This is a genomic window from Flavobacterium cauense R2A-7 (assembly GCF_000498475.1).
Lineage (GTDB): Bacteria > Bacteroidota > Bacteroidia > Flavobacteriales > Flavobacteriaceae > Flavobacterium > Flavobacterium cauense.
This window is the reverse complement of sequence record NZ_AVBI01000019.1, coordinates 57,672-519,044: the sequence shown is the minus strand read 5'-3', so window position 1 is coordinate 519,044 and position 461,373 is coordinate 57,672. Positions and strand designations below refer to the sequence as shown.

Here is a 461,373-nt window from a genome sequence, read left to right as displayed (position 1 = left end):
CAGTGTAAAACCATATTCTCCATTAGAATTGGAAGGACGTGATTTGTACATCCGTGAAGGTTGTGTGGGTTGTCACTCTCAAATGGTAAGACCTTTCCGTTCTGAAGTGGAACGTTACGGTGAATACTCAAAATCAGGAGAATATGTTTACGATCACCCGTTCCTTTGGGGATCAAAACGTACCGGACCGGATTTAATGCGTGTGGGTGGAAAATATTCAGATAACTGGCATTTCAACCACTTATGGGATCCGCAAAGTACTTCTTCAGGTTCTATCATGCCGGGGTATAAATGGTTGTTTGACAACGAACCAATGGATTATTCCAAAACAGAAGCTAAAATGCGTGTAATGGTAAAATTAGGTGTTCCTTATACCGATGCTGATATTGCTAATGCAAAACAAAACATTGCGAAACAAACAGCACAGATTGAGAAAAACTTAACGAACGATCCTGACTTCGTGAAAAGTTATGAGGAAAGTAAGAAAAATGCAGCTGCTAAAGGCGAAAAGTTTGTTCCGATGAAAGACCGTGAAATTGTTGCAATCATTGCTTATTTACAACGTCTTGGAACGGACATCAAAATCAAAGATGTTGCGCAACTTAAAAAATAAGAAAGTATGCTAAAGTTTATCAAACACAATTTGGAAAACATCTCAGGAATTGAGATTTATCCGATAATTTCATTACTTATTTTCTTTCTTTTCTTCGTAGGACTTTATGTTTGGGTTTTCACGTACAAAAAAGAAAAAATTACCGAAATGAGTAATATTCCTTTTGGGAATGATGATACAAATGAATTTCAAAATTAACAGGTCATGAAAAAGTTTTTTCCAATATATGTTCGAATCCCAGTTTTATTTGCCCTTTTCTTTGCGGCTTTGGAATTCTTCATCGACTCCGGTGACAGACCGGCTTTTATAAAGTATCCAATCGTTTCAGTACTGCTTTTGCTTTTCCTTTTCGTAATGGTAGCAATGGAAATTGTACTGAAAGCAACCCACAATATTGTAAACAGTTTGCTTACCGAAGAACAGCGTAAAGCGAAAGAAGAAGAGGAAAACCTTCCGTTTTCGGAAACTGCCTTTTACAAAAATTGGATGCACAAATTAATGCGTTCCAATAAAGTGGAAGAAGAAGGCGAATTATTACTGAATCATGAATACGATGGTATCAGAGAATTAGACAACGTACTTCCGCCATGGTGGGTGTACCTGTTCTACGGTTGTATTGCATTTGCTTTTATTTACCTGGTTCGTTTCCACATTTTAGGACACGACGATCAGACTACCGAATTCAACAAAGCAATGGCCGAAGCTAAAATAGCCGTTGAAGAATACAAGAAAACCGCACCGGATGTAATGGACAAAGAAAAAGTGACATTATTAACCGAAAAAGCTGATTTAGACGCTGGAAAAGCAATTTTCGAAACCAACTGTGTGGCGTGTCACCGTGCTGATGCCGGAGGTGCAATCGGACCAAACCTAACCGATAATCAATGGATTTTGGGTGGCGGAATCAAAAACGTCTTCAATACGATTATGGAAGGTGGCCGTGACGGAAAAGGAATGGTTTCCTGGAAAACAACAATCAAACCTTCTGAAATTCAGAAAGTGGCCAGTTATGTTTTAAGTCTTCAGGGAAGTAATCCGAAAGATCCAAAAGCTCCGGAAGGTGAGGTTTGGACTGAACAATAAGCTAGAAAAATAAACCGTTATTGATTAATTTAGAGAACGTAAAAATTAATTAATAACAACAATCAAAATCAAATGGCAAATTTACCGGACGAAAGTTTTAGAGATTCCATCGGAACCATTGATAAAGAAGGCAAACGTGCCTGGGTTTTTCCTAAAATCCCAAAAGGAAAATGGTATGACAGAAGAAAATGGGTAAGTTATCTTTTATTACTTTTTTTGTTCGCAGCACCGTTTATCAAAATCAACGGAAACCAGTTTCTGCTTTTTAATGTAATCGACAGGAAGTTCAATATTTTCGGATTTCCGTTTTGGCCACAGGATTTTTACCTGTTCGTGATCACGATGATTATCGGAGTGGTGAGTCTGACTTTATTTACAGTTGCCTTTGGCCGTATTTTCTGCGGATGGATTTGCCCGCAAACCATTTTTATGGAAATGGTTTTCAGAAGAATTGAATTTTGGATTGACGGCGACAGAGGTGCACAAATTAAACTGAACAAGCAAGCTTGGGATGCTGAGAAAATCAGAAAGAGGGTAACGAAATGGATTATCTTTTTTATTATTTCTTTTCTGATTGCAAACATCTTTTTAGCTTATGTTATTGGAAGCCACGAGCTCATAAAAATGGTTACGGAAGGGCCGGCACACAATACCAGTACGCTCATTGCTTTATTGATTTTTACTGCTGTTTTCTATTTCATCTATGCGTGGTTTAGAGAACAGGTTTGTATCATTGCCTGTCCGTACGGAAGATTGCAAGGTGTTTTACTGGATAACAAAACGATTGTTGTAGCCTACGATCATAAAAGAGGTGAGGCAGAAAACGGTCGCGCCAAATTCAAGAAAAACGAAGACAGAGCGGCATTGGGAAAAGGGGATTGTATCGATTGCCATCAATGTGTTAATGTTTGTCCGACCGGAATCGATATCCGAAACGGTACGCAGCTGGAATGTGTAAATTGCACCGCTTGTATCGACGAATGTGATTTTATCATGGAAAGTGTGAATTTACCGAAAGGTCTGATTCGCTTCGCATCGGAAGATGAGATTGTGAAAAAGGAAAAATTCGTTTTCACCACTAGAATGAAAGGTTATGTTGCGGTTTTGACTATTCTGACCGGAATTTTTATCGGATTGTTGTTCCTTCGAAATGATGTACAAGCCACGGTTTTACGTTTACCGGGACAGTTGTTTGAACACAAAGGTGATAAAATCAGTAACGTGTTTACGTATAAAATTGTAAATAAAACGGTTAAGGATTTCGATCACGTTCATTTTAAACTGGCCAATATCAAAGGCGAAATTAAAGTGGTAGGGAAACCGGTTTTCAAAGTTAAAAAAGAAGCTTTGGCGCAAGGAACTTTGTTTATTGAGATTAGTCCGGCACTTTTAAAAGGCGATAAAACCAAAGTGAAAATTGAGGTTTATGATGGCGATTTGCTCCTTGAAACCACAACAACAAATTTCCTGGGTCCTAGAAGTTTTAATTAATGAAAGGGTTAAGTGAAAGGAATACATGAAAGAGGGAAAATAACAAACAAGCGGATTGTTGGCTGAATAGCCCTGATGGACGAGAAAATCCTTCCTGCTTTTTCGCAGGAAGATTGCAACAACAGCAGGAATTGCGATAACCGACACAACACCGGCCATTCGCTTCAAAAAAGAAAAATTATGAAATTGAATTGGGGAACTTCAATTGTGATAGCATTTGCTTTGTTTATGACGTTTATTTTATACTTCGTTTTCAAAGTACAATCCGATTCGCAGTACGACCATGAAATGGTTACTGAAGAATATTATAAAAAAGAACTGAACTTTCAGGGGCAGTTGGACAAGCAGCAAAATGCCAATAATCTGAGTGAAAAAATCGCAATCGAATCCACTGAAAACGGATTGCAGATCGCTTTTCCAAAAGATTTTGACTTCAAGAAAATAAAAGGAAAAGTGTCCTTATACCGACCGTCGAACCAGAAATTAGATTTCGAAATTCCGATTTCGTTGTCTTCTTCTAATTTGCTCATACCTAAAACAAATTTGGTTGACGGTCGTTGGGACATTTCCATTGAATGGGAATATGAAGGTAAAGAATACCTGAATAAAAAAGAGATAAATTTATAAATCATGTTTTTTTCGGGACTTATATTAGGATTAATCAGCAGTTTACACTGTGTTGGGATGTGTGGTCCCATCGCAATGATGTTGCCGGTAGATCATAAGAATCCGACTAAAAAAGTAATACAGCTTCTTACGTATCATATAGGCAGAATAACAGCCTACATGACGTTAGGTTTGGTTTTTGGTTTGTTGGGTAAAGGGCTTTTTCTGGCAGGAATGCAACAGCAGTTGTCTATTGTCATTGGCATTTTGATGATTGCATTCGTTTTAATTCCGGAAAAAGTCTTCGCCCAATATAATTTCTCAAAACCGGTTTATAAAGCGATTTCCTTTGTGAAAACAAAATTGGGAAGCCAGTTTAAAAAGAAATCATTCAAAGCGCTTTATACTATCGGACTATTAAATGGGTTTTTACCTTGCGGATTGGTGTATGTTGCGCTTTTTGGCGCCATTGCCATGCAAAATGAAACCCTTGGTGTTGCCTATATGTTTTTATACGGTTTAGGAACAATTCCGATGATGAGCCTTGTGGTTTATGTGTCAGATTTATTAACCGTACCGATTCGCAATAAAATTCAGAAAGTCATACCAATTATAACCGTTTGCATCGGAATGTTATTCATCATGCGCGGATTAGGTTTGGATATTCCTTTTGTTTCGCCTAGCAACACTAGTCTTTTTGTGCAGAGTGAAACGATATGTAAAACAGAATAAGTAACTTTATAGTAAGAAATTAACTTAATAATTTGGATAATATGGAAAGACACGATTTATTACACGAGTTTCCGGAGCATCAAGACAAAATTCACCAATTAAAAGTGTCTGATCCTCATTTCAGAGAATTGTTTGACGAATATCATGAACTGGAACATGAAATCCACCGCATTAATATGGGGGAAGAAGTTGTTATTGACGAAGCAATGCACGAGAAAAAAGCCAGATTACTTTTTATAAAAGACGAAATTTTTTCGATGCTGAAAAACTAATTCACTGCATAATTAAGGTAAAACAGCCTTGTAAAAAGAAACCGCAGAATCACTGAATTGTGAATCTGCGGTTTTTTAGTTTATCTGTTTCTGTCTATTTTTTTTAAACGACTACTCAACAACTCTAAATTGTTTCATTTCTTCTAAAGGCTCGATGGAAACAAAATCTTTCCAGATTTTAGGATCGTATCGCTGAAGTTTTGTGTAGTTAAATTCTTCTTCTTTGATTTTTTCAAAATCCGTTTCATCGATTTCAGATTTCGATATGTTGAGATATTCTGTTTTTTCAACCGAATTTCCTTCAACTTTCAGATCAAAAGCAACTACATCTTTTTCACTATCGGTAAGTTCTATAAATTTAAGAGGTCTGTTTATGTAAAAATACTGACCAGATTCTGAAGAAGCATACTGCAGATAATATCCGCTGCTGATTGGGTTTTTCTTGAAGATAAGGGTTCCTTTGTTTATATTTTCGAATACTTTTACTCCCAAAAGGAATTTCATGTTGAATCCGTTCAGGTTTTTTCCTTCCGCTAATGTATAGTCGCATCGAACAACAGCATAATCCGCTGCTGAAATGTATAGTTTTCCGGTATGTTTTGCTTTACTTTTTCTTGGTTTAAAACTTAAAACATATACTGTTTCATCATCATTATTGTAAATTTTGCCCTCATAAGTATAATCATATAACTCAGGTTGGTTTACAAAATTCATTTGAGTGCTGTTTAAAAAGCTGTTTTGATATACAAACGATGTAATACCGGTTTTTGAAGAGGATACTCTGCTTGTTTCCGTTTTCTTTTTCTTCTCATTGTATCCTTTTCGCATTGAAATTGTATCACGGGAACCGAAAAGACCACTTTTAACCCGGTAAAATTTTGTGGAATCTAAATGCTTCAGCAAAATATTTGTTCCGGTTTCTTGCATGTCGTCAAGTGAAAACGAACGATTTTCGTCTTTGAGAATGATTGCTTTTTTCACTTCAAGTTTTTGACTGAAAATGGGCTTATTGTCTTTCATTTTTGTGCCGGAATAATAATTGCAAAGCATATCTTTAAATTCCTGCGGCGGATTGGAAATGAGTTTGGAAGTAAACGTATTCAAATCTTTATTAGCAGCTTCAAGACCTTTTTTTGAAAACCCTGTTGATTTTGTGAATTCAATATTGATGTTTTTGGGTTTGAAAACAGTGGCTTCACGGTAAAACAGTTGGTTCTTCGACAGTTTGCCACTACTTTTATAATGAATAGGAAGATTTTTTTTAACCTCTGCCATTATGGTATTCGGATCTGGTTTTATATTGGATATTGTCATGGTTTCCAATTCAAAAACACCGGGTTCCAATTTGATAATGTATTGCAGATTTTTCAATTCTCCCACCGTAATTTGGCGTTTGGCATAACCAAGATAACTGACACTCAGAATAGCTGTATCACCACTGTTACTTTCCGATAACGTAAAATAACCCTCGGCGTTAGAAATAAGATTTATGGTTTCATTAACCTTAATGTTGGCGTAGGGAAGACTTTCGCCGCTTTGGGAATCAATAATCTTTGCGGTAATGTTTTGGGCAATGGCGGTGTGGAGTCCAAACAGGAAAAAGAACAGTTGAATTAAGATACGTGTCATGGATTTACTTCGTTTTTGATTATGACGATTAAAGGCTTTAAATGTTACCACTTTCCAATACAGAGTAAATCTGATAATAGTATAAATAGTAAAATTCCTTCCAAATATATTAATTAAGAAGGAATTTACTGTAAAAAAAATTATGAAAAAATAATTACACAGTCATGGAGAACAACTGTGTTTGCGGTGCATTACGTTGTAAACGTAAATCGAAGGCCATACAAATGTTTCTTACAAAAGGTTTTCCTTTTTCCGTAACTGTAATGGCATTATTCTGAATAACTAATAATCCGTCATTTTCCATTTCTGCCAATCGTGACAAAATCTCTGGAAGTTCCGGAAGATATAAATGCTTTTCATCCCAGGAAGTTGTAAACTGACACATTAAGTTCAAGATGTGACGGCGTATAATTAAGTCTTCTTCTGTGAGTGCGTGACCTTTAAAAACAGGCAATTCGTCTTTAGCTAATCGTGCATAGTAATCTTCTATTGATTTTTCGTTTTGAGCAAAACTGTACCAGCTGTCACTTATGGAAGAAGCGCCCAAACCAATCATTAATTGTGTTTTAGATGAAGTATAACCCATAAAATTACGGTGCAATTTACCTTCCTGAAACGATTCGAACATACTGTCTTTTTTCAGTGCAAAATGATCCATACCGATTTCGTGGTACCCTTTTTTGGCCAATAATTGTTTGCCGACTTCATACAGTTTTCGTTTCTCGTCGTCTTTCGGAACGTCTTCGTCTTTAAAACCGCGTTGCCCGTTTCCTTTTATCCACGGCACATGAGCATAGCTGTAAAAAGCCAAACGATCGGGGGAAAGTGATTTGGTTTTTTCAATCGTATCGATAATGTTTTCCAATTCCTGAAATGGTAATCCGAAAATCAAATCGTGTGATACAGAAGTATAGCCGATTTCTCTTGCCCACAAAGTAACTTTTGCCACGTTGTGAAAAGGCTGTATTCTGTGAATGGCTTTCTGAACTTTGTCGCTGTAATCCTGAACACCGTAACTCACGCGTCGAAAGCCTAAATCATATAATTTTTGTAAATGTTCCCGCGTAGTGTTGTTTGGATGGCCTTCAAAACTAAATTCGTGTCCGGGCGCTCTTTCGGCTCTTTTGAAAATTCCGTTGATTAATGTTTCCAGATTTTCCGGCGAAAAGAATGTTGGCGTTCCACCACCCAAGTGAATTTCTTTGATTAAAGGTTTTTCCGGAAACAAATCGCAATACATATTCCATTCCTTTAAAACGGCTTCTATGTATGGGTTTTCTACTTCGTGACGTTTCGTGATGCGTTTATGACAGCCGCAAAACGTGCACAAGCTTTCACAGAACGGCAAATGAATGTAAAGACTTATGCCTTCTATGGTATTACTTTCCGTAAACGATTGTATAAAAGTTTTTTTCCATGTTTCAGTCGAAAAACTATTATCTTCCCAATAGGGTACCGTTGGATAGCTGGTGTATCTCGGTCCTGGGACATTATATTTTTGTACTAATGAAGTTGTCATACCTAACGTTTTACAGAATCAAAATTAGTGGTAAGTGGCGAGAACTAAAATGATAATTGTCATATTTTTAAGGGTGAGAAATGTTGATTTAGTAACGGTATAATTCCATTTTTATTAGTAATATTGATGCCTGTAAGCGAACAGCACAAATCGCTTGGATTTAGCATGAAAAAATTCAAAAACAGCTTTTTTTATTTCGGGATTATCGGAGTAACTTCAGCTATAATGTATTGGACGGTTCAAAACGGTAAAATCCTGGAAAAAGGAAGAAATGTCGTCGTCTCTAATTCAGAGAATAGTCAGTGGCAGGAGTTTATTAATTCCTTAATTCATAACTTAACCCACCCACTTGCCATTTTATTGGCGCAGATTGTTACCATTGTTTTCATCGCAAGGCTGTTCGGTGCAATTTTTAAAAGAATAGGACAACCAACCGTTATCGGTGAAATTCTTGCCGGAATCGTACTTGGGCCTTCAGTAATCGGAAATTATTTTCCCGGTTTTTCAGAAGCATTGTTTCCTGCGGCTTCACTCGGGAATCTTCAGTTTCTAAGTCAGATCGGATTGATTCTTTTCATGTTTGTTGTCGGTATGGAGCTGGATCTGAAAGTTCTTCAGAATAAAGCTAAAGAAGCAGTTGTAATCAGTCATGCCAGTATTGTGATTCCGTTTACTTTAGGATTAGTGTTGGCTTATTTTATTTATACCGAATTCGCTCCCGAAGGTGTTGAATTTATTTCTTTCGCCCTTTTTACCGGAATTGCCATGAGTATTACTGCTTTTCCAGTTCTCGCGCGAATAGTGCAGGAGCGGGGTTTGCACAAAACAAAATTAGGCGCCATGGTAATTACGTGCGCTGCCGCAGATGATATTACCGCTTGGTGTATTTTGGCCGCCGTTATTGCGATTGTAAAAGCAGGTTCGTTTTTAAGTTCTCTTTACATTATAGCTTTAGCAATCATTTATGTTTTCCTGATGCTGAAGTTTGTAAAACCGTTCTTAAAACGCATCGGGGAGCTTTACGATAATCCGGACAGTATCACGAAACCGGTTATTGCGATTTTCTTTCTGACTTTATTGATTTCTTCATACGCTACGGAAATTATTGGTATTCATGCTTTGTTCGGAGCTTTTATGGCCGGTGTAATCATGCCGGAAAGCATGCGTTTCCGTAATGTTTTCATAGAAAAAGTTGAAGACGTTTCCCAAGTAATGCTACTTCCGTTATTCTTCGTTTTTACCGGACTTCGTACTCAAATCGGGTTGTTAGACGACGCCTATCTTTGGGAAGTTTGCGGCTATATTGTTCTGGTTGCTGTTGTTGGTAAATTTGTCGGAAGTGCACTTACCGCAAGATATGTAGGGCAAAGCTGGAAAGACAGTTTAACCATTGGAGCTCTAATGAATACCCGTGGTTTGATGGAACTTGTCGTTTTAAACATTGGTTACGATTTGGGCGTGCTGAAACCGGAAATTTTTGCCATGATGGTGATAATGGCTTTGGCCACAACATTCATGACTGGCCCGGCATTAGATTTAATCAACTATTTGTTTAAATCCAAAACTGAAATTATCCCAAAAGAAATTGTTCAGAACAATAAATTTAAAATTCTTTTTTCGTTTCATAATGCCGAAGAAAGTCAGTCCTTATTGCGTTTGGCAAACCATTTCGTAAAGAAAATGAACAACAATGCAATTGTAACGGCAATGCATATTCTACCAAGTAACGAGCTTAATCCATATAATATCGATGAGTATGAAGAAGCGAGTTTTAAACCGGTTTTACAGGCTTCGGAAGAATTGAACCAAAAGATTACCACTATTTTTAAAAGTTCCATTGAAGTGGAGAACGATGTAGTGGAAGTATCCAATAAAGGGGATTTCGATTTGGTTCTGATGAGTTTGAGCCAGTCGATCTTTGACGGTACAATTTTAGGGAAAGTCCTTGGATTTACCACACGTATTATAAGTCCGGAGAGTTTAATCAATAAATTTACCGGAAAAGAAAAACTGTTTGACAGCGCACATTTTGATGAAAGCACAGCTATGATTTTATCAAAAACGGAAGTGCCCGTTGGTATTTTGGTGGATAAGAACTTCAATAATGCCAATCATGTGTTTGTTTTGCTTTTAGACGAAAGCGATTTGTTCCTGTTGGATTATGCAAAACAACTTATTGAAAATTCAAATTCAATGGTAACCATTCTGGACAAAGCAGGTCATTTGAAAGGCAGTTCGGTGTTCAATGAAAAGATTGATAAAATCAGTAAAAAATATCCAAAACATGTCAAACTTGCGGTGGAGAGAAAAATCGAAAAAGCACTGTTGGACGAACAGGATTTGATGATAATCAGTGTTGGAAGCTGGAAAGAACTTTTAGAAAAACGTAGTTCATGGTTAAACAAAACACCATCGTTACTTATCGTTAAGCCATAAAAAAAGCCCTGAATTTTCAGGGCTTTTTTAGTAGTATATTTTGTTAGTATAAACTCGGATATTTTACCGGATTCACTTCATGCATCATACTGCATACTTTCTCAAAAATATCTTCAACCGAAGGTTTTGAGAAGTAATCGCCATCTGTTCCGTAAGCCGGGCGGTGTGCTTTGGAAGCCAAAGTTTCCGGATTACTGTCCAAGTGTTTGTATCCTTTTTGCTCGTCGATAATCTGTTGCAAGATGAATGCCGAAGCCCCACCAGGAACGTCTTCATCAATCACCAGCAAACGATTGGTTTTAGCCAATGATTTTACGATATCGTGATTCACGTCAAACGGTAATAACGACTGAACGTCGATGATTTCAGCATCAATACCCACTTCCAGTAATTCTTTTGCTGCCTGTTCTACCAAACGTATAGTCGAACCATAGGAAACCAAAGTAATATCAGCACCTTGTTTAATAGTTTCCACAACTCCAATCGGAGTCTTGAATTCTCCTAAGTTGGTTGGCATTTTTTCTTTCAAACGGTAACCGTTCAAACATTCTACGATTAAAGCCGGTTCATCGGTTTCCAATAAAGTATTGTAGAAACCAGCCGCTTTGGTCATGTTTCTCGGAACTAAAACGTGAATACCGCGAATCGCATTAATAATCATTCCCATTGGCGAACCTGAATGCCAGATACCTTCCAAACGGTGACCACGGGTTCTAATGATTAGCGGAGCTTTTTGGCGACCTGCTGTTCTGTATTGTAAAGTGGCTAAATCGTCACTCATAATCTGAATCGCATATAAAAGGTAATCCAAATATTGAATTTCAGCAATAGGACGCAAACCTCTCATGGCCATTCCGATTCCCTGACCTAAAATGGTAGCTTCACGGATTCCTGCATCCGCTACACGGAATTCTCCGTATTTCTCTTGCATGCCTTCCAAACCTTGATTCACATCGCCAATGTTTCCGGAATCTTCACCGAAAATCAACGTTTCAGGATGTTTGTCGAAAATCACATCGAAATTGTTTCGCAACACTAAACGTGCATCCACTTCTTCTGATGTTTCGTCATATTTCGGTAACACTTCTTTGGCAGACAATACGTTTTTATCCGATTGTGAAAATAAGTGTGAACTGAATTTCGGTTGGATTTTTTCGATATAGGCTGTAATCCACGCAGAAAGTTGTGCTCTTCCGTTTTCTTTTACGATTAAGCGTAAAACTTTACGGGCGGTGGTAATAATATCTTTACGGATTGGCTCTTTAATAGAAGCTAAATCGTTAGCGTATTTTTCAATGAAAACTTTATTGGAGCTGTTGGCAGCAATCGAATTTAACAATGCAACCAATTCTTGTTGTTCCGCTTTAATAGGTTCAACAAATGCTGCCCACGCCGCTTTTTTACCTTCTAAAACGTCTTTTTTAGCTTGTGCATCAATGGCTTCGATTTCTTCGGCAGTAGCCAAATTGTTTTCGAATAACCAAATACGCATTTGCGCCAAACAGTCGAATTCTGCTTCCCAAGCCAAACGATCGGCATTTTTATAACGCTCGTGTGATCCGGAAGTCGAGTGACCTTGCGGTTGCGTCAATTCATAAACGTGAATTAAAACCGGAACATGTTCTTCACGGGCAATTTGCGATGCTTTTTGATAGGTTTCCACCAAAGCCGGATAATCCCAACCTTTAACAGTCATGATTTCGTAGCCCTTGTTGTCTTCATCACGTTGGAAACCTTTTAGGATTTCCGAAATGTTTTCTTTTGTGGTTTGATAACGGGCGTGAACCGAAATTCCGTACTCGTCATCCCAAACACTCATCACCATCGGCACCTGTAAAACTCCGGCAGCATTGATGGTTTCAAAAAACAAACCTTCAGAAGTTGAAGCGTTTCCGATGGTTCCCCAAGCAACTTCATTTCCTTTTTCGGAGAAATTAGTTTGGTTGATACCGCCAACGTTTCTGTATATTTTTGATGCCTGAGCTAATCCTAATAAACGCGGCATTTGGCCTGCAGTAGGAGAGATGTCGGCACTTGAATTTTTTTGTTGAGTTAAGTTTTTCCAGTTTCCGTTTTCGTCAAGTGAATGCGTTGCGAAATGTCCGCCCATCTGACGACCTGCACTCATCGGGTCGTGTTCTAAATCGGTATGACCGTATAAACCGGCAAAAAACTGTTGGATTGTCATTTGACCAATAGCCATCATAAAGGTTTGATCACGATAATATCCTGAACGGAAATCACCGTTTCGGAACGCTTTCGCTAAAGCCAATTGCGGTACTTCTTTTCCGTCGCCGAAAATTCCGAATTTTGCCTTACCGGTCAACACTTCACGTCTTCCCAATAAGCTGCATTCACGGCTGATGGTTGCAACTTTATAATCATTAAGCACTTCGGTTTTGAAATCTTCAAAAGATAATGCTTCTTTAGTGGCAGTTTGGTTCATATCTCTAAATGATGTTATTTGACAAATTTAATTATTTCGACAATATAAAACAATGGGCTGATAAAATAATAATTTCACTTTTGTTAATCATATTGCCAAATATAGATGTTGCGATGTGATATTTTTAATAAAACATTCTTTTTAATGAGTATTTTTCAATAAAATACGCTAAAAATAATGTCTAAAATTTTGATTAAAAGGATTATAACCACTTTCTGGTGAATAATGATATAAGTGTTTTCGGACTGAGCGTAATTACAAAACGCACTTTTTCGTCGTAATTGTCTTGGGCAATTTCCCAACCGTTATTGGAGTATACGGGAAAGTATAATTCGAAATAATCGGGTACAAGATTCAGTCGTATCCCGCTGTCATACAAAAAGTCAGCCGATTTGAATTGGTTTTTTATCAAACCTAAATCGCCATAAATTTCAACCCAGTTCCAAATATTAAAACTACCGTTTACAGTAGTCATCCATTGGTTGGCAAAACGCGTGTTGAATTTAGATTTGAATCCGCCTTCGGCCATAATGTATTGCTGACTGTAAAGTCCGGTACTTTCAGAGCGGCCAAGCAATCCATAATCGTAAAGGTAATCGGTAGGCCGGTCTACTCCAAAACTGAAAAATTCAGAGCGGGTATCACGATACATGAACGCACCGGCAAAAAAACGCAGGTTAACCTGTCGGTTGTTTTCAAATAGTTTTCGGTACTGGATTTCTCCGGACAGTTTTCCGAAATTATCGGCAATCTGAACATCAGTCATTAAATTATATACTCTTGTGATTTCGGATTCTCCTTTTGAATACCGTATATTAAAAATCGAATAGTTCTCGTCTTTAGTGGTTACAAAAAGCGATTTTTCACGGTCTACAAATATGTGCCGTATGGTAACGTTTTCTTTTTTATTAGCTCTGTAATCCAAATCTCTGAATCGAAACGAAATGGAAGGAGATATTTTGGTATAAGCCGCATTGGGAGCATAATGATACGTAGAACCGCCCAAACTGTATCGAATATTGTAAAGCCGGTCTTCGCGAACATTTTGATTGATAGTAAAAAATGCTCCTCCGATAAGGGAATTAGTGTTCGAAGAATATACCGGAGTGATATCAAAAATAAAAGGTTTGTCTAATAATGATTTGTTATGAAAACTCAAGCCCGGAGAAATTCCGTCATAAAGATTATAGGAGAATTCAGGAACATAAAATATCTGATTGACATTGGAATCTTCTAAATCTTTAATAAATGTGAATTTAATGGGACGGTTGTTACCGAAGAAACTTTTGAGCGATTTCCAATTGTTTCTGGAGTTGTATTCCGGAATTTCATTATTGTAATTTAATACAATTTTGTCTGTATTTTCTCTTGGAAAAGTGATAACAGTATCGGTAGTGACGTTTTCTACCCATTTTTTAAAGACTATGCTGTTGTTTTTAATACCGTAAACCGAAATAGGAACATTGGTTTTGGTTCTGTTTTTAATCACTGCATGAATACTGTCTTTGTCTTTTTTTACCTTACCGAATGTAAAGTCAATAAGTTTTCTGGAATGTACTGCGGTTGTAAAAAACCAATCCAGGTTTTTGTTGGTTTTTTGTTCTAACAAGGCTCTGAAATCATCTTCCTCGGTTTGCTTCGATTGGTTTAATTTGATGAAATCGGTTATTGTTTGAGATACAATTTCATTGCCTAAGAAATCATTTAAATAGTATAAATTCATACCGGCTCTGTATTTACCCGATATCTGTTCGTTGAATTTGATGAAAGAACTTTTGGAATCACCAACAGGCTGATCGAGATTCTTACGCGCCATCAAGAGGTATAAGTAATAATACTGATCGTTGAAATCGGATTTAAAAAGATTGAAACCTTTCAGCAATTTATAATCGGAAAGGCTTCCCATCATTTTCATATTCGGATAATGCTCTTTGATGTACTGCATCATGATGTACGTCTGAATCCCGTCTGCAATCCAGGTATCTTTTCTCGGATTCAGGTGTAAAGCAGACTTAAGGTAGTTTTGAGTGTAGGTCTTTAAGAATTTCAATTCATATAAAAATTCGTCTGGAAACGGACTGATAAAAGAAGGCAGCTGATTCAAGCCGTAAAATGGATTTCGGTCATAATCCACTTGAGAAACCACTATTTTTTGCTGTGGTAAGGGACCTAGTTTTTCGGCCACATAATTCACTACCCGATCAATAACTATGGCTTTCTGAAAATCGTTGAGCCTTTTGTCTTTCAAATTGGTTATTACCTCCGAATTGTTGTTTTTGTAATTGGAAAAAGTAGGGGTGGATTCTAATATTAAATTGAAATCCTGAAGGTTTCTTCCTTTTAAAAGATATACCGATTCATTATTATTTTCCGATTCTTTGGTAGTTTCAAGATCGGTAAAAATATGCATTCGGGAAGGTAAAACCATTTTGATATCATAATCAGAAAGTCCGTTGGCAATGTCATCCAGATTTTCATTACTGTTTTTTACAAAGTTGTTTTTTTCAATTCGCGCCGGCGTTAAAAACCAGTTTTTTAAATAGAGGCTCCCGGAATTTTCATCCGCTCCGAAACGCGTAAAACGTTGATCCGGAATGCGGACAGTATATTTAATTTTGATTTTAAATTTATGATTTGGATAAATAGGGTTAACCAAATGAACATCAATTAAATCGATTTGATTTTTAAGTCTGGAAAATTCCAAAACACGATTGTTCTGATCGATAATTGAAATAATGGTTGTAAGGCCGCGATCACTTTCTTTTGCCAAATGAAAACCGCGGTAAAATTCATCTGAAAAGCGTTTGGCAAGCGGTGAATTTTTATCTGAGTAAGCGTTGTTCCAATCGTTGAGGATATAATCTTTTACGGTGTCTTTTGTGCTGTTGAAATAGGTGATTTCCTGTTCCACGGTAAAGGTTTTGTTTTCGGGTTCGGCATAAACAAGCATGGAGTTGTTATGTTGCCCAAAAACGGTAGTGATGCTCAGAAGCAGAAAATTAAAAAGAAGAAAACGATATAAAATTCTCAATGGATTTATTGGTTTTGCAGATAATACTAAGTTGTAAATTTAGAAAAAACATCGGTTTGTCATACTATTCAGATAATAAAAAATAAATAGCTATTACTTTTCTTACAGGATGTTTGTTTTTACGTAAACTTTTCAATAACAGGCTTTTATTCGATAATAATTGTCTAATTTTATTGCCCCAAATTTTAGCGGAGATGATGAAAAAACTACTTATTTTATGTATCGCATTACTTTCAAATGCGTCTTTCGGTCAGGTTGTAATTAATGAATTAGATGCCGACACGCCTTCTACGGATGTAAAAGAATTTATCGAATTGAAATCTGCAACTCCGAACTTTGCTTTGGACGGTTATGTTGTGGTGTTTTTTAACGGTTCAACAAATGGTTTGTCCAATATCAGCTATTATGCTGTTGATTTGGATGGATTGGTTACGGATGGTAATGGAAACATTCTTTTAGGAAATTTACAAGTTTCTCCTTCACCTTCTTTTATTATCCCACAGGCAACTATTCAAAACGGCCCAGATGCGGTAGCAATTTATTTAGGAGATGCAACTGATTTTCCTTTAAACACACCGGCAACAGCAACAAATCTTGTAGATGCATTGGTTTATCATATTGGTGGGACAACTACTGCAACAACTTTGATGACTGCATTAGGAGAAACAGTAAGCTATAACGAAAATGTTAATGGTTTAAAAGATACCCAGTCCATCCAAAGAAAAGCAGACGGAACTTATGAAGTGAAAGCACCTACACCGAGAGCGAATAATGATGGCACCGGGATAATTTATAACGGTATTGCAACTACTTTTTCTGCTACTCCGCCATTTACGGAAGGACAAAGTGTTACAGTAACTTTTACTACTGATACGAATGTTACATCCGATTTGAATTTGTCATTTACAATGAATAACGGCACTTTTACATCGGCAGATTTTACCGGAAATACCAATGTTACAATCACAACCGGAACCAATACCGTTTCTACTGTAATTCAATTTACAGATGATCTTGTAAATGACGGAGACGAAACGTTAATGTTAACCATCGGAGCGGTTCCGGCTGAATATATCATCCTGAATAATAATATTACGGCTCGTGTTAATGATATCAATTTTATTGTGTCACCATGGGGAACGCCTTTAAATCCGACTTACGGAGTGGTAACAAGCACAGCTCCGGCTGGTTATTACAGTTCGTTGGAAGGTTTATCCGGTGCTGCTTTAAAACAAGCGGTTCAGAATATTATTGCTAATCCTGGTGTACATTTACATAGCTATGCTGACATTTGGGAAATTTTAAGAACGGCCGACCAAAATCCGTTGAATTCCAATCAGGTTTGGTGCATGTATATTGAACAGCCAATGGCTAAAGTAGATCAGCAACAAGGAAGCAGTATTGTGGGAAAATGGAACCGTGAGCATATTTTTTGCCAGTCAAGAGGTGGTTTTACCGTAGCTCCCGGAGATTCGGCTGACGGAATAAGTGTCTGGAATTCGACAAGTGCATCAACGACATCAGACGGAGTTTCCGATGCGCATCACATCCGTGCAGAAAATGGTCAGGAAAATTCATCCAGAAACAATAAAAATTACGGACCGATTGCTTCCGCTACTGTTTATGCTGGGCCTGTTGGAACTCAGGGCTCCTGGCGTGGAGATGTGGCAAGAGCAGTATTTTATATGGCGGTTCGTTTCAATGCACTGAATGTGGTGAATGGCGATCCGTCGGAATATATGGTAGATGGGGTAACTCCTTCCGGTAATATTGGCGATTTAGCTACTTTATTAACATGGAATACTTCCGATCCGAGAGATGATTTCGAAATGAACCGAAACAATTACATTTACACCTGGCAGGTAAACCGTAACCCGTTTATTGATTATCCTAATCTTGCCGATTATATCTGGGGAGTTCATGCCGGAGAACCATGGTCTTCCACTTTAGGAACTAATGACGTTACGGATTTGAAATTTATGATGTACCCGAATCCGGCTAATGATAAACTTACCATTGCAGGTATTCAGGGTAGCGCAAAAGCAGAAGTGTATTCTTATACCGGACAACTGGTAGCGAGTCAGAATTTTTCAGACACTACAACCATGCAATTGAATTTACCATCGGGTATTTATTTTGTAAAAGTGATTTCCAGCACTAAAATCACAACTCAAAAACTAATAATACGATAAAAAAAAAGTCCTTTTTTTATGTGAAAATTGTTCCGAAATGACTGTTTTTTTCGTTTAACGACAGAAAATGTTTCTTTTATCAAAAAAAGTAAAAACAACTGTAATTATTGATGATTATCTATTTGAAAGTACGTTTTTAAGGGGCAATTTTAGCTATACAATAATTTAAATTCTGTTTTTTATTTGGAACGTATTGGAAAAATGCTATAAGTTTGCAGCGTTGAAAAACCACAAATAAATGAAAAATCAAGTTTTAAATATGATGATGTGCATGATGTGCTGCTCAGATACTGAGGGGTCGCTTGCTATTCGTTAATGTTTTTAAACTAAAAATATAACAGCAAAACTCCTCAAGCAATTGAGGAGTTTTTTTTTGCACCAAATTGAAATAACAAAACAAATTACACTAAAATGAATACGATAACGACCATAACAATTTTACTTACATCTGCAGTTTGTATGATGATGATGTGTTGTATGCGAAACTTCGCAAGAGGCCGTCTATCGTATTATTTGCTGTAAATAATATTTTAAACAAACGTAAGCCTCTTGATTTCAAGGGGCTTTTTTTATGCCCAATAGTAAGATTTATAAAAAAAAAGAATAATGGAAACAACAATCATAAAACAATTAACCGATAATCAAGATATCGCAGAAAACCTGAAGCTTTTAGTGGAAAATACTTCGGGGAAAGTAGTGTTTTCGACGAGTTTTGGGATTGAAGACCAATTGATTACCGATCTGATTTTCTCTAATCAAATAGAAAATATTGAGGTTTTTACACTTGATACCGGCAGACTTTTTCAGGAAACGTATGCAACATGGCATCAGACAGAATTGCATTACAGCCAAAAAATTAAAAGTTACTATCCTGAAAATGAAACCTTGGAACAGTTTGTAAACGAGAAGGGTATTAATCCATTTTACGAAAGTACCGATTTAAGAAAACAATGTTGCAATATCCGAAAAGTAGTACCACTTCAAAGAGCATTGAAAGGCACAACAGTATGGATTACAGGTTTAAGAGCAGAACATTCTCCTAATAGAAATTCACTTGAAATCGTTCAGTGGGATGCGCAAAATCAGCTTTATAAATACAATCCTTTACTGCATTGGACAACCCAACAAGTCAAAGAGTACGTCAACAAAAACGGAATTCCTTATAACATTTTGCACGACAAAGGATTCATAAGCATCGGTTGCGCACCCTGTACCAGAGCCATTAAAGAGGGTGATGATTTCAGAGCCGGCAGGTGGTGGTGGGAAGAAGCTTCCAAAAAAGAATGCGGATTACACGGTTAGTTTTTAGAAATAGAGAATAGAACACAGATAAAACAGTATTTAACATGAGCAATTCAACACATTATTTAAATCAATTGGAGGATGAAGCGATTTACATTCTTCGGGAAGCCGCCGCGCAATTTGAAAAACCGGCATTGCTTTTTTCGGGTGGAAAAGATTCTATCGTATTGGTGCATTTGGCTTTAAAGGCCTTTCGTCCCGGGAAATTTCCCTTCCCATTAGTACACATTGATACCGGACATAATTTTCCGGAAGCCATCGCTTTCAGAGATTATCTGGCGAATAAAATTGGTGAAAAACTGATTGTGGCATCAGTGGAAGACAGCATCAGAAAATACAATCTCAAAGAAACTCAAGGTCGCTTTCCTTCCCGAAATGCATTACAAACTTACGCGCTTTTAGATATCATTCAGGAAAATGAATTTGATGCCTGCATCGGGGGCGCCCGTCGTGATGAAGAAAAAGCCAGAGCCAAAGAGCGCATTTTTTCCGTACGTGACGATTTCGGACAATGGGATCCAAAACTACAACGTCCTGAATTATGGGATATTCTGAATGGAAAAATTCAAAAAGGGCACAACGTTCGGGTCTTTCCAATCAGCAATTGGACGGAATTAGATGTGTGGAATTACATTAAGAAATACAATGTCGAATTGCCTAATCTTTATTTCGCTCACGAAAGGGAATGTATTGTGCATCAGGATAAGCTGGTGGCAACTTCCGAATTCATTCAACCGCTGGAAACCGACACGGTTGTAGTAGAGAAAGTACGCTACCGAACTGTAGGCGATATGACCTGTACGGCTGCTGTTCCTTCCGAAGCCGCTACAATTCAGGATATTATCGATGATATTATTCAAACCAGAGTCAGCGAAAGAGGACAAACGCGATTGGATGATCAGCTTTCGGAAGCCGCAATGGAAGACCGCAAAAAACAGGGGTACTTTTAAGAACGAAGAGAGAAAGGGATAAGAAATAAGTAAAAAAGAAAAAGATGAACACACTAAAATTTATAACCGCCGGAAACGTTGATGATGGTAAAAGCACTTTGATAGGGCGATTACTTTACGATTCCGATAGTATTCATACCGATCAGTTGGGGGTTTTACAAAAACAAACAAAACAGGAAGGCGTTGAAATTGATTTATCATTAATCACCGATGGGTTGCGTGCCGAACGCGAACAGGGAATTACCATTGATGTAGCCTATAAATATTTTTCAACCAAGAAACGAAAATTCATCATTGCTGACGCTCCCGGACACGAACAATATACGCGAAACATGATAACCGGAGCGTCCAATTCGGATCTGATTGTCATTTTGGTCGATGCCCGAAAAGGAATTACGTTGCAAACCAAAAGACATGCCAGCATCGGGTCTTTAATGGGCATTAAAAAAGCAATTATCGCCATCAATAAAATCGATTTGGTGGAGTATTCAGAGTTCATTTTCAATGATATCAAAAATGCTTTTGAAGCGATTAGAGGAGAACTTGCTTACGATGAAATTGCCTATATCCCAGTGAGTGCTTTGGTGGGTGATAATATTGTTGCGAAATCTCTAAAAACGCCTTGGTTTGAAGGAGATACGTTATTGTCGACTTTGGAGCATATCGAAGTGCCTTCAAAAGAAAATCTGGCTTCCCGTTTTCAGGTACAATGGGTAATCCGCCCGAAAGATGAAGAAAATCACGATTATCGCGGGTACGCCGGACAAATTTTAAGCGGACAGTATCAGATTGGCGATCAAGTCAAAATACTTCCTTCCGGAATTGAAACCAGCATTGTGAAAATTGAAAAGCAGCAACAAACCATTGAAAAAGCAATAGCGGGTGAAAATGTTGTGTTGCATTTAGCAGATAATATCGATATCAGTCGGGGTGACAGTATTGTTAAATCAGATGAACTTCCTATTACGTCTAACGAATTGAAAACCTGGATTTGCTGGCTTGATAACGCTCCGTTGCAAATCGGTAAAACTTATATTCTGCAACACCGATTTAGAAGTGTAAGGATAAAAATCCAATCTGTAGACCGAAAATGGGATGTTAATCAGTGGCAATTTAACGATGCAGAAGAAGTCAAACTTAACGACATTGGTCAGATTTCATTACGGGCAAATCAACCGTTGTTCTTTGATTCGTTCGAAGAAAATTCGAAAAGCGGTAACGCCATTTTAGTAGATGAGACGACTTTTAATACAGTGGGCGCGCTCATGTTTTTAGCTTAAGTGATGGAACATCCGATTTACAAAAGAAACAGTCGGGAAGTTAAAAAACTACCTGATAAAGCTAGGACAGAAGCTTGGATTGAAAACATTTTCAGTTGGCTTTTTTCGATAGAAGAATCTTATGCGGATTATAATTTCTTCCTTAAAAAAGAAGCAGAATTGCAGTCGGAATTGACAGCAATTCTAAACAATATTCTTACCGATCCTGAAAACATCAAAGCAAAAGTAAAAACGTTTTTTGATGCTGTTATTGCGATTCACAGTCAGTTGGAAGCTGATTTGGAAACGCTGTTTCGTTTTGATCCGGCTACGAAATCCCGAGATGAAGTACTCGTGGCTTATCCCGGTTTTTTTGCCATTGCGATATACCGATTGGCGCACCAACTCTGGAAGAACAACGTACCGGTTTTACCGCGTTTGATTTCGGAATATGTACACAGTAAAACGGGAATCGATATTCATCCCGGCGCAGAAATTGGAGCTCGTTTCTTTATTGATCACGGCACCGGTATTGTAATTGGCGAAACTTCGGTAATTGGCAACGATGTTAAAATTTATCAGGGCGTAACCTTAGGTGCATTAACCGTCAGTAAAGAGAAAGCCGAGAGTAAACGCCATCCGACGATTCAAAATAACGTCATCATTTATGCCAATGCAACTGTTTTGGGAGGCGATACAATAATAGGAGAGAATTCAGTAATTGGCGGTAACGTCTGGATAACCCATTCCATTCCGAAACAATCCTTGGTGTATCATAAAAGTGAAATTATCATTAAAAACAAATTGCCCTTTCCCGAGCCTTTGAATTTTGTGATTTAGGCAGGGTGAAGGAGAAGTATAAAAAACAGAAAATTATTAATAACTGAAGAATATGAAAGCAAATAACATTTTAAAAACGATAGGAAATACACCGGTTGTGCAACTTCAAAACTTGTTTGGAAATGCTAAAAAAGTGTGGATTAAATTGGAAAAGAACAATCCGGGAAACAGCATCAAAGACCGAATTGCTCTGGCAATGATTGAAGATGCAGAACGTAAGGGAATCTTAAAACCGAATAGTATTATTATCGAACCAACATCGGGAAATACAGGAATCGGATTGGCTTTGGTAGCTGCCGTTAAGGGATATAAAGTCATTCTGGTAATGCCGGAATCCATGAGTGTGGAACGCAGAAAATTAATGGAAATCTACGGTGCGGAATTCGAACTAACGCCTCGTGAAAAAGGAATGAAAGGCGCCATCGAAAAAGCCAATGAACTAGTGGCGAAAATTCCAAACGCCTGGTCTCCGCAACAGTTTGACAATCCTGCAAATGTAACAGCACACGAAAAAACTACGGCACAGGAAATCATTAGTGACTTTCCGGAAGGGATTGATTATCTGATTACCGGAGTTGGAACTGGCGGACATATTACAGGTGTTTCCAAAGTATTGAAAGCCAAATTTCCCAACCTGAAAGTAATCGCCGTAGAACCGGAATTGTCTCCTGTTTTGAGTGGTGGATCACCGGGACCCCATCCTTTACAAGGTATCGGAGCCGGATTTGTGCCTTCCGTTTTGCAAAACGAATTGATTGATGAAATCATTCAAGTTGGTAAAGATGAAGCGTTTGATTATGCCAGAAAAATTGCCAGACAGGAAGGAATATTAGTTGGAATTTCGACAGGTGCTTCGTTAGCTGCTGTAGCCAAAAAAATAGAAGTAATACCGGAAGGAGCAACAGTTTTAACCTTCAATTACGATACAGGCGAACGCTATTTATCCATAGAAGGATTGTATTAATCCGCAAAAAAAAAATAAAGAAATGAATATAGAAAACAGAGGAAAAGTCATTCTGGCGGGCGCAGGTCCGGGTGATCCCGATTTAATAAGTGTCAAAGCACTGAAATACCTGCAAACTGCCGATGTAGTTTTAACCGACCGATTAGTTTCACCGGAAATGATAGTTAACCACGCCCGAAAAGAGGCTTTGGTACTTTATGTTGGAAAACAATGTTCCAAAGGAATTCATACACCACAAGGCGACATTAACGATTTGATGGTTGAATTTGCCCAACAAAACAAACTGGTATTGCGCCTGAAAGGAGGCGATGCTTCGCTGTTCTCCAATATTTTGGACGAGTTGGAGGTGCTAAAAGAAAATGAAATTCCGTATGAAATTATTCCGGGAATTTCTGCTGCATTTGGTGCCGCTGCTTACACGGGAATTCCTTTAACAGCAAGGGAACATGCTCGTGGAGTGCGCTTTCTGACATTATTCGATCTGAGTTCAATCATTCCTTCACAATGGACTGATTGGGCAAAAACGGAGGATACTTTGGTTTTCTATATGAGTGGTCAACGATTGCATGCTTTGACAAATTACCTGATTTCCAGCGGAATTGATTCCAATAAAGGAATTGCGGTGGTGCAACAGGCTACAACGCCTTTTCAGAAAACCAGTGTTTTTTCCTTTGAAGATTTAAAAACAAAACAATTGCCCAAATTCGAATATGTTCCCACATTAATAATTATCGGGAATGTAGTGAATCTTCATGCGGACTACGCTTGGTTTGAAGAAGAGTCCAATACAAAATCGTATTTCGATAACCACATAATAAACTTACAACATGCTGGCTGAAAATAAATTAACCGTATTAAAAGACTTGGTAAAACAGTATTCCAGAGATGAAATTATCTGGACAAAAGGGTATCTGGCCGGAATTTTGGCCCAAACGGAAATAACACCAACACTTGAAATTCCAACGACAGTAGTAATCAAACCAACTATTGTGTACGGAACTGAAACCGGAAATTCGAAAAAACTGGCTTCTCAGCTGCAAGCGTTACTGAAGAAAAATAAAATCCAGTCGAAAGCCGTAGACGCGTTTCAATATCCAATTGAAAAACTTGAAAATGAAGCGTTTCTGATTGTAATCATGAGTACGCAAGGCGAAGGTGATCCACCGCAAAACGCAATAAAATTCTTCGACAACTTAAGTAATTCTTCAGTGAATTTGAGTAAAACTCAGTTCGCGGTTTTAGGATTGGGCGATTCTTCGTATCCGCTTTTTTGCCGCGCCGGTGAAGCGATTGATGAACAACTGAAGCGTTTGGGAGCACAACCGGCAGTAGCTTTTCAAAAGGCGGATGTTGATTATGTACAAACGGCGGAACTATGGTTTAATGAACTGTTAGCGGCAATTCAACATTCGGGAAAAACTGTTATTCCTCAGAAAAAAAATATCGAAAGTACCGCAACTGCAAAAAAAACGTATACCGGAATTATCAGCCATAAAGTGGTTTTAAATGATATGGGATCTAACAAAACAACCTATCATATCGAAATCGCAACTGAGGAAGAATTGAGTTATGAACCGGGTGATGCAATCGGATTTTATCCGAAAAACAATAAAGATGAAATTGCCGAAATTATATTGTTTTTTGATGAAAATTGTGAAAAAGAACGCCTTTTTGATAAAAATATAAGGGGGTTAAGTGAAAAATCATTGGATACATTCTCTAAATTATTCGGAATAGAAATCACTGAAGAAAAAGCAGATTTGTTGGATATTCTGAAGAAGTATACAAAACCGGAAGTCGTTTCTTTCGATGAAGTACTTACGTTGTTACATCCGATTGCGCCAAGGTTATATTCGATTTCTTCTGCTTTGGAAGCGCATGAAGGCGAAGTGCACGTAACGGTTAATCTGAATGCATTTCAGGTTGATGGGATCATCAAAACAGGCTTGTGTTCGCAGTTTTTAGCCGATTTGGAAAAAGATACCAAAATCGAATTTTACATTCATAAAAACCAAAATTTCAAATTGCCGGAAGACGATAAAGATATTATTCTGATTGGTCCCGGTACCGGAATTGCACCCTTTAGAAGTTTTCTCGCCCATCGCGATGCTACCGGTGCAGAAGGAAAGAACTGGTTGTTTTTTGGGGAACAGCATTTTGTATCCGATTTCTATTATCAGACGGAAATTCAGGAATGGCTTTCCACAGGGGTACTGACGCAATTAGATACCGCTTTTTCAAGAGATCAGAAAGAGAAGATTTATGTTCAGGATCGTATCCGGCAAAAAGCAGGTGAATTTAATGAATGGCTGGAAAACGGTGCATCCATTTACATCTGCGGCCAGAAAAATCCAATGAGTAGCGATGTCGAGCAAACCATCATAGAAGTAATTTCAACAGAAAGAAACATCAGTATTGAAGAAGCTAAACAAGTTTTAGACGATTTGGAAACCACTGGGAAATACCAAAAAGATGTGTATTAATAACGAAGCTAATAGCTGCAAGCTAAAAAAATAATGAGCGAAAAATTATCACCAATAGAAGCCATAAAAACCCAAAGCGACGGTTTAAGAGGCACTTTAAAAGAGAGTATAGATTTAGACAATCACACCGGAAATGTACGCCCGGATGATGAAACATTAGTTAAATTTCACGGCATGTACGTGCAGGACGACCGTGACAGAAGGGTGGAACGTGCTGAGAAAAAATTAGACAAACTGTATTCGTTTATGATTCGTTTGCGCATTCCGGGAGGTGTTATCACTGCCGAACAATGGTTGGCAACGCACGATATTTCAGAGGAATTCGGTACAGGAACTTTGAAAATTACTACGCGACAAACGGTACAATTGCATGGATTGTTAAAACACCAATTGCGTCCGACCATTCAGGCGTTTAATACTGCCAAATTAGATTCGATTGCGGCCTGTGGCGACGTAAATCGAAACGTAATTGTGAGTTCGCATCCGCAACTTTCGCCTTTGCATCGCGAGATTTATACATATGCCGATAAGATTTCGACGTTGTTGCTGCCTAAAACGCAATCGTATTATGAAGTTTTTGTGGATGGCGAGAAAATTTACGAACGTTCTGCCGAAGCCGATCCGTTGTATGAAGACCGTTATCTGCCAAGAAAATTCAAGATTGCCATTGCGATTCCGCCGTCTAACGATGTGGATGTTTTTACCAATGATATCGGACTGATAGCCATCGTGGAAAACAATCAGTTAAAAGGTTTTAATATAGCTGTGGGTGGCGGATTGGCAACCACACACGGAAACCCAAATACTTATGCGCGTTTGGGATCGATTATCGGTTTTACCGACACAGAAGAAAAAACCTTAAAGGCAGTTTATGAGATTTTAACGGTGCAAAGAGACTTCGGAAACCGTTTTGACCGAAAGTTATCCCGTATGAAATATACTGTTGATAAATTAACTGTTGAAGGTTTCAAAAAAGAACTGGAAAGCCGAATCGGGTTTGATTTATTGCCGGCACAGCCTTTCAAATTTACGGAAAGAAGCGATCGATTTGGTTGGGAACAAAGCCATGAAGGAAAATGGTTTTACACCTTATTTGTGGAACATGGTGTAGTGAAACCGTATCAGAAGCAATTTTTATATGAATTGGCACAGTTGAATATTTCCAATTTCATTTTTTCGGGGAATCAGAATTTGATTTTAGGAGAAATCTGCGAAAGCGATAAGCCGAAAGCAGAAATCTTACTGGAGAAACACGAAATCGACAAACACGACAGCACACTTCGTAAAAATTCGATGGCGTGTGTAGCATTACCAACGTGTCCGTTAGCTTTGGCGGAAGCACAGCGGTATTTACCGGAATTGGTAACGAAAATCGAACCTTTATTGGAAAAATACAGCCTACAAAAAGAGGAAATTTCCATCCGAATGACGGGTTGTCCTAACGGTTGCGGTCGTCCGTATGTTGCCGAATTAGGTTTTATCGGCACTGGACCGGGACAATACAATTTCATGTTAGGCGGCGATCGTTACGGACAACGACTGAACAAATTATACAAGGAAAAACAAACCGAAGCAGAAATTTTAACCGAAGTGGACAGCCTGTTACATCAATACGTTAAAGAACGAAAGCACAATGAAACATTTGGAGATTTCTCATTTAGGAAGTTTTTTGCAAAGAATTAGACAATCGTTAGTGATTTATGTGTTGTTTGCATCGTTTTCGTTGTTTGCACAAAAAAAAGTAATCCATCAGGAATTATTGTGGTACGGTTATTATAATACTTTAAAGTTCAATGCGAATTGGACGTTGAACAGTGAGATTCAGGAACGTCAGTTTATTAACCCGTCGGCACAGCATCAGTTGGTTTTCCGGACGGGCATTCAGCGAAAGATTTTTGAAAATTGGAATGCTTCGGTGGGAATGACGCTTTTTTTACAAAGTCCGCAGGATCCAGAATCGGAAAGTCATTTGATGGTTCCGGAATTGCGTCCGAATATAGGTTTAGATACTAAACAGCAGTTATCATTTTTAACACTTTCCCATCGGTATAAAGTAGAAGCGCGCTTTTTTCATGATGTTGAAAATAATGCGTTGGTCGGCGGCTATCGTTATTCGAATATACGGATACGCTATCAACTCGGATTGGATATTCCTGTTCTTAAGAAGAAAAATAAGGAAGACCTGATTTCGGTGAAACTGAAAGACGAAATAATGTTCAATGCCGGAAGTAAAATCGTCAGAAACACTTTCGATCAGAATCGGATTTCGTTGGGATTACATTATTGTATTAACCCTTATTTTTCCTTTGAAGTTGGCTATATGAAGTGGTTTCAGCAACGCACATCAGGAGTGGATTATTACGACAGAGACATTGTACGATTGTCCTTGTTTCATACGATAACATTAAAAAAGAAACAGTGATGGAAAATACATTATTTCCAATATTTATAAAAACCGACAAATTTCGTTTTCTCATTGTAGGCGGCGGAAAAGTAGGGTTGGAAAAAACAGAAACGCTTTTGAGGCAATATCCATTGGCACAAATTACGATTGTGGCCAAGCAAATTAATGCCGATTTTAAAGACTTTTTGCACTTGAATCCGCATTTAAAATGGGAAGAGCGATCTTTTGCGAATCACGATTTGGAAGCGGTTGATTTTGTGATAATTGCTACTGATGATACTCAGTTGAATCGTGAAATAAAAGACCTTGCCAATAAGAAAGGTATTTTAGTTAACGCCGCGGATCAGCCCGATTTGTGTGATTTTTATTTGGGTTCGATTGTTAATAAAGGTCATCTGAAAATTGCTATTTCCACCAACGGAAAGTCGCCTGTTTTGGCACGACGATTACGCGAACATCTGGAAGAAGCCATTCCGGATGATATTACTGACAGCATTGAAAATTTAAATGCTTTCAGGGCGCGTCATAAAGGGGATTTGCAAACAAAATTAAGTTCACTCAACAAAGCTACTGCGGTATTGGTTAATCCGCACGAAAATAAAAAAGAAACAAAAAGATATAAGAAACTCACTTTTGAAATTGCAGTTGTTTTTTTGGCGATTTTCTTTGGTTACGGATTGTCTACCATAGTTTCCGTGGACAATTTCAGCAGTTTCGTAAAGGAAATTCCACCTGCTTTTTACGCAATGGTTTTGGTTGGTTTTTTTGCACAATTGGTTGATGGCGCCGTTGGTTTAGGATATGGTGTAACATGTGCGACCAGCATGATGCTTTTCGGAATCAAATTACCGGCCATTAGCGGAAGCATTCATACTGCTGAAATGTTTTCCAGCGGTATCAGTGGTTTTTCGCATTACAAATTCGGCAATGTAAACAAGAAGCTTTTACTATGGTTGGCTCTTCCTGGTGTTGCCGGTGCAGTGCTTGGTGCTTTGCTGCTGATTTACCTCGGAACTAAATACGAAACCATTACCTATACTGTTTTGGCAACGTATACGATGATTATCGGAATCCGATTGATTGGTATTGCTTTCAGAAAGAAAATTGAAAAGCAAAAAATAAAACATACTGGGGTTTTAGGATTTGCGGGAGGTTTGTTGGATGCTTTTGGCGGCGGCGGTTGGGGGCCAATTGTGACTTCAACACTTTTGGCCAAAGGAAGAAAATCGAGTTATGTGGTAGGAACGGTGAGTTTAGCGGAGTTCTTCGTTACATTGGCGGCTTCGGTAACGTTTTTCGCGTCCTTGGGTGTGAGTCATTGGTACATTGTGATAGGACTTATTTTCGGTGGTTCGATTGCTGCTCCGTTTGCTGCTAAATTAGCCGGGAAATTGCCTCAGAAAACGGCAATTCTTGCGGTGGCTTTTCTGGTAATTGTATTTAGTGTTCGAATGTTGTTTAAAATATTTTAAAGAGGAGTTATTTTAGAATTTTAATCATTTTCGATAAATAGGGGAAGGATGAAAACAGAAGAAACTTTACTCAAAATGAAACTAAATAAAAAAGCACTTAGTTGTCTAAGTGCTTTTGTGGGGAGAGCAGGATTCGAACATCCTAACTAATCCGTTTATTTATAAGGGTTACAAGTAACCAAAAAAACAAGGGTCTCGATTTTGCATCTGTACTGCAAACATCTTCAAATCTTATATTGCTAAGATAGTTATAATTGGTAATTTGACCAAATAAAAGGCTTTAAATCAGACCAAAAAACGAACAGGTTTTGAGAGATTTTTGAGATCTAAATAACTTTTTTTTTACAAATTTATTGTCATATTGCGGTGAATAGCGCGCATAATCACTGCGAAAATGCGGTAAAAAAATCAAATAATCACCGCAAACCAATCATAATGCGGTAAAAAAATCTTATATTTACCGCAAAACAGCGGTGATTATGTACATACATCAAAGAAAAGACTGGCCAAACTTCACTTGGGATGCCGATAAAATCTCTCCATTATTGGGAGCAGTGAGGCACAATCAAGGAAAAATACTTGGCCAAATGCAGGCTTTAGGTTTTAAACTACAGGAAGAAACCATGTTAAAGGCACTTACTTTAGATGTGGTAAAAACAAGTCAGATTGAAGGCGAACAACTTAATCCGGAACAAGTACGTTCCTCCATAGCCAGACGTTTGGGTATTGAAATTGCCGGAGCTGTACCGGCAGAGCGTAGCGTCGAGGGAATTGTAGAAATGCTTTTAGATGCAACACAATCCTACGCCAAACCATTAACAGCCGAACGGCTTTTTGATTGGCACGCAGCATTATTTCCAACCGGAAGAAGCGGTATGTATAAAATCAATGTCGGCGCGTGGCGTGATGATGTAATGCAGGTAACTTCGGGACCTATGGGTAAGGAAAAAATACACTTTGAAGCTCCACCAGCAACCAAAGTACCCGCAGAAATGCAACAGTTTCTAGGCTGGATGGAAACAGACCAAGGTATAGATCCCGTAATAAAAGCTGCAATTGCACATTTATGGTTTGTAACCATACACCCGTTCGACGACGGTAACGGACGTATTGCCCGAGCAATTGCCGATTTACAATTAGCACGAGCAGACCAAAGCCCACAGCGATTCTATTCCATGTCAGCACAAATACAGGCAGAAAGAAATAAGTATTACGATATACTGGAAAACACCCAAAAAGGCGAGTTAGACATAACACCATGGTTAGAATGGTTTCTGGATTGCCTTATGCATTCTATGGCACAAACAGACGAGGTAGTTTCTAAAACATTAATACGCGCAAAATTTTGGGAAACACACAAGGAGACACAACTCAATGTCAGACAGCAAAAAATACTTCATTTACTTCTCGACGATTTCTTTGGGGTACTCAATGTTTCAAAATATGCAAAAATTAACAAGACCTCTACAGATACTGCTTTGCGCGATATTCAGGATCTTATGCAAAAAGATATCCTGGAGCAGGAAGGGAAGGGTAGGAGTACTTCGTATAGACTTAAATGAAATTTATAAGAACTAATTAATTTTCAGGGAACATTGAATTGTTTAAAATTTCTTTATAGGATTTATGATCAAGGCTACTGTTGTTTTTAAACTTAACCCTTTCTAAATAATCAGAAAACGAAATAAAAGAATCTACTGCTTTTTTACTTCTGTAATATTTAATGTAATCCTCAATTAATAAGTCGAGTTTTTTCAATTGGGTGGTTCTAAGTAATATATCGTTTATATGTATAATCGTTAATGGTTTTATTCTGTTTTTAAGGCTATTATCGATATTTCTTAAATCATTTGACATGTATTCATTAAGGATAGCGTTAAATCCCAACGACGTTAGTGTGTTGTCAGTAGTAATTAAAATAGGGTAATAGATACATTTTTCAAGTTTTGTGTTAGTATCGAAAAATTTATATTGGCCATTGTCTGATAATTCAACGAAGTTAAGAAGTTGCTTTACGGCTTTGTTTTTAGTGCCGTTATGATAAAATTTGTTTTTTAAATCATTCTCTATTGCATCACAATCAGCTTCAATTTTTAATTTATTAGAAATTAGGGAGTTCTTACATTCAAATACGAAAATCTTGTTTCCATTTCTAACATAATAGTCTGGGAGTGCAATATTGTCCACTCCTTTTTTCCCAACTGACTTTATTTTTATTTCATCAAACTGAATATAACTTTTACCAAAAACAGCTTTTAATGTATTGACTAATAAGTGTTTTTCAATAAAATTGGTGCTATAGTCCTGATGAAACCCATTAACATTGGTATTATTACTAAATTCAAGGATGTCATGATAAATTCCGGAGAAAAATTTATCTAATAAAAAGGAAAAGTCAAGAATTAAATATTCGCCATTTGGCAGCTTAAAGAGAGGCCTTTTTCTAATTTCCGAAAATTCATTCCAGTTAGGTGTTTTTTCCTCATGATTTGAAAAATACGAAAGGAGTTTTAAATCTTTGCTGTTTTCATCAACATTAAATTTGTAATTATTAATAGCTAATTTATTAAGATGAAAAATCAAAGTAAAGAGTTCGTACCATTCCGAAGAGTCAAATTTTTTAAGATAGTCTTTTGTGAAATTTTCGTATTTGGATTGATTTTTAATCCACTTTTCAAACTGAATAAATTTTAAAGCTTCAACCCATATTTTTTTTCCTAGAGGTTCACGATTCATGATAGCTTGATTAATACCAAGATACATATGAAATCGAATTTCATTGTGTTTAGTACCAAAAATTTGCTGCCATTTTTCAAAAAATATATTTTCTCTTTCGGCTATCTCATCATTTACACTTAAATATAATTTGAATAAATTTTCCTCGTCATACTCACTTTTACAATTATTGGTTCCCTTAGCCAAAAGCAATTCGATTACCCTAAGTGTTGCTGTTTGGTTTATTATTTTAATTGATTGTAAACCGGTAAAATCTCTTTGTTTCCTTTTATTTTCTGTTAGAAAATTGGTATAATAATCAATAATTGTTTTTTTTATTTTTTCATCAGAACTTTTTAACCAATCATTACAAATAAAACGTAATTCACTTGTGTCTTTTTCATGAACTTTATATTCAAACTTATTTAATACAGTTAGAAACTCAAGAGCGGGTACAAGTTCAATTTTCTCAATTAGTTTATCCTTATTAATTGATTTTTTAAAAATGTCTTTATATCCTATTCTGGAGATTAGTTTTGTATCAGTTGTCATAATTATTTATCGGTCAGTTTGCAATTTATAGAGTCATTTTAGCTATTCAATTTGAGTTTAAATTCACAATCTATTTCTAAAAAAAAACTTGGCACAAAGCCAAGTCCTGTAACAATTGTTTTAAAAAAATATTATACTTGTCTCACATTAACAGCCATAAGCCCTTTACGTCCTTCTTCCAATTCAAATGATACACTATCATTCTCTTTAACTTGATCTACCAAACCAGATACATGCACGAAGTATTCTTTGTCTGATTCATCTTCTTTAATAAATCCAAATCCTTTAGTTTCGTTATAGAATTTGATGATTCCTTTATTCATAATAAAAATTTAGTTGATGTATAATATACGAATATAGCTATTTAAACTTTTACCTACAAAAAAAAAGACGCCCCAAAAGCGCCTTTCATTTCCTTTTCCTATTCTTCCAACTCCCATTATAACCCCTATAAAAATCCCTCCTATGCTCAACAAGCTTTCCTCTCAAGTAAAGCCCTAAAACCCAAACCACAACCAACCCTATTATTTCATACCATCCCATAACCCAAAAATACACTAACTAGGGTAGTGGTGTTTATGGTAAAAGTAAATGCTCCGTTTTAGATAACTGTTTATTCCAAATTGACAACTATAACATGGTGCTATAAAAACAAAAAGATGCCCTAAAGCATCTAATGTATAAACTGTAAAAAAGTAATTAGTTTGTCTAAAGCCACAATTTCTTAAAACCGCTGTTATGCCTTCGTGCTTTTTCGGTCTTCTATTTATACCATTCTTCTTTTAATTTCTCAAAATTCATGTCTTTCCATTCTGTTTTCCATAATTCCCAATATGGAATATCATTTGATGATGGTTGAGGGGCACATCTGTCTATTGTTACAATTGAAGGTAAAATTATAGACTCCCCAACTAATAATGCATCTCCTTGTTTTAATGAAGTCATTTTGTCAACTAATGAACCCAAAGAATCGGGTAGTAATTTTTTGACATAACTTTGGTCGACAGGATTTGTTAATCTCATTGCTATGAAATTATTGCATTGCGAAAAAATTGTTTCTGAAATTTCAGAAGGTCTTTGGCTAGCTAAAAGTAAAGTTACCCCATATTTTCTACCTTCTTTAGCAATTCGTTCTATTGATTGTTTAGCAGACCTATATTTGGCTAAATCACTGTCAGGCACATATTTGTGTGCTTCTTCAAACACTAATAAAATAGGGATATCATTATTTATTTTCTCGTTGGTATCTTTTAAACATCTTAGTCTTTTATATATATACCCATACTCAAAAACAAGTCTTGATATTAAAGAAACAGTAATACTTAATACATCAAAAGGAACACCACTTAAATCAAGTATTGTAACGTTTGAATTTGTTGATGAGTAACCAATCAAATTCTTGATTGTATCTTCAAATGATATTTTTGTTGATTTTTCACCTAGTAAAAAATCTAATCTTTTATCAGTAAGTTTATTTTCAAGTCTATTTATAAAATTTATTAATTTACCATTGTGTCCAGCAGCAGCTGTTCCAGTTGGAATTAATTTTTCTGTGAAAAGGCGAAAACAATTTTCTTCATTAAATATAAATTTATGACCAGTTGAATCTTCCCAAGTTATATCATTATTAGTAATTTTCCTTTCATTATTTCTGTTTGAAACATATTGTAATATTTCTTTTAAATCAAATGGAAGAGGTGAGTCGAAATGAATTCTATTTTTTTCTTCATCACTTCCCAAAAATTTTAATTTTCGGTTATTTACAATTGCCTCTTTCAAAATTGCTCTTTGATTATGATCATTAGCTTCTGTATCCAAAAAAAACTCTTCTAGCTCTTCACCTTTTAAAAGCCAATAAGGTAAAATTAAGCTGCCAATATCTATAATATTTGCATCTGGAAAAGAAGCTTTATACTCAGAATGAATATCAAAAATAATTATGTGAGAATTATTTAAAGAGAAATTTCCATTTTTAGATGATACTGCTTTCTGAATAATTGATGATAAGGTATGTGATTTACCAGACCCAGTGGAACCGACTACTGCAATATGTTTATTGAAAAACTTATTGCCATTAATAGGGACTTTAACAGAAGGATTTGAAGCTAGAGATGAAAAACAAAAACTTTCATTTGGAGCAATAGATTCTTCGTATATATTCTTTATTTCTTCAATTGTTGCTGGAAATACATCTTTTGGTGGTATAGCTAGAGAATCACCACCCCTTTCAAATTTTCCATTTCTTAAAACACCAAGAGGGAAAGCTTCGATAATATGTTCTCTTACATGTATTATTTCTCCTTTTTCGTCTTTGGTGTCTCGAATTGAAATTTGAAAATTTTCAATTATAGCAATAAGACTTGCATTTTCGCTATCTTCTATTTTTAAGTATGAACCTACTTTCAATGTCTCATCAACATTTTTAAATATTTCCAGATCTTTAACAACTATTTTAACTTTATCAGGGAAAACGGCAACAACTTGAGCATTTTGCTCTGTGGAATTTTCTATGCTCATGGTTATATTATATTTTTAATTTTATTTAAATTATCAACTTGGATTTTTATTTCTTTGACAGAACTTGAGTTACAATCAAAAAAAATGTCATTTAGGTAAAATTGATAGATTTCAGACTTTCTTCCAGTTATTGCAAGAGTATCTTTTAAAAATTCTATTTTATTTAGAAATTTTAGTTTGATTTGATTTGAATAATTTGGTTTTTTTATAACAGATTTTGGATTGAATTCAGCTCCTTCAAAATCAAAACCATCGGAAATTATTATTTCATCTTCAATCAAATCCTTTTTTAATTCAATTAATTCTAAAGAATCTATACCATGAATGTATACATAAGGAGAAAATGGAGTAGGTTGGTTTATTATTTTCGTGTAATTTTTAATTATTAAATTTAAAAGAGTTTTTATATCACTTCTTGAATAAGAACTAGAATTAACTTCAAATAGAAAAAATCGTTCTTTGAACAATGTATTTAGATTGCCAAAATATTCTTTTCTTAAATTAGCATAATGTGCTTTTTCGCCTTTTATTAAAACATACCATTCATTAAATAATATTTTTGAATTATTTACCCGTCTTAGAAATTCAGCTTTGGTAATATTTCTATTTAATTGGTTTGAGTCTTTTGAGATATCTCTAATAACTCTTAATGCACTATTGTAAAAATAATATTCTGCTGAGAAATCACTGCAATTAAAGTTGGTCTTGAACAGATTAATAATTTCTTTAAATTGTTTTTCAAATTCTATAGCATTTATATCTATTTCAAGTAACCCAATAAATTCATTTAATTCAGCATCGTTAAGATTAAGATCATCATGGTGGAAATGTTTGACTTTAGTGCTTACACCATTAATTTTTTCAGTTTGAGTGTAAGTTAAGAAATCATCTTTAAGATTTTGAACACTTAATGGTAGTGATAATTTCGATTGACCTGATTGATAGAAGCCTCTTAGTTTGTATTTTATTTCAGTTTCCTTGCCTAATTTTACATCTTTGAAATGATTAAGCATTAACATTATTGGTTTTTTAATAACAGAATGATTATACTCTGTATTCTCGTAGTATTTGCATTGTATTGCAGTTGTTTCAGTTGCTGTCGTAATATCAACATCTTCTACACCTTCAACTAAAATTGAATCTGTGTCTTTTGATAAATTAAGCAGGGAAATTATCGAATAGTCAAATTGATAAAAATATCCTCGGATTGTGTCTATTGCTGTTCTGTCTGCCATTTTATTTTGTTGTATTGATTTTTTTAGTATGAGGCATAACTTCTAAATACATGAAGTTTCTGTCAAAAATAAGAATAATCTTAAATACTGCATTACGGTTTCCCGTAAATAAAAAAAGATGCCATAGGCATCTTCTATTTTTTGTCATATATCTTTAATTTTTTGTCAACTTCTTCAACCCGTTTAAAGAAGTTTGAAATAGAAATTTTATAGTATTCACAGAGAAGAAATAGAGTGCTTGGAGAAATGTTTCCAGTGCCAGTTTCAATCCTTGCTAGGTTGATTGTTACATTTTTTGAATCAAAAATATCAGTTATAACAGCATCTTGTGTCAGCTTTGCTTCTGCACGTAGGTCTTGTAAAACCTTTCTTATAGCCGATAATAGCTGATTATTTATTAACTGTTTCATTTGTTTTCAAATAGACAGAGAAAAAAAGATTGACGCAACGACATATATGTCGGTAATGTTTTTTATATTTGTCAGCATAATGCTATAAAAAGCATTAATTTTGCGATTCTTCAAATACAATATTGAAGCATTCGCTTTGAATCTCGTTTCAGAAAACTGGTAATTTTTAACACACGAGATGATAAGTTAAGATGCTCACGTCCTTGGCGTGGGCTCACTTATTCGTGTGTAGGGTATACCAGTACCTCTGAAGCGGATAAGCTGAGTTCCACGCTTTTTTATGCGCTAAACTTTCCTTTTTTCAAAGCAAAACTTCACATTCACAGGCTCGCAAAATCATAATAAAACCGGCTGGGTTTACCTTGCCGTTATATGCCACTATGGCTTAGCTGCATTAAGCGTGTAGTGGCATTGTTTTAAACAATGTCAAACCATAACAGTGTTGCCTATGATGAAATAATCTAAAATAAAAAGAGCCTCCTGCCTAGTGTTGGCGCATAAGTACAGAAGGCCCAAGCAAACAAAACTAACGTTTCATTAACCAAACCAATATTATGAAAAACTTTTCATTCCACAAGGGATGGAGCAGGCTATGGTATTCCTTTATTTTGGGTATACTCTTTACTTGTCCGTCCGTCAGGGCAATGGCAACTTCGCCAAATGCCAAAACACTGCAACAAACACATCAGGTCAGCGGTATAATTACCAACACTACCGGTACACTCCCCGGAGCTTCCGTTACCATAAAAGGAAAAAACACAGGTACCATGTCCGATATAAACGGGAAATATCAAATCGCTGCCGCGGCTTCAGATACGCTTGTTATGTCCTTCATAGGATATAAACCGCTTTACATTCCGGTAAACGGGCGTTCGATTATCAATGTGCAGTTACAGGATAATGATGCCACACAGCTACAGGAAGTAGTGGTCAATGCAGGCTATTATTCCGTTAAGGAAAAAGAACGCACGGGCAGTATCGCCAAAATTTCGTCCAAAGACATAGAAAAACAACCGGTAAGTAATCCACTCGCAGCCATGCAGGGGAGAATGTCCGGGGTTAATATTGTACAAAATACAGGCGCTCCCGGCGGCGGTTTCGATATCCAAGTCAGAGGGATAAACAGCTTGCGGGCAGACGGGAATACGCCTTTGTATATTGTAGATGGTGTTCCCTATAGTTCACAGTCCCTTGGTGATATACAAACTTCGGCAAGTATATTGGCCGGAACCAGCAGCCCGTTAAGCAGTATCAACCCTTCCGATATCGAAAGCATCGAAGTATTAAAAGATGCCGATGCAACAGCAATCTACGGCTCACGCGGAGCAAACGGCGTAATTTTAATCACAACCAAAAAAGGAAAAGAAGGAAAAACCAAGTTCAGTTTCCACAGCTATTCAGGTATCGGTAATGTTACCAGAACCATGAAAATGATGAATACCCAACAATACCTTGCCATGCGTCGTGAAGCGTTTGCAAACGATGGTATTACGGCTTATCCGTTCTATGCCTACGATATCAATGGCATCTGGGATCAAAACCGATATACCGATTGGCGAAAAGAACTGATAGGAGGGACAGCCCTTTTCAATAACATCCAAGGTACTTTATCAGGCGGTAGCAAAGCAACCCAATTTTTAGTAAGTGGTACTTACCGTAAGGAAACCACCGTTTTCCCCGGCGACGACCATTATACGAAAGGCGCAGTGCTAAACAGCATAACACACCACTCCTCCGATGATAAATTCAATTTCAATCTCTCGGTCAATTATGCTAAAGACAAAAACACCATTCAGGCAAGCGATTTAACCACACAGGCATACACCTTAGCACCCAATGCACCAGCGTTGTACGATAGCTCAGGAAACCTAAATTGGGAAAACGGAACATTCAATAATCCATTGGCCAATTCCCTCAGTCAATACGAAAACAAAACGGCTAATCTTATCGCAAGTTCGGTACTGTCCTATAAGTTGTTTCCAAATTGGGAGGTAAAAACCAGTTTAGGGTATAACGATACAAATCTAAGCGAAAACCGTACCATGCCTTCCACCATGTACAATCCTGCCTATGGGGTTACCAGCGCAAGTTCCTTACTTTTTGTAAACAACGGCAAACGTTCTTCCTGGATAATCGAGCCGCAAGTAAACTGGAACAAACAGTGGTCGGCACATAAAGTGAACATGCTTGTAGGAACTACTTTCCAATCACAAAACAGTGAAAGGCTATCACAATTAGGGATAGGTTTTGCCAGCAACAGTCTAATACACAGTCTGGGCGCAGCATCCATGATTCAAACAACCGGCAATCAAATTTCCGAATATAAATACCAGGCATTTTTTGGTAGGTTAAATTATAACTATAACGATAAATACATTATTAACCTTACCGGAAGAAGAGACGGTTCCAGCCGTTTTGGCCCGGGTAATCGCTTTGCAAATTTTGGAGCCATTGGTGCCGCTTGGTTGTTTTCAAAAGAAAGGGTAATAGCAGATAACCTTTCATGGCTAAGCTTCGGAAAGCTACGCGGCAGTTACGGTACCACAGGTAGCGACCAAATAGGCGACTATCAGTTTCTGGATTCCTATTCCATCAGCGGCAATACCTATGGTGGCGTTACCGGATTACAGCCTACCCAACTATTCAATCCTAAATTCGGATGGGAAACCAATAAGAAATTAGAATTTGCAGCCGAGTTAGGCTTCTTTAATGATAAAATAATGTGGTCAACGGCTTGGTATCAAAACCGCTCTTCCAATCAATTGGTGGGTATTCCGTTACCTGCAACAACGGGTTTCCCTTCCATGCAGGCAAATCTCGACGCATCGGTGCAAAACAGAGGTTTAGAAACAGAACTTCGCACAACAAACTTCAAAAACAAAAATTTCACATGGACAACGTCGTTAAACCTAACCATTCCAAAAAACAAATTACTCGAATTTAAAGGATTGGAAGGTTCAACCTATGCCAATACTTATGTGGTCGGGCAACCGCTTAATATCATCAAAGGGTATCATTATACGGGCATAGATCCGGCAACGGGTACCTATCAGTTTCAGGATTATAATAACGACGGACAAATCACTTCACCTTTAGACCGTCAGTACATCAGCGATATCTCCCAAAAATGGTTTGGAGGCCTAAGCAACCAGTTCCGATACAAAAATTGGGAAATGGATTTCCTCTTCCAGTTCGTAAAGCAAAACGGTAAAAACTATTTGTATGCGATGAATTTAGCGGGTACTATGACAAACCTACCGGTATACGCACTAAACCATTGGCCGGACGGAGGAACAAATCCAGATGTTCAGGTATATACAACCGGAGCAAATGGAGCAGCTTTAGATGCTTATTTCAGATTTCAAAACAGCAATGCCACCATTTCAGATGCTTCTTTCGCGAGGTTAAAAAGCATGAGTTTGTCCTATAAAATCCCTTCCGAATGGTCCAAAACATTCTCAGGAAAAGTATATCTCCAAGGGCAAAATTTGTTAACATTCACCAACTACAAAGGAGTAGACCCCGAGAACCAATCCATGTCTTATTTGCCTCCTTTGCGGCAGTATACTTTGGGCTTGCAACTTAGTTTCTAACAATAAAAAGATAAAGATGAAATCGCCATGATTCTAAATCACAATCTGGAATGAAGAATGGCGATTCCATATATGACCGCTAAAAAATAAAATTTTACATATATGAAAACACTACAATATACAAAAGCAATATTTGGGTTGTGTATGGGGGTAATGTGCTACAGCTGTGATAGTTTCACAGAGGTGGACTTACCCCAAACACAATTAACCGGCGAAGCGGTTTATCAGGATGAGGTAACTGCAACGGCAGCCTTATCCGATATTTATGCCAGAATGCGCGAAAACGGAGTTGTTTCCGGTAATACCGATGGGCTTAGTCCGCTAATGGGTTTATATGCAGATGAACTTACATTTTACGGAAATGCGATGGCACCTGCGGATAACTTTTACAACCATACTTTAATTCCTTCAAATGCCTATGTCTCCTCTCTGTGGAGTAATAGTTACGCACAGATATATGCGGCCAATGCACTTTTTGAAGGGGTTTCAAATTCCGCAATTTCAGGAGAACCACGTAATCGGTTAGTAGGGGAAGCTTTGTTTATAAGAGCACTTATTCATTTTTACTTGGTCAACCTTTATGGCGATATTCCATATATCGAAACTACCAATTATCAGGTAAATGCACACGTCAGCCGTATGCCGGCCACTTTGGTTTACGACCGTATTATTAACGACCTTCAAACATCCAAAAATTTATTGCCGGACAGTTATACCTCAACCGAGAGAATAAGAGCCAACAAAGCAGCTGCTCAGGCACTTTTAGCCAGAGTCTATTTGTATCAGCAACAATGGTCATTGGCAGAATCGGAAGCAACATCGGTAATAAACAATCCAACTTTCAATATGGAAACCAATCTCGATGCAGCGTTTCTAAACACCAATCCCTCAACAATTTTACAAATGCATTCAGGAATTGCAGGAGCAAACACAAATGAGGGACGGTTATTTATTTTTACCAGCGGCCCGCCCGTTTCCATGGCAGCAAGTAACGAGTTAGTGAACGCTTTTGAAACTAACGACCTTAGAAAAACACATTGGTTAAAAAGCGTTACCGATGGTACAAATGTTTGGTACCATCCCTACAAATACAAGCAAAATGCAAACACAGGGGTTTCACAGGAATACTCCATTCTGTTCCGTCTAGAAGAACAGTACCTAATCCGCGCCGAAGCAAGAGCACATCAAAATAATATATCGGGAGCCCAGGACGATATAAACATAATCCGAAATAGGGCAGGACTGGGTAATACCGGTGCTGCCACACAATCAGATTTGCTACAGGCCATCAGCAAAGAAAGACAAGTGGAATTATTTACAGAAGTAGGACACAGATGGTTCGACTTAAAGCGAACAGGTCAGGCAGCAGCAGTAGTAGCACCCATAAAACCATCATGGCAAAATACAGATGTATTACTTCCTCTGCCGGAATCAGAACTGATTCTTAATCCGAATCTCCAACCCCAAAACTCAGGCTACTAATGAAAAAGAATAGTATAAAATACGCTTTGCTTTATCTACTGCTGCTAACTGTTCAATTTGCGTTCGCCCAGTCTGCCCCAAAAAAGCAATTAAAACCACAAGATTACGATTTGTGGAGTACACTCACGCAGGAAAGTATTTCCCCTAACGGCAAGTGGATTTCCTATAAATTGGTGTATCCTACTGGAAAAGACACCTTGTTTGTAAAACACGTTTCCAAACCAATAAAATATGCTTTTCCGGGAGGTAATGGCACTACATTTAGTGAAGATAACAAATGGGTTTTCATAAATGCAAATGGAGGAGTTGTCCTTAAAAATCTGAGTTCGGGAACGGAACAAAATATACAAAATGGCACGGGCAAAGCTTTCCTCTCGAACGGAAAGTTCCTTTTAATGCAAGTAAACGAAAACCAGCAAAACGATGTAGTAATTCAGGATTTAAAAACAAATCAAATTCTTAAAATCCAAAACATACGGGAGTATAAAATCAGCAACGATAAAAAGGCTTTGAGTATAATCAGTAAAGATAATGCGGTAGAACTAATCAAATTAGAAGATGTCATTTTCCGCAAAACAGTTTTTAATGCAGATGCAGCGGTAAGAAAGAATTTGGTTTGGAATGAATCCGGCAACGCAATAGCTTTTTTAGAGGAAAAAGTTGCAACAGAAACTTCTGTTTCAAGAAACAAAATCTACTTGCTAAGCAACCCGTTTCACAATGAAAAAATCGATTCTTTGGATTTGGAAAGTCATTGGAATACGCTTGAAAAATCAGTTCTGTACAATCCGTCTTTCACACCTTTAATGATTTCAAATGATGGACAACGGGTCTTCTTTTACACAACAGTTGCTAATCAACATTCCACAGATAAGAATGAGGTCGAAATATGGAACAGTAGTAGTAAGTTAGAAAACGGCAGAGACCTATTGGAAGGTAACCCGTCAAAACGCCCAAAATTAGGAGTTTGGCAACCGGCTACAAATAACGTTTTCGAAATAGCAAGTACCGAACACCCATCGGTTTTATTGATGCCCGATACCAAAAAAGCCATTGTTTTCAACCCACATCAATACGAACCACAAAAGGAATTGATGGGGCCAGCCGACCTTTGGTTAACAGACGTAGAATCGCATAAGAAAGAACGAATACTATCAAAAGTATCTCAAAAAATTGGGAATTGGGGGATAGCACCAAACAGCCGTTACATTAACTATTTCAAAGATAATAATTGGTGGGTGTACGATTGCAAGCATAAAACCAATACACTAATAACCGAAAACATTGCCAATCTCATAGACGATGAAGCCTATCCGGGTGGAGAACCAACACCTCATGGTTTTGCAGGTTGGTCAACAGACAGCGAGTTTGTAATTATTTACGATAAGCAGGATGTTTGGTTAATCAGTCCAAACGGTAAAATAAAACAAAGAATAACAAACGGTTATACTGATGGTAAGCGTTACAGGGTTTATGCAAATCAATACGAAAATTCAAAGCTTTTCAGGAGCTATGATTACGTTGGAACAAATTTCGATTTACAAAAAGGCGTATTGCTCTATGCTTTCGACACCAACACAAAAGCAAGCGGATATTATACTTGGAATCAAAAAAAAGGGATTTCAAAACTGGTATTTAAAAATGCGAGAATCAATCAATTAAAAAAAGCAGCGCAGAATGACAGTTATATTCTGGTTCAGCAAAATGCCGATATGTCACCACAAATTGTTTATTTGGAAAAAAATAAGGAAAAGGTTGTAGTGAAAACCAATAGCCAGCAAAGCAAATTTAATTGGACAAAATCAGCAGTAATAAACTATAAAAATAGTGAGGGTAAAAAATTACATGGAGTGCTGCAATATCCCGCCGGATACGATTCCAATAAAAAATACCCTCTTGTGGTATACATCTACGAAGACCAGTCTCATTTGCTACATCATTATTACAATCCTTCATTTAGCAATCCCGATGGTTTCAACCCAACACACTATACGAGTGATGGTTATTTTGTTTTATATCCGGACATAACATACAAAGAAACTAATCCGGGGTTGGCAGCAGTCGATTGTGTAGAAGCGGCTGTAAAAGAAGTAATAGGCCAGGGTCTTGTAGATGCTAATAGGGTAGGACTCATAGGGCATTCCTTTGGGGGGTATGAAGCCACTTTTATCGCCACGCAATCCAAAATGTTTGCCGCTGTAGTGGCGGGAGCTGCTTGCACAGATTTGGTCGGACATTCCCTAACATTAGAAGCTGCCGGTCGTTCACAAATGTGGCGGTACCAAACCCACCAAATGCGAATGGGAAAATCATTGTATGAAGATTATGAGGGATTTATTAATAATTCACCCATTGCACACGCTTCTGAAGCAACTGTTCCTTTACTAAATTGGACAGGCAGAAACGATTTTATGGTAGACCCTCAGCAAAGTATTGCTATACACATGGCAATGCGAAATTTGAGAAAGCAACATACATTGTTACTCTATCCAAACGAAGGACATATTTTATTGCAACCTGCTTTTCAAAAGGATTTAACAATAAAAATCAAAGCTTGGTTTGATCATTATTTAAAAGGAATTCCTTTTCCGTCAAATTCAGGATTAGAATAAACAAACAATGCCCGAATTGAATTCCAATCGGGCATTGTCATTTACTTCACGTTCCGTTTACGGAGTAACCTTTTTGTACAAAGGCAGTGGGCAGGAAGTGCCATTCCAGTCGTATAGAATGTTCGATCCGTCACTACACATTTGAGGGTTAAAAACGTTGGAACACGTAATTTGTGTTGGAGTACATGTACTCCCCACTTTAATATGGCCTTGTCTGTCAGCCAAAACACTTTTGCTTTGCGAGGAAACAGTACTCGCAAATGCCCCACCAACAGCAAGTAACGCAACTCCCATTGGCAAACCGAATTTTCTGAATTTAGTTTTCATGATAAATAAATTAAATGTTTAGCCTACTCTTTTTGCAGGTTTTCAGCTTTCCCCTGAACTACGTAGTATGTTTATGTATTTTATTTAGTGATAGACGAATCAAATAGTTTGGTATCCAGTCGATAACTCATAATATAATTCCCCATTTGTGCAATTAATCGATTCTGATAAACTCGAAATTCCGATAATTTATCTTTATCCCTGTTCGGAACATAAAAGCTAAAAGCATAGGTGTTTTTAACCAAATCATACACATCAATCACCGATGATCTTTTCCAGGTATCTTCAGGTTCAAACCGTCCCATTAACCCGGAATGGACAAACAGATAGTTCCCGTAGGTTGCGGTCGCTTTATTTACAACCAATGGAGGGGCGGCAATCGTTTTCGTCTTTTTAGATGATATATAACTAACTTTAAGCTGTGCTTTGCTGATTGTATCTATGGTTTTTCCGATAACTTTTTGTTCTAATTGGGGGTCTGAAACAATAAACTGATTACGATAATAGTAAGTGTATAGTATCTTGTTTAACTGTTCATTATACAGTAACATTCCGTCAGTGTCAAAAACACCGTCAAGCTGTTTTATCAATACATCTTTTGATAATCTAACGGTAAAAGGAGGACTTATTTTGAGAAGTCCTAATACATTTTCATTGGTTTTACTATCCCGCGCTCTAATGGCAAAGGTTACCGAATCAATAGGAACTGCTAAAGAGAAAAATGCATTTGTTCGGTGTTGCTCAGCTTTCCAATCAGTTTTATTTCCTGAAAAAATAGAAGGCACTGTACCGTCAATGAAATAAGACATAGATGAACCAACATAAATTCTTGGAGTTCGGAACGGCAAATCCATTTTTGAGAGTTTTATTTCGGTGTCGAATTTCTTTACTAAATTAAAATCCAAGGTTTTTATAAAAAGAGGAGCAGTTACGTTTCCTAGGTAAATGTTTTCATGGTCAATACCGGCTAAATAATACGAGTTGAGCCCCAAGTCTGTTTGATGTTCAAGAGTTATTGGATGATGGGGAAAACGTCTTACGAAATTGTTATGGCGATGAATAATATCTTCTGAAAGTAGAAACAGCACAACTACAGGAACAATCCCGAGTAGTAATGATGACAATGAAATTATCCCAAACTTTTTACATGGGAACGTTGTAGCGTTTTCATTATCAAAGCTCAGATAGAGACCGATAAGGGCAAGAAGCACGAAAAATAAATTGAATACCAAATGCTCTGTCCATGCCAATTTTTCAAGGACACCGCCACAGGAACAGGGAATAAAAGAGCTGAAGTTTAATATGATGATGATGTAAGTTGTAAATAGGACCATCATAATTAAAGCCGCGATTAATCCTTTTACTCGTAAAGCCGGAACCACTAGGAGAATGGCGATTCCAATTTCCAATAGCGGTACTAACCAATAAAGGAATCCTGCAAAAGCACTCAAAAGTGGTGATTGTCCAATCTGAACACTAAAGTTTTCAAAGTCCAAAAGCTTGCTTACCGCAGCATATACGAATAGCAAGATATACAGCAAACAAATAATTTCAATAGTAACGTTCTTTATTTTTGCATTCAGTTTCATGGCATTAACTATTTAAGTTTAATGATGTAAAATTCTGAAATACAATCTATAAAGACTTTTCAATTCGGGACAACAACTTATCCAAAAAGGAGAAATCCCATCGAGTTTGAAAATTATGAAATGCGAATAAAACAAAATGTTCTTAGTAAACCCCAACCTAAGAGCGTGGAGTGGCTAATACTAAAGTAAACATGTTAGTGGCATTGTCCCCTTGAGGACGACCAGAACAAAGCCGCCTAGGGTTTGTGGCAGGTTGCGAACGCAGTTCATTAGGGGTGTCAAGTATAATTAAGTTGCCAGTGAAATTCAACAGGAGTGGTAAACCCAATAAATATGGAATAAAAAAACTAAACAGTCCCCCTTTTCAAATCAGTAGGCGAATACCCATACTTTTTCTTAAAAGCTTTAGAAAAATTAGGATAGGTATTAAAACCATTCATGTAAGCAATGCTCTTTAGTGGCATGTTGGTTTGCTCAATAAGTAAATGGACTCTTTTTAGCCGTTCGTCATTATAAAACTGATAGATACTCGTATTAAAGAAGTACTTAAAAGCTTCTTTTAGCTTATGTTCATTGGTGCCAAAAGTCTTTGAAAGCTCTTTTAGGGAGGGAAGCGGGTTTTCTAAATTAGATAAAATATAATCATATAGCTGCTGCATTAATCGGGCATCGTCCCGTCTCGTTTTAGGTTGTCTGAAAGCGGAATTCACATCCTCCGAGTTGTTATCGATCTCCGTTGAATCAGCAAGAATGGAATGAATAATAAAACGGTTTTTATTGGATATTTTCGATATGCTGCTAAACAATGAAACTACTTCTTTTTTGTCAGAAGTAAGATAGCTTAAAGGAAGAGTAGAAACCTTTTCATTGGCTAAAATGGATGGCATTAATCTGTCAAAATTTTGAGATGAGGTGTCCGTTAAAAGTTTTGCAAATTCAAGTCCTTCAAGTGAAGTTATATCGTAATTTAAAAGGATACAGGCTTCTGGATTACAATTACAAATAATAAATTCTTCATTTACGATGAAACTTAATGAAGTCAAATTTTGTTGCAAATGATGCGTATTGATATAGCCTTTGGGAAACAATGTTTCCTGCATTTCCTCTGCCACCATATTGATAAGCACCGTTAAAGATTCCAATTCATCATCTTCTTCGGTTCGTACTATCCGATGGCTAAAGTTGCCACTGGCCATTTCAAGTAGCATTTGCCGTATATTGTGCATCCTTTTCTGATTGATTTCCCAATGCATAGGCACTTTAAATTTTAATTATAAATAAGACTTCAGGAATGCTAATGCTTGTTCTTCATTAGTGAAAAATGAAGTGGGAATAGAGGGTTTGTTTATCCTTAGATAAAAATCTCCCATAGTTTCAGATACTTGCGGATTGCCAAGAATAGCAACAGCTTTAGTAAGTACCGAACCAAATTGAGCCAGGTAATCCCTGCCGGCTTTGTCCGAATCTTTTACACCTCTGATATCACATAAAACAGGATAAGTCGTTTCATTTTGAAATTGGATTCGGTCAGATACGACTTTTCGGGCGACAGTTAAGGAAATAACGGTCTCCGGCTTATATTCAAAATAAAGAATGCCTTGCGCTATGCAAAATCGTGCATGCGCATTTTCGTAACAATCATGAGCTGCATTCACGATGTATTAGATAAAATGATACAATGCTGCAAAAATAAAAATAATACTGAATTAAAAAACCTACAAAACAGGCTAATTGTCCCTAAAATCAATTAGTGTTTGTCAATTCGGGAATATGAGTTGTCAAAATAGGAGTATGCACAAATCACTGTAAAACACATCAAAATTTATGTACAATTTTGGCGACTTAATAACCCAAACGTAACACACTACTAATCAAAACAGAAATGGCTAAAATTAAACACAACAACTTTATCGACACTGTAAATAGTGTCATCTCGGGCGCAAAAAATGAAGGAGTACTTCATTTGTATGCCGAAGATTCCTTCTTAAACGGCAGAACATTGCAAATAGAAGGGAAACAGATGTATCATTTCGGAACAACAGGGTATCTTGGTTTAGAGCAGGATGAAAGAATTAAGCAAGCGGCGATAAACGCTATTCAAAAATTCGGTACCCAATTCCCGCTTTCCAAAACGTATATATCAAATCCATTGTATGCCGAATTGGAAGCAAAAATCGAAAAGATGTATGGCATAACACCAGTGATTACTAAAAACAGTACGCTAGGACATTTGGCAGTTATTCCAACCGTGGTTCGCGACGAAGATGCCGTTATTTTAGATCATCAGGTTCACTGGAGCGTGCAAAATGCTTGTCAGCAGCTCAAACTAAGAGGGATTCCCGTAGAAATGGTTCGTCATAACAACCTCAGTATGGTAGAAGACAAAATAAAAGAACTCGCCAATAGGGGCGGGAAAATATGGTATATGGCCGATGGCGTGTATTCAATGTTTGGCGATTTTGCACCAATCCCGGAATTGATAAAACTGACACAAAAATACCCTCAACTGCATTTATATTTTGATGATGTTCACGGCATGAGTTGGAAAGGTAAAAACGGTACGGGTTATGTTTTTGATTCATTTAACCAATTACCAAACAATGTTTTAATTGTTTCAACTTTAAGTAAAACGTTTGGAGCAAGCGGAGCAATGTTAATTTGTTCAGATGGAAAGCTAAGAGACAAAATAAAAAATTTTGGAGGACCATTAACATTTTCAGCACAACTGGAACCCGCTTCACTTGCCGCAGCATCTAGCTCAGCCGATATTCATTTATCACCCGAAATCACAGTAATGCAAAATGAATTAACGGAACGAATATCTTATTTCAATTCATTATTAGAAGATTCACCGGTACCGCTAATCGTTAAGAATGATTCACCGGTTTTCTTTATAGGAACAGGCATGCCGGCCACAGCTTATAATCTTACTCAAAAGCTTTTCAAAGAAGGTTTTTTTGTGAATCCAGGATTGTATCCTGCTGTTCCAGTTAAAAATACCGGGATTCGTATAACGATATCACGTCATAATCAGAAAGAAGATATTAAAGCATTGGCGGAAGCTTTACAATTTCATTTACCAAAAGCTTTGGAAGAAACGGATAATAGTCTGGATAAAATCCAAAGAAGTTTTCGCCTTGAAAGAATATTTAAGAAAGTCAAAAAAGTGAGTGTCGATTCTGGTTTGTTGAAATTCCAGTTTGAAACCTCAATTCACAACATAGATAAAGATTTTTGGAATACTTCACTGGGAGGGCAAAGTGTTTTCGATTGGGAAGGAATGTGTTATTTAGAAGAAACTTTCAAGAACAATCCTAATCCACAGGACAACTGGGACTTTTATTACTGCATTATAAGAGATACCGCTAACATGCCAATCCTCGTTACTTTCTTTACTTGCTCATTATGGAAGGATGATATGCTGTTACCGGAATCCGTTTCAAAACAGCTGGAAGAAAAACGGAAATCAAATCCATTGTACCATACTTCAAAAGTAGTGAGCATGGGCTCGCTTTTTACCGAGGGACAACACTATTACTGTAATAATCAGCATCCGTTGCAAAACGAAGCAATAAAAATGTTGCTTTCAAAAGCAGATGAGCTATACCATGATGTAAATGCGGATATGCTGGTATTTAGGGATTTTGAAACGGATAATAATTGGGATGATGTGCTACACAATCAAGGCTTTGTAAAAGTAGTTATGCCGGAAGCTTGTACCGTAACAGATAACACTTGGTCAACGATTGAAGATTTTACAAAGAAGCTGTCACCTCGTTCCAGAAAACATTTTAATAAAGAAGTTCTTCCTTTTGAAACTTGCTTTGATATTCAGGTTAAAAGTAATCTATCAGATTTAGAATTAGAGAAAGCATATCAGCTATACACAAACGTAAAAGACAACAATGTTGCAATCAACACTTTCACTTATCCATTAAGTGCTTTCAAGAAAATGAGCGACTATGCTTCATGGGAATTTATAGTGCTATATTTAAAAGAAAATGAATCAAAAGAACCCGAAATGGTTGGCGTAGTATTCGGGTATAAAAATTTAAAAAGGGCTTACGTTCCAACGCTAATAGGGATGAATTACAACTACGTTCAGGAATTGCATTTGTACCGTCAGTTATTGTTTCAGATTATTAAGAGAGCCAATACTTTAGGCATTTCAAAAATAGATTTTGGCTTTTCGGCCACATTCGAAAAACGAAAACTGGGAGCAGAAATAATACCAAAAATTGCCTACATACAAGCCAAAGACAATTACTCATTCGAGGCATTAAACAGTTTACAAAATGATATAAAGTAACAAACCAACAATGTTCACTATTAGCCAAACACAACAAATGAAAACTATTACAGTACACATTACTGATTTCAACCAAAAGTGCAATGCCATTTTAGAAACTAATGAAAACCATTTAAAAAAAGCAAATGAAGGCATTCAGTTATGTAACCGAACATTATCGGTGTTAAAAGATAAAGTAGAACAGCATGATTTCGAAAACGTACCGGATGAAATCGAGTTCTTCAAAAATCACAAGCCCATTCCAATGAGTTACCTCATTTATTTTACGGAAGTCAGGTCGTGCGAGCTGCGTATGCCTAAAGCGGGAACTTCGTATAAAATTGAGTTTCTTCAAAAGGAGTTAAAAAAAGTCAATAAGTTTTTTTGTAAAAATGCCGATTTTGTGCATTATATGGAGCAAGGGTATAGTTACCTCGATCATCAGTTTTTCACAAGAAATCAAAGGGATAATTTTCCATTTACACCGATGACTGACTACTATCAGTTTCCTGAATTTTCCACTGCTCAGGATATGCTTTGGTCTAAAGTAAAAGCGATGTATCGGTTCATCCACTACATCAGGGAAGCACTGAAAAAGCTAAAAGTGAACGACGCGGAGATCTTTCAAGAAAAAAGGCATAAGGTCTTGGTTTGGACTGCTCCAAAAACGGCCTTGATTGAGCTTATTTATGCTCTTTATTCAAGTGGAGCGTTAAATCATGGCGCAGCCGACATTAATACCATTACCTCATCTTTCGAAGATTTCTTCAATGTGAAGCTGGACAATGTGTACAAAACTTACAATGAGATAAAAGAAAGAAAGAGTAGTAAGACAAAATTCCTTGAAGAATTAATGCTCAATTTACAGCAGAAAATCAGTAAAGAAGAGAGTGTTTAAGGTTTCGTATGGAATCGTAACTACGAAGTTTAGCATCTTTTTATTATTGGTTATGAGTTAATTACATTTTTTAAAGCAGGAGTATGGAATCCGAATTGGTAGTAAAACACCAATTCGGATTTTTTGTTGGTGGATAAAAGCAATTCGATTAAAAAGTTTGATTTCAATTGCCTTGTAAACAGGCTTTTTTGAGCTTTTTGATGTTAAATTTTCTCGTAACTACGATAAGCATTGGGAAAAGAAAAGAATAAAACACAACAAATTTGTACTGTTCGAACAAAGCAAAACAAATAAGAAGAAATGACGTCTTTCAAAATCCAACCATTAAAAAAGAACAATGGCAGCAACAATTATTACAACAGAAGATCTAAGAGAATTCAAGAAAGAACTATTGGAAGAGATCAAGAAACTATTGGAAGTCAAATCCACTACCAGCTCAAAACAATGGTTAAAATCTAGCGAGGTTAGAAAACTACTTGGTGTCTCCTCCGGCACGCTTCAAAATTATAGAATAAACGGAAGCCTTTCCTATACTAAAATCGGCGGTACCCTTTTTTATTCCCACGACGATATCGAAAAGATACTTTCACAGAATAAAATTAATACAGCTGGATAATTCCCCTCCTTTGGAGGGGTGCCCGCAGGGCGGGGTGGATGACTATTCTTTTGTCCATTGTCATTGCGAGGAGGTACAACGAAGCAACCTCTAATTCACAAACAAAAAACCTTAGCGCCTCAGAACCTAAGAACCTCAAAAATTATGAACTACATAAAACACCTCACAGCCTATTTCGATAGGGTGGTAGACGACCATTCCCTAAACCCAACCCACATCAGTTTGTACATTGCACTCTTTCAGTTCTGGAACCTTAACCGGTTTCAGAATCCCATAAGCATAACTCGCGATGAGGTAATGCGAATCAGTAAGATATGCTCGAAAGCCACCTATCACAAATGCATGCGGGAGCTGCATGAGAAAGGCTATGTCATATACGAACCTTCATACAATCCGTTTAAAGGAAGCATGCTGCAAATGGTCAATTTATCCCATGAGCTAAAACCATTAAAGCGAAGCGATAAAACCAATCCAAAAAATAAACAAGTTATTGAACAGGAAGTAAACAAGCAGCAAACAAGTAGTGGGACTGCTACTGAACAAGCGCTGGTATCTTCTATAAACAATATAAACAGTACAAACAATACAAACATTTTAAACTTGGACAAAAGCAAAAATGATTTAAAAAAAGACGAGTTCAAAATTCAGTCAGCAGATAATAGTTGTTATCCTGAGCTTGTCGAAGGGCCCAAAAAAAAGTTGCGCGAAAAAAAAGGTGAAGCAACAGAAAATGCAATCCCGCCACAATGGCAAAATGTAGTACAGTTTTTCAGCGAATGCAATGTTTCTGAAATCGAAGCACAAAAATACTACAACCATTTTCAAAGTAATGGCTGGCTGGTAAGCGGAAAGTCAAAAATGAAAAACTGGAAAGCAGCTGCGAGAAATTGGATGCTGAACAGCCAAAAATTTAATAAAAGAAACACACCACCTCAGCCAAATCATTTACACACTTCAAATCATAAAAACTATGGAGAACCACTTTAACCTCAATAATACGTTCGAAATCAAGAACAATTGTAGGATCTACGATTTACAAAAATGTTTTGCTTATCTCGAATTGCACGGCAAGCAAACTTACGGGCAATCTTTTAAAATCAATAATGATGATAAGCCAACAATTTACAAGCTGTTAATATATTCCATCAGGGATAAAGAGAATGCCTCTAAACTCGGTTTAGACCTCAACAAAGGAATTTTACTATCGGGACCTGTGGGTTGTGGTAAAACATCAATTATGCATTTGATAAAACCGTTCATATACACCAAACACGATTATAAAATTAAAACCACCCGGGAGATTTCCTTCGAGTTTGCCAAAAAAGGTTTTGAGGCCTTACAACCTTACATTCACAAATCGAATTTGCAACACCGGTTAACCGGTTATTGCTTTGACGATTTAGGAACCGAACAGCAAATTAAACACTTTGGTAATGAGTGTAATGTAATGGCGGAAATTCTAATTAGTCGTTATGAACATTTTATCGAAAACCAATCAGTTACACATATTACTACTAATTTATCGGCTACAGAAATAGAAAATGCCTACGGAAACCGGCTTAGAAGTCGTTTAAGAAGTATGGTAAACCTTATAACTTTTGACAGAAATTCAAAAGACAAGCGTTGAAACTGTAGAAGAAGTATTCAGAATAGTGATTTTAGATAAAATAAAGAAGAATGAGCTTTTTTACAATTATTTAATACAAATTGATTTAAATTTTTATAAATTTGTTTTTAGTTAGTCAGCACAAATGAAAAAGTTTCATCTAGTTTTAATCTTTGTATTGGGCATATTTTTTATGCCTGGTGAGGCTTTTGCGTGCAGTAAGGACAATCCAAAAACAGAAAAATCATGTTGTAGTAATAAGAAAACAGATACTAAATCTGAAAAAAAATCGTGCTGCGATAAAAAAAATAATTCTGAAAAAGGGTGTGGTGGTAAATGTGGTAATTCAAATTGTACTTCTACTTCCACAATACATTTCAGTGTGGTTACTTTAAACGACATTGAAATTAAAAACAATCTTTATGTTATAAGTGATAAAAAGCAAAACTTTTTTCACAATGAAGCCAATATCTCTTCTGGCTTCCATTCTTTATGGCTTATACCTAAGATAAGCTAAATTCCTTTTTTGACAGCCATAAGTGTGTCAATTCTATAGCGGTATTGCTATTCCAAATTCATTTACAGTTTTATGATTTTTGTTTTTAAGACATTCTTTTATAGTTTGTTTTGACTTAATCAATCTGTATTCTTTAATTAAATCAATTTTATAAAATTGAAACAGTGCATGCTAGAGCATTGTTTCTAAAAATCATAATTCAATGAACAAATCATTTATAAAAACAATGGTGGTAATAACACTATTGTTATCAGCAGTTGTGTCTAACGCACAAATTAAGAACGCTAAAATAGCAACCGTTAAAATATATGGTAACTGTGGCATGTGTGAGGCGACTATCGAAAAAGCAGGTAATTTGAAAAAAGTCGCAAAAGTAGATTGGGATCAAGATACGAAAATGGCAATAGTAACTTATGATGCCAAAAAAACAACGCAGGATGAAATACTAAAAAGAATTGCATTAGCAGGATATGATAGTGATAAATTCCTTGCTCCCGATGATGTCTATAATAATCTTCATGGTTGTTGCCAATATGACCGTGTTGCAAAAGTCACTGTTAAAGGGGAAACTAAAATGAAGACCACTAATGAAAATCATTCTAATCACGGTAATCATTCAGCAACACCTGTAACTGAAGTGCAAAATGAAAATCAGTTAAAAACAGTTTTAGATAATTACTTTATTGTTAAAGATGCTTTGGTTAAGTCTGATGGAAATGCAACGGCTATAGCTTCAAAAGAATTATTGACAGCTGTTAGCGCTGTAAAAATGGACAAATTGGAAATGAATGTTCACATGGTATGGATGAAAGTTTTGAATCAAATTAAAGAAGATGCAGAACATATTTCTGATACAAAAGATGTAAAACATCAACGAGAACATTTTATGACTTTATCAAAAAACATCTATACTTTAATTAAAGTTTCTAAAAATGAAACTCCGGTTTACTACCAGTTTTGCCCTATGGCAAATGGTGGAAAAGGAGCAAATTGGTTAAGTAAAGAAAATGCTGTCAAAAATCCATACTATGGTTCGATGATGTTAAGTTGTGGAAAAACGGTTGAAACTATTAATTAAATAAAATGAGAAGTATAGTTTTTGTGCTTTTGTTTATTGCGAATATCTCCATTGCTACTGCACAGATTAAAGTTGGTGATACAATACCATCAATTGTGCTAAAAAGCAGTAAGAACAGTGATGTAAACACCTCGTCATTTAAAGAAAAATATGTACTTATAGATTTTTGGGCTTCTTGGTGCGGTCCGTGCAGAATTGGCAATAAAAAATTGGTAAAACTTCATAAAGAATTGAGTTCCGATAAAATTGAAATTATTGGAATATCAATTGATACGGATAATTCTAAATGGTTAAAAGCTATCGAAAAAGATAAAATCAAGTTTACACAGTTAATCGATCCAAAAGGTTTTGAAGCAAAGGCTGCCGAAATATTTGGTGTTGATGAAGTACCATCTAAATTCCTCTTTAATGATAAAGGGATTCTAATTGCAAAAGATCCAACGGAAGAAGAAATGATAAAATTAATAAAAGAATAAAATGAATAAAATAAATAAAGGTTATGTTTTAGTTGCATCAATAGTTTTGATGTTTTCAATGAAAAGTAATGCACAAATTTCAAAAGCAGAAATCAGAGCAACTGGTTTAACTTGTTCTATGTGTTCAAATGCAATTAACAAACAGCTTAAATCATTACCAGAAGTTATTAATGTAGAAACCGATCTAAATACAAACACGTTTACCGTAACCCTTAAAGAAGGTAACGAATTAAGTCCTAAAGTATTTAAAGAGAAAGTGGAAAAAGCAGGGTTCTTTATTGGTTCTCTAGTAATTACAGCAAAATCAGAAACCATAACTAAAAGCCCGTACATTTTGGTAGGCAAGAATTCAGGTACTGGTTCTGAAGTGCAATTTCAAGTAGTCGACAAAGGTTATGTAACGGACAAAGAGTTTAAAAAAGTATCCAAATCCTACAAGGATATCGCTACTTATCTAGTTGACAATGAGGATGATTTCCATATTAAAATCCTGAATTAATGAGAAATTGTTTGTTATTTTTCGTAGCTTTATTTTGTCAAAATGCTCTTTCTCAAGAATTGTTTGTGGTTACAGATCCTGCAAGTAATGTTCCGGCAAACTCGCTTGCTGTTAATGTAATGCAGTCATTATTCAAAGAAGAAATGAAATCGGGTTACAACTACCATTTTATGCCCGAGGTGACCTATGGATTAAATAAAAATATCATGTTTCGGGCTTCAGCTTTTGTAAGTAACAGGAATAATGATCTGGTAACTGAGGGAGGTAGTTTTATGACAAAATATCGTTTTTATTCTTCCGATGATTTAAACAGCCATTTTCGATTGGCGGCTTATGGTAGGTATAGTTTTAATAACGCTGATATTCATCAGGAACAAATTGAGATTATGGGACACAATTCGGGTTTTGAAACAGGAATAATTGCAACAAAGCTGATTAAAAAAGTCGCAATCAGTTCCTCCGTTAGTTTTGAGAAAGCATTCGACAACAAACCAAACTATCCATTTCCCGATACTATTGGCGATAATGCTACCAATTATACTTTGTCGATTGGTAAACTGATGTACCCTAAAAAATACACCAGCTATAAACAAACTAATATCAATTTGATGGTTGAATTTGTAGGGCAAACCATTAATGAAAATGGTAAATCGTACTTAGATGTTGTACCTGCTGTTCAATTTATCTTCAATAGTCAGGCACGATTGGACTTGGCGTATCGTCAGGAATTAATGAGTTCAATGATACGTTCTGCGCCAAATGGGTTCTATTTTAATTTGTACTACACTTTTTTCGACTTAAAGAACAAGAAATAATTTAAAAAAATAATCGATTATGAAAACACTAATTATCACTGCTTTATTAGCAATAACCTTAGTTTCTTGCAACGATAAAGCTAAAGAAACAGAAAAACAAACCACAGAAACTCCTGTTAATTCATCCGAAAAAATGTATGCCTGCCCAATGCACCCGGAAGTTACCGGCAAAAAAGGCGATAAATGCTCAAAATGCGGCATGGACTTGACTGAAGAAGTTAAAAAATAACTTGTAAATCAATCTAGTTAGTTAAATATAGCCTGCAAAAGCTTCAGGGATTTTGTAGGTCTACCTAACTAACAAACACGAAAATAGTATGGTCGAAAAATTGATTTCATTTTCCTTAAAAAACCGATTTATTGTGCTGCTTGTGTCAGCCGGTTTATTTGGTTGGGGAATATACAGTGTTCAGCAGAATCCTATTGATGCCATTCCTGATTTATCAGAAAATCAAATTATTGTTTTTACGGAATGGATGGGAAGAAGCCCGCAGGTAATCGAAGCACAAGTAACCTATCCTTTGGTTTCTAATCTTCAAGGGATACCCAAAGTTAAAAATATACGCGGAGCTTCTATGTTTGGGATGAGCTTTGTCTATATCATTTTTGAAGACAATGTGGATACCTATTGGGCAAGAACCAGGGTGTTGGAACGATTAAATTATGCCCAGCGCTTACTTCCACAAGATGTTGTTCCAACCTTAGGTCCTGATGGTACAGGAGTAGGTCATATTTTTTGGTATCATTTTGAAACCAATGGAATGGACTTGGGAGAACAAAGAGCTTTACAAGACTGGTATGTGAAATTTGCATTGCAAACAGTTCCCGGTGTAGCCGAAGTAGCTTCTTTTGGAGGTTTTGAAAAACAATACCAACTGGTCTTAGATCCGCTCAAAATGCAATATTATAACGTCAGCATGATGGAAGTCATGAATGCTGTAAAGTCTAATAATAACGATGTTGGAGGGCGAAAATTTGAAATGAGTGATATGTCTTACATCGTAAGAGGTTTAGGATATATCAAGAATAGTAAAGATGTCGAAGATATTACCATAAAAAATTATAATGCTGTTCCCGTAAGAGTAAAAGATATTGGCTCGATACAAATGGGAGGCGATTTACGATTGGGAATTTTTGACGAAAATGGAAAGGGAGAAGTTGTTGGTGGAATTGTAGTGATGCGTTACGGTGAAAATGCCGACAAAGTAATACATGCCGTAAAAGAAAAAATGAAAGAAGTCGAAAAAGGTTTACCGGAAGGAGTCTCTTTTAAAACTTCCTACGACAGAAGTGAACTGATAGAAAAAGCCATAGCATCCGTTAAAGGAACACTAATTGAAGAAATGATTGTTGTATCACTTGTCATACTCATTTTTCTTTTTCATTGGAGAAGCGCTTTAATTATCCTTATACAGCTTCCTATATCAGTAGCAGTGGGCTTTATTTTACTTGAAGCTTTCGGTATCTCTTCCAATATTATGTCATTAACGGGTATTGCTCTGGCTATAGGAGTTGTTGTCGATGATGGTATTGTAATGGTGGAAAATTCATATCGAAATATTTCGGAGAAACAGGAAGAAATGGTTAACAGCAAAAAATCGGTTTAAGATGAAAGAGAGACTACTTAAAATATTCAAAAAAGAACAGGATCCATTGTCTTCTGAAGAAAAACTCAAGATAATTGAATCATCCTCTAAATTAGTGGGACCGGGTGTTTTTTATTCAACAATAATTGTAATTGCATCTTTTTTACCTGTATTTCTTCTCACGGGAATGGAAGGAAAACTGTTTAGTCCGTTAGCGTATACAAAATCCTTTATTCTTATTGTCGATGCTTTTTTGGCAATCACGCTAACACCAGTACTAATTAGCTTTTTACTCAAAGGAAAACTACGTCCGGAAGAAAAAAATCCAATCAATAGCAAACTGGAAACAATCTATACACCTATACTAACCTTTTGTCTGAAATGGCGTAAAACAATATTAGGTTTTAATATTGTTGCATTACTAATTGGAGTGTTGATGTTTACCCGTTTAGGGTCAGAATTCATGCCTCCATTAGATGAAGGTTCCATTTTATTTATGCCGGTAACATTACCGGATGTATCAAATTCTGAAGCAAAAAGGATTTTGCAATTACAGGACAAACTAATAAAATCAGTACCAGAAGTAGATCATGTTTTAGGAAAAGCGGGTAGGGCAAACACAGCCACCGATAACAGCCCGATAAGTATGATTGAAACTATTATTTTGTTAAAACCCGAAACAGAATGGAGAGAGGACAAAACAAAAAATGACATTATAACTGAAATAAATAATAAACTGCAAATTCCTGGAGTAACAAACGGTTTTACACAGCCTATTATCAATCGTATCAACATGCTTTCTACCGGTATCCGAACAGATGTTGGAATAAAAATTTACGGAGCAAGTTTAGATACTATTGATGTGTTATCTCAAAAAATCAAGAAAGCGTTGGAAGGTACTTCCGGGGTAAAAGATTTATATGCAGAACCCATCACAGGAGGGAAATATATAGACATTGAAGCAAAACGCGAAGTTATTGGCCGATACGGACTTTCTATTGATGATATCAATAACGTTGTAGAAGCGGCTATTGGCGGAATGAAACTAACTACAACTATTGAAGGAAGACAACGTTTCTCTGTAAACGCAAGATATGCTCAGGAATACAGAAATAGCCTCGATGCTTTAAAAAAATTGCAAGTACAAACGATGCAATATGGTCCCATTCCTTTAGAAACGGTTGCTGATGTTAGGATAAGCGATGGACCTCCCATGATAAACAGTGAAAATGCGATGCTTCGAGGGAGCGTGTTGTTTAATGTTCGGGAACGGGATTTGGGTAGTACGGTAAAAGAGGCACAGAAGAAATTAAACGCCATGATGACCAAAATGCCCAAAGGATATTATATCGAATGGAGCGGACAATGGGAAAATCAAATCAGAGCCAACAAAACATTGAGTTTGATTTTGCCTATAGTAGTTGTTATTATTTTCCTAATTCTGTTTTTCACCTATCGTTCCATGAAAGAAGCATTAATCACGATGATAACAGTTCCCTTTGCATTAATTGGCGGAATTTTCATGGTCTATTTTTATGGCATCAATTTGTCAGTTGCTGTGGCTGTCGGTTTTATTGCCTTGTTTGGAATGGCCATAGAAACGGCAATGTTAATGACCATTTATTTGAATGAATCCATGAACAAAATGGTGGCAAAATACGGAAACAGCAAAGAGGTTATCACCGAAGAAATATTGAGACAATATATCATTGATGGATCAGCAAAAAGGTTGCGACCAAAACTAATGACCGTTTCGGTTTCATTATTTGGTTTGATACCTATTCTGTGGGCAACAGGAACAGGAGCCGATGTGATGCTTCCTATTACCGTTCCGCTCATTGGTGGTACAATTACCTCCACAATTTATGTTTTGTTAGTAACACCAGTTGTTTTTGAAATCGTAAAACTTCGTGAACTGAAAACAAATGGTAAAATAGAAATTTTAGATGCTAAAGAATAAGTATTATATAGCAATAGGTTGTTTGATTTTAAGCTTCGCTTCAAGTAGGGCTCAAACAGTTTCGTTGGATGAAGTTTTGAAAAAGATCGAAACAAATAATCCACAACTAAAAATGTATGATGCCGACATACAGAGTATGGAAGCAGCTGCAAAAGGCGCCAAAAGTTGGATGCCACCACAAGTGGAAACAGGTTTCTTTATGACACCCTACAATTCCAAAATGTGGAAGGCTGATGAAATGTCACCCGGCATGGGGTCATATATGTTGGGAGTCACACAAATGATTCCGAATTCCAAAAAGCTGAACGCCGATTTTAAGTATATGAGCGCAATGTCTTCTGTGGAAAAGGAGAACAAAAACTATACGATTAATCAACTCAATGCTCTGGCGAAAACGAACTATTTCCAATGGCTTGTTTTGAATAAGAAAATAAAAATTGCCGATGATAATTTACTCCTTTTAGACTATATGATTAAAAGCATGGAGATACGCTATCAATACAACATGGATAAATTACCAACCTACTACAAAGCAAAATCGCAATACAGTGCATTACAGAGTATGATTGTTATGTTACAAAATGATATAGCACAAAAACGAATTGTACTGAATATGCTGATGGCAAGAGATAAAAATACCGTATTTGATATTGATACAACATATAAACTGACCGATTTTAATCTAATAAAAACCGATACAACACAGCTTTCCCAAAACAGAAGTGACATTAAGGCGATTGAAAAAACAATGGCATTAAATCAGTTGAAAATAGAAGCCGAAAAGACAAAATTTTTACCGGAATTTGGAGTTAAATACGACCATATGTTTGCGTTTGGGCAACAACCACAACAATTCTCTTTAATGGGAATGGTTACCATCCCAATGCCTTGGTCAACCAAAATGAACAAAGCTAATATCAGTAGCTTTCAAATTAAAAACGAAAGTCTGAATTGGCAAAAACAAATGATACTGAATGAAGCCTCAGGAATGATTTCCGGAATGCAAACTGAACTGATAACCCTCAAAAAACAGTATGATATTGCCGAGAAAAATATTATTCCGGCCTTGCGTAAAAACTACGACACAGCGATTATCGCCTGGCAAAATAATACCGGAGATTTGTTTGTGGTACTCGATGCTTGGGAGGCGTTAAATATGGCACAAATGGATTCGTTAGATAAATTACAGGCCATTTTGGCAACACAAGTTGAAATTGAAAAACAATTGGAAACTAAATAATTATGAACCGATATTTAAAATACAGTTTACTAACCATTATGATTTTAGCCATTGGATTTGCAATCTATTATTTTGCAACCAAATCGGATAATCATTCTGGTCACGAACAACAAGCGGCTATTTATACCTGCCCGATGCATCCTGAGATTATTCGGGACAAACCCGGAAATTGTCCTATTTGCGGAATGATTTTAGTGAAAAAAGTAACAAACAATCATACAGAAGAAAGTAATTCGATTGAAAATGTTTTAAAGCCAACGGATAATTTTATTGTCGGAAATTTTCAAACAACATCGGTGAAAGACACAACAATAAGCAGTGAAATCAGTTTACCCGGTATTGTGGCTTACGATCCAAATTCATTTGTAAACATTGCGGCAAGAGCAAGTGGAAGAATTGAAAAAATGTATGTGAATTACAAATATCAAAAAGTAAATAAAGGAGAAAAACTTTTTGATTTATACAGCCCGGAATTACTTACGGAACAACAAAACTTCATTTATTTAATTTCAAATGATGCCGATAATACTTCAATTGTCGAGGCTTCAAAACAAAAATTAAAGCTCTATGGTATGAATATGAGTCAGATTAATGCTTTAATCGCAACAAAAAGGGCAAATCCTGTAATTTCAATTTATAGCCCTGCGTATGGAATAATTGACGCAACGCAAACAATGGATGCTAATACCAATACGATGTCTAATGCAAGTGCTGCTTCCGAAGTATTAAATTTTAAAGAAGGGAATTATATAAAAAAAGGAGAAACTGTTTTTAAATTAGTCAATACTGATAAAGTCTGGGGTGTTTTTAATGTCTTACAAGGATATAGCGGATTGCTAAAGAGGAACCAACCCATAACAATTACAACAGAATTAGATGAAAATCACAATATCAACGCTCAAATAAATTTCATAGAAACACAGTTTAGCGCAACAGATAAATCCAATAGAATTAGGGTGTATTTAAACAACAATGCCTTGAAATTACCTATAGGGTTACGTTTGCAGGGTAGTGTAAAAACCAACCCAATTAAAGGTACTTGGTTGCACAAACAAGCATTCGTCAGTATTGGAAATAAGAAAATAGTTTTTGTAAAAATGAATAACGGCTTTAAGGCTAAAGAAATACAAACCGGAATTGAAATGGGGGATTATATTCAAGTCATCAACGGGATTTCAGTTCATGATGTTATTGCCAAAAACGCACAGTATTTAATAGACAGTGAAAGCTTCATTAAAACCGAATAAAAATGAAAAAGAGAATAAACTACAGTATTACAATACTACTATTATTCATGGTGGTAATGGCCTGTACTACTAAAAACAAAGAAGACCATTCAGGACATGATATGGGGAAAGAAACTACTTTCTACACCTGTTCGATGGATCCACAAGTGAAAGAAGACAAACCTGGAAAATGTCCTATTTGTCATATGCCTTTAACGCCAATAAAAAACAACGACACAAATGCAAACGAAATAAGTTTGAGCAAACAGCAAATACAGCTGGGAAACATTACCACGCAAACTATTGCAGCAACCCAAAACAATTTAGAACAAAGCTATACGGGAATTTTAACATTTAACCAAGAGAAGATTAATACCATTTCAGCAAGAGCAATGGGACGTATTGAAAAGCTCTATTATAAAACGATTGGAGAATATGTCAGTAAAAATGATGCCTTGTACTCTTTATACAGTGAAGATATAGCCATAGCCAAACAGGATTATTTTACGGCTTACAAACAGCTTTCCATGCCGGGCGATTTTGGAAAGAATGCTCAAAATATGCTTAATGCGGCCAAACAAAAACTTTTGTTCTTCGGGTTGTCAAATGCTCAAATCGAGAACATAAAAAACAACAAGGTAATTTCACCCTATACAACCTTTTACAGTACCGCCAGTGGTTATATTTCTGAGATAATGGCAACTGAAGGGAGCTATATGATGGAAGGTTCTCCTGTAATTAAATTGGCTGATTTAAGCAATCTTTGGCTCGAAGCACAAGTAAACGTAAACTATGCAAAAAGTATTAACCTTGGACAAAACGCCAAAGTTTCTTTTACTGATTTCCCTGCTAAAACAATCAATGCGAAAGTTACGTTTATCAATCCCGAAATCAATCCGGATACGCGATTGCTTTTAATACGATTGCAAGTACCAAACCAAAATTTTGTATTGAAACCGGGAATGCAGGCCTTCGTTAAACTAAACCAATCCAATATAAAAGGGCTTTTTATTCCGGTGGATGCGGTTATCAGAGAAGAAAAAACCTCTTACATCTGGATAGAAAAAAGTCCGGGGATATTTGAAAATCTTATGGTGGAAACGGGAATAGAAACCAATGGATTGATAGAAATAAAATCAGCAATTGATGCTTCAAAAAAGGTAGTAATTACTGGAGCGTATGCCATAAACAGTGAATATAAATTCCGAAAAGGGACTGACCCCATGGAAGGAATGAAGATGTAGGTCTTTTATAAGAATCCAAAATGAAACTATGGAAACTAATATTATAAATACTCCACAAAGAAAAACAAATTGGTATGTCATTACAGGTGGTCCTAGCTCGGGTAAAACAACCACTGTCAATATACTGAAAGAAATAGGGTATATAACTACTTTTGAGCATGCACGGCATTATTTAGATACGCAACGATTAAAAGGAAGAACAATTGAAGAAACTAGAAAAAACCAAAGAGAATTTCAATTAGGAGTATTGGATATGCAGATTGAACAAGAAAATGAAATTGCAGCAAACGTTCAGGTGTTTCTTGATAGAGCAATTCCGGACGCTCTTGCCTACTATCGTTTTTTAAACCTATCGGTAGATGAAAAGTTAGCTAAAGCACTACAAATGGTTTCTTATAAAAAGATTTTTATTCTGGATCCCCTTCCATTAAAAAATGATTATGCCCGAAGTGAAGATGAACAGGCGCAAAAAAAAATTCATGAGTTAATTACCGAAGTATATGAATCCTTACCCTTTCCGGTAGTTCATGTTCCGGTTCTATCGGCTGAAGAAAGGGTAGATTTTATTTTGAAAAATCTTTAATGATAAAAAAAATAAACATTACTAAAACTATCCAATAATTTATAAATCCCATTATTTTAAACAATTAAACTGATGACACATACGTATAATATAGCTGGCATGACATGTGATAACTGCAAGTCAAAAGTAGAAAATGCATTAAATACTATTGATGGGGTTGAAGCTACAGTTTCCTTAAACCCACCGATAGCCACTATAACTATGGAAAAGCACATACCGACGGAACAGCTTCAGCAAGCGCTTGCAATTGCCGGTAACTACACCATAACTATGAGCAATTTAGCTCATAACCATCAAACATCCGAAGCCGCGAGAGAAAAAGCATCTGTTGAACACCATACTCATCATTCCAAAATGACAATGGCAGTTTCCGGAAATACCAAAGGGAAATATTATTGTCCGATGCATTGCGAAGGAGATAAAACTTATGACAAACCAGGTAATTGTCCGGTTTGTGGAATGAATCTGGAAAAATTGGTTGAATTGGATACCATCCCAAAAATGTATACCTGTCCGATGCATCCCGAAGTTATTAAAGAAGGACCAGGTTCTTGTCCTATTTGCGGAATGGATTTGGTTCCGATGGAACCAACGGATACCGAAGAAAACAGAACCTATTTGGATTTGCTGAAAAAAATGAAGATTGCCACGCTTTGTACGGTTCCGATTTTCATTATCGCCATGATGGAAATGATGCATAACAATCCGTTGTTTCAGATAATGGACAACAACAAGTGGAATTGGGTGCAATTTCTGCTTTCGATTCCGGTTGTATTCTATGCAGGTTGGATGTTTTTTACCCGTGCCTGGAAATCAATTATCACATGGAATCTGAATATGTTTACCCTTATCGGAATAGGAACCGGAGTAGCTTTTTTGTTTAGCATTGTAGGGATGTTGTTTCCGAATGTTTTCCCGGAAGAATTTAAAACCGAACACGGAACCATTCACCTTTATTTCGAAGCGGCAACCGTAATTATTACATTAGTCCTGTTGGGACAACTCTTAGAGGCAAGAGCGCACAGCCAAACCAGCGGAGCGATAAAAGAATTATTGAAACTGGCTCCCACAGAAGCAACTTTGGTGGAAAACGGAACAGATAAAGTCATTTCCATTCACGATATTAAGAAAGGGGATTTATTACGTGTAAAACCCGGAGACAAAATTCCTGTTGACGGGAAAATCATGGAGGGAGCAAGTACTATTGATGAGTCCATGATTACCGGAGAACCCATTCCGGTTGATAAAAAAACAGGAGATGAGGTGACTTCCGGTACTATCAACGGAAATAGATCTTTTGTAATGGTTGCCGAGAAAGTTGGTTCAGAAACACTATTGTCACAAATTATTAAAATGGTGAATGATGCGAGTCGCTCAAGAGCACCAATCCAAAAATTAGCGGATAGTATTTCAAAATACTTTGTCCCCATTGTGGTAATTATTGCAGTACTAACATTTTTAGTTTGGGCAAAATTCGGACCTGATCCGGCATTAGTTTACGGTTTCATCAATGCGGTTGCTGTCTTAATTATTGCCTGCCCATGTGCTTTAGGGTTGGCAACGCCAATGTCAGTAATGGTTGGAGTTGGTAAAGGGGCTCAATCTGGGGTTTTGATAAAAAATGCAGAAGCGTTAGAAAACATGAACAAAGTTGATGTTTTAATAACCGATAAAACAGGAACCATCACAGAAGGAAAACCATCGGTTGAAAAAATTTATGCCTCTAATAGTGACGAAAATAGTTTATTGCAAAATATTGCTTCTTTAAATCAATATAGCGAACATCCATTGGCACAGGCCGTTGTAAATTACGCTAAAACAAAAAACACTTCTTTGATCGAGGTTAAAGATTTTGAAAATGTTACTGGAAAAGGAGTTGTTGGTACAGTAAACAGTAAAATAGTAGCATTAGGAAATAAAAAGCTAATGGAGCAAGTGAATGTAGTTGTTTCGGATGACATAGAAAATCGAATTATAACCGAACAAAAACTAGGAAAAACAGTATCCTATATAGCAGTGGATAATATAGCAGTCGGTTTTGTATCGATTACCGATGCTATTAAATCATCTAGTGCAGCAGCGATTAAAGAACTAATGCGCCAAGGAGTCGAGGTAATTATGCTTACAGGCGATAATGCTAATACTGCTAAAGCTGTAGCCGATATACTGCATTTAAGTTCTTTCAAAGCCGGTTGTTTACCAGAAGATAAACTTAAAGAAATTAAGCGATTACAATCCGAAGGCAAAATTGTTGCAATGGCAGGCGACGGAATAAACGACGCACCAGCCTTAGCGCAATCCGATATAGGAATTGCAATGGGAACCGGAACCGATGTAGCCATAGAGAGTGCTAAAATTACATTAGTAAAAGGTGATTTGCAGGGAATCGTAAAGGCTAAAAATCTAAGCCATTCCGTGATGAAAAACATCAAGCAAAATTTATTCTTTGCTTTTATATACAATGTATTGGGAGTGCCTATTGCGGCAGGCGTTTTATATCCGGCATTCGGAATTTTATTATCACCCATGATTGCCGCATTAGCAATGTCTTTTAGTTCTGTATCAGTAATTGCAAATGCCCTGAGATTACGAAATTTAAAAATTTAAAAACAAAAACAAAAATGAAAATAATTAATAACATTGATAAATTAGGTACGATTGGACTTTTCTTCACAGCACTATTTTCGCCTTGCTGTTTTCCCCTATTTGCATTTGGTGCTTCAGCTCTTGGACTCGGCAGCTTTGAATTATTTGGTGGATGGACGATGTGGATTTTTCAAGCAATGGTTTTAATTTCAATTGTTGGCTTAATCATTTCTTACCGTAAACATCGTTGCGTGTATCCTTTATTAATAGCAATACCAAGTGGAATATTAATATTCTTCGCATATTATTTTAGTAAATCGGAAAATGCAGTCTATTTAATTTATTCTGGTATGCTTGGGCTTTTTATTGCTACAATAGCAAATTATTATCAAAATAAAGTTCAGGGTAATTGTAATACCTGTATTTCGTATGGAGGAAAAGAGGTTGAATTAAAATCTACGATTACTTGTCCCAATTGCGGGCATAAAAAGGAAGAAATGATGCCTACTGATGCATGTCAGTATTTTTACGAATGTGAAAAATGCAAAACAGTATTAAAACCGAAACAGGGTGATTGTTGCGTTTATTGCAGTTACGGAACTGTAAAATGTCCACCCATACAAGCAGACGGAGATTGTTGCTAGCAAAATTTATTAGTCATGGGAAAAACATAGTTAATTTGCATGAAAAACTTTTCTGATCTTGGGTGATTTTCATGCAAATCAGACTAAAAATAAGTGGAAAACCCAAATTGAATCCCAGCTGTCTTCGAAGGATCATTACCAAAAATATCTGTTTCCCAAATATAGCGGTAATTCATTCTGAAAACCGTTTGTGAAGAGGGTCTGAAACTGATTCCCGGAGTTATAGCCATTACATCATCGTGGATATTCTCGTTAGTTTCTTTAAACGTTCCAACATTATAATCTGTGTATTCCATTCTAAAAGCCAAATTAAGTGTGCTGTTTTGCCAACCCAATACATCGCGCTTTAAAATGGGTTGCACAATATCGATAAAGCCCCCTTTTTGTTTTGAGCCAAATTGTTGAGTATAGGTGTCAGGAACATCTATATAAGCCCAAACCCATTCCGTATTGATGTATGTTTTTAGTTTCGGGAGCACTGTGTTAAAATCCAATGCGAATAAGTCCACTCTACGTTTTTTGTCAATTTGAATACCGTCTTCCTGAAATTTGTTGTACACACCACCCATCCAAGAAATACCAAATTCACCTATTTTTCTGTGTTTTAATGCAGTCTTGGCGGTAATCAATGGTACTCCGTTAAAACTTTCCTCAAAGCGTTCTTTATTTTCTTTTGAAGCAGGAAGCCATGTTCTGTTTTCGGTATTCGATATAATCGTATCATCAAAACCATTGGAGAAATAACCTTCATACGCCCAAACCAAATTATTTTTGGCATACTTTCCGAAAAAACCAAAACCAACATTACTCCATGTAGATGGGATTATGGTTGTTGAAGATATTGGACGGTCAATGAATTCCCATTTTGGACCGTCGTGATTTTGGTTGAAAGAGCCAATAGGGTTCATAATAATACCACCACGCAAATTGAATAGTGGATGTAACTCCACATCAAGCGAAGCAAATTCAATATTTATTTCTTTTCCGCCTTCTTCAAACTCAATTTCCGATAAAAATTTAATTCGGTTTCTGATGGTGGATGAAACAAATAATGTCATTCTCGGCATCTGAAAAGACATACCTTCTGTGACTCCATCAGTAGCAAAATAACTCGTATTGGCTTCAACATAACCACCTATGGAAATGGGAAGTTTCCCTAATTTCAAAAACGGACGTGCATAAACTGCATCCATATTCAAAGCTAATTTTGTAGTGTCTTTTTGTGTCGTTACGACTTTTGTTGAATCAACCTGTGCCAGTACTGAAAAATTAAAAAATAAGATTAATACAGTTATATATAGTGATTTCATTTTAGGATAATTGAATGTAAATGTTTTGTGCATCGGTTTGCACTTTAAATGCGGTTAATTGTTGTTCTGCGGGTCCTTGAATAACCTCACCGTTTTTACCAAATTCGCTTCCATGAGCTGAACAGGTTAATACATCACCATTAACGGTAAGTTCGGCTCCTTGATGAGAGCATCTTAACAAAAATGCTGAATAAGTATCATTTAGGTTTTTGTATATGATAATCGGATAGTTGATACCTTCTATTTTGCTAACAACATGATTTCTGTAACGAATGGTGTCGTTTTTGATTATTTCAAATTCTTTTTTAGACACAATCAATCGATTGCCTTGAACATTTGTAGAAGCATAATGAGTTGTTCCACAACTTTGCATCATCCCAGACAATCCCAAAACTCCTAAACAGGAAAAGCCACAAATCTTTAAAAATTCTTTTCTGTCCATACTATAAACTTTCAATGAATTTTATCAGTTTTTGTTTTTCACCCGATGTTAATTGCTGGTACGCATTTTTACTGCTGTTAGCTTCACCGCCGTGCATTAAAATTGCTTCTTCAATACTTCTGGCTCTACCGTCATGCAGTAAAAAATATTGTCCACCTTGCGATTTTTTAGCCAGCCCAATTCCCCATAAAGGCGGAGTTCTCCATTCGCTTGTTAATGCAGTTCCTTCTGTATAACCGTCGTTTAAGCCACTTCCCATATCGTGTAACAGTAAATCGGTATATGGGTAAAAAGTTTTGTTGGATAAACTGGCAATATCACTGTTTGGTGTTGTCCATTGCGGTTTATGGCATTCTGCACATTTTAAATTTGAGAATAAAGCTTCACCTGCTTGAACTTCAGCATCATTTTGATTTCTTCGTTTGGGTGCTTTTAAGGTTCTCAAGTAAAACACTACACTGTTTACTGTTTTGTTTGAAACTTCAGGGTCAATTTCTAATCCCGAATAGGTGTCGATTGGAGAAAAAGAAGAGGTAATTCCCATGTCCTGATTATAGGCATTAACGGTTTGATGCAACAAATCGATAGCTGCCGCTTTTTTTCCGTAGCGACCAATGTATTTTCCGTTAATTTCCTGATGAAACCATTTTGGCAAAAAGAAAGCTGGAGGTGTAATATAGTTTGGTACACCTGAAATTCCATCTCCATTATTATCATTGGGGTCTGCATTTGCTAAAATTTGTGCATCGGTTAAAGCGGCTAAAAAACCTAAACCTGTATTTGCAGGAGGCATAAACTTAGCTGAAGTAGCTCCCGCAGGAATTTGCTCTGGTAAATACCCCGGTAAGGCTCTGTTTTGCAACTGTGGCGCACCCAAATGCATGAATTGATTACCTGTGGCATCTGTTTGTCCAAATCGGGTTAAAGTAGTAAAAGGATGTCCTTTTCCGTCCCCCGCATGACAGGACACACAACTGGTAGAAACAAATAATGGTCCCAAACCTGTTTCGGTTGTAAATACTTCTTCATTGAAAGCAACATCACCTTCTAAGAATTCTAACATTTCCGAAGAAGTCAATCCTTCAACGGGCCCGTCTAAAATTTCTTCATCGGCAGGAGCATCTGTTAATATATCTTCACAAGAGGTTAGGGTGCTTATCCCTAAAGTCATAACAATTAAAATTAGATATGCCTTGTTTTTCATTTTTATATATGCTTAATATTATTTTTAGGCAAAGCTAAAAAAATATTTCGAATCGCATCAAATTGCATTAAAAAAATTAAATGTGATTAGTTCATATAAATTTTATTGCTATTTTTACACTCGTGAAATGGTTAAATATCATATTATCAATTTATTTAATAGTCTTGGCATCTATGCCTTGTGCTGATATGGAAGTAAATAGTGCTGGGCATTCTTTGGAAGCGCATCGGGCTGACCATGACAACCATTCACACGACAAGAGTAAAGATTTGTGTTCGCCTTTTTGCATTTGCAATTGCTGTGGAGCGCAGGTTTTGAGTTACTTTCCTTCCATCAGTTATGATTTTCCTGTAATTGCTACAGTTATAAAGACCAAAGAGCCATTTTATAAGCCAGTTTTTGCTTCCTATTTCTTTGGAAGTATTTGGCAACCTCCTCAAATAGTATAATGATGCCCGAGTAATTTCGGGTTAGAAAAGTGTGTTTTAATCACATATAATGGCAAGTACTTTAATTTGCTAATTTCTAATTCATTACAATATTTTCAATGTTAGACAAAATAATACAATTCAGTATAAAGAATAAATTCATTATACTATTGCTAACCTTAGTCCTTATAGCGTGGGGTAGCTATTCTATTAAACAATTACCGCTTGATGCTTTGCCTGATGTAACCAATAATCAGGTACAAATTATTACTACTGCGCCCACTCTTGCCAGTCAGGAAGTGGAGCAATTAATTACCTATCCGTTAGAGCAATCCGTTAAAACCATCCCCAAAGTAATTGAGTTACGAAGTATTTCTCGTTTCGGGCTTTCGGTAGTTACGGTTGTTTTCAAAGACGATGTAGATATATATTGGGCAAGGGAACAAATTTTTCAACGATTAAAGCAAGCCGAAGAAAATATACCTGACTATGCTGGTTCGCCTGAATTGGCACCAATTTCAACAGGTCTTGGAGAAATTTATCAGTATGATGTATATGCTAAAAAAGGGTATGAAGATAAGTACGATGCCATCAAATTAAGAACCATTCAAGATTGGATAATTATACCACAATTACAAGGTATTGAAGGCGTTGCTGAAGTGAGCACTTGGGGTGGAAAATTAAAACAATATGAAGTTGCAGTTAATCCAAACACACTCAATAGTTTAGGCGTTACTATCACTGAGATTTTTGATGCGTTAGAAAAAAATAATCAAAATACTGGTGGTGCCTATATTGAAAAAGACCAATACGCTTATTTCATTCGTGGTGTGGGTATGGCAACGGGCATCAAGGATTTAGAAAATGTAGTAGTCAAAAACCGAAATGGTGCTCCTGTTTTAGTGCGTGACGTTGCAACAGTACGTGAAGGTATTGCATTGCGATATGGTGCCTCTACAAAAGACGGTAAAGGAGAAATTGTTTGCGGTTTAGCATTAATGTTAAAAGGCGAAAATTCCAGTGCTGTAGTGGAAAGAGTGAAAGAAAAAATGGTTCAAATCAATAAAACGTTACCTGAAGGAGTAGTTGCCGAAGCCTTTATTGACAGAGGTAAATTAGTAGACAACGCCATAGGAACGGTTACAAAAAATCTATTGGAAGGAGCTTTAATCGTAATTTTTGTACTGATATTATTTTTAGGAAATCTTCGTGCCGGATTAATCGTAGCTTCCGTAATTCCTTTGTCAATGCTTTTTGCAGTAATCCTGATGAATTACTTTGGTGTGAGTGGAAACTTAATGAGTTTAGGTGCAATCGATTTTGGTATCATTGTCGATGGGGCAGTTATTATTGTCGAAGCCACAATGCACCATTTACAAAAACTCAAAAGGCAAAAGGATTTAACCCAATCCGAAATGGATAGCGAGGTATATAAATCTGCTTCAAAAATCAGAAATAGTGCAGCATTTGGGGAAATAATAATTCTTATCGTATATCTGCCAATATTAGCCTTAGTAGGAACAGAAGGTAAAATGTTCAAACCAATGGCAATGACAGTAGGTTTTGCAGTTATTGGAGCATTTATTTTATCATTGACTTATGTGCCAATGATGAGTGCTATGTTCTTATCGAAAAATACTGAGCATAAATCGAATTTTAGCGATAGAATGATGGCGTGGTTCGAGAAGATATATACCCCTTTTTTAGAAAAAGCATTGCAAATTAAAAAATCGGTTTTAGTAATCGCATTAGGATTATTTGCTTTGGCTGTAATAACTTTTCAAAATATGGGTGGCGAATTTATTCCAACCATTGAAGAAGGCGATTTAGCCATTAATGCTACCATTATGACAGGTAGTTCATTAACCCAAATGGTAGAAACAACAACCAAATATGAGAAAATTCTAAAAGCAAAATTCCCAGAAATTAAAACCATCGTTACCAAAATTGGAAGTGGAGAAATCCCAACCGACCCAATGCCAATTGAAAGTGGCGATTTGATTATTGTTTTGAAAGACAAATCTGAGTGGACATCTGCCGATAATTGGGAAGATTTAGCCAATTTGATGAAAGAAGAAATGGAAGCTATTCCTGGGGCGAATATCGAAATTTCACAGCCTATTCAAATGCGTTTTAACGAATTAATGACGGGTAGCCGAAGCGATATAGCCATTAAAATTTTTGGTGACGATTTAGAAGTTTTAGATACAAAAGCCAAAGAATTGATTTCTAAAATAAATAAAATAGAAGGTATTGGCGATTTAAAGGCTGATAAAGTAACCGGACTCCCACAAATAACTGTAAAATACGATTACAATAAAATTGCATTGTATGGTTTAAATATTACTGATGTCAATAAAATTATTCGTTCCTCGTTTGCAGGGGAAAGCGCAGGAAAAATCTATGAAGAGAGTAAGCGTTTTGATGTTGTGGTTAGAATGGATGCAGCCAACAGAAGCGATATTACAGACGTAAGCAATTTGTTTATTCCATTGCCAAATGGTCAGCAAGTACCACTATCCCAAGTGGCTGCCATTAGTTATGAGCAAGGTCCTGTACAAGTTTCTCGTGAAAATGGAAAGCGTAGAATAACAGTTGGGTTAAATGTTCGTGGTCGTGATATAAAAAGTGTGGTAGAAGAAATTCAGCAAAAACTGGAAACCAATTTCAAGCTTCCTGCGGGTTACTATATTACTTATGGCGGACAATTTGAAAATTTGGTTGAAGCCAATAAGCGTCTTTCAATAGCGTTGCCCATTGCATTAGGACTTATCATGGTTTTACTGTTTTTTACATTCAACAGTGTGAAACAGTCCTTGTTAATCTTCACCGCGATTCCTTTATCAGCGATAGGTGGTGTTTTTGCGTTATGGCTTAGAGGAATGCCTTTTAGTATTTCAGCAGGAATTGGATTTATTGCTTTGTTTGGTATTGCCGTTTTAAACGGAATTGTATTGATTTCCTATTTCAATCAACTAAAATCAGAAGGTATAACCGATCCGTTGCAACGTGTATTAATGGGGACAAAAACAAGACTTAGACCTGTGTTAATGACAGCGGCAGTGGCTTCTTTAGGATTTATGCCTATGGCATTATCAACCAGTGGCGGTGCCGAAGTACAAAAACCATTGGCAACAGTAGTTATAGGCGGTTTGTTCTCGGCAACATTACTGACATTAATAGTATTACCAATACTTTATTTATTATTTGAAAACGGAATGAAAATAAGAAAATTTAAAAAAAGACAACCATTTGTAACCCTTTGGTTTCTATTGATTAGCTGTGTAGCATTATCACAAAACAAGCAAACGGTAACTTTAGACCAAGCAATTACCTTAGCCAAGAAAAGCAATATCGATTTAAAAATTGCCGATAAAGAAATTGAAAAACAAACGACGCTTAAAAAAGCGGCATTTCAAGTAGATCCTTTGCAAGTCCAATACCAAGGCGGACAGTTTAATAGTGTTGATTATGACCATAATGTTTCTGTTCAGCAATATTTCCCAATTGGTAAAATCACTAAGGCAAACAGACAATTACAGGAAGAATTGGCAAAATTAGCTGAGAAAAGAAAAGCCTTATCAGAATACGAAATTGAAAAAGCGGTAACATTAGCTTACTATCAATATTTGTATGGTGTTTCCATTCAAAAGTTAAACAACGAATTGAGTGACATTTATATCAAGTTTTTAAAAAATGCTGAACTTCGTTTTCAAACAGGTGAAAGTGGTAATATAGAAGTCATAAGTGCCAAAGCCAAGGTAAAAGAAATTGAAACCCAAAAATTACAGTTGGAATACGATTTGGCGGTGTATCAAAAGCAGTTACAGTATTTTATCCAAACCGATGAAAATATTGTTCCTGATGCCGCAACTCCGTTAAAGTATGAAAAGAATGTTTCAATTGCCGAGGATAAAGTGCAAGGATTGGTAAACGATTATTACACCCAACAAATTTCAGTTTATCAAAAAGAAGCCAATATTTTCAAGGCAATGAGAACACCAAAATTAGGATTAGGTTATTTTGGACAGACCATCGATACAAAATCTTATTTCCAAGGATTTACGGCGGGGCTACAAATTCCACTTTTTGGAGGTGTAAATTCGGCTCGTGCCAAGGCTTCAGAAATAAGTGTGGTACAGGCACAACTGGAATTAGATAAAAGTAAATTAGCTTTAAAACTGCAAAAAGAAGAATTGAAAAGCGAGTTCGATAAACAGAACAAAGCAATGCTGTATTATCAAAATGAAGGATTGCAATACGCAGACCAAATCATAACAACGGCACAAAAAAGTTATGCCAATGGCGATATGAGTTACTGGTCGTACATCAGTTTTTTAAATCAGGCAATCGATATAAAAAAGCAAAATGCCGAAGCGGTAAATGCTTATAATCAAAGCGCTATTCAATTGCAATTCCCATCTTTTAGCAATAATTAATACTCAACAAAATGAAAAATATATTTTTAAAAATAAATTATAATCTGGGTTCGTTCTTCAATCTCTTTGTTCTATTTTCTTTTCTCTTTTTTCTAAATTCTTGTGGCGAGAAGAAAACCGAAGAAGCCCACGAGGAAGAAAAGTCAGAAACCGAAGTAGCGTTGACCGAAGCGCAATTCAAAACCATTGGTATTGTAACGGGTAGTATTGAAATGAAAAATCTTAATACCGTAATTAAAGCTAACGGATATACAGCAGTTCCGCCACAAAATATGGCTAATATTTCAACTTTAATAGGAGGCGTTGTTAAAGATATTTATGTGTTAGAAGGTACATTTGTTGCAAAAGGCAAAACATTGGCAACCATTCAAAATCTTGAAGTTACAGAAATGCAGGAAGATTATAATTCTGCCATTGCTAACATTGAATACCTGCAATTGGAATACAACCGTCAAAAAACATTGAGCGATGAAAATGTAAATCCTCGCAAAACATTTCAGGAAGTAAAGTCAAAATTAGCAGTTGAAAGAGCAAGAGCACAAGCCGCTAAAAATAAACTACAAGCATTACACGTAAGTTTAAGCGGAAGTACTTCACTTATTCCTATTGTTTCTCCAATTAGTGGTTACGTAGGTAAAATAAGCATAACCAAAGGCGCTTTTGCAGAAACAGGAGTGACACTTTTTGAAGTGGTTGACAATAGCCAAATGCATTTGGATTTGAATGTATTTGAAAAAGATTTAGGCAAAATTTCAGTAGGTCAGGAAGTCGATTTTGTTTTAACCAATCAATCCAACAAATCCATCAAAGGGAAAATATTCGGTATTAATAAATCCTTTTCTAATGAAAGTAAGTCGGTAGCCGTACACGCAAAAATTAATCCAAGCGATGCTAAAGATTTAATTTCAGGAATGTATGTAGCTGCTAATATCAATATTACCAATCAAACGGTTCAGGCATTGCCAAAAGATGCCATTGTTAGAAACGGAGATAAATATTTTATTTACATTCAAGAAGAACACAGCGAAGAAGCACCAAAAGCTAAAGTAGAAGAGCATATACACAAAGAAGGCGAAGCCCATTCGGAACACGCAGAAGGCGAAGAAGAAGGACACAATGAAATTCACTTTAAAGCCATTGAAGTAGTTCCTGGCACTACAGATTTAGGTTATACCGAAGTCAAATTGGTTGGGGAAATTCCTGCGGATGCAAAAATAGTAATCAAAGGGGCGTTCTATCTATTAGCAACTTCTAAAGGAGGTGGAGAACACGAACACTAACTAATACTTTAATGTTATGAAAATTAACACAATAATGCCAAGTATTCTAATTCCTTTTTATAAAAAAGAGTTAGAAGCATTCAAGGACAATTTACAGATAGATAACCTAAATATGGCTTGGTATCACTTAGAGCGGGCGCACATTATAGGGCAAAAGTATCCTTATGAGCATTCCTATGTGCATTGGAAAATGTTGCAATTTGGCTTTAAAATAAAAAGTACCAGAGAGGTAATCGGACAAATACCAAGATTACTCATTGGAGGCGTTAAGTCATTTGTAGGTCATATTCCGGTGGGTAATACAGGTGGTTCAAATGTGCCACCATTAAAATCGATGGAAATACCAAAAGACATTCAGGAAATTATCAATGCTAATTCTTAAAATAATCCAATATGGAACATCAGCATAAATACGATGCAACAGGTAAGCAGCTATGCTGCACACTTGAGGATAAAATAAATCACGAAAGCGAGAAGCATTCTGATGACGATGGTCATAATCACGAACATTCGCACGAAAGTACAAGTACTTTTAAAATGTTTGTCCCGGCGATTATAAGCTTTACATTGTTACTTGTGGCAATAGGTTTTGATAATTATTTTACTCAAACTTGGTTTAAGGGTTGGGTGCGAATTGGGTGGTATATTTTAGCTTATATTCCTGTCGGTTTACCGGTAGTAAAAGAAGCCGTAGGAAGTATGCGCAAAGGCGAAATATTTTCAGAGTTTCTATTAATGAGTATTGCAACTATTGGAGCATTTGCTATTGGTGAATACCCCGAAGGTGTTGCGGTAATGCTATTTTATGCCATTGGAGAAATATTCCAAACATTAGCCGTTACAAGAGCAAAATCCAATATTAAATCGTTACTTGACCAGCGACCGGATGAAGTAACCATTCTTGAAAATAAGATGGCTAAAATCATAAAAGCTTCGGAAGCTAAAATTGGAGATATTATTCAGCTTAAAGCAGGGGAGAAATTGGGTTTAGATGGTGAACTGCTTTCTGAAACGGCATCCTTCAACACAGCGGCTTTAACAGGAGAAAGTAAACCCGATACAAAAAGTAAAGGCGAAACAGTTTTAGCGGGAATGATAAATCTGAATACTGTTTCGCAAGTAAAAGTAACCACGGCATATACAGACAGTAAGCTAAGTAAAATTTTAGAATTAGTACAAAATGCCACCGCACAAAAAGCACCTACAGAACTATTCATAAGGAAGTTTGCCAAAATTTATACGCCTATTGTAGTGTTTTTAGCTGTTGCTATTTGTGTTTTGCCAATGCTGTTTGTTGATAATTATGTTTTTAGTGAATGGCTATACAGAGCTCTAGTATTCTTGGTTATTTCGTGCCCTTGCGCTTTAGTAATCAGTATTCCGTTAGGATATTTTGGAGGAATTGGTGCAGCCAGTAAAAACGGAATCCTTTTCAAAGGAAGCAATTTTCTTGATGTAATGGCAACTATTCAGAACGTAGTAATGGACAAAACCGGAACAATGACCGAAGGCGTTTTTAATGTTCAGGAGGTTGTCATTAAGCCAGAATTCGATAAAAATGAAATTTTACGAATGGTCAATGCACTTGAAGGACAAAGTACCCATCCTGTTGCTACAGCTATTCATCAATTTGTTGGAACAATTGATACATCAATAGTTTTGCAAAATACAGAAGAGATATCAGGTCACGGATTAAAAGCCACTGTAAACGGCAAAGAATTATTGGTTGGTAATTTCAAACTGATGGACAAATTTTCTATTTCGTATGATATTGATCCAACAAGTATTGTTTATACTTTAATCGCTATTGCATACGATTCTAAATTTGCGGGATACATTACCATTGCCGATAGTATCAAAGAAGATGCTCAAATTACCATTGAAATGCTCAAATCGTTAGGTGTCAAAACAACAATGTTAAGTGGCGATAAAAATACAGTGGTACAATTTGTAGCTCAAAAACTCGGAATTGTCAATGCCTTTGGCGATTTACTTCCCGAAGACAAGGTAAACAAGGTAAAAGAAATTAAGTCTAAAAAGGAAACCGTCGCTTTTGTTGGTGATGGTGTAAACGATGCTCCGGTAGTAGCTTTAAGTGATGTAGGTATTGCTATGGGAGGATTAGGAAGCGATGCCACCATAGAAACGGCTGATGTAGTGATACAAGACGATAAACCAAGTAAAATTGCAATGGCAATCAATATTGGGAAACAAACTAAAAAAATTGTGTGGCAAAATATTGGATTAGCATTTACCGTAAAAGCGATTGTGCTTATACTCGGTGCAGGAGGTTTAGCCACGATGTGGGAAGCCGTTTTTGCCGATGTAGGTGTGGCTTTATTGGCAATCCTTAATGCGGTTCGGATTCAAAAAATGAAATTTTAAGTGTTAGTTATATTATTCAAATGAAAGAGATGTTTGCTGTAATAAGTAAGCATCTTTTTTTTTGCATAATAGTCATTATCTCATTCAGCTACACAAAAACTGTCTTTAGTCCAAGTATTCCTAAAGTCGGTTCTTTGTTTGCTTCATTTCGCTAATTTCCTTAAGTGTAATTATTAATCGTTTCATTTTTTTTAGAGTAGCTCAATAGAATTATTTTCCAACGCTTTAAAAAAATTACTGTCACAGTTTTTAGTACAAAAACACGTATGCTTCGCAACTTGTGCCAGTAATTTTTTTCCCCAAGCTGTTTTACATAATGCAGTCTTATAGTTCATGCCAGACCTAGTTATTGTATTTTTGGAAAGCCAAGCACTATAAGATGTCATTATGTAAAACAGCCGCGCAGGGTAGTGGCTCCAGGGCAACATTTTTGGCAGCTTCCATCGCACCAACCAGCTACCAAAAACACCGCCCTTCGCCACTACCTTTAACAAGCGCAGTTTTTCAACAGAAATTTTTAGGCTAAATTCATTCCAGAAGAAGTTTCCGTTTCCTGTTTTTAGCTTCTTTGTGTTTAAAGCGGTAGTGTTTGCATTGCCTTTGTAAGCGCTGTAACAATTCCTAAGCAACTTTTCTCTTTAATTCAAGTTAATCCCACCGCAGAAACCAAACAGCACCCACAAAGCCAAATTTTGCCCGCATAAGTATTGTTTCTTTATTTGCCAGTAGCATTGCCATAATTGGTTTCACGCCAGCTCAATGCCTTACAATTCCATAATCACAATTTCTTGTAAACGAAGTTCGGAATATTGTACACCTATAAAGGCATCAAGCCGGCATAAAACCAATCAGAAGACCTTTAGTTGACAAATAAAGAAACAATACCCATGCTTCCGCTACTGCCACCGCACTAGGAGTGGTTTATAGTTATTTTTTGGAGATGCCTTCCATTTTCAGAACAAAAACCTCACTGCATACTGCTAACTGTTCACTGAACACTGCTTTTGGCATCCCCAAAAATCAAGTCCTAAGAAAGAGTTACAAATTTTTGGGCATTTTGAAACGCACTCTGGTTTTACTGACAAGTTTCTTTTATTCAAAATGCCCAAAAATTTCTAACCCTTTCAAGACGATTAGCTCTCAATTCATGAAGATCAGGATTTCAGAAGAAACAATTCGTAATCAAAACAAAAAAGAGAAAAAAAGAAGGCAAAGATTAGTTCCGGTCTTCAAAAAAGCAAGTTCAAACCCTACGGGTTTCTGTAAAAATCTCCACCCATCCGGGTAGTATTTTTCCAGAAAAACTTGCTTTTCTGAACCCCTCCACAGGGGTAGTAGGCTTTCTTTTTTACTCTTTTTTCTTTTGAAAAAAATGTTGTGTAAGGAAGGGACTGAGCATTAAACTAAAATCCGAAGCCATGATAAATTACATCGTTAAAACCCACAGAAAGGACACTATTTACAGCAAACCTCATTTATTTATCCTTAACAAAGGACTTAACAGCGGTAAACCGCAGAAGGAACCATTTACAAATAGCTTTGTACTCATTTTCCAAAACGAAGAAGATTGCGAAAATATCTACTGGGTAACTTTCAGTTTATGGAAATCAAAATTTTGGCATCAATTTTTAATAGGTTCTGTTATTCCTTTTATTCGATTGCAGGAATTTAAAAAAGAGTTATTTCCAAGAGTAACAGAAATTTATGAAGATTACGAACAGCACAAAAAAAACATTCAGGCATTACGCCTTTTGGAATTAAAGGAAAAGCAATTTCACGAAAATATCAATCTTATTAATGATTTGCGTAGAACTATCCTGTACAGGTACTGTAAGCGATAAAGTAAAAGCCAATAACATAACCAGCCTATGACACTATTTATTTTGTACCGAACAGATGTTTGGAAAACCAAATCATCGAGAATTTATTTTGGAATATTCGACAGCAGAATTAAAGCCGTCGATATTGCAAAGTATAACGGATTGTATACTTCAGATGCTGAGGTAGTAATTGAAGAAGTAACGTTAAATCAATTTCAGGAAGGATAGCATACAAAAAAGCCTGATCACGTGACCAGGCTTTCTAATTATCCGGAAAAGGTTACCAATCAAAACCGGATGGTTGCTGAGTACATCGAAGCACTATTTATTTTTGAATTTTGTCAGCCTCTTTAATAGTAACGAGACTGTAAAACTTACAATTGCTCCGACAATTGCCAAAACAATCGTTTTTAAAATATCTTCGGAACTGATATTAGGCACTATACTTAAAACGGTTCCGGCTGCAGTTCCCGCATGGATTGAATTATTTGATTCCATCACGAGGTAAATATTTGTTTTCTTCCTGCAGTCGTTTTACAATTTCCTGCTCACGCTTTGCATCATCATCAACCGTAACCTGACTTACAGCAGATAATACAGTACCAGCAACTGCAGCATAACCAGCTACTGTAACTACAATCGCAGGCAAAGCTACTGGAGCAGCAACAATGCTACCACTTACCGCCAATAATGCTAAACCTACGGTTCTCAAAACTCTGAAAAACTTTGGTGTTGGAGCCTTAGCTCTCTCTACAATGTTCATAAATTCTCTATTTTAAGATTAGACATTATTACAATCCGCTTACAGAAACCAAAGCCAATGGGTTAAAAGCCCCATTTTTCAAAGGGTACATCTGACCATTTACCTGTTGATAGAACTCAATCCCTAATGCTAAAAATAAAGGATGTGTACTATTCGCAGTTACCAAATTCGTTTGACTGATAGCGGCAGTTGCTGTAGTATCCCAAGGCAAAATAGCCGTTTCGGAATGAGCTTCAACAAAAGTTTCTGCTTCAAAATCGATTTCAGTACCCGCAGAAATAATTTTAAAGTGCGTTGTTCCAGTTGGTGCAGCAATCATATTCGATGGTATAAATGAAGCCAAATCAACTTTGATTTCCCCAGTTACTCTATCAATGGTTGCTACAAAAGGAGCAAATAAACTGGTTCCCAACTTTCCTCTAATGTTGAATTCAAAACCTGCCAGCAATTCAGCCTCACCATCGATAACATTTCTTAAACCACGCTCGCTGGTTGTGTCAGCCTGAATAACTTTTACCATTCGCTGCGTCAATCGGCTTACCATTCTACCATCGGCAGAATTTAAAAGCAAACCTCTTAATGATGTTCTCAAAACCTTACCGGCTTTTCCGGCTCTTCCAAACTCAGAACCGTTTTCTCTTGTTCTCTGAAAAGCTGGATCACTCGCAATTCTGCTCGCATCAATTCCGCCTTTTTCTCGAGCCAAATGCCCGTCTTGTGTTTTATAAAAAGTAATATCCCCGATAGTACCTTTTAGTTTAATTATGCCTTTCTGTCTAGCCATAATATTTTAAATAGATTAGATTAATAATTCGTGTTCAAATTCATAAATCTTCATCTTGTTGCAACAATTCCTGAAGGATTTGAGAACAAATATTATAATTAATAAAACACTTTAATTAATCATATTAAACCAAATGACATCAAATGATATAAATGTCCAAACAAAACATAAATGACCATCGAAAACGATTCTAATAATTATCTATTTTAGCTCTTCAAGACAACAAATAGAGTATAGCAAAGCCATATCAAAAGCATAGATAAAGTATGAAATCAGAGCCTAAAAGAGTATGTATTTACCCAAAGGACATACAACGTATTACAGGGAAAAGTTACCGTCAAAGTACAAGACTTCTCCAGAAGATAAAGGAGGGTTTAAATAAGTCCAAAGACAACTTTGTAAGTATTGAAGAGTTCTGTCAATATGCAGGCTTAAAGTATGAAGATATTGAACAGCATATTATTGGCTAAAAGGTATATTAAAGAAATATTCTAGGCGATAAATTTTTAGTAAATCGCCTAGAATATTAATTATGCTTGTTTGGTTTGAAGATTTTGTATTGATAATTTTTGCTTTAGTATAGCCATATCATCGCTCACTCTCTTGTCTACAATCTTAGCATAGTGCTGAGTAGTTCTAAGACTTTTATGACCAAGCATTTTACTTACACTTTCAATTGGCACGCCATTAGTAAGTGTTACAGAGGTTGCAAAAGAGTGTCTAGCCATATGGAAGGTTATTTCTTTTGGAATGCCGCAGACGTCTCCAATTTCTTTTAGATAGCTATTCATCTTCTGATTGCTCAATACTGGCAGAATTCTATCTTCATTTAGGCATTTCGGGTGGTCAGAATACTTCTCTATCAATTCTTCAGCAATAGGGAGTAAGGGAATTTTAGATCTAGTATCTGTCTTTTGCCTGTTTTTGAATATCCATTTATTACCATCGATACCAATCCCTAAATGGTCTTTTCGTAATTGTTGAACATCAATGTAGGCCAAACCGGTGAAGCAGCAGAAAATGAATATGTCCTTAACTAATTCCAGACGCGTATTACTAAATTTCTTATTGTAGATTTTTTGTATTTCTTCTTCGGTTAGAAATTCTTTATCGACTTCAATAACCTTTCCTTCGTATCTGCTAAACGGATTCTTTTCTAACCAGTCATTGTTTAGGCAAATCTTTATAATTTTTCTAAAATTGCGCACATACTTCACGGAAGTGTTATTACTGCAATTTTTTACGCTTCTTAAATAGAATTCGAGTTCGGTAATAAAGCAATGGTCTACTTTATCGATTCGAATATCTGTTACATTGTATTTCCATTGAAGAAAGTTCTGAATATGATTTAAAGTAACCTCAAAGCGCTGTAATGTTCCAGGAGCATATTTCTTACCTAAAAGCTCTTTCATTTTATTATTATGATCTTGGAAAACCGGTATCAACATTCTATGATTCTTATTGTTCTCAAGCAGTATTGATTGGAAATTTTCAATGGATAATTCCTCTTCTTTATGTAGTAATTCCATTTCGGCACTCAAAACCTTAGACCTCATCATATCAAGGTAACTATTAATTGAACGAGCTTCTTCTGTATTACCTTTCATTTTAGCTAGCTCAGAGGACCATTTAGTTTTTTCAATGAATTTTTTAGAACTAAATTCCAGTCGTTGGCCATTTACAGTTAGTCGAACATAAATTGGTAATTTACCGTTAGCATTTACTTTTGTGCTTTTAGCATAAAAATGAAGAGTGATTTTTGTTTTCATAATGGTAACCTTTTAATTATTATTCAATTTAAATTTCTGAGTAATAACAAACAAGATGTACATCATTTGAACCGAATAATGAACAGGCTGATAGTACAGTGTTTGCAAGGCTTAAGTGAATTTAGCGAGACCCTAAATTTGAGATTTTTTCAGGGTCTCGATTTTTCTCCTTAAGATTTAAGATTGAATGAATATTTTAAAAGTACCTAAAAAGCAAAAACCCAGTAAAATCATAAGATTTACTGGGTTTTGATACCGTTTGTTTTTTTATTTGTGGGGAGAGCAGGATTCGAACCTGCGAAGATGTAATCAGCGGATTTACAGTCCGCCCTCGTTGGCCGCTTGAGTATCTCCCCATGGCCACACAAGCTATTTGCTTGCTCATTGCGGTTGCAAATATAGAACTGTTTTCGCAGTATCCAAACATATTTTAAAGATAATTCACAACTTTTTTTTAATGTATTGGGAGTGAATAAAATAAAAAAAACTCCCGAAGGAGATTTTTAAATATTTTTAAGCTGAAAAGAAATTATTTGGCTAATAATTCAGCAATTTTTGCTTTTAATTCTGCACCACGAAGGTCTTTTGCAACGATTTTTCCTGAAGCATCAAGAACAAACATCGCCGGAATTGAACTTACATTGTATTGTTTCGCGATTGGTTCAGACCAATGTTTTAAATTCGAAACCTGTGTCCACGCTAATTTATCTTTTGCAATCGCTTCTTTCCATTTGGCAGCATCTTTATCTAGAGACACTCCAATGATGTTTAATCCTTTTGAATGAAATTCATTGTATAAAGCCACAACATTTGGATTTTCAGAACGACAAGGTCCGCACCATGAAGCCCAGAAGTCAACAATAGTAACTTTTCCAAGCGATTCTTTCAAAGAAACAGTTTTTCCTTCAGGATTAGGAGCTGAAAATTCTGGAGCTACACTTCCAATATTAACCGCTTTTTGACTTTTGATAAAATCGTAAACGCGAACTCCGCTTTTTGTTTTCTTGATGTCTGAAGCTAAAGCATTGTATAATTTTTCAATTTTAGCAGCTTCAAGTGTTTGTCTTCCGATAAAGTTTTCTAACAACAGACAAGAAAGAAATGCATTTGGATTTTTTTCTGCAAATGTTTCAGAGAATTTATCCATATCTGTCTGGAACGACATGTTTTTAGTTTTAAGCGCCATCATGGTAGCGGTATCGTTAAACTTTTGTGCGTCCATCAATTTTTGCTGATTTGCTTTTTGGAAAGCAATCATTTTTTTGTAAATAACACTTGATCCGTCGTTGTATTCCTGAAACTTATCGTTGTTGTTTGTTCCGCCGATTTTTGATTTCTGGATTGTATCTTTATCAACCGTAATATTGATTTCACCGTTTTCAAGAATGAACGGTACCATTCCATTGTCTATGCTTTCAATGATTACGAAACCGATTTCCGGCCCGTCTTTATATTCTCCTTTAAATTCGAATTTTCCGTTTTCTACTTTAACGGTATCTTTAGAAACAGGACCCATTTCGTTTTGAACCTGAAGAATGGCCATTTTTCCGTTGTCAATACCTTTTGCGGTTCCGGAAATTAAATATTCATTATCTCCAACTTTACTGCAAGAAGCCAAAAGGGTTAATCCGGCTAATAATAAAAAATGTTTACTCATGTTTTGATATTTTGTTTTGTATTTATGACTCGAGCCTAAAAGGAGAACGGATGATGTAATCTTCGATTTCATTTTTAGGTTTATTTGTTTGTGTTGCAAAAGTATTTATTTTTTTTACCGATTTATAATCTGTGTTGCTAATTTTTTGTTAGTTTTTAAATCAAAAAAAAATCAGGCTTTTGCCTGATTTTTTTCTTCTTTTCATCAATTTATTTTAACGTAGACGGACAAACGAATTTTGTAAGTTCTACACCCGCATTGCGGATTCCGTTAATTCCTTTTTCAACATTAATCATATTATGATAGCCACGAGCTTTTAAAATGGAAGCCATGATTACCGAACGGTAACCGCCGGCACAATGCAAATAAAATTTGTCTTTAGGAATTTCTGCAAGGTGATTGTTTACAAAATCCAAAGGAATATTAATAGCATTTTCCACATGTTCGGCAGTAAATTCACCAGGTTTTCTGGAGTCGATTACAGGTAATTTTGTTTGGTCTTTTTCAGTTGCAAATTGTTCCGGTGAAATTGAAGTTATACTGTCGGTTTCAAAACCAGCTGCTTTCCATGCTTCCAAGCCACCTTTTAAATACCCCAAACAGTTATCGAAACCAACGCGAGCTAAACGAGTAATGGTTTCTTCTTCCTTGCCTTCGGGTGTAATCAATAAAATAGGTTGTTTTACATCCATAATTAAAGCACCCACCCAAGGAGCAAAGTTTCCGTGCAGACCAATAAATATGGAGTTTGGTACGTGTTCTTTTACGAAATCATTTTCATGACGTACGTCCAAAACCAAGGCTTCCGATTCGTTGGCAACTGCTTCAAATGCTTTTGGTTTTAATGCAGTATTGGCTTTATTCATAACGGTTTCCAGGCTGTCATAACCTTGAATGTTCATTAATACATTTTGAGGGAAATACGCTGGCGGTGCTCCCAAACCGTCCAATAGTTCTTTTGTGAACTCTTCTTTGGTCATATCAGCGCGCAAAGCATAATTTACTTTTTTCTGATTGCCTAATGTATCCGTCGTTTCTTTGCTCATGTTTTTTCCGCAGGCACTTCCGGCACCGTGATTCGGATAAACGATTAAATCGTCAGACAGCGGCATGATTTTATTGCGAAGCGAATCAAACAACATTCCGGCTAATTTTTCCTGTGTTAAATCGGAAACCAGTTTCTGTGCTAAATCCGGACGACCAACATCACCAATAAACAAAGTATCTCCTGTAATGATTCCGTGTTGTTTTCCGTTTTCATCAATCAAAAGATAAGTCGTACTTTCCAGAGTGTGTCCAGGAGTATGAATAGCTTTTATGATATAATTTCCGATTTTAAATTCTTGATTGTCTTCGGCAACAATCGCTTCGAAATTTGGCTTTGCTGTTGGACCGTAAACAATTTGAGCACCGGTTTTTTTAGCTAAATCCAAATGTCCCGAAACGAAATCCGCATGAAAATGCGTTTCAAAAATATATTTGATTTTCGCGTTGTCTTTTTTGGCTTTATCGATGTAGGGCTGTACTTCTCTTAACGGATCGAAAATAGCGGCTTCGCCATTGTTTTCAATATAATAGGCTGCGTGAGCAATACATCCTGTATAAATTTGTTCTATTTTCATAACTATTCAAATTTTTTGTAAAGGTAATTCAATATTTAAAAAGTAAAGCAACTTTGGTTACAGTCCGTAAAATTCTTTGGTAAGAATAAAAATTGCCATAAGTAATACAAAGTAACCAAAACCCTTTTTAAGTTGGTTTTCATTTAGGAATCTGTTAAGATAAATTCCGATAAAAATTCCGGTTACCGATAACGATGTAAAGGTTAATAGGAATTTCCAATCGATAACCAGTGTTTGAAGATCTCCTAAAAAACCTATCAGTGAATTTAAAGCGATTATCAATAGGGAAGTGGCAACGGCTTTTCGCATCGAAAGTTTGGCGAAAAATACCAAAGACGGAATGATTAAAAAACCACCGCCGGCACCCACTAAACCAATTAATATCCCTACACCGAAAGTCTGGGCAATAAAAAGAATTTTAGATTCATCTTTATCGGTTGTAAGAGGGTTTCCTTTCTTTTTTTTCAACATTGATAAAGCAGCAAACAGCATAATTACCGCAAATAAAACCATGAGAAAAAACTCTTTGGTGATTTTGAAGTTGTCTATCGTTGCAATAACATCCGGTAGTGCCGGAACAAGATAACGACGTGTAAGGTATACCGCGATAAATGATGGAACGGCAAATAAAAAGCCCTTTTTTACATCGACCATGCCTTTGAAGAAATTTTGAGTAGCTCCAAAAGCCGATGTGGTTCCAACAATAAACAGGGAATAGGCTGTGGCAGTTATGGGATTAAATCCTAAAATATAAACCAAAATCGGTACGGTCATAATTGATCCGCCACCGCCGGTAATGCCTAAAATCAAACCGATGCACAAAGCACCAATGTAACCTATTATTTCCATTAAAATTGAAGGATTTCTATTTTATTGCGGTTCAGTTTTATTTTTCCTTCCAATTCCAGACTTTTTAAAAGTCTTGAAATTACAACCCGAGAGGTGTGCATGTCAGTAGCGATTTCCTGATGGGTATTGGCAATTTCGGTAGTTCCTAAAACTTTTGCTTTATCGGTTAAATATTTAAACAAGCGCTCGTCCATTTTCATAAAGGCTAAAGTGTCGATTGCTTCCAACATTTCCAATAAACGGACATTATAACTTTCGAATACGAAATTGCGCCATGATTTGTATTTTACAATCCATTCTTCCATTTTTTCAATCGGAATCATGATTAGTATTCCATCGGTTTCGGCTACAGCCTGAATTTTACTTTTGTTTTTTCCCAAACAGCAGGTTAAGGTCATTGCGCAGGTATCGCCTCGTTCCAGAAAATACAATAGTAATTCGTCGCCGTTTTCGTCTTCACGCAGAATTTTAATGGCGCCTTTTACCAATAATGGCATGAATTTTACCTGTTCGCCAATTTCGATAAGAATATCATCCTGATGGAATTTTCGTTGACTGCCAACTGCGGCTATTTCTTTTAATAATTCGTCTTCAAACAGATAATCGTAGGATTCTTTCAGCAATTGGTACATGGTTTCTTTTTTACAAATTTAGGATTTTGAATGTACGGATAAGTAACTTTTGTTACCAATATAAGCAGGAATTATTAATTAATCAAAACGTACTGTTAAATTGTGGGTTTGAATTGCATTTTATTCAAAAAAATGGCTTTGAAATTATTTAAAATAATATATATTTGCTTGCTTTTTTCGGAGCATAAAAAATAAACAAACAAACAAAATAAGTTGTAAATCATTAAAACTATGGCAACAACAGTAAAGCCCCAGCCAACCATGTATGAGAACGTGAAAAATCAGTTCGAAAAGGCGGCTAATGTGATGGGATTGGATGAAACTGTAAAGAAAATCCTTTCTTCTACAAACAATGAAATTATAGTTAACTTCCCAGTAAAAATGGACAACGGAACGGTAGAAGTATTTACCGGATACCGTGTACAACATAACAATGTATTAGGTCCTTACAAAGGAGGATTGCGTTACCACCCAACGGTGGACATCGATGCAGCAAGAGCATTGGCTACTTGGATGACATGGAAAACTTCGTTAGCCGGACTTCCTTACGGTGGTGGTAAAGGTGGTATTCAATTGGATCCTAAAAAATATTCTCAAGGCGAATTGGAGCGTATCACACGTCGTTTTACATATGCATTGGGTGATAATATCGGTCCAGAGCATGATATTCCTGCACCGGATGTAAATACAAACGCACAAATGATGGCTTGGATTGCAGATACATACATGTCTACAAAATCTCCGGCTGAGCGTTCTAAAAACCAACACGTGGTTACTGGAAAACCAGTAGGATCTGGAGGTTTGGAAGGTCGTGACCGTGCAACAGGATTTGGAGTAGTAGTTACTTTAGAGTCTTGGGCGAAATTAAGAAACACTACTTTAGAAGGAAAAAAATATATTGTGCAAGGTTTTGGTAACGTAGGTTACTGGGCAGCACACTTTATGAACAAAAACGGAGCAATCCTTGTTGGTGTTCAGGATGCTACAGGAACCATCTACAATCCGGAAGGAATTGATCCTGAAGCTTTATTACGTTTCCAGGCAGACAACGGAACTATTTCCGGTTTCAAAAATACACAGGATTATGAAGGTTCAGAATTCTTCGGAATTGACTGTGATGTAATTATTCCAGCTGCTTTAGGAAACCAAATCACTGCTGCAAATGCTGATACAGTAAAAGCAAAAGTAATTGCTGAAGGTGCAAACGGACCAACAGATACAGAAGGTGAAGCTATTTTATTGGCTAAAGGAATTGAAATTATTCCGGACATCTTATGTAATTCAGGAGGTGTAATCGGTTCTTACTTCGAGTGGTTACAAAACCGTAACGGAGAAATCTGGACTATGGATGATGTAATCATCAAATTAAGAAAGAAAATGGAAGATGCGTTCAACCGTGTAGTAATTACAGGGGGTCAGTACAAAACAGACTGGAGAACGGCAGCTTACATTCAAGCGTTAGTACGTATTGAAATGGCTTACAAACAAAGAGGTATCTTCCCTTAATTGATACTTTTTTCAGATACAAAAAACCATTCGCCGCGGCGAATGGTTTTTTATTTTACCCCCATACAATTTGAATAAATTCAAGGATTGATTGAATCGGTGGTTTCTTTTGAAATGTTTTTCAGTGCTATTTTATCGGCTTCTTCTTCCAGTTTTTGATTGTCGGTAATGATTGTTTTATCATTTAATTGTTTGGTAGGTTGTACTCTTCCTTGTTTTTGTTGCACGACACGCCATGTTTCATGAGGCATATGTTTTTCTTTTCCATCCTCCAAATGAATTGCCGACCCCTGTGCGTAGGTTTGCGATTTTAATTGCGCTGGCTTGTCGGAATTGAAGTGTGTTTTTACATCATCTGTAGAAAGACCGGAAAGGTTTTCAATTCCGGACTTCAAATCATCGGATAATTCGGTTTTGTTTTCTTTTTTACGTTTGTCCATCACACCAATTTAATAAAGTACGGTAAACAATAAATTAATCCATCCAGAAACCAATAAAAGTCCGCCAAGTGGGGTAATAGGTCCTAAAAAAGTCCATTTGTTGCCTTTCATAGAAGTAAGGCACAATCCGTAAATACTGAAAGAAAACAATAGTGTTCCAACGATAAAACACCACCCAAGTCCCTGGCTTAATCCGCTTTCCAAATCAATGATTTGTGGGAGAACCAATAAAACAATAGCGTGATACATTTGATATTTCACACCGGTTTCAAAACTTTTCAGTAAATCTTCATTCATTCGTTTCTTAAGCGCATGGGCACCAAACGCTCCTAAAATTACTGCCAATCCGCCATACAAAGCACCAAAAGCCAAAACTGTTTCTTTCATTTCTTAAGTTTTTGTCAAAGATAACGAAATCTGATATTTGTGATTTATGTTTAACTGCAACATGGCACACAAAGCTTTTTTAAGATATTTTTTTTGGGGTATTTACGTAAAACTTAGCGCACTTTGTGGTTAAATTCTAAAACTTTATCTTTGCCACAATGCAAAAAATCTACGACAAAACCAATTTTCACAAACATACCTTCTGTATTTACAGAGAAGTTACGTTAACGGAAATCAACGGTTTAAAACTTAGTTATACCAGTAAATCCGGCAGCAGTTATTATTTTACAGAAAAAGGTCTGTACAGGGTTTCCAATCACTGGGGGCGCGCAGCCAATTGTCGTTGGCGTTTGCTGCCTATCGAAAACGGAACAACATCTAAAACAAAAGCGGGTTATGCCGATTGGACCGACTTCTATCCAAACAACGAACACGAGAATCTTTTTTATGTGGAAGTAAATTGGGAAACGAATGAAGTTAGTTTTCAGCATAAAAATAATCCGGAATACAACGGAAAAGCACATCTTCGCAATGCCACGGAAACAGCGAAAGTGATTCGTCATCTCAACGAAGTGCTAACTACGGATAATTGGGCAAAATACATTAATTTTGAAGATATAATTGCATTGCGAAAAGAAGCGGTTACAATGTTAACCGATACCAACAGTTCTTTTCTCGAGATTAAAAGAAAATTAACAGCAGCGTATGGGACGGCGTAATGAAACGAATCGATTGGCGCACAAAAAGAAAGTAGACCAAAAGAAAACCAGAGTACAGGAGGCGGAACAACTCCGAAAAGAAAAACTGAAAGCCATTGCCCGACAGTTTAACGAAAACACTAAAAAAGACGAACTACAATAATGGAAATCAATTTCACCGAATTGCAAATCAACGTACAACAAGTCATTGACGCTATTGCTGCAAAAGATATTAAAACCGCGAACAATTCTTTAACCGATGCGAGCGAGCTATTGGATGAACTGCTGGATTATGCCGAAGAAGACGAAGATTTAATTGAAATCAGTCGTTATCAGGTATTGCTGAATCAATTGCACCAGAAAATAAACGGATAATGCAAAACTGTTACTGTGGTTCTGGAAAATCCTTTTCAGAATGTTGCGAACCGTATATTGTAGGCGTAAAAAAAGCGCCAACTGCCGAAGCTTTAATGCGTTCTCGTTATTCGGCTTATTGTACCCAACAGGCGGATTATTTAGTGGCTACAACACACTCTTCCACACGTCGGTACCACAATAAAAAAGATATTCTGGCTTGGTCGAAAGAAAATCATTGGCTGAAATTGGAGATCATTTCCGCTTCTGAAAATACGGTGGAATTTAAAGCCTGTTTCTTAGACAATCGTTTGAAAAACCATATTCATCATGAGAGATCCACGTTTAAAAAAGAAGGTGATTTTTGGTTTTATGTGGATGGGATTTTTAACGAAGACATTCGGTAATGCTTCCTCAGAATACTTACCAACCTACTAAAGACTTTTTTAAAAACACGTTTTGTATTTTTAATGAAGTACCGTTATCCGTAATTGAAGAACGAAAACCCGATTTCAAGAGCACATCCGGAAGTCGCTACTATTACACGCAGGCAGGAATGTTCCGCTTGTCAAACCATTGGGGAAAGCTGGCCAACAGCAAATGGCGTTTGGTAGCAATGGAACCGCCATCATCTACCAAAATCAAACTGGGATTTGCCAAATGGGAAGCTTTTTTTCCGGATAATGACTTAGAAAAGTTATACTATATCACGGCTGATTTTGAAAACCATACAGCAGAATACTATCACAAGAATTGTCCCGATTATAACGGAAAAGCAGTTGTAAGAACCTATAAGGAAACCCAAAAACGCCTGAAAAACATCCGAAATATTTTAACGCTCACCAATTGGGCAAAACCTTATGCTCAGGATATCGAAGTCTTGCGAAGAAATATTATTCACGAATTAATTCATACCGATAAAACGCTTGCTGTAATAAAAAGTGAAGCAGATAAGGTTTAAAAAAGCGTTCCCTGAATCCCATCAGTAGGGTTGCTGTTAAATAGAAAAGTATCGGTAACTTCAAACTGTTTTATTGTTTCATTAAATTTACGTAGCACCACACTTTCAGCTATAAAAGAAACGTCAATTAAAGTAAAGATTTGATAAGCGACATTAAGTTGTTCTGCGGATAATTTTCGGGCAATCGACAAATGCGGATCATCACTTTTATGCAAATTTTTTATAAGTAGTGTATCGTTAATCCGCTTCATAATCGGTTTTAAATTGTTTTTGGAAACTGCGTCCGGAGCAATAAAGAAGGCGCCGTTCGGATAAGAATCAAAACGGTTTAGGATTACTTCTGTCGGTTCAAAACCATCGCACAATCTGGCCAACTGTTGTTTGACTTTTTCAAGAACCGTATCCGAAACTTTAAACTCGCAAATCGTGATATGGGCTACGGAATTTCTACTGTGGAACCATCCCACTTTTTCGGCCAAGGTTGCTTTCATTCCTTTAACCAAAGCAATAACTTTCTCAGACGGGTATATCGCAACAGAATAATGTGCTTCCATAATTGTTTTTTACATTAAAAGTAATAATTAATGTGCAATATTGTTGTTTTATTAATGGAACGCGGATGCCACGAATGCAAGCACAACGGATTTTTACATGTTTTGGATTGTGCTTTTTTAAATTGTAGGAAGTCGTTAATAAACAGTGAGTGAGTTTTTGCAACTCTGATGATGCTGACTTTACAGATTTTCACGGATTTAATAATTAGTTTTAAATCCGTTTAATCCGCGTTGTCTGCATCCGCCTGATCCGCGTTCCAATTTCGCAACGCATAAATTAAAAAAGAATTCATAAAATAAATTTTCTTAAATTTGAGAAAAGCACTACTTCTTATGATACAAAAAACTGAGCACCGTACTACCATATTTTCTCATCTTGACGGCTTAGTAATCGCACCCGTTGCCTATGCGTTACACAAAAGCGGCGTTTCTGAGACTTTATTGAAAGAAAAAACCATGCGTCTGAATGCTTTGGTGAATCAATATAAAGCCAATGACGGTTACCTTAATGTAGCTTTACGGGCGATCGCATCACAAGGATTTATCGATTATGCTATTGATAATGCGACCAATGAAATCACTGTCAGCACCAATGAGAATAGCAGTTTTGCGTTTTCACTTTTTCCATTGTACGAAGATGTGGTGACACTTTTACAGCAAACCGATTTGTTTACTTCCGTACATATTGCAACAGCTTCGGTATCACAACTGAAAGCCGTTTTTGATAAATATGAAGATCATTTCGGAATTGTTTTTTCAGATAATCCAAAAGAAAGAGCGCTGCAAGAACAGGTTTTAACGCACATCGAAGGTTTTTTGGTCGGACCGATTATCGTCAGTTTGGGTATGACCGGCATGTTTCATAAGTATTTCATGGAAACTTCTTTCCGTCCCGAAGAATTCCACAAAGAACCTGAGGTTTTTAAAATCATACTCGATTTCTTTACGCAACTCAATTGGTTCACCGAAAAAAGCGGGAATTATCAGTTTACCGAAACCGGACTGTTCTTTGCCAAACGCGCTTCAGCCTATGGGGTAACGGTTTCCTATTTGCCGATGTTTAAGGTGATGGACGAGTTACTGTTCGGAAATCCGTCTTTGTTGCGGGATATCGGAATCAATGAAGACGAACGCCACGTAAACCGAGAAATGAACGTATGGGGCAGTGGAGGAGCACATACCACTTATTTCAAAATTATCGACGAAATCATTATCGAACTCTTCAATAAACCTATTCAGGAGCAGCCTAAAGGAATACTTGATATGGGATGTGGTAATGGTGCTTTTTTACAGCATATTTTTGATGTTATAGAACGTCAGACGCTCCGTGGAAAAATGCTGGAAGAACACCCATTGTTTTTAGTGGGAGCCGATTACAATCAGGCAGCTTTAAAAGTAACCAGAGCCAATTTAATTAAAGCCGATATCTGGGCGAAAGTCATTTGGGGCGACATAGGAAGACCGGATCTACTGGCAAAGGATCTAAAGGATAATTACAATATCGATTTAAAAGATTTACTCAATGTAAGAACCTTTTTGGATCATAACCGCATTTGGGAAACCCCAAAAGTGAAAATCGAAAACAGAATCAGCACGTCAACCGGAGCCTTTGCGCATCGCGGAAAACGGATCAGCAACAACGATGTGGAAGACAATTTACTGGATCATTTTACCAAATGGGCGCCATTCGTTCATAAATTTGGGTTACTGATAATCGAATTGCATACCATAGCGCCGCAATTAACAGCTGCGAATATCGGGAAAACCGCTGCAACTGCCTATGATGCCACTCATGGTTTTTCCGATCAGTACATTGTAGAAATTGAAGTACTGCATAAAATCGCTGCCGAAGCCGGACTACAACCGGACATGCAGTATTTCCGAAAATTCCCGAATACCGAGTACGCTACAGTCAGTATTAATTTGTTGAAAGGGTAGGTTGTTTACACCTTTCCGTAAACCGGAACAATATAATTTCCATTCAGGAAAGTTGCCGGATCAATCTGACTTTGGAGGATAATACCACTGTGAGTGCCTTCCAACAGCATTTGTGCAGTTTGCGCCAACGGAGCAGCCGTAGTCGTTTGAATGGCTCTTAACTGATGGTTTCCTACTTGTTGTGGCAAGATGCGTTTGGCAATCTCACGACGGCGGAGTACTCCGTTACTGTCTTTTCCTTCCACGGCAGCGTAAAGCACAATCTGATCGTCTTCGATGTGTGGAATGGTCGCTTCCATTTTTTCCTGTAGAATTTTAATAGCGGTATCTGATTTGTCTGAGCCAGTCAGTTGTTGGGCTACCCAAGCATAATGTCCGGGATGGCGTAAAGTTTTATAATCAAGTGAACGTACTTTTCCAGATAATGCATCGGGTAAATCGGCAGCGCCTCCAGAGGTCAGGTCGTCTTCATAGTTAATACCGTCAATAATTATGGAAGCTCTTTCCGATAGGGAAGGCAGTACAGTTTTTTTATAGTCACGCAATACAATAGTGTCTTTAAGGTATTCGGTGGCAACCCCAACCGGACTCCAGGTAAAGCCATAATAATGCGGCGCTACGGCATGATTGGTAAGAGCTCCCACTTTTAGCTCGAGTTTCTCTACTTTATCAACTCCAAAATCACGGCAGAACTCCTGAAACAACCCGTGTGCCAACAGGTCGATATACCCTGGTGCAAGACCCGTTTGCAGTGCAAAACCGGTTTTAGCGTCTTTGGCTAATGTCATTATCGCTTCGGTTTCGGCAACATATTCGGTAAGGTTGGCATAATGTAAATGAAAATCCTTGGCGAACTGCGCAATTCTCGGAGCCTGACTTCCGGGCAAACAATCGAGAATAATATCTCCTTCATCAAAAAGCACTTTCATTTCATCGGTAATGCCTTCTTCGGGGAGGTAAAAGTCCTGAACTGCGCAAGATTTAGTGGTTCCTTGAGTAATCCATTCGGCTACTTTTTTTGCCTTCTCCGGAATTCGGTCGCCAATAAAAAGGGTAGGGTGTACTTCACTCCATTCCATAAGTAATAATCCTACGGCTTCGGCAATACCACCGGCTCCGGCAATAATAATGGTATGATGCGTTTTCATGCGTTACGGTTTTGTGTTCGAAAGAATAAAGTTACCAATTTTTTGTGATTTGCTATCGGATGTTTTTACTATAATTTACTGAATTGTAATGGTTTGTGTTTTTTGGTTCGGCTACTTTTCTTCCCATCTTTAATGAGAGAATTCTTAGTTAAAATCATTGTAAGAATTTGATAATTAATCATATAGAGATATAACTTATTTTTAACAGAGAATAATTTGTCGAACAATTTAACTTTCTTTACTTTTGCCGACAATGAAGAAGTTGTTTATTAAATTCTTTTTACTTCACTGTATTCTTTTTCTAACGGGATACAATACATTGCAGGCTCATGTAACACAACATGAAGTTTGCGATGCGACAATAAACACACTTCAAAGAAATGATTTTGGTAAATTCGAAGATGCCAACAAAAGCTATAAAGCCGCTACCAATTTCGATTTATTTGATAACGAAGAAAACAAAGAGAAACTTCGCTCAATAGTTGATATTGATGAGGAAGAAAGCGTATCTTCTCACAAGAAAAAAACAGGGTTAAATAATTATTTTACATCTGTTTTTTGCGTTCAGGCTACTGCCGATACTACCCAAAGTATTAAAAATGGATTGTCTGAGATAGATCATTTCTGTTATTTTTTATCCGAAAAATGGTTTATCGTATTTCGTGTTATACGAATATGATTTAAAAATTCCCCGGTAATTTAAATTACCAACACCCCAACGGTTTATTATTATTTGTAGCTATCCTTAGTAAGGCATCTGTTGCTTTAAAGGATATACAAGTGTTTTTCTCTATACCGTTTAAAAAAAAATCAAAATTATTTATCGTTTTAAAAAATAAAATCATGAAGAAAGTTCTTGTGCTTTTAGGTATTTGTACCTTGTTGTTTAATGCAAGCTGCAACTCACACAAAGAAGAAAAAGAAGAATCCGTTAAATTTTCAGTAACCAGTCCTTTAAAAACCGACACTTTAATCACTAAAGAATATGTTGGTCAGGTACGCTCTATTCAGCATATCGAATTGAGAGCCTTGGAGAAAGGGTACTTGCAAAAAATCTATGTAGATGAAGGTCAGCATGTTAAAAAAGGACAATTGATGTTCCAAATCATGCCGATGTTATACAAAGCCGAAATGCAAAAAGCACAGGCAGAAGCGAATTTCGCTGAAATCGAATACAAAAATACCAAAGCACTTGCCGATTCTAAAGTGGTATCTCCAAACGAGTTAGCTATGGCAAAAGCAAAATGGGACAAGGCTAAAGCCGAATTAGCATTGGCTCAGGTTCACTTAGGATTTACCGAAATCAGAGCGCCTTTTGACGGTATCATGGACCGTTTTCAGGTACGATTGGGAAGTCTTGTGGATGAAGGCGATTTACTAACCACACTATCAGATAACAGTAAAATGTGGGTGTATTTTAATGTACCGGAAGCAGAATACCTGGATTATAAAACCAGTAATAAATCCGATCAGCAAAAGAAAGTACAGCTTTTAATGGCTAATAATAAGCTTTACCCTTATGTTGGATTAATCGAAACAATTGAGGCCGACTTCAACAACGAAACCGGAAACATCGCTTTCAGAGCAACCTTCCCGAATCCGAGAGAAATCCTAAGACACGGGGAAACCGGTAACATCCAAATCATTTCGCCTTTAAAGAATGCACTTTTGATTCCTCAAAAAGCAACGTTTGAAATTTTGGATAAAAAATATGTATATGTAATCGATAAAGACAGCAAGGTAAGAACCAGAGAAATTACGCTTGCAGCCGAATTACCGAATATTTATGCTGTAAAAGCGGGATTATCCGAAGGAGACAAAATACTTCTTGAAGGACTACGTCAGGTAAAAGAAAATGAAAAAATCAATTACCAGGTGTTAGATCCTAAAAATGTAATGTCTCACTTGCAGCTGTATGCAGAATAATCGAACACTATAAAAAGAAGAAAAAATGTTTAGTAAATTCATACACCGACCGGTTTTCGCCATCGTGATTTCGGTCATCATTCTTTTCGTAGGTTCCTTAGCCATCAAACAGCTTCCAATATCGCAATTTCCTCAAATTGCCCCTACGACAGTAAATATTTTTATCGCTTATCCGGGTTCAAGTTCGGATGTATTGGTAAAATCAACACTTATTACCCTGGAAAATGCCTTAAATGGTGTTCAGGACATGCGATACATTGCCACCGACGCCACCAGTGCCGGTGAAGCTACAGTAAGGATTATTTTCGAACCCGGTACAGACCCCAGTGAAGCGGTAGTCCGTGTAAAAACAAGGGTCGATCAGGTAATGCCGTTATTACCCGAATTGGTGCAACGTGAAGGGGTTATCATTACTCCGATTCAACCGAGTATGTTGATGTACGTGAACTTGTATTCGAAAAACAAAAGCATGGACGAAAAATTCCTTTTCAACTATGCGAGTGTGAGCATGATTCCGGAAATCAATCGTATTAAAGGGGTTGCAAGATCACAAATCTTAGGAAGTAGAACGTACGCCATGCGTGTTTGGTTAAAACCGGATCGTATGCGTGCGTATAATATTTCTGTGGAAGAAGTAATGGACGCCTTAAAGGAACAGAGTTTCGTAGGACGTCCGGGTAGAATTGGTCAAAGTTCGGGAATTGCCGCCCAATCTTTAGAGTATGTACTTACTTATAAAGGGCGATACAACAAACCGGAAGAATATGAAAAAGTGGTTATCCGCGCAAATGCAAACGGGGAGAGCATCCATTTAAAAGATATTGCCTCCATTGAGTTAGGGAGTGAATTTTTCGATATCTATTCCAATTTGGATGGTCATCCCTCGGCTGCAATTGTATTAAAACAAAACTACGGAAGTAACGCCAGCGATGTAATTGCTGAAGTAAAAGCCAAACTGGAAGAAATGAAACAAAGTTTCCCTCCCGGAATGGATTATAAAATCAGTTATGACGTATCGCAATTCCTTGATGCTTCCATCGAGCAGGTAATTCACACCTTGCGCGATGCCTTTATTTTGGTGGCTTTGGTAGTATTTATTTTCTTAGGCGACTGGCGCTCCACTTTAATTCCGATTTTAGCGGTTCCCGTATCTTTGATTGGTGCCTTTTTCGTTATTCAGTTCTTCGGACTGTCGATTAACTTAGTAACGCTTTTCGCCTTAGTATTGGCTATTGGTATTGTGGTCGATGATGCGATTGTCGTCGTCGAGGCCGTCCATGCCAAGTTCGACGAAGAGCCCAACATTACTCCTTACTTGGCCGTTAAAAAAGTATTGGGTGAAATCACCGGAGCGGTTATCGCGATTACAGCAGTAATGGTATCGGTATTCTTACCAATCTCATTCTTGTCTGGTCCTGTAGGAACGTTCTACCGTCAGTTCTCCATTACTATGGCAAGTTCCATTGTAATTTCAGCCTTAATTGCACTTACCTTAACACCGGTACTTTGTGCCATGTTATTGAAAAATCACCATACACACCACAAAAAAGCCAATGTTGTAACCAAAGCTTTAGACAAATTCAACTTAGCTTTCGACAAACTAACCGGAAAATATACGGGTTTATTGAAATCCATCGTAAACAGAAGATGGTTAACGTTCGGAATCCTGATTGCTTTCTGTGGTGGTATTTATGTAGCCAACCAAGTGGTACCGTCCGGATTTATTCCAAGTGAAGACCAGGGAACTATTTACGCGATCATTCAGACGCCTCCGGGTTCCACTTTGGAAAAAACAAACGAGGTTTCGCAACGTCTTCAAAAAATATGTCAGAAAGTAGACGGTGTAGAATCGGTTTCTTCATTAGCAGGTTACGAAATCATGACCGAAGGTCGTGGATCGAATGCAGGTACTTGTTTGATTAACTTGAAAGAGTGGTCTGATCGTGAGCATACGGTAAAAGAAATAATGGAAGAACTGGAAGAAAAAACCAAAGGGCTTGGTGCCACAGTAGAGTTTTTCGAACCGCCGGCCATTCCGGGCTTTGGTTCTGCCGGAGGTTTCACCATGCGTTTGCTGGATAAAAATACCGATACGGATTATCAGGAATTTGATAAAGTAAACAAACAGTTCATGGCCGACTTAGGTAAAAGAGAAGAGTTAACAGGTTTGTTTACCTTCTTTGCTGCCAATTATCCTCAGTATGAATTGGAATTCGATACGGATTTAGCCATGCAAAAAGGCGTTGATCCGGGTAAAGCAATGGAAAACCTGAACATCCTTATCGGAAGTACGTACGAACAGGGATTCATCAAATTCAACCGTTTCTTTAAAGTTTACGTTCAGTCGGATCCGAAATACAGACGATTACCAACAGACATCCTGAATCTTTTTGTTAAAAACGATCAGGGGGAAATGGTGCCTTATTCGGCTTTCATGAAACTTGTAAAAGGGCAGGGACCAAATGAGCTTACCCGTTACAACATGTACAATTCCGCAGCCATTCAAGGGCTTCCGGCCAAAGGCTTTACCAATGCCGAGGCAATTAAAGCCATTAAGGAAGTAGCAGCCAAAACATTACCGAAAGGGTATGACATCGCATGGGAAGGTCTTTCTTATGACGAAGCCAGCCGCGGAAACGAATCCATCTACATTTTCGGAATCGTATTATTCTTCGTGTATTTGGTATTGGCAGCGCAATATGAAAGTTTCATTATTCCATTGTCGGTAATCTTCTCGTTACCGGTTGGGGTATTCGGTTCGTTCATACTTTTAAAAATAATGGGACTTGAAAATGATATTTATGCACAAATCGGACTGATCATGCTGGTCGGACTCTTGGGTAAAAATGCCGTATTGATTGTAGAGTTTGCCATCCAGAAACACCATGAGGGCATGACCGTACTCGAAGCAGCCATTGAAGGGGCCAAAGTACGTTTCCGTCCGATCTTGATGACCTCTTTCGCCTTTATTGCCGGATTGATTCCTTTAATTATTGCTTCCGGTGCCGGTGCTATCGGTAACCGTACCATTGGTGCTTCAGCACTTGGAGGAATGCTTTTCGGAACAGTTTTCGGAGTAGTTATTGTACCAGGGTTGTACTATATTTTCGGCTCTTTGGCCGAAGGCAGAAAACTGATTAAAAACGAGGAAGACAGCTCTCTGTCAGATGTGTTTGCACACCAAATTGATAATTTCCCAACCACTCATGAAAATGACAAACATGAAGAGAATTAATAAATTAAAATACGCAGGCACTGCCTGCGTATTATTAGCCTTGGCCAGTTGTGCACCGGCTATAGTCCAAAAAAACGAGAATGTTTCAGTACCGGCAAGTTATGCCACTTCAACGGACACCATCAATTCCGGAAAAGTGAAATGGAAAGACTTTTTCTCCGATCCGCATTTGAATTCCCTTATCGATTTGGCATTGGTAAACAATCAGGAACTGAACATCACTTTACAGGAAATTCAGATTGCCAAAAACGAAATCCGCGCCAGAAAAGGGGAGTACTTACCTTTTGTAGGATTACAGGCAGGTGCCGGATTGGATAAAGTATCCCGATACACCAGCAAAGGTGCCAGCGAAGCCATTTCGGAAATCACACCGGGTAAAGAAATTCCGGAACCGTTACAGGATTACAAAGTGGGCGCGTATGCTACTTGGGAAGCGGATATCTGGGGGAAACTTCATAACGCTAAAAAATCGGCAGTAAAGAAATACCTTTCTACCGTAGAAGGTAAAAACTTCGTAGTGACTAATCTGGTGGCAGAAATCGCCAATTCTTATTACGAATTATTGGCTTTAGACAGCCAGTTAGACATTGTAAACAAAAACATCGGTATTCAAACCAATGCTTTGGAAATCGTAAAACTGGAAAAACAATCGGCAAGAGCAACAGAACTGGCGGTACAACGATTTGAAGCGCAGGTGCTTAACACTAAAAGTCTTCAGTACAACATTCTGCAAAGCATTACCGAAACCGAAAACAAGATCAATTTTCTGGTAGGTCGTTATCCGCAACATGTGGACCGCGACAGTAAAGTTTTTGAAACCTTGGTTCCGCAAACGGTTTATGCAGGGATTCCTTCTCAGTTGTTGGAAAACCGCCCGGATGTAAAACAGGCCGAATTGGATCTGGCTGCAGCCAAACTGGATGTAAAAGTGGCCAAAGCCCGTTTCTATCCTTCGTTGGGAATTGCTGCCGGAGTCGGACTTCAGGCATTTAATCCGTCGTATTTGCTAAAAACACCACAGTCGTTAGTGTATTCCTTAGCAGGCGATTTAGTAGCACCATTGGTGAACAGAAACGCCATTAAAGCAACCTACTACAATGCCAATGCAAAACAAATTCAAGCCGTTTACAATTACGAGCGTACCATTTTAAATGCATATATCGAAGTAGCAAATCAAATGGCTAAAGTGAGCAACCTTGAAAAAAGTTATGGTTTGAAATCGAAAGAAGTAGACGCATTAAACCTGTCAGTAGATATTTCCAATAACCTTTTCCGTTCGGCAAGAGCAGATTATATGGAAGTGTTGTTAACGCAACGCGACGCTTTAGAATCAAAATTTGAGCTTATTGAAACCAAAAAGCAGCAAATGAATGCTTTAGTAAACATTTACCATGCTTTAGGTGGTGGATGGAATTAATAGATTTTTTTGATTTTTTTCAAAACCCCTTGTCGTTCGGCAAGGGGTTTTGTTTTTCTATACCAAATGCTGAATGGGAGCATCGTTTTAGTGACAATTTTCGTAAGTACTAAAAACCGGACAACACCCAAACCGTGTAGTTTGTCGTAACCCTTTGATTAAAAAGATAGAATGTTGTAAATTTATAAATCAAACTAACAGTTAAGGCTATGGCTTATATCGACTATTATGCTGTATTAGGGGTTGCAAAAACCGCGACTGCCGAGGAAATTAAAAAAGCCTATCGGAAACTGGCCCGACAGTACCATCCCGATGTAAACCCCAACAAAGAAGAAGCCACGCGTAAATTCAAGGAAGTTAACGAAGCCAACGAAGTACTGAGCGACCCCGAAAAACGCAAGAAATACGACCAATACGGCGAACATTGGGAACATGCCGAGCAGTATGAAGAAGCCAAACGTCAGCAACAGCAGGCAGGCGGTGGATATCAGTACCATCAGGGTACCGAAGGTTTTGACGATTATGAAGCCTTCTCCGATTTCTTTGGTTCCATGTTCGGAAAAGAAGGCAGGGCTAAAACCAAAGGATTTAAAGGTCAGGACGTTTCGGCCACGCTACGCCTGCAATTAACCGACATACTTACCACACAAAAACAAGTGTTGGAAGTAAACGGCAAAAAAATACGCATTACCATTCCGGCGGGAGTCGCTAACGGACAAACCATTAAAATAACCGGACACGGCAGTAAAGGCTACAACAACGGCCCTAACGGCGATTTGTACATAACCTTTGAAATCGTAAACAACACCGCCTTTGAAGTAAAAAACAACGATTTGTATACCACCGTTTCCATCAGTCTTTACGATGCACTCTTGGGGGGTGAAGTCATTATCGAAACCCTAACCGGCAAAGTAAAAGTACCCATAACCCCGGAAACCGAAAACAACAAGAAAATCAAACTGCGCGGTAAAGGACTGCCGGTGTATAAAAAAGAAGGCGAGTATGGCGATTTGTATGTAACCTATTCGGTAGTGCTGCCTAAAAACCTGTCCGATAAAGAAAAAGAACTGCTCGAACAGTTACGTTCCATCAGAAAATAAACGTTATGAATCCAACCACATTAAAAATATCCGTCATCACCTTTTGCCAGTACCACGAGATAACACCCGATTTCGTTTACGCCTTACAGGAAAGCGGACTCGTGAAATTAGAGCAACAGGAAGAACACCATTACATCACCAACGAACAGGTAGAAGTGCTCGAAAAATTCATCCGAATGCACTACGATTTAGGCATCAACATAGAAGGACTGGAAGTAATCAGCCGCTTACTAACCGAAATGGAAGAAATGCAGCAGGAATTGCGGATGCTTAGAAGAGGAGGTGTTTAGTGAGCAGTGTTCAGTGTTCACTAATCAGTATTAAGTGAGTAGGGATGAACTTAAAGATTCTCTTGAATTAAGAATACAGCTTAGGCTTTTAGCATAAAAAATTAACCAATACTAAACGATTATGAAATTCAACAGAAGAGCAAGTGCCCATTGGATGGGCAGTGGTATGGAAGGAAAAGGAACCCTTACCACGCAAAGCACCACCTTAAACAATACCCAATATTCTTTCAAGTCCCGATTTGAGGAAGGTGTTGGTACCAATCCCGAAGAACTCATAGCCGCGGCACATTCCGGGTGTTTCGCCATGAAGTTAAGCTTCCTGTTAGGTGATGCAGGCTTTACCCCGGACGACCTCAACGTAGAAGCCAAAGTAACCTTCGAAGACGGTGCCATTACCGAAAGCCATCTCGATTTAAAAGCCAAAATACCCGGAATCACCAACGAAGCCTTTCAGAAAATCGCCGCCGAAGCCAAAGCAACCTGCCCGATTTCAAAATCCATCACCGCCGCCATCAGCCTAACCGCCATATTGGTATAAACACACCCTCGGTGGCTGAGGCTCTCGAAGCCCGGTCCCTGATTTCGGTCCCTGAGGCTCTCGAAGGGTCGTTTCTCGGTGCCTGAGGCTCTCGAAGGGTCGTTTCTCGGTGCCTGAGGCTCTCGAAGGCAGGCTCTCGAAGCCCGGTCCCTAATTCGGCCCCTGAGGTTCTCGAAGGGTAGAAAGCAAGCTCTAAAACAAAAATCAGGACAAAGTCCTGATTTTTTGTTTATTCTTTAGGATGCCCATTCATCGTAATCACATATTTCAAAATCAACTCCCGATCTTTATCATCCACCGCATTAGGATGCTTCTTGTTGACTTTTTTCACCATTTTCGGAACAATATTCTGCCATTTCTCTTCTGAAAACTTCGTTGGGTTTTTCAGTCCGTGACAATCCGCGCAGTGTTTTTCAAACAGCGCTTTGCCCTGATTCAGTTCTTCCAGCGTATACCCCGGATATTTTGTTTGCATTCGGTCCACATCCGGTTGAGTAGGAGGGATCAGTTTTACGGCGCAGCTAACAATTAGCAAAGCTACAGAGAGCGTAAGCACGATTTTTTTCATAGTCAGTTTTTTTTTGATTAGTGAGCATAATCAGTTCATACTATAAAAATACTAAAAATTGTACAAATTCCGTTTCCTTCTTCAAAATAACAATCATCGTTTCTTTGTCCTGCTGACGCAGGAAGCAACCCATAATCCATTATTACGGAAACAACATAAAAAAACCGATTATTTTTTTAATCGGTTTTTTTAGTTTTTATTCAAGTCCGTATTTAAGGAATAGCAACAGAAACTTTTCCGTTTAAAACAGTACCGTCTCTTAACGTTGAATTACAGAAAATAACAGTTAAAGTCGTACCGTCATTGTTAACAAACAACTTTGTATTAGGAGTAGAACGATTCCCGATTAATACCTGATTAGAAGATTTCACAACTTCTTTATTGTAATCAGTAATATCGAATTCATAATCAACACCAAAAAATTGTCCGGTATGCGGATAACCATCATTTAATTCATTGAAGTTTACGTCATAAATATTAGGCCAAGTACCAAATGTGATTCCGAAATTCCCCGAATCACAACATAACGGACTGTCATTTATTTCAGGAGAAACACTCTGCCAAGTCCCATTGATACTAATGTAGTTGTTTTGTGCATAAGTACACGGAACGGCTGATGTGGTAACTTCTTCCCAATCTTCCGCTCTATAATTCCCGTTTTCAGTATAACAAGTGTAATAATATTTTGTATTGGGCTCTAATCCGGTAATAGGAGTATGATAATACGCTCTATAAGGCTCATAAGCTACATTTTCATTAACCACAACAACCTGTTGATTGGCTGTATTATCCGCACTACCGGTTCTGAAAATAAAACCAACCTTGTAGGTTCCGGGTCCCTGATAATAATTATTATCATTATTGATATAACCATTAAGCGTAACGGAATTTTGAGAGGTATAGGTAGTATAAGATCTTGGCGTTGGAACCTCACTTCCTTCACCAGTAGCGCTAGAGGAACTATCACTACTATCGCTGCAAGAATTTAAAACAGTCAATAAAATTAATGATGCAAAAATTTTTTTCATTATATGATTAGGGTTAAATGTTGGCTGCAAAGATATCGTAAATAATTAATTTTCTTAAAAATTTTCCGTCAAAAACAAAAATATAAATCAAAAAAATCTCCGGTGCCTGAGGTTCTCGTTTCTCGGTGCCTGAGGCTCTCGAAGGGCGGTGCCTGAGGTTCTCGTTTCTAGGTGCCTGAGGCTCTCGAAGGCAGGCTCTCGAAGGGCGGTGCCTGAGGTTCTCGTTTCTAGGTGCCTGAGGCTCTCGAAGGGCGGTGCCTGAGGCTCTCGAAGGCAGGCTCTCGAAGGGCGGTGCCTGAGGCTCTCGTTTCTCGGTGCCTGAGGCTCTCGAAGGCAGGCTCTCAAAGGGTAGAAGCCAACAAAAACGCCCTACAAATCACCCCCAACCGTTGCACCAATTCATTACTAACCATACTCAACTGATTCGTATGAATCAACAATCGCTTAGGGTCTTCAAAATTATCATAATGCATATTAATATATTCATTCTTTAGCCCCTCCGAATACTTTCTTGAGGATTCAGCATCATAGGTCAATCCGAAAAAATCCTGTAAATCAATTTCAAAATCCCTAACATAATGCCCCACAGCAACAATGGTAATCGGAAAATCGCTGAAAAAAGGCATCTGAAACAAAGCCCTTCTTTTAAAAATACTGGCTGCTCTGATGTCCTTTGCAATCTGGTGACTGTAATTAGCCGTAACCTGATTAAGTTCCGAACAAAACGCATATTCATGAAAAGTAATATGTTCGCTGGGAGTACCGTTAAAATACACCGTATCAATAATTTTTTGATAATTATGCCAGGTTTTGCTGGTACCGCCATGACCTCTTTTGATCTCGCCATTGGCATTCCTGCTTTCAACCGTGTTTTTCTGTCCTTTATAAGGGTAGAGGGGGTTATAGGTTGGAAATCGGTCTTCCGTAAACCAATGGTCTATTGCATCAGGCTGTGTTCCATTACTGCAATTACTTTCCCAATCCGTAACATTCTTTTTAAATTCGTTTACATACTGCTGCTCCGATTTTTGCATATCAATTGCTGCTTCTTTACCCACAAGCAACAACTTTCCATTCGGGTTTCCGCTACCTAAAAAAAGCTCATTTTCTTTAGCATAGCGTATTGCATTTTTAAAGGATGCTGAATAAATAACGTCTTCCATTACTTGTTTTTGTTATTATTTAATTGAAAATTATTTATTCCTCATCTCGTTAATAATCTTATTAGTTCTTCTGTCTGCATACATGCGGTTTAAAGAGGTAACAGCCCAAATAAAAGCGGGACACAAGCGTTAGCGAACTGGCGAAGCAATCCAACCGATGATTGTAATCTGAAGAATCAAACAAACTATTCCCGACATAATTTTCCCTTGCAGAAATAAGGACAGCCAGGGGAAGAAAAAGGCTATTACGTAACGCATGAGTTATTTTTTATTTACTATTGTCAAAAGTGACGCCATTCTTTTTTTACATTAGGGTCATTCTCCGGTCCCTGATACTCTCGTCCCCCGGTCCCTGAGGCTCTCGAAGGGCGGTGCCTGAGGTTCTCGAAGGCAGGCTCTCATCCTCCGGTCCCTGAGGCTCTCGAAGGGTCAAAGAGCTAATCTAAATTCAATTAGTATACGCAATCACAATTTGATGATGATTCATACGATACCCTTCACCTGTAAACAAAAGATTGTCTTCAATTCTATCTTCTCCTTCTCGCCACCATCTGGCAGTAATAAGTCCGTTTACAATTCTAAATTCTAAAATGGCATTAACCCGACCAGACTCAAAATCGAAATAAAAAGCTTCATAAAGCATTAGTCCGTTGATAAAATCACCAAAAGATTCATCGCGTAAAAAATGGGCTGTTTCTGTGAACAATTCTGCATTCGGAGTTAGGTTATTCGTATAAACACCATTTAAATCTCCGTTTAATTGAATGTCGTATAAAATGATGCCTCTTAATTCCATTTACTTCAACCCATTTAAAACCGCTCTGAAACTCTCCAAACCAGCCTCAATATTCTCAATAATTTCCTCTGCCAATTCATCCGGGTCTGGCAGGTTGTCCAAGTCGGCTAACGACTTATCCTTAATCCAGCTGATGTCTAAACTCGTTTTATCCCTTGCAATAATATCCTCGTAAGAGAACTTGCGCCAGCGTCCGTCCGGGTTATCTTCTGAATACGTTTCCTTACGTTTGGCAATACTCCCTTCGTTGTATAAATCAATGAAATCCTGAAGGTCGCTGTATTTTAATGGGTTTTTCTTTAAAGTATGATGAATATTGGTACGGTAATCATACACCCAAACCTCTTTAGTCCAAGGGTTTTTACTGGCAGGTTTGCCGTCAAAGAACAATACGTTTGCCTTAACGCCATTGGCATAAAAAATACCCGTAGGTAAGCGCAAAATCGTATGCAAATCTGTAGTTTCCAGTAACTTCTTACGAACCGATTCCCCGGCACCACCTTCAAACAATACATTATCGGGCAATACCACAGCAGCCTTTCCGGTTTCTTTCAGTAAAGTTTTAATATGCTGTAAGAAATTCAACTGCTTGTTACTGGTCGTTACCCAAAAGTCCTGACGGTTATACGTCAAATCTTCGCGCTCTTGCTCTCCGGCTTCATTGGTAATAGTCATGCTGCTCTTTTTACCAAACGGCGGATTGGCAAGGATATAATCAAAACGGTCGCCACTATCTGCTACTAACGCATCGTTAGGCGAGATAAAATTGTCCGAGTCAATATCCCCAATGTTATGCAAAAACAGGTTCATCAAAGCCAATCGGCGGGTACTTGCCACAATCTCATTGCCTTTAAAAGTATGGTACTTTAAAAACTGCTTTTGTTCTTTGTCTAATTTATGTTTTTCGGTTAACCAGTCATAAGCAGCTAAAAAGAAACCTCCCGTGCCGCACGCCGGGTCACCAATGGTTTTCATGGGTTCCGGGTTGATACAGGCTACCATGGCTTTAATTAGTGGGCGAGGGGTAAAGTACTGCCCGGCACCGCTTTTGGTGTCTTCAGCATTCTTTTCTAACAAGCCTTCGTAGATGTCGCCTTTGTCTTTAACGCCCATCATTACCCATTGCTCCGCATCAATCATTTTGATTAGCTTAAACAACTTGGCGGGGTCTTGTATTTTGTTTTGGCTTTTGGTAAAAATCTGCCCTAAAATGCCTTTGTTGTTTCCTAACTCACGCAGCATTTTGCTGTAATGTACTTCCAGTTCGTCACCGCTTTTGGTTAGCAAACTTTCCCAGTTAAACTCCTTAGGGATATTTAAATTGCGGTTGTGTGGGGGTAAGCTGTATTCATAGGCCATTTTTAAAAACAGCAAATAGGTTAACTGTTCTAAGTAATCGCCATAGCCTACGCCATCGTCTCTTAGGGTTTGGCAGAAGGCCCATACTTTGCTTACTATTGTGGAATTGTGATTGCTCATTTATTTTATTAAATAGTTGTGTTTTTGTCTACTTTTCCGCCGACAATTCTCTCATAAATCTTTAAAACATCAGTAGGCAAATTATTTTGATAAAAATCATCCCCTTCAGGCTCTAAATTTTTATCAATCATTATTCTTATACATTCTTCGATGATATACCAAGCCATATTTTGATTATCAAAATCAACAACTGGTTTAGCTGTATATGGCAAAGCAGTATACTTACCTAAGTTATTATTTTCTGTCGTCCATCTACAAAAATCTAAAATTATTGGGACGATTCTTAAATCCTGGTTAGTAGCTTTTTTTTCAAATGCTTTTGCAATTTCATGCTCATGAATATATTTTGTCTTCATAAAATTTGGGCTAATCATGAAGCAAATTATATCGGATTCATCAAAATTTTTCTGAATTTCTTGATTCCACTCAGATCCGGCTTCTAGTTCACTACAATACCAATGTGAGACTTTTCCGTCTAATTGTAAAGAAGCTAAGTGTTCAATAAATTTGTTTACAAGTTTTAAATCTTGTTTAGAGTAAGAAATAAATATCTTTTTCATTACATCAGGTTTATGTAAATACTTTTTAAATTTTGTTAGTTTATAATATTTTTCATTATAGAAAAAAGTCCAATTATTTTTATCTTCGTTTTCATGAATTACTTTTATAGGTATATAATCCTCCCCGTCAATTGTAATCATTTCTTCTACATCATATTTGTAATTTATTTTGTTTACTGTATCGATGATTTGGTCAACAAAATTTGTATCAAAATCGTTGTTCAATTTGAACAAATCAATAGATGCATTACCGGTATCATCTCCTAAATTAAAAATAATTTTTACTATTTCGTTTGATACAGGATCCTTAATAATCAATCCGTTTTTCCAATAATAATAGTATATTTCTGATCCTTTTTTTTCTCCAATTACATATTCTCCATATTCTCTGAAGATTTGCAGAATAACATTTTTATGAATAAAACCTTTATATAAAAATTTCCTATATGGTTTTTTATCATTTTGAATAAAAAGATTCAACAATTCATCAGGTTTTTTAGGAAGATAAAGTGGTGCAATAAAAGTCTTTTTGTAAGGATTTTGAAAGATGATATTAAAACCTTTCATTAAGCTTAATATATTATTTACCTCATCCTCAGTTAAGTAGTTTTCAAAAATTTCTTTTACATAATTTAAATCAAACTCACCTCCTTTTTCGTAAAGCCCTCCTAAAATTTTATAAATCTTGTTAAGTACCCATTTTTTATCAATAAAAATCAAATCATTATAAATTGAATTTGGATAGTGCATAATCAAACCAATTTGATTTAAATAATTTGCTAAAATTTTTGCTTGTTCAATATCTATATTAACACCTTTTATTGAATTACAAAAAATTACAAATTCTTTTAAATTAATTATTGCATCGCCTTGATATTTAGAAATTGAATCTTTAACTTTTCCATAATAATTTGGTAACTTCGCTCCAACAATTTGCATGTTGTTCAACATTTCAGATAATAAGACATCAAAATAATCTGTTCTTCTTTTTTCAATTACTGAAATATTGATAAAATCATAAATGAAAGGATATTCTTTTTTTAATTCTTCAGAATTTAGAAAAACTATTTCATCTTGATTAACTACTTTATTTTGGACAACTAACACATCACTATTAAATTCATTTATATTATCGATTTGAAAATCAAAAATTTTGATTTTATCATCTTGAACATAATATTTGATCGAATCTAACCAGTATTTTAATGGGAAATCTTGAAATTCTACTTCTTTTTCAATTCCTTTTGAAACTTCTTGAATAACAGTTCTTTTATTTAAACAATTACTATATACATCCCAAAGTAAAATGTAAATAGTATTTGAACTAAAAAATAAGTGATGAGTATCATGAAAAAAATCATGTCCTCCAAAATCAAACAAGTTTATTGTACATTTTTGTTTGATTTCATCAAGTAAATGCTTACTTGTGACTTTTCGTTCTTCGAGCCAATGTGTTGAACAATGTTTTACATTTAAATCGTTCTCATCATCTAAATATTTTGCTAAAGTTGTTTTACCTACTTCACTATTTCCAACCAAGATTAATTTAACTTCATTATTAATATAATGCTTACCTTTATTGATATCTTCAAAATATTTTAAAACTGCCATTTTTCCAATATTGACAATTTCCAATGGTGGTTTTTGCAAAGGATTTTTAGCAATACTAATAGTGTTTTGTTCCCATTTAGAATTTACAATATCTTTTTTTTCAATTAGACTTTTAATAGGCGTTAAATCAGTTATTTCATTTCCATGTAAATCTATTGTCGAAATATTTGGAATTTTTATCTTAATAAAAAATGAAACTGTTTTTAAAGAATTGTTACTAAGGTATAATTCGCGGAGTAATTTAAATTCTCCATTTAGTGCAATTGAAGTTATACAATTATTATTTAAGTGTAAAACCTCTAAATCTAAAAGTTGAGATAAACTTGGTATTTTATCTACTCGATTATTGCTAAAATTTATGTATTTAAGTTTAGTTAATTTTGTTAAAAAACCTAGCTCTTTAATTCTCCAACCTGTACCCTTTATTCCATCAGTATTCCAATCACCCCCAGCAATAAAAGTATTTAAGTTTTTAAGTTTTATTATTTCAGCAGGAATAATTCCAAAATTATTTTTTCCACCTCTATTTTCACTTCCTGCTTTGTGCCATTTTCCATTCCTAAATTCACCCCATTCATTACTGATAATTAGAGTTTTTATATGATTACATTGGAATAATTCAGGAACTTCATATAAGCTGGTTAAATTACATTTTCCAATATCAAGATATTCATCTCCAAATTTAATGGAATCATTAATTTTCTTTTTTACATGTTTTAGTCTATCCGTACAAAAATTAATTATTGAGTTTTTCAAAATATTTTGAAAAATAAAAAAATCCTCCTGACCATAACTATTAATAAAAAATATTTCTCTTAAATTTTTGCCAATTTTAGGTAAAGTGGAAATTATTCCTTCTTTTTTTATTTGAATATCTTTTGAAATATTTAATGATGAATTTATTCTTATTAAATAAATTAAAGCATCGGGATATCTATTTTCAATTTTTTTTATAAAATCTTTCTCATAAGAAATATTTTCATAGTAATATAAATTTCCTACTATTAGAAAAACTGACGGAATATCATTATGTTGAATAGGACTATTAAAAATAGGATCTTCAAAAGAACGTATTTCTTTTATCCGAATTTTGACATTATGCTCTTGTTCGGAAATTAATGCATCAAATTCAATATCATTGGGATTATTATTATTTATGCGATATAACTGCTCAAATAGATTTTCAACCAGAAATGTTTTCCCTATGCCAGGTTGTCCAACAACCCACACATTACAATAACCATTAGATGAATTAAAAACATTCATAACTTATTTTTTTAAACCAACTCCCCACTAAACGCCTTCTTCAAAATACTCTGTCTCAAAGCCTCCGATTTAAGCAAACTCTCCTGTATACTTTCTTCCATTTTATCTGCAACACTTAAACGACTTTCTATTTCTTGAACGATTATGTGTTGTTCTTCAATCAAAGGGATGGGAATTTTTATGCTTTCTAAAATATTTACATTAATATTTTTCTGAGCAGTTGCTGGAGCTAATTCTTCCAATTTTTGTTTAAATGAAATGAAAAAATAATTTAGGTATTTGTTAGAAAGCACTTCCTCTTTTGAAAGTAAACCAACTACACTATCAGGAAAACATGCATCAAAATCTAAAATGGCTGTTTCTCCAATATTTGCAGCAATAGTAATACATAATGTTCCTTTTGGCCAAAGTTTACTTTGGGCTAAACCAAACTCACTATAAGTTTGAGAAAACTTTTTTATATACCCACCATTTGCATTTCTAATATCACCGGTTTGAATAAAAGGATAATTACCACCATATAATTCGGATGCATTTCTAGGCCTATGTTTTGATTTTCCTCTTTTAACCTCACAAACTTCTTTTAAATTAACTACTATCCACCCCTCAGGCAACACCCTATCCTTAACATTCTCATTAGTAAGTTTCCCCTCAAAAGCATGCTTCAACACACTCTGGCGGTACACTTTTAACTGCTCCTGTGCGGTTTTTAAATCTTCAATGCCTTTGTCTAACTCGCTAAAGAGTTCTTCTATTTTGGAGACGATGGCTTGTTGGGTTGCGAGATCTGGGATTGAAATTTCAGTAGCCTCAAATTTTCCTTTTGTAATATGAACCATCCCTGAACCGTGGGCTTTAGAATATAATTCCAAGACAAGTTTTTCTAGTAAATAAAATAAAAACATTTTATTTACAGAATCTTTAGGTTCAACTTTAAAAATGTGCTGATTCAACCATGCATCTTGTTCTTTCCAAATATAAGCACCCAATGAAGCAGACCATGCAAAAAGCAAATCACCTTTAGCAACTTTGTATCGATCTTCAAAAATTTGATTTGTATAATTATAAGGAGCTGTTTTTTTATTTAGATTTTGAATTCTAATTATAGGCTTACCACTTTCTTCCCATTCTGTTGGCTTAAAAGCTCTACCATTTAGATAATTTGCTACATCACCAAGTTTTTTTGTTTGCCAGTTTTTAGGCGGTATCTTATTTTTCATTAAAATGCTATTAATTGAGGCCTACATTTTTTCAAACTTTCTACTTGAAGAACCTCGAAATGCGAAAGGGGTTTTGTTTTTCTTTACAATGGTTTTAATATTGTCCCATTCTTCAATCAGCTTTTTTACCATATCCCAATACGAAAAGCCATTTTTAGAAGGTGGGTTTAAGAACAGAATTCCAACACCACTTTTCAAGTATAATTCCCTTTGATGTTTTTGTGATTGTATTCTTGAGTCTTGCGTTATTACGATGCCGTTTTCAGCGCCAACTTTAGGAATCCAGTCTTCGTCTAGAGCACCCTTCCCAAATTCATCAGAAATTGATAGAACTTCAATTTCTAATCCATCACGTAAATTTTGTGGCTGTTGTAATGTATTTAACCCATGTGCTAATTGCTTCGGTAAATTTTCATCAATATAAATTTTATATTTTCTCATATTTACGCTGCATTTAGATGAAACAATATAGCATCTTTTACTTCTTTTTCTGAAATTTCATATAAGGCAGCAATAAATTTTACGGGTTCATTAGATTGATACATTTTATAAATAACCTCAGATTGAATGTTAGTGCCACTAATTACAGGTTGTCCAAATTTATGGTGCGGATCACAAACAATTTTGTGTTTTTTCCCTAAAGGCCAGAAACGAGAAGCTAATAATTCATTGTCAAAATCCAAATTGTGAAAAAACATAGAAATTAGTTCTAAGTTTAATTGCTTACTGCCGTCTAAGGAAATGGTATCACCATTCATTTTTAGATATACTTTTAGCTTATCTGTTTTAATATTCTCTAAAACCTCTTTTTTAGCAAAAGGGAAGTTAGTGTTATAAAGAATAGAAAGCTCTTTATGGGCTTTTAAGACTTCTTTGGTTTTTACTCCTGCTTCTGCAAATTGCATCATAACATAAAACTCAATCAAAGTATGAAAACCAACGGCTTTTGAATTTTCAACAGACCAAGAGTAGTTTTGTTCATAATGTTTACCTAAATCACCATCCCAATATTTGGTAATCCATGTTCTCACTTTGTGGTAAGGCAAACGAAGAATCTGCGCAATTTCCTGCGTAGTAAAAATTCCATTTCCTAATTCTAATTTATTTTCGAACATTTCTATTTTTAGAGTTTGTACAAATTTAGGGTTTACGCCGCTAAAACTTCATTTAATTCATCAATAATCTCTATATATTGGTTACCAAACAGTTGATAAAATTTCCCTAAACCACCATGGGCATTAAACGGGTTCAGCTCAAAGTCTTCGGTATCCAAATGGAAAGAGTTGGCAATATAATCCTTAATCATGCGGAGCCATTGCATTTGCTCTTCGGTAAATTTTATATTCGCTCCGGCTTGCTTTTTAAAAGCCCAATCCTGGAAGTTCCTGTCTACGGTTTTGTCATACCCGTTCAAATATTCATCAATACGCAACGCTTTACGCAATACCGATACCAGTAAAACCAGATCCTGTTTCGGTTTTTCGCTTCTTGGCATGCGCTGTACAAATTTACCTTTGTCCTGTTCATCTTCCATAGTAGCGTAAGCATCCCAAAGTTTGGCAGGTTGTAGGGTAGGTTGTTCCAATATCAGTTTATCATACAAATCGCGTATCATTTTATAGGTGAGCTCCCTTCTGCGGTAAGGTTCCCCATAAAAAATTTGCAGGGCTAAGGCTTCGTCTTTGTTTTCCTGCACCCATTGTTCAAAGGCGGCAACACTGCTTTGGGCTTGCTCGTTTACATCGGCCACCCAGCCAATTTTATGTACTTCGTCTATGTTTAACGTGTCGATAATCTGGTCATACTTCTTGCGTACATCAACAATATAATTGCGAAGTTCAGGATTATGAAACTCCGTAATGGCCTTGTCAATTAATGCACGGTGTTGTTCCTCAATTTTAGCTTCCAATACGGTAGGAGCTTCACCTTTATGCTGTTCGTAAACCGATGTTCTGATTTGTTCTATTGTATCAGGGTCGTAAGCATTCAAGAGCTTTTGCACCACTTGTTTTACTTCCAGTCCGTTGGCTAACGCACTGAATTTCTCCCGTTCTTTAGGGTTTATCTGCCGGTCTAAACGAATCAGACGGTTGGCTAAAGTAGTCAGTATCTCTTCCGAACGGTTCCCCATGGCTACCGTTTGCAGGACGTCTTTTAAAGACATACCCGGTTGTTTTTCCAAAGGACGACTGTCGGTTTTTTGGGAACTCTCTACGCCAATGGCATCGATTATTACAAAATGGTCTTTGTTGTATTTTGCTGTAGGGGTTCCGGTTTTTCGCAATTCGTCTAAAGTACAGGTACGGGTACCTCTTCCTTTCATTTGCTCATAATAACTTTTACTTTTTACATCCCGCATAAACAGTAAAACCTCCAACGGTCGGATATCGGTACCGGTGGCAATCATATCTACCGTAACGGCAATGCGTGGGTAATAACTATTACGAAACTCACTTAAAATACTCTTCGGGTCTTCTTTAGACTGATAGGTGATTTTTCTACAGAACTTGTTTGCTTCTCCAAATTCTTCCCGTACTATCTCAATAATGTCTTCCGCATGACTGTCACTTTTGGCGAAAATCAGCATTTTAGGCACTTCAAAATGACCGTCTTTATCAAAGCGGTCGGGAAACATTACGGGTAAATTATCTCTGGTGGCTCTGATAATACTTCGTATTGTACTGGGATTAACAATGTCTTTGTCTAATTGTTTGCCACTATAGGCGATATCTTCATCAACGGTTTCCCAAAACTTGCGTCTTGTTAACCGTTCGCGTTTATCAACTTTTTCACCCAAAGCTATGGCAGCACCTTCTTTGGTAATTTTGGTTTCTATGGTAAACACGTTATAAGGCACTAACACGCCGTCAATCACTGCTTTTTCATACCCGTAATCCGATACCACATTTCCGTTAAAATAGGAGAAAGTACGGTTATCCGGTGTGGCCGTTAAGCCTACCTGAAATGCATCAAAATAATCCAGCACCTGACGCCACAAATTGTAAATACTACGGTGGCATTCGTCAATTACGATAAAATCAAAAAACTCAACAGGAACCCGTTCGTTGTAAACCACAGGCATTGGTTCTTTGGTCTGCACAAATTCGTAAGGGTTTAATTCCTCGGCACTTTCTTCCAGTTCCGTTCCTTTCAGGATAGAATACATCCGCTGAATGGTACTGATGTATACTTCACTGTCATCGGGAATAAAACTGCTGCGCAGACGGGTTACATTATGCAGTTGCGGAAACAGGGAATTACTGTCTGTAGGCTGGTATACCATGAATTCCTGCTCTGCCTGTTCTCCCAAGTTTTTAGTATCTACTAAAAATAAAACGCGTTTTGCTTTAGCAAATTTCAGCAAGCGGTAAATAAAGGTAATTGCGGTAAAAGTCTTCCCCGAACCCGTAGCCATTTGCACCAGGGCTTTAGGTTTAAAGTTTTTAAAAGATTTTTCCAGATTGTTGATGGCATCAATTTGGCAGTCGCGCAAATTAGCAAGAGGCAATTCCGGTAAATCCAATAAACGGCCTCGTAAAGTTTTCCCTTCTTTAACCCAACGCAATAAGGTTTCCGGCCGGTGAAAGCTAAAGACCTCTCTCGAACGCGGTTTTGGGTCGTTATAATTAGTGAATTTGGTAATGGCTCCCGTGCTTACATACACATAAGGCAACGGGTCATTATTTAGGAATTTTAATTTTGCTTTCGCATATTCTTCCCCTTGTTCTTCGACTACAGAAAGTGTTTGCCCCATTTCAGGACGTTTCGCCTCAATAATACCTACAGGTTGTTGCTGCACAAACAAAACATAATCCGCAGGTCCGGCATTGGTTTGATACTCGCGCACCGCTACTCCAGTTCCCGCAGCTAAATTAATTTGTGTTTTATTCTGTATAATCCACCCACACGCAAGCAATTGCTTGTCGATAGCATCGCGGGCAATTTGTTCGGGGTTTTGGTTAGTCATTAGGGGCTGATTTGTTTTTCCAAACATAACCATAAAAAAACACTTACACAATCACTAAATTTAGTGATATTTAAAAAAGTTTATCATAAAAACAAAAAGGGCTTCGAGAACCTGCCTTCGAAAGCCTCAGGCACCGAATGAGGGACAGAAAACGAGAACCACCCTTCGAGAGCCTCAGGCACCAAATAAGGCAAAACCCCATACCAAAAGATACAGGGTTTAAAAAAAAAACTCAATAACGTAACTATAATCTAAATCAGTATTTTTGCACTCAGCCACTCAGCCACTCAGTCACTCAGTCACTCAGTCACTCAGTCACTCAGTCACTCAGTCACTCAGTCACTCAGCCACTCAGCACTCAGCATTAAACTACCTCAATAATAGTCAACACATTATACTCCTCATTTTTAAGCGAATACTGCACTGAATTCACTTCCTGATAAAACGAAATCATCAAAAGAAAAAACTGTTGCCCCGTACCCGTAGGAACACTGCTCGGGGTCAAAGTAACCGTAGTAGGAGTAAGGTTCAAAGGTAAATTCACCACCGGACTGTAAGCCACTTCCGAAACCTCGGTTTCAAAATCCAAAGCACAAACCGCGCCCTGAAAACTCACATGGGTAGCCCCCTGCGGAAACAAAACCTGTTCGGCGGTTAAAATATCCCGTAACATAATTACGCCGGTATTCGTATCCAAATCATACGGCGCAAACAACACACTGTCCAAAATCGCATTGGCATTAAAATTAAAACCACGCAACACCTGTTTGCCCTCCGGAGTCGATAAACCCACACTAACACTGCGCTTGCCTCTCGGAGAAAGAACGTCCATGTTCTTAATGCGCGACATCACACTCAACAACCGGCTTTGCAGCTTACTGTCCTTTGCCTTAAAAACCATCGTACCCAAAGCACGACGCAAAACTTTACCACTGCTGCCACTGTGGCCAAACTCGCTGTTGTTCTCACGGGTACGGATAAAATTCGGATCATTACCAATGCGCTCTTTCGAAACACCGCCTTTTCTGCGAACATAATTCACCCCGTCTTTTTTATAAAACGTCAAATCCTCAACCGTTCCTTCAATCTTGATAATACTGTTAACTTTTGCCATAACTTTTAAGTTCTTTTAATAGATTAATAATAGGCTGCAATACTATAACAACCAACAGTTACCCCCAAACCGCCATTGCCGAAAACAACCGAAATTGCCGAAAAGAACCAAAATTGCCGTTTTTGCCGAAAAAAATTTTAAGAAATACTTTTCTGATATAAAAATCCTACGATATTTGCATCCCGAAAGAAAAAACCTATTTAAAAACAAAAAGCAACTATGAAAAAGGTAAAAAGCAACAACATCCTTACTCCATGCTTACTCCATGGTAAAGCCATGGTAAAGCCATGGTAAAGCCATGCTAACCCATGCAAAAGAAAATAACACACAAACAAGTCAAAAACAACACAACAAAAAACAACACCATGAGCAGAATCATAATCTATCCGAAAGACATCCAGCAAATCACCGGAAAAAGCGAAAGACAATGCCGCAACATTATTGCCACCATCAAAAAAGTACACAACAAACAAAAACACCAATCCGTAACCATACACGAATTCTGCGACTACATGGGCATTAACTTCGAAACCCTCCCCGTAAAACTGAAATAACAAAACCGTTTTCAAATCACGAACCGGTGGCTTCGAGTGCCTCAGCCACCGTACAGCATAACAAAAGTTATTCCCGAACCCAGAGGCTCACAAAGGAAACCCTTACCTTTGCAAAAAAAACAATGCCCAAAAAAAACTACATCTACTGCCTAGAATCCGTCCCAGATGTTGAAACACCCGGCAGCAGTCCCATTCTTAAAGGACTCGAAACCCTTGCTACCCAATACGGCATCACCAACGTATACAAAACCTGCGACAGTATCGAAGGGTTCGAGGAAGGCATCAGTACCCTGTTGTATGAAGACCGCCATTTTAAGGAGTACGCCGTTATTTATCTGGTATTCGAGGGCAGAAGCAACGAACTCAAAATAGACAACTACTATTACAGTTTTGAGGAAATAGCCGAGTTTTTCGAAGGCAGGCTACAAGACAAAATCGTCCATTTCGCCAACACCCTGCAATTGGATCTGGACGAAGAAACGTTTCAGTACTTTTTAGATGTTACGGGCGCCAAAGCCGTTTCCGGTTATGCCAACACCGCACCGGTTTTAAGTACAGTACTGGACAATCTGTATTTCTCCCTTTCTCAGGAATACGACGATGTAGTGGAAATAACCGAAACCCTCTTCGAAAAACAATATGCCTTGTGCAACGCCTTAGGGTTTAGGATGTATTATTAAATTCATAGTTTAAGGGCGGCTGAGAGGTCTTAAATCATATTTTTATCAAAAAAGACTTGTTTTTTTAAAAAATCCATTACATTTGTGCCGTTAATGACAAAAAATCAATGAAAAACACAGTTATCATTCCTTCAATTAGTATTGCAATTGCGATTATCGCAAGGGCGGGGGAGTGCTGTAACTAGTTTTTATAATTATATATAAAAAAAAGCCTCCCGAGAAATCAGGAGGCTTTTTTTATTTTACACCAACATGACAGTTTTCGCAATTATTATTATCAGCATTATTATTTACCCGCCCGGGTGAGTCAGGCTGATATTGTCTAAACTTTTCAGAGCCTTTCTCATCATTTGGGAAAGGCTTTTTTGTTTTCCATCCGTAACATTATTTAATCAATTTTTATGTACTACAACCACAACTCCCTAATTTTTCTTAACGGAAAAATGGTAAAAGCAAACGAATCAGTCACTGATTTGTACAGTCAAACCCTCCACTACGGCTATGGCGTTTTTGAAGGCATCCGTGCTTACAAAACTGAAAGCGGCACCCAGGTTTTTAAAGCAGAAGCACACTACGAGCGACTAAAGAAGTCCTGCGAACTGGTGAAAATTCCGTTCAATTGGTCGGTATCCGAATTGGTGGAAGCGACTTACCAAGTGTTAAAAGCCAATAATTTAAGCGATGCCTATGTTCGTCCGTTGGTTTTTTGCAGTCCCAATATGAGCTTGACCAGACCCAACGAAGTATCCGTAATGATTTGCGCTTGGGAATGGGGCGCTTATTTAGGCGATAAACAATTGCGTTTAACCCTTTCGTCCTATTGTCGCCCTCATCCGCGTTCCCTGCATGTGGAAGCCAAGGTTTGCGGACACTACGTAAACTCCATTCTGGCCACCACAGAAGCAAAAGACAACGGTTACGACGAAGCCCTGTTGTTAGACTGCGACGGTTACTTGGCCGAAGGACCGGGAGCCAATCTCTTTTTTGAAAAAGACGGGATATTGTACACCCCAAAGTTAGGGAACATCTTACCCGGCATAACCCGCGCCACCGTGTTGGAGTTAGCGGATAAGTTTGGCTTTGAAGTGCAACAAGGTTCATACACCCCGGAAGATTTATGGGAAGCCGACAGCGCTTTTTATTGCGGAACAGCTGCCGAAATCATCGGAATTGAATCGGTAGACGAAATAACATTCCGAAAAGACTGGAACAATTCCTTAGGGAAACAATTGCAGGAAGCCTATTCCAAATTGGTCAGAGAAACAACAAAAGTAAGTAGGCAATAACATGAAAACACTAAACCATTACAGTAAAACCATAACCCAGGACGAAACCCAACCCGCAGCACAAGCCATGTTATACGGCATCGGACTTACCGAAGCCGACATGCAGAAAGCCCAGGTAGGAATCGTAAGCACCGGCTACGAAGGGAATACCTGTAACATGCACTTAAATGCCTTAGCCAAAACAGTCAAAGCAGGGGTACAGCATCAGGATTTGGTAGGTTTAATTTTTAATACAATTGGGGTAAGCGACGGAATCTCCAACGGAACAGACGGCATGCGCTTTTCCTTAGTTTCCCGCGATGTCATTGCCGATTCTATAGAAACGGTGGTTAACGCACAATGGTACGATGCCGTATTAGCCGTAGTGGGTTGCGATAAGAACATGCCGGGTTCCATAATGGCCATGGGCCGACTCAACCGTCCGGCAATCATGATTTACGGAGGAACCATCCATTCCGGAAAGTGGAAAGGCGAATCCCTAAATATCGTTTCTGCCTTTGAAGCGTTGGGAAAGAAAATCAACAATACCATCACGCCCGAAGATTATAAAGGCGTCATCCAAAACGCCTGTCCGGGTGCCGGAGCCTGTGGCGGCATGTATACGGCCAATACGATGGCGTCGGCTATTGAAGCGTTAGGGATGAGTTTGCCTTACAGTTCCTCTAATCCGGCTTTAAGTCAGGAAAAAAGAGAAGAATGTTTTCTGGCAGGAAAGGCGTTAAAGCGTCTTATGAAAAACGACATCAAACCCAAAGACATCATGACCAAAAAAGCCTTCGAAAACGCCATGACTATGGTAGTGGTTTTAGGAGGTTCCACCAATGCAGTCATGCACTTGATAGCCATGGCCCATTCGGTAGATATCGAACTGACCTTAGAAGATTTTCAGCGTATCAGTGACAGCACTCCGGTTCTTGCCGATTTAAAACCCAGTGGTAAATATCTGATGGAAGACTTGCATGAAGCAGGAGGGATTCCGTCAGTAATGAAATACCTGCTGCAACAGCACTTACTGCATGGCGATTGTTTAACCGTAACAGGAAAAACGGTAGCAGAAAACCTCGCTTCAGTTCCGGATTTGAAAGAAGGGCAAGGAGTGTTTCTGGATGTAACAACACCGGTTAAACCTAACGGACACTTGCAAATGCTTTTCGGGAATCTGGCATCAAAAGGGAGTGTAGCCAAAATAAGCGGGAACGAAGGCGACTATTTTGAAGGACCTGCCCGAGTGTATAATGATGAGTACTCCGTGATTGAAGGCATCAGGAATGGAGAAGTACAACCTGGTGAAGTCATTGTAATACGGTATTGTGGCCCCAAAGGCGGTCCGGGTATGCCGGAAATGCTCAAGCCAACTTCAGCTATTATGGGAGCCGGTTTAGGGAATAGCGTTGCTTTAATTACCGATGGTCGGTTTTCGGGTGGCACGCACGGTTTTGTCGTAGGGCACATCACACCGGAAGCTTACCAAGGCGGTACGATAGCCTTAGTGCAAAACGGAGACATAATTACAATTGACGCTAAAAACAATACCCTAAATGTAAAACTGGAAGAAGCGGAACTATTGCACAGAAAGTCTCTATGGAAACAACCACAGCCTAAAGTAACCAAAGGGGTTTTGTACAAATACCTGCAATGTGTTTCCAGTGCTTCCACCGGATGTGTAACAGATAATTAAATACAAGCTATGAACTCAACAAAAATAACAGGCGCTCAGGCAGTATTAGAAGCTTTAGTAGCGGAAGAGGTAAACACAATATTCGGTTATCCCGGCGGTGCCATCATGCCCATTTATGATGCACTATACGATTATGCCGATAGCGTTAATCATATTTTGGTACGCCATGAGCAAGGCGCCATTCATGCGGCACAGGGCTACGCAAGGGTTTCGGGCAAAACGGGCGTAGTGTTTGCCACGTCAGGCCCCGGAGCAACTAATTTAATTACCGGTTTAGCCGATGCCTTAATTGATTCTACACCGGTAGTCTGCATTACAGGTCAGGTAGCTTCCCATCTTTTGGGAACTGATGCTTTTCAGGAAACCGATGTCATCGGAATCTCCATGCCCGTCACGAAGTGGAATTGTCAGGTAACCAAAGCCAGTGAAATACCCGCTGCTGTCGCCAAAGCTTTTTACATCGCACAATCAGGACGTCCGGGACCGGTTTTAATCGATATCACCAAAGACGCCCAGTTTGAAATGATGGCATTTCAGTATGAAAAGTGCACGCAAATAAGAAGTTATCAGCCCAAACCGGAACTTCCAATTCCGGCTATTGAAGCCGCTTCTATAGTACTGAATCAAGCCAAAAAGCCCTTAATGCTGATCGGTCAGGGAATTATGCTGAGCAATGCCGAAAACGAGTTGCTTCAATTTGCAGAAAAATCAGGAATACCGGTAGCTTCCACACTTTTAGGATTAGGAGCTTTTCCGAACAACCATCCGTTGTATGTAGGTTTTTTGGGAATGCATGGCGATTACGCGCCCAATATCAAAACCAACGAATGCGATGTATTGCTCGCAGTGGGAATGCGTTTTGATGACCGTGTCACCGGAGATGTTTCGCGCTATGCCAAACAAGCATCGGTAATTCATATCGACATTGATGCTTCAGAACTCAACAAAATAATTAAAGCCGATGTGGCCGTTCACGCCGATGCTAAACAAGCCTTAGAAAAGTTAACAGCATTGGTAACGAAAAAAGAACATCTGGCTTGGTTGCAGGAATTTGCAGCAGCCAAAGCCATGGAATTATATACGTTAGCCAATACCAAAAAAATAATGCCTTCAGACGAGTTAAAAATGGATGAAGTAGTTGCCTTGCTTTCGGAACTCACTCAGGGAGAAGCGGTAATCGTTACCGATGTCGGACAACACCAAATGATGGCAGCACGCTATTATCAGTACAATCAAACCAAGAGCAATGTGACTTCCGGTGGTTTGGGAACTATGGGTTTTGCGTTGCCTGCGGCTATTGGTGCCAAGTTGGGTGCACCGGATAAACAGGTTATTGCCATCATTGGGGACGGTGGTTTTCAAATGACCCTTCAGGAACTGGGAACCATACTGCAAAGTAAAATGGCAGTGAAAATAGTGATTCTGAACAATAAATTCTTAGGTATGGTCCGACAATGGCAGCAGTTGTTTTTTGAAAAACGCTATTCTTTTACCGAAATGGTGAGCCCTGATTTTGTAGCCTTAGCCAAATCCTACAGTATCGAAGCTCAGAAGGTTGAAGAGCGAACAGCTTTAAAAGCATCTTTAGAACAAATGCTCAATCATGAAGGGGCTTATTTGCTGGAAGTGGCAGTAGCCAAAGAAGAAAATGTTTTCCCGATGGTGCCTACCGGGGCTTCAGTTTCAGAAATACGCTTAGTATAAATATAAAAGAACAGCTATGGAAACAACATTCACAGTATCGGTATTTACCGAAAACAGCATCGGGATACTAAACAGAATCACGATTATTTTCACCCGCAGGCATTTGAATATCGACAGTATAACCGCCTCGGAATCGGAAGTGAAAGGGGTGTTTCGGTACACCATTGTATTACGAACGCATCGGGAACAAATCGATAAAGTAGTAGGACAGATTGAGAAGTTAATCGATGTCGTCAAAGTATTTGTACACGAAGACCAAGACGTGGTACATCAGGAAATCGCTTTGTATAAAATTAAAAGCGGCAGGTTAACCAATGGCGATGTGGAAAAGGTAATCCGGGAAAACCATGCTCGTATTTTAACCGTTGACCCTCAGTTTATGGTAATTGAGAAAACCGGTCATGTGGCAGAAACACAACAATTATTTGAAAAATTAAAACCTCATGGGATATTGGAATTTGCCCGCTCGGGAAGAGTCGCAATCACCAAACCCATGAAAGAATTATCAACCTATTTAAAAGAATTAGAACAATAGAATTATGGCAACAATCAATTTTGGAGGGGTACTTGAAAATGTAGTTACCCGAGAAGAATTCAGCTTACACAAAGCACAGGAAGTATTAAAGAATGAAACCGTAGCGGTAATTGGTTACGGTGTGCAGGGACCGGGACAGGCTTTGAATTTAAAGGATAACAGCATCAATGTTATTGTAGGACAACGTAAAGGAACAGCCAGCTGGGGCAAAGCAGTAGCTGATGGTTGGGTAGAAGGGGTAACCCTTTTTGAAGTGGAAGAAGCCTGCCAAAAAGGAACCATCCTAATGAACTTATTGTCTGATGCCGGACAAATGCAAGCTTGGAATACCATGAAAAAACAGTTGACCGATGGTAAAGCACTTTATTTCTCACACGGTTTTGGAGTAACTTTTAACGAAAAAACAGGAATAGTACCACCTAAGAATATCGATGTGTTTTTAGTGGCGCCTAAGGGTTCAGGAACATCATTACGAAGTCTGTTTTTAAAAGGGCAGGGGCTTAATTCCAGTTTTGCGGTCTATCAGGATGCAACCGGACGAGCAACAGAACGCGCTTTGGCTTTAGGAATCGCTATCGGTTCCGGGTATCTGTTTGAAACCACCTTTCAGAAGGAAGTCTATAGTGATTTAACGGGAGAACGTGGTGTTTTAATGGGTGCCATTGCCGGAATCTTTGAAGCGCAATACCATGTGTTACGCGAGCGAGGGCATTCACCCAGTGAAGCTTTCAATGAAACGGTGGAAGAACTAACACAAAGTCTGATGCCGTTAGTAGCCGAAAACGGTATGGATTGGATGTTTGCCAACTGTTCTACTACAGCACAACGCGGGGCTTTAGATTGGAAAGGGAAATTCCGCATCGCTACAGAACCTGTTTTAAACGAGTTGTATGACAGTGTACTTTCCGGAAAAGAAGCGGAAATAGTTATCGAAGCCAATTCTAAACCCGATTACCGTGAAAAATTACAGAAAGAGTTGCAGGAAATCCATGAAAGTGAATTTTGGCAAACCGGATTGCAAGTGCGTAAATTAAGACCCAATCAGCAATGATACTATTAGAAAAAGTAGCGCAAGCCCGAGATAGAATAAAATCGGTGGCGGTTCATACCCCTTTAGTTAAAAATGAAAACCTGAGCGAAGCTTTTTCCGCTCAGGTTTGGTTAAAACGAGAAGACTTACAGCCGGTTCGCTCCTATAAATTAAGAGGCGCCTATAATAAAATTGTTTCGTTAACTAATGAAGAACAACAAAAAGGAGTGGTTTGTGCCAGTGCCGGAAATCATGCACAGGGCGTTGCTTTTGCATGTAATAAACTGGATATTCAGGCAACTATTTTTATGCCGGTAACTACGCCGCAGCAAAAGATAAAGCAAGTCAAATTGTTTGGGAGGGGAAAAGCGGAAATCGTTTTAAAAGGCGATACGTTTGACGAAGCCTTTTATGAAGCCAGGAAGTTTTGTGAAAGCAAACAAGCTGTTTTTATCCATCCGTTTGACGATGAAGAAGTGATTGCAGGGCAAGGCACTATCGGCTTGGAACTGCTGGAATCAGCAAATAAACCCATCGACTATTTGTTTGTTCCTATAGGTGGTGGCGGTTTGGCAGCCGGAATCGGTACGGTTTTTAGTAAGTTAAGTCCGAAAACCAAAATAATAGGGGTAGAACCAGCGGGAGCGGCTTCCATGAAAACATCTATGAAAAATGGTGTGAATACCACTTTGGAACACATCGATAAGTTTGTGGATGGTGCTGCGGTAAAACGGGTTGGTGATAAAACTTTTGCCATATGTAAGGAGATTTTACACGATGTTGTTTTAGCGCCCGAAGGAAAAATTTGTTCAACCATTCTGCAATTGTACAATGAAGAAGCCATTGTTGTGGAACCCGCCGGGGCATTAACCATTTCCGCATTGGATTTTTATAAGGATGAAATAAAAGGAAAAAATGTGGTTTGTATTGTCAGTGGCAGTAATAACGACATTACCCGAACCGAAGAAATTAAAGAGCGTTCTTTGTTATACGAAGGTTTAAAGCACTATTTTATCGTCAACTTCCCACAGCGCCCGGGTGCTTTGAAAGAATTTGTAAATAATGTTTTAGGACCGGATGATGACATCACGTACTTTCAGTTTTCTAAAAAGAACAATAGGGAAAGTGGTCCTGCCGTTGTGGGTATTGAACTGAAAAATCAGAATGACTTTGTAAAGATCAAACAACAATTAAAACAGAGAAAAATTAGTTATCAGTATTTGAATGAGAAAGCAGATTTATTTACGCACCTCATTTTATGATTCTTTAATACAACTCCTTTATAGTGCTTACAGTTGATATATTAAGGAAGTGTAAAGTATTTTTTTGTTAATTGAGAGTACTCTTTTTTACAATAGGTTTTTGTAGAAGTTTAAAAGCAATTCCGTTACAGAATTAATCATCGCTGGAAGTTTAGTGGGTTTAATAATTTCGGAATTGTTTTATTTACGACAGCCTTTCAGAATTTGATTGTTTCTTTTTTTGATGCTAATTAGAGATAAGGTATAAACCTAAATCAAACAGGAAATCGAAAGGACAGCAACAGCAATCGTTTAAGCGTCATTTCGCTTCAAACAACGCCCTCGGGGTTCATCCCCCTCATGAAGTACAATTTCAGAATGCAGAAACTCCGCAGCGGCAGCAGAATCTTTCACCTTAACTGCACTACGTTCCAGCATCTCCAGTTCAAACTCCGTCAGCACACTTTCCCGTATTCCGGCGGCTTTCCAATTGGATAAAGGTCGGCATCCTCGTGTAATGCCCCGAGCCAGGGAGAGTGCATCCAACAACGCCTGATTAGCCCCCTGTCCTTTAAACGGACTCATAGGGTGGGCTGCATCTCCAAGTAAAGTTACAGCACCATTGTTCTCTAATAGTGCAGGCGTAAGCAATTCCCGATCATACACAGGATAACCCGAAATCTGGGTATCAAGCGTGGCTGCTACAATCTGAGGAACAGGGTCGTGCCACTGGGTTCTTCTGAAAGCTTCTTCCTTAAGTGCCTCAGGCCCCAAAGCACTTAATGCCTTAGCATCTTCTTCAGGCATGGGAAAACTAAGTTGCCACATTACCGAGTCGGCCGTGAAAGGCATTACATATATGCGCTCATTACCGTTAGCCGTTTGAAATATGGTAGCCGAATCCAATAGCGGACTAGCAACACCTTCAAGGACGCTTAACGGACAAATACCCAATATCACAATACAGCCAAGATAACGCAATGGAGTAGTGTCCTCATCAATCAGCAACCTGCGCACCGAACTGCGAATACCATCGGCGCCCACTACCAAATCGACCTTAGCAGTTTTCATCGCTCCGTTCACCTGAAAGTTTAGCGTTATATGAGTATCGTTATCTTGTTTAAAATCAACCAACTGATGTCCCCACTGCACCTTGTCATCTCCGCCAAGCTGTTCAAGTAGTGCTAACCGCAACGATTGTCGGGCAATATGCATATTGGTACGTTTGGGTGCTGTTTTCACATCGTCCGGCATCCACTTTCGGGTGCCCCATTCTCCAATGACTTTCCCTTCAACGGTATGTACCAAATGCCGTGTGGAAATCACCTTGTCTTTCAACGAGAAAATCCCCAATCCCTCGATGGCTTTACTGGCTTGTTGTAAGGTGAGTCCGTACCCCTGAGAGCGGGCTTCAAAGTGACTGTCGCGTTCATAAAGCGTAAACGGAATCCCGCGGTGCAAACAGGCTACTGCCAGCGCAACCCCTCCAATTCCGGCACCAATAATAGCAACATGAGGATAGTTTTCTTTGTCAACAGCAGGAGAACAGGCAGCAGCAACCAACCCGGATCCCGAACAGGTCGGGCAGGGGTATAAAGGCGCTTTAGGACGATCCGGAGCTGTACCTTCACCCTTTGTTTTTTCAAATTGTTCGGTTGCTTTTTGGTAAAGGAGTCTTACCTTTTTGCTGAGTCTTCGGCTTTTCTTGCCTTGTCCTTTACATTCCTGGCAAATTGTCCAGTTCACACCTCCATGTTCCGCTGTATTCACTGCTTCTTTTTTGACTTGAGTTTGAGTGCCCTCAAAACTATAATTAGGTTAACAGATTATTTCCCGATACAGAAGTTGGCAAAGATGTTCCCCAACAATTCGTCGTTGGTAACCTGCCCGGTAATCTCCCCGAAATAGTACAACGCCTGACGGATGTCAATCGCCATTAAATCAGAAGAAATGCCACTCTGCAAGCCCCATTGTACTTTCTGGATTTCCTCTAAAGCTTTCAGTAATGAATCGTAATGTCTGGTATTGGTTACAATGGTTTCGTTGTTACGCAACGCACCGGTATTAACAAAGGATAACAACTGAGCTTTCAAATCCTCCACACCCAGTTTTTCTTTCGCACTCAGCAATAGGATTTCAGGGATAAGGGCTTTCAGTTCAGCCGCTTCCGTAGCAGTTAATTTGTCGGCTTTGTTACCGATAATAACCAAAGGTTTCAAAGGGAACTGGTTTCTAATCTTCTGTATCTCGGTTTGCAGTTGTCCGCCCAGTGTTTTATATTCTGAACTGTCAAACAGATAGACCACTACCTGCGCCTGTTCCATTTTCTCAAAAGTCTTTTTAATACCGATGCTTTCCACCACATCCTGCGTATCCCGAATCCCCGCCGTATCAATAAATCGGAACCCGATACCGTCAATCACCAATTCGTCCTCAATCGTATCTCGGGTGGTTCCTGCAATGTCGGATACAATCGCGCGTTCCTCGTTAAGCAGCGCATTCAGTAGGGTAGACTTCCCAACATTCGGTTCACCCACAATCGCTACCGGAATACCGTTCTTAATCACATTACCCACCGCAAACGAGTCAATCAGACGTTTCAGTACAAACTCAATTCGGTTCAGTAAATCATGAAACTGCGTACGGTCGGCAAACTCTACATCTTCTTCCGCAAAGTCCAATTCCAGTTCTATCAGCGAAGCAAAGTTTAACAGTTCTTCCCGCAGTTTGGCAATTTCATTACTGAAGCCTCCGCGCATTTGCTGCATCGCAATCTGATGACTGGCTTCATTATCCGAAGCAATCAGATCGGCTACAGCTTCCGCTTGCGATAAGTCCATTTTACCATTCAAAAACGAACGAAGGGTAAATTCCCCCGGTTGCGCCATTCGGCAGCCTTTACGAAGTAGTAATTGAATAATCTGTTGTTGGATATAGGTAGAACCGTGACAGGAAATCTCCACAGTTGGTTCACCGGTATAAGAATTCGTTCCTTTAAAAAGCGATAACAGCACCTGATCGATAACCTTGTTGTCATCCACAACATGCCCTAAATGCAGGGTATGCGTCTTCTGTTTGGTAATGTCTTTACCGGAAACCGACTGAAATACCTGTCCGGCAATAGTAATCGCATCTTTACCCGAAATACGGATAACCGCAATGGCACCGGCTCCCGAAGGCGTTGCTAAGGCTACAATAGTATCGTGTGAAATCATTTTAAGTTACAAAGTTACAGAGCGGCAAAGGTACAAAGTTTTTTGGTTTTGAGTAGCTGAGTAGCAAAGTGGCAAAGTAGCAAAGTAGCAAAGTAGCAAAGTAGCAAAGTTATTGAGTTGTAAAGTTATTGACTAATTAAAAACTTCTCACTCAGCTACTTTGCCACTTTGCTACTTACTCAGCTACTCAGCCACTTTTTCTGCAGATAGTCTAAAACAGCTGATTTGTACTACATTATGTTTATTTCATTTGGTAACTTTATATAAATAACTGAAAATCAATTGTTATGAAAAAGATTCTTTTTCCTACCGACTTTTCTGAAATCGCCAACAATGCTTTTGTATATGCCTTAAAATTAGCCAGGGTTTACGATGCGGAAGTAGTGGTTCTGCACGTCTTTGAATTACCCAATCTGACTTACACCCAGCTTCCCGACAATCTAATTGAAATTTACAACAGTGTGGAAATCGATCAGTTTGAGAACTTTAAAGATTATGTACCTTACCTTCGTACGTTAGCCGAAAAATACAATCTGGATACTGTTAAAATGAGCCACGTACTCAAACATGGTAATTTATTGGATGCCATGAAAGAAGTAATTCAGCAAGAACACATCGATATGGTGGTAATGGGAACAAAAGGAGCAACCGGCAATCTGGAAGTTTTCCTGGGCACTGCCACTTCCAACGTAATTACGGCCTTACCGGTTATGGTACTCGCTGTTCCGGATGAAGCTCAGTTTACCGGAATAAAAAGCATAGGCTTTGCCACTACGTTTAGTGAGAAAGACAGTGTCGCTTTAATGAAAATTGTCAACTTTGCCACGATGTTTGGCGCTACAGTAAAGTGTATAACGGTCAAAACGGATAGCCTGAATGTAACGCCTTCTGAAATGGATCATTGGCAAAAACCCTTCGAAAAAGAGCCTGTGACCTTCTTCCTGATTCCGGATAACGATGTAAAAGAAACCATTTTGGATTTCATACACGGGCAACATATCGATGTTTTTGCGATGCCGGCCCATAAACGTAATTTCTTTAAAACACTATTCACGAGAAGTCTCACAGAAAAACTCTCCTTTCACACTGATACTCCCATTTTATCAATCAACGTTTAGGCAACATACTATAATTGGAACCGTTATTTGAATTGTCAGTGACGGGAGAATGGTTTTTATTTTCAGGTCAGGTTAAATAATTGTAAAACTGATATTAATCAGATTTTATTTGCGGGACTTTTAGTACCTTTATGTAAGAATTTAAAAATCAACCAATTATGAAAAAGCTGCTTTTCCCTACTGATTTTTCTGAGACAGCAAATAACGCGTTTGTGTATGCTCTGAAAATGGCCAAATCAATCGATGCAGAAGTTATTGTACTTCATGTATACGATTTGCCTACGGTTTCATTTGGTGAAGTTCCGGTAACTTTGGTTGAAATCTATGATTCTATCGAACTCAATAATTTTGAGAACTTTAAAGATCAGATTCCGCACCTAAGAAAAATAGCCGAGAAATATCAATTGGATGATGTAAAAATGAGTCATGTATTGCGTCACGGCGATTTGGTGCGTATCATGAAAGAGATTTGCCATGAAGAACATGTAGACATGATTGTAATGGGCACAAACGGCGCATCCGGATTACAGGAAATGTTCTTGGGTTCCAATACTGGTAATGCCATCGTAAATGTTCCGGTAACGCTTTTAAGTGTTCCAAATCAGGCAAAATTTAAATTGATAAAATATATTGGTTTTACCACTACTTTCACAGATCAGGACCGGATGACGCTGCACAGGATTATTGCCATTGCAAAAAAAATGCACGCCACCGTAAAATGTTTAGCAGTGAAAACGCATGGTTTTAAAGTCACCGAAGAAGGGATGGAATACTGGAAATCAGAATTTAAAAACGAACCTGTTGAGTTCTTTTTAATTCCGCACGACGACGTAAAAGAAACCATTCTGGATTTTGTAGAACATCAGGAAATTGATATTCTGGCCATGTTAACGCAAAAACGCAATTTCTTCGAAGAGTTGTTTACTCACAGTTTAACACAAAAATTGGCGTACCATATTGAAACACCAATCTTGGCTTTTCATGAAGATAAGTAGTATTCAGTATTTAGTGTTCAGAAGGCAGAAGGCAGAAGGCAGAAGTGATGTGTTAGAGAACAGTCTAAAAGGTCTAAGAATCTAAGAAGCCCAACAATCTAAGAAGTCTAACTCGTCTAATAAGAAAATAAAAAACCGCAATTCCCCATAACAGGATTGCGGTTTTTAGGTATAAAAGGGTTGGTTATAGCACTTTTGAGTGGTCAGTGTCAATTTTCGGTAATAAGTAATCAGTTTTTAACTTAACTGCCGACTGCGACTGAATACTGCCTACTAATTGTTAAGCATCACCGGCATTACCAACATGGTAACGGTTTCGCCTTCGTCTAATCCATCAACAGGGGTAAGGATTCCGGCACGGTTTGGTAACGACATTTCCAATTGAATTTCATCCGATTGTAAGTTAGTCAACATCTCAGTTAAGAAACGGGAGTTGAAGCCAATCTGCATGTCATCACCTTGGTAATCACACGTCAAACGCTCTTCAGCTTTGTTGGAGTAATCAATGTCTTCTGCAGAAATATTTAATTCCGCTCCGGCAATTTTCAAACGAATTTGGTGTGTGGTTTTGTTAGCAAAAATAGCCACACGACGTACAGAACTTAAAAACTGAGAACGGTCCATCACTAATTTGTTCGGGTTTTCTTTTGGAATTACCGCTTCATAATTAGGATATTTTCCGTCGATTAAACGACAAGTCAATGTGTAATTATCAAAAGAGAACGTTGCATTGGAATCGTTGTATTCGATTTTAACTTCCGCATCCGATGTTCCTAAGATTCCTTTTAAAATGTTTAAAGGTTTCTTTGGCATAATGAAATCAGCTGCTTGTGATGCTTTTACATCCGTTCTTGCATATTTCACTAATTTATGAGCATCTGTTGCAACGAAAATCAAACCTTCAGTAGAGAACTGGAAGAATACTCCAGACATTACCGGACGTAAGTCGTCGTTTCCGGCTGCAAAAATCGTTTTGCTGATTGCTGTTGCCAATACTTCAGCTGGCACCAATGTTGATGAAGGTTCTTCTAAAACAACCGCTTTAGGGAATTCTTCTCCCGGTGCATAGGCCAATGCATATTTACCGGAATTCGAACTGATTTCGATAGTGTTATTATCTTCAACAGTAAAAGTTAAAGGTTGTTCCGGGAATGTTTTAAGGATTTCCAACAATAATTTGGCCGGAACCGCAACACTTCCCTGACTGGTAGAATCAATTTCTAATGTAGAAGACATGGTAGTCTCCAAATCAGAAGCCGAAACTCTCAGTTGGTTGTTATCTAATTCAAATAAGAAATTATCCAAAATAGGTAAGGTGTTGCTGCTATTGATAACACTACCTAATACCTGCAATTGTTTTAACAAATACGAACTGGATACTATAAACTTCATCTTCTTTCTTTTTTAGGGGATGTAAAATTTATTTTTCATTTTACAATTCACAAATATATTCTAAACTAGTTAACTTAAAAATATTTTTTATTAACAACTATCGCGCATATTTTCGTTTTCTCAGGAATGTAAACAGGAATCCGAAAACAGCCAGTACAACTATTGGTAATCCGACAGTTAGGATTTGCGTGAAGGTATAACTCTCGTGAACCTTTTCTTTATCCAATAACGGCAAATCGACATCCTTGCTGCGAATGTTAATAAGTCCGTTGTCATCCAACAGATAATTTACGCAATTCAGCAAAAATTCTTTATTTCCGAATAAATTATTGGTCCACTTGTCGTAACCCAATTCCAAAGGCTGATACGCCTGATCCAACTGGTTTTTGATAATGTCGCCATCGGAAATAACAATCATCTTATTGTTGTTGCCCTGTGCTTTGTATTTGGCATCTTTAAACGGAAGCACACGGTTTTGGTACATCGAATTGAATTTTCCTTCCAATAAAACGGCCATCGGTAATAAGCCTCCAGTTTGATAATCTTTCGGATTTGTTTCTTCGGTAACCATGTCTAAGCTGACTTCCGTTGGTACTCCAATCGCTTTCGAGTATTTCGACGATTCCATCAAAACGGTTTTCTTAATATCGTTTTTCAGTAATTCTATCGGATTGGCAAATTCGAATTTAACGCCTTCAATATTTTTTACAATCGGATGTTGGGATTCCGGATACACAAACGGAGCAAATCTCCAAGAATATTGTTGGTATTCCGTTTTACTTCCCGGTTCGCCCGTTGCCAGTTTAATTGGAGTAGCTTGTTCGTCTTTAATCAGCATCGGATTGATACGGATACCGTATTTGAAAAACATATCGGTAAGGTTCAGATCTTTCGGATAGGCTAAAATAGAACCGGATTCGTTATACAAACTGTCCATTTCGGCCTGAACATCGTCTACCAGCCAAAGTGTTTTTCCACCATTGATGATGAACTGGTCCAATACTTCTTTTTCTTCTTCGGTAAAGCGTTTGGATGGTTTTGCAATAATCGCCAAGTCGTATTTTTTCAAGGCTTCTAAAGAGCGTTGCGGACTTTTAGCCACCGAATCCATAGTAAACGGACCAATGTAGTAGCTTTCGCGAACGGTTTTCAGGAAATCGGCAATTTGGATGTCGTGCAATTCGCCAATCCCTTTGATTACGGCGATTTTCTTTTCTTTTTCTTTGGTGATTTTATTGAAAGCATCGGCCAAAGCGTATTCCAAATGTTGCACGGAACTCACCACTTTTTCTTCTGTGGAAGCCCCCATCATGTTTTTCAGCAATTGGACTTTCGTACTTTTACCATTATAAGTTGCAATTGCCCAAGGGAAAACGACTTCCTGAGATTGTTTTCCTTTATCGTCAACTGTTATGCTGACGGGCGTTAAACCTCTTTGGTACAGCATTTTCATGTTTGCCTCACGTTCTTCTTCTTTTTCCAGCGGATTTACAAACTGGAAAATGATATTGGAATTATAGGCTTTGAATTCTTCTAAGGTTTGACGGGTTTCATTTTGCAAACGTTTGAATTCCCCGGGAAACTCGCCTTCCAGAAATACATCTATGTATAATGGGCTATCAACTTGTTTGATGATATTTAATGAGGTTTCCGATAAGGTGTACCGTTTGTCGGCTGTTAAATCGAAACGCTTAAAAAAGTAATTTCCGAAAATATTAAGAGCGATTAACCCTGCGATGAGTAATCCTAATTGTTTTAATCCTTGTTTTTTGTTTTCTTTCATCATTACCATTTCAAAGATTTAAGTTGATAAACCGTTCCTGCCAAAAAAGCAATGGTAACGCTAACGAAATACAGAATGTCACGGGTGTCCAAAACACCGCGGCTCATACTTTTAAAGTGATAATCGAATCCGAAACTTGAAAATAACCCGCCGAAATCACCCATAAATGAAGCCAATCCTTCAAATCCGAAGTAAAAGAAGAAGCAAAGGAAAACGGCAACAATAAATGCTACAATCTGATTGTCGGAAAGGGTAGAAGTGAAGACTCCGATAGCCGAATATGCCGCAATTAAAAACAGCAATCCGAAATAAGAACCCATGGTGCTTCCCATATCCAAATTTCCAGGTGGATTACCTAAATCGGAAATAACGAAAACATAGATTAACGTTGGAATGATAGCAATAACAATCAATAAGAAGGCGCCAAAGAATTTTCCGTTTACAATTTCCCAAGTGCTTAACGGTTTGGTTAACATCAATTCGATGGTTCCCTGTTTTTTCTCGTCGGAGAAACTGCGCATGGTTACGGCAGGAATCAGGAAGATTAAAATCCACGGTGCTAAAGTGAAAAACGGACTCAAATCGGCAAATCCGCTTTTTAGGATATTGAATTCTCCTTCAAAAACCCAAAGGAACAATCCGTTGAGCAAAAGAAAAATAGCGATAACCAAATACCCAATCGGCGAACCGAAAAACGATTTGATTTCTCTTAGTAGTAATGCTTTCATTCTTTGTTTTTATTTGTTTATTGGGTAATTTGATTCCCTAAAACGTAATTCGTAATTATTAATTCGTATTAATCTAAAGTCAACAACTTATCAACACTCCAAGCTTCTGGTTTGTCGTTAAATAACTTTTTGGTGAATGTCCAAACATCGTAAAACAATTCCGAATTCCGGTAATTTTCCAAATCCTGTTCGGTTTCCCAATAGCTGTAAGTGAAAAAGATACACGGATTGTTCTTGTCCTGATATAATTCTAAGAAACGGTTTCCGTGCGCATTTCGTATTTTCTTTTTCATTTGCTCGAAATTCTGAAGAAAAGCCGGAATATTTTCTTCGTGGAAACTCAGTTTTACAATGCGTACAAACATACTATTTTTTTATTATTTGTTGATTTGGTAATTCGGTTATTTATATTGAATAGTTACGACATCTCTGAACTTCAATCCGAGCAGGGAAGTGGCAGAACCTACTGTAGACGGATTGCTTTTATAAATAGCAATTTCCAGAAAGCCTGCTTCGTTAAAAAGTGCCAGACGTTCGCCTTCATAATCTTTCAGTGTAAAGCGTTCGGAGATTTTAAAATCGGAATAACTTTTATGAATGTTTTTGATGGTTTTTGTACCGAATTTCACTTCGAATGGGCGCCCTTTTCCGTTTTCCTGAATCAGTTTTCGGGAAATATTGGTTACGCAATTGCCAAAATGGTCAATATATACCACAGCACCTTTTATGGAATTGAAATCGGAAGCCACAACCGCCTGAAGTTCGTTGATTTCCTTAATTGTTGAAATCTCCTTACCAATTACGCTCATCGCACCGCCTTTGGATAGATGGCAGGCTACTTTTACAAAAACGTCCATATCGGAAGCGCCTTCTGGCAAACGGTCGTGAATGTTGATTTCGACAATCTTCTGCGGAACGATTTTCTGGGTAAGGATGCTCAGAATTCCGTTATCGGCACAAATAAAAAAATGGTCGTTCCATTGCATTGCGATGTGTTTATTCTCTAATGTGCGTTCCGAATCGACTCCAATTAAGTGTACAGAACCTTTCGGAAAACTGTTGTAAGCCGCGTTAATAGTGTAACTCGCTTCGGAAATATTAAACAAATCGACGTTGTGGGAAATATCAATAATCTGTGCCTGAGGATGTTCTGTAATAATCTTACCTTTTAATGCGCCAACAAAGTGGTCTTTCAGGCCAAAATCGGTAGTTAGCGTAATTATTGACATCATTTTGTTTATAACTATTACAGAAAGTTTTTCTAAAATTCACTAGATTTGAGATAATGCAAAGCTAACTTATTTTTTTAATTAAATCCAGCTGCTTTTGAACGAAAGAACCATCGAATTGACAGACATCACTCCGAAAGAGTTTTGGGGTGCTCAAGATTCTCATCTTGAAGTAATTAAAAAATTATATCCGAAATTAAAAATCGTAGCCCGGGGCACGCTGGTGAAAGCCTACGGAGAAAAGGAAATTTTGGACGAGTTTGAAGTACGCTTTAATAGATTAATTGCTCACTTTTCCCGTTACAATTCCATTGATGACAATGTGATTGAACGTATTGTGCAAACCAACAGTCAGGACGAACACCGCATGGCGGATCACGACAAGATTTTGGTACACGGAATAGGAGGAAAGTTAATTAAGGCCATGACGCCCAATCAACAAAAACTGGTTGATTATGTGCATAAAAACGACATGGTATTTGCCGTGGGTCCGGCGGGAACAGGAAAAACCTATACCGGTGTGGCTTTGGCGGTAAAAGCTTTAAAAGAAAAACAGGTAAAACGAATTATTTTAACACGTCCGGCGGTAGAAGCAGGCGAAAATTTAGGATTCCTTCCCGGCGATATGAAGGAAAAACTCGATCCGTACATGCAACCGTTATACGATGCGTTGCGCGATATGTTGCCTCCGCAAACGCTTGAAGATTATATTCTGAAAGGAATTATTCAGATTGCGCCGTTGGCTTTCATGCGCGGACGAACATTGGACAACGCTTTCGTAATTCTGGATGAAGCGCAAAACACAACCCATTCGCAGATGAAAATGTTTTTGACGCGTATGGGAAAAAATGCAAAATTCATTATTACCGGCGATCCGGGTCAGGTGGATTTACCGCGCAGAACAATTTCGGGATTGAAAGAAGCGATTTTAGTACTGAAAGACATCGAAGGCATCGGAATTATTTATCTGGATGATAAAGACATCGTACGCCACAGATTAGTGAAGAAAGTTATTGATGCGTATAAGAGTATTGAAAACCACGATTAATGAAAACTATTGTTTTTAAAAAAAGCCCTTGTAAATTTTTACAAGGGCTTTTTTTGCATAATACTTTTTCATTTTCCCATTTCAAGTTTTTCCAACTTCTTTCTGGTCTCAGGCTGTTCTTTTAGAGATAATGCCTTTTTGAAAAGTTCTATCGCTTTTTTATCGTCTTTTTTCTCAATGTATAAATCACCCATGGAATCATAAACGTTAGCACTAGAAGGGTAATTTTCAATGTTTAAATTAAAAAAGCTATAAGCCTTATCATACTCCTTGTTACTAAGAAAATTATATCCGATATTATTTATCATGTTTTGTGAAGGTAAAACCTGGTAGTTCATCATTTTTGAAACCTTAGCATAATGGTCTTTCACTTGATTTAAAGTAATGCTCTTATCGTTTAAATCTTTTTCAAACTCGTAATCCTTAAAAATAGTGCGAAAAGCATCATATGAAGCAATAACCGGAATGGACACGTGATTATCATTAGGATAGTATTTCCAATCCCAAACCAAATTACTTTTGGCAGCACTTTTAAGGATATCGCGATACTGTAAATTTTCTTTAACATGGGAATTAATATTGGCCTGATCATGCAACACTCTTATTGTATCCATGTCTTTGGCCATAGTGTTTGCTGATGCAAAATAAAGTCTTTTCCCCGAATAGTTGTATGATTTCAATTTTTCAGAAGTTTGCTTCATAACTAGGTGTTTATCCCACCAAATACTTGGATCGATAGCCACATAAGAATCAAAAAGTTCTTTATGATTGAGCAAAATATTAATTACGGTTAGTCCGCCTAGCGAATGGCCTACAAGCATTTTGTAAGGCGCTGGTTTATACGAAGAGTCTATATAGGGAATAAGTTCATCACTTATAAATTTTATAAAATTTTCCCCTCCACCTGACGCTCCCAAAGCTGCTGAATCCTGCTCCCCGTCTGACCAAAAAACAGAATGTGATGGTGTTAAATCACGTAGCCTGTTTGTATTTGCTATTCCAACAATAATCATTTCGGGCATTTTTCCGGCTTTATTTAAATATTCAGCAATGCTACTAAAGGAATTAAAAAACGATGGCCCATCCAGAATATACATTACGGGAAGTTTACTATTATTAGTAGCATTTGAATTGGGCGCATATATCCAAATTTCTCTGTCTTCGTTTAAAATAGTAGAATGTATGGTTTTCTTTATGCCTAAGACAATTTTTTCGACGTTACGATTTGTTTTCTGACTTACTCCATGTAATGGAAAAAGCAACAATAGCATTAATAAGGTTTTTACAATTTTTTTCATATTAAATAAATTTAATTTCTACATAACCGATTAAACGAGAATTCATTAAAAAATCATTATCAACCTGCAAACTTTTACATAAACATCGATATTAAAAAGTTCAATATAATTTCCGGCTTTGACAATTTGCTGAAATCTTATTTCTCATAAAGCCAGCTATTAGTTGCATTGATGTTAACAGTATCCACCTTTTTAACATTTGTAAATTGGCGTTCATTTGTGGCTTTCATTAATTACACTCGAACCTAGATTAGTATATCCAAATTGTTTTTTTTAATGAATTATTTTAAAAATTCATTCACTTTCATAAGCTTATACTCTGGTGATGCGTTAAAAAAAATGTTTAGCAAATTCATATGTCCAGCTCCATAAATGACTACTATTTTATCGGATGGTTTTGTTTCAATTTTTTGAATATTTCTAAAAATTCGTAGATTTCTGTTGAACCACCAACCTGTTGTAAAATCTACTCCAAAGAAATCATTGTCTTTCGTTTGATATTTAAACACACCTATAAAATAATTTCCTAAACTTCTGTTCAAATTATTTTCGTCATTTAACAATTTCAATTGGGCTTTAATCCCTTTTGTTTTAAAAATATCATTCGAAAAGTATGTCAGTGACGAGTCCGGATTCTTATAAAAATAATTTGTGAATTTTTTTGATTCAACGCTATCCTTATCTAAAAGGCTATCGATACTTTTGTAATTCTGTCCCCAATCATTCACACAAAATACTTTTTTCAATTTTAGTTTTTTGGCTAATCTGAAACCAATTTGTTGATATTCTTCCCTATTGAGTTCATAAGTCCCGTTTAGATAACTATTGAAAAGTGAATCAACTTTCAATTGTAACGAAGGATCCACTTCTACAGCAATAATGGTAGGTTTGAATTTTGAAATTTGCTCAACAATATCAATTATTTCCTTTTGATATTTTTGATCAAGAACATCTATTTGATCTTTTTTCTCCGTTTTTTTTATATCTCTGTTATGAAATGCAAAATGAAAAGTGCCTAAGGTTAAAACCTCTTTTTTAACTGCTTGACTAAATACAAAAGTTGTAAAAAGAACAAGTGTAAATGTGAAAACTGTTTTCATTTTAATTATTTTTAATTTATTATTTTTTCGGTGCTTTACCATTTAAATGTTGATTTAAAGGATAAATAAAAAATGTCATTTCCGGTTCCTGTAGCTTTAGGATAACTCCCGGCTTTAAAGTATGAAACATCAATTGCGTATGATAAATTACTTGTTTTCTGATAATTAGTTTCTAAAACGAAATATTCACCTAATGTTTTTTTATCAGTACTGAACAGAGAATTTGGTTTTGGTCTGTTCTGGATCATTCCCGGGGAATATGTCCCGTCCTGATTGCTGTTTCTGGACAGGAAAAAAACCTGCGCCAAGACATTCAGTTTCTGAATCGGATTAATTTTAACATAAGGATTAAGACTAATCATGTTTGTTGCGCCAATTGGAGCTGCCAATCCGTATGCAGGTTTTGCGTAAAGCAGATTATAGGTATTCAGTTTTTTATCGTTAGGATTTTTGTCTCCCGATGCGATATTGGCCGACAAACCAATTATTCCTTTTTTTGAAGGAAGTACGGTTGCATTTATATCGGTTAAAATATTGTAAGCTTCAATTGCTAAGTCATTGAATTTTCCGGTTTGGTAGGCGCCTTCCAATTCAAAGTTAATGATTTTCAGACTAGTAAACAATCGAAAACCACAGGTTTCTCTGTTTTCGAACCCTGTTTGATAATTGTACATTCTGTCTTTTGACTGAAAATTGAACAGATAGTAATCCAATCCGATTTTATGATTGGAAAAATATTGCGTTCCATAAACCCCATATAAACCATCGTGCATACTTTCATCGTCAAAAACGTATTGTTTTGAGAGTACCTTTGAAACCGCTATGAAGTCAAGCGATCCTTTTTTGAATTTACCTTTAACGACAAGTCCATCAAATGCTAGTCTTGTATTAGGGCCTTCTCTTACAGTAATCAAACGATGATTCCCATAATACATTTCCTGATGTCCTAAACGGAAATTCCATTTCTTTAGCTTTAATTCGGCAAATGCCTGATGAAGACTCAGTTGGTTTTCGTCGATTTCAGGTATTATGGGATTATCATTAAAAAATCGTAATGTACTGTTCAATTGAATAAAAAACCTGAAATGATTCCCTAATTCGATATCAGTATGCACCATCGAACGATGCCAAAGTTGATTAACGTATGTATCCGAATAAGTTGGAGGCACATCTCCAAAGTTAAGATTATCATACACTTGAAATTGTTCGCGTAATTCGCCTCCAAAAGAAACATAGTTGTTACCTCCTAACGAAATGTATTTTAATTTATCAATTCCTCTTTTTAATGTGTCCTCTTTCAATATGGTAAAGTCGTCTTCATAGCGCATCAAACTTATTTTGTTTTGAGCGAATGACTGGGGAATTAATATGATAAACAATAATACTGTTACATACAGTATCGGATTTATTTTATTCATGTTTTTTGATTTTTTTGATGATTGATACTCCGATTTGCCTCACATTATTTGGTTAAATTTGAAATGGCCATTAAAAATGCGGTTAATGGCCATTAAAACTATTGTGTTGCGATTATGGTTTAATTACATGTCCGGTAACTTTACCGAATACGCTTTTTCGGAACATGAATTCCAATTGACGCATTGTTGTTGGAATTTCTCCCGGAAAATAAGGGAAATACTGTGGTGAATTTTCGATTACCGTTGGGCTGATTGCGTTGATACGGACACCATTTTCCAATTCGATTGCAGCAGCACGAACAAAACCTTCTACGGCACCGTTAGCAGCAGAGGCATTGGCGAAGTTTACCTGAGGTTCATGTGTTAGAGCACCCGTTATTAAGCTGAAAGACCCTTTTGGATTAATGTACTTTTGACCAATTAAAACCAAATTGATTTGTCCCATCATTTTACCTTCGACACCATTTCGGAAGGTTTCATTATTTAATTTACTCCAAGGTCCCACGAATGTTGGCCCCGCAGTTGAAATTAAAGCATCAAACGAACCAATTTGTTTGAACATGTTTTCGATGGATTCCGGTGAAGTAATATCCACATCAATATCAGTGTCTTTAGAAGCTGCTTTAATGATATCATGTTCATTTTCTAAAGCTTTTACTAAAAATTTGCCCATTGTGCCTGTAGCACCTACAATAATAATTTTCATCTTTTTTTGTTTATTTGTTATTAAAATCTTTCAAAAATCATTTCTTTATTTACCATCATCCCTGCTGTTGTTCCTGTCGATACAGCATTTGCGACGGTTCTTATTTTCGATATTAGGTCACCGCAAGCATAAACTCCGTCAACTGAAGTTTTCATTGTTGCATCTGTTTTAAGATACCCTTCATCGGTTATTTCACAACCCAATTCTGAAGGTATTTTGGAGTTTTGTTCGAAAGGAGTTCGGGTATAAATTGCTTTTACCATAGCTTTTTCACCATTTTTGAAAACGATATTTTCGACATAGCCTTTTTCATGTTCTATACTTTCAATTTCCGTTTCAACAATTTTTATATTGCGGTTTTGAAGTTTAGAAGTTTGCTCCGGAGTTAGAGTGGAGGCACCATTGGTGAAAATGGTTAAGTCATTTGTCCAATTGGAAATTAATTTGCCAAATTCAAAAGCATATTCTCCATTACCAAGAATTCCGGTTTGCTGATTTTTAACTTCATAACCATGACAATAAGGACAATGCAGTACTGAGATTCCCCAGCATTCTGAAAATCCGTCTATATTTGGCAGTATATCTTTTATTCCGGATGCGAATATTAATTTGTCTGAAGTGAAAATTTCTTTTGATTCCAGTTCAATTTTAAAGCTTTTATGTAGTTTGGTTCCTTTTTCCACTATTCCGCTATGAAAAGAAACGGAACCGTATTTAAGCACTTGTGTTTTAGCAATGTTTGAAATTTCGGAAGGCTTTTTCCCGTCTTGAGTTAAAAAATTATGCGAATGAGGGGTTTGTCTGTTGCAGGGTTTGTTGCTGTCGATTATTAAAACCGTTTTTAAAGCTCTTCCCAAAGCCATTCCTGCTGCCAAACCAGAATAACTACCGCCAATAATAATAACGTCATAGTGTTTATACTTTTCCATACTGTCGTGATTTAAAAAATTTGTAAAGTTTGTTGGTAAAGAAAATGCTGTGATAGCCAAGCTGCTTATTTTTACAAATTGCCGTCTGCTGTATGCTTTTCTTTCTCTCATTTTTTTTCTTGTTTGCTTATACAAAGTTACCGTCAGCAGCAGAGAAAGAGATAGGACAAAAATTGAGTAGAATGGTACTTCTATTAAGTTCTGATATTGATAAAAAAAAACAATCACATATATGCGTGATTGTTTTATGAAAATTGAAGTAATACTATTGTTTACGGTTTATCCAATATTTCTGCGTTTGCAATATTTGTAGGATTACCGTTTATGTAATTCATAACATTTTCAAAAGCCTTTCTAAAATATAATTCATACCCTTCTTTTTCAACGTAACCTAAATGGGGAGTACAAATAACATTTGGCATTTTTAATAATTCGAACTGGCTATCATATATGGGTTCGTTTTCATAAACATCTATACCGGCATAAATGTTTTTCCTTTTTTTCAGGGTATTCAATAAAGCATTGGGCTCTATTAATTCAGCTCTTGCCGCATTTACTAAAACCGCATTTTCTTTCATGCTTGCCAAATCGGATGCTGTTACAATGCCTAAAGTATTTTCATTAAGCCGCAAGTGGAGTGTGATGATATCGGCATTTTTGAAAAAAAAATCTTTTGAATTTGCTGCTTCAAAACCATCTTCAACAGCTTTGTTTCTGGAAATTTCACTTCCCCAAACTAAAACATTTGCGCCAAAGGCTTTTGCATATTGTGCCATTCTCTGACCAATTTTTCCATAGCCCCAAATACCAATTGTTTTTCCATAGACGGTTGAACCGATTGTGGTTTGCCATTTTCCTTGTTTCATTCCTTCAATGGCTTGGGGGATTTGTCTGACAGTATTCATGAGTAATGCCCATGCTAATTCTGCCGGAGCAATAGGGGAGCCAACGCCTTCTGCCACTGCAACTTTATGGTTGGTGCAGGCATTTAAATCCAAATGATTTGAAATTTTACCGGTTTGACTGATTAATTTAAGATTGGGTAATTTATTCAGAAGTTCAGCTGTAATTTCGGTTCGTTCTCTTATCAAAACAAGAATTACAGTGTTTTTAAGCGTATCGGCTAAAACATTTATGTCTTTTTCGGTAGAATTAAGAATTTCAACATTTTGATTTTGTAATAAGTCAAAACATTTAAGTTCTTGAACCGCGTTTTGATAGTCGTCTAAAATTGTAATTTTCATAAATTCTTTGTTACGATTAGGCTAAAAATAAATGCTTGCTAAATTTAGTTGGTAATGACTATTTTAGTGAAATGTTATTGATTGCTCAACTCTAACCAATCCTTTTTTAACATTGCATATTGATATTCACTTCCCCATTTCCCTTTGAAGAAAATATTCTCAATAAAATGACCTTCTTTTTTAAAACCAATGTTTTCCAAGAGTTTAATTGAAGCTTCATTTTCTACATCAACAATTTCTGTAACCCTGTGAAAATCCTCCAGATTAAACAAAAAATTTAATATTCCGATTAGAGCTTCTTTTGCATAACCATTTCTTTGTTGCTTGTGGGAAATTGTGATTCCGATTTCAGCCAACCTCAAATCGTATTGGTCTAATTTTATGGCACAATCTCCAATTAAATGTCTGGTATTTTTATTTTCAATTCCATATTGAACCCATTGACCAGGAAAACCAAATTTTTTATTTTTTTGTTGCGAAATAAATTCGACCGATTGTTCTATAGTAAAAACATCGAAACCCTGATACTTTGTAACTTCAGGATTCGAACGATAATCAAAAAAATCATCGAGATCGGCATCTTTTAAATTTCTGATTCTGAGCCTTTCGGTTTCAATTACTAATTGTTTCATTTTTTTGAGTTTTTGTTTGCTATTTTCTGTAGTACGGTATCAACAAACGGAACTCCGATAAAAACAATCCACGGAACCAATGTAATTGTTAGTATTAATGTTCTTATATACAGCGGAAATATTGTGAGCTGTTCCCCAAAAAAGAATAAAAAGGCCGTTATCGAAGGATAAATTACTGCCCATATTTTTAATGATGCTATTACTTTCATTTTTGTTTTCATGTGTAAATTAATTTAAGTTATTGTTAAACAAATTTACATTTCATAGGGACAGAATAAGTAGGACAAATATTCACTTTCATGGGATAATAATGTAATTATATTATCAATTGATGTACAATTAAAAAGTACAGTTTACATGAAGCAACATTCTTGTTTAAATTACTAAATTACTTTAAGTTTTGACTATAATTATTGTTTTGTTTTTGATGGTAGTTCAAATTCTATATCATTGTCATTGTCCGTTAGAAACTTAATTTGTATGAAGCCAACCCTTTCAAGAAGTCTTATTGCTTTCTGATTTTGTTGGCTGGTTATAGCCATAATTCGTTTTAATCCAATATCATTTAATCCAAAGTCAATTGCTAATAACATTGCAGAAGTCATAAATCCCTGCCCACGATATTGAGGTAATAAAACGCAGCCTAGTTCCCCTTCATCTTTGTTAAAACCACGATAGAATCCACAAGTACCGACAATTTTATTAGACTGGTTGTCAATAATTCCCCAATGAATAGAGTCTCCTTTATCATAATCCGCATTAATTTTTGAATTCATTTCTATTGCTTGCTCCAAAGTTGTTGCCTGAATAGCGTCATAATATGAAATTTCTATTAGGTCATTAATATCTGAATTCTGAATCTGTCGTAATAATATTTTTTCATTTGAAACAGTGGGGAAAGTAGAATAAGGGGGTGTATTAATTTTATTCATTACTATATATCTATTTATATTTTAATTTACATGGTTATTTTGGCATAACAACTTACTACTAGATTGCATAAAACCATTGTCATCAGTTGTTGTTTATATTTAGCTATATTGTTAATGTTTATAAACATTAGAATCAAAAAGTTCCATATAGATTTCTGGTTTAGGTAATTTTTTAAAACCATACTTTTCATAAAGCCAATCAGCAGTTGAAGTCAACAAAATCCAACGCCTTAAGCCTTGTAAATTTGGGTGTTCCATTACAGCTTTCATTAATTTTTTTGAAAGCCCTTGTCCACGGTAATTATCTAAAACATAAATATCACCTAAATAAGCAATAGTTGAAAAGTCCGATATTACTCTTGCAAACCCGATTTGGCTATGGTTGTGAAATAGTCCGAAGTTTAGAGAATTGTCAATAGAAGTTTTTACTCTATCAAAAGGGATACCGTTACTCCAACCTGAATAGTTGGATAGGAAGTCGTGGATTGCATCAATATCCATTTTTGATTTGTCTGTCGTGATTGTAAAGTTGTCAAAAGCAATTTCAATAATTTCCATTTCGTACTATTTTATTATTCATTTCTATCTAGCCATTTTGATCACAATGACTGCTGAATTAATATCTCCAAATTCGCCTTTCCTAAATTTGTATTATCAACCATTTGTAAATACTAAAATTTAAGTAATATTGATTACCACGTTACCTTTTTTATGAAATTTTTCCACATAAGAATGAGCTTCTCTAATTTGATTTAGGTTATATTTTTTGTCAATTACCGGGACTAATTTTCCTTTCTCGATTATATCCCTGATAAATTTTAAATCGCCTTTTTTATTTTTTGCCGATCCTGAAACAGAAACATATTTACCTTTTGAATTTAAAAGTTTTTTCGAATTTGTTTTTGAAATTTTTCCGACTGCATCAAAAATTATATCAAATTTCTCTTGAGTTTCATAAATATCTTGCGTTGTGTAATCAAGAACTTTATCTGCTCCGAGTGATTTTACCAAATCTAAATTTGTTGGTCCACATACAGCAGTAACAATAGTATTAAAATATTTTGCGAGTTGAATAGCATAAGTTCCAACACTACCAGAAGCTCCATATATTAATATATTCTGATTTTCTTTTATGCCTGCTTTGCGCAAAAACTTTAAAGCTGTGAGCGTTCCAAGTGGTAAAACAGCAGCTTCTTCAAAAGTGAAATTTGAAGGCATTAATTCGACCTCTTCATTAATAGATAGTACTTTATATTCAGCATAGGCGCCAAATTTGTACCCACAAAAAGCAAATACATTATCTCCTTTTTTAAATTTTGTTATTTCTGAACCGACTTCTTCAATAGTTCCGGCTAATTCAAAACCTAAAATTTTCACTTTTTTAGGTCTAAACACCCCATTGAACAACCTAACAAGGAAAGGATCTGCTTTTCGCATTCTCCAATCACCTGCTGTAACCGAAGTGGAATGAATCTTTATCAAAATTTCGTTTTCTTTAGTAGTAGGCTTGTCAATATCTTTTAATTGAAGTACTTCTGGGGAACCATATTTTTCATAAATAACGGCTTTCATTATCAATTAGTTTTAACAACGATTAAACAATGTCCTTAGAAGAAGGCTTCCATTTGTAAAGTAATACGACAGTAATTATTACGCAAGCCAATCCGGGCAAACTCGCTTCAAGTCCGAAATCACTTCCTGTAAGCCACTCGGGTGCAGGTTGGAAAGTTGGTTTTAAGAGACTGTATTCGTTATGGCCACTTACTCCAAAACCAAGTACAGTTCCCTGTACCCAATTTGACATAAAATGAAGGCCAATTGGCATTGCTAAACTTTTGGTTTTTAAATAGGCAAAGCCAAACATTATTGAAGCAATAAAAATGTTTACAGATGCTAATAATTTAATATTGCCAGTCATTCCCGGATTATTCATGTGTGTTAATAAAAAATAAGCCGCTAACAATAACTGTGCACCCCAAATTCCTAACCAATCTTTGGTACGTTGAAAAAGAAAGCCTCTGAAAAGAAATTCTTCAGCGACTGCTACACATAATGTTAAAGCAGTAGTTGTTATAAAAGAATTCCAATCCCATTTGTAAAAATTCCAGTTCAATTGACCGCTTATGCTCAATATTAAAGCAGGTAACAACATTAAAGCAGCACCGATACCCATTCCCCTGAGCAGATTTTCCAGCCATACTTTATTGAACTCGCCTGTTAATTCGGATACTGGTTTTTTTCTGAAAAATTGACATATTAAAGTAGTAACCAACACTATAATCACCTGATGATACATGGTAATATCCCATTCGTAGGCTTGAGAAATAAAAACCATTGGAATCGTTAATGATGCTAATACCAAGAAAAAGATAATAATCCACCAAACATTTCTAATTTGACCTTTTTTGTTTTTGAATGCGTTCATTTTTTAAATTTTAATTTTACATATCAATTAATTAAGTCAAAATTAAAGTCAATTCAGGGAATGATTATAGGATAAAAGTGGAATTGAATGGTGTTTAATTTGAATTATGTCGGTAATTATCAGGAGAATAGCCGGTATGTTTTTTGAAAAATCGGATAAAGTAAGAAACATCATCATAGCCTAAATGATAAGCAATTTGATTAACCTGATTTGCTGTAGCTAATAGATTTCTTTTGGCTTCCAGAATAATATATTCATTAATTAAATCGGATGCGTTTTTATTTAATGCAGATTTTGTGATAGCGTTGAGCTGATAGGAGGTAAGGTTAAGCATTTCTGCATATTGTGACACTTGTTTGTGGGTTACAAAATTATCTTCTACTAAATCTAAGAACTTTTCAAGTTTTTCCTGTTTGTATGGATTGCCCTGATGAAATTCTTTATTTGTTTTGTTTCGATGTCTTATCAGTTCAATAAAAAAAATACTAAGGTTAGCCTGAATAACGGTATTATAGTCATCATATTTGTTGGTATATTCATCATTGATATAGTCAAGAATTTTAGTTAGTTTTTCAAATTTTAAGGAATTAAGTTGACAAAAATTTAAATGATTTACTTTTCTAAGCAGCATTTTGGATAAATTTTCCGTGGAAAAACAAAATTCCTTATTAAACTGTAAAATATAACCTTTACTTCCTGTCTTAATGTTTAGTCGATGAACTTGTCCCGGTTTCATTAAAAAGACAGAATAATCATTAATGGGATAATTGATAAAATCGATTTCATGAAAACCACTGCCTTTTAAAAAAAAGAGAATTAAGTAAAAATCATGTCTGTGAAGATCCTGATCCAAATCTTTGTCTTTAGTTAATTCTTCAATACTTCGAATTGTAAAATTACCTATCAAACCCGGTTCTTGATTATTGCTAATATGTTTTATAGGTATGTCTTTCATATAGGAGAAGTAAAAGCAGTATTAAATTTAGCCCAATTAAAGCAATAATACAAATAATATGAATAAGGTTTCAAATGAAAATTTGGTGTTGTTCGCATATAAAAATACTTTTACAACTACTATTTCAAAATATCTGAAAATTTTTGGTAATACCAAAATAGAAAACCCGAAACTTTCGTTTCGGGTTTTCTTTGCGGAGAAAGAGGGAATTGTATTCCATTTCTAATGCGTTGATATATAAGGTTTATATATATTTTTCCTATTTTAGGGTCTCGCTTTTGCTCCTCATTTCTGAGTTGCAAATTTTGAAATCTTACTAAGCAAATATAATGAATTAAAAATTACTATCAAAAATTGATTGAAAAATAGATGTTCAATGGCTGAACATGATAGTTTATATTCTTCAAATTTGCTTATATTTTTTCAACCCATTTACCGATTTCAGCAAGTAGTTCGTTAAAGTCAGGTTGACCTTTGTAGTACAGTTTAGCTGTTTTTTTATAGCGTTCTATAAATCGCTCCCTAAGCTCTGGGTTATTAAGTAAAAAAGCTTCATTTTTAGCAATGGGTATTTCATAGTCTTGGGAAGGAAAGCGAGCTGCTTTATGTTTTTGATATTCTTCTGTACCTATGAATGCTTTAACTGTATCATCATGTAACAAACTATAGACATCATAATACTGGCGCATTAAATTTTGTCGCTCTTCTTTGTCTTCCTGTTCCTGTCTAAATTTGGTTGCAATAGTCTGCAATTTTTCAACAAAAGTGTAGCCAATGTAATAGCAGGCAATATCTACAGCACGATTGTCGATTATATCTACACCTTGTTGAACAGCTTTGTCATACGCCCAAGAAGAAATTGTTAGTGGATTGTTAGGTGTTACTGTGTCAAATCCAACCTCTAATAATATACCTTCTTTAACTCCATCAATGGCATCGGTTTTACTATCATAATGCAATCTTATCCCACCGCTACGATATTGTCTTTTGTCATCAAAATCTTCATCTCTTTTTACAGATATGATTCCGTCTACTTTTATTTCATTTGCCAACCCATCGTAAAAGTCTTTTCTTTTTTGAATATTTCTGGGTTTATTGTTGTTTGGATTTTCATTTATTTCCATTTCAACGGGTGGCTTAATATGGATGTCAATATCTTCGGAGAAACGGTGTATGATTCCATACCCTTTGGATAAGGAAGTACCTCCTTTGAGTTCGAATTTAAACCCCTGCAATTTTAGTCCGTATAACACATGCATAATCCAATAGTCTTTTTCGACTAGACCGGATTCAATATTTAATTCTACTCCTACAATACGGAGCAAATCACGAAAGTTTTTATGGTTGTGTAAGTAGTCAGACATATTATACTGTGATAACAGTTTCTAACATTTTTTTTGCTTTGATGCTGCCATATTCCAAAAGTGTTTTTCTTAGTTTTTTAGCATCCATTGTTTTTGCTTTGGAACGCACTTTTAACATTACTTCTTTTGGGTCTTCAGCCAACTGGTCTAGGTTGTTTAACAAATCTACCAATAAAAACTCAGTTGTTACTTTGTTTGGGAAATGAGGTTTTACCCTAAATGAAAACGTCATACCACCAAGGTTAAAATCCCCATGACGTTTATGATTGTAAACCGTTTTACCATTGTATAGTTGAGTAGTTCCTACACCCAATGTGTTATATGCATTTAAGGAAGTTACTAGAAAACGTTTGTCTTTCAGAAAAGAACGCACCAACACTTCTTCTTCGGGAGGTGTCTCTCCAAAGACAGTTACTTCAGGATAATAGTATAAGCCTTGTGATAGCTTTTGCAAAGTGCCTTCCTGTACCAACTCATCTAAATGACGGTCAACGGACTTTGACCACTTGGACAAATCAGCCCTGCGGTATACTTTTCCTCGTTTTAAATGTTTTTTTAATTCCTGTAACTTATTCATGAGTACAAAGTTAGCAAATAATATTTAATTGCATATATTTTTATTGAAAATTCATGCAATATTGCTTTTTGTATAGCCCTATTTTACTTTTATTGTCTTATGATAATGTAAAAATAAAAAAAGGTTGAAATTTATATGTTCACTGGATAGACTTTGTTAGCTATAAAATTAACATTTCACAATTTAAAAATTCTTTAAGTTTCTCATCTGTCATAGTTTTTGGAACCCCAATACATAATAAATTTCTTGGTCTTGAAATTGCAACATAAATCAATCGCTGTTTTTCTGTTGGCATTTCTTCTTTTAGAACAAAATCATTTAAGGTAATATTCTCCTTATGATTTTTATCATTCAATATCATAAAAACCGAATCAAAGGTCATACCCTTGACTTGATGAATAGTTGTGATTGGAAAATTATTTTCAGTTATTGCCTTTTTAAAGTAATGATTAACAGAATTCTCTAATGTTGTTTTATCAAAAGTAATTTTCCCTTTTTTTGTTACATTCTTTTTACGTATTTTAAAATCAGGCATATTTTCTAATTGCAATTCTGATTTTAAATATTGTTGTGTTTTGACTGTCCATTCTTTTAGAGATAAATCAAAAGAAGGAATATCTCTAACTATTTTAAAAATTATTGAATTTGAATCTTTATCATTCTTTAACTCATTTTCTTTCTCTTTTAAATCACTAAATGAAATTCCTGGAATTAATAATTCAATTATCAATCTTCTTATTTTCTTAACAGCTTCTTTAATCTCATTTGACTGTAAATGAATTCTTGATTGAATCAATTTATAGGCAATTGAAGATTTATCCCAAGGGAAATAATCACTTTCTTTGCCAAGCAATGAGTTTTTTAAAGCATTTCCCCTTACCAAAATAATATTTGAAGAAAGATTGTTATCTAAGCAAAGTTTTTCATATTTGCTTATAGCCTCAGAATAATCTGTTTTATCATATTTAATGACATGTAAAGGCAAATCTGCCTCTGAATCTAGTATTGGTATTATTTCTTTATCAGTAGTTCGCCTAAGCATACTGAAAACTTCAATAATTTTTTTAGTTGACCTTCTATTTTCAGTTAGATAAAGTCCTTTCCAATTTTCACAATCATCAAATTTTTGGAGAAATAATTCCGGGCTTGCATCCCTCCATTGGTACAAGCATTGATAAGGGTCACCAACTAAATCTATATTTTTTAATCCTTGATTATATAACAATTCTAAAATCGAATGTTGAATTTCTGATGTATCCTGAGCTTCATCAATTATTAAATATGGAAATTTTGATGCTATGTATTTTGCAATTCGTGGATATTTTTTCAAAATGAGATAAGCCAAAAATGCAGAATCACTTGTTTTAAGCAACCCCATATTAATTTGTCTTGTTTTGATTTCTTTAGCATATTTAACAAAATCAAGGTCATCACTTTTGTCATGCCCATCCCATGAATATCCACTATTTATTGTATAATCAATTTTACTAGGTTTATATGAAAACAAATAGGATTTATAAGTTTTCATTAGCTGCCAATCTGATTGAAAGATTTTATCTAAATAACTTATATCATCAATTATTTTATAACGCTTTCCAATGTCTTTCAATTTATGAGCAAAAGGCAAAGTAATAAATGAATTTACGAAACTATCAATCGTCAATATATAATGAGGATAAGGTAATGAAAAGCCATTTTTCTCTTTAAACTTTTCAGCAATTTCATTTTTTGCTACATTGGTAAATGAAAGACATAAAATTCCTGAATTTTTAGAAAATAACAGCTCCCAATTTTTGATGAGTTCATCTAATTTGTATGCAACTGTTGTTGTTTTCCCACTTCCTGGGCAAGCATTAAGAATTACTTTTCCAAAGGATTGAACATAAACTAATTGTTCCTTAGATAATACTATACTCATTTTATTTTATAATTAGTCAAATGAGTTATTGCTTTTTCAATATACTTAGGAACAACGAAATTTGTTTTTGCTATTTCAATGTTTGCTAACAAATAAATTGAAAAATCTTGAGCAAACTCCGCTTTACTGGGTAAAGCTTTCCAAATCAAAATTTGCAATTGTTTTAATTGTTCTTCTGTTATCTCATCCCCTTCAAATGATTCTAAATGATTTTTTAATTTTTCATATTTCTTAGAAATAGATTTCTCTTGAGATATATATATCCAAAGTAAATTCTCTATAATTTGTTTTTTTGATTTTGAAATATTTGATTTAACAATATCAAATTCAAATGTTTTATAAGATACATTCAAACTAATTTTTTTCGGAACACTTTTTATAACACTTGATATGTTTTTGATTCTTGTAGCTTGGGATGCCTTCTTTATTTTATCATAAAGTTCTCCTGCTTTAGCTAGATTATCTTTAATATTGATAAAACTATATTCTGTATTTTTAGATTCGGTAAATCTATCATCATCTGTTAAAATTGACAATGGGATTGGGAGTGTTTTTGATTTTTCGGTAGAATTAAATAAATAGATAAAAGGATAAAAAGACGTTCCATCTGCATTAAGTAGTTCTACTTTAAAGTCTTCTAAACTTTTCCCTAAAATTTGAGCAAATACTGTAACTAGTAACTCTTCAGATATACCTTCAACAAATAAAACACCTTTTGAAAAGAAAAGTTGAGATTTTGTTACATCAATATATCTTTCCAATTGTTTCTTCCTGTTTGATATGTCATCAAGATAAGTCTCTTCATCATCTTGAATTGTAACTTCTTCCCGGTCTTCAAAACATTTAATCAAGTTAATTGCTTCATTATCTTTAGATAAATGAATTAAATTATCAAGTGGCACTTTTGATGTTAGTGTTGGAGAATGTGTCGTAATAAATAATTGGGAATTCTCTACGGTATTTGTTTGTTTTAAAAAATAGAATAAATTCAATTGAAGTTGAGGATGTAAGTGCGCTTCTGGTTCTTCTATTAATAAAGCATAGTGAGAAGTTTTATCATCTTCTAATTGTTGATTTATATCGCCTAAAACGGTGGCTATATATATTAAATTATTAAAACCTAAACTATTTTGTTTCAAATGAAAGCCAGCACCTGACAGGTTTTTGGTATCATGTGGAAGATATGGTTTAATTATATTTACAATATGTTCAGCCTTGGCTTCTTCAATTCGTAAACCAATTTGATTTTCTACTGAGTGTTTGTAAATTTTTATTAAATTATCATTAATCGATTTTCTTGAATTAGTAACTTCATCTAATTTTAATAAACCATCGTTTGCTTTTTTTATCAACTTCTCATAGTTTTCCTGACTACTATTATTTTCAACTTGTCTATTAATTAAAGTTCCTAAAATACTACTACGATTCATAATTAAATCCTTAGTACTATCTCTTAATGCTCCTAAATAATAGTGAATAAAAAATTGAAATGTCAAACTATCTGCCTTCTGACCCTCTACTTCACCTGTATAATAGCTAAATAAAATTTTTTGGTTTTCTCTTTTATAAGTAATCGTAACTTTTGCATAATCATTTTCTTCAGTATCTCCTAAAACAAGATATTCATAAAAAGCTCCCTTTTGTTCAATCGATAAATCTTTAAACTCATATGAAATTGTAATTACGGATTCTCCTAAATAAAAATCGTCAGCTGTAACGTAAATTTCTTTTTGTTGATTTCCTAAATTATAGAGTAATCTTATTGCATCTATTAATGCCGTTTTGCAGCTTCCATTTTCCCCTATAATTACATTAATGTCTTTTTGAAAATTTACATTAAGTTTTTTAATACCTTTATAGTTTTCTATATGAATTGAAGCTAAATACATTTTCTATTATTATTTGATGCTGTTTCTACATTAATGCGACAAGGTAGGAAAAATTATACTAAATAAAAATTGGACAATTGATTGGATTGGTTTTAAGGAAATTGCTATACACAAATCAAATTCATTTTATCTATAGCTTTAATTCTCAAATTTTGCCCTTGAAAATTATCTTTATTATCTTTTAGTCTTTGAATATAATCTTCAAATTCTAAAATTAATTTATCATGAAATTGCTTCCTATCTATTATTAATCCTTCATCAATATTAGTTGAATTCGCTAATACAACAAAATTTGATTGGTTAATTTTAATTCGAGATTTATGTTTTGTTTGTGCTTGATGTAAAAGTCCGCAACGAAAATGCTGATAGAAAATTTTACACTTTTTATTGGTTGAAAAATCAGCATTAAAATGTTTACTATAAATTAAGAAATCTTTAAATGATTTCCATTGTTCTCCTCTATAATTTGTCTCTGTATTTTCAATTCCTAAATAGAATTGCATCAATGTCTCAATTAACAAACAATCGATTGACATTGTTAGAAATCCACTGAATTCATCATTCTTTATTAAATTGATATGATTAAAAAATCTACTTTTAAATCTATCTTCAATTATTGAAATTCCCATTGACCAGTCTTTACTTGCATCATCAGTTAGATTTAAGTTTATCCAGTCAATATTTTCATATTTCTTTGAAATTGCAAATGGCATAATATATTAGTTAATGGTTAATTCAATAAACTGACTCTAAACTGTTCTGCTATTGTAATTTACCTTTTGTTCTTAAATTACTTAAATTCGTTTTCGAGAATGTATATGTTCCGGTGTAGAATAAATCATAAATTATATTTATACAATAGCGTTTTTCTAGCGACAACTTAATTCGTGTAGTTTGTTTATTAGGTTTACCTGAAATCATTAAAGAAGGAGCAATATGCTTTGGTTTGTGATTTATTGCATTATTAATCATAATATCCTTTTCTAATTCATTTACCACTCCCATAAAATTAAATAGTAATTCAGGAAAAGGATTAAATTGTTTTACTTCACAAAAACTCATAACATCAATATTGTTAGCAAATGAAAATCTCTTATTTGAATCATAATAAGTTGTAGAAGTTTTAACTTTTCCCGCCTTTATAATACTTATATCAGGTGTGGTAAATAATTCTTTATCGTGTGAAGATTGAACAGCCAGATTATGTTGAATTTCAAAATTATACTCTTTTTTCTCAAACTTGATTGTTGCTAGAAAATGTGAAAAATTTGATTGTATTCCTGATGTTGAACACTTGTATCTGTATTGCTTACTTTGGAGATTCTGAACTTTAACATCATAACCGTGAAGTTGGTAAAATCGAACAATATAATTGAAACAACTCATCTCAAAATAATCGCTTATACGTTTCGATTGATTGACAACTGTAACCTTAAATTTATTAGCAAAATCAGCTATTTCTTTTTCTAAAAGTGCTTTGTCCTTAAAAGGGGATTTCGTCTTCGTTATCGTTTCCTTTTTTTCTTTTTTTGACATTATTTTGTACAGATTTTAAATCAATTAGTTTTCTCAAAAACTCACGAGTTTCGTAATACTCCATCACGATTGGTGGAATTGAATATTCTTCTAATAGTTTGTTATAACTCATTACGACAGCCAGAATCTTATTCTTTTCTTCATTCGTTAAATCATAGCTGCCAATTTTTATAATTTCAGCCTCACTACTCTTTGTAACTGTTCCATAAAATTTAACTGCTCCATCAAGATTTGCAATTACTCTTTTGTGAAAAACAGAAAGGGCAAGCAAAAGTTCTACAGTCTTATTATCTACTTGTAAGGAACTATAAGTTTTATAATTCTCAATCAAAAAATTAGCCTCCTTAAATCGACTTTGAAATTCATTATATATTTGATTTGTCAACTCAAATGGCAGATGATAAGTTAAAATATTTATTACGGGAGTTTCTTTAGCCATCTATATTAAATCATTTAATAGTTACCTATAAATTGAAATTGTCATTAAATAAAGATTGTCCAATATCTGATTTCCAAAAAGCTTTTGGGTCTTTTAGGATTTCCTGTTCGATTTTTTTCTGTTGTTCTTCATTCGGCATAACCATTTCATCTACTGTTCTAATTCGATTACTTAATAGTGATAACAGAGGAAAATATTCTAATTTTTGAGGTATATTGAATTTTCCACCTTTAGGATTAATTTCAACATCTCTTAAGTCTTCTTCACCCCCAAAATTTTTTAATACTGCCCAAAAGACAAATCGACTAAACTTACCATAAAGCAAAAGACACGTTTTTGGCTCATTATCAGCAATTGTAGCATCTAATATTCTAGTCAAGTAAAAATCAACACCTTTTAGCCCTGAATTATTTACTTTAACTCTATCAGTAAAAAAAAGACTAAATTGTTTATGCGTTCTTGGTAACTTGCCAGTGATTAAATATTCTTTCCATTCTTTTTCTGCTTGAAGAATAATATCATAATACCATTTATCCTTCAAACTTTTATCGGTTTTTAATTCTAAAATTAAGACTCTCCATAAAAAAGAAACAGCAAAATAATAAAGATTTTCATTGTATTCAAGTTCAAATTTTTGCCCTAAATAAGGAACAAAAATATTTTCAGCAAACCATTTTTCCCTTACTGAAAAATCTTGTTCTGCTTTTTCACTCAATAGATGCAATTTTATGCCATCTTGTTTTCTAGCATTTGGTTCTGTAAATTTTCTCAAATATTTTGAACCTGTTTTTTTTGTATAGTTAATAACGAATTTAGGATAAATGTGGCTTTCCAGTAATTCGGTTTCATTATCATATAATGCGCAAATTCCTCTCATATCTATTTTTTAAATTTGTTATAAATCTCATTGAAATTAATTCCGATGCCAGCAATATTTGGTTTTAATTCAAGATTATCAACATCAAGAATTTTATTCCAAAAACTTTCTTTTTCACCTAAATTTTGAATACGCTCTTTTTTAAGGCTTTTTTTTATTTTTTCAAGTTGCAATTTATATTCAGGAGTATAGTTTGGCTTTTTCAAGAAATTTTCTTCAAAGTTTTTCATTTTATCTAAAAAAGTTAGTGGGTTTTCATCCATAAACTTTTTAACTATCTCAAGGTGTAGCCAAATTGATAAATTGTGTAATCGTGATTGATACCCAGTTAATTTTATTTCTCCATCTTCAATAACTAAACTACCATTTTCAATTACTAAATCATTTTCTCCTTTTTTGTCTATATCACTTATCAAATAGAAAATATCTTTATACAAAATTTCAATAAAATTCTCATTTTCTTGTCTTAACGGTTCAAGTTCTTTTTCTATATATTCATCGATAGATTTTTTCTCCGTGTTACGGATTTCTTCAATTAATTTTAAGTAATCATTCCTTTTTAGCATATTTCAACCTTTTAATTAACGATGGTATTCTTCTACTAGATTATTTAGACATTAATTCTATTTAAGATGAATATCTCCTGCATCATATTTTTTAAGCCAAGTTTCTATTTCTTCTATTAAATCATTACACATATCATTAAATGTCTCAAAATTTTTAAAGCATTTCTCTCTTGGATTACAAATTAGACCAACATCTGAATATCTCCTTACTGATGTGTCAAATTCATCTAAATTTATATAAATAACTTTTTTATAGAATTGAGGATTTGCTCTGGTTGGTAACCAAATTTTAAAAGGCTCTATTTTTTTACTAATACTTTTTGGCAAAAATGGGTTGTTATCTAAGCCTATTAGGGGGTTTTGTTCAAACCATTCTTGGGTAAATAATATATTTTCATCAAAAAATAATCCTTTAAAATCATCCCTCTTTTTTAAGCTCTTAAAATCAAAAAATTTTACTCTCCATCCTGTACTAAAATAATCTTCTTCTTTTTCAATTCCTTTAGCATGAATAGAAATTGTCCAGTCTTGCAAAATATTAATCAAATCAGATACACTTTCAAATTGTTTTTCTAATACTCTATTTTTAAACGAAAAACGGTTAAATATTTTAAAGGCAATTAATAAAGTTAAAAGACTTATTAAAAGATTTACAAAATCAATTATATACTCCCAATTTATCTTCAACCAGGATATGAATTCTTCAAAAATTGATTGCATAGTTTTCTTTAATTAGTTAAAAAAAGTATAATTTGCTAAGATAATAAAAACTTTAACAATGAAATACTCACCTGTTTTTGAAAATACTATAAGTAATAGTCAATAAAAAAACCGTATCACATCTCTGCAACACGGCTTTCTCAATCAACCCAAATCAAAAACTATTTCTTCGCTTTAGCTTTCACAACTTTTCCTCCTTTGACATATCGGTAACCCTTTTTCAAAGTCCCGTCTTTTTTAACGCCTTCTCTTTGGATAATTCTACTGCACATTTTCTTTGCAGAGATACTTTTCTTTTTTTTCGGTTTTGTCTTTTTTGCTACCATGATTTCTGATTTTAAGTTATTTTACTTTAAATGATAATTTCTTTTTTTTAGGCTCATTCACAACTTTTTTGTAATACATCGAGTATTTTAAAGTAAGGTCATTTCCTCTGTTTTTCTCCAGTGTAGCAAACCGCTGTTTCGGGTCTTGATGCGAAGAACAATGAATTACCGAAGTTGGATTGTGCGCCATTTTATTACCTCCATACATTGCACCATTTTCCTTTACTTGAGAGATAAAACACCAAATGATTTTAGGGTATTTGGTACGCAAATAATTAAGCTGGTCGGCTGTGATTTTCAAATCTGTAACCGAATCGGCAATAATGACTTTAACTACTTTGCAAAATCCTTGTAATTCTTCAAAAGGGTTTTCTAAGTAGCCTTTTATCGCTATGTATTTTCTCCCTGCTTCAGTAGTGTTTCTGTTGATACTATCAACCGTATCTTTACTTTCAATTCCTCCTTGCTCATAATCGATGTATGCAACTGGCGTTTGTTGTTCTCCAAAGGCATTTGCAATCTGCATGGCCAATTGCGATTTAGAACTGTGCTTGTTTCCCTTTATTAGGATTAGAGCTTTATGAGGCTGTTGCTTTTGTAAAAACTTACCAATTTCTCCACCTAAAACAAATATGTCTTTAGCCTCCTGTGGAGCAGAATTAGCTGAAATAAAACCGAGCTTTTCAAGCTCATTAAGGCTTTTATCCTGATTGGAAACAACTGGCTTTTCAGTGCTTTTTACAACAGCTGGAACAATACTTTTTCTCATCGATTCAGTATTTTTGCTTACTCCAATTGAAGCTGAAAGTCCAACTTTTTTGGCTTTGGTAACTTTCGTTTTCACCTTTTTCTTTCCTGGTCTTTTCGATGCCGATGCTACTTTTTTAACCTCTTCTTTCACTATTTCTGCTTCTTCACTTTCAGTATTTTTACCTAAAATGTAATTGACTGCTTTTTGAGATTGCGCTGAAGCTTTCAAGAAAAAGCGGTTGTCATTTTCTAATTCATTCACCAAAACAGTATTCCAATTTTTAAGATACTTAGCAGAGTTTTCTTTGGTCTGAAATAAAATTCCCGCTTCAGAACACATAAAAACTGCTCCTAATTCCGCAATGAGTTCCTCAAAGGCATAAGGTTTACTTCCAAAAGTTCCTGTCATATCCCTGTTTAGCCTTTTTTTCGCACCTGTGGAATGGGTCAGCTCGTGAAAAAAAGTACAGTAATACGAAGCTTCTTTTTTAAAAGCTTTGATATTTGGCATATTGAGTTTATCCGTGGAAGGCTGATAATAAGCTCTATCTCCAACAAAAGTGTAAGTAGGCGGGTCTTTATAACCATCAATAAGACTTTGAGCCTGCTCAATTGGGTTCACATCTTTATTACCTGTTGCTTCTGGAAATTTCAATCCTGAGCAATCATCAGCTCTGAAAACATTATAATACTTAATTACAGGAATCTTTGTTAGATGCTCTTTTAAATCTTCTTTGGTTAAACCATTGGCTTTTACAAACTCCGTGAACTTTTCCCTGTCAGTAGTTTTGAATTGTAATGTGCCGTTATCAAAACTGAAAATCATGGTGTAATAAATCACACGCCTTGCTTTGCTGTCTTTCTTTAGACTTGCGCCTGTTTCTTTAATCTGATTGAACGTCAAATAGTATGGATGGATAAATTTAATAGGCACTAAATAGCCTTTGCCATCTTTATCAAATTTTATATCGAAATTCAAAAGGAAGTTTGCTCCGGTATATTCTTTCTTGCTTACATAATTTTTAGCTGTCCCATCAGTACCTGAACCCACCCAATCTTTTTGCCAAGGCAAATGCCCAACTTTCTCAATCGTATTGATGATTAAATCCGTGATGTAGCTATAAATATCATCAGGAGAAACACCATTAAGTCCGCCTTCAGCATCTTCTTCTGAAATGTATTCCAATGTTGGAAGAATTATTCTTTGTTCTGCTCCACTAAGTCCAGCAGGTTCTATAAAATCCATTATCTCAATAGTAAAAAGCGCATCATTATTTTGCTCCAAAACTTTACTAATGCGATTTGTAATAACTAAATGCTTTTGCTTTTTTGCTTTTGTTAAGAGGGATTTCAAAACGGAACGTTTTACTGTCTTACCGTTAAGATTATTGAATGAAGTTATTAAATCCATGCTTACTTTATTATTGAATACTCTTTCCCTAAAACTCCCAAAATCGTTTCAGTCTGGATGTCTTTTATACTTTTAATCTGTAAAAGGTTTTGCCAATTGGAGATATTCTCCAGTATTGGAATTTCCACAATTAGATCCTTTAGTACATGCTTTCCTTTGGCTGGAATAGATAAAAAGGATTTATTTACTGTGATTGTAGCAATTCGCTTGGCTGTTTTATCTTTGAGAATAATTCGCTTAACAGTGGCGACAACTCCATCAGGGCTGAAATTATCGTTTGTAGGATTGTAGATTGTAACATCCAAATTAAAGTGCATCCGTTTGAAATTAATATCGAAGTTCCTAATTCCAGTAGGTAGTGCTTTTAATTTTTTCATCGTTTCTTTCCATTTATTGAGTTTACTCGTGTACCATAATGCTCCAATGCCTAATAAAGCCCCTGTGATTACGATATGTTTTGCTCTTATGTCCATACACTTGCTTTTTTCCTGATTAAGGCTACTACCTTAAACCCGATATAGAGTAAGGTCAAAATCCCCAATCCCATTAAAAACTTTTCCAATTTTGAGAGTGGCTTTTTAACCACAACAGGAATCTTTTTAACCTGAATAATTGTCTTTACTTTTTCATTTTTAACCGTAGTATTTTCGTTTTTAGTTTGTGCTATTTGGACGTAAAACTCCAACTGCTTTTTAAGCTTGTCATAAATAAGTTTATAACCATTATCTCCCGAGTTTTTAGCAGTATTCAGCTTGGATAAAATTTCATCTACCTTCGCATTAACCAAACTATCAAAAACTGCATTCCCTGTTTGACTTTGAGCAATTGGGGTAATCAATTTATCTTCAATTGCCCTATTAATAACGGTACTTTTAATACTGTCTCTTTTCTGAATCTCATTTTTGAGTAGAATGTTTTCTTCTTTTAACTTTTTAGATGAGGAACAGCCTGTAAGTACTATGCAAGAAATGATAATCAGTATTAGTATTTGGATTGACTTTTTCATGGTTCAGATTTTTTAAAGTAGATTTTTATAACAAAAAGAAACAGCTGAGAAACCTCTATTACCTGAAACAAATCGATTTCGTAATACAAGCTGAGAGCTCCAATAATTCTGTTAAAGGTTTTTCTTTTCATTTCCCTTGTTATTCAAACATCCTGCACATCGTTTTTGATATTCCTGCAATTGTTCTTTAAGGTTTCTAATTTCAATAGTGTTTTCATCGATAATACGCTGCATCTCCTCAAACTTCTTGTTCGTTACAATTGACATTTTGGTGTAAATCGAATCGATGGCTTCTAGTGCTGAAGCTTCCGTTTTTTTTAGTTCTGAATTTCTTGACTTCCAAGCGATATAAATCGAAATCAGGGTAGTTGAGCCCAAAAAATAGTTTAGTATGGTTTCTATCGGTAACATATTTTATCCTTTATTTAGTTTTAGAACCAAAATCGAGCACCCTAGTAAAAGGGTTGTAGTAGCTATAAACAGGTTTATTCTTCGCTTTGACCGGTCTCGGACTCCCTTTTTTTTTTAATATCCCAAGCGTGTCAATGCTTGTGTAATAATTAAGCTGTTTGACTCTTTCGGAAAAATTGGTAAGACCACCGTTGATTTTCTTGGTAATTGATGTGATATTATTAGTATCGGCAATTGGATTAAGTTTGAATCTCACACTCCAAAACCAACCTGCAATATCAATAGCAATATCGGGACGAGAAGCCAAATCAGGATTGGTAATTACATCTACACCTGAATAATCTTTGTAGGCCTGATAGTTTGCCCTGCCTGTGAGCTGGATTAATCCACGTCCTCTAAAACGCCAACCATCACCAACTTGTGTATTACCTAAATTTACTTTTCCCCATTTTCCACCATACACAATATTGGCTATTGCTTCTTGATTAGCTTTGCGTTTAGCTGTTCTTCCGTATAAATTAGCTTGAGCAACCGAAATCTGATTCGTTCCAAAAGTCTCAATCAGTCCAGCTGGAGTGTAATTCAAGTTTTCCGAAAGTTTAATAAATCCTCCTGTCTCCTCATGAAGCTGCGCCAAAAAGTGTGCAACTCGCTTTGGGGTATTGATTGCATACTTTTTGAAGACTTTCAAGAAAGGGGTGCTATTTGATAATAAAAACTCCATTACAACTGTACTTTTTTAGGTTCAACATTGGGCTTTTCATTTGATTTGGATTCTATTTTAGGTCTAGTTTCATCACTCATTGAAGCGATAATAATTGCGCCCAATACGCCTAAACCAATCCATACTCCTGTACTTGCATTCATTATCTCCAGTCTTTAAGTCTAATTTGTTTAATTCCCTTTTGTGTAAAAAGAGCATTCTCTGTATTTCTTCCAAAATCACCGTCTACCTTAACTTTTAATAAAGCTTGCAGTGTTCGTACTTCCATGCCTTTACTACCTTTTTTAAGAAGTATTGTCTTGTCAATTCCTGAACTTTCAGCAACCGCTTGGATCGTTGGCAAAATCTTTCCAACAGGCTTTATTACGCTGTGGTCAGGAATCCAATAAATATCATTCATAAACGCTCCATTTCTTTGAGCTACATAGCGATACGTTCCATCAGGTCTTTTGCCTACCCAAATGATTTTACCAATTTTATCTCCTTTTTTAAAAGTTGCTTTGCGGATTCCTTCACTGGTATAATTCCCATCTGCCATTTTCCGGGCATCGTAGGTTTTTGTCCCATTAAAACCTGAAGCCATCACTTCCTGACCAATACTATATCTAAATGTATCAGCACTTCTAACTGGAGGTTCTGAAACAGATTTAGTAGGAATAATTGGAGCCGTTGCCAATGTTGGTGTTCGTATAGGTTTTGGAGTCGATACAGGCAGGGTTTCATTGCTTAAATCTGCTTCAACTTCTTGACTGATTTCATTATCATTCTTGTTTTTTTGAACGAAATAATAAATGCCACCACCTATAGCAAGAGCGACACCGCCACCAATCCATATTTTATCTTCTGTGGTCATTTTTATAAGTATTTTGGATAATTTGATTTCAATAATTTATAATCGTTGTCGCTTAATTCCTCTTTGAACCAAACTTTCAAAGGGTGTTTTACAGGAGTTTGCCATAAGGCAAAATAGGTGTTACCTGTAAGCATGTTATAATACCTGCTGCCAAAAGCTTTAATGACCCATGAAAACTGTGCCTGACTTACTCCTGTGAGCGTGGCAAAAATGGTCTTGCGCTTCTCTGTATTTGTGAAGTTGGCTTCTTTCATCGCATCATAAAGCACTGTGGCTATTTCTTTGGCATTGAAGCTATCTTCTATAGTTCCTTGATTCAAATAGGCATTTCCGTTTTTATCTTTATTTGCTTGTGCTATTGCAAAGAGCAATATTCCTAATCCCGCTACGCTAATCGAGATAGGCAGTAATTTTGAACTGTCCATGATTAAAAAAAGTTGGGGATTAAAAAGCGTAATTCCATCAGTTCGTTTTGACTGAACTGGTCACCAAACCATTCTATCAAAGTCATTTTTTTGGATAAGGGATTGATTCCTTTTCTAAGTCCGAAAGCATTATGGATTCTCACGAATCCGTTAGGATTAACGCCCATAAGATTTTGTTTTACCGATTTAAAACCATTTCCGACACCATACATCGCACTGTAAATCGCTTCGGCTTTATTCTTTGCCATCCCTGTTGAAATATTGCTTGGTCTATCTCTTTTGTTTTCTTTCAAAGGTGAAAAACCGTTAAAAATCTTCTTGTAAACAAAGTAACCCACACCTAAAAAAAGCCCCATTTTCAAAATCCCTTTAACTATCGAGACCGTGGCATTTACTCCTGTACTTGTATTCTCAAGAGTTGTTGCAATCGCTTTTTGTCCTTGTGGGGTTGAAGCTACTGCGGTAAGTACTGCGGGATTATGTAAACCTTGTCTTTTCATATTCATTTCTTGGCTGTAGTATTGCTCCCAATTTCATTTTTACTCCGAGAATTTCATTTTTAGCATTCTAAAGAGTTGTCCCAGTAGTTGGTTCATTTTACTCTTCTAGTTTCATTTTTACTCTCTTAACTTGGAGCAATGCCTACACCTGTGCTTTATCATTGTTTCACCCGCCTGCAAATGGAGCATGCAGACGGGTTACTCCAACTTTCTACATTATGAACTCTTTGATAGTTTGCCAGCTCTGGGCATCGGTAACCATTGCAATGGCTTTTTTGGATTTCTTCAGCTCCACCAGTTTTTCCAATACTTCGTTATCCAAATCTGATAATTCCTGAATCAGCTTTGTCTTTTTCTGTAACTTAAAAGGATTGGTTTCCTTTGTTTTTATAGTTATTGTACTCATACTAACATTTGATGTTTTTGTAATAGCCCGAATAATTCCTGCGAGAAAATGTTGTTTTCAGATTTCTCGTTGATTTTCTGATAAATGACTGAAAGAAAAGTAATGGTATCATCGTCAAGGGTTCTGATAATGTCCAAAAATGCCTTTTTAGCATCCGAATAATTCTCATCTTCCAAATCTTCAGGAGAAGCCATTGCCAAACCACCACTTTCAACAGGTACATTAAACCCTAAACCCTTTAAGATGAGTGGAGCTTGTTTTACTACTCCTAAAAGCATATTGTTCAGGCTATCGTTACTCTCTTTGGTATATTTTCTTTGTAATTTCTCCTCTGTGAGCTCTTCATTTTTAGCTTTAAGTTCCCGATTGTATTTTTCAGATTCTTCTAATTTTCTAGCCAGTTCATCACGATCACGAGCTTGTAATTTCAAGTCGAAGATGTCAGCAATTCCCAAACCCATCAGACCTTCACTCTTTTTCTTTTTCTTCTTCTTTTTTGAAGTTTGTTTTGGTTCGTCCTCAATGTCTCTTGATTTAGACTGAACCTCACCAAAAGTTACATCAAAAGGGTCTCCTTCAATTTTGAAAGCGTTTACTCCATTTTTACGCTTCTCCTGAATAGTGAGTTTGGTAAAACCGTCACTGTAGAGTTTTTCAAAGAATTCTTCACTTGTGCCATAATCGTTTTTTATCTGTTCATGGGTTATGTTGCGAAAAATAGGCTTTGAGGTAGTCCTGTCGTAAACCGTAACAGCGCAAAATTTATCGCTTGCCAGTTTATCCATCAAATCATCTAATTGCTCCATTTTAAATTAGTTTTTTGTAGATAAGTAAAATCCTGTTTCGCTCTTTCACAGTAAAACTTCTCTTTATCAATATTGGGTCATTTGTCACCTCGCTTGTCAAAAAATTAAGCTCTAGTTGAACTTTTGAAAAAGTACCATCGGGAGGAATTAAAATCTGCTTCTGTGTTGGGTAAATAGTAACACCATTGATAATTGCAATTGTAGTTCCTGTATTTACAACCGAAAGGCAGGTAACTCCCTCTAAAATGGGAATTTGTTCTTCTCTAAACTCTCTTGTTATAAAAGCAGACTCTACAAACATGCTATACTTTTTTAATGTTATTATTGTATAAAAACACTACATGAAATTTTAATGGTACATTACCCGTTAATGGTTCGTCCAAAGCGAAAATGAGTGAATAATCCTTGTTACCTGTGTCGAAATTCAAAGGCTTGAAACTCTTTTCGTATTCGCCACCATTTGACTGTCTCCAGTTATCAATATGAACCGCAGGAATGATGGCAATACTGTTATCGTCTTTCATTTCAATGGATGCCATTGCACTAATGCTTTTTTCTATTCCATTGGTGTAAACCGCTACACCAGTGGTAAAACCAATAGGAAGTTTGAAGTTCTCCGAAGTATTACTTTCTCCAGGTTTTATAATTGCCTTTACTACATGTTGAATTTGTCGCATACTTTTTAAGATTTAAAAAGCCGCAGCCGTTAGGACTTCGGCTTTTATTTGTTCTCTTACTTTTTAGCCTCAGTTACTCTAAACTCCAATCGTAAAAACATATGAATCCCTTCTTTTATCGGAACGGTAACACCTTTAGGAAACTCCAATTCCAATTTGAACTCCTCTTTAGCTCTTAAAAGCGGGGTGGTTGCAATGGGACGATAATCTTCAGTTTTGAAGTTTTGAACATCGGTAAGAGGCAAATCAATGAGCATATCATTGGTTTGAATCAGCCTTAAATCAGCATTTTGCAATTCTGCGGGAAGAGTATCTCTACTTTGCCAATCCGCATTCTCAATTTTATCTCCTTTTGTGGTAAACTGCACACGGATAGCATCAATAACCACATCACGTCCTGAGTTTAGTAGGTTTCCATCAAAATTGGTAACCCCTACAATTTTTTTGGTATTGGCATCAACGAGTTCATTTATACCACTCATCCCGTCAACCTTTACGTTAAGATAAAAGGTCTTATCGACCAACTTTGTGGCTTGTGGTCTTACAACTTGATTGTTTTGACGTTGTCTTGCTCCTAAAACTTTAATTGCTCTTTGCAATTGTGGATTTCTATTTTCCATTTTTCTTTATGAATTAAATTTTACTTCTTGTTGTGGGTTACAGAATATAGTTTCCGTTTTCGTCGATATAAGCACCCAAGCCATCATCTTCATAAGCTCCTAATCCCTCATCCTCATAGCCACTTAAGCCATCTTCTACATAGTTTCCGTTAACATCAATGTAGCCTCCTAAACCATCTTCGTGATAGTTTCCTGCTTCATCAAAATATCCGTTTAAACCATCTTCTTCGTAACCATTTAAACCACTTTCGATATAATTACCATTGTCGTCAATATAACCGCCCAAACCATCACCTTCATGGGCATTTAAGCCGTTTTCAATGTAGTTGCCATTTATATCAATATAACCTCCTAAACCATCTTCGTGATAATTACCGTAGGCATCAATATAACCTTGTAAGCCATTTACCGCTCCTGAAAGACCTGCCGTCTTTTGCATAAATCTTCCAATTGTTGTTTCAGAATTTAGCTTTGAAGCTATTTTTTCAGACGAAAAAATATTCTTCACTAGTTCCAATCCATGAGCAATTGAAACACCAATTGCTGAACCTCTTAAAAGCGAACTTTTGGTATCGCTTCCGTTTACTTTTACCGCTAAAAATCCGGCACCAACAGCAACCGCTCCATTAACAACACCTTTTACCGTGTTGGAAGATGTCTCGGTCATAGTGCCTGTAAGACCTCTTGAGAGAGCGCCTACAACAACGGCTGAACTGATTGTTATTAATTCTTGTTTCATTTCTATGTTTATTAATTACTTTTTGAACTTGTTGCTAAAAGGATGGCTCCCACAGCACCCACACCGATAACAATAGGAATCGTGTAATTAGGCTTGTCAGTGGATGTAGTTCCGCTTTCGATTTGTGCCATTTCTTTTTGTGCTTGGGCTTCTTCTTTTAAATTTTGCACAGGAATATCCTTTACTTTGGAAATAGTTTCAAGCTGCACATCATTTGGAACTGCCTCACCGGTCTCTACTGTGCCGGTAGTTAAGGATTCCGCCGGAACCCCTTTTACTTCTGCAATGGTTTCCAATTGTGCAGGTGTCGGAGTCGCATTTGGCATTGCTTCAACTGGTTCGGAAGCTTCAACTTGTTGTGGTTCGTTGTAAACAGGCTGTGCCTGATTACCTGTAAAGACATTTTTAATTGTCGGTTTTACAACATTATTTATCGCAAATTTGCCTACTTTACTTTTGCCTAATTTTGTAGCTAATTTTATAGCTTTACTGCTTTTAACCTTGGTAAGTATTTTACCTACTTTGCTGTCAAGCACTTTGCTTACTATACCTCCTCCAGGAATAATACTCATAGCCATAGAAGCAATTGGAACTAATTTTTTACCAACTTTCACGGCATTCTTAATCGATACATTCTTTAATCGGATGTTCTTCTTAAGCATTTTACCAATTTTAAGTCCTCTGTTAAGACCCGCATTCAAACCTGTTGTTTGTTCTTCTAAAATCAACATATCATCATCTTTTTAAAAGTGTGTGTGGTGCTAGTACTCCTTTGATTAATCGTTTTCTTTGATTCTTTTTAATCAAAGTATGGGGTGCAAATGCTCCTTTAATGAGCATCCCTCTTTTGTTTTTGGGGATTAACAGATGTGGAGCAACTGCCATTTTAATGAGGTTCTTGAATTTCAGTCTTTTCAAGAAACCTCGGTTTAATCCCGCATTAAGACCTGTTTGTTCTTCTAATATTATCATACGCTGTTATTTAAAATGGAAATCTTCTACGAGGTTGAACTGTTTTTTTTGCAATACCTTTAAGCCCTCTTTTACTTCCATAGACACTATTAATCTTGACATAAATATTATAAGCTCCACCTTCACTTGTTGACTTATGTGCAATTGCATCACTGCCTAATGATTTTAACATGTTCTTCGCTTGTTCAGCGTTTCTAGCAAAATCGTACAACTCATAAACCTTTTTACAAGGCTTCTTAGTTACATACCAGCCTCTCTTTTTAGGAGCAGGACAATTCAATCCTATGTGTGGTAATTTCTGATCCATAAAAACATCTTTTTTATCCGTATAACTTGGCTCTTTGTTGCTTTGTATTGTACCATCAACAATTGCATGACCTTTATCTAGTTTTCCGTTCTCTTGATTAAAAGGTACAATCACATATACATGAGTGTACTGCTTTGGATTGAACTTAGGCTGTTTGATTTGCCTGATGTAATGCTTGATTCCCAAATTAATTAAAACCGAACTGGCGAAAATCGAATAGCTTTTACAATCAATTCCTTCACGACGGTTAAACCAACTATTGGCAGGGCTTCTTAAATTCTGTGTCACGCCATCTGCTTGATACTGAATGTCATAATACAGAAAATAATGAATCTTATCACAGGTTTCTTGAATCGTTTTTCCTTTGAGGATTTTTGATAGTTTGGCAACCTGTTTATAAAAAGTCTCCACCCAAACTTTCATCATTGAAACCGAGTAAAACGTATCACCTTTTTTGAGTTTTACCTTTTGTCCTTTAGGTTTTTCAATCAAGTGGTTGAACTCGTCACCGTTTTTTATCCTGCGCTTTAGAATTAAGTTGATTTCATCTTTGGTCATCTTCATTTACTAACTTTCATAAGCAAATGTTTGAAATAAAAAAACCTCGCCTTGAAGTATGGCGAGGTATGATAAAGTATTGCAATGATTTTTCAGGTATTCAAAGGTATTGTTAGGTATTACTGCAATTTGATTGCAATCAATCATCATCAAGATAATAACCTTTTGGTAATCCATAGGTTTCAACGAATTCCATAAATTCCAGATGTGGAATTATCTTAGTGTCTTTTGAAATGTTCTTTTCTTTCAGGATTTCATTAATTTGGTTCCTGATTTTAGCTTCGCTGAACTGATTGCAATACATTACAATGAGTTCAGCTTTAGTTACCGAATGCGGAAGCGTTTTTTTATTTTTTTTACTCATTTGTAGCTACTTTGCATGTTAAATTTATTTTCTCAAATCATTTATTCGGAATAAGATTCTAAAAACCTTATCTTCCAAATACTTCAGGATTCGATTTTTGCCCTTGAAGATAAAATCTAAAAATTGCAATGGGGAGGTTACAATTATTGCAAAGCATATTACTAATGCCAATATATTCAGGCAAACTATTTTAAATCGGTTTTTTACTTTCATAACTTTAAGTTTAAATATTGACAAGTTTTTCATGAATTATATCAGAGATAGTTTGCATTACTATTCCCTGTTCTTGAGTTCTTTCTTTTCTTTCCCACTGGCAACAATAGAGTAGAATAACAGATTGTGTTGGTGTTAAGCTAATATTTGAATCGGCTTTTTTACTTTCGATTTTTGTTCTAAAAATGTAGAACATAGTTTGTAGGGTATCAATAACAATTATATCATTGCAATACTTTTCATAATCCTTGCAATGATGAATATTATCAACCTTGTTTCGGATAAATTTTAGCAATTCAGATTGTATTATCTCAATGTCTATTTTCTTGATTTTTTTTAAGGTTATTTTCATATTGTTTTTTTAGTTAGCGTTTGTCTGCCGTATTTCTCTCAAATGCTATGAGATTCAACATCCCTCTTAATCTTGACCTTATTCTATTGCCGTAAGCTGTTTCTATTTCTGAAGCAGAAAGATTAGTTGTCAAATGAGTTTGTACTTTTCTTACTATGAATAAATCATACCTTGAGAGAATAATTTCTGCCATTACATTGCATTCGTTCCCATAGTATTTTAAGTTTTGCTCAACTCCTAAATCATCAAAGCAATAATTTTTATACTCCGTTTGGGAATAACTGCCACGACTGTATCGATGTATTATTTCGTAGCCTTCTTTTATGAATTCAAAACTTATATCCCTACAAGTCTTCAAATAAAAGCGATTGTTTTGTTTGGCAACATATTTCATCAAAGTCATTAAAGTTGTCTTTCCACAGCCCACAGGTCCCGATAATAGAATGCCTTTTGTCAAATCGATGCCATACTCATTAGTTTTTGTTTCATCTTTCAAAAAATAGGCTACAAGCTTTATGATATTAGGTGTATCCTGTTGTTTAAAATGAAATTTTTCTCCATAGTCTTGTTTGCCTTTCTGTTCCAACCAAGCTAAAATTTCGGGATAATTGTATTGTAAATTCATAGTTGATTCTCTTACAATGGTTCTGCATAGTCTTTGTCTTCTTGGGTGTATAAATTATTGGCTCTTGATTGCTCTCGATTCTGAGTTGAATTCATTGAAAATTTAGAAGTTGTAAGCACCCAATTTCTTGCGGCTGCATTCCAATCTTTCATTTTAGTTTTCCCTCCAATTAACCAGCCATTGCTTGTGTAATAATTAAAAAATCGTTCAGCTTCAATCTCAGGATAATCCTGATGCTTGAAATATTCCTTGACCAATTCTAAACTTGGACTTTCTTTTTTTTTCGCGGAACTTTTTTTTTCTTTCTCATCAGCTTCTAAATAATCTTCTTCAATTGAATCCTCAAAATTGCTTTCAATAGATATGTTTTTATTGTTTTTAAATGTTTGTTTATTATTATATATATGGGGTTCAATAACATGTTCAGTAGCCTGACCATTAACTTGTTCAATTATTGGTTTTGTATTGCCAATTATTGAACTACTTCTTCGCTTATTCCCATCAGAAAGATTATACAATATTACTTCTGTACCATGGTACGGATTATAGGATGGAAAATATTCTATGAATCCTAGCAATTGTAATTCCTTAATACATTTGTGATAGGTTGCTTTTGAGGCTATCCTACTGGCTTTCATCATTTCATCCCTAGAAATTGTAATTGGATTTTTAAACCGATTTACATTCCAACTTTGAAACAATGCTAAATACAAACTGATGTGGGTAGGGTAAATTATTTCTTCATTGCCGATGCAATTGAAAAAACCTGTCAGATGCTTAATGTAATTCATTCAATAGGATCACATTACTTGAAAAGAGTAGAACCCCTTTTTTGTGTATTGCCATTCAAAACTTTTTCAATATCTGAATAGTTATAATACATGATTCCGCCAATTTTGGTAAAAGTGAGCGTTCCGTTAATACGGAGATTTTGTAAAGTTCCGGGGGAAATGTTAAGCAATTTTCGGACTTCGTTGGATTTGAGCCATTGCTTTATTTGTTGAGATTGTGGTTGAATGAGTTGTTTTAAATCATTCAATAAAAGATTTCTGAATTCGTTTAAATCTTCACGGGTAATTACTTCGATAGCCATAACGTATGTTTTAGATTGTTATGACACAAAATTGTTGTGTTTAGAGGATTTTATTTCACAACGGAGATGGTGTTGCGAACGATTTTTAGTTAAATAATATCATCTGCATTATCCATTCTTTTTAAAAGTGTTTCGTTTAATGAACTAATAAACTTTGTTCTGTCGCTCTTTCTAGCCCTGATTTCAAGGAATGCACGGCGATATTGTCCTAAATCAATTTCAAAAATCTGTTCAAAATATTCAGCAATATCTTTTAAATCGACAGCTCCATTATTAAAAGTACCCTCTGAATGCAGTGCGTACAATAATTCTGTTAAGGCTACTTTTGAGCCAGTCCACATCAATTTAATGTTTGGTTTGCGTTGTGATTTTTCGAAGCCATCTTTATTTTCAATCATAACTAATTGGTTTTCTAAATATAATTGAATTAAATCATTTGCTAAAATTCGTGCTACTTTAAAATCGTGTGATGTTGAAAAAGAAGTATCAGCTTCAAAATAATAGCTATCTAATGCCAATTTGATGTCAAATTTTCCTCTTTGAAAATATTTATAATCAAGATAAATACTTCCCGACCGGTAATATTGGTAAAATTCTAATTCGTTATCGAAAAATGATTTTAGCTTTGAAAGTTCATTATGGTAATATTTTTTCAGTATTCGATTTCCACCATTAGGTCTTTTCATTTCAATCTTATAAATCATATTGTAATAAATAAGTTTTGATGTGAGTTGAGGCTTAATCTCTTTAAAAAATAATATTTCTTCGCTATCTGATTTAAATTTATTTTTTTGAACAATCTTTTTAAGATTTGTCATTGATTTTAAAATGATGTCAACTGCTTTTTCACTTTTTGTAATTATATTATCAATTTCTAAATCTATAAAATTTAATTGCTCGTTTAAGTTAATAATAAGATTTGAAGCTTTTGAATTCAATTAATTGCAAATTATGGTGAGTTAATTAGAAAGTTCATTAAGTAGCATAAATAATATGTTTATTCATTAGGTCGAAACCAAATGACTGCCAGAATAACATAAATACCAGATGCAATGACTGGAGCTATAAAACTCAACAGAAAACCAATAAAGTATAGAAATATAGAAAGGTAAGATTTGAAATTTAGTTTCTCATGTAATATTTTTTCTCCTTCTTTCTTTGTTGAATTATTTAAAGTTATGACTAATATACTCCAAGATACACTTGCCATTAATAAAACAAAACCATAAAATGCAGTTGGAATTTCTTTAAAATGATATTCACCCACATAACTGGTTGCTAATGGGAAGAATGATAACCAAAATAAAAGATGCAAATTTGCCCAAAGAATTTTACCGTTTATTTTATTAATGTTATGGATTAAATGATGATGATTTATCCAATAAATTCCTAGGTAAACAAAACTCAATAAGTAAATAATAAATTTTGGTATTAATTTACATAATTCCTCAAAAGAAGAGTTACCAGGTGTTTTAAATTCAATAACCATAATTGTTATTATGATTGCAATAACTCCATCACTAAAAGCTTCTAATCTAGTTTTTGTCATATTTTATTTTTTTAAAACATCTTGAATATCCGGTAGTCTTTTAAACATTGCATTGGCAAAAGGACATAATGGTATTATCTTGATGTTTTTTTCTCTAGCCATTTCAACAATTTTGTAAAGTAGTTGTTTACCAACACCTTTAAATTCAGGTTCGACTTCTGTGTGATCAATAATAATAAAATCACTATTAGTAATTGAGTAGGTCATTACTCCGGCTTTTTGAGAATTTACACTTGCGATTGCAAACCCTTTATTGTCTTGTTCTTTGATTACAATTTCTGTTTCCATATTTTTTTAAGTTTAAGTGCTATTTCTACACTAATTGTTTTTATTGATTATTTGCATTGATTTTATTATGAAGAAAATTTTAGATTCATTCTCCAACAGATTTTAAAACTAGTTCTCTCCAAATATTGTTTTTAGTAATTAAAATCATCAATAAAATTATTACAGATGGAATTAAAAAAGATTTTATCCCTATAAAATGAACAATTATGGCTCCAATTATAGCTCCTGATAAAAAGCCTAATATTGGAGAAATTATTCTAAGAACATTACTTACATTCTGTTTTAAAAAACGATTACTTGCTTCAATTGCTAATAAGGTTACGTTTCCTGTCATCACCGTAGTAGGTAATAATTTATTCAGAATAATTTTCATATAGGCATTTTGAATTCCCATAGCAATAACACCAATTGTTCCTATTGCCAAAAAACTAAATTGATTTTGTAAAAAGCACATAATCAGAAGTAAACAAGCTTGAACTAATAATGCAATTTTCAACTTATAATAAGTTTCTGTTTTACTAATTTTAAAATAAATTGAGGTTAAAAAAACACTTGTAAAGAAAATCGGTATTAATATTAACTGTAAAATATTCGTTTCATAATGACTATTATTAAAACTAGCACCAACCAGTACTAAATTGCCAGTAACATGAGCCGTAAAAATACCGCTAAGAGCAATAAAACCAGCAGTATCCACATAACCGGCAATAAAACTAAAAATAAATGCTATGGTATTAATCTTCTTCAATTGTTAAAATTTTAATTGAGCTGTAAATCCGGCAAATACTACGTCTTTACCCGAACCGACTTCTTTTAGATAATTACCTGAGTCAAACCATGTAAATTCTCCTCTTAAATTTAAAAAATCATTAGCTTTAATATTTAGTGTGCCTGATAATTGATTACCAATATGTTTTTCATTGGTAGTACCGTCAGAATAAATAAGTGCTACATTGGGAGCATATAATCCATCTTTACTTTGTTGTCTCCAGAATAAATCATAATCAACATCAAAACTAACTTTTTTAGATAGCTCTAACGAAACAGAAGGGTGAACATCTATAAGGTTTGAAGGACCGATTAATGCTGCAAAACCAAAATAAGCTCCTTTAGGAAATAACGGATTAAAGGTTTGAAGCTTATTATCACTCATATTGCCGTCTCCGCTGACTAATTCTGTTTTTAAACCAACTTCCGGTTTGAGTTTTAAACCACTAAACTTATAAGAAGTATTAACTGATGCTGTCCAAGCCGAAATATTTTTCGCCCAAAAATCTCCAAATTGATATACTGCTTCAGTATCGTATTTCCAATCTTCTTTTGTACTGAATAACCTCACACCAACAGAATGACGTAATTCTTTACCCACACCGTCATTAAAAGCGGATTTTCTTTTCCAAAGACCTAAATAATATAAATCGATATTCTTAACTACAGGTAAATGATTGAAAGTAAAATAAGTTCCCCACAACTTCGTGTTTTTATTGAAATGGTCATCAAATATTTCTCTTTTAGAAGCTACATAATGCCCATAAAAAGTTTCAAATTTATAATTCTCTTTAATAAAAAGAGCTCTTACAGCATCAAATGACTGGCGATTATTCGGATTTTCTCTAACAGAAACTAATCGCTGAGAGCCGTACATCAATTCCTGTCTTCCTATTCTAAAAGTAAATTTTGTGTTTTCTGAAGCAATCAGATTAACATCGACAAAAGCCTGATGTAAATCAAGTGGATTTTCTTCTACAGGACTAGGCTGTATTCTACCATCAACTAAACTACTTTGCAATTGAGCAAAAAGGCGAAAAGTTTTTCCAGCATGAAAATCAGTATGAAAAAGAAAACGACTCATTACATAACCATCATTGTCTTTAGGATCATCTCCCCAAGTTTCATTCTTGGTATAAAAATACTGAAAACGAGCTTCTCCACCATAACTGATAAACGTATTTCCTTCTTTAGATAAAGGAGTATATTTCATCTTATCATACCAATTTAGGGTACTATCATTTTTTAGATAAGAATAATCTTCATCATATCGTAATGACTTAAAGTTCGGAGCTGTTTGCGATAAAGCTTTTACAGATAACAAACTTATAAATAACAGTATAGAAAGTGTTTTTTTCATTTTCGTGCTTTTTGATTAATAAAATAATCAAGAGAATATCTTCCAGAACCTAGAATAAATAACAACAAGTAACATAAACTATACATATATGGCGTGTCTTTTATCAACAAAGAATCATTCCAGTGCAAAACGAAATATCCAGTGAGTGTTACTGCCAATATAGGTAAAACGGCAATTCGGGTAAAGAATCCGAAAATGACCAATACTGGAAAAAAAAGATTAGCAGCATTGGCAAACAAGCTATTGAAAGCTTCTGGCAAATGCAACGGATTGGGTACTTGCTCGGCAGCAGCCACTCCAATTCCCAATTTTTTAAGTCCGTGCGCCACCATTAATTCTACCGAAAGTGATATTCTGAATACCAATAACGCTATATCGACTACATAAGCAGACGGATAAACATTTGTTATTTTTTGAATTAGATTTTTCATAACTAAATCGTTTTTAAAAGAAATGCTGTGTTATTTTGTACTTCAAAAAACACAGCATTTTTAAGAATTATTTGGTTTGATAACCACCAAAGTATTTTACAGGACTCCATTCTGGAATTACTGGTAAAGCAGCTGGTGCAACGGTTTTATATTCGTCGTTACCATAAACTACTTTTCCATCTACAATTGTTAATTTTGAAGTAATTCCTTTAATAGCTTCGTCTTCAACCGAAAGATAATCTTTGTCTAGGATAACCAAATCGGCAAAATATCCTTTTTCAATTTTTCCTTTTGATTGTTCTTTAATCAAATCAAATCCACCTTTAGTAAACAGTTTTAAAGCTGTTTTTCTATCCAATGTATTTTCTTTTGCCATAACCTGAGTTCCTCCAATAGTTTTACCGGTGGTAATCCAATATAACGAAACCCAAGGGTTATAACTAGCAACACGTGTTCCATCGGTTCCCAAACCAACAGGCAAGCCCAATTCTAACATACGTTTAACCGGCGGTGCTGCCAAAGCGGCTTTTTTACCATAACGATGAATAAAACTTTCGCCCTGATAAGCCATTCGGTGCTGAATTGCAATTCCTCCGCCTAAAGCTTTAATGCGTTGCAGGTTTTGCTCGCTGATGGTTTCGGCGTGGTCAAAAAACCAAACCAATCCGTTGAGTGGTGTTTCTTTGTTTACAGCTTCAATAACATCTAAATCTCTCGAAATACTTTCGTTATACGTTGCGTGTAAACGAAAAGGCCAACGTTTTTTTACCAACAGACTGATGACATCTTTAAGATTTTTTTCCATAGTAGCTGGTAATTCAGGACGTGGGAAAAGGAAATTTTCAAAATCGGCTGCATCAGCAACCAAGTTTTCGCCACCACCTTCTACGTGATAATCGACTTCGTTAATTCCGTTATGTCCGTGGTCGTCAATTTCGACCATTCCTGTCCATTTGGTATAGTCAGCTAATTCGGTTCCTTTTTTCTGTGCAAACAAAAAGAAAGGCAAGCGCATGGTAATTTTTCCTTGTTTGTTTAACTCTTCGGTAATACCATAATCGTCTGGGAAGTTTTGAAAACCACCACCGGCGTCCATTACGGCAGTTACACCCAAACGGTTCAATTCGGTCATGTATTGCAAAGTCGAATTTACTTTTTCTTCTTTTGTCAATTCAGGCAATTTAGCCAAGGTTGAATACAAAATAAACGCATTCGGCTCGGCAACTAGCAATCCGGTTGGATTTCCGTCGTTGTCTTTTTCGATAAGTCCACCAGCTGGATTAGGCGTGTCGGCATTGATGTTCAATTTTTGAATTCCCGATTTGTTTAACCATGCTTTTCCATAAAGGTACAAAATGAACGTAGGTACATTTCCGGTGGCTTCGTTAATTTCGGCTATGGTTGGTAATCGTTTTTCTTCGAACTGATATTCGTTCCAACCCCCAACTACACGAATCCATTGACCTTCTGGCGTATGCGAAGCTTGTTCTTTCAGCATTTGCAAAGCACGTTTTAACGAAGTTACTCCGTCCCAGCGCAATTCTGTATTATAAAATCTACCACCGCGAATCACGTGTAAATGACTGTCGAAAAGCCCAGGAATTACACGATTTCCCTTGGCATCAATAATTTTTGTTTGTTTTGATTTTAGTTTGAGAACCTGTGCGTTTGTTCCTACCTGAGTAATTTTGTTTCCGGAGATAGCCACCGCCTGAACTTCAGGGTTTTTGTCGTCGAGTGTTGTTACTTTACCATTAATAACAATCACGTCGGCTTTTTGAGCAAAAGAGACACCGGCAAACAATAACGAAAGAGAAACTGTATAAATTGTTTTCATAGTGTATTGAGTTTAAAAAAGGCAGGTATTTTGCCTGCCTTTATTTGATAAATCTTAGTGTTTCAACATTTCTTTAGCATATTGTATACCTAAACCATAAGCACCACCATATTTTTTAGCTAAAGTTGTAACAGCCACATAAGTTTCGCCACGAGCCCAATCTCTTTGCAATTCTAAAAGATATTGTAATGATGTGATTGGTTTTGCTCCAGCTTGTACCATACGAGTCACTGCTTGATCATGGGCTTCTTTAGAAACGTCTCCCGAAGCATCAGTAATTACATATACTTCATATCCTTCGCTGATTGATGATAATACTGGTCCAACAATACAAACGCTTGTCCACAAACCTGCAAATACTAATTTCTTTTTACCTTTTCCGGTAATTGCTTTATGAGCACTTACATCTTCCCAAGTGTTCATCGTAGTTCTGTCGATGTATTGAGCTGTGTTTGGATAAGCTTCTAAAATTTCAGGGAATACTGGTCCGCTGAATGATTTTTCAGCAACTGTAGTTACAACTGTTGACACGTTAAATATTTTTGAAGCACCTGCAACTAAACCTACGTTGTTTCTCAATTCGATAGCATCAATGCTTTTTGTAGCAAATGCCATTTGTCCTTCGTGGTCAATTAACACTAAGGCATGATTTGTTGGATTTAATAATTCTGGACTTGGTTTTTGTGCAAATCCTGTTAAAGCTGATAAGCTTAATACTAAAGTTAAAATTACTTTTTTCATCTTGTTTAAAATTTAAATTGTGTTAATATTTATTGTTTAATTAATTGAATTTCAGAAGCTAATTTGATTTCCTCACCTACTAATACGCCACCTGTTTCCAGAGCTGCATTCCAAGTAAGACCAAAATCTTTTCTGTTTATTTTTCCGTTTAATGATAGTCCCGCTTTAGTGTTACCCCATGGGTCTTTCATTAGTCCGCTGTATTCTGTTTCTAAGACTATGTTTTTAGTCACGTCTTTTATTGTTAAATCGCCGTGTATTTCATAGTCATTTTCGCTTTTCTTTTTGATGCTAGTTGATACAAAAGAAAGTTTTGGATAAACATCTGCTTCAAAAAATTCAGCACTTCTTAAGTGATTATCTCTATCGGAATTATTGGTATCTACCGAAGCCGTTTCTGCTGTGAAATTAATTTTTGAAGTTTCGAAATTGTCATCTTCATTTTCGATTGTAGCCTCAAAAGCATTAAATTTTCCAGATACATTTGTAAACATCATGTGCTTTACTTTAAAGCCAATTTCTGAATGTGTAGGGTCTATTCCCCAATTTGATTTTGCCATTTTTAAATGATTTTTAATGTTGTTGTTTTGATTATTATAAAGACATAGGTACTTCCATTAATAGAATTTCAGTATTATCAGAATCTGCGGTTATATTAAATTCACCTGTATTCCAAATACCCAAACCATCACGTTTGTCTAGTTTTTGATTTCCAATGGTTGCTGTCCCGTTGATGATAAAAGCATAAACGCCGTTTCCTGCTTTTTTGATTTTATAATTAGAGGTAATTCCTTTATCGAAATTTCCTAAATGAAACCACGCATCCTGATGTATCCAAACTCCGGCATCGTTGGCATTTGGCGAAAGAATTTGCTGAAATTTGTTTTTTCTTTCTTTTTTATCCAATGTAATCTGCTCGTATCGCGGTGTAACGTTCTTTTGGTTAGGATATACCCAAATTTGAAGGAACTTTACCAGTTTGTCCTGATTTTTGTTATATTCACTATGAAAAATTCCTGTTCCGGCACTCATTACCTGAATATCTCCGTTTTTAATAACTGTAGTGTTTCCCATACTGTCTTTGTGCTCTAAATCACCTTCTAATGGAATACTGATAATTTCCATGTTATCGTGTGGATGTGTTCCGAAACCCATTCCCGGATTAACTCGGTCATCGTTCAAAACCCGCAACACACCAAAATGCATTCTTTCCGGATTATGATAATTAGCGAAACTGAAGGTGTGATGACTTTCTAACCAACCATGATTGGCAAGACCTCTTGTATCGGCTTTATGTAAAACAGTATTGTCCATAATATCTGATTTTGTATTAGGTATATGATTAAATCCCAAAATTTCTAATGGCTCGATTTCGTCGATGTCATTTTTAAGTATATTCCCGAATGCTGCTGTTGCGGCAAACATTCCTGTACCAAATAATCCTTTTTTTAAAAATTCTTTTCTGTCCATAATTTCTAATAATTAAGTTTTGATGATACAAATTTCGCTTCGTTTTTATTTCTATGCATTGAACTAGTTCAAGAACGTGTTTAAAGCTTTTGACTTAATACTTACATGACAAATTTCCTTTGAAAATTAAACCTGTGCATTGAACTAGTTCAAGAAAGTAATTTGGCCATAAAGAAAAACTTCCTGAAAACAAACAAGTTAACAGGAAGTGAATCACAATGAAAAACCAAAAACTAAAATCTATTGTTTTGAAAGTTTTGTTCTTATCTTACTGAGAAACTCAGCTGATATGCCAAGATAAGAAGCAATATAATGTTGGGGAACTCTTTGAGGAATTGTAGGGTATAATTTTATAAAGTCTAAATACTTTTCTGGGGCAGATTTTGCAATTGTGTTAATTAATCTGTTTTGTGTAGAAGAAAGATTTTTTTGAACCATCAACCTGAAGAACCTTTCAAACTTGGGTACTCTTTTTAATAATTCTTCTTTATTCTCATAAGACAGAAAAAATAGTTCACAATCTTCAAGAGTTTCTATGTATAATTTGCTTGGGGTTTTTTCATGGAAACTCGCTATATCGCTAATCCACCAATCTTCTATTGCAAATTGTATAATAACCTCGAATCCATTTTCATTTATAAAATAATTTCTTACGCACCCTTTTAAAACATAAGCTTCAAAGTCACAAATTTGTCCTTCACGTAATAAGTACTCTTTTTTGTGTACGGTTTTAAAATCAATCAAAGAGTGAAATATGTCAAGTTCACTTTCTGTAAAACTTGCACATCTATTTACAAATGCATCTATATTTTCAAACATAAAATAATTTTATTAGTTACTATTAAAAACACTCTGAATTATTAAACTCACTCAATGCAAACAGAATTTCATTTTTTAATAATCCGCTTCCACCACCATAATGTTGAATAATTAATATTTTAGGGTTTATTTTTTTTGATTTTTCTTTAATCATCTGCTCTGTAAAATCTTCAATTCCGCAACTTAAAAGTAGAATATCAAAATTCAATAAATTAACATTAGCAAATACTTCTTCTTCATTAATAAATCCACTAGCAGACCAATCAGTATTCTCATTTAATAAACGTACAAGTACATCTAATATAGGCTTGTTTTTCCCGATTACTAAAAAATTTAATTTTTTCATTTGATTTACAAATTTTATTATACAAAGATATTAATCAAATACTTAACGAAATCTTGAACTAGGACAAGAAATTTATTGAGCTCTTTTTAATACACTTTGTGAAAGTTTGCTTTTTAAAATTTTCATATCCTCACTCACTTTTCTATCCAAAACTTTGGCATAATGTTGTGTAGTTCTCAAATTTTTATGCCCAAGCATTTTGCTAACGCTCTCAATAGGAACACCATTTGTTAAAGTTACAGTAGTAGCAAAAGTATGTCGGGCAATGTGAAAGGTTAATTCTTTATCAATTTTGCAAATCCCTGCAATCTCTTTTAGATAAGCGTTCATCTTTTGATTTGAAAGAATAGGGAGTAGTTTATCTTCTCCAACACATTGTGGATGATTCTCATATTTATCGATTATCATTTGAGTAACTGGAAGAATTGGAATCTTTGAAGCACTTTCTGTTTTTTGACGATGCGTAAAAATCCATTTCTCACCATCAATTCCAATGCTTATATGGGATTTTGTCAAGTTTTTGACATCAATGTAAGCTAGTCCTGTAAAACAGCTAAAAAGGAATATATCACGAACAAGTGAAAGTCTATCGTTCTTTAAATCTTTTTCTATAATATTCTGAACCTCTTCTTCAGTTAAATAAACACGCTCAACCTCTTTAACTTTTGCTTTATAGTTTGCAAATGGATTTTTTTCCAGCCAATCATTAGCCAAACAAATCTTGATTATTTTACTGAAGTTCTTGATGTATTTTACAGCCGTATTATTAGCGCAATTTCTAACACTTCTTAAATAGAATTCGTAATCAGTAATAAAAGCATGATTTATTTTGGAAATCTCAATATCTGAAATGCCATATTTCCATTCCAAAAACTCAATTGTATGTTTCAAAGAAGTAGTATAACGCTCTAACGTTCCTAGAGCATATTCTTTGCCTACTAACTCTTTTATTTTGTTGTTATGGTCTTGAAAGATTGGGACAAGCATACGCTGTTTTTCTTCCGAACCAAAAAGTAATTCTTTAAAGTTTTCAATACTCAACTGTTGATTCTTATGTATAAGTTCCATTTGAATATCCAGCACTTTGGATTTTATTAAATCAAGATAACTATTAATTGAACGGGCTTCTTCTGTAGTACCTTTCATTTTACATGCTTCCGATAACCATCGGGTTGGGTCAATAAATTTTTTGGTACTGAATTCTGTTCTGATTCCATTTACTGTTAGGCGGACATAAATTGGAAATTGCCCTTTAGCATTAGCCTTGGTGGATTTTGCATAAAAATGCAGATTTACTTTCGCTTTCATTTTACTGACTGATTAATTATTTATCAATTTAAATTCCTAATTCAAGTCAAACAAGATGTTTACTGAATGAACAAGCTATCACTTTACAATCGTAAGCCCTGTGTTTGCAAGGATTAAGGGATTTTAGCGAGACCCAAGATTTCTAGTTTTTTCTAGGGTCTCGATTTAGTCCCTTTAGCGATAAGATTCGATGAATAATTTGGTATATGAGCAAAAGCAAAAAACCCCGAAAATCATAAGATTTTCAGGGTTTTGATACCGTTTAGGATTTTTTTCAGCGGAGAAAGAGGGATTCGAACCCCCGGACCTGTTACAGTCAACAGTTTTCAAGACTGCCGCAATCGACCACTCTGCCATTTCTCCAGTATGTCTCGCTTTACTTCCGTATTGCGAGTGCAAATATAGACGGTTTTTTTATTTCTGCAAACCTTTTAGGGGTAAAAATCGGAAATAAATTTCAATCTTTTTTTAACTCTTTCATTTCGTTTATTTTACAAAATAAAAAAAAATGAAATATTTTTTTAAAATCCTACGTATTCTGTGATTTCAAGTCCGTATCCGATCATTCCCACACGTTTTGTTTGCTCAGAATTGGATAATAATTTGATTTTTGAAATGTCCAAATCGTGTAAAATCTGTGCACCGATTCCAAAATCTTTAATATCGATTTTAATTTGAGGTGCTTTATGAACTCCTTTTTCCTGTAATTCTTTTAATTCTGACAAGCGATTTAATAAATCGGAAGATTGGGTTTGGTGATTGATAAACAAGATAGCGCCTTTTCCTTCTTCATTGATACGTTTAAACATATCATCCAGTTTTTTGTCGGCATCATTATTTGTTAATGTTCCTAAAATGTCATTATTGATATGAGTGGAATTGATTCTCGTTAAAATAGGTTCTCCCGCACTCCAACTTCCTTTGGTTAAGGCAATATGAACCTGTTTGTTGGTAATTTGTAAATAAGCACGTAAACGGAACTCACCAAAACGGGTTTGAATCTCGAAATCTTCTTTTTTATGGATAAGACTGTCGTGTTGCATTCTGTATGCTACCAAATCTTCAATGGAAACCAGTTTCAAATCTAGTTTTTTGGCTACTTCTACTAATTGGGGTAGGCGTGCCATGGTTCCGTCATCGTTCATGATTTCACAAATCACACCTGCGGGGCGAAATCCAGCCAAACGAGCAAAATCGATAGCCGCTTCCGTGTGTCCGGTACGTCGTAAAACACCACCTTCTTTTGCTATTAATGGGAAAATATGTCCGGGACGCCCTAATTCGAATGGTTTTGTATTTGGATCAACCAATGCTTCAACAGTTTTAGCTCTGTCGGAAGCTGAAATCCCTGTGGTTACTCCGTTTCCTCTTAAATCTACCGAAACGGTAAAAGCCGTTTGCATAGGGTCGGTGTTGTTTCCAACCATTGCATGAAGATCTAATTCTTTACAACGTTTTTCTGTTAAAGGCGTACAGATAAGTCCTTTTCCGTAAGTAGCCATGAAATTGATCATTTCCGGAGTTACTTTATCGGCTGCAGCCAAAAAATCACCTTCATTTTCACGATCTTCGTCATCCACCACTATAATCACTTTTCCCTGACGGATGTCTTCTATGGCTTCTTCAATGGTGTTGAGTTGTATGTTTTCTGTAGTTAGCATTTTATTCTTTATTATCAGATTCGTTGTTATTGTTGTTGAATATTTTAGTGTATAGTTTTTGGAACGGTTCGGTAATCCAATCGAAATTGACCATTACACCGATATCGTTTGTGGCTCTATACGTTAAAGAAACAGCCAAAGGGGTTAAAATGAATGACGAAAGCCATGTGCCTAAAAAAGGAGGCATTCCGTTTTCCTGTGCTACTTTCTTACCGAACGTATTGATAAAGTGGAAGGTTATGAAAATTAAAACGGCAAAGACAATAGGTAGTCCTAATCCACCTTTTCGAATGATTGCTCCCAATGGTGCTCCTATGAAGAACATAAGCAAACAGGAGAACGCAACCACAAATTTTTCATGTAGTGCAATCCAGTGTTTGTTAATGTTTTTCTGTTTTTCAAACAAATCATTTTTGTTGCTTTGTATTGAAAAATCGGTGCTGGAGATTGTATTTAATGCCGTTTCGTAAACTCTGCTTTTTTCTTCTTTCGTAAAAGACGCTAATATGTCATCAGTGCTTTTAAATTTTCCGCTGTCGGTTCCTGGTTTGGGTTTTAAGGTAAATTCAACACCCTGAGAGATATTTTCGGTAAATGAAACTACGTCTTTATTAAAACTTTTTTGAAGTGAATCAATAGTAAAATTCAATTCGTTTACATTAAGCATCGTATTGGTGTTTACGATTTCGCCGGCTTCCTCACTTTTATTTAAATTGGTAAGGTCAATATTAATTCTGTATTTCTTAAAGCTAGCCTTGGCAAAAGGAACTTTGTTTTGTTCTTCATATTTTTTCGGATAAATATCTTCGTAGTAATAACCGTCGATTAAATCCAGTTTAAGAATGTTGGATCCTTCTTCACTTTTAAGGATACCGCTTTTTGCTTTAATAACCGTTTTGTTTCCAAATCCTTGATTTGATTTAACATGCATGGTAACACCTTCCAGTAGTTCTCCGTTTTCTCCGGATTTTTTGTCTACTTTAATATTTGAATTTCCGATAGTATTAAACTGACCTTCAGCAATGGCCATAGCCGGTTTGGTTTGCAGAATGTCTTTACGGAGATTTATAAACTTATATTCGGCTTTCGGAATTACGTTATTGGCGAAAAAGAATGCGGCAAAGCTTAGTAAGAAGATAAAAACCGTTAATGCTTTCATGGCTCTGCCCAATGAGATTCCTGCAGATTTCATGGCAGCAAATTCGTAATTTTCGGCAAAGCTTCCAAAAGTCATAATAGAAGCCAGTAAAATCGATAATGGCAATACTAGCGGAACAATTTTAGGGGAGTAGAATACTAAAAATTTCACGATTACCATAAAATCCAGATTCTTACCTGCAAGTTCAGATATGAAAAGCCAAATTCCCTGTAAAACGAATATAAAAAAAAGGATTACAAATACCGAGGCAAATGTAATCAGGAAGGATTTAAGAATGTAACGATCTAAAATTTTCACCCGAAATCTAGTCTAAATTATTGATGTAGTAATTGGGGTATTTACTCTGGGTAAAGGTAAAATGATTTTTCGAAATAGGCTGATTTGTTTTAAAAGAATTAACAGTGATCGTGGTTTTCGAACCATTTTTGCCGGTTTCAATCAAATTATAGATGTTTTTGGTCTGAGCATCAATGCCTAACAGTATTTCTTTTCGATTGTCTTTTGTGTTTATCGGGGTCAGTTTTACGTATTGTATTTGTCGGCCTTTAACGTTTTGCAGGATATCCCAGGAATATTTGAACCCCGAGTTAAAAAACGTCAGCATTTTAGCAGGAGTTAAAGCACTGGTATCGTTATCATCGTGTTTGGAAACCGTGATTTCCTCGTCTTCAGGTACGATAGTGTAGTTCTTTTTTCCGTCAAAAATTTTAGTGACACCCATTAAATTCAGCACATACTGATTGCCTTTCAGGGTAACATTTCCTTTGCTGTCCTGATTGATGTTTTGCTTTAAATTCTGAAGGGAATAAGTAAAGTTGATTACAATATTATCATAGCTTTTCACTTTTGCGGAAACATCATCTAATAATTCTTTTGCTTTTTGTGAATTTTGAGCCGATGCAGTGAAACTGAAAAATAAAATCGAAAATATATAAACTAAGTGTCTCATTTTACATGTTGTTTTGTTCGTTAGCGAAAAAATGTTCCAGAGCTACTAAGTCAGGAATATTTACGCTTCTTGCCTTACTGCCTTCAAACGGACCAACAATTCCCGCAGCTTCTAACTGATCGATTAATCGACCGGCGCGGTTGTAGCCCAATTTCAGTTTGCGTTGCAGTAACGAAGCAGAACCCTGTTGTGCTGTAACAATAATTTCAGCAGCATCCCTGAACATGGAATCTCTTTCGGAGATATCTATATCAAGACTTATGCCACTTTCTTCGCCAACGTATTCCGGCAGCATATAAGCATTCGGATAGGCTTTTTGAGAACCAATATATTCGGTAATTTTTTCTACTTCGGGTGTGTCTACAAAGGCACATTGTACACGAACAATATCGTTTCCTTGTGTGTACAATAAATCGCCTCGTCCGATTAACTGATCGGCGCCGCCGGTATCTAAAATGGTTCTTGAATCGATTTTAGAGGTTACACGGAAAGCGATTCGGGCTGGGAAATTCGCTTTAATCATACCGGTAATTACGTTTACTGAAGGACGTTGCGTGGCGATAATTAAATGAATTCCGATAGCACGTGCTAACTGTGCCAAACGGGCGATTGGGGTTTCCACTTCTTTCCCGGCTGTCATAATTAAATCGGCAAACTCATCGACAACCAAAACGATATACGGTAAAAATCGGTGTCCGTTTTCAGGATTTAATTTACGGTGTTTGAACTTCTCGTTGTATTCCTTGATGTTACGAACCATCGCATCCTTCAGTAATGAATAACGATTGTCCATTTCAATACAAAGTGAGTTTAAGGTATTGATAACCTTGGTGTTATCGGTAATGATTGCATCGCCGTCATCCGGAAGTTTTGCAAGATAATGTCTTTCGATTTTGTTGAAAAGCGTCAATTCGACTTTTTTCGGATCGACCAAAACGAATTTTACTTCTGCCGGATGTTTTTTATACAACAGGGAAGTCAGCACCGCATTTAAACCTACTGATTTTCCTTGTCCTGTAGCACCTGCCATCAATAAGTGCGGCATTTTTGCTAGATCGACAACAAAAGTTTCGTTTGAAATGGTTTTTCCTAATGCGATAGGCAATTCCATTTCAGCCGTTTGAAATTTCGGAGAAGCAATTACGCTTTTCATTGAAACCATAGTCGGATTATTGTTCGGCACTTCAATACCGATGGTTCCTTTTCCGGGGATAGGAGCGATGATACGAATTCCCAAAGCGGCTAACGAAAGCGCAATGTCATCCTCAAGATTTTTAATTTTTGAAATACGGATTCCGGCTTCGGGTACGATTTCATATAAGGTAACCGTTGGACCAACAGTCGCTTTAATTTGTGAAATTCCGATGTTGTAGTTTTTTAAGGTGTCTACAATTCGGTTTTTATTTTCTTCCAGTTCCGCCTGATTGATGGTAATACCGCCAGAAGAATATTCTTTTAGTAATTCTATCGAAGGAAACTGATAATTGGACAATTCCAATGTAGGGTCAAATTCACCAAAATCCTGAACCAAACGGGCGGCTAAATTTTCTTCAACAGCAGCTTCTTCTTCAATTTTTTCGATGGTAAAACTGTCGTCGTCGGTATGTATTATTTCTGACTTCGGAACTTCCGGAACAATTGGCTCAATGATATGAGGAACAGCAACGGGAGGAACCGGTTTCAGACTGATTTCAGAAGGATTACTGATGGTTGGTTTTAGTGCTTCTTTGTTGATTTCAAAAGTGGAAGGCGTGGTTTTTAATTCGATATTGGACAGAATTTCATCATCTTCCGCATCATTGAAATCCAAACTCGGATTGGAACTTACAATTTCTTCATCAACAATAATATCGTTAATTGCCGGTTCAGGAGTAATGGCAACATTTTCAGTAATTTGACTGCCTTCATTTAATTCTTCCTCGAAAGACTTACTTCTGTTTTCAAAGAAGTTTTTAATACCTTCGGTAGAGACTTTTATTTTCAAAATCAAATATACGATTACACCGAAAAGCAACACGAGGAACGTTCCTGTTTTGCCAATGTAATCCTGAGTGAAAAGGTTCATTTCATAACCAATTACGCCGCCCAATTGCGGAACATAATCCCAGAAAAACCCGAAAAGAATCGAAATGATTACCATCGCGAACATATCCCAGAAAAGGGAACTTTTCAGTTTAGCCAATGAAATATCCACCAAAAGGTATGCTCCTGCCAAAAAGAACAAGCGTACGAATAAAAATGAAGCGGCTCCGAATCCTTTGTACAAAAAGAAATCCGATAGATAGGCTCCGAATTTACCCAACCAATTATAGGTTTTTTCACTTCTGTCGGCAAAAGACGTAAGCGCACTCTGATCGTAATCTCCGTAAATATAATAGGAAACAAAGGAAAGCAATAATGCGACAGAAAATAAAACGAGCAAAGCCCCAATAAGGACTTTGTTTCTGCGATTTAACTTCCAGGGTGTTTTTGGAGTATCGTTGTCAGCTTTTTTTTCGGAAGCTTCTTTTTTTGTTGTCTTCGCCATTTAGAATACTAAAATTTGATGAAAAATAGAGAATCGGTCTTAAATTAGATTATTCTTGGTAAATATATAATTAATCCTATTCCGATGGCAGATAAGGCCGCAAAAAAAACAGCTCCGGCGGCAATATCTTTAATAAAACCAATACGTTCGTGGTAATTAGGATGAATAAAATCAGCAATTTTTTCAACTGCGGTATTCAATCCTTCGATACTTAAAACCAGTCCGAAAGCCAGTATCTGAAACATCCATTCGGTCTGGGAAATATGAAAATAAAAGCCGGCAATCGTCATTAAAACAGCGATTGACGACTGAACCATAACACTATGTTCAGTCGTAATCAGTTTTATTGCGCCTTTAACTGCAAAACCAACGCTTTTGAGTCTTCCGGTAAAAAAAGTAGTGTCTTTGTTAACTTCCATTAAAGTGCAGCTAAAGCGTTTTCATAATTAGGTTCATCAACAATATCTGCAACCTGTTCGGTATATTTTACTACGCCGTTTTCATCCAAAACAATCACGGCTCTGGAGTGTAATCCGGCTAATGGTCCGTCTGTAATGGTTAAACCATAAGTATTTCCGAAAGAAGCATCTTTAAAATCAGAAAGATTCACCACATTTTCTAAACCTTCAGCACCACAAAAACGAGTTTGAGCAAAAGGCAAATCGCGCGAAATACATAAAACTTTAGTGTTTTCTAAGTTACTTGCGGTTTCATTGAATTTTCGAACCGATGTGGCACACGTACTTGTATCGATACTAGGAAAGATGTTTAAAACCAGTTTACTTCCTTTAAAATCGGTAAGCGAAACCGTTGATAAATCGTTTTTTACTAATGTAAAGTCAGATGCCTGAGAACCTACTAAAGGCAAAGTACCAGTTGTGTTTACCGGGTTTCCTTTTAATTTTATTTGCGCCATTTTGTTGCTTTTTTTAAGAATTTCAAAAGTAATGAATTTATTTGAGATTTGATTTTTTGCCGAATTGCTTTTTTGTTTAATTGAATTATCGTAATATTGCAATATAAAAATATATAAAATGGGCGCATCTAAATCAGAATTCTTTTCGGAACAACAAAACGAGCTGGCTTCTTTATTCAAAGCAATCTCACATCCTGCGAGAGTCGCTATAATTGAATACCTGTTAAAAGTTGATTCGTGCATTTGCGGGGATATCGTAAACGAATTGCCTTTGGCACAACCAACCGTTTCCCAGCATTTAAAGGAGTTGAAAAATGTAGGTATTATAAAAGGAAATATAGAAGGAACGGCAATTTGTTATTGCTTAAATCCCGAAACCATGAAAAAATTGGAAAATTATTTTTCAGGTATATCGAAAGAATTAAAAACGAAATGTTGTTAACTAAAAATTAAAGTTATGAAACTATCAGAAATTAAAGAAATATTGAAAACAGTAGAAACTGTGAATTTTCAATTGCCAAACGGGACATTTGTTCCTGAACATTTTCACGTTACCGAAGTAGGTATGATTACCAAAAACTTCATTGATTGTGGCGGAACGGTACGAAATGAAAAAGTAGTGAATTTCCAATTGTGGGATGCTAATGATTTTGAACACCGTTTAAAACCTAAGAAACTGAATGATATTATCGCATTATCCGAAAAAGCATTAGGCATTGAAGATTATGAAGTTGAAGTTGAATTTCAGGCAGAAACCATCGGAAAATATGATTTGGGTTTTAACGGTAAAGATTTTCTTTTGCTTGCCAAACAAACTGCTTGTCTAGCCCAGGATCAATGCGGAATTCCGAAAGGAAAAATGAAAGTTTCCTTAAAAGATTTACCACAACAAACCTCATGTTGTACGCCAAATTCCGGATGTTGCTAAAAAGATGATTTTATGAACAAATTGTTTATCGATTTAGAAAATCAGATTCAAGGGTTTTCAGAAAATGCCATTTCATCCGAAAGGAGAGAAATGCTTGAGCCGCTGATTGATTATATCCAAAATAAAGTCAATGAAAATAAAGGCATTAAGTTGAATTTCATCTGTACACACAATTCCAGAAGAAGTCATTTGTCGCAAATTTGGGCGCAAACGATGGCATTTCATTACGGAATTAAAAATGTAGAGTGTTTTTCGGGTGGAACCGAAGCTACGGCGCTATTTCCCAAAGTAGCAGAAACATTGCTAAATCAAGGATTCTCAGTAGAAAAATTAAGTAGTGAACCTAATCCGGTTTACAGTATTAAGTTTTCGAATAATGAACATCCTGTGATTGGGTTTTCCAAAGTTTTTGATGCCGAATTCAATCCGAAATCGGGTTTTGCAGCAATTATGACTTGTTCACAAGCAGACGAAGGATGCCCGTTTATTGCAGGTGCCGAAAAACGTTTCCCGATTCGTTACGACGATCCGAAAGTATACGATAATTGCGATTTACAAACCGAAAAATATTCAGAACGAAGCATTGATATCGCTACCGAAATGAAATATGTTTTTTCACAAATAAAAAAGCAATAAACATGGCTAACCGAAAACGATTAAAATTTTTGGATCAATATTTAACGCTATGGATTTTTCTGGCCATGGCAATAGGGGTGGGGATTGGATATTTTATTCCCGATTCTTCCGGCTTTATCAATTCTTTTTCTTCAGGAACGACTAATGTTCCTTTGGCAATCGGATTGATTTTGATGATGTATCCGCCACTCATAAAAGTGGATTTTTCGAAAATTCCGCAAATGTTTAAACAACCAAAATTACTCATCGCCTCCTTTGTCATTACCTGGATTGTCGGACCGTTTTTAATGTTTTTATTGTCGATTTTCTTTTTAAGAGATTTTCCGGAATACATGACAGGACTTATTATAATTGGTTTGGCTCCTTGTATCGCAATGGTCATCGTTTGGAATGAATTAGCCGAAGGGAATCGTGAATTAACCGCTGGTTTAGTAGGTATCAACAGTTTGCTGCAGGTATTCTTTTTCAGTTTGTACGCTTATTTTTATCTGGAAATCATGCTTCCGTTGTTTGGAATTCACGGATTGTCCATAGATATCACTATAGCTGAAATTGCTAAAACAGTTGGGATTTATCTCGGAATTCCTTTTGTGCTGGCAGTTATTAGTCGGTTCATGATTCGAAAATATATTGGTGAGAAATGGTTCAATCAAACTTTTCTACCATTTATTTCTCCAATTACTTTAATCGCGCTATTGTTTACGATTGTGGTGATGTTCAGTTTAAAAGGCGAAATGATTGTGGATATTCCTATGGATGTGCTTCGAATTGCTGTTCCGCTGATTATCTTTTTCGGAATCATGTTCTTTTTAATGTTTTTCGTTAGCAAGAGAATAGGAGCGACTTACCGTGATGCGGCTTCACTTTCTTTCACGGCTTCGGGTAATAATTTCGAATTGGCTATTGCAGTAGCAATTGGTGTTTTCGGAATTAACAGCGGTCAGGCTTTTGCAGGTGTGATTGGTCCGTTAGTAGAAGTTCCTGCATTGATATTATTGGTACGAGTAGCTTTCAGGCTCAAAAAGAAATATTATAAATAATGAAAAAAGCGCTCAATTTTGAGCGCTTTTTTTATTTCTGTGTGTAAAGAGTTATTCTTTAATTACTTTAATGGTTTGTTGCTGTCCTTCATTTTCTAAAACAATCATATAGATTCCTTTTGAATAACCTGACATGTCAATTGTATTTGAAGTTACTGAAGATTCAAATGATTTTGTATTTAATTGTTGTCCAAGAATAGAGTAAACGGTTGCTTTGGAAAGACTCATATTATCCAAATGCAGCACATCTTTAACAGGATTCGGATAAAATTTGAAATCAGCTGTAAGGTGTTCTGAAACAGACAAAGTGCTTGTTATCGTAAATTGATATTGAGGAGTAACAAATGTACTGTTGGTTGCGCCTGTGTTTGGGTTTGGAATTATACTGACAACCTTAAGGAAATAATCTCCCGGAGTTAAAGTTCTGGTGAAATTTAGAGTAGCTCCTGAATTATTCTGCACAGCACCAATAGCAGTTCCTGAATTATCCAAAATTGTAGCATTCATGGAAGTCGTCGCAATGTTACTGATTGATACATTTGCATTTACATTGTCCGCCACGGTAAATTTATAAAAATCATTATCCGGGTTTGCAGGTGTAGTTTGAATGGAAGTATAGCCATAATACAATTTATTGGTATTGATGCCGTACGCCAATTCTTTTACATTTGGTTCGTCCAAACCTTGCATGATCTGATAGTAATATCCGGGTAATTCGGTATGGTTTTCTATGATATCATAACCGGAATTAAAATAAAAAATTTTGTTAGGGTAGGTTAGTCCGGTTAAATAATTGTCCATTTTAGATGAAGGCTCCGCAACTACACCATCAGTTGTAATATTACTTCCAAAAGCATTCGTAATGCGTCCGATAACACTGGAAAAATCAATTAAGTTATCTATAGGTCTCTGATTTAATCCCTGAATGGTTTCACCGGTAATTCCGTTACAGTTGATATCGGCTGTATAAAAATCAGGAGTAGACGAATTGTCATTCATACTTGATGAAGTCAGGGTTTCTGTTCCGCCAAAAAGAAAATGACTTGGCTCGCCACTATAATAATACGTAGCTTTTAAATCTCGAATGGCTTCCGATTGTAAATCGGTTCCGATTAAGCTGGCGATGGTACTGTTATCACTGGCGTTACTTCCTCCATGTGGTGTTCCTACCGTTAATAATTTAGCAACATGGTGTTTGTTATCTGATTGCCAGTTGGATGGATTTTGAATGTATTCTCTTGAGGCCAATCCGCCCATACTGTGACCTACTAAAATGACTTTGTCTTTTCCGGTTAATTGTAAAACACGTTCCACGGCTTTTTTAACCGCAGCGCCTTGTTTTGCAACTGCCGATTGATTACTTAGCACGTCTGTACCGAAAGCACCGTTAATTTTTACACTGAAGTTAACGGTGTAGTAATCTCCATTAATAACCGATGATTCAAATGCGGCGATATCTGCTCCGGGAGTTGGATAAAAGTTTTTATTGGTTGTGGTGTTGTTTCCATCGGCGTTCAGACAAAAATCAAAACGACCGCCATAGGTATATAAATATTGGGTATCGAAATAGTTTAAAGTGGTATTCCAAGTGTTTGAGTCAGAATTTAGTCCGTGAACGAAAATAATCGGGTAAGGCAATTTGCTTTCAAAAACTTTCCCGGATAGATTTTCAGGCGGTGCTTTTAATGCAAAAACACTATCACCAATTTTCCCGAACAGTTCATATTCTTTCGGACGGGGTTTGTATTGAAATTTAGCATCCTGAGCCAATGCAGACCCAACTAGGAACAACGATAAAAAAGAAGTAATAAAAGTAGTTTTCTTCATATAAGCGTTAATTTTTGAATAACGAATATATAAATATTTTGTTAATTTATTATGATTGCATAATAAATTTTGTATCTGAATAATAATATGTAAAAAAAAAGCGCTCTTTCATTGAATGATTAAGCGCTGTATATCTAAGGTTTCGGAAATTTATTTGTCAATAGATCCTAAAACGCGTTGCATGAATGCGTTAAGGGCTTCTTTTTTATCTTTTCCTTCTTTAACCATTTTATTCACTTCAAGGGCACCATACATATTGGAAATCAATTCGCCGATTACATCCAATTCCTCATCTTTTAATGACGGAACTTCGGTTAAGGCTTCCAGTACTTCGATAGTTTCAATGATATAATCCTGATCGTTTTCTTCAATAAACTGGGTCAGGTGTTTGATTACGGGTAGTTTCATTTTTTAGACTTCTTAGATTGTTGGTTTTTTAGACTTCTTAGACTTGCCTGGACTTCTTGGAATTTTAAATTTTTTAGATTTTTTATGCTGATGGATGTATTATTGGTAATTTAATAAGTTTAGAAAAAAAAAAAATATTTTATCAGCGATCTAAATTATTAATTAACCAAGCTGTCTTATACATCTGACAGTCTGAAAATCTAAGAAGTCTAAGTGGTCTGACTAAACTATTTCGTTTACCAAATCCGTTAAAACTTCCGCTTTATTGGTTTGGGTTTCGTTTACCAGTTTTCCGTTTACGAAAGTCGCAAAAGTTGGTAAATTGGAAACATTAGCCAATTTTCTGGATTCCGGAGAATTTTCCGCATCTACAAGTACAAACGTAATGTTTTCTTGTTCCGTAGCCAGTTTTTTAAATTTTGGTTTCATGATTCGGCAGTTTCCGCACCATGATGCCGAAAATTGTACGACTACTTTTTCGTTGGAATCAACTATATTTTGAAGGGTGTCTTCGTTTAATTCTATTAACATAACGTACTATAGTTTAGGGATTAAAAAGAAATTCCAAACTTCAGGCTCATTTATGCAAACGAAATCCTGTTGTTTGGAATTTATAGGGGTTTACAAATTAGTTTTTGCTTAAGTAAGCAGCAGTACTTAATCGGTCAGCAGTCATTGCTTCTTTTCCGTTTTCCCAGTTAGCAGGACAAACTTCACCTTTAGTTTGAACGTGTGTATAAGCGTCGATTAAACGTAAATATTCAGCAACATTTCTTCCTAACGGCATATCGTTAACACTTTCGTGGAAAATTTTTCCAGTCTCATCAATAAGGTAAGTAGCTCTGTAAGTAACGTTTGAACCAGCAATTAGGTAATCTCCTGTTTCTTCGTTGAACTCTTCTTCAGCATCTAAAATTCCTAAAGCGGCAGATAAATTTCTTGTAGTATCTGCTAATAGAGGGTAAGTTACACCTTCGATTCCGCCATTGTCTTTTGCAGTGTTTAACCAAGCAAAGTGAACTTCGTTTGTATCACAAGAAGCACCGATTACGATAGTGTTTTTTGCGTTAAACTCCGGTAAAGCAGCCTGGAATGCGTGTAATTCTGTTGGGCAAACGAATGTAAAATCTTTCGGGTACCAGAATAATAATACTTTTTTGTTGTTTTTTGTAGCTTCTTCAAGAACGTTGATTCTTAAGTTATCACCCATTTCTGAAATTGCATCTACGGTAATGTTTGGGAATTTTTTTCCAACTAATGACATAATTTATCTGTTTTTAAAGATTATTAATTTTTATGCTGCAAAAATAGCCATAAGAATGTATCCTTTATATTATGTTTGATTATAATTTTTTATGTAATGATAAAGAATCCTTATTAGAACCTTGTTGATACAATTTTAAAAGTAAAAGATTAATTATACAATTGGTTTCATATATTTGTTTCCCTATTAAAAAAACAAACCTTTTTTTATGTCATTTTCCAATTTATTCAGAAAAAAATCGGTCACCGATATTTTAGCTCAGGTTGCTAAAAACCAATCGGATGGTCATAATTCACTTGGGAAACACCTTACGGCCAGAGATTTAACGGCCTTCGGAATTGCTGCAATCATTGGCGCCGGGATTTTCAGTACCATTGGAAAAGCCAGTTCTGATGGCGGTCCTGCAGTTATTTTTCTGTTTATTTTTACAGCTGTTGCCTGTAGTTTTGCGGCATTCGCTTATGCAGAGTTTGCTTCAATGGTGCCTGTTTCCGGAAGTGCTTATACGTATTCCTATGTGGCTTTCGGAGAAATTATTGCCTGGATAATCGGATGGGCTTTGATTATGGAATATGCCATTGGAAACATTACTGTAGCCATTTCATGGAGTGATTATTTTACCGGATTGCTCGAAAGCGGCGGTATTCATCTGCCGCAGTGGATTCAAATGGATTATTTATCGGCAACCAAAGGATATGACGAAGCAGTTGCTTTAATGCAGGGCGGAAAAACTTATGAAAATCTGAGTGACAGTTTAAAAATGGCACACACGGCCTGGACAACATCGCCTACAATAGGTTCTTTTCATTTAATTGCAGATTTACCAGCGCTACTTATCATCATATTGATTACTTGGTTGGTTTACAGAGGAATGAAAGAATCCAGAAATGCGAGTAACCTTATGGTTGTCGTTAAGCTTTGTATCATTTTACTTGTAATAGCTGTTGGTATTTTTTATGTGGATACAGAAAATTGGACCCCATTTGCACCAAACGGAGTATCGGGGATTTTAAAAGGAGTGTCTGCGGTCTTTTTCGCATACATTGGTTTTGATGCCATTTCAACAACGGCTGAGGAATGTAAAAATCCACAACGTGATTTGCCTAAAGGAATGATGTGGGCCATCATTATATGTACGATTCTTTATGTGATTATTGCGTTGGTACTTACGGGAATGGTTAAGTACTCTGATTTGAATGTTGGTGATCCGTTAGCCTTTGTTTTTGATAAATTGAATCTGAAATGGATGTCGGGTATAATCGCCGTGAGTGCTGTTGTAGCAATGGCAAGTGTTTTACTTGTTTTCCAAATGGGGCAGCCTCGTATCTGGATGAGTATGAGCCGTGACGGTTTACTTCCGAAAAGATTCTCTAAAGTACATCCTAAATACAAAACGCCTTCTTATGCTACTATCGTAACCGGTTTTGTGGTGGCCATTCCGGCTTTATTCCTAAACCTAACCATGGTGACAGATTTATGCAGTATCGGAACGTTGTTCGCATTCGTATTAGTTTGTGCGGGTGTGTTGGTGTTACAGAATAAAAAAGACATTCCGAGAGGGAAATTCAAAACGCCTTATGTGAATTCAAAATTCGTATTTCCTTTATTGATGGTGGTCGGACTGATAATTGCCTTCACACAATTTAAAGAAAACACCATGAATTTTATCACTAATGAAAAGCAAATTAACGATGCTACCACGATTGTGACTTCATTAGATGAGAATCAGGCAAAAGAAGTCTTCAAGTATCTTACAACGATAAAAAGCGATAACAAATCAACAGATTTAGAGGAATTGTTAAGTGAAATCAGTGAAGATGAAGCGGTGTATAAAACGGTTGTTGAAAACATGCCTATCGATACTTCCCTGAAATATGAAAGCGGTTTTGCACTATTCAAACACAAAATTCCGATGTGGATTTTCCTAATTTCATTGCTAGGGTTCGCCGTTTGGTCATGGAAACAAAACTTATCGCTTATTCCGTTATTAGGATTAGTAAGTTGTTTGTACATGATGGCCGAATTAAGTGTATGGAACTGGATTTATTTCACAATATGGTTACTGATAGGGTTGAGTATTTATTTCGGATTCAGTCACAAAAACAGTAAGCTGAATTACAATAAAATCGAACCAACAATAGAAGATTAAATAAAGAATCCCGAGTTAACGCTCGGGATTCTTTGTTTTAGAATCTTAATTATTTTAACCAACTATTGTCATTATTATAAAAAGTATAATTACCATTAAGAGGTAGCTGATTGCATAACTTGCCAAGGTTAAAAAGAATGATTTTATTTTGGAGAGTAGATTAAAAAACTGTGAGTAGCAGGAATACATTAGTAAAATATCAATAACTGTGAGTACTTCAGTTGTTAGCGAAAATCCTTTTTGAGTATGAAAGAAATAAAATACCGGCAAAAAGAGTAAATGAACCGTTAATCTTTGTACGGCTGCAAACGAATTTAAAACAACGTGTTCCGTATAATTATAATCTTGTTTTCGAAATACGACAAATGAAGCTACTGAAAATATCGGAACTGTCGCCAGTGTCACAATAGAATAATGATTGAAAATCCATTCGTTAAGTTGATTGCTGTCAATCTTTGAGAAAGAACTGGTGTCGTTGAATTCGAATAAGTTGATATGAAATAAATGGTATACCAATGCATATAAAGTTGCCATCAGAATGGTTAAGGAAATTGGCTTAAAATGATTTATTCTTTTTCCCTGTATGTATTCCCGTATAGAATGTCCCGGGCGAGTGAAAAGTTGCTTGTTGGTATATAAAATGCCTTTGTCGAAATGAAACAAACCATGCTGTATGTCGTGCCATAAAAAATGGAGATTAATTTCGTGCGTCTCAGCCGATTGTCCGCAATTATTACAAAAATTTCCGGTGAATAGGGTTCCGCAGTTCTTGCAACAGTTTTCCATCTTTTAAAATTTTATAGTGAAAATAAAATAAATTCTTATTGTTTCTTAATGTTGGAGTTAATTTTTTTAATTGACTTCTGTTCTAAAGCATCAAACTTTTTCAAATACTTATCAGGAACTTTAAATCGATATCCAAGGAAAAATTCAAAGAATGTTTGTTGATCTTTGACACTTATATTTGAATCAATTTTATGATAAAACGAATTGATATCCGCCGAAATTCCGCTGTAAAACTTAGGAGAGTTATAGCCTATGGCTAGCTTAAATTCGGTTTGGTATGTAATTCCGTCAACCGCTTTACTAGGTGTGTCGTCATCATAGACAACTCCTGTATAATTATAGCCGATTCCACCACTTACACCTCCAGACAGTAGTATTTTTTCAAGTATTACCCAATTATAACAATATGCAGGAGCTATGGCAATATCATAAATGTTGTTACTGGCCGGTGTATTATCGGATATCCTTGTGTAATAATAGCTAAGAGTGGGGACAAAACTTCCGGCGCTTTTTTTCTGCCATTCGTTTTGTTTAAATACCGCTCGGAATGAATAATTAGAATTAAAAATATACGAAGTACTTCCGCCCATTTTGGAAACTTTAAAATCAGGAAAAATGATATTGTCACCGCTTATTCCAAGATCGGAAACAGCTACATAATAGCCGGTTGTTTTAGAATACTGAATATTTTGCATCCATTTTTTATGATACAAACGCGTACCGATATTAAAAAATTTAGTAGTACCGTTTTCAGCATCGTCATTGTTGAATTTTATAAATTTAGGAGTATAAGCAATATCTATTTCAATGAACCGGAATAGGAAAGTAAAAGTCGATTTTAGTTTTTGATTTGGGGTAAGATTGAATTTAAGATTATTGTTTTTATCATTCAATGTATAGGAATTGAAATTATTACTGAATCCTATTCGGGTAGTGAAATAATCATCATAATATTCAATGAATTCATCAGATGTGTTATACTTAGCAATAGAATCGTTTACTTGAGCATTTAAAGAAATGGTCCCCAACAATAGCAAACTGTAAAAAACATTAATTGTCATCATCCAATAAAATTAATAAAAAGTATTGATTTTGAGCATGATGTGTAAGAAATGTTCACAGAGTATAGCGTATGAATGTAACATCAGACATTTTATATCCAACGTAAATTTCTGCAACGGCTAACTATTCTTCTGCAACGCTCAACTTTCCTTCTGCAACGGCTAACTATTCTTCTGCAACGCTCAACTTTTCTTCTGCAACGGCTAACTATTCTTTTGCAACGGCTAACTATTCTTCTGCAACACTCAACTTTTCTTCTGCAACGCCCAACTTTTCTTCTGCAACGTCTAACTTTCTTTTTGCAGCTGATTAAATCATCTGATTCTCATTGTTTAGTTATTTGTTTACTACATAAAAAAATCCGCCCTGTTTTCACAAGACGGATTTTCTAAATATTTAACGTTCCAAGAAGTCTATTTCTTCAAATGCACATTAAAGTAATCGGCTACTTTTGCATACAAATGAATACGGTCTTTACCACTCACATTGTGTTCGTGATTAGGGTATAAGAAGTAATCCACTTGTTTCCCGGCTTTAATACACGCTTCAATAAAATTCATGCTGTGTTGTTGCACCACCACCGGATCCTGAGCACCATGAATCACCAATAATCGTCCTTTAAGGTCTTTGGCTTTATCCAATAAAGAGGTTTTTGCGTACCCTTCAGGGTTTTCCTGTGGCATATCCATATAACGCTCACCATACATGATTTCGTAATATTTCCAGTCGATTACCGGTCCGCCGGCAACACCTACTTTAAATACATCGCTGTGGTTGATCATCAACGAAGTGGTCATAAATCCACCAAAACTCCATCCGAAAACTCCAATTTTATCAGCATCCACAAACGATTTTGATTTAAGGAATTCTATACCTTTCATTTGATCGGCCATTTCATTTACACCTAAATTTCTGTGGTTTACATCGCAGAATTTCTTTCCGCGAGAATCACTTCCTCTGTTATCCAAGGTGAAAACAACGTAACCTTGTTGTGCCATATAATAATCGAAGTAGCCTCCGCCACCCATCCAACGGTTGTTCACCAATTGTGCGTGCGAACCTCCGTAAACGTATAGCATTACAGGATATTTTTTCGTAGCGTCGAAATTACCCGGATAGATAATTCTTCCGTTAAGCGGCGTTTTTCCGTCGGCGGAAGTAATCGTAACCAATTCCATTTTCGGCATGTTGATTTTTCCGGTGAACGGATTGTCGGCCTTAACTAAAGTGGTCGCTTTTTTCGATTTCACATCGATAACCGAAATCTCATTCGGAGTCGTTACGTTGCTGTATTGGTCTAACACCATGGTGCCGTCATCTGAAACCGAAGCCGTGTGCATTCCCGATACAGAAGTCAACTGAACCGTTTTACCGGATTTGATGTCTACCTGATACAATTGCTTGTCTAAACCATTATTGGCAGTTCCCAAGTAATTGATTTTTGTGTTTTTAGCATCAAAACCTAAAAGTTCTTTAACCACTACGTCTTTATAACCTAAGTTTTTCAACAGTTTTCCATCCGTATTGTACAAATACATTTGGTTGAAACCGTAAAAGTCTGTTTGATAAATAAACTGACTTGGGTTGTTCGGAACAAAAGTTAAAGCATGCTGTGGTTCTACCCAAGTGGAAGCTTTTTCTTCAAATAGAGTTTTTACAAATGCTCCGGTTGCAGCATTGTACTTGTTGAATTTCAAATGATTCTGTTCACGGTTCAATACTCCGATGAAGATGTATTTTCCGGTTGGCTCCCAAGAAACCATTGTTAAAAATTGTTCTTTTGGTTCACCGGTTTGAACGGTTACTTTGTTTCCGGTTTTGGTATCGTAAATTACAAGGGTAACTTCCTCACTTTTCATGCCGGCCATCGGATATTTGATATCCTTGTTCACCGCTTCACGCTCGTTCCAGTTGATGATAGGGTAGTTGCCCACCATGGTTTCATCTTTTCGGTAATAGGCTAATTGGGTTCCGGCTTCGTTCCACCACATACCGCGGTCGATTCCGAATTCCTGACGGTGTACATAATCCGAACCGTTTACAATGGCAGGATTCTGATCGTTCGTTACCTCGATGATATTTCCGTTGGAAGTGATTCTGATGTTGTTGTCTTTCAGCCAGGCTACATTTCCGTTGGAAGCGAATTTCGCCTGAGCACCTTCGTTGGAATAGGTTACCACGTTGGTGATTTGTTTGGCAACCACATCGTAGGTTACTTTATAATTGTTCTTCTTTCCGGCAACTTCCGTTTCGAACGTGTTAGCAGTTTTCCAGTCGATTGCGAAAGGGAATGTTCTTACCGTGAATTCGTCAGTAGTAATTTTTGATTTCAAAGCGGCTTCAAAATCAGCTTTGGTGGCCAAAGGCGTTTCTTTCCAGGAAGTAGCGGCGCTCTTTTCGAATAAAGTTGAAAAATCGGAACTTAAATACGTAACCGATTTCGAATTTTTACGCCATTGTTGTGCTGTTTGTGTGGTTGGAGCATATTTTCTGCCACCCATTACCGTTTCTTCTATGGTGAAGTTCTGTTGGGCAAACGCTGCAGAACCTGCCAATAGAAAGCATAAAGTAAATTTTTTCATTAATTTCTGAATTTTAAAGGACTAATTTATACAAAGTTGAATTCCTATTGTGTTAAGAAACTCAAAATTTATTTGACACATCAATTAGTTACAATTTTCTTCGATTTGTTACATAAAAAAATCCGCCAATGAATTATCAAAAGCGGATTCTTAACTAAAAAACTAAAAAACTTAATTTAAAATCGAAAGTTCCTTCATACACGCTTTCATCATGTTGTAGGTTCTCTCAATATCGTTATCCAAACCGATGGAGAAACGAATCAATCCGTCAGTAAGGCCCATTTCTTTTTGTTCGTCAAGCGGAATTTCGGAAGAAGTTGATGTTCCCGGTGCACTGAATAAGGTTTTGTAAAACCCTAAACTTACCGCCAAATAACCCAAATTTCGTTGTTGCATTAATTCCATTAATTCGTTGGCTTTGTCTAAAGAACCAACGTCGATTGTCATCATTCCTCCGAAACCGTATTCCGGATTGATCATGGTTTTGTAAATCTCATGACTTGGGTGTGATTTTAATCCAGGGTAAACCGTTTTGATTCCGTCCGCCTCAAATTTCTCTGCTAAAAATTGTGCATTGTGACTGTGTTGTTTCATACGAATGTGCAACGTGCGAAGGTTTTTCATCACAGATGCCGAGCGTAAACTGTCCATTGTCGGACCTAATAACATACTGGCACCGCTGTTTACGTTTTTCAAATCGTTAATGAAATCCTGAGATGCACAAACCACACCACCCACAGTATCACTGCTTCCGTTGATGTATTTTGTTAAACTGTGAATTACGATATCCGCACCCAATTTCGCCGGCGCTACAGATAAAGGTGAGAAGGTATTATCTACAACCAATTTCAGATTGTGTTTTTTTGCGATTTTAGACAATGAAGCGATATCTGCAACCTCTAATAATGGGTTACTTACCGTTTCGCAATATAAAACTTTAGTGTTTGGAGTAATAGCAGCTTCCACAACATCTAATTTTGTGATGTCAACGAAAGTCGTGCTTACGCCCATACGTGGAGCGAAGTTTTTCAAAAAGGCATACGTTCCACCGTAAATAGTACGACTTGAAACGATATGATCGCCGTTTCCGCACAATTGTAATAAAGTAGGCGTGATGGCGCCCATTCCCGAAGCGGCTACGTTTGCAGTTTCGGTACCTTCCATAGCGGCTAACGCTTTATCTAAGTATAAATTACTCGGCGAAGAATGACGGGAATATAAATAACAGCCTTCCGCATTACCTTCGAACGTATCGAACATTGTTTTTGCTGAAAGGAAAGTGTACGTTGAACTGTCGGAAATAGAAGGGTTTACACCTCCAAATTCACCGAAATATTGTAAATCCTGAATTCTGTCTGCCGGATTAAAATCTGCCATAATAATAAATTTTTAGTAGGTTGTTAGTAGTTATATCGAAATCAAAATAAGGTTATTCTGGAAAAATAATCAACAGATGAATTGATAATTAGATAATAAATCTATTAAATGTTATTTTTTAAGATTAAATGTGAATTCAATTTGTTAAATTTGACTCGTAAACCAAAAAATAATCTTCCGATGAACTTTGACGCTATCGATAAAAAACTTTTAAAACTGTTGCAAATCGACAGTAAGCAGACTACCAAAGAGCTTTCCATGAAATTGAATCTTTCCGTAACAGCGGTGTATGAGCGCATCAAGAAGCTGGAAAAAGAAGGGATTATTTCCAACTACGTCGCTTTGGTAAACCGGAATAAAATTAACAAAGGTTTTGTGGTTTTCTGTCATCTTAAATTACTGCAACACACTAAAGAATTCATCAATCAGTTTGAGAAAGAAGTGGTGCAGCTAACAGAAGTTTTAGAGTGTTTCCATGTGAGTGGTGATTACGATTACATTCTGAAAGTCTGCGTAAAAGACATGGAAGAATACCGTGAATTTATGGTGACCAAACTAACAACACTGCAGCACATCGGGAGTACGCACAGTACCTTTATGATTGGGGAAGTGAAAAACACGACAATTTTCGAAATTTAAGGAAGAAATAACTTAAATAGGAACTTCTTACTAAACAAAATTCCTTAATTTTGTCACTCGAAATTTTTAAAAACACAACATAAATCAGATACTATGAGTGCATTTGACGTAGTTATTATAGGTTCAGGTCCCGGTGGTTATGTAGCGGCAATCCGTTGCGCACAGTTGGGAATGAAAACAGCGATTATCGAAAAATATTCAACCCTTGGAGGAACTTGTTTAAACGTGGGATGTATTCCATCGAAAGCCATGTTAGCTTCTTCTCATCATTATGAAGAATTGCAACACTTTGCCGATCACGGAATTGAAGTTTCCGGAGAGGTAAAAGTAAATCTTCAGAAAATGGTTGATCGCAAACAAGCGGTTGTAGATCAGACTTCTGGAGGTGTGAAATTCTTAATGGACAAAAATAAAGTTACTGTTTTTGAAGGCGTTGGATCATTCGAAAATGCTACTACAGTTAATGTAACCAAAGCTGACGGTTCTGTAGAAAAATTAGAAGCTAAAAATGTAATTATCGCTACAGGTTCAAAACCATCGTCTTTACCTTTCATCAAAATTGATAAAGAAAGAATCATCACTTCTACTGAAGCTTTAAAATTACCGGAAGTGCCTAAACACCTTGTAATTATTGGTGGTGGTGTTATCGGTTTAGAATTAGGTCAGGTATACTTACGTTTAGGAGCTCAGGTTTCTGTTGTGGAATTCATGGACAGAATTATTCCGGGTATGGACGGAGGTTTATCGAAAGAACTAACCAAAGTGTTGAAAAAACAAGGCATGAAATTCTACACTTCACACAAAGTTCAAGCTGTGGACAGAGTAGGTGAAGGTGTTGTAGTAAAAGCAGAAAACGCTAAAGGAGAAGTAATTACTTTAGAAGGAGATTACGCTTTAGTATCAGTAGGTCGTCGTCCTTATACAGACGGATTAAACGCCGACAAAGCCGGAGTTAAAATTACCGAAAGAGGTCAGGTGGAAGTAAACGATCATTTACAAACAACGGCTTCTAACATTTATGCAATTGGTGACGTAGTTCGCGGTGCCATGTTAGCACACAAAGCGGAAGAAGAAGGGGTAATGGTTGCTGAATATTTAGCCGGACAAAAACCACATATCGATTATAATTTAATTCCTGGTGTTGTTTATACTTGGCCAGAAGTTGCTGCAGTTGGTAAAACCGAAGAGCAATTGAAAGAAGCCGGAGTGGCTTACAAAGCTGGAAGTTTCCCATTCAAAGCTTTAGGTAGAGCGCGTGCAAGTGCTGATATCGAAGGTTTTGTGAAAATTTTAGCCGATGCAAAAACCGATGAAGTTTTAGGAATCCACATGATTGGCGCAAGAGCTGCTGATTTAATCGCGGAAGCTGTTACAGCAATGGAATTCAGAGCGTCTGCAGAAGATATTTCAAGAATGTCTCACGCGCATCCAACATTCGCAGAGGCTATCAAAGAAGCAGCATTAGCAGCTACAGATAACAGAGCATTACACGTGTAATACTGATTACAATTACTATAAAACCCGTACCGTTGTTCATAACGGTACGGGTTTCTTTTTTTATAAACGTATAATACATCCAATCGTAAAATCACTAAAAACAGTGATGCAATATCACTAAATTTAGTGATAACTAAAGTCGTATATTATGTTTTAATTTGCGTACATCATCAATTTTAATAGTAATTAAGGGTTGGTTTTAATAGTAGTTAAAGTTAGTTTTAAAATTTAAATTATAGCTATAAATGTACGTATAGTTATAATTGCCACAATTTCAAATCTTTATCAACCCTTTTTTTCTTTTTTAAGTTGTTATGCTTTAAGCAATTCTTTGTAGCTACTCCAATTTCTGTAAATCATAAAAATATTCCCAAGAAACAGAAAGGCACCTGCACCAATATTGGCCGGATCTAAAAAAAGATGAACTAATATAATATTTACAGATACAGGCAATAAAACCAAATTGGCCAAGCGAACGAACTTTCCGGAAATAAATGCCAATCCGCAGAGCAATTCTATTCCTTTTACAAAATTCATTAAATAACCTGAAGCTGCTAATCCTTCATTAAAAATTTTAAGATTACCTGTAATTTCAGGTTCCGGAAAAAGCTTTAAAAAATAGGCGATTGAGGCAAATAAGAGTAATGCTCCCATTAAAATCCGAACAATAATAGTGGCTATTTTCATTTTAGCTGTATTGGTTAGTCACTCAAATTTAATAAAATAAATTTAAGCTAAAGTGTTTCACTTGACTCTGGAAGTCGAAATTTTCACATCAGCAGTAGCCCAACTTTTTGCAATCAGTTGTTCCATTTCTGCGACCTTCTGTTTGTTTCCAAGCTTTTCATAGGCCAGTTTCAATCCGTGATGCGCCCAGCCGTTTTTGGGAAATTGTTTTAAATCTTCTTCATAAACTTTAATGGCATCGTTGTATTTTCCGGCTTCGATGAAGACTGCTCCCAAGTGGTGTCGTACCGAGAAAAACCAATCCGGTGGTTCGTTATAATTCAGACCATCTTCAATCGCAACTGCTTTTTGCAATAAATGAATGCTTTGTGTATAATTTTTTTCGGAGGCTAAAATTTCCGCATTTAGCACTTTTGCAGCAATATTCACAATCGAACTCATCGAATTGATTTGCCAAATGGTCATTTTTTCCAAATCTTTATCGTTGGCTAAAACTTCTAAACGAATTAATTCGGCTTTGGCATTTCGTAAATCGTTTTTACCTAAATAAGCCATTCCTCTGGCATAATGCGAAATGGCTTTGGGATATTTCAGTGTATCGGAAACCAGTTTCATTTTCAGAATAGCATCCCATTTTCCAAACTTTACCGCCACGAAATACGGAATCACATAATAATGCTGTAAGGTTTCCAATCCCGGTAAAATCATGTTTTTCGGATGTACCAATTTTGAAGTTTCGGTAGCACCCAACATAGCCCATTTCGAATTGCCTTCTAAAGTCGCCGTTCCTGCCATAAAATGATAATTATGAGGATAATATCCAATCGGATACGCCCCTTGCGCGTGACACATTGTAACATAAGCACTGTCTACTTTACAGGCATTAATATTGGCAATTGTACCTTTATGATAATCACCGGTTCGGATGTAAATATGTGACGCCATGTGTGTTAAATGTCCAAACGATTTCGCATTGCCATCATCAAAGAACTTGGCTGCAGCATAACCGCGTTGCGGCGTATTGGAAGCTTCCACCGCATGAATATAAAAATGGTTGGCGCCAATGTGTTTCGGATCTTTTTTGAGGATTTTTTCAAACAGTCCAACGATTTCCGGAGTCCAAGGTTTTGGTTTTCCGTTTTTCTCGTACAAATCCCACGGGTGCAAATCCATCACCGATTCTGCAAAGAGAGCATTAATATCGTTATCACCGGGGAATCTTGCGCTGACAGCTTTCATCGCATTCGAATAAGCAATATCTAAATCCTTTCTGTCTTCAACAGGCTTTTCCACATATCTTTTTGATAGTGCATTAATCAATGCTTTTTCATTTTCGGAAGCTTTATCACTAAGTTTTAATGCGGTTTGTATGGCTTTATAAGCTCTTTCATAATTATCGGGTTCCATACCGGCATTGTAATTCGGACCCAACACATAAGTAAATCCCCAAAAACACATGGCACATTCAGGATCCAATTTAGTGGCATAGTAAAACGAACGGGCTGCTTCTGCATGATTAAAACCATACGCCAACGCCAATCCCTGATTGAAGTATTTTTGTGCTTCCGGATTTTTAGTGGTAATCTTATAGTTAATCACATCCATGCCTTTGAAAAGCGGTGCTTTTTTATCCGAAGTGTACCAGGCAGCATCCACAACAGGCGGTGCACAACTCATACTGTTCATCCCAATGATTGGTTTTTCCTTGGTAACCGGAGTGTCTTTTTTGCAGGAAAGCAATAGGGCAGATGCAAATATCAGAAGGAAAATTACTTTTTTCATGATTGCAACTTTTAGTTGATAAAACATATAAAGTTACTTAAAATCAATGAGTTGTGTGTGTTTTTTTGAAGCGAATCGGTAGTGACTTATCGGTTGTCCCTGTTCCCGTTTTCCGCTTTACAAGGTGCCGCTCCAACCGGGGCTAGAGGGCAAGGCATTGCATTTTTGTGAACTTTGTGAAATTTCGTTGCGAACTTTATTTGTAAACCGTAATTTTACTAACAAAACAGAACTATTGAGAACTTCGGTTTTTAAACCTATATCAGACGTCAATCAATTCAAAAACAATCTATTGAATTGGTCGCAGCAATTTCGGGAAGTCGTATTTCTGGACAGCAACCATTATCCGCAGCATTACGGAAGTTATGAATGTGTGCTGGCCTGCGATGCATTGACTTCCATCAAAACGGATTATCACAATGCTTTTGACGATTTAAAGCAATACCAACAGGAATCAAAAGATTGGTTGTTCGGTTATTTGTCGTACGATTTAAAAAACGATACCGAAGCCTTAAAATCCAGTAATTTTGACGGTTTACATTTTCCGGATTTGTTTTTCTTTCAGCCCAAAAAACTCTTTTTACTGAAAGGCAACGAACTGGAAATCTGCTATCTGAATATGTGTGATGATGAGTTAGAAGAAGATTTTGAAGAAATCAGAAATCAGAAATCAGAAATCAGAAATCAGAAAACAGAAGTAGAAATTCAGCAACGCATTTCAAAAGAAAGCTATCTTGAAAAAGTAAATGAAATGCTTACGCACATTCATCGTGGCGACATTTATGAAGCGAATTTCTGCATGGAATTCTTTGCCGAAAATACCGAAATCCATCCGTTGGAAATTTATCAGAAACTAAATGCTATTTCCGAACCGCCATTTGCAGCTTTCTTTAAAAATAACACCGATTTTTTATTATCTGCTTCTCCGGAACGCTATATCCGAAAAGAAGGGACGAAAATCATCTCGCAACCCATAAAAGGAACTTCTAAACGTTTTTCAGATTCAATTTTAGACGAACAATCAAAAACCGAATTATCTCAAAATCCAAAAGAGCGTTCGGAAAACATTATGATTGTCGATTTGGTTCGCAATGATTTATCACACACCGCCACAAAAGGTTCGGTAAACGTTGAAGAATTGAGTGGTATTTATACGTTCAAACAAGTCCATCAGATGATTTCAACAATAGTTTCTGAAGTTGATGAATCTACTTCGCCCATTGAAATTATCAAAACGACATTCCCAATGGGAAGCATGACCGGAGCCCCAAAAATTTCCGCCATGAAAATCATTGAAGCACTGGAAGAAACCAAACGCGGTTTGTATAGTGGAGCAGTAGGCTATTTTACGCCGAATAACGACTTTGATTTCAATGTGGTAATTCGAAGTATTTTGTACAATTCTAAAGAAAAATATATTTCCTTCTCTGTAGGAAGTGCCATTACCGCCGAATCAAAACCGGAAAGTGAATATGAAGAATGTTTGTTGAAGGCAAAGGCGATGCGGGAAGTTTTAACAGAGAATTAAAATCAGTACATTTGGCTATGCTATCGGAATTTCAAAATCATATCAGTCAAAACCTTTCTTTCCTAAAAGGAAAAAAGCTGCTTATTGCCGTTAGCGGCGGTATTGACAGTATGGTTTTGTTGCATCTTTTCAGGCAATCTGATTTCAATATTTCCGTAGCGCATTGCAATTTTAAACTGCGAGGCAGTGAAAGTGAAGGAGATGAAGTTTTTGTAGAATCAGTCTGTAATCGTTACCATATTAAATTATTCGTAAATCATTTTGATACAAAAAAATATGCTGATTTATATAAACTATCTATTCAGGTAGCTGCACGTCAATTGCGTTACAATTGGTTTAACGAAATATTGGAAAATGAAGGGTTTGATTATTTGCTTACTGCTCATCATTTAGACGATTCGATTGAAACCTTTTTAATCAATTTTAGCAGAGGAACCGGATTGGAAGGTCTTACCGGAATTCCGCAGCAGAATGGCAAAATTATCAGGCCGTTACTATCTTTTTCCCGTGAGTACATTGAGAGTTATGCTCAGGAAAATGTCGTTCAATGGAGAGAAGACAGCAGCAATGCTTCTGATAAGTATTTACGCAATAAACTCCGTCACAATGTAATTCCGATTTTAAAAGAACTCAATTCTGGTTTTTCGGATTCTTTTCAGCAAACATTGAAAAATCTGCAACAAGCGCAATCTATGGTAGACGATGCTTCGCGAATTGTGTATCGAAAAGTAGTAGAAGATGTTGATTATCAGAAAAGAATAAACCTTACCGAGTTATTGATTTTACCAAATTATCAGGCCTATTTGTACCAATGGCTCAAACCATTCGGATTTACGGCGTGGAATGATATTTACGATTTGGTTCACGCGCAATCCGGAAAGCAAATTTTTTCAGACCAATACCGATTGCTGAAAGATCGGAATGAACTTATTTTAGCTGAAAAAAGCGAGGCGGAGTCTGAAACTTTTCTTGTTTACCAAGACAATACAAATCTTAATGTTCCATTAAAATTGAAGGTTTGTAACAAAGGTGACATTACATTAGATCAGAAAGACTGTATATTTGTTGATAAAGATACGTTAAAGTTTCCGTTGGTATTTCGTAAATGGCAGGAAGGTGATTATTTTTACCCATCGGGAATGTTGGGAAAGAAAAAGGTGAGTAAATATTTTAAAGACGAGAAATTTTCACTCATTGATAAGGAAAATGCCCGGCTTTTATGTTCTGAAAATGAAGTCGTTTGGATAGTCGGTAAACGTGCAGACAGGCGGTTTTCTGTAAATAAAACAACACAAACAATTATAAAAATTCAATTAAAATAATGAGGAAATTATTTGCCCTACTGCTATTATCATTTACTTTTTTAAGTACTCAAGCACAGATTTCAAATAAAGTTAATTGGAAAACTTCTGTTGAAAAAAAGTCAGATACTGAAGTGGTTTTGGTTTTTGATGCCAAGATAGAACATGAATGGCATATGTTTTCGCAATTCACTCCCGAAGGTGGTTCGTTACCATCAGTTTTTCAATTCAAAAATGTTAAAGGGAATTATGAATTAGTTGGGAAGACAAAAGAAAGTCCATATAAGAAAGTCTACAGCGATATTTTTGAGGTAGATGAATACATGTTTGAAGGCAAAGCACAATTCCGTCAAATAGTAAAAATAACAAATCCGAATTTAAAATCTATTTCAGTACATATTGAATATCAGGTTTGTAAAGAATCTTGTATTCAGGAAGAAACTAATCTTGAATTTAAATTACCATCTTCAAATGCAAATGTTTCAGATATTGCTGTAACTCCAACTTCAGTCGATACCGCTTCATCGCAAACTACAGTTGTTCAGGATTCTGTATCATCTTCAGAAGTGAAAGAAGCCGTTACCGCTTCAACAGAAAAACCATTGGAGAAAAAAGAAGAGAAAAAAGGACTGTGGATGATTTTCATTTTATCGTTTCTCGGAGGATTTGCAGCTTTACTGACACCATGTGTTTTCCCGATGATTCCAATGACGGTAAGTTTCTTTACTAAGCAAAGTAAAAACAGAGCAGAAGGAATCCGAAATTCGTTCTATTATGGCATTTCTATCATTCTGATTTATGTAGGTTTGGGATTATTGGTTTCTGCTATTTTTGGTTTGGATGCATTAAATGCGTTGTCAACAAACGTTTGGTTTAATCTTATATTTTTTGCGATATTAATCTTTTTTGCGACTTCATTTTTAGGCGCATTTGAAATAGTTTTGCCAAATTCGTGGGCTAATAAAATTGATCGTCAGGCAGACAGAGGTGGTTTTGTGGGTATTCTCTTTATGGCACTTGCTTTAGCAATCGTATCTTTTTCCTGTACCGGACCAATTGTGGGAACTTTATTAGGAGAAGCTGCAAAAAGTGGCGGAATCGGACCAATTGTAGGTATGTTTGGATTTTCTTCCGCAATAGCATTGCCTTTTATGCTGTTTGCTATGTTTCCCGGATGGATGAACTCTTTGCCAAAATCTGGAGGATGGTTGAATACGGTTAAAGTTTCATTAGGATTTTTAGAGTTAGCTTTTGCCTTCAAGTTTTTATCGAATGCAGATTTGGTTTTGCAACTTCATTTATTGGAAAGAGAAGTCTTTTTAGCGATTTGGATTGCTGTTTTTGGGGCTTGGGCGGTTTATTTATTCGGAAGAATATCATTGCCGCATGATAGTCCATTGACACATATTTCAGTTGGCAGATTGTTGTTGGCTTTATTGGTAACAACATTTACAATCTATTTGATTCCCGGTTTATGGGGAGCCCCTTTAAAGATTTTGAGTGGCTATACACCTCCATTGGAATACAGTGAAAATTCAGGTGGTGTTGGTACTAAATCTGCTTCAGATGAAATTAAATTACCTGATGGCGCTAAAAATGGGCCTCACGGAATTGTTGCATTTACAGATTATGATAAAGGATTAGCGTATGCTAAAACCAAAAATAAACCAGTTCTGTTGGACTTCACTGGACACGCATGTGCAAACTGCAGAAGAATGGAAGAAAACGTTTGGTCTAAACCTGAGATTTTGTCAATCCTTAAGAATGAAGTTGTTTTAATTTCTTTGTATGGAGATGATCAAAGAGAATTGCCAAAGGATCAACAATACATTTCAAAGAAAACAGGTCAGGAAGTTACAACTATCGGAAAAAAATGGAGAGATTTCCAGATAATGCGATATAATATCAATGCTCAGCCTTATTATGTGGTAACTGATGCTGATGGTAAAGATTTAAATTCACCGGTAGGTTATACTCCGGATTCCGATGAATACAAAGCTTGGTTAGAAAGCGGCATTGCTAAATTCAAATAATAATAATAAAAAAACGCCACTCAATCGAGTGGCGTTTTTTTATTTCAATATATGCTGACTTAAAATCTGATATACTTCGTTAATGTTGTTGTCTTTTCCAAATTGTTTTTTAATCGGTAAAGCTTCTCCGGTTACCCATATTTTTAATTCTGCATCCAAATCCATTATTCCTGCACTTTCTTTAGAAAATTTCTTAATGCTTGTGTAGGGAATCGACTGATAATCTACTTTTGAACCTGTTAGTCCTTGTTTATCCACTAAAATCAATCTTTTATTGGTGAAAACAAACATATCACGAACAATTTTGTACGCTTTTTCAATATGTTCCCCATTGATTAAAATCGGTTGGAACTCCTGTGAAATTTTTTCGATGCTTACTTCCGAAGCATTTCCCATAATGGCGTTAAATAATCCCATAATTTTCTTACTTGTAATTTTTTTCAAATTTATGAAAAATTCGTGCAGCTTTCAGATATAGTTTTTAAAACAGTAAATACGAAAAACTGAAGAAACAACTTTTGCTGTAATTTGCAACTTGGCTAAAGATTTACAATGAGCTACACCCCTGAATCTTTAAATCGGGGTTAGTAGTTATCAACATTCTATTTTTATATTTATTTCTCCTATAACTTTTTGGATATATAATTCTCCTAATATGTAAGCTTTAATTGATTGTAATAACTCCTATACTAGCTGTGAAAGGGTATTTTAGTCCCGATATTAATTATAAACGAGATTTTATTTGTAAGAATAATAACAAAAGTACTTAGTAATCAGTTTAATGCATTTTTTTCTTACAATTGAAAATTTTTTATAAGTAAATTTTTATAAATTATTTTGTTTTATTTGAAAAATAATTATAAGATTGTACTCACAAAATTGTAACTTACAATATAAGGATTAGCTAACCTTAAAAAGACATTTGGAAATGAAAGGTTGGGTTTTCAAAAGTTTCAAGTTTTCCAACCAAAGTAAAAAGCAGCCTTACCTATTAAATGTTTTTCGAGGACATGAAGTAAGACTGCCTAAATTTAATTTAAACTAAAATAATGAAAAAAATCATTTTAAGCGCATTAATTGCAATTACTTTAAGTGGAATCTATTCTTGTTCAAATGATAGCGATTCTAAAGAAGCAACTACAAATGTTTCATCAAATAGAATAGATGATATAAAACCAAATAAAGAGTATATAAGTAAAATAATTCTTAGTATTGCTGAGACCGCTGAGTTTATCAAACAGAATGAAGGTAGACAATTTTCCCAAGAAGATATAAATATTTATGTTAAGGAAAGATTACAAGTAAATGGTGCACCGGTAAGTTATGAACCAATCAGACCAGCTAATTGTTCTGAAAGATTCTATACTGAAGCTGCTTTAATTGCTAATGCGAGTGTCTTTGAGGATGAATTCAAATATTTTGATTTCTTAAACAAAAAAGAAAACGAAATTATTAATTCAGATTTATCATTAGAAGAAAAACAAGTCCTTGTTGAAGAAATTGAATTTCAAAGACAACTTGTAAATGCTATATCAGCATTAGATACAAAGTATAATGGTACAGTTGCAAAAGGCTGGTGGAAAGGTTGGGGTAAATGTGTATCTAGTATTCTTGGCGGAGCTGTTACTGGAGCAACTACTTTAGGATTAGCTGGTGCAGCTGTTGGGACTGTGGCATTGCCTGTTGTTGGAACAGTTTCAGCTGGTGCAGTTGGTGCAATCGGTGGAGGAATTGGTGGAGCATTAACTGGAGCAGCCGCAGGTTGTTAATTAAATTTTATTTATGAAATTACCGATATTAGTACCTTTAATTATTCTATTATTAATTTGTACAGTTATTGTTTTTAAAATTTTTTCAGGTAAAATTGGTAATTATGAGCCATGGAGATTAATTTTATCTATAGTTGGATGTATAATTATACTTTTATGTGCTTTTATAATTTTAAAAAAGAAAGGAGGGAATTAACCTCCTTTCTTTTCATACGCAAACGACTAAGCCGTAGCCAAACCAATTAGTTTATAATTAATTTTTTCAATCCAAAACATTAATTAAATCCGATCTCAACTTTGGGTAATGTGGTTTCCTGTTCTCGCGCTATTTAATTTAATCACTCCTATGATAGATGTGTATGACAATTCTTATTTATGCAATTAATGTAAAATTAATTAATTTTAATTTTTTATAAGAAAAATAGTATATTTGAAAAAAATATACGCCATGTTAGTTAAAGTATTTGGAAGCGCCGTATTCGGAGTAGACGCCACGACCGTTACCGTAGAGGTAAATGTAGATAAAGGAGTAGGCTACCACTTGGTAGGATTACCTGATAATGCCATAAAAGAAAGCAGTTATCGGATTGCTGCAGCCTTAAAGAATAACGGTTATACCCTTCCTGTTAAAAAAATCACCATCAATATGGCACCCGCTGATTTGAGAAAAGAAGGATCAGCCTATGATTTAACCATTGCCATCGGGATTTTAGCAGCTACCGGTCAGATAAAACCGGAAGAAGTCGGAAAGTACATTATTATGGGAGAACTTTCCCTTGACGGAGGCATGCAACCCATAAAAGGAGCTTTGTCCATCGCAATTAAAGCCAAAGAAGAAGGTTACAAAGGTTTTTTTCTTCCAAAGGAAAATGTTAAAGAAGCAGCCATTGTAAGCGGACTCGATGTTTATGGAGTTGAAAACGTATTGGAAGTCATTGATTTTTTTGAAGGCAAAGGAACATTGGAACCAACCGTAATCAATACCCGTGAAGAATTTTATAAAACCTTAGACTATCCCGAGTTTGATTTTGCTGAAGTACGCGGGCAGGAGTCGATAAAACGGTGTATGGAAATTGCAGCGGCCGGCGGACATAACCTTATTCTGATCGGACCACCAGGAGCCGGAAAAACAATGTTAGCCAAACGATTACCCAGTATTTTACCGCCAATGACGTTAAAAGAAGCCTTGGAAACCACTAAAATTCACAGTGTTGCCGGAAAAGTAAAAGATACCGGACTGATGAATCAACGTCCATTTCGAAGTCCGCATCATAATGCTTCAAGTGCGGCTTTGGTTGGAGGGGGCAGTTATCCGCAACCGGGAGAAATTTCACTGGCTCATAATGGTGTTTTATTTTTGGATGAATTGCCGGAATTCAAACGTGAAGTTCTGGAAGTCATGCGACAACCTTTGGAAGATCGGGAAGTGACGATATCAAGAGCTAAATTTACGATAACTTACCCGTCATCGTTTATGTTGGTGGCGAGTATGAATCCAAGTCCCGGCGGCTATTTCAATGATCCGGATGCCCCGGTGAGTTCATCGCCAGCCGAAATGCAACGCTATTTGAGTAAGATTTCGGGGCCTTTATTAGACCGTATCGACATTCATATTGAAGTTACACCGGTTCCTTTTGAAAAATTATCCGATACCCGAAACGGAGAGAGTAGTGTTGAAATCAGAAAAAGGGTAACGAAAGCAAGAGAAATTCAGGCCGTTCGGTTTGAAAATTTTGAACATATTCATTACAATGCGCAAATGAGTACCAAACAGATACGTGAACATTGTGTTTTGGATGAAATATCACTGCAATTATTAAAAACGGCTATGGAACGGTTAAATCTTTCCGCTCGTGCGTATGACAGGATTTTGAAAGTGTCAAGAACCATTGCCGATTTGGAAGGCTCGGAAAAAGTAGCGCCCAATCATATTTCGGAAGCCATTCAATATCGGAGTTTAGATCGTGATGGCTGGTTGGGCTAAATTCAGTGATCAGTTTATAGATAAAAAAAATCGGGAAAAGATCCCGATTTTTTTATTCTAATTCTTCTGCAAAAGTGTCACCTTGCTTTATATCTCCGGTTTTATAACCTCGCATAAACCATTTCATACGCTGTTCCGAACTTCCGTGCGTAAAGGATTCCTGATTAACCTGTCCCTGCATTTTGGTCTGAATGGCATCATCTCCAACCGCATTCGCAGCACTTAACGCTTCTTCAATATCACCTTCTTCTAAATACTGTTTGTTGTGATAAGCCCATAGTCCAGCATAAAAATCGGCCTGTAATTCCAAACAAACTGATAATTTATTGGCTTCGGCTTCACTTTTACCGGCTTGTAACTGTCGTACTTTTCCGGAAGTTCCCAACAAAGTCTGAACATGATGTCCTACTTCATGTGCCATTACGTATGCGATAGCAAAATCACCCCCTTTGGCTCCGAAACGGGTTCTGAGTTCTTCAAAAAAAGCCATATCCATGTATACTTTTTTATCTCCCGGACAATAAAAAGGACCCGATGCCGAGGTTGCGCCACCACAGGCAGTTTGAACCTGATTGGTGAATAAAACCATCTTCGGTTTTTCGTATGTCAGTCCGTTTTCTTCAAAAATTTTAACCCAAGTGTCTTCCATGAAAGCAAAGTTGGTTTTGACAAATTCACCAATCTCAACTTCTTCAGCGGTAAGCTCCCGTTGTTCGGTTGGTTGTTGTTGTCCTTGCTGCATCTGTTCGAGAATTGGTGTTAGCTGTTGCGCATTTTCACCACCAAAAAGATTGAGCAATAAAACGATAATACCGATTATACCACCGCCTACAGCAATTTTTCCGCCTGAAAGTCCTCTGCGGTCTTCCACATTGTCACTTTGTCTGTTTCCTCTCCATTTCATGGGTTTTGATTTTTTGAGTTTGATTTATACTTCCGGAACACCTATGTCATCGATTTCACTTTTGTCAATGATGCCGACTGCATTTTTGTATAAAACGTAATGTGTTGAATAAAAATAAGGCATGGTAAAGAAAATCCCGATACAAAGTCCGAAAAATCCGATTATGGCCATAATAAATGCAACAATTAAAGCTATTAAAATTACGAAAGGTTGTTTGAATACCAATGCAAAACTGTTTTTAATTGCATCCATATAATTCAGTTTTCCGAAAATAATCAGCGGAATCATGAAAACTGCCGAAAATGCAATTCCGTATGTAAAAATCATTCCGATGAACTTATAACCGGCAAATTCACATAATGTTGCGACAGAAGTGGTGGCAAATGAAATGAGAAGTGCTGACAAAAAAAGGTCTTTAAAACGATCGGACTTATAATGATCGAAAACCATTGAAATATTAATTTCGTGACCAATTTCGGCTTCATGACACATTTTGATTATACCTGCTGTAAAAGGGTAGGTAAGTGCTGTAAACACAGCAGTTCCAAAAATGTAAAGGACAAGTGTAAGAGTGGAAAAATTGGTAATCTGAAAATCGGTCATTTTCTGAGCAAAATCATTAAAACCCACCAAAAAACCCAATGAACCTAATCCGACAACTATAAAAACTATTGAAACTAAAATCATTGCAATACCAACCGTTACTGCAATTTTCTTGTAATTTTCAAAGCTTTGTGAAATAACATCTCCTAAGTCTAATTGATATCCGTTTTGTTTTAAACTTTCCAGTTTTCTTAAAAAATCATTCATAAAATTATGTGGTTATGTTTGTTAAATATGATTATATACCGAATCGGAATCCCATATAAATATCGGCTTGTTTTGAATTGTTCAACGCAGCAGTTACAATAGAACCGGATCCTAAGAAGAAACCACCCAATCGGAAACCAAAACCGGTTGTAAATCCGGAAACCTCATTGCTTGACAACGGCAGATACAGTTCGTAATTTTTACCGGCAAAACGTGGTGTCAGGGTAATGATGTTCTGGATAGTGGTAAAGTCGTTCTGACTGTCATCGGATAATTTTTGCTGCGTGTAGGCAGAAACATACCATTTATTATGAATCTTATAATCAATATAAGCATTCAGTACCGCTGGCAGTTTTACTCTGAAATCTCCGTTAGAAGATTGTTTGGTGAGATAGCCTCGGTCCATTAAAATTTGCTCAATATCTCTTACGCTTTCCGAATTTTCAAAATCAGCAAGATTTAATGGGTTGGTTGTTGGGATAGTAAGCTGATAGTTCGCAGATTCATTATTATCGTCCTTGAACGTCATGCTTCCCATATTTCTGAAAGACAATCCTGCGTTTAATTTATATTCATCTACCGTTTTGTCTCCACCATCAGTAGCTACCTGAACTTTTTCTTTCCATTGATAATTGAAACCGAAATCAGCACCAACTCCGTTTAATCCTCCTGCAAAGAGATTGGTATAATTGGAATTGTCATTATAACTGTTGGCCAATGATCCGGAATAAGAGAAATTTACGTTGGCCGTTGCATTATACAAATAAACATCACCGGTCGTAATATCGTTTGTAACCTGACCTTGAAGTTTATCAACACCCATATTCATATAAGAACCCGGGAAGAGTAATTTTAAAGTCACACCACCACTGAATTTGTGGTCGTCGTTCTCAAAAATATTCCGTGCGGCCGACAGATTGATTTCTCCCCAGGAGGCAGCATTCAATCGTTGATTGTATTGCGAATTAATTTGTGCCGTACCTAAAAAGGAATTCGTAACTGCATTTCCAAAGTTCACATCGACATCAGTAGCATTCGCTTTAATATTACCAGCCGAAGCAAGGGCAAACGCCCATTTTTTATATTTCATAGCAACAGAAGGACCTTGTATCAATACATCCAGTCGTATGCTCGTTGGATCAGACCCGGTAAAGATTTTATCTTCCAGATTTTCACCTTTCATGATATCGTTAAATTTTATTTTATTGTTAGATACATTCACACTGGTGTTGAATACTGCAACATCGAATTTTCTCGACATGTTAACCAATTCTGCCGGATTTACCGTAGCGTTTAACAAACCGGATCTTTTGGAAATGTTAATTCCGGAAAAATGCTCTTGTGAAAAAGCGGTTAAGCTCAGCAACGAACAGCAAAGAAGTAATTGTTTCTTCATACAGCTTAATATTAAGGTTTAATTTGTTAAATTAACAAAAAATCAAATACTTTTCCAAATAGTATCATTTGGAACCGGTGCTGTAATTTCAATCAGTTCTTTCGTAACGGGATGGGTGAAAATTAATTTTCGGGCGTGAAGATGAATGCCTCCGTCTGGATTACTTCGGTCGAAACCGTATTTTAAATCGCCTTTTATCGGACAGCCAATAGCAGAAAGTTGCGAACGGATCTGATGGTGTCTTCCCGTATGCAAATTGATTTCCAAGGCATAATAATTATCCAGTTTCTTAATAATTTTATAATCCAAACTGGCTTTTTTACTTTCCGGAACTTCTTTTAAATGGGCTTTGGATGTATTGTTTTTCGGATTTCGTTTCAGAAAATGAATCAAAATATCTTCCGTTTTTGGCGGCTGGTTTTTTACCACGGCCCAATACGTTTTTTTAGTTTCTCGCTGACTGAACATTTCATTTAAACGCGTCAAAGCTTTTGAGGTTCGCGCAAAAATCACGATTCCTGTTGTAGGTCGGTCAAGCCGATGCACAACTCCCAAAAAAACATCTCCTGGCTTGTTGTATTTCTCTTTAATGTATTCTTTTACAACATCCGATAGCGGTTTATCACCGGTTTTGTCGCCTTGTACGATATCGCCCACGCGCTTATTGATGACAATAATATGATTGTCTTCGTGAAGAATTTGAAGGTTGTCCTTTGTAGATATAATTTTTTCAGACACTAAAATAACTGCTAACTGATTACTGAAAACTGCCGACTAATATTGCTCATTAGCATTAGGGAAATCCTGAGCTTTTACATCATCAACATATTGCCCGATGGCTTTTGTCATGTCTTCGTAAAGATTCATATAACGTCGTAAGAAACGCGGACTGAATTCATGTGTCATTCCAATCATGTCGTGCAATACCAAAACCTGACCGTCAACGCCGCTTCCGGCGCCAATTCCTATAACCGGAATCGAGATACTTTCTGCTACTTTTTTAGCCAAAGCGGATGGAATTTTTTCTAAAACCAAGGCAAAACACCCGATTTTTTCCAACATTTTAGCATCTTCCAATAGTTTTTCTGCTTCTGCATCTTCTTTGGCACGAACGGTATAAGTTCCGAATTTGTAAATTGACTGCGGTGTTAAACCCAAATGTCCCATCACTGGAATTCCGGCGTTTAATATTTTTTTGATGGAATCTTTAATTTCGCTTCCGCCTTCGAGTTTTACAGCGTGACCACCACTTTCTTTCATAATTCTGATCGAAGAACGCAATGCTTCTTTGGAATCCGACTGATAACTTCCGAAAGGCAAATCCACAACCACCAATGCTCTTTCTGCAGCGCGAACCACACTTGACGCGTGATAAATCATCTGATCTAAAGTGATTGGTAGTGTTGTTTCGTGTCCGGCCATAACATTACTGGCAGAATCACCCACTAAAATTACGTCAACTCCGGCGGCATCAACAATTTTTGCCATGGTATAATCGTAAGCGGTTAACATCGAAATCTTTTCTCCGTTGGCCTTCATTTCGATTAAAGACTTTGTGGTTATTCTTTTGTAATCTTTTTTGGCTACTGACATATTCTTAAAGTTATTAGTGGTTAGAAATCGGAAGTTAAAAAGTCGTGTATTGACTTTTAACTGCTCTTTTCTACTGTAATTAGTTTGTAAAATTACTACAATTTCTAAAATGACGTAACAATATCCCGATAATTACTACTTATTATCAGATAAAAACAAAAAACATGAAAAAGCTGATTTTATTTATAACGGTTTGCTTTACGATTACTGTAAATGCTCAAAAAGCTGAAGTTGAAAATACTGTAAAAAAATTCTTTGAAGGTTTTCATGCCAAAGACACGATGAAAATAAAATCGGTTTGTGCTGAAAAAATGATATTGCAATCCATAATAGAAGGGCAGAAGGGAACTCGTTTTGAAGACGAAAAACCATCGGAATTTTATAAATCATTTTCCACATTTCCGACCGATTTAAAATTTGAGGAAAGAATCCTGAGTTATTCCATTCAGGTTGACGGTAAAATGGCTCATGCCTGGACCCCTTATGAATTTTATGTGAACGGTAAATTAAGCCATTCCGGAGTAAACGCGTTTACACTTTATAATGAAAACGGAATTTGGAAAATTATTTACCTGATTGATACCCGACGAAAATCGGCTAAATAATCTTTATAAAATCTTTATACTTCCCACATTTCATCTTATAAAATACTTACAACTTATGGCTTAACTTTGTAGTGTAATTAAGTCATAAAAAATTGAAAAAGTTAATTCAACATACGCGAGCCAAAAATCAATACTTATTTAGTGTTGTTTCGGTCGGTTTAGTATCGACATTATTTCTTTTCACAAGAAATTATTTAGACTATACTATAATTGGTTATTTATTGCTGGTATTGGTTTCATTATTGGCAATTTTTCTAGATATCTATCCGGTGCTTCTCGCGGCGATTTTAAGTGCTTTGGCGATGGATTTTCTATTCATCAAACCTTATTATACGCTCCATATTGAATCGGCAAAAGATGGTTTTTTGTTGCTGCTCTTTTTTATTATCGCTTTGATAAATGCCGTTTTGACTTTTAAAATCAGGAAGGCTAATCAACTCGCACACGCTAAAGAAGCGAAGTTACAAACCATGAAACTTTATAACACCTTATTAGATTCATTATCACATGAGTTACGAACTCCTATTTCAACTATTATGGGAGCTGTTGGAACACTTCAGGTACGACCAAAAATATCAGAAGAAAACAGTACAAAACTGTTAAGTGAAATGGAAAAAGCGTCCCTTCGGTTAAATCATCAGGTAGAAAATTTACTGAACATGTCGCGTCTGGAATCCGGTTATATTCAACCCAAAATGGATTGGTGTGATTTAAAAGAATTGGTTTATAATGTTTTGGATCATCTTAAGGAGGAATTGACAAATCATCGCATAAAAGTAAAAACGCCGGACTATCTTCCGTTATTTAAATTAGATTATGGACTGACCGAACAAATCATTTACAATCTGGTTTTTAATGCTTCACAATACACGCCGCAAGGCGCTTTAATCGAAATCGGTGTCGAGTATAAACCGGATGTAAATTACGATGGCGATGAAGATAAAGTAATGACCTGCATTATCACAATTGCAGATGACGGCGACGGTTTTCCGGATGATGAAATCGAAAAAGTATTTGATAAATTCTACCGTTTGAAAGATTCCAAAACCGGAGGAACCGGACTGGGGCTTTCCATAGTAAAAGGTTTTGTGGAAGCTCAAAAAGGGGAAATTTATGTATCGAATAAAGAAGAAGAAAGCGGCGCGGTTTTTACCATTTCTTTTCCGGCTTTAGTAATGCAAACTAATTCTATCAGCCATGAATAATGCCACCATTTTAGTAATCGATGACGAAAGTCAAATCCGCAAGTTATTGGAAATCACTTTGGAAGCCAATGGTTACAAAACAGCATTTGCGGTTAATGCCAAAGAAGGGCTGATGCTGGCTGCAAGTCATCCGCCGGATCTAATTATTCTGGATTTGGGCTTACCGGACGATGACGGACAAAATGTGCTGGTACAGCTTCGTCAATGGTTTAACAATCCGGTAATTATTTTATCGGTTAAAAGTGCCGAAGAAGAAATTGTGAAAGCTCTGGACAACGGTGCAAACGATTATCTAACGAAACCTTTCCGAACCCATGAATTGCTTGCTAGAGTCAGAGCAGCACTCCGAAATTTAGCCGGAACTTCAAGTGAACCAATTGTTTCGATGGACAACCTTAAGATTGATTTTTCCGCCAGAATCGTAAAAATTGACAATGAAGTTCTAAAACTCACTGCAACCGAATATACGCTGCTTTCAATTCTGATTAAAAATGAAGGAAGGGTATTGACGCATCAATATATTTTAAAGGAAGTTTGGGGACCAAGTTATATTGACCAAACCCAATATTTAAGGGTTTTTATAGCCCAACTAAGAAAGAAAATAGAAAAAGATCCGAACCGTCCGAAACACATTTTAACCGAATCGGGAATCGGATACCGCTTTAACATCAACTAGTTAATTTTTTCGAATTATTGCTTCAGGATTATGAACATCAGCTTCATAGTCGGCTTTCTTATTGCCTTGTTTTTTCAGAATTAAATCAATATAAATAATTAATAATCAAATTTTTAAATCAAAATGAGCACTCAAAATGTAAATAAAGTTACAGCTGCTTCTTTGCTTGTCGCACTCGGGATAATTTACGGCGATATCGGTACGAGTCCTTTGTATGTGATGAAGTCGATTATCGGCGACCGACCAATATCCGAATTGTTGGTGTATGGCGGAATTTCCTGTGTTTTCTGGACGTTGACGTTTCAAACCACATTCAAATACATTTTTCTAACGCTTTCCGCTGATAACAATGGAGAAGGAGGCGTATTTTCGTTATATGCTTTAGTAAAACGATTTGGAAAGGGGAAACTCGTGATTCCTACCATTTTAGGAGCCACAACGCTTTTAGCCGATGGAATTATCACACCACCAATTTCCGTAGCTTCGGCTGTTGAAGGCTTGGATGTTATCATTCCCGGAATTCCAACAATTCCAATCGTAATTGGAATTCTCTCGGCTTTGTTTTTCTTTCAACGGTTTGGGACACAAAAAGTAGGAAGTTTATTTGGTCCAGCCATGGTCGTTTGGTTTTCGATGCTTTTTGTTTTAGGAGCTTCACAAATCGTACATCATCCGGAAATTTTTAAAGCCTTAAATCCGGTTTATGCGTACCGACTTTTAGTGGAATATCCACATGGATTTTGGCTATTAGGAGCTGTTTTTCTTTGTACAACCGGAGCCGAAGCTTTGTATTCTGATTTAGGACACTGCGGAAGAAAAAACATTCGGATTACGTGGAGCTTTGTAAAAGTTTCATTATTAGTGAATTATTTAGGACAAGCTGCATGGTTAATGTCGCAAGGTAATCCGTCATTAGGAAGTCGAAACCCATTTTTTGCCATCATGCCGGAATGGTTCTTGATTTTCGGAATCATTATCGCTACAGTTGCAGCCATTATCGCATCACAAGCTTTGATTAGCGGTTCATATACTTTAATAAACGAAGCTATTTCCCTGAATTTCTGGCCAAGAGTAGCTCTGAAAAACCCAACTGAATTAAAAGGACAAATCTATATTCCATCGATTAATACGATTTTGTGGATTGGTTGTATCATGATGATTTTGTATTTCAAAAACTCAGCACACATGGAAGCGGCTTACGGTTTTTCCATTACGATTGCGATGTTAATGACCACTTTTTTGTTGGCGTATTACTTAATCTTCATTAAAAAGGTTAAAATTGGCTGGGTGGCGGTTATCCTTTTTATTTTTTCAACCATTGAAGTTTCGTTTTTCGTAGCCAATGTGGTGAAAATCAAAGAACGTTGGATGTTTTTATTCTTCGAATTGTTCATATTCATGGTGATGTACGTTTGGTATTATGCACGCAAACTCAATAATAACTACCTGAAATTTGTGAATCTGGCAGAACAAGCACCATTGCTTAACGAATTAAGTGAAGACGACAATATTCCGAAGTATTCTACGCATTTGATTTATTTATCGAAAGCCGACAGAACCTATGAAATTGAGAAAAAAATAATCAAATCCGTCTTTGCTAAAAAACCGAAACGTGCTGATGTTTACTGGTTTTTACACATCAACCGTACCAACGAGCCTTATACATTAAATTATGAAGTGGTCGAAATCTTGGATGATAAAGTAATCAAGTTAATCTTAAATGTCGGATTCCGAATTCAGCCGAGAGTAGAGTTGTATTTCAAGAAAATCGTTCAGGAATTGGTGGAACGAAAAGAACTTAATTTGCATATTCGTCCTGACGGTTCGACCAAATATAATTCAAGTCCTGATTTCAAATTCGTAATCATCGAAAAATTCCTTTCGGTTGAAAATGAATTTTCCATCAAACACGATTGGCTTTTAAAATCCTACTTCATTTTGAAACGATTATCTATTTCCGATGAAAAAGCTTTTGGTTTGGATAAAAGCGATGTAGCTATAGAAAACGTTCCTATGGTATATCATCCGGTTTCAAATGTTGTTTTGGAACGTAAATCGAGTTAATTTTGCCTTATGAGAAAAGCATTAGTATTATTTTTCATCAGCTCATTACAACTTTGGGCACAAGAGCAATTACAAGATTCATCAAAAGTAAAAGTTGATTTTTCGGGATATATTGAAACGTATTACAGTTACGATTTCAATAAACCGGAAACGAAACAACGACAAAGTTTTCTTTACAATCACAACCGTCACAACGAATTTAATGTGAATGTAGCTTTGTTGAAAAGTTCGATTTCTTATGAGAATTATTATGCAAAAATAGCGGTTCACACGGGTACTTATGTTCAGGATAATTACTCCAATGAAGATGTTAAGTTTTTAAATGAAGCATTTGTTGGCGCCTATTTGGATAAAAACCAGCAAACGAGTATCGATGTTGGAATTTTTGCATCACATATTGGTTTTGAATCCGCAACATCATCCAGTAATTTGAATGTGACACGTTCCATTTTAGCAGAGAATTCGCCTTATTTTTTATCCGGAATCCGTTTTAATTATAAGCCAAATGATAAATGGACGTTTACCGGAATTTTAAATAACGGCTGGCAACGAATTAACAAACCGAATCGCAATGCTTTGCCCGCTTTCGGAAGTCAGATTGTATATAAACCGTCTTCAAAAAGTACGTTTAACTGGAGTACTTTTGTTGGCGATGAACCGATTGGAACTGATTTAAGAACACGTTATTTCAACAATTTGTATTGGGATTGTCAATGGACCGAAAAATGGCGTACCATTTTAGGTTTCGATTACGGTTTACAAAAACGAATTTCAGGGGAGAATTATGCGAATTGGTACAGTCCGGTTTTAATTGCACAATATTCCATCGCAAAAAAATGGCAGTTAGCGTACCGTTCGGAATATTATCAGGATAAAGAAAATGTAATTATAGCTGCAAACTATGGAGGTTTTAAAACAGTAGGCAATTCACTTAATTTGGATTTTCTGCCGAATTCTAAAGTAAAAGTCAGGGCAGAGGGCCGTTGGTTACATGCTCAGGATGAAGTTTTTAAAACTCAAAACGGATTTTCAAAAGATAATTTTTTCGTAACAACTGCAATGTCATTTGAATTTTAAAAAACCAAGGCTGTCGAAATTAATCGGCAGCCTTGGTTTACTATTATTATAATAGTTGATTAACAATCTGCTAAGTTTACGGCTACTGCCAAACCACCTTCAGACGTTTCTTTGTATTTGTTGTTCATGTCTTTAGCCGTTTGCCACATGGTATCAACAACTTTGTCTAAAGGTACTTTTGCGTTTTTAGGATCCGTTTCCATGGCTAATTCTGCTGCATTAATGGCTTTTATCGCACCCATTGTATTTCTTTCGATACACGGAATTTGTACCAATCCTCCAATCGGATCGCAGGTTAACCCTAAATGATGTTCCATAGCAATTTCTGCTGCCATTAAAACCTGTTCCGGAGTTCCGCCCATCACTTCGCATAACGCTGCCGCTGCCATGGCTGAAGAAACCCCAATTTCCGCCTGACAACCGCCCATCGCGGCTGAAATGGTTGCCCCTTTTTTGAAAATACTTCCAATTTCACCGGCCACCATCAAAAATTGCTTGATGTGTTCGTCGTTGGCTTCGTGATTTTCAATCACCATATAATACATCAAAACGGCTGGAATTACTCCGGCACTTCCGTTGGTTGGTGCGGTTACAACACGTCCTAACGAAGCATTTACTTCATTGACTGCCAAAGCGAAACAGCTAACCCATTTTAAAATCTGGCGGAATTTCACTTCGGTTAAACGAATGGTTTCCAACCACGATTGCGGGTTGTCATAAGGTAAAACACCAATCAGGTTTTTATGCATGTCGTAAGCGCGTCGACGAACGTTCAATCCGCCCGGAAGCGTCCCTTCGGAATGACAACCGATGTAAATACATTCCAGCATCGTATTCCAAATACGCATCAATTCGTGATTGATTTCTTCCTCCGAACGCATCGATTTTTCGTTTTCCAAAACAATCTCAGAAATCTTTTTGTTTTCTTTCTGACAATACTCTAACAATTCGGCTGCTTTGTCAATCGGATAAGGGAATGTGCCTTTTATTTCCTTGTTTTCTTTCGAATGTTCGCGGTCTTCTTTTACCACAAATCCACCACCAATCGAGTAGAAGGTGGAGCTGTATTCTTCATCGTCTGTATAAATCGTAAAAGTTAGTCCGTTCGCATGAAACGGCAGAAAGTTTTTATTGAAAACGATGTCTTTTTCAAAGTCAAATGGAATGATAATCTCATTTCCGAGGAAGATTTCCTTTTTGTTTTTTATGGCAGTGATAATAACGTCAATACTCTCCACGGGAATATATTCCGGATCGGCACCGCTTAATCCAAGCATTACAGCCAAATCGGTAGCGTGTCCGTGTCCTGTCAGTGAAAGTGATCCATATAAATCAACTTTAATCCTGTTAATGTTGTCAATCAGATTGCGTTCACGGATTTCAGCAAGAAATTGTTCGGCCGCCCGCCAAGGACCAAGCGTGTGCGAACTCGAAGGTCCGACACCGATTTTTAGCATATCAAAAACGGAAATACATTCCATAACTTTAGTATTGATTTGGTTTGTTTAAGACAAAGATAATTGTATAATTTGAGAGTTCATAAACCTTTATGTTTTTTATAATAACGATAACTTTCTTATTTGTATTAAAAATGTATATTTGACATATCAATTAAAATTATGAAAAAACACTTTTTGTATTTTATCGCAATAGCCTTGCTTTCAATACCTTGTTTTTCACAATCGCAACAAGAACTTTATAATAAAAGTATCGAAGCATACAAAGCAAAAAACTATCCTCAATTTTTAAAACTTACACAAAAATTAGATAGTGTTCGGCCGTTACATCCGACATATACATACAATCTTTCGGCAGCTTATGCCTTGAATAATCAGCAGGAAAAAGCGATTCTGACTCTAAAACGATTGACTTTAATGAATAATAAAGTCGATTTTGAAAAAGATACCGATTTCGACAACATAAGACAATCGGCGGAATTCGAGAAAATTGTTTATCTGAAAAAGGCGTTGGACAAACAAGTTGCGAATTCAGAAAAAGTTATTTCATTGTCCGAGAAAGAATTACATCCGGAGAGTTTGCACTATCTGGAAAAACCAAAAATCTGGTTGGCTTCCAGCATACGCAAAAAGAAAATCGTTTCTTTCGATATAAAAACCGGAAAATGTTCCGATTGGTTTACAGAAAGTAACTTTTCGGTATTTGCCATGAAAACAGATTCTAAAGAAAAATACCTTTGGGTTGCCACTGGCGCAATGCCTGAAATGATTGGATATTCAAAAGAAATGGAAGGAAAATCGGAAGTGCTGAAAATCGATATAACAAGCAAAAAAATTGTAAAGCGTTTTCCGGTAGAAGGCAATCATGTTTTTGGCGATTTGGTTGTTGATAAAAAGGATAATGTTTACATTTCCGATAGTGGTGACGCTTTGATTTATAAGATTTCTGATGATAAACTTTCCGTTTGGCTGGATTTGAAAAACGAAGCTTTTAATCTGCAGGGAATCACTTTTAACGACAACCAGTCAAAATTGTTCATTGCCGATTATTTAAAAGGAATTTTAGTAATTGATACACGAAACCCTGAGAACAGATATTGGATTGAATTTCAGGGAAATTTGACTCCAAAAGGAATTGACGGTTTGGTTTTTAATGAAAACAGACTTTTTGCAATACATAACGGTGTAAAACCGATTCGGGTAATGCAGTATCTTCTGAACGAAAATCAGAATGGCTTTGAAGAAGTAAAAATTATCGATGCCAACCGACCGGAATTTGATGAGCCGGCTTTAGGAATAATTCTAAATGAAAAGTTGTATTTCTTTTCGAACTCGCCGTGGAAAGGTTACGACAGGCAATTTAATCTTGACGAAACCAAGTTTGAAAACCCAATGTTGTTTGAATATAAAATTCGATAATTAATCTTCAATGCGTATTTCGATACAGCCAAAATATATTTTTTGAGCTTCAACAGCCCAATCGTCATTGCCTCTGAAATCCCTGAAATCATAACAATAGGATTTTAGGTTTTCGTCTATTCTTCTTAATCTAATCTCTTTGTTTTTTGAATTTTTAAGGAGTAATTCTCTTTTTTTGACTTCGGCTTTAAGTGTTTTTCCTCTCTGAAAATTGTAAATGACGAAACAAAAAACACTGAAAAACAAGATGTATGCGATAACGGAAGTTGCTTTTGTTTCCTTTTTATTTAATGGAACAACAGCTAATTGATGGATAAATTTGAAGATAAAAATGACAAGAAAAAACATAAAATAAATGGCTGTTCTTGGCGAAACCACTTCCGGCATGGTGATGAATGGTAAAATCGTACTTAAAGCTACTATCAGATATTTGTAGGTTGCAATAAAAGCAATGCCTTGTTCTTTTGTTTTTGGAATAAAAATCAGCTTTTTAAAAACAGGAGTAATAGTGCGTCCATTCTGAAAAACATAAACAAAGGCCGCTAAAACCGATATAATAATCAGAATGAATGAAAATAGGAGATAAGTTACCAAAGCGAAAGCTGTATTTCTGACAAGCATCCATAAAGAAATATCTTTGAATGCTGAATTGTTGATTTCTTCAGCCCGAACGAAATTGCCCGGTGCTAAACTTAAAAATAGGGTTCCGCCGACGATTATCAGAAGTAAAACTCCATTATAAATGCAGTTTTTTTGCTCATTCTTAAGATAGTCGTTTACAATTGTCAGCAATAAAAAAGTAATGAAACCAATGGTCAGGTTTTGCGTAGTTAAGCCAATAAATAGCGTAAAAAGTAAAAAACCAAATTTTAGTCCTGCTAAGCTTGTTTTCTGAATCTTATAAAACAAAAGCAGCCAAACCGCACCTAAAAGTAAATTAAAGGTATAAACACCACCCGTTGCCCAATAAATGGTTTGTCCGATGTGTCTATAGGAACCCAACCAAAAAATAACAGCAACTAAAAAGGGTAAATAAATTTTATCGGAGGAATCGGAATAATCTTTTGTTTCCTCTTTTATGACATAAAATAAAAGAATTCCGCTGAGCAAAAAACAAGCATTCCATATCAGGGTTATTATCTCTACTGGTAGCGTTTCTAAAAAAACTCCTTGTAAAAAAGCGGCGGGTGTCAGGTAACGGCCATCCCAGGCATAATAACCATGAATACATCTTTGATAAATTCCTAAATCGTTTATTTCGTTTAGTATGGCATAATCATCGGCCCAATAAAAGGTATTGATGTTTAAGAGTAAAATAAGTGTTATTGCCAGTAAACCGGTAATAATGAGAAGGATATTTTTTTTATTTTTTAAAAATGTCATTTACACATCAGAAATTAAATGTCAAATATAAGTTTTATTATTATTTATGGTCAGACATGTGCACGTTAATGTCATCCTGTCAGTATTTTTGAATTATTTTTTAACAGAATCTGACAATTTATATTTTTTTTACCATTGGCACAATCCTTGTCATTTGCAACACGAGTTTGAAACTTTTGAATTAAAATTAAACTATTATAAAAATGAGTAAGATTATTGGAATCGACTTAGGAACAACAAACTCTTGCGTATCCGTAATGGAAGGTGGAGAGCCAGTTGTAATTGCTAATGCCGAAGGAAAAAGAACTACACCGTCTGTAATTGCCTTTGTGGAAGGTGGCGAAATTAAAGTGGGTGATCCTGCGAAAAGACAAGCAGTAACGAATCCAACTAAAACTATTGCTTCTATCAAACGTTTTATGGGTAATAAATACACAGAAAGCGCCAAAGAAGCATCAACTGTAGCTTATAAAGTTGTTAAAGGAGATAATGACACACCACGTGTTGATATCGACGGAAGACTTTACACGCCACAGGAATTGTCAGCAATGGTACTTCAAAAAATGAAGAAAACTGCTGAAGATTATTTAGGTACAACAGTAACAGAAGCGGTTATTACCGTTCCGGCTTACTTTAACGATGCACAACGTCAGGCTACTAAAGAAGCTGGTGAGATTGCAGGTTTAAAAGTACGCAGAATTATCAATGAACCTACAGCTGCAGCGTTAGCGTACGGTTTGGATAAATTAGGACACGATCATAAAATCGCTGTTTACGATTTAGGTGGTGGTACTTTCGATATTTCCATCCTTGAATTAGGAGACGGTGTTTTCGAAGTATTGTCTACAAACGGAGATACACATTTAGGTGGTGACGATTTTGACCAAGTAATCATCGACTGGTTGGCTAACGATTTCAATACTGCTGAAGGTATCGATTTACGTAAAGACCCAATGGCATTACAACGTTTGAAAGAAGCTGCTGAAAAAGCAAAAATCGAATTATCGTCTTCTGCTCAAACAGAAATCAACTTGCCATACGTTACGGCTACTGCTACAGGACCGAAACACTTAGTACAAACGTTAACTCGTGCTAAATTCGAGCAATTGGCAGACAGTTTAGTAAAACGTTCTATGGAGCCGGTTGCTAAAGCGTTAAAAGATGCTGGTTTATCAACTTCTGATATTGACGAAGTAATCTTAGTAGGAGGTTCAACACGTATCCCTGTTATCCAGGAGCAAGTAGAGAAATTCTTCGGTAAAAAACCATCAAAAGGAGTAAATCCGGATGAAGTTGTGGCGATTGGAGCCGCAATCCAAGGTGGAGTTTTAACTGGAGATGTGAAAGACGTATTGTTATTAGACGTTACTCCGCTTTCTTTAGGTATCGAAACTATGGGTGGTGTTATGACTAAATTAATCGAGTCAAATACAACTATTCCAACTAAAAAATCTCAGGTTTTCTCAACTGCGGCTGATAACCAACCAAGTGTGGAAATCCACGTGTTGCAAGGTGAAAGAGCCATGGCTACAGACAACAAAACCATCGGTCGTTTCCATTTAGACGGAATTCCGCCTGCACCAAGAGGAGTACCTCAAATTGAAGTTATTTTTGATATCGATGCCAATGGTATCATTCACGTAACTGCGGTTGATAAAGGAACCGGTAAATCACATGATATCCGTATCGAAGCTTCTTCAGGATTGACTCAGGAAGAAATCGAGAAAATGAAAAAAGAAGCTGAAATGAATGCAGAAGCAGACAAATTAGCAAAAGAAAAAGTAGATAAATTAAACGAAGCTGACGGAATGATTTTCCAAACCGAAAAACAATTGTCAGAGTTCGGAGATAAATTATCTGAAGGAAACAAAGCAAATATTCAAACGGCTTTAGACGGATTGAAAGCGGCATATGAAACAAAAGATATTGCAACAATTCAACCGGCTTTAGACGCTATCAACGAAGCATGGAAAAATGCTTCCGAAGAAATGTACAAAGCGCAGGCAGAAGGACAAACTCACGAAGCTCAGCCACAAGCAGACGCTTCAGGAGATACAACTCAGGATGTAGATTTTGAAGAAGTAAAATAATCCTTTTTGATTTATAAATTAAACCATCTCGTTTACCGCGAGGTGGTTTTTTATTTTACATTAACTCGTGCAATTGTTAAATAATTGAAGAATTGTTTTTATCAAGAATATTTTTGTATTTTTCATTACCAAGAAACCTGTAAAAAAATATGAAAAAAACAATTTTAGTATTTGCGCTCGCAATGCTTACTACCGTTGGTTACAGCCAAAAAAAGAAGGGTAGTTCCAAAGGTAAAACCGGAACAGAAGTGCTCACAAAAACCGATAATCTTTCGGCGGAAATCGTAAAAAACGAATTTCATTTGTATGTTGATGAAGGCGGAAAAAAAGAACTTCTTTTTTCAAGACCCGTAGACGCAAAGAAAACATTGTCTGAATGCAAAATTACCAGTTTCAAAGCCAAAGAAACACCGTTGTATTATATTTCATGGACCGAAAAAGGAACCGTAAAAACCGATTTAAAAACAGAAGATGCTACCAGCATCGTTTCTGAAATCTGGGAAGTGCCGACAAAAACCCAAGTAATCGCCAATTCGCAAACCACTACTCATATCGTTGAAAAAGTATTTTTGGATAAACTGAAAAATGCGTCCGAAACCCAGGAGAGAAACAGAAGAGAAGGTTCTGAATTTACGTTATTACCAAATGGCGATATCTTGCTGAAAAACAAATCACAGGAAAGCAAGCAAACGTTCGATCCGGCTACAAAAAAATACATTCCAGCTGCGGCACCTGCGCCGAAGAAAAAAAAGAAATAATTTCAAAATAGAAACAGCACTAAAGAAAAACTCCTCAAAACAAATTGTATTGAGGAGTTTTTTATTGTTAGAAATCGTTTTATTTGGGCTGTAAAGCTACGCCGTCATATTGGATTCCTTCCCAGCCGGACTTCATAAAGTTACGGATATTCTGATGGTTGGTTCCTTCAGGATTTTGCTGCACATCAATCCGGTAAAAATCACCAAATAAATGTAAGGTTAGCTCCGTAGTTAATCCTTGTATTTTCGCAAAGAAAAAGATTTTACAGGAACCGTTATTCTGATTGGCTTCGTTAACCGTATTTCCGTTTGTAAATCGGGTAGGTGTAAAGTCATATTCTGAATCAATATATTCAATAACTTCCGGAAACAGAATCGTTTCGGGTTGGTTTTGAATTTTGTCGATTAAGTTCTTCATTTTAGGTAATTGTTTTGACTAATACTGATTACTTACTCAGAATACTGCTCACTGAACACTAATTTTTACTCTGAAATCTTAATTTCAAACATCTTGTCCCAGTTTTTTCCGGTAACAAAAATAGTTTTGGTTTTCGGATTGTAGGCGATTCCGTTGAGAACATCAACATCAGGATGTTGGGTAACTTTTGATTTTAAATCGGCTAAATTTACAACTCCTTCCACAGCGCCGTTTTTCGGATTGATAATTGCAATGGCATCCATAGTGTAAATATTGGCATAGATTTTTCCGTTAATCCATTCCATTTCGTTTACGGCTTTAATTTTTGAACTGGCCGTGTATACATTGATATAATCGACTTCTTTGAAATCAGCAGGATTCACAAAATAAATTTTTTCAGAGCCGTCCGACATTAAAAGGTTTTTACCATCATTGGATAATCCCCAACCTTCCATATTCGCTTTAAAATAAGGGAATGTTTCTTCTTTCTTAAACGTATCGGCATTATAAACATAACCTTCTCCGTTTTGCCAAGTAATCTGGAATACTTTATTGTTTAAAACAGTGCAGCCTTCACCGAAAACGCTTTCAGGAAGCTCAACAATTTTATAAACTTTTCCTGTTTTATAATCGGTTTTACGAAGGGAAGAAATACCACGCAATCCGGTGCCGTTTCCTTGTCCGTTTCCGGTACTTTCAATTAAAGTATCACGGTAAAATTCCAATCCTTGTGTATAAGCTTTCAAATCATGCGGATAGGTATTTACAATTGTGTATTTTAATAGTTTCGGCTGAATATTGGAAACCAATTCCACTCTGGAAGTTACTTCACTGTTTTCGCCTTCAAAATAAACTAAAGCTTTGATGTTTTGGTAGCCTAGTTTTTGGTCTGCAAAAGCAAAATCCAGTTTTGAATTGCCTTTTACAGCTCCGACTTTTTTATCATTGATATAATAAATAATAGAGTCGATGGTCTTGTTTTCTACATTTTTTATAGCCAAAGAAAGTGTCTCCTGTGGCTGATACTGTTCTTTTAAACCGGTTGAATCTATCGAAAATAAATTTTCCGCATCTTTTTTACTATCATTGCACGAAATAAGTGCGGTTCCTAACAAAATGAATGTTAATAGGTTATGTGTTTTCATTGTTTTAAAATTGATACAAGCAATATACAATGTTATTTTTATATCTTCAATTGCCTTGCAAAAAAATAAAAAGGTTGTATATTTGCACCGGCAAGTCCTACACGACCAGCTCCTGCAGACTCCTCCAGGGTGGGAACGCAGCAAAGGTATGCGGTTGTAGCGGTGCGATGTAGGTCGCTTGCCATTTTTTCTTTTTTGAATAAAATGCATCTCCCTAGCGGAGATTTTTTTATTTTTAGGGCATACAAATCTATCGCATGAACCTATCCTGGCAAATTGTCCGACTCCATCTCAAAGAAACCTTTTCAATATCCTATGGCGATTATTCATTCAGAGAGGCTTTAATTGTTAAATTGAGCGATTATGGCACTTCCGGTTACGGTGAATGTACGGGAATTGACTATTACAACATCAGTTTGTCCGATTTTGATAAAACACTGCATCGGCTAAAAGATAAAATCGAAAAACAACAAATTCAGCATCCAATTGATTTCTATAATTTTCTGATTGCGCTGGAATTACCCAGTTTCCTTCGTTCAGCCTTAGATTGTGCCTATTGGGATTTGTTCGGTAAACTGGAAAACAGAAGCTTTTCGGAATTAAACAATATCGAAGTATATACACTCCCCGAATCTTCCATAACCATAAGTGTTGCACCGATTGAAACCCAACTCGATAAAATCGCAAAATCTTCCTGGAATAAATTCAAGGTAAAATGCAATCATTTTAATGAGGAAGAAGTTCAGATGTTGTTGCAAACTGGAAAATCAGTGGCTTTGGACGCTAACGGAAGTTATTCACCCGAAGAATGTCAATGGCTTGAAAACCTGGAGGCTTCAAAAGGTTTTACCTATGTGGAACAACCGATGAAACCCGGAGAAGAGAACTTCAAATCATTGCAATCCGATCAATATCCCAATTGGATGGCCGATGAAGATTGTCAGGAAAATATCGATTTAAAAACCTTGCAACCGCACTACCGAAGTATAAACATAAAATTAGTAAAATGTGGCGGATTGACTCCCGCATTGGAATTAATCAAAAACGCCAGAAATTTAGATTTTAAAATCATGATAGGTTGCATGACCGAATCTACCATTGGGATTTCTGCCGGAGCTGCTTTGGTGCCGTTAGTGGATTTTGTCGATTTAGACGGTGCAAATTTAATTTCAAATGACCTCGCAAGCGGTTCTAAAATTGAATTCGGTAAAGTATTGCTTTCGGAACAACCGGGATTGGGAATTCGGCTCTTATAATCGTTGAAGCGCTAAAATTTTCTTACTTTCGCACTGCTTTAATAAATCATACAATGAACAAAGTCGTTTTAATTACCGGTGGTTCTTCAGGAATCGGGAAGTCGGTTGGTGAATTTTTGCATCAAAAAGGATTTATCGTTTACGGAACGAGCCGAAATCCGGAACGTGTTGAAAATTCTGTTTTTCCATTGGTTGCTTTGGATGTTAGAAATTCGGAAAGTATCAAAAGGGCTGTTGCAGAAGTAATTACCAAATCTGGACGACTGGATATAGTGATTAATAACGCCGGCGTTGGAATTACAGGTCCGCTCGAAGAAATTCCTGCCGAAGAAATCAAAAACAATTTCGAAACCAATCTTTTTGGTCCGATAGAAGTAATGAAAGCCGTTTTACCACAAATGCGCAGTCAGAAATCGGGTTTAATCATTAATGTAACTTCTATTGCCGGTTACATGGGATTGCCTTATAGAAGCGTGTATTCTGCATCAAAAGGCGCGTTGGAATTGATAACCGAAGCCTTGCGTATGGAAACCAAATCGTTCGGAATTCAGATTACCAATGTAGCTCCGGGTGATTTTGCAACGAATATTGCTGCCGGACGTTATCATGCGCCGCTGGTAAAAGGTTCGGCTTACGAAATTCCATACGGAAACACCTTGAAAACCATGGACGAACACGTAGACAGCGGTAGTAATCCAAACGATATGGCTTTAGCGGTTTATGCGATTATTCAAACTCCGAATCCAAACGTACATTACAAGGTTGGCGCTTTTATGCAGAAGTTTTCCATTGTTTTAAAACGTGTACTTCCGGACAAAATGTATGAGAAATTATTAATGAATCATTATAAGTTGTAATTTTGCAACCGAAAAAAAATGAGTAACCTTAGAAAACACAACTTTATATAATATGAAATTTTTTATTGACACAGCGAATTTAGCGCAAATCAAAGAGGCACAGGAATTAGGTGTATTAGACGGCGTTACAACAAACCCGTCATTAATGGCTAAAGAAGGAATTACAGGGAAAAACAATATTTTAAAACATTATGTTGACATCTGTAATATTGTGGATGGTGATGTAAGTGCCGAAGTAAATGCCATGGATTTGGAAGGCATGATTAAAGAAGGTGAGGAGTTGGCAGAATTACACGAGCAAATTGTTGTGAAATTACCAATGACAAAAGAAGGAATCAAAGCCTGTAAATATTTTTCAGACCGAGGAATCAGAACGAATGTAACTTTAGTATTCTCTGCTGGTCAGGCGATTTTGGCAGCTAAAGCGGGAGCGACGTATGTTTCTCCTTTCTTAGGACGTTTGGATGATGTTTCTACAGACGGTTTAAACCTAATCGACGAAATCCGTCAGATTTATGATAACTATGCTTTCGAAACTCAGATTTTAGCCGCTTCTGTTCGTCATACGATGCACGTTGTTAATTGTGCTAAAATTGGTGCTGATGTTATGACCGGACCGTTATCATCAATCTTAGGATTATTGAAACACCCGTTAACCGATATCGGTATCGCTCAGTTTATTGCTGATTACGAAAAAGGAAATAAATAGTATTCAGTGGTCAGTAGAAGGCAGTGAATACAATGCGTATAAAAAAAGGATTCAAATTATTGAATCCTTTTTTTGTGTATTTTTTTTATGTTTTTTTAAGTGTAAATCTTAATCCGAATACTTCAAACTAATCACTGCAAACTCTATTTCAGATTTTCTTCAAATCGGGCATCAAAAAGACTTACGAAAGCATTTTTAATGGTACCGTCTGCGTTTAGAAGTATTACACGGTGAATTTTTGTAATTACCCATTCGTCTTTCAGTTTTTGTAACTCTGATGCGTGAAGCTCAACAGTATCCCTAAAATCGTACTTAGCCAATGTTTTAAGCCAGTCTTCTTTGGAGTCGTCCATGTTAACCGCTATAAAATTTAATTCGGGATATTTGGCTTTAAGTTCCTGTGCTTTTTTGTGAACGGCTTCCAAATGTGATTTTGAACTCATCGTCCAGAAGAAAACAATTGTTTGTCCGTTGATCATATGATTGAAATCAACATTTTCACCAAATGTGTTTATGAACTTTTCTTCCGGAAGTTTGCTTCCCGGATTTAAATGCTGTGCAGCACTCGATATTTTCCGAATTTCATTGTGCTTGCTCTTGTCAGTGGAAAGTTGAAAATAACGTTCCAGAAACTTATTATTGTTTGCCATGTTTTGATCTTCAAGAAGATACATAAAGGCAATATTGTTCAGAACACCGTTTTTAATTTTCTGATTTTTAAAAAGCGTGTCGGTTATGTTCAGTTTCTTAATATTGGATGCCAGAGCTGTTTGCTCATAATCTTTTTCAGTATTGCAGTTTTTGTAGGCAATATTGTTTAGCATTGCTGTCATGTAACGCACAAAAGCTACATAAGTGGTTAAATCCTCGTTATTGTAGTCTATTTGTTTTCTGAAATCGTAATAATTTTTAGGCAACGATTTACAGATATCTTCACCGCTTCTTCTTTTGTGTGCAATCGGGTAAATCTCTTTTTTCGCCAGATGGTTTAAATCCAAAGAAGCTTTTGCATAAGTGTCGAATTTTTCATCCCAGCCGATTTCCGTTTTTCTGCGTAGGTAAAATGCTTTTTTGGAATTGTAAGACGAATCGATTGTTTTGGTAAAACTTTTATAATCTTTATCAAAAACATCGTAACCGCGATCGGCTTCATTTTTAAGGAACATTTCAATCAGAAAGTTATTTTTCTGATCGCCGCGTCCGCAAAAAACAAGAGAATTATCAAACTCTTTTGTGTTTAAACGAAGCATTATACTGTCGTTTTTATCGAAATAGATGTATTGGTATTCCGGTTCGTGTCTGAAAGTGTACATTCCGGGTGCAAGCGAGTCGAATTTCTTAAAAAAACGGTTTTTATCGTCCAGTAAGATTGAGTCAATAACTTCGTTATCCTTTAACAAAAGGACATAACGATTGTTTGGGTTAAGGATCTCACCTCCAAAATAGGCTGTGTAATTGTCGTCTTTAAATTCTTTATTACAAGAACAAAGCGTACACAAAGCAACTGTGGAAATAGGAAGTAGTAGATTTTTGAAATAGGCAAACATTCAATATCAGTTATTTATCGAAACAAAAATAGCTTTGTAATACTTAACTTGCTGTTAATGTACAGTTAAAATAAGTATAAACACATTCTAAATAAACCGCGTCAAAACTCCGTTATTTTTTCTACTTTTGCAACACTTTTATAAAAAATAAGAAATCAATGTTAACAGTTTCAAATTTATCGGTACAATTTGGTAAGCGAATTTTGTTCGACGAAGTAAACGTAACCTTCACGCAAGGGAACTGCTACGGAATTATCGGAGCTAACGGTGCCGGAAAATCAACTTTTTTAAAAATATTATCAGGTGATATCGATCCTACTTCAGGCCGCGTTATTCTTGAGCCCGGAAAACGTATGTCGGTTTTAAACCAGAACCACAATATGTTTGACGACCACACGGTATTGGAAACCGTAATGATGGGAAACAAAACGTTATTTGCCATTAAAAAGGAAATGGACGAATTGTATGCCGATTACGATGATAAAAATGCCGACCGTATCGGAGAATTGCAAATGCAGTTTGATGAAATGAACGGATGGAATGCCGAATCAGATGCCGGAGCGATGCTTTCCAATTTAGGAATTTCAGCCGATTATCATTACACAATGATGGGCGATATGGAAGGAAAGATGAAAGTACGTGTGTTATTGGCACAGGCTTTATTCGGTAATCCGGATGTATTGATTATGGATGAGCCTACCAACGACCTGGATTTTGAAACCATCGGTTGGTTGGAGAATTTCTTAGCCAATTATGAAAACACGGTTTTAGTGGTTTCTCACGACCGTCACTTCCTGGATGCGGTTTGTACGCATGTTTCGGATATCGACTTCGGAAAAATCAACCATTATTCCGGAAACTATACTTTCTGGTATGAGTCTTCGCAATTAGCTGCAAAACAAAGAGCTCAACAAAATAAGAAAGCAGAAGAGAAAAAAGCCGAATTAGAAGAGTTTATCCGTCGTTTCTCGGCGAACGTTGCCAAATCAAAACAGGCAACTTCCCGTAAAAAAATGATTGATAAATTAAATTTGGACGAAATCAAACCTTCCAGCCGTCGTTATCCAGCGATTATTTTCGATCAGGAAAGAGAAGCCGGCGATCAGATTTTGAATGTACAGAATTTAAGTGCTTCCATTGATGGTGAAGTTTTGTTCAAAAATGTTGATTTAAACATGGCAAAAGGCGATAAAGTTGTGGTTTTCTCTAAAGATTCCCGTGCAACTACAGCCTTTTATGAAATCTTAAACGGCAATATGAAAGCTGATTCCGGAACTTTTGACTGGGGAATCACGACAACGCAATCTTACTTACCGGCAGACAACCACAGTTTCTTCGAAAACGATTTGACTTTGGTGGATTGGTTACGCCAATGGGCTAAAACCGAACCGGAAAGAGATGAAGTATACGTTCGCGGATTCTTAGGAAAAATGATTTTCTCCGGAGAAGAAGCTTTAAAAACAGGACGAGTTTTATCGGGAGGTGAAAAAGTACGTTGTATGTTGTCCCGTATGATGATGATGAGAGCCAACGTTTTAATGCTGGACGAACCAACGAACCACTTGGATTTGGAATCGATTACAGCTTTCAATAACTCGTTGAAAAATTTTAAAGGTTCGGTATTGTTTACCACGCATGACCACGAATTTGCGCAAACTGTTGCAAATAGAGTAGTGGAAATCACTCCGAAAGGTGTTATCGACCGTTACATGACGTTTGATGAATATCTTGAAGATGAGAAAATCAAAGAAATGAGAAAACAGATGTATTCTTAATATATAAAAATCCCGTCAGTAATGGCGGGGTTTTTTGTTTTGATTGATTAGTTACAGTACACTTGGAATGTTCCTGTAAATTATGGCTGCCTCCGTCTTGATTACTTTTTCGTTGTTAACCGAAATACAATCAAATTCGGATTTTCAACTGCACTGCTTCCTAAATCTTTAAAGTGTAGTTTTTGCAGAAGGCTTGTCGAGCTTTGATTGTCTTTGTGGGTAAAGGCGTCCATACTTTGTATGCCAAGGTTTTCCATCGCGTATTGTATGACGTTCTTTGCGGCTTCAAGCATGATTCCCTGTCCCTGAAATTCCGTTCTAAGCTCGTATCCGATTTCACATTTGTTGGTATCGTTTGAGAAATCAAACAAGCAAATGGTTCCGATTAGTTCTGCTTCGCCGGTTTTTGTGATGGCCCAATAAAAAGTCTCACGGTTTTCAAGGATAATTTTGATGAATTGTAATGCGTCTTCAAGTGTTTTGCTTGGTTTCCGGTCAAGATATTTATTGATTTCCCTGTCAGAACGCAATAGTAAAATTTCAGTGGCATCATTTACAGAAAGAGGCCGAAGCGTTAATCGTTCTGTAATTAATGTTGGTGTTTTTTTTGAAATTTTGTTCATTTTTGGGTTAATTGATGTTTTCGGGATTTATGAAGTTAGGATTTTTATTCCAGAATCATTACGTTATGACTAACATTAAATATATAAAAAGATCGTTCCATTAAACACCAAGCCTAAATTTTGCAAAACCACTGTTGTTCGACGGAGTTATTAAGTTTTAGATTTATATTTCCAATATTTGTCTTTTCCAAAATCTTTTATGCAATCTTCGATGGAAATTCGCAGAAACCTTTTTAAATTCGATGGTAGAGGACTGTCGTTAAAACCGGTAAAATCATCTCTAAAAAAATATTCTTTTTCATATATTTTTTCTTTATTATTAAGATTGTAGGTTATTATTTTTATGTAGAGTTCTTTTGTTAAATGATTATCATCTACATTTAATTTAATTTTTGTGGATATTAAATAATCAAATTGAGTTTTTTCCTTATAAAAATCAAGAGTTTTTATATTTGTTTCCAGAGCTTTTTTTAGAGAAATCGTATTGTTGAAATCTCCAATTTGGACTAAAGTTTGAAATTTATTATTTAATTGATTTTGATAACATTCTATGACTTTTGTGTTGTATGATGCATGAATATTTTCCAAAATAGGTTCGTCAATAACCCATTTTCCCTCTAAACGATTAATATCTACAGGTAGAATAATAGTATTAGTGGTATAATTACCTTTATACGTTGCGCATGCGCTTATTAAAATCAAAATGAATATGCTTGAAATATGTGAAAAATTGCGATTTGTGTTTTCAATTTTTTAAATGTTAGTTAAATTTAGATCATGTTTTGGAGTATGTTGCACAACACATAAATATGTTTCAAATTACCTGTCTAGTGTCCAAAAATAAAAAATTTCTTTCAAAACTATCACAAAAGTTATCCACAACCATACGACACTTTATTGTTGACAACACGTAATCAAAACAAATAATAAATTAAAAAAATCACAAAAACGTAATCAAATTTTTATATTCAAAATAAAAATCACAAATTTGTAATCGAATCAAAAATCAGAATTAAAAAATCACAAAATAATACAAGCCGATTCGTATGATAAGAAACAAGGACTTCAGACAAACGTTAGGCATTACCCAAGAGGAAGCCGCTTTTTTATTAAAAACCACCAAAAGTCAAATCGCTATGTTTGAACTTGGTTTGCGGGAATTACCAGTCGCGAAAATGCATAAACTCGTAACTTTTTACAATCATATACAAAGCAAACAGCAGGAAAAAACCGGTTCTATAGACGATAAAAAAGAAAATGCAAAATGTTTGGCTGTACTGGAGCAAGAACTTAAAAACAGCGAAATAGAAGTAGTACTGTTAAACCGCGAACTGGAACAGCTAAAAGCGAAGTATCAAAAAAGTGTTTCTGTTATGGAATTAGTCACGTATCTTGAAACCGAGCTTCCGGAAAAAGAAAAACCATCACAGGATTTTATAAAAGTATTGCGCAATAAAGCCACACGAGGCATCGAAAAGAATGGTAGTGCTGTTCAGTTAAAATGCGAACTCGCGATAAAAACAGCACAACACTATCAAAAGGAAATTAAAAAAGAGTTAGAACGCCTTAAACAGGAATCCTAACTCTTTTGATGTTTTCTTTCAGATTAAAACTTGTACCGACTAAATCAAACTTGTCTCAATTTCCGTCGGATTCATCAAAACTTTATGAACCGGACATTTATCAGCGATTTTCAAAAGTCGTTCGCGTTGCTCTTCGGTTAAATCACCTATCAGTTCAATTTTTCGGGTAAATACGGATTTCATTTCTTCATTATTCCAATCGAAAGTCACTTCAATATTCACATCGGTTAAATCCCAGCCTTTTAAGTTCGCATACATTTTTAAAGTAATTATGGTGCAGGAACCTAATGCAGAAGCCAAAAGTTCTTTGGGTGAAAAACCTAAATCCTGTCCTTCCAAATCCAGAGGTTCATCTGCAATCAGTGAATTGGTGGCTGTTTTGATTTCGGTTTTATATTTTTCCTGTCCGAGATGTGCGTTTATTTTTTCCATAATTATTTAAAGTTTTTTAAAGCGGGTGGAAGTGGAACAAATTCCGTTTCGCCCGGAACTTTTGGAAAGGTTTGGTTTTCCCAGTCGGTTTTTGCTTTCTCAATCCGTTCTTTACTGGAAGAAACAAAATTCCAGAAAATAAAGCGTTCTTCCGGAAAAGCCTCGCCTCCAAAAATATAAACGGTAGTGTTTTCTGCCATTTCAAATTCGCAAAGCTTACTGTCTTTAGCGATTAAAATTTGCTTCGATTCGAATACATTTTCGTCGCTTTTAATGCTGCCTTCTAAAATATAAAGGGCACTTTCGCCAAATAAATCCGCTCCGATTGTAACTTTTTGTGCCGACGTTGATTTAATTTCCAGAAAATACAACGGACTGTAAACCGGAACAGGTGATTTTCGGCCAAATGCTTCACCGGCGATTAATTTGAAGGAAAGTCCGTTTTGTTCCCAATGCGGAATATCGTCTTTTTCAATGTGAGTAAAACTTGGTTCCATTTCTTCCAGTTCTTTTGGAAGCGCTACCCAAATTTGTAAACCATGAAGCATTTTTTCCAAGTCTCTTAGGTATTGCGGCGTTCTTTCGGAATGTACAATGCCTTTTCCTGCAGTCATCCAGTTTACGGCTCCGGGTTTTATTTCCATTTCGGTTCCCAAACTGTCTTTGTGCATAATACTTCCCTCAAAAAGATAGGTAAGGGTAGACAAGCCGATATGCGGATGTGGAGCAACATCAAAATTTTCTGATTCAGTTAAATAGGTAGGCCCCATGTGATCTATGAAAGCAAACGGACCAACCGTTCGTTTTTCTTTGAAAGGAAGTAATCTGCCAACCATGAAATTTCCAATATCGGCGGCGCGTTCTTCAATAATTAATTGTACGTTCGACATAGTTTAATGTATTTTTCCATCTTTAAATAATACCTGAAAAAAGCCGTGTACGGTTTCCTCACGGTTCCAGTCGCGTTGTAATTCGCAAAGTAATTGGTTTACCGAAATTAATTGCGCACCTGCTTGTTCTATTCTTCTTAATGCAATATTGTGTGCTTCAGGCGATGTTCCGCCAACAGCATCGGCTACCGGAAAAACTTCGAAACCTTCTTTTAGTGCGTCTAATGCCGGAAAAGCCAAACAAGCTTCTGTCCAGAGTGCGGCCATAATCAATTTCTTTCTTCTGGTTGCTTTCACGGCTTCGTAAAATTCTTTGTCTTCCCAAGCGTTTATGCTGGTGCGGTCGTAGGACGCGTTTTCGGCTAAAACTTCTTTTAACGGAGCAATAGTATCCTGATTTCTTCCTGTTTGTACATTTACCGTCGATAAAATTACGGGAATATTGTACACTTTTGCAGTTTTGGCCAAACGTACAATCTGTTCCGTCAAATAGGTTTGATCCATCGATTTAATTGAAGAAACCTGAATGGGCTGATAATCAATAATAATTAGTGCTACATTTTCAGGACTTAACAAATGATCGTTTTTGGGGTCGCGAATGGGTGTTGTACTGCTCATGTTATTATAATTTAAAGATTGTGATTGTGTTATTCTTCAAAACCTTTGAAATTTTCATCTACAATGCGTTTCCATTCCGGATGTCTTTTGATATACGCAAATACTAACGGACAAAGCGGAACAAGTTTGTAATTGTGTTGTTCTATATATTCCAATGTTTTTTCGATTACGGCTGTAGCGGCGCCTTTGCCTTCCAATTCGGGTTCAACTTCCGTATGGATTAAAGTGATTTTTCCCGGACGTTCTTTATAGTCGATAAAAGCTTTATGACCTTCAAAAGTAATCTCAAAACGATGGTTTTCTTCGTTTTTGTATAGTGGTATGTTTTCGAATTCTGGTTTCATTTTTAGATTTTTAGATAGTTGGAATTTTAGATAATGGGTTAATTATTAAAAAAGCAACAACCTATTTAAAAGATTGTTGCTTTTGATTGTATTAATTTTCAAGATGACCGAATTTCCCGTTGTTGAAATCTTCAATTGCCTGAATGATTTCTTCTCTGGTATTCATTACAAACGGACCATGAGGGAAAATCGGTTCATTAATCGGCTCTCCGCTTAATACCAAAACTATTGCGTTTTCTAAAGCTTCTATAGTAAAATCTTCGCCTTCATTTTCGAATAAAACGAAATGGTCGGTTGGAACGGTTTTTTCATCATTTACTTTTATGCTGCCTTCAATAACAAGTAATGCGGTGTTGTAACTGGCCGGGAACGAAAACGATGCTTTTCCGCCTTTGTTCAGTTTTGCATTTTGCATGTTTACCGGAGTGAAGGTGGCCGCCGGACCTTTTACTTCTTTATAATTTCCGGCAATTACTTCGATAAAACCAGCGTTGTCCGGAAGGGTATAAATTCCCATTTCACTATTTGCAATTGCCTGATATTTTGGTGCACTCATTTTGTCTTTTGCCGGTAAATTCACCCAAAGCTGTACCATTTGGAACTCACCACCGGTTTTACTGAATTCTTCTTCGTGGTATTCTTTGTGTAAAACTCCGGAAGCCGCGGTCATCCATTGCACGTCGCCTTCACCAATGATTCCGCCGCCTCCGGCACTGTCATGATGGGCTACTTTTCCTTTGTAGGCAATCGTTACGGTTTCAAAACCTCTGTGCGGATGCACGCCAACACCTTTTGGAATTTCCGATGGCGGAAAATGATATTTGGAATTGTAATCCAACATGATAAACGGACTCATACGTTCCATATCCAAACGAAAACCACTCGGGATGAAGTTGTGTACTCTGAAACCGTCACCCACGAAATGCGGTGCTCTTGGCTCGGCTACTAATTCTATTTTTTTTGTTGCCATGATGTTCTTCTTTAATTTTGGTACACAAAGTTACAGCATCAAATCAGCGAAAGCACTTAATTTAGATTAAGAAATAACTTATGTCATTTAGAGAAAAATATTCTTTAAAGTTACTCAATAATCAGTGATAATCTTTCAGATTAAGAAATTTATCGTATTTTTACACACCAAACACAACACTTCATTATGAGTCAAAAAATATTGCTCACTTCTAAAGAAGTCAATATCATTCTGCATCGTTTGGCCTGTCAGTTAATCGAAAAACATCTCGATTTTTCAAACACTATTCTTATTGGAATTCAGCCGAGAGGTAAGTATTTAGCGGAAAGAATCAAGCAAATCCTTGAAGATGAGTACAACATTAAAAACATCCCGTTAGGTTTTTTGGATATTACTTTTTTCAGAGATGATTTCAGAAGAAACGAAAAACCAATGGAAGCCAATAAAACCCAAATCGACTTTTTAGTAGAAGATAAAAAAGTGGTTTTCATAGACGATGTTTTATACACCGGTCGCAGTATTCGAGCAGCTTTAACCGCAATTCAATCCTTTGGAAGACCATCGGGAATTGAACTTTTAACACTTATCGACAGACGTTTCAGTCGTGATTTACCCATTCAGCCGGATTATCGCGGAAGACAGGTAGATGCGATTAACAACGAAAAAGTTATCGTACACTGGAAAGAAAACGATGGAGAAGATCAGGTGCTTTTAGTAGCGAAAGAAGTTAAAAGTTAAAAGAGAGAAGGGAAAAGAAAAAATAAGAAGCTGAAACAAAATTATAATTATATGTTTCAATCGTTTAATCTTTAAATTTTTCAATCTTTCAATTATAAAATTACAACAACACAACAACACAACATTAACGATGAAAGAGCTAAGCGTCAATCATTTACTTGGAATAAAATACATCAACAAAAACGACATCGATTTAATCTTCGAAACTGCCGATCAGTTCAAGGAAGTAATCAACCGTCCGATTAAAAAAGTACCTTCATTACAACACATTACCATCGCCAATATTTTCTTCGAAGACAGTACGCGTACTAAACTTTCATTCGAATTGGCACAAAAAAGGCTTTCTGCCGATGTAATGAGTTTTTCGGTAGCACAATCCTCTGTTAAAAAAGGGGAAACGCTAATTGATACCGTAAACAACATCCTTTCGATGAAAGTAGATATGGTGGTAATGCGTCATAAAAATCCGGGAGCGGCTCATTTTCTTTCCCAAAATGTTAAGGCAAGTATTGTAAATGCCGGTGACGGAGCACATGAACATCCAACGCAAGCCTTACTGGATAGTTATTCCATTCGTGAAAAATTAGGTGAAGTAGGAGGTAAGAAGGTAGTTATTGTAGGGGATGTGCTGCATTCCCGAGTTGCCCTTTCAAATATCTTCGCATTACAAATGCAAGGTGCTGAAGTTATGGTTTGCGGACCTAAAACGTTAATTCCTAGATACATTACAGAATTAGGCGTAAAATATGAACCAAACCTTCGTAAAGCATTAGAGTGGTGTGATGTTGCTAATATGCTCCGCGTTCAGAACGAGCGTTTGGATGTAAACTATTTCCCTTCTACAAGAGAATATTCCCAGCAATATGGCGTAGACAAAGCGTTATTAGATTCTTTAAACAAAGAAATCGTAATCATGCACCCGGGACCAATTAACCGCGGAGTTGAAATCACTTCTGATGTGGCGGATTCATCACAATCGGTTATCCTAAATCAGGTTGAAAATGGGGTAGCAGTTCGTATGGCGGTTATTTATTTATTGGCGCAGAAGATTAAGTAGTTCTTAAACTTAAAAGTCGAATGACAGAAAGTTGTTGAGATTAAAAAAACTCAGTACCTTAGCAACTCAGCTACTAAGCCACTTAAACATGAAAGTAGATCACAAAATACACACCACTATAATTAAAGATACCGAAGGTAATGTTTCGGAATTCCTTAAAAAAGTTACAGACCAATACGAATCGTTTAAAGAGCGTAACCTAATTTTGGATGTAACCCACGATAAATCAGTAGATGTAAAAGCTATCAAAACGTTTTCTGATTTGTCCAAAAAGCATAAAAAAGCTAAAAAATCATTCGTAATTGTGGCCGAAAATATCGATTTTAATGAGATTCCGGATTCATTATTGGTAGTTCCGACGCTTTTGGAAGCACACGACATGATTGAAATGGAAGAAATCGAACGCGATTTAGGATTCTAAAATTAGTGAGCAGTGGTCAGTTTACAGTATTTATTAACTGTAACTGAAAACAACGCCTGAAAACTCTATAAATGAAACTCACAATATTAGGCTGTTATGCAGCGACTCCCAGAACGATTACCAATCCGACTTCCCAGGTTTTGGAAATTAAAAATCGTATGTTTTTAATTGATTGCGGAGAAGGAACTCAGGTACAGCTTCGAAAAAATAAAATCAAGTTTTCCCGTATAGAACATATCTTTATTTCGCATTTGCACGGCGATCATTTTTATGGTTTGGTTGGACTGATTTCAACCTTTATGTTGCTGAATCGTCAAACCGATTTACATGTTTACGGACCTAAAGGAATAAAAGAGGTAATTCTTCTACAGTTAAGATTATCAAATTCTTATACTGGTTATAATCTTTATTTTCATGAACTGGAAAGTGCGGAAAGCGAAGTCGTTTTTGAAGACGAAAGAGTTGTGGTAAAAACGATTCCTTTAAAACACAGGGTATACACGAACGGTTATTTATTTCAGGAAAAAAACAGGGAACGAAAACTAAATATTGATGCGATTTTAAATCATGATATCGATGTGGTTTATTATCAGAAAATAAAATATGGTGGCGATATTACGCTGGAAGACGGAAGAGTAATTCCAAACGAAAAACTGACTTTCGATCCTGAACCGGCGATGAGTTATGCTTTCTGTTCTGATACGGTTTATGACGAAAATATTGTTCCGATTATTGAAAACGCCACGGTTTTATATCATGAAAGTACGTTTTTAGATTCTGAAGAACATTTAGCTGAAAAAACCATGCATTGTACTGCAAAACAAGCGGCTGCCATCGCAAAGAAAGCAAATGTGGAACACTTGATTTTAGGACATTATTCTACCCGTTACGAAAGCATTGAACGATTTAAAACCGAAGCGGAAACCATTTTTCCGAATATCCTTCTGGCCGATGATGGTCGTGAATTTGAATTCTAGCTATAAAACTTAGTACCTTAGTAACTCAGAACCTTAGAACCTTCACAAATGTCTGACTTAAGCAATTACCGAAAATCATATGAAAAAAGCGAACTTCTGGAAACCAATATTCCGGAAGATCCTATGAATTTATTTCACCGTTGGTTTTATGAAACCGAAGATTTGGGCGGAATAGAGGAGGTGAATGCCATGACCGTTTCTACCATTGGTTTGGATGGATTTCCAAAGGCCAGAGTAGTGTTGCTTAAAAAGTTTAATGAAGAAGGCTTTATTTTCTACACTAATTATAATTCCGAGAAAGGGAAAGCTTTGGCACAAAATCCACATGTTTGCCTTTCTTTCTTTTGGCATTCGATGGAGCGACAAGTGATTATAAAAGGAATTGCCGAAAAAACTGCTGAAATCATTTCCGATAATTATTTCGACAGCCGTCCCGATGGCAGTAAATTAGGCGCGATCGTTTCCCCGCAAAGCGATGTTATTCCATCCCGTGAATTTTTAGAACAGCATCTCAAATCATTGGAAAAAGAATTCGAAAACAAAGAAATTCATCGTCCAAAACATTGGGGAGGTTATCTTGTTAAACCGATTTCGGTTGAGTTTTGGCAAGGTCGTCCTAACCGATTGCATGACAGAATTCGTTATCAGCTTCAGGACGATTATAATTGGAAAATTGAAAGGTTATCTCCTTAAATATCAATAAATTATATTTAAATGTTAAAATTTTGTGCGTTTCATCGATTTTATTTGCTTATAATCGATTTTAACGTACATTTGTCTCGTTATCAATTAGTTATGAAAAAATAATTGATTTCAAAACAAAGCAATAACATTTAAATTTTGAGTTTATGAGAGTAACAATTTTTCGCCCCATATCGATCATTGCCCTGCTTATAACTTTTGCTTCTTGTTCTACAGAAAGTGCAGACGAAACGCCACAGGCTGAAACGTCTTCCAATTATACGATAAACAATAATTACACTTACAGTCAGATTGAAAACGATGTGGCCGATTTAGTAAATCAATACCGCATCAGCAAAGGATTAAATCCGCTGGAAAAAATAAATCATATTTCAAACGTTTCCGAAGGTCACGACGAATACATGATTTCGATTAATACGTTAACACACGCCCTTTTTGCCCAAAGAGAGGAGAATTTAAGAACTACTTTAGGAGCTGTTGCTGTAGGGGAGAACATTGCCTACAATTATTCTACCGCACAATCTGTGGTAACGGCCTGGATAAACAGTCCGGCTCATAAAGCAAACATGGAAGGCGATTACACTCATTTCGGAATTGCGGTTAAAACCAATCCCGAAGGAAAATTGTACTTCACTAACATGTTCATCAGAAAGTAATTTACAGGAAAATATCTGTTTAGTTTCTGGGTTTTAATAATCCCAAAAATGAAAAAGCATTCGCCCAAACGAATGCTTTTTTTAATTTAATGTATTTGAAATTCCGTTTTATGACAACGTCTCCAATAGTTTTTCCAAATTGCTTACACTCATCATAAATCCTTCCTTGAAACCCATTTCGATCATTCTTTCCATTCGTTCCAAAGATTCATTGTAAATTGTAATACACACTTTCGTGTTGCCGTTATGCTCGCTAAATTTATAATCCCAATCAGAACCGGGTAACTGCGGATTTTCATCTTTATCTGCAAATGCATTAAACATCTTAAAATTGGTTTTTGGCGTAATGGAAGTGTATTCCTGAATGGCCCAATGTTCTAATCCTTCCGGACTTACCATGGCATAAAATCGTTTTCCGCCGACTTCAAAATTCATATATTTCGTTTTTGATGTCCATGGTTTTGGAGCTACCCATTGGTCCAGAAGTTCTGCTTTTGTGAAGGCATCCCAAACCAACGAAAGCCCGGCAGCAAATTCTCTGTTGATTATTACCGTTTTTGATGCTTTGTCTACGGTGAAATCAGATTGCAAATTGTTGTTCATTTTTTCTGGTTTTTAATAGTTGATAATAAATCGTCCAGCTGTCTGAATTTGGTTTCCCAAATTTTTCTGAATTGTTCCAGCCAGATATCGATATCTTTCATTTTGGCTACTTCAAGCTTGTAATAGATTTCTCTGCCTTTTTGTTCTTGGGTTATCAAATCACATTCGGTAAGTATTTTTAAATGTTTTGAAACGGCTTGTCTGCTTGTATCAAAATGTTCTGCAATGGCATTAGGTGTCATTGCCTGCATTGCGATAAGCCCGATAATCGCTCTTCGGGTAGGATCTGCAATAGCCTGAAATATGTCTCTTCTTATTTCCATAATGCTTATACGCTACTATATGGTTGCAAATATACGTGCAATTATTTGGTTGCACAAGTAATTAACAATACAATTTTATTTAAACTAATGATAATGAGGTTGGTATCGATTTGTACTAAATGCAAAGAGAAACATTTTAATCTTTTAAGCAATCATTTTCTTAAATCAAATTTAGTTTTATGTGGTTGTTATTCCGTATTTTAACTTTAAATGTTAAAATTAAATGCATTTCGTCGATTTTATTTGCTTATAATCGATTTTAACGTACATTTGTCTAGTTATCAATTAGTTACACAAAAAAACAATTGATAGTGAGATAAGGCATAACATTTAAATTTTGAGTTTATGAGAGTAACAATTTTTCGCCCCGTATCGATCATTGCCCTGCTTATAACTTTTGCTTCATGCTCTACAGAAAGTGCAGACACAACGCCACAAGCTGAAACGTCTTCCAATTATACGATAAACAATAATTACACTTACAGTCAGATTGAAAACGATGTGGCCGATTTAGTAAATCAATACCGCATCAGCAAAGGATTAAATCCGCTGGAAAAAATAAATCATATTTCAAACGTTTCCGAAGGTCACGACGAATACATGATTTCGATTAATACGTTAACACACGCCCTTTTTGCCCAAAGAGAGGAGAATTTAAGAACTACTTTAGGAGCTGTTGCTGTAGGGGAGAACATTGCCTACAATTATTCTACCGCACAATCTGTGGTAACGGCCTGGATAAACAGTCCGGCTCATAAAGCAAACATGGAAGGCGATTACACTCATTTCGGAATTGCGGTTAAAACCAATCCTGAAGGAAAAATGTATTTCACCAACATGTTCATCAGAAAATAACCTTAGTTAAAAATATGTGTTTAGTTTCTGGGTTTAAATAATCCAAAAAAGAAAAAGCATTCGCCTGGCGAATGCTTTTTTATTAAAGTAATTGTAACAAAAAATATAAAGAATTAATCCATGCTTAAGACAATAAATTCACTTCGTCTGTTTTTTTGATGATCTGCCTCAGAGCAGTTTACACCATCGGAACAACCATTGATGAGTTGTGTTTCTCCAAAACCTTTCGCAGTTAATCTGCTTCGGTCGATACCGTTTTTAACCATGTATTCTAAAGTAGATTTTGCTCTTCGATCCGAAAGTCTTTCGTTATATTTATGTGTTTGACGACTGTCGGTGTGCGAACGAATGTCGACTTTCATTTTAGGATATTTCTCCATTACAGCAATAATTTTTTCCAAATCTACTGCAGCATCGGGGCGGATATTCCATTTGTCCAAATCGAAATAAATAATACTGATGTCGAAAATTTTAGCAAGATCGGTGCCGTTTTCGATAGGCATTACACGTTTTTCCAAAGCGATATCAGCTCGGGTTTCTCCAGATTTTAAAGGAACGGAAACATTAATTTCTTTGGTCTCGTAATCGGTTTTTTCAGCTCTTACGTAATACTTTTTATCACATTCGATATTTTCTTCAAAAGCAAAATCACCTTTATCATCCGCTTCTACAGCTTTTATCAGTTCCATATTCGCATCAAAGAGGGAAACTTTTGCACCCGGCAAAGCCAGAGCGGTTTGCATATCGGTAATCGTTCCTCTTATTAATTGCTCACAAACATTTTCTTGAAACTTGTAAATATCATCAGAACCTACGCCGCCATCACGGTTGGAAGTAAAATAGCCTACATGCGTTTTAGTGTTTACGATGTAACCGAAATCGTCTTTCGGACTGTTAATCGGCGCACCAACGTTTCTTACTGAAGTATAACTTCCGTCTTTATTCATTTTCGCTTCGAATACATCCAAACCGCCAATTCCTAAATGATCATCGGAAGAAAAGTACAAAACGTTCTTATCTGTCACATATGGAAATGTTTCACGTAAAGGCGAATTGATTCCGCTTCCAAGATTTTCCGGTGTGCCAAAAGTACCATCTCCATTTATTGCTACTTTAAAAATATCCGATGCTCCCAATGTTCCGGGCATATCCGATGAAAAGTACAGTGTTTTTTCATCTGCACTCAAAGCAGGGTGGGCAACACTGTAATTGTCATTATTAAACGGAAGTTCTTTGATGTCTTCCCATTTTCCGTCTTTTAAAGTCGCTTTATAAATTTTGAGTTTGTTTACTTTATCATCGCTTTTTCCTTTTTTTCCTTCATTGTAATTGTTTCGGGTAAAATAAACGGTATTTCCGTCTTTTGTGAAAACCGGAGTCGCTTCATGAAATTTAGAATCCAGCTCTTTTGCAAATTCTTGTGCATCACTGAGTTTACCGTCATCTGCTACTTTTGCAGTATAAAGTTTCGTGAAATACTGCCCCGTCCAACTGTGTTTTTTCTGGAATACGTCTTTTGTTTTTCTTGCCGAGGTGAAAATAACGTCAGCTCCTTTAAACATTGAACCATAATCCGAAAACTCGGTGTTAATTCCGGCGTTTTCAACAACATATCGATCTGAATTTTTTCGTAATTCATCAAGATAGTTTCTATTTTTCAACATTTCTTCTCCTGCTTTATCATTAGTTTTCTGATAAAATTTTAACTGATATTCATCGGCTTTTTTATAGTTTCCAATTGATTTTAAGGATTGTGAATATCTGAAATAATATTCGGCAGGAACATCTTCTGTCATGGCAAACAATTCGGAATACCATTTTTCGGCTTTATCATATTCACCATTGAAATAATATGAATTTCCGAGTTTTTCAAATAAATCTACGGATTTATGACCTTTTTCTGCTACTTTTTCATAAACTTCGATAGCATCGATGTAGGCATAATTATCATATTTTTTATCTGCTCTTGCCTGTTTCCCAATCTGAGAATATATAGTACCTATACTGAATAAGGTAATTATAAGTAGTGCTTTAATTTTCATAACATTTCAATTTAGAAGAAACGAGGAGTTAACATTTTAGAATTACTGAACAATTCAAATCTCAGGAAAATCTCGTGAGAACCGGAATTATAATTCTGTAATCGAGTAGTTTCTCTATCATATCCATATCCGATGAAGATTGAATTTGATATTTGAAATCCTGCCAGCGCACTCCAGGCGGCGTCCCATCTGTAGGCAGCTCCAAGAGTTAGTTTGTCGTAAATTAAAAAGTTCAGAGAACCATCAGCTTGTAAGGGCGCACCTTCAACAGCTTTTGCAAGTATCGAAGGTTTTATTTTTAAATTCTCTCCGACATCAAAAACATAACCTGTGATAAAATAATAATGCAGTTTTTCCTGTGTAATTGAAACCGAATTGTCTTTGTAATGGTTGGTTTCAAAAAAGTTAGGAACAGATAAACCAGCATAAAATTTATCAGAATAAAGGTAAATTCCTGCGCCTACATTCGGACTGAAATCATTGCTTAGATTTTGAAACTGTGGGTCATTCTGATCCTGAATTTTTAGTTTATTGACATCAAGATTAAAAAGATTTGCTGTTCCTTTTAAACCGAAAGCAAGTTTATAATTTTCCGACATAGGAATCGCATAGGATAAATCTGCCGAAATTGCACTTTCATTGGCAGGACCGATTCGATCGTTTACGAAAGAAAGTCCGATACCAAAACTTGAGTCTCCAATAGGGGAGTTTATTGAAAACGCATTTGTTGTAGGTGCTCCGTCCAATCCTATCCATTGGCTTCTGTGTAATCCGAAGATACTCAGAACTTCTCTTGAGCCGGCATAAGCCGGATTTATATTAATGGTATTATACATATACTGTGTATACTGTGAGTCTTGTTGCGAATAACCCATCATACCTATTAATCCTAAAACGAGTGTTATTAATTTTGTTTTCATGTTCACTAATTTAAATTAAATTGGTAAATAATTAATAGTATTATGAGAATTATCTGTTTAAATACAAGTACCCTGACTTGTCATGCCAAGCTCCAGTCTCATTATCTTTGTATTTCATGATGTAAAAATAAGTTCCATCAGGTAACTCTTCACCGCGGTTAAAAGTAGATCTTCCGTCTGATTTTCCATCAAAGAAAACGGTCGTGTTATTGTATCCGTTTTTATCGAATACCAATATTCCCCAACGGTTATAAATCTGTACATTGTTTTCAGGATAACATTCAAGGCCTTCAATCACAAATACATCATTTAAACCATCATTATTTGGAGAAACCGCATTGTATACAGTAATTGTACAGGCTGCCAAAACTCCGCAATCGTCAACAACATGAATATAGAACTCCAAGGTTCTTGGACATGCAGTTTGTTCCGTAGTCAGAATATATTGAATTGTATAATATCCTGCAGCTAATTGTGTAACATCCAAAGTATTATTCTCATGATTGAATAAATTATCCGGTACATTTACACCAACCCATTGTCCGCCCGGTTCTGTTCCTTCCGGAAGCAAAGACATTAAATTATAATTTGCATAAGCAGAATCATTATTACACAATTCCGGATTGTCGGCATCAAAATAATCCTGAATAGTTACGTGAATTATTTGTGAAACTACAGTAACGTTACCACAAGCATCTGTTGCGGTCCATGTTCTTATCAAATCATAAGTTTGTTCCGTTACACTGTCCTGATCAACATGTTCTTCGTAAACAACGGTTACACTGCCGCCACAATTGTCAGAGAAACTTAACTCTGGTGCAGCCGGAATATCAATACATGCTGATGTTATTTCCGGTGTTAAATTACTGTCGAGCGTTGGAGGCGTTTGATCAGAAACGGTAATCACTTGAGATAGAGAAGAGCTGTTTCCACATTCGTCTATGAAAGTCCATGTTCTTGTTACCACAAATGAATTCGGACAATTACCTTCTACAACTGAGTCGACAGCTTCAGCCACAATATTTCCGGAGCAGTTGTCAACAGCAGTAAGCGATAATGGTCTAGGCAATTCCGAAGCACATGAAATATTCAAATTAGCAGGAGCTTCAGGCAAGACAGGTGCTGTCTGATCGGATACGATGATATTCTGACTCACTGATGATGTATTTCCACATGCATCGACAAAAGTCCAGGTTCTTACTATAGAATAAGAATTTCTACATTCCCCTAAAGAGATTTCATCAGAGCCCATTACAGTTATTTGACCTGTACAGTTATCGGTTGCAGTTAACGAAACCATTTCAGGGATTTCACCACTACAAGCAACAGTTACATCAGCCGGCGCTTCCGGAGCGATAGGAGCAATGTTATCGTTAACATTAATGGTTTGTGATACGGAAGAAGTGTTTCCACAAGCATCCACAAATGTCCAAGTACGAGTTACTACGTATGAATTAGCACAGTTTCCAGGAGTTACAGAATCAACTCCTGCAACAGTTATTGGTCCATAACAAGCATCGTTTGCTGTTAAGGAAACCATTTCTGGGATTAAGGATCCACAAGAAACGGTTACATCAGCAGGAGCTTCCGGTACAACAGGTGCAATATTATCGTTAACATTGATTGTTTGTGATACGGAAGAAGTGTTTCCACAAGCATCCACAAATGTCCAAGTACGAGTTACTACGTATGAATTAGCACAGTTTCCTGGCGTTACAGAATCAACCCCGGCAACAGTTATCGGTCCATAACAAGCATCATTAGCAGTTAAGGAAATCATTTCAGGAATTAATGAACCACAAGAAACAGTTACATCAGCAGGAGCTTCCGGTACAACAGGTGCGATATTATCGTTAACATTGATTGTTTGTGACACGGAAGAAGTGTTTCCACAACCATCCACAAATGTCCAAGTACGAGTTACTACGTATGAATTAGCACAGTTTCCTGGCGTTAAAGAATCAACCCCGGCAACAGTTATTGGTCCGTAACAAGCGTCGTTTGCAGTTAAGGAAACCATTTCTGGGATTAAGGATCCACAAGAAACAGTCACATCAGCCGGAGCTTCCGGAACAACAGGTGCAATGTTATCGTTAACATTGATTCTTTGTGATACGGAAGAAGTGTTTCCACAAGCATCCACAAATGTCCAAGTACGAGTTACTACGTAAGAATTAGCACAGTTTCCAGGAGTTACAGAATCAACTCCGGCAACAGTTATCGGTCCATAACAAGCATCGTTTGCAGTTAAGGAAACCATTTCTGGGATTAAGGATCCACAAGAAACGGTTACATCAGCAGGAGCTTCCGGTACAACAGGTGCAATATTATCGTTAACATTGATTGTTTGTGATACGGAAGAAGTGTTTCCACAAGCATCCACAAATGTCCAAGTACGAGTTACTACGTAAGAATTAGCACAGTTTCCAGGAGTTACAGAATCAACTCCGGCAACAGTTATCGGTCCATAACAAGCGTCGTTTGCAGTTAAGGAAACCATTTCTGGGATTAATGAACCACAAGAAACAGTTACATCAGCAGGAGCTTCCGGTACAACAGGAGCAATGTTATCGTTAACATTGATTGTTTGCGATACAGATGCAGAATTTCCACAAGGATCTGCAAAAGTCCATCTACGAGTAATTACGAATGAATTTGGACAATTTCCAGGAGCAATAGTGTCAACTCCCGGAACGGTAATTTGTCCGGCACAAGTATCGGTGGCAGTTAATGAAATCATTGGTGGTACCAAATCGATACAGGATACTGTAATATTCGCCGGAGGAGTAGGTAATACCGGACTGGAAGAATCATTTACATTAATAGTCTGACTAACGGAAGAAGAATTGCCACAAGAATCTGTAAACACCCAAGTTCTTGTCACTGTAAAACTTCCGGAGCAGCTTCCGCTTGTTAAAGCATCTGTTCCTGATACAGTTATTGGACCATTACAAGCATCGTTAGCCGTTAAAGATATCATTTGCGGAATATCACCACTACATGACACCGTAATATTAGCAGGTGCTTGCGGAGGAACCGGAGCGGCAATGTCCTGAACATTGATGGTTTGCGAAGCAGTAGATGAATTTCCACAAGCATCTGTAGCGGTCCATGTTCTGGTTATAGAATAAGATCCTGAACAGCTTCCTTGAGTTCTCACATCATTAAAAGTCAAAGTAAATGCGGAACCACAATTGTCTGAAGCCGTAGCTTGAGCGAATTGAGGTACTGCCGGACAGTTAATGGTTGATGGCGCAGGTAAGGCTGCAATTACAGGAGCAGTAATATCCTGAACATTGATAGTTTGAGAAGCGGTTGATGAATTTCCACAAGCATCTGTTGCAGTCCATATTCTTGTTACAGAATAGGATCCGGCACAATTTCCAGGTGTTCTCACATCATTAAAAGTAAGTGTAAATGAAGAACCACAATTGTCTGAAGCTGTTGCTTGAGCAAATTGAGGGACAGCCGGACAGTTAATGGTTGATGGAGCCGGTAATGCAGCAATCACGGGAGCTGAAATATCCTGAACATTGATAGTTTGAGAAGCGGTAGATGAATTTCCACAAGCATCTAAAGCAGTCCATGTTCTTGTTACGGAATAGGATCCTGCACAATTTCCGGGAGTTCTCACATCATTATAAGTTAACGTAAAAGCGGAACCACAATTATCTGTTGCAGTAGCTTGCGCAAATTGCGGTACAGCCGGACAATTAATCGTTGATGGAGCTGGTAACGCAGCAATTACAGGAGCAGTAACATCCTGAACATTTATAATTTGAGAAGCGGTAGATGAATTTCCACATCCATCTGTGGCAACCCAAACGCGGATTAAGGTATAACTTCCGGCACATTGTCCCGGCACATTTTTATCAATATAGGTTAGTGCTACACTGGAACCACAAGCATCAGTTGCTGTTGCCTGAGCAAATTGCGGTACAGCCGGACAATTAATCGTTGATGGAGCCGGTAATGCAGCAATTACAGGTGCGGTAACATCCTGAAAGTTTATGGTTTGCGATGCTGTAGATGAATTTCCACAAGCGTCTAAAGCAGTCCATGTTCTTGTAACAGAATACGATCCTGCACAACCGCCCGGTGTAGTTACATCGTTAAACGTTAATGTAAATGCCGATCCACAATTGTCTGTTGCCGTTGCTTGTGCAAATTGCGGTACAGCCGGACAATTAATCGTTGATGGAGCCGGTAATGCAGCAATTACAGGAGCTGAAACATCCTGAACATTGATGGTTTGTGATTTTGTTGATGAATTTCCACAGGCATCTGTTGCAGTCCATGTTCTTGTAATAGAATAGGAACCAGCGCAATTCCCTGGAGTTCTTACATCATTAAATGTTAATGAAGCTACAGAACAATTATCCGTTGCGGTTGCCTGAACAAATTGCGGTACTGCCGGACAATTTATGGTTGACGGAGCCGGTAATGCTGCAATAACAGGTAATGTTGTATCGTCTATGGTTATAACTTGCTGATCTGAACCAATATTACCGCAAGCATCTGTTAATCTGAAAGTTCTGGTAACAATAGTAGGGCAAGTTCCTGAAGCAACATCCTGATAAGTTACAGATGTTATTGCAGATGCATCGGTATAACTTCCGCCGGCCGCTGTAAATTGTGCTAATGTAATACTTGCCAAAGTTGTTGAATACGGCAGTAAACCTTGTGATGCAATTGACGCTGTTCCGCAACCCTCAATCGATAAATCGTTAGGTGCAGTTACAACAGGATTGGAAGTATCCCCAATGCCAATTGTAAAACTTTGTGCTTTTGTACAACCAAAGGCATCGGTTACGGTAATTGTATACGTTCCAGGAGCAAGACCGGAAATATCCTGTGTAACTGCTCCAGTATTCCATGAGTAAGTGTAAGGTGCTGTTCCTCCATTTACCGAAACATCAATGGAACCATTGCTTTGGTTTGAACAATTTGCACCACTTACAATTCCAGAGATTGAAATTGGATTAGGTAAATTAATCACTTGTGAATAAGTACTTACCAAATGATTTGGTAAATTTGAATCCGTTACAGTTAAAGTAGCTGTATAAGGTCCTCCGGGATAGGCATAGTTGTGAACAGGATTTTGTTGAGTAGAAGTTGTTCCATCCCCAAAATTCCATAAATAAGAATAAGGCGTAATACCTCCAGAAGTTTGATTGTTAAAAGTCACCGTTGATAGGTTTCCAGAAGTACAAACAGTATAAGTATATTCTACTGCTAAAGGAGCGGCAACAATCATACAGCTTCCAAACTCACATTGAGACTTACTGTAAGTGTTACAATTGTAAGAACTTAACTCGGGGTCATTTGCGTTTCCACTGGTTTGCCACACCGCTAAAATTCTGCACAAGGATAATTCTTGTCCGCAAGTCCACGTAAATGGGCCATAAATTTGACGTTGTCCGGCACCCGGCGCAACACTTCCAAGATAGGCATTAATTGGAATTATAACTCCGTCAATTGATAAGTCAGCAAAAATTCTGGTTTGAGTAATATTGCTGTTTGAATTAGAAGTATAATTCAGCATCACATACATTTGTTGTGACACTCCCGGGGTACAGGTTGTATTTGATAACGGAACCCCATTAACATTGGTAAGACTAAGGAAAACCTGATCCAAAGTATAATTGTTAGACGTACAGTTAAAATAGTCCTCATAATAATTAGGTGCAGTACCACACAAACGTAAGTCTGGTTTTTGAGGAGTAAATTGCGAAAAGACATTGTTAATTCCTAACAGGATAAATAACAACAGTAAGGTAATTTTTGGTTTCATGGACAATTACTTTATTAATTGAAACTTTAATAAAACAGTAATGAAAAACACAAATTTTAGAGGTCAGAAATCCGTTTGCGATACAAAAAAGTATGCAAATGACTTCGGCCCTAAAATTGACACGGCAATTAAAATCTGTTGGAAAATAAAGTGAGATTGTTCCGGTTAGTTATAGCAGAACAATATACAAGCTGATTGAAAGGTTATTATAAATCTTGGTGTGGTATTAAGACTTAAAACGACCTGATAAATTCAATTCAAAATGTATTTCGATAATTTGTTAAGTCTAAATTATTTAAATTACTTATTGGTTCAGTAACAATTAGTTGCATTTTCGATGAAAGTGGGCGTTTTATCCGTGAATTAACATTTATTTGACAAATGTTCTCTGGTTTTTTTGGTTTTTTTTGACTTACTTTATGAGTATAAATTCAGGATTATGAAAAACTTAATTCTCATTCGCCATGCTAAATCCAGTTGGGATGCTCCTTTAAAAGATATTGACAGACCTTTATCTCAGCGTGGAATAGGCGATGCACACATAACATCGAATGCAGTTGATGGCTATTTACCCAAAACTTTCATTGTTTGGAGCAGTCCGGCAAAAAGAGCCAAAGAAACTGCCATGATTTACGCTCAAAATCTTTCAATACCGTTAGAAACCATTATATATAAAGAAGATTTATACACTTTTGACGAAAGAAGTTTAGAAAAAACCATAAAAGACTGCGAAAATAAGTATGACAACCTAATTCTTTTCGGACATAATGAGGCAATAACAAATTTTGTTAATAAATTTGGAGATTGTTACATAGATAATGTTCCTACTTCGGGATTTGTCTCATTAAAGTTTGAAGAAGAAGATTGGAAAAACATACAAAAGGGAAAAGTGCTCAAGACCATTTTTCCCAGACAACTAAAATCATGAGTGTTACGCAGGAAAACAGATATATTGACCGAGAAAAAAGCTGGCTCGCTTTTAATGCAAGAGTACTTCAGGAAGCAGCAGACGAATCAGTTCCATTATTAGACCGACTACGATTTTTAGGGATTTTTTCTAATAATTTAGATGAATTCTTCAGGGTTCGTTATGCGGCAATCCGTCGTTTAAATTCGGAAGGAATTTCCGGAGAAAAAATTTTAGGCGGAATATCGGCAGAACAACTCTTAAAGGATATCACCGAAATCGTAATCGAACAACAATCGGAAAGTTTACGTATTCTGAGTGTCATCGAAAAAATGCTCGAAAAAGAAAATATTTTCATCATTAATGAGCGCGAAATCAACAAAGAACAGAAAAAATTCATTCACGATTTCTTTATTCAGAAAGTAAGTCCGGAATTGGTGACTATTATCCTTAATGATTTGGATGAATTCCCGTTACTAAAAGACACTTCAGGGTATCTGGCGGTGAAATTGGTAATGAAACCAAAACCGCAAAACACGATTCTTTCCAAGATTATTCAGAAAAAGGAAGTACGTTATGCCGTTATCGAAATCCCGAAAACCATCAACCGCTTTGTGGTGCTTCCGTCCAATACCGACAAACAGTATATCATTCTTTTAGACGATGTTATCCGTGATAATCTGGACAGCATTTTCAATATTTTCGATTATGAAAGTATCTCGGCACATATGATAAAAATTACCCGTGATGCCGAATTGGATATTGATGCCGATTTAAACAAAAGTTTCATGGAAAAGATTTCGTCCAGTGTAAAAGACAGACGAATAGGGGAACCCGTGCGTTTCGTTTACGATCAATCCATAGAAAAAGATACTTTAGCGTTCTTCTTAACCCGAATGGGAATTGATGCAACCGACAGTTTAATTCCCGGCGGACGTTATCATAACCGACGAGATTACATGGATTTTCCAAACTTAGGAAGGTATGATTTGTTAACCAAACAAAATACACCGCTTCCTGTTGTAGGATTGAATCTGGAAGGAAGTATTCTTGAAAAAATCAAGCATAAAGATTATCTGGTAAATGCGCCTTATCAGTCGTTTTCCTATTTGATTAAGTTTCTTCGTGAAGCCGCTTTGGATCCGAAAGTAGTCTCCATCAAAATTACTTTGTACCGACTGGCGAAGAACTCACAAATTATCAGTTCTCTTATCAATGCTGCCAAAAACGGTAAAAAAGTGGTGGTTCAGATTGAATTGCAGGCCCGTTTTGATGAAGCCAGTAATATTTCCTACGCCGAAATGATGCAAACCGAAGGTATCGAACTGATTTTCGGAGTAAAAGGGCTGAAAGTTCACAGTAAGATTTGCGTTATTGAACGCATGGAAGAAGGCAAAGTTAAACGCTACGGAATCATTTCTACCGGAAATTTTAACGAAAGTACCGCCAAAGTATATACTGATGTAACTTTATTTACAAGTCACGTTCAGATTATGCGTGATGTTTCCAAAATTTTTGAGTTTTTCGACGTGAATTACCGTGTGTATCGCTACAAACATTTATTAGTTTCCCCACATTATACCCGATCTAAATTTTATAAGTTAATCGACCGGGAAATACTCAATGCAATGGCCGGAAGAGAAGCTTTTATTAAATTGAAAATGAATAGCTTGTCTGACTTTAAAATGATTGATAAATTGTATGATGCCAGCCGAGCCGGAGTAAAAGTACAGTTAATTATCCGTGGAATCTGTTCGTTAATTCCAGGTGTTCCGGGCATGAGTGAAAATATTGAAGCTATCAGTATCGTAGACAATTATCTGGAGCATTCCCGCGTGTATATTTTTGGAAACGACGGTAACCCTGATATTTATATTTCGTCAGCCGATTTCATGACACGAAACTTAGACGCAAGGGTAGAAGTAAGTTGCCCGATTTACGATCCTGAAATCAAACAGGAAATGTTGGAAACCTTTGAAATAGGATGGAAAGCTAATGTAAAAGCACGTTTACATTCGGAAAAACTGGACAACCAATACCGTAAGCAACCCGATCAGAAAATGTTCCGTGCCCAACAGGAAATGTATAAATATTACTGCGATAAACTCGAAGTGATAACAGAAAAGATTTAATAATAAGGGGTTAAAAAAATCCGCTTTATCAATAAATAAAGAATCAACCTTAGATGATTTCAATAAAAAAATATGCAGCAATCGACATAGGTTCCAACGCCATGCGGTTGCTTATTACCAATATTGTAGAACAACCCGGAAAAGAAACACAGTTTAATAAAAGTGCCTTAATTCGTGTGCCGATTCGTTTAGGACAAGATGCTTTTACGGTTGGAGAAATCACCGAAGAAAATATCGATCGTATGATTGATGCGATGAAAGCGTTTAAATTACTGATGAAAGTATATAAAGTTGAACGTTATATGGCGTGTGCTACATCCGCAATGCGTGAGGCATATAACGGAAAAGAAGTTACAGAAATCATCAAGAAAAAAGCAGATATTAAAATTGAAATTATCGATGGTAAAAAAGAGGCCGCAATTATCGCTTCTTCCGATTTACATCACTTCATAAAAACCGATCAAACCTATTTATATGTAGATGTTGGCGGTGGAAGCACCGAGTTTTCATTATTCTCTGAAGGAAAAATGATAGCTTCAAAATCTTTTAAAAACGGAACCGTACGTTTACTGAATAATATGGTAAACGAAGTGGTTTGGCAGGAAATTGAAAAATGGATTAAAACCAATACGGAAGATTATGAAAACATAACACTTATTGGCTCCGGTGGAAATATCAATAAGATTTTCAAATTATCCGGAAAAGCGCAGGAAAAACCGCTTTCCTATATTTACCTCAATGCTGAATATCAAAAACTAAACGCCCTAAGCTACGAACAGCGTATCGCCGAATTAGGTTTAAACACTGACCGCGCCGATGTAATTATACACGCACTCCGTATCTACTTAAACGCCATGAAATGGAGTGGTGCAAGAAACATCTATGTTCCGAAAATCGGACTTTCCGATGGTGTAGTGAAAGCAATGTACAACGGGAAGATTTAGTTTTTGAGCTCCTAAATGCTCGTAAAATAAAGACTTTATAGCAACTTACAAGGTTATTTCTTATACTTAATTCCGAAGTTGTGGAATGGTTTGGGAATAATAAACATAACTTTATTAGATTAAAAGGACTTTTAACGTTGTATGCACACAATACTCAAACATAAAAATATTTTAAAATTCTAAATAGTTGTACAAATTATGAAATTGAGCAAAATAATACTTTTAAGCTTGTTGATAATTTTCACCTTGTGCAATTGTCAAGTAACCACAAATAGAAATAAAGACAGTATAATTACTTTCAAACCAATTCCTACATTGATAAGAAATCCCACGCATCAAGGTATTTCTCCTGATTTTGACACTAGTCTGGTTAGCCAATATATAAGAAGTATTTTTCAAGATTCGAAAGGAAATTTATGGTTTGGTACATTAGGCGATGGCGTGGTTAGATATGATGTAAAATCTTTAACATACTTTGCCAAATCTGAAGGGCTTGATGCCAATAGCATCCATGCAATTACTGAAGATAAGAATGGTAATATTTGGTTAGGAACCGACCAGGGTGTTTTTAAATATGATGGAAAAGAATTTAGAAACTATAATGAAAAAAATGGACTTAAAAATATTACGGTAAGTCGAAAAAGTATTCTGATAGACAAATCAAATACCATTTGGGTAGGTACTGAGAGCGGTGTTTTTCGATACAATGCCAGTGTCGATAACGCAAATGAAAAATGTTTTTCTTTGTTTCCTTTATTGGCTTCTATAAAAATAAGAGACATAATGGAAGATAAAGCGGGTAATATCTGGTTTGCTTCACAAGACAATGGGGTTTATCGCTTTGATGGGAAAACGATAATAAATATTACCGAAAATGAAGGTTTAGGCGATAACTATGCAGGCGGTATGATACAAGACAAAACCGGGAATTTTTGGTTTACAATGAAGGGTGGTATTTGCAGATATGATGGAAAAAATTTTACAAACTTCACAACAAAGGATGGGTTAGGCGGAAATGAAGTTTGGGGTATCTATGAAGAGAAATCTGGTATCATATGGATTTCAGCAAGAGGTAGCATGACTAGATACGATCCTTCTGCCAATGTAATGATAGGTGAAAAACCTTTTACCATTTTTACAGAAAAAGATGGAATCAACTGTTGTGTTCAAAGTATGTATCAGGATAGATCCGGAAATATGTGGTGGGGAGCCGGAAGTGGGCTCTATCGATTTGATGGTGAGCGTTTTTATCAAGTCAAACAGAAAGGGCCTTGGTAGTTAATTTAAAAAAAGCGTGCAGAAACATCACGAATGCCAAGCCAAGCCAAGATTCTAAAACTTAAAAAGACACCCTAAAACCTTTTTAAATATCTAAATCAAACGTCTTGCGTAACAATTCCATAGCAGGATTAATTGTTTTCAGTCTTTCGTATTTTTCAATTGGGGTAAAGGCATATTTGGTTTCCGTCACTTCGTTTACATGTACATCAATAATGATATCATGATTGTGTAATTTTCCTCGCAAATAGCCTAATAATTCATTTTTGTTGGCGTCAAAATCAACTTTTGAACCTTCATTGGGCAATTCTAACTTAATTGTTGTCCCTTCTAAAGTAGGATCATTGATAAGCATATAGGTAGCCATGATTTTTTGCCCTTTATCACTCAATTTCTGAGCAAAATTGGTCCATTGCAACAGCATGTCGGTTTCGGTGAAAGGCTCTTTCGGCAATTCGTCATGATGTTTAACAGTTGCTTTCTGTGACGCTTCCAACTCCCGTTTCGCCTTAATACTAGCTAACGACAAAGCAGAAACCTTGGTTCCGATGATTGGTTCCGATTGTACTGCCGGTTTAATTTCCGTAACAACAGTTTGTACAATTTGAGGAATTTCAACAATAGTTGGTGTTGTACTAACATCGTTTGAAATTTCAAACCCATTTGGAATTTCCTTCTCAACATTTACAGGTTGGCTATTTTCAACCGGAAGTACTTGTTTAGGTTTTACTTCGGTAATCGAATAACCGGAATTTCGATAATAAGTAGGTGGAATTATAAAGGACTCAGCTTTTTTTTTTTCTCCATCAAAAGTGATAGAGGCAAGCTGCATTAAGCAAAGTTCAACTAAAAGACGTTGGTTTTGCGATACTTTATATTTTAAATCACATTCGTTGGCAATATTGATTCCCTGCAAAAGAAACTCCTGTGACGCTTTTTGTGCCTGATCATAATACAATTTCTGGGCGTGTTCTCCGGCTTCCAATAAAACTAAGGTTGCAGGATTTTTAGAAACCAATAAATCCCTGAAATGCGAAGCCAATCCGGAAACAAAATGATGTCCGTCAAAACCTTTTGCCAAAATATCGTTGTAAGCCAATAATAATTCGGGAATTTTATTCTCCAGAATCAAATCGGTGACTTTCACATAGTATTCAAAATCAAGTACGTTCAGGTTTTCCGTTACCGCCTGACGGGTTAAGTTACTTCCGCAAAACGAAACCACACGATCAAATATCGATAGGGCATCACGCATCGCACCATCGGCTTTTTGCGCAATAATATGCAAAGCATCGTCTTCAAAAGTGATGTTCTGACTAGCAGCTACTTCCGCCAAATGATTCTTAGCATCTTTAACGGTAATTCGCTTGAAATCAAATATCTGACAACGCGATAAAATCGTTGGAATGATTTTGTGCTTTTCGGTAGTCGCCAATATGAAAATCGCATGACGTGGGGGTTCTTCCAATGTTTTCAGGAAAGCGTTGAAAGCTGCCTGAGACAACATGTGCACCTCGTCAATAATATAAACCTTGTATTTGCCGGTTTGTGGCGGGATACGAACCTGATCAATCAGATTACGGATATCATCAACCGAGTTGTTGGAAGCCGCATCCAATTCAAATACATTGAACGCAAAATCCTCATACGGATCATCATAACCTTCCTGATTGATTTTTCGAGCGAGAATACGCGCACAAGTCGTTTTTCCAACACCACGCGGACCTGTAAATAACAGCGCCTGAGCAAGGTGATTACTTTCTATGGCATTCAGTAAAGTATTGGTAATAGCCTGTTGCCCAACAACGTCCTTAAACGTTTGGGGTCTGTATTTACGGGCTGATACAACGAATTGTTCCATAGAAATTTATTGGAATACAAATATAGAATTTTTGTTGATTTTGATATTCCGCAATTCGTTAATTTGAAGAAAAGTTATTCACAAATCATTTCTGGTTTCTTTTTATGGAAAGATCAATGAGAATTTTGGCGGCTTCACTTTCTGAATTTGCAGCAAAACCGGTTACAAAAACACCTTTTTTACCGCTTTTCAACGATTTAATACCATAAACCGTTGCTTCATCATCCGGATTGGTATCGCCTTCGTAGCGGTAAATGTGAATGATTTCAAAGTTTTCAGGATGCGCTACGATTTCATTTTCATGAATATTGAAATCATGGGTAAAACCATTTTCATTCAATTCGTCCAGTGCTTCTGAAACCGTTGCATAATGATAAGTGTGAGCCATAATTTTTAAGGTTTAAATTATTGAACTTATTTAATTTGTTTACAATCCTCTTCTTGATTTGATCGAAAGTCCGATTAAGAAACGGGCGGAAGCACTTTCTGAATTGGCAGCAAAACCGGATACAAATACTCCTTTTTTATCTTGCATTGATTTAGAACGTATTCCGTAAACCGTTGCTTCATCGTCGGGATTGGAATCTCCTTCGTAACGATAAATGTGAACAATTTCAAAATCATGCGGGTTACTTTTAAATTCGCTGTCATTTACATTAAAATCATAGACAAAACCCAACTCTTTGAGTTCTTGTAAAGCCTTGGAAACACTCGCGTAGTTATATGTATGTATCATGATGCAAAAAATATTGATTTAGGGGATATTAAATTTACGATTTTTATAAACGGGTAATGCAGAAACTAATGTTAAAGTGTTTAGCTTAAATTTGATTTTGGACGTTTATTTGTCGTAAGTTTGCATCGCAGACCGCCTTATCGTCGTTCCGAGCAATCGGGAGGAAGGAAAGTCCGGACACCACAGAGTAGCATAGCGGGTAATGCCCGTCCGTCGAGAGGCGAGGACAAGTGCAACAGAAAGTATGTACAGGTAATGCTGTAGTGAAACCAGGTAAACTCTATGCGGTGAAATGCCAAGTATATCAGCATTTAAGGGCGACTCGTCCGTTGTTGAAGGGTAGGCAGCTTGAGTTATTCAGCAATGAATAATCTAGATAAATGATAAGGGCTAACTTCGGTTGGTACAGAATCCGGCTTACAGGTCTGCATTTTTTAAGTTAAAGTTTCTCGGAAAAATAGTTTATCGGAATACCTATTAATTAGTATAGAAACAAGGTAATTTGCTTGTTGTGTTGCCATTTAAAACAACCGATAGACTAACAGCAAAACCTCTTAACTGTCAAATTCGTCATTGTCATCTTCTTCGTCGATTTCTTCTTCGTTTTGTTCAAATTCAAAGAAAGAGAAAACCGAACCACCATAATTTCTGTCGAATGAAAAATTCTCCATGTGATCCAGTTTGGTGTGCTTGGAATGTTCGATAACCATCATTCCATCTTCTTCAAGCAGTTCATTTTCAAAGACTAACTGAATGATTTTTTCAAAATCCTTTTGTTCGATTCCATAAGGTGGATCGGCAAAAATGATGTCGTAGCTCGCTTTGTTTTTTTCCAAAAACTTGAAAACGTCGCTTTTTATAGCGGTAATATCAAAATCGAATTCCTGAGCGGTTTTTTTGATGAAGTTCACACAGCCCATGTCGCCATCAACACTGGTAATAGGTTCGCAGCCACGGGAAGCAAATTCATAACTGATGTTTCCTGTTCCGGCGAACAAATCCAATACTTTTAATTCACTGAAATTAAAATGATTATTCAGAATATTGAACAATGCTTCTTTAGACATATCCGTGGTAGGACGAACAGGCAGGTTTTTGGGCGGACTGATACGTCTTCCTTTATATTTTCCGGAAATTATTCTCATGAATTCAGTAGGATAAAATGTTGTAATGCTTCAGCTTCAGAAAGGGAATATTTCATTTCTAAATTTGAAGAAGGTAATAACGTTATGTTACGCACATAGCGGTAAGCAATTTCAAAACACGGATGATTTTCTGAGATTTTACCCAACAGATAAACCGAAACCGTTTCCGGATTTAACTGCAATTGTTCTAAGGTAAAAAGCAGGTAATACACGAAATCTTCCGGGGTTTTGTATTCGAAAGAATTATACAATAATAACTTTAAGTTATTTGATACAATTATTTCAAAATGAGTTTCTTGCAAATGAATATAAACTTCTTTATCAAATCGGTTTTTTGACAAACCCAATATCTTGGAAACCAAAACTGTGTTCACGTTTTTATAGTCAAACGAACCAAACTGATCGATTAAAAAGTTGTTCACATTCACAAACGGAACATGAACATTATTCATATCATACGTATCAATTTCGTCGTAAGCAAAGAAGTCGGTTTCAAAAACTTTGGTATTGTATTGCAGATAACTTCCCAAATAATTTTCATCGAAAAGCGCTTTCGGCACGAAGGAATTAAAATTATTATCGTGCAACACCATGATTTCATCGTAGGATTTTGTTAGCGCTGGGAAATCTACAAAGGTGCGCCACAACTGGTCTTCCAGTGATTGCGTGTAATTGAATTTGACTTCCTGCAAATCCAGTACTCTTTCGTTCAAAGTATCAAAAACACAAAAAGAAAGCCCGTTAAGCGCCACCTGAAGCGATAGTTTTTTATATTTTTTTGAAGCGATTGTAGCTGTAGTCATACGTTTAATCCGATTAGGGCAAATTTACATTTTTTTTCCTACTGAAACCGGGATTGTGTTTAAATTCCTTACTATATTTGGCACACATCACTTTAATAAGCGTAAAGTTTAAAAGGAGCCTGGTGTTTTTTCTCAGCCCTGATTGGAGCGGCATCCTTTTTCTTTCTTTTTTTCGGAAGAAAAAGATAGAGTGGAAAGCAGGAAAATGGCCTGATTCTCGACCAGAGTTACGCTCCAAAAAATATAAAAATTAATGATTTCAGCCAAGTTTTATTCCTTACTCAAACAAAATTTTCCTTTTCAGACGACCGCTAAGCAGGATATATTTTTCCAGCAGATTGCCGAGTTTACCACCAATGACAATCAGGACGAGATTTTTGTATTGAAAGGATATGCCGGAACCGGAAAAACCACGGTGATTTCCACGATTGTAAATCAGCTGAAAGACATTAATAAAAAATATGTTTTACTGGCACCAACCGGTCGTGCAGCGAAAGTGATTGCCAATTATTCCAACAAACCGGCGCATACGATTCACAAACGCATTTATTTTCCGAAGAAGAGCGGAGGCGGAGTGACGTTTACGATGCAGCCCAACAAATTTAAAAACACGATTTTTATTGTCGATGAAGCCTCGATGATTTCCGATTCGCCCACAGAATCAAGCATGTACGAAAACGGTTCTTTGTTAGACGATTTGATTATGTACATCTATTCCGGTCATAATTGCAAGATGATTTTAGTGGGTGATACCGCGCAGTTACCACCGGTAGGCATGGATGTAAGTCCGGCGCTGGACATGAACAAACTTTCCATGAATTACAACATGGAAGTACCTCATATTGAGCTGGATGAAGTCATGCGTCAGGCGGAGAAATCGGGTATTTTATACAATGCTACTGAATTGCGAGAAGTGTTGAAATCGCAATTTATTGATACGTTTCAGTTTCAGTTGCGTGGTTTTAAAGACATTGTTCGTTTAACGGACGGTTATGATATTCAGGATGCGATTCACAGCGCGTATTCCAACTACAGTATTGAAGATACGTGTTTTATTGTGCGTTCAAACAAACGTGCGAACCAATACAATCAGCAGATCCGGATGAAAATTCTGGATAAGGAAAGTGAGCTTTCGGCTGGCGACTTTTTAATGGTGGTGAAGAACAATTATTTTTGGCTGAAAGACAATGAAACCGTTGATTTTATTGCGAATGGCGACATTATTGAAGTATTGGAAATCTTCCGGATTTTGGAATTGTACGGTTTCCGGTTTGCTAAAGTTAAAATCCGAATGATTGATTATCCGGATCAGCTTCCACTTGAAACCGTTTTGATTTTAGATACGCTAACCAGTGAATCTCCGTCGCTAACTTATGAGCAATCCAATCTTTTGTATCAGGAAGTAATGAAAGATTATGAAGATGAAACCAGCAAATATCGGATGTTGCAGAAGATAAAGAACAATGAATATTTTAATGCACTTCAGGTGAAATTCTCTTATGCCATTACCTGTCACAAATCACAAGGAGGGCAGTGGAATACCGTTTTCATCGAACAACCTTATTTACCGGACGGCATTGACAGGGATTACATTCGTTGGCTGTACACTGCTGTTACCCGCGCCAAAGATAAATTATATCTGATTGGTTTTCAGGACGAATATTTTGAAGAATAGTTACTAAGTTGCTGAGTGACTTAGTTTCTTAGTTATTTAGAAGTTTAGCCGCTTTTTTTAAAAAAACTTAGCTACTCTGTCACTTAGTCACTCAGCAACTTTAAATAAAACTCAGTACCTTAGCACCTCAGAACCTTAGTGCCTTAACTAAATGAAAATAATAGCCGTAATTCCAGCCCGATATGCTTCCACAAGATTTCCCGCAAAACTAATGCAGGATTTGGGAGGCAAAACCGTGATTTTAAGAACCTATGAAGCCGCATTGGAAACCAAATTATTTGATGATGTTTTTGTGGTGACCGATTCTGATTTGATTTATAATGAGATTCTTTCCAACGGGGGAAAGGCGATTATGAGCATCAAAGAACATGAATCAGGTAGTGACCGAATTGCGGAAGCTGTTGAAAACATGGATGTTGATGTGGTAATTAATGTTCAGGGCGACGAACCTTTCATCAACAAAAAACCGTTGGAACAGGTTATTGAAATCTTCAGAAACGATACCGATAAGAAAGTTGATTTGGCGTCTTTAATGTTTGAAATCAAAGACAAATCTGAAATTGAAAATCCTAATAATGTTAAGGTTATTGTTGACCAACAGGGATTTGCGTTGTATTTCTCGCGTTCGGTGATTCCGTATCCGAGAGAAGAAAACGTTGGAGTTCGTTATATGAAACACATTGGCATTTATGCTTTTAGAAAAGAAGCATTAATGGATTTCTACCGCTTACCGATGTTAGCATTGGAAGCTTCCGAAAAATTGGAACAACTTCGTTATTTAGAATACGGAAAACGCATTCGAATGGTGGAAACCGAACATGGAAGTATTGGTATTGACACTTTGGAAGATTTGGAGAAAGCTAGGAAACTGGTTTAAAGTAATTGTTTTTTGAATAATGTTGTCATTCCGACGAAGGAGGAATCTCATAATCTAAATAACTTTATGGGATTCCTCCTTCGTCGGAATGACAATGTGTTACAGACTTTTATTACTTCAACTTCTTAATGGTAAACAATTCGTTGTGATCTTCTACTTTCGGATACATTCGAACGGAATAATTTTCATCAAAACGGGAACGATACTTTAAATTACGTTCTTTATCCGCTTTGTTCAAAGTCATCGTATTAAAAAGGATAAACCCGTTTACATTAAGTAAAAAGTTAATTCGGTTGATAAAAAAATCTTCAAATAAAAAGTTAGGCATTTTAGTATCCTGAAAGATGTCAATGATAATCAGATCGTATTTTTCTTTGGTTTTCAAGACGAATTCAAACGCGTCATCAATCACGATTTCCAGATTTTCAACTTCGTTTAACCCGAAGTATTTATTGGCGATCTCTATAACATTTGCGTCGAGTTCCACGCCGGTAACCTGACCTTTAAATTTAATTTCGTCAACTAAGGTTTTAATAACACTTCCGCCGGCCACACCTAAAACCAGTACGTTTTTAAACTCTTTAATGCGTTCAAATCCAATATAGTGCAACCCTTTACGAAGAATACGCTGTAAACTTCCATAAGAATAATTAGTGTTTTTAGAATCTAAAACCAATTGACCGTTAGCCCAGGTAACTTCAAGGCTTTTATTGATTTCAGAATTTTTTTGGTGTATGTTTATGGGGATAAAATAACTCAGAATCTTTTTAATCATCGCACTGCACTTTCTATTCGTAAATATAATGTTATTTTTGAACCAAATTTTTTATAATGAAACAAATTCTGTACAAGTTTATATTCTGCCGGTTAATGGGTTGGAAAATTATCGGAACAATTTCACCGGAAATTAAAAAATGCGCCATGATTGTTGTCCCACACACGAGTTGGCATGACTTTTATTTAGGTCTTTTTACCCGTGGAATAGTAGGTTTAGAGATGAATTTTGTAGGCAAAAAAGAATTGTTCAAATTCCCTTTTGGTGCTTATTTCCGATGGATGGGTGGTGCGCCATTAAATCGTCATACCAATGAAAACAAAGTAGATGCCATTGCAAAAGTATTTGAAACAAGAGAAGTTTTCCGTCTTGCCATCGCGCCCGAAGGAACACGTAAAAAAGTAACCGAATGGAAAACAGGCTTTTATTATATTGCCCTGAAAGCAAATGTTCCAATTATCCCGGTAGCTTTTGATTGGGGTAAAAAAGAAGTTAAACTTTGTGAACCTTTTTGGCCAACTGGTAATAAGGATGCCGATTTTAAGATTTTAGAGCAAAACTTTATAGGAGTATTAGGAAAAATTCCGGAAAATAGTTTTGTCCCTAAAACATAAGCTATTCCGGGAAATAGTTTTTAAACGTCCCGTTTTTATAAAAGACTACAATTTGGTCAATATCCGAGTCGGTTTTAGGAATTCTGAAATTTCGCGTATTTGAAAAATTTTCTTCATGATTTTCAAATACGCGATTTTTTTCGACCGTTGGTTCAGCAGAAAATAAATCGGGTTGATTTTCGAATTTTACTTCATCTGTTTTATTTTCAGAAAACAGTGTAGGTGTTGGATCGGAAACTGAAATCGACTTTTCGGTTGGTTCACTTTTTGGAAAATTACCTTTTCCGTTCAAAATCCAATACAAATCCACTTCAGGAAAAACTTCAATTATTTTGAGAATAAAATCAAGACTCGGTTTGTTTCGACCAGAGAGTAGGTGAGACAAACTGGAACGTTGTACACCAATTTTATCAGCGAATCCGGAGGCTGATAATCCGTAATATTCAAGTATAATTTCAAGTCTTTTTACAAAATCTTCTGTGTTTACCATTGTAAATAATTATAAAATACTAGTCGCATTACAAATGTAAACAAATAGTATTTAATAACCAATTTTACATATGTAAATATCTATAAAACAGGTTTTTTTATTGTATTTAAGCTTTAACAAATTAATTATAAATTACTGAAAAACAAATATTTGAATAAATAAAAAAGAAAGGTAGGTATTTGCACAGACTTTAGAATATAAATACTCCTATTTATTTATTGCCTGTTTAGGATTGTAAACAAATGATTAAAATTTACTGTTTACCGATGTAAAAAATAAGATGTTTACTTTTGTAAATAGAAAAAATACGATATGGATTTTACCGCAATTACCGAAGTAAATAAAGAGCAATATCTTTTTGGGAGATATATCACCAATAAACATATTGAACCGCTTTTAGAAAAACTTAATGCCGATTTTGAAGTTTCTGTTATAGGTAAATCGGTTTTAGAAAAACCTATTTATGCGGTAAAAGTCGGAACCGGAAGCAAACGTATTTATATGTGGTCGCAGATGCACGGAAACGAATCAACCACAACAAAAGCACTTTTTGATTTTTTTAATTTTCTTTCATCAGATAATGAAACAGCAATTGGTTTTAAAAAAACGTTTACTTTTTTATGTATTCCTATTTTAAATCCGGACGGTGCAGAAGCATATACGCGTATAAATGCCAATGAAATAGATTTAAATCGTGACTCCGTTGACTTATCGCAACCGGAAAGTCAGTTACTACGCAGTACTTTTGAAGAATTTAAACCTGATTTTTGTTTTAACCTGCATGATCAGCGTTCTATTTTTGCAGCCGGAAATACTAAAAATCCTGCTACAGTTTCTTTTTTAGCACCTTCCTATAATGAAGCAAGAGCTGTTAATGATGTTAGGCAAAGCGCTATTAACGTAATAGCTTCAATGAATGAAGTGTTACAGAAATACATTCCCAATCAGATAGGTCGTTTTGATGATTCGTTTAATCTAAATTGTATTGGAGATATGTTTCAATCATTGGGAGTTCCGACCATACTTTTTGAAGCGGGTCATTATCCAAACGATTATGAGCGTGAAGTTACAAGAAAAATGATCTTCATTTCGTATTTAGCAGCACTGATTTCTATTTCTAAAAACGATATTCTTATCAATAAAACTACTGATTATTTTAATATTCCTCAAAATAAATCTATTTTTTATGATTTTATTTATAAAAATGTAAAAATAATACTTGATGGTTTTGAAAAAAGTATTACTTTTGCAGCCCATTATAACGAAATTCTTTTAGACGGAAAAGTTGTTTTTAAGGCTACTATTCGTCAAACAGAAGGATTAGAGGGGAATTTCGGGCATACAACGTATGATTTTGAAAACCAATTGTTTGAAAATCAAAAAGATAAAATGCCGAAAATAGATTCAGAAGCAAATTTCATTATAGGTATTAATAATAAAATTGTTAATGGATTGCTAAAAAAATAACAAATTAATTGTTTTACTGCTAAATAATTAATTTATTATTCTTAATTTTGACTTTTATTAAAATAAATAGATAGATAAATTTAATTATGAGTAAGTTTCGTTTGGATGAAGTTGATCATCAGATATTAGATATGTTGATAGACAACACTAGAGTTCCTTTTACTGATATTGCAAAAAAATTGTTGATCTCAGCTGGAACAGTTCACGTTCGTGTGAAAAAAATGGAAGATGCAGGAATTATTCAGGGTTCGTCTTTAACTTTAGACTATGAAAAATTGGGCTATTCTTTTATTGCATATGTGGGTGTTTTTCTGCATAATACTTCACAAACCAAATTCGTATTGGAGCGTATTAATGAAATTCCGTTTGTTACTGTAGCTCACGTTACAACAGGTAAATTCAATATTTTCTGTAAAATCAGAGCAAGGGATACCAAACACGCAAAAGAGGTAATTTATATGATTGATGATATCGATGGTGTTTACAGAACGGAAACCATGATTTCTCTTGAAGAGAGCATCAATGATAAAAAACGTTTGATGCATACGATTTTTAAAGATATGTAATCAAATCAATATCCAACCCGAGGTGAAAGCTTCGGGTTTTTTATTTAAATTTATGCCACATAAAAAAACAAATATGAATCCGACACAACTACAAAAAAGTGAGTACGCTTCTTTTTACCAGCCTTATATTGACGCTCTTGATGAAAATATAAATCTTATCGACGAACTGGAAATCAGTTTGCATAAGACCATACATTTTATTCAGGACATTCCAATGGATAAATTTGATTACCGTTATGCGGAAGGGAAGTGGACCATCAAAGAAATCATCCAGCACATCATCGATGCTGAACGGGTTTTTACTTACAGGGCTTTGCGTTTTTCCAGAAACGATAAAACAGCACTTCCGGGATTTGATGAAAACGCTTATGCAGATGCGGTAAATCCTTCTGCAAATAAAAGACATTTAAAAGATTTACTTACAGAGCTAACAATGGTGCGACATTCCACGATAGCACTTTTTAAAAGTTTTACTCCGGAAGATTTTCTTAAAATAGGAATCGCTTCCGAACGTGAAATGTCGGTAAGGGCTTTGGGCTTTATTATTATCGGACATCAAAACCATCACATGAAAATTTTCAGAGAACGATATTTATAAAGAAAAAAGGAACTCAATTGAGTTCCTTTTTTCTTTATATGCTTTTTGACTAGTCTTCTTCGTCAGCATCATCTTCATCTCCCTCACCAGGTTCATCTCCAGTTTCGTCAGTATCATCATCGTCATCGTCTGAATCCGAATCGATATCCAATTCTTTCAATGCATCCAATGAATCTTCACCTGCTTCAATGTCGTCATCATCCTCATCAAAATTTTCAATTCTATCTGCTAATTTCGTACTCACTTTTACTAAGTAGATAGTATCTTCTGTGCGAACCTCTACTGCTTCAATAGTCTCATTCTTAGCGTTTTTAAAACGGATGATGTCAGAATCGTCATATCCGTCAGGAAACTTCTCAACCAAAAGGGTCAAGATTTCATTCGTTAATTTAGCGTAATCTACAATTACTCTTTTCATTCGTTGTGGTTTAATCTTTGTATGTGGTCAAATGTAATATCCTAAATTGTATTTTTCAAATAAAAATAATCTTTTTTTGAAAAAAATTACCACCCTAAAACGTAAGCAAAAATCAATGGTGCCACAATGGTAGCATCTGATTCTACTATGAATTTAGGTGTTGTAATGTCTAATTTACCCCAAGTGATTTTTTCATTCGGAACGGCTCCGGAATACGATCCATAACTTGTTGTCGAATCGGAAATCTGACAGAAATAACTCCAGAACGGAACATCATGCATTTCCATATCCTGATACAACATCGGAACAACACAAATAGGGAAGTCACCCGCAATTCCACCACCAATCTGGAAGAACCCGATTCCTTTTCCTGCACAGTTTTTCGGATACCAATCGGCCAACCACATCATGTATTCAATTCCGCTTTTCATTGTAGTGGCTTTGAATTCTCCTTTGATACAGTAAGAAGAGAAAATATTCCCCATTGTACTGTCTTCCCATCCCGGAACTACAATTGGTAAGTTTTTCTCGGCAGCTGCAACCATCCATGAATCTTTGGGATCGATTTCATAATATTGCTTCAAAACACCGGAATTAATCATCTGGTACATGAATTCGTGTGGAAAATAACGTTCTCCTTTTGAATCAGCATTGTTCCAAATATCAAACAAATGCGACTGCAAACGACGGAACGCTTCTTCTTCCGGAATACAAGTATCGGTAACGCGGTTATAGTGGTTTTCCAATAAATCCCATTCTTCTTGCGGACTCAAATCACGGTAGTTAGGAACTCTTTTATATGAATTGTGTGCTACAAGATTCATAATATCTTCTTCAAGATTAGCTCCAGTACAAGATATAATGTGAACTTTATCCTGACGAATCATTTCAGCTAATGATTTTCCAAGCTCGGCAGTACTCATCGCACCGGCAAGTGTAATCATCATTTTTCCGTTATCCAGTAAATGTTCTTCATATCCTTTAGCAGCATCTACTAATGCCGCAGAATTGAAATGAAGGTAATGCTTCTCTATAAACTGACTGATAGGTCCTTTACTCATCGCTTTGTATATTTCTATTGTAAAATTATTTTTTCTTATTGTATCCTAAAATCTCTAAAACTTCTTCAACTCTTTGTTGTTCCGAAAAAACTTCAGTGGCAAAAATTCCGTTTTTATCTTTATCAATCAGAATGTGTTTCGGTTGCGGTAAAATACAGTGACTTAATCCGCCAAAACCACCGATTGTTTCCTGATAAGCTCCGGTATTAAAGAAACCGATATACAAAGGTTTTTCTTTATTGTATTTCGGAAGATAAACGGCATTCATGTGTTGCTCCGAATTGTAATAATCGTCTCCATCACACGTCAATCCACCTAAAAGTACACGTTCGTAAGTATCATTCCATCGGTTTACGGCCATCATAACGAAACGTTTGTTGATTGCCCAAGTATCCGGTAAAGTAGTAATGAAAGAAGAGTCAATCATGTTCCAGTTCTCACGGTCATTTTGTTTCTTCTGATATAAAACCTGATACAATGCACCTCCGGATTCTCCAACAGTAAACGATCCGAATTCTGTAAAAATATGAGGAACTGCAACTTCTGCTTCGTCACAAGCGATTTTAATCTGATTTAAGATTTCATCAACCATATATTGGTAATCGTAATCGAAAGCCAATGAATTTTTGATAGGAAAACCACCACCGATATTCAAACTGTCTAAAGTTGGACATTCTCTTTTTAGAGCAATGTACACTTTCATACATTTCAATAACTCATTCCAATAGTAAGCCGTATCACGAATACCGGCATTAATAAAGAAGTGAAGCATTTTCAGCTCTACTTTTTTATTGTCCTGGATTTGTTTACGATAGAAAGGAACAATGTCTTTATAACCGATTCCCAAACGGGATGTATAGAATTCAAATTTTGGTTCTTCTTCAGCAGCAATACGAATTCCGATTTTAAATTTACCGTCGATTTGCTCCTGTAACAAATCAAGCTCTTCAAAGTTATCGATTACCGGAATGGTATTTTTATGTCCGTTATTGATTAAACGGGCAATGTTGGTAACATACTGATCGCGTTTAAAACCATTGCAAACAACAAAAGTGTTTTTATTGATTTTCCCTTCTTCCATCAAACGTTCCACTATATCAATGTCAAAAGCAGAAGACGTTTCAATATGAATGTTATTTTTTAAAGCTTCATTTAATATAAATTCAAAATGCGAGCTTTTTGTACAATAGCAATAAAAGTATTTCGCCTCATAATGATGTTTTTCCATCGCATTTCTAAACCACATTTTGGCTTTATTAATGTTTTCGGAAATCTTAGGTAAATATGTGAACTTTAACGGTGTTCCGTATTGTTCTACCAATTTCATTAAGTCGATACCGTGAAATTGTAGATTGTCTTTATTTAGAGTAAACTCTTCTTGTGGGAAGTAAAAGGTTTGGTTTATTAAGTCGTAATATTTAGTATTCATCTGAATAATAAGTTGTTAGATTATAAAATTACTGTTTTTTTTCCTAATAACAACTGATTTTCAAACTCTAATATTTGCGTAAATTATCTGCAACTCGTCATGCAATGGGTTGGGGAATTCCAAAACGTCAAAATTCTGAATACTTTTTATCGAAAACACAATCTGCTGAATATTGGAAAGCAAATTGTTTTCAATGTTATTTCTGTTAGCGGTAAACCGTGTATTCTGCGTTTTTTTCATTGCGACAAATGTAAAAAATATTACAGCGTATTTAAAAGAAATTTTGTAAAAAAATATCAGTTTCTATAATCTTCAAAAGCACTGGAAATCAATTCATTAGTTGTGAATTGATTGATTTTTACATTGCCAATTCCATCCAGCAATGCAAATTGCACTTTTCCGAATTCATTTTTCTTATCATGAATCAGTAATACAATGATTGCTTCAATATCATTCTGACTGAATTCCACCTTTCCGAACATATCAAGAATTACTGTTTTAATTTCGAAATATTCTTCTGCGGTAATTAAATCTTTTTTCAGGGAAAGAAAGCTTTCCAAAACCATTCCAACAGCAATAGCTTCTCCATGAAGTAATGGTGTTTTTTCATTATTATCCAAGAAATAACTCTCAATGGCATGACCTAATGTATGTCCGAAATTGAGTGCTTTTCGTATGCCGTTTTCAGTAGGATCCTGAGAAACAATGTTGTTTTTTATTTGAATGGATTCGTAAATTAAAACATCCAAATCATCTGTATTTAAACCACTTAAGTTTTTGAATTTATTCCAGTATTCTTTATTTTGAATCAGTCCGTGTTTTAGCATTTCTGCCAATCCGGAGCGCATTTCGTTTGCTGGTAAAGTGGTTAAAAAATTGGTATCGATTAAAACAGCTTTTGGAGTCGTTATGGTTCCTATTTGATTTTTAAGGCTCCCTAAATCCACGCCGTTTTTACCTCCAATGGAAGCGTCCACCATTGCCAAAAGAGTGGTAGGGACATTGATGTACTCGATGCCGCGTTTGTACGTTGAAGCTACAAATCCGCCCAAATCCGTTACAACACCGCCGCCAAGATTGATGATAATGCTTTTTCGGTCACCGCCAAGTTCTGTTAATGCCGACCAGATTTCAAAACAGGTTTCAATGTTTTTAAAATGTTCACCGGCTTCAAATTCAATGATCTCCAAAGGAACTTCTGTTGCTAAATTCGCAAGAAAATCGGGCAAGCAATATACACTGGTTTTACTGTCTGCCAATACAAAAACTTTAGAATAAACTTCCGGACGGAGCGTTTCGCTTAGAAAAGTATAAATAGCGTCATTAAAATAAACTGTATATCCGTTGGCGTTTATGATCTGCATTTTTAAAGTATTGATAATGGAAGAGCAAAATAAGGCATTTTTTATCAATTATTCTCAAACCCTCCTTATATTTGTAAGCCGATTTATAAATAAACCATGGAAAAAATATTTAACAACACCCAAGTCGCATTCTCTTTAAAAAACAACAGGGAATTAAACAGAGCCCATTTCCTTTTCAAACTTATTGGAAACCCATCATTGGTTAAAATAGGAACATCACTAACTAATTTCGCGTTGAATTTTCATCTTCCGGTAGAAGGTTTAATCCGTGCGACTGTTTTTGATCATTTTTGCGGAGGCGTAAGCGAAAACGATTGCTTAAAAGTAGTCGATAAAATGTATACTAAAGGCGTTTCTTCGGTTTTGGATTATTCTGTTGAAGGAAAAGAAGAAGAAGCTCAGTTCGATGCTGCTTTAGAGATGACTTTAAAAACCATAGAATTTGCCAAAGCCAAAGAAGCCATTCCTTTTGCCGTATTTAAACCTACAGGTTTGGGACGCATTGCATTATATGAAAAAGTAGGTGCGAAAATAGAACTGACTGAAACTGAAAAATCAGAATGGAGCAGAGTGGTGGCTCGTTTTGAAACCATCTGTAAAACCGCTTTCGAAAAAGATGTAATGTTATTGGTAGATGCCGAAGAAAGTTGGATGCAAGATGCTGCTGATGATTTGGTTACCGACATGATGCGCAAATACAACAAAAACAAAGCATTGATTTTTAATACCTTACAAATGTACCGTTGGGATCGTATGGATTTCCTGAAAAAACTACACGAAACTGCTAAATCGGAAGGTTTTTACATCGGAATGAAAGTGGTTCGTGGTGCTTATATGGAAAAAGAAGCGGAAAGAGCGGCATTGAAAGGCTATAAAAACCCAATTTGCGAATCGAAAGAAGCGACAGATAACAATTACGACACTTGTATTGCTTACATGATGAGCAATATAGATAAAATGGCGATTTTTGAAGGTACGCATAACGAGGCCAGTTCTTATAAATTAATGGAACTGATGGAACATAACGGCATTTCTAAGAATGATAACCGTATTTGGTTTGGTCAGTTGTACGGAATGAGCGACAACATCAGCTACAATCTAGCTGAAAACGGTTATAACGTTGCCAAATACCTACCGTTTGGACCGGTGCGAGATGTTATGCCATACCTAATCCGACGCGCGGAAGAAAATACTTCAGTAGCAGGACAAACCGGAAGAGAATTAATGCTTCTGGAAACCGAAAAGAAAAGAAGAAAATTATAATACTAAAAACTCCGAATTGCTTCGGAGTTTTTATTTTTTACAAATTATAAAGTATCAAAAGTAAAATCGTCGGAAAAACAATTAAGTTGACTCCCAAAATAACGTTTTCATTAGCTTTTATTTTTCCCAATCCTAAGTTTATTATATATAAAATCATGGTCAATACTATAAAATAAAACGCAAACACCAGCCAATTACCGGTATTGGTCATCCATCTGAAATCATAAAAACCTTCATCAATGAAGAAAAGAAACTGAGTAATCAGAAAACTGTTAATTCCTGAAAAATATATTGAATTTGGTTTCATGCATTTATAACGGCATTTTAAAACAAATAGTATGCTATAAAAAAGGCCCCAATTACTTGAGGCCAATTTCAAAAAAATATAATAATAACTAAACAAATCTATTCGATTACCTGATGCTTCTTTTTATTGAAAACCCAAAAAATAATTGGAAAAACAAGCAAGGTAAGTACGGTAGCTGTAATCAATCCGCCTATTATAACAATGGCTAACGGTTTTTGTGATTCCGATCCGATTCCTGTTGAAATTGCAGCCGGCAGCAACCCGATAGATGCCATAAGCGCAGTCATTACAACCGGTCTTGTTCTTATTTTTACTGCTTCAACTATAGCCGTGTTTAATGTCATTTTTCCCTTCAGGTTTTTATGAAATTCCGATATAAGAATCACGCCATTTTGGATACAGATTCCAAATAAGGCAATAAAACCAACTCCTGCTGAAATTCCGAAATTCATTCCGGTCAGATGTAGCGCAATAATTCCCCCAATGATTGCAAAAGGAACATTTGCCAAAACAAGCAACGAATCTTTAATGTTTCCGAAAAGAATAAAAAGCAACACAAATATTCCGATTAAACTGATGGGAACTACCTGACCTAAGCGTGTTGTTGCCCGAACCTGATTTTCAAACTCTCCGGTCCAACCAATTTTATATCCGGAAGGAAGTTTTATATTTTTGTCTACTTTAGCCTGAGCTTCGGCAATCGTACTTCCTAAATCGCGTTCACGAACCGAGAATTTAACTCCGATAAAGCGTTTTGTATTATCTCTGTAAATGAAAGCCGGTCCGGTTACTTTATGAATCGTTGCGATTTCTTTCAACGGAATTTTTACTTTGTCTATGGTTGGTACTTTTATGTTGGCAATATCATTTTCATCTTTTCGATACTCTTTGGCATAGCGCACACGAACATCAAATTTTTTCTCACCTTCATATTTTTGCGTAGCTGTTTTTCCGCCAAAAGCCATTTCCAAAACCGCCTGAGCATCCGATAATGTTATGCCATAAGCCGCCATTTTTTCCCTATCTAAAACAACACTTACTTCGGGTTGCCCAACATTTCGCAAAATACCGACATCTTTTATACCATCTACATTTTTGATTTGCTCCAGTACTTTGTTGGCAATTTCATCGAGTTTATTCAAATCATCTCCATAAATTTTCACTGCATTGGAAGCGTTAATTCCGGCAACACTTTCAGCAACGTTATCAATAATCGGCTGCGAATAATTATAACCAATTCCCTGATATTTGCTAAGTTTTGTATCCATTTCCTTAATTAATTCCTGCAACGATATTTTACGTTTCCATTCGTCTTTGGGTTTTAAATTTACCTGCATTTGCACATAATAGAAACCGCTTGGATCGGTACCGTCGTTACTACGTCCGGTTTGCGATAAAACGCCGTTAACTTCATCAAAGCTGTTTAGTTCTTTACGTAAAACACGAACCATTTTCACGGTTTCGGGTAAACTTTGACTCATTGGCATTTTAGCTTCCACCCAAAGAGCACCTTCATTTAATTCGGGTAAGAATTCCGTACCTAAAAATTTGGCGGAAAAGAAAGTAACAACAATTAATGAAATGGAAACTATAAGTGTTTTTCGTTTATGTTTGAAAGTCCACGCAAATCCTTTTTCTACAATTCGGTTCCAAAAGTTCACAAAAGGATTGTTTTTCTCTTTCACATTTTTATTCAACAGAATATGTGACAAAACGGGCACCAACGTTAAAGTAAAAATTAACGCTCCAAGTAATGCAAATCCCAAGGTGTAGGCTAGGGGTGAGAACATTTTTCCTTCAACTTTCTGGAAGGAGAAAATCGGAATTAAAGCTGTAATAATTATCAGCTTGGAAAAGAAAATGGCTTTCCCCATTTCAGCTCCCGTTTTTTTGATTACGCTTCCGATAGCCAATTTATTATAGGCTTCCATTCCTTTTTTATGGGCGAGATGGTCTAAGGTTACAAATATACCTTCTACCATGACGACGGCGCCATCGATGATGATACCGAAATCGACTGCACCCAAAGAAAGTAAGTTAGCGCTCATTCCCTTGAGTTTCAAACAAAGGAAAGCAAAGAGTAACGACAACGGAATAATGATGGCAACCGTTAATGTTGTTCGCCAATCGGCCATGAAAAGGAATACAATAACCGTTACAAAAATAATACCTTCAAAAAGGTTGTGCATTACCGTTGCTGTGGTAAAATTCATTAGATTGTCGCGATCGTAAAAAGTTTCCATTTTTACGTCTTTCGGTAAAACAGAATCGTTTAATTCGGCGATTTTTTCTTTAACGCGTTCCAGTACTTCTTTTGGGTTTTCACCTTTACGCATCACTACAATTCCTTCCACGACATCATCATTGTTATCCATTCCAACCTGTCCGACACGCGGATAGGAACTTTCCGAAACATCAGCTAAATTTTTAACCAAAACCGGATTTCCGCCGGTAGAAGTAACAATAATGTTTTCAATGTCTTTCACAGAACTGAGCAAACCAACACCACGAACCACATAGGCCTGACCATTTTTTTCGATTACATCACCACCAACGTTTAAATTGCTTTTGTTTACTGCTTCAAAAACTTCAAGAGGCGTGATGTCGTATTTTGATAATCTTCCGGGATCTACGCTGATTTCATAGGTTTTTTCCTGACCACCAAACGCTACCAAATCAGCAACGCCCGGAACAGCTCGTAATTGTCTATCAATTACCCAGTTTTGAATGGTGAGCAAATCACGCGTATCACGATCCTTACTTTTTAAAGTATATCGGAATACTTCACCGGTAGGTCCATAAGGAGGCTGAACATCTGGTTCTACGCCATCCGGAAGCGAAACAGTACGCAATTGATTATTAACCTGTTGTCGGGCAAAAGAATCGTCTACATCATCATCAAAAATGATTTTTATAACCGACAATCCAAACATGGTCACGCTTCGAACACTAGTTTTCTTCTGAACGGAGTTCATGGAGATTTCGATTGGAGTCGTTACAAATCGTTCTATTTCTTCGGCACTTCTGCCGTTCCATTCGGTTACAATGATGATCTGGGTATTGGTTACATCCGGAAATGCTTCTATTGGCATGTTTTTAAATGCGATAAATCCTGATATTACAAGTATTCCTACCCAAAAAAAGGTGAAAGCTTTATTCTTTAATGAAAAAGCAATAATATTTTTAATGAATTTACTCATAATTAATCGTTTAGTGCATCATAAACTAACAACTGATTGTGTGTCATTACCTTTTCTCCGTTGTTTAAACCAGAAGAAACATATGTTACGTCACCAATTTGTCTGAAAATTTCAATTACTCTTGTTTCAATATTGTTTCGGTCTTTGTAAATCATAACATAATTTTTGCTTTTATCAAAAATCACCGCATCAGACGGAATTGCTAACATTTGTTTATCATTTTCCACATAAGAAAGTTTAATGTTGGCTCTCATTTCCGGTTTTAAAATAAATCCGGGATTGTGTAACTTGATAAGTACTTTCATGGCTTTGGTTTCCGGATCGATGATGTTAAAAATTCGATCCACTTTTCCGCTGAAAACTTTATCAGGATAACTTAATGTTGTAATTGCCGCACTTTCTCCAAGTTTAACCTGATTGATATCACTTTCGTTAACATTAGCAATAGCCCAAACGTCATTGATTTCGGCAATATCAAATATGTTATCACTTCGGTCGTTACGTAAAAGCATTTTTTCATTTATCTTTTTCTCAATTACGAATCCGCTTAAAGGTGAACGAACCTCATAAATAGCACCCATTTTAATGTTGTAAATTTTATAGGTTTCCTGAATGCGGCTTAACTGCGATTTTGCTTTTTCAAGATTACTTTTGGCTTCAATTACATCGCGTTCGGCATTTAGTTTTCCTTCAAACAACTCTTGGGCAACCTTTAAATTATTTTTGGCAACAATAACATCGTTCTTGGCATCATCGAGTTGTTTTTCAAAATCGGCCACTTCCGTACTTCTTATGGTTGCCAGCAACTGGCCTTTGGTTACATAATCACCTAATTCTACATACACTTTAGAAACACTTCCGCCAACAACCGGAAATACTTCAATTGTTTTGTTGTTATCGGTTGTGATTTTTCCGTAATAATTCAGTTCGTTTCGCAAAGGCTGAAGCGAAACTGTTGCGGTTTTGGTGGTTTCGAGCATTTTATCACTCAAAACAAAGGTTTCTTTAATTTCGCCTTTAACTTCTTCTTTTTTGCAAGAAGTGATAGCCAATAATGACAGGCAGACAATGATTGAATATTTCATTTTAGAAGATGGTTGTATTAACAATATGATTTAATTCCTCACTTGACAATATGAATTGTTTTCGCATTTCATTTAATTGTAACGTACTCTGATTATAACTTTCCATAAAATCCGTAAATTCAAAGAGTGAAATGTTTCTTTTAAGGAAGTTTTGAAGCACTCCCTGATACACAGCATCCAAGTTTTGGTTTATGGATTTCGACAAGGATGTATATTGAAGTTTTTGTTCTTTCCACAAGGCAAAGGAGCTTCGAATTTGTTCTTGCAACTCTAACGTTTTGTAATCGCTATTGGCTTTTATTTCACCCAATTGTGCCTGAGCAATTTTTATGTTCCCTTTATTTTTGTTCCAAAGTGGAAGCGGGATTCCCAACGTAAAATTTACCTGATTATGAAAAGCCCCGCCGTTTTGATCGTATGAGAATCCGGTAGTTACATCGGGAATTGATAACGATTTTTGAAGTTTAACAGTGGCTTCCTGTGTTTCAACTTGTTTTAAAGAAATCAGGTACTCAGGATTTTTCTCTTTGGCTAATTTCAGTAGTTCTTCTTCTGAATATTTCGGAATAGTGTAATCGTCAATAATTTTTGTTTCATCCACAATGGGATTTATAGGTTCTGCAATTCCGGTTAATAATGCCAGATTTTGCTTTTGAAAGGTTACATCTTTTTGAACGGCAATTTTATCATTTTTCAAATTCAATAATAAGGATTGAAGACGAACCACATCTTTTAGCGGAATATTGCCTTTTTCGGCCTGAATTTCATTCGATTTTAAAAGTGTTTCGATTTGTTCACTTTGCGATGCAAGACTGGTTAATTTCTTCTGATCGAAATACACCGAGTAAAAACTTTGACGCAATTCAAATTTGAGATTACTGATTAATTGTTCGAATTGAAGTTCTGCCAATTCTGCATTTGATTTGGCAACTTTGATTTCATTTCTTTTTTTTCCGCCCAAATAAATAAGTTGCTGAATCGCTAAGGCTTTTTGACCATTTTGACCGATGTCAAAAGTTCGGTTCGCATCAGGATTCAGGGCGTTGATTTCAGCACTTATAAATGGCTGCTCCCAAATTCTGGCCTGAATTACTGCAGCTTTTGAGGCTGTAATGTTGTATTGTCCTGCAATTGCCAGCAAATTGTTTTTTTGTAACGCATCGTCACATTCTTTAAGCGTTATATTTCTTTGGGAATGCGCAAATTGCAACATAAAAAAAGGCGCTATTAATAATACTGTTTTCATTTTGATTGAACTGATAAATTATTCAATACAAAGTTTCAGACAACAGTCTTAAATTGACCTTAAAAACGACCTTAAAAAATCCTTAAAAAGGAGAATTATTTCTTTTAAGAGATAGGGAATTTTATAATAAATTGATGGGAATCGCCAATATATGCATAGGAAAGGTTGGCATTGTGTATTTCAAGAATTCGTTTTGCAATGCGTAAACCCAAACCAGAACCAGCATTTTTTTGATTATTGCTTCCTCTGGTAAAAGAATTAAAAATTTTGCTTTCTTCTTCCAGACTCAATTTGTTTCCTGAATTCGTTAACGTGATGATTAATGATTTTCCGGGTTCTTCATCAATAAAAACATTCACTTTTTTATCCAGAGAATAAAGATAAGCGTTTTTGAAAAAATTATTGAAAACAATCTCCAGAAGGGAATTTACACCGTTGATTTCCAAACTACTGTCATCGTTAAGAATTTCAAAATTCATATTGAAATCAGTATAAATTTTGACCGTTTTTTCATAAGAACGAAAGATGATATCGTCAATGCGCTCTTTCTTTAACAACGCATTAAAATTAGAGGCATTGATTTGTGATAAGAGTAATAAGGAATTGATTAAATCGGAAATCTGATTCACATCGTTGCTCATGTTTTTTAAATAAGCTATCGAATTTTCCGAATGATTTTCCATTTTTATAAGATTGTCTAATTGCAGCGTGAGTCGGCTTACTGGTGTTCTCAACTCATGTGAGGCATTCGAAGTAAATTCTTTTTGTGCAATGTATGATTTTTCAATTCGGTGCATCATTTGGTTGAATGCTTTTGAGAGTACATTAATCTCATCGGCATTCGAAGTTTCCTGTAATTTAGTATTAAGTTTATTAATGGATATGCTAGTAATGATTTTCTGAAAATCGTCTAATGGCTTCAGTAATCTTTTAATGAAATAATAGGTGAGTAGCCAAACTAAAGTTGTTCCTGTAAAAAAGGTTATGATAAGTGTTTGCAGTAAATGCTGTAATTTAGTATTCCCATATTTATCTTCAGCGGCAATAAGCACATAATAATCGATTTTTTCGTAATCATAAAATACGCCTAAAATATCTTTTTCGTTATCACGCGCATATATTTTTTTATGGTTTTTGATTTTTTTTAATAAATCAACATTCCAGTTTACCGAAGCATCATCAATACTGCTATATAAAAGAGTATAATTCTGATCGAAAATAAGCGTTTTTTCATTGTAAAGCTTATTGATTGTATTCCGGTCAATCAATTTAAGAATTTGATTGTCAATACCTTTTACTTCTATAAGCAATTTTGTAGTAGTCAAAGCTTTTTCTTCCAAACGATCCATAAATTCCTGTTTACGGAACGAGGAATACGACAAATAAATTAAAATAGCCGAAATAGCATAAAGTATGGAAAACACCATACTTACATTTACCGCTATTCTTCTTTTTAATGTCATTAAATTGCTTTTAAATAATATCCGAAACCAGGACGGGTATGAATGAGTTTGACATCATGATTTCTATCAATTTTTTTTCTCAGAAAGTTAATGTATACTTCTATAGTATTTAGATTTGTATCAAAATGAACATCCCAAATTTGCTCTGAAATAGCTTGTTTTGAAAGAGTTCTTCCTTTTGCTTTGGCCAATAATAAAAGTAGTTGATACTCTTTTTGTGTCAGTTCAATGGTAGTTCCACCACGTTTGACAGTCATCGCTAAAGGTGAAATTTCCAAATCATCTATTACTATCAAATCATCATCCGATTGAGGAACAGAACTTCTTCTTAATAATGCATAAATCCTGATGAGCAGTTCTTCTAAATGAAATGGTTTTACCAGATAATCATCGCCGCCTAATTGAAATGCATCAATTTTATCGGTTAAATCGCCATAAGCGCTTAACATAATGATTGGAGTGGTTTTATCTGTTTCCCTAATTTTTGAACAAACATCTAATCCATTTAATTTAGGAACATTTATATCAAGAAGATAGATACTGTATTTGCCTGCTTTCAATTGTCTGAAAAAAACTTCTCCGTCAAAAACACAATCGCATTCCATTTCGTTTGACTTCAAGAAATTGCAAATCTCTTTAGACAGCACCAAATCGTCTTCCAGAAGCAGAATTTTTGTCATTTTATTTTCTTTGTGATAAAGATACTAAAGTTAGTGAGGTTTTTAAAAAAGGAAATAAAAAAAGCACTTCTTTCGAAGTGCTTTAAGTTGTGGGCGATGAGGGGTTCGAACCCCCGACCCCCTCGGTGTAAACGAGGTGCTCTGAACCAGCTGAGCTAATCGCCCGAATAAATGCTTTCAGTTCTTCCTGATTGCGAGTGCAAATATACGTCAGGAATTCGATCTTGCAAGGATTTTCTAAACTTTTTTACTGTTTTTTTATATCTTTAAGTACCACTCTTTCCGTGTAATTAATCATCTCAACAGTAATATCTTCATTCTTAGTGCTTTTCCCTTCGATTATATAAAGCTTTCCTTTTTCAAAAGGTTTATTACTGTTATCGAAATCAACATCTCCATGCTCTAAACATTTCTTAACATCCTCAATGGTTACCCATTTTTCTTTAAATTTAGCTTCAGCTTCTTTGGAATAACTTATTGGTTTGCTGCGAAGATCTTTTAAAACCCTGCAATTTGGCAAATAACAGAATTCCGTTTTCTTTTTCTGGAAGAAGAAAACCAAAAACATTCCGCCCAAAAGCAGACCGAAAAGATAGTAGGCTAAACGATGTACGAATTTCATGGTAAATAATTTGCTGCAAAAGTAAGCAAACAATTGGCTACTGCCAACTAAAATACAATCAGGTTTATATCGCGATAAGAAATATTAAACCAATCCGCAATAGATTTGTTAGTTAAGATTCCGTGATAAAAATAGACTCCGTTTTTTAAACCACGGTCGCAACGAATTGCGCTTTCCAATCCGCCGTCGTCTGCAATTTTGAGTAGGGAAGGCGTTATAATATTACTGATAGACATCGAAGCGGTTTTCGAATAACGAGACGGAATATTCGGTACGCAATAATGAATTACATTGTTCTTGATAAAGGTAGGTTTTTCATGAGTGGTTACTTCAGAGGTTTCAAAACATCCTCCGGTGTCAATACTGACATCTACAATAACAGCGCCTTTTTTCATGTGTTCCACCATAGTTTCGGTTACCACAACAGGCGTTCGGTTTTTTCCACGCATCGCACCAATGGCTACATCACAACGACGTAAAGCTTTTAATAACGATTTTTCCTGAATAGTGGAAGTAAAAATACGCTGGTTCAACATATTCTGCAAACGACGCATTTTGGTAATGGAATTGTCAAAAATCTTTACCGTTGCCCCAAGTCCGATTGCGGTTCTGGCGGCATATTCCGCAACAGTTCCTGCGCCCAAAATAACAACTTCGGTAGGTCGTACCCCTGTAATATTACCAAACAACAATCCTTTACCTATTGATTGATTAATCATCAGTTCCGAAGCAATCAGTATGGATGCTGTTCCTGCAATTTCACTCAGTGATTTTACGGCAGGGTAGGAGCCGTCTTCGTCTTTTATAAATTCGAAAGCCAAAGCGGTAATTCGTTTTGTTGCCAAAGCCTCAAAATAGGCTTTCTTTTGCGTTTTTAACTGGATTGCAGAAATCAGGATGGTCTGCGGATTCATCATATTGATTTCATCCAACGTAGGCGGTTCTACTTTCAGAATCATCGGACAACTAAAAACCTTTTTGGTATCATTGGTAATTTCTGCACCTGCATCACTATATTCCTTATCCGAATAACTCGAACTTTCTCCTGCACTGGCTTCCATCAATACTCTGTGACCATGAGACGTCAATGAGTTCACAGCATCCGGCGTGAGGCAAATACGACGCTCCTGATAGGACGTTTCTTTTGGAATTCCTATAAAAAGTTCACTTTTATGTTTTGCTATTTCCAGCTTTTCTTCCTGCGGAATCAGTTGGTGTTTCGAAAAAGGTGTTATTGACATGCTTTAGTTGTGTGAATTGGGTACAAATTACGAAATTTTAACAAAATACAATATCATTTTACAGTCAAATGACGTTTTCCGTTAGGTAACAATTTGATGTGGATTGCCGTATGGTCTAAAGGAATAAGGTTTGGTGTTTTCTCAGGCCATTCGATAAAGCACCAATTCCCGGAATAAAAATACTCGTCAATTCCCATGTCATAGGCTTCTTCTTCCGAATTCAACCGATACAGATCAAAATGGTAAATGGTCTCGCCGTTATCAGCTTTGTATTCATTAACCAAGGAGAAAGTCGGACTCGAAGCCATATCTTTAACACCAAGATAATGGACTAAGGCTTTTATTAATGTAGTTTTTCCCACGCCCATTTCAGCGTGGAAAACAACTACTTTTTTTATACTGTGAGCAAATATCTGTTTTACTACATCCTGAATCTCTTCAAGAGTGAACGTTATTTCCATAACAATTATAGGCTTTTATTTGATTGTAAGAATTTTACAATCCAAATATACCTATTTTGGATTGAAAACCAAGAAAGGAACAATCATTTCTTCCAATGAGATGCCGCCATGCTGATAAGTGTTGCGATAGTAGCTCACATAATGATTGTAATTGTTCACATAAGCAAGAAATAAATCGTTCTTCGCAAAGATGAAAGAGCTACTCATGTTGATAGCAGGAAGCCCAATTTTTTTAGGATCTTTTACCGCGTAAACATCTTTATCTTCGTAGGTTAAACTGCGCCCGGTTTTGTAACGTAAATTCAAACTGGTTTGTTTGTCGCCGATAACTTTCGAAGGATTTTTACAATTAATCGTTCCGTGGTCTGTTGTCAAAATCAGTTTGAAACCCATTTGCTGCGCTTGCTGAATAATTTCCAATAGAGGTGAATTTCTGAACCAGCTCAATGTCAGCGAACGATAAGCCTTGTCGTTGGAAGCCAGTTCTTTTACCACATCCATTTCGGTTTTGGCATGCGAAAGCATGTCTACGAAATTATAGACTATTGTTGTTAAATCGTTTCCTTTCAAACCTTTAAAATTATCAACTAACTTTTTACCGTCCTTAAAATTGGTGATTTTGTAATATTCCTGTTTAATATCGATTCGCAAACGTTTTAACTGTTCGGTTAAAAACTCACCTTCAAATAGGTTTTTACCGCCTTCATCCGTATCGTTTTTCCAATACTGCGGATAGTTTTTTTCCATCTCCAAAGGCGTTAAGCCAGAGAAAATAGCATTTCTGGCATATTGAGTAGCGGTTGGTAAAATGGCGAAATAACTGGTTTCTTTTTCCAATTTATAATGATTGTTCACCACGCTTTCAAACGCTTTCCATTGGTCGTAACGTAAATTATCAATAACAACAAATAAAATAGGTTTGTCTTTTTTGCGGATTTCGGGAACCACTAATTTGCGAAAGATTTCGTGCGACAAATAAGGACGATTTTCTTCAGTGGTAAACCATTTTTCGTAATTTTTCTCGATAAATTTTCCGAACTGGGAATTCGCTTCGAGTTTCTGACTTTCCAATATTTCCACCATGCTCTGATCTTCAATATTTTCCAGTTCGATTTCCCAAAATAATAGCTTTTTATAGAGTTCTACCCAATCTTCATAGCTATTTACCATAGCCATATCCATTGCGATTTTGCGGAATTCTTTTTGATAATCCAACGTGGTTTTTTCAGAAACCAAACGCGAATGATCCAGATTCTTTTTTAAACTAAGAAGAATTTGATTTGGATTCACGGGTTTTATCAGATAATCGGCAATTTTAGAACCGATGGCTTCTTCCATGATGTATTCTTCCTCACTTTTGGTAATCATAATTACCGGTGTGGCCGATTTTTTTTCTTTGATTTCAGCTAAGGTTTCCAATCCGCTCAATCCGGGCATGTTTTCATCTAAAAAAACGATATCGAAATTTTCATCATCAAACATATCAATGGCATCCTGCCCGTTATTACAGGTAGTTACATCGTATCCTTTCTTTTCTAAAAATAATATATGCGGTTTCAGTAAATCGATTTCGTCGTCAACCCAAAGTATCTTTATATCGCTCATAATGCTATGTTGTGTAATTAAAGTGCAATTTATGTTTTTATCAACGGAATGAGGTTAAAATTATTGTAAAAATAAACGTGTTATTATTCATGTCCGATTTAAAAACACAATACATTTGAAATTGAGAAACAGCAAAGCTATAATATCACTATAAATTTGTCCAAAAAGTATCTGAGTATACAATAGAATATACCATTATTTCGGATTCTGATTAACCTATCTTAACCCATTTTACTGATTATTTGTAAAAAATAGTTGAAAAAGATATCTTTGAAAACATAAATTGCTCACAAAACCAAAAATCATATGAAATTAAAACACGTTACACTTCTTGTTGCCGGAGTTACTTTGGCAATGACGAGCTGTAAAAACAAAGAAGCAGACGAATTACTTCAACCCGATCCGTTAGCAATGAACCGAGACACAACCGTTAACCCGGGAGAAGATTTTTTCCATTATGCCAACGGTGGCTGGTTCAAGAAAAACCCAATTCCGGAAACGGAAAGCAGCAACGGAATTTTCAGAACCATCGGTGATACCATTAATTCTCAGATTAAGTCAATTTGCATCAAATCAGCTGAAGATAAAGATGCAGAAAAAGGCAGCAACAAACAGAAAATCGGTGATTTTTATGCTTCCGGAATGGATTCCATCGCCATTGAAAAAGCAGGAATCAATCCTTTAAAAGCCGAAATGGCTCGAATTGACGCTGTAAAAGATGCAGCTTCATTAAACGAAACTATTGCACATCTTCACACCATTGGGTCAAGTCCTGCTTTCAATTTTTATTTAGGGCAAGACGATAAAAACAGTACAAAATATGCTTTGTTTTTTTCTCAGGGCGGTTTAGGTTTGGGCGATCGTGACTACTATTTCAATACCGACGAACAAACGGTTAATATCCGAAAAGAATATGTAAAACACGTTCAGGCCATGATGCAATTAATCGGTCAGGATAACGCAACTGCAGCTAAAAATGCAGCAGTTATTATGAAATTGGAAACCGATTTGGCCGGAGCATCAAGAAAATTGGAAGCGCTTCGTGATCCGATTAAAAATTATAATAAGATGTCGGTTGCTCAATTCAAAGCAATAACTCCTAATTTATCTTCAGATAAAATACTTACCACTTTAAAAGTAGCCAAAGCGGATTCTGTTATTGTCGGTCAGCCGGAATTTTATAAAGGATTGAATCAATTGGTTAAAAAATATACTGTAGAAGACTGGAAAGTGTATTTAAAATGGAATTTAGTAGACAGTTACGCGTCGTATCTGAACAAAGCTATCGATTTGCAGAATTTCAAATTCTATTCTACGGTAATGAACGGAGTTACCAAACAAAAACCAAGATGGAAAAGGGTAGTAGCACGCACCGATGCTTCATTAGGAGAATTAATCGGACAAGTATATGTAGCGGAATATCTGCCAAAAGGAACCAAAGAAAAACTTTTGGAAATCGGGAACAACATCAGAGACGTTTATGCTGATCATATCAAAAAATTGGATTGGATGAGTCCGGTTACTAAAGAAAAAGCGCTTCAGAAACTAAGTAAAATTGTAATGAAAGTGGGTTATCCGGACAAATGGAAAGACATGAGCAGTGTTTCCATCGACAGAAAATCCTACTGTACCAATGTAATGAATACTAACAAATGGGAGTATGATTACATGATTTCAAAATACGGAAAACCGGTTGACAGAACCGAGTGGGGCATGTATCCGCAAACGTATAACGCTTATTACAATCCGAGCAACAATGAAATCTGCGTTCCGGCCTGTAATATCATCGTTCCCGGATTTGAAGGAAGAATGCCGGATGATGCGGTTTTATACGGAATTATCGGTGGTTCTACATTCGGACATGAAATCACACATGGTTTCGACGATCAGGGAAGTCAGTATGACGACAAAGGAAACCTGAACAACTGGTGGACAGCAGAAGATTTAACAAAATTCAAAGCAAAAACGAAACTGATTGTTGAGCAGTTCAACAAATATGAAGTATTGAAAGGTAAATTCGTTAACGGAGATGCCACTCAAGGTGAAAACATTGCTGATTTAGGCGGTGTTGTCATGGGATATGAAGCTTTTAAGAAAACGGAACAATTCAAAAAGAATCAGAAGATTGCAGGACTGACTCCAAACGAACGTTTCTTTTTGGCTTACGGTTATGCCTGGATGGTAAACATTAAAGACGAAGCATTATCGCAACAAATTATGACTGATGTTCATGCGCCGGCACAATTCAGAATTAACGGTCCGTTGAGTAATATTCCGGAATTTTACACCACTTTTAAAATTAAAGAAGGCGATAAAATGCACCGTTCTCAGGAACAACGTGTCGTAATCTGGTAATACCGGACAACTAAATAAATTAAAACCACTCTTTCGGGTGGTTTTTTTGTTTTGTAAATCGTAAGAAATAAATTCTCAATATTAATTTTCTTATATTTGTTAAAAAGTAATACTTGCGTGAGTCAGATTAACAAGCTTAAAATATTAAACGACCCTATTTATGGTTTTATAACCATTCCAAATACCTTAATTTACGATTTAATACAACATCCTTATTTTCAGCGATTACGACGTATTTCGCAAATGGGAATGTCGTATTTGGTTTATCCCGGAGCGCATCATACACGCTTTCATCATGCTTTGGGCTGTCTGCACATTATGCAGAAGGCAGTTCAAACACTTCGTTTTAAAGAAGTTGTTATTTCGGAAGAAGAAGAAAACGCCCTCTACATTGCCATTTTATTACACGATATCGGTCACGGTCCTTTTTCGCATGCGATGGAACACAGTATTGTGGAAGATGTTCACCACGAAGAGATTTCATTGCTGTTCATGAACGAATTGAATCGGGAATTCGACGGAAAATTATCTTTAGCCATTCAGATTTTCAAAGGAGAATATCACAGAAAATTCATGTTACAACTGATTTCCAGTCAGCTCGACATGGATCGAATGGATTATTTAAAACGCGACAGTTTTTATACCGGTGTAGCCGAAGGAAACATTAATTCCGAACGCTTGATTCAGATGATGCATGTGGTTGATGATGTTTTGGTAATTGAAGAAAAAGGCATTTATTCGGTAGAACAATTTCTGGTAGCAAGACGATTGATGTATTGGCAGGCGTATTTGCATAAAACCAGCCTGGTGGCCGAATTAACGCTGACCAAAATCTTAAAACGCGCCAAAGAACTAACTCAAAAAGGTGATTTGTTGCCTTGCAGCGAACCGCTTTTGTTTTTCATGCAACATAAAATCACGCATGAAAGCTTCGATGCAACAATATTGAAAAAATTTGCGTTATTAGATGACTTCGACATCGTAAGCGCTATCAAAATATGGCAGTTTCATGACGATTATGTGCTTTCTTCGTTAAGTAAAATGATTATTAACAGAGATTTGCCAAAAATTAAAATGGTTACCGAAAAAGTAACCAAAGAACGGCTTTCTGATTTAAAAATGAAATTAATGCAACTCTATCCAATCACCGAAAAAGATGCGGATTATTTCATATTTAAAGGAAAAATTAAAAATCAGGCTTATAACAAAACCGGCGAACCTATTCATATCTATAAAAAAGATAAAACAATTGAAGATGTTGTGGAAGCTTCGGATCAGTTGCATTTAAAAGCATTATCAAAACCTGTTACCAAATATTACCTCTGTTTTCCAAAAGTACTCTTGGAAAGTTCAGATTTGATTTAATTTTATATTTTTGCATAGATGAAATTTACAGCAGAACAAATAGCAGGTATTTTAGAAGGTGAAGTCGTTGGAAATCCCTCGGCAGAAGTCTTTAAATTGGCTAAAATAGAAGAAGGAACAGAAGGTTCGCTTACTTTCCTGGCCAATCCGAAATACCTGAATCATATATATACCACAAAAGCGACTATTACGATTGTAAATTCGACTTTTGAACCCGAACAGCCTATTACTACGACTTTAATTAAGGTAGAAGACGCTTATAAATCCTTTTCTAAATTATTGGAATACTACAATCAGGTGAAACTGATGAAATCCGGAATCGAGCAGCCTTCTGTCATTTCAGAAAATGTGGAATACGGGGAAAACCTTTATTTAGGTAGTTTTTGCTACATCGGTAAAAACGTAAAGATTGGGAATAACGTAAAAATATATCCGAACAGTTTCGTGGGAGACAACGTAATCATTGGCGACAATTCTGTATTGTTTGCCGGTGTTCGCATTTATTCCGAAACCGAAATTGGTAAAAACTGTACCATTCATTCCGGTTCCATTATTGGTTCGGACGGATTTGGTTTTGCACCTCAAGAAGACGGAACGTATACCAAAGTACCGCAAATCGGTAACGTAATTATTGAAGACAATGTAGATATCGGTTCCTGTACGACCATTGATCGTGCTACTTTAGGTTCGACAATTATTCGTAAAGGTGTTAAATTGGACAATCAGATTCAAATCGCCCACAATGTTGAAATCGGAGAAAACACCGTTATAGCATCCCAAACCGGAGTGGCTGGTTCTACTAAAATCGGTAAAAACTGTATGATTGGCGGTCAGGTCGGAATTGTCGGACATATTACCATTGGTGATGGTGTTCGAATTCAGGCACAATCCGGCGTGGGAAGAAGCATTAAAGAAGGAGAAGCGATACAGGGAAGTCCGGCTTTCAGTTACGGAGATTTCAGTAAATCGTATGTCCATTTCAAAAATTTACCAAAAATTGTGGATGATCTTCACGCATTAAAGAAAAAACAAACTAACTAAAACTAAAATAAGTAAACCATGGTTAAGCAAACAACCATTAAAAACGAAATTTCATTAAAAGGAGTGGGGTTACATACCGGACAGGAAGTAACGATGACTTTCAAACCGGCGCCGGTAAACAACGGATTTACATTCGTGCGTGTGGATTTGGAAGGACAACCCATCATTGAAGCCGATGCCAATTATGTTGTTAACACCCAAAGAGGTACAAACCTGGAAAAATTGGGAGTTAAAATCCAAACTTCAGAGCATGTTTTAGCTGCTTTTGTTGGTTGTGATGTAGACAACGTTATCATCGAATTAGATGCTTCAGAGCCACCAATTATGGACGGTTCTTCGAAATATTTTGTGGAAGCCATCGAAAAAGCCGGTGTTGTGGAACAAGACGCAGAGCGCAATGTATATGTCGTTAAGGAAGTGATTTCTTATATGGATGAAGTAACGGGAAGTGAAATTACTATTATTCCTTCGGATGAATATTGTGTTACCGCAATGGTCGACTTCGGTACAAAAGTTTTAGGCACCCAAAATGCGACAATGAAATCCATCAGCGAGTTCAAAACTGAAATTGCTGATTGTCGTACGTTTAGTTTCCTTCATGAATTAGAAGGTTTATTGGAACACGGATTGATTAAAGGTGGTGATTTAAATAATGCTATCGTTTATGTGGATAAAGAAATATCCTCGGAAACCATGGAGCGCTTAAAAGTTGCTTTCGGTAAAGATAATATTTCTGTAAAACCAAATGGTGTTTTAGACAATCTGACGTTACATTATCCAAATGAAGCAGCACGTCATAAATTGCTTGATGTAGTAGGTGATTTGGCCTTAATCGGAACTAAAATAAAAGGGAAAGTTATCGCTAATAAACCGGGACATTTTGTAAACACGATGTTTGCTAAAAAAATGTCGAAAATTATTAAAAACGAACAAAAAAATCAGGTTCCTGTTTTCGATTTAAACAAAGAACCGTTAATGGATGTTACTAAAATCATGTCGATGCTGCCACACAGAAATCCGTTTTTGTTGGTAGACCGAATTTTAGAAATGTCAGATACACATGTAGTTGGATTGAAAAACGTAACCATGAATGAGGAATTCTTCGTGGGACACTTCCCGGGAGCACCGGTTATGCCGGGCGTTTTAATTATCGAAGCTATGGCACAAACTGGAGGAATCCTTATTTTAAGTACGGTTCCTGATCCTGAAAACTACCTGACATATTTCATGAAAATTGACAATGTAAAATTCAAACATAAAGTTTTACCGGGCGATACGTTAATATTCAAATTAACATTATTATCACCAATCCGTCGCGGAATCTGTCATATGCAGGCCAGCGCGTACGCAAACGGTAAATTAGTTACTGAAGCCGAATTAATGGCACAAATTGTAAAAAAGAACTAAACAAGAATTTATGAATCAACCTTTAGCATATGTTCATCCGGGTGCAAAAATTGCCAAAAATGTGGTAATTGAGCCTTTTACAACGATACATAATAATGTAGAAATTGGTGAAGGAACCTGGATTGGTTCGAATGTTACCATCATGGAAGGGGCACGAATCGGTAAGAACTGTAATATTTTCCCCGGTGCGGTTATTGCAGCCGTTCCTCAGGATTTAAAATTTGGAGGTGAAGATTCACTTGCAATAATAGGCGATAATACTACTGTAAGAGAATGTGTTACAATAAATAGAGGAACTATTGCTTCAGGACAAACCAAGATTGGGAAAAACTGTCTGATTATGGCAACAGCGCACATTGCACACGATTGTCACATAGGCGATAATGCCATCATTGTTAACGGAGTGGCTTTAGCCGGACACGTTACTGTAGGCGATTATGCAATCATTGGCGGACTGGCAGCAGTACATCAGTTTATTTCTATTGGAGATCACGCAATGATTTCAGGTGGTTCTTTGGTAAGAAAAGATGTTCCTCCGTTTACTAAAGCAGCAAAAGAGCCGTTATCCTATGTAGGAATCAATTCGGTAGGATTACGAAGAAGGGGTTTTTCAACAGAAAAAATACGTGAAATTCAGGATATTTACCGAATTTTGTATCAGAAAAACTATAATACAACACAAGCTTTGAGCATCATCGAAGCAGAAATGGAGGCAACTCCAGAACGTGATGAAATCATTCTGTTTATCAGAAATTCATCGCGTGGTGTAATGAAAGGTTATACCGGAATCGTTTAATAATAAATAAAACAAATAAATACTTTAAAATGGCAAGTACAGCTGATATCAGAAACGGATTGTGTATTAAATTTAACCACGATATTTACAAAATTGTAGAATTTCTTCACGTTAAACCAGGAAAAGGTCCTGCTTTCGTTAGAACAAAATTAAAAAGTTTAACTAACGGAAAAGTATTGGACAATACCTTTTCTGCAGGTCATAAAATTGATGTAGTTCGTGTTGAAACACACACTTTCCAGTTTTTATATGCTGAAGGTACAGAATTCCATTTCATGAACAATGAGACGTTCGAGCAAATTTCATTAAACAGAGATGTTCTTGATGCTCCGGATTTATTAAAAGAAGGAACAAACGTAATGGTTCAGATTAACACTGAAACTGACGCACCTTTAGCTGTAGACATGCCAGCTTCAGTGGTATTGGAAGTTACTTACGCAGAACCTGGAGTAAAAGGAAATACTGCTACAAACGCAACAAAACCGGCAACAGTAGAAACTGGAGCAACTGTTAACGTACCTTTATTTATTAACGAAGGAGATAAAATCAAAATCGATACCGCTACCGGTTCTTACATGGAGCGTGTTAAAGAATAATTTTAAAAGTTCACAGCATTCAGTGTTCAGCTAAGATTATCCTACACTGGTTACTATATAACTGTACACTGAATACTAATTGATATGAAATTTCACAAAACACATACTCTTAAAGAAATTGCCAACATTATTCAATGTGAGTATGTGGGCGATGAGCGTTTTCCTGTGCACGGAATGAATGAAATTCACGTGGTAACACGAGGAGACATCGTTTTTGTGGATCATCCGAAATATTACGACAAAGCGTTGCAATCAGCAGCTACAATTGTTTTAATCAACAAAAAAGTAGATTGCCCTGAAGGTAAGGCACTGCTTATTTCAGATGACCCTTTTCGTGATTTCAACAAACTGACAAAACACTTCAGGCCTTTTCAATCCTCTAATACTGCTATTTCTGAATCAGCGGTTATTGGAGAAGGAACAGTAATACAACCCAATTGTTTCATCGGTAATAATGTGGTGATTGGAAAAGAATGTCTGATTCATTCCAATGTTGCCATTTACGATAATACAATAATCGGCGATAACGTAATCATTCACTCCGGAAGTGTTTTGGGAGCGGATGCGTTCTATTACAAAAAACGCCCGGAAGGTTTTGATCAATTGTTATCCGGTGGCCGTGTGGTAATCGAAAACAACGTAGGTATTGGTGCCTTATGTACTATTGACAAAGGCGTTACCGGCGATACTACTATTGGTGAAGGAACAAAAATCGATAATCAAGTGCATGTAGGTCACGATACTGTAATCGGCAAAAAATGTTTGATTGCTTCCCAAACCGGAATCGCTGGCTGTGTAGTGATTGAAGACGAAGTGACACTTTGGGGACAAGTTGGTACCACAAGCGGCATTACGATTGGTGAAAAAGCGGTTATTTTAGGACAAACCGGTGTAACCAAATCAGTAGAAGGCGGAAAAACTTATTTCGGAACCCCTATTGAAGAATCCCGTGAAAAGCTAAAACAATTGGCAAACGTTAAAAAAATACCGGAAATACTAAACAAACTGAATAAAAATGATGGCTAAAGAGCTTGTTACAGATTTTTATCAATCGGACGCATTACGAAATACGGAAACCCTGAATCGTTTTCTTCATGATGAAATGGAATTTCATTGGTACAGTTCCAAAGGTTTTCTTAAAATGAATAAAAGTGACTTAATCGATTTATCTAATGAGATGAATCGATCTTATCTTTCGTCACGCATTCAGTTTTCTCATATTTTACAAGAAGACAATAATGTTTCTGTGCGGTACACTTATTATGTAACGCCAATCGAAAGTCCAACCGAAGAAATGATTTTAGCACATTTTATGACAATTTGGGAAGTAAAAGACGGAAAATTGTTTCGCGGTTACCAAATGAGTCAACTAAGCTAATTTCCCTTTAAAAATCTTAAAAAGTTTATAGCAAAATCCTTTAGATATTTCTTCTAATACGCTATTTTTGCAACACAAATTTTACAAACAACATAAAAAACGATATCATGAGTGTTTTAGTTAATAAAAATTCTAAAATAATTGTTCAAGGTTTTACAGGAAGTGAAGGTACTTTTCACGCTTCTCAAATGATTGAATACGGAACAAACGTTGTAGGTGGTGTAACTCCGGGAAAAGGTGGAACACAACATTTAGATCGTCCGGTTTTTAACACGGTTAAAGATGCTGTAGATCAGGCAGGTGCTGATACTTCTATCATCTTTGTACCACCTGCATTTGCTGCTGATGCTATCATGGAAGCTGCTGATGCCGGAATTAAAGTAATCATTTGTATCACAGAAGGAATACCTGTTGCCGATATGATCAAAGCTTATGATTTCATAAAAGGTAAAGATTGCCGTTTAGTAGGTCCTAACTGTCCGGGTGTAATTACTCCGGGTGAAGCTAAAGTTGGTATCATGCCAGGTTTCGTTTTCAAACAAGGTAAAGTAGGTATCGTTTCTAAATCAGGTACTTTAACATACGAAGCTGCTGATCAGGTTGCAAAACAAGGATTAGGTGTTACTACAGCAATCGGAATTGGTGGAGATCCAATTATCGGAACCACTACAAAAGAAGCGGTTGAATTATTAATGAACGATCCTGAAACTGAAATCATCATTATGATTGGAGAAATCGGAGGTCAGCTGGAAGCAGATGCAGCGCGTTGGGTTAAAGCAGACGGAAACAGAAAACCGGTTGTAGGTTTCATCGCTGGTGAAACTGCTCCAAAAGGACGTACAATGGGTCACGCAGGTGCTATCGTTGGTGGTGCTGATGATACAGCAGAAGCTAAAAAACGTATCATGAGAGAAAACGGAATCCACGTGGTAGATTCTCCAGCCGAAATCGGTAAAAAAGTAAAAGAAGTTTTAGGATAATTTTTCTAAACTTTATCATATAAAAAAGCCCCGAAATTTCGGGGCTTTTTTAGTTAATTAGAAAACGGATTCGACCATTTATTATCTGTATACACATTGGTTCCGGAAAGGGTTCGCAAAAATGCAATCACTGCATTAACTTCATTAGCATTTAAATTTAACCTTTGTCCGTTGCCACCCGGAGTCAGTTTCGGATCTAAATTGGTATTTCCGGGTGCAATATTGATTGTTCCATAATGACCTATAGCCGCTTGTAAAGAAGTAATCACACCGGTATGCATCATCGGGCCGTTTGTAGTTCCGTCAGTTTTTACCAAATCACGCAGGGAAGGAGCGCGGGTATTCGTAATATCGATACCAGTTCCATTTAAAACACCAATAATTCCATTATTACCCGTAATCGGATTAATATCAAATTCGGGCGCTGCATGACAACCGGCACAACCTATTCCACCTCCGGTTCTGGAACCGGTCCCATCAAAGACTGGTGGCGTCAGAAATAAATTTTTTCCCTGATTTTCCTGAGCGGTAAAATTTGGAAAAGGCTGATTATCATTAGCAACCAAAGCTCTTCCGGAATCGTATTTCGAATCAAACGATTGAATACTTCGGATAAACTGTGCTAAAGCATTTTGAATTTTAACCTCGGTAATTTCTTCAGTTCCGTAAACAAATTCGAACAATTCCTTATAATAACCAATTGCGTTTAAACGGGTTATTAAAGCATCAAAATTCAAATCACCATCGACGCCACTAAAGCCCATTTCACCATGATTTTTAATCGGCATCGTAGATTGAATTTCTAAACTTGCCGCTCGTTCATCCCAAAAGAATTTCGACTCATTGGCAAAACGGGTATTGATTAATCGCATCGCATGTCTGCCCGTCGTTCCGTTTACACCATTGCTGGCAACATTAGTATCACTGAAAGCATTTGCCTGCTGATGACAACTCGCACAGGAAATGGTGTTGTTCGAAGAAAGGTTTTTATCATAAAACAAAACTCTTCCCAAAGTCGCACCTTTGTCGGTAACAGGATTGAGAGCCGAATTGTCTTTTGTGATGTACGGCGGAATAACCTGATTGGCATAATTACTTAAATTGGTTAAGTCAATCGTATTGCCAAAAGTTGCTTCCACATTAGGGTAGTTGTCGGAAGGGATTGCTACATAATTGTCTTCCTGATTATTACAGGAAACAAACAGCACAGCGGTGCTCAGCGTTAAAAACAATGCTTTTCTCATAGGTTTTCGGGTTTGGTTTGAATTTTGGACTCCGAAAACTAAAAATAGTTTAATGTATTGTTTAAAATTTCAATTAATTTTTTACGAATTTGAATAACTTAATGTTATTCTTCTGCTTTTTTCTCCTTATTCTTTTTGATTTTTTTCATCAGATCGTCAACAGAAAGCGAATATTTGGTTTCCAACACGAAGCGATCATTTTTTCTCGGATTCACTTTATCGTCATAAAACAAAGACAAACCGAAAGCATTACCGTATTTTAATTTATAATCGCCTCCAACGGTATATCGCATCCGGTTGAATTTTATCGGGTCATCATCGGCTAATTTCAAAAATATTTCTGCCGAAGTATAAACTGAAGCTTTCGATTTGGGAATATTATAATCCAATCCGATTTTTTCCCGAAGCATTTGTCTGGGTTCTTTGTAATAATTCATATACCTGCTATCGAAACTACCGGTTGAAAACTGATATTTTATACCCGAAAACAGCGTGAAATCACTAAACTTATAATCATATTTTAATGCGGCAAACAAACGATGGTTGTCTTCTTTAAAAGAGGTTGTAAATCGATATCCTGTTTCAATACTAAACTTTTTGTTGATATCATACTGAAGCTGAAGCTGCCCCGCGCTTGATCGGAATTCCTGAAGATCTTTTTGCAAGGAATACCTGTATTCCCCTGCAATTTTCCATTTTTTATTGATTCTGTAGTTTATTGAAGGTATAAAACGTCCCTGAAAATCAGTGTAATTCTGACTGATTCCTTCATAAGCGAACATAAATACGAATAATAAAAAAAAATGCCTTTTTTTAATCATTATCATCTGAGGTTGGTAAAACGTATTCGCTTTCTTTTGCATAATAAAATGCTTTTAAAAGCGCTGTATCTTTCAAATAATCAATGGAAATCACTTCAATTCTGTGAATATTTAACCCGGTTCTTTCATTCAAATCGTATAACAGCTGTTCTCGGTATTCGGGTTTTATCAGTTCAACCTTATCATAAACTATTTCTTTTGCATTTTCATTTTTCAGAAAATCCAAACGTTCCAAAATAAACGTCAGAAACAATACAACAATGTTGCAAATAATAAGTATCGTGTAATTATCATCTACAAAAGCAAGCGAATTAAGCATTCCCATTGCCACGCAAACGAAAAAATACCCCATGTCTTTTATGGAAATGGCTATCGTTCGGTATCGGATTATCGAAAACATGGCAAAGAGTCCGAATGCAAATCCGATTTTTATTTTAACCGCACCAAGCAAACAACAGATCATAAAATTCACCACATTAAACAAAATGAAAGTGAAAATAAAATCTTTATTTCTGTGTTTCGGATAGTAAATAAACCCCACAAGCAACGCCACCGCTATAAAATCAATAGCAGATCTTACAATAAAATCGTAAGTATTAAAAGCGCTTATCAATGCTTCTTCTGTTTCCATTAGTGCTGTAGTTTATTTATGGTTTTAATTATCGGCTTAAAATTATTTTTCTTAACGGTTGGATTCAGCGAAATGACGCCGTAAATGTATTTGCTGATTCCTTGTGACCGTATGTGATGATATTTTAATGAAGCGGTCAACGGTGATGACTGTGTGTTTTTGGATTGTTTTATTTCGATTATAGCGATTTTTCCGAATTTCACATCACGCTGATTGTCAATGAAATGCAAATTCATATCTATGGTTACTCTTTCCGTAAAATGATTGTTCACCAAAGTTACTCTGTTGAAATTATTCTTTAAAATAAAGGTTACTTCTCCAATGTTTTTTCGCGTATAATCCTGTATCACATTTTTTCGGGATTCGTCTATATCGGAAAGCATGTAAGGAAGAGATTCCCGATGTTTGTTTGTTCGGGCAATTTTCTCTTTCTTCTTGATTTCAAAAAAACACAAATCCGATTCCACATACCTTCTGCTGCGCACTTTAATACGATTCACATACCCGTTATGATGGTCTCTGAAAAACTGAAGATCCGGTGTATCGAAATAATTATTCTCATACGAAAAAACGCGAACGCCGTCAATTTCAAGAACATTATAATTTTCAATCAAACAAGGAAAAATTTTCAGCAAATCGTCTCCCGTTAGTGCATATTTACTGTCCATTCTGTTTAACAGCGAAACAGATTCCAATTCATTTAAAGAAACACTGTTCAGTAATGAAAGTTGATTGGTAAATTTTTTAAACATGATTATCAGATTGTAATGACAAAATCTTCTACCGTTACATTTGCTTTTCTTGAGTTAACCTCAATGGTTTTCAAAACATAATTCTGATCCCACGGACAAGAATCGCAATCTCCAAATACCCAAATATCATAGGTTCCTTCCTGAAGAAAGTCGAATTTGAAAGAACCGTCAAAAGAAGTGTCCACATCGTCGTAAAAAGAAGTATCATTATGCGCGCTGATATACACTTTGACACCACCAAGATAATTTTCACTCACAAGAACTCCGTTTGAATTATAATCTTTCGCATAAACCCTTCCTGAAATGGTGGCCAAACCTCCGTATCCTTCATCTTTTGAACAGGCAATAAATGTAACAGCCAATAATAGTAATAGATATTTTTTCATGGTAATTCGATTTAACCGTTTAATTAATTTTTATCTTTTTTAGTTGAATTGAAACGCGAGCAATTAAACAGTTAAATACAAAATTCAACTGCCAAGTGCATCCGACTTCAAAAAAAGGTAATTTGTTTTTGTAAACTACTTACTGTGTGGTGGTATTCTCAATAAGTACAAATCATCTTAAAAACATAAGCGGTAAATCTTACATTTTTACAATAGTAAAGATAGATATATCATTGATATTTATCAATTTAACCTTTCAAATTGATAAAAAAAACGTTAAAAAGCACTGCGACTGTAAATTTAATATCATCCAAGCTTTAAATAATTAATTTTTGCATGAATACATTCCTTAGATTCTCATCATCAGACAATTAAATTTTCAGCTACAAAACACAACTGAAAATTTACCGTAATAATCCAACAGATTACCAAAAAACACTATGTTTCAACATAAAAGTAAAACAGTATTGATTTTTTTTTAAATCAAAATAACAATATATTTGAAAACTGTAATTATTAAAACAAAACAAACTAACTATATGAAATTACTGGAAGGAAAAACCGCTATCATTACAGGAGCGAGTAGAGGAATCGGTAGAGGAATTGCCGAAGTTTTTGCCAAAAACGGAGCCAATGTAGCTTTTACATACAGTTCATCTGCAGCAGCTGCTCAGGAATTAGAAAACGAATTAACCGCTTTAGGTGTTAAAGCCAAAGGATATCAATCTAACGCAGCCGATTTTAACGAAGCACAAAAATTAGTGGATGATGTAATTGCCGAATTCGGAAACGTAGATATTTTAATCAACAATGCCGGAATCACTAAGGATAACTTATTAATGCGTATTTCTGAAGAAGATTTCGATACGGTTATCGATGTGAATTTGAAATCGGTTTTCAACATGACCAAAGCCGTTCAGAAAATCATGCTTAAAAACCGCGCCGGTTCTATCATCAATATGAGTTCCGTAGTAGGAGTGAAGGGGAACGCCGGACAAACCAACTATGCTGCATCCAAAGCAGGCGTTATCGGTTTTTCGAAATCTGTAGCTTTAGAATTGGGTTCGCGTAATATCCGTTGTAACGTAATCGCTCCGGGTTTCATAGAAACGGAAATGACTGCTAAATTAAACGAAGATGTGGTTAAAGGCTGGAGAGAAAGTATTCCTTTAAAAAGAGGCGGTTCTCCGGAAGATGTGGCTAACGTTTGTGTCTTCTTATCCTGCGATATGAGTGCTTATGTTACCGGACAGGTTATTAATGTTGACGGAGGAATGTTAACTTAATCAATTCAAAAATTTAATGATTTAAATATTGAACGATTATTGAACGCTAAAATCTTTTAATTTTTCAATTTTAAAATCTTTTAATCCATAAAAATGACAACAAGCACAATTTTACTTTTATTACTTTCTGTACTGATTGCTGCCGGATTGTCGTTTTACCACTACTTATACAAAGCCAATTACAAGTCGAAACTGCACTTGTTTTTGGCTTTTTTACGTTTTGTTTCCTTGTTTTCAATTTTCGTATTATTAATCAATCCGATTATTTCCCGAAAAACATTTGAAACCACCAAAACGCCTTTGCCAATTGTTGTTGATAATTCGCAGTCAATCAAAGAATTGAGTCAGGACAATACAGCCAAGGAACTTTCAGAGAAATTAACCCGAAACAGTAAACTAAACGAAAAATACGACGTACAGTTGTATCGTTTTGACAGCGATTTCCAATCGGGTAACGAACTGGATTTCAAAGGAAAGCAGACTCATATTGATCAGGCAGCCCAAAATCTGAAGCAATTTTACCGCAGTCAGCATTACCCGGTTGTTTTATTAACCGACGGAAACCAGACCATCGGGAACGATTACGTATACAGTTTTCAGCAAAATACTTCAGTTTACCCTCTGATTTTAGGTGATACCACCTCGTTTTTTGATCTGAAAATCAATCAGCTTAACGTTAACAAATACGCTTTTCTGAAGAATAAATTTCCTGTAGAAGTGTTTTTACAATATAACGGAAATAAAGCCGTAAACGCTACTTTCATTATACAACAGGGAAATGCTGCCATCCACAAGCAAACCGTTGCATTTTCACCTTCTAAAAAAGCTCAGGTCGTATCTGTTTTACTGAACGCCGACAAAGTAGGAGTACAAACTTTCAAAGCGGTTATTTCATCTTCGGAAAAAGAGAAAAACCAATACAATAACTCCAAAAATTTCGCGGTTGAAGTCATCGATCAGCGTTCGGAAATCGCCTTGGTTTCTACCATAAATCATCCCGACTTGGGTGCTTTAAAACGTTCCATTGAATCTAATCAACAACGTAAAGTAACCATTGTTAAACCAAAAGAAATCAAATCATTACAAGATTTTAATGTTTTGATTTTGTATCAGCCTACAAACGAATTCAGATCCCTTTTGGAACAGAACAAAAACTTAGGTTTAAACACTTGGATGATTACCGGAACCAACACCGATTTCAATCTTCTGAACCAATACCAGAATCAGATACAGTTTAAGCTTTCAGGACAAAACGAAGACTATTCCGCCGATTACAATTCGCAGTTCAATTCGTTTGCTTTAGACAATATTGGTTTCGAACAGTTCACGCCATTACAGCATCCGTTCGGTACAATTTCGGTAAAAGAAAATGCAAACACCCTTTTAAAAGCCAGAATCCGAAACATTACAACTGAAAATCCACTATTAACGTTTTCTGAAAACGGTTTAAAACGTAACGCATATCTTTTCGGGGAAAATATTTGGAAATGGCGCATGGAAAGTCATTTGAAAACCAAATCATTCGAACAGTTTGATGTTTTTACCGATAAAATAATCCAGTATTTAGCATCCAATTCTGCTAAAAAATCATTGGCAGTTACGCATGAAAGTTTTTATAATTCCGGGGAAACCATCGAAATTACAGCGCAGTATTTCAATAAAAACTATGAATTCGATGAAAACGCACGTTTAACAATAGCCCTGAAAAACAAGCAAACCGGTAAAACTAAGAATTTTGACTTTCTAAAAGGAAATAGCGAATACAAAGTAAATCTGGACGGATTAGAGTTTGGAAATTACAGCTTTACCGTTACCGAAAACAATTCGAAAACAAAATATTCCGGTACTTTTGAAGTATTGGATTTTGAAATTGAAAAACAATTTGTAAATCCTGATACTTCACGTTTACAGCAACTGGCATCGAACACTAACGGAAAAGTGTATTACCCTTCCCAAGTGGATGCGTTAATCGAAGATTTGCTTAAAAACCAAAACTATATCGCTACCGAGAAAGCCATAATTAAAAAAACACCGCTAATTGACTGGATTTGGTTAATGGTTCTTTTGGTCGTTTCTCTCGCTGCCGAATGGTTTACTAGAAAATATAACGGACTATTATAAAAAAAATGCCGATTCAAATGAATCGGCATTTTGATTTTTATTTCTGATATTTCTTATTTTTCAGCATTTCGGATGCCGTTTGATAATAAGAAATCGTTTCCTGAACCAATTTTTGGTCTATTATTTTCCTTGGTTTTTCTTCAAAATGAATCTGAAATTCCGGTTGCAATCCTTTAGTAGGTTTTAAAATCAAATCGAATTGCTTTACTTTTTTAACCGGAGCAATAATGGTCAAAATATTATTCTTTATCAAACCAAGATCTTCATATGTTGCAATAAAAGCACGTGGTTTGTACTCGGGTTTCATAACATCTTCGCCATAAAATTTGCTTTGATAATTAAAATGCAACAGTCCGAAAAGCGTTGGCATTAAATCGATTTGCGACATTAATACCCCGTTTTTCTCCGGTTGTATAAATCCGGGTGCATAAATCATGGCCGGAATTCGGTATTTTTCCATAGGCAATTCGGTTTTTCCGGAACTGGACGCGCAATGATCAGCAACAATTACAAAAACGGTATTTTTAAACCATGCTTGTTTTTCGGCCATAGTAAAAAACTGACGCAACGCATAATCGGTATATTTTACACCACCTTCACGGGATTTGGAATTGGCAGGAATATCGATTTTCCCATCAGGATACGTAAACGGACGGTGATTACTTACGGTCATCCAATGAGTAAAGAACGGTTTTCCGGACTTTACACCTTCATCCATCATTTCTATCGCTTTATTGGCCATATCGCCGTCACAAACACCCCAAATGTTTGCAAAATTAATTTTTGCTGGATCCATTGTTTTTTTATCAACGATGCTATAACCGTTTCCACTAAAAAAATCCTGCATATTATCAAAGTAAGCATCACCACCGTAAAGATAGTTGACTCCATATCCTTTTTGTCTGAACACACTTGCGGTAGAAAACTTATCCTTGTTGTCTTCGCGTTTTACAACACTTTCACCGGCTGTTGGTGGAATACAAAGAGTTACGGCTTCCAGTCCGCGAACCGTTCTGTTTCCAGTAGCATAAAGATTTGTAAAAAACAAACTTTTATCCGCCAATGAATCCAAAAAAGGAGTAATGTTCTGGTCATTGCCGTAAGCTTTCATGAAATCTGCACTCAGACTTTCTATGGTTATCAATACTACATTTTTACGGGTTTCTTTTTCTATACCGTTGATTTGTCTTAGCGTTGATCCATTTGAAATATCAGGCAACTGTTGTTTTAAAAGTGCGTATGCCTCGTTATCCGGCAATGTTGGGTAGAACTTGAAATAATCCAATTCACTGTTCATGAACGCCAAATAGAATTTATAAACACCATTAGATTGAAGCTCATTGGTAAAAACATTTTGAGAATTTTCCAATTTAGCCAACGACGGAACAGCAAATAATGAAAATCCGAAAAGAATCAAAAATAAGACTGATAACTTTATTTTCTCCGTAAAAGAAGGCAGATTGTCTAAGAATGATTTCGATTTTTTTACGATAATTACTGTTGCAATGGCTGCTACAATTCCAATTCCCGCAAATAACGGAACTACGGGATAGGATTCCATTATATTACCGATAACAGTGTTTGTATACACCAAATAATCAACTGCAATAAAATTGTATTTTACACCAAACTCATTCCAGAAAAAGAATTCACTCACCGCATTCTGAACCATAACTAAAACAAAGATGAAAATAGTTACCGAATAAAGAATGAATCGTATTTTTTTACGATATTTAGGAAGAAATAGAAGTAAGCCGAACAAAACTGTTTTCAGTCCGATCAAAGCGATTCCGATAGTAGGAACTACGCCTCCGTATTCATTTAAAATCGTATTGAAAAAAGACACATAAAGCAATAATGCCAATAATAACCCAAAAATAATATATCCCCAGGGTTTATGATACTTAGAATCCGAAAGAAATATCTGATACAACCATAAAAAAACACTGGCCAGTGTAAAAACAAAAAAATCAGAAACGATACCCAGCAAGAAGATTTTCATCACAGCACCCAAACCGAAAGAGGATTGTGTAATGGGATGAAAAATAAGAATTACTCTTAAAATTAAATTTACAATTAAGTAAAATGAGCCTAATTGCAAAAATGGATAAAGACTTTTTGTTAATTTCATAAGAAAAAATTATGATACAAACATATAAAATGGTTTTTCCAAATCGCTTAAGTTTAGCTTAAGATAAAATTTGTAGCATTCGGATAATTTTATAATTGATTAATTTCGAAGAATATTTAGCACTAAAGTCGTATGAAAATTTTAATTATAGAAGACGAGTCGGGGATTTCCAACTTTTTAAAACAAGGCTTGGAAGAAGAAGGATACACAATTCACGTGGCTTCCGACGGGATGATAGGGTTGGAAATGGCCAAAAAAGAAATGCCGGATTTAATTCTGTTAGACTGGATGCTGCCCAAACTAACCGGGTTGGAAGTTTGTGAGGCGATACGCAAAGAAGACCAAAAAACACCAATTTTGTTTCTTACCGCAAAAGACACGGTTCAGGAAACAATTGAAGGACTCAAAGCCGGGGCTAACGATTACATCAAAAAACCCTTTAGCTTTGAAGAATTACTGGAACGCATCAAAATTCATTTTCGAAACGAGCAAAAGCCTGAAATATTGAAATTAGGATCAATCAGTATTAAAACGTTAAGCCATCAGGTTTTTGTTGAAGATAAAGAAGTCTTACTGACACAACGCGAATACGACTTACTGAAATATCTAATAGAACGAAAAGGAACCGTTTGTTCCAGAAACAGTATTATTGAAGACGTTTGGGATATTCATTTTGAATACGATACCGGAGTTATTGATGTTTTCATCAACGCCATCCGAAAAAAACTCAACCTGAATAAAGATGTCGAATTGATCAAAACAATAAGAGGCGTAGGGTACATCGCCAACGAAAATTAATTATGTCAAAAACCGAAACGGCAATAAAGGCAACCTATTTCAGTATTATCGGTAATACTCTTTTGGCTTTAATAAAAGGAATCACCGGCTATTTTGGTAATTCTTATGCCATGATTGCTGACGCTATCGAATCTACTGCCGATATTTTTGCATCGTTTTTAGTGCTTTTCGGTATCAAATATTCCAACAAACCTGCCGATGATAACCATCCTTACGGTCACGGAAGAGCAGAACCGCTGGTAACGTTTATCGTAGTAGGTTTCTTAATTACATCCGCAACCATAATCGCCTACGAAAGTATCCTGAATATCGGAACTCCCCATGAGTTACCCAAACCTTTTACACTTTTCGTTTTAGGCGCCATTATCTTATGGAAAGAGTTTTCTTTTCAAACAGTGATGAAAAAAAGCAAAGAAACTAAAAGCAGCTCGCTCGAAGCAGACGCCTGGCACCACAGAAGTGATGCAATAACTTCAATAGCTGCTTTCATAGGAATTTCAATAGCGATTTATTTCGGAAAAGGATACGAATCTGCCGATGATTGGGCCGCTTTATTAGCCTCAGGATTCATTCTTTACAATTGCTATAAAATATTCAGACCAGCGCTTGGCGAAATAATGGATGAGCATTTATACCATGAATTAGAAGCCGAAATTATCCGTATCGGTGCTACAATTCCCAATATGAAAGGTATAGAAAAATGCTTCATCCGAAAAGCAGGAATGAAATACCATGTGGATTTACACATCATTGTAGACGGAACAAAAAGCGTAAAAGAAGGGCACGACATTGCGCATGTTTTAAAAGATACTTTGCGTGCCGAATTAAACGAATTGGGACACGTACTCATTCATGTTGAACCGGATTTCGAATCCATACACCGATAAATCATGTTTTCACTCTCCTTCAAGAATAGAATAGCTTTTAACTATATCATCAGTACTGCATTACTGATTTTCGTCGTATTCATCGTTATTCATCATATCGTAGAAATATCGGTTTATAATGACATCAATTCGGATATTAAAACGGAAATTGAAAAACACCGCAAAGAAATAACCATAAGCAATGGTCATATCAATTTGGCTCACGAAGAAGAGTGGAAAGAAAGGGAACACAATACCTTTGATGTTAATCCTGTTTTTATCGAGTTTGTAGACAATAAAGGAAATCTGATTGACAAATCGCCAAACCTTAAAGACAAATCCCTTTTCCTAACCAATGCAGATCACGACAATGACTTTTACGATACTTATTTAGATGGAAAAATTATTCGACAGATTCAGGTTCCGATTTTTGACAACCAACAAAAAGCAGGTTACGTAATAATTGCCATGTCTTTAGAAGATGCAGTAATGGTAATTAACAATCAGCGGGAAATTTTACTGATTGCTTTTCCATTAATTTTAATTGTGCTTTTTTTTATCGCAAGAATTATAGCCGGAAGAAGTATTAAACCGGTAAGTACGATTATTAAAACGTCTTCGGAAATAACAAAAGACAATTTAAGTGCCCGAATTGAATTACCCAAAAACAAAGACGAGCTATATCAACTATCCAAAAACATCAATGAGCTTTTGGACCGAATCGAAAGCGCTGTCGAACGCGAAAAACAGTTCACTTCCGATGCTTCTCACGAATTAAGAACACCATTGGCTGTAATCAAAGGGACATTGGAGGTTTTAATTCGCAAACCCCGAACCAACGAAGAGTATATCGATAAAATTAATTTTTGCGTTTCCGAAGTCGACCGTCTAAATAATTTAGTGGATGAGCTGTTATTGCTGGCCCGATTCGAAAACCAAAAACAATATGTAAAAAGCGAAGAAGTGCTTTTGAATTCAACTTTTCTGGATGTTCTTGCCCGATTTGCCCCAAAATTCCAAAGTAAAAATATTACCGTAAAAACCGATTTTTCGAAAGATTACTATGTAAAAACAGACAATTACCTGCTGTCCATAATTATCGGAAACATCATTTCCAATGCAGTAAAATATACATTGCAAAACGGAACGGTAATAATCGATATTTCAAAAGATGGCGAAAAAACCGTCTGCAAAATTACCGATAACGGTATTGGTATAAAAAAAGAAGACCTGAATGCTATTTTCGATCAGTTTTATCGTTCGGAAGCATCAACACACTCCGATATTAAAGGAACTGGCTTAGGTTTATCAATTGTAAGGAAATTATGCTTACTTTTAAATATCCAAATCAACATTAACAGTACGCTAAATGAAGGGACTGAAGTAATTTTAAGCTTTTCGTAAGAACATCTTAAGGCTATCTTAAGTTACCTTTTTTCTTTCATTTTTAAATTTGTTAAAAAATATAATGATGGATAAAATAATTGGATTCAGCCTTCGAAATAAATTCATAATCATTCTTTTTACGATTGGTATTATAGGATTTGGAATGTTTTCTGTTTTCCAGATTTCCATTGGTGCCGTTCCGGATGTTACCAATAATCAGGTACAGGTGATTACTACTTCTCGCAACCTTTCCACAGAAGATATTGAGCAATATATTACCTATCCGGTCGAGTTGGAAATGGCCAATTTACCCGGCGTTAAAGAAATCCGTTCCATTTCAAAATTCGGATTATCTGTGGTTACCATTGTTTTCGATGAAAAGGAAGGAACTTATCTGCCGCGTCAGTTAATTGCCGAAAAAATCAAAACCGCTTCCGAAAAAATTCCGCAAGGTTTCGGAACTCCCGAAATGGGACCCATAACGACGGGACTTGGTGAAATTTATCAATACATTCTCGACGTAAAACCCGAATATAAAAATCAATATTCAGTAACCGATTTACGCACAATCCAGGACTGGACGGTAAAACGCCAGCTTTCCGGAATCAACGGTGTAGTCGAAATCAACACTTGGGGCGGCTACTTAAAACAATATGAAATCGCCATAAACACTGCTAGTTTAAAAGCGATGAATATTGAAATTGGTGAGGTTTTCCGAGCTTTGGAAAACAACAACAGTATTGCCGGAGGTGCTTATATCGAAAAAGAAAATCAGAGTTATTTTATCCGTGGAGAAGGAAAAGTTAATTCCGTTTCCGATATTGAAAACATTGTTGTAAAGAACAATAACGGGATTCCGGTTTATGTGAAAAATGTTGCTCAGGTGCGCTACGGTCATGCAAACCGTTTCGGAGCTATAACCGCCAATGGAGAAGGTGAGAAAGTTTTAGGTCAGGTTATGATGCTGAAAGGCGCTAATTCCAAGCAAGTAATTGAAGATGTAAAAAACCGCGTAGCTGAAATCCAGAAAACACTTCCGAAAGGCGTTTACATAAACGGATTTTTGGAACGAAGTGAATTGGTGGGTAAAACCACATTCACCGTAGCGGAAAATCTTATTTTAGGTTGTCTTATTGTAATTTTTGTCGTAGTGCTTTTATTAGGAAACTGGCGCTCCGGCTTGGTAGTGGCTTCGGTAATTCCGCTTTGCCTGTTGTTTGCCATATCTTTTATGAACCTTCTCGGAATTGACGCCAACCTAATGAGTTTAGGGGCAATCGACTTCGGAATCATCATTGATGGTGCGGTAATTATAGTGGAGTTTATCGCATTTCAGATAACCCATAAATCGGCAGAATTAAACCAACTTTCCGGAACAGACCAACAATCGGAAATCGACCGAATTACGCTCAAAAGTGCTTCAAAAATGATGAACTCGGCCGTTTTCGGACAATTAATCATCCTGATTGTTTTCATCCCGATCCTGTCTTTAACCGGAGTGGAAGGAAAAATGTTCAAACCAATGGCGATGACTTTCAGTTTTGCATTGGTAGGCGCGATGTTGTTCTGTTTTACCTATGTACCGGTAATTTCTTCCCTATTTTTAAAACCGAAAGAGGAAAATCCAAATTCTCTGTCGAATCGTTTAATCAATAAAATAAATTCCTTGTATTTACCCGTAATAACCTGGGCTTTAAGCAATACCAAAAAAGTAATGTACGGCGCGTTTGGCTTGCTTTTACTGGCAATCGGTTTATTTACAACAATGGGTGGGGAATTCATCCCAACGTTAGACGAAGGCGATTTCGTAATCCAACCTGTTTTAAAAACCGGAACTTCCCTAACAAAAACAATAGGAACAACAACCAAAATTGAGAAAATCATACTGAAAAATTTTCCGGAAGTCAATCAGGTTGTAAGCCGCATCGGTGCTGCCGAAGTGCCTACAGATCCTATGAGTATGGAGGAAAGTGATGTTATTGTTAAACTGAAACCAAAATCTGAATGGGTTTCCGCCGAAACTAAAGACGAATTGGCCGATAAGATTAAAGCGGCAATCGAAAAACAGATTCCAAATATGGAAATTGAGTTTACACAACCTATCGAAATGCGTTTTAACGAATTGATTTCCGGAACGCGTTCGGATGTGGCGGTGAAAATTTTCGGTGAAGATTTGAACGTCTTGGCCCGAAAAGCAAAAGAAATCGAAAAGGCAATTAAAAACGTGGAAGGCGCTTCTGATATTATTATCGAAAAAACGGAAGGTTTACCGCAAATGGCCGTTCGCTACGACAGAAGCAAGATTGCACGATACGGATTAAATATTGCCGATTTAAATGAAATCATAGCACTTGGTTTTGCCGGAAAAACGGTAGGCAATGTGTTTGAAGGTGAAAAACGTTTCGATATGGTTATTCGATTAGACAAAACCAACCGAAGAGATATTGAAGATTTGCGTAATTTATATGTTTCTACACCTTCCGGAGATCAGATACCACTAAGCGAATTAGCACAAATTGAATACACCGAAGGTCCTGCGAAAATTTCAAGAGACAATACCCAAAGAAGAATTGTTGTCGGAATCAATGTAAGAAACCGAGATTTACAGAGTGTTGTAGATGATATTCAGCGCATTGTGGAAACCAAAGTAAAACTGCCTTCCGGTTATCATGTTACGTATGGCGGACAGTTTGAAAACCTGCAAAGCGCTAAAGCCCGATTAATGATTGCAGTTCCAATCGCACTAGTACTGATCTTCATTATGCTGTATTTTGCTTTCGGTTCCGTTAAAGAAGCCTTGTTGGTGTATTCTGCTATTCCACTTTCGGCCGTTGGAGGAATTTTATTTCTGTGGATCAGAGATTTGCCGTTCAGTATTTCGGCAGGCGTTGGTTTTATTGCGCTTTTCGGAATCGCCGTATTGAACGGAATCGTACTTATTGAACACTTTAAAGAATTAAAACACCAGGGAATAAACAACATGAACGAACTGATTTTAAAAGGTACAACCGACAGATTACGTCCGGTTTTATTAACTGCTTCCGCTGCAGCTTTAGGCTTTTTACCAATGGCAATTTCAGCTTCGGCAGGAGCAGAGGTACAACGACCGTTAGCAACGGTAGTAATTGGAGGTTTGTTTACCGCCACTTTACTGACAATGATAGTATTACCAATTTTATACAAAGTTTTTGATTCGAAAGAAATTATAAAACCAAAACTAAAAAAGAAACATAAAAACGTTATTCCGGTTATTTTGTTTTTATTAGGTTCTTCTGTCGCTTTTTCGCAAAACAACAATCCTGAATTGGACAGTTTAGTATCCAAAGCGATTGCCAATAACAAAGGAATAAAAGCTTCCCAATTACAGGTCGATAAAGCAAAGGCCAACATAAAAACAGCGTTTTCTTTTGATAAAGCCAATATATATTATGGTTACGATCAAAATAATCTGGCAATAAACAATTTACCGCTGAAAGTCTTTGGGGTACAACAGCGTTTTGCATTTCCAACTGTTTACGGTGCACATAAAAACCTGTATCAATCAGAATATGAAACACAGCAATCGAATTTCGAAATTCAGAAAAACAAACTCACACACAGTGTAAATCAGACCTATCAGGAAATCGTTTTGTTACAGCATCAGGAAAAACTGTACCGTTATTTAGACAGTCTGTACCAAAATTTCTCAAAAGCAAGCAGTCGAAAATTTGAATTAGGAGAATCCAATTATTTGGAAAAAATTACTGCCGAAGCAAAGTTCCGTCAAATTAAAACAACGCTTTTGCAAATCGAAAAACAGAAAAAAGCGAATCTTGAAATTTTACAATCCTTACTACAATCGGATGAGAATTTTAATATTAAAAACAACACAATCGTTCCTTTAAATAATTTAAGCAATAAATCAAATAAAGAATTATACAATTCTTATTTTGAAAACATTACGAAAAATTATAAAAATCAAATATCGATACAGAAACAAAACTGGTTACCCGATTTAAATCTAGAATATTTTCAAGGGAAAAACAGCGGTTTATCGCAATCGTTATATGGTTTTCAGGTAGGCATTGCGGTACCGATTCTGTTTTCCGGAAACATTGCCAAATCTAAAGTAGCCAAGTTGGAACTGCAAAGTTGGGAACAGCAAAAACAGAATGAAGAACTTAAAATCGACAAATACATCAGCCAGAAAACCAGTGAACTGGAAAAACATGCTGAAGCCATTGCTTATTATAACGAATACGGTAAAAAATTATCCGAAGAAATTATAAAAGTGGCTAACATGAGTTACAAACACGGCGAAATTGATTTCTTTCAATATATTTTAAGTCTGGAAAACGCAACTTCCATTCAGATGGATTATTTAAACAATGTACTACAATACAACAAAACACAACTGGATATTCAATATCTTAATTTTTAAATCGTTACCATGAAAAAATATTTTTTTACCCTACTCATAGCCACAGCTTTGTTTTCCTGTAAAAAACAGGCTCCGGAAACCGTTGAAACACCTGTGAACGATTTGATTTCTGTTACAAAAGAACAGTTTCAGTCGGGCGGAATGCAAATCAGTCAACCTGTCGAACAGGATTTTGATGTAACTGTTAAAGCATCTGGAAAAATTGATGTTCCGCCTCAAAATCGGGCAAAAGTAACTACGTTTTTAGGTGGCTATATTAAATCAACAACACTTTTGGTAGGCGATAAAGTTACCAAAGGTCAAGCATTGGTTACTTTGGAAAACACTGATTTTATTGACATTCAGAAAGATTATCTTGAAGTTGCAGAGCAAATCGATTACCTGAAATCCGAATACGAAAGACAAAAAACCTTATACAACGAAAAAATTGCCTCTCAGAAAAATTATCTGAAAGCCGAAAGTGATTTTCGTAGAGCTAAAGCAATGTACAACAGTTTAAGAGAAAAATTATTGCTTTTAAACATCAATCCAAAAAATGTTGAAAACGGTAAATTAACATCTACAATAACTATTTATGCGCCAATTTCGGGAAATATTGTAGTGATGAATGTAAATACCGGAATGTTTATAGCGCCGTCTGATGTTATTTTGGAAATTGTACAAACCGATCACCTTCATTTAGAAATGGCTGTTTTTGAGAAAGATATCTTAAAAATAAAAGAAAATCAACCGATAAAATTCACCGTTCCGGAAGCTTCAAAAGATGTTTTCGATGCTAGTGTGCACCTAGTTGGAAAATCCATTGAAGGAAACGACAGAACCATTAACGTTCACGGTCATTTATCAGATGCGATTAAACAAAAACTACTTACAGGAATGTTCGTTGAAGCCTCTATAGTTGTCGACAGAAAAAAAGGACTTGCCATTCCAACTGAAGCTTTAATTACCGAAAATAATAAAAATTTCGTACTTTTATTACAAAGTGATACAAACAACAATTATTCCTTTAAAAAAGTTGGCGTTACCATTGGAGAAAAATCCGAACAATTTGTTGAAATCATTCCGAATACTCAGGTCAACACCAATTCAAAATTACTTACAAAAGGAGTTTTTGATGTAGCAAATTAACAACATCATGGAGGCAAAAAAACTTAAAGAACAACTGCAAACCGAAGTCGATACTGCTTTTTTGTACGACAGCATTGCCAATTTACAAACAGATGTCAATCTGAAAAAAGTATTGCAGAGTCTATCAGAGATTGAAAAAAATCATGCGGTTCACATTCTTGCCAAGCTGCAGGAAAGCAATCCAAACATGGTTGCACCATTGCCTTCATCACGAGCAAAACTGCAATTGAAATTGGGTAAGATTTTCGGCTATAATTCGATCATCAGCAACCTTTCCAACATCGAAAAACAGTTTGCAGTAAATTCGATAAAAAATAAAATTGAAAAAGGTGAGAAGCTCACCGGATACGAACACAATCACCTGAAAATCATTGAAGCCGTCAATCAGAATGCCGCTTTTAATGTTTCTGGCGGTTTACTGTCGAAATTTGAAAGCCGTCACAAATCGGTAGGAGGAAATGCCTTGCGTGCAGCCGTTTTAGGAGCCAATGACGGACTCGTTTCCAACATGAGTTTGGTGATGGGTGTTGCAGGTGCAGCCGTTTCTAACAGTACGATTCTATTAACCGGTTCTGCGGGATTATTGGCAGGTGCGATTTCAATGGCTTTGGGGGAATGGTTATCGGTTCAGAGTTCAAAAGAATTATACGAAAACCAAATCGCCCTTGAAACACAGGAATTAGAAGCTTCTCCGGAAGAAGAAAAGAAAGAATTGGCGCTATTGTACCAAGCCAAAGGTATGAATGCAGAAGAAGCGATGAAATTGGCCAACAAAGCTTTTGAAACAAATGAGTCAGCCATCGAAACCTTAATCACGGAAGAACTGAATATCAATAAAGAAGAACTCGAAGGATCAGCTTGGGAAGCTGCCATCACCTCATTTATTTTATTTGCGGTTGGTGCCATCATTCCGTTGTATCCGTTCATGTTTCTTGATGGTAGAAACGCCATATATTTAAGCATTGCAAGTGCGGTGGTCGGGCTATTCGGAATCGGATCGGCAATTACACTTTTTACCGGGAAAAGCATTCTTTTTTCTGGTATCCGACAAGTATTTTTTGGTCTCGCTGCAGCAGCGGTGACTTACGGAATCGGAGCGCTGATTGGCGTTTCCATTGCAGGTTAACTAATCTATAAACAAATTAAAACTATTTTATCATGAACGACGCACATTTACACATGGTTGTAAACCATTTTCCGATTATCGGAACCATTTTAGGATTGGGAATTTTAATTGCAGGATTATTGCTGAAAAATAAATCAGTGCAACATACGGCTTATGTATTGTTTACCATTGCAGCCATTTTCGGGTTATTATCAATGAATACAGGAGAAGGAGCAGAAGAAATGGTAGAAGATTTACCAAACGTAGGCAAGCAAATCATCCACGAACACGAAGAGATTGCCGAGAAATTTGTAATCCTGCTATACCTGACCGGAGCGGTGGCATTATTATCGTTATTCATGTCCTTTAAAAACCATGCAAAAGCCAAGTTTTTTGCCTATGCGACTTTGATTTTAGCAATCGGAACAGCCGTTTTATCAAAAAATGTTGGTACTTCCGGTGGCGAAATCCGTCATACTGAAATTCGCGAAAACGCCAGCAATAATGAAGCTTCATCGCAAACAAACGGAACAGAAACCACTGACGATGAGCATTAAACAAAATATAAAATTTCAAAAAAAGTTGTTTTATAACAAAGAATGACTTTACATTTGCAACATCAAAACAAACAAAAAATGTTTTTAAACCAGTTACATCATCATCATTATTTCTCCGCTCAAGCGAAGTGATAATGGTATGTGTATAAATCATATATTTTTAAAACCCGTTTGAGTACATCAAACGGGTTTTTTATTTCCACACGTTACGTTGTACTCAGACTTTTCAATCCAAAACAATGAGTACATTAAAAATTGCAATTCAAAAATCTGGACGTCTTAACGAAGACAGCCTAAAAATCTTGAAAGACTGTGGCATCTCGGTAGAAAACGGTAACGACCAACTCAAAGCCACAGCATCAAATTTTCCGCTGGAAATCTTATTTCTCCGAAACTCCGACATTCCTCAGTATCTGATTGACGGAGTGGCAGATATCGCTATCGTAGGTGATAATTTACTTGTCGAAAAAGGGACAAATATCACCATTGCAGAACGTTTGGGATTTTCAAAATGCAGCGTTTCAATAGCTGTTCCTAAAACCTTTGAATACAACAATCTGAAAGATCTGAACGGATTACGCATCGCCACTTCCTATCCGAATACCGTTCAAAATTACTTCAACTCCAAAAATGTTGCTGTAGAACTTCATGAAATCTCGGGTTCCGTTGAAATAGCGCCTAATATCGGACTTTCAGATGCTATTGTAGATATCGTTTCCACCGGAAGTACGCTTTTTAAAAACAACCTGAAAGAAGTGGAAGTCATCCTGAAAAGTGAAGCAGTCCTTGCCATTTCACCTAAAATTTCGGAAGAAAAACAAGCCGTTCTAGATAAGCTTCGCTTTCGGATTCAATCGGTTTTGAAGGCTCGGAAATCGAAATACATACTGATGAATGTTCCAAATGAGAAAATTCCGGAAATCAGTAAAATATTGCCCGTTTTAAAAAGTCCAACCGTGATGCCATTAGCCGAAAAAGGCTGGAGCAGTGTGCATTCGGTAATCAATGAAGCGCTTTTCTGGGAGGTCATTGACCAACTGAAAGCCGCCGGAGCAGAAGGAATTCTGGTTTGCCCAATAGAAAAAATGGTGCTGTAAATAGATTCAAGAAAAGAAAACATAGAAAATAGAAATATGAAAAAAATACTAAATCCAAACAAAAACGAATGGTCTGCTTTAATGCAACGTCCCACAAGAAACTTCAAGGAAATTGAAGCAACTGTGACTCAGATTTTTAAAGAAATCCAGCAAAAAGGCGATGTCGCGGTAGCAAAATACACATCTTTTTTTGACGGAATCGAATTGTCAAAAATCAGCGTTTCAGATGTTGAACTCAAAGAAGGAATCGCATTAGTTCCGAACGAATTGAAAGACGCCATAAAGCAAGCCAAAACCAACATCGAAGCGTTTCACAGCGCTCAAAAAACCGAACGTATAACAATTGAAACTACCGAAGGTGTTAGTTGTTGGCAGGAAAAACGCCCGATTCAAAAAGTAGGCTTATACATTCCAGGTGGTTCAGCGCCTTTGTTTTCAACGGTTTTAATGCTGGCTGTTCCGGCACAATTAGCAGGTTGTCAAGAAATTATATTGTGTTCACCGCCTAATAAAGATGGGAAAATCAATTCAGCTATTTTATATGCGGCAAATTTATGCGGTGTGACGAAAATTTTAAAAGTAGGCGGTATTCAAGCCATCGCAGGGATGACATTTGGAACGGAATCGATTCCGAAAGTATCTAAAATTTTCGGTCCCGGGAATCAGTTTGTAACTGTGGCTAAACAAGTGGCGACACAGTTCGGTATAGCCATCGATCTGCCTGCCGGTCCTTCAGAATTGTTAGTCGTAGCAGATGATTCAGCAATTCCGGCTTTTGTGGCTTCCGATTTATTAAGTCAGGCGGAACACGGTTCGGACAGCCAGGTAATTTTGGTTTCCACCTCAAAAAAAATGATTACTGCCGTTGAAAAAGAGGTGGAAGAACAGCTAAACAAACTTCCGCGAAAAGACATAGCCGAAAAAGCCATTGGCAATTCAAAATTAATTTATGTTGAAAACGACACTATTGCTTTGGATTTTATCAATGAATATGCGCCGGAACACTTTATTATCGCAACAGCAAATGAAGATTTTTATGTTGATGGAATTCAGAATGCCGGTTCGGTTTTCGTTGGGAAGTATACTCCGGAAAGTGCCGGTGATTACGCTTCCGGAACGAATCACACCTTGCCAACCAACGGTTTTGCTAAGAATTACAGCGGAGTAAATCTGGACAATTTTCTAAAAGCGATGACTTTTCAGAAGATTACTGAAAAAGGCCTTCAAAACATCGGTAAAACCATAGAAATCATGGCGGAAGCCGAAGGTTTGCAAGCACACAAAAACGCGGTAACCTTACGATTAAACGCGTTAAAAAACAAAAATATATAGTTTGTCATTTCGACAAAGGAGAAATCTCATAATCAATAACAATGAACTTAGATAAACTAATCCGAAACAACATAAAAACGATGCAACCTTATTCCTCGGCGCGGGATGAATTCAAGGATTTTGAACAAAAAATGATCTTTCTGGACGCGAATGAAAGTCCGTTCGAAAATGGCGTAAACCGATATCCTGATCCGCAGCAAAAATCGGTAAAAAGACTTTTGGCTGATCAAAAAGGGGTGCATGCTAACCAAATTCTTCTCGGAAATGGAAGTGATGAAGTATTGGATTTGCTGTTCCGCGTTTTTTGCGAACCGAATCGCGACAACGTGATTACACTTCCACCAACTTATGGTATGTATGGCGTTTTGGCCAATCTTAATGCCGTAGAAAACAGAGAAGTTTTGCTTTCGGCAGATGATTTTCAGCCTCAAACTGAAGTAATTCTGAAAACAATCGATACCAATACCAAAATGATTTTCCTTTGTTCGCCTAACAATCCCACGGGAAATTCCTTTTCCAAGGAAAGTATCGTAACTTTAATACAGTATTTCAACGGTTTGGTGGTTTTAGATGAAGCCTACATTGATTTTTCCGAAAACGAAAGTTGGCTAGCAAAATTAAAGGAGTATCCGAATCTGGTCATCACACAAACATTTTCGAAAGCTTATGGTTTGGCCGGAATTCGAATGGGAATTTTGTATGCGTCGGCGGAAATTATTTCGGTTTTAAACAAAATTAAACCCCCTTACAATCTGAACAATCTGTCGCAACAAAAAGCGCTAGAAGTGTTAACCGAAAATAAAACAACAGATGATAGAATAACTTTAATTAAAGCAGAAAAAAAGGTTTTACTTAAACAATTACTTGAAGTAAAATTTATTCAAAAAACATATCCTTCAGAGGCGAATTACATCTTGATTAAAGTAGATGATGCACACAAAAGATACAATCAGCTTTTAGAAAAAGGCATTGTAGTCCGAAACCGAAGCAATCAGCCGTTATGTAAAAATTGCTTGCGAATTTCCATCGGCACTCCAGAAGAAAACCAACTATTAATCAACGCACTAAAAACACTCTAATGGCACAAAAAGTTTTATTTATAGACAGAGACGGAACGCTTGTTTTAGAACCGGACGACTACCAATTGGACAGTTTTTCAAAATTGGAATTTTATCCGGAAGTCTTTCAATACCTGTCAAAAATCGCTAAGGAATTGGACTTTGAATTGGTCATGGTAACCAATCAGGACGGACTCGGTACAACAAATTTTCCCGAAGAAACGTTTTGGCCTGTTCAAAATTTTATCCTGAAAACCCTTGAAAATGAAGGAATAACATTCAAGGAAGTTTTTATCGACCGAAGTTTCCCTCAAGACAACGCGCCAACCCGAAAACCCGGAACCGGAATGCTGACCAAATATTTGAACAATTCAAACTACGATTTAAAAAATTCTTTCGTAATCGGCGACCGTTTAACCGACGTGGAATTGGCGAAAAACATTGGCAGTAAAGCGATTTTCATAACAGCTCACGAGGCTTTGGGTAGCAACGAAATTTCTTTTGAAAAAACCGAACTGGAAAAACAAATCACTTTGAAAACCACGTCATGGAAAGCAATTTACGAGTTTCTGAAATTGAAAAACCGAACGGCAACCGTAATCCGGAAAACCAATGAAACAGATATCGCAATTACTATAAATCTCGACGGAATCGGAAAAAGCAACATCAAAACCGGTTTGGCCTTTTTCGATCATATGCTGGATCAAATCGCCCGTCACGGACAAATGGATTTGGAAATTCAAGTCAAAGGCGATTTGGAAGTAGACGAACACCACACCATAGAAGACACGGCAATTGCCTTGGGAGAAGCCTTCGCAAATGCTTTGGGAAACAAACTGGGCATCGAACGCTACGGATTCTGTCTGCCGATGGACGATTGTCTGGCACAAGTAACCATTGATTTCGGTGGCAGAAACTGGTTGGTTTGGGAAGCCGATTTCAAACGGGAAAAAATAGGGGAAATGCCCACGGAAATGTTCTTTCATTTTTTCAAATCCTTCACCGACGGCGCCAAAGCAAATCTGAACATCAAAGCCGAAGGCACCAACGAACATCATAAAATCGAAGCCATTTTTAAAGCGTTTGCCAAAGCGATAAAAGCCGCCGTAAAACGCGATGCCGAAAAAATGATTTTGCCCTCCACAAAAGGAATGTTATAACATGAAAATAGCCATTATAGATTACGATTCCGGAAATACCCAAAGTGTACTGTTTGCATTGGAAAGCCTTGGTTTTACAGGAATCATCACCAAAGACAAAGACGAAATCACAACAGCCGACAAAGTGATTTTCCCAGGTGTGGGCGAGGCGGGAAGTGCCATGAAAAAACTGCAGGAAAGTGGTTTAGACTTAGTAATTCCAACCTTGCAACAACCGGTTTTGGGCATTTGCCTGGGAATGCAGTTAATGTGCAACACTACCGAAGAAAGCAATACTAAAGGTTTAGGGATTTTCGAGGTTAACGTACTTAAATTCCCAAACACTGTTAAGGTTCCGCAAATGGGTTGGAATACCATTTACAATCTGAACTCGCCTTTATTTACAGGAATTCCGGAAAACGAATACCTGTATTTGGTACACAGTTTTTATGCGCCGCTAAACGAAAATGCAATCGCGGTAACGCAGTACGGACAAGAATATGCGTCGGCTTTGCAAAAAGAGAATTTTTACGGCGTACAATTTCATCCTGAAAAGAGCGGAAAAATCGGAGCACAAATTTTATCGAATTTTTTGAGCTTATAATTTGGGCGTTCGGGCGGGCTTTACGTTGCAATCTTTTGTTTTTTTTTTTAAGGAAAAAACAAAAGGATTTCCACTGCAATCCCTAACGCAACATCGAATTGCAATCACAATTAAATAAAAATCCACAATCTGAAATATAATGAAAATCATACCCGCCATAGACATCATCGACGGAAAATGCGTGCGTTTATCCAAAGGCGATTACGCCACTCAGAAAACATACAACGAAAATCCGTTGGAAGTAGCCAAACAATTCGAAGCACACGGAATCCAATATTTACACTTAGTCGACTTAGACGGCGCAAAATCGAATCAAATTGTAAATTATAAAGTTCTGGAACAAATCGCCTCTAAAACAGCGTTACAAATTGATTTCGGTGGCGGTATAAAATCGGATGCCGATTTACAAATCGCTTTCGAATGTGGCGCCAACCAAATCACCGGCGGAAGTATTGCCGTAAAAAATCCGGAATTATTTCAGGAATGGATTTCAAAATACGGTGCCGAAAAAATAATTCTCGGCGCAGATGTCAACAATCGAAAAATAGCCGTTTCCGGTTGGTTGGAAGAAAGTTCGGAAGACTTGATTCCTTTTATCGAAAACTATCTGAAAAAAGGAATTACAACCGTTATCTGCACAGATATCGCGAAAGACGGCATGTTGGAAGGCCCAAGTTTCGAGCTGTATCAGGAGATTCTAGAAACGGTTTCAGACCTAAAACTGATTGCTTCGGGAGGCATTTCAACGTTTGAAGAACTTCCAAAATTAGCCGAATTGGGCAGTGAAGGAACCATTATCGGGAAAGCTATTTACGAAGGTAGAATTACATTAAAAGAACTCGAACATTATATCATTCAACCATGCTAACAAAAAGAATAATTCCCTGTCTCGATATCAAAAACGGAAGAACAGTTAAAGGGGTCAATTTCATTGATCTAAAAGATGCCGGAGACCCAGTAGAATTAGCCAAAAAGTATACAGAAACCGGTGCCGATGAACTCGTTTTCTTAGACATTTCCGCAACCGAAGAACGCCGAAAAACCCTCATCCCATTGGTTCGTGAAGTGGCAAAAGCCATCAATATACCGTTTACCGTTGGTGGCGGCATTTCTTCCGCAGAAGACGTAAAATTACTACTTCAAAACGGCGCCGACAAAGTATCCATAAACTCATCGGCTGTAAAAAATCCGAGCCTGATTACTGAATTGGCGCAGGAATTCGGGAGTCAGTGCGTTGTGGTTGCCATCGATGCTAAATTGATTGACAATCAATGGAAAGTGCATTTAATGGGCGGAAAAACTGCAGCGAAATTGGACTTATTCCAATGGGCGAAAGAAGCACAAGATAGAGGCGCCGGTGAAATTTTATTCACTTCCATGAACAACGACGGAACAAAAAAAGGGTTCGCCAATGAAGCTTTAGCCAAACTGTCGGAAACTGTAAACATTCCGATTATTGCCAGTGGTGGCGCAGGAACAATGCAGCATTTTGCCGATGCCTTCATAAACGGGAAAGCCGATGCAGCTCTTGCCGCTAGTGTTTTTCATTATCAGGAAATCGAAATTCCACAACTGAAACAGTTTTTGAAAGAAAAGAATGTGAGTGTTAGGATATAGAAAGAAAAGGGAAAAGGGAAAAGGAAGAAAAAACAGAAAAGAACACAAAATGAAATTAGATTTCACCAAAAACACAGACGGTTTACTTCCTGTAATTGTTCAGGATAGCGAAACCAAAAACGTACTCATGTTAGGCTACATGAATCAGGAGGCGTTAAACAAAACCCTGGAAACCAATAAAGTGACCTTCTTCAGCAGAACCAAAAACCGATTGTGGACAAAAGGCGAGGAGAGTGGCAACTTTTTAAAATTGGTTAGTATTAAAGAAGATTGCGACAACGATACACTTTTAATCAAAGCACGACCGGCAGGACCAATCTGTCACACCGGTTCCGATACTTGCTGGCAGGAAGTTAACAATCAGGAGTTTGGTTTTCTTTCAAAATTGGAAAACACGATTAAAGAACGGAAGGAAAACGCAAATTCGGAAAACAGTTATATAGCTTCTTTGTTCACAAAAGGCATCAATAAAATTGCCCAGAAAGTAGGCGAGGAAGCTATAGAAGTCGTTATCGAAGCCAAAGATTCCAACAATGATTTATTTCTGAATGAAAGCGCTGATTTACTGTTTCACTATTTAATTTTGTTGCAGGCAAAGGGATTTCAGCTGAACGACATCGTAAAAGTATTGCAGTCCCGTGAAAAATAATTTTTCGGAATTGCCAAAATAGTGTACTTTTAAAAGAAAAAATGATTTCAAAAGCCGAACTGGATTTCCTTTCCGAATTAGAAAAAAATAACAACCGGGATTGGTTTACCGACAATAAAAAACGATTTGAAAACCATCAGAAAGTAATTAAAAACTTCTTTCAGGAAATCAACGAAGAATTTGGAAAACAGGACAGTATCGAAAAAATGCAGATTCATAGAATTTATCGCGATATCCGGTTTTCTAAAGACAAAACGCCGTATAAAATCAATTTCAGTGTGAGTTTTGACCGAACCAAACCTTATTTACGAGGCGGTTATTACCTTCACATTCAGCCCGGTGGCAGTTTTGTTGGTGGCGGTTTTTGGGAACCCAATGCTGAAGATTTAAACCGAATCCGTAAGGAATTTGAAATGGACGATGAAGAAATCCGTGCAATTATTGCCGATGAGAATTTCAAAAAGTATTTCGGAGAATTAAAAGGTGAGGAATTGAAAACCGCACCAAAAGGTTTCGATAAAACCCATCCGGCCATCGATCTAATTCGTAAAAAACAATACCTGATTTCCCGAAGCTTTACCGACAAGGAAATCACTAGTGAAAATTTCAAAACCGAAGTCTTGGCTACTTTTAAAGCCATGCGCCCGTTTTTCGACTATATGAGCGACGTGCTCGGCACCAATTTAAACGGAGAAAGTCTTTATTAAAATAAAAAAAGCTGTCGTAACGGACAGCTTTTTAGTTTGTGGTATTTGCAATCTGAGTTAAATTAATCCATATTTAAAATCATAACCTGACTTTTCAACCGTTCAATCAGCATGTTCATCATTCGTTTGTTGATGTTGGAGGAATTTTTGATGTATTCTTTGTATTCTTCCACCGTAAAAAGTCCAATAATGATACCTTTCAGTGAATTTCTGAATTTGATGTCGCGCTGAATCACATTTTCAATGTATGCCATTTTTTTATCGGGTGGCATCGAGAAAAACACATTCTTTTGCTTTATCGCATAATTCAGAAAAACTTCAATGAAAAGTTCGTTCTGTAAAACCAGTATAGGTCGTAAAGTCCTGTTCTGAAATACTTCTTCAGAAGTTGACTGAGCCGAAATCGTTCCAAGAGGTTCACCTCTCAAATCAATAAGAAAAGTGTCGCGATTTTCCATGGTTTTTGTTCTTTGTATTAAAATTACGAATTATGAAATGCCAATTTATAACTGCATTTAAAAAGTTATTAGTAGTTTCGTGTTGAAAACTTTGAAACATGAGAACATCCAAAATATTTGTAACTGTTGATGCCTTTATCCTTAGAAAATCAGGTGATTTTGAATTACTTTTGATTAAACGGAAAAATGAACCTTTTAAGGATTGCTGGGCTTTACCGGGCGGATTTGTTGATGAAAACGAAGATTTAAAAACGGCCGCGATTCGGGAACTAGAAGAAGAAACCCAAATTAAAGTCGCTGATTTGGAACAGATTGGTGCTTTTGGAAAACCGTTTCGCGATCCGAGAGGACACATGGTTTCGGTAGCTTATTTCGGAATTGTTCCTGAAAACACTGTAGCTGTCGCAGCCGATGATGCTAAAGAAACCGGTTGGTTTTCTGTGAAAGATTTGCCAAAATTAGCATTTGATCATTTGGATATTGTAACTTTGACCTTACAAAAGTTTCAATTATGAATTACCAGACCAAAAAATGGGTCAGACCCGAAGATTTAAATGCCAACGGTACCTTATTCGGAGGAAAACTGTTATCGTGGATTGACGATGAAGCCGCTTTATATTCCATCATTCTTTTAAAAAACAATCGCATTGTAACCAAGTTTATGTCGGAAATCAATTTTATGAGTTCGGCGCGACAAGGCGATATTATTGAAATCGGTTTAGACATTGTAAAATTCGGAAAAACCTCCATTACCATGCGCTGTGAAGTACGTAATGTAATGACAAAAGCGGTAATTATTACTGTTGACGCAATTACAATGGTGAATTTAGACAGTTTCGGACAACCGGCCATTCATGGAATGACAGCAGTAGAAGAATAATTAATATTCGATTTTTATCGCTCCGGTTTCATTAATCTCCATATCAAAATAACGAACAGACGCTAAAATATGGTCAAAAATATCGGCCATAATGTGTTCGTATTCCACCAAACGTTTGTCGTTTACAAAGGCGTAAATTTCCAAAGGCATACCGTTTTGTGTGGGTTGCAATTGTCGGCACATGAACAACATATCTTTATTAATTCCGGGATGGTTGGCAATGTACTGATCGATATATTTTCTGAAAATACCGAAATTGGTCAGATTTCGTCCGTTAATTAATACTGATTTGTCAATTGCATTCGTTTTATTGAACTTATCAATATCCGTTTGACGGTGGTCTAAGTAAGGTTTGATTAACTGAATTCGCTTTAGGTTTTCAATCTCTTCATCATTTAAGAAACGAATGCTGCTGGATTTTAAAAGTATGGAACGTTTTAGCCGTCTTCCATCAGAATCCAGCATCCCGCGCCAGTTTTTAAAGGAATCCGAAATCAGGAAATAGGTGGGAATAGTTGTAATGGTATTGTCGAAATTCTGAACTTTTACTGTTGCCAGATTGATTTCGATTACATCACCATCGGCACCGTATTTTTCCATCGTAATCCAGTCACCAATACGAACCATATCGTTAACGGTTACCTGAATACTAGCCACGAATCCCAAAATCGTGTCACGGAAAATCAAAATAATCAAAGCTGAAATGGCTCCGAATGTGGCCAAAAGCTTATTCATATTTGTATCAAAAAGAATCAGAATAAAATAAACAATCCCGTAAACCCATAGACCAATCATAATTACCTGAATGTAACTGTCAATCGGTTTGTCTTTGAATTTTGGTTGTTCTTTTAGATAATCTTTAAGCGAATGAAAAACGCTTCGAATGATCCAAAGGGATAAAATGATGATGTAAAATTTTACTCCTTTTGTAAAAAAACTTTCCCAATACACGAATTCTTTCAGAATAATCGGAACAGTTTTATAGACAAACGAAAGTGTAAAAAGATGGGCTACATATTTAGCCGTTTTATTGGCTACCAGAAAATCATCGAAGGTCGATTTGGTTCTCTCGGCAATGATAGCCATCAGAATAATTAAAATCTTTTTGAAGAGATAATCTAAAATATAAGCAACAACAACAAGCACAACGATATTAACCGCGAGATTAATGTACTCTGCAAGATTGTCGTTAAAGTCCCAGGATTTAAGGAGCTTGTATGCCCAATTGAAGATTTTCATAAAATTTTATTGCTACAAATTACAATATTTTTTTCTCAACATAAAACGTTCCGAACGGAATTACCGATGCGATACAAACCTGAAAGTATTTTTTAAACGGCCAGTTTTCTTCCATTTTGAACATTGTGGCCAAAATTATATAACCAATAAACAATAAGCCGTGCGCCATTCCGACAGGGAAGAGTAGGGTTTTGTACAACTCCATGTTGGTTGGTTTTAAGAAAATCATGTTGGAAAATAATACTAAAAGTGAAATTCCTTCCAGGAAAGCAACAATTTTAAAAATACGCATCATAGGATAAATGATTGAAAATTAAAGCAATACCTTTTGCTTTGGTTTTTAAATTATATTTTTATCAAAAAACAGCTCAAATGTAGCACAGAAACTACTGATTCGATTGGTTTTTAACTAAAACTTATAAAAAAACTACGCCGTATAGCGTAGTTTAATATAATGTAAAATATCGTTTTAAAGGAATTAGAACGCTAAAAAAGATTTGTTGTATTCTTTTAAATCGGCTAAATTATTTTTGTTTTTCAAATCCGCGAAAAGCGAAATCAAATATTCCAGACTTTCCATATTCGTTGCATCTTCCGTTACGTTGGAGGAAGTTCCGTCAAATCCTTCAATCGGTTCATCGTCCGGGATGGCAATTAAAAAAGCGTTATTGGCTTCAATGTGCTCATACGTTAAACGAATTGCCTTAACCAATACAGGATTTTGTTCTTCAAGAGCATATTCTCTTAATTTTTTCAAATCTGTAATTAAAGTGTCAGCATTAAATCCATTTTTGAATAAATCTAATTGGATTTTGTTGATTAATTTTTGTGCAGTTGGATTTTCCACGGTAATAAGTTGATTAGTTAAGAACTTGAAATTGGTTTGCAAAAATAAACTTTATTCTCTTTTCAGGAATAAAAATGGTTCATTTATTTTTCACAATTTTCATTTTAAAAAGGGAATCGCAAATTATCGCTTTAGAATTCACAGACAACTGCATTTCATCGGTGTTTTTTTCGGATTTAACTAATTTACTTTCAATATTTTACATAACAAAAACGTTTACTGTAAATTTGTAGTAATCAAGGTTTCAACACCTTAAACAGTTAACCACAAACTGTCTTTATTTCAAAAACAGCCCAAGAACCGATTTATTTAATTTTTGATGTTTTAGCGAATACCGCTACAACAAAGAACAAATGGTTTTTGAGATGAACAAGAAATACGATGTACTTTTAATCCTTGAAGGGACTTATCCTTATAACGGTGGCGGTGTTTCAACGTGGTCTCACATGCTTTGTAACGACATAAAAAACGCCAATTTCATTTTATATTCCATCAATGCGCAGTACGAAAGCAAATCTAAATATGAACTGAGTGAAAATGTTAAAGAGATTGTTCAGGTTCCGTTGTGGTCGCCTTTAGAACCGCAGGAAATGATAAATTACGGAAAACATTTTTACACGATTGTTGATGAAAAAGAAGAGCTGAATGAAACAATCATCAAAGAAGAATTCGTTCCTGTTTTTAAACGAATGATTACCAATATATATTCAGACACCCGAAAAGCTGAAGATTTTGACGATGTCATTTTCAGAATGTGGTGTTTTTTTCAATCACACGATTATAAAAAAACCATGCAAAGTATGGCTGTATGGAGAGCATTTTGCAATTTGGTGGTAGAATTAAGCCGAAACACAAAAGAAGAGGCGACCCTAAACGACCTTACTTTCGGAATGCGTTGGATTTATCGGTTCCTCATACCACTTTCCATTGATGTTCCCAAGGCCGATATTTCGCACTTAACCATTTCCGGTTTTCCGGTCATCCCGGCACTGGTACTGAAATACAAATACAATACACCAATAATTGCCACGGAGCACGGCGTTTTCATACGGGAACGGTTACTGGCCATCAATTCATCGGAGTATTCCTATTTCCTTAAAAAATTACTGATTAAATTCTCAGAAAGCATAACCGAATTGGTTTATTATAAAGCCGATTTGATTCTTTCGGTTAATAAATTCAACATGATCTGGGAAAAATTCTATGGTGCAAATCCGGAAATTATTGAGGTGATTTACAACGGGATTGATCACAATCTTTTCGTTCCCGCACCCAAACCCAAAGCACTTGAAGGAATTCCGACAGTAGTTGCCGCTGCCCGTATTTTTGATCTGAAAGACATCATTACGATGATAAAATCCTGCGAGGTTGTAAAACGGCAAATTCCAAACGTACAATATTTGGTTTACGGCGATAATAATGCAGTTCCGGAATATACCAAAGAATGCGAAGATTTAATTGCTGAACTGCAACTACAGGACAACTTTAAATTAGCCGGATATCACAGCAAACCACACCAATTGTTTTGCGAAGGCGATATCTCCATACTGACGTCTATTTCGGAAGGATTCCCATATACTGTTTTAGAATCGATGAGTTGCGGGATTCCGGTGGTAGCAACAGATGTGGGTGGCGTTTATGAAGCTTTAGATGAAAACTGCGGATTCCTCTGCAAACCTAAAGATTACGAAGAAATTGGCAAATGCGTGATTCATCTTTTACAAAACGAACAATTACGTAAACAAATGGGAATAAACGCCCGACGAAAAGTGATTGAAAATTTCACCATAGGAAAATTTATAAAAGAATATGAAGAAGCCTATGAAAAGATTATGGGAAATAGTATGCCGGAATCATTAAAGCTGCATTTTGCAGAAAGAAAAGCTATGGAAGCGTCATAACTAATGTATTAACTTATGGACAATCATAGTCAAAATATCGAAAACCTTATCAACTCAATCAAGGAGAAAATTGGCAAACCCGTGAGCAATCGCGTGGTGGCAGCTACTATTGAATCATTGGGAATTCGCGATAAAGACACGATGAATGATTTTGGAATGGTTTCCATCAGAGCTTTGGCCGATTTTGTTTTTAAGAAAATTGTTTCCGCTCCGGATTACATTACGATACAAAATAAAAAAGAAAGAGAATTGGATAATTCAACAGCAACCAAAATCTTTCAGGCGTCTGATTATTTAATGATTAAGGCCAAAATATTCGCAAAATATTATCCAATGGGAATTTTACATCTGCTGCCGATTTTTGTTCAAATTATCGCCATCATTTTCTTCGGATATTCGTTGTGGACTTACGTTGGGTTCAACCATATGCAATCCACCGCAGTGGTTTTAGGCGTAATTGTGGGATTGATATCAACCGGTGGTTTTGTTCAGGTTATTGGCCGTCAGGCTTCGTTTTACTGGAATTATGAAGATTATACCATGACGCGAAAAACCATTGATTATTTAGTCATGATGGGAGCCAAATCTATTTTTATGGTTTTGACCGTGATTTTTTTTACCAACTTTTTTTTCCATGTGTTTCCCATGAAACTCTTGTTTGTTTTATTCACCTATGCCTTTATGGTGGGAATGTTGCTATTGGTTATTGCACCGCTGCATACCGTCAAACAACGCTGGTTCATTTCCATTGCCATTTTTCTGGCCACAACCATTGCAATTTTACTTGAAAAATTTACCTCAATTTCCGTTTACCTGACCCATTGGATCGGGATTACCATTGCCATCATTACATCCAAAGCCTATTTGTACTTTTTTTTAAAGAATAAAATCGACAAACGTCAGGTAGACTGCAATATGGAAATCAAAACACCGGTAATGTTGTATCAGAATTATCATTATTTTTTTTACGGATTTTTCATCTACATATTCATTTTTACCGACCGCATTTTAGCCTGGTCTGCAGATGTTAGCGGAACAATTCCCTATGCCATTTATTTTGAGAAAAATTACGAATTGGGAATGGACATGGCTATTCTCGTGTTTTTATTGCTTTCCGGTGTTTTGGAATACAGTTTGGCAGCATTTTCAAAGTTCATCGATATCGGTCAAAAAAACACTTCTTACAGTTGTCCGGAAAAATATAACGGAAGTCTTTATAAAATGTATTGGCAACACATCTCAATTCTTCTCGTGTCGGCACTACTGATTTTTATTTTGATTTATTTCATCATCACTTCTTCATGGGGTTATCAGGCCCAATTTAACGAAGTATTTCAGGAAGTCAGCTTGCGGGTTTGTCTCATTGGCGGAGTGGCTTATTTTTTTCTGGCATGGGGAATGCTCAACACGCTTTATCTGTTCACTTTAGGGCAACCGGTACAGCCATTGCGAGCCATAATAATTGCATGTTTGGTTAATGTGTTCACAGGGTTTCTACTCAGTCGTTTTGTTTCTTACGAATACAGTGTAGGCGGATTGTTTATTGGCGCGCTGACCTTCATGTTGCTGACATTAAAAGCAAATATCGTTTTTTTTAAAAATCTAGACTATTACTATTATGCAGCATATTAAACTTTTCTTGTGTGTACTTCCTTCATTGTTAGGATTTCAGGCTTTCGCAGGCAGTTTGCAAAAGCCAAATGTTTTTTTTTGCTACGGCAAACTGAATCCGATTGAAATTAAAGGTTATGATTATGTAATTCTCGAATCGAAACATTACAATCCATCCGACATTAAAAAAGTAAAAAAGCTAAACGGAAAAGTATTGGCCTATATTAGCTTAGGTGAAGTAAACAGTCAATCAAAACATTTTAACAAATTAAAAGACATTACTTTAGGTAAAAACGAAAACTGGGACAGCTACTATTTGGATTTAAAATCCGATTCGACTTCCCAAGTACTTTTCACTGAAATTGACAGAATGTTAGCCGATGGATATGACGGCTTATTTTTAGACAATATCGACAACTTTACCTCATTTGGCTTTCAGAAAGATCAACAATCGGAAGTTGTGGGTTTCATTGAAAAACTCAATGCAAAATATCCGCAGCATTTCATTCTTCAAAATGCCGGAATTGAACTAATTGACGCCACACACAATTTTGTAGATGGAGTAGTGGTAGAGTCTGTGGCAAGCAATTATACGTTCCCCGACAATTCTTATAAACTCCGTGACGAAAAAGAATACAACGAATACCTTAAAAAGCTCAACCAATTGCGCAAAAAATATAAGTTCCCCATAATACTGGTTGAATATGCTGATTCATTAGCACTATATAACGACATCAAGAAGCGAATTTCGAAAACCAATTTTTTGTATTTTATTGGATCGATTGATCTTCAAAAATTTCCACTTTTTAACGATTAAAACATAAATATGATAATTTCAAGTTCCATAATAACAGGTTTTGTGAGGCTGTGTCTCATGATTTTATTTTTGTTTTATATGAACCGGAAATTCATATCATATACCAAATCAGTTACTTATTTCGATTTTATTGCCAAACAGTGGTTCAAATACGGTAGCATTATAATACTACTTGTTTTCGGACTTGTACAACTTGGTATTTACAACTTACTGAATACTGTTATTCTTCTTTTGTTGGTTATTTATCTGGATTATTTCGGTATCAAAAACATACCGCAATCGATTAACATTACCTCGCAAAAAGTAAAAAGAAACATTTTTGAGCTGATTCAAAATATTGAGCTCAAAAAACCAATCGGATTTTTTGTTTTAACAAGATCCAACCCGGAAGAGCGAAACAACCGACTTTGGTATCTTTTTTTACTTTCAACTCTTGGGGTTGTAGCCTTTTACAGTCGGTACATCTTCTATCAATTCGACATGTTTTCCTTATCCGGTTCCTGGATTTCCGATCTTGAAAGTATTATTGATTTCGACTCTCAACAGTGGTTTACCAACGGCGTGGTACCAATTGGCGAACTAGCCATGATTAATTTTTACGGAAAGTTTGTAAGTATTAGTCCGGAAGCCGCTTTACAATCAGCAGGAATTTTAGAAGCGGTGTTAATAAGCGTTTTACTATTTTGGGTAATCAATACGATTTCACATTCCAAAATCATTGCGCCATTGGTTGCAGCACTTTTTTTTAGTGTCAGCTATACCATAATGCCGGTAAACATCACTTATATTTTACAGCACCAATCTTTGTTTTTAGCAATCAGTTTTGCACTACCGGCAATGGTTATCTACCTGAAACCCGGATTCATGCACAGCAACAACATCAACAGTTTCATCAATTATATCCTTGCTTTTACTGCTATTGGGTTAATTGATATTTTCACTTTGATTGTACTTATTTTTCCTTTTCTGATTATTGGGTTGTTAACATCGTCTTTTAAACACAAAATTCAGAATTTAGTTGCCATTTCAGCCTATATCATAGCGTTGGCAATACTTTTTGCCGTTTACGGAATTGCCTGTAACCATTTTGGCGACGATTTTAAATTATTCATCCACTCCGGATTAATGTCGGTTAGTGCTTATACCTATTTCTCGCATCTGATTGTTTCCTACGAACAATTGATGATTTATTATCAGTATTTAAGTTACGGCTCCATAATTTGCTGCTTGCTACTCCTTTTCTTTAAAAATGAAAAATGGAACGCCGCCTTGTGTTTTCTGCTTTACTTTAATTTCCTGGTGTTTTTATCCGAAATCAATCACAATTGGATTGACAACGATTTGGTGAAATTATCGCTTGGGATTTTCATTCCTGTGGTATTGGGAATTTCAATCGCACTCATCATTCGGATTACTTATTTCTTTTACACCAAAACAGAAGTTATCAAGCCGGCTTTTGCAGTGTTTTTAATAGCGGGCGTTTTGTATTCGGCGTTTCATTATCAGGAAAAGGAATTCAGAAAATTGCATAAAACCGATAATGTTCCGAGAGACTTAATCAATGTTTATGAAAAAATCACGTTGAGTTTTTATCCGTATTCGTATGCGGTTGTAAACGATTACACCACACAACCCATCAGCATTAACAAGCATTTTTTTATTCATTATACCGATTTTACCGCGAACTATTTAAAAAGAGATTCTGTTTATTTTAAAAACAAAAAGAATAAAAAATTCCTCAAAAAAAATCCGGAGTACGTACTGCCCAATAGTGTTTTGGTATTTATTTATAAAAAAGCAGACGACAAGAGCAATCGCATCATTGTAAACTGCGAAATAACACCTTTGATACTCTCAAAACTTGAGGTGCTAAAAAAAAGAGGGCGTAAAGTGAGTGTATTTTATGAAAGCAGCCTCATTAAAGTTTTTGAGATTGAAAACGTTCCGGGGCAAAGCAAAACAGACGATTTAATATTCTGATTATGAATAAGGTAACACAAAATACTTCATCAAAATTCTATGTCTTGTTTGCAGTTTTATTGCTAACAATCGCTTCAGGCTGCATGAAAATCGATGAAATTACCGGTGCAAACGCTTTTAACAAACGTAATGGAGAATTATCATTGCGCAGATACTCCGGTTTACCGTTAAACATTCCTCCGTTAGTGCAATTCATATCCGATAAAGGTGATATTGAAAGTCTCACACTTAACAGCAACATGAGAAAAGTTTGTGATTATACTAAAATTCCTTTTCAGAGCATCACACTTGAAGATTGGAACAAAAATCCAAAAATAGGGGATAATGTTCGGGTTTTAAGTTTGTTGAACACCAAAAAACTCAGCAATAAAAGTATCGATGTTATTACCGAATTTGTTGCAAAAGGCGGAACCTTATACATGCCTTTTGGCAGTGAAGACAAACGGTTTTCGTTTTTAGTCGGAATGAAACCGGAAAATGATTATGAAACGGATGCTGTTGCGGCGGGTTTTTTATTTAAAGATCCTGTTTTACCGGGATTTAAAGATCATGTTTATAAAAAAGGACTGAAATTTTACGGTTTAAAAGGAAGTGTTTTTTCAAATAAAATTAAAGTTTTAGCCACAGCGGAAAACAATCCGAATTATCCTTTAATCGTTAAAAACAATATCGGAAAAGGAAAGGTTATTTATTTCAATTCAACCTACTTCTTCATCAAAGAGGATAGGGGATTGCTGTTGTCCGGAATTCTTGACGGGCTGGAAGGAATTCCGTACCCGATAATAAATACCGGTGTTATTTTCTTAGATGATTTTCCCGCTCCGCTTTACGATATCAAAAAAGAACCGGTTGCTTCTGAAATGAATCTTACCATAACGGATTTTGTACATAATGTTTGGTGGCCGGATTTGGTGAAATTGGGAAAAAAGCACGATATCAATTACACTGCCATGACCACATTTGATTACAACGTAAATATTAAACCGCCCTTTTTATTTCGGGAATGGGATGCTAAAAAAGTAAAAATTGGCGATAAAGAATTAGGTCTTAGTAATTGGCTTGTTAATGATGTTGCAAAAAAAGGGCACGAACTGGCTTTTCATGGCTATAACCATGTTTCATTACTCGTTTCGGATTGGAAAAATCCTGATTTTATGGTCACTTCGCTTAAAGCTGCAGAGAAAAAATGGGAAGCGAGTGATTTTGGTGATTTGCCCGTAACCTATGTGCCGCCATCCAATTACATTGACAGAGTAGGGCTGAAACAACTAAAAAAGGGAATGCCTTCTTTAACATTCATGTGTAGTATTGTAGTTGGTGAAAAAAAAGATGGCGGTAACCGGGAGTTTGATTTTGATCCTTATGAACCTGATTTATTTGATTTTCCACGAATTTCGAGCGGATTTTATGTAGATCCGGATTTAAAATTCGCAATGTATTCTATGTATATGTATACCGGAATTTGGTCGCATTTTCTCCATCCGGATGATATTTACCAAATTCCAAGTACAACTGTGAGTAAATGGGAATACGATTTACGCAATTATGATAATCTAGGATGGTACAAAACCCCAAACAGTAGCCGCTCGATGTATGCCGAATTTGACAAATTGTTAAAAACGTTCCGAACCGATTTTCCTAATATCCGTTATATGGACGCCCGTGAAAGCGGTTTAATGACGAACGATTGGAGAGCATCTTATTTCAATCATAAATCGGCGTTTGGAATGTATACCGTGGAAAAATTAAAGCCGGAAGAATCCAATTATTCCCAACAGGATTGGTTCCTGTACGGTAGTAACGAAAAAGCGGCGCGGATTGAAGAACAACTGAAAAGACAGGGAGCAGGCTTTAAAAAATCGCCTTTTCTGGAAGGTTATTTATACTCCGTTCGAACCAGTAAACCAAAATTGGTAATGCCCGATTTTAAATCTGATTTAGCTTCCGTTGACTTAAATTTGGTTGTAGCCAATGTTAATCGGGATTTCAAATTATACAAAGAAGAAGTAAAACGATTGGCCAAAGAAGAAATCTGGCACGATGATTCTGATGAAAAACTGGCTTTGGAAATTGAAGGTTTGAGAAAAAGAATGCTTTCGGAACCTAAAATTAATCCGGAAGTCTGGGACAAATACACTGAATATCTTTCTTGGGAAGACAAAGCTGAAGACGTGTGGAAAATGCTCGAAGAACACTGTATAAAATATCCTTTGGCCGAAAATGTGATGTATTCCAAACGATTGAGCAAACTTGTCTATTATCCTAATGATCTGATTCAGGAAAAATGGATGAGCGCACAAATGCTGGTAACACCAAACGACAAAGACTTGCTTAACAGCTACGTAGCCTATTTTTATACGGCTGAAAATCAGGAAAAAATCAAGAAAGCGTTAATCAACCTGCTTAAAGTAGATACAACGCAAGAAAGTTTCCTGAAGTACATTGATTATCTGATTAATTATGAACCGCAAAACGCTATCATTGAACTGGATAAACTAAAACCTTCCGAAGAATATAAAGATTTGGCAACCGCAATCTGCTGGCTTTATGCCGATCAAAATGAGTTTCAGAAAGCCTATAATTGGTCGGAATTCAGTACCGAAATTGATTTTTATTCCAAAATGCAATGGCTTATTGAACTGAAAGACAATCCGAAATTAATTCGGGAATACAATGATTACATCAGTAAAAACCCTGACGATTACAGAGTTAAAGCTCAAATGAGTACGGCCTATCACGACATGGGAAAATTTAAGGAATCCTGGATTCTCGCCAATGAATTACCGGACGAAGCTTCCGACAAGGAACCGCTACGAAAAATGCTGAATACCGATGTTATCTATGAAGAAGCCGATATTCAGGAAGATCTGGCGAATCATTATTCCGCCTTATTTTATCCGGATGTGCTCGAAAAAGTATTAAAAACCGACCGACTCGAATACGGGAATTTCATAAATTATGTAACCGAAATGGAAAGTAACCGAAAAGACCTGTCGTCCTATAAAAACGTTTTGTCGTATAATATGTATGATAAAAAGAAAAACCTGCACGGCGTGGCAATTACCTACAGTTCGATGTACCGGCTTGAAAATGATCTTCCTGATTATATCGATAACAGAACCCATAATGTTTTCGGATTACAATATCAGTTTAATAATCCGAAAGCTTATGAAAAATTGCAATATTGGTCTAATTTCAGATACGAATATAGTCATTTTAAAAAATCATTCATACAGTTTGGTGCCGGAGCAAATTATTCCAAAAACAAAAGTTTTTCATCTGCCGAATTTAGAATTGCTCCGGTAGAAAATGGTCCGAGTCACAGTAAAAGTATTTATCGCTTTCAACTTAATTTGTACCAGGACTATACCTTTTTTAAATATTTCAACACCAGTTTGTCCCTCGAAGGCAATTATTACAACAGGAGTGAAGTGCTCAACAAAGATTATTATGCTTATGAATCCTACGAAGGAAGCGCCACAGGAAAAATAATTTTTGACCGTTGGGCAGAGAAAAAATACCGCTTTCTGCCTTTTATAGAATCTTCCAAATCAGAAGGTTCCTTAGGGAAATCTACCGTTCCGTTATCATCCGGTTATCCGTATTGGATGATTGATGAACGTTTCTATATTGGTGGCGGACTCGGTTTTGCCATCGGAAAAGCGGAAGATGATTTTAACATGAGAGTGGAAGGAGCGTGGTTTAATGATGATTATGCTTCGGAATTTACACGACTGATCGGAAATTGCAATTATCAGATTTTTGATTATACCGCTCTTACGACGTCATTTGAATTTTACCTTCAGAATAAATTTTATTCTAATGCGTTTCAGGTGGGCATAAAACATAATCTGAAACGAAAACAAAAAAAGTAGGAACTGTATAAAAAGACAGCTCCTACTTCAAAATCAAAAATCAAACCATTTCTTTTTTAGTGTTTAACAACCAAACGTCTGGTGTCGTTTATTGAACCGTTAGTAAATTTGATGTAATAAATTCCATCACTTAAACTTTCCGTATCGATTGTCATTTTATTAGCGCTCAATTGCGATTTTACATTTATTTTCTGACCCAACGAATTGTACATTACAATTGCATATTGATCAAGGTTTTCCATTTCAACAAAGATTTCATTGTTTGCCGGAACCGGATAAATTAATGCATTAACCAATGTATTGTCTGCTGTTCCAAGGTTATTCTGACTTCCAACAGTAACAATAGCATTTAAATTATTGTATCCGGTTGCTGCATCCCAAGTGTTAGCATTCGCCATTCTGATTGAATATTCCGGGCGGGAACTTAATCCGGTTGCTGCATCAGGAATAACCAAATACAAACGGTAGCTTCCCTGAATGATATTTGACGGTAAAGCAATGTTTTCTGAAATTGTTGTTTCTGCCTGACTTGTCCATAATCTCGGATCTGAAGCTAAAGCTTTAGTATATACATCATTGGTAACCGTATTTTTGAAAACGATATAAGCTGTCCTTTGGTTGTAAGGCGTTGCAAAACCAGAGTTTTTAATTTTCAACGTTACCGCCATTGTACCGCCAATATTAGTCATTTGAGGAAAACTTCCGTTAACCAATTCAAAACGATATCCCAATTTATTTTTAATGTCGTTAAAACAACCGCTTGATGAAAAACCACTAATAACAGACGCATTATAATCAGTATTCATATAAGACCAGTGGAATTTTTGCATTTCGGATAAAGCCGAAGTACAACCTGAACGCGGTTCGTTAACAGCACAGGTTTCGCCACCCATTGGTAAAAATTTAGTTTCCTGCTCTAAATATGGGTATTCTGACGATGTATTTGTATAGGTTCCAAAATCCGTTGAACTTGCCAAAAAACAATCGTTATGGTGACCAATTCTTGATAAAGCCGTACCGTTGTAAGCCTGAGTTTGCGTAATTGCAGTTGTTGTAGAATAGGTGTTTTGTTTTAATTTAGGTGTTCTGATCTGTACCATTCTTGAGGCAGGTAAAGCACTTAAAATTCCGTCTACAACCGCTTTTCTGTTAGCATAATCTGTTGAAGTTGGCGACATTCCGAAATAATCGGTATAGTACCATTCTCCCCAAGAACCGATGAAACCGGCCTGCATAACGGCGATAATATCAACGTTATTCTGCAATAATGGTCTAAGTTGTTCAATATGAGCTAAAATCTGAGCTTTGGAAGCATCGCGTTGTCCGGCAGTATCGGTATCAGAATATGCAAAACGTACTATACATTTTAAACCCGCATTTCGGATGGTATTAAAATCGGCTTGAACTTTATTTAAATAATCCTGAGAAATTGCAGTCGATCTGAAATTTTCCAAATAGAAAACACGCAATATCAATGAAATATTTTCGTTGTTTCTGTAATTGGTCAATGTAGATTGACTTAAACTTGTGTATCCGGTTGAGTGTGTTTCAGTGTGGTGATACAAACCTCTTTCAGGATTTGAAAAATTATCGGATGAAGCTGTGTAGGTTACGTTCGTAGTTTGGGCAAAACCAATAATCGAAAATAGTAAAACTAAGGTTAAAATGCTCTTCTTCATAAATCTTCTGTTTAGTTGTTATTGTTTCGAGTTTCATTTCAATTGTAACTCATTGCAAATCTATACGTTAGCTTCAAATAAAAAAACTTTTTTATCGTTAAAATGCGCTTTTTATCGCCAAAATACACTTTTTAACAAATTTCATAAGAGTATACATCAGATTTTAAGATTTTGAAGTACGAAAAATCGGAACATGTTTAGTTTTTATTAACATTATTTATTTTCAATTAATTAATTATCAAGCATTTACAATTTAAATAAGTAAGAATTGTAGTAGGGTATTTTTTCAAAAAAGTCAATTTTAGACAAACAGCATATTTTCATCGATGAAATGCATGCTTTTTTGGTGATTTTGGCATATTCCTTTTTGAACTATAATATACATTATGTAAAATAGAAAATTTCTTTTCTTGTATCTAATTCAAAAAATCACATAACTTTGCTTTTTAATGAAATTTGTCCCACTCCATGATTTACATCATCCTAAGTATCTGTTGCAGTGTCACTGTTGCGGTATTATTAAAAACTGCTCGCCGCTTCGGAATTAACATACAGCAAAGTATTAATTGGAATTATTTATCGGCATTGTTGTTATGCTTTTTTTCGTTTTCACCAAACCTTGCTGAACTATCAAATTCTTTACCTTGGAAATTTTATATTCCTTTAAGTATTTTATTGCCCACAGTATTTGTTTTGCTGGCAATTTCGATTCGCTATATCGGAATTGTAAAAACAGATATTGCCCAACGTTTGTCGCTATTTATACCAATTTTGGCATCGTATTTCATTTTTAACGAATCCATCAGTCAGCTAAAATTAATCGGTCTTTCCATTGGTTTTTTGGCCATTTTCCTTACACTGAACAAAAAAAATGATGCTACAGATGAAAAAAGACGCTGGATTTTTCCGTTAATCGTTTTATTAGGATTTGGAATAATCGATGTGTTGTTCAAACAAATTGCCTTAAATAAAGATGTTCCGTTTACAACATCACTGTTTATCATTTTTTGCGGCGCTTTTACCATCTCGTCCTTAATTAGTCTGTATTCGGTTCTGATTAAAAAAACCGCCTTGGAACTGAAAAGTTTTTTCTTTGGGATTCTGTTGGGTATTTTCAATTTCGGGAATATCTTATTTTATCTGAAAGCACATAAAGCCTTGGCTAACAATCCTTCTACTGTTTTTGCAGCCATGAATTTCGGAGTCATTATTATCGGAAGTATTATCGGAATCGTAGTTTTTAAAGAAAAAATATCCAAAATAAATTATATCGGAATTGCGTTAGCATTAACGGCAGTTATTATCATTACAGCCTCTCAATTGTATGCAATTTGAAGTTTGAGCTTCCCTCCTTTTTACATTTGGAGAATTTTAGTACTTTTAAAGAATCATTATCCGATTTACATAAACATATTATGCATCTGAAAATGAGCTATTAAACACAAAAAATTGATATGAGAAACCCTATCGCAGAGCGAATAGCCGATTTTTTAAAGCATTATCCGCCATTTACCAGTTTGACTTATGTGGAATTGGTAACGATTTCCGAGCAGATAAAAGTCGTTTATCTTGAAAAAAATCAGGTTTTATTCAAAATCGGAGATCCAACCCATGACTCTTTTTACGTTGTGGCTTCCGGTGCTATTGGTCTTTCGGTTATTTCAGATGCCGAAGAAACTCTAATTGATAAATGTGATGAAGGTGATATCCTTGGTTTGCGTCCGTTTTTTGCCAAAAACAATTATTTAATGACGGCAAAATCCAGAGAGGATTCCATTATTTATGCGATTCCTATTCAGGTTTTTAAACCCTATGTTACCGGAAACGCCAGTGTTTTAAGCTTCCTTTTGGAAAGTTTTGCTTCCAATACCCGTAACCCTTACGATAAAGACAATCGCGGAAAATTAATCTCCGAAAACGTGCTGTACAACGAACAGAGCGCTACAGACATTCAGTATTTCCAACCTATAAAATACACCAAAAAACCTATTACGGCCAGTCCGACCGATATTGTAAAATACATTGCACAAACCATGTCGAGCCGACAAATCGGAAGTGTAATCATTCAGGAAAATCAAATGCCGATCGGAATTGTAACCGATAACGATTTGCGTTCCAAAATTGCTACGGGACTTCATACAATAGACGTTACGGTCGATAAAATCATGACGGTTCCTGTAGTTACGGTACCCGAAGACATTTCCATTGCCGAAGCTCAAATGATGATGCTGAAACACAACGTTGGTTATTTATGTGTAACCCGCGACGGAACCGAAAAAGGCGCCATTTCCGGAATCATTTCAGAACATGATGTGGTTGCAGCTCAGGCGAATAATCCGGGAGTTTTGTTAAAACAGATAAAACGCGCCGATCGTTCCAAAGAATTAAAAGTGGTTCGAGATAAACTGACGGATTTGATTCAAAATTCGATTGATAAAAACATTCCGATTTCTCATATTACCAATGTAGCTTCTGAAATTACGATTGCCATTACAAAACGAGCGATTGAATTGGCTATAGAAAAAGTAGGTCCGCCACCGGCTAAATTTGCTTGGTTTAACCTGGGAAGCCAAGGAAGAAAAGAACAATTATTACTAACGGATGTTAATAATTCATTGGTCTTTGAAGATGTTCCTGCCGAACAATACGATGAAGTTAAAAGCTATTTCTTAAGATTAGCGGAACGCGTTCTGGAAACCTTTGAAAAAATAGGTTACGAAAAAAGTGCACAAGGACTAAATGCAAATAACGAATTGTGGTGTAAATCGTTGACTGACTGGATAAAACAATACAATACCTGGATTAATACTCCAGGTGAAAAAGGCGTGCAAACGAGTTCCATTTTCTTCGATTATGATTTCATTTACGGTGATTCCAGTATCGAAAAAACACTAACCGAAGAGATTTTCACCAAAACAAACAACAACCAATTGTTCTATGCTTTTTTAGGCACGGATGCAATTAAAAAACCTGCGCCATTGGGCTTCTTCCGACAATTTTTGGTAGAACAGGATGAAGAACACAAAGATACTTTCGACATCAAAAACAGAGCTATCACGCCTTTAGTGGACGCTGCAAGGGTTTTTGCCATCAGTAAAGGCATTAAAAACATCACAAATACCTATCAGCGTTATAAAAAACTAGCAGATTTAGAACCTCAAAATGCCGATTTGTATTTAGAATGTGCCGAAGCGTTTCATACGCTACATTGGTTTAGAACGGAAGATGGTTTAAAAACGGATTCTAACGGAAGTTATCTGAACATTGAAGAACTTACAAAAGTTGATAAAGTAAAGCTTAAGAACTGTTTTCAACCGATAAATGAAATTCAGGATTTGATTAAAAACCGATTCCAATTAACTTATTTCACCTAATTTATGCTAGATTGGTTAACAGGTAAAGGCGATCCGACATTCTGGAAAGCATATTTGGAGCATTTTGAAAAAGAAGCTCCTAACACTCCTACACGCTATGTTATTTTTGATTGCGAAAGAACCGGATTGGATTGGAAACAAGATGTTATTTTATCCATTGGTTGTGTTGGAGTTACCAATGATCAGATTGAAATTGGAGATTTTCTGGAAGTATTCATCAAACAGGAAAATCGAATCCAACAAAATGAAGCTGTAGAAAAACTTTTTAAAGCCGACTCGACTGAAGCGGTTACCGAAGCCGAAGCAATGATGCATTTTCTGGGACACATTAAAAATGCCACACTCATCGGGCACAACACCAATCTGGACATTGAAATGATGAACCAAGCACTAAAACGAATGAATCTCGGTAAGATAAAAAACAACGTACTGGATATCAATGTGATGTACCAACGTTTTAAAAATCTTCCGGAAGACCAGCACCATACTTTGGACGAATTATGCGATCTTTTTAAAGTCAAAAAAAGCCACCGTCATACCGCTTCAAACGATGCGTATATAACAGCGTTACTCTTTTTAAAACTGAAGCGAAAACTCAAAATGAAATAAAAAAGTAGTTTAAAAAGTAAAACTAAACGTTATTTTTGTCATTTCGACCATAGGGAGAAATCTCATTATCAGTTGTTAACGTTATGAGATTCCTCCTTACGTCGGAATGACAGCCTATTTGATTACACTGGACTGCCTTATATTGTTTTAAATCTTATTATCTTTAATTTCATCCACAATTTCAGGATTCAATAACGTTGATGTATCTCCGAAATTCGAGAAATCACCTTCGGCAATTTTACGCAGAATACGTCGCATGATTTTTCCCGAACGTGTTTTCGGCAAACCACTCACAAACTGAATCTTATCTAATTTTGCAATCGGTCCGATATGACTCGAAACGTGTTCGTTTATCTCTCTCGTTAAATTATCACGATCACGATATTCTCCGGTTTCTTTCAGAATAATAAATCCGTAAAGTGCATTCCCTTTGATATCATGAGGGAAACCAACAATTGCAGATTCCGCTACAGCCGGATGTTCGTTAATCGCATCTTCAATTGGTGCGGTTCCTAAATTATGTCCGGAAACAATTACCACATCGTCTACCCTTCCGGTAATTCGGTAATACCCTACTTCATCACGCAAAGCGCCGTCACCCGTGAAATATTTACCCGGAAATGCCGAGAAATACGTTTCTTTATAACGTTCGTGGTCGCCCCAAATGGTTCTCGCCATAGATGGCCACGGGAATTTAATACACAAACTTCCCACTACCTGGTTTCCTTCGATTTCGTTACGCTTTTCATCCATTAAAACCGGTTGAATTCCTGGTAACGGTAACGTCGCATAGGTTGGTTTTGTAGGTGTTACAAACGGAACCGGTGAAATCATGATACTTCCGGTTTCAGTTTGCCACCAAGTATCCACAACCGGACATTTTTTCTTTCCAACATGATCGTTGTACCAGTGCCAAGCCTCTTCGTTGATAGGCTCCCCTACCGATCCGATAACTTTTAAGGACGATAAATCGTATTTATCCACCCATTCATCACTTTCCTTAGCTAAGGAACGAATTGCTGTTGGGGCTGTGTAAAACTGAGAAACTTTATGTTTGTCAATCACTTCCCAGAAACGTCCGAAATCCGGATATGACGGAACACCTTCGAAAATTACGGTTGTAGCACCGTTTAACAATGGTCCGTATAAAATATAGGAATGTCCTGTAATCCAGCCGATATCAGCCGTACACCAGAAAACGTCATTTTCTTCGTAATTGAATATGTTTTTAAAAGAATAAGCCGTCTGAACCATGTATCCCGCGGTAGTATGCAACATTCCTTTCGGTTTTCCGGTTGAGCCTGAAGTATACAGAATAAACAACGGATCTTCCGCATCCATGATTTCAGCAACATTATTCGGAATTGCAGCATCCAAAAGCGGTTGCAACCACTGATCGCGACCTTCTTTCATGTTTACATCTGTATTTGTTCTGTTAGCTACTAAAACTTTTTCCACCGAAGGACATTTTTCCAAAGCTTCGTCGATAATTCCTTTTAAATCAATCGATTTGTTTCCTCTGAAACCACCATCAGAAGTAATAACCATTTTACACTCACAGTCGTTTATACGGGAAGTAACTGCCGAAGCGGAAAATCCTGCAAAAACCACAGAATGTATCGCTCCGATTCGCGCACAGGCTAAAACAGCAATCGCTAATTCCGGAATCATTGGCAAATAGATACAAACGCGATCTCCTTTTTTAACGCCTTGTTCTCTAAGAACATTAGCCATTTTTGCTACGCGGTCATACAATTCGTTATACGAAATATGCAGTGCTCCTTCATTAGGATTATTAGGTTCGAAAATAATGGCTGTTTTATCACCGCGTTTTGCTAAATGCCTGTCGATACAGTTTTTAGTGATGTTTACTTTCGCATTCACAAACCATTTTACATCGGCCTCTCCCATGTTAAAATCAACCACTTTATCCCAACCTTGGTACCAGATGAAATTTTCTTCGGCAATTTTACCCCAGAATTTTCTCGGTTCCCGAATGGATTTCTTATAATGCTTGAAATATTCTTCCAGGTTTTTAATTTTATAGTAACTCATATTCTTGTTTGTTTTGTTTATTTTTATTTGAAGGCTCCAATTTTATATTCGCTTAAAACAGTCTTTAATTCCTCAACAATCGCTTCATCATCAATAGTAGATGGAATCTGATAGGAATCACCATCAACAATACTGCGCATTAGTTTTCTGAGAATTTTTCCTGAACGGGTTTTCGGCAAACGCTGCATTATTATTACATTTCGCAACGAAGCCACTGCCCCTATTTTTTCTCTTACCAAGTGTACAATCTCGTGTTCCAATTGGAAACTTTCCATATCGTCACCGGATTTAATCACCACCAACGCCAATGGAATCTGACCTTTTAATGCATCGTTAATTCCAATCACAGCACATTCGGCAACTGAAGAATGCGAGGCTACGATTTCTTCCATTTCGGCAGTAGACAAACGGTGTCCGGCTACGTTGATTACATCATCCACGCGTCCTGTAATGAATACATAGCCATCGTTATCGATAAAACCACCATCTCCAGAGAAATAATATCCCGGGAATTTAGTCAGATAACCCGCTTTGAAACGTTCGCTGTCATTCCATATATCCAGCATGGTTCCTGGCGGTAAAGGTAATTTAATTACTACATATCCTTCTTCGTTCGGGCCTAATTCTTCACCGTTTTCACCAAAAATTCTGATGTCGTAACCTGATACCGGTTTCCCAGAAGAACCCGGTTTTATCGGTAAATACTCCACTCCCATCATGTTAGCAATCATTGGCCATCCGGATTCGGTTTGCCACCAGTGATCGATAACCGGAATCGGAATGTGTTCGCGGTACCATTCTAAAGTCGCCACATCGCAACGTTCGCCCGCCAAAAACTGCGTACGCAAACTGCTTAAATCATATTGTTTGATGAATTCACCGTTTGGATCTTCTTTTTTAATGGCTCTGATGGCAGTTGGCGCCGTAAACATCACGCTTACTTTGTGTTCCGAAATGATTCTCCAAAAAGTTGAAGCATCCGGAGTACGAACCGGTTTCCCTTCAAATATGATGGACGTATTTCGGTTGAATAACGGACCGTAAATCGTATAACTGTGTCCGACAGCCCAACCGATATCGGAAGCTGCCCAGAAAACTTCGCCTTCTTTTACACCATAAATGTATTGCATTGAAAATTTAAGTGCGGCGGCGTGACCTCCTGTATCTCTGACGATTCCTTTTGGTTTTCCTGTAGTACCCGAAGTATACAAAATATATAACGGATGTGTGGCATTTACAGGAACACAATCAGCTTCTTCCGAACCGTAGACCAAAGCATCATAATCAATATCGTATTTTTTAAACGGAACCCTTGCGCCTAATTTTCTGTTAAAAATCACCACATTATCCGGTTTGTGTTCGGCTAAAGCGATGGCTTCATCCACTAAAGGTTTGTAGGCAATTAATCGATCGATTTCAATTCCGGAAGAAGCAGTAATTATCGCTTTTGGTTTGGAATCGTCAATTCGGATGGCTAATTCATGCGGTGCAAATCCACCAAAAACCACCGAATGCGTTACTCCAATTCGTGCACAAGCCAACATGGCAAACGCAGCTTGCGGAATCATCGGCATGTAAATCACCGCCGTGTCGCCTTTTTTCAAACCTAATGAAAGTAACCCTCCGGCCAATTTTGCTACTTCGGTTCTAACTTCGGTAAATGTAAATTTCTTGATTGTTTGTGTGACGGGAGAATCGTATATCAGGGCAAATTCATCGCCATGACCATCATTAATATGCTTATCCAAAGCCAAATAACAAGCGTTCAGTTCGCCATCTTTAAACCAAAGCGGGTAATCGTTTGCGTCTTTTGATAGTGTGGTTTGCGGTTTTGTGAACCAGTCAATACCATCGGCTTGCTTTTTCCAGAAACCTTCCGGATTTTCGATGCTTTCCTTATAAAAATCTGAATAATTCATTGTTTTGTTTGCTGTTTAATTCGATAGTAAATCATTCACCTGTTCTACTAATTTTTTAACTGAAAAAGGCTTCAGCATGTAGGCGTCTGCACCCAAAGAAAGTCCTTTTTCAATATCGCTTTCCTTATTTTTGGCCGATAAAAAGACCACTTTACAATGCTGCAAGCGTTCGTCTTTTTTGATTTGCTCTAACGTGGCATAACCGTCTACCAAAGGCATCATAATATCCAGAATGATGATATCCGGCAGTTGTACTTTTAAAATATCCAATGCTTCCTGACCATCACGCGCAATAAACACTTCAAAATTATTTTTCTTAAAAGTGTATTCCAGCGACATTACAATATTGGGTTCATCGTCGACAATTAAAATTTTCTTACTCATGTGTTGTGGTGTTGTATTTTGGCAAAGTGAACAATAAAACCGCGCCTTCTTTTGAATTCTCGGCCCATATTTTTCCTTTGTGATGTTCTATAATTTGTTTGCAGATGGCCAATCCTAATCCGCTGCCAATTGGTTTTTTAATGTTTTGATTTTTAGACTGATAAAACTTGTCGAATATCATTTCCAAATCCTGCTCGCCAATTCCTTTTCCGTTATCACTGATTTTCGTAATAATCTCATTTTCATTTTCTGCTATGGAAATTTCAATTTTTCCGTTTTCATTGGGACAGAATTTCACAGCATTCGACAGTAAATTTGTGACTACCTGTGTGATTCTGTCGTAATCAAAATACGTAATAATTTCCCGGTTTTTATCAAAAACAACTTCAATATTTTTATTCTTAATCAACTGCTGCATTGGTTCGATGGCCTTGCTGATGGTTTGAATCAGATTGTTTTTTGACAAGGTGATTTTTTGTTTACCTGTTTCAAACTTTTCTAAATCTAAAATCTTATCAATCAGTCGGTTCAAACGATCCGATTCGGAAATAATGTTCTGCAGAAACTGTTTTCTCAGTTCTTCCGGAACGTCATCATCATCGTGTAAAATTTCACTCGCCGCTTTGATTGCCGTAATTGGCGTTCTAAGTTCGTGCGTAACTGTGTCTAAAAACTCATCTTTCTGTTTGTCTTTTTCCATCAGTTGCTCGTTGGCTTCCTGTAACTTACCGGTAATCGCTTTCAGTTCATTGGAAGTTTCCGTGAGCTTTTTATTGATGATGATATTCTCTTTGGATTCCTCCAGAATATTCAGTACTTCTTTCAGCGAAATTTTGTCTTCCTTCACCACGTTGGAAATTAGAATTCTCGCGGAAGCCGTACCGATATGACCGGTTAGCAGATTTTCGGCAAACTTGATTAAACGTGCATCGGCCAATTCCTTTTTATCTAAATTGTATTTTAAATGGAACAGGTTTAGCGCTCGTTTCGTTCTTTCTTCGCCTAAAAAACGCACCAATACTTTCTGAATATCAGAAGTATACGCCGTTCCTTTCCAAACGAATGCGTTTTCGTGCATGGTTATGTATTTGTCGATGTCCACAAACATTTCAGCATAATTGCGTTCGCGGTAATTTCCTTTAAAACTTACGGAAATCCCGAAATACGCCATTACGTTGAAAAATAAGCTCCAAAATAAAGCGTGTGCAATTGGCGACAAATAATCCAATCCGAACAATTCAAAAGGTTTCAGAAGTGCAATTCCGAACAGTCCATCGGATATGAAAGTGCTTTCATAATTGGAAATTCCTATTGTGTAAGGAATTAGCAACGTGTACACACAAATCAGAAATCCGATAATGATTCCGGTTACCGCTCCGTTGAGCGACCCTCTTCTCCATAACAAAGCACCAAAAAAAGCCGGTGCCAATTGGGCAATAACCACAAAAGAAACCAATCCGATGGAAAACAGGTTGTAATCGACAACATAAAAGCGGTAAATGATGTAAGACAGAATAATCAAAGAGAAGATTCCAATCTTACGGATGTTTACGATTCGCTTGTTGTTCTTATCCTGTTCCTCACTCTGCAAACTTCCTAAAAAACCATACGGAATCAGTAAGTTATTACTCAGCATTGTTGATAATCCGATGGAAGAAACAATAATCATCGAAATCGCTGCTGAAAATCCGCCAAGGAAAACCAAAACTGTGATGAATTCATTTCCTAAGAATTGCGGAATTAAAAGCGAATAATTATAGGCATTTACGTTTTGTCCGTCAAACAGAATATTTCCGCCCCATGCAATCGGATAAACGAAAAGATTAAACAACAACAAATACAAAGGGAACAACCAAATGGCTGTTTTAATGTGATTTTCACGGTTGTTTTCGATTACCGCCATTTGAAACTGACGTGGCAACAAGAATATCGCAAATAAAGAAAGTACACATAAAAAGAACCAATTTAACGCTTCCGGAACACCACCAATGGTATTTTTTTGCTGAAAACCTTCCAAAACACTTGCTTTTGAATAAATATCATCAAAACCATCAAAGACAAAGAACGTAACATAAACTCCTACCAAAAGGAAAAAGAACAATTTCAAAACCGATTCCATAGCAACTGCCGTAACGATTCCTCTTCGTTTTTCGGAAGCATCCACATAACGGGTGCCGTAATACGACGCGAAAAGTGCTAAAGCAATAGCGACGTAAGTTGTTGTATCATTAAAAATATTGGAACTGAACGTTGTACCGGTTACAATATGAAACGTTTCCGAAATCGCTTTCAGCTGTAAAGCGATATAAGGTAAAATTCCGAAAAGACAAACCAGTGTGACTACAGCGCCTAAAAACCTACTGTTTCCGTAGCGAAGTGAAATAAAATCGGCAATACTTGAAATCTTATTCACTCTTGAAATGCGGATAATCTTCTTTAGAATAATAATCCATGCCGGAATAATTATAATTGGACCTAAATACACCGTTAAATAACTCAGTCCCGATTTTGCTGCTACTCCGATACTCCCGTAATACGTCCAGGCAGTACAATACACCGCCAACGAAAAAGTATAAACATAGGGATTGTTTGTCCATTTCGTATTGCTCTTTTTTTCCGCCCAATGCGCGATAAAAAAAAGCATACCCAAATAGAGTCCTAATATTAGTAACAGTCCGAGGCTACTCATGGTAACGGTTTACGATGTACAAGGAAATCAGAATTGAAAAAACACAAACCGAAAACAAATAAAAATAAATAACCGGAATGCCTGCTAACGATTGCGCCGAATCGAATAACAATACGATCGGCAGGTTAAAGCAGATAAGCAATAACAAGGCTAAAATTATCAATTTCTGTTCGTGACGTCTTTTCATATTTTTTAAAACCCTAAAGCCCTTACCGGAAGAGCTTTAAGGCTATTTTATAGTTTATTCTTCGTATTCGTTGGTAATGGCATACCATCCGAAAATGGTTAAACCCGTTACAATCATTGGTAAAAGAATGAAAAATACTATGATTCCGAAAACTAAATCGTCTTGTTTTCCTGATGTTAATTTTCCTCCGAAAATCCCGATTGCATAATACGCGACCACTATAGCCAGCGCAATCCAAACGATACCTAAATATTTTTTTAATGCATTCATAATTTCTTAGTGTTAGTCGTGTAAAGTGTTGTTTTTTCTGTCAATGTAAATCATACCGATTATAAAGCAAACCGCTGCAATACCTATCGGATACCATAATCCTTCCAAATAAAATTCTACATCACCGGCTTCTTTAGCTGTGGTAACAAAATAGGTTGAAATGGCCGGTAGCAATCCTCCGAAAATTCCGTTTCCAACATGATAAGGCAATGACATCGAGGTGTATCGGATTTTTACCGGAAACATTTCCACAAGGAAAGCGGCTATCGGACCGTAAACCATCGTTACAAAAATCACCTGAATGAAAACCATTAAAATTAAGAACCATTTATCACTACTATTGATCGTTTTGGACACTTTGGTTTCAATTTTCTCTTTTCCGTTATCGTCCAACATCACTTTTCCGTTTTCAAAATGGATGGTTTTGATTTCCTCTACTGTTGTGCCATCTGTATAGGCTTTTGTAGTAGTGTAAACAGAATCCATCTTTACAGCATCCAACGTTTTTACAGAAGGGACTACTTTCGTCTGATCAACGATTTCCGTTTTTAAGGCTAAATCAGTTGAGGAATACATCGCCCGATAAATTGGTCGGTATAGCAAAATTGCCAACAACATCCCTCCCATCATAATTGATTTTCGTCCGATTTTATCACTCAACCATCCGAAAACCACAAAGAACGGCGTTCCTAAAATTAAGGCGATTCCTAAAAGGGTATCAACTTGAGAGGAATCAATACTCTGAACTGTTTTTAAGAAATTCATCGCATAAAACTGTCCTGTATACCAAACTACTCCCTGCCCCATAGTAGCACCAAACAAAGCTAAAAGTACGAATTTTAAGTTGTATTTGTTTCCGAAACTTTCTTTTAATGGGTTCGTACTGGTTTTTCCTTCGGATTTGGCTTTGGCAAATACCGGCGATTCGTGCATATTTTTACGAATCAGGAAAGAAACATAAACCATTACAATTGAAACCCAGAACGGTACACGCCATCCCCACTCATCAAAAGCTTCTTTTGACAACATTGATTTTGTAAGCAGAATTACCACTAATGAAATGAACAATCCTACTGTCGCCGTGGTTTGAATCCAGGAAGTCCAATACCCTTTTTGATTTTTTGGAGCATGTTCCGCCACATATGTTGCCGCTCCACCATATTCTCCTCCTAATGCCAATCCCTGAAGCAATCGCAAGACTAAAACCAAAACCGGAGCCATAAATCCGATGGTTTCATAACTTGGAATACATCCTATGATAAAAGTGGCGCCTCCCATTAACATCAAAGTGACCATGAAAGTATATTTTCTTCCGATTAAATCGCCCAAACGACCGAAGAACAATGCTCCGAACGGACGAACAACGAATCCTGCCGCAAAAGTTGCCAACGTGGATAAAAATGCTGCGGTTGGATTATCGGAAGGGAAAAATTTAGTCGATAAAACTACGGCTAAACTTCCGAAGATGTAGAAGTCGTACCACTCGATCATCGTTCCCATAGACGAGGCGGAAATTACTTTCCAGATGCCTTTTGTAGATTTGTTACTCATAATTTACAGTGTTAGTTGTTTTTGTTTTTTGTTTGTTTTGTTGGTTTATTACAGGTAAATCATTGCCTGAAGTGTCACGGTTCCCACGGCGTCACTGTTGGCATATTTTAAATTGCTGTATTCTAACGTTAATTTGGAATGATGCGCACTGAAAAACAAATTCGCTCCGACTCCAATCTGACTGGCCTTATCATTTAATGTATCGATGTGTCTGTCGTTATACGATACATAAGGCTGTAATTTTGTTTTGGATTTCATCGGAATCAGATACCCTACATGACCATAAATCATAGCACCGGTTTCATAAGTAGTTCCGAAAGTGTAATTTTTTCCATAATCGTTGTTTTGGTATAATCCGTAAGCAGTAATTGCGCCGCCGTTTTTCCCTATCGGGGCATCATAAAAAGCATCCAAACCGAATATTTTCACATCTTCACCTTTTAAATTCCCTGCTAAATCCGCCACAACAGAACCTTTTGGATGAACATAAAACCCTGCTCCTACGTTAAATACTTTCTTACTTCCCAAATAACTTCCCACTTTGTAAGGTAAAAAATTACTTTCAGTATCAAGGAAATTATATTCAAAATATCCGGCATAGGTTTTTCCGGCAGCTTTCGAACCTAATAACCGTTTTCCGGCATACACCGCATCACCACCGTTTACCGGAACTGCGGCTGCCTGAAAATTATTCGTTAGAGCATCATTAATGGAAATGCGGTATTGCAGTTTACTCAAAGTTCCTTTGGCAAAAACGCCCATACTTCTGCCAAACTGATCCGACAAACCTAAAGTAGCCCAGGTTTGACGATGATTATCAAGGGTAAGCATATTTAACGTACTACTGCTGTTTAAGCGGGAAATTCCGTTGAAATAATGCAATCCGCCACCCAAAGCGTGGTTCTTGTTCAAATTGTACTGAACGTAAGCATCGTGCAAAAACAACTGTGCATTGTCTTTTGTTCCGGTCGGACTCATATTATCTGCATTTAAACTGTTCAAACCGAAATGCGTCACGATTAAAAAATTCTGATTTAACTGAGCATAAAGTAACATTCTGGCTCTTCGAACAGAAAAAGTCAAATCTTCCTGTTCGTTTCCGTTTGCATCTAAAGGTTTGTCGGGATTATGTTGTGCCCAAAACTGGGCCCAGGTAATCAATCGAAAATACTTTGAACCATCTTCGTTAATATTTACTTTCAAGCCTCCTCCGTATTCCTGAGAGCCTTGTGCCATGCCGCATATGGACATCAAAAGTACGGTGGCGGTTAATGCGATTCTTTTCATAACATTTAGAAATTGGGGTTGTTTGTTGAACCAATATTCTAAAATTGAAATGAAAAAAGAATAATTATGTATATATATTTGTAAACAACTATAGCTAATCTTTAAAACGCTCCCATTTTATAAGCATAAATTTATCGCCAAGCTCGGTGATAATCATCCCGGCACCTGATAATTGTGACTTGTTTTTCAAATACTCCACAAGCTCTAAATGACTAAAAATCTTGTAGGTAGGATGATAATCGGCGTGAGAAGGCTTTTTGATGTTGAACTCTTTAATCCAGTTGCTTACCGTAACATGGGAAACCCCTATAATACGCTCAATTTCACGAAAACTCAATCCTTCAAGATACAATTGCAACGCCTTAGTTACGTAGTAATTATCGATCTTTTTACCCAACTTGTTTACGGTAAAATAATAATTGCATTTTTTACATAAATACCTTTGTCTGTTGGATATAATACCACTTTTTACGATTTTATCACCACCACATTTTGGACAGGCTGCTAGCTCCATGTATATAAATTTTGTATAAATATAGTAATTTAGCAACAATTCAAAAACACATATCGTAATTTTTATGGATAAAATTTACAGTATCACTAAAATATATTTAATTTTTTTATTGATAAACAAATTTACAATCTTCTTGTTCCCTACTGAAAAACAAGACTATAGCTATAACAAAAGCGCTTTCAAACCTCCAAAAACTCATTTTTTACCACAAATTCCCTAAGTTTTGATAACTATTTTTTCTTTTATTTGTAATATATAACAACACCATGCACTTTGACCCTGATTTAATAGACCAAAAAGCAACTTATAAATTACTGACAGGCGCAGTAATTCCGCGACCAATCGGATGGATTTCAAGCGTCAGCAAAGATGGAATTCCCAATCTGGCTCCTTTTTCTTTTTTTAACGCTGTGGGTGAAGATCCGCCACATGTACTATTTTCGACTGTACGTCCGAATAATTCCAACAAAGACACTTTAAATAATGTTTTGGAAACGGGGCAATTCGTAGTCAATATGGTTGTGGAAGATATTGTTGAACAAATGAACACCACCTCTCAATCGGTTGCACCCGATGTCAACGAGTTTGAACTGGCAGGTTTAACGGCAATCCCATCTTTAAAGGTAAAAGCGCCAAGAGTCAAAGAAAGCCCAATAAACATGGAGTGCGAACTCGTTCACCATTACACTTTAGAAGACAACAAACACGGTGGTGCCACCATAATTATAGGAAGAATTGTAATGTTCCACATAGATGAAAGCGTTTTATTGGACGATTTCAAAATCAACATGGAAACCTACAAACCCGTAGCGCGTTTAGCTGGTTCCAATTATTCTAAATTAGGCGAAATATTCTCCATCAAAAGAAGTTAACCATGAGTCCCGAAAAATTAGAAATCAATGTCGCAATGCAAATTCAAAAACCTATAAATGAGGTATTTGAAGCGATTGTCAATCCGGAAAAAATGACCCATTATTTCATTTCTCAAAGCACCGGAATAATGGAAGAAGGCAAAAATCTAATCTGGAAATTCCCCGAATTTGATTTCGAATGTCCTGTTCGCGTTGGTAAAATCGAAAAAGACAAATACATTTCCTATTATTGGGAGAATTCCGGTAAAGAACTTTTAGTTGAAATTAAGCTGTCTGAAAGCTTAAACAACTCAACTTTAGTTTCCATATCCGAAAAAGACATGGACAATAATGAAGCCGGTTTAAAATGGTTATCCGGCAACTCGTTCGGTTGGTCTAATTTTCTTGCCTGTTTGAAAGCCTATCTCGAATACGGCATCAATCTGAGAAAAGGAGCCTTCGATTTTATGAAAAAATAATTATGAAATTGCCGATAGAAAAGCAATAGAAATTTGAATATGAAAATAGCAGTTATAGGTGGTGGTCCAGGCGGACTTTATTTTTCAATACTTACCAAAAAAGCAATGCCGCATTGCCAAATTGATGTTTACGAACGGAACAAACCCGATGACAGTTTTGGTTTCGGCGTAGTATTCTCCGATGAAACTCTAGGAGAATTCCTGAAACGTGATATGAAATCTTATGAGCTGATTCGCAGTAAATTCGCTTATTGGGATGATATTGTAGTGGCACGCGACGGAGAAAACGTAAGCATTGCCGGAAACGGTTTTTGCGGTTGTTCCCGAAAAACACTACTTCAATTATTACAACAACGCTGCATCGAAGAAGGCGTAAACCTTCATTTCGAACAAAATATCGAGGATGTTTCCCAATACAAAGACGCCGATATCATTTTGGCTGCCGACGGAATTGCCAGCGGCATACGAACCGCCAACGAGAAAGCGTTCGGAACCAAAATCACCTTAAAGAAGAACCGTTTCGTTTGGTTAGGTTCAACCAAACCTTTGGATGCATTTACCTATTTTTTCCGTTCTACACCTCACGGAACGATTGTGGCGCATTCGTACCAATACGAAAAAGGAATGAGCACCTGGATTTTCGAATGCAGCGATGAAACCTGGAAAAAACACGGATTTGAAATCACCAACGAAGAAGATACTATTCAAAAAATAGCTGAAATATTCAAAGAAGAATTGGACGGACATCCGCTAATTTCAAACAAATCCCACTGGCGTCAATTCCCGCATGTAACCAATGAAAAATGGTACCATAACAACATCGTTTTATTGGGTGACGCGAAAGCTACAGCCCACTACTCTATTGGTTCAGGAACAAAACTGGCAATGGATTGCGCGATTGGTCTATCTGATGCGGTAATAGCAAACCCAAACAATGTACAGGCCGCTTTTGAGCAGTACGACAAATCCCGAAGAAATACGGTAGAAATGATTCAACACGCTGCATTAGTATCTTTGGACTGGTTTGAAAACATGGACCGAAACATGCAACATCCGTTTTATCAGTTTGCTTTCGGATGCATGACGCGTGCTAAAAAAGTAACTTTTGAAAACCTGCGTTTGCGTGACAAGTCTTTTACAGATAAGGTTTTAGCCGAATTCAACACGTTTCAAAACAATCTAAATTTAAGTATTCCGGCAGCTTTTACCGATTTCACTTTACGTGATATGACCTTGCAGAACAGAATCGCAATGTCACCGATGGGGCAATATTCAGCAGAAAACGGTGTGGTTAACGATTGGCATCTGGTGCATTATGGAAGTCGTGCCACAGGTGGCGTAGGCTTGATTATAGCAGAAATGACCGCAATTTCAGAAACCGGACGCATTACTTTAGGTTGTGCCGGTTTATATACTCAGGAACAAATAATTGCATGGAAAAAAACAACAGATTTTATCCATAAAAATACCAAAACCAAGATAGGAATTCAACTCGGACATTCCGGACGCAAAGGCGCTCTTAAGAAACCTTGGGAAGGAACTTCGGAACCAATCGATAATGCCTGGGAACTAATTTCCGCTTCAGCGATTCCGTTTAACGAAAAAATGGCCAGTCCGAAAGAAATGACTTTAGAAGACATGGATAAAGTGACGTCAGAATTCGTACAAGCCGCCAAAAATGCTCTCGAAGCCGGTTTTGACATGATTGAATTGCAGGCGCATCACGGATTTTTACTGGCTTCTTTCCTTTCACCTCTTACCAATACCCGTAAAGACGAATTTGGAGGAAACATCGAAAACCGATTAAAATTTCCGTTACGTGTTTTTACCGAAATGCGAAGAGCTTTTCCGCAAACCAAACCGATGTCGGTACGAATTTCCGCTTCCGATTGGGCAGAAAACGGAATTTCAGAAAGCGATGTTATCATCATTTCTCAAGCTTTTAAAGATGTCGGAGCTGATATAATAAGCGTGTCTACAGGAAATACAGTAGCTTCTCAAAAACCGCAAACCGGAAGAATGTGGCAGACTCCTTTTTCGGATATGGTTCGAAATACCGTTCATATTCCTACCATTACAGCTGGTTATATTCAGGATATCGATCAAATCAATACCATACTCTTAAACGGAAGAGCCGATTTGGTATCACTGGGACGACCATTATTGGCTGATGCTTCTTTCGTACGAAACGCTCAAGCCTATGAACAATTGGAAACTTCTGATGTTCCAAAGCAATACAAAGCCGGAAATACCCATTCATATCCATTAAAGGCTTCGGAACGTAAAATGATGGAAGGAATGAAAAAAGCATTGAAACCTAAGAGCAATAAAAAGGATTAATCATGAAGCAAATGTTGCTACTTTTTCTTCTCGTTTCTGTAAATGTTTTTTCTCAAAAAGAAAAAACAATTACCAGCGGTAACTCCAAATTGCACTACAAAACCTTTGGTTCAGGACAACCGATTTTAATCATTAACGGCGGACCGGGAATGAATTGTGAAGGATTCAGTTATATTGCGGATGAAATTTCCAAATTCGGGTACCAAACCATTATTTACGATCAAAGAGGAACCGGAAAATCAACCGTGGAAAAAATTGACAGTGAACACATCACAATGGACTTGATGGTTCAGGATATGGAAAATTTACGGAAGTATTTGAATATTGAAAAGTGGACAATCCTTGGTCATTCATTCGGCGGAATGCTTGCTGCTTATTACACTTCAAAACATCCGGATGCAGTTGAAAAAATAATATTTTCTTCCTCTGGAGGCATTAACATGAATTTTACGAGATATGCTCAAAAACGGATTGCCGACAATTTAACCAAAATCCAAAAAGACAGTGTTGATTTTTATGCTGCTAAAATCAACAATGGAGACAACTCGCTCAAAACAAGAAAATTAAGAGCTAAGTATTTAGCAAACGCTTATGTTTTCGATAAAACCAAAGCGCCTATCATCGCAGAACGACTCATTCAGGCAAATTTCGACATCAATTCCATCGTTTTTCAAAACTTGATTAACACTAATTTTGATTGTTCCGACAAATTCAAAAACTTTAAAAAACCGGTTTTAATCCTTCAGGGAGAAAACGATATTATCAGCATTGAAACGGCTCAGGAAATCAAAACCGCATTTCCTAATTCGGAATTAATTACAATAAAAAACTGCAGTCATTACGGCTGGCTCGATGCTAAGGACGTTTATTTTAATGCTGTAAAACGCTTTCTAAAAAGTTAACCATGAAACATTACGAAGATAATTTCGCTCACAATAGCTTACCTGCTCCGGAATTACAACCGGACTATATTTTTGAAAATCTACCGCAATTCCAACATCCGGAAATGCTGAATTGTGTGGAACGGTTACTCGATTTTCATATCAAAAACGGACATGGTAATGCAACTTGCATCCAAACGTTTGAGGAAAAATGGACATACAATGATTTGTATGAAAAAGCAAACCAGATTGCGCATGTTTTAATAGATGATTTGGGTCTGAAATCAGGAAATCGAGTATTGATTCGCTCTGCAAATAACCCAATGATGGTCGCCTGCTGGTATGCCATTCTGAAAGCTGGCGGAGTTGTTGTAGCCACAATGCCTTTGTTGCGTTCAAAAGAATTAACCACAATTATTGACTGTGCCGAAATATCCCATGTTTTATGCGATAGTTCACTTTGCGAAGAAATGGAATTGGTCGACTCTCCTTTTTTGAGAAACAGCTGCTATTTCCGAAATTCTGAATTAGAAGACCTAATGCAGTCCAAACCAAAAACCTTCAACAATTACCACACAAAATCCGATAGTATCGCCTTAATTGGTTTCACCTCAGGAACAACGGGTTTACCTAAAATGACGGCGCATTACCACAAAGATATTTTAAACATCTGCGAAGCTTTTCCTCCGTATTCATTACAACCGACATCAAGCGATGTTTTCACCGGAAGTCCGCCACTCGGATTCACCTTTGGCTTGGGCGGATTGGTTTTGTTTCCGATGTATTTCGGAGCGTCCACATTTCTAATCGAAAAACCTACTCCCGATTTACTTCTACAGGCCATTCAGGAGTATAAAGTAACTGTTTGTTTTACAGCACCTACCGCTTGGCGCATCATCACAACAAAAGTAAAAGAATACGATATTTCCAGCCTGCGTAAATGTGTATCGGCTGGAGAAACACTCCCTTTAAAAGTTTGGGAAGACTGGTACAACGCAACCGGTTTAAAAATTATTGACGGCATTGGAGCCACGGAAATGTTACACATCTTCATTTCTTCCAACGAAGGAAATATGAAACCGGGTTCCACCGGTGTAGCCGTAACGGGTTATGAAGCCAAAATAATTGATTCCAAAGGAAATGAAGCACCCAGAAATACACCAGGAAGATTAGCCGTTCGCGGAATCACCGGTTGCAAATACCTAAACCGTGAAGAAAAACAACGCGAATATGTCGAGAACGGTTGGAATTTAACCGGCGATATTTTCCGTCAGGACGAAGACGGATATTTTTGGTTTGTGGCACGTGGCGATGATATGATTATTTCTTCCGGCTATAATATTGCGGCAATTGAAGTAGAAAGCGTACTTTTAACTCACGAAGAAATTCTGGAATGTGCCGTAGTGGGTTTACCCGATGAAGAACGCGGAATGCTGGTTTGTGCTCATATCGTTTTAAAAGAAAAACATAAAGCAACGGATGAATTAGTAAAAGCTATTCAGTTGTGGTTTAAAGAAGTAGCTGCGCCGTATAAATACCCAAGAGTTATTAACTTTATGGAGAATTTACCAAAAACGGAAACCGGAAAAATTCAGCGTTTCAAATTAAAATAAAGAAACCATGAGAAAAGCATTCATTATTATCAGCATTACAGTATTGTCTCTAACAGGGATGCTTATTTATGTAAACTGGAAATTCAGTTTGCTGTTATTGATTTTCATTCCTTTGATTTTAATGGGATTGTACGACATGTATCAGTCCAAACAAACCATCAAAAGAAATTTCCCGCTTTTAGGTAGAATGCGCTATTTGCTGGAATCTATCGGACCGGAAATGCGCCAATACTTCATTGAAAGCGACACCACCGGAAAACCTTTTAACCGCTTACAACGCAGTTTGGTATACCAAAGAAGTAAAAAGGAAACCGATTCCATGCCTTTCGGAACACAATTAGATGTTTATGAATCGGGCTATAAATGGATTAATCATAGTATTAAAGCCATTCCGTTTGCCGAAGTCAATTCCAATCCCAAAATAAAAATCGGCTCTTCTCAGTGTGAGAAACCTTATGACGCTAGTTTGTTTAACATCAGTGCGATGAGTTTCGGTTCACTAAGTAAAAATGCCATTTTAGCCCTAAATTCGGGAGCAAAACAAGGCGGTTTTTACCATAATACCGGTGAAGGCGGACTTTCCCCCTATCATTTAGAACCAGGTGGCGACGTGGTTTGGAATATCGGAACCGGTTATTTCAGCTGTCGCGATAAAGATGGAAAATTCTCTTATGATGAGTTTACAAAACGAGCCACGCTGGACAACGTAAAAATGATTGAAATCAAGTTCTCCCAAGGCGCAAAACCGGGTCATGGCGGTATTTTACCAAAACAAAAAGTTACCGATGAAATAGCAGCGATTCGTTTGGTCGAAAAAGGAAACGATATCATTTCACCTCCTAGACATTCCGCTTTTTCCAATCCTTTGGAACTGATGGATTTCATCAAATTATTACGAAAAGGTTCGGGTGGAAAACCCATCGGGATGAAAATCTGCATCGGAAACAAATCCGAATTCATGTCTATTTGTAAAGCGATGGTGGCTACCAAAACCTATTTCGATTTCATAACGGTAGACGGTGGCGAAGGCGGAACAGGCGCAGCACCACAGGAATATTCCGATCACGTGGGAATGCCATTGCGCGAAGCTTTAGCGTTTGTTTACGATAGTTTGAACGGATTTGGCATTAAAGACGAAATCAAAATTATCGCCAGCGGAAAAGTAATCACTGGTTTCGACATCATAAAATGCCTTTCCATAGGAGCGGATGTCTGCAATTCGGCACGCGGCATGATGTTCGCGCTGGGTTGCATTCAGGCTTTGGAATGTCACGCCAATACGTGTCCGACCGGAGTCGCCACGCAAGATCCTAAATTAACAAAAGGCTTGGTTCCCGAAGAAAAAAGCGTTCGCGTAGCCCGTTTCCAACACGAAACCGTGAAAAGTGCCATGGAACTAATGGCTTCGGCAGGTTTGCGCCATCCGGATGAAGTCGACCGAACCGTTATCAGTGCGCGCATTGGCGGATCAAAAATTGAAACTTATTATGAAATGTTTCCCGAAATCGAACCGGGCTGCTTACTCAACGAAAACACTGTTCCGAAGGAATATCAGTTTTTCTGGAAAAAAGCATCGGCAGAAAATTTTTAGGAGCTAATTCCCGCTTTCGCCTTTATCTTTTTCGGTTGCCTTCGAGAGCCTCAGGCAACCAAAAAAGGATACCGGCTCTATCGGGGCTAAAATACAGAACAATGAACAACTATTTTATTAAAGAAGAAAAAATCCGTTTCCAACATATTGATTATGCCGGAATTGTGTTTTACCCAAGATTTCTCGAAATGCTTAACGGCATTGTCGAAGATTGGTTTGAAGAAGCCTTAGACCGTCCGTTTTCCAAAATGCACGAAACCAACGGTATTCCAACAGTAGATTTGAAAGTACAATTCAAAAAAGCCGCACGATTAGGCGAAACCTTAACCAAAAAACTTTGGGTAAAAAAACTGGGCGATTCTTCCCTACTATGCGGATTCCGTTTCGAAGACGAACAAGGAAAAACCTGTGTGGAAGGCGAAGTAACCTTAGTAAACATTGCCTTCGGAGAAAACCGCGACAGCATTAAAGCGGAAGCCTTTACCGAGGAAATGAGAAATAAAATAAGTAAATTCGTTGTCTAATCCGTCACCCTGAGCTTGTCGAAGGGCATAACAAATACTATTCATGGATTTTAAAAAATTTAAAGCCGCTACCGTACAAACGTCACCAGTTTTTCTAAACGTAGAAAAAACAATTGAAAAAGCGATTGGTTTTATCAAAGAAGCCAGTTCAAACGGAGCGCAGTTAATTGCCTTCCCCGAAGTTTTCATCGCCGGTTACCCTTATTGGAACTGGATTATGACGCCGGTTCAGGGCAGCAAATGGTATGAAGAATTGTATAAGAATTCGGTTGCTGTTGAGGACGAATCGATGCAAGCTTTATATCAGGCCGCAAAAGACTATAATATTCATATTGTAATCGGAATCAACGAACGTGGCAAAAGCTACGGCGAGATTTACAATACCAATTTAATTATTGACAACACCGGAACAGTTATCGGGAAACATAGAAAATTGGTTCCCACCTGGGCAGAAAAACTAACGTGGACCTCCGGAGACGGTTCGTCCTTAAAAGTATACGATACAGAAATTGGTCCGATCGGAACGTTGGCTTGTGGCGAAAACACCAATACGTTGGCGCGTTTCACACTACTATCACAAGGCGAACTGATTCACATTGCGAATTACATTTCCTTACCAGTTGCCCCACCCGATTATAACATGGCAGAAGCCATAAAAATCCGTGCCGCAGCACATTCTTTTGAAGGAAAATTGTTTACGATTGTTTCGTGTTCGACCATTTCGCAAGAAATCATGGATGCGTTACGCGACGACGTTCCGAATGTGGAGGAATTATTGACGCGCAAAAACTCGGCGTTCTCCGGATTTGTGGGTCCGAATGGCGCTGTCATTGGCGAACCGTTGATTGATGAGGAAGGTATTACCTATGCGGAAATCGATTTGCAGAAATGCATCCAACCGAAGCAAATGCACGATATTCTCGGACATTATAACCGTTTTGATATTTTCGATTTGCGTGTGAATGTAGCGCCAACACGAAAAATTACTTTTATTGACAATCACGAAGAATTCAACAAACGATAACAAAAAAGCGAATAATTTCCCATTCTAGCCCTGATTGCAGCGGTTGCCGTGCAAAAGCGGAAAGCAGGAATAAGGACGGCAAAAAAGCCCGAACCATTCGCTCCAAAAAATAACAAAATGGAAGATAAATTTTCAGATGACGTAATTGGTCGCGCCAGAGTTCAGGACACTCCGGAGCTGGAAGCCTATTATAAAGAATTAGAAGGACTTGGCGCCGGTGCTTTATGGACGGTGGCCAACGATATAGAGCCTTGGGAACCGCGTACCTCATCGGTACCAATGCTTTGGAAATATGACGATTTGCGTTCGTTGGTTTTAAAATCATCCGAACTCGTTACTCCGGAACAAGCGGGACGCCGTGTGGTTTATTTAGTCAACGACAAACGTAAAGATGTGAGCGCCGCTGTAGGTTGGTTGTATACCGGAATTCAGGTAACGCGTCCGGGCGAAAGTACGTCGGCACACCGACACAAAGCTTCTGCCCTGCGTTTTATTATGGAAGGAAGCAAAGGCTACACCGTTGTTGATGGTAATAAAATCATGCTGGAAGTCAACGATTTTGTGATTACACCAAACTCAACCTGGCACGAACATGGTGTAGAAGCCGATGGTCAAACTTGTATTTGGCAGGACGGTTTGGATATTCCGCTCATAAATGCTCTCGAAGCGAATGATTATGCGGTTTACGATGGCAAACAACCGTTGATTTCACCGATTAATCATTCTCCGATGACCTTTGGCGGTGCCGGTTTATTGCCAGCGGATAAAACTTGGGATAAACCCTATTCCCCATTATTCAAATACTCCTGGAAAAATGTATATCCTGCTTTGTTGGAAGCGGCAAAAGTGAATGAAGGCTCGCCCTTTGACGGTATCATCATGCAATACAGCAATCCAAACACGGGCGGACATGTAATGCAGACTATGGGCGCTTCGATGCAGCTATTGCGTGCCGGAGAACATACGAAAGCCCACAAACACACAGGATCATTCGTGTACCAATGTGCCAAAGGTCATGGTTATTCGGTGATTAACGGAAAACGTTTTGACTGGAAAGAACGCGATATTTTCTGTGTTCCTTCTTGGGCTTGGCATGAACATGTGAATTTATCTGAAACGGAAGACGCTTGTTTGTTCTCTTTCAACGATTTACCGGTGATTGAATCGTTGGGATTGTATCAGGAAAGAGAATATACCGAGAACAACGGATATCAAAACTTGATTTAAATAATTACAAAACATAAAAAACTCAGATACTTAGCAACTTAGTAACTCAGCAACTCAAAAAAAATGAAACTAGCCACTTATAAAATAAACCATACCGCTCCAAGATTAGGAGTTGTTCAGGATAACCACATGATTGATTTGGAAGATGTTGCCAAAATCAAGAAAACCGTACTACCTCAAACCATGTTGGAATTGATCGATTTGGGTCTGACGGAAGTAAGCCGAATCCAGGAATTAATCGACAGTTTAACAGAAGAAGAACGCACCAACTGTTACTATCCGTTATCAAATGTAACGTTCCTGGCGCCTATTCCTAAACCAAGAAAAAACATCATCGGAATCGGATTGAATTATACCGAACACGTTGCCGAAAGTGCCAGAACTTTAGACACTTCGAACGATTTACCACAGGAACCGGTAATTTTCTCCAAACCGCCTACAACGGTTACCGGCACCAATACCGAGATTTTGCACAATCCGAAGCTGACACAACAATTAGATTGGGAAGTAGAATTAGCAGTTATCATTGGAAAAGAAGGAAAATATGTTCCGAAAGAAAATGCGATGGACTATGTTTTCGGATATACCGTAATTAATGATATTTCTGCCAGAGATTGTCGTCGTTCCGGACAATGGATTGTTTCCAAAGGTCAGGATACTTTCGCCCCAATGGGACCGGTTTTGGTTACTAAAGACGAAATTCCAAATCCGCACAACCTGAATTTATCCTTAAAACTGAATGGTGTGGAAAAACAGAATTCGAATACAAAATTCATGTTGTTCAATATCAACGATTTAATTGAAGATTTGAGTACGGTTTTCACTTTAGAACCGGGTGATATCATTGCAACGGGAACTCCGGCGGGCGTTGGTGCAGGTCGTAACCCTCAGGAATGGATGTGGAACGGTGATGTGGTAGAAGCTACCGTGGAAGGGATTGGAACGATTGTGAATACCGTAAAAGAGATTTAAACTTTAAGAAAATAGAGAATAAAGCAAAGAAAATAGAGAAATCCGTGGAAATCCGCGTTCAAAAACATATAAACAGTTAAGATGGACAAAACGCAAAAAGCGGTCGAAGTATTCAACAAATGTGCAAATCTCTATGAAGAACGTTTCATGGATTTTGATTTGTACAACGATACTTTCGATTTGTTTTGCAAATCCATTGAAAATCAAAACGCTGCAGTTTTAGAATTGGCTTGCGGACCCGGAAATATTACAAAACACCTATTGCAGCAACGACCGGATTTTAAAATCCTGGGAACCGATTTAGCACCAAACATGATTGAACTGGCTCAGAAAAACAATCCCACAGCGACTTTTCAATTGTTGGATTGTCGCGATTCTTTAAAATTGAACAAAATATTTGACGGAATCATGTGCGGTTTCGGATTGCCTTATTTGTCTAAAGAAGAAGCGATTCAGTTGATAAAAGATGCTGGAAACTGTTTAAACAAAAACGGGGTTTTATATTTGAGTACCATGGAAGACGATTATGGTAAGTCGGGTTTAAAAAAAGGAAGTACCGGTGATGAAATCTTTATGCATTACCATCAGGAAGATTATTTAGCGGAAGCCCTCAAACAAAACGGGTTCAAAATAATAGCTTTGCAGCGGAAAAAATTTCCCGAACAAAACGGAACCTACACAACAGATTTAATACTAATTGCAAAAAAAATAAAATGAAAAAATACAGAATAGGACAAATAGTTCCATCATCTAACGTAACGATGGAAACCGAAATACCGGCGCTTTTCCGTTCACGCGAAACCATTTTACCGGAGCGTTTCACCTTTCATTCAAGCCGTATGCGCATGAAGAAAGTAACCAAAGAAGAACTCGAAGCCATGGACGCCATGAGTTTGAAATGCGCTCAGGAATTATCCGATGCACACGTAGACGTTATGGGTTACGCCTGTTTGGTAGCGATTATGAGCATGGGACGCGGGTACCACTGCGTTTCGGAAGTGAACTTGCATCAGGAAACTGTGGCGAACGACTTCCCTACTCCAATTGTAACGTCTGCCGGAGCCTTGATTAACGGACTGAAAGTTTTAGGGGCTAAAAAAGTAGCCGTAATTACGCCGTACATGAGACCGCTAACAGATTTAGTGGTGGATTATATTGAACATCAGGGATTTGAAGTAGTGGATTCCATCGCATTGGAAATTCCGGACAATTTAGAAGTAGCGGCACAAGATCCGATGAATTTATTAGAAATCTACAAACGTTTGGATTTAACCGGAGTGGATGTTTTAGTAGCATCAGCTTGCGTACAAATGCCATCGTTAGAAGCGATTGATTTAATTCAGAAAGAAATCGGTATTCCGGTAACTTCGGCAGCGGTTTGTACTACCTACGAAATGATGAAAAAACTGGGCATTGAAGCAAAATCAGCTATTGGCGGCGAATTATTAAGCGGGAAATATTAAATAAAAAAGGAGTTCAAAACGAACTCCTTTTTTATTCAATCAAAATTGACTAAAAACAAACACTTAGTCTGTAATATAAATTAGCATCTGTTAATGCTCGTGCCCGTCGTGACCTTCTGCTTTTACTTCGGTCAAATCCATTTCACAAACAGGGCATTTTCCCGGTTTATCATAAGTTTTACCCTTCTCACAATCCATCGGACAGGCATAAGCCAATTGATGTGCTTCGTTTTCCTTGTTTTCAGGGGTAGTTTGTTCCGTAGTGGTTTGCGCTGGAGTAGTTTCGGGTGCCGTTTTTTTATCACAGGAAACAACTGTTAATACGGTCATCATAAAGGCTACGATTGCAATCGATTTTTTCATTTTCTCTTTTTTTTTTATAAATAAACAATGTTTTTAAGGATAAATAGAACTTCTCAAAGCTAAGGTTTTTCTCTTAATTTATTCGGTATATTTGTAATGATTGGCAACAAAATAATAACATTATTTAAAAAGAGTATGGCTTATACAAACACTCCATTACGACAGGCCGTAAATTTTTCACTTTTACTGTTTTGCTTCGCTTTTTCTTCCTGTGAAGGACAAAACAAATCCAAAAGCACAACAAACAGTCAGCCGGAGCAAAAAACAATTGAACCCGTTACTCTCTTACCTGGCAATCCGGCAACCGAAATCGACAAAAACATCCGCAGCATCTTTCAGGATAAAACCGGAACGTATTGGTTTGGCACCAACAACGCCGGAATATATCGTTACGATGGGGTAAAATTGACCCAATTTACCGATAAAGACGGACTGGCAAACAATCAGATTCAAAGCATTCAGGAAGACCGATTCGGAAACATTTGGTTGGGCACCGGTCTTTTCGGCGTTTGCAGGTTTAACGGACAAACCTTTACAACGTTTTCCAATCACCTCAACAACAATACTGCTAACATTTGGCAATCAGAACCCAACGATTTATGGTTCTATGCCGGCGCAGGTGTCTATCGTCTCAACAATAATGCACTCACCTACTTAACTTTTACAAAAACCGCTTACAATAGTAACGATCATAAAAATTCGCCTTACAAACTCAGCGCCCATGCAGTTTATTCTATTCTGAAAGACAAAAAAGGAAATGTATGGTTCGGAACCCAATCCCAAGGGGTTTGCAAATATGATGGAAAAGCACTGACCTGGTTCACAGAAAAAGGACTGAAAGGCCCTGCCGTACTCGCTTTATTCGAAGACAGCAAAGGAAACATCTGGTTTGGAAATAACGGCGCGGGTTTATTCCGCTATGACGGTAAAGCGCTAATCAATTTCACCGAAGAAAAAGGACTTGGCAATGCTGATTTCAGAGCAACAGGCAAATCCGGTCTGAACAACATCGCCAGAATTTATGCCATAAACGAAGACCACAACGGAACGCTTTGGATTGGAACCGTAGATGCCGGCGTTTGGTCCTATGATGGCAAAAAGCTAACCAATTACACCACGAAAGACGGACTAACAAGCAATGCCGTAAATACAATTTACAAGGATAAAAAAGGCGAACTTTGGTTTGGAACAGATGAAAACGGGATCTGCAAATTCAATGGTCATACTTTCACCGAATTTACCATACCCAAGTAATTAAATCTGAAAACTCACATCATGATAAAGTACTTTCTTTTATGGTTTCCCATGTTGTTCCTGGCCATACTAAACGGAACCGCGAGGGATTTATGGTATGTTAACTATTTAGGGGAACTCGCCGCCAGACAACTTTCAACGCTAACATTACTGTTGTTGTTCACGCTTTATTTTCTTGTGCTGTTTAAATATTCCTTAACCGTTTCCAACAGCGAAGCACTGTTCATTGGTGTTTTCTGGGTAATCCTTACCTTGGTTTTCGAGTTTGGTTTTGGCTTATACCGAGGAAATTCCTGGGCCGTATTAGTACAGGAATACAACATCGCTAAAGGAAAACTTTGGATTTTAATTCCCATCTGGGTAAGTATCGGTCCGTATTGCATAAACCGTCTTCTAAACAACTAAACTTGGTTTTAAACCCAATTCCGAAACACACTTCCCTACTTCGAAAATCAAATTTTCTTTCCAACTTTTCGATATATTTGTAAGTCACCCAAAATCAAAAAAACTACTATGGCAATCCTATTCACCATTTTACTTGTAATAATCGGCATCATAGCCTTACTCTTAGGTATAGCGCTTTTCATGAAAAAAGAGTATAATGCTCAATCAGAAATTATAATAAATGCCCCTCGGGAAAAGGTTTTTGATTATTTAAAACAGCTCAAAAATCAGGACAACTTCAACAAATGGGTAATGGTAGATCCCAACATGGAACGAAAATTTACAGGAACAGACGGCACCGTAGGCTTTATTTATGCATGGAAGGGAAACAAAAAAGCAAGCGAAGGCGAACAGGAAATCAAAACCCTTGAAGAAGGAAAACGTATTGCAACCGAAATTCGTTTCACCGGTTCTTTCATGGCAGTCGCTTATGCCGATTACATTCTGGAAACCGCAGCAAACAATCAAACGAAAGTGAAATGGAGCAACGCAAGCACCCTAAAATACCCAATGAATGTAATGATCCCGATGATAGAAAAAATGCTTCCGAAAGACATGAATATAAGCCTGATGAATTTAAAAACCATTCTGGAAAACCAATAATGTTGCACAGCAATAAACGATAATCATCAAACAATCATCGTATGGCAAAAGACAATAATAAAGCGTTAACGGCATCACAACAGGAAGCTCTGCTTACCATTTTGAAACTTCGTTTTGAAAAAAACAATGACCGACATGAAGGTTTAGATTGGACCGCCATTCAGGCAAAACTGGAAGCATCGCCCAAAAAACTATGGTCGCTCTATGAAATGGAAAGAACCGAAGGCGAACCGGATGTAATCGGTTACGATTCCAAAACCAACGAATATATTTTCTGCGATTGCTCGCCGGAAACACCAAAAGGCCGCCGAAGCATTTGCTATGATCAGGAAGCATTAGAAGCCCGAAAATTGCACAAACCGGCAGACAGCGCGATAAATATGGCTACTGCAATGGGTATCGAACTCTTAACCGAAGAACAATACCGAACGTTACAACAATTAGGAAATTTTGACCTCAAAACCTCAAGCTGGATTCAAACCCCTGCTCCCATCCGAAAATTAGGCGGTGCCCTGTTTTGCGATCGCCGTTACAATACGGTTTTTGTATATCATAATGGTGCAGATTCCTACTATGCCGTGAGAGGTTTTCGCGGAATGCTTAAAGTATAATTTCAGATAAAAATGGCAAAAAACAAAACGGCGCAAACCAACGAAAACGTAATTCAGTTCATAGAAACCTTCGCCACGTCCGAACAAAAAAAGCAGGACAGTTACACATTGCTCCAACTCATGCAGGAAGTTTCCGGTCACAAACCTAAAATGTGGGGACCAACCATCATCGGTTTCGGTTCCTATCATTACAAATACGAAAGCGGTCACGAAGGCGATGCTCCGCTACTTGGTTTTTCGCCCCGAAAAGCCGCCATTTCGCTCTATGTTTTTACCGGATTAAAAGAACACGAACCGTTTCTGGAAGGTTTAGGCAAATTCAAAATGGGGAAAGCTTGTATTTATGCCAACAAATTAGCCGATATTAACCTTGAGGTTCTGAAAAAACTAATGCAGGAGACTATTGCTTATATGAATAACAAGTACGGAAATCAGAAGTAATCCCCAAAACCGAAAATTCCATGGACAACAACCGATATCCTAACCAACAAACCAATTTTGAAACCTTCTTTACCCAAGCCACACAACACGGTTTAATTCCAACTCCTTGATTGAGCTAATCAACTGAAAAACAATTATTTATAATCATAAATAAAAGTTACAACCCACTTTAAACTCATTTTTTCTGTGTAAATTTGATTGGACAAAGCAACATCAAAAAAACAGTAAAAGCAGAGGAACCATGAAAAATGTAGCTTATCACTCAGAACTCAGAGCCCTACTGTCAATAAGAAATTTTAACAGCGCTTTAGAAAAGCACTATGCGCAAATGGTTCAGATAGAGCATAATCTGGAAGAATTAAACAAGCATGCTTTGGCGTTAATTGAAGTACACAGTACCCCCGAAGCGCAGGAAAAATGGAAAATGGGCTTAAAAGAAATGAACCATTCTTTAAAAGCAATTCACGAGATACTTAATACTGCAAAGGAAAAAGTCAAAAACCATGACCGGTCCGACTCCTCTACATTGTGGGAACAGTTTAGTCTGCATTTGAATACGTTGAAAGAAACGAATAAGAATCTGGAAAATCTGGGGTTTGAAATACTGCCTGAAAAAGAACACAAACATTGGGAAAAAGACATCTGTAATTTTGAAGACACTATTTTACCTTTACTGGTGTCGCACGCCGAAGCCTGTAAAACAGAACTGCAGTTGATGGAAAAATACACCCCTAAAGAAATCCACCAATTAACCCAGATACTGATAGCCCATATCCCTGAAAACTACAGCTTTGAAGAAGCAGATAAATATGAAAAAGAATATTTAAAAGCTTTTAAAATTTTCAAAAAAGAGTTTAAAGAAGAAAGAAATCTTTGGGACACTTTTTTAGACATCTTGGCGGGTGGAACCCATCAACCACCGTCTGAAAGAGTAATGCTCCAACGATGGATTGAGGGCGAAAGAGGGGATTTAAAAGCAAATTTGTGATTCCCTTTTACTTTTAAAGATTGCCTAAGTGACGACTAAACCTAAACAAAATCGGCTTCGAGTGCCTCAGCCACCATACACCCCACAGAATAATAAAGCCATATCAAAGCCATGGTAAAGTCATGCTTACTCCATGCTTACTCCATGCTTACTCCATGCTTACTCCATGGTAAAGCCATGGTAACGTCATGCAAGCCTTATGAAGAAAGTGATACGGGTTCATCAAAAAAGTGGCTTCGAGAGCCTCAGCCACCGGAAAAACAAGAGCCTGCCTTAGAGAACCTCAGGCACCGAAAAAACGAAAACCTCAGGCACCGGAGGGCACAAAGTTTGGCAATAATGCATATCAAGACAAAAGAAACAGGGAAAAGGAAACTTACTTCCCTATTCCCCGCATCAGTTCTCTAATTCGCTCCGCTTCGGTAAATTCAAAGTTTTGCAAAGCAGTATCTTTTTGCTTCGCGTAGTCTTCTAATAGTTTAGCATATTCCTCTTTCTTAATTTTTTGAAAGATATCGTAATAGGTGTCTTCAAATTGAAGCAGGAACATAAAAAGGCTTTTCTCTTCGAAATCGTTTAAATCACCGTTTCTAAAAATTGTTTTCAGCTTCTCAACTGCCGATTCAATTACAGCTCTTTTTTGCTTTATCAAGATGTTTATATCAGCAGCACTTTCATATTTCTGATTTTTAACCAAAGCTTCTTTTTGTTCTTCCAAAGCAATAATTTCCAATTGTAAGCTGAGAACACTTTTCTTAATTTCTATAAATTGATTCATAAGGGTTGGAATGTTTTAAGTGGTTATTTAAGTGTTAAACCATTAATAGTTTTAAATTGCTGTTGGCAGAAGTACTTAGTTTTTAATTACAATTCAACAAACCTATAAATAAAAAAACACCTACACAATCACCAAATCTAGTGATTTTTAAAAGCTTTTGAGGGTATGGCTTCGAGAGCCTGCCTTCGAGAGCCTCAGGCACCGGAAAGAACGAGAACTGCAACCAAAGAGCAAAACAGCCATAATTAACAGATCGCATGATGAAGTGCCATTTCGATAGCTTTATTGCTGTTAACCCACACGCTGTTCTTCTTTCGTTTTCATAAAAACCCAAAAGCAATAGTATAATTATTTTACGCTATAAAAAAAGAACGTTATTTTTGATAAAACTACACCAATGGAAGTACAACAATTGTTTATCGAACTGCTTGCTAAAATCGGTTTTACCGCTGATGCTGCCATGATTCGATGGAACGAACTTCAAAAAGCCTATTCGCATAAATCAAGACATTATCATAATCTGACGCATTTGCAAGAGATGATTTATTGTTTCGAAAAGTATAAAACGGAGCTTCAGTTTCCCGATGAGGTACTATACGCTATTTTCTATCACGATTATGTTTACAACAGTTCCCGAAAAGACAACGAACTGAAAAGCGCTGAGTTTGCCGTCAGAATTCTGCCTGAAAATGCAATCATTGATAAAAAGGTAGTTTTCGACCTGATAATGGCAACCAAAAACCATGAGCCAAAAAATACAGAAGATGAAAAATGGTTCATCGATTTCGATCTGAAGATACTGTCGAAAGACTGGGAAGCTTATAAAACTTATTTTAAGCAAATACGAAAAGAATACAGCATCTATCCTGATTTCCTTTACAATCCTGGGCGTAAAAAAGCATTGCAACACTTTCTGGAACACGAAAACATCTATCAAACCGAAACATTCCGAAAGCTATACGAAGAACAGGCAAAAATGAACATTCAAAAGGAAATTGATTTACTCTAGCAGAGCATCTATAGGCAAAGAATAAATAGCTCCCGCAAATAAACGGCACATGCAACTGAATATGCTAACGGATTACGGAAAACCAAAACCCGTCTTTCCTTTTCCAATTTATTCCCTATTTTTACACTACCCAAAAGCAGCATTATGGATTTCTCTAAAGTATATAAAATGGCGTTTGCAAGTGTCTATCCGCACTACATCAACAAAGCCGAAAAGAAAGGACGTACTCAGGCAGAAGTACACGAAATCATCTTTTGGCTAACCGGTTACGATGAGCAAAAACTGCAACAACATCTTGAAGACAAAACCAATTTTGAAGATTTCTTTAACAACGCTCCGCAAATCAACCCGAATGCGGCTAAAATTACCGGGGTAATCTGCGGCTATCGTGTGGAAGACATTGAAGACAAACTCATGCAGCAAATACGCTATTTAGACAAGCTGATTGACGAATTAGCCAAAGGAAAAGCTATGGAGAAGATTTTGAGACAGTAATACATTTAAAAACAATAAAAAAGCCGTTTCGTTGATTAAAACGAAACAGCTTTTTCTATATAAATTAAAATCTTAGTATTTCAACAATTCCAATAACTCGGTTTCAAAGCGTTGTTTCGGTAAATACTGATCTTCCAACGACTTCATAAACGGAATGGCTGATTCCAAACTTCCCACTCGGCGAACCGGAGCATCAAGGTATTCGAAACAGTTTTCCATAATCATTGCCGAAATATCACTCGCTACACCACCAAACAACGTATCTTCCTGAAGAATGATTACGCGGCTGGTTTTCTTAACCGAAGCATAGATTGTTTCCAAATCCAACGGCTGAAGTGTTCTTAAATCAATCAAATCGGCTTTAATTTCCGGATGCTTTCCTAAAGTTTCCAAAGCCCAGTGAACTCCTGCTCCAAAAGAGATAACAGTAACATCTTCTCCTTCTTTAATCATCGCCGCTTTTCCGAAAGGAATCGTGTAATAATCTTTAGGCACATCCTGATAAACGCTTCTGTACAATTGTTTGTGCTCGAAGAACATCACCGGATTCGGATCATTAATCGCTGTAGCCAACAATCCTTTTGCATCATAAGGGAATGCCGGATAAACTACTTTTAACCCTGGAGTTTTGGTAAACCATGCCTCATTGGTTTGGGAGTGAAAGGGTCCTGCCTGAGTACCGCCACCGCAAGGCATACGCACTACCACATCGGAATTCTCCTGCCAACGGTAATGTTGTTTTGCCAATAAATTCACAATCGGGTTAAATCCTGTCGACACGAAATCAGCAAACTGCATTTCCACAACCGCTTTATGTCCGTTAATCGACAAACCGTTAGCCGCAGAAACCACAGCACTTTCACAGATTGGCGTATTGCGTACACGTTCTTTTCCAAACTGCGCTACAAATCCATCCGTAATTTTAAATGCTCCTCCGTATTCTGCGATATCCTGACCCATGATTACCAAATTCTCATGACGCTCCATCGATTGGCGCAAACCGTTTGAAATCGCATCAATCACACGAATATTCTCTACTTCATCAGAATGGTTGAATTCTTCATATTCCCACGGACGGTAAACATCGTTTAATTCTTCATGCAAATCGGCCACAATTTCAGGCTCTTCCTGAACTTTTGCCCAATCAGTATCGATTTCTTTCTTTATTTCCGCACGGAAAGCCTCATCTTGTTCATCAGATAAAACCGCTGTAGCTTTTAAATAGTTTCTGTAATTCTCCACAGGATCTTTAATAGCCCACATGTCCATCAATTCCTGAGGAACGTATTTCGTACCACTCGCCTCTTCGTGTCCACGCATACGGAACGTTTTGAATTCCAACAACACCGGACGCGGGTTCTCAACCATAGACGCTTTCAATTCAGAAATAAGGTTTACCACTTCCAAAATATTATTTCCGTCTACCACATGGCTTTCCATTCCGTAACCTACGCCTTTATCGGCAAGGTTTTCGCAACGGTATTGCTCGTTGGTTGGCGTGGATAATCCGTAGCCGTTATTTTCGATTACGAATAACACCGGTAAATCCCAAACCGAAGCAATATTCAACGCTTCGTGGAAATCACCTTCAGAAGTTGCTCCTTCTCCGGTGAAAACTGCGGTTACTTTTCCGTTTTTCTTTAATTTATTGGCTAATGCGATTCCGTCTGCAATTCCCAACTGCGGACCAAGATGCGATATCATTCCGATAATCTTATATTCCTGAGTACCAAAGTGGAACGAACGGTCACGTCCTTTTGTGAATCCGTTTCTTTTTCCCTGCCATTGTGAAAACAAACGGTGCAAAGGAATCTCTCTTGTAGTGAACACACCTAAATTACGGTGCATCGGTAAAATGTATTCGTCTTTATCCAAAACAGAAGTAATTCCCACAGAAATTGCCTCCTGCCCGATTCCGGAGAACCATTTGGAAACCTTTCCCTGACGGATAAGGATTAGCATTTTCTCCTCAATCAGTCTTGGCTTAAGTAAGCTTTTATATAAATCTAATAATTGTTCGTTGGATAGATTCTTTCTCTCGAAGTTCATTGTATTTTGGTTTATAAAACGCTGTCAAAATTAAGAATAAAAACAACGTCAATTCGTTAAATTATAACAAAATAGTAACTAACTTTAAGTAATCCTAACAAGAACCAAATAATCGTTTTAAAATGAGTCATTTAGACAAAAAATCAGATTCAAAAAACAAAACAGAACTTCCTGAGAATGCTTCACCGGTTTGCTATTTGGAAAACCCTGAGCTACGACCGGAATACCGTATCGATAAAGAAACCCAGAATCAAAAAACCACAAACTCAAACCCTGAAAAGTGAATTTTAAGGATTGTTTACAACTTTATTATTTTTATCCAGAAATTATTCTCTACATTTGTTTTTATAATGGTTTTATACCGAAAAAGTTATTAACAAAAACTAAGTACAATGCAAAACATTCCTAGTGTTGACTTACGTGATTTCCTGTCGGGTGACCCGGCACGTAAACAAAAATTTGTAAATGAAATCGGAAAAGCCTACGAAGAAATCGGATTCGTAGCATTAAAAGGTCATTTTTTAGATGACAAATTAGTTGATGAACTTTATGGTGAAGTTCGTAATTTCTTCAACCTTCCTTTAGAGGTGAAAAGCAAATACGAAATCCCGGGCATCGGCGGACAAAGAGGTTATGTTTCTTTTGGTAAAGAACATGCGAAAGGCCGCTCAGCCGGTGACTTAAAAGAATTCTGGCATTTCGGCCAGTATGTTAGCAAAGATTCTAAATATACTGACGAATATCCGGACAACGTTACTGTTGAAGAATTACCAAAATTTAATGCCGTTGGAAAAGAAGCCTACCAAATGCTTGAAAAAACAGGTGTTTATGTGTTGAGAGCTTTGGCAATTTACATCGGATTGGATGAGTTCTACTTTGATAAATTCATCAAAGACGGAAACAGTATTTTAAGACCAATTCACTATCCTCCGATTACAGATGAACCTAAAGACGGCGCTGTTCGTGCTGCTGCTCATGGCGACATCAACCTTATCACGCTTTTAATGGGTGCTCAGGGTAAAGGATTACAGGTTCAAAACCATGACGGACAATGGATTGACGCCATTGCGCAACCGGACGAATTGGTAATCAATGTGGGTGATATGTTATCGCGTCACACCAACAATAAATTAAAATCGACCATTCACCAGGTTGTGAATCCGCCAAGAGAATTGTGGGGTACTTCGCGTTATTCCATTCCGTTCTTTATGCACCCGGTTGGCGATATGCCGCTAAACTGCTTAGAAAACTGTATCGATGCGGATCACCCTAAATTGTACGATGATATTACCGCAGGTGATTTCTTATACGAACGTTTGGTAGACTTAGGATTAATTAAAAAATAATCCCTAAATTTATACTCTTATAAAAAAGACATTGAGTTTTATGCTTGATGTCTTTTTGATTTATTAAAAGCTCCTTAGCTTCTGTGGTATAAAGAAAAAACTCAGTTACTTAGCCACTTAGTAACTCAGCAACTCAAATAAAATGGATTTACAAGACCAATTAAAAAACCTGTTCCCTGATCATGTTCCTTCCAATGAACCGGAAGGAACTCAAAATGAAGAACATACGCTTTTCATACAAAAAGAACCCATGATTTGTAAGTATGAAAAACGAAAAGGAAAAGCAACCACAATAATCGAAGGATACGAAGGCGATGTTGAAGATTTTAAACTTTTAGCCAAAGAAATTAAGACAAAACTTAGTGTTGGCGGAAGCTTCAAAGACGATTCTATCATTATTCAGGGCGATTATCGTGATAAAATAATGGAAATTCTTAAAGAAAAAGGATTCAAGGTAAAACGCGTTGGCGGATGATTCATACATAGGTTTACAATCTCAACAGCAACTGAGCCACTAATAAACACACGACTAAGTAACTCAGAAACTAAGTAACTCAAAAAAATTATGGCAAATATAAAATCATCAGAATTAATATTAAACCCGGACGGAAGTGTTTATCACTTAAACCTGAAACCGGAACATATTGCACACGACATCATTTTTGTTGGCGATCAAAACCGTGTGGAGAAAATCACACAATTCTTTGACAACATCGAATTTTCCACCCAAAAACGCGAATTCAAAACGCAAACCGGAACTTATAAAGGCAAACGTTTAACGGTAATGTCTACCGGAATCGGGCCGGACAACATTGATATTGTTATGAACGAATTGGATGCGTTGGTTAACATTGATTTGGTAACACGCCAGCCTAAAAAAGAGCTGACTTCGTTAAACATTATCCGCATCGGAACTTCCGGTTCGTTACAGGCTGATATTCCGGTGGACAGTATTGTAATGTCGGAATACGGATTAGGATTGGACAACATGCTTCGCTCCTACGTCATCGATTCGATTACCGATTCGGAAATTGAAGACGCTTTTATCAGCCACACCAATTGGGACATGAAAAAAGGAAGACCTTATGTGGTAAAAGGAAGTGAAAAATTAATGAACCTTATCGGAAGTGATTCCATAAACAAAGGATTTACAGGAACTGCCGGAGGTTTTTACGGACCACAAGGACGTGTATTACGCTTGGCAATTCAGGATAGTGATTTGAATGCAAAAATGGACAGTTTCAATTACAAAGGCACCCGCATGACCAATCTGGAAATGGAAACCGGAGCGATTTACGGTTTGGGCAAACTTCTTGGTCACGAAACATTATCCATGAATGCTATTATTGCCAACCGGGCGAACGGAACCTTTAGCGAAGATCCGTACAAAGCGGTAGACGAACTGATTGTATATGTTTTGAATAAATTAGCGAACTAAATGAAATTAAGGGTTGCCAGACATACAGATGACTTGGAGAAAATCAAAACATTCTATAGTGATGTTTTAGGTTTTGAGTTACTCGGAAGTTTTGAAAATCACGATAATTACGACGGAATTTTCATTGGCAAACCGAGTTTGGACTGGCATTTCGAATTCACAAAATCGGATAAAAAAGCCCATCACTTTTCTGATGAAGATGATAACATTGTTTTATATCCGGAAACTATTTCAGATTATAATAAATTGATTAATAATTTAATAAGGCGAAATATTTCAACAATTGCTTCATCAAATCCATATTGGAATGAAAACGGTAAAACGATTCTCGATCCGGATGGATTCCGAATTATTATTTCAAATCTAAAAGCCATTTAAGTGAATATTAAAATTGAAACCGAACGCCTGATTTTAAGACCGATTATTCCTTCCGATGCTGAAGGAATGTTTATATTGGACAGTAATCCAAACGTACACACCTATTTGGGAAACAATCCCATAAAATCAATCGATGAGGCCAAGGGTTATATAGAAAATATTCAAAATCAGTACATCCAAAACGGTACGGGAAGATTTGCCGTTGTATTGAAAGATACTAATGAATTTATCGGTTGGGCTGGCATAAAATTACTGACAGAACCCGAAAACAACCATGTTAACGTTTATGAAATCGGTTACAGATTACAGGAACCGCATTGGGGAAAAGGTTATGGCAGTGAAGCCGCAAAAGCCTGGCTGGAGTATGGTTTTACCGAAATGAAAATTCAAAAAATGTATGCTTCCGTAAACAAAGAAAATGCCGCGTCAAAACGAATTCTTGAAAAATTAGGAATGCAAATAACGTCTGAATTTTTATGGAACGATATTCCGTGTTATTGGCTTGAAATGGAAAACAACAAATTATGAAAATCATCATAGAAACCGAACGTTTACTATTACGTGAATTACTTCCTTCCGATAAAGAAGGAATTTTTCATTTAGATTCTGATATGGATGTGCATGAATTCTTGGGCAAAAATCCGATCAAAACCATTGAAGAGGCTCAAAATGTTATTGATTTCGTCCGACTTCAGTATCAGGAAAACGGTATCGGGCGATGGGCGGTTTTATTAAAAGAAAATCACGAATTCATCGGTTGGGCTGGTCTAAAACTTGTAAAAGAAGAAATTAACGGACACCAAAATTTTTACGATTTAGGCTATCGTTTCATCAAGAGTTTCTGGCAAAAAGGCTATGGTTATGAAGCTGCAAAAGCCTGTCTGGATTATGCTTTCAACGTTATGCATCTCGAAAACGTTTATGCCCACGCGATGGTTGGAAACGAAGGTTCAAAAAGGATTTTAGAAAAAATTGGCATGAAAAACACAGGCACTTTCTTTCATGAAGAGGATGAATGTGTTTGGTTTGAAATAAATAAAAAAGATTATTATTAATAATATGAAAACAGTAAGAATAGCAGGCGTTCCCGAACATTTCAATCTCCCATGGCACTTGTGTATCGAAAACGGCGAGTTTGACGAAGTAGACATTGATTTACAATGGACCGACGTTCCGGAAGGCACCGGAAAAATGTGTCAACTGCTTCGTGAAGGCGAAACCGATATGGCGGTAATTCTAACCGAAGGAATCATAAAAGATATCGCGGGCGGAAACGAATCGTCAATTGTTCAGGTTTACGTGCAATCGCCTTTAATTTGGGGAATTCACGTGGATGCTAGATCGGATTATCAACAATTATCGGATCTGGAAAACAAAAAAGTCGCAATTAGTCGTATCGGTTCCGGTTCGCATTTAATGGCGATTGTGAATGCCAAAAACCAAAATTGGAATACACAAAATCTGCAATTTGAAATCGTAAATACCATAGATGGCGCAGTAGATGCCTTGTCAAACGGAACTGCCGATTATTTCATGTGGGAACGTTTTATGACAAAACCATTGGTAGACAACGGAACTTTCAGAAGAATTGCCGACTGCCCTACTCCGTGGCCGTGTTTCGTAATAGCAGTTCGCAACGAATTCCTGAAAAACAACAAACACATTGTGGAACAGATTTTGGAAATCATTAACAATACCACAACTGAGTTTAAATATATCCCGAGTATTGACAGGACATTAGCATCTAAATACAACCAAAAACTAGAAGATATACAGGAATGGTTAAAACTCACGCGCTGGTCGCAAAAGAAATTAGACAAACTAACCTTCGATAAAGTACAAAACCAATTATTTGAATTAAATTTGATTGCTAAAAAAGCAGATTACGAAACGGTAATAAAATAAAAAAGCAGCAGGAAACACAGTAATGATTCCAGAAATCCCTCCAAAACTCAAAATAGTTCGAGACAAGCTTTCATTACCAAAGCCTTGGGATACTGTTGTTATTTTTCTGTTGAATATTTTAATCGCCATTCCTGTTTTTATCATCGCGCATCAAAATTTAATCAATCCGGAATGGTGGCTGCATTTAGACCGGGTTCTTTTATTTCTAATCATACTTATTGTTATTCAATTGATATTAAGGCTGTTAAAAACCGTAATCATCATTTGCATTTTTCTATACCTGATTGCTCTCGTATGGGGAACCCTTTTTGGAAAATACGGATTCAATGCCGTGTTTGAAGACTACCGCTCGATGGTTTACACTATGGCAGACGACCCTAATCCTCAAGACATTATCATTTCAAAATTACTTCCTTTTCCTAACAAGGGAAAAATTATCGATGCCGTAAATTTTGACAATCCTAAAGTCCGAAATTTTGCCTTAATGGCTACCACAAAGCATTTTACAAACGTAAAAGGTTTTCGAGAATACCGTCAGATCATTCAGTGTTTCGCCGTTTTTACTGAAGTACGAAACCGTTGGAATTACGTAAACGACCCAAAAGGAAAAGAATACATTGCCTACGCCAGTGAATCGTTACAGCATTTTTCGGGTGATTGTGATGATCATGCCATTTTGATGTCGGCACTTGTAAGAGCAGTCGGTGGCACTCCGCGTATCATTCACACCGGAGGACATTTGTATCCCGAAATGTTAATTGGTAATAAATCGGATCTGGAAAACATCAACTACCTTATCAAAGAAGTGCTTTTTAAAGAAGAAAGCCGTGGCAAAGAAGTCCATTACCATATTGATGAACGCGGGCAAATCTGGCTGAATCTGGATTATACAGCCAAATATCCCGGCGGCCCTTTTATGAGTGAAGAAATTCTGGGAGCGCTTACCTTCAATTAAGCAACCTTTTACTATATTTACCATCATTAATAAAAAACATTTATGAAAAAACTAGCTTTTTTAGCGACAGTACTTTTTTTCCAGTTTACTCATGCTCAGGATTCCACAGCGGTGGAAACAGTAAGTCCGATTACACTTAAAAAAAACGAAATTAAAATCGATGTGCTTACTTTAATTGCACGATCCCGATTTCATGTAAGTTATGAACGTTTTTTAAACAAGGATTTTTCTGTGGGATTAAGCGCAAGTATAACCAAAAGCAACAAAAAAGAAGACGATTTTGAAAACGGCTTTAATAAAACACTTCCGCAATATGAAGCCAATCCCTTCGTTCGCTATTCGTTATCCAAAAGTGCCGTAAGCTATTATTTTATCGAAGGTTTTTTATCCGTTAATGGTGGAAAATACAAAGAATTACAACGATTGGAAGAAGGAGGAACCGCTTATTGGACAGCCGTTGAAAAGAATTATACGGATTTAGCCATCGGTGGTGCTTTAGGGTACAAACTATACATTAAGGAAAAATTCGGAATTGAATTGTTCGTTGGTGTGGGCAGAAACATTATAAACACAGACATCAGTCCGAAATACGTACAGCGTGTTGGGGCTAATTTCGGATATCGATTTTAAAAACATAAACAATGAAAAATATAAAACTATACATACTAGCTGTTTTAGGAATATTGACCTTAGTTTCATGCAAAACAGATGATGAATTTTACAATGCTGTGTACATCACGGTTCCGGATTTAATTACGATAGACACCCCAGCCAGTTATACTGTGGGCGATAATCTATCGTTTCATACCGATTTTTCGAGATACCAGCAAGAAGACGGAATGACTACTCTTTTAGACATTTACAAAACCAGCGAGGCCAACTCCTTCGGGTTTGCTTACCGTCTTGAAAAAGAAACCGCTCCGGATGTATGGACTTCCGTACTGTTAAATGAAGACGAGTACAGCGTTGCCGATGCGATTTATCAATCCGGTACGATGACTTACAAATGTGATAAAAGCATACCTCTGACTTCCGCAGGGGAATACCGCTTGAGTTTTGGTGAAAGTTATACCGGAATCCAATCAACAGATTTGATTTCAAGAAATCCTACCAATAAAACCGCGGTAAGAATTACGACGAATGCAAATAATTTAGATACTCAGGGATATTATTATTTTACGGTTAATTAATATCCAAAAGTTTTTATATAAAAATGTCTTTTGTCATTCCAACTAAGGAGGAATCCTATTAATTTTAAATTTATTTTTTACGATTCCTCCTTCCTTGGAATGACAACTTTTTTTGACTGTTTTTTATTACCAAATAATTTCCGGACTCCCTTTTTCTTTCAGAAAATCGTTGGTTTTTATAAAATGATTGTTCCCAAACCAGAAACCACGGTTAGCACTCAACGGCGAAGGATGTCCGGATTCCAAGACCAAATGTTTGTTCCTGTCGATTTTAGCACCTTTTTTCAATGCAAACCCACCCCAAAGTAAAAAAACCACATTCTTTTTTTCTTCAGATATTTTTTGAATCACGGCATCCGTAAACAGATTCCATTTTAAATGCTTGTGACTGTTAGCCATGTCTTTACGAACCGTTAATCCTGCGTTCAAGAGCAATATACCTTGATCGGCCCAACGTTCTAAATTTCCTGAGGTTGGAAAAAACACACGGTCAAATTCAGTATTGATTTCGGTAAAAATATTTTTTAACGATGGCGGAATTGCTACACCATCATTCACTGAAAAACACAAACCGTTGGCCTCCCCTTCGCCATGATAAGGATCTTGCCCAATTATAACAACCTTTACAGCGTCTAATCCACAATGTTTAAAAGCATTAAAAATCAATTCCTTTGGAGGATAGCAGATTCCGTTCCGATATTCTTCATCCACAGCATCAATCAGTTTAGGAAAATAGTCTTTCTCAGATTCGGCTTTAAAAAAAGGTTGCCATGAAGGATGTGTGTTTTCAGTAAACATTTGCTAATTTTTTACAAATATAAACACTTTGATTCTTCACTACTTTGTAACTTTGATGCTTTGATACTTTAAAATGATTTCAATCACTACCAAAACATTACAGGATTTAGAATTTACTACGGTTTTAGAAACCATTGCCACGCTTTGTAATACCGAAATCGGGAAGCAAAAAGCTATGGAAATAAAGCCTTTCAGCAATAAAGAAACCCTGATGGATGCTTTGCAGCAAACATCGGAATATGTTTCTTCCTATTCCAACAACAACGCAATTCCGAACCATTATTTCGACGAAATTACCAACGAACTGAAATTTCTGGCTATAGAAGATAGTTTTCTGGAAGTGGGTAGTTTCCGAAAAATTGCAACGCTGTCGGAAACCACAAATAATTTATTGGTTTTTCTTAAAAAATTTGAAGATTATTATCCGAAACTAAGCGCAAAAGCATCGGAAGTTGAATTGACAAAATTCATCATTCAAAAAATTGATGAAGTTGTTGACAAATATGGTGAAATTAAAGACAATGCTTCACCGGCACTGGTCGACATCCGAAAAAGCATGAATCTGGTTCGCGGAAAAATCAATCAAAGCTTCGGTATGGCTTTATCGAGCTACAACAGTTTGGGGTATCTGGATGATATTCGTGAAACCATCGTAGACAATCGTCGTGTTTTGGCCGTATTGGCCATGTACCGCCGAAAAGTGAAAGGAACTATTCTTGGAAATTCCAAAACAGGTAGCATCACCTATATCGAACCGGAAGCTACCATGCGTTATTCCCGAGAGCTGGGCAATCTGGAATATGAAGAAAAAGAAGAAATCATCCGGATATTAAAACAATTGACCAATGTAATTCGTCCATATCTGGAACTTCTGAAACAATATCAGGAATTTTTAAGTGATATTGACGTGATTACCGGAAAAGCGCGTTATGCCAATAAAATAAACGGAATTTTACCGCACATTACAGAAGAAAAACGATTATTTTTCCGTGATGCCTTTCACCCAATTCTGCTTTTAAGCAATAAGGCGAAGAATCAAACTACTTATCCGCAAACCATAGAACTTAAGAACGACAGTCGGATTATTGTCATTTCCGGTCCGAATGCCGGCGGAAAAAGTATCACGTTGAAAACTATAGGTTTATTGCAATTAATGCTTCAAAGCGGTATGCTGATTCCGGTACACGAACGAAGCGAAACGTTTTTGTTCGACAGGATTCTGACGGATATCGGAGACAATCAATCTATTGAAAATCACTTAAGTACTTATAGTTACCGATTAAAAAACATGAACTACTTTTTGAAAAAATGCAATTCAAAAACATTGTTCCTGATTGATGAATTCGGTACCGGTTCTGATCCCGAATTGGGTGGCGCTCTTGCAGAGGTTTTTCTGGAGGAATTCTATGAACGGGAAGCTTTCGGAATCATCACCACTCATTATACCAATCTGAAAATATTGGCTAACGAATTGCCTTGTGCCATTAATGCCAACATGCTTTTCGATGAAAAATCGCTTGAACCTATGTACAAACTGAATTTAGGTCAGGCCGGAAGTTCGTTTACGTTTGAAGTTGCACAGAAAAACGGTATTCCGTTTGGGTTAATTAACCGCGCCAAAAAGAAAATTGAAGGCGATAAAGTGCGTTTTGACAAAACGATTGCGAATCTTCAGAAAGAGCGTTCCAAAATGGAAAAAACATCGCAAAATCTGAAAGAAGAAGAAATCAGAGCACGTGAAGAAAGTAAAAAAATGGAAAGTATCAACACTAAAATCCAACAGAAACTGGAGAGTTATCAGGAATTGTATGATGCCAACCAACGATTGATTTACATGGGGCAAAAAGTGGATGATATTTCTGAAAAGTATTTCAACAACAAGAATAAAAAAGACCTGATTGGCGAATTCTTAAAAATGGTGGAAATCGAAAATTCGAAGCGAAAGAAAGTCACCGCTAAAGAGAAAAAAACAAAAGAAGTTGTTGAAAAACAAATTATTGAAGAAGTCAAAGAAAAAGTAGAAGAAATCCGCAAGGAAAAGAAAGAGAAAAAAGTTAAAGCGCAGAAAGAAGAAGCCAATAAACCTAAAATTCCTTTAAAAGTAGGCGATCGTGTGAGGATGATTGACGGAAAAGCTGTGGGAAGCATCGATGCCATTGAAAAGAACAAAGCAACGGTGAATTATGGCATTTTTACTTCAAAAGTAGCGTTGGACAGTTTGGAATTAGTAGAAAGAATGAAATAACATGAATTTACCTGAAAATAAAAAAATAATCTTGTTTGACGGAGTTTGCAATCTTTGTGATGCGACCGTTCAGGAACTTATCAGAAAAGATAAAAATGATGTTTTTCGTTTTGCAGCCTTACAATCGCAAACGGGGAAAGAAATAGTAAATTACATCGGAATTGACACTTCAAAAACAGACAGTATTATTTTATATGAACCGGGGAAAGCCTATCATATTAAAGCAGAAGCTGCGATTGAAATTGCAAAAAACATTGGCGGGATATATTTTTTATTAGGTGTTTTTTCAGTTTTTCCAAATTGGATGAAAAATTCGGTTTATGATTTTGTTGCCCGAAACCGCTACAAGTGGTATGGAAAAAAAGAAAGCTGTATGATGCCTACTCCGGAATTAAAAGCTAAATTTTTAGAATAAAAAAGCCCTGAAATTTCAGGGCTTTTTTGATATCATTATAACGAATCGAATTAACTTTTAACGATTTTTTTGGTAGCAACACCCTCATTAGTATCAATACTCATAAAATAAACACCTGCGTTTAGTTCTGAAACATTAACCTGAGTTTCGGTAACTCCATTAAAATTCAATGACTTAACAGTTCTTCCATTGATATCCATAATAGCAACTTTATTAATTTGAATATTTCCGGTGTTGGAAACATTTACAATATTATTTGCTGGATTTGGATAAACTGAAAATTTAGAACTAACAAAATCATCCGTTGATAACGTTGTTGCAGTTACTTTAAAATCATCAATCATTAACATATATCGGTCAGGTGAAACACAACGAATACCAATTCTGATTGTTTGCCCGTTATAAGCATTCAATGATTGTATACGTTCTGTCCAAGTAGTATAACTTGAAGCCTGAATATAAGGTAATGTTGAAATAATGGTAAAATCTGAAGTTTGGGTTGGTGTACCGCTTCCCACATAAACTCCGATACTGAAACGTTCAGTTCCGTAACAATCGGATAGTGCTTTGTACCAAACACTTAATTGTGTTCCAGTTGCTCCAACCAAACTGATAGGAGGACTTATCATCCAGTCATTATTTGCTGTGGCAGTCTGACCGTTTGATGAAGGTACTCCTGCCCAACAAGCGGCAAATTTAGCACCGGTTCTGGGAGTAAAATTAATATTTTCAGTAGTATTACAGTCACCCGTACCATTGGAAACCAAAGCAGTTGTCGGATTAAAAATCTGAAAAGCTTGAGGAGCTCCAGCATTAGCCCATGTTGGGGTATCTGTTCCACCGGTGTAAGTATTTAGCAAGTCAAGATCCAAACTTTGCCATTGTCCGTAACCAGTAATTAAAAAATCATTGTAAGTATCAAAACTGTCTTCAAAAACGGTTATTTGGGAAAAACCCAAAGTTGAAACGAACAATGCAGATAAGAGTAAAATTTTTTTCATAAATTTAATTTTTAGTAATTACCTTATAAATTTAGAAAAAAAATTTAGTATTCTCTATTTTTTAACGTTATTTAATAATAAATAAAAATCTGCAATAACTAAAGCTGCCATAGCCTCAACAATCGGAACAGCTCTCGGAACCACGCAAGGATCGTGTCTTCCTTTACCTTGCAACTCAACTATATTTCCTAGATTATCAAGAACCTCCTGCTTTTGTATTAATGTCGCAACCGGTTTAAAAGCCACTCTGAAGTAAATGTCCATTCCGTTTGAGATACCGCCTTGTATACCACCGGAAAGATTCGACTTTGTAGTTCCGTCCGGATTATACAAATCATTGTGGTCACTTCCTTTCATTTTAGCACCACAAAATCCGCTGCCGTATTCAAATCCTTTAACGGCATTAATAGAAAGCATTGCCTTGCCTAATTCGGCATGAAGTTTATCAAAAACCGGTTCTCCCAGTCCAATGGGAACATTTTGAATTACACAGGTAATCGTTCCTCCAACCGTATCGCCTTCTTTACGAATTTGCCTGATATATTCTTCCATTTTGGCAGCCGAAGCAGCATCAGGACAACGTACAGGATTACTTTCCGTTAATGAAAAATCCAAATCCTGATAAGGTTTATCAATAAATATTTCACCTACCGAAGACACAAAGGCATTAATTTTAATATCTGGAATTACCTGTTTGGCAATGGCTCCGGCTACTACTCTGCTGGCGGTCTCACGGGCAGAACTTCTGCCACCGCCTCGATAATCCCTTATTCCGTATTTTTTTTCATAAACATAATCCGCATGACTGGGACGATAGGTGTCTTTTATATCGGAATAATCATCTGATTTCTGATTGGTATTCGGAATTACAAAACCTATTGGTGTACCGGTTGTTTTACCTTCAAAAATACCTGAAAGAAACTGTACTTCATCTTCCTCTTTTCTTTGAGTTACAATAGCAGATTGACCCGGTTTTCGTCGTTGCATTTCATTGCGGATTGCATCAAAATCCAAATCAATTCCCGGAGGACAACCGTCTATAATTCCGCCAAGTGCTTCACCGTGCGATTCTCCGAAAGTCATTACTTTAAAAAGTCTGCCAAAGGTATTTCCAGCCATTATGTATTGTTTTTAACAAAAATAAGTTTTTTTCAGGAGGCTTTTAAAATCAATTTCGTTTTTCTTCTATTAATAAGTGTGTTATTTAATTTACAAATAACATTCAATTCACAATCGACCCGTTATTTTGAAATAAAATCATGTACTCGAAAAAAAGAGCGGTAGAAATTGTTGTCCTTTCTGATGTTCATCTCGGAACATACGGCTGTCATGCTGTTGAATTATTGGATTACTTAAAAACCATTAAACCTAAAATTCTGATTCTTAATGGTGATATTATTGATATTTGGCAATTCAGAAAATCTTATTTTCCCAAATCACATTTAAAAATTATTAAAAAGATTTTGGATTTTACCTCCAAAGGAACGAAGGTATATTACTTGACCGGAAATCATGATGAGATGCTTCGTAAATTCAGTGATACCAAAATGGGAAATTTCGAAATCCTTGACAAATTGGTTTTGGAACTGGACGGTAAAAAAGCCTGGTTTTTTCATGGAGACATTTTCGACAATTCGGTGCATCATGCTAAATGGATTGCAAAACTGGGCGGTATCGGGTACGATTATCTCATCTTATTAAACCGTTTTATCAATTGGTGTCTTGTAAAAGTAGGAAAAGAACCCTACTCGCTTTCCAAAAAAGTTAAAGCCAGCGTGAAAAAAGCCGTAAAATTTATTTCTGATTTTGAAACAACTACTGCCGATTTGGCCATAGACAATCAATACGACTTTGTGGTTTGCGGACACATTCACGAACCAAAAATTGAAGAACGAAAAAACAAAAAAGGAGTTACAACCTATATGAATTCGGGAGACTGGATTGAAAATTTAACAGCATTGGAATACAACAAAAAAAGATGGAAACTCTATCAATATGAAAAACGCGTTTTGATTGACGACGAAAAAGAATACTTCGAATTTGAAGAAAAACTATGTGAACAGTTAATGATATCAAATATTTTAACAAAAAAATAAAGATAATTTCATTTTTAGTATATTAGCGGAGCTAATTAACCATTAAAAAAAATGAAGAAAAAATTCTACCTACTAACTGCTGTTTTCAGTGTTTTTTTAATTTCCTGTTCTTCCGATGATTCCAGTGGAGGAGACAATACAAATCAGGGAACTAATTTCACAATCCCCTTAACCAATGGAAAATACTGGACTTATGATGTTTCAGGACAAGCAGGAACAACAAGGGATTCATTGTATATTTCCGGAGATTCACTTATCAGCGGAATCACTTATAAAAGATTCGAAGTGAAAAATAATATCGCTACAGGATTTTATTCTTCTTCTTTGCGAAACAATGGCGTAAGAGAATTAGACGATAAATTACTGCTTACTGGAGATTTGTCGCTTGCTTCAGGACAACAATTACCAATAAATCTCGACGTTTCACTTGTTGATTTTATTATCTTCAAAAAAAATGCAACTTTAGACGAGGTTTTATCGACTAAAACCGGGACAATCCAACAAACCGTACAAGGTTACCCGCTTACCATAAATTACACCTTAAAATCAAAAGGAGGAGAAAGTATTCCAAATTACACCTCTCCAAATGGTGATGCCTATACTAATGTAAAAACCGCAAAAATTCTTTTGAATGCTTCCATAACGACGGTTCAGGATATTGGTGGGTTTCCGGTGACGATCACTATTTTATCCAACCAACAAATTCTTGCCTCTACGCAGTATATTGCCAATAACATTGGTGTTGTATATACAAATACAGTTACATCTTATACCATAAATCAAACAATTGCGGACCAATTCGGAGTTCCTGCATCGGATACACAGACGCAGGAAGAATTTTTAGACACATACAATTAATCCGAAAAAACAGCGTTTCTTTCATATTGCAAAATGTTAAAGTTTTTAAAACTCAAATAAAACTTTAGAATATATAAGTTTAACTTTGTTAAAATAAAAATCAAAATATGAGGAAATTAATTTTATCAGCTGTTGTGCTAATCGGATTAGCATTCAGCGCTCAGGCACAAGACAAGAAAAACGCGATTGGTTTACGTTTAGGAGATAATGATGGCTTTGGAGGTGAAGTTTCCTACCAAAGATGGCTTTCTCAAAAAAACCGTCTCGAATTTGATTTAGGCTGGAGAGATACCAAACATTATGATGCGGCCAAATTAATCGGTATTTATCAATGGGTATGGAACATCGATAATGGTTTCAAATGGTATGCAGGTCCAGGTGTAGGTGTAGGAACCTGGAGAGGTGATGTTTATAAATACAACAATGGTAACGGAAATTATTATTATGCCAGTGATAATGGCGCTTTCCTTATTGCCACTGGTGATATTGGTATCGAATACAACTTTGATATTCCGCTTCAGATTTCATTAGACTTCCGCCCGGAAATTTACATCAGTTCAGATTATAACCACTTGAGAGACGACAGTTTCGGACCCGATTTCGGTTTGAGTGTCAGATATAAATTCTAATAAAAAAAGTCCCGATTTGATCGGGACTTTTTTTATTTAAACTTTTCTATGGCACGTTTGTAGAGGTTTTCATATAACGGCATGATTTTTAAAATATCGAATTCTGCCGCTAATGCAAGTGCGTTTTTCTTAAATTTCAGCAATTCAGTGTTGTCAGACAAAATAGATATTGCATTTTTGGCCATATCGTCAACATCACCCACGTCGCTTAAATAACCGGAATACCCTTGTTTATTTACTTCCGGAAGTCCGCCCGAATTACTTGAAATAACCGGAACTCCGCAAGCCATAGCTTCTAAAGCGGCCAATCCGAAACTCTCGGTTTCCGAAGGCAATAAAAACAAATCGGAATAGTTTAAAATTTTATCAATCTCATTACTGTTTCCGAAGAAAATCACTTTATCATTAATTTGCAAATCCGTACACATTCTTTCGGCAATTTCACGTTCAGGCCCTTCGCCTACCATCATTAATTTGGACGGAATCTGTTTCTGGATTTCATTAAATATCTTAATCACATCCGGAATGCGTTTCACTTTTCTGAAATTACTGATGTGTGTGATGATTTTTTGATCCTGTGTTGCCATCAGCGAACGATGACAACTGGAATTTTCATCAATCTTATTCTTATCGATTTCAATAAAATTCGGAATCACTTCGATTTCCTTTTTAATATCGAACAAACGATAGGTTTCATCTTTCAGACTTTGTGAAACCGAAGTAACATAATCAGATTTATTGATACTGAAACTCACCGCCGGTTTATAAAAAGGATGATTACCTACTAAAGTGATATCTGTTCCATGAAGCGTCGTAATCATCGGGATTTTGATGCCTTCACTTTTAAGCATCTGCTTAGCCATATAGCCCGCGTAAGCATGTGGAATTGCATAATGCACGTGTAAAACTTCAATTTTATGAAGCTTAACCATATCGACCAATTTACTGGACAAGGCTAATTCATAAGGCTGATAATGGAACAGCGGATATTCGGGAACGTGTACTTCGTGATAATGAATATTCGGATTTAAAAGTGCCAATCGAACCGGCTGACTATAGGTTATAAAATGAACTTCATGGCCTCTTCGGGCAAGCTCTAATCCTAATTCAGTCGCCACAACACCACTACCTCCAAAGGTTGGGTAACATACAATTGCAATCTTCATTTTTTCGTTTTAGGTGGTCACTAATTTAAAGCAAAAAAGTAAGGCAAACCCTTACTTTTAGATAATATTAACGTTGTTTGGAATTCGAATTTAAAACGGACTCATAATTGGAAATCCACTCCTCAACTGTCATTTTTTGGAACAACTCTGCCAGCAATTCATACGGAATCTGATCCATCTTTTTGAAACGAATACAGCTCTTTCCCATATCCAATTTCGTTTTCACATGTTTAGGGTATTCTGCTGTAAACCAATCCAACAGTTTTTTGTCCATATACATTCCCATATGATACACCGCAATAAAGTTTTTCTGTGAAGCGATGCTCAAAAAAGGCAAAGGCAACTTGGGATCACAATGATAGCCATTCGGATAAGTGGAATGTGGCACGACGTAGCACAACATTCCATATCCCATAGTTTCCTGAAATCCGGCCGGTAAATTAGCTGATGTTATTTTACGTAATTTTTCCATTGCCGATTTTCGGTCTTCCGGTAATGACGCAATATATTCCTGAGGTGTTTTTACTGTTGACTGCATATCTTTTTATCCTAAAATAATGAATTATTTCATTATGGCTTCATAAATTACTTTCTGAATATCTTCTCTTATATTTTCTTTAGATAACTTATTAACGGTTGCATCCGGGAAAGTTCTGTTGGATAAAAACACATACACCAAATCTTCCTGAGGATCAGCCCAAGCAATGGTTCCCGTAAATCCGGTATGACCGAAACTTGTCATGGAAGCACAACCACACGTTGGTCCTTCTCCGCTCAATTGTGGTTTGTCAAAGCCCATGCCGCGACGGTTTCCAACATTGCAATAAGCACAAGTATTAAACAATTCGAAGGTTTTATCCGTAAAATATTCTTTATCTCCATAATGTCCTTTTTGAAGGTACATCTGCATCATTTTGGCAACATCCATCGCATTGGAAAACAAACCGGCATGACCGCCTACTCCATCCTGCATCGCGGCTGCCATATCATGAACGTAACCCTGAACTTTAGTATATCGGAAATAATTGTCTTTTTCAGTTGGCGGAATAACACTCATATCCATTTTTCGCAACGGATTGTAGGTCATCGTACTCATTCCCATAGGCTTATAGAAATTATTATAACTGATAAAATCCAACGGTCGGTGCAATGTTTTTTCCAAATATTCTTTAAGAATTATGAATGTAAAATCGCTGTATTTGTATTGTTTTTTTGGAAGCAGTTTACTGTCGGCAATACGTTTCATAATCGTATCATTGTAATCTTTTCTGAGGAACAGATTTTCTGAAACCTGCAATGGGAATTCAGCCGAATACGTTTTTCTGTAATATTTTTTAGAAGGATGTTTCGTGCTGTCTAAAGTCGACTGATAAAACGGAATCCAAGCCTGCAACCCTGCCTGATGTGCCAACAATTCTTTTAAATGAATATCTTTTTTGTCGGTATTTTCAAAAATCGGTAACATATCTCCCAACTTCGTATCCATTTTAATTTTATGCTTATCGTAAAGTTGCATTAAATTTGGTAATGTAGACAGAATTTTGGTTAAGGAAGCTACATCGTATACATCCTGATTGGTAACCTTAGTATCTTTATTGTATTCATGATATCCGAACGATTTCTGATAAAACACTTTTCCTTTGCGCGCCACGAGAATCTGCATTCCGGGTGTCATTTTTCCATCGATGGCTTTTTGGGCCAGTGCATCAATTTTAGCTAAAATCTTCGGGTTCATCCCAGCACTCTGTGGTGTTGAAAAGGATAAGATATTGTTGATTTTAACTGTTTTTAATCCATCATCCACTTTGAAAAACTTATTAATGGAAACCGGAATTTTCCCTTTAGCAGCAACACTTCCGAAAATGATTTCACCGGCAACCGTTTGTGCAATATCGTTGTTTTGATAAGCCAAAACCACGTTTTTAATGTTTCCGAAATACTGAATTGGCAATAAAGTGTATGGTTTGGCAAAAACACTTAAAACCACATTGTTATGTCGGGAAATCGAATCTAAAAGCACCAATTCCTTGGTTTCGAAATTGTGTTTTTTCCAGGCACCATCGGCTTTATGAAAACCAACAATAACTTTGGAGTAGCTTTTTAGTTTTTCCAACATCAGATGAATGCTGTCCAAATCAATTTCAGTTACAGGCGCATAAGTTCGTAATGTGTTTAAAAAAGTCTGATTCTTGTCGTCGCCCAATTTCACATATGCGATTTTTTCATTTTGAATGTCTTTTATCGGAAAATGATCTTCTTCTTTTTTCAAAACCGTAACCGCACTTTCATACAACTGATAGTTCAGATCTTCATATTCCGGAGCATTCAGATCTTCGTATAAATTATTTAAATCGATTGGCTTGTAATTTGCCAATCCGGCTTTGAATTTATAGCGTAAAATCTTTTTAACCGAATGCTCCAAACGGGCATCGGTAAACAAAGTATCGTTGTAAGCCTGACAGAATTTTTCAACGGCAACCGGAACATTTTCGGCAAAAAGCAAAATATCGTTTCCGGCTAAAAAAGCTTCCAAGTCAATATCTCCGGGTTGTTTGAAATTACTGGCACCCTTCATATTCAGGGCATCGGTAAAAATCAACCCTTCAAAACCCAATTCTTTTTGCAGAATATTGGTCACCACATTATACGAAATCGATGTTGGATACCCTTCTCTCGGTTCGACACTCGGCACATTTAAATGCGCCACCATTACGCTGGCCAAACCTTCATGAAATAGTTTTTTATAGGGATAAAATTCCACCTCATTCAAACGTTCTTTCGAAAAATTCACGAATGGCAATGTATGATGGGAATCTGTTGACGTATCGCCATGCCCGGGAAAATGCTTTCCGGTGGCAAAAACGCCTTCACTTTGAATTCCTTTCATTAAAGCCAACGCTCTTTCGGTAACATTGCCTTTATCTTCACCGAAAGAACGGTTCCCGATAATAGGATTCGTTGGATTGGTATTGATATCCAAAACCGGCGCAAAATTGAACTGAAGTCCCATTCTTTTGGTTTGCTTCGCCATTTGTTTTCCCATTTTTTCAATGAGTTTCATATCCTGCACGGCGCCCAAAGTCATATTCCATGGGTAACGGTAGGTAGAATCCAAGCGCATGCTCAAACCCCATTCGGCATCAATACCCACAAATAAAGGTATTTTGGATTTGGCTTGATATTTATTGGTTAATTTGGCTTGTCGAACCGGTCCGCCCTGAAAAAAGATAACGCCTCCAATTTTATACTCCTCAACCAATTTTTCAATCGATTTTACATGTTCGGCATCCTTATTTGAGTAGGCTGCTACCATAAAAAGCTGTCCTACTTTTTCTTCAAAAGTAAGCTGATTGTAAATACTGTCTACCCAAATTTTCTCTCTTTCCAAAGAATGGTTGATGAAAAACTTTTCATTTTGGGCAAAAGCAAACTGGCTTATAAATAAAATTGTAAAAAGGAAATATCTCATTTAAAAATACTTGGAAATTATCAAATTCGGATTAGTTGAATTCAAATTTTAGAAAAATCGGTTGTGCCAACTTTCCTTAGCTGGAACCTCCCAAAAATCCTGCCATTCTCCAATCGTATTCACTAAATTATTGAAAACAACGGTATTTTCGGAAACGGCTTTCTCTTTCGCCATTTTTTTGAAGTCAATAAGTGTTTTATAAGCAATGTGTTCTCCCAGTTTGAAGGTAACATTCATTTTATCCAGCAAATCCACTTCGTATTTTTTCTCCAGACTTTGGATAAAAGACACAGAAGCATCAATTGAACAGCCCGATGCCGGTTGCAAAGTCTGATCAATGGCTAAAATTATGAATCGGTTGTATTTTGTAACAAATGAAGCGTGAAGTCCGGCACCGTGAGCCGACCATTCTTCAATAAAATTTTTCATTGAGGTTTCTATCTCGGCTAATTCTTCATCAGAAAATTTTCTGTTGGACTGGTAAATCCAAATTCTGGATTCTTCGGGGAGTGTATCAAATTCTACGTACATATTTTTATAATATAATTCACAAAAATAACCTTTTAGATTCAGATAACGTAAATCTTAAAAATATTTTAGCATAAACGAAAAAAACCATCACATTTAAAAATGTAATGGTTTTTTGCCACAATATAACTAACCCCTTATTTTTTAATCCCTAATAGCAATAACAATCCATTTTGAAGCGGAACCGTCATAAACTAATTCCACCGTACCGATTCCGGAAGTAGATGTTGAAGCCCCAATCGTATCAATATTATTTGGTGCTATTGACGATAGCATATGGTCCATTTTCATATTAACCGCAGAAGAATTATATAAAATAATGTGTCGACCGTTGGTACCTCCCGTTATCCCTTTAATGGAGAAATTTTGAGTTGAACCGTATAATCTGAACACAACCACTCCGGCATTAACCCCGTTTAACTGTAAATCCAAATTATCAAAAGTAAAGTTTGAAACTGGTGTGAGCATTTTAACGGCAGCTACTTTATAAATCGAATTATCGCCGTCTGCAGCACTCAATTCGTTATTAACTAGCGACAAATTTCTTCCTACTTTTACATCTGAAACAATCCCCGAATCACAAGTGCCTGTTAATTTGGTAGTTGTTGTAGTGTTATTTGTATCCGTAATCCTCATTGTACCCTGAACATGCAAAGTTGATAACGGATTTGTAGTACCAATTCCAACTTGGGCATACCCCATTTGGAAAAACAGTAATGTAGCCACACATACTGTTTTAAGTGCGTAATTTTTTTTCATGACCCCTTGTTTTTAATTGTATAGCCAAATTACTTTTTCAACAATAAACAATTAAAATAATCCGTTTAAAAGTCATAAAATTTGATAAAAAACATCAGAATCGACAAAAAAACAAATAATATCGACAAAAAAATTAATAAAAAAGCCTGTAAATGAATTACAGGCTTTCTTCTTTCTGATTTAAAAAATCTTATAAGTCTTGTGCGTTGGCAATTAGTTCGGCAACATCCATAACCTTAACGGAACCTTCTTTTTCCTTGAATTTTATTCCGTCCGTTAGCATGGTGTTGCAGAAAGGACAACCCGCTGCTATAATATCCGGTTGCGTTTCCAAAGCATCTTCAGTTCGTTCAACATTTATGTCTTTGTTTCCTTTTTCAGGTTCTTTAAACATCTGAGCGCCACCTGCACCACAACACAATCCGTTTTTCTTGGAACGTTTCATTTCCACTAATTCGGCATCCAATTTCGTTATTAAATCACGGGGTGCTTCATAAACATTGTTAGCACGTCCCAAGTAGCAAGGATCGTGGAAGGTGATTTTTTTGCCTTTATACTGACCTCCTTCAATTGTTAACTTACCCTCATCCAATAAGGATTTCAGGAATTCGGTATGATGAACCACTTCATATTTCCCACCCAATTCCGGGTATTCATTTTTGATGGTATTGAAGCAATGCGGACAAGCCGTAACGATTTTTTTAATTTCGTATGCGTTCATCACTTCAATATTTGTCATGGCCTGCATTTGAAATAAAAACTCATTTCCGGCACGTTTAGCAGGATCTCCGGTACAACTTTCTTCGGTACCTAAAACCGCAAACGAAACATTGGCGTGATTTAAAAGTTTTACGAATGCTTTCGTGATTTTTTTTGCTCTATCATCAAAACTACCTGAACAACCAACCCAAAATAACACATCCGGTTGTTTTCCCTGTGCCATCATTTCGGCCATTGTAGGTACAATTAAATTTGCTGACATATCTTTTTATATTAATTGCAAAATAGCATAATAACTAAGTTGCATTGTTTTTAATTTGATTCTTATTAAGCTTCGTCTTTCCAGTTTAAACGGTCCATTTGGTTGTATTGCCAAGGTGCGCCGTTGTTTTCGATGTTGGTCATCATGTTGTTCAATTCGGTTGGCGCAGCACTTTGCTCCATTACCAAATAACGTCTCATATCCATAATAATGGAAAGCGGACTGATATTTACCGGACATTCTTCCACACAAGCGTTACATGAAGTACACGCCCAAAGTTCTTCAGGAGTAATATAATCGTTCAGCAATGATTTATTATCGGGAACAAAAACACCTTTATTGGCATCGATATTCTTACCAACTTCTTCCAAACGATCACGGGTATCCATCATGATTTTACGAGGAGATAATTTCTTACCGGTTTGATTCGCCGGACACGAAGAAGTACAACGACCACATTCCGTACAGGTATAAGCATTCAATAGTTGAACCCAATTCAAATCCTGTACATCACTGGCACCGAATTTAGCCGGAGTAGCATCAGCATCCGGAGCTGGAGCCGCAAACGGATCAGCATTCGGATCCATCATTAATTTCACTTCATTGGTAACCGATTCTAAGTTATCAAATTGTCCCTGAGGTTTCAGGTTTGCAAAATAAGTGTTTGGAAATGCCAATAAAATATGCAAGTGTTTTGAATAGTATAAATAATTTAAGAAAACTAAAATTCCGCAGATGTGTACCCACCAAGCGCTTTTTTCAATTAAATGCACTAAACTTTCAGATGTTCCGTTGAAAATTGGAGCAATAAACTGAGATACAGGAAAAGCTCCTGCACTTTCATAACCCGGAGCACCAATGGTTTGTAGGTGTAAATCGGCAGCGTTCATTAAAAGGAATAACGACATCAAAACCACTTCGAAATACAAAATATAATTGGCGTCACTTTTTGGCCAACCTGTTAAGTCATTGTGAATGAAACGTTTTAGTTTGATAATATTTCTTCTTGTCCAAAACGTAATAACAGCCACGAGAACCAATAAGGCCAATATTTCAAAAGATCCGATAAGGAAATCGTAAAATCCGCCCATGAAGGAAAAAGCACGGTGAGTACCAAAAAGACCGTCGATTACAATTTCTAAAACCTCAATATTAATAATCACAAATCCGATGTAAACAAAAATGTGAAGTATTCCCGCTACAGGTCTTCTAACCATTTTGGACTGACCAAGGGCAATCATTGCCATGTTTTTCCAGCGTTCCGAAGGATTGTCAGAACGATCAACATCGTGACCTAATTTAATGTTGCGAATAAGTTTTTTTACGTTTTGAGCAAAATAACCACCTCCTAAAATAAGAAGTATTGCAAATAATATATTGTCTAAATAACTCATAGGGTTGGTTTAAATAGTTCTATTTTTTTGGTTCTTCTTTTGGTGCGGTGTAAGGTTTCTCTTTTTTTCCGAAAAGGGAAACATTTACGTAACGGGTTGGGTGCAAACGTAAATCCTGTAACAACAATTCAATTTCTTTTGAAGCTTTAGTAAGGTTGTTATACATGGCATCATCTTTCAGTAGTTTGCCCATGGTTCCTTTACCGGATTCCATATCGGCCATTATTTTATTGACATTAGCCAATGTTTTTTCCAGATTTTCAACAGTTTCCCCTAATTTGGCTTTTTCCAGATCTTCAGAAATCTTAACAAAATTACCGGTTGTTTTATCCAGATTGGTTACAACAGAACCTAGTTTATCCTTGTTATCGGCTACAACTTTATCCAGATTGCCTGAAACAGAACTGAAATTCGTCATTGTCGTATTTAACTCGGCTATGGTTTTCTTTAGGTTTGATTTTGTGTTGGCATCCAGAATATCGTTCAAATTCATCAATAAAGCATCGGCATTAGCCAAAACCTTATCTAACTTTTCCTGAATGGGTGCTAAGTTTTTCTCCAAAGAAGCGGTTAATCCCAATATTACTTTCGGTTGCAGATAATCACCGGATTTTGCATAATTGGTATCTTCAAAATTTGGATTGATGGCGATTTGTTTTCCACCAATAAATCCAGGCTCGTAAATACTTGCCGTACTGGACTTAGCTACAGGAACATCGTTATCCATCTGAATTTCAACCAATAACTTTCCTGTTTTTTCGTCGATTGTAATAGTATTGACCTTCCCTACCGTCAAACCGTTAATAGTTACGGCTGCCGAGGGAGTCAAGCCTTCTACATTATCATATACAACATAGAATTTTCTTGTGGTATCGAATAAATTTTTTCCTTTTAAAAAGCTATACCCCCAAAAAAACAATAAGATGGAGCCAATAACTAAAATTGCGGTTTTTACTTCTCTGGTAATTTTCAAAATCAATATATTTTAAAACAAAATTAAGACAAAATAGTTTAGAATGGATTTATATTATCGTAAAGCCTCCTGAATGGATAGCTTTTGTCCATTCTTATATGCTGCGATAAATGCGGAAGTGTATCCTTTTTCCTTTGCTTCTTCCAATAGTTTTTTAGCTTCAGCATATTTATTGGTGTTTCCGTAGAAATATTTAATGATTTTCCCGTCATCTTCCGTGGAAATACTGTTCAAACCGTTAAAATTACTCGGGATGAGCTCCATTTTCTTGGCACTTGCTGAAATCTGAATCTTAAACACCACTCCTTTTTCATTATCGTTTTTAACTTCTTTAATTTTTGGAGAATCTACTTTTTGAATGACTTCTTTTTCAGGCGTTTGTTTTCTTTCAACCGGCACATATTCTTCGGTGCCCGGAACGAAATATTCTTTTTTATAATCCAAAATGGCTTTTGCTATGGCTTGGGCAATTTGTTCCTGACCTTCATCTGAACTTAAAAAAGCACCTTCTTCTTTATTAGAAACGAATCCCATTTCTATCAATACTCGGGGCATATAGATTTTTCTTAATACCAGAAATCCAGCCTGCTTTACACCGCGGCTTTTTCGGCCTAAACCGTCTTCAAAACCTTCCTGAATTCCTGCAGCAAGTTCGATACTCTGATCCAGATATTCTTCTTGAATTACCGTCATCCCGATAACCGATTCAGGAGAATTCGGATCGTAACCGTCGTACTTGATTTTATAATCCTTCTCCATCGTTACTACTTCATTCTCTTTCTTTGCCACCTCTAAGTTGGAAGCATTTCGGGTAACCCCCATAACATAGGTTTCTGTTCCACTGGCTACTTGATTTTTATTGGCATTACAGTGAATGGAAACAAAGATGTCCGCTTTGGATTTGTTGGCAATATCCGCACGTTCGTCTAACGGAATGAAAACATCGGTTTTTCGGGTATAAATTACCTGAGAACCTGGATCGGCTTCAAGAATTTTACCGACTTTCAAAACAACATTTAAAGCGTTGTTTTTTTCTACGTATCCATGATAGGTTGCTCCAAAATCGTTTCCACCGTGTCCGGCATCAAGAACTACTCTGAATTTTGCGTTATTTTGGCTGTAACTTAATCCTGTGTAAAGAAATAAGCTAAGTAAAGTGATTCTAAAAAAATTAGTCATTTTCATACTCCTGTTAATTATTTACTTTCATTGTCTGAAACAATGTAAGCAGATGCATATCCTTTATTTTTTGCTTCGTTTAATAGCTTTTCGCATTCCGAATTGGTATCTGCACTTCCGTAAAAATACTTGTAATAACCATTTTCAAAAGACCTGCTTATATTTTTCAATCCTTTAAAATTAGACGGTATCGTATCCAATTTCTTTTTACTGGAAGCGATTTGAACTTTATATGTTTTTTTATTGTCTGCCGATTTCGTTTTTACCGTTTGAACCACTTTACTATTTTCGATACTTTCCGAGTGATTGGCTGCTTCCGAAACTGCAAAATAATCTTCTTTAAATTTTAAAATAGATTCTGCAATGGCTTTGGCCAATTCGTTTTTTCCTTTATCAGAACCTAAATATTGTGCCTCGTTTTTGTTTGAAATAAATCCAAGCTCAATTAAAACTCCCGGCATATAGGTCGCATCCAAAACCCATAACGGCTGTTGGTGTACACCTTTGTTTTTTCTGTTCAGTTTATTTCCGAATTTATATTGAATCGTACTGGCAAAATCTATACTGGATTTTAGTGACTCTTCCTGTAATATTTTCAAACCGATTAATGTTTCGGGCTTGTTCGGATCAAAACCTTTGTAATTCTTTTTATAATTCGTTTCCTGAAAAATAACGGAATTCTCTGTTTTTGCAATTTCTAAATTTGTATCTGCTCTTGACAATCCCATCACCAAAGTAAGCGACCCATACGGTTTGGAAGAGGTTGATGAATTACAATGCACCGAAACAAACAAATTTGCTTTCGCTTTATTAGCTCTGTCTGCACGCTCCCGTAATTCTACAAATACATCCGTTTTTCTGGAATAAACAATTTCTATATCGTTATTATCTTCTAAAATTTCACCTATTTTTAATACTACATCCAGTGCGACTTCCTTTTCTTTTAAACCATTCTTTATTGCCCCGAAATCTTTTCCGCCATGTCCCGCATCTAAAACCACCTTAAATTTCGGTTTTGACTGGCACAACAGAAAATTAGGTAAAAACAGCGCAAAAATGAATAAATATAATTTAACTTTATCAGGCATATATCTGCTTAAAAACGGCAATGGTTATAATTTTATTAAATACTTACTTTTGACAAAAAATATATGTAAGTTTGACCCGTCAAAAATTGAGCCACATTTTTACAAAAATAGTATTAAAAGCGTTGCATACAAACTTATTTCATATCGTTTTATTATCAATTTTCCTAACACTTGGAAATTTTGAACTTCAAGCACAGGAAAATCCTTCCAAAACAATTCCCATACCTGCTGTAAAACAGAAAGATAGCTTAAACATAGGTCTTAAAGAGGTTTTAAAACCCGTAGATTCCGTTAAGAATGATTCAATTAAAAAAAAGAAATCTGTTCTTGAGGGAATTGTGAAGCGTAAAGCGGTTGATTATGAAAAAATCGATCAGAAAAAGAAAGAGCTTACGCTTTACAATGAAGCCGAATTGACGTATAAAGACATCGAATTGAAAGCTGGAATCATCATTTTCAACTATGAAAAAGACGAAGTGTATGCCGGTAGAATCAAAGACAGCGTTGGAAATTACACACAAAACCCGGTTTTTAAACAAGGTGACAATGTAATTGAACCGGATTCTATTCGCTTCAATACAAAAACAAAAAAAGCCTTAGTCTGGAATTCAAGAACCCAACAGGGCGAATTCAGAGTCAAGGCCGAAATCAGTAAAAGAGAAAATGATTCGGTCTATTTTATGCGAAATGCACGATTTACCACTTCCGAAAATATTGACGATCCCGAATATTATTTCCTGGCCCGAAAAATTAAATTTGTTCCCAAGAAAAAAGTTGTTACCGGTTTTACAAATATGGTAATTGCTGACGTTCCGACACCATTAGGACTGCCATTTGCCTATTTCCCGATGAGTGAGAAATCGGTTTCCGGATTCATTATTCCAACTTTTGGTGACACACAGCAACGAGGGTATTATCTTCAAAACGGAGGGTATTATTTTGCCCTAAGTGATTATTATGATTTGGCGGTTTTGGGAGATTATTACACCAACGGAAGTTATGCTCTTCGATTTGAAAGCAGCTATGCTCAACGGTATAATTTCAGCGGACGAATTAATTTACGTTTTGAAAATCAGATTTTCAGTGAAAGAGGTTTCCCTGATTACTCAAAATCAAGACAATACAATATACAGTGGTCGCACAGTCAGGACACAAAAGCAAGTCCGAATTCAAGATTTTCCGCTTCGGTAAATTTAGGGAGTAGTCAGTATTTCCGACAATCGTTTAATCAAACCAACATTGGATCGTCTTTAAACAACAACCTGAGTTCGTCTATTTCGTATTCAAAAACGTTCCAGACGGTTCCGCAAGTAAATTTTTCATTAACCGCAACGCATTCACAAAACACCAATACCGAACAGATTGACATGACATTGCCAACCTTACAGGCAAGTGTTGACAGGATTTTCCCTTTTGCGCCGAAAAACGGAATCAAAAAAGGCTTTATAAAAAACATCAATTTCCAATACAATCTAAGAGGAGAAAACAGAATTCGAACTACCGATTCACTGTTCTTTAAATCGGAAATGTTCCGCGATGCCAAAAACGGATTACAACACACCATTCCAATCAGTACAAATTTCAAACTTTTCAAGTATTTCAGTGTTTCGACCAGCACCTCTTACAATGAAGTTTGGTATTTTAAAACCATTAAAAAAGAATACAGTTCTTTAACCAACAAAGTCGAGACCATAGATAACAATGGTTTTGATGCTTTCAGAACTTATAATTTCGGTGCCAATATCGGAACAACCATTTACGGTACATTTAAATTTGGTGATGATAAGAAAATTCAAGCTATTCGTCATGTAATGCGTCCGTCTGCATCATATGGATACACCCCGAGTTTTGACCGATATTACGAAACGTATGCACTTGATGCTACCGGAACAACCTATGCCGATTATACCCGTTTTGAAAATGGTATTTTTGGTGCGCCTGGTAAAAGTTATTCCAACAATGTAGGGATGTCATTAAGCAACACCTTTGAAGCCAAAGTACGCGATAAAGACGAAACAAAAACAGAACCTAAAAAAGTAATGTTGTTAAACAACTTAAATTTCTCCACAAGTTACAACATTGCTGCCGATTCACTTGCGTGGTCACCAGTAAGGGTTTCGGGAGGGACACAGTTTTTCGACAATAAAATGAATTTGAATTTCGGTGCTACTTTAGATCCTTACGCCATCGACAATTCGGGTAAAAGAATTAATGAATTTAATATCGATAATGGTGGCAGTTTATTTAGAATGACTACCGCAAACGTAACGGTTAATTATGCACTTTCCAGTGCAGATGGAAAAAATAAAAGCAAAACAACGGAGCAAACCATTCAAAACGGTGGTCGTGAAGATGATTTATTTGGCCGTGGGACCGATTTAAGCGATCAGCGACAAAGTCTTTTCAACAAAGACGAAAAAAACGCTGAAAAAGAATCATCTGAATTGTACAGCTTAAAAATTCCCTGGAATCTTACTTTCGCCTATTCGCTTACCTATTCTAACATCAACCGTGAAAATGAAATCGTTGGAAATTCCTTAATGATGTCTGGTAATGTTGATATTACCCCGCGATGGAAAATGGGATTCTCTTCCGGTTATGATATGGTGCGCAAAGGAGTTACTTTCACCCAATTGCGTTTCGAAAGAGATTTGTTGAGTTGGCGTATGAGTTTCAACTGGGTGCCAATTGGAACGTATACCAACTGGGGCTTCTTCATCGGAATCAAATCTTCGGTATTGAGCGATATCAAATGGGAAAAACGAAATCTTCCCGACAGACGTTTGAGATAATTAAGGTAATCAGTATTAAATCTACAGAAAAGAAACCCTAATATGAAAAAAATAATCTTTACAGAAAAAGCACCGGCTCCTATTGGTCCTTACAATCAGGCAGTATTGGTTGGAAACACATTATACACTTCCGGTCAAATTGCCATTAATCCTGCTAACGGAGAATTGGTTTTAGACAATATCGAAGTGGAAACTAAGCAAGTAATGGAGAACATGAAAGCCGTTTTGGAAGCAGCCGATATGACTTTTGAAAACGTTTTTAAAACTACCATTTTTATTAGCAACATGAATGATTTTGCAAAAATCAATGGCGTTTACGGCAGTTATTTTGACGAAAAAACCGCTCCGGCACGCGAAACGGTTCAAGTAGCTTGTTTACCGAAAAATGTTAATGTTGAAATCTCTATGATGGCAACGAAATAGCCTTCAGTAATAATTGCGCCGTAGCCTCATTCGTAGCCAACGGTACATTATGAACATCACACACCCTTATAAGCATGTTAATATCAGGTTCATGAGGGTGTTTTGCTAACGGATCTTTGAAAAACAAAACCATATTACATTTTCCTTCAGCCACACGTGCAGCAATCTGGGCATCACCGCCCAAAGGTCCGGACAATAATTTCATCACTTTAAACCCTGCTTCTTCTGCCCTGCTTCCGGTAGTTCCGGTGGCAATTAAAGATACCGATTCCGATTTCAGAAAAGCACTATGATCTTTAATAAATTCGACTAGCTTGGCTTTCATTCCGTCATGAGCGATTATTGCTATTTCCATAATTATACGTGTACTGAATGATAATGAATTAAACCGTCAATCGGTTTTCTGAAAATGTTTCCGAGTTTTAAACCATTTTTGGTTAAAATCATATCCAATTCCTCTTTCAGATAATAAGCAATAGAGCCGATAAAATGTACTGGGACTTCAGTGCTGTTTTCAAATTGTTTGATGTTTAAATCGACAAAATTCTGCATTTCGTTTAAAACGATTTTCTGAATGAATTCGTGCTCTTTATGCTGAATTAAAAACTTCGCGAAGGTTGCCAAATACGCATTCGGATTCGGAACTTTATACAAATTGTGTTTGATGGCATCGGCATCCAAATCATATTCTTTCTCGAAAATTTCGGCCAATTCCTTTGGCATGGTATTGAAATAATACGATCGAATCAAATGACGCCCGAATTGATTTCCGCTGCAATCATCCATAACCATATAACCCAACGATTGTATTCTCTGATGTAAAACCGTACCGTCAAAATAACTGCAGTTTGAACCTGTTCCCAAAATACAAACAATTGCTTTTTCACCTCTTGGCGTTGTGGCAAAAACTGCGGCATAAGTATCTTCTTTTACTTCTACATGAGCGTTGGAAAAATACTCCTGAAGAATATCTGCCAGGTGATTTTTCATTCTGTCTGTTCCGCATCCTGCGCCATAGAAGTAAAGTTCTTTCACTTCATCTTTATTCTGGGCAATATCGAAACGCTCGTTAATTCTTTCAAGTACTTCTTCTTTGGTTAACACTTCGGGATTTAAACCTAAAGTGCTTACGGTAAACTGTATGTTTCCGTTTTCGTCTAATGCAATCCAATCGGCTTTTGTGGAGCCACTGTCTACTACTAATTTCATGTGTGTTGTTTATAAAAAAATCCCGCTTAAAACGGGATTCAGTAAAAATAACATTTTTTTATAAATTGGCAATATGCACCGATAAATCAATCAGTTTTGAAGAATATCCGTATTCGTTGTCATACCAGGAAACAATCTTGTAAAACGTTGAATTCAAACCGATTCCGGCTTTTGCATCGATGATACTGGTTCTTGAATCGGAAACAAAATCCTGCGAAACCACATCGTCTTCGGTAAAGCCCATGATGCCTTTCATCGAGGTTTCAGATGCGTTTTTAAGCACATTCATGATTTCATCGTAAGAGGTGTGTTTTTTCAGTTTAACCGTCAAATCTACCACAGAAACATCGGCAACAGGCACACGCATAGACATTCCTGTTAGTTTTCCTTCCAAAGCCGGAATTACTTTCGTTACTGCTTTTGCTGCTCCGGTTGCGGCAGGAATGATATTCAACAATGCTGCTCTTCCGCCTCTAAAATCACGTCTTGACGGACCGTCTACAGTTAATTGTGTTGCCGTGGTAGCATGAATCGTAGTCATTAAGCCTTCTACAATTTCGAAATTATCATGCAATACTTTTGCCAGCGGAGCCAAACAGTTTGTGGTACACGAAGCATTGGAAACAATAACATCCGTTGGTTTTACTTTATCGTGGTTCACTCCCATCACAAATGTTGGAGCATCGTTTGACGGTGCAGAAATAACCACTTTCTTTGCGCCACCTTTTATGTGATCGTAGGCGGTTTCTACTGTTGTGAAAATTCCGGTACATTCAGCTACCACATCTACTTCTAATTCATTCCATTTCAGTAGGGCAGGATTTTTCTCGGAGGTTACGCGAATCAGTTTATCATTTACGTACAAATGTCCGTCAATAACTTCCACTTTTCCATCGAAACGACCGTGAACCGAATCATATTTTAACATATAAGCCATATGATTTACATCTAACAAATCATTGATGGCCACTACTTCTACATTGTCTCTTTTAATTGTTTCTCTGAAAACAATTCTACCGATTCTACCGAATCCATTAATTCCTAATTTTACTTTCGTCATAATCTTGTTCATTTTGCCCGGCACGGGCTTTAAATTTCTATCTATTTCTGTTATTATTCTATTCTGTTAAGTTGACATGATATCGGAAACCCGAAGCAATTCCTCATCAATTTTAGATTTGCCTTTAACGGCTTGTTCCAAAGGTGTCAGTTCGATTTTATCGGCAATGAGCCCTACCATATAGTTCGTTTTTCCTTCCAATAACGATTCAACGGCTTTTACGCCCAAACGGGAAGCCAGAACCCTATCAAAACAAGAAGGCGAACCACCACGTTGCATATGACCGAGAACGGATACGCGAACATCGTATTCCGGCATATTTTCTTCGACATAATCTCGGAGTTCGAAAACGTTTTTTCCTATTTTATCGCCTTCGGAAACTACCACAATACTGGAGGATTTCCCGGATGCTTTACTTTTCTTTAGTGATTCCAGCAAGCGGTCCAGACCTAAGTTTTCTTCCGGGATAAGGATTTCTTCTGCCCCTGCTCCAATTCCGGCATTTAAGGCAATATGACCAGCATCGCGCCCCATAACTTCCACGAAAAACAATCGGTTGTGGGAATTGGCCGTATCACGTATTTTGTCGATTACTTCTACTACCGTATTGAGCGCCGTATCGTATCCCAAAGTATACATCGTTCCGAAAATATCGTTGTCAATCGTACCCGGAATTCCCATTACCGGAAACCCGAATTCGCTGTTAAAAACCAATCCGCCGGTAAAACTACCGTCACCTCCAATAATTACCAGAGCATCAATACCAAAATTTTTGAGATGTTCGTAAGCTTTCTTTCTGCCTTCAGGTGTTTTAAACTCCATGGAGCGTGCCGATTTGAGTATCGTTCCGCCTTTGTTTACTATGTTTTTAACGGCTCTTGGGCCCATTTCAATGATGTCGCCTTCAATCATTCCTTCAAAACCCCTATAAATCCCCATGCACTGAATGCTGTGATAGGCACAGGTTCTCACCACAGAACGTATGGCGGCATTCATCCCGGGTGCATCACCACCGGAAGTCAGTACTCCGATCTTTTTAATACTTGCTGACATTCTAAAATTTGTTTTTATTAAATTTAATAAATAAACGCACAAAAGCCTAAAGAACATCCGATTTTTCAGTGAAAAACGAATTTCTTAACGTTGTATTGCCGTAAAATTTAGAAGTGTTGTTGTTGGGGAAGTTATTCTATTTCGGGAACCTTTTGTAAGTCTCTTTTAGGTTCCTCGGTACTTTTTTTCTTCCTATTTTCAATAAAATTAATAAATTCTGGTGATAAATCCGAATCCGAATCCTGATCTGGTGAATTTTTTGTTGACACATCAGCATCTTTTTTAGAAAACACCTTTCTCCAAAGCTCTCTAACATTGTCAAAATCAACCTGATACGATAACCCAACACCTTGGGTATACCCGATTCCTTCACCAATATAATTTATATCATTTTCTCTGTTAAATACGCGAGCTTTTAAACTTCCTTCTTTGTTAAGAAGCATTTGCAATTCGACATTACCCACAATGGCAGCCTGTTCGGTTCCGCCAACCGGTACTCCCAGTTTTCCGTTGATTGTAATTCTTTCGTTAATTTGAGTTGACATCGTTACCCCAACCCTATCCTGCGTTTGCAGTAATGGATTACGGTCGCTTTGCACATAATTCAGTCCTACTTTAAATTTATCATCATCTCCGGTAAAGATATCGGTAAACAATCCGCTTGCACGCTCAAATAAAGTTCCGGTAACTGCATTGGCACTGTTTTCCGGAGATAAAAATCCTCCGCCCGACAATAACGCTAAAGCTTGTGTCTGACGTATATCCTTATCACTTAATTTATAATCGATTTCCGATTTTAACACCGAACTCACCGTTGGAAAATCTATTATAAAATCCGGTTCGGGATTGCTTAAATTTCCGTTTACGGTAATGATAACATTGGTTGGCACCTTTCTGTTAAAGGAAGGGTTATCCAGAATTACAGCCGGATTGGATTCAGTTTTATATACCGCTTCAAGGTTCAGAGCAGCATTCATCGGCTCTCCATCCCAGCGAATGGTACTGTACTTTTTAACCGCAAACTTTTTATCGATTAAACCGTAGTTTTTAAAATTATATTCCCCTTCATACACCTGATAATCTCCCCACATGTTGAATTTCCCCAAAGTATTGATTTCCATACTGATGGTTCCTTCCCCGCGTCCTTTCATCCCATGACCGGTATTTCTGTCTAGAATAATTTCAATTTCTGCATTTTGATTGATGTTGAAATCGAAATTCAGCTCCAGCCCTTTGTATTTATTTTCAGGGCTCAGAATACCCTTCTCTTTATCTTTTTTCTCTTTTTCACTAATGAAATGAATATAAGAATTGTTTCCAAGTCCCTGAGAATCATTAACCGGAATTTTAATAGACGTTCCTTTGTTTGATTTGGCTTCCATATTCACAACCAATGCATTGGTTGGACCTTTAATACTGGCCTTTCCATCGATGAAAGCCACGCCGTAATACACCGCATCATCACTGTCTTTGGTGTCCAATGCCAATAAATTATTGGAAGCAATGTCCAAATCCAAACTCCAATCGGCCAATTTATTGTGTCGCACACTACCGTTTACATATCCTGAAGTTTTATGTTTCGTATCGGTAATTTTAATGTGTCGGAACAGAAACTGGTGCTCGGTAACATCCACTACTGCATTTTTTTCCATGTCATAATCGACACCCAAATAAGGTACTTTCATACCGGCCTCTTCCAGATACAGTCGCCCGTCAATTTCAGGATTGCTCACGGTTCCGACAATGGCAGCCTGACCGGATGCAAATCCGCGCACATTGGAAAAAATTGAACCTAATAACGGACCGAATGCCCCGATGTTGAATTTCGAAAATCCGGTTTCCAACGACAATAAACTCTGGTTGTTTACAATTTCAACATTGCCGTTAAGATAGAAACTCTCAACATCTTCATTCTTAATCGTTGAGTTTACATTGAATTTACGGAACGAATTGTCACCGGTAACCTGCAAATCCAAATTACCCAATTGATAGCCATTTATTTGCAGCGAGTCTACCGTTAAGTCGGAAGCAGGCTGATAAATTTCGTTGTTCTGTTTTACATTGACTTTCCCGTTCAGGTTACCGCCGAAAGACAAATTGGTCAGAGACGGTGTTACTTTCGCCAGATCGACATTATCGAAAGAAAGCTGAATATCTTTATGGTTTTTACCCTGAAGCATTCCGGACAACTCCATTTTCTGACCGTTATGTGTCAATCCGATTTTTTCTATTGAAAAATCAGTCAGTTTTTTATTGAAAACCACTTTGTTGTCTTCGGTATCATTTTCATTTAAATACCACAGGTAATTTTTAAAATTCACTTCCGATTTTTTGAAACCAACCACAGATTTATTCTCTTTATCAATGGTATGGTACAAATTCAGATTATAAAAATCCTGATTCTTATTACCGCCTTTAAATTCGGAACGGACAAAAAGCGTGTCGTTCATGGTAACGTTTATCAAACTGAAATCGGAAACTTTATAATTCTTCGTTTTAATACTGTCGAGCTCAATAAAAGCGTTGTAAAGCGGATTTTTATTGTCGATATCGATACGGATATTGTCGAAAGTATTTTTATAAGCCACAACGTTTGGCGAAGAGAAATTCATTTTGAAATTCCCTTCATCGGCATTGATTCTACCTTTTAAAACCGTGTTTTCCCCAAGCGCAATATTTGGATTGAAAACTTCAATGATTTTATTGTAAATCACAAAATCAAAATCTAAAAACTGTCCCGGTGCCAATTTGTTCGGAGAATAGTTCGCATACAGACTTCCCAATGCGTTTTCAACAATTTTCTGAACCTGATTCACTTTGAATTTTCCAACCACTTTTCCCTGAATAATGTCCGGAGAATTGACCGTTATTGTTCGTACGCGAGCAGCATCAAAGGTCGATTCTACCATAAAATCATCAAAATAGTATGCGTCTTTTGTATTCTGATAAGAAGCATTCGCTACGGTTAATTTTCCGTCGATATCGTCAAGCGTATTTCCTTTAGCCTTGAACATTAGTTCTCCTTTGAAAATCGCTATGGAATCCTGCTTTCTGAAATTCAACAAATGCAAGTCGGCATAATCGATATGAGCACTGAAATCGTAATTTTTAACCTTGGAACTTAAATCGACTAATCCGTTAAAATCCATTTTCAGATTCGGATCATTACTGTTGAAATATCCTTTAAAATAAGGCATTTTCATTGTTCCGTCCACTGTAATGTTCTGATAGGTATAGCCGTTATATCGGAACTGGTGAATCTGGCCTTTAACAGAAGTATTCAAATATTTTTTGTTGAAACCTTTTCCGTCAACGTCCAAATCTACAGTGGCACGCTGAATGTCTTTCTGTCCGGTTAAGGTTCCCAAATCAAAATCGTGCAGGGAAATATATCCTTTATATGAAGCATTGTTGATGTTATTGATGTTGTTCATGGAAAGTTTTGACTCCAACTCTCCTAGTTCTGACAAGATATACACATCGGCATCAATGGTTTTCTTGGTAAGTTTCACATCGCCCACCAAATCCACTTTGCCAAGTTTCTTTAAAGTTTGCGGAAGGCTTTTACCTAATATTCTTGGCAAAATCGCCTTTAAATTATCATAATTCGAACTTACCCTGTCGAAATTCCCGTTCATGTAAAACTCTCCTTTTTTATTGAACAGGTCTCTGAAATTCACTTTACCGATAATTTCCGATTTGTTCCTGTCTACGAGTTTCAAATCGTGTAGTACGAAATTATTTAAGGTACCGGTAGCGTGCGTTTTCAGGAAAAAACGTTGGTTTTTACCAAACTCGTTGTAAAAGAAATTCAATTCGTTGGAAGAGACCGAAGCTTTTTCCATCTGAACATCAAAAACAACTTTATTATTAAAATCGGTAAAATCTTTCGGATGGTATTTTAAAGTAACATTACCAATCAAGGTCGATTCATCGGTTTTTAAATCCAACCCTTTCAGGATGATATTTTCTTTGGTATAAGTAAAATCCGCAGCCAGGTTTTCAACTATTAAACCGCGGTGATCTTTTAAAGACAGTTTATTAATTAGTGAAGTAACTTTAGGCCCTTTAATGAAAAAATCTTCCAATTCGCCATTCACTCTTGTAAAATCAAGCGCTTTAGGTTTTTTCAGATTTTCATCAATCAACTGAAAACGGCTGTTTGTTACATATAAATCCTTTGCTTTTAAACGAAACTTTCCGGATCCGGGTTTACCGGTATCAAAAAGTGCTACAAACAAATCAAGATTGGTTCTGGGTTCGCCTTTGTATTTTTTCAGTTTGAAATTCAGTCCGTCAATGCTCGCCTTTCCGAAAAACAAGTGGGAATCTTTAATTTCTTTTATGCTCAGTAAATTGGTCTGCAATCGGTTCACATAAAAAAGCGTATCCTTATGATGATCGGCAATCATAATGTTTTTCAGCTTAACCGTACCAAAAACAGAAATGGCTACTTTTTCAATCTTGATATCCGTACCGTAATCCTTGTTAAGTCTTTCGGTGACATATGAGGCAATTTTCGTTTGAACCACCGGTAATGAAAGTGCAATACCCAGTAGCAACAATAATAGGAGAATTCCTAAAATTATTCGAATTGCTATTTTTTTAAATTTTTTGATACCTTATTTTGTTTTAAATTTGTCGAACGGACTTGTAAATTTAAGCTTTTCAACAACAACCACAAGGTTTTTTTGTCCTTAGTGATTGCTATTTCAAAGATAATACAGTCGGCAGAATTATTAACACAAATTTCGTGCCTTTTTTATGACAAAACCACCAATTTATATATTAGCCATCGAAAGTTCATGCGATGATACTGCTGCAGCGGTACTTGAGAACAATAAAGTTTTATCGAATATTGTCGCAAGACAGTCCATTCACGAGGAATATGGAGGCGTTGTTCCCGAATTGGCTTCTCGTGCTCATCAACAAAATATTGTTCCGGTAATTGATGTTGCCCTGAAAAAAGCGAATATCGACAAATCACAACTATCAGGGATTGCGTTTACACAAGGTCCCGGACTAATGGGATCGCTTTTAGTGGGAACTTCTTTTGCAAAATCGATGGCCATCGCACTCAATATTCCATTAATGGCAATTCATCATATGCACGCTCATGTTTTGGCGCATTTCATTGACGAAGAAGGCTTTGACAAACCGGAATTTCCTTTTTTGGCCATGACAATTTCCGGCGGACATACACAGATTATAAAAGTGAAAAGTTTTTTTGATATGGAAATTATCGGTGAAACCACTGATGATGCCGTTGGTGAAGCCTTCGATAAAAGTGCTAAAATATTAGGACTTCCCTATCCCGGCGGTCCGTTGATTGACAAATTTGCTCAGGAAGGAAATCCGAAAGCGTTTCAATTTACAAAACCGAAAGTTGATGGATTAAACTTCAGTTTCAGTGGATTAAAAACACAAATTTTGTATTTCGTTCAGAAAAACCTGGCCCAAAATCCAAATTTTATTGAAGAAAATAAAAATGACATCTGTGCTTCCATTCAACACACTATTATACAGATTTTGATGGACAAACTAAAACTTGCGGTTGCCGAAACCGGAATCAATCAGATTGCGATTGGTGGCGGTGTTTCGGCGAATTCAGGAATCAGAAACACACTGAAAGAAGCCCAAACAAAATACGGTTGGAAAACTTTTGTTCCAAAATTCGAATACACCACCGATAATGCTGCCATGATTGGCATTGTTGGTTACCATAAGTTTTTAGAAAATCAGTTTAACGATGCTTCGGTGGTTTCCAAAGCAAGAATTGAATTTTAACATGCAGTTATTTTACAATCCCGATATCAATTCTGCTTCAAAGGAGTTTTCATTTGACAAGGAAGAAAGCAAGCATATTGTTAAAGTTTTGCGCAAAAAAGAAGGCGATGTTTTACATGTTACCAACGGATTAGGTAACTTATTTCATACTGAAATTATTTTGGCCTCCGATAAAAAATGTACCGTAAAAATAACCCAAACCGAGACTCAGAAACCTACAGGTTTTCGATTACATTTAGCCGTGGCGCCAACCAAAATGAACGATCGCTTCGAATGGTTTCTGGAAAAAGCCACTGAAATTGGTGTTCATGAAATTACGCCTATTATCTGCGATCATTCTGAAAGAAAAGTGATAAAAACCGAACGTTTTGATAAAATCATTCAATCGGCTATGAAACAATCGCTGCAATTTCATTTACCAAAACTAAACGAACCGATTTCCCTGAAAGACTTTATCAATCAGGAACATAGTGGTAATTTATGCATTGCACATTGTGAGGAAACCGATAAAAAATTGCTTAAAGAAGTCGTAAAACCTAACGAAGCTTATACCATTTTAATTGGACCGGAAGGTGATTTTTCAGAAAAAGAAATTGAATTGGCTCTAAAAAACAAATACATTCCGGTATCTTTGGGAAATACGCGATTACGCACCGAAACCGCCGCTGTAGTGGCTTGTCACAGTGTTGTTTTTGCTAACGAATAAATTGTATTCATGAAAAAAATTGCAGTTTTCTTTTTCGGACTATCATCATTACTGAGTTTTTCACAGGAAATCGCCCTATTAAAATATTCCGGCGGTGGCGACTGGTATGCAAATCCGACCTCGTTACCCAATTTGGTAAAATTCTGCAATCAAAACATCAATACTAAATTAAATACAAAAATTCCAACTGTTGAAGTAGGAAGCCCTGATTTACTGTCGTACCCATTCGTTCACATGACAGGACACGGAAATGTTGTTTTTAGCGATAATGACATCCTAAACCTTAGAAACTATCTAACTTCCGGTGGTTTTTTACATATAGACGACAATTACGGGATGGACCAATACATCCGAAAAGAAATTAAACGGGTTTTTCCTGATAACCCATTGATTGAATTACCGGCTTCGCATGCTATTTTTCAAAAACCGTTTGTTTTTTCGACCGGATTACCTAAAATTCACGAACACGACAATAAAAAACCTCAGGCTTTCGGGATAATCGTTGAAAACCGACTCGTTTTACTTTACACCGTTGAAACCGATTTGGGCGATGGTTGGGAAAATCAGGAAGTTCATAATGATCCTATTGATGTTCGTACAAAAGCTCTTAAGATGGGAGCTAATATCCTTAATTACGTATTTAATAATTAAAGAAGAATCTTAAAAAAAAACTCTAAAACACTTACTTTCAATCTTTTGTTTACCCCTAAAAAAAATCAATATTGTAATATTAAACGATTATTTTTACCGATTATATAATATTTTTCTTAATTAATGGTTTTATAGTTAAAATTGTTCTCGATTTACAAAAAAATCAATTTTATTCAATTTTCAACTTAATCTTACAATTATGAGAAAAATTCTTTTAGCGGCTACTTTATTAGCAATGCTGGTTTCCTGTAATAAAGAGGAATCCTCAACCAATCAAGCAACAAGTTTAAACTTCGAAAAAAGAGGATGTGCTTCGCACGAAGTCCTGCAGGAACAACTAAGGAATAATCCTGAATTAGCCATTAAAATGAATGAAATTGAATCATTTACAGAACAGGCAATTCGTGAAGGTCGTTTGGTAAACGGAAAAATAGTTATTCCTGTAGTAGTTAATGTATTGTACAAAACAGCCGCAGAAAATATATCGCTGACCCAAATTCAATCTCAGATTGATGTTTTAAATAAAGATTTTAATGCTTTGAATTCGGATTTTAATCAGGTTCCGGCTGCGTTTTCAGGTGTGAAAGCCAATGTGGGAATTTCATTTGAATTGGATCAGGTAATTCGAAAATCAACAACTAAAACATCTTGGGGAACACGCGATGCCATGAAAAAAAGCAAACAAGGTGGGTTGGATCCTACTTCCCCTTCAACCAAACTTAACTTGTGGGTTTGCACCATTGGTGGCGGAATCCTAGGATATGCACAATTCCCGGGTGGTTCACTTTCGACTGATGGAGTTGTAATCGACTCAAGATATTTCGGTTTAAGCGGAAGCGCCTATTATCCTTATAATTTAGGACGAACCGCAACACATGAAGTAGGTCACTGGATGAATCTTCGTCATATTTGGGGAGATGCAACTTGTGGTAACGATCAGGTTGCCGATACCCCTTTACATAATGCAGCAAATTATGGTGATCCGGTTTACCCACATTACAGTACATGCACCGGTACACCAATTGAAATGACCATGAATTATATGGATTACACAGACGACAGAGCCATGTACATGTTCTCTGAAGGTCAGAAATCCAGAATATCGGCAATTTTTGTATCCGGGGGTGCCAGAAATTCATTCGCACAACCTTAAAAAGACAGTATCATAACTTAAAATTTAACCGCTTTCTAGCGGTTTTTTTATTTTATTCGAAAGTCAATTCCAAACAAACGCTCAATAACAGTGACAATTTCTCAACCAAACAACTATGTACAGTTTAGTTTTTGAATTATTTACACAAAAAACAGATTATCATTGAAAATCTTTGAAAAATTTAAAATAATACTTTTATTACAAAAAAACTCTTTGTAATTAAGAAAAATGTTATATAATTGCAATCTATTAAACTATTAAACCATTTTTTAACAAAAAATCAACTTTTATGAAAAAAATTCTTTTATCAGCTGCTTTGTTGATGTCTTTAATTTCATGTAACAAAGAAGAGAATTCCGCAACACAGGAAACTGCTTCTTTATCACACAGAGGTTGTGCCTCTCATGAAGTGCTTCAGGAACAAATGAGACAAAATCCTGAATTGGCAATTAAAATGAATGAAATTGAATCTTTCACAGAGAGAGCTATTCAAGAAGGTCGCTTGGTAAACGGGAAAATTCAAATTCCTGTAGTTGTAAACGTTCTTTACAGAACAACTGCGGAAAATATCTCCCAAGCGCAAATTCAATCTCAAATTGATGCTTTAAACAAAGATTTTAACGCTTTAAACTCTGATTTCAGTAAAGTTCCATCAACGTTCTCTGGTGTAAAAGCTAACGTTGGCGTTTCTTTCGTTTTGGATGCGGTTTACAGAAAATCGACTACAAAAACATCATGGGGAACTGCTGATGCTATGAAAAAATCTACGCAAGGCGGTATGAATCCAACTTCACCTACTACTAAACTTAACTTATGGGTTTGTACTATTGGTGGCGGAATCTTAGGATACGCTCAATTCCCGGGTGGATCTTCATCAACTGACGGTGTAGTTATCGATTCTAAATATTTCGGAACTACCGGAACAGCAACATACCCATACAACTTAGGTAGAACAGCTACTCACGAAATCGGTCACTGGATGAATTTACGTCACATTTGGGGTGATGCTACTTGTGGAAATGACCAGGTTTCCGATACACCATTACACAATGCAGCAAATTACGGTGTTCCTGCTTACCCTCACTACAGTACTTGTACAGGCACTCCAATTGAAATGACCATGAACTACATGGATTATACTGATGACAGAGGAATGTATATGTTCTCTAACGGTCAGAAATCAAGAATGTTAGCAATTTTTGCTACAGGTGGTGCAAGAAATTCTTTCGCGCAACCATAATAGCTTTCAAAATAAATCATTAAAACTCGCTTAATAAGCGAGTTTTTTTATATTTTTAAATTTCAAATGAAAACAACTTTATGACATCAAAAGAGATTTCAAACGGAATAATTAGAGCTGTTTTAACATTGATAGGAATAGCGTTGATTTTGTATTTTATTTATCAAATCAGTACAGTAATCACCTATATTGTTATTTCATTAGTACTTGCGTTAATCGGTAATCCAATCGTACGGTTTCTCAAACACAAATTGAAATTTAAAAACACTTTTGCTGTAGTAACCACTTTATTTCTTTTTTCATTAATCATTGTTGGGTTTATCCTGCTTTTCGTTCCTTTACTAACTTCACAGGGAGAAAATTTGTCGCTTCTGAATACCGCGGCTATGGAAAAAGAATTCAATTCACTGCTGCTAAAAGCCAATGAATATCTATCATCTCACAATATTGACGCGCAGCAACTCTACGAAAAATCCGGAATAGCTTCAAAATTTAATATGACAATTATTTCCGATTTTCTGAATTCCTTTATAAATGCCTTAAGTAGTTTCGGTGTGGGAATCGTCTCGGTTTTCTTCATCACCTTCTTTTTATTAAAAGACAAAAAAGTTTTTAATTCCTTGTTTAAATGGATTTTACCCGACGAACACGAAGACAAAATATTAGCATCCATTGATAAAACCAACGAATTGCTATCCCGTTACTTCATTGGACTTCTGCTGCAACTCTTCATTATTTTTATTTTATACCTGATTGTTTTATTGATTTTCGGAGTACAAAACGCTCTGATAATTGCCTTTTTGTGTGCCGTTTTAAACATTATCCCGTATGTTGGTCCATTGATAGGATCGTGTTTGGCTTTCATTCTGACAATGATTGGCAATCTTGGAGCCGATTTCGTTACTGAAATATTACCTACTTCAATTTATGTGCTAATCGGATTCTTTATAGTTCAACTCATCGACAACAATTTGAGCCAACCGATAATTTTTTCAAACAGTGTAAAATCACATCCTTTAGAAATTTTTCTGATTATTCTGATTGGCGGCTATCTTTTCGGAATTACCGGAATGGTGCTTGCTGTTCCTTTTTACACGGTATTAAAAGTTGTTGGAAAAGAATTCATACCCGAAAACAAGATTGTACAAATACTAACCAAAGATATTTAGTTTGGATTCTCCTCTTTTAAATTCTGACGTCCAGGACTTTATAACCAATTCACTACAAGCCAATTTTCCTAAAATTGCGCTGATGAAAAACCCGTTCCCCGAAATAAAATGGAACGATATTTTAAACCAGATTGCCTCCAAAAACAAAGCAAAAGACAAACTGCCAACGTGGTTTGCTCACAAATATATCCTTTATCCTTCAAAAATTTCCATTGAACAAACTTCATCGGAAAGAACTGCCAGTTATAAAGCCTCGCTTATTAACGGAGTCACACTCATAGATTTAACAGGAGGTTTTGGTGTGGATGATTATTATTTCGCTCAAAAATTCAACAAAGTAGCACATTGTGAAATCAATGAAGAATTATCGGCCATAGTGCAACATAATTATCAGATTTTAAATCAACGCAACATCGAATGCTACAAAGGCGACAGTTTGGAAATACTTAAAAAACTGAATCAACATTGGAGTTGGATTTATATTGATCCTTCGCGAAGAAGTGACGTAAAAGGAAAAGTTTTCATGCTGAAAGATTGTTTGCCCAACGTGCCGAATTTATTGGAAACGTATTTTTGTTTTTCAGACAAAATCATGATAAAAACCGCGCCGATTTTGGATATCACTGCCGCTTTAACTGAACTAACCTTTGTTAAAAATATTCACATTATCGCCCTTGACAATGAAGTAAAAGAATTGCTTTGGGAAATCGAAAAAGGGTACAACGGAAAAATCATGCTGAACGCAGTGTCGCTAACACAAGACAAAGCGGAAGTTTTTTCAGTTCAATACGGTGATTCCGACGCAAAAGCTGATTACTCGCTTCCTAAGAAATACCTGTATGAACCCAATGCAGCCATGATGAAAACAGGTGCTTTTGAGGCCATTGGCGTACAGTACAACATCGAAAAACTACACCAACATTCACATTTATATACCTCAGATGCAGAAATTGATTTTCCTGGCAGAAAATTTGCAGTAAAAATGATGCTCCCATTTGAAAAAAAGGAAATGAAAGACAAGTTTGAAGGTGCAAAAATGAATATTACAACACGAAATTTCCCGATATCCGTTGAAGAAATCCGTAAAAAATGGAAAATTAAAGACGGCGGAAACGAATATTGCTTTTTTACCACAAATAGTAATAACGAAAAAATAGTTTTACTTTGCGAGAAAATTTAAAATCAAACATGAAACAACTACTATCCGCCTTAATTCTTATTATCGGAATCAGCCTGAATGCACAACAAAAAAAGTGTGATTATGATGTTGATGAAAAAACAGATTCAACCTTTATCCGAAAAACTCCTGAACATCTTATTTACGAAAAGGACTTTGTAAATTCAAGGGATTTTGTTTTATTTTCGTTGATTAACTCAGACGGAACACCCTACCTTAATTTCCAATTATTACAAAAAAGCAAAGACTTTATAAATCCCAAATGTTTTAGCGCTTCTTCTAAAATTTCACTGCAATTATCTAATGGAAAAATCGTAACCTTATTAAGTGCAGGAGAGATTTGCAGTCAGTTAATTTATGATGAAAAAGAGAAAAACAACATCCGTATTTTAAACAATTATTTTCTTTTCAGTAAAGACGGCTTCGAAGATTTGAAAAAATTCCCCGTAAGTTTAATGAAAATCAATTATGCCACAGAAACGGTTGATTACGTTTTGAAAAAAGAACTGAAATCCGAAAGTATCAAAGGCAATTATTTTCCGGAAAATTACTTTATGGATTATCTGAAATGTGTGGAATAAAAACCCAAACAGCTATAAAACAAAAAAACCACTGAAATTCAGTGGTTTTTTGTGATCCCGTCAGGATTCGAACCTGAGACCTACTGCTTAGAAGGCAGTTGCTCTATCCAGCTGAGCTACGGGACCTTACTCTTTATTCAGTTTTATTGGGAATACTGAAATTTAACTTGTCGGGGTGGCAGGATTCGAACCTGCGACCTCCTGGTCCCAAACCAGGCGCGATGACCGGGCTACGCTACACCCCGAAAAAGCGGAGAGACAGGGACTCGAACCCTGGCGACGGTTACCCGTCGACAGATTAGCAATCTGCTCCATTACCGCTCTGGCACCTCTCCTACTTGCAAAGAACTTATCCTTTTTTGCGGTTGCAAATGTAGCTTAACGATATCTTTTCTGCAACTATTTTTAAGATTTTTTTTGTTTTTTGACAAAGATAATTTAAAACTGTTTCATTGTCAGTTAAATAGGTTTTTCTTAAAATCACCTTTTTTAAGGTTCTTATACTTTGTATACCTGATACAGCTTTAAAAGCTCATATTTTTAAATTCAAATTCAAATATCTTGACAATTTTGGTTAAATTCGCATCTTCAACGAACTAACAACATTACATCATGAATAAAAAAGTAGTTATTGTATCGGCTGTAAGAACTCCTATCGGAAGTTTCATGGGAAGTTTATCAACCGTTACGGCTCCACAATTAGGCGCAACAGCAATCAAAGGTGCTTTAAATAAAATTAATTTAGATCCAAATTTAGTAGACGAGGTTATCATGGGTAACGTAGTTCAAGCTGGCGTTGGTCAGGCTCCTGCGCGTCAGGCGGCTATTTTTGCAGGGTTACCAAATACTGTTGTTTGTACTACTGTAAATAAAGTTTGTGCTTCGGGAATGAAAGCAATCATGCAGGGTGCACAGGCTATCATGGCAGGCGATGCTGAAATCGTTGTAGCCGGTGGTATGGAAAACATGAGTTTGATTCCGCATTATGTTCACATGAGAAACGGAGCTAAATTCGGCCCTGCTACGCTATTGGACGGAATGCAGAAAGACGGTCTAACCGATGCATACGACAATAATGCGATGGGCGTTTCTGCCGACTTATGTGCATCAGAATACAAAATCACACGCGAAGAGCAAGATGCTTTTGCAATTCAATCGTATGAGCGTTCTGCCAAAGCGTGGGAAGCTGGTAAATTCGATAATGAAATCGTTCCCGTTACCATCCCTCAAAGAAAAGGAGATCCGATTGTTTTCGCTAAAGATGAAGAATACACTAATGTTAAATTAGACAAGATTCCTTCCTTAAATGCCGTTTTCACAAAAGACGGAACTGTTACTGCCGCAAATGCTTCAACTATTAATGATGGTGCAGCAGCTTTAATTTTAATGAGCGAAGAAAAAGCAAACGCAATGGGATTGAAACCATTGGCGTATATTAAATCCTATGCAGATGCAGCTCAGGAACCAAAATGGTTTACTACAACACCTGCAAAAGCATTACCAAAAGCATTAGACAAAGTAAACTTAACCGTTAACGATGTTGATTTCTTCGAATTCAACGAAGCTTTCGCTGTAGTTGGTTTAGCCAATGCTAAAATCTTAGGATTAGACAACAATAAAGTAAACGTAAACGGTGGTGCGGTTTCTTTAGGACACCCTCTTGGATGTTCCGGAGCCAGAATCGTAGTTACCTTAATTAATGTTTTAGAGCAAAACAACGCAAAAGTTGGTGCTGCAGCTATCTGTAATGGTGGTGGCGGTGCTTCTGCAATTGTTATCGAAAGAGCCTAAATAAATTATCTTTTATGAGTTGTGGATTATGAATTGATGAAATTTATAATTCATAACTCATAATTTTTAACTCATAATTCTTCCAAATGTTTGCTATTTGTAATCTAGCCATAGTTCCATTACGTGCCGAACCAAGTGACAGAAGCGAATTAGTTTCCCAGGTACTCTTTGGAGAACATTTCAAAATTCTGGAACAAAATGATAAATGGTCCAGGATACAATTGGCTTTTGATAATTACGAAGGCTGGATTGACAACAAACAATTTCAGGTAATTTCGGAAACCAATTATAATTCCCTATCAAATTCTGCTTCGATAATGAGTGCTGATTTGGTGGAATACATCACTACCCCAAACAATTCCCTTTTACCTATTACCATTGGAAGCTCACTTTCTTTTTTGGATAATTCTGAAATTAACACCTCACAATTTTCCTTTGAAGGATTAAAAGTCTGTGGCATCAAACATAAATCGGAATTGATAAAAACCGCTTTTATGTATCTGAACGCTCCTTACCTATGGGGCGGAAAAACACCATTCGGTATCGATTGTTCAGGTTTTACACAAATGGTTTACAAATTGAATGGATATTCGATTTTACGCGATGCTTCACAGCAGGCAACACAAGGAGAAGCACTAAGTTTCATTGAAGAAAGCGAGCCCGGTGATTTAGCTTTTTTCGACAACGAAGAAGGACGAATCACACACGTAGGTATGATTATGGAAGACAATTACATCATTCATGCACACGGAAAAGTACGCATTGACCGATTGGATCATTTGGGAATCTACAATATTGATACCGGAAGACATACACACAAACTTCGGGTCATTAAAAAAATAGTATAAAAAACCACGCTAAAAGCGTGGTTTTTTTTTATATCAATGAATCTTTATTTTAAATAAAAATATTCATAATGTAATATACAATCGCAGCAATTAAAGCTGAAACAGGAATGGTAAGCACCCATGCCCACAACAAGCTAACCGTTACTCCCCAACGAACAGCAGAAACCCTTTTGGTTACTCCTACTCCAATAATAGAACCTGTAATGGTATGTGTAGTGGAAACTGGAATTTTAAAATGCTCAGTCATAAACAACGTTAATGCACCGGCAGATTCTGCCACAACTCCTTCAAAAGCATTTACTTTTGTAATTTTAGAACCCATTGTTTTCACAATTTTCCATCCACCACTTAATGTTCCCGCAGCAATAGCTCCGTAACAGGCTAACGGAATCCAACCCGGCATGTGCCCCTCAGTCTTGATACCGTCTTTTTCAGAAGGTAAAATTACATGTAACCAATCCGGCATCGAATCAACGGTCACCCCGCTTGTATGAATGTAAACCGCTACAGCAGCAGCAATAATACCCATTACTTTTTGCGAATCGTTACCTCCATGTCCTAAACTGAAAGAAGCAGAGGATAACAATTGCATTTTTTTAAGGATAGCTTCCGATTTAGCTGTTGAAAAACTACTGAAAACAAGGTTAAAAATTGCAATACTGAAAAATATGAACGCTACCAGAAACCATTTTATATTAGAAGGTTCAGTAAGTACACTCAGGAAATGACTTTCAAATCTTGGTTTTTTGATATCTTCATATCCAACCAATAATGTAGACATCAGCCAAACAGCCAACAACATCAAAACAACAGTTACAATTTTCGGATAAATATTCTTTTTGGAAGAATACATTAACCATAAGGAGATAAAATAAGAAATCAACATCCCTAATAACGGTGCCAATACAATGAATGCAATAACCACCAAAACACCAGACGGTAATGAACCATCCGATCCAGGTTTATACCAGTTTACCACATTAAAGCCCGCATGTGCAATAGCTGCACCAGCAAAACCTCCGATTAAAGTATGGGATGAAGAAGATGGAATTCCTTTCCACCATGTAATTAAATTCCAAATAATAGCTGCAATAACTCCGGAAAGGATTACAACCAAATCAATATTTTCTGTCTTAGCGGTTTTTGCTACCGTATCGGCAACTCCAAAACCAAAAACCCAATAAGCAAGAAAATTAAAAAATGCAGCCCAAAGTACAGCCTGAAAAGGCGTAAGAACTTTGGTAGCAACTATAGTCGCAATTGAATTAGCCGCATCGTGAAAACCATTAATATAGTCAAAAACAAGCGCTAATACAATGATTAGTATTAATAATGTAAAATCCATAGATTACTTTCTAAATTGAAAAGAAATTAAGAATGCTTAACAACAATTGATTCTAAAACATTCGCAACTCCTTTACATTTATCAGTTGCTGTTTCTAACGAAGATAAAACCTCCTTGTATTTGATTACGTTTTTAGCATCCGTTTCGTTTTCGAAAATATCGGCAACCGCTTTATCGAATACGTTGTCTGCTTTGCTTTCCAATTTATTGATACGCTTACAGGCATCAGTAATCGATTTAAGATTCTTAAGATCTTTAAGTTCAAGAACTGCTTTACTGATTAGCTGACAAGCTTCAAGATTAATTTCAGTTAATTTACGAATAGATTTAGTAATTTTTTCAACCTGATACAAACGCATTCTGCTGGCCGCTTCATGCATATAATCTGCAACATCATCCATTGATTTAATTAAAGCATGAATGTCTTCTCTATCAAATGGCGTAATGAAGTTTCTGCTCAATTCAAGATGCGTTTTATGAGTAATTTCCTCAATATTAGCTTCTAACTCTTCAATTTTCTTGTAATAATTCTCTCTTTCGTTTTTAGGAGCGTTTACTGCTTCGTGAAGTGTTTCGGCTAGCAATGTTAAGTTAGCAGCTGCCTGTTCGAATAAAGGAAAAAACTTTTTGTCTTTTGGTACCAAAAATTGGAAAATACTGTTTATTGACATTGTATGTGAATTTATTGCCGCAAAAGTATCGGTGCAATGTTAAGTTAATGTTAAGTTAACAACAATTCATTTTTAAATAAGAGCCTTAAAATTGTACTAAAATCTTTGTTTCAAAGAACAAAAAGGTTTTGTATTTTAGCCAACCAAAATTACACTATTACAGCTAAAACAACAACATAATGGATATTAACTTCAACAAAAACGAAGATCATAACAAACTTTTACTTTCCGATATGAAACAACGCCTTGCCAAAGTAAAATTGGGCGGTGGCGAAAAACGAATCGCAAAACTTCATTCCGAAGGCAAAATGACGGCTCGTGAACGTATCGAATATTTATTGGATAAAGGTGCAAAAAGCATAGAAATAGGCGCTTTTGTTGGCGAAGGAATGTACAAAGAACACGGGGGCTGTCCTTCAGGAGGTGTTGTAGTTAAAATTGGATACATTAACGGAAAACAATGCATAGTGGTAGCAAATGATGCCACAGTAAAAGCCGGAGCCTGGTTTCCAATTACGGCCAAGAAAAATCTTCGCGCTCAGGAAATTGCAATGGAAAACAGATTACCTATTATTTATCTGGTAGACAGTGCCGGAGTTTATCTTCCGATGCAGGACGAAATTTTCCCCGATAAAGAACACTTCGGACGTATCTTCCGCAATAATGCCATCATGAGCAGTATGGGAATCACCCAAATCGCTGCCGTAATGGGAAGTTGCGTAGCTGGTGGTGCTTATTTACCGATTATGAGTGATGAAGCACTTATTGTAGATAAAACCGGAAGTATTTTCCTTGCCGGAAGTTATCTGGTGAAAGCCGCTATCGGTGAAACAATCGATAATGAAACATTAGGTGGAGCCACTACACACTGCGAAATTTCAGGAGTTACCGATTATAAAGCCAAAGACGATAAAGATGCGTTGGATACTATCCGAAACATCGTTGGCAAAATTGGTGATTACGACAAAGCCGGGTACAACCGAATTAAAGCGGAAAAACCAGCCTTAGACGAAAACGAAATCTTCGGAATCCTTCCAAAATCCAGAGCAGAACAATACGATATGATGGAAATAATTAAACGCTTGGTAGACAATTCTGAAGTAGACGAATACAAAGCCGGTTACGGGCAATCCATCATTACGGCTTATGCCAGAATCGATGGTTGGGCAGTAGGAATTGTAGCTAACCAACGTAAAATCGTAAAAACAACCGGCGCTAAAACCAAGCCAAGCGAAATGCAGTTTGGTGGTGTAATTTATTCGGATTCAGCTGATAAAGCTACCCGTTTTATTGCAAATTGCAACCAGAAGAAAATACCTTTAGTGTTCGTTCACGATGTAACCGGATTTATGGTTGGATCAAAATCGGAACATGGCGGAATCATTAAAGACGGTGCCAAAATGGTAAATGCCGTAGCCAATTCGGTAGTACCTAAATTTACCGTGGTAGTCGGAAATTCATACGGCGCAGGAAATTATGCCATGTGCGGAAAAGCATACGACCCGCGTTTAATTTTTGCATGGCCAAGTGCTGAATTAGCGGTAATGGGTGGCGCTCAGGCCGCTAAAGTATTATTACAAATCGAAGAATCTTCCATGAAAGCCCGTGGAGAAGAAATTACGCCGGAAAAAGAAACCGAATTGTTCAATAAAATCAAATCACGATACGACGAACAGGTTTCTCCTTATTATGCCGCTTCCCGTCTGTGGACGGATGCCATCATTAATCCGTTAGATACCCGAAAATGGATTTCCATGGGAATTGAAGCCGCTAACCACGCCCCTATTGAAAAACCTTTTAATTTGGGTGTAATTCAGGTATAACAATCTTAAAACACGAATACTTATATTAAAATGAAGAAAAAAACATTACTTTTTTTAGGCGCTGTTCTTCTAAGTTCCTTTGCTGTAAATGCTCAAGAAGTAGAAATTGTTAAAGACAAAATACTTTTAGACGGTAAGCAGTTTTTGAAATATGAAAAAATAAACATCTCCAATCATTCGTTTTTCAACATGAACGATGAGGAAATTTTGAACTACAGAAGTTTTGACAACGAAACACCTAAATATGTAGATGATGATTATTATGCTTTGAATTTCATAAACGAAAAAACAAAAGTAGAATCTACCGATTTCAGCAGAATTATGGCTTTTATGAACAGTCGAAAAAGTTGTGAAAAACTGATAAAATGGATGTTGAAAGACAAAGTTTTAAACACAGACGGCACAATAAACCCTGAAAAACTGGAAGTTTTTGTTCAAAAATATGACGAAAAGGTAACAGAAAGAACCATGAGATAATCACTTTGTAATTTTACAATAAAACCAAGAAATAGCACCTGACAGTTCTAAGATTGTCAGGTGTTTTTTTTTATAACAGGTATTTTATTGTAAGTTTTTTTATATATTAGTCAGCCCTACTTTTTCAATATTTGATTGCTTAATCATGAACCGACTTTTACTTATTTTATTACTGTTTAATCTAAATTCGTTAATCGCCCAGAAAGGCGATTCGATTACTCAAAAGTTGTATCAGGATTATAAATTCGAAAAAGATTCGTTGTTTTTTTTTAATGGAATTACTTCCAATGAATTTAGTGCTATCATTATTCCAAAAAAAATTGAACGCCAGTATTCTTACCATGTTTTTACCGAACAAAATGACGGGAGTTACAATAAACTGCTGCATTGGTCTGTTCCAATTAAGATTTTCTTAGACAAATCAATACCTGAAACCATAAGGGAAGATTTCAAACAATTTGTGATGTTTTTACCTAAAATTGAAAGGTTATCCGTTTCAATAGTTGGAAACAAAAATGACGCCAATTATTATATTGTTCCGGTATCCAGACCTATAAATCCTACAGAAGATGATTTTTTTAAGGGAATAACAAGTGTAACAATGGCTGATGATTCCGAAAAGCTCTATTTCGGAAGATTGACCTTCAATCCAAATCAGTTCAACAATCCAGTAATTTTAATGACAAGATTGAAACAGTTTTTCTTTTCATCTTTAGGGAATTTCAATTTTTCCAGAAGTCTTAACCAAAACAGCTTGCTGGCTCTTAACTACATGGATACTCGAACGATTTCAAAATACGATTACATGCTTTTATTTTATCACTATTCACTTTACAATAAAAATCCGATTGGATATCCGGAATATAAAAAACTAATGCAAAAAATAAATACCACAACTTTTACCAATCTTAACGGTAGAATCAATATAAAACTGTAAAATGAAACATGTAGTTACCATTCTTATCTGCCTTTTTTGTCTGAATGCAACTTTTGCGCAGCATCACAACACTAAAAACTCAAAATCAAACCATGAGCAATCCAAAAGTTACATCATGATTGATGATTATAGAGAAGTCTATAAAAAATCCCCCGATTTAAAAGATTCTGCAAATTATATGGTCGTTCAGGGGGATACATTAATCGCGATAAGCAGCGGTAAAAAAAGAAGCATCCCATTTGAATATAAAGATGAAAATTTCTTAAATATTTATAAAACAGTTGCATTCAACGGCAATTATAAAAACAAAGACGGGAAATCATATTTGAAATATTGGAAAACGGGTTTGAAAATATATTTTTCTGAAAGTGTTTCGTCTTCCACTCAAAAATCATTAAAAAAGTTTGCGAAGGAGATTTCCGAAGGAGTTGATTCATTAAATATTTCTTTCGTTAACGACATTAACAAAGCCAATTACATCATTTATTTCAATGGCGACTTCGAATACAATCCCAATTTGGAAAAATCGGATGCCGAATACTACATCAATTGGAATGGCAAAAATCAAATCACCAAAGGGTTTATTAAACTAAACAGAACGGTTTACTTTAATGAAACTTTGATAAATGAAAAAATGCAACAGCTCTTTCTTGAATCTCTGGGGTATTTCAAAACAACTAACAAACTAAATTGCAATAGCTTTTTTTCAAATTGTAATGACAGTGAAAAAAAATTCGGTGCACTTGATAAAGAAATTTTAAAATATCATTATTCTTATGGTATTTGCAAGGGAATTGACGAAGAAACATTTGATAGTCTTCACGAAAAAGCAAAAAATCATAAAAAAAACCACCCCGAAATACCTTATTCGGTGGTTCACATTGAACAATAACCTTACTCTATCATGACAAAAAAACAATTACTGGTCTTAGTACTATTCGTATCATCGTTATCTGTTTTTGCTCAAAATAAAATTGAAAACCTAATGATACACTGGCCCGAAGAATACAAGTGGAAAATAGGGACCAATCAGGAAGATGAAACCGTTCACTTTATGGAATTGGTTCCAGAAAAAGAAAGCATTGATAATTGGACAATTATCGGAACCATGATGTCTTTAAAAAACGTCACCGGTATGCCAATGGACAAAGCAATGAATCTTTTCTTTGATCAAACCAAAACCAATGCGCCCGAGGCAAAATTAACCGTTATTGAGAAAAACGAAACCGATAAAAATCATTGGATATTGTTTAAAGTGGAAGTCGAAAAATATCTGGACGATCCTAAACCGGAATCTCAGCTTTATTACATTATTCAGGGCGAATCTTCGTTATATGTTAATCTTGTTGGGATAAAAGAGAAAAAAATATCGAAGCCTTTTGAAACCAAGTGGAGCGCTATTTTCAAAGGAAGTAAAATTATGTTTCAGTAACGAATACTTTTTGAAAAACAAAAATCTTTTAGTCGCAATTTTCTTCGATATTCTTTAAACACTAGCCTACAAAGTCTTTTATTTATAAACGACTTTCGTAACAAAACAACAAAATCGGCTACCTATAGAACACAGCGATTTTAACTTTACTATTATGAAAACACTACTATACATTTCGTTACTTCTTTTAGGTTTACAACAAGTATCGGCACAGCATTTTACACGAAAAGATACACTTCAGGGCGGTTTACGTCATGAACGCACAAGTTATGATGTGCAGCGCTATGATTTAAACATCAAAATCAATCCCGAAGAAAAAACCATCGTTGGTTATAACGACATCACGTTTAAAATTGCAGAACCAACCAAGAAAATTCAGATTGACTTGTTCGACAATATGAGTGTAGACAGTATTGTTTTCAATAAAAAACCACTACAATACAAAAGAGACCATCATGCCGTTTTTGTAAGTTTTAACGAAATGATGCAACCCGGAAAAGAAGGCAAAATCCGTTTTTATTACTCCGGAAAACCATTGATTGCCCGAAATGCGCCTTGGGATGGTGGCTTTGTATTTAAAAAGGATTCACAAGGAAAACCCTGGATTGGAGTGGCAGTGCAAGGAACTGGTGCCAGTTTATGGTATCCGGTAAAAGATTCCCAAAGCGATGAACCGGATTTTGGATCTTCTGTAAAAGTGGCGGTGCCAAACGGACTTATGAATGTTTCCAACGGAAGGTTTTTAGGATTGGAAGACTTAAAAAACGGGTATACCCGTTGGGATTGGGAAGTTAAAAGTCCGATTAACACCTATGATATTACGGTAAACATTGCCGATTACGTTCATATTCACGACAATTACAAAGGATTAGACCTGGATTATTATGTTTTGCGTGCCAATGAAGAAAAGGCAAAAAAACATTTTGAAGCCGATGTAAAACCCATGATGGAATGCTTTCAATCAAAATTCGGAACTTATCCGTTCACCGAAGACGGTTATAAATTGGTGGAAACGCCTTATTTAGGGATGGAGCATCAAAGTGCCGTGGCCTACGGAAACAAGTATCTTAAAGGTTATTTGGGTAACGATTTAAGTTTTACCGGAGTGGGACTCGCTTTTGATTACATCACAATTCACGAAACCGGTCACGAATGGTTCGGCAACAGTGTTACGTCCAAAGATATTGCCGATATGTGGATTCACGAAGGTTTTACGACCTATTCGGAAACGGTTTTCATCGAATGTACGCAAGGGTATGAAAATGCTATGAAGTACATTAACGGACAAAGCATGAATGTTCGAAACGATAAACCCATTATTGGAATTTACGGTGTAAACAATGAAGGTTCCGGCGACATGTATTACAAAGGTTCTTTAATGCTGAATACCTTACGTCATGTAATTAATGATGATCCGAAATGGTGGGCCTTGATTTTGAAATATTCTGAAACCTACCGTCATAAAATTATTGATACCGAAACGGTTGTGGAGTTCTTCAATAAAGAAAGCGGTATGAACCTTACGCCTATTTTCAACCAGTATTTACGTTATAAAGATATTCCGGTTCTTGAAGTACGTCAAGTTAAAAAGAATGTAGAAGTACGCTGGAAAACCGATGTGACAAATTTTGAAATGCCGGTTGAATACACAATAAAAGAAAAATCTGCCCGAATTAAAGTTACTAACGACTGGCGGAAACTTTCTGAAAAAACCAATATAAACGAAGTGAATTTCAACAATAAAAAAATGTTTTTCAGTATTTTAAAATAGCATAACTCACTGTAAAACTGTTTTTTACACATATTTCGATTACCAAATAAAACAAAATGTAGTATTTGTATGTTCAAATCACATTTTGTCGATTTTTAAATTGCTTTTAACGAAAAAATTACGTTATGTGTTTCGTTATTAATAATTTAGGGTAAACCAAATAAGAAATGCCATGGATACTGTAAAAAACTTAAACAAATGGGCAAATGCACACACAAGCTATCCCATTGACGTATTACGAATTGCTCTTGGGATTTTTTTAATTACAAAAGGCGTTTCGTTTATCACCAACAAACAATACCTTCATGAGATTTTGAATTCAATGCAAAATTTCGGAAGTGAAATGTTACTGATTCATTACATTGCCGCTGCGCACATGATGGGAGGCATTATGATTGCATTCGGATTACTGACCCGATGGTCCATTTGGGCACAATTACCAATTCTGTTCGGAGCTGTGGCTGTGAATTTTATCGGAGAATTTAATACTGTGAATTTTATTCTGTCGTCTATTACATTAATTGTTTGTGTATTCTTCCTTTTCTATGGAAGCGGAAAACACTCTGCCGATTATTATTTTAAAATGCAGCAATAAAGCGAAAACAACTTCTTTCTATACATAACCACAAAGATTGCTTAACCTTCGTCGTATGGGCGATGTGAACTGAAAAAGCGACTTTGTGGTTTTTTTATGCGATTGAATCAGCACGCTTTATTTTCCCGGTTTCCGTTTCTGAAAATTTCGGAACAAACAAAACTTCTTTCGGTTTTTCATATTTATCCAAAGTATCGAAAACCGAATTTTCAATTGTATACGGTTCACTTTCAATAACCAAAATCAATTTTTCTCCCAAAGTGGTATCCGGTTTTCCGATAACAAAAAAACGGTGCGGAATTTTACCCGAAAGCTTCTCCTCTATTTTCTCGGGAAACAGCTTCACGCCTCCACTGTTAATCACATTATCAAAACGCCCAAGCCAAATAAATCTGTTTCCTTCAAGTATTTCAACCACATCGTTTGTAGTGATTTTTTCATCAGAAAGTCGCGGTGCTTCAATCACCAGACAATTTCTGTTATCAGTAGTAATTTCAATACCGGGCAAAACCGAAAAAGCATTGTCCTGTACTTTTTTGGCCGCAATATGCGTTATGGTTTCGGTCATTCCATACGTTTCATAAACTTCCGTTGAAAGTTGTTTTAATGCGTCTGCTAAAGTAGAATTCAGTTTTGCACCACCAATAATTACCTTTTTAATACGATACAACTCTGTTAAAGATTTTTCCACCTGAAGCGGTACCATTGCAGCAAAATCATAGGTTTTGGCAGTTCCGTCAAGCGGATGGTTGTTCGGCTTAACCAAATCCAGATCCCAACCTAAAACCAATGCGCGTATCAACATCATTTTTCCGGCTATATATTGGGTTGGCAAACAATGCAGTGCTTTACAATTTGCTTTTACATTGAAAAACTCAGCCGTAGCCAATGCTGAATTTACCATAGCGTTTTTCTGCAACCGAATGGTTTTAGGAGTTCCTGTTGTTCCTGAAGTGGTTAATTCGACATAATTATTCTCGTCAAACCATTCCAAAATAAATTTTGCCAATTGTTGTTTGTATTCTTCTTCAGAACTTTTTATTTCATTGGCAAACACACACAATTCATCCTTCCCGAAGTGATTTCCATTCAACTTAAAATCAGAATGTACAGTTAAATAATTTACTTTCATTAGTTGCCAATCGTTTCAATTTCTGTCCCGGCAGTAAGCTTTCCGAAAAGTTTTTCTTTCCAATTCGTCCATCCGTATTTTTTTGAAAAAACAAATAACAGTATCGGGAAAATTATAAAAACCGGAACTACGACATCAAAACCCGCTGTAGGTTCTGAAATATCTTTTAACACCGAATTTGTTTGAAAAGCTGTCCAATCCGCGGTAACTAAAAGTGCTCCTACTAAATTATTGGCGGCATGAAAACCCAATGCAAGTTCCAAACCTTCGTCCATCAGCGTTAAGATTCCTAAAAAGAAACCCGTTCCGATGTAATAAATCATAATTACCATGCCCAATTTACCTACTTCAGGATTGGCAATATGCATCAATCCAAACAAAATTGAAGACGTTAAAAACGGAATCAGCCTACTGTTAGTCAGAACTCCCAATCCCTGCATTAAATAACCACGGAAAAAATATTCCTCAAAACTGGTTTGCAACGGAATTAGGATAATTGCCAAAACGAGAAATGTGAAAAACGGTACGGGTTCAAAATTGATTACAAAATTTTCCGGTGCCGAAAAATAAGCGACAGCGGTTAATACCGAAGTAATCAAAGCCCATAAACCAAAAGAGAAAAAAACACGGCTCCAGTCGACTTTCTTGCGCGAAGTGGTAAAACTTCTGAGACTTTGTCTGTTGATGAATTTTACCCAAAACAACAATCCCAAACACATTAACGACAGCGGAATAATTACTATAACAAACGTAATATTAGTTCCCCATTCCGCAATCATCTGGTTCATAATAACCTCAGTACTCATGTCTTGTGTCATGATAAAATTGGAGGCCATTAATAAAAAGAATCCCAACAAAACAGGAAGATACAAAATGAAATTAAAGTCTTTGGTTTTTACTTGTTCAATAAACATGAGCGAAATTTTAGTAATTGGTGCCGTTGCAATGCAATTTGTTACATCGAAGTTACTTCATTTTTCAAATTATATCGGTTACTTTTGCTAAAAAAATAAAATGATTACAATCTATCACAACCCAAGATGCACCAAATCAAGAGAAGGTGTTTGTTTATTGGAAGAAAAAGGTCTGACATTCGAAACTATTAAATATCTTGACGAGACATTAACCAAAAGTGAGTTAATTTCGATTATTGAAAAACTAAACATCAAACCAATTGAACTGGTACGAACCAAAGAAACGGTTTGGAAAGAAAATTTCAAGGACAAAGAACTGTCTGACGATGAAGTGATTGCAATAATGCTTCAAAACCCGATTCTTATCGAAAGACCCATCATTATAAACGGAGATAAAGCTGTAATCGGCCGTCCGACAGAGAAAATCTTAGAGATTATTTAGAATAATTAAACATTTGTTTTAACAAACATTTGTGAATTCAGGCTTAAACCAAGGATTAATTTTGCAGTCTTAAAAGGCAAACAAAATAATAATTCATGAAAAAGCTTCATTCGGTAATAACATTTTTATTACTGGTCACTACACTCTTTTCATTTGCACAGCAAAAGCAGCAAACTGCAAAAGTAAAAGTAACTGGAAAAGTAATTGAGAAATCAACGAATCAGCCACTGGAATACGCCAGTATTTATGCTCAAAACACTAAAAACGCTTCTATCGTTTCTGGTGGAATGACAGACGCTAAAGGAGAATTCACTTTCGATGTTCCTGCTGGTGTTTACTATATTAAAGTAGAATTCTTAGGCTTTAAAACCGTAGAATTCAAAGACAAGGCAATCAATTCCAACACCAATTTGGGAACCATTGCAGTAGCAGAAGATTCTAAACAATTGGATGAAGTTGTTATTGTAGCCGAAAAATCTACAGTCGACATTAAATTAGACAAAAAAGTATACAACGTTGGTAAAGATATGACTGTAAAAGGTGGAACTGCCAGCGATGTTTTGGACAATGTTCCTTCCGTTTCAGTAGATGCCGATGGTAATGTTAGTTTAAGAGGCAACGAAAGTGTTCGTATTCTAATCGATGGAAAACCGTCCGGTATGATTGGCGTTAACGTAGCACAAGCCTTGAAACAACTTCCCGCTGATGCCGTTGAAAAAGTTGAAGTAATCACCAATCCGTCAGCGCGTTACGACGCAGAAGGTGGAGGAGGTATCGTGAATATCATCCTTAAAAAAGGAAAAGCACAGGGTTTAAACGGAAGCGTAACCGGAACTGTTGGTTATTACAAAAACAATAACATCAACGGAAATGTGAACTTCCGAGGTGAAAACTTTAATCTTTTCACCAGTATTGGTTACAACAATAGTGAAAGCCCGGGAAATTATACCCGAAATTCCGAATACACCAATCCTTCTCCGGGTTCACCGAAATACATCGATGAAAAAAGAGAAAACGAAAGACAACGCGAAGGCCACAACGCCAATTTCGGAATGGAATGGTTTTTAAACAAATCGACTTCATGGACAAACTCTTTGTCTTTTTCCAAAAATGACGGTGCCAACCCGGAAGATGTAAATTTCTACAACTACGATGAAAACAGAAATTTATTGAGTATTAAAAACCGATTCAATAATCAGACAAACAACAGCCGTAATTTCAACTACTCGTCAAATCTGACGAAAAACTTCAAAAAAGACGGCCACAAACTAACCGCGGACATCTCATTTTCAACCAATTACGACAATGATATTTCCACAATTTCTGAAACAACACTTAACAGTGGAAGCCTCCCAATCATTTCAGGAACCCTGAATAACCAAAAACAAAACAGAAGCCTTTTCCAAACCGATTATGTTTTACCTATTGGAAAAGGACAATTTGAAGCCGGTTACCGAGGCGATTTCTCCGAAACACTGACAGATTACAAAGTAGAAGAAAATATTGATCCGAACACAAACGCTGGAACAATTAATCCACTATTTACCAACAACTTACAATACAAAGAAAAAGTAAACGCATTGTATACACAATACGGAAACAAAGTGGGTAAGTTCAGCTATTTGTTGGGAATGCGTTTTGAAGATACCAACGTCGATGTTAACCTATTAACAACAAGCGATTTTAACAACAAACGCTATAACAACTTTTTTCCAAGTGCTTTTTTAACTTACGAAATTGCCGAAAAAAGCAGTGTTAGTGTAAATTACAGCAAAAGAATTAACCGTCCGAGAGGCCGCTTCCTGAATCCGTTTTCAAATTACTCGAGTAACCTGAGCTATTTCAAAGGAAATCCGGACATCAATCCATCGTTCACCGATGCTTTCGATATCGGTTTCATGAAACAATGGAGCAAACTGACATTCAATACTTCTGCCTACTTTAACAGTACCAAAAATTCGTTTCAGTTCATTCAGCGTGAATCCGGAACATTTGTTGACGGTACTCCGGTAATCGAAAGTACGCCAATTAACTTAGCAACAGAATACAGAACCGGTTTTGAATTCACGTTAAATTACACCCCATACAAATGGTGGAGATTAAACGGAAACTTCAACATGTTCCGAAATGAAACCCAAGGAGATTACAAATACACCAATTATTTAGGTAATGAAGTGGTTCAGAATTTCGATAACGTAGCATTCTCATGGTTTGCCCGCGTGAGCTCCAAAATTTCATTGCCTTATGGAATTGACTGGCAAACCAATGCAACCTACAACGCGCCACAAAAAAATGCACAGGGTAAAAGTTTAGGAATTGCCTCTGCCAATCTAGCCTTCAGTAAAGATGTACTGAAAGATAAAGGTACCATTTCGTTAAACGTTAATGATGTTTTCAATTCCAGAAAAAGAATTTTCGACAGCAACCTGCCGCAAGCCATAACGCATACAGAAATGCAGTGGAGACAACGTCAGATTAACTTGTCGTTCACGTACCGTTTCAACAAAAAGAAAACCGAAAAAGAACGTCCGGTGAAAAACGGCGGTGATAACGGTGATGATTACATCGGAGGATAATTTTTAACTTGGAAGAATTGGGAGCTAATGGCTTGGGAACTATCAGCCGTCCATGTTCCCGTTTTCTGCTCTATCTTTTTCATCTTTTCCCGCTTTTGTGACGGGAAAAGATAAAAAAGGATGCCACTCCACCCAGGGCTAAAGACATAAACCATATTCCTTTTGGAAACAAAAAAGCATAAAAAAAGTCCCGAAATGTCGGGACTTTTTTATTTCGAAGAAAAACGACTTTGCGCTTACTCTTGTGCTCTTTCTGCTCTTTTCTCTTTGAATCTTTCCCAAAGTGCTCCACCAACCCAGTAAAACACGAAGTTTACCAAGAATAGCATAAGCCAAAATCCTGTTAAGAAAATACCTAAGAAAAGTAAAAAGCCTAAATACTGTTGAAATTCAAACATGTTTTCCGGAATTTTATGAATTCTTGCCAAATATACGGGTAAAATTCAGCATGAACAATACTTATCTTAAATTTATTTTAACGGTAATGATTAAACGATTGATATTCACTAATTTTAAGGAAAATTACCATCGTTATGCACTTTAGAATTGAAAAAGATACCATGGGTGAAGTACGTGTTCCGTCAGAAAAATACTGGGGTGCACAAACCGAACGTTCCCGAAACAACTTCAAAATTGGTGAACCGGCCTCCATGCCCAAAGAAATTATCGAAGCTTTTGCCTATTTAAAAAAAGCAGCCGCTTACACCAATTGCGAGTTGGGCAGTTTATCAACAGAAAAACGAGAGGCAATTGCTCAGGTTTGCGAAGAAATTTTACAAGGAAAACTCAACGATAATTTTCCGCTGGTAATTTGGCAAACCGGTTCGGGCACGCAAAGTAACATGAACGTGAATGAAGTTATTGCCAATCGCGCTCAGGTTTTAGCTGGTAAGGAAATTGGCGAAGAATCCTTCATCAAAGCCAACGATGATGTGAACAAATCGCAATCGTCCAACGACACCTTCCCTACTGCCATGCACATTGCGGCTTATAAAATCATCATTGAAACTACGATTCCCGGTATTGAACAACTTCGTGATACACTGCAATCAAAAGCAGAAGCCTTTAAAAATGTGGTTAAAATTGGGAGAACCCATTTGATGGATGCGACTCCGCTTACACTCGGTCAGGAAATTTCCGGTTATGTTTCCCAATTGAATCATGGCTTGAAGGCTTTAAAAAACACGCTTTCCCATTTATCCGAACTGGCGCTTGGCGGAACTGCCGTAGGAACGGGTTTAAATGCTCCAAATGGCTATGATGTAAAAGTAGCCGAATACATTGCGAAATTCACCAATCTTCCGTTTAAAACCGCAGAAAATAAGTTTGAAGCCTTAGCCGCACACGATGCTATGGTGGAAACTCATGGTGCATTAAAACAACTCGCCGTTTCCCTGAATAAAATTGCGAATGATATCCGAATGATGGCTTCAGGTCCGCGCAGTGGTATCGGAGAAATTCTGATTCCGGAAAACGAACCCGGTTCTTCCATTATGCCCGGAAAAGTAAACCCTACACAATGCGAAGCCTTAACCATGGTTTGCGCACAGGTTATGGGAAATGACGTTGCTATTACCATTGGCGCCACACAAGGGCATTACGAACTAAACGTTTTTAAACCTATGATTGCAGCCAACTTTTTACAATCGGCAAGACTATTGGGCGATGCCTGTGTTTCCTTTAACGAACATTGCGCCAAAGGTATAGAACCGAATTACAACAGAATTAAAGAACTGGTCGATAATTCCCTGATGTTGGTTACCGCTTTAAATACTAAAATCGGGTATTACAAAGCGGCGGAAATTGCACAAACCGCTCATAAAAACGGGACAACTTTAAAAGAGGAAGCCATCCGTTTAGGCTATGTTTCTGCAGAAGATTTCGATACTTGGGTAAAACCGGAAGACATGGTGTAAAGCGCTACAGAGGTGAATTTCCGCTCACATAATTTCAAAAAATTCCAAACGCAGCCATTGCATAAAATCGCGATTAGTGGCCGGATTTTAATTTAGTTTAATATCGTTATTCTCTGCAATTTTTCTGAAAAGGTCTTCTTTATTTTCTTGCTTTAATTTTTGATACATAATTTTTATGAGTTGTTCAGAATCTTTTATGTAGTCTGACTTTTCATTTGTATAAATTCTGTGTGCGATAAATATATTATTCAGAGCTCTTTCGTAATCATCTGTCAAGAAATAATTTTTCCCTGCACCGAAATATCCTTCAGCATCTTTTGGATGATATTTTTTAAGCTTTTCATAGTATTCAATTACCGTTTTAAAATCAGATTTTAAAGAATAAACAACAGCAATATTCATCAATGCAAAGTTGCCCTCGGGATAAATTTCGAGTGATTTTTTATAATATTTTATTGCCTTGTCATACTCTTTCAATTGTCTGTAACAAACTGCTAAATCATCATAAGCTAAAACAAATTTAGGATCACTTTTTATTGACATCAATAAACCTTCAATTGCTAATTCATATTTGTTGGCATCCATCAAATCTTTGGCAATTATATAAGCATTTTGAGCATTTTCATTTTGTGATTTCAAATAAAAAAGCGTCTTTTTTTCCTCGGATTTTTGTTCTCTTAAATTATCACAAGTTTCCGGTAAAATATCATTGATTTTTCGGAATAGACTTTTAATTCCGTCAACCGTATTCATTGCTTCCCGGTTTTTAATGTCTTTTTCGCTAAAAACGACTTCAGTCATCGATTTTGTTATGCAATCTCGATGAACATCATCAGTTATTTTAGATTTTGTTTCTAAACATTCGCAGGCTTTTTCAGCAATTTTTTCCTCTAACGTTTGTGATTTTGCATTATGAAAATTAATTATACAGATAAAAAATAGTATTTTTCTCATTTAAATTTTATTGTTTTTTTGGAGCTTTTATATCAATATTACCGCTGACTATTTCTTTTCGATTCTGTTAATGATATCATTCATCATGTCAATCTGAACTTTCTGAAGTTCGATTAACGATTGCTCCTGATGCATAATCAAATGATCGATTTTCTCGTGTAACATTCTGATTTCGAGTTCCGATTTCAAATTGACCATATAATCGTTTTTCGAACGTTGACGGTCTTTTTCTTCCTGTCGGTTCTGACTCATCATAATTACCGGTGCCTGCAAAGCCGCAATACAGGAAAGAATCAGGTTCAGAAGAATAAACGGATACGGATCAAATCCTTTATTCATCAGAATAAAAGCGTTTAGGCAAATCCAAACAACCAGGAAAAACATGAAAGAAATGATGAATGTCCAGCTTCCGCCAAACTCGGCTACTTTATCGGCTACACGTTGTCCGAATGTAATTTGTGAAGCATCATCTTCATATTGAGGTAATACCGATTGTTTATTTTTTAACGACTTAATTACGGTCTTTTCCAGTTCGTTCAATTCGCTGGCTTCCTTAAGCAGAAAACCGGAAATGTATTTCTCACGGAAATAATTCAGTTCGCTTATCGAAAGTAAACTGTCTAAATTAAACTCCGGATGTTCTTTTTTAATACTGTCGAAAATCGATTTACGAATCATTTTTCCGTAAACGCAATCGGCCATCGGGAATTCCTGTCCTGAAATATCACTGACAAATGTTTTCATACTTCTGTTGTATTTAGAACCATTTTTTCTTTTTGAAATACACAATCATGCCTACAACCAAAAGAAACATTCCGGCCAAAACTTCAAAATAACCATATTTCCAATGCAATTCAGGCATATTGTCGAAATTCATTCCGTAAATTCCAACAATAAAAGTCAGCGGAATAAACACGACCGAAACTACCGTAAGGGTTTTCATGATTTCGTTCATACGCTGACTTTGCGCCGAAAAATGAAAATGGGAAGCACTATCCAGGGAATTCAAGTCATAATCAATCTGCTCCAAAAGTTCCAAACATTTCTGATGCAATCGGGCGAAAAAAGTATAATTGGCACTTTCAATTCCGTCGTATTCATTGTCGTCCTGAAAGCTTTTTAAACTAAATAAAGCATCCCGCAACGGCACAATGGCACGCTTTAAAAAGTTCAGATTCTCGCGGTTATTTTCAATTCGAATCAAAACATCCTGACGGTGATTGGTTTTAGATTCAATCATTAAAGCCTCAATACGGTCTTCATAATTTTCAATGGTGATGTAAAAGTTTTCCATCACGGCATCCAGCATCAGGTATAACAAATAATCGTTTTTCTTTCGGCATACGATTCCGGCATTGGAACGGATTCTTTCCCGAATGTGTGTAAAGAAATCGCTCTTTTTTTCCTGAAACGAAACCAGAAGATTCTCTTTTAATATAAAACTGATTTGTTCTACCCGAATACTGTCCAGATTTTCATCCGGTAAAATCGACTTGATATTAAAAAACAAAGTATCATGGAGTTCTTCCATTTTGGTACGACGGGTGGTGTTTAGAATATCACCAATGATATAAGGTTCAATATCAATCAAATCACCTATCTCTTTTATCAATTCCACATTATGCAATCCGTGCACATTCAGCCACTTTACTTTATCTTCCTGAAATTTATCATTGAGCTCTTTTTCAACTTTAGGCAATGGTACTTTATGGTATTCCTCAAAGTGGTTTTCGGCATAAACAAAGAGCTGCATTTCTACAGGATCCGTTTTGTAAATTCCGGTATATTCGTAAAAATTGGGTTGTATTTTACGTACTTTCTTGTATTTAATCTTTCTCAAAACCGAATAATTTGTCATAAAGATAGGAGTTTTTAAAATTCCATTTTACATTTACCAAAAAATTCATGTAATGAAAATCCTAATCAAAAATATAAAGGAACTTTTACAGGTTCGCGAAAATACGATTGCCAAAGTTTCCGGAGCAGAAATGGCCATTTTACCTAAAATTGACAACGCTTTTTTGATCATTGAAAACAACATGATTGCCGATTTTGGAACGATGATCGACTGTCCGGATACTGCTTTCGACCAAGTTATTGATGCCGCCGGAAAAACGGTACTTCCAACGTGGGTTGACAGTCATACGCACATTGTATATGCCGGTAACCGCGAACAGGAATTTGTGGACCGCATAAACGGCCTGAGTTATGAAGAAATTGCCAATCGTGGCGGAGGCATCTTAAATTCGGCAAAAAAACTCAATGCCACTTCCGAAGAAGAAATTTACAACCAGTCGAAAGTACGTTTGGAAGAAGTCATGCAACAAGGAACCGGTGCTGTGGAAATCAAATCGGGTTATGGTTTAACGGTGGAAGGCGAATTAAAAATGCTTCGTGTAATTAAAAAATTAGCCGAAAATTATCCGATAAAAATCAAAGCTACTTTTTTAGGCGCACATGCTTTTCCGGTGGAATACAAAGAAAATCATTCAGCTTACATCGATTTGATTATCAATGAAATGTTACCTAAAATCGCCGAAGAAAAATTAGCCGATTATATCGATGCTTTTTTAGAAACCGGTTATTTCTCTGTCGAAGAAACCGAACGTATTATGGAAGCGGGAAAACAATTCGGCCTGACCGCAAAAATTCACGTGAATCAGTTTACGGCTATTAACGGTATTGCAGCCTGCGTGAAACATGAGGCACTTTCAGTAGATCATTTGGAAATTGTAACCGACGAAGATATTGAGATTTTAAAAGGAAGTAAAACCATGCCGGTTGCCCTGCCAAGTTGTTCTTATTTCATCAGTATTCCATACACTCCGGCACGTAAAATGATTGCTGCGGGATTACCATTGGCCCTGGCAACCGATTTCAATCCGGGAACCACACCTTCAGGAAACATGAATTTTGTAGTAGCAACCGCCTGCATCAAAATGAAAATGACACCCGAAGAAGCCATCAACGCTGCAACCATCAACGGCGCGTATGCAATAGGAATTTCTGAAACCCATGGCAGTATTACCAAAGGAAAATCAGCGAGTATGATTATTACGAAACCGCTTACCTCCTATTATCAGCTTCCGTATGCCTTTGGCAGTAATCTGATTGATCAGGTGATTATTGAAGGAAAATTGATTTAAATTTAATTTGATTGAATCAACCGCAGATTTGCAGATTAAAAAATAAAAAATCTGCGAATCTGCAGTAAAACAACAAAAAAGGCTGCTAGAAATAGCAGCCTTTAATTTTATTAAGATAAGTAAATTATCGCAAGGTAAAACTTGTTTTGGAAACCAATTCGCCTTTATCGAAAATATTTACAAAGTAAGTACCGCCTTCGATGTCCTTAACCGGTAAATCCTGTGCAACCTGAACCGTTTTGTTTTCATATTTAACCGTTTTCTCAAAACTGTAGGTTAACGTTTTGTCGCCGAAAGATTCTGTTTTCTTGTCGCCTAAAACGTTGTTTTTACTGTCGATTACCTGAACATGGTAGGTTTTGTCTCCGGATTT

At 36.5% G+C, this 461,373-nt stretch carries 430 protein-coding genes, 6 tRNA genes, 2 other RNA genes and 1 pseudogene (2 of these 439 running past the window's edge); 217 read left to right on the top strand and 222 right to left on the bottom strand.

Annotated features, from left to right (window positions below; translation table 11 throughout):
• The 7 genes from ccoN to FCR2A7T_RS12380 form a co-directional block, all read left to right on the top strand.
• Positions 1-613, top strand: the 3' end of a protein-coding gene (ccoN, locus tag FCR2A7T_RS12410; protein WP_023571647.1) for a cytochrome-c oxidase, cbb3-type subunit I. Its footprint begins 1,583 nt before the window's first position; only the last 613 of its 2,196 coding nucleotides appear in the window; its start codon lies off the left edge, out of view; it ends in the stop codon at positions 611-613.
• 6 nt (positions 614-619) lie between these two features.
• On the top strand, positions 620-811 hold the full coding sequence (locus tag FCR2A7T_RS12405) for a CcoQ/FixQ family Cbb3-type cytochrome c oxidase assembly chaperone (RefSeq protein WP_023571646.1): 192 nt from the start codon (positions 620-622) through the stop codon (positions 809-811).
• A gap of 6 nt (positions 812-817) precedes the next feature.
• Positions 818-1,696 (top strand): cbb3-type cytochrome c oxidase N-terminal domain-containing protein, encoded by an 879-nt coding sequence (locus FCR2A7T_RS12400; protein WP_023571645.1) that lies wholly within the window; start codon positions 818-820, stop codon positions 1,694-1,696.
• A 72-nt stretch (positions 1,697-1,768) separates the two neighbouring features.
• Positions 1,769-3,187 (top strand): cytochrome c oxidase accessory protein CcoG, encoded by a 1,419-nt coding sequence (gene ccoG / locus FCR2A7T_RS12395; RefSeq protein ID WP_023571644.1) that lies wholly within the window; start codon positions 1,769-1,771, stop codon positions 3,185-3,187.
• Between the two features lie 180 nt (positions 3,188-3,367).
• On the top strand, positions 3,368-3,814 hold the full coding sequence (locus FCR2A7T_RS12390) for a FixH family protein (RefSeq protein WP_035118577.1): 447 nt from the start codon (positions 3,368-3,370) through the stop codon (positions 3,812-3,814).
• A 3-nt stretch (positions 3,815-3,817) separates the two neighbouring features.
• Positions 3,818-4,525 (top strand): sulfite exporter TauE/SafE family protein, encoded by a 708-nt coding sequence (locus tag FCR2A7T_RS12385; protein ID WP_035118407.1) that lies wholly within the window; start codon positions 3,818-3,820, stop codon positions 4,523-4,525.
• 41 nt (positions 4,526-4,566) lie between these two features.
• Complete coding sequence (locus FCR2A7T_RS12380; protein WP_023571641.1) at positions 4,567-4,797, top strand: YdcH family protein; 231 nt, start codon at positions 4,567-4,569, stop codon at positions 4,795-4,797.
• A gap of 111 nt (positions 4,798-4,908) precedes the next feature.
• Here FCR2A7T_RS12380 and FCR2A7T_RS12375 read toward each other — a convergent pair whose 3' ends face one another.
• Entirely contained in the window at positions 4,909-6,426 is a 1,518-nt protein-coding gene (locus tag FCR2A7T_RS12375) for a carboxypeptidase-like regulatory domain-containing protein (RefSeq protein ID WP_023571640.1), read from the bottom strand.
• 154 nt (positions 6,427-6,580) lie between these two features.
• Positions 6,581-7,945 (bottom strand): oxygen-independent coproporphyrinogen III oxidase, encoded by a 1,365-nt coding sequence (hemN, locus tag FCR2A7T_RS12370; RefSeq protein ID WP_023571639.1) that lies wholly within the window; start codon positions 7,943-7,945, stop codon positions 6,581-6,583.
• A 165-nt stretch (positions 7,946-8,110) separates the two neighbouring features.
• Between hemN and FCR2A7T_RS12365 the strand changes: the two genes are divergently transcribed.
• Complete coding sequence (locus FCR2A7T_RS12365) at positions 8,111-10,381, top strand: cation:proton antiporter domain-containing protein (protein WP_035118575.1); 2,271 nt, start codon at positions 8,111-8,113, stop codon at positions 10,379-10,381.
• A gap of 43 nt (positions 10,382-10,424) precedes the next feature.
• Here FCR2A7T_RS12365 and FCR2A7T_RS12360 read toward each other — a convergent pair whose 3' ends face one another.
• Positions 10,425-12,827, bottom strand: a complete 2,403-nt coding sequence (locus FCR2A7T_RS12360) for an alpha-ketoacid dehydrogenase subunit alpha/beta (RefSeq protein WP_023571637.1) — start codon at positions 12,825-12,827, stop codon at positions 10,425-10,427.
• A gap of 202 nt (positions 12,828-13,029) precedes the next feature.
• Positions 13,030-15,858, bottom strand: a complete 2,829-nt coding sequence (locus FCR2A7T_RS12355; protein WP_316928594.1) for an aminopeptidase — start codon at positions 15,856-15,858, stop codon at positions 13,030-13,032.
• 194 nt (positions 15,859-16,052) lie between these two features.
• Here FCR2A7T_RS12355 and FCR2A7T_RS12350 point away from each other — a divergent pair, with 194 nt between their 5' ends.
• The 12 genes from FCR2A7T_RS12350 to FCR2A7T_RS12295 all read left to right on the top strand — a co-directional run bounded on the left by FCR2A7T_RS12350 (position 16,053) and on the right by FCR2A7T_RS12295 (position 31,286).
• The gene (locus FCR2A7T_RS12350; protein ID WP_023571635.1) at positions 16,053-18,050 is read left to right on the top strand and encodes an endonuclease; all 1,998 of its coding nucleotides are present in this window, start codon (positions 16,053-16,055) and stop codon (positions 18,048-18,050) included.
• Positions 18,051-18,656: 606 nt separating this feature from the next.
• Complete coding sequence (locus FCR2A7T_RS12345; protein ID WP_023571634.1) at positions 18,657-19,352, top strand: phosphoadenylyl-sulfate reductase; 696 nt, start codon at positions 18,657-18,659, stop codon at positions 19,350-19,352.
• 44 nt (positions 19,353-19,396) lie between these two features.
• Positions 19,397-20,302 carry a sulfate adenylyltransferase subunit CysD gene (gene cysD / locus FCR2A7T_RS12340; RefSeq protein WP_023571633.1) on the top strand — a complete coding sequence of 302 codons (906 nt, stop codon included), beginning with the start codon at positions 19,397-19,399 and terminating at the stop codon, positions 20,300-20,302.
• A 44-nt stretch (positions 20,303-20,346) separates the two neighbouring features.
• Entirely contained in the window at positions 20,347-21,582 is a 1,236-nt protein-coding gene (locus FCR2A7T_RS12335) for a sulfate adenylyltransferase subunit 1 (RefSeq protein WP_023571632.1), read from the top strand.
• 3 nt (positions 21,583-21,585) lie between these two features.
• Entirely contained in the window at positions 21,586-22,401 is an 816-nt protein-coding gene (epsC, locus tag FCR2A7T_RS12330; protein WP_023571631.1) for a serine O-acetyltransferase EpsC, read from the top strand.
• Between the two features lie 52 nt (positions 22,402-22,453).
• Entirely contained in the window at positions 22,454-23,365 is a 912-nt protein-coding gene (gene cysK, locus FCR2A7T_RS12325) for a cysteine synthase A (RefSeq protein ID WP_023571630.1), read from the top strand.
• A 22-nt stretch (positions 23,366-23,387) separates the two neighbouring features.
• Positions 23,388-24,203 (top strand): uroporphyrinogen-III C-methyltransferase, encoded by an 816-nt coding sequence (gene cobA / locus FCR2A7T_RS12320; RefSeq protein ID WP_023571629.1) that lies wholly within the window; start codon positions 23,388-23,390, stop codon positions 24,201-24,203.
• Positions 24,193-25,848, top strand: coding sequence for a diflavin oxidoreductase (locus FCR2A7T_RS12315; RefSeq protein ID WP_035118402.1), 1,656 nt, complete (start codon positions 24,193-24,195; stop codon positions 25,846-25,848). The genes cobA and FCR2A7T_RS12315 overlap by 11 nt, the downstream gene beginning before the upstream one ends.
• Before the next feature lie 33 nt (positions 25,849-25,881).
• Positions 25,882-27,531: an NADPH-dependent assimilatory sulfite reductase hemoprotein subunit gene (locus FCR2A7T_RS12310; RefSeq protein WP_023571627.1), complete on the top strand. Its 1,650-nt coding sequence runs from the start codon at positions 25,882-25,884 to the stop codon at positions 27,529-27,531.
• Entirely contained in the window at positions 27,482-28,270 is a 789-nt protein-coding gene (locus tag FCR2A7T_RS14865; protein ID WP_051369558.1) for a DUF2490 domain-containing protein, read from the top strand. The genes FCR2A7T_RS12310 and FCR2A7T_RS14865 overlap by 50 nt, the downstream gene beginning before the upstream one ends.
• A complete protein-coding gene (locus FCR2A7T_RS12300; RefSeq protein WP_023571626.1) occupies positions 28,270-29,724 on the top strand; it encodes a TSUP family transporter in 1,455 nt (484 codons plus the stop codon). The genes FCR2A7T_RS14865 and FCR2A7T_RS12300 overlap by 1 nt, the downstream gene beginning before the upstream one ends.
• A gap of 479 nt (positions 29,725-30,203) precedes the next feature.
• Entirely contained in the window at positions 30,204-31,286 is a 1,083-nt protein-coding gene (locus FCR2A7T_RS12295) for a Fic family protein (protein WP_023571625.1), read from the top strand.
• Between the two features lie 16 nt (positions 31,287-31,302).
• On the opposite strand, the gene FCR2A7T_RS12290 is transcribed toward FCR2A7T_RS12295, so the two are convergent.
• The 5 genes from FCR2A7T_RS12290 to FCR2A7T_RS12270 form a co-directional block, all read right to left on the bottom strand.
• The gene (locus tag FCR2A7T_RS12290; RefSeq protein WP_023571624.1) at positions 31,303-32,991 is read right to left on the bottom strand and encodes a hypothetical protein; all 1,689 of its coding nucleotides are present in this window, start codon (positions 32,989-32,991) and stop codon (positions 31,303-31,305) included.
• Positions 32,992-33,122: 131 nt separating this feature from the next.
• Positions 33,123-33,314: a cold-shock protein gene (locus tag FCR2A7T_RS12285; protein ID WP_023571623.1), complete on the bottom strand. Its 192-nt coding sequence runs from the start codon at positions 33,312-33,314 to the stop codon at positions 33,123-33,125.
• 439 nt (positions 33,315-33,753) lie between these two features.
• Positions 33,754-35,508, bottom strand: coding sequence for an anti-phage-associated helicase HerA (gene herA, locus FCR2A7T_RS12280; RefSeq protein ID WP_023571622.1), 1,755 nt, complete (start codon positions 35,506-35,508; stop codon positions 33,754-33,756).
• A gap of 2 nt (positions 35,509-35,510) precedes the next feature.
• Positions 35,511-36,743: a DUF4297 family anti-phage-associated protein gene (locus FCR2A7T_RS12275; RefSeq protein WP_023571621.1), complete on the bottom strand. Its 1,233-nt coding sequence runs from the start codon at positions 36,741-36,743 to the stop codon at positions 35,511-35,513.
• Positions 36,744-36,877: 134 nt separating this feature from the next.
• Positions 36,878-37,153 (bottom strand): helix-turn-helix transcriptional regulator, encoded by a 276-nt coding sequence (locus FCR2A7T_RS12270; RefSeq protein WP_051369557.1) that lies wholly within the window; start codon positions 37,151-37,153, stop codon positions 36,878-36,880.
• A 554-nt stretch (positions 37,154-37,707) separates the two neighbouring features.
• On the opposite strand from FCR2A7T_RS12270, the gene FCR2A7T_RS12265 reads away from it, so the two are divergent.
• From FCR2A7T_RS12265 to FCR2A7T_RS12255, 3 genes are all read left to right on the top strand, one after another.
• Positions 37,708-40,746: a SusC/RagA family TonB-linked outer membrane protein gene (locus FCR2A7T_RS12265; protein ID WP_035118399.1), complete on the top strand. Its 3,039-nt coding sequence runs from the start codon at positions 37,708-37,710 to the stop codon at positions 40,744-40,746.
• A gap of 102 nt (positions 40,747-40,848) precedes the next feature.
• Positions 40,849-42,228: a RagB/SusD family nutrient uptake outer membrane protein gene (locus tag FCR2A7T_RS12260; protein WP_023571619.1), complete on the top strand. Its 1,380-nt coding sequence runs from the start codon at positions 40,849-40,851 to the stop codon at positions 42,226-42,228.
• Complete coding sequence (locus tag FCR2A7T_RS12255) at positions 42,228-44,840, top strand: alpha/beta hydrolase family protein (RefSeq protein ID WP_035118394.1); 2,613 nt, start codon at positions 42,228-42,230, stop codon at positions 44,838-44,840. Before FCR2A7T_RS12260 ends, FCR2A7T_RS12255 begins: the two co-directional genes overlap by 1 nt.
• A gap of 57 nt (positions 44,841-44,897) precedes the next feature.
• Here the strand turns inward: FCR2A7T_RS12255 and FCR2A7T_RS15135 are convergent, their stop codons facing one another.
• The 4 genes from FCR2A7T_RS15135 to FCR2A7T_RS12240 form a co-directional block, all read right to left on the bottom strand.
• Positions 44,898-45,167: a DUF6520 family protein gene (locus tag FCR2A7T_RS15135; protein ID WP_131473121.1), complete on the bottom strand. Its 270-nt coding sequence runs from the start codon at positions 45,165-45,167 to the stop codon at positions 44,898-44,900.
• Positions 45,168-45,247: 80 nt separating this feature from the next.
• A complete protein-coding gene (locus FCR2A7T_RS12250; RefSeq protein ID WP_023571616.1) occupies positions 45,248-46,756 on the bottom strand; it encodes a MauE/DoxX family redox-associated membrane protein in 1,509 nt (502 codons plus the stop codon).
• A gap of 347 nt (positions 46,757-47,103) precedes the next feature.
• Positions 47,104-48,009, bottom strand: a complete 906-nt coding sequence (locus tag FCR2A7T_RS12245) for an AraC family transcriptional regulator (RefSeq protein WP_035118392.1) — start codon at positions 48,007-48,009, stop codon at positions 47,104-47,106.
• Between the two features lie 18 nt (positions 48,010-48,027).
• Positions 48,028-48,411, bottom strand: coding sequence for a DUF7793 family protein (locus tag FCR2A7T_RS12240; protein WP_035118390.1), 384 nt, complete (start codon positions 48,409-48,411; stop codon positions 48,028-48,030).
• Positions 48,412-48,638: 227 nt separating this feature from the next.
• On the opposite strand from FCR2A7T_RS12240, the gene FCR2A7T_RS12235 reads away from it, so the two are divergent.
• The 20 genes and pseudogenes from FCR2A7T_RS12235 (at position 48,639) to FCR2A7T_RS15325 (ending at position 68,618) form a co-directional block, all read left to right on the top strand.
• A complete protein-coding gene (locus tag FCR2A7T_RS12235) occupies positions 48,639-51,065 on the top strand; it encodes an aminotransferase class I/II-fold pyridoxal phosphate-dependent enzyme (RefSeq protein WP_023571613.1) in 2,427 nt (808 codons plus the stop codon).
• Between the two features lie 37 nt (positions 51,066-51,102).
• A complete protein-coding gene (locus FCR2A7T_RS12230) occupies positions 51,103-51,942 on the top strand; it encodes an RteC domain-containing protein (RefSeq protein ID WP_035118566.1) in 840 nt (279 codons plus the stop codon).
• Between the two features lie 337 nt (positions 51,943-52,279).
• Positions 52,280-52,558 (top strand): helix-turn-helix domain-containing protein, encoded by a 279-nt coding sequence (locus FCR2A7T_RS12225; protein ID WP_023571610.1) that lies wholly within the window; start codon positions 52,280-52,282, stop codon positions 52,556-52,558.
• Positions 52,559-52,900: 342 nt separating this feature from the next.
• A complete protein-coding gene (locus tag FCR2A7T_RS12220) occupies positions 52,901-53,545 on the top strand; it encodes a transcriptional regulator (RefSeq protein ID WP_240471516.1) in 645 nt (214 codons plus the stop codon).
• Positions 53,529-54,185 carry an ATP-binding protein gene (locus FCR2A7T_RS12215; RefSeq protein ID WP_023571609.1) on the top strand — a complete coding sequence of 219 codons (657 nt, stop codon included), beginning with the start codon at positions 53,529-53,531 and terminating at the stop codon, positions 54,183-54,185. Before FCR2A7T_RS12220 ends, FCR2A7T_RS12215 begins: the two co-directional genes overlap by 17 nt.
• Before the next feature lie 124 nt (positions 54,186-54,309).
• The gene (locus tag FCR2A7T_RS12210) at positions 54,310-54,681 is read left to right on the top strand and encodes a hypothetical protein (protein WP_035118383.1); all 372 of its coding nucleotides are present in this window, start codon (positions 54,310-54,312) and stop codon (positions 54,679-54,681) included.
• 202 nt (positions 54,682-54,883) lie between these two features.
• Positions 54,884-55,759: a DUF3347 domain-containing protein gene (locus tag FCR2A7T_RS12205; protein WP_023571607.1), complete on the top strand. Its 876-nt coding sequence runs from the start codon at positions 54,884-54,886 to the stop codon at positions 55,757-55,759.
• 5 nt (positions 55,760-55,764) lie between these two features.
• Positions 55,765-56,235, top strand: coding sequence for a TlpA family protein disulfide reductase (locus tag FCR2A7T_RS12200; protein WP_023571606.1), 471 nt, complete (start codon positions 55,765-55,767; stop codon positions 56,233-56,235).
• 1 nt (position 56,236) lies between these two features.
• The gene (locus tag FCR2A7T_RS12195) at positions 56,237-56,734 is read left to right on the top strand and encodes a heavy-metal-associated domain-containing protein (RefSeq protein ID WP_023571605.1); all 498 of its coding nucleotides are present in this window, start codon (positions 56,237-56,239) and stop codon (positions 56,732-56,734) included.
• A complete protein-coding gene (locus FCR2A7T_RS12190; RefSeq protein ID WP_035118380.1) occupies positions 56,734-57,549 on the top strand; it encodes a hypothetical protein in 816 nt (271 codons plus the stop codon). Before FCR2A7T_RS12195 ends, FCR2A7T_RS12190 begins: the two co-directional genes overlap by 1 nt.
• A gap of 19 nt (positions 57,550-57,568) precedes the next feature.
• The gene (locus FCR2A7T_RS15275; protein ID WP_023571604.1) at positions 57,569-57,778 is read left to right on the top strand and encodes a heavy metal-binding domain-containing protein; all 210 of its coding nucleotides are present in this window, start codon (positions 57,569-57,571) and stop codon (positions 57,776-57,778) included.
• Between the two features lie 88 nt (positions 57,779-57,866).
• Positions 57,867-59,156 carry an efflux RND transporter permease subunit gene (locus FCR2A7T_RS12180; protein WP_023571603.1) on the top strand — a complete coding sequence of 430 codons (1,290 nt, stop codon included), beginning with the start codon at positions 57,867-57,869 and terminating at the stop codon, positions 59,154-59,156.
• A 1-nt stretch (position 59,157) separates the two neighbouring features.
• Entirely contained in the window at positions 59,158-61,095 is a 1,938-nt protein-coding gene (locus FCR2A7T_RS12175) for an efflux RND transporter permease subunit (RefSeq protein ID WP_023571602.1), read from the top strand.
• Positions 61,082-62,335, top strand: coding sequence for a TolC family protein (locus FCR2A7T_RS12170; RefSeq protein ID WP_035118377.1), 1,254 nt, complete (start codon positions 61,082-61,084; stop codon positions 62,333-62,335). Before FCR2A7T_RS12175 ends, FCR2A7T_RS12170 begins: the two co-directional genes overlap by 14 nt.
• A 2-nt stretch (positions 62,336-62,337) precedes the next feature.
• Complete coding sequence (locus tag FCR2A7T_RS12165) at positions 62,338-63,582, top strand: efflux RND transporter periplasmic adaptor subunit (protein ID WP_023571600.1); 1,245 nt, start codon at positions 62,338-62,340, stop codon at positions 63,580-63,582.
• A 2-nt stretch (positions 63,583-63,584) separates the two neighbouring features.
• Positions 63,585-64,805 carry an efflux RND transporter periplasmic adaptor subunit gene (locus tag FCR2A7T_RS12160; protein WP_023571599.1) on the top strand — a complete coding sequence of 407 codons (1,221 nt, stop codon included), beginning with the start codon at positions 63,585-63,587 and terminating at the stop codon, positions 64,803-64,805.
• Between the two features lie 28 nt (positions 64,806-64,833).
• The gene (locus FCR2A7T_RS12155) at positions 64,834-65,388 is read left to right on the top strand and encodes an AAA family ATPase (RefSeq protein WP_023571598.1); all 555 of its coding nucleotides are present in this window, start codon (positions 64,834-64,836) and stop codon (positions 65,386-65,388) included.
• A 72-nt stretch (positions 65,389-65,460) separates the two neighbouring features.
• Positions 65,461-67,995 carry a heavy metal translocating P-type ATPase gene (locus FCR2A7T_RS12150; RefSeq protein ID WP_035118375.1) on the top strand — a complete coding sequence of 845 codons (2,535 nt, stop codon included), beginning with the start codon at positions 65,461-65,463 and terminating at the stop codon, positions 67,993-67,995.
• Positions 67,996-68,009: 14 nt separating this feature from the next.
• Positions 68,010-68,348, top strand: a pseudogene (locus tag FCR2A7T_RS15330) (MerC domain-containing protein); the annotation flags it as partial.
• A gap of 48 nt (positions 68,349-68,396) precedes the next feature.
• Positions 68,397-68,618: a GDCCVxC domain-containing (seleno)protein gene (locus FCR2A7T_RS15325; protein WP_035118559.1), complete on the top strand. Its 222-nt coding sequence runs from the start codon at positions 68,397-68,399 to the stop codon at positions 68,616-68,618.
• An 83-nt stretch (positions 68,619-68,701) separates the two neighbouring features.
• Here FCR2A7T_RS15325 and FCR2A7T_RS12140 read toward each other — a convergent pair whose 3' ends face one another.
• From FCR2A7T_RS12140 to FCR2A7T_RS12130, 3 genes are read right to left on the bottom strand one after another with little or no spacing between them, the layout of a single operon-like run.
• Positions 68,702-69,928 carry a hypothetical protein gene (locus FCR2A7T_RS12140; protein ID WP_035118373.1) on the bottom strand — a complete coding sequence of 409 codons (1,227 nt, stop codon included), beginning with the start codon at positions 69,926-69,928 and terminating at the stop codon, positions 68,702-68,704.
• A 1-nt stretch (position 69,929) separates the two neighbouring features.
• Positions 69,930-70,370, bottom strand: coding sequence for a Rieske (2Fe-2S) protein (locus FCR2A7T_RS12135; protein WP_023571595.1), 441 nt, complete (start codon positions 70,368-70,370; stop codon positions 69,930-69,932).
• A 1-nt stretch (position 70,371) separates the two neighbouring features.
• Positions 70,372-71,574: a di-heme oxidoredictase family protein gene (locus FCR2A7T_RS12130; RefSeq protein WP_035118371.1), complete on the bottom strand. Its 1,203-nt coding sequence runs from the start codon at positions 71,572-71,574 to the stop codon at positions 70,372-70,374.
• A 122-nt stretch (positions 71,575-71,696) separates the two neighbouring features.
• Between FCR2A7T_RS12130 and FCR2A7T_RS15355 the strand changes: the two genes are divergently transcribed.
• From FCR2A7T_RS15355 to FCR2A7T_RS12110, 5 genes are all read left to right on the top strand, one after another.
• Positions 71,697-72,023, top strand: a complete 327-nt coding sequence (locus FCR2A7T_RS15355) for a DUF6660 family protein (protein ID WP_316928593.1) — start codon at positions 71,697-71,699, stop codon at positions 72,021-72,023.
• A gap of 98 nt (positions 72,024-72,121) precedes the next feature.
• Complete coding sequence (locus tag FCR2A7T_RS12125; protein WP_023571593.1) at positions 72,122-76,441, top strand: CusA/CzcA family heavy metal efflux RND transporter; 4,320 nt, start codon at positions 72,122-72,124, stop codon at positions 76,439-76,441.
• An 11-nt stretch (positions 76,442-76,452) separates the two neighbouring features.
• Positions 76,453-77,721, top strand: coding sequence for an efflux RND transporter periplasmic adaptor subunit (locus FCR2A7T_RS12120; RefSeq protein ID WP_023571592.1), 1,269 nt, complete (start codon positions 76,453-76,455; stop codon positions 77,719-77,721).
• A 16-nt stretch (positions 77,722-77,737) separates the two neighbouring features.
• Positions 77,738-78,103: a DUF3703 domain-containing protein gene (locus FCR2A7T_RS12115; protein ID WP_035118369.1), complete on the top strand. Its 366-nt coding sequence runs from the start codon at positions 77,738-77,740 to the stop codon at positions 78,101-78,103.
• Between the two features lie 11 nt (positions 78,104-78,114).
• On the top strand, positions 78,115-80,106 hold the full coding sequence (locus FCR2A7T_RS12110) for a heavy metal translocating P-type ATPase (RefSeq protein ID WP_023571590.1): 1,992 nt from the start codon (positions 78,115-78,117) through the stop codon (positions 80,104-80,106).
• Between the two features lie 191 nt (positions 80,107-80,297).
• On the opposite strand, the gene FCR2A7T_RS12105 is transcribed toward FCR2A7T_RS12110, so the two are convergent.
• Entirely contained in the window at positions 80,298-80,735 is a 438-nt protein-coding gene (locus FCR2A7T_RS12105; protein ID WP_035118367.1) for a hypothetical protein, read from the bottom strand.
• A gap of 789 nt (positions 80,736-81,524) precedes the next feature.
• Here FCR2A7T_RS12105 and FCR2A7T_RS12100 point away from each other — a divergent pair.
• Together FCR2A7T_RS12100 and FCR2A7T_RS12095 are read left to right on the top strand one after the other, a co-directional pair.
• Positions 81,525-81,947 (top strand): DUF6943 family protein, encoded by a 423-nt coding sequence (locus tag FCR2A7T_RS12100; protein ID WP_023571588.1) that lies wholly within the window; start codon positions 81,525-81,527, stop codon positions 81,945-81,947.
• A gap of 27 nt (positions 81,948-81,974) precedes the next feature.
• Positions 81,975-82,154: a hypothetical protein gene (locus tag FCR2A7T_RS12095; protein ID WP_023571587.1), complete on the top strand. Its 180-nt coding sequence runs from the start codon at positions 81,975-81,977 to the stop codon at positions 82,152-82,154.
• A gap of 256 nt (positions 82,155-82,410) precedes the next feature.
• Here the strand turns inward: FCR2A7T_RS12095 and FCR2A7T_RS12090 are convergent, their stop codons facing one another.
• Positions 82,411-82,689, bottom strand: a complete 279-nt coding sequence (locus FCR2A7T_RS12090) for a hypothetical protein (RefSeq protein WP_023571586.1) — start codon at positions 82,687-82,689, stop codon at positions 82,411-82,413.
• 28 nt (positions 82,690-82,717) lie between these two features.
• Positions 82,718-83,473, bottom strand: coding sequence for a hypothetical protein (locus tag FCR2A7T_RS12085; protein ID WP_023571585.1), 756 nt, complete (start codon positions 83,471-83,473; stop codon positions 82,718-82,720).
• Between the two features lie 266 nt (positions 83,474-83,739).
• On the opposite strand from FCR2A7T_RS12085, the gene FCR2A7T_RS12080 reads away from it, so the two are divergent.
• Positions 83,740-83,943, top strand: coding sequence for a hypothetical protein (locus tag FCR2A7T_RS12080; RefSeq protein ID WP_035118365.1), 204 nt, complete (start codon positions 83,740-83,742; stop codon positions 83,941-83,943).
• A 60-nt stretch (positions 83,944-84,003) separates the two neighbouring features.
• Here FCR2A7T_RS12080 and FCR2A7T_RS12075 read toward each other — a convergent pair whose 3' ends face one another.
• The 6 genes from FCR2A7T_RS12075 to FCR2A7T_RS12045 form a co-directional block, all read right to left on the bottom strand.
• Positions 84,004-85,242, bottom strand: a complete 1,239-nt coding sequence (locus tag FCR2A7T_RS12075) for a site-specific integrase (RefSeq protein WP_023571584.1) — start codon at positions 85,240-85,242, stop codon at positions 84,004-84,006.
• Between the two features lie 274 nt (positions 85,243-85,516).
• Positions 85,517-85,598 (bottom strand) — tRNA-Tyr (locus FCR2A7T_RS12065).
• Between the two features lie 173 nt (positions 85,599-85,771).
• Entirely contained in the window at positions 85,772-86,971 is a 1,200-nt protein-coding gene (locus FCR2A7T_RS12060) for a TlpA disulfide reductase family protein (protein ID WP_051369555.1), read from the bottom strand.
• Positions 86,972-87,108: 137 nt separating this feature from the next.
• Positions 87,109-88,521, bottom strand: coding sequence for an MBL fold metallo-hydrolase (locus tag FCR2A7T_RS12055; RefSeq protein WP_023571582.1), 1,413 nt, complete (start codon positions 88,519-88,521; stop codon positions 87,109-87,111).
• Positions 88,522-88,578: 57 nt separating this feature from the next.
• On the bottom strand, positions 88,579-89,370 hold the full coding sequence (locus tag FCR2A7T_RS12050) for a sulfite exporter TauE/SafE family protein (protein ID WP_035118358.1): 792 nt from the start codon (positions 89,368-89,370) through the stop codon (positions 88,579-88,581).
• On the bottom strand, positions 89,370-90,002 hold the full coding sequence (locus tag FCR2A7T_RS12045; protein WP_023571580.1) for a Crp/Fnr family transcriptional regulator: 633 nt from the start codon (positions 90,000-90,002) through the stop codon (positions 89,370-89,372). The genes FCR2A7T_RS12050 and FCR2A7T_RS12045 overlap by 1 nt, the downstream gene beginning before the upstream one ends.
• A gap of 231 nt (positions 90,003-90,233) precedes the next feature.
• On the opposite strand from FCR2A7T_RS12045, the gene FCR2A7T_RS12040 reads away from it, so the two are divergent.
• On the top strand, positions 90,234-91,508 hold the full coding sequence (locus FCR2A7T_RS12040; RefSeq protein ID WP_035118355.1) for a Glu/Leu/Phe/Val family dehydrogenase: 1,275 nt from the start codon (positions 90,234-90,236) through the stop codon (positions 91,506-91,508).
• Between the two features lie 80 nt (positions 91,509-91,588).
• Here the strand turns inward: FCR2A7T_RS12040 and FCR2A7T_RS12035 are convergent, their stop codons facing one another.
• Together FCR2A7T_RS12035 and FCR2A7T_RS12030 are read right to left on the bottom strand one after the other, a co-directional pair.
• A complete protein-coding gene (locus FCR2A7T_RS12035) occupies positions 91,589-91,948 on the bottom strand; it encodes a hypothetical protein (RefSeq protein WP_023571577.1) in 360 nt (119 codons plus the stop codon).
• A gap of 9 nt (positions 91,949-91,957) precedes the next feature.
• Complete coding sequence (locus tag FCR2A7T_RS12030; RefSeq protein WP_023571576.1) at positions 91,958-92,335, bottom strand: DUF423 domain-containing protein; 378 nt, start codon at positions 92,333-92,335, stop codon at positions 91,958-91,960.
• A gap of 158 nt (positions 92,336-92,493) precedes the next feature.
• Between FCR2A7T_RS12030 and FCR2A7T_RS12025 the strand changes: the two genes are divergently transcribed.
• Genes FCR2A7T_RS12025 through FCR2A7T_RS12010 form a run of 5 tightly spaced genes read left to right on the top strand, consistent with a single transcriptional unit; the run spans position 92,494 to position 94,348 of the window.
• Positions 92,494-93,054 (top strand): hypothetical protein, encoded by a 561-nt coding sequence (locus tag FCR2A7T_RS12025; protein ID WP_023571575.1) that lies wholly within the window; start codon positions 92,494-92,496, stop codon positions 93,052-93,054.
• Positions 93,041-93,196, top strand: a complete 156-nt coding sequence (locus tag FCR2A7T_RS15235; protein WP_158634611.1) for a hypothetical protein — start codon at positions 93,041-93,043, stop codon at positions 93,194-93,196. The genes FCR2A7T_RS12025 and FCR2A7T_RS15235 overlap by 14 nt, the downstream gene beginning before the upstream one ends.
• Positions 93,196-93,408: a hypothetical protein gene (locus FCR2A7T_RS12020; RefSeq protein ID WP_035118351.1), complete on the top strand. Its 213-nt coding sequence runs from the start codon at positions 93,196-93,198 to the stop codon at positions 93,406-93,408. Before FCR2A7T_RS15235 ends, FCR2A7T_RS12020 begins: the two co-directional genes overlap by 1 nt.
• The gene (locus FCR2A7T_RS12015) at positions 93,408-93,794 is read left to right on the top strand and encodes a YchJ family protein (protein WP_023571574.1); all 387 of its coding nucleotides are present in this window, start codon (positions 93,408-93,410) and stop codon (positions 93,792-93,794) included. The genes FCR2A7T_RS12020 and FCR2A7T_RS12015 overlap by 1 nt, the downstream gene beginning before the upstream one ends.
• Positions 93,794-94,348 carry a hypothetical protein gene (locus tag FCR2A7T_RS12010; RefSeq protein WP_035118347.1) on the top strand — a complete coding sequence of 185 codons (555 nt, stop codon included), beginning with the start codon at positions 93,794-93,796 and terminating at the stop codon, positions 94,346-94,348. The genes FCR2A7T_RS12015 and FCR2A7T_RS12010 overlap by 1 nt, the downstream gene beginning before the upstream one ends.
• On the opposite strand, the gene FCR2A7T_RS12005 is transcribed toward FCR2A7T_RS12010, so the two are convergent.
• Positions 94,345-94,902 carry a 2'-5' RNA ligase family protein gene (locus tag FCR2A7T_RS12005; RefSeq protein ID WP_023571573.1) on the bottom strand — a complete coding sequence of 186 codons (558 nt, stop codon included), beginning with the start codon at positions 94,900-94,902 and terminating at the stop codon, positions 94,345-94,347. The two genes, FCR2A7T_RS12010 and FCR2A7T_RS12005, sit on opposite strands and share 4 nt — an antisense overlap.
• Before the next feature lie 333 nt (positions 94,903-95,235).
• Here FCR2A7T_RS12005 and FCR2A7T_RS12000 point away from each other — a divergent pair, with 333 nt between their 5' ends.
• Complete coding sequence (locus FCR2A7T_RS12000; RefSeq protein WP_023571572.1) at positions 95,236-96,840, top strand: class I SAM-dependent methyltransferase; 1,605 nt, start codon at positions 95,236-95,238, stop codon at positions 96,838-96,840.
• Positions 96,841-96,845: 5 nt separating this feature from the next.
• On the opposite strand, the gene FCR2A7T_RS11995 is transcribed toward FCR2A7T_RS12000, so the two are convergent.
• Positions 96,846-97,988, bottom strand: coding sequence for a saccharopine dehydrogenase family protein (locus FCR2A7T_RS11995; protein ID WP_023571571.1), 1,143 nt, complete (start codon positions 97,986-97,988; stop codon positions 96,846-96,848).
• Positions 97,989-98,241: 253 nt separating this feature from the next.
• On the opposite strand from FCR2A7T_RS11995, the gene FCR2A7T_RS11990 reads away from it, so the two are divergent.
• The 7 genes from FCR2A7T_RS11990 to FCR2A7T_RS11960 all read left to right on the top strand — a co-directional run bounded on the left by FCR2A7T_RS11990 (position 98,242) and on the right by FCR2A7T_RS11960 (position 106,494).
• Complete coding sequence (locus FCR2A7T_RS11990; protein WP_023571570.1) at positions 98,242-98,667, top strand: hypothetical protein; 426 nt, start codon at positions 98,242-98,244, stop codon at positions 98,665-98,667.
• A 164-nt stretch (positions 98,668-98,831) separates the two neighbouring features.
• Positions 98,832-99,914, top strand: coding sequence for an efflux RND transporter periplasmic adaptor subunit (locus FCR2A7T_RS11985; protein WP_035118552.1), 1,083 nt, complete (start codon positions 98,832-98,834; stop codon positions 99,912-99,914).
• A 25-nt stretch (positions 99,915-99,939) separates the two neighbouring features.
• Positions 99,940-103,149, top strand: coding sequence for an efflux RND transporter permease subunit (locus tag FCR2A7T_RS11980; RefSeq protein WP_023571568.1), 3,210 nt, complete (start codon positions 99,940-99,942; stop codon positions 103,147-103,149).
• Positions 103,136-104,566: a TolC family protein gene (locus tag FCR2A7T_RS11975; RefSeq protein WP_035118550.1), complete on the top strand. Its 1,431-nt coding sequence runs from the start codon at positions 103,136-103,138 to the stop codon at positions 104,564-104,566. The genes FCR2A7T_RS11980 and FCR2A7T_RS11975 overlap by 14 nt, the downstream gene beginning before the upstream one ends.
• A 209-nt stretch (positions 104,567-104,775) precedes the next feature.
• The gene (locus tag FCR2A7T_RS11970) at positions 104,776-105,666 is read left to right on the top strand and encodes a DnaJ C-terminal domain-containing protein (RefSeq protein ID WP_023571565.1); all 891 of its coding nucleotides are present in this window, start codon (positions 104,776-104,778) and stop codon (positions 105,664-105,666) included.
• 5 nt (positions 105,667-105,671) lie between these two features.
• Positions 105,672-105,956: a chaperone modulator CbpM gene (locus FCR2A7T_RS11965; protein WP_023571564.1), complete on the top strand. Its 285-nt coding sequence runs from the start codon at positions 105,672-105,674 to the stop codon at positions 105,954-105,956.
• Positions 105,957-106,077: 121 nt separating this feature from the next.
• A complete protein-coding gene (locus FCR2A7T_RS11960; RefSeq protein WP_023571563.1) occupies positions 106,078-106,494 on the top strand; it encodes an OsmC family protein in 417 nt (138 codons plus the stop codon).
• A gap of 229 nt (positions 106,495-106,723) precedes the next feature.
• On the opposite strand, the gene FCR2A7T_RS14855 is transcribed toward FCR2A7T_RS11960, so the two are convergent.
• The 12 genes from FCR2A7T_RS14855 to FCR2A7T_RS11905 all read right to left on the bottom strand — a co-directional run bounded on the left by FCR2A7T_RS14855 (position 106,724) and on the right by FCR2A7T_RS11905 (position 121,266).
• Positions 106,724-107,062 (bottom strand): c-type cytochrome, encoded by a 339-nt coding sequence (locus FCR2A7T_RS14855; protein ID WP_023571562.1) that lies wholly within the window; start codon positions 107,060-107,062, stop codon positions 106,724-106,726.
• Between the two features lie 212 nt (positions 107,063-107,274).
• Positions 107,275-108,090 carry a hypothetical protein gene (locus tag FCR2A7T_RS11950; protein WP_023571560.1) on the bottom strand — a complete coding sequence of 272 codons (816 nt, stop codon included), beginning with the start codon at positions 108,088-108,090 and terminating at the stop codon, positions 107,275-107,277.
• Between the two features lie 341 nt (positions 108,091-108,431).
• Complete coding sequence (locus FCR2A7T_RS11945; RefSeq protein WP_023571559.1) at positions 108,432-109,253, bottom strand: hypothetical protein; 822 nt, start codon at positions 109,251-109,253, stop codon at positions 108,432-108,434.
• A gap of 129 nt (positions 109,254-109,382) precedes the next feature.
• Positions 109,383-109,511 carry a YqaE/Pmp3 family membrane protein gene (locus tag FCR2A7T_RS15350; RefSeq protein ID WP_262493740.1) on the bottom strand — a complete coding sequence of 43 codons (129 nt, stop codon included), beginning with the start codon at positions 109,509-109,511 and terminating at the stop codon, positions 109,383-109,385.
• Positions 109,512-109,701: 190 nt separating this feature from the next.
• The gene (locus FCR2A7T_RS11940) at positions 109,702-110,049 is read right to left on the bottom strand and encodes a hypothetical protein (RefSeq protein ID WP_023571558.1); all 348 of its coding nucleotides are present in this window, start codon (positions 110,047-110,049) and stop codon (positions 109,702-109,704) included.
• Entirely contained in the window at positions 110,050-111,528 is a 1,479-nt protein-coding gene (locus tag FCR2A7T_RS11935) for a class I SAM-dependent DNA methyltransferase (protein WP_023571557.1), read from the bottom strand. It abuts the gene before it with no gap.
• Between the two features lie 8 nt (positions 111,529-111,536).
• Positions 111,537-114,965: a COR domain-containing protein gene (locus tag FCR2A7T_RS11930; protein WP_023571556.1), complete on the bottom strand. Its 3,429-nt coding sequence runs from the start codon at positions 114,963-114,965 to the stop codon at positions 111,537-111,539.
• Between the two features lie 11 nt (positions 114,966-114,976).
• The gene (locus FCR2A7T_RS11925) at positions 114,977-116,185 is read right to left on the bottom strand and encodes a restriction endonuclease subunit S (protein ID WP_023571555.1); all 1,209 of its coding nucleotides are present in this window, start codon (positions 116,183-116,185) and stop codon (positions 114,977-114,979) included.
• A gap of 21 nt (positions 116,186-116,206) precedes the next feature.
• Positions 116,207-116,626, bottom strand: coding sequence for a PIN-like domain-containing protein (locus tag FCR2A7T_RS11920; RefSeq protein ID WP_023571554.1), 420 nt, complete (start codon positions 116,624-116,626; stop codon positions 116,207-116,209).
• A gap of 2 nt (positions 116,627-116,628) precedes the next feature.
• Entirely contained in the window at positions 116,629-117,300 is a 672-nt protein-coding gene (locus tag FCR2A7T_RS11915; RefSeq protein ID WP_023571553.1) for a DUF433 domain-containing protein, read from the bottom strand.
• A 32-nt stretch (positions 117,301-117,332) separates the two neighbouring features.
• Positions 117,333-120,152, bottom strand: coding sequence for a type I restriction endonuclease subunit R (locus FCR2A7T_RS11910; RefSeq protein WP_023571552.1), 2,820 nt, complete (start codon positions 120,150-120,152; stop codon positions 117,333-117,335).
• Positions 120,153-120,516: 364 nt separating this feature from the next.
• Positions 120,517-121,266: a hypothetical protein gene (locus tag FCR2A7T_RS11905; RefSeq protein ID WP_023571551.1), complete on the bottom strand. Its 750-nt coding sequence runs from the start codon at positions 121,264-121,266 to the stop codon at positions 120,517-120,519.
• A 365-nt stretch (positions 121,267-121,631) separates the two neighbouring features.
• Here FCR2A7T_RS11905 and FCR2A7T_RS11900 point away from each other — a divergent pair, with 365 nt between their 5' ends.
• The 8 genes from FCR2A7T_RS11900 to ilvA all read left to right on the top strand — a co-directional run bounded on the left by FCR2A7T_RS11900 (position 121,632) and on the right by ilvA (position 129,995).
• Positions 121,632-121,820: a hypothetical protein gene (locus FCR2A7T_RS11900; RefSeq protein ID WP_035118542.1), complete on the top strand. Its 189-nt coding sequence runs from the start codon at positions 121,632-121,634 to the stop codon at positions 121,818-121,820.
• 122 nt (positions 121,821-121,942) lie between these two features.
• Positions 121,943-122,500 carry a DUF6642 family protein gene (locus FCR2A7T_RS11895; protein ID WP_023571548.1) on the top strand — a complete coding sequence of 186 codons (558 nt, stop codon included), beginning with the start codon at positions 121,943-121,945 and terminating at the stop codon, positions 122,498-122,500.
• A gap of 401 nt (positions 122,501-122,901) precedes the next feature.
• Positions 122,902-123,786, top strand: a complete 885-nt coding sequence (locus FCR2A7T_RS11890; RefSeq protein ID WP_023571547.1) for a branched-chain amino acid transaminase — start codon at positions 122,902-122,904, stop codon at positions 123,784-123,786.
• Between the two features lies 1 nt (position 123,787).
• The gene (gene ilvD / locus FCR2A7T_RS11885; protein WP_023571546.1) at positions 123,788-125,464 is read left to right on the top strand and encodes a dihydroxy-acid dehydratase; all 1,677 of its coding nucleotides are present in this window, start codon (positions 123,788-123,790) and stop codon (positions 125,462-125,464) included.
• Between the two features lie 9 nt (positions 125,465-125,473).
• Positions 125,474-127,168 (top strand): biosynthetic-type acetolactate synthase large subunit, encoded by a 1,695-nt coding sequence (gene ilvB / locus FCR2A7T_RS11880; protein ID WP_023571545.1) that lies wholly within the window; start codon positions 125,474-125,476, stop codon positions 127,166-127,168.
• A 16-nt stretch (positions 127,169-127,184) separates the two neighbouring features.
• Positions 127,185-127,703, top strand: coding sequence for an acetolactate synthase small subunit (gene ilvN, locus FCR2A7T_RS11875; protein WP_023571544.1), 519 nt, complete (start codon positions 127,185-127,187; stop codon positions 127,701-127,703).
• Between the two features lie 4 nt (positions 127,704-127,707).
• Positions 127,708-128,754, top strand: coding sequence for a ketol-acid reductoisomerase (gene ilvC / locus FCR2A7T_RS11870; protein ID WP_023571543.1), 1,047 nt, complete (start codon positions 127,708-127,710; stop codon positions 128,752-128,754).
• Positions 128,751-129,995, top strand: coding sequence for a threonine ammonia-lyase IlvA (ilvA, locus tag FCR2A7T_RS11865; RefSeq protein WP_035118343.1), 1,245 nt, complete (start codon positions 128,751-128,753; stop codon positions 129,993-129,995). The genes ilvC and ilvA overlap by 4 nt, the downstream gene beginning before the upstream one ends.
• A 291-nt stretch (positions 129,996-130,286) precedes the next feature.
• Here the strand turns inward: ilvA and FCR2A7T_RS11860 are convergent, their stop codons facing one another.
• On the bottom strand, positions 130,287-131,744 hold the full coding sequence (locus tag FCR2A7T_RS11860) for an FAD-dependent oxidoreductase (protein WP_023571541.1): 1,458 nt from the start codon (positions 131,742-131,744) through the stop codon (positions 130,287-130,289).
• Between the two features lie 56 nt (positions 131,745-131,800).
• On the bottom strand, positions 131,801-133,189 hold the full coding sequence (gene mnmE / locus FCR2A7T_RS11855; RefSeq protein ID WP_023571540.1) for a tRNA uridine-5-carboxymethylaminomethyl(34) synthesis GTPase MnmE: 1,389 nt from the start codon (positions 133,187-133,189) through the stop codon (positions 131,801-131,803).
• Between the two features lie 287 nt (positions 133,190-133,476).
• Here mnmE and FCR2A7T_RS11850 point away from each other — a divergent pair, with 287 nt between their 5' ends.
• Complete coding sequence (locus tag FCR2A7T_RS11850) at positions 133,477-134,307, top strand: universal stress protein (RefSeq protein WP_023571539.1); 831 nt, start codon at positions 133,477-133,479, stop codon at positions 134,305-134,307.
• A gap of 158 nt (positions 134,308-134,465) precedes the next feature.
• Positions 134,466-135,302 carry a universal stress protein gene (locus tag FCR2A7T_RS11845; protein ID WP_023571538.1) on the top strand — a complete coding sequence of 279 codons (837 nt, stop codon included), beginning with the start codon at positions 134,466-134,468 and terminating at the stop codon, positions 135,300-135,302.
• A gap of 273 nt (positions 135,303-135,575) precedes the next feature.
• Here the strand turns inward: FCR2A7T_RS11845 and dnaN are convergent, their stop codons facing one another.
• From dnaN to FCR2A7T_RS11820, 5 genes are all read right to left on the bottom strand, one after another.
• Positions 135,576-136,694, bottom strand: coding sequence for a DNA polymerase III subunit beta (dnaN, locus tag FCR2A7T_RS11840; RefSeq protein WP_023571537.1), 1,119 nt, complete (start codon positions 136,692-136,694; stop codon positions 135,576-135,578).
• Between the two features lie 97 nt (positions 136,695-136,791).
• Positions 136,792-138,477 carry a gliding motility-associated ABC transporter substrate-binding protein GldG gene (gene gldG / locus FCR2A7T_RS11835; protein ID WP_023571536.1) on the bottom strand — a complete coding sequence of 562 codons (1,686 nt, stop codon included), beginning with the start codon at positions 138,475-138,477 and terminating at the stop codon, positions 136,792-136,794.
• Positions 138,478-138,479: 2 nt separating this feature from the next.
• Positions 138,480-139,205, bottom strand: a complete 726-nt coding sequence (gene gldF, locus FCR2A7T_RS11830; RefSeq protein ID WP_023571535.1) for a gliding motility-associated ABC transporter permease subunit GldF — start codon at positions 139,203-139,205, stop codon at positions 138,480-138,482.
• A gap of 68 nt (positions 139,206-139,273) precedes the next feature.
• Entirely contained in the window at positions 139,274-139,570 is a 297-nt protein-coding gene (locus tag FCR2A7T_RS11825) for a putative quinol monooxygenase (RefSeq protein ID WP_023571534.1), read from the bottom strand.
• Positions 139,571-139,606: 36 nt separating this feature from the next.
• Entirely contained in the window at positions 139,607-140,434 is an 828-nt protein-coding gene (locus FCR2A7T_RS11820; RefSeq protein WP_023571533.1) for an SAM hydrolase/SAM-dependent halogenase family protein, read from the bottom strand.
• Between the two features lie 97 nt (positions 140,435-140,531).
• On the opposite strand from FCR2A7T_RS11820, the gene FCR2A7T_RS11815 reads away from it, so the two are divergent.
• Positions 140,532-141,482 carry a PhoH family protein gene (locus tag FCR2A7T_RS11815; RefSeq protein ID WP_023571532.1) on the top strand — a complete coding sequence of 317 codons (951 nt, stop codon included), beginning with the start codon at positions 140,532-140,534 and terminating at the stop codon, positions 141,480-141,482.
• Between the two features lie 68 nt (positions 141,483-141,550).
• On the opposite strand, the gene FCR2A7T_RS11810 is transcribed toward FCR2A7T_RS11815, so the two are convergent.
• The 66 genes from FCR2A7T_RS11810 to tpx form a co-directional block, all read right to left on the bottom strand.
• On the bottom strand, positions 141,551-142,780 hold the full coding sequence (locus FCR2A7T_RS11810; protein WP_023571531.1) for an alpha/beta hydrolase-fold protein: 1,230 nt from the start codon (positions 142,778-142,780) through the stop codon (positions 141,551-141,553).
• Between the two features lie 281 nt (positions 142,781-143,061).
• Positions 143,062-143,880: a DUF5694 domain-containing protein gene (locus tag FCR2A7T_RS11805; protein WP_035118540.1), complete on the bottom strand. Its 819-nt coding sequence runs from the start codon at positions 143,878-143,880 to the stop codon at positions 143,062-143,064.
• Positions 143,881-143,915: 35 nt separating this feature from the next.
• Entirely contained in the window at positions 143,916-145,298 is a 1,383-nt protein-coding gene (locus FCR2A7T_RS11800; RefSeq protein WP_023571530.1) for an alginate export family protein, read from the bottom strand.
• Between the two features lie 112 nt (positions 145,299-145,410).
• A complete protein-coding gene (locus FCR2A7T_RS11795; RefSeq protein ID WP_023571529.1) occupies positions 145,411-146,004 on the bottom strand; it encodes a short chain dehydrogenase in 594 nt (197 codons plus the stop codon).
• Positions 146,005-146,024: 20 nt separating this feature from the next.
• Positions 146,025-147,161: an NAD(P)/FAD-dependent oxidoreductase gene (locus FCR2A7T_RS11790; RefSeq protein WP_316928592.1), complete on the bottom strand. Its 1,137-nt coding sequence runs from the start codon at positions 147,159-147,161 to the stop codon at positions 146,025-146,027.
• Positions 147,162-147,205: 44 nt separating this feature from the next.
• Positions 147,206-148,177, bottom strand: a complete 972-nt coding sequence (locus tag FCR2A7T_RS11785) for a D-2-hydroxyacid dehydrogenase family protein (protein WP_023571527.1) — start codon at positions 148,175-148,177, stop codon at positions 147,206-147,208.
• A 74-nt stretch (positions 148,178-148,251) separates the two neighbouring features.
• Entirely contained in the window at positions 148,252-148,809 is a 558-nt protein-coding gene (locus FCR2A7T_RS11780) for a GNAT family N-acetyltransferase (RefSeq protein WP_035118338.1), read from the bottom strand.
• Between the two features lie 410 nt (positions 148,810-149,219).
• A complete protein-coding gene (locus FCR2A7T_RS11770; RefSeq protein ID WP_023571525.1) occupies positions 149,220-149,741 on the bottom strand; it encodes a GNAT family N-acetyltransferase in 522 nt (173 codons plus the stop codon).
• Positions 149,742-149,852: 111 nt separating this feature from the next.
• Complete coding sequence (locus tag FCR2A7T_RS11765) at positions 149,853-150,299, bottom strand: GNAT family N-acetyltransferase (RefSeq protein WP_023571524.1); 447 nt, start codon at positions 150,297-150,299, stop codon at positions 149,853-149,855.
• 120 nt (positions 150,300-150,419) lie between these two features.
• Positions 150,420-151,313 (bottom strand): NAD(P)-dependent alcohol dehydrogenase, encoded by an 894-nt coding sequence (locus FCR2A7T_RS11760; protein ID WP_023571523.1) that lies wholly within the window; start codon positions 151,311-151,313, stop codon positions 150,420-150,422.
• Positions 151,314-151,335: 22 nt separating this feature from the next.
• Positions 151,336-152,166 carry a CPBP family intramembrane glutamic endopeptidase gene (locus tag FCR2A7T_RS11755; RefSeq protein ID WP_023571522.1) on the bottom strand — a complete coding sequence of 277 codons (831 nt, stop codon included), beginning with the start codon at positions 152,164-152,166 and terminating at the stop codon, positions 151,336-151,338.
• A gap of 94 nt (positions 152,167-152,260) precedes the next feature.
• Entirely contained in the window at positions 152,261-153,121 is an 861-nt protein-coding gene (locus tag FCR2A7T_RS11750) for a helix-turn-helix domain-containing protein (RefSeq protein WP_035118336.1), read from the bottom strand.
• A 413-nt stretch (positions 153,122-153,534) separates the two neighbouring features.
• Entirely contained in the window at positions 153,535-154,485 is a 951-nt protein-coding gene (locus tag FCR2A7T_RS11745) for a nucleotidyl transferase AbiEii/AbiGii toxin family protein (RefSeq protein WP_023571519.1), read from the bottom strand.
• Position 154,486: 1 nt separating this feature from the next.
• Positions 154,487-155,062: a DUF6088 family protein gene (locus tag FCR2A7T_RS11740; protein ID WP_023571518.1), complete on the bottom strand. Its 576-nt coding sequence runs from the start codon at positions 155,060-155,062 to the stop codon at positions 154,487-154,489.
• A 160-nt stretch (positions 155,063-155,222) separates the two neighbouring features.
• Positions 155,223-156,980: a UvrD-helicase domain-containing protein gene (locus FCR2A7T_RS14850; protein WP_051369553.1), complete on the bottom strand. Its 1,758-nt coding sequence runs from the start codon at positions 156,978-156,980 to the stop codon at positions 155,223-155,225.
• Positions 156,977-158,869: an ATP-dependent nuclease gene (locus FCR2A7T_RS11730; RefSeq protein WP_023571516.1), complete on the bottom strand. Its 1,893-nt coding sequence runs from the start codon at positions 158,867-158,869 to the stop codon at positions 156,977-156,979. Before FCR2A7T_RS11730 ends, FCR2A7T_RS14850 begins: the two co-directional genes overlap by 4 nt.
• Positions 158,870-158,973: 104 nt before the next feature.
• Positions 158,974-159,582: a hypothetical protein gene (locus tag FCR2A7T_RS11725; RefSeq protein ID WP_023571515.1), complete on the bottom strand. Its 609-nt coding sequence runs from the start codon at positions 159,580-159,582 to the stop codon at positions 158,974-158,976.
• A gap of 49 nt (positions 159,583-159,631) precedes the next feature.
• Complete coding sequence (locus FCR2A7T_RS11720) at positions 159,632-160,405, bottom strand: hypothetical protein (protein WP_035118333.1); 774 nt, start codon at positions 160,403-160,405, stop codon at positions 159,632-159,634.
• The gene (locus tag FCR2A7T_RS11715; RefSeq protein WP_035118331.1) at positions 160,353-160,844 is read right to left on the bottom strand and encodes a hypothetical protein; all 492 of its coding nucleotides are present in this window, start codon (positions 160,842-160,844) and stop codon (positions 160,353-160,355) included. Before FCR2A7T_RS11715 ends, FCR2A7T_RS11720 begins: the two co-directional genes overlap by 53 nt.
• A 25-nt stretch (positions 160,845-160,869) precedes the next feature.
• The gene (locus FCR2A7T_RS14845; RefSeq protein ID WP_023571512.1) at positions 160,870-161,721 is read right to left on the bottom strand and encodes a hypothetical protein; all 852 of its coding nucleotides are present in this window, start codon (positions 161,719-161,721) and stop codon (positions 160,870-160,872) included.
• Positions 161,722-161,723: 2 nt separating this feature from the next.
• Positions 161,724-162,287, bottom strand: coding sequence for a hypothetical protein (locus FCR2A7T_RS11705; protein ID WP_023571511.1), 564 nt, complete (start codon positions 162,285-162,287; stop codon positions 161,724-161,726).
• Positions 162,288-162,344: 57 nt separating this feature from the next.
• Complete coding sequence (locus FCR2A7T_RS11700) at positions 162,345-163,007, bottom strand: hypothetical protein (RefSeq protein ID WP_023571510.1); 663 nt, start codon at positions 163,005-163,007, stop codon at positions 162,345-162,347.
• Positions 163,008-163,168: 161 nt separating this feature from the next.
• A complete protein-coding gene (locus FCR2A7T_RS15230; RefSeq protein ID WP_023571509.1) occupies positions 163,169-163,333 on the bottom strand; it encodes a hypothetical protein in 165 nt (54 codons plus the stop codon).
• Positions 163,334-163,349: 16 nt separating this feature from the next.
• A complete protein-coding gene (locus tag FCR2A7T_RS14840) occupies positions 163,350-165,494 on the bottom strand; it encodes an ArdC family protein (RefSeq protein WP_023571508.1) in 2,145 nt (714 codons plus the stop codon).
• 2 nt (positions 165,495-165,496) lie between these two features.
• Positions 165,497-165,967, bottom strand: coding sequence for a hypothetical protein (locus FCR2A7T_RS11690; protein ID WP_035118328.1), 471 nt, complete (start codon positions 165,965-165,967; stop codon positions 165,497-165,499).
• Positions 165,958-166,500 (bottom strand): hypothetical protein, encoded by a 543-nt coding sequence (locus FCR2A7T_RS11685; protein WP_023571507.1) that lies wholly within the window; start codon positions 166,498-166,500, stop codon positions 165,958-165,960. Before FCR2A7T_RS11685 ends, FCR2A7T_RS11690 begins: the two co-directional genes overlap by 10 nt.
• Before the next feature lie 111 nt (positions 166,501-166,611).
• On the bottom strand, positions 166,612-166,911 hold the full coding sequence (locus FCR2A7T_RS11680) for a hypothetical protein (RefSeq protein WP_023571506.1): 300 nt from the start codon (positions 166,909-166,911) through the stop codon (positions 166,612-166,614).
• 10 nt (positions 166,912-166,921) lie between these two features.
• Positions 166,922-167,635, bottom strand: a complete 714-nt coding sequence (locus tag FCR2A7T_RS11675) for a glycoside hydrolase family 19 protein (protein WP_052115191.1) — start codon at positions 167,633-167,635, stop codon at positions 166,922-166,924.
• On the bottom strand, positions 167,635-167,778 hold the full coding sequence (locus FCR2A7T_RS15225; RefSeq protein ID WP_158634612.1) for a hypothetical protein: 144 nt from the start codon (positions 167,776-167,778) through the stop codon (positions 167,635-167,637). The genes FCR2A7T_RS11675 and FCR2A7T_RS15225 overlap by 1 nt, the downstream gene beginning before the upstream one ends.
• Entirely contained in the window at positions 167,778-168,488 is a 711-nt protein-coding gene (locus tag FCR2A7T_RS11670; protein ID WP_023571504.1) for a peptidoglycan-binding domain-containing protein, read from the bottom strand. Before FCR2A7T_RS11670 ends, FCR2A7T_RS15225 begins: the two co-directional genes overlap by 1 nt.
• Before the next feature lie 2 nt (positions 168,489-168,490).
• Complete coding sequence (locus tag FCR2A7T_RS11665) at positions 168,491-168,913, bottom strand: hypothetical protein (RefSeq protein ID WP_023571503.1); 423 nt, start codon at positions 168,911-168,913, stop codon at positions 168,491-168,493.
• A 2-nt stretch (positions 168,914-168,915) separates the two neighbouring features.
• Positions 168,916-169,419 carry a hypothetical protein gene (locus FCR2A7T_RS11660; RefSeq protein ID WP_023571502.1) on the bottom strand — a complete coding sequence of 168 codons (504 nt, stop codon included), beginning with the start codon at positions 169,417-169,419 and terminating at the stop codon, positions 168,916-168,918.
• Between the two features lie 205 nt (positions 169,420-169,624).
• Positions 169,625-169,819 (bottom strand): hypothetical protein, encoded by a 195-nt coding sequence (locus FCR2A7T_RS11655; RefSeq protein ID WP_014388695.1) that lies wholly within the window; start codon positions 169,817-169,819, stop codon positions 169,625-169,627.
• Positions 169,816-170,625 carry a hypothetical protein gene (locus FCR2A7T_RS11650; RefSeq protein WP_023571501.1) on the bottom strand — a complete coding sequence of 270 codons (810 nt, stop codon included), beginning with the start codon at positions 170,623-170,625 and terminating at the stop codon, positions 169,816-169,818. The genes FCR2A7T_RS11655 and FCR2A7T_RS11650 overlap by 4 nt, the downstream gene beginning before the upstream one ends.
• A 1-nt stretch (position 170,626) precedes the next feature.
• Positions 170,627-170,926 (bottom strand): hypothetical protein, encoded by a 300-nt coding sequence (locus tag FCR2A7T_RS11645; protein WP_035118322.1) that lies wholly within the window; start codon positions 170,924-170,926, stop codon positions 170,627-170,629.
• 1 nt (position 170,927) lies between these two features.
• Positions 170,928-171,302 carry a hypothetical protein gene (locus tag FCR2A7T_RS11640; protein WP_023571500.1) on the bottom strand — a complete coding sequence of 125 codons (375 nt, stop codon included), beginning with the start codon at positions 171,300-171,302 and terminating at the stop codon, positions 170,928-170,930.
• A gap of 56 nt (positions 171,303-171,358) precedes the next feature.
• Positions 171,359-171,922: a hypothetical protein gene (locus FCR2A7T_RS11635; protein ID WP_023571499.1), complete on the bottom strand. Its 564-nt coding sequence runs from the start codon at positions 171,920-171,922 to the stop codon at positions 171,359-171,361.
• A 37-nt stretch (positions 171,923-171,959) separates the two neighbouring features.
• Positions 171,960-172,661 (bottom strand): hypothetical protein, encoded by a 702-nt coding sequence (locus tag FCR2A7T_RS11630; protein WP_035119049.1) that lies wholly within the window; start codon positions 172,659-172,661, stop codon positions 171,960-171,962.
• Positions 172,662-172,672: 11 nt separating this feature from the next.
• Complete coding sequence (locus FCR2A7T_RS11625; protein WP_023571497.1) at positions 172,673-173,392, bottom strand: hypothetical protein; 720 nt, start codon at positions 173,390-173,392, stop codon at positions 172,673-172,675.
• A 4-nt stretch (positions 173,393-173,396) separates the two neighbouring features.
• Complete coding sequence (locus tag FCR2A7T_RS11620; protein ID WP_023571496.1) at positions 173,397-173,633, bottom strand: hypothetical protein; 237 nt, start codon at positions 173,631-173,633, stop codon at positions 173,397-173,399.
• A 10-nt stretch (positions 173,634-173,643) separates the two neighbouring features.
• Positions 173,644-174,504 carry a transglutaminase-like domain-containing protein gene (locus FCR2A7T_RS11615; protein WP_035118320.1) on the bottom strand — a complete coding sequence of 287 codons (861 nt, stop codon included), beginning with the start codon at positions 174,502-174,504 and terminating at the stop codon, positions 173,644-173,646.
• A 133-nt stretch (positions 174,505-174,637) separates the two neighbouring features.
• Positions 174,638-174,862 carry a hypothetical protein gene (locus FCR2A7T_RS11610; protein WP_023571494.1) on the bottom strand — a complete coding sequence of 75 codons (225 nt, stop codon included), beginning with the start codon at positions 174,860-174,862 and terminating at the stop codon, positions 174,638-174,640.
• A 223-nt stretch (positions 174,863-175,085) separates the two neighbouring features.
• Positions 175,086-175,427: a hypothetical protein gene (locus FCR2A7T_RS11605; RefSeq protein ID WP_035118318.1), complete on the bottom strand. Its 342-nt coding sequence runs from the start codon at positions 175,425-175,427 to the stop codon at positions 175,086-175,088.
• A gap of 13 nt (positions 175,428-175,440) precedes the next feature.
• Positions 175,441-176,052 carry an ATP-binding protein gene (locus FCR2A7T_RS11600; RefSeq protein WP_023571493.1) on the bottom strand — a complete coding sequence of 204 codons (612 nt, stop codon included), beginning with the start codon at positions 176,050-176,052 and terminating at the stop codon, positions 175,441-175,443.
• A gap of 11 nt (positions 176,053-176,063) precedes the next feature.
• On the bottom strand, positions 176,064-176,765 hold the full coding sequence (locus FCR2A7T_RS11595; RefSeq protein ID WP_240471517.1) for a transcriptional regulator: 702 nt from the start codon (positions 176,763-176,765) through the stop codon (positions 176,064-176,066).
• A 92-nt stretch (positions 176,766-176,857) separates the two neighbouring features.
• On the bottom strand, positions 176,858-177,145 hold the full coding sequence (locus FCR2A7T_RS11590) for a helix-turn-helix domain-containing protein (RefSeq protein ID WP_023571491.1): 288 nt from the start codon (positions 177,143-177,145) through the stop codon (positions 176,858-176,860).
• Between the two features lie 89 nt (positions 177,146-177,234).
• Positions 177,235-178,083, bottom strand: a complete 849-nt coding sequence (locus FCR2A7T_RS11585) for an RteC domain-containing protein (protein ID WP_023571490.1) — start codon at positions 178,081-178,083, stop codon at positions 177,235-177,237.
• Positions 178,084-178,142: 59 nt separating this feature from the next.
• A complete protein-coding gene (locus FCR2A7T_RS11580; RefSeq protein ID WP_023571489.1) occupies positions 178,143-178,694 on the bottom strand; it encodes a TMEM175 family protein in 552 nt (183 codons plus the stop codon).
• 3 nt (positions 178,695-178,697) lie between these two features.
• On the bottom strand, positions 178,698-178,982 hold the full coding sequence (locus FCR2A7T_RS11575) for a GNAT family N-acetyltransferase (protein WP_023571488.1): 285 nt from the start codon (positions 178,980-178,982) through the stop codon (positions 178,698-178,700).
• 85 nt (positions 178,983-179,067) lie between these two features.
• Positions 179,068-179,730: a YoaK family protein gene (locus tag FCR2A7T_RS14835; RefSeq protein ID WP_023571487.1), complete on the bottom strand. Its 663-nt coding sequence runs from the start codon at positions 179,728-179,730 to the stop codon at positions 179,068-179,070.
• Positions 179,731-179,733: 3 nt separating this feature from the next.
• The gene (locus FCR2A7T_RS11565; RefSeq protein WP_035118315.1) at positions 179,734-181,110 is read right to left on the bottom strand and encodes an alginate export family protein; all 1,377 of its coding nucleotides are present in this window, start codon (positions 181,108-181,110) and stop codon (positions 179,734-179,736) included.
• The gene (locus FCR2A7T_RS11560) at positions 181,107-181,541 is read right to left on the bottom strand and encodes a DoxX family protein (RefSeq protein WP_023571486.1); all 435 of its coding nucleotides are present in this window, start codon (positions 181,539-181,541) and stop codon (positions 181,107-181,109) included. The genes FCR2A7T_RS11565 and FCR2A7T_RS11560 overlap by 4 nt, the downstream gene beginning before the upstream one ends.
• Before the next feature lie 67 nt (positions 181,542-181,608).
• Positions 181,609-183,378 (bottom strand): amidohydrolase, encoded by a 1,770-nt coding sequence (locus FCR2A7T_RS11555; RefSeq protein WP_023571485.1) that lies wholly within the window; start codon positions 183,376-183,378, stop codon positions 181,609-181,611.
• A 54-nt stretch (positions 183,379-183,432) separates the two neighbouring features.
• A complete protein-coding gene (locus FCR2A7T_RS11550; RefSeq protein ID WP_023571484.1) occupies positions 183,433-184,119 on the bottom strand; it encodes a hydrolase in 687 nt (228 codons plus the stop codon).
• 29 nt (positions 184,120-184,148) lie between these two features.
• Positions 184,149-184,679: a YceI family protein gene (locus FCR2A7T_RS11545; RefSeq protein WP_035118313.1), complete on the bottom strand. Its 531-nt coding sequence runs from the start codon at positions 184,677-184,679 to the stop codon at positions 184,149-184,151.
• Between the two features lie 34 nt (positions 184,680-184,713).
• Entirely contained in the window at positions 184,714-185,433 is a 720-nt protein-coding gene (locus tag FCR2A7T_RS11540) for a pirin family protein (protein ID WP_240471518.1), read from the bottom strand.
• Between the two features lie 396 nt (positions 185,434-185,829).
• Positions 185,830-186,408 carry a Crp/Fnr family transcriptional regulator gene (locus FCR2A7T_RS11535; protein WP_023571481.1) on the bottom strand — a complete coding sequence of 193 codons (579 nt, stop codon included), beginning with the start codon at positions 186,406-186,408 and terminating at the stop codon, positions 185,830-185,832.
• A 22-nt stretch (positions 186,409-186,430) separates the two neighbouring features.
• Complete coding sequence (locus FCR2A7T_RS11530; RefSeq protein WP_023571480.1) at positions 186,431-186,754, bottom strand: hypothetical protein; 324 nt, start codon at positions 186,752-186,754, stop codon at positions 186,431-186,433.
• A gap of 72 nt (positions 186,755-186,826) precedes the next feature.
• Positions 186,827-188,062 (bottom strand): site-specific integrase, encoded by a 1,236-nt coding sequence (locus FCR2A7T_RS11525; RefSeq protein ID WP_023571479.1) that lies wholly within the window; start codon positions 188,060-188,062, stop codon positions 186,827-186,829.
• A gap of 278 nt (positions 188,063-188,340) precedes the next feature.
• Positions 188,341-188,425, bottom strand: a tRNA-Ser gene (locus FCR2A7T_RS11520).
• Positions 188,426-188,583: 158 nt separating this feature from the next.
• Positions 188,584-189,723: a 3,4-dihydroxy-2-butanone-4-phosphate synthase gene (gene ribB / locus FCR2A7T_RS11515; protein ID WP_023571478.1), complete on the bottom strand. Its 1,140-nt coding sequence runs from the start codon at positions 189,721-189,723 to the stop codon at positions 188,584-188,586.
• Between the two features lies 1 nt (position 189,724).
• Positions 189,725-191,179, bottom strand: a complete 1,455-nt coding sequence (locus FCR2A7T_RS11510; RefSeq protein WP_023571477.1) for an LptF/LptG family permease — start codon at positions 191,177-191,179, stop codon at positions 189,725-189,727.
• A 7-nt stretch (positions 191,180-191,186) separates the two neighbouring features.
• Positions 191,187-191,831 (bottom strand): LolA family protein, encoded by a 645-nt coding sequence (locus FCR2A7T_RS11505; protein WP_023571476.1) that lies wholly within the window; start codon positions 191,829-191,831, stop codon positions 191,187-191,189.
• A gap of 1 nt (position 191,832) precedes the next feature.
• On the bottom strand, positions 191,833-194,358 hold the full coding sequence (locus FCR2A7T_RS11500; protein WP_023571475.1) for a DNA translocase FtsK: 2,526 nt from the start codon (positions 194,356-194,358) through the stop codon (positions 191,833-191,835).
• A 44-nt stretch (positions 194,359-194,402) separates the two neighbouring features.
• Positions 194,403-194,777, bottom strand: coding sequence for a diacylglycerol kinase family protein (locus tag FCR2A7T_RS11495; RefSeq protein WP_035118310.1), 375 nt, complete (start codon positions 194,775-194,777; stop codon positions 194,403-194,405).
• Entirely contained in the window at positions 194,777-195,274 is a 498-nt protein-coding gene (gene tpx, locus FCR2A7T_RS11490; protein WP_035118525.1) for a thiol peroxidase, read from the bottom strand. Before tpx ends, FCR2A7T_RS11495 begins: the two co-directional genes overlap by 1 nt.
• A gap of 118 nt (positions 195,275-195,392) precedes the next feature.
• Between tpx and FCR2A7T_RS11485 the strand changes: the two genes are divergently transcribed.
• The 4 genes from FCR2A7T_RS11485 to arsB are packed head-to-tail and all read left to right on the top strand — an operon-like array spanning position 195,393 to position 197,878.
• Complete coding sequence (locus tag FCR2A7T_RS11485) at positions 195,393-195,716, top strand: ArsR/SmtB family transcription factor (protein ID WP_023571472.1); 324 nt, start codon at positions 195,393-195,395, stop codon at positions 195,714-195,716.
• Positions 195,717-195,731: 15 nt separating this feature from the next.
• The gene (locus tag FCR2A7T_RS11480) at positions 195,732-196,202 is read left to right on the top strand and encodes a DUF6428 family protein (protein WP_023571471.1); all 471 of its coding nucleotides are present in this window, start codon (positions 195,732-195,734) and stop codon (positions 196,200-196,202) included.
• Positions 196,203-196,214: 12 nt separating this feature from the next.
• Positions 196,215-196,838, top strand: coding sequence for an arsenate-mycothiol transferase ArsC (locus FCR2A7T_RS11475; protein ID WP_023571470.1), 624 nt, complete (start codon positions 196,215-196,217; stop codon positions 196,836-196,838).
• Positions 196,839-196,840: 2 nt separating this feature from the next.
• Positions 196,841-197,878, top strand: a complete 1,038-nt coding sequence (gene arsB / locus FCR2A7T_RS11470) for an ACR3 family arsenite efflux transporter (protein ID WP_035118308.1) — start codon at positions 196,841-196,843, stop codon at positions 197,876-197,878.
• Between the two features lie 51 nt (positions 197,879-197,929).
• Here the strand turns inward: arsB and FCR2A7T_RS11465 are convergent, their stop codons facing one another.
• The 4 genes from FCR2A7T_RS11465 to FCR2A7T_RS11450 all read right to left on the bottom strand — a co-directional run bounded on the left by FCR2A7T_RS11465 (position 197,930) and on the right by FCR2A7T_RS11450 (position 201,377).
• Complete coding sequence (locus FCR2A7T_RS11465) at positions 197,930-199,705, bottom strand: alpha/beta fold hydrolase (RefSeq protein WP_023571467.1); 1,776 nt, start codon at positions 199,703-199,705, stop codon at positions 197,930-197,932.
• A gap of 150 nt (positions 199,706-199,855) precedes the next feature.
• Positions 199,856-200,113 (bottom strand): DUF6952 family protein, encoded by a 258-nt coding sequence (locus FCR2A7T_RS11460; RefSeq protein WP_023571466.1) that lies wholly within the window; start codon positions 200,111-200,113, stop codon positions 199,856-199,858.
• A 222-nt stretch (positions 200,114-200,335) separates the two neighbouring features.
• The gene (locus tag FCR2A7T_RS11455; RefSeq protein WP_023571465.1) at positions 200,336-200,644 is read right to left on the bottom strand and encodes a thioredoxin family protein; all 309 of its coding nucleotides are present in this window, start codon (positions 200,642-200,644) and stop codon (positions 200,336-200,338) included.
• A 97-nt stretch (positions 200,645-200,741) separates the two neighbouring features.
• Positions 200,742-201,377: a peroxiredoxin gene (locus FCR2A7T_RS11450; protein WP_023571464.1), complete on the bottom strand. Its 636-nt coding sequence runs from the start codon at positions 201,375-201,377 to the stop codon at positions 200,742-200,744.
• Between the two features lie 208 nt (positions 201,378-201,585).
• Here FCR2A7T_RS11450 and FCR2A7T_RS11445 point away from each other — a divergent pair, with 208 nt between their 5' ends.
• Positions 201,586-203,526, top strand: a complete 1,941-nt coding sequence (locus FCR2A7T_RS11445) for an amino acid permease (protein ID WP_023571463.1) — start codon at positions 201,586-201,588, stop codon at positions 203,524-203,526.
• Positions 203,527-203,580: 54 nt separating this feature from the next.
• On the opposite strand, the gene FCR2A7T_RS14830 is transcribed toward FCR2A7T_RS11445, so the two are convergent.
• The 4 genes from FCR2A7T_RS14830 to FCR2A7T_RS11425 all read right to left on the bottom strand — a co-directional run bounded on the left by FCR2A7T_RS14830 (position 203,581) and on the right by FCR2A7T_RS11425 (position 209,333).
• Positions 203,581-204,312, bottom strand: a complete 732-nt coding sequence (locus FCR2A7T_RS14830) for a DUF3667 domain-containing protein (protein WP_023571462.1) — start codon at positions 204,310-204,312, stop codon at positions 203,581-203,583.
• 35 nt (positions 204,313-204,347) lie between these two features.
• Positions 204,348-205,376: a DUF4421 family protein gene (locus tag FCR2A7T_RS11435; RefSeq protein ID WP_081709390.1), complete on the bottom strand. Its 1,029-nt coding sequence runs from the start codon at positions 205,374-205,376 to the stop codon at positions 204,348-204,350.
• A gap of 411 nt (positions 205,377-205,787) precedes the next feature.
• Positions 205,788-207,956, bottom strand: a complete 2,169-nt coding sequence (locus FCR2A7T_RS11430) for a S9 family peptidase (protein ID WP_023571460.1) — start codon at positions 207,954-207,956, stop codon at positions 205,788-205,790.
• Positions 207,957-208,127: 171 nt separating this feature from the next.
• The gene (locus FCR2A7T_RS11425) at positions 208,128-209,333 is read right to left on the bottom strand and encodes an aminotransferase class I/II-fold pyridoxal phosphate-dependent enzyme (RefSeq protein ID WP_023571459.1); all 1,206 of its coding nucleotides are present in this window, start codon (positions 209,331-209,333) and stop codon (positions 208,128-208,130) included.
• Between the two features lie 180 nt (positions 209,334-209,513).
• On the opposite strand from FCR2A7T_RS11425, the gene FCR2A7T_RS11420 reads away from it, so the two are divergent.
• Both FCR2A7T_RS11420 and lpdA read left to right on the top strand, forming a co-directional pair.
• Positions 209,514-209,972, top strand: a complete 459-nt coding sequence (locus FCR2A7T_RS11420; RefSeq protein WP_023571458.1) for an Lrp/AsnC family transcriptional regulator — start codon at positions 209,514-209,516, stop codon at positions 209,970-209,972.
• Positions 209,973-210,065: 93 nt separating this feature from the next.
• Entirely contained in the window at positions 210,066-211,469 is a 1,404-nt protein-coding gene (lpdA, locus tag FCR2A7T_RS11415) for a dihydrolipoyl dehydrogenase (protein ID WP_023571457.1), read from the top strand.
• Between the two features lie 312 nt (positions 211,470-211,781).
• Here lpdA and FCR2A7T_RS11410 read toward each other — a convergent pair whose 3' ends face one another.
• Positions 211,782-212,156, bottom strand: a complete 375-nt coding sequence (locus FCR2A7T_RS11410) for a hypothetical protein (RefSeq protein WP_023571456.1) — start codon at positions 212,154-212,156, stop codon at positions 211,782-211,784.
• A 57-nt stretch (positions 212,157-212,213) separates the two neighbouring features.
• On the bottom strand, positions 212,214-213,938 hold the full coding sequence (locus FCR2A7T_RS11405) for a tetratricopeptide repeat protein (protein WP_023571455.1): 1,725 nt from the start codon (positions 213,936-213,938) through the stop codon (positions 212,214-212,216).
• Positions 213,939-214,173: 235 nt separating this feature from the next.
• Between FCR2A7T_RS11405 and FCR2A7T_RS11400 the strand changes: the two genes are divergently transcribed.
• The 3 genes from FCR2A7T_RS11400 to FCR2A7T_RS11390 are packed head-to-tail and all read left to right on the top strand — an operon-like array spanning position 214,174 to position 218,800.
• Positions 214,174-215,466, top strand: a complete 1,293-nt coding sequence (locus FCR2A7T_RS11400) for an anthranilate synthase component I family protein (RefSeq protein ID WP_035118523.1) — start codon at positions 214,174-214,176, stop codon at positions 215,464-215,466.
• Positions 215,418-216,788 (top strand): tRNA lysidine(34) synthetase TilS, encoded by a 1,371-nt coding sequence (gene tilS / locus FCR2A7T_RS11395; RefSeq protein WP_316928590.1) that lies wholly within the window; start codon positions 215,418-215,420, stop codon positions 216,786-216,788. The genes FCR2A7T_RS11400 and tilS overlap by 49 nt, the downstream gene beginning before the upstream one ends.
• The gene (locus FCR2A7T_RS11390; protein ID WP_035118307.1) at positions 216,788-218,800 is read left to right on the top strand and encodes a protein-disulfide reductase DsbD family protein; all 2,013 of its coding nucleotides are present in this window, start codon (positions 216,788-216,790) and stop codon (positions 218,798-218,800) included. The genes tilS and FCR2A7T_RS11390 overlap by 1 nt, the downstream gene beginning before the upstream one ends.
• Positions 218,801-218,839: 39 nt before the next feature.
• On the opposite strand, the gene FCR2A7T_RS11385 is transcribed toward FCR2A7T_RS11390, so the two are convergent.
• Positions 218,840-219,217: a PH domain-containing protein gene (locus tag FCR2A7T_RS11385; protein WP_023571451.1), complete on the bottom strand. Its 378-nt coding sequence runs from the start codon at positions 219,215-219,217 to the stop codon at positions 218,840-218,842.
• A gap of 632 nt (positions 219,218-219,849) precedes the next feature.
• Between FCR2A7T_RS11385 and FCR2A7T_RS15270 the strand changes: the two genes are divergently transcribed.
• Both FCR2A7T_RS15270 and FCR2A7T_RS11375 read left to right on the top strand, forming a co-directional pair.
• Positions 219,850-220,569 (top strand): hypothetical protein, encoded by a 720-nt coding sequence (locus tag FCR2A7T_RS15270; RefSeq protein ID WP_023571449.1) that lies wholly within the window; start codon positions 219,850-219,852, stop codon positions 220,567-220,569.
• Positions 220,570-221,017: 448 nt separating this feature from the next.
• Positions 221,018-222,553 carry a YifB family Mg chelatase-like AAA ATPase gene (locus FCR2A7T_RS11375; RefSeq protein WP_023571448.1) on the top strand — a complete coding sequence of 512 codons (1,536 nt, stop codon included), beginning with the start codon at positions 221,018-221,020 and terminating at the stop codon, positions 222,551-222,553.
• Positions 222,554-222,605: 52 nt separating this feature from the next.
• On the opposite strand, the gene ypfJ is transcribed toward FCR2A7T_RS11375, so the two are convergent.
• The 5 genes from ypfJ to panB are packed head-to-tail and all read right to left on the bottom strand — an operon-like array spanning position 222,606 to position 227,256.
• A complete protein-coding gene (gene ypfJ / locus FCR2A7T_RS11370; RefSeq protein ID WP_023571447.1) occupies positions 222,606-223,457 on the bottom strand; it encodes a KPN_02809 family neutral zinc metallopeptidase in 852 nt (283 codons plus the stop codon).
• Between the two features lie 24 nt (positions 223,458-223,481).
• Positions 223,482-224,267, bottom strand: a complete 786-nt coding sequence (locus tag FCR2A7T_RS11365) for a hypothetical protein (RefSeq protein ID WP_023571446.1) — start codon at positions 224,265-224,267, stop codon at positions 223,482-223,484.
• A 31-nt stretch (positions 224,268-224,298) separates the two neighbouring features.
• Positions 224,299-225,663, bottom strand: coding sequence for a DUF5723 family protein (locus FCR2A7T_RS11360; RefSeq protein WP_035118306.1), 1,365 nt, complete (start codon positions 225,661-225,663; stop codon positions 224,299-224,301).
• 42 nt (positions 225,664-225,705) lie between these two features.
• On the bottom strand, positions 225,706-226,401 hold the full coding sequence (locus FCR2A7T_RS11355) for an RluA family pseudouridine synthase (protein WP_023571443.1): 696 nt from the start codon (positions 226,399-226,401) through the stop codon (positions 225,706-225,708).
• Between the two features lie 36 nt (positions 226,402-226,437).
• A complete protein-coding gene (gene panB / locus FCR2A7T_RS11350) occupies positions 226,438-227,256 on the bottom strand; it encodes a 3-methyl-2-oxobutanoate hydroxymethyltransferase (protein ID WP_023571442.1) in 819 nt (272 codons plus the stop codon).
• Between the two features lie 164 nt (positions 227,257-227,420).
• Here panB and FCR2A7T_RS11345 point away from each other — a divergent pair, with 164 nt between their 5' ends.
• The 5 genes from FCR2A7T_RS11345 (at position 227,421) to FCR2A7T_RS11325 (ending at position 232,883) form a co-directional block, all read left to right on the top strand.
• The gene (locus tag FCR2A7T_RS11345) at positions 227,421-227,861 is read left to right on the top strand and encodes a hypothetical protein (RefSeq protein ID WP_023571441.1); all 441 of its coding nucleotides are present in this window, start codon (positions 227,421-227,423) and stop codon (positions 227,859-227,861) included.
• Positions 227,862-227,953: 92 nt separating this feature from the next.
• On the top strand, positions 227,954-229,066 hold the full coding sequence (locus tag FCR2A7T_RS11340) for a sensor histidine kinase (protein WP_035118304.1): 1,113 nt from the start codon (positions 227,954-227,956) through the stop codon (positions 229,064-229,066).
• Positions 229,059-229,742: a response regulator gene (locus FCR2A7T_RS11335; RefSeq protein WP_035118303.1), complete on the top strand. Its 684-nt coding sequence runs from the start codon at positions 229,059-229,061 to the stop codon at positions 229,740-229,742. The genes FCR2A7T_RS11340 and FCR2A7T_RS11335 overlap by 8 nt, the downstream gene beginning before the upstream one ends.
• A gap of 123 nt (positions 229,743-229,865) precedes the next feature.
• The gene (locus tag FCR2A7T_RS11330) at positions 229,866-231,806 is read left to right on the top strand and encodes a KUP/HAK/KT family potassium transporter (RefSeq protein WP_023571438.1); all 1,941 of its coding nucleotides are present in this window, start codon (positions 229,866-229,868) and stop codon (positions 231,804-231,806) included.
• Between the two features lie 9 nt (positions 231,807-231,815).
• Positions 231,816-232,883 carry a porin gene (locus FCR2A7T_RS11325; RefSeq protein WP_023571437.1) on the top strand — a complete coding sequence of 356 codons (1,068 nt, stop codon included), beginning with the start codon at positions 231,816-231,818 and terminating at the stop codon, positions 232,881-232,883.
• A gap of 59 nt (positions 232,884-232,942) precedes the next feature.
• Here the strand turns inward: FCR2A7T_RS11325 and FCR2A7T_RS11320 are convergent, their stop codons facing one another.
• A complete protein-coding gene (locus FCR2A7T_RS11320; protein WP_023571436.1) occupies positions 232,943-234,364 on the bottom strand; it encodes an L-serine ammonia-lyase in 1,422 nt (473 codons plus the stop codon).
• A 138-nt stretch (positions 234,365-234,502) separates the two neighbouring features.
• Between FCR2A7T_RS11320 and FCR2A7T_RS11315 the strand changes: the two genes are divergently transcribed.
• Entirely contained in the window at positions 234,503-235,759 is a 1,257-nt protein-coding gene (locus FCR2A7T_RS11315) for a YncE family protein (protein ID WP_023571435.1), read from the top strand.
• On the opposite strand, the gene FCR2A7T_RS11310 is transcribed toward FCR2A7T_RS11315, so the two are convergent.
• On the bottom strand, positions 235,760-237,142 hold the full coding sequence (locus FCR2A7T_RS11310; protein WP_023571434.1) for a DUF6056 family protein: 1,383 nt from the start codon (positions 237,140-237,142) through the stop codon (positions 235,760-235,762). It abuts the gene before it with no gap.
• A 203-nt stretch (positions 237,143-237,345) separates the two neighbouring features.
• Between FCR2A7T_RS11310 and dnaK the strand changes: the two genes are divergently transcribed.
• Positions 237,346-239,232: a molecular chaperone DnaK gene (dnaK, locus tag FCR2A7T_RS11305; protein WP_035118302.1), complete on the top strand. Its 1,887-nt coding sequence runs from the start codon at positions 237,346-237,348 to the stop codon at positions 239,230-239,232.
• A 149-nt stretch (positions 239,233-239,381) separates the two neighbouring features.
• Positions 239,382-239,990: a hypothetical protein gene (locus tag FCR2A7T_RS11300; RefSeq protein WP_023571432.1), complete on the top strand. Its 609-nt coding sequence runs from the start codon at positions 239,382-239,384 to the stop codon at positions 239,988-239,990.
• Positions 239,991-240,069: 79 nt separating this feature from the next.
• On the opposite strand, the gene FCR2A7T_RS11295 is transcribed toward FCR2A7T_RS11300, so the two are convergent.
• A complete protein-coding gene (locus FCR2A7T_RS11295) occupies positions 240,070-240,408 on the bottom strand; it encodes a HopJ type III effector protein (RefSeq protein ID WP_023571431.1) in 339 nt (112 codons plus the stop codon).
• Between the two features lie 65 nt (positions 240,409-240,473).
• Positions 240,474-241,553, bottom strand: a complete 1,080-nt coding sequence (locus FCR2A7T_RS11290; protein WP_035118520.1) for a glutaminyl-peptide cyclotransferase — start codon at positions 241,551-241,553, stop codon at positions 240,474-240,476.
• A gap of 88 nt (positions 241,554-241,641) precedes the next feature.
• Here FCR2A7T_RS11290 and ffs point away from each other — a divergent pair.
• The 4 genes from ffs (at position 241,642) to fsa (ending at position 244,375) form a co-directional block, all read left to right on the top strand.
• Positions 241,642-241,740, top strand: an RNA gene (gene ffs / locus FCR2A7T_RS15030) — signal recognition particle sRNA small type.
• 70 nt (positions 241,741-241,810) lie between these two features.
• Positions 241,811-242,809 carry an enolase C-terminal domain-like protein gene (locus tag FCR2A7T_RS11285; protein WP_023571429.1) on the top strand — a complete coding sequence of 333 codons (999 nt, stop codon included), beginning with the start codon at positions 241,811-241,813 and terminating at the stop codon, positions 242,807-242,809.
• A gap of 53 nt (positions 242,810-242,862) precedes the next feature.
• Positions 242,863-243,666, top strand: a complete 804-nt coding sequence (locus FCR2A7T_RS11280; protein WP_023571428.1) for an SDR family oxidoreductase — start codon at positions 242,863-242,865, stop codon at positions 243,664-243,666.
• Positions 243,667-243,718: 52 nt separating this feature from the next.
• Positions 243,719-244,375, top strand: a complete 657-nt coding sequence (gene fsa / locus FCR2A7T_RS11275) for a fructose-6-phosphate aldolase (protein ID WP_023571427.1) — start codon at positions 243,719-243,721, stop codon at positions 244,373-244,375.
• A 143-nt stretch (positions 244,376-244,518) separates the two neighbouring features.
• Here the strand turns inward: fsa and FCR2A7T_RS11270 are convergent, their stop codons facing one another.
• The gene (locus FCR2A7T_RS11270; RefSeq protein WP_023571426.1) at positions 244,519-245,922 is read right to left on the bottom strand and encodes a TlpA family protein disulfide reductase; all 1,404 of its coding nucleotides are present in this window, start codon (positions 245,920-245,922) and stop codon (positions 244,519-244,521) included.
• 158 nt (positions 245,923-246,080) lie between these two features.
• On the opposite strand from FCR2A7T_RS11270, the gene FCR2A7T_RS11265 reads away from it, so the two are divergent.
• Positions 246,081-247,697, top strand: a complete 1,617-nt coding sequence (locus FCR2A7T_RS11265; protein WP_023571425.1) for an ABC-F family ATP-binding cassette domain-containing protein — start codon at positions 246,081-246,083, stop codon at positions 247,695-247,697.
• 101 nt (positions 247,698-247,798) lie between these two features.
• On the opposite strand, the gene FCR2A7T_RS11260 is transcribed toward FCR2A7T_RS11265, so the two are convergent.
• Both FCR2A7T_RS11260 and FCR2A7T_RS11255 read right to left on the bottom strand, forming a co-directional pair.
• Positions 247,799-248,320, bottom strand: a complete 522-nt coding sequence (locus FCR2A7T_RS11260) for a GNAT family N-acetyltransferase (RefSeq protein WP_035118297.1) — start codon at positions 248,318-248,320, stop codon at positions 247,799-247,801.
• A 150-nt stretch (positions 248,321-248,470) separates the two neighbouring features.
• Positions 248,471-249,022 (bottom strand): hypothetical protein, encoded by a 552-nt coding sequence (locus tag FCR2A7T_RS11255; RefSeq protein WP_023571422.1) that lies wholly within the window; start codon positions 249,020-249,022, stop codon positions 248,471-248,473.
• A gap of 344 nt (positions 249,023-249,366) precedes the next feature.
• Here FCR2A7T_RS11255 and FCR2A7T_RS11250 point away from each other — a divergent pair, with 344 nt between their 5' ends.
• Entirely contained in the window at positions 249,367-249,903 is a 537-nt protein-coding gene (locus FCR2A7T_RS11250) for a helix-turn-helix domain-containing protein (protein ID WP_023571421.1), read from the top strand.
• A 39-nt stretch (positions 249,904-249,942) separates the two neighbouring features.
• Here the strand turns inward: FCR2A7T_RS11250 and FCR2A7T_RS11245 are convergent, their stop codons facing one another.
• The 5 genes from FCR2A7T_RS11245 to FCR2A7T_RS11225 form a co-directional block, all read right to left on the bottom strand.
• Positions 249,943-250,335 (bottom strand): OsmC family protein, encoded by a 393-nt coding sequence (locus FCR2A7T_RS11245; RefSeq protein ID WP_023571420.1) that lies wholly within the window; start codon positions 250,333-250,335, stop codon positions 249,943-249,945.
• A gap of 2 nt (positions 250,336-250,337) precedes the next feature.
• Complete coding sequence (locus FCR2A7T_RS11240; protein WP_023571419.1) at positions 250,338-251,225, bottom strand: pirin family protein; 888 nt, start codon at positions 251,223-251,225, stop codon at positions 250,338-250,340.
• A gap of 3 nt (positions 251,226-251,228) precedes the next feature.
• Entirely contained in the window at positions 251,229-251,843 is a 615-nt protein-coding gene (locus FCR2A7T_RS11235) for a hydrolase (RefSeq protein WP_023571418.1), read from the bottom strand.
• Between the two features lie 29 nt (positions 251,844-251,872).
• A complete protein-coding gene (locus FCR2A7T_RS11230; RefSeq protein WP_023571417.1) occupies positions 251,873-252,187 on the bottom strand; it encodes a GNAT family N-acetyltransferase in 315 nt (104 codons plus the stop codon).
• Positions 252,188-252,278: 91 nt separating this feature from the next.
• Positions 252,279-253,157 carry a pirin family protein gene (locus FCR2A7T_RS11225; RefSeq protein ID WP_023571416.1) on the bottom strand — a complete coding sequence of 293 codons (879 nt, stop codon included), beginning with the start codon at positions 253,155-253,157 and terminating at the stop codon, positions 252,279-252,281.
• 186 nt (positions 253,158-253,343) lie between these two features.
• Here FCR2A7T_RS11225 and pyrR point away from each other — a divergent pair, with 186 nt between their 5' ends.
• The 6 genes from pyrR to FCR2A7T_RS11195 all read left to right on the top strand — a co-directional run bounded on the left by pyrR (position 253,344) and on the right by FCR2A7T_RS11195 (position 257,708).
• The gene (gene pyrR, locus FCR2A7T_RS11220) at positions 253,344-253,895 is read left to right on the top strand and encodes a bifunctional pyr operon transcriptional regulator/uracil phosphoribosyltransferase PyrR (protein WP_023571415.1); all 552 of its coding nucleotides are present in this window, start codon (positions 253,344-253,346) and stop codon (positions 253,893-253,895) included.
• Between the two features lie 130 nt (positions 253,896-254,025).
• On the top strand, positions 254,026-254,952 hold the full coding sequence (locus tag FCR2A7T_RS11215) for an aspartate carbamoyltransferase catalytic subunit (RefSeq protein ID WP_023571414.1): 927 nt from the start codon (positions 254,026-254,028) through the stop codon (positions 254,950-254,952).
• 88 nt (positions 254,953-255,040) lie between these two features.
• On the top strand, positions 255,041-255,373 hold the full coding sequence (locus FCR2A7T_RS11210) for a hypothetical protein (RefSeq protein WP_023571413.1): 333 nt from the start codon (positions 255,041-255,043) through the stop codon (positions 255,371-255,373).
• A gap of 71 nt (positions 255,374-255,444) precedes the next feature.
• The gene (locus FCR2A7T_RS11205; RefSeq protein ID WP_023571412.1) at positions 255,445-256,350 is read left to right on the top strand and encodes a ribonuclease Z; all 906 of its coding nucleotides are present in this window, start codon (positions 255,445-255,447) and stop codon (positions 256,348-256,350) included.
• Between the two features lie 48 nt (positions 256,351-256,398).
• Positions 256,399-257,043: a pyridoxamine 5'-phosphate oxidase gene (pdxH, locus tag FCR2A7T_RS11200; RefSeq protein ID WP_023571411.1), complete on the top strand. Its 645-nt coding sequence runs from the start codon at positions 256,399-256,401 to the stop codon at positions 257,041-257,043.
• Positions 257,044-257,198: 155 nt separating this feature from the next.
• Positions 257,199-257,708 (top strand): CAP domain-containing protein, encoded by a 510-nt coding sequence (locus FCR2A7T_RS11195; RefSeq protein ID WP_023571410.1) that lies wholly within the window; start codon positions 257,199-257,201, stop codon positions 257,706-257,708.
• 108 nt (positions 257,709-257,816) lie between these two features.
• On the opposite strand, the gene FCR2A7T_RS11190 is transcribed toward FCR2A7T_RS11195, so the two are convergent.
• Complete coding sequence (locus FCR2A7T_RS11190; RefSeq protein WP_035118296.1) at positions 257,817-258,311, bottom strand: SRPBCC family protein; 495 nt, start codon at positions 258,309-258,311, stop codon at positions 257,817-257,819.
• Positions 258,308-258,628 carry an ArsR/SmtB family transcription factor gene (locus FCR2A7T_RS11185; protein WP_035118518.1) on the bottom strand — a complete coding sequence of 107 codons (321 nt, stop codon included), beginning with the start codon at positions 258,626-258,628 and terminating at the stop codon, positions 258,308-258,310. The genes FCR2A7T_RS11190 and FCR2A7T_RS11185 overlap by 4 nt, the downstream gene beginning before the upstream one ends.
• Positions 258,629-258,979: 351 nt before the next feature.
• Here FCR2A7T_RS11185 and FCR2A7T_RS11180 point away from each other — a divergent pair, with 351 nt between their 5' ends.
• A complete protein-coding gene (locus FCR2A7T_RS11180; protein WP_023571407.1) occupies positions 258,980-259,489 on the top strand; it encodes a CAP domain-containing protein in 510 nt (169 codons plus the stop codon).
• Positions 259,490-259,602: 113 nt separating this feature from the next.
• On the opposite strand, the gene FCR2A7T_RS11175 is transcribed toward FCR2A7T_RS11180, so the two are convergent.
• The 3 genes from FCR2A7T_RS11175 to FCR2A7T_RS11165 are packed head-to-tail and all read right to left on the bottom strand — an operon-like array spanning position 259,603 to position 268,245.
• Positions 259,603-261,531 (bottom strand): OmpA family protein, encoded by a 1,929-nt coding sequence (locus FCR2A7T_RS11175; protein ID WP_023571406.1) that lies wholly within the window; start codon positions 261,529-261,531, stop codon positions 259,603-259,605.
• A gap of 11 nt (positions 261,532-261,542) precedes the next feature.
• Positions 261,543-262,451, bottom strand: a complete 909-nt coding sequence (locus FCR2A7T_RS11170; protein ID WP_023571405.1) for a PorP/SprF family type IX secretion system membrane protein — start codon at positions 262,449-262,451, stop codon at positions 261,543-261,545.
• Positions 262,452-262,500: 49 nt separating this feature from the next.
• Positions 262,501-268,245 (bottom strand): T9SS C-terminal target domain-containing protein, encoded by a 5,745-nt coding sequence (locus FCR2A7T_RS11165; protein WP_023571404.1) that lies wholly within the window; start codon positions 268,243-268,245, stop codon positions 262,501-262,503.
• Between the two features lie 439 nt (positions 268,246-268,684).
• Between FCR2A7T_RS11165 and FCR2A7T_RS11160 the strand changes: the two genes are divergently transcribed.
• The 4 genes from FCR2A7T_RS11160 (at position 268,685) to FCR2A7T_RS11145 (ending at position 273,506) form a co-directional block, all read left to right on the top strand.
• Complete coding sequence (locus FCR2A7T_RS11160) at positions 268,685-269,173, top strand: SixA phosphatase family protein (protein WP_023571402.1); 489 nt, start codon at positions 268,685-268,687, stop codon at positions 269,171-269,173.
• Positions 269,170-271,284, top strand: coding sequence for a polyphosphate kinase 1 (ppk1, locus tag FCR2A7T_RS11155; protein WP_035118295.1), 2,115 nt, complete (start codon positions 269,170-269,172; stop codon positions 271,282-271,284). Before FCR2A7T_RS11160 ends, ppk1 begins: the two co-directional genes overlap by 4 nt.
• A 53-nt stretch (positions 271,285-271,337) precedes the next feature.
• The gene (locus FCR2A7T_RS11150; protein ID WP_023571400.1) at positions 271,338-272,228 is read left to right on the top strand and encodes a Ppx/GppA phosphatase family protein; all 891 of its coding nucleotides are present in this window, start codon (positions 271,338-271,340) and stop codon (positions 272,226-272,228) included.
• A 198-nt stretch (positions 272,229-272,426) separates the two neighbouring features.
• Positions 272,427-273,506, top strand: coding sequence for a ligand-binding sensor domain-containing protein (locus FCR2A7T_RS11145; RefSeq protein ID WP_023571399.1), 1,080 nt, complete (start codon positions 272,427-272,429; stop codon positions 273,504-273,506).
• A gap of 85 nt (positions 273,507-273,591) precedes the next feature.
• On the opposite strand, the gene FCR2A7T_RS11140 is transcribed toward FCR2A7T_RS11145, so the two are convergent.
• The 3 genes from FCR2A7T_RS11140 to FCR2A7T_RS11130 all read right to left on the bottom strand — a co-directional run bounded on the left by FCR2A7T_RS11140 (position 273,592) and on the right by FCR2A7T_RS11130 (position 276,103).
• Positions 273,592-275,367 carry a DNA polymerase III subunit gamma/tau gene (locus tag FCR2A7T_RS11140; RefSeq protein ID WP_023571397.1) on the bottom strand — a complete coding sequence of 592 codons (1,776 nt, stop codon included), beginning with the start codon at positions 275,365-275,367 and terminating at the stop codon, positions 273,592-273,594.
• Positions 275,368-275,452: 85 nt separating this feature from the next.
• The gene (locus FCR2A7T_RS11135) at positions 275,453-275,755 is read right to left on the bottom strand and encodes a hypothetical protein (RefSeq protein WP_023571396.1); all 303 of its coding nucleotides are present in this window, start codon (positions 275,753-275,755) and stop codon (positions 275,453-275,455) included.
• Positions 275,756-275,794: 39 nt separating this feature from the next.
• Entirely contained in the window at positions 275,795-276,103 is a 309-nt protein-coding gene (locus FCR2A7T_RS11130; RefSeq protein WP_035118294.1) for a hypothetical protein, read from the bottom strand.
• Between the two features lie 124 nt (positions 276,104-276,227).
• On the opposite strand from FCR2A7T_RS11130, the gene rnpB reads away from it, so the two are divergent.
• Positions 276,228-276,539, top strand: an RNA gene (gene rnpB / locus FCR2A7T_RS14910) — RNase P RNA component class A.
• 118 nt (positions 276,540-276,657) lie between these two features.
• Here rnpB and rsmD read toward each other — a convergent pair.
• Positions 276,658-277,248, bottom strand: a complete 591-nt coding sequence (gene rsmD / locus FCR2A7T_RS11125; RefSeq protein WP_023571394.1) for a 16S rRNA (guanine(966)-N(2))-methyltransferase RsmD — start codon at positions 277,246-277,248, stop codon at positions 276,658-276,660.
• Positions 277,245-278,051: a DUF3822 family protein gene (locus FCR2A7T_RS11120; protein ID WP_035118293.1), complete on the bottom strand. Its 807-nt coding sequence runs from the start codon at positions 278,049-278,051 to the stop codon at positions 277,245-277,247. The genes rsmD and FCR2A7T_RS11120 overlap by 4 nt, the downstream gene beginning before the upstream one ends.
• 253 nt (positions 278,052-278,304) lie before the next feature.
• Between FCR2A7T_RS11120 and FCR2A7T_RS11115 the strand changes: the two genes are divergently transcribed.
• Complete coding sequence (locus tag FCR2A7T_RS11115; protein ID WP_023571393.1) at positions 278,305-279,726, top strand: ATP-dependent DNA helicase; 1,422 nt, start codon at positions 278,305-278,307, stop codon at positions 279,724-279,726.
• Positions 279,727-279,877: 151 nt separating this feature from the next.
• Complete coding sequence (gene kdsB, locus FCR2A7T_RS11110) at positions 279,878-280,603, top strand: 3-deoxy-manno-octulosonate cytidylyltransferase (RefSeq protein WP_035118292.1); 726 nt, start codon at positions 279,878-279,880, stop codon at positions 280,601-280,603.
• 112 nt (positions 280,604-280,715) lie between these two features.
• On the opposite strand, the gene FCR2A7T_RS11105 is transcribed toward kdsB, so the two are convergent.
• Positions 280,716-281,378: a spermidine synthase gene (locus tag FCR2A7T_RS11105; protein WP_023571390.1), complete on the bottom strand. Its 663-nt coding sequence runs from the start codon at positions 281,376-281,378 to the stop codon at positions 280,716-280,718.
• A gap of 56 nt (positions 281,379-281,434) precedes the next feature.
• Between FCR2A7T_RS11105 and FCR2A7T_RS11100 the strand changes: the two genes are divergently transcribed.
• Entirely contained in the window at positions 281,435-281,992 is a 558-nt protein-coding gene (locus FCR2A7T_RS11100; protein ID WP_023571389.1) for a 1-acyl-sn-glycerol-3-phosphate acyltransferase, read from the top strand.
• A 1-nt stretch (position 281,993) separates the two neighbouring features.
• Here FCR2A7T_RS11100 and FCR2A7T_RS11095 read toward each other — a convergent pair whose 3' ends face one another.
• Entirely contained in the window at positions 281,994-282,482 is a 489-nt protein-coding gene (locus tag FCR2A7T_RS11095) for a helix-turn-helix domain-containing protein (protein ID WP_023571388.1), read from the bottom strand.
• A gap of 312 nt (positions 282,483-282,794) precedes the next feature.
• Here FCR2A7T_RS11095 and FCR2A7T_RS11090 point away from each other — a divergent pair, with 312 nt between their 5' ends.
• The 3 genes from FCR2A7T_RS11090 to FCR2A7T_RS11080 all read left to right on the top strand — a co-directional run bounded on the left by FCR2A7T_RS11090 (position 282,795) and on the right by FCR2A7T_RS11080 (position 285,113).
• Positions 282,795-283,949, top strand: a complete 1,155-nt coding sequence (locus tag FCR2A7T_RS11090) for a M14 family metallopeptidase (protein WP_023571387.1) — start codon at positions 282,795-282,797, stop codon at positions 283,947-283,949.
• Between the two features lie 86 nt (positions 283,950-284,035).
• Positions 284,036-284,515: an Lrp/AsnC family transcriptional regulator gene (locus tag FCR2A7T_RS11085; RefSeq protein WP_023576701.1), complete on the top strand. Its 480-nt coding sequence runs from the start codon at positions 284,036-284,038 to the stop codon at positions 284,513-284,515.
• Between the two features lie 73 nt (positions 284,516-284,588).
• The gene (locus FCR2A7T_RS11080) at positions 284,589-285,113 is read left to right on the top strand and encodes a DinB family protein (protein WP_023571385.1); all 525 of its coding nucleotides are present in this window, start codon (positions 284,589-284,591) and stop codon (positions 285,111-285,113) included.
• 49 nt (positions 285,114-285,162) lie between these two features.
• Here the strand turns inward: FCR2A7T_RS11080 and FCR2A7T_RS11075 are convergent, their stop codons facing one another.
• The 4 genes from FCR2A7T_RS11075 to aroB form a co-directional block, all read right to left on the bottom strand.
• A complete protein-coding gene (locus tag FCR2A7T_RS11075) occupies positions 285,163-285,531 on the bottom strand; it encodes a hypothetical protein (protein WP_023571384.1) in 369 nt (122 codons plus the stop codon).
• Positions 285,532-285,617: 86 nt separating this feature from the next.
• Positions 285,618-286,592, bottom strand: a complete 975-nt coding sequence (locus tag FCR2A7T_RS11070) for a deoxyhypusine synthase family protein (RefSeq protein WP_023571383.1) — start codon at positions 286,590-286,592, stop codon at positions 285,618-285,620.
• Positions 286,593-286,617: 25 nt separating this feature from the next.
• On the bottom strand, positions 286,618-288,021 hold the full coding sequence (locus tag FCR2A7T_RS11065; RefSeq protein WP_023571382.1) for an arginine decarboxylase biosynthetic: 1,404 nt from the start codon (positions 288,019-288,021) through the stop codon (positions 286,618-286,620).
• Positions 288,022-288,317: 296 nt separating this feature from the next.
• On the bottom strand, positions 288,318-289,385 hold the full coding sequence (gene aroB, locus FCR2A7T_RS11055) for a 3-dehydroquinate synthase (protein ID WP_035118288.1): 1,068 nt from the start codon (positions 289,383-289,385) through the stop codon (positions 288,318-288,320).
• A gap of 96 nt (positions 289,386-289,481) precedes the next feature.
• On the opposite strand from aroB, the gene FCR2A7T_RS11050 reads away from it, so the two are divergent.
• Entirely contained in the window at positions 289,482-290,648 is a 1,167-nt protein-coding gene (locus tag FCR2A7T_RS11050; protein WP_023571379.1) for a proline dehydrogenase family protein, read from the top strand.
• 37 nt (positions 290,649-290,685) lie between these two features.
• On the opposite strand, the gene FCR2A7T_RS11045 is transcribed toward FCR2A7T_RS11050, so the two are convergent.
• The 11 genes from FCR2A7T_RS11045 to porX all read right to left on the bottom strand — a co-directional run bounded on the left by FCR2A7T_RS11045 (position 290,686) and on the right by porX (position 302,558).
• Positions 290,686-290,955: a hypothetical protein gene (locus FCR2A7T_RS11045; RefSeq protein WP_023571378.1), complete on the bottom strand. Its 270-nt coding sequence runs from the start codon at positions 290,953-290,955 to the stop codon at positions 290,686-290,688.
• A 98-nt stretch (positions 290,956-291,053) separates the two neighbouring features.
• On the bottom strand, positions 291,054-294,155 hold the full coding sequence (locus FCR2A7T_RS11040) for an efflux RND transporter permease subunit (protein ID WP_023571377.1): 3,102 nt from the start codon (positions 294,153-294,155) through the stop codon (positions 291,054-291,056).
• Between the two features lie 2 nt (positions 294,156-294,157).
• Positions 294,158-295,240 carry an efflux RND transporter periplasmic adaptor subunit gene (locus tag FCR2A7T_RS11035; RefSeq protein ID WP_023571376.1) on the bottom strand — a complete coding sequence of 361 codons (1,083 nt, stop codon included), beginning with the start codon at positions 295,238-295,240 and terminating at the stop codon, positions 294,158-294,160.
• Position 295,241: 1 nt separating this feature from the next.
• Positions 295,242-296,486, bottom strand: a complete 1,245-nt coding sequence (locus FCR2A7T_RS11030) for a TolC family protein (protein ID WP_023571375.1) — start codon at positions 296,484-296,486, stop codon at positions 295,242-295,244.
• Positions 296,487-296,590: 104 nt separating this feature from the next.
• Positions 296,591-297,949: a HAMP domain-containing sensor histidine kinase gene (locus FCR2A7T_RS11025; protein ID WP_035118286.1), complete on the bottom strand. Its 1,359-nt coding sequence runs from the start codon at positions 297,947-297,949 to the stop codon at positions 296,591-296,593.
• Positions 297,949-298,629 carry a response regulator transcription factor gene (locus FCR2A7T_RS11020; RefSeq protein ID WP_023571373.1) on the bottom strand — a complete coding sequence of 227 codons (681 nt, stop codon included), beginning with the start codon at positions 298,627-298,629 and terminating at the stop codon, positions 297,949-297,951. The genes FCR2A7T_RS11025 and FCR2A7T_RS11020 overlap by 1 nt, the downstream gene beginning before the upstream one ends.
• A 90-nt stretch (positions 298,630-298,719) precedes the next feature.
• Positions 298,720-298,794 (bottom strand) — tRNA-Val (locus FCR2A7T_RS11015).
• Positions 298,795-298,876: 82 nt separating this feature from the next.
• Entirely contained in the window at positions 298,877-299,251 is a 375-nt protein-coding gene (locus FCR2A7T_RS11010; RefSeq protein WP_023571372.1) for a DUF4258 domain-containing protein, read from the bottom strand.
• A gap of 47 nt (positions 299,252-299,298) precedes the next feature.
• Positions 299,299-300,492, bottom strand: coding sequence for an alanine dehydrogenase (locus FCR2A7T_RS11005; RefSeq protein WP_023571371.1), 1,194 nt, complete (start codon positions 300,490-300,492; stop codon positions 299,299-299,301).
• Positions 300,493-300,545: 53 nt separating this feature from the next.
• The gene (gene tsaE / locus FCR2A7T_RS11000; RefSeq protein ID WP_023571370.1) at positions 300,546-300,953 is read right to left on the bottom strand and encodes a tRNA (adenosine(37)-N6)-threonylcarbamoyltransferase complex ATPase subunit type 1 TsaE; all 408 of its coding nucleotides are present in this window, start codon (positions 300,951-300,953) and stop codon (positions 300,546-300,548) included.
• A 51-nt stretch (positions 300,954-301,004) separates the two neighbouring features.
• Positions 301,005-302,558: a T9SS response regulator signal transducer PorX gene (porX, locus tag FCR2A7T_RS10995; protein WP_023571369.1), complete on the bottom strand. Its 1,554-nt coding sequence runs from the start codon at positions 302,556-302,558 to the stop codon at positions 301,005-301,007.
• Between the two features lie 306 nt (positions 302,559-302,864).
• Between porX and FCR2A7T_RS10990 the strand changes: the two genes are divergently transcribed.
• The 9 genes from FCR2A7T_RS10990 to sucD all read left to right on the top strand — a co-directional run bounded on the left by FCR2A7T_RS10990 (position 302,865) and on the right by sucD (position 312,476).
• A complete protein-coding gene (locus tag FCR2A7T_RS10990) occupies positions 302,865-304,913 on the top strand; it encodes a M13 family metallopeptidase (RefSeq protein ID WP_023571368.1) in 2,049 nt (682 codons plus the stop codon).
• 117 nt (positions 304,914-305,030) lie between these two features.
• Positions 305,031-306,278, top strand: a complete 1,248-nt coding sequence (locus tag FCR2A7T_RS10985) for an HD domain-containing protein (protein WP_023571367.1) — start codon at positions 305,031-305,033, stop codon at positions 306,276-306,278.
• An 18-nt stretch (positions 306,279-306,296) separates the two neighbouring features.
• Positions 306,297-307,319: a UDP-3-O-(3-hydroxymyristoyl)glucosamine N-acyltransferase gene (lpxD, locus tag FCR2A7T_RS10980; protein WP_023571366.1), complete on the top strand. Its 1,023-nt coding sequence runs from the start codon at positions 306,297-306,299 to the stop codon at positions 307,317-307,319.
• Between the two features lie 18 nt (positions 307,320-307,337).
• On the top strand, positions 307,338-308,726 hold the full coding sequence (locus FCR2A7T_RS10975) for a bifunctional UDP-3-O-[3-hydroxymyristoyl] N-acetylglucosamine deacetylase/3-hydroxyacyl-ACP dehydratase (protein WP_023571365.1): 1,389 nt from the start codon (positions 307,338-307,340) through the stop codon (positions 308,724-308,726).
• Between the two features lie 10 nt (positions 308,727-308,736).
• Complete coding sequence (gene lpxA / locus FCR2A7T_RS10970) at positions 308,737-309,522, top strand: acyl-ACP--UDP-N-acetylglucosamine O-acyltransferase (RefSeq protein WP_023571364.1); 786 nt, start codon at positions 308,737-308,739, stop codon at positions 309,520-309,522.
• 29 nt (positions 309,523-309,551) lie between these two features.
• Complete coding sequence (gene efp, locus FCR2A7T_RS10965; RefSeq protein WP_023571363.1) at positions 309,552-310,118, top strand: elongation factor P; 567 nt, start codon at positions 309,552-309,554, stop codon at positions 310,116-310,118.
• An 84-nt stretch (positions 310,119-310,202) separates the two neighbouring features.
• Complete coding sequence (locus FCR2A7T_RS10960) at positions 310,203-311,144, top strand: UDP-3-O-(3-hydroxymyristoyl)glucosamine N-acyltransferase (protein WP_023571362.1); 942 nt, start codon at positions 310,203-310,205, stop codon at positions 311,142-311,144.
• Positions 311,134-311,496, top strand: a complete 363-nt coding sequence (locus tag FCR2A7T_RS10955) for a nuclear transport factor 2 family protein (RefSeq protein WP_035118284.1) — start codon at positions 311,134-311,136, stop codon at positions 311,494-311,496. The genes FCR2A7T_RS10960 and FCR2A7T_RS10955 overlap by 11 nt, the downstream gene beginning before the upstream one ends.
• 107 nt (positions 311,497-311,603) lie before the next feature.
• Positions 311,604-312,476, top strand: a complete 873-nt coding sequence (gene sucD / locus FCR2A7T_RS10950) for a succinate--CoA ligase subunit alpha (RefSeq protein WP_023571361.1) — start codon at positions 311,604-311,606, stop codon at positions 312,474-312,476.
• A gap of 53 nt (positions 312,477-312,529) precedes the next feature.
• Here the strand turns inward: sucD and FCR2A7T_RS10945 are convergent, their stop codons facing one another.
• The 5 genes from FCR2A7T_RS10945 to FCR2A7T_RS10925 form a co-directional block, all read right to left on the bottom strand.
• Positions 312,530-313,720 carry a cytochrome-c peroxidase gene (locus FCR2A7T_RS10945; RefSeq protein WP_023571360.1) on the bottom strand — a complete coding sequence of 397 codons (1,191 nt, stop codon included), beginning with the start codon at positions 313,718-313,720 and terminating at the stop codon, positions 312,530-312,532.
• Between the two features lie 104 nt (positions 313,721-313,824).
• The gene (locus tag FCR2A7T_RS10940) at positions 313,825-314,583 is read right to left on the bottom strand and encodes a DUF2490 domain-containing protein (protein ID WP_081709389.1); all 759 of its coding nucleotides are present in this window, start codon (positions 314,581-314,583) and stop codon (positions 313,825-313,827) included.
• Positions 314,534-315,172, bottom strand: coding sequence for a DUF4956 domain-containing protein (locus tag FCR2A7T_RS10935; protein WP_035118280.1), 639 nt, complete (start codon positions 315,170-315,172; stop codon positions 314,534-314,536). Before FCR2A7T_RS10935 ends, FCR2A7T_RS10940 begins: the two co-directional genes overlap by 50 nt.
• Positions 315,172-315,924 carry a polyphosphate polymerase domain-containing protein gene (locus FCR2A7T_RS10930; RefSeq protein ID WP_023571358.1) on the bottom strand — a complete coding sequence of 251 codons (753 nt, stop codon included), beginning with the start codon at positions 315,922-315,924 and terminating at the stop codon, positions 315,172-315,174. The genes FCR2A7T_RS10935 and FCR2A7T_RS10930 overlap by 1 nt, the downstream gene beginning before the upstream one ends.
• Before the next feature lie 5 nt (positions 315,925-315,929).
• The gene (locus tag FCR2A7T_RS10925; protein WP_023571357.1) at positions 315,930-316,310 is read right to left on the bottom strand and encodes a DUF3823 domain-containing protein; all 381 of its coding nucleotides are present in this window, start codon (positions 316,308-316,310) and stop codon (positions 315,930-315,932) included.
• A gap of 539 nt (positions 316,311-316,849) precedes the next feature.
• Between FCR2A7T_RS10925 and fabG the strand changes: the two genes are divergently transcribed.
• Positions 316,850-317,596: a 3-oxoacyl-[acyl-carrier-protein] reductase gene (gene fabG / locus FCR2A7T_RS10920; RefSeq protein ID WP_023571356.1), complete on the top strand. Its 747-nt coding sequence runs from the start codon at positions 316,850-316,852 to the stop codon at positions 317,594-317,596.
• Between the two features lie 93 nt (positions 317,597-317,689).
• The gene (locus FCR2A7T_RS10915) at positions 317,690-319,717 is read left to right on the top strand and encodes a hypothetical protein (RefSeq protein WP_023571355.1); all 2,028 of its coding nucleotides are present in this window, start codon (positions 317,690-317,692) and stop codon (positions 319,715-319,717) included.
• A gap of 37 nt (positions 319,718-319,754) precedes the next feature.
• Here FCR2A7T_RS10915 and FCR2A7T_RS10910 read toward each other — a convergent pair whose 3' ends face one another.
• A complete protein-coding gene (locus tag FCR2A7T_RS10910) occupies positions 319,755-321,848 on the bottom strand; it encodes an LTA synthase family protein (protein ID WP_035118278.1) in 2,094 nt (697 codons plus the stop codon).
• Between the two features lie 132 nt (positions 321,849-321,980).
• Between FCR2A7T_RS10910 and FCR2A7T_RS10905 the strand changes: the two genes are divergently transcribed.
• The 16 genes from FCR2A7T_RS10905 to FCR2A7T_RS10830 all read left to right on the top strand — a co-directional run bounded on the left by FCR2A7T_RS10905 (position 321,981) and on the right by FCR2A7T_RS10830 (position 340,311).
• Positions 321,981-322,646 (top strand): response regulator transcription factor, encoded by a 666-nt coding sequence (locus tag FCR2A7T_RS10905; RefSeq protein ID WP_023571353.1) that lies wholly within the window; start codon positions 321,981-321,983, stop codon positions 322,644-322,646.
• 2 nt (positions 322,647-322,648) lie between these two features.
• Positions 322,649-323,533 (top strand): cation diffusion facilitator family transporter, encoded by an 885-nt coding sequence (locus tag FCR2A7T_RS10900; protein ID WP_023571352.1) that lies wholly within the window; start codon positions 322,649-322,651, stop codon positions 323,531-323,533.
• A gap of 3 nt (positions 323,534-323,536) precedes the next feature.
• Positions 323,537-324,916 carry a sensor histidine kinase gene (locus tag FCR2A7T_RS10895; protein ID WP_035118277.1) on the top strand — a complete coding sequence of 460 codons (1,380 nt, stop codon included), beginning with the start codon at positions 323,537-323,539 and terminating at the stop codon, positions 324,914-324,916.
• A 64-nt stretch (positions 324,917-324,980) separates the two neighbouring features.
• Positions 324,981-329,318 (top strand): CusA/CzcA family heavy metal efflux RND transporter, encoded by a 4,338-nt coding sequence (locus tag FCR2A7T_RS10890; protein WP_035118275.1) that lies wholly within the window; start codon positions 324,981-324,983, stop codon positions 329,316-329,318.
• Positions 329,319-329,327: 9 nt separating this feature from the next.
• Positions 329,328-330,446 (top strand): efflux RND transporter periplasmic adaptor subunit, encoded by a 1,119-nt coding sequence (locus FCR2A7T_RS10885; RefSeq protein WP_023571348.1) that lies wholly within the window; start codon positions 329,328-329,330, stop codon positions 330,444-330,446.
• Positions 330,447-330,453: 7 nt separating this feature from the next.
• Positions 330,454-331,572: a VIT1/CCC1 transporter family protein gene (locus FCR2A7T_RS10880; RefSeq protein ID WP_023571347.1), complete on the top strand. Its 1,119-nt coding sequence runs from the start codon at positions 330,454-330,456 to the stop codon at positions 331,570-331,572.
• Positions 331,573-331,604: 32 nt separating this feature from the next.
• Positions 331,605-332,108, top strand: coding sequence for a hypothetical protein (locus tag FCR2A7T_RS10875; protein ID WP_023571346.1), 504 nt, complete (start codon positions 331,605-331,607; stop codon positions 332,106-332,108).
• A 239-nt stretch (positions 332,109-332,347) separates the two neighbouring features.
• A complete protein-coding gene (hisG, locus tag FCR2A7T_RS10870; RefSeq protein WP_023571345.1) occupies positions 332,348-333,205 on the top strand; it encodes an ATP phosphoribosyltransferase in 858 nt (285 codons plus the stop codon).
• Positions 333,206-333,241: 36 nt separating this feature from the next.
• The gene (gene hisD / locus FCR2A7T_RS10865) at positions 333,242-334,537 is read left to right on the top strand and encodes a histidinol dehydrogenase (protein WP_023571344.1); all 1,296 of its coding nucleotides are present in this window, start codon (positions 333,242-333,244) and stop codon (positions 334,535-334,537) included.
• 41 nt (positions 334,538-334,578) lie between these two features.
• Complete coding sequence (gene hisC / locus FCR2A7T_RS10860; RefSeq protein WP_035118273.1) at positions 334,579-335,616, top strand: histidinol-phosphate transaminase; 1,038 nt, start codon at positions 334,579-334,581, stop codon at positions 335,614-335,616.
• Entirely contained in the window at positions 335,616-336,755 is a 1,140-nt protein-coding gene (gene hisB, locus FCR2A7T_RS10855; RefSeq protein WP_035118271.1) for a bifunctional histidinol-phosphatase/imidazoleglycerol-phosphate dehydratase HisB, read from the top strand. The genes hisC and hisB overlap by 1 nt, the downstream gene beginning before the upstream one ends.
• Position 336,756: 1 nt before the next feature.
• Positions 336,757-337,338 (top strand): imidazole glycerol phosphate synthase subunit HisH, encoded by a 582-nt coding sequence (gene hisH / locus FCR2A7T_RS10850; RefSeq protein ID WP_023571341.1) that lies wholly within the window; start codon positions 336,757-336,759, stop codon positions 337,336-337,338.
• A 139-nt stretch (positions 337,339-337,477) separates the two neighbouring features.
• Positions 337,478-338,206: a 1-(5-phosphoribosyl)-5-[(5-phosphoribosylamino)methylideneamino]imidazole-4-carboxamide isomerase gene (hisA, locus tag FCR2A7T_RS10845; RefSeq protein WP_023571339.1), complete on the top strand. Its 729-nt coding sequence runs from the start codon at positions 337,478-337,480 to the stop codon at positions 338,204-338,206.
• Positions 338,200-338,955, top strand: coding sequence for an imidazole glycerol phosphate synthase subunit HisF (hisF, locus tag FCR2A7T_RS10840; RefSeq protein ID WP_035118270.1), 756 nt, complete (start codon positions 338,200-338,202; stop codon positions 338,953-338,955). Before hisA ends, hisF begins: the two co-directional genes overlap by 7 nt.
• Positions 338,942-339,604 (top strand): bifunctional phosphoribosyl-AMP cyclohydrolase/phosphoribosyl-ATP diphosphatase HisIE, encoded by a 663-nt coding sequence (gene hisIE / locus FCR2A7T_RS10835; protein ID WP_262493738.1) that lies wholly within the window; start codon positions 338,942-338,944, stop codon positions 339,602-339,604. The genes hisF and hisIE overlap by 14 nt, the downstream gene beginning before the upstream one ends.
• A gap of 41 nt (positions 339,605-339,645) precedes the next feature.
• A complete protein-coding gene (locus FCR2A7T_RS10830; RefSeq protein WP_023571336.1) occupies positions 339,646-340,311 on the top strand; it encodes a DUF2461 domain-containing protein in 666 nt (221 codons plus the stop codon).
• Positions 340,312-340,373: 62 nt separating this feature from the next.
• On the opposite strand, the gene FCR2A7T_RS10825 is transcribed toward FCR2A7T_RS10830, so the two are convergent.
• On the bottom strand, positions 340,374-340,769 hold the full coding sequence (locus FCR2A7T_RS10825) for a hypothetical protein (RefSeq protein ID WP_023571335.1): 396 nt from the start codon (positions 340,767-340,769) through the stop codon (positions 340,374-340,376).
• Between the two features lie 98 nt (positions 340,770-340,867).
• On the opposite strand from FCR2A7T_RS10825, the gene FCR2A7T_RS10820 reads away from it, so the two are divergent.
• Positions 340,868-341,284, top strand: a complete 417-nt coding sequence (locus FCR2A7T_RS10820) for an NUDIX domain-containing protein (protein ID WP_023571334.1) — start codon at positions 340,868-340,870, stop codon at positions 341,282-341,284.
• Positions 341,281-341,649, top strand: a complete 369-nt coding sequence (locus tag FCR2A7T_RS10815; protein ID WP_023571333.1) for an acyl-CoA thioesterase — start codon at positions 341,281-341,283, stop codon at positions 341,647-341,649. The genes FCR2A7T_RS10820 and FCR2A7T_RS10815 overlap by 4 nt, the downstream gene beginning before the upstream one ends.
• Here the strand turns inward: FCR2A7T_RS10815 and FCR2A7T_RS10810 are convergent, their stop codons facing one another.
• The 3 genes from FCR2A7T_RS10810 to FCR2A7T_RS10800 all read right to left on the bottom strand — a co-directional run bounded on the left by FCR2A7T_RS10810 (position 341,650) and on the right by FCR2A7T_RS10800 (position 343,735).
• Positions 341,650-342,888 (bottom strand): mechanosensitive ion channel family protein, encoded by a 1,239-nt coding sequence (locus FCR2A7T_RS10810; protein WP_023571332.1) that lies wholly within the window; start codon positions 342,886-342,888, stop codon positions 341,650-341,652.
• 19 nt (positions 342,889-342,907) lie between these two features.
• Entirely contained in the window at positions 342,908-343,183 is a 276-nt protein-coding gene (locus FCR2A7T_RS10805) for a DUF3817 domain-containing protein (protein WP_023571331.1), read from the bottom strand.
• A gap of 183 nt (positions 343,184-343,366) precedes the next feature.
• Complete coding sequence (locus FCR2A7T_RS10800) at positions 343,367-343,735, bottom strand: hypothetical protein (protein WP_035118514.1); 369 nt, start codon at positions 343,733-343,735, stop codon at positions 343,367-343,369.
• A 365-nt stretch (positions 343,736-344,100) separates the two neighbouring features.
• Here FCR2A7T_RS10800 and pelF point away from each other — a divergent pair, with 365 nt between their 5' ends.
• From pelF to FCR2A7T_RS10775, 5 genes are all read left to right on the top strand, one after another.
• Positions 344,101-345,636: a GT4 family glycosyltransferase PelF gene (gene pelF, locus FCR2A7T_RS10795; protein ID WP_051369565.1), complete on the top strand. Its 1,536-nt coding sequence runs from the start codon at positions 344,101-344,103 to the stop codon at positions 345,634-345,636.
• A gap of 15 nt (positions 345,637-345,651) precedes the next feature.
• Positions 345,652-347,268 carry a hypothetical protein gene (locus FCR2A7T_RS10790; protein WP_023571327.1) on the top strand — a complete coding sequence of 539 codons (1,617 nt, stop codon included), beginning with the start codon at positions 345,652-345,654 and terminating at the stop codon, positions 347,266-347,268.
• Positions 347,255-348,064, top strand: a complete 810-nt coding sequence (locus FCR2A7T_RS10785; protein WP_035118268.1) for an endo alpha-1,4 polygalactosaminidase — start codon at positions 347,255-347,257, stop codon at positions 348,062-348,064. The genes FCR2A7T_RS10790 and FCR2A7T_RS10785 overlap by 14 nt, the downstream gene beginning before the upstream one ends.
• 78 nt (positions 348,065-348,142) lie before the next feature.
• Positions 348,143-350,044 carry a hypothetical protein gene (locus tag FCR2A7T_RS10780; protein WP_131473122.1) on the top strand — a complete coding sequence of 634 codons (1,902 nt, stop codon included), beginning with the start codon at positions 348,143-348,145 and terminating at the stop codon, positions 350,042-350,044.
• A gap of 2 nt (positions 350,045-350,046) precedes the next feature.
• Positions 350,047-353,919 carry a DUF2194 domain-containing protein gene (locus tag FCR2A7T_RS10775; RefSeq protein WP_081709388.1) on the top strand — a complete coding sequence of 1,291 codons (3,873 nt, stop codon included), beginning with the start codon at positions 350,047-350,049 and terminating at the stop codon, positions 353,917-353,919.
• A gap of 56 nt (positions 353,920-353,975) precedes the next feature.
• Here the strand turns inward: FCR2A7T_RS10775 and FCR2A7T_RS10770 are convergent, their stop codons facing one another.
• Entirely contained in the window at positions 353,976-355,598 is a 1,623-nt protein-coding gene (locus FCR2A7T_RS10770; protein WP_023571323.1) for a T9SS type A sorting domain-containing protein, read from the bottom strand.
• A 468-nt stretch (positions 355,599-356,066) separates the two neighbouring features.
• Between FCR2A7T_RS10770 and FCR2A7T_RS10765 the strand changes: the two genes are divergently transcribed.
• From FCR2A7T_RS10765 to FCR2A7T_RS10755, 3 genes are all read left to right on the top strand, one after another.
• Positions 356,067-356,933, top strand: a complete 867-nt coding sequence (locus FCR2A7T_RS10765) for an EamA family transporter (RefSeq protein WP_023571322.1) — start codon at positions 356,067-356,069, stop codon at positions 356,931-356,933.
• Positions 356,934-357,052: 119 nt separating this feature from the next.
• Positions 357,053-358,972 carry a DUF294 nucleotidyltransferase-like domain-containing protein gene (locus FCR2A7T_RS10760; protein WP_023571321.1) on the top strand — a complete coding sequence of 640 codons (1,920 nt, stop codon included), beginning with the start codon at positions 357,053-357,055 and terminating at the stop codon, positions 358,970-358,972.
• A gap of 3 nt (positions 358,973-358,975) precedes the next feature.
• On the top strand, positions 358,976-359,581 hold the full coding sequence (locus FCR2A7T_RS10755) for a 3'-5' exonuclease (protein WP_023571320.1): 606 nt from the start codon (positions 358,976-358,978) through the stop codon (positions 359,579-359,581).
• A 147-nt stretch (positions 359,582-359,728) separates the two neighbouring features.
• On the opposite strand, the gene acs is transcribed toward FCR2A7T_RS10755, so the two are convergent.
• The 9 genes from acs to FCR2A7T_RS10710 all read right to left on the bottom strand — a co-directional run bounded on the left by acs (position 359,729) and on the right by FCR2A7T_RS10710 (position 370,437).
• A complete protein-coding gene (gene acs / locus FCR2A7T_RS10750) occupies positions 359,729-361,657 on the bottom strand; it encodes an acetate--CoA ligase (protein ID WP_262493744.1) in 1,929 nt (642 codons plus the stop codon).
• 2 nt (positions 361,658-361,659) lie between these two features.
• A complete protein-coding gene (locus tag FCR2A7T_RS10745; RefSeq protein ID WP_023571318.1) occupies positions 361,660-363,555 on the bottom strand; it encodes an acetate--CoA ligase in 1,896 nt (631 codons plus the stop codon).
• 15 nt (positions 363,556-363,570) lie between these two features.
• Positions 363,571-363,939 (bottom strand): response regulator transcription factor, encoded by a 369-nt coding sequence (locus tag FCR2A7T_RS10740; protein ID WP_035118264.1) that lies wholly within the window; start codon positions 363,937-363,939, stop codon positions 363,571-363,573.
• Positions 363,932-366,628, bottom strand: coding sequence for an ATP-binding protein (locus FCR2A7T_RS10735; protein ID WP_035118262.1), 2,697 nt, complete (start codon positions 366,626-366,628; stop codon positions 363,932-363,934). Before FCR2A7T_RS10735 ends, FCR2A7T_RS10740 begins: the two co-directional genes overlap by 8 nt.
• Entirely contained in the window at positions 366,621-366,815 is a 195-nt protein-coding gene (locus FCR2A7T_RS10730; RefSeq protein ID WP_023571315.1) for a hypothetical protein, read from the bottom strand. Before FCR2A7T_RS10730 ends, FCR2A7T_RS10735 begins: the two co-directional genes overlap by 8 nt.
• Positions 366,816-366,869: 54 nt before the next feature.
• A complete protein-coding gene (locus FCR2A7T_RS10725; protein ID WP_023571314.1) occupies positions 366,870-367,085 on the bottom strand; it encodes a DUF6814 family protein in 216 nt (71 codons plus the stop codon).
• A 12-nt stretch (positions 367,086-367,097) separates the two neighbouring features.
• A complete protein-coding gene (locus tag FCR2A7T_RS10720; RefSeq protein ID WP_023571313.1) occupies positions 367,098-368,636 on the bottom strand; it encodes an MFS transporter in 1,539 nt (512 codons plus the stop codon).
• A gap of 48 nt (positions 368,637-368,684) precedes the next feature.
• On the bottom strand, positions 368,685-369,923 hold the full coding sequence (locus FCR2A7T_RS10715; RefSeq protein ID WP_035118260.1) for a hypothetical protein: 1,239 nt from the start codon (positions 369,921-369,923) through the stop codon (positions 368,685-368,687).
• A 94-nt stretch (positions 369,924-370,017) separates the two neighbouring features.
• A complete protein-coding gene (locus FCR2A7T_RS10710) occupies positions 370,018-370,437 on the bottom strand; it encodes a transposase-like zinc-binding domain-containing protein (RefSeq protein ID WP_023571310.1) in 420 nt (139 codons plus the stop codon).
• 266 nt (positions 370,438-370,703) lie between these two features.
• Between FCR2A7T_RS10710 and FCR2A7T_RS10705 the strand changes: the two genes are divergently transcribed.
• From FCR2A7T_RS10705 to FCR2A7T_RS10650, 12 genes are all read left to right on the top strand, one after another.
• Positions 370,704-371,309 carry a flavin reductase family protein gene (locus tag FCR2A7T_RS10705; RefSeq protein ID WP_023571309.1) on the top strand — a complete coding sequence of 202 codons (606 nt, stop codon included), beginning with the start codon at positions 370,704-370,706 and terminating at the stop codon, positions 371,307-371,309.
• Positions 371,310-371,311: 2 nt separating this feature from the next.
• On the top strand, positions 371,312-371,767 hold the full coding sequence (locus FCR2A7T_RS10700) for an SRPBCC domain-containing protein (protein WP_023571308.1): 456 nt from the start codon (positions 371,312-371,314) through the stop codon (positions 371,765-371,767).
• 39 nt (positions 371,768-371,806) lie between these two features.
• On the top strand, positions 371,807-374,107 hold the full coding sequence (locus FCR2A7T_RS10695; RefSeq protein WP_023571307.1) for an oxidoreductase: 2,301 nt from the start codon (positions 371,807-371,809) through the stop codon (positions 374,105-374,107).
• Positions 374,108-374,109: 2 nt separating this feature from the next.
• Entirely contained in the window at positions 374,110-375,009 is a 900-nt protein-coding gene (locus FCR2A7T_RS10690; RefSeq protein ID WP_023571306.1) for an alpha/beta fold hydrolase, read from the top strand.
• A gap of 2 nt (positions 375,010-375,011) precedes the next feature.
• Positions 375,012-376,601, top strand: a complete 1,590-nt coding sequence (locus FCR2A7T_RS10685; RefSeq protein ID WP_023571305.1) for an AMP-binding protein — start codon at positions 375,012-375,014, stop codon at positions 376,599-376,601.
• Positions 376,602-376,608: 7 nt separating this feature from the next.
• A complete protein-coding gene (locus FCR2A7T_RS10680; RefSeq protein ID WP_023571304.1) occupies positions 376,609-378,192 on the top strand; it encodes an FMN-binding glutamate synthase family protein in 1,584 nt (527 codons plus the stop codon).
• A gap of 101 nt (positions 378,193-378,293) precedes the next feature.
• Complete coding sequence (locus FCR2A7T_RS10675; protein WP_023571303.1) at positions 378,294-378,716, top strand: acyl-CoA thioesterase; 423 nt, start codon at positions 378,294-378,296, stop codon at positions 378,714-378,716.
• A gap of 43 nt (positions 378,717-378,759) precedes the next feature.
• Positions 378,760-379,740: a carbon-nitrogen hydrolase family protein gene (locus FCR2A7T_RS10670; RefSeq protein WP_023571302.1), complete on the top strand. Its 981-nt coding sequence runs from the start codon at positions 378,760-378,762 to the stop codon at positions 379,738-379,740.
• A gap of 117 nt (positions 379,741-379,857) precedes the next feature.
• Complete coding sequence (locus FCR2A7T_RS10665) at positions 379,858-380,967, top strand: cupin domain-containing protein (RefSeq protein WP_023571301.1); 1,110 nt, start codon at positions 379,858-379,860, stop codon at positions 380,965-380,967.
• 63 nt (positions 380,968-381,030) lie between these two features.
• Positions 381,031-381,939: a fumarylacetoacetate hydrolase family protein gene (locus FCR2A7T_RS10660; protein WP_023571300.1), complete on the top strand. Its 909-nt coding sequence runs from the start codon at positions 381,031-381,033 to the stop codon at positions 381,937-381,939.
• Positions 381,940-382,020: 81 nt separating this feature from the next.
• Positions 382,021-382,656: a class I SAM-dependent methyltransferase gene (locus FCR2A7T_RS10655; protein ID WP_023571299.1), complete on the top strand. Its 636-nt coding sequence runs from the start codon at positions 382,021-382,023 to the stop codon at positions 382,654-382,656.
• Entirely contained in the window at positions 382,653-383,402 is a 750-nt protein-coding gene (locus FCR2A7T_RS10650) for a maleate cis-trans isomerase family protein (RefSeq protein ID WP_023576783.1), read from the top strand. Before FCR2A7T_RS10655 ends, FCR2A7T_RS10650 begins: the two co-directional genes overlap by 4 nt.
• A 90-nt stretch (positions 383,403-383,492) precedes the next feature.
• Here the strand turns inward: FCR2A7T_RS10650 and FCR2A7T_RS10645 are convergent, their stop codons facing one another.
• The gene (locus FCR2A7T_RS10645) at positions 383,493-383,765 is read right to left on the bottom strand and encodes a heavy metal-binding domain-containing protein (RefSeq protein ID WP_023571297.1); all 273 of its coding nucleotides are present in this window, start codon (positions 383,763-383,765) and stop codon (positions 383,493-383,495) included.
• A gap of 135 nt (positions 383,766-383,900) precedes the next feature.
• Here FCR2A7T_RS10645 and FCR2A7T_RS10640 point away from each other — a divergent pair, with 135 nt between their 5' ends.
• The 6 genes from FCR2A7T_RS10640 to FCR2A7T_RS10615 all read left to right on the top strand — a co-directional run bounded on the left by FCR2A7T_RS10640 (position 383,901) and on the right by FCR2A7T_RS10615 (position 388,106).
• Positions 383,901-385,019, top strand: coding sequence for a ligand-binding sensor domain-containing protein (locus FCR2A7T_RS10640; protein ID WP_023571296.1), 1,119 nt, complete (start codon positions 383,901-383,903; stop codon positions 385,017-385,019).
• A 21-nt stretch (positions 385,020-385,040) separates the two neighbouring features.
• Positions 385,041-385,424, top strand: a complete 384-nt coding sequence (locus FCR2A7T_RS10635) for a hypothetical protein (protein ID WP_051369550.1) — start codon at positions 385,041-385,043, stop codon at positions 385,422-385,424.
• A gap of 108 nt (positions 385,425-385,532) precedes the next feature.
• Positions 385,533-386,066 (top strand): SRPBCC family protein, encoded by a 534-nt coding sequence (locus FCR2A7T_RS10630; RefSeq protein WP_023571294.1) that lies wholly within the window; start codon positions 385,533-385,535, stop codon positions 386,064-386,066.
• 41 nt (positions 386,067-386,107) lie between these two features.
• Entirely contained in the window at positions 386,108-386,677 is a 570-nt protein-coding gene (locus FCR2A7T_RS10625) for a DUF4256 domain-containing protein (protein ID WP_023571293.1), read from the top strand.
• 12 nt (positions 386,678-386,689) lie between these two features.
• Positions 386,690-387,118 carry a DUF1801 domain-containing protein gene (locus tag FCR2A7T_RS10620; RefSeq protein ID WP_023571292.1) on the top strand — a complete coding sequence of 143 codons (429 nt, stop codon included), beginning with the start codon at positions 386,690-386,692 and terminating at the stop codon, positions 387,116-387,118.
• A 241-nt stretch (positions 387,119-387,359) separates the two neighbouring features.
• Positions 387,360-388,106 (top strand): hypothetical protein, encoded by a 747-nt coding sequence (locus FCR2A7T_RS10615; protein ID WP_023571290.1) that lies wholly within the window; start codon positions 387,360-387,362, stop codon positions 388,104-388,106.
• Between the two features lie 376 nt (positions 388,107-388,482).
• Here the strand turns inward: FCR2A7T_RS10615 and FCR2A7T_RS10610 are convergent, their stop codons facing one another.
• Positions 388,483-388,884 carry a hypothetical protein gene (locus FCR2A7T_RS10610; protein WP_023571289.1) on the bottom strand — a complete coding sequence of 134 codons (402 nt, stop codon included), beginning with the start codon at positions 388,882-388,884 and terminating at the stop codon, positions 388,483-388,485.
• Positions 388,885-389,281: 397 nt separating this feature from the next.
• On the opposite strand from FCR2A7T_RS10610, the gene FCR2A7T_RS10605 reads away from it, so the two are divergent.
• Both FCR2A7T_RS10605 and FCR2A7T_RS10600 read left to right on the top strand, forming a co-directional pair.
• Entirely contained in the window at positions 389,282-389,893 is a 612-nt protein-coding gene (locus FCR2A7T_RS10605; protein ID WP_023571288.1) for an HD domain-containing protein, read from the top strand.
• Positions 389,894-390,037: 144 nt separating this feature from the next.
• On the top strand, positions 390,038-390,388 hold the full coding sequence (locus FCR2A7T_RS10600; RefSeq protein ID WP_035118250.1) for a DUF2200 domain-containing protein: 351 nt from the start codon (positions 390,038-390,040) through the stop codon (positions 390,386-390,388).
• A gap of 72 nt (positions 390,389-390,460) precedes the next feature.
• On the opposite strand, the gene FCR2A7T_RS10595 is transcribed toward FCR2A7T_RS10600, so the two are convergent.
• On the bottom strand, positions 390,461-392,437 hold the full coding sequence (locus FCR2A7T_RS10595) for an alpha-ketoacid dehydrogenase subunit alpha/beta (protein WP_023571286.1): 1,977 nt from the start codon (positions 392,435-392,437) through the stop codon (positions 390,461-390,463).
• A 122-nt stretch (positions 392,438-392,559) separates the two neighbouring features.
• On the opposite strand from FCR2A7T_RS10595, the gene FCR2A7T_RS15220 reads away from it, so the two are divergent.
• From FCR2A7T_RS15220 to FCR2A7T_RS10545, 11 genes are all read left to right on the top strand, one after another.
• Positions 392,560-392,721, top strand: a complete 162-nt coding sequence (locus tag FCR2A7T_RS15220) for a hypothetical protein (RefSeq protein ID WP_023571285.1) — start codon at positions 392,560-392,562, stop codon at positions 392,719-392,721.
• A gap of 108 nt (positions 392,722-392,829) precedes the next feature.
• Complete coding sequence (locus FCR2A7T_RS10590) at positions 392,830-393,783, top strand: isopenicillin N synthase family dioxygenase (protein WP_023571284.1); 954 nt, start codon at positions 392,830-392,832, stop codon at positions 393,781-393,783.
• Between the two features lie 142 nt (positions 393,784-393,925).
• Positions 393,926-394,258, top strand: a complete 333-nt coding sequence (locus FCR2A7T_RS10585; protein WP_023571283.1) for a translation initiation factor — start codon at positions 393,926-393,928, stop codon at positions 394,256-394,258.
• Between the two features lie 90 nt (positions 394,259-394,348).
• Positions 394,349-395,221 carry a nucleoside phosphorylase gene (locus FCR2A7T_RS10580; RefSeq protein ID WP_023571282.1) on the top strand — a complete coding sequence of 291 codons (873 nt, stop codon included), beginning with the start codon at positions 394,349-394,351 and terminating at the stop codon, positions 395,219-395,221.
• Positions 395,222-395,599 (top strand): VOC family protein, encoded by a 378-nt coding sequence (locus FCR2A7T_RS10575; RefSeq protein WP_023571281.1) that lies wholly within the window; start codon positions 395,222-395,224, stop codon positions 395,597-395,599.
• Positions 395,600-396,127 (top strand): GNAT family N-acetyltransferase, encoded by a 528-nt coding sequence (locus tag FCR2A7T_RS10570; RefSeq protein WP_023571280.1) that lies wholly within the window; start codon positions 395,600-395,602, stop codon positions 396,125-396,127.
• A complete protein-coding gene (locus FCR2A7T_RS10565; protein WP_035118248.1) occupies positions 396,124-396,654 on the top strand; it encodes a GNAT family N-acetyltransferase in 531 nt (176 codons plus the stop codon). The genes FCR2A7T_RS10570 and FCR2A7T_RS10565 overlap by 4 nt, the downstream gene beginning before the upstream one ends.
• Positions 396,655-396,658: 4 nt before the next feature.
• On the top strand, positions 396,659-397,504 hold the full coding sequence (locus tag FCR2A7T_RS10560) for a substrate-binding domain-containing protein (protein ID WP_023571278.1): 846 nt from the start codon (positions 396,659-396,661) through the stop codon (positions 397,502-397,504).
• Between the two features lie 22 nt (positions 397,505-397,526).
• Positions 397,527-398,459, top strand: a complete 933-nt coding sequence (locus FCR2A7T_RS10555; RefSeq protein WP_023571277.1) for a transglutaminase domain-containing protein — start codon at positions 397,527-397,529, stop codon at positions 398,457-398,459.
• A gap of 42 nt (positions 398,460-398,501) precedes the next feature.
• Positions 398,502-399,089 (top strand): DUF3575 domain-containing protein, encoded by a 588-nt coding sequence (locus FCR2A7T_RS10550; protein ID WP_023571276.1) that lies wholly within the window; start codon positions 398,502-398,504, stop codon positions 399,087-399,089.
• A gap of 11 nt (positions 399,090-399,100) precedes the next feature.
• Complete coding sequence (locus FCR2A7T_RS10545) at positions 399,101-399,649, top strand: hypothetical protein (protein WP_023571275.1); 549 nt, start codon at positions 399,101-399,103, stop codon at positions 399,647-399,649.
• A gap of 126 nt (positions 399,650-399,775) precedes the next feature.
• On the opposite strand, the gene ung is transcribed toward FCR2A7T_RS10545, so the two are convergent.
• Positions 399,776-400,447 (bottom strand): uracil-DNA glycosylase, encoded by a 672-nt coding sequence (gene ung / locus FCR2A7T_RS10540; protein ID WP_023571274.1) that lies wholly within the window; start codon positions 400,445-400,447, stop codon positions 399,776-399,778.
• A gap of 73 nt (positions 400,448-400,520) precedes the next feature.
• Between ung and FCR2A7T_RS10535 the strand changes: the two genes are divergently transcribed.
• Both FCR2A7T_RS10535 and FCR2A7T_RS10530 read left to right on the top strand, forming a co-directional pair.
• The gene (locus FCR2A7T_RS10535) at positions 400,521-402,692 is read left to right on the top strand and encodes an endonuclease MutS2 (RefSeq protein WP_023571273.1); all 2,172 of its coding nucleotides are present in this window, start codon (positions 400,521-400,523) and stop codon (positions 402,690-402,692) included.
• A 1-nt stretch (position 402,693) separates the two neighbouring features.
• The gene (locus tag FCR2A7T_RS10530) at positions 402,694-403,107 is read left to right on the top strand and encodes a thiol-disulfide oxidoreductase DCC family protein (RefSeq protein WP_023571272.1); all 414 of its coding nucleotides are present in this window, start codon (positions 402,694-402,696) and stop codon (positions 403,105-403,107) included.
• 50 nt (positions 403,108-403,157) lie between these two features.
• Here FCR2A7T_RS10530 and FCR2A7T_RS10525 read toward each other — a convergent pair whose 3' ends face one another.
• Both FCR2A7T_RS10525 and aroC read right to left on the bottom strand, forming a co-directional pair.
• Positions 403,158-404,108: a T9SS-dependent choice-of-anchor J family protein gene (locus FCR2A7T_RS10525; RefSeq protein ID WP_023571271.1), complete on the bottom strand. Its 951-nt coding sequence runs from the start codon at positions 404,106-404,108 to the stop codon at positions 403,158-403,160.
• A 54-nt stretch (positions 404,109-404,162) separates the two neighbouring features.
• Positions 404,163-405,227: a chorismate synthase gene (gene aroC, locus FCR2A7T_RS10520; RefSeq protein WP_023571270.1), complete on the bottom strand. Its 1,065-nt coding sequence runs from the start codon at positions 405,225-405,227 to the stop codon at positions 404,163-404,165.
• A gap of 140 nt (positions 405,228-405,367) precedes the next feature.
• Between aroC and FCR2A7T_RS10515 the strand changes: the two genes are divergently transcribed.
• The 3 genes from FCR2A7T_RS10515 (at position 405,368) to FCR2A7T_RS10505 (ending at position 407,691) form a co-directional block, all read left to right on the top strand.
• Positions 405,368-406,204 carry a UDP-2,3-diacylglucosamine diphosphatase gene (locus FCR2A7T_RS10515; protein WP_023571269.1) on the top strand — a complete coding sequence of 279 codons (837 nt, stop codon included), beginning with the start codon at positions 405,368-405,370 and terminating at the stop codon, positions 406,202-406,204.
• A gap of 51 nt (positions 406,205-406,255) precedes the next feature.
• Positions 406,256-407,062, top strand: coding sequence for a hypothetical protein (locus FCR2A7T_RS10510; protein WP_023571268.1), 807 nt, complete (start codon positions 406,256-406,258; stop codon positions 407,060-407,062).
• A gap of 107 nt (positions 407,063-407,169) precedes the next feature.
• A complete protein-coding gene (locus tag FCR2A7T_RS10505; protein WP_023571267.1) occupies positions 407,170-407,691 on the top strand; it encodes a hypothetical protein in 522 nt (173 codons plus the stop codon).
• Positions 407,692-407,723: 32 nt separating this feature from the next.
• Here FCR2A7T_RS10505 and bshA read toward each other — a convergent pair whose 3' ends face one another.
• The 10 genes from bshA to FCR2A7T_RS10455 form a co-directional block, all read right to left on the bottom strand.
• Positions 407,724-408,857, bottom strand: coding sequence for an N-acetyl-alpha-D-glucosaminyl L-malate synthase BshA (bshA, locus tag FCR2A7T_RS10500; protein ID WP_023571266.1), 1,134 nt, complete (start codon positions 408,855-408,857; stop codon positions 407,724-407,726).
• A 67-nt stretch (positions 408,858-408,924) separates the two neighbouring features.
• Positions 408,925-409,395 carry a DUF1801 domain-containing protein gene (locus FCR2A7T_RS10495; protein ID WP_023571265.1) on the bottom strand — a complete coding sequence of 157 codons (471 nt, stop codon included), beginning with the start codon at positions 409,393-409,395 and terminating at the stop codon, positions 408,925-408,927.
• A gap of 24 nt (positions 409,396-409,419) precedes the next feature.
• A complete protein-coding gene (locus FCR2A7T_RS10490; protein WP_023571264.1) occupies positions 409,420-412,326 on the bottom strand; it encodes a glycoside hydrolase family 3 N-terminal domain-containing protein in 2,907 nt (968 codons plus the stop codon).
• Between the two features lie 48 nt (positions 412,327-412,374).
• Positions 412,375-412,857 carry a hypothetical protein gene (locus tag FCR2A7T_RS10485; RefSeq protein ID WP_023571263.1) on the bottom strand — a complete coding sequence of 161 codons (483 nt, stop codon included), beginning with the start codon at positions 412,855-412,857 and terminating at the stop codon, positions 412,375-412,377.
• A gap of 141 nt (positions 412,858-412,998) precedes the next feature.
• Positions 412,999-413,613: a hypothetical protein gene (locus FCR2A7T_RS10480; RefSeq protein ID WP_023571262.1), complete on the bottom strand. Its 615-nt coding sequence runs from the start codon at positions 413,611-413,613 to the stop codon at positions 412,999-413,001.
• A 190-nt stretch (positions 413,614-413,803) separates the two neighbouring features.
• Entirely contained in the window at positions 413,804-414,595 is a 792-nt protein-coding gene (locus FCR2A7T_RS10475; RefSeq protein WP_023571261.1) for a (Fe-S)-binding protein, read from the bottom strand.
• Between the two features lie 65 nt (positions 414,596-414,660).
• On the bottom strand, positions 414,661-415,989 hold the full coding sequence (locus FCR2A7T_RS10470; RefSeq protein ID WP_023571260.1) for a (Fe-S)-binding protein: 1,329 nt from the start codon (positions 415,987-415,989) through the stop codon (positions 414,661-414,663).
• A 19-nt stretch (positions 415,990-416,008) separates the two neighbouring features.
• Positions 416,009-416,962 (bottom strand): MlaD family protein, encoded by a 954-nt coding sequence (locus FCR2A7T_RS10465; RefSeq protein ID WP_023571259.1) that lies wholly within the window; start codon positions 416,960-416,962, stop codon positions 416,009-416,011.
• 54 nt (positions 416,963-417,016) lie between these two features.
• Entirely contained in the window at positions 417,017-418,141 is a 1,125-nt protein-coding gene (locus FCR2A7T_RS10460) for an N-acetylmuramoyl-L-alanine amidase family protein (RefSeq protein ID WP_240471519.1), read from the bottom strand.
• Positions 418,142-418,158: 17 nt separating this feature from the next.
• Positions 418,159-419,229: an N-acetylmuramoyl-L-alanine amidase family protein gene (locus FCR2A7T_RS10455; RefSeq protein ID WP_023571257.1), complete on the bottom strand. Its 1,071-nt coding sequence runs from the start codon at positions 419,227-419,229 to the stop codon at positions 418,159-418,161.
• Between the two features lie 71 nt (positions 419,230-419,300).
• Here FCR2A7T_RS10455 and FCR2A7T_RS10450 point away from each other — a divergent pair, with 71 nt between their 5' ends.
• On the top strand, positions 419,301-422,021 hold the full coding sequence (locus FCR2A7T_RS10450; protein WP_023571256.1) for a putative LPS assembly protein LptD: 2,721 nt from the start codon (positions 419,301-419,303) through the stop codon (positions 422,019-422,021).
• Between the two features lie 42 nt (positions 422,022-422,063).
• Entirely contained in the window at positions 422,064-422,444 is a 381-nt protein-coding gene (locus FCR2A7T_RS10445; protein ID WP_023571255.1) for a RidA family protein, read from the top strand.
• Here the strand turns inward: FCR2A7T_RS10445 and FCR2A7T_RS10440 are convergent.
• The 5 genes from FCR2A7T_RS10440 to FCR2A7T_RS10420 form a co-directional block, all read right to left on the bottom strand.
• On the bottom strand, positions 422,425-422,799 hold the full coding sequence (locus FCR2A7T_RS10440; RefSeq protein WP_023571254.1) for a methylglyoxal synthase: 375 nt from the start codon (positions 422,797-422,799) through the stop codon (positions 422,425-422,427). The genes FCR2A7T_RS10445 and FCR2A7T_RS10440 overlap by 20 nt on opposite strands.
• A gap of 2 nt (positions 422,800-422,801) precedes the next feature.
• Positions 422,802-423,653 carry a BadF/BadG/BcrA/BcrD ATPase family protein gene (locus tag FCR2A7T_RS10435; RefSeq protein ID WP_023571253.1) on the bottom strand — a complete coding sequence of 284 codons (852 nt, stop codon included), beginning with the start codon at positions 423,651-423,653 and terminating at the stop codon, positions 422,802-422,804.
• A 58-nt stretch (positions 423,654-423,711) separates the two neighbouring features.
• Positions 423,712-424,713, bottom strand: coding sequence for a type I glyceraldehyde-3-phosphate dehydrogenase (gap, locus tag FCR2A7T_RS10430; RefSeq protein ID WP_023571252.1), 1,002 nt, complete (start codon positions 424,711-424,713; stop codon positions 423,712-423,714).
• A 66-nt stretch (positions 424,714-424,779) separates the two neighbouring features.
• Positions 424,780-425,766, bottom strand: a complete 987-nt coding sequence (gene pfkA, locus FCR2A7T_RS10425) for a 6-phosphofructokinase (RefSeq protein ID WP_023571251.1) — start codon at positions 425,764-425,766, stop codon at positions 424,780-424,782.
• 131 nt (positions 425,767-425,897) lie between these two features.
• Positions 425,898-430,331: a translocation/assembly module TamB domain-containing protein gene (locus FCR2A7T_RS10420; RefSeq protein WP_023571250.1), complete on the bottom strand. Its 4,434-nt coding sequence runs from the start codon at positions 430,329-430,331 to the stop codon at positions 425,898-425,900.
• 199 nt (positions 430,332-430,530) lie between these two features.
• On the opposite strand from FCR2A7T_RS10420, the gene tsaD reads away from it, so the two are divergent.
• The 8 genes from tsaD to FCR2A7T_RS10380 all read left to right on the top strand — a co-directional run bounded on the left by tsaD (position 430,531) and on the right by FCR2A7T_RS10380 (position 438,230).
• Complete coding sequence (gene tsaD, locus FCR2A7T_RS10415; protein ID WP_023571249.1) at positions 430,531-431,553, top strand: tRNA (adenosine(37)-N6)-threonylcarbamoyltransferase complex transferase subunit TsaD; 1,023 nt, start codon at positions 430,531-430,533, stop codon at positions 431,551-431,553.
• Position 431,554: 1 nt separating this feature from the next.
• The gene (locus FCR2A7T_RS10410) at positions 431,555-432,259 is read left to right on the top strand and encodes a 16S rRNA (uracil(1498)-N(3))-methyltransferase (protein WP_023571248.1); all 705 of its coding nucleotides are present in this window, start codon (positions 431,555-431,557) and stop codon (positions 432,257-432,259) included.
• Positions 432,260-432,268: 9 nt separating this feature from the next.
• Positions 432,269-432,910 carry a DUF4159 domain-containing protein gene (locus FCR2A7T_RS10405; RefSeq protein ID WP_023571247.1) on the top strand — a complete coding sequence of 214 codons (642 nt, stop codon included), beginning with the start codon at positions 432,269-432,271 and terminating at the stop codon, positions 432,908-432,910.
• 199 nt (positions 432,911-433,109) lie between these two features.
• Positions 433,110-434,063: a zinc metalloprotease gene (locus tag FCR2A7T_RS10400; protein ID WP_023571246.1), complete on the top strand. Its 954-nt coding sequence runs from the start codon at positions 433,110-433,112 to the stop codon at positions 434,061-434,063.
• Between the two features lie 289 nt (positions 434,064-434,352).
• Positions 434,353-435,303: a zinc metalloprotease gene (locus FCR2A7T_RS10395; protein ID WP_023571245.1), complete on the top strand. Its 951-nt coding sequence runs from the start codon at positions 434,353-434,355 to the stop codon at positions 435,301-435,303.
• An 80-nt stretch (positions 435,304-435,383) separates the two neighbouring features.
• Positions 435,384-436,472, top strand: a complete 1,089-nt coding sequence (locus FCR2A7T_RS10390) for an AI-2E family transporter (protein ID WP_023571244.1) — start codon at positions 435,384-435,386, stop codon at positions 436,470-436,472.
• 1 nt (position 436,473) lies between these two features.
• On the top strand, positions 436,474-437,652 hold the full coding sequence (locus FCR2A7T_RS10385) for a THUMP-like domain-containing protein (RefSeq protein ID WP_023571243.1): 1,179 nt from the start codon (positions 436,474-436,476) through the stop codon (positions 437,650-437,652).
• Positions 437,653-437,660: 8 nt separating this feature from the next.
• A complete protein-coding gene (locus FCR2A7T_RS10380; protein ID WP_023571242.1) occupies positions 437,661-438,230 on the top strand; it encodes a hypothetical protein in 570 nt (189 codons plus the stop codon).
• Between the two features lie 52 nt (positions 438,231-438,282).
• Here FCR2A7T_RS10380 and FCR2A7T_RS10375 read toward each other — a convergent pair.
• The 3 genes from FCR2A7T_RS10375 to FCR2A7T_RS10365 form a co-directional block, all read right to left on the bottom strand.
• A tRNA-Arg gene (locus FCR2A7T_RS10375) sits at positions 438,283-438,356 on the bottom strand.
• 44 nt (positions 438,357-438,400) lie between these two features.
• A tRNA-Pro gene (locus FCR2A7T_RS10370) sits at positions 438,401-438,475 on the bottom strand.
• A gap of 6 nt (positions 438,476-438,481) precedes the next feature.
• Positions 438,482-438,565: transfer RNA gene (locus FCR2A7T_RS10365), tRNA-Ser, on the bottom strand.
• A 277-nt stretch (positions 438,566-438,842) separates the two neighbouring features.
• Here FCR2A7T_RS10365 and FCR2A7T_RS10360 point away from each other — a divergent pair.
• Together FCR2A7T_RS10360 and FCR2A7T_RS10355 are read left to right on the top strand one after the other, a co-directional pair.
• Entirely contained in the window at positions 438,843-440,021 is a 1,179-nt protein-coding gene (locus FCR2A7T_RS10360; protein WP_023571240.1) for an acetyl-CoA C-acyltransferase, read from the top strand.
• An 86-nt stretch (positions 440,022-440,107) separates the two neighbouring features.
• A complete protein-coding gene (locus FCR2A7T_RS10355; RefSeq protein ID WP_035118243.1) occupies positions 440,108-440,869 on the top strand; it encodes a C40 family peptidase in 762 nt (253 codons plus the stop codon).
• A gap of 49 nt (positions 440,870-440,918) precedes the next feature.
• Here the strand turns inward: FCR2A7T_RS10355 and FCR2A7T_RS10350 are convergent, their stop codons facing one another.
• Complete coding sequence (locus tag FCR2A7T_RS10350) at positions 440,919-442,214, bottom strand: inorganic phosphate transporter (RefSeq protein ID WP_023571238.1); 1,296 nt, start codon at positions 442,212-442,214, stop codon at positions 440,919-440,921.
• 26 nt (positions 442,215-442,240) lie between these two features.
• Positions 442,241-442,885, bottom strand: a complete 645-nt coding sequence (locus FCR2A7T_RS10345) for a DUF47 domain-containing protein (protein WP_023571237.1) — start codon at positions 442,883-442,885, stop codon at positions 442,241-442,243.
• A 179-nt stretch (positions 442,886-443,064) separates the two neighbouring features.
• On the opposite strand from FCR2A7T_RS10345, the gene FCR2A7T_RS10340 reads away from it, so the two are divergent.
• The 7 genes from FCR2A7T_RS10340 (at position 443,065) to FCR2A7T_RS10310 (ending at position 449,920) form a co-directional block, all read left to right on the top strand.
• A complete protein-coding gene (locus FCR2A7T_RS10340) occupies positions 443,065-444,708 on the top strand; it encodes an acyl-CoA carboxylase subunit beta (RefSeq protein ID WP_023571236.1) in 1,644 nt (547 codons plus the stop codon).
• A gap of 30 nt (positions 444,709-444,738) precedes the next feature.
• On the top strand, positions 444,739-445,185 hold the full coding sequence (locus tag FCR2A7T_RS10335) for a hypothetical protein (RefSeq protein ID WP_023571235.1): 447 nt from the start codon (positions 444,739-444,741) through the stop codon (positions 445,183-445,185).
• 145 nt (positions 445,186-445,330) lie between these two features.
• On the top strand, positions 445,331-446,122 hold the full coding sequence (locus FCR2A7T_RS10330; RefSeq protein WP_023571234.1) for a hypothetical protein: 792 nt from the start codon (positions 445,331-445,333) through the stop codon (positions 446,120-446,122).
• A gap of 1 nt (position 446,123) precedes the next feature.
• Positions 446,124-447,014 carry a hypothetical protein gene (locus FCR2A7T_RS10325; RefSeq protein ID WP_023571233.1) on the top strand — a complete coding sequence of 297 codons (891 nt, stop codon included), beginning with the start codon at positions 446,124-446,126 and terminating at the stop codon, positions 447,012-447,014.
• A gap of 93 nt (positions 447,015-447,107) precedes the next feature.
• Complete coding sequence (locus FCR2A7T_RS10320) at positions 447,108-447,554, top strand: hypothetical protein (protein ID WP_035118240.1); 447 nt, start codon at positions 447,108-447,110, stop codon at positions 447,552-447,554.
• Between the two features lie 154 nt (positions 447,555-447,708).
• On the top strand, positions 447,709-449,325 hold the full coding sequence (locus FCR2A7T_RS10315) for a M1 family metallopeptidase (RefSeq protein WP_023571231.1): 1,617 nt from the start codon (positions 447,709-447,711) through the stop codon (positions 449,323-449,325).
• A 172-nt stretch (positions 449,326-449,497) separates the two neighbouring features.
• Positions 449,498-449,920 carry a DoxX family protein gene (locus tag FCR2A7T_RS10310; RefSeq protein ID WP_023571230.1) on the top strand — a complete coding sequence of 141 codons (423 nt, stop codon included), beginning with the start codon at positions 449,498-449,500 and terminating at the stop codon, positions 449,918-449,920.
• A 94-nt stretch (positions 449,921-450,014) separates the two neighbouring features.
• Here FCR2A7T_RS10310 and FCR2A7T_RS10305 read toward each other — a convergent pair whose 3' ends face one another.
• Together FCR2A7T_RS10305 and FCR2A7T_RS10300 are read right to left on the bottom strand one after the other, a co-directional pair.
• Entirely contained in the window at positions 450,015-451,052 is a 1,038-nt protein-coding gene (locus FCR2A7T_RS10305) for an AMP-binding protein (protein ID WP_023571229.1), read from the bottom strand.
• Positions 451,052-451,966, bottom strand: a complete 915-nt coding sequence (locus tag FCR2A7T_RS10300) for a CPBP family intramembrane glutamic endopeptidase (RefSeq protein WP_035118238.1) — start codon at positions 451,964-451,966, stop codon at positions 451,052-451,054. The genes FCR2A7T_RS10305 and FCR2A7T_RS10300 overlap by 1 nt, the downstream gene beginning before the upstream one ends.
• Before the next feature lie 100 nt (positions 451,967-452,066).
• On the opposite strand from FCR2A7T_RS10300, the gene arsC reads away from it, so the two are divergent.
• Together arsC and FCR2A7T_RS10290 are read left to right on the top strand one after the other, a co-directional pair.
• Positions 452,067-452,408 carry an arsenate reductase (glutaredoxin) gene (gene arsC / locus FCR2A7T_RS10295; protein ID WP_023571227.1) on the top strand — a complete coding sequence of 114 codons (342 nt, stop codon included), beginning with the start codon at positions 452,067-452,069 and terminating at the stop codon, positions 452,406-452,408.
• 95 nt (positions 452,409-452,503) lie between these two features.
• The gene (locus FCR2A7T_RS10290) at positions 452,504-454,984 is read left to right on the top strand and encodes an outer membrane beta-barrel family protein (RefSeq protein ID WP_023571226.1); all 2,481 of its coding nucleotides are present in this window, start codon (positions 452,504-452,506) and stop codon (positions 454,982-454,984) included.
• Positions 454,985-455,220: 236 nt separating this feature from the next.
• Here the strand turns inward: FCR2A7T_RS10290 and FCR2A7T_RS15215 are convergent, their stop codons facing one another.
• On the bottom strand, positions 455,221-455,382 hold the full coding sequence (locus FCR2A7T_RS15215) for a hypothetical protein (protein WP_023571225.1): 162 nt from the start codon (positions 455,380-455,382) through the stop codon (positions 455,221-455,223).
• Between the two features lie 135 nt (positions 455,383-455,517).
• On the opposite strand from FCR2A7T_RS15215, the gene fumC reads away from it, so the two are divergent.
• Entirely contained in the window at positions 455,518-456,900 is a 1,383-nt protein-coding gene (fumC, locus tag FCR2A7T_RS10280; protein WP_023571224.1) for a class II fumarate hydratase, read from the top strand.
• Between the two features lie 87 nt (positions 456,901-456,987).
• On the opposite strand, the gene FCR2A7T_RS10275 is transcribed toward fumC, so the two are convergent.
• Genes FCR2A7T_RS10275 through corA form a run of 3 tightly spaced genes read right to left on the bottom strand, consistent with a single transcriptional unit; the run spans position 456,988 to position 459,694 of the window.
• Entirely contained in the window at positions 456,988-457,854 is an 867-nt protein-coding gene (locus tag FCR2A7T_RS10275; RefSeq protein ID WP_023571223.1) for a tetratricopeptide repeat protein, read from the bottom strand.
• A 48-nt stretch (positions 457,855-457,902) separates the two neighbouring features.
• On the bottom strand, positions 457,903-458,598 hold the full coding sequence (locus FCR2A7T_RS10270) for a DUF1003 domain-containing protein (protein ID WP_023571222.1): 696 nt from the start codon (positions 458,596-458,598) through the stop codon (positions 457,903-457,905).
• 13 nt (positions 458,599-458,611) lie between these two features.
• Positions 458,612-459,694: a magnesium/cobalt transporter CorA gene (gene corA, locus FCR2A7T_RS10265; protein ID WP_035118500.1), complete on the bottom strand. Its 1,083-nt coding sequence runs from the start codon at positions 459,692-459,694 to the stop codon at positions 458,612-458,614.
• Positions 459,695-459,764: 70 nt separating this feature from the next.
• On the opposite strand from corA, the gene hutI reads away from it, so the two are divergent.
• The gene (gene hutI / locus FCR2A7T_RS10260) at positions 459,765-461,000 is read left to right on the top strand and encodes an imidazolonepropionase (protein WP_023571220.1); all 1,236 of its coding nucleotides are present in this window, start codon (positions 459,765-459,767) and stop codon (positions 460,998-461,000) included.
• Positions 461,001-461,124: 124 nt separating this feature from the next.
• Here hutI and FCR2A7T_RS10255 read toward each other — a convergent pair whose 3' ends face one another.
• Positions 461,125-461,373 carry the 3' portion of a hypothetical protein gene (locus tag FCR2A7T_RS10255; RefSeq protein WP_023571219.1) on the bottom strand. The gene runs 627 nt beyond the window's last position, so the window shows 249 of its 876 coding nt (coding positions 628-876); its start codon lies off the right edge, out of view — the gene reads right to left on this strand; the stop codon is at positions 461,125-461,127.

Excerpts from the sequence above, each read along its gene's own strand:
- mnmE (WP_023571540.1), bottom strand. The coding sequence starts at position 133,189 with ATGATTTCACACGATACTATTGTAGCCTTAGCAACGCCTTCGGGAGCC.
- FCR2A7T_RS10345 (WP_023571237.1), bottom strand. The coding sequence starts at position 442,885 with ATGTCAATAAACAGTATTTTCCAATTTTTGGTACCAAAAGACAAAAAG.
- FCR2A7T_RS10975 (WP_023571365.1), top strand. The coding sequence starts at position 307,338 with ATGGTTAAGCAAACAACCATTAAAAACGAAATTTCATTAAAAGGAGTG.
- hisD (WP_023571344.1), top strand. The coding sequence starts at position 333,242 with ATGAAAAAAATACTAAATCCAAACAAAAACGAATGGTCTGCTTTAATG.
- FCR2A7T_RS12225 (WP_023571610.1), top strand. The coding sequence starts at position 52,280 with ATGGCAGCAACAATTATTACAACAGAAGATCTAAGAGAATTCAAGAAA.
- FCR2A7T_RS11075 (WP_023571384.1), bottom strand. The coding sequence starts at position 285,531 with ATGAAAAGAGTAATTGTAGATTACGCTAAATTAACGAATGAAATCTTG.
- FCR2A7T_RS11770 (WP_023571525.1), bottom strand. The coding sequence starts at position 149,741 with ATGAATAAAATTAATACACCCCCTTATTCTACTTTCCCCACTGTTTCA.
- FCR2A7T_RS11910 (WP_023571552.1), bottom strand. The coding sequence starts at position 120,152 with ATGACTAACCAAAACCCCGAACAAATTGCCCGCGATGCTATCGACAAG.
- FCR2A7T_RS12180 (WP_023571603.1), top strand. The coding sequence starts at position 57,867 with ATGGTCGAAAAATTGATTTCATTTTCCTTAAAAAACCGATTTATTGTG.
- FCR2A7T_RS11930 (WP_023571556.1), bottom strand. The coding sequence starts at position 114,965 with ATGAATGTTTTTAATTCATCTAATGGTTATTGTAATGTGTGGGTTGTT.
- FCR2A7T_RS11335 (WP_035118303.1), top strand. The coding sequence starts at position 229,059 with ATGAATAATGCCACCATTTTAGTAATCGATGACGAAAGTCAAATCCGC.
- FCR2A7T_RS15225 (WP_158634612.1), bottom strand. The coding sequence starts at position 167,778 with ATGAATGCAAGTACAGGAGTATGGATTGGTTTAGGCGTATTGGGCGCA.
- FCR2A7T_RS10410 (WP_023571248.1), top strand. The coding sequence starts at position 431,555 with ATGCAGTTATTTTACAATCCCGATATCAATTCTGCTTCAAAGGAGTTT.
- FCR2A7T_RS11795 (WP_023571529.1), bottom strand. The coding sequence starts at position 146,004 with ATGAAAATTATTATTGTAGGTGCTACAGGCACAATGGGCAAATTTTTA.
- FCR2A7T_RS11765 (WP_023571524.1), bottom strand. The coding sequence starts at position 150,299 with ATGGAAATTATTGAAATTGCTTTTGACAACTTTACAATCACGACAGAC.
- FCR2A7T_RS12360 (WP_023571637.1), bottom strand. The coding sequence starts at position 12,827 with ATGAACCAAACTGCCACTAAAGAAGCATTATCTTTTGAAGATTTCAAA.
- FCR2A7T_RS11385 (WP_023571451.1), bottom strand. The coding sequence starts at position 219,217 with ATGGGATTATTTAACGCCATTATGGGAAATGCTTCGGAAGTAAGCATC.
- FCR2A7T_RS12375 (WP_023571640.1), bottom strand. The coding sequence starts at position 6,426 with ATGACACGTATCTTAATTCAACTGTTCTTTTTCCTGTTTGGACTCCAC.
- FCR2A7T_RS11845 (WP_023571538.1), top strand. The coding sequence starts at position 134,466 with ATGAAAAAGCTGCTTTTCCCTACTGATTTTTCTGAGACAGCAAATAAC.
- FCR2A7T_RS10360 (WP_023571240.1), top strand. The coding sequence starts at position 438,843 with ATGAATAAAAAAGTAGTTATTGTATCGGCTGTAAGAACTCCTATCGGA.
- FCR2A7T_RS11590 (WP_023571491.1), bottom strand. The coding sequence starts at position 177,145 with ATGGCTATCGAAGTAATTACCCGTGAAGATTTAAACGAATTCAGAAAT.
- FCR2A7T_RS11690 (WP_035118328.1), bottom strand. The coding sequence starts at position 165,967 with ATGGACATAAGAGCAAAACATATCGTAATCACAGGGGCTTTATTAGGC.
- FCR2A7T_RS11940 (WP_023571558.1), bottom strand. The coding sequence starts at position 110,049 with ATGGAATTAAGAGGCATCATTTTATACGACATTCAATTAAACGGAGAT.
- FCR2A7T_RS10580 (WP_023571282.1), top strand. The coding sequence starts at position 394,349 with ATGGCAAATATAAAATCATCAGAATTAATATTAAACCCGGACGGAAGT.
- FCR2A7T_RS10510 (WP_023571268.1), top strand. The coding sequence starts at position 406,256 with ATGAAGAAAAAATTCTACCTACTAACTGCTGTTTTCAGTGTTTTTTTA.
- FCR2A7T_RS12155 (WP_023571598.1), top strand. The coding sequence starts at position 64,834 with ATGGAAACTAATATTATAAATACTCCACAAAGAAAAACAAATTGGTAT.
- FCR2A7T_RS10560 (WP_023571278.1), top strand. The coding sequence starts at position 396,659 with ATGAAAACAGTAAGAATAGCAGGCGTTCCCGAACATTTCAATCTCCCA.
- FCR2A7T_RS11230 (WP_023571417.1), bottom strand. The coding sequence starts at position 252,187 with ATGAAACCAGAATTCGAAAACATACCACTATACAAAAACGAAGAAAAC.
- FCR2A7T_RS11480 (WP_023571471.1), top strand. The coding sequence starts at position 195,732 with ATGAAACTATCAGAAATTAAAGAAATATTGAAAACAGTAGAAACTGTG.
- FCR2A7T_RS11635 (WP_023571499.1), bottom strand. The coding sequence starts at position 171,922 with ATGGAAAATAGAAATCCACAATTGCAAAGAGCAATTAAAGTTTTAGGA.
- FCR2A7T_RS10745 (WP_023571318.1), bottom strand. The coding sequence starts at position 363,555 with ATGAATTATTCAGATTTTTATAAGGAAAGCATCGAAAATCCGGAAGGT.
- FCR2A7T_RS11240 (WP_023571419.1), bottom strand. The coding sequence starts at position 251,225 with ATGTCGAACGTACAATTAATTATTGAAGAACGCGCCGCCGATATTGGA.
- FCR2A7T_RS10310 (WP_023571230.1), top strand. The coding sequence starts at position 449,498 with ATGGATACTGTAAAAAACTTAAACAAATGGGCAAATGCACACACAAGC.
- FCR2A7T_RS11755 (WP_023571522.1), bottom strand. The coding sequence starts at position 152,166 with ATGAACGCATTCAAAAACAAAAAAGGTCAAATTAGAAATGTTTGGTGG.
- FCR2A7T_RS11970 (WP_023571565.1), top strand. The coding sequence starts at position 104,776 with ATGGCTTATATCGACTATTATGCTGTATTAGGGGTTGCAAAAACCGCG.
- FCR2A7T_RS10705 (WP_023571309.1), top strand. The coding sequence starts at position 370,704 with ATGCACTTTGACCCTGATTTAATAGACCAAAAAGCAACTTATAAATTA.
- FCR2A7T_RS12150 (WP_035118375.1), top strand. The coding sequence starts at position 65,461 with ATGACACATACGTATAATATAGCTGGCATGACATGTGATAACTGCAAG.
- FCR2A7T_RS11425 (WP_023571459.1), bottom strand. The coding sequence starts at position 209,333 with ATGGCAGATTTTAATCCGGCAGACAGAATTCAGGATTTACAATATTTC.
- FCR2A7T_RS11600 (WP_023571493.1), bottom strand. The coding sequence starts at position 176,052 with ATGAATTTACAATACAATTATCCCGAAATTTTAGCTTGGTTGGAACAG.
- hisB (WP_035118271.1), top strand. The coding sequence starts at position 335,616 with ATGGCACAAAAAGTTTTATTTATAGACAGAGACGGAACGCTTGTTTTA.
- tsaD (WP_023571249.1), top strand. The coding sequence starts at position 430,531 with ATGACAAAACCACCAATTTATATATTAGCCATCGAAAGTTCATGCGAT.
- FCR2A7T_RS10595 (WP_023571286.1), bottom strand. The coding sequence starts at position 392,437 with ATGAACTTCGAGAGAAAGAATCTATCCAACGAACAATTATTAGATTTA.
- FCR2A7T_RS11360 (WP_035118306.1), bottom strand. The coding sequence starts at position 225,663 with ATGAAGAAACAATTACTTCTTTGCTGTTCGTTGCTGAGCTTAACCGCT.
- FCR2A7T_RS10380 (WP_023571242.1), top strand. The coding sequence starts at position 437,661 with ATGAAACAACTACTATCCGCCTTAATTCTTATTATCGGAATCAGCCTG.
- FCR2A7T_RS10300 (WP_035118238.1), bottom strand. The coding sequence starts at position 451,966 with ATGTTTATTGAACAAGTAAAAACCAAAGACTTTAATTTCATTTTGTAT.
- FCR2A7T_RS12015 (WP_023571574.1), top strand. The coding sequence starts at position 93,408 with ATGCAAAACTGTTACTGTGGTTCTGGAAAATCCTTTTCAGAATGTTGC.
- FCR2A7T_RS12390 (WP_035118577.1), top strand. The coding sequence starts at position 3,368 with ATGAAATTGAATTGGGGAACTTCAATTGTGATAGCATTTGCTTTGTTT.
- FCR2A7T_RS11320 (WP_023571436.1), bottom strand. The coding sequence starts at position 234,364 with ATGGAATGTATTTCCGTTTTTGATATGCTAAAAATCGGTGTCGGACCT.
- FCR2A7T_RS10765 (WP_023571322.1), top strand. The coding sequence starts at position 356,067 with ATGATTTACATCATCCTAAGTATCTGTTGCAGTGTCACTGTTGCGGTA.
- FCR2A7T_RS11095 (WP_023571388.1), bottom strand. The coding sequence starts at position 282,482 with ATGGTAAACACAGAAGATTTTGTAAAAAGACTTGAAATTATACTTGAA.
- FCR2A7T_RS11745 (WP_023571519.1), bottom strand. The coding sequence starts at position 154,485 with ATGTCTGACTACTTACACAACCATAAAAACTTTCGTGATTTGCTCCGT.
- FCR2A7T_RS10605 (WP_023571288.1), top strand. The coding sequence starts at position 389,282 with ATGGAAGTACAACAATTGTTTATCGAACTGCTTGCTAAAATCGGTTTT.
- FCR2A7T_RS10480 (WP_023571262.1), bottom strand. The coding sequence starts at position 413,613 with ATGAAAAAAAATTACGCACTTAAAACAGTATGTGTGGCTACATTACTG.
- FCR2A7T_RS10940 (WP_081709389.1), bottom strand. The coding sequence starts at position 314,583 with ATGCAAAAGAAAGCGAATACGTTTTACCAACCTCAGATGATAATGATT.
- ribB (WP_023571478.1), bottom strand. The coding sequence starts at position 189,723 with ATGCTAACTACAGAAAACATACAACTCAACACCATTGAAGAAGCCATA.
- FCR2A7T_RS12285 (WP_023571623.1), bottom strand. The coding sequence starts at position 33,314 with ATGAATAAAGGAATCATCAAATTCTATAACGAAACTAAAGGATTTGGA.
- FCR2A7T_RS11250 (WP_023571421.1), top strand. The coding sequence starts at position 249,367 with ATGATAAGAAACAAGGACTTCAGACAAACGTTAGGCATTACCCAAGAG.
- FCR2A7T_RS11215 (WP_023571414.1), top strand. The coding sequence starts at position 254,026 with ATGAAAGAGCTAAGCGTCAATCATTTACTTGGAATAAAATACATCAAC.
- FCR2A7T_RS12110 (WP_023571590.1), top strand. The coding sequence starts at position 78,115 with ATGGAACATCAGCATAAATACGATGCAACAGGTAAGCAGCTATGCTGC.
- FCR2A7T_RS10590 (WP_023571284.1), top strand. The coding sequence starts at position 392,830 with ATGCAAAACATTCCTAGTGTTGACTTACGTGATTTCCTGTCGGGTGAC.
- FCR2A7T_RS11445 (WP_023571463.1), top strand. The coding sequence starts at position 201,586 with ATGTCATTTTCCAATTTATTCAGAAAAAAATCGGTCACCGATATTTTA.
- FCR2A7T_RS10455 (WP_023571257.1), bottom strand. The coding sequence starts at position 419,229 with ATGCCTGATAAAGTTAAATTATATTTATTCATTTTTGCGCTGTTTTTA.
- FCR2A7T_RS11730 (WP_023571516.1), bottom strand. The coding sequence starts at position 158,869 with ATGTATTTAGCTTCAATTCATATAGAAAACTATAAAGGTATTAAAAAA.
- FCR2A7T_RS12345 (WP_023571634.1), top strand. The coding sequence starts at position 18,657 with ATGGAAACAACAATCATAAAACAATTAACCGATAATCAAGATATCGCA.
- FCR2A7T_RS12200 (WP_023571606.1), top strand. The coding sequence starts at position 55,765 with ATGAGAAGTATAGTTTTTGTGCTTTTGTTTATTGCGAATATCTCCATT.
- FCR2A7T_RS11810 (WP_023571531.1), bottom strand. The coding sequence starts at position 142,780 with ATGAAAAAAATTGTAAAAACCTTATTAATGCTATTGTTGCTTTTTCCA.
- FCR2A7T_RS10625 (WP_023571293.1), top strand. The coding sequence starts at position 386,108 with ATGGCAAAAGACAATAATAAAGCGTTAACGGCATCACAACAGGAAGCT.
- FCR2A7T_RS12120 (WP_023571592.1), top strand. The coding sequence starts at position 76,453 with ATGAAAAATATATTTTTAAAAATAAATTATAATCTGGGTTCGTTCTTC.
- FCR2A7T_RS11660 (WP_023571502.1), bottom strand. The coding sequence starts at position 169,419 with ATGAATATGAAAAGACAAGGTTTACATAATCCCGCAGTACTTACCGCA.
- FCR2A7T_RS10895 (WP_035118277.1), top strand. The coding sequence starts at position 323,537 with ATGTTTTCACTCTCCTTCAAGAATAGAATAGCTTTTAACTATATCATC.
- FCR2A7T_RS12310 (WP_023571627.1), top strand. The coding sequence starts at position 25,882 with ATGAGCGAAAAATTATCACCAATAGAAGCCATAAAAACCCAAAGCGAC.
- FCR2A7T_RS12020 (WP_035118351.1), top strand. The coding sequence starts at position 93,196 with ATGGAAATCAATTTCACCGAATTGCAAATCAACGTACAACAAGTCATT.
- FCR2A7T_RS11925 (WP_023571555.1), bottom strand. The coding sequence starts at position 116,185 with ATGAAAAATAAGATACCGCCTAAAAACTGGCAAACAAAAAAACTTGGT.
- FCR2A7T_RS11725 (WP_023571515.1), bottom strand. The coding sequence starts at position 159,582 with ATGCCATTTGCAATTTCAAAGAAATATGAAAATATTGACTGGATAAAC.
- FCR2A7T_RS11430 (WP_023571460.1), bottom strand. The coding sequence starts at position 207,956 with ATGAAAAAATTTACTTTATGCTTTCTATTGGCAGGTTCTGCAGCGTTT.
- FCR2A7T_RS11455 (WP_023571465.1), bottom strand. The coding sequence starts at position 200,644 with ATGTTAATAGAATTAAACGAAGACACCCTTCAAAATATAGTTGATTCC.
- FCR2A7T_RS11895 (WP_023571548.1), top strand. The coding sequence starts at position 121,943 with ATGCCCAAAAAAAACTACATCTACTGCCTAGAATCCGTCCCAGATGTT.
- FCR2A7T_RS10990 (WP_023571368.1), top strand. The coding sequence starts at position 302,865 with ATGAAATTAAAACACGTTACACTTCTTGTTGCCGGAGTTACTTTGGCA.
- FCR2A7T_RS12405 (WP_023571646.1), top strand. The coding sequence starts at position 620 with ATGCTAAAGTTTATCAAACACAATTTGGAAAACATCTCAGGAATTGAG.
- FCR2A7T_RS11420 (WP_023571458.1), top strand. The coding sequence starts at position 209,514 with ATGAACTTTGACGCTATCGATAAAAAACTTTTAAAACTGTTGCAAATC.
- FCR2A7T_RS11170 (WP_023571405.1), bottom strand. The coding sequence starts at position 262,451 with ATGAAAACAAAATTAATAACACTCGTTTTAGGATTAATAGGTATGATG.
- fabG (WP_023571356.1), top strand. The coding sequence starts at position 316,850 with ATGAAATTACTGGAAGGAAAAACCGCTATCATTACAGGAGCGAGTAGA.
- FCR2A7T_RS11685 (WP_023571507.1), bottom strand. The coding sequence starts at position 166,500 with ATGAAAAAGTCAATCCAAATACTAATACTGATTATCATTTCTTGCATA.
- FCR2A7T_RS11100 (WP_023571389.1), top strand. The coding sequence starts at position 281,435 with ATGAAACAAATTCTGTACAAGTTTATATTCTGCCGGTTAATGGGTTGG.
- FCR2A7T_RS12380 (WP_023571641.1), top strand. The coding sequence starts at position 4,567 with ATGGAAAGACACGATTTATTACACGAGTTTCCGGAGCATCAAGACAAA.
- FCR2A7T_RS10490 (WP_023571264.1), bottom strand. The coding sequence starts at position 412,326 with ATGAGATATTTCCTTTTTACAATTTTATTTATAAGCCAGTTTGCTTTT.
- FCR2A7T_RS11715 (WP_035118331.1), bottom strand. The coding sequence starts at position 160,844 with ATGGCTAAAGAAACTCCCGTAATAAATATTTTAACTTATCATCTGCCA.
- FCR2A7T_RS12230 (WP_035118566.1), top strand. The coding sequence starts at position 51,103 with ATGAAAACTATTACAGTACACATTACTGATTTCAACCAAAAGTGCAAT.
- FCR2A7T_RS11410 (WP_023571456.1), bottom strand. The coding sequence starts at position 212,156 with ATGAAAATAGCCACTATTATTGTTCGGATTTTAATGGGAGCATTACTC.
- FCR2A7T_RS11485 (WP_023571472.1), top strand. The coding sequence starts at position 195,393 with ATGGGCGCATCTAAATCAGAATTCTTTTCGGAACAACAAAACGAGCTG.
- FCR2A7T_RS12170 (WP_035118377.1), top strand. The coding sequence starts at position 61,082 with ATGCTAAAGAATAAGTATTATATAGCAATAGGTTGTTTGATTTTAAGC.
- FCR2A7T_RS10930 (WP_023571358.1), bottom strand. The coding sequence starts at position 315,924 with ATGTTTAAAAAATTTACCAATCAACTTTCATTACTGAACAGTGTTTCT.
- FCR2A7T_RS11195 (WP_023571410.1), top strand. The coding sequence starts at position 257,199 with ATGAGAGTAACAATTTTTCGCCCCATATCGATCATTGCCCTGCTTATA.
- FCR2A7T_RS11915 (WP_023571553.1), bottom strand. The coding sequence starts at position 117,300 with ATGTTCGAAAATAAATTAGAATTAGGAAATGGAATTTTTACTACGCAG.
- FCR2A7T_RS12130 (WP_035118371.1), bottom strand. The coding sequence starts at position 71,574 with ATGAAAAACAAGGCATATCTAATTTTAATTGTTATGACTTTAGGGATA.
- FCR2A7T_RS11450 (WP_023571464.1), bottom strand. The coding sequence starts at position 201,377 with ATGTCATTAGTTGGAAAAAAATTCCCAAACATTACCGTAGATGCAATT.
- FCR2A7T_RS11300 (WP_023571432.1), top strand. The coding sequence starts at position 239,382 with ATGAAAAAAACAATTTTAGTATTTGCGCTCGCAATGCTTACTACCGTT.
- FCR2A7T_RS11065 (WP_023571382.1), bottom strand. The coding sequence starts at position 288,021 with ATGAATACTAAATATTACGACTTAATAAACCAAACCTTTTACTTCCCA.
- FCR2A7T_RS10575 (WP_023571281.1), top strand. The coding sequence starts at position 395,222 with ATGAAATTAAGGGTTGCCAGACATACAGATGACTTGGAGAAAATCAAA.
- hisC (WP_035118273.1), top strand. The coding sequence starts at position 334,579 with ATGAACTTAGATAAACTAATCCGAAACAACATAAAAACGATGCAACCT.
- FCR2A7T_RS10825 (WP_023571335.1), bottom strand. The coding sequence starts at position 340,769 with ATGGAAAATCGCGACACTTTTCTTATTGATTTGAGAGGTGAACCTCTT.
- FCR2A7T_RS12050 (WP_035118358.1), bottom strand. The coding sequence starts at position 89,370 with ATGGAAATAATAGGTTACATTGGTGCTTTGTGCATCGGTTTGATTTTA.
- FCR2A7T_RS11285 (WP_023571429.1), top strand. The coding sequence starts at position 241,811 with ATGAACCTATCCTGGCAAATTGTCCGACTCCATCTCAAAGAAACCTTT.
- FCR2A7T_RS11465 (WP_023571467.1), bottom strand. The coding sequence starts at position 199,705 with ATGAAGAAAACTACTTTTATTACTTCTTTTTTATCGTTGTTCCTAGTT.
- ilvN (WP_023571544.1), top strand. The coding sequence starts at position 127,185 with ATGGAAACAACATTCACAGTATCGGTATTTACCGAAAACAGCATCGGG.
- FCR2A7T_RS10785 (WP_035118268.1), top strand. The coding sequence starts at position 347,255 with ATGCAGCATATTAAACTTTTCTTGTGTGTACTTCCTTCATTGTTAGGA.
- FCR2A7T_RS11670 (WP_023571504.1), bottom strand. The coding sequence starts at position 168,488 with ATGACCACAGAAGATAAAATATGGATTGGTGGCGGTGTCGCTCTTGCT.
- FCR2A7T_RS10535 (WP_023571273.1), top strand. The coding sequence starts at position 400,521 with ATGATTTCAATCACTACCAAAACATTACAGGATTTAGAATTTACTACG.
- FCR2A7T_RS12210 (WP_035118383.1), top strand. The coding sequence starts at position 54,310 with ATGAAAAAGTTTCATCTAGTTTTAATCTTTGTATTGGGCATATTTTTT.
- FCR2A7T_RS10555 (WP_023571277.1), top strand. The coding sequence starts at position 397,527 with ATGATTCCAGAAATCCCTCCAAAACTCAAAATAGTTCGAGACAAGCTT.
- FCR2A7T_RS11205 (WP_023571412.1), top strand. The coding sequence starts at position 255,445 with ATGAAACTCACAATATTAGGCTGTTATGCAGCGACTCCCAGAACGATT.
- FCR2A7T_RS12315 (WP_035118402.1), top strand. The coding sequence starts at position 24,193 with ATGCTGGCTGAAAATAAATTAACCGTATTAAAAGACTTGGTAAAACAG.
- FCR2A7T_RS10635 (WP_051369550.1), top strand. The coding sequence starts at position 385,041 with ATGATAAAGTACTTTCTTTTATGGTTTCCCATGTTGTTCCTGGCCATA.
- FCR2A7T_RS10720 (WP_023571313.1), bottom strand. The coding sequence starts at position 368,636 with ATGAGTAACAAATCTACAAAAGGCATCTGGAAAGTAATTTCCGCCTCG.
- FCR2A7T_RS11180 (WP_023571407.1), top strand. The coding sequence starts at position 258,980 with ATGAGAGTAACAATTTTTCGCCCCGTATCGATCATTGCCCTGCTTATA.
- FCR2A7T_RS12265 (WP_035118399.1), top strand. The coding sequence starts at position 37,708 with ATGAAAAACTTTTCATTCCACAAGGGATGGAGCAGGCTATGGTATTCC.
- FCR2A7T_RS11140 (WP_023571397.1), bottom strand. The coding sequence starts at position 275,367 with ATGGAACAATTCGTTGTATCAGCCCGTAAATACAGACCCCAAACGTTT.
- FCR2A7T_RS10630 (WP_023571294.1), top strand. The coding sequence starts at position 385,533 with ATGGCAATCCTATTCACCATTTTACTTGTAATAATCGGCATCATAGCC.
- FCR2A7T_RS12040 (WP_035118355.1), top strand. The coding sequence starts at position 90,234 with ATGGCAACAACAGTAAAGCCCCAGCCAACCATGTATGAGAACGTGAAA.
- FCR2A7T_RS10325 (WP_023571233.1), top strand. The coding sequence starts at position 446,124 with ATGAAACATGTAGTTACCATTCTTATCTGCCTTTTTTGTCTGAATGCA.
- FCR2A7T_RS11800 (WP_023571530.1), bottom strand. The coding sequence starts at position 145,298 with ATGAATAAAATAAATCCGATACTGTATGTAACAGTATTATTGTTTATC.
- FCR2A7T_RS11045 (WP_023571378.1), bottom strand. The coding sequence starts at position 290,955 with ATGAAACCAAATTCAATATATTTTTCAGGAATTAACAGTTTTCTGATT.
- FCR2A7T_RS11680 (WP_023571506.1), bottom strand. The coding sequence starts at position 166,911 with ATGTTACCGATAGAAACCATACTAAACTATTTTTTGGGCTCAACTACC.
- pelF (WP_051369565.1), top strand. The coding sequence starts at position 344,101 with ATGAACAAGAAATACGATGTACTTTTAATCCTTGAAGGGACTTATCCT.
- FCR2A7T_RS10470 (WP_023571260.1), bottom strand. The coding sequence starts at position 415,989 with ATGAGTTATTTAGACAATATATTATTTGCAATACTTCTTATTTTAGGA.
- FCR2A7T_RS12335 (WP_023571632.1), top strand. The coding sequence starts at position 20,347 with ATGAACACACTAAAATTTATAACCGCCGGAAACGTTGATGATGGTAAA.
- FCR2A7T_RS12005 (WP_023571573.1), bottom strand. The coding sequence starts at position 94,902 with ATGGAAGCACATTATTCTGTTGCGATATACCCGTCTGAGAAAGTTATT.
- FCR2A7T_RS11900 (WP_035118542.1), top strand. The coding sequence starts at position 121,632 with ATGAGCAGAATCATAATCTATCCGAAAGACATCCAGCAAATCACCGGA.
- FCR2A7T_RS10830 (WP_023571336.1), top strand. The coding sequence starts at position 339,646 with ATGATTTCAAAAGCCGAACTGGATTTCCTTTCCGAATTAGAAAAAAAT.
- FCR2A7T_RS12055 (WP_023571582.1), bottom strand. The coding sequence starts at position 88,521 with ATGAAAATAGAACAAATTTATACAGGATGTATTGCTCACGCAGCCTAT.
- FCR2A7T_RS10935 (WP_035118280.1), bottom strand. The coding sequence starts at position 315,172 with ATGGAAACAGAAGAAGCATTGATAAGCGCTTTTAATACTTACGATTTT.
- FCR2A7T_RS10695 (WP_023571307.1), top strand. The coding sequence starts at position 371,807 with ATGAAAATAGCAGTTATAGGTGGTGGTCCAGGCGGACTTTATTTTTCA.
- porX (WP_023571369.1), bottom strand. The coding sequence starts at position 302,558 with ATGAGCGATATAAAGATACTTTGGGTTGACGACGAAATCGATTTACTG.
- FCR2A7T_RS10740 (WP_035118264.1), bottom strand. The coding sequence starts at position 363,939 with ATGAGTAAGAAAATTTTAATTGTCGACGATGAACCCAATATTGTAATG.
- FCR2A7T_RS10770 (WP_023571323.1), bottom strand. The coding sequence starts at position 355,598 with ATGAAGAAGAGCATTTTAACCTTAGTTTTACTATTTTCGATTATTGGT.
- panB (WP_023571442.1), bottom strand. The coding sequence starts at position 227,256 with ATGTCAGTAGCCAAAAAAGATTACAAAAGAATAACCACAAAGTCTTTA.
- FCR2A7T_RS11460 (WP_023571466.1), bottom strand. The coding sequence starts at position 200,113 with ATGAAACTACCCGTAATCAAACACCTGACCCAGTTTATTGAAGAAAAC.
- FCR2A7T_RS11375 (WP_023571448.1), top strand. The coding sequence starts at position 221,018 with ATGTTAGTTAAAGTATTTGGAAGCGCCGTATTCGGAGTAGACGCCACG.
- FCR2A7T_RS11290 (WP_035118520.1), bottom strand. The coding sequence starts at position 241,553 with ATGAAAACACATAACCTATTAACATTCATTTTGTTAGGAACCGCACTT.
- FCR2A7T_RS11615 (WP_035118320.1), bottom strand. The coding sequence starts at position 174,504 with ATGAAGATGACCAAAGATGAAATCAACTTAATTCTAAAGCGCAGGATA.
- FCR2A7T_RS12235 (WP_023571613.1), top strand. The coding sequence starts at position 48,639 with ATGGCTAAAATTAAACACAACAACTTTATCGACACTGTAAATAGTGTC.
- FCR2A7T_RS10890 (WP_035118275.1), top strand. The coding sequence starts at position 324,981 with ATGATGGATAAAATAATTGGATTCAGCCTTCGAAATAAATTCATAATC.
- FCR2A7T_RS15235 (WP_158634611.1), top strand. The coding sequence starts at position 93,041 with ATGGGACGGCGTAATGAAACGAATCGATTGGCGCACAAAAAGAAAGTA.
- FCR2A7T_RS10460 (WP_240471519.1), bottom strand. The coding sequence starts at position 418,141 with ATGACTAATTTTTTTAGAATCACTTTACTTAGCTTATTTCTTTACACA.
- FCR2A7T_RS11190 (WP_035118296.1), bottom strand. The coding sequence starts at position 258,311 with ATGAACAACAATTTGCAATCTGATTTCACCGTAGACAAAGCATCAAAA.
- FCR2A7T_RS10730 (WP_023571315.1), bottom strand. The coding sequence starts at position 366,815 with ATGAAAAGACGTCACGAACAGAAATTGATAATTTTAGCCTTGTTATTG.
- FCR2A7T_RS12060 (WP_051369555.1), bottom strand. The coding sequence starts at position 86,971 with ATGAAATCGAAGATTACATCATCCGTTCTCCTTTTAGGCTCGAGTCAT.
- FCR2A7T_RS14840 (WP_023571508.1), bottom strand. The coding sequence starts at position 165,494 with ATGGATTTAATAACTTCATTCAATAATCTTAACGGTAAGACAGTAAAA.
- FCR2A7T_RS12255 (WP_035118394.1), top strand. The coding sequence starts at position 42,228 with ATGAAAAAGAATAGTATAAAATACGCTTTGCTTTATCTACTGCTGCTA.
- FCR2A7T_RS10530 (WP_023571272.1), top strand. The coding sequence starts at position 402,694 with ATGAATTTACCTGAAAATAAAAAAATAATCTTGTTTGACGGAGTTTGC.
- FCR2A7T_RS10620 (WP_023571292.1), top strand. The coding sequence starts at position 386,690 with ATGGCAAAAAACAAAACGGCGCAAACCAACGAAAACGTAATTCAGTTC.
- FCR2A7T_RS10270 (WP_023571222.1), bottom strand. The coding sequence starts at position 458,598 with ATGAAAACATTTGTCAGTGATATTTCAGGACAGGAATTCCCGATGGCC.
- FCR2A7T_RS10550 (WP_023571276.1), top strand. The coding sequence starts at position 398,502 with ATGAAAAAACTAGCTTTTTTAGCGACAGTACTTTTTTTCCAGTTTACT.
- FCR2A7T_RS10525 (WP_023571271.1), bottom strand. The coding sequence starts at position 404,108 with ATGAAAAAAATTTTACTCTTATCTGCATTGTTCGTTTCAACTTTGGGT.
- pyrR (WP_023571415.1), top strand. The coding sequence starts at position 253,344 with ATGAGTCAAAAAATATTGCTCACTTCTAAAGAAGTCAATATCATTCTG.
- FCR2A7T_RS11535 (WP_023571481.1), bottom strand. The coding sequence starts at position 186,408 with ATGTTTGAAAATATAGATGCATTTGTAAATAGATGTGCAAGTTTTACA.
- gldF (WP_023571535.1), bottom strand. The coding sequence starts at position 139,205 with ATGAAAGCATTACTACTAAGAGAAATCAAATCGTTTTTCGGTTCGCCG.
- hisG (WP_023571345.1), top strand. The coding sequence starts at position 332,348 with ATGAGTACATTAAAAATTGCAATTCAAAAATCTGGACGTCTTAACGAA.
- fsa (WP_023571427.1), top strand. The coding sequence starts at position 243,719 with ATGAAATTTTTTATTGACACAGCGAATTTAGCGCAAATCAAAGAGGCA.
- FCR2A7T_RS11650 (WP_023571501.1), bottom strand. The coding sequence starts at position 170,625 with ATGGAGCAATTAGATGATTTGATGGATAAACTGGCAAGCGATAAATTT.
- FCR2A7T_RS10790 (WP_023571327.1), top strand. The coding sequence starts at position 345,652 with ATGGACAATCATAGTCAAAATATCGAAAACCTTATCAACTCAATCAAG.
- FCR2A7T_RS10355 (WP_035118243.1), top strand. The coding sequence starts at position 440,108 with ATGTTTGCTATTTGTAATCTAGCCATAGTTCCATTACGTGCCGAACCA.
- FCR2A7T_RS11010 (WP_023571372.1), bottom strand. The coding sequence starts at position 299,251 with ATGAAATTCGTACATCGTTTAGCCTACTATCTTTTCGGTCTGCTTTTG.
- FCR2A7T_RS12385 (WP_035118407.1), top strand. The coding sequence starts at position 3,818 with ATGTTTTTTTCGGGACTTATATTAGGATTAATCAGCAGTTTACACTGT.
- FCR2A7T_RS11085 (WP_023576701.1), top strand. The coding sequence starts at position 284,036 with ATGAGTAAGTTTCGTTTGGATGAAGTTGATCATCAGATATTAGATATG.
- FCR2A7T_RS11820 (WP_023571533.1), bottom strand. The coding sequence starts at position 140,434 with ATGTCAATAATTACGCTAACTACCGATTTTGGCCTGAAAGACCACTTT.
- FCR2A7T_RS10600 (WP_035118250.1), top strand. The coding sequence starts at position 390,038 with ATGGATTTCTCTAAAGTATATAAAATGGCGTTTGCAAGTGTCTATCCG.
- FCR2A7T_RS11260 (WP_035118297.1), bottom strand. The coding sequence starts at position 248,320 with ATGAACAAAATTTCAAAAAAAACACCAACATTAATTACAGAACGATTA.
- FCR2A7T_RS11150 (WP_023571400.1), top strand. The coding sequence starts at position 271,338 with ATGATTTCAATAAAAAAATATGCAGCAATCGACATAGGTTCCAACGCC.
- FCR2A7T_RS10275 (WP_023571223.1), bottom strand. The coding sequence starts at position 457,854 with ATGAGAAAAATACTATTTTTTATCTGTATAATTAATTTTCATAATGCA.
- FCR2A7T_RS10885 (WP_023571348.1), top strand. The coding sequence starts at position 329,328 with ATGAAAAAATATTTTTTTACCCTACTCATAGCCACAGCTTTGTTTTCC.
- FCR2A7T_RS12290 (WP_023571624.1), bottom strand. The coding sequence starts at position 32,991 with ATGACAACTGATACAAAACTAATCTCCAGAATAGGATATAAAGACATT.
- FCR2A7T_RS11020 (WP_023571373.1), bottom strand. The coding sequence starts at position 298,629 with ATGACAAAAATTCTGCTTCTGGAAGACGATTTGGTGCTGTCTAAAGAG.
- FCR2A7T_RS11960 (WP_023571563.1), top strand. The coding sequence starts at position 106,078 with ATGAAATTCAACAGAAGAGCAAGTGCCCATTGGATGGGCAGTGGTATG.
- FCR2A7T_RS10340 (WP_023571236.1), top strand. The coding sequence starts at position 443,065 with ATGGATATTAACTTCAACAAAAACGAAGATCATAACAAACTTTTACTT.
- FCR2A7T_RS15270 (WP_023571449.1), top strand. The coding sequence starts at position 219,850 with ATGAAAAAAATCATTTTAAGCGCATTAATTGCAATTACTTTAAGTGGA.
- FCR2A7T_RS10315 (WP_023571231.1), top strand. The coding sequence starts at position 447,709 with ATGAAAACACTACTATACATTTCGTTACTTCTTTTAGGTTTACAACAA.
- FCR2A7T_RS10435 (WP_023571253.1), bottom strand. The coding sequence starts at position 423,653 with ATGAAATTAGTAGTAGACAGTGGCTCCACAAAAGCCGATTGGATTGCA.
- FCR2A7T_RS10645 (WP_023571297.1), bottom strand. The coding sequence starts at position 383,765 with ATGAAAAAATCGATTGCAATCGTAGCCTTTATGATGACCGTATTAACA.
- FCR2A7T_RS12035 (WP_023571577.1), bottom strand. The coding sequence starts at position 91,948 with ATGGACAAACGTAAAAAAGAAAACAAAACCGAATTATCCGATGATTTG.
- FCR2A7T_RS10910 (WP_035118278.1), bottom strand. The coding sequence starts at position 321,848 with ATGAAATTAACAAAAAGTCTTTATCCATTTTTGCAATTAGGCTCATTT.
- hisF (WP_035118270.1), top strand. The coding sequence starts at position 338,200 with ATGCTAACAAAAAGAATAATTCCCTGTCTCGATATCAAAAACGGAAGA.
- FCR2A7T_RS10880 (WP_023571347.1), top strand. The coding sequence starts at position 330,454 with ATGGAGGCAAAAAAACTTAAAGAACAACTGCAAACCGAAGTCGATACT.
- FCR2A7T_RS10495 (WP_023571265.1), bottom strand. The coding sequence starts at position 409,395 with ATGCAGTCAACAGTAAAAACACCTCAGGAATATATTGCGTCATTACCG.
- FCR2A7T_RS10780 (WP_131473122.1), top strand. The coding sequence starts at position 348,143 with ATGAACCGGAAATTCATATCATATACCAAATCAGTTACTTATTTCGAT.
- FCR2A7T_RS11390 (WP_035118307.1), top strand. The coding sequence starts at position 216,788 with ATGAGGAAATTATTTGCCCTACTGCTATTATCATTTACTTTTTTAAGT.
- FCR2A7T_RS12075 (WP_023571584.1), bottom strand. The coding sequence starts at position 85,242 with ATGAAAACAAAAATCACTCTTCATTTTTATGCTAAAAGCACAAAAGTA.
- FCR2A7T_RS12350 (WP_023571635.1), top strand. The coding sequence starts at position 16,053 with ATGATGAAAAAACTACTTATTTTATGTATCGCATTACTTTCAAATGCG.
- cysD (WP_023571633.1), top strand. The coding sequence starts at position 19,397 with ATGAGCAATTCAACACATTATTTAAATCAATTGGAGGATGAAGCGATT.
- FCR2A7T_RS11025 (WP_035118286.1), bottom strand. The coding sequence starts at position 297,949 with ATGACATTAAAAAGAAGAATAGCGGTAAATGTAAGTATGGTGTTTTCC.
- FCR2A7T_RS11365 (WP_023571446.1), bottom strand. The coding sequence starts at position 224,267 with ATGAATGATTTTTTAAGAAAACTGGAAAGTTTAAAACAAAACGGATAT.
- FCR2A7T_RS11565 (WP_035118315.1), bottom strand. The coding sequence starts at position 181,110 with ATGAAAAAAACACTTTCTATACTGTTATTTATAAGTTTGTTATCTGTA.
- FCR2A7T_RS11135 (WP_023571396.1), bottom strand. The coding sequence starts at position 275,755 with ATGGCTCACACTTATCATTATGCAACGGTTTCAGAAGCACTGGACGAA.
- hemN (WP_023571639.1), bottom strand. The coding sequence starts at position 7,945 with ATGACAACTTCATTAGTACAAAAATATAATGTCCCAGGACCGAGATAC.
- FCR2A7T_RS14830 (WP_023571462.1), bottom strand. The coding sequence starts at position 204,312 with ATGGAAAACTGTTGCAAGAACTGCGGAACCCTATTCACCGGAAATTTT.
- FCR2A7T_RS11210 (WP_023571413.1), top strand. The coding sequence starts at position 255,041 with ATGAAAGTAGATCACAAAATACACACCACTATAATTAAAGATACCGAA.
- FCR2A7T_RS10655 (WP_023571299.1), top strand. The coding sequence starts at position 382,021 with ATGGACAAAACGCAAAAAGCGGTCGAAGTATTCAACAAATGTGCAAAT.
- FCR2A7T_RS11920 (WP_023571554.1), bottom strand. The coding sequence starts at position 116,626 with ATGAGAAAATATAAAATTTATATTGATGAAAATTTACCGAAGCAATTA.
- FCR2A7T_RS10675 (WP_023571303.1), top strand. The coding sequence starts at position 378,294 with ATGAACAACTATTTTATTAAAGAAGAAAAAATCCGTTTCCAACATATT.
- FCR2A7T_RS12090 (WP_023571586.1), bottom strand. The coding sequence starts at position 82,689 with ATGAACATTGTAGAGAGAGCTAAGGCTCCAACACCAAAGTTTTTCAGA.
- FCR2A7T_RS10350 (WP_023571238.1), bottom strand. The coding sequence starts at position 442,214 with ATGGATTTTACATTATTAATACTAATCATTGTATTAGCGCTTGTTTTT.
- FCR2A7T_RS12160 (WP_023571599.1), top strand. The coding sequence starts at position 63,585 with ATGAAAAAGAGAATAAACTACAGTATTACAATACTACTATTATTCATG.
- FCR2A7T_RS10405 (WP_023571247.1), top strand. The coding sequence starts at position 432,269 with ATGAAAAAAATTGCAGTTTTCTTTTTCGGACTATCATCATTACTGAGT.
- FCR2A7T_RS11700 (WP_023571510.1), bottom strand. The coding sequence starts at position 163,007 with ATGCAATCAATTTTTGAAGAATTCATATCCTGGTTGAAGATAAATTGG.
- FCR2A7T_RS11575 (WP_023571488.1), bottom strand. The coding sequence starts at position 178,982 with ATGGAAACAGAAATTGTAATCAAAGAACAAGACAATAAAGGGTTTGCA.
- FCR2A7T_RS12250 (WP_023571616.1), bottom strand. The coding sequence starts at position 46,756 with ATGAAACTGAATGCAAAAATAAAGAACGTTACTATTGAAATTATTTGT.
- FCR2A7T_RS12030 (WP_023571576.1), bottom strand. The coding sequence starts at position 92,335 with ATGAAAGAAACAGTTTTGGCTTTTGGTGCTTTGTATGGCGGATTGGCA.
- FCR2A7T_RS10330 (WP_023571234.1), top strand. The coding sequence starts at position 445,331 with ATGAACCGACTTTTACTTATTTTATTACTGTTTAATCTAAATTCGTTA.
- FCR2A7T_RS12300 (WP_023571626.1), top strand. The coding sequence starts at position 28,270 with ATGGAAAATACATTATTTCCAATATTTATAAAAACCGACAAATTTCGT.
- FCR2A7T_RS15230 (WP_023571509.1), bottom strand. The coding sequence starts at position 163,333 with ATGGTAGCAAAAAAGACAAAACCGAAAAAAAAGAAAAGTATCTCTGCA.
- FCR2A7T_RS14850 (WP_051369553.1), bottom strand. The coding sequence starts at position 156,980 with ATGAGTATAGTATTATCTAAGGAACAATTAGTTTATGTTCAATCCTTT.
- FCR2A7T_RS12115 (WP_035118369.1), top strand. The coding sequence starts at position 77,738 with ATGAAAATTAACACAATAATGCCAAGTATTCTAATTCCTTTTTATAAA.
- lpdA (WP_023571457.1), top strand. The coding sequence starts at position 210,066 with ATGAGTGCATTTGACGTAGTTATTATAGGTTCAGGTCCCGGTGGTTAT.
- FCR2A7T_RS11165 (WP_023571404.1), bottom strand. The coding sequence starts at position 268,245 with ATGAAACCAAAAATTACCTTACTGTTGTTATTTATCCTGTTAGGAATT.
- FCR2A7T_RS10395 (WP_023571245.1), top strand. The coding sequence starts at position 434,353 with ATGAAAAAAATTCTTTTATCAGCTGCTTTGTTGATGTCTTTAATTTCA.
- FCR2A7T_RS15350 (WP_262493740.1), bottom strand. The coding sequence starts at position 109,511 with ATGCGTTACGTAATAGCCTTTTTCTTCCCCTGGCTGTCCTTATTTCTG.
- FCR2A7T_RS10710 (WP_023571310.1), bottom strand. The coding sequence starts at position 370,437 with ATGGAGCTAGCAGCCTGTCCAAAATGTGGTGGTGATAAAATCGTAAAA.
- FCR2A7T_RS10915 (WP_023571355.1), top strand. The coding sequence starts at position 317,690 with ATGACAACAAGCACAATTTTACTTTTATTACTTTCTGTACTGATTGCT.
- FCR2A7T_RS10775 (WP_081709388.1), top strand. The coding sequence starts at position 350,047 with ATGAATAAGGTAACACAAAATACTTCATCAAAATTCTATGTCTTGTTT.
- tpx (WP_035118525.1), bottom strand. The coding sequence starts at position 195,274 with ATGGCGCAAATAAAATTAAAAGGAAACCCGGTAAACACAACTGGTACT.
- FCR2A7T_RS10445 (WP_023571255.1), top strand. The coding sequence starts at position 422,064 with ATGAAAAAAATAATCTTTACAGAAAAAGCACCGGCTCCTATTGGTCCT.
- FCR2A7T_RS15220 (WP_023571285.1), top strand. The coding sequence starts at position 392,560 with ATGAGTCATTTAGACAAAAAATCAGATTCAAAAAACAAAACAGAACTT.
- FCR2A7T_RS11330 (WP_023571438.1), top strand. The coding sequence starts at position 229,866 with ATGAGCACTCAAAATGTAAATAAAGTTACAGCTGCTTCTTTGCTTGTC.
- FCR2A7T_RS10725 (WP_023571314.1), bottom strand. The coding sequence starts at position 367,085 with ATGAATGCATTAAAAAAATATTTAGGTATCGTTTGGATTGCGCTGGCT.
- FCR2A7T_RS11500 (WP_023571475.1), bottom strand. The coding sequence starts at position 194,358 with ATGGCGAAGACAACAAAAAAAGAAGCTTCCGAAAAAAAAGCTGACAAC.
- pdxH (WP_023571411.1), top strand. The coding sequence starts at position 256,399 with ATGTCTGACTTAAGCAATTACCGAAAATCATATGAAAAAAGCGAACTT.
- FCR2A7T_RS11325 (WP_023571437.1), top strand. The coding sequence starts at position 231,816 with ATGAGAAAAGCATTAGTATTATTTTTCATCAGCTCATTACAACTTTGG.
- FCR2A7T_RS11235 (WP_023571418.1), bottom strand. The coding sequence starts at position 251,843 with ATGAGCAGTACAACACCCATTCGCGACCCCAAAAACGATCATTTGTTA.
- FCR2A7T_RS10545 (WP_023571275.1), top strand. The coding sequence starts at position 399,101 with ATGAAAAATATAAAACTATACATACTAGCTGTTTTAGGAATATTGACC.
- FCR2A7T_RS11705 (WP_023571511.1), bottom strand. The coding sequence starts at position 162,287 with ATGCTAAAAAGGAATGATTACTTAAAATTAATTGAAGAAATCCGTAAC.
- FCR2A7T_RS12220 (WP_240471516.1), top strand. The coding sequence starts at position 52,901 with ATGCGGGAGCTGCATGAGAAAGGCTATGTCATATACGAACCTTCATAC.
- FCR2A7T_RS12140 (WP_035118373.1), bottom strand. The coding sequence starts at position 69,928 with ATGAAATCACTATATATAACTGTATTAATCTTATTTTTTAATTTTTCA.
- FCR2A7T_RS12000 (WP_023571572.1), top strand. The coding sequence starts at position 95,236 with ATGATACAAAAAACTGAGCACCGTACTACCATATTTTCTCATCTTGAC.
- dnaK (WP_035118302.1), top strand. The coding sequence starts at position 237,346 with ATGAGTAAGATTATTGGAATCGACTTAGGAACAACAAACTCTTGCGTA.
- bshA (WP_023571266.1), bottom strand. The coding sequence starts at position 408,857 with ATGAAGATTGCAATTGTATGTTACCCAACCTTTGGAGGTAGTGGTGTT.
- FCR2A7T_RS10700 (WP_023571308.1), top strand. The coding sequence starts at position 371,312 with ATGAGTCCCGAAAAATTAGAAATCAATGTCGCAATGCAAATTCAAAAA.
- FCR2A7T_RS11560 (WP_023571486.1), bottom strand. The coding sequence starts at position 181,541 with ATGAAAAATCTAATTCAAAAAATAACAAATGTTTATCCGTCTGCTTAT.
- dnaN (WP_023571537.1), bottom strand. The coding sequence starts at position 136,694 with ATGAAGTTTATAGTATCCAGTTCGTATTTGTTAAAACAATTGCAGGTA.
- FCR2A7T_RS11405 (WP_023571455.1), bottom strand. The coding sequence starts at position 213,938 with ATGAAAAAAGTAATTTTCCTTCTGATATTTGCATCTGCCCTATTGCTT.
- FCR2A7T_RS11080 (WP_023571385.1), top strand. The coding sequence starts at position 284,589 with ATGAATCCGACACAACTACAAAAAAGTGAGTACGCTTCTTTTTACCAG.
- FCR2A7T_RS10335 (WP_023571235.1), top strand. The coding sequence starts at position 444,739 with ATGAAGAAAAAAACATTACTTTTTTTAGGCGCTGTTCTTCTAAGTTCC.
- FCR2A7T_RS10875 (WP_023571346.1), top strand. The coding sequence starts at position 331,605 with ATGAACGACGCACATTTACACATGGTTGTAAACCATTTTCCGATTATC.
- cobA (WP_023571629.1), top strand. The coding sequence starts at position 23,388 with ATGAATATAGAAAACAGAGGAAAAGTCATTCTGGCGGGCGCAGGTCCG.
- FCR2A7T_RS11610 (WP_023571494.1), bottom strand. The coding sequence starts at position 174,862 with ATGAGTAAAAAAAATAAAAAAACGCTTCCGCATTCGGTAACTAAAGCT.
- FCR2A7T_RS10755 (WP_023571320.1), top strand. The coding sequence starts at position 358,976 with ATGCTAGATTGGTTAACAGGTAAAGGCGATCCGACATTCTGGAAAGCA.
- gap (WP_023571252.1), bottom strand. The coding sequence starts at position 424,713 with ATGACGAAAGTAAAATTAGGAATTAATGGATTCGGTAGAATCGGTAGA.
- FCR2A7T_RS11975 (WP_035118550.1), top strand. The coding sequence starts at position 103,136 with ATGAAGAGAATTAATAAATTAAAATACGCAGGCACTGCCTGCGTATTA.
- hisA (WP_023571339.1), top strand. The coding sequence starts at position 337,478 with ATGAAAATCATACCCGCCATAGACATCATCGACGGAAAATGCGTGCGT.
- tsaE (WP_023571370.1), bottom strand. The coding sequence starts at position 300,953 with ATGGAAATAACGTTCACTCTTGAAGAGATTCAGGATGTAGTAAAACAG.
- FCR2A7T_RS10810 (WP_023571332.1), bottom strand. The coding sequence starts at position 342,888 with ATGAAAATCTTCAATTGGGCATACAAGCTCCTTAAATCCTGGGACTTT.
- FCR2A7T_RS10805 (WP_023571331.1), bottom strand. The coding sequence starts at position 343,183 with ATGATGCGTATTTTTAAAATTGTTGCTTTCCTGGAAGGAATTTCACTT.
- FCR2A7T_RS11760 (WP_023571523.1), bottom strand. The coding sequence starts at position 151,313 with ATGAAAGCCGTTATTTATGAAAAATATGGTTCCCCAGAAGTACTTCAA.
- FCR2A7T_RS10475 (WP_023571261.1), bottom strand. The coding sequence starts at position 414,595 with ATGTCAGCAAATTTAATTGTACCTACAATGGCCGAAATGATGGCACAG.
- FCR2A7T_RS10735 (WP_035118262.1), bottom strand. The coding sequence starts at position 366,628 with ATGAGTAGCCTCGGACTGTTACTAATATTAGGACTCTATTTGGGTATG.
- pfkA (WP_023571251.1), bottom strand. The coding sequence starts at position 425,766 with ATGTCAGCAAGTATTAAAAAGATCGGAGTACTGACTTCCGGTGGTGAT.
- kdsB (WP_035118292.1), top strand. The coding sequence starts at position 279,878 with ATGAAAATAATAGCCGTAATTCCAGCCCGATATGCTTCCACAAGATTT.
- FCR2A7T_RS11265 (WP_023571425.1), top strand. The coding sequence starts at position 246,081 with ATGTTAACAGTTTCAAATTTATCGGTACAATTTGGTAAGCGAATTTTG.
- rsmD (WP_023571394.1), bottom strand. The coding sequence starts at position 277,248 with ATGAGAATAATTTCCGGAAAATATAAAGGAAGACGTATCAGTCCGCCC.
- FCR2A7T_RS11625 (WP_023571497.1), bottom strand. The coding sequence starts at position 173,392 with ATGTTGATTTTAGAAGAACAAACAACAGGTTTGAATGCGGGTCTTAAC.
- FCR2A7T_RS11120 (WP_035118293.1), bottom strand. The coding sequence starts at position 278,051 with ATGACTACAGCTACAATCGCTTCAAAAAAATATAAAAAACTATCGCTT.
- FCR2A7T_RS12205 (WP_023571607.1), top strand. The coding sequence starts at position 54,884 with ATGAACAAATCATTTATAAAAACAATGGTGGTAATAACACTATTGTTA.
- FCR2A7T_RS11665 (WP_023571503.1), bottom strand. The coding sequence starts at position 168,913 with ATGGACAGTTCAAAATTACTGCCTATCTCGATTAGCGTAGCGGGATTA.
- FCR2A7T_RS10485 (WP_023571263.1), bottom strand. The coding sequence starts at position 412,857 with ATGTACGTAGAATTTGATACACTCCCCGAAGAATCCAGAATTTGGATT.
- lpxD (WP_023571366.1), top strand. The coding sequence starts at position 306,297 with ATGAAATTTACAGCAGAACAAATAGCAGGTATTTTAGAAGGTGAAGTC.
- FCR2A7T_RS10505 (WP_023571267.1), top strand. The coding sequence starts at position 407,170 with ATGAGGAAATTAATTTTATCAGCTGTTGTGCTAATCGGATTAGCATTC.
- FCR2A7T_RS11525 (WP_023571479.1), bottom strand. The coding sequence starts at position 188,062 with ATGAAAGCGAAAGTAAATCTGCATTTTTATGCAAAATCCACCAAGGCT.
- FCR2A7T_RS11105 (WP_023571390.1), bottom strand. The coding sequence starts at position 281,378 with ATGATTAAAAAGATTCTGAGTTATTTTATCCCCATAAACATACACCAA.
- FCR2A7T_RS11850 (WP_023571539.1), top strand. The coding sequence starts at position 133,477 with ATGAAAAAGATTCTTTTTCCTACCGACTTTTCTGAAATCGCCAACAAT.
- FCR2A7T_RS12245 (WP_035118392.1), bottom strand. The coding sequence starts at position 48,009 with ATGCATTGGGAAATCAATCAGAAAAGGATGCACAATATACGGCAAATG.
- arsB (WP_035118308.1), top strand. The coding sequence starts at position 196,841 with ATGGCTAACCGAAAACGATTAAAATTTTTGGATCAATATTTAACGCTA.
- FCR2A7T_RS10900 (WP_023571352.1), top strand. The coding sequence starts at position 322,649 with ATGTCAAAAACCGAAACGGCAATAAAGGCAACCTATTTCAGTATTATC.
- FCR2A7T_RS12080 (WP_035118365.1), top strand. The coding sequence starts at position 83,740 with ATGAAATCAGAGCCTAAAAGAGTATGTATTTACCCAAAGGACATACAA.
- FCR2A7T_RS11905 (WP_023571551.1), bottom strand. The coding sequence starts at position 121,266 with ATGGCAAAAGTTAACAGTATTATCAAGATTGAAGGAACGGTTGAGGAT.
- FCR2A7T_RS11225 (WP_023571416.1), bottom strand. The coding sequence starts at position 253,157 with ATGGCAACAAAAAAAATAGAATTAGTAGCCGAGCCAAGAGCACCGCAT.
- FCR2A7T_RS12175 (WP_023571602.1), top strand. The coding sequence starts at position 59,158 with ATGAAAGAGAGACTACTTAAAATATTCAAAAAAGAACAGGATCCATTG.
- FCR2A7T_RS12275 (WP_023571621.1), bottom strand. The coding sequence starts at position 36,743 with ATGGCAGACAGAACAGCAATAGACACAATCCGAGGATATTTTTATCAA.
- ilvA (WP_035118343.1), top strand. The coding sequence starts at position 128,751 with ATGATACTATTAGAAAAAGTAGCGCAAGCCCGAGATAGAATAAAATCG.
- FCR2A7T_RS12190 (WP_035118380.1), top strand. The coding sequence starts at position 56,734 with ATGAGAAATTGTTTGTTATTTTTCGTAGCTTTATTTTGTCAAAATGCT.
- FCR2A7T_RS10905 (WP_023571353.1), top strand. The coding sequence starts at position 321,981 with ATGAAAATTTTAATTATAGAAGACGAGTCGGGGATTTCCAACTTTTTA.
- FCR2A7T_RS11070 (WP_023571383.1), bottom strand. The coding sequence starts at position 286,592 with ATGAGTAAAGGACCTATCAGTCAGTTTATAGAGAAGCATTACCTTCAT.
- tilS (WP_316928590.1), top strand. The coding sequence starts at position 215,418 with ATGTTTGTTGAAGGCAAAGGCGATGCGGGAAGTTTTAACAGAGAATTA.
- FCR2A7T_RS12295 (WP_023571625.1), top strand. The coding sequence starts at position 30,204 with ATGTACATACATCAAAGAAAAGACTGGCCAAACTTCACTTGGGATGCC.
- ilvC (WP_023571543.1), top strand. The coding sequence starts at position 127,708 with ATGGCAACAATCAATTTTGGAGGGGTACTTGAAAATGTAGTTACCCGA.
- FCR2A7T_RS10290 (WP_023571226.1), top strand. The coding sequence starts at position 452,504 with ATGAAAAAGCTTCATTCGGTAATAACATTTTTATTACTGGTCACTACA.
- FCR2A7T_RS12095 (WP_023571587.1), top strand. The coding sequence starts at position 81,975 with ATGACACTATTTATTTTGTACCGAACAGATGTTTGGAAAACCAAATCA.
- FCR2A7T_RS10400 (WP_023571246.1), top strand. The coding sequence starts at position 433,110 with ATGAGAAAAATTCTTTTAGCGGCTACTTTATTAGCAATGCTGGTTTCC.
- FCR2A7T_RS11280 (WP_023571428.1), top strand. The coding sequence starts at position 242,863 with ATGAACAAAGTCGTTTTAATTACCGGTGGTTCTTCAGGAATCGGGAAG.
- FCR2A7T_RS12045 (WP_023571580.1), bottom strand. The coding sequence starts at position 90,002 with ATGTACCAATTGCTGAAAGAATCCTACGATTATCTGTTTGAAGACGAA.
- ilvD (WP_023571546.1), top strand. The coding sequence starts at position 123,788 with ATGAAAACACTAAACCATTACAGTAAAACCATAACCCAGGACGAAACC.
- FCR2A7T_RS12125 (WP_023571593.1), top strand. The coding sequence starts at position 72,122 with ATGTTAGACAAAATAATACAATTCAGTATAAAGAATAAATTCATTATA.
- hisH (WP_023571341.1), top strand. The coding sequence starts at position 336,757 with ATGAAAATAGCCATTATAGATTACGATTCCGGAAATACCCAAAGTGTA.
- herA (WP_023571622.1), bottom strand. The coding sequence starts at position 35,508 with ATGAGCATAGAAAATTCCACAGAGCAAAATGCTCAAGTTGTTGCCGTT.
- FCR2A7T_RS11605 (WP_035118318.1), bottom strand. The coding sequence starts at position 175,427 with ATGAAAATAACCTTAAAAAAAATCAAGAAAATAGACATTGAGATAATA.
- FCR2A7T_RS11945 (WP_023571559.1), bottom strand. The coding sequence starts at position 109,253 with ATGGAAGACGTTATTTATTCAGCATCCTTTAAAAATGCAATACGCTAT.
- FCR2A7T_RS11675 (WP_052115191.1), bottom strand. The coding sequence starts at position 167,635 with ATGGAGTTTTTATTATCAAATAGCACCCCTTTCTTGAAAGTCTTCAAA.
- ppk1 (WP_035118295.1), top strand. The coding sequence starts at position 269,170 with ATGAGTGTTACGCAGGAAAACAGATATATTGACCGAGAAAAAAGCTGG.
- FCR2A7T_RS11985 (WP_035118552.1), top strand. The coding sequence starts at position 98,832 with ATGAAGAAAGTTCTTGTGCTTTTAGGTATTTGTACCTTGTTGTTTAAT.
- FCR2A7T_RS11965 (WP_023571564.1), top strand. The coding sequence starts at position 105,672 with ATGAATCCAACCACATTAAAAATATCCGTCATCACCTTTTGCCAGTAC.
- FCR2A7T_RS10820 (WP_023571334.1), top strand. The coding sequence starts at position 340,868 with ATGAGAACATCCAAAATATTTGTAACTGTTGATGCCTTTATCCTTAGA.
- FCR2A7T_RS11145 (WP_023571399.1), top strand. The coding sequence starts at position 272,427 with ATGAAATTGAGCAAAATAATACTTTTAAGCTTGTTGATAATTTTCACC.
- FCR2A7T_RS11990 (WP_023571570.1), top strand. The coding sequence starts at position 98,242 with ATGAAGAAGTTGTTTATTAAATTCTTTTTACTTCACTGTATTCTTTTT.
- FCR2A7T_RS11750 (WP_035118336.1), bottom strand. The coding sequence starts at position 153,121 with ATGAAAGACATACCTATAAAACATATTAGCAATAATCAAGAACCGGGT.
- FCR2A7T_RS11175 (WP_023571406.1), bottom strand. The coding sequence starts at position 261,531 with ATGAAAATTAAAGCACTACTTATAATTACCTTATTCAGTATAGGTACT.
- cysK (WP_023571630.1), top strand. The coding sequence starts at position 22,454 with ATGAAAGCAAATAACATTTTAAAAACGATAGGAAATACACCGGTTGTG.
- FCR2A7T_RS10610 (WP_023571289.1), bottom strand. The coding sequence starts at position 388,884 with ATGAATCAATTTATAGAAATTAAGAAAAGTGTTCTCAGCTTACAATTG.
- FCR2A7T_RS11555 (WP_023571485.1), bottom strand. The coding sequence starts at position 183,378 with ATGAAAACAATTTATACAGTTTCTCTTTCGTTATTGTTTGCCGGTGTC.
- FCR2A7T_RS11495 (WP_035118310.1), bottom strand. The coding sequence starts at position 194,777 with ATGGAAGTTAACAAAGACACTACTTTTTTTACCGGAAGACTCAAAAGC.
- aroC (WP_023571270.1), bottom strand. The coding sequence starts at position 405,227 with ATGGCTGGAAATACCTTTGGCAGACTTTTTAAAGTAATGACTTTCGGA.
- FCR2A7T_RS11645 (WP_035118322.1), bottom strand. The coding sequence starts at position 170,926 with ATGTTTGTAGAGTCTGCTTTTATAACAAGAGAGTTTAGAGAAGAACAA.
- FCR2A7T_RS11785 (WP_023571527.1), bottom strand. The coding sequence starts at position 148,177 with ATGAAAATTACAATTTTAGACGACTATCAAAACGCGGTTCAAGAACTT.
- FCR2A7T_RS10960 (WP_023571362.1), top strand. The coding sequence starts at position 310,203 with ATGAAATTTCACAAAACACATACTCTTAAAGAAATTGCCAACATTATT.
- FCR2A7T_RS10665 (WP_023571301.1), top strand. The coding sequence starts at position 379,858 with ATGGAAGATAAATTTTCAGATGACGTAATTGGTCGCGCCAGAGTTCAG.
- FCR2A7T_RS11805 (WP_035118540.1), bottom strand. The coding sequence starts at position 143,880 with ATGAAAACAGTTTTCACATTTACACTTGTTCTTTTTACAACTTTTGTA.
- FCR2A7T_RS12135 (WP_023571595.1), bottom strand. The coding sequence starts at position 70,370 with ATGGACAGAAAAGAATTTTTAAAGATTTGTGGCTTTTCCTGTTTAGGA.
- FCR2A7T_RS12025 (WP_023571575.1), top strand. The coding sequence starts at position 92,494 with ATGCAAAAAATCTACGACAAAACCAATTTTCACAAACATACCTTCTGT.
- FCR2A7T_RS10670 (WP_023571302.1), top strand. The coding sequence starts at position 378,760 with ATGGATTTTAAAAAATTTAAAGCCGCTACCGTACAAACGTCACCAGTT.
- FCR2A7T_RS11030 (WP_023571375.1), bottom strand. The coding sequence starts at position 296,486 with ATGAAAACAGTATTATTAATAGCGCCTTTTTTTATGTTGCAATTTGCG.
- FCR2A7T_RS11505 (WP_023571476.1), bottom strand. The coding sequence starts at position 191,831 with ATGAGACACTTAGTTTATATATTTTCGATTTTATTTTTCAGTTTCACT.
- FCR2A7T_RS11580 (WP_023571489.1), bottom strand. The coding sequence starts at position 178,694 with ATGACAAAAACTAGATTAGAAGCTTTTAGTGATGGAGTTATTGCAATC.
- FCR2A7T_RS12010 (WP_035118347.1), top strand. The coding sequence starts at position 93,794 with ATGCTTCCTCAGAATACTTACCAACCTACTAAAGACTTTTTTAAAAAC.
- FCR2A7T_RS11295 (WP_023571431.1), bottom strand. The coding sequence starts at position 240,408 with ATGAAGAACTTAATCGACAAAATTCAAAACCAACCCGAAACGATTCTG.
- FCR2A7T_RS12365 (WP_035118575.1), top strand. The coding sequence starts at position 8,111 with ATGAAAAAATTCAAAAACAGCTTTTTTTATTTCGGGATTATCGGAGTA.
- FCR2A7T_RS10320 (WP_035118240.1), top strand. The coding sequence starts at position 447,108 with ATGATACACTGGCCCGAAGAATACAAGTGGAAAATAGGGACCAATCAG.
- FCR2A7T_RS11315 (WP_023571435.1), top strand. The coding sequence starts at position 234,503 with ATGAAAAAACACTTTTTGTATTTTATCGCAATAGCCTTGCTTTCAATA.
- FCR2A7T_RS11050 (WP_023571379.1), top strand. The coding sequence starts at position 289,482 with ATGGAAAAAATATTTAACAACACCCAAGTCGCATTCTCTTTAAAAAAC.
- FCR2A7T_RS10680 (WP_023571304.1), top strand. The coding sequence starts at position 376,609 with ATGAGAAAAGCATTCATTATTATCAGCATTACAGTATTGTCTCTAACA.
- hutI (WP_023571220.1), top strand. The coding sequence starts at position 459,765 with ATGAAAATCCTAATCAAAAATATAAAGGAACTTTTACAGGTTCGCGAA.
- FCR2A7T_RS10760 (WP_023571321.1), top strand. The coding sequence starts at position 357,053 with ATGAGAAACCCTATCGCAGAGCGAATAGCCGATTTTTTAAAGCATTAT.
- FCR2A7T_RS11935 (WP_023571557.1), bottom strand. The coding sequence starts at position 111,528 with ATGAGCAATCACAATTCCACAATAGTAAGCAAAGTATGGGCCTTCTGC.
- FCR2A7T_RS10685 (WP_023571305.1), top strand. The coding sequence starts at position 375,012 with ATGAAACATTACGAAGATAATTTCGCTCACAATAGCTTACCTGCTCCG.
- FCR2A7T_RS10955 (WP_035118284.1), top strand. The coding sequence starts at position 311,134 with ATGATGGCTAAAGAGCTTGTTACAGATTTTTATCAATCGGACGCATTA.
- ung (WP_023571274.1), bottom strand. The coding sequence starts at position 400,447 with ATGTTTACTGAAAACACACATCCTTCATGGCAACCTTTTTTTAAAGCC.
- FCR2A7T_RS11160 (WP_023571402.1), top strand. The coding sequence starts at position 268,685 with ATGAAAAACTTAATTCTCATTCGCCATGCTAAATCCAGTTGGGATGCT.
- FCR2A7T_RS11435 (WP_081709390.1), bottom strand. The coding sequence starts at position 205,376 with ATGATGACAATTAATGTTTTTTACAGTTTGCTATTGTTGGGGACCATT.
- FCR2A7T_RS10585 (WP_023571283.1), top strand. The coding sequence starts at position 393,926 with ATGGATTTACAAGACCAATTAAAAAACCTGTTCCCTGATCATGTTCCT.
- FCR2A7T_RS10390 (WP_023571244.1), top strand. The coding sequence starts at position 435,384 with ATGACATCAAAAGAGATTTCAAACGGAATAATTAGAGCTGTTTTAACA.
- FCR2A7T_RS11475 (WP_023571470.1), top strand. The coding sequence starts at position 196,215 with ATGAACAAATTGTTTATCGATTTAGAAAATCAGATTCAAGGGTTTTCA.
- FCR2A7T_RS11540 (WP_240471518.1), bottom strand. The coding sequence starts at position 185,433 with ATGGACAATACTGTTTTACATAAAGCCGATACAAGAGGTCTTGCCAAT.
- FCR2A7T_RS10615 (WP_023571290.1), top strand. The coding sequence starts at position 387,360 with ATGAAAAATGTAGCTTATCACTCAGAACTCAGAGCCCTACTGTCAATA.
- FCR2A7T_RS15275 (WP_023571604.1), top strand. The coding sequence starts at position 57,569 with ATGAAAACACTAATTATCACTGCTTTATTAGCAATAACCTTAGTTTCT.
- FCR2A7T_RS11270 (WP_023571426.1), bottom strand. The coding sequence starts at position 245,922 with ATGTTTGCCTATTTCAAAAATCTACTACTTCCTATTTCCACAGTTGCT.
- FCR2A7T_RS12100 (WP_023571588.1), top strand. The coding sequence starts at position 81,525 with ATGATAAATTACATCGTTAAAACCCACAGAAAGGACACTATTTACAGC.
- FCR2A7T_RS11115 (WP_023571393.1), top strand. The coding sequence starts at position 278,305 with ATGATTTCAGCCAAGTTTTATTCCTTACTCAAACAAAATTTTCCTTTT.
- arsC (WP_023571227.1), top strand. The coding sequence starts at position 452,067 with ATGATTACAATCTATCACAACCCAAGATGCACCAAATCAAGAGAAGGT.
- FCR2A7T_RS11130 (WP_035118294.1), bottom strand. The coding sequence starts at position 276,103 with ATGATACATACATATAACTACGCGAGTGTTTCCAAGGCTTTACAAGAA.
- FCR2A7T_RS10640 (WP_023571296.1), top strand. The coding sequence starts at position 383,901 with ATGGCTTATACAAACACTCCATTACGACAGGCCGTAAATTTTTCACTT.
- FCR2A7T_RS12260 (WP_023571619.1), top strand. The coding sequence starts at position 40,849 with ATGAAAACACTACAATATACAAAAGCAATATTTGGGTTGTGTATGGGG.
- FCR2A7T_RS12165 (WP_023571600.1), top strand. The coding sequence starts at position 62,338 with ATGAACCGATATTTAAAATACAGTTTACTAACCATTATGATTTTAGCC.
- ilvB (WP_023571545.1), top strand. The coding sequence starts at position 125,474 with ATGAACTCAACAAAAATAACAGGCGCTCAGGCAGTATTAGAAGCTTTA.
- FCR2A7T_RS11995 (WP_023571571.1), bottom strand. The coding sequence starts at position 97,988 with ATGAAAACGCATCATACCATTATTATTGCCGGAGCCGGTGGTATTGCC.
- FCR2A7T_RS11890 (WP_023571547.1), top strand. The coding sequence starts at position 122,902 with ATGTACTACAACCACAACTCCCTAATTTTTCTTAACGGAAAAATGGTA.
- ccoG (WP_023571644.1), top strand. The coding sequence starts at position 1,769 with ATGGCAAATTTACCGGACGAAAGTTTTAGAGATTCCATCGGAACCATT.
- lpxA (WP_023571364.1), top strand. The coding sequence starts at position 308,737 with ATGAATCAACCTTTAGCATATGTTCATCCGGGTGCAAAAATTGCCAAA.
- FCR2A7T_RS11545 (WP_035118313.1), bottom strand. The coding sequence starts at position 184,679 with ATGGCAAAATCAAATTGGGGAATAGACCCTACACATTCAGAAATTGGC.
- efp (WP_023571363.1), top strand. The coding sequence starts at position 309,552 with ATGGCAAGTACAGCTGATATCAGAAACGGATTGTGTATTAAATTTAAC.
- FCR2A7T_RS12085 (WP_023571585.1), bottom strand. The coding sequence starts at position 83,473 with ATGGCTAGACAGAAAGGCATAATTAAACTAAAAGGTACTATCGGGGAT.
- FCR2A7T_RS11825 (WP_023571534.1), bottom strand. The coding sequence starts at position 139,570 with ATGTTTGTACGCATTGTAAAACTGAGTTTCCACGAAGAAAATATTCCG.
- FCR2A7T_RS11980 (WP_023571568.1), top strand. The coding sequence starts at position 99,940 with ATGTTTAGTAAATTCATACACCGACCGGTTTTCGCCATCGTGATTTCG.
- sucD (WP_023571361.1), top strand. The coding sequence starts at position 311,604 with ATGAGTGTTTTAGTTAATAAAAATTCTAAAATAATTGTTCAAGGTTTT.
- fumC (WP_023571224.1), top strand. The coding sequence starts at position 455,518 with ATGCACTTTAGAATTGAAAAAGATACCATGGGTGAAGTACGTGTTCCG.
- FCR2A7T_RS10815 (WP_023571333.1), top strand. The coding sequence starts at position 341,281 with ATGAATTACCAGACCAAAAAATGGGTCAGACCCGAAGATTTAAATGCC.
- FCR2A7T_RS10515 (WP_023571269.1), top strand. The coding sequence starts at position 405,368 with ATGTACTCGAAAAAAAGAGCGGTAGAAATTGTTGTCCTTTCTGATGTT.
- FCR2A7T_RS10715 (WP_035118260.1), bottom strand. The coding sequence starts at position 369,923 with ATGAAAAGAATCGCATTAACCGCCACCGTACTTTTGATGTCCATATGC.
- FCR2A7T_RS11720 (WP_035118333.1), bottom strand. The coding sequence starts at position 160,405 with ATGTCAAAAAAAGAAAAAAAGGAAACGATAACGAAGACGAAATCCCCT.
- FCR2A7T_RS11630 (WP_035119049.1), bottom strand. The coding sequence starts at position 172,661 with ATGAAACAAGAATTAATAACAATCAGTTCAGCCGTTGTTGTAGGCGCT.
- FCR2A7T_RS11090 (WP_023571387.1), top strand. The coding sequence starts at position 282,795 with ATGGATTTTACCGCAATTACCGAAGTAAATAAAGAGCAATATCTTTTT.
- FCR2A7T_RS12400 (WP_023571645.1), top strand. The coding sequence starts at position 818 with ATGAAAAAGTTTTTTCCAATATATGTTCGAATCCCAGTTTTATTTGCC.
- FCR2A7T_RS11005 (WP_023571371.1), bottom strand. The coding sequence starts at position 300,492 with ATGTCAATAACACCTTTTTCGAAACACCAACTGATTCCGCAGGAAGAA.
- FCR2A7T_RS12215 (WP_023571609.1), top strand. The coding sequence starts at position 53,529 with ATGGAGAACCACTTTAACCTCAATAATACGTTCGAAATCAAGAACAAT.
- FCR2A7T_RS15135 (WP_131473121.1), bottom strand. The coding sequence starts at position 45,167 with ATGAAAACTAAATTCAGAAAATTCGGTTTGCCAATGGGAGTTGCGTTA.
- epsC (WP_023571631.1), top strand. The coding sequence starts at position 21,586 with ATGGAACATCCGATTTACAAAAGAAACAGTCGGGAAGTTAAAAAACTA.
- FCR2A7T_RS10650 (WP_023576783.1), top strand. The coding sequence starts at position 382,653 with ATGAAAAAATACAGAATAGGACAAATAGTTCCATCATCTAACGTAACG.
- FCR2A7T_RS11640 (WP_023571500.1), bottom strand. The coding sequence starts at position 171,302 with ATGCGACAAATTCAACATGTAGTAAAGGCAATTATAAAACCTGGAGAA.
- FCR2A7T_RS12195 (WP_023571605.1), top strand. The coding sequence starts at position 56,237 with ATGAATAAAATAAATAAAGGTTATGTTTTAGTTGCATCAATAGTTTTG.
- FCR2A7T_RS11550 (WP_023571484.1), bottom strand. The coding sequence starts at position 184,119 with ATGAAAAAAGTAATTTTAACTTTAGTATTAAGCTTATCAGCTTTAACA.
- FCR2A7T_RS12270 (WP_051369557.1), bottom strand. The coding sequence starts at position 37,153 with ATGAAACAGTTAATAAATAATCAGCTATTATCGGCTATAAGAAAGGTT.
- FCR2A7T_RS15215 (WP_023571225.1), bottom strand. The coding sequence starts at position 455,382 with ATGTTTGAATTTCAACAGTATTTAGGCTTTTTACTTTTCTTAGGTATT.
- FCR2A7T_RS11245 (WP_023571420.1), bottom strand. The coding sequence starts at position 250,335 with ATGGAAAAAATAAACGCACATCTCGGACAGGAAAAATATAAAACCGAA.
- ypfJ (WP_023571447.1), bottom strand. The coding sequence starts at position 223,457 with ATGAAATGGAGAGGAAACAGACAAAGTGACAATGTGGAAGACCGCAGA.
- FCR2A7T_RS10305 (WP_023571229.1), bottom strand. The coding sequence starts at position 451,052 with ATGAAAGTAAATTATTTAACTGTACATTCTGATTTTAAGTTGAATGGA.
- FCR2A7T_RS14865 (WP_051369558.1), top strand. The coding sequence starts at position 27,482 with ATGAAACATTTGGAGATTTCTCATTTAGGAAGTTTTTTGCAAAGAATT.
- FCR2A7T_RS10690 (WP_023571306.1), top strand. The coding sequence starts at position 374,110 with ATGAAGCAAATGTTGCTACTTTTTCTTCTCGTTTCTGTAAATGTTTTT.
- FCR2A7T_RS11620 (WP_023571496.1), bottom strand. The coding sequence starts at position 173,633 with ATGATAATATTAGAAGAACAAACAGGTCTTAATGCGGGATTAAACCGA.
- FCR2A7T_RS11040 (WP_023571377.1), bottom strand. The coding sequence starts at position 294,155 with ATGAGTAAATTCATTAAAAATATTATTGCTTTTTCATTAAAGAATAAA.
- FCR2A7T_RS11530 (WP_023571480.1), bottom strand. The coding sequence starts at position 186,754 with ATGAAAAAATTAAATTTTTTAGTAATCGGGAAAAACAAGCCTATATTA.
- aroB (WP_035118288.1), bottom strand. The coding sequence starts at position 289,385 with ATGCAGATCATAAACGCCAACGGATATACAGTTTATTTTAATGACGCT.
- FCR2A7T_RS10925 (WP_023571357.1), bottom strand. The coding sequence starts at position 316,310 with ATGAAAAAATATCTATTACTATTATTGGCTGTTACATTTATTGCCTGT.
- FCR2A7T_RS11780 (WP_035118338.1), bottom strand. The coding sequence starts at position 148,809 with ATGAAACAATTAGTAATTGAAACCGAAAGGCTCAGAATCAGAAATTTA.
- FCR2A7T_RS10945 (WP_023571360.1), bottom strand. The coding sequence starts at position 313,720 with ATGAGAAAAGCATTGTTTTTAACGCTGAGCACCGCTGTGCTGTTTGTT.
- FCR2A7T_RS11035 (WP_023571376.1), bottom strand. The coding sequence starts at position 295,240 with ATGAAATATTCAATCATTGTCTGCCTGTCATTATTGGCTATCACTTCT.
- gldG (WP_023571536.1), bottom strand. The coding sequence starts at position 138,477 with ATGAAAGAAAACAAAAAACAAGGATTAAAACAATTAGGATTACTCATC.
- FCR2A7T_RS10565 (WP_035118248.1), top strand. The coding sequence starts at position 396,124 with ATGAAAATCATCATAGAAACCGAACGTTTACTATTACGTGAATTACTT.
- FCR2A7T_RS11310 (WP_023571434.1), bottom strand. The coding sequence starts at position 237,142 with ATGACATTTTTAAAAAATAAAAAAAATATCCTTCTCATTATTACCGGT.
- FCR2A7T_RS11740 (WP_023571518.1), bottom strand. The coding sequence starts at position 155,062 with ATGAATAAGTTACAGGAATTAAAAAAACATTTAAAACGAGGAAAAGTA.
- FCR2A7T_RS11950 (WP_023571560.1), bottom strand. The coding sequence starts at position 108,090 with ATGAAAAAAATTTTTGCATCATTAATTTTATTGACTGTTTTAAATTCT.
- FCR2A7T_RS14845 (WP_023571512.1), bottom strand. The coding sequence starts at position 161,721 with ATGAGAGGAATTTGCGCATTATATGATAATGAAACCGAATTACTGGAA.
- FCR2A7T_RS10660 (WP_023571300.1), top strand. The coding sequence starts at position 381,031 with ATGAAACTAGCCACTTATAAAATAAACCATACCGCTCCAAGATTAGGA.
- FCR2A7T_RS10440 (WP_023571254.1), bottom strand. The coding sequence starts at position 422,799 with ATGGAAATAGCAATAATCGCTCATGACGGAATGAAAGCCAAGCTAGTC.
- FCR2A7T_RS11655 (WP_014388695.1), bottom strand. The coding sequence starts at position 169,819 with ATGAGTACAATAACTATAAAAACAAAGGAAACCAATCCTTTTAAGTTA.
- FCR2A7T_RS14855 (WP_023571562.1), bottom strand. The coding sequence starts at position 107,062 with ATGAAAAAAATCGTGCTTACGCTCTCTGTAGCTTTGCTAATTGTTAGC.
- FCR2A7T_RS11345 (WP_023571441.1), top strand. The coding sequence starts at position 227,421 with ATGAAAAAGCTGATTTTATTTATAACGGTTTGCTTTACGATTACTGTA.